Below are 457291 nucleotides of genomic sequence, written 5' to 3'. Positions count from 1 at the left end.
GTTCGCCGTCGAGCTACCTGGCCGACCTGCGTGCCGCCTACGTGCTGGCCGATGCCAACGAGCGTCGCGAGATCATCAGCAAGCGCACCGAAGAACTGGCGACCCGTCAGGAAGGCACCGCGATCGTGCCGCCGGCGCTGCTCGATGAAGTGACCGCGCTGGTCGAATGGCCGGTGCCGCTGGTGTGCTCGTTCGAGGAACGCTTCCTCGACGTGCCGCAGGAAGCGCTGATCACCACCATGCAGGACAACCAGAAGTACTTCTGCCTGCTGGATGCCGACGGCAAGTTGCTGCCACGGTTCATCACCGTCGCCAACATCGAAAGCAAGGATCCGCAGCAGATCGTCGCCGGTAACGAGAAAGTGGTTCGCCCACGCCTGACCGACGCCGAGTTCTTCTTCAAGCAAGACAAGAAGCAGAAACTCGAAGACTTCAACCTGCGCCTGCAGAACGTGGTGTTCCAGGAAAAACTCGGCAGCGTCTACGACAAGGCCGAGCGCGTGTCGAAACTGGCGGCGTACATCGCCGCACGTATCGGCGGCAATGCTTCGTGGGCGGCCCGTGCCGGCTTGCTGTCGAAGTGCGACCTGGCCACTGAAATGGTCGGCGAGTTCCCGGAGATGCAAGGTGTCGCCGGTTACTACTACGCGCTCAATGACGGCGAGCCGGAAGACGTCGCGCTGGCGCTGAACGAGCAGTACATGCCACGCGGTGCCGGTGCTGAACTGCCGGCGACCCTGACCGGTGCGGCCGTCGCAATCGCCGACAAGCTCGACACCCTGGTCGGCATCTTCGGTATCGGCATGCTGCCAACCGGCAGCAAAGACCCGTATGCCCTGCGCCGTGCGGCACTCGGCGTGCTGCGTATCCTGATCGAGAAACAGCTGGATCTGGACCTGAACGACGCCGTGGCCTTCGCCGTGAATGCGTTCGGTGCCAAGGTCAAGGCTGCCGGCCTGGCCGACTCGGTACAGGAATTCATCTTCGACCGTCTGCGCGCGCGTTACGAAGACGAAGGCGTCGATGTCGCCACCTACCTGTCGGTACGTGCGCTGAAGCCGGGTTCGGCGCTGGACTTCGACCAGCGTGTGCAAGCGGTTCAGGCCTTCCGCAAACTGCCGGAAGCGGCAGCGCTGGCGGCAGTGAACAAGCGTGTATCGAACCTGTTGAGCAAGGTTGAAGGCTCGGTGCCGACCGTGGTCGAGGCCAAGTACTTCGACAACGCCAACGAGTTCTCGCTGTACTCGGCGATCCAGCAAGCGGATCAGGCGGTGCAGCCAATGGCCGCAGCGCGTCAGTACAACGAATCGCTGGCACGTCTGGCTGCATTGCGTGAGCCGGTAGACGCGTTCTTCGACGCCGTCATGGTCAATGCCGAAGACGCCAAGGTCCGGGCCAACCGCTACGCGCTGCTGGCGCGCCTGCGTGGTCTGTTCCTCGGGGTTGCCGACATTTCGCTGCTGGGTTGAGGGACTGCTGTTGAAACTGCTGATTCTCGATCGGGACGGAGTGATCAATTACGACTCCGACGCTTATATCAAGTCGGTGGAGGAGTGGATTCCTTTGCCCGGCTCGATCGCAGCGATTGCGCAGTTGAGCAAGGCCGGCTGGACGGTGGCGGTGGCCACCAACCAGTCGGGCATTGCTCGGGGCTATTACGACCTCGCCACCCTCGATGCCATGCACGCGCGCCTGCGCGAGCTGGTGGCGGAGCAGGGCGGTGAAGTCGGGCTGATCGTGTACTGCCCGCATGGCCCGGATGAGGGTTGCGATTGCCGCAAACCGAAACCGGGGATGTTGAAAACCATCGCCGAGCATTACAACGTGGCGCTGACGAATGTCTGGTTCGTCGGCGACAGCCTTGGTGACCTGGAGGCCGCCAAAGCCGTCGATTCACAGCCCGTTTTGGTAAAGACCGGGAAAGGCGAAAAAACTCTGGGCAAGACCCTTCCGGTCGGCACCCTGATTTTTGACGATCTGGCGGCGATTGCCGCAGAACTTATCCACAACTAGAGTGCTTCTGAAGTTCCTGACCAGGGATTGATCGGGAGTGCGCTTGAACAGTCGGGCATCGCCCGTAACGGTAAACGTCGCCATGTCGATACTGCAGGCCATCAGAATCTTCCTCTTTTACCTGCTGCTGGGCACCACTGCCTTGCTGTGGTGCAGCCTGAGCTTTTTTATCGCGCCCTTTTTGCCGTTCAAGGCGCGCTATCGTTTCATCAACGTGTACTGGTGCCGTTGCGCCTTGTGGTTGACCAAGGTGTTTCTCGGCATTCGTTACGAGATCAAAGGCGCGGAAAATGTGCCGGATCGGCCCTGCGTGATTCAGTCGAACCACCAGAGCACTTGGGAGACGTTCTTTCTCTCCGCTTATTTCTCGCCCTTGAGCCAGGTGCTCAAGCGTGAATTGCTGTACGTGCCGTTCTTCGGCTGGGCCATGGCCATGCTGCGGCCGATCGCGATTGACCGCGACAACCCGAAAGCGGCGCTCAAGCAAGTGGCCGCCAAAGGCGATGAACTGCTCAAGGATAACGTCTGGGTATTGATCTTCCCTGAAGGCACCCGCGTTCCTTACGGCACCGTCGGCAAATTCTCCCGCAGTGGCAGCGCGTTGGCGGTGAATGCGGCGCTTCCGGTACTGCCGATTGCACACAATGCCGGCAAATTCTGGCCGAAAATCGGCTGGGGCAAGCAGCCGGGCGTGATCACCGTGGTCATCGGCGAGCCGATGTATGCCGAAGGCACTGGCCCGCGCGCTATCGCCGATCTGAACGACCGGGTACAAGCCTGGAACGAACGGACTCAGCGCGAAATGGGTTCGCTTCCGCCGGCACCGCAAGCGCCTGCAGCCAGTGATCAGATGGCTGTCTGAGATTTTGTGGATAACCTGTGTACGGTTTTGTTGAAAAGGCCTGAATCTTTAATTTAAGTAACTGATTTACTTATATATTTCTCAAGCTCATAAAGCACCGTAAAAGGTGCATAAGTTTTTTTCGGAAGTAAAAAAACCGGCTGATATAGCCGGTTTTTTTGTACCTGTTCACTCAGCGATCAGCGGTAACTGCAGCCGGAACGTGGTGCCTTGATCGACGATGCTGTGGCACTCGATGCTGCCGCCATGATGATCGACCACTGCCTTGACCATCGACAGCCCCAAACCCACACCATCGATACCTTGCGCCGATGAAAAGCGTCGGTACTGCATGAACAGATCCGGCAATTCCTCGGCGGCGATGCCTTTGCCCTGATCGCTCAGTTCACAGCGCAACCAGTCGCCCTGGCAACTGACACTCAACTCGATCGTTGTGTCGGCCGGGCTGTACTTGATGGCGTTTTCCAACAGGTTGAACAAGGCGCGGGTCAGCAGGCCTTGATCAGCGTTGACCAGACGCTCCTGGGATTGTTCGTCCATCGTGTGCAGCAGTTCGATGCTTTTCTGCTGGGCGATGGGCAACGCCTGATCCAGCACGTCCAGCACCAGCATCGCGAACAGGCTGGGCTGAAACTGGTAAGCCTCGGATTCCGCCCGCGCCAGCAACACGAAGCCATCGGTCAATTCCAGCGCGCGGCGGACCTGGCGCTCGATCTGCTCGAACAGCGGTGAATCCGCTCCGGCCTGATGGCGATGCACATCGAGCAGAGCAAGGATCGCCGAATGCGGGGCGCGCAGGTCGTGGGACAGAAAACGCAGCAGTACGCCGCGCTGTTCTTCAGCGGCGCGTTCGGCACTCAGGTCGGTGAGGCTGAGCAGCCAGCCAATGGGAGTATCGCCGTCCACCGGCAGCAATGCCGCCCGCTCCAGACGCAGGCTGCGCTCCTTGTGATCGCGAAACTCCAGCAGCGCCAGAGTGGACAATGCCGGGCGGGGTTCTGTGGACAACTCCGGGTAACCGAGACGGGCCAGTTGCTCGAGAACGTCGCCACCCACCAGCGGGTGATCGAACAATACCCGAGCCTTGCGATTACCCAAGAGGATCTGCCCCTTGGGATCGCTGATCAGCGTCGCCACCGGCAGGTACTCCAGACCGTCGGCAATGAAGCGCCGGGTATCGCGGGTGCGGCTCATCGCTTGCTCCAGCGCCATGATCTGGCCCTGCAGCTGGTCGGCGCTGGTTAATTGCGCGCGGCGCCGTTCCGGAAATACTTTCGGCTCGCGGTCCAGCCGCGCCAGCTCCCAGCCAAAATACGTCAGCACCACGCTCAGGCGCCGCCAGTTCCAGATCAGGTAACCGAACAACATGCCGAGCGCCGATGGGGTCGGTGACCACCAGTGCCGGACTTCCGCCAGGCCGACGCTGGCCAGCAACACGCACGCCACCCCGCCCAATGTTACCCAGATCGCCCAGCGCGGGCGCCACAGCAGCAAGCCGAGGACACACGCCACCAGCCCCACCGAGAGCAATGCGCTCAAGCCCGGCGACGTGTCGTGCAAATTGATCTGGGCGCGATACGACAACAAGGCAGTCAGCGGTAACAACACTAGACTTATCCACAACCACTCACGGACCAGCCGCCGAAACAGGCGTTGGACCTGACTCGGCTCGCGGCTTTCACGCCGACGCGGGCTATTCATGACAAACAGGGCAGGTGACAGTGAATGGTTTCATGGGTCACAGGTCTGAGGAGGTAGATCCGAAGAATCATAGCGGACGACGACCGATGGTGGATTGCTTACTTTCACCGCACAGGCCAAGCCGTTATGGTGGCCGGCCACTGCCCAAGCAACAAGGAACCCACGCGTATGCGCGTTGCGATACTGGACGATGAACCCGCCGAACTGCGTCGGGTCGAGCAAACCCTGCAGCAGATGGCTGCGGTGGGAGACCAGCCCTGGTCGCTGCACAGCTTTGAGCGGGGCGAGGACCTGCTGCGCCAGTTGCGCCGGGACACTTTCGACCTGCTGATCCTCGACTGGCAACTGCCCGACCTGACGGGCCTGGCGCTGCTGCGCTGGACCCGTGAGCACATGGAGTCGCCACCCGCCGCGATCATGCTGACCAGCCGCGACGGCGAAAGCGATATCGTCCAGGCGCTGAACGCCGGTGCCGACGATTACGTGAGCAAACCGTTCCGCCCCAACGAGTTGAAAGCCCGAGTCGCCGCCGTACTGCGCCGGCATAGTCAGCAACGCAGTACCGCTGCCGAAGTCCTGACCTTCAATGACCTGACATTCGACGATGCCGAACTGAGCGTCACCCGCGAGGGCAAGGCAGTCATCATGACCGAGCGTGAATACCGCCTGGCGCGCTGCCTGTTCAGTAACCTGGGTCGGCCGTTGTCGCGCGAGTACCTATACGAACGCTTCTGGCCCCATGAAGAAGTGGCGTCGTCACGGCCACTGGATACGCACATCTATCGCCTGCGCAACAAACTGGGGCTGACGGCGGATCGGGGTTGGCAGTTGCTGACGATTTATGGGTATGGGTATCGGTTGGAAAGTGTCGCGACAACGAGCGAGTGAAAAGGGCAGGCCAACAGCATTGCGTTGGCCCCCTTGATCAATGAAAGGTCAGCGCCAGCAAGCCGATCGCCAGTTTGCGAGTGTCTTCGCTCCAGCCCAGGTCATGCGGGCTGATTGCCAGCGGGAAGTGCAGCTGGATACGCAGCACGCCTTGCTGTGCGACGAGAGCCTGCACCTCGGCGGGCAGGTTGATGTTGATTGTGTTGCTGGTGGCGTTGGTCAGGCTGGTAGAGGTAATAGGCACGTTATTGATCATGATATCTACCGCTTGACGCGGGGTTTTCTCAGACAGAAACGCATTGGTTTCAAGCGTCAGTGAACTCACGCCAGCTTTGGGCTGAAGAATGATCTCGGCATCAGAGCCGACTGACCCTGTACCCCACGTCTCGGCAAACCACCAGCCTTTGCCGAGTGCGTCTGCGCCTCGGCTCCCCTCGACAAACTTCAGTTTCTCGCCGGCACCGAATGAAGGGATCAAATCCCGGGGTGCACCAACCATGCTTGGCAGACACTCAGCGCAGCGCCTCCAGCCCGGTGCCAGCACATAGAAGCCGTCAATCCTGACCAACGCGTCGCTGGCACCGTCCACATTGAGCGCCGCTTGCAGCGCTGCCCGCTGCTCAAGCACATAGAGAGTATCGGATTGATATTTGCCGGAGTCGATGGTTCTGGCGGCGGTATGCTGCAGATCCTCCTGGGCTTGTGCGCTTACGCGGCCCAAGTACACCGCATCGGTGGCGAGGCGGTTGTTGCCCGCGTAATCGGAAAGCGTCATCCAATGAGCCGTCAGGTTCTGCGGAATCATGTAGCGGACCTTCTCATAATGCGCCGCTGCACTTTGCCAGAACGGATCGACCATTGGACTTTGCCAGGCTACAGCGGGCGTGGCCATCTGTTGCCGGCGTATGCCGGCCCAACCAGCCCGGGTGTCGACGACCTGTACCAGCAGCGCTGTCAGCAACAGTACCAGCGCGGTCCGTGGCGCCGCGTTACGCACGATCAGGAACACCACCGCAAAGATCGCCGCGTACATGACCGGCCAGATCATTCGCCCCGAAGCGCGGAAAATACCGGCCATGGCAATGACAGGCTCAGGTAATCCATAAACGAACTCGAACGGTCCGACACCGATCCTGTTGGAGAACGCAAAAAGCATCAGGCCCAACAGTGCCATCAGCAATAACCACTGTTTGCGCAGTGCTGCCACGACATGGCTATTGCCTGAGCGGATGAACCACAGCACGCAAGCCAACAGGAATATCACCCCAGTCCCCGGAAAAGCCATACCGGCCGAATCCCCAGGCACGCCAGGTATATCGCCCAGAATATAAGACCATCCGGCGGGGTCGAAAAAGGTTAGCGCGTTGGCGCGAAACAAACCAAAGCCGAATGAAGCAAGGCCCTCTCCTTTAACGGTGAAATAGCCCGCTTGCCAGCAACACCCCGCTGTCAGCAACAGAAAGCCAACCAGTTCGACCAACGCGTTTTTCAATGGCAATTGCCGCTTCAATGATCGAGTCAGCAGGTCGGCCAGCCAGATCAAGCCCACCATTGCCAATAGATAAGCGTGTATCAAGGCCGCGAATGCCAACAATCCGCCCCAAGCCAAACGACGCCATTTGACGCGAGGGCGCAATGCCAGAAACAACGCGGCCAGGATCAGAAAATGCCCCGCGAGGGACAGATGCTCGCCCATTCGCGAAATCAGTGCAGGGTTGAACAGAAAAAGCGTCACGCTCAATAAGCGCAGCGCATTGTTGGCGGTGGCCAAGCCCACCAGCTTCCAGGCGAACCAGCCCTGTAGCACGAAGCACAGCAGTAGCCAGAGGCCAAAGTACTGAAAGGGTTCGGGCAGCCATTCGGCGAAGGGTTTGAAGATCAAGGCCAACAGAGGATTGGAATCAGAAAAGATGATTGCGCTGCTCAGCTCCAATCCATACGAAGGGTTAAGTCCTAGGGGCCAAGACCAGGGCGAGTGTCTGAAGAACACCCAACCCAGGTAGTGCGTGGCCGGATCACCACTGCCCAGCCACGCAATGTTTTGCGGGTTCAGCGCCCTGGGGCCGATGACGATAAAAAACGCCACAACCCCCAGCAGCAAGGGCAACGCATTGACCCATGGACGTCTAACGGAATCCTTCGTTACGCATTGATGAGTCAATTGATTGCTCTTTTTTTAGTCGTTTTTCTACAATCCGGCCGCCGCCTGTCTGCGACGGGAGAGCCGCATCGTATCGCGCCTCAAGACGAAATTGAACGCAAAAAAAAGCCCGCTTGCGCGGGCTTTTCGTGAGCAGAGTCGGCAACCTTAGAAATCCAGGTTCGAAACCGCCAGCGCATTGCTCTCGATGAAGTCACGGCGAGGTTCGACCGCATCACCCATCAGGGTGTTGAAGATCTGGTCTGCGCCAATGGCGTCTTCGATGGTGACTTTCAGCATGCGGCGCACGCTTGGGTCCATGGTGGTTTCCCACAGCTGATCCGGGTTCATTTCGCCCAGACCTTTGTAGCGCTGAATGGTGTGGCGCTTGGTGCTTTCAGCCATCAGCCAGTCAAGGGCTTCCTTGAACTCGGTGACCGCTTTCTTGCGCTCGCCACGCTGGATGTACGCGCCTTCGTCGAGCAGGGTGCTCAGTTGAGCGCCGAGGGTGACGACGGTCTTGTAGTCGTTGCTGCCGAAGAAGTCGCGGTTGAAGGTGACGTAGTTCGACAGGCCGTGGGAGATCAACTCCACCTCTGGCAGCCACACGCCACGTTCACGGTCTTCACGCAGGCTGGCCTTGTAGACCAGACCCGACTTCTCGACGGTACGCAGACGTACTTCGTACTGAGCCAGCCAGTCTTGCATCTTCGCGTGGTCGCCGAGCATTTCCAGGCTCACGGCCGGCAGGTAGATGAAGTGCTCGGTCAGTTCCTGCGGGTACAGGCGCGACAGACGCTTGAGGGTCTTCATCACCATGCGGAAGTCGTTCACCAGACGCTCGAGCGCTTCACCGGAAATGCCCGGGGCCTCTTCGTTCAGGTGCAGGCTCGCATCTTCCAAGGCCGACTGCGTCATGTACTCTTCCATGGCATCGTCGTCTTTGATGTATTGTTCTTGCTTGCCTTTCTTGACCTTGTACAGCGGCGGCTGGGCGATGTAGATGTAGCCGCGCTCGATCAGCTCCGGCAACTGACGGAAGAAGAAGGTCAGCAGCAGGGTACGGATGTGCGAACCGTCGACGTCAGCATCGGTCATGATGATGATGTTGTGATAGCGCAGCTTGTCGATGTTGTACTCTTCGCGACCGATACCGCAGCCGAGCGCAGTGATCAGCGTGCCCACTTCCTGGGACGAGATCATCTTGTCGAAGCGTGCTTTCTCGACGTTGAGGATCTTGCCCTTCAGCGGCAGGATCGCCTGGGTCTTGCGGTTACGTCCCTGTTTGGCAGAGCCGCCCGCGGAGTCACCTTCCACGAGGTACAGTTCGGACAGCGCCGGGTCTTTTTCCTGGCAGTCAGCGAGCTTGCCTGGCAGGCCGGCGATGTCCAGAGCGCCTTTGCGGCGGGTCATCTCACGGGCCTTGCGCGCCGCTTCACGAGCACGGGCCGCGTCGATCATCTTGCCGACGACCAGCTTGGCTTCGTTCGGGTTTTCCAGCAGGAAGTCGGAGAAGTACTTGCCCATCTCCTGCTCGACCGCAGTCTTCACTTCGGACGACACCAGCTTGTCTTTGGTCTGCGAGCTGAACTTCGGATCCGGCACTTTTACCGAGATGATCGCGGTCAGGCCTTCACGGGCATCGTCACCGGTGGTGGCGACTTTGTGCTTCTTCGCCAGACCTTCCTGCTCGATGTAGTTGTTCAGGTTACGCGTCAGTGCGGAACGGAAACCCACCAGGTGAGTACCGCCGTCGCGCTGTGGAATGTTGTTGGTGAAGCACAACAGGTTCTCGTTGAAGCTGTCGTTCCACTGCAGGGCGATTTCCACACCGATGCCGTCTTCACGCTGGATGTTGAAGTGGAACACCTGGTTGACCGCAGTCTTGTTGGTGTTCAGGTATTCAACGAATGCACGCAGGCCGCCTTCGTATTTGAACAGTTCTTCCTTGCCGCTGCGCTCATCCTTGAGGACGATGCCGACACCGGAGTTGAGGAAGGACAGTTCACGAATGCGCTTGGCCAGGATGTCCCAGCTGAAGTGAATGTTCTTGAAGGTTTCGCTGGAAGCCTTGAAGTGGATCTGGGTACCGGTGGTTTCGCTGTCGCCAACGATCGCCATCGGTGCCTGAGGTACACCGTGGACGTAGGTCTGTTCCCAGATCTTGCCGCTGCGGCGTACGGTCAGTACCAGCTCTTCGGACAGGGCGTTCACGACCGACACACCTACACCGTGCAGACCGCCGGATACCTTGTAGGAGTTATCGTCGAACTTACCGCCAGCGTGGAGGACGGTCATGATGACCTCGGCGGCGGAAACGCCTTCCTCTTTGTGCACGTCTACCGGGATGCCACGGCCGTTGTCTTTAACGGTGATGGACTCATCCGGGTGGATGATGATGCTGATGTCGTCGCAGTGGCCAGCGAGGGCTTCGTCGATCGAGTTGTCGACCACCTCGAACACCATGTGGTGCAGACCGCTGCCATCGTCGGTGTCACCAATGTACATACCGGGACGTTTGCGTACGGCATCCAGGCCTTTCAGCACTTTAATGCTCGTTGAGTCGTACGTATTTTCTTCGCTCAATGCCTTCACTCCCGATGGTCGTGGGTCTGGGTGATACGGCCCTGTTCCACGTGGAACAGAGCGACTGGCGTTTCCGTCTGCCAGCCTTCCCTCAATAATTCGTGATCTACACAGGTGATGAACACCTGGCAGCGTAAGTCTTCCAGCAAGCGGCACAGCGCGCGACGGTGGCTCTCGTCCAGCTCGGACGGCAAGTCATCCACCAGATAAATACACTGGCCGCGTCGGGCCTGGCTCACCAGATGCCCCTGGGCAATTCGCAAGGCACAAACCACCAGCTTCTGCTGACCCCGGGACAAGATGTCCGCGGCATTGTGTGCGCCCAATCTAAGGCGCAAGTCAGCGCGTTGCGGTCCGGCCTGGGTATGACCCATTTGCTGGTCCCGTTGCACGGAGCCAGCCAGTACGGCACTCAATTCCCGGTCCTTGTCCCAGCCTCGGTAATAGCTGAGCGTCAAACCTTCAAGCTCAACCAGTTCGCTCAAGGTTTGTTCAAAGACTGGTTTCAAGGCTTTGATGTAAGCGCGGCGGTATTCATCGATTTCAGCGCTGGCCTGGCACAGTTCCCTGTCCCAAACCGCTTGCGAAACGGCGTCAAGTGTACCATGCCGCAGCCAGGAGTTTCTCTGGCGCAAGGCCTTCTGCAAACGCTGCCAGGTCGCCATGAAACGCGGTTCGACGTGGAACACACCCCAATCGAGAAACTGCCGGCGAATCTTCGGCGCACCTTCGAGCAGGCGAAAGCTGTCGGGGTTGATCAGCTGCAACGGCAGGATTTCTGCCAGTTGCGCGGCGCTGCGGGCGTTCTGCCCGTCGATGCGGATCTGGAACTCACCCTGACGGTCGCGAGATATCCCCAACGCACTGTGGCCACCCTCGGCCAATTCGACCTGACCGAACACGGTGCAGGCGAGTTGTTCGTACTGGATGACCGGCAACAGCCGCGTGCTACGAAACGAACGGGCAAGCCCCAGCAGATGAATGGCTTCCAGCACACTGGTTTTGCCGCTGCCGTTGGCGCCGTAAAGAATGTTGATGCGGGGGGAGGGGGAGAAGGTCACCGGGTGCAGATTGCGCACCGCGGTGACCGAAACACGACTTAAGGACATCCAGGATCAGCTGATTACAGACGCATCGGCATGACAACATAAGCCGAGTCGTCATTGTCGGACTCTTGCACCAGCGCACTGCTGTTGGAGTCGGACAGGATCAGGCGAACCTGCTCGGTGGTCATCACGCCCAGCACGTCGAGCAAATAGCTCACGTTGAAGCCGATTTCCAGCGAGCCGCCGTTGTATTCAACGCCCACTTCTTCTTCCGCTTCTTCCTGCTCCGGGTTGTTGGCCTGGATCTTCAACTGACCGTTGGCCAGTTGCAGACGAATGCCGCGGTACTTCTCGTTGGACAGAATCGCGGTACGGCTGAACGCTTCACGCAGGGCCTGACGATCGCCCAGTACCAGCTTGTCGCCGCCCTTCGGCAGAACGCGCTCGTAATCCGGGAACTTGCCGTCGACCAGCTTCGAGGTGAAGGTGAATTCGCCGGTGGTGGCGCGGATGTGGTGCTGACCCAGAACGATGCTGACGTTGCCATCCGGCTCGGTGAGCAGACGCGCCAGTTCCAGAATACCCTTGCGCGGCACGATCACCTGGTGGCGATCCGGCTGACCGATATCGGCCTGCATCGAGCACATCGCCAGACGGTGACCGTCGGTGGCCACGGCGCGGATCACACCTGCCGAGACTTCCAGCAGCATACCGTTGAGGTAGTAGCGCACGTCCTGCTGGGCCATGGCGAAGCTGGTGCGTTCAATCAGACGACGCAGTTTGCTCTGCTCCAGGCTGCAGGTCAGCGAGCCCGGGCCTTCTTCAACCGTCGGGAAATCGTTGGCCGGCAGGGTCGACAGGGTGAAACGGCTACGGCCGGCCTTCACGACCAGCTTCTGCTCGTCGACCTTGATGTCGATCAGCGCGTCGTTGGGCAGGCTCTTGCAGATGTCCATCAGCTTGCGCGCAGGCACGGTGATGGAACCGGTTTCGGCCGGCTCTTCGAGTTGCACGCGACCGACCAGCTCGACTTCCAGATCGGTACCGGTCAGCGACAGTTGCTGGCCATCGACGACCAACAGCACGTTGGACAGTACCGGCAAGGTCTGTCGGCGCTCGACGACGCCTGCGACCAGTTGCAGGGGTTTCAACAGGGCTTCGCGTTGAATGGTGAAATGCATGGTCTAGTCCCTTGCCTTAATAAGCTGCGCTGGTGTTCATCAAGTGGTCAGTGTACGCAGCAGGTTCTTGTAGTCCTCGCGGATGTCCGCGTCGGATTCCTTAAGTTCGTTGATCTTGCGGCAGGCGTGCAACACCGTCGTGTGGTCGCGACCACCAAACACATCGCCGATTTCCGGCAGGCTGTGGTTGGTCAGTTCCTTGGACAATGCCATGGCCACCTGACGCGGACGAGCCACCGAGCGCGAACGGCGCTTGGACAGCAGGTCGGAAATCTTGATCTTGTAGTACTCGGCGACGGTGCGCTGAATGTTATCCACAGAGACCAGTTTGTCCTGCAGTGCCAACAAGTCCTTCAGGGATTCGCGAATCAACTCGATGGTGATGTCGCGGCCCATGAAGTGCGAGTGAGCGATCACGCGTTTCAGCGCACCTTCCAGCTCGCGGACGTTGGAACGAATTCGCTGGGCAATGAAGAACGCCGCGTCGTGCGGCAACTCGACTTTGGCCTGGTCGGCCTTCTTCATCAAGATCGCCACGCGGGTTTCCAGTTCCGGCGGCTCGACGGCAACCGTCAGGCCCCAGCCGAAACGAGATTTGAGGCGCTCTTCAAGGCCTTCGATTTCTTTCGGGTAGCGGTCACTGGTGAGAATGACCTGCTGGCCACCTTCAAGCAGGGCGTTGAAGGTGTGGAAAAACTCTTCCTGGGAACGCTCTTTACGGGCGAAGAACTGAATATCGTCGATCAGCAACGCGTCCACCGAACGGTAGAAACGCTTGAACTCGTTGATCGCGTTCAGTTGCAGCGCCTTGACCATGTCGGCCACGAAGCGCTCGGAATGCAGGTACACGACCTTGGCATTCGGGTTCTTCTTTAATAGATGGTTACCCACAGCGTGCATCAAGTGGGTTTTACCCAAGCCGACGCCGCCATAAAGGAACAACGGGTTGTAGCCGTGCTTCGGGTTATCCGCTACTTGCCAGGCCGCCGCACGGGCGAGCTGGTTGGACTTGCCTTCGACGAAGTTCTCGAAGGTAAAGGTGCGGTTCAGGTAGCTGGTGTGTTTGAGCGCGCCTTCGACCTGCACAGTGCGCTGTTCGGCGCGAACCGGGGCCTGTTGCGATGCCGCACCGGCCATCGGATCAAAGCTGTCGCGGGACGGCTCTTCACTGACTTCCTCGGTTTTCTGCGTCGAGCGCTTGGCCGGGGCTGCGCTCGGCGCTGGCGTTGGCGGGCTGGCCGGCGCGGCATTGGCCTGAGCTTGCGCCGCAGCCAACGGTGCATTCGGCGCGGCGCGCGGTGCCGAGCTGCGTTTGCTGCCTATTAATAAGGAAAGCGCTGGCGCCATGCCGTTGCCGTGCTCATCCAGCAGTTCAAGGACGCGACCGAGGTACTTTTCGTTGACCCAGTCCAGCACAAAACGGTTCGGTGCGTAGACGCGCAACTCGTCGCCTTCGGCTTCGACCTGTAGTGGACGGATCCAGGTGTTGAATTGTTGGGCAGGCAGCTCCTCGCGCAAAAGCTCCACGCACTGCTGCCAAAGTTCCACTGACACGGATATCCCCTAAGTTGAAAGCCGGTGAGGCAAAAACAAGCGGCCATTGTAACGGCGAGCCGTCCACTTATCCACATGCAGGTTGTGTGGTGACCATGATTAATCAATGCGTTAACCGGTAAAAAGGCGACCAACGGTGTGTGAATAAGCTCTGTGGATAACCGCCTCTGAGGGCACTGGACAACTGGGGGTGGAAGTCGGTGGATAACCAGCCTGTGGATAACAGGCCATTCCACGCACAGGTTATCCGACAGCGCAGCACAGGCTGAACACGGTTTTCCACTGTAGTTGTCATTCTCTGTACATCAAGCTTTATAAGGGCTGAAGGTAGTTATCCACAGAAGAACGTCGCCCTAGCTTTTATAAGCTTTACAGAAAAGCTTTAAATAATTCCCTTCTTTATTTTTATGTCTGGCAAACAGGATTTCGGTTCCGTGAGCTCCAGAGATCTATTTATAAGGAAACGTTGGTTGGAAATTGACCTGAAGGCTTGCTTTCTCTAGAATCCCCGGTCTCTTAAAACGGGGGCCATTCCGGCCCGTTGTGGACGAACCAGGTAACACGACATGAAACGTACTTTCCAACCAAGCACTATCAAACGCGCTCGTACCCACGGTTTCCGTGCTCGCATGGCTACCAAGAACGGTCGCGCTGTCCTGTCGCGTCGTCGCGCCAAAGGTCGTGCGCGTCTGGCAGTTTGATAATCCGGTACTGGAGGTGAGTCAGGACTTCAGTCGGGAAAAGCGTCTGCTTACCCCCCGGCATTTCAAGGCAGTCTTTGACTCCCCTACCGGCAAGGTTCCGGGGAAAAATCTCCTGCTCCTTGCGCGCAACAACGATCTTGATCACCCCCGTCTCGGGCTGGTTATCGGGAAAAAGAGCGTAAAGCTCTCCGTTGAGCGCAATCGCCTCAAACGTCTGATGCGCGAATCGTTCCGTCTGCACCAGGACTCACTGGTCGGCTGGGACATCGTTATCGTCGCGCGTAAAGGTTTGGGCGATGTAGAAAACCCCGAATTGATTCAGCATTTCGGCAAACTCTGGAAGCGCCTGGCCCGTAACAAGCCAGTTCCAGCAGTCAACACCGAAACTGTAGGGGTAGACAGTCCAGATGCGTAAACTGGCCCTCGTTCCGATCCAGTTTTATCGCTATGCCATTAGTCCCCTGATGGCTGATCACTGTCGTTTCTACCCCAGTTGTTCCTGCTACGCGTTAGAAGCCATCGAAAATCATGGCCTTCTGCGCGGTGGCTGGCTGACCTTTCGTCGTTTAGGTCGCTGTCATCCGTGGAATCCCGGTGGTTATGACCCGGTTCCACCTATCCCTACCTCCCGTTCTTCTTCGATGGCCGAGTAATCATGGATATCAAACGCACGATCCTGATCGTCGCCCTGGCAATCGTGTCCTACGTTATGGTTCTTAAATGGAACCAGGACTATGGCCAGGCTGCCCTGCCGACTCAGAATGTTGCTTCCAGTACGACTGCATCCGGTTTGCCGGACACCGTTCCTGGCAATAACGCTTCCGCCAGTGACGATATTCCGCGTGCCGCAAGCGATACCAGCGCGCCTGTGGAAACTCCGGTCGCTGCCAGCAAGGATCTGATCCAGGTCAAAACCGACGTGCTCGATCTGGCGATCGATCCACAGGGCGGTGACGTTGCTCAACTGACTTTGCCACTGTATCCACGTCGTCAGGACCGTCCTGATGTGCCGTTTCAGCTGTTCGACAACGGCGGCGAGCGTACTTATCTGGCACAAAGCGGCCTGATCGGCACCAACGGTCCGGACGCAAGCCCGGCCGGTCGTCCGGTTTACTCCTCGGAGAAGAAAAGTTATCAACTGGCTGACGGTCAGGACCAACTGGTCGTCGACCTGAAGTTCAGCAAGGACGGCGTGAACTACATCAAGCGTTTCACTCTGAAACGCGGCCTGTATGACGTGACCGTCAGCTACATTGTGGATAACCAGAGCGCTCAGCCTTGGTCCGGTTCGATGTTCGCCCAGCTGAAGCGCGACGCCAGTGCCGACCCTTCGTCCACCACTGCCACCGGTACTGCGACTTATCTGGGCGCCGCCCTGTGGACAAGTTCCGAGCCGTACAAGAAAGTGTCCATGAAAGACATGGACAAAGGTCAGCTCAAGGAAACCGTCACCGGTGGCTGGGTAGCCTGGCTGCAACACTACTTCGTGACTGCATGGGTTGCGCCGAAGGGCGAAAACAACATCGTTCAGACGCGTAAAGACAGCAAGGGCAACTACATCATCGGTTACACCGGTCCTTCGCTGACCGCTGCACCGGGTGCCAAAGTTGAAACCAGCGCCATTCTGTACGCAGGTCCGAAAAGCCAGGCCGTGCTGAAAGAGTTGTCCCCAGGTCTGGAACTGACTGTCGACTACGGCATTCTGTGGTTCATCGCTCAGCCGATCTTCTGGTTGCTGCAACACATCCACGCGATCGTGGGTAACTGGGGCTGGTCGATCATCTTCCTGACCATGCTGATCAAGGGCATCTTCTTCCCGCTGTCGGCTGCCAGCTACAAATCCATGGCGCGCATGCGTGCAGTGGCGCCGAAACTGGCTGCACTGAAAGAGCAACATGGCGATGACCGGCAGAAAATGTCGCAAGCCATGATGGAGCTGTACAAGAAAGAGAAGATCAATCCGCTGGGTGGCTGCTTGCCGATCCTCGTGCAGATGCCGGTTTTCCTTTCGCTGTACTGGGTTCTGTTGGAAAGCGTGGAAATGCGCCAGGCGCCGTTCATGCTGTGGATCACCGACCTGTCGATCAAGGATCCGTTCTTCATCCTGCCGATCATCATGGGCGCGACCATGTTCATCCAGCAGCGTCTGAACCCGACTCCGCCGGATCCGATGCAGGCGAAGGTCATGAAAATGATGCCAATCATCTTCACTTTCTTCTTCCTGTGGTTCCCTGCTGGTCTGGTGCTGTACTGGGTTGTGAACAACTGCCTGTCGATTGCCCAACAGTGGTACATCACGCGTAAGATCGAAGCGGCGACGAAAAAAGCCGAGGCGTAACTTACTCTGTGGATAACACCACTCAAAACGCCCCCTAGTGGGGCGTTTTGCTATCTGCCACTTTTGTCTGGATTCCGGTTTATGAGCGCACCTCGTGAAACCATCGCCGCCGTCGCCACCGCTCAAGGTCGTGGCGGTGTCGGCATCGTCCGTATTTCCGGGCCGTTGGCCAGTGTTGCGGCCAAAGCCATCAGCGGCCGCGAACTGAAACCGCGTTACGCGCATTACGGGCCATTTTTCAGTGATGACCGGCAGGTGCTGGACGAAGGTCTGGCGCTGTATTTCCCGGGGCCAAACTCGTTCACCGGCGAAGACGTGCTGGAGTTGCAGGGGCACGGTGGCCCGATCGTTCTCGACATGTTGCTCAAGCGTTGCCTGGAACTGGGTTGCCGTTTGGCTCGTCCGGGTGAATTCAGCGAGCGCGCGTTCCTCAACGACAAACTCGACCTGGCTCAGGCCGAGGCGATCGCCGACCTGATCGAAGCCAGTTCTGCACAGGCTGCACGCAATGCCTTGCGCTCCCTGCAGGGGGCGTTTTCCCAGCGTGTGCATAACCTCACCGAACAACTGATCAGCCTGCGCATCTACGTCGAAGCCGCCATCGATTTCCCGGAAGAGGAAATCGACTTCCTCGCCGATGGCCACGTGCTGAGCATGCTCGACAAGGTGCGTGAAGAGTTATCCACTGTGCTGCGTGAAGCCGGGCAGGGCGCGTTGTTGCGTGATGGCATGACCGTGGTGATCGCCGGTCGTCCGAATGCCGGCAAGTCCAGTCTGTTGAATGCCCTGGCCGGCCGCGAAGCCGCGATCGTGACGGAGATTGCCGGTACCACCCGCGATATCCTGCGCGAACATATCCACATCGACGGCATGCCGTTGCACGTGGTGGACACCGCCGGTCTGCGCGATACCGATGATCAGGTGGAAAAGATCGGCGTCGAGCGTGCGTTGAAGGCGATCACTGAAGCGGATCGGGTGCTGCTGGTAGTCGATGCCACCGCGCCGGAAGCTGCAGATCCGTTTGCCCTGTGGCCGGAATTCCTCGAAACCCGGCCGGATCCGGCCAAGGTCACCTTGATCCGCAACAAGGCTGACCTGACGGGTGAAGCAATCGCTCTGGAAGTCAGCGACGATGGCCATGTGACCCTCAGCCTGAGCGCCAAATCCGCCGGCGAAGGTCTGGAATTGCTGCGCGAACACCTCAAGGCCTGCATGGGCTACGAGCAAACCTCGGAAAGCAGCTTCAGTGCCCGTCGACGGCATCTGGAAGCTCTGCGCCACGCCAGTGCAGCGCTGGAACATGGTCGTGCACAGCTGACCTTGGCGGGTGCCGGTGAACTACTGGCCGAAGATTTGCGCCAGGCGCAGCACTCTCTGGGCGAAATCACCGGGGCATTCAGCTCCGATGACCTGCTTGGGCGGATCTTCTCCAGCTTCTGCATCGGCAAATAACCCTTCTGCTGTTCACAGACAGGCCCGTTCGCGGCCTGTCTGCACTCCTCATTTCTCAATTCCTTTCTCCAGTGCCGGGCAGATTCCCTCGCCCTGAGCGGATTTCCGTTGCCCGCCAATCACTCATTCAGCTGATTTCTGTGGATTAAGCCCTGTGAATAACTGCCTATGAGGTCAGTTGATAACAGGGCCTCAAAACTGGATATAACTGCCTCTGTGGATAACCATCCCATTCATCCACAGGCTTAAACCGGTTATCCAAGGGCCTCATTGGCACCTGATAACAGGGTTTTAAAACTCTGTACACATTGAATAATAAGGCCTGTAGCAATCTATCCACAGAAAGGTCGGTCAGTAAGAATAAACATAAAAACAAAGGTTTTATAAATTTCTCTCTTTTTTATTCTTTTAACTTCGAGTTCTCCACAGCTGGTTAAATTTTGTGCAAAGGGTTCTTTAGGAAGGGCGAAGTCCCTATACTTGTCGACCAGGTCCAGAAACCTGATCTCAAACTATTCCTGAATTACCTACTTAAGCAGGCACGAGGTGCGTGGTGGATTTCCCTTCCCGTTTTGAAGTGATCGTCATCGGCGGCGGTCATGCCGGTACCGAGGCAGCACTGGCCTCAGCACGTATGGGGGCAAAAACCCTGTTGCTGACGCATAACGTGGAAACCCTCGGTGCCATGAGCTGCAACCCGGCCATCGGCGGCATTGGCAAAAGCCATCTGGTCAAGGAAATCGACGCCCTCGGCGGCGCGATGGCCATGGCTACCGATCTGGGTGGCATTCAGTTTCGCGTGTTGAACAGCCGCAAAGGTCCGGCCGTAAGGGCGACCCGTGCGCAAGCCGACCGGATTCTGTACAAGGCCGCTGTCCGCGAAATCCTCGAAAACCAGCCGAACCTGTGGATATTTCAACAGGCCGCTGACGACCTGATCGTCGAGCAAGAGCAGGTACGCGGTGTTGTTACCCAAATGGGTCTGCGTTTCTTCGCCGATTCCGTGGTGTTGACCACCGGTACCTTCCTCGGTGGACTTATCCACATCGGTTTGCAGAATTTCTCCGGCGGTCGCGCCGGTGACCCGCCGTCGATTGCCCTGGCGCATCGTCTGCGTGAACTGCCGCTGCGTGTCGGTCGCCTGAAAACCGGTACGCCGCCGCGCATCGATGGCAAGTCTGTGGATTTCTCGGTCATGACCGAGCAACCGGGCGATACGCCGATTCCAGTGATGTCGTTCATGGGCAACAAGGAACAGCATCCACGCCAAGTCAGTTGCTGGATCACCCATACCAACGCCCGCACCCACGAAATCATCGCGGCGAACCTCGACCGTTCGCCGATGTATTCCGCTGCCGGCGAAATCGAGGGCATCGGTCCACGGTATTGCCCGTCGATCGAAGACAAGATCCATCGCTTCGCCGACAAGGAAAGCCATCAGGTGTTCATCGAGCCGGAAGGCCTGACCACCCATGAGCTGTACCCGAACGGGATATCCACAAGCTTGCCGTTCGACGTGCAATTGCAGATCGTGCAATCGATCCGCGGTATGGAAAACGCGCACATCGTGCGTCCGGGTTATGCGATCGAGTACGACTACTTCGATCCGCGCGACCTGAAGTACAGCCTGGAAACCAAGGTCATTGGCGGTCTGTTCTTTGCTGGCCAGATCAACGGCACCACCGGTTACGAAGAAGCCGGTGCGCAAGGTTTGCTCGCCGGGGCCAACGCCGCGTTGCGTGCCAAGGGCAAAGAAGCCTGGTGTCCGCGTCGCGATGAAGCGTACATCGGTGTGCTGGTCGACGACCTGATCACCCTCGGTACCCAAGAGCCGTACCGCATGTTCACTTCCCGTGCCGAGTACCGCCTGATCCTGCGCGAGGACAACGCCGACCTGCGTCTGACCGAAAAAGGCCGCGAGCTGGGTCTGGTCGATGACGCGCGTTGGGCGGCGTTCTGCAAGAAACGCGAAAGCATCGAACTCGAAGAGCAGCGCCTGAAAAGCACCTGGGTTCGCCCTGGCACGCAGCAGGGCGATGCCATTGCGGAAAAATTCGGTACGCCGCTGACTCACGAATACAACTTGCTCAATCTCTTGAGCCGGCCGGAAATCGACTACGCTGGTCTGGTCGAAGTGACCGGGCAGGGCGCCGAAGATCCACAGGTTGCCGAACAGGTCGAGATCAAGACCAAGTACGCCGGTTACATCGACCGTCAACAGGACGAAATCGCCCGTCTGCGCGCCAGTGAAGACACGAAACTGCCTGTGGATATCGATTACACCAACATTTCCGGTCTCTCCAAGGAGATCCAGAGCAAGCTTGGTGCGACGCGTCCGGAGACGCTCGGTCAGGCTTCGCGGATCCCGGGTGTGACCCCGGCAGCGATTTCGCTGTTGATGATTCATTTGAAAAAACGCGGCGCGGGCCGTCAGTTGGAGCAAAGCGCTTGAGTTCTAAGGTCACTTCGCAACACGCCGAAGAGTTATCCACAGGAGCCCGCGAGCTCGGTGTCAATCTCAGCGCAGCCCAGCACGAATTGCTGCTGGGTTACCTGGCCCTGTTGATCAAATGGAACCAGGCCTACAACCTGACCGCCGTACGCGATCCCGACGAAATGGTTTCGCGGCACCTGCTCGACAGTCTGAGCGTGATGTCGTTTATCGAAAACGGTCGCTGGCTCGACGTCGGCAGCGGCGGCGGGATGCCGGGGATCCCGTTGGCGATCCTGTATCCGGACTCGCAAGTGACCTGTCTGGACAGCAACGGCAAGAAAACCCGCTTCCTGACTCAGGTCAAACTCGAACTCAAACTGGATAACCTGCAAGTTATCCACAGTCGCGTCGAAGCCTTCCAGCCTGCCCAGCCATTCAACGGGATCATTTCCCGGGCGTTCAGCAGCATGGAGAACTTCACCAACTGGACTCGCCACCTCGGCGATGCCGACACGCGCTGGCTGGCAATGAAGGGCGTCCATCCGGCCGATGAGCTGGTAGCATTGCCGGCAGACTTCAAACTCGATAGCGAACACGCCTTGGCCGTACCCGGTTGCCAAGGCCAACGCCATCTGCTGATACTGCGCCGCACGGCATGATTGGGAACACAAGCAAGAATGGCTAAGGTATTCGCGATAGCGAACCAGAAGGGTGGTGTGGGCAAGACCACCACCTGCATCAACCTCGCAGCATCCCTGGTCGCGACCAAGCGCCGGGTGCTGTTGATCGATCTCGATCCACAGGGCAACGCCACCATGGGTAGCGGTGTGGATAAACATGGCCTGGAAAACTCGGTCTACGACCTGCTGATCGGCGAATGCGATCTGGCCCAGGCCATGCACTACTCCGAGCACGGCGGTTATCAACTGCTGCCGGCCAACCGCGACCTGACCGCGGCCGAAGTGGTTCTGCTGGAAATGCAGATGAAGGAAAGCCGTCTGCGCAGTGCGCTGGCGCCGATCCGTGAAAACTACGATTACATTTTGATCGACTGCCCGCCGTCGCTGTCGATGCTCACCCTGAACGCACTGGTTGCCGCCGATGGGGTGATTATCCCCATGCAGTGCGAATACTTTGCGCTTGAGGGGTTGAGCGACCTTGTGGATAACATCAAGCGCATCGCCGAACTGCTGAACCCGAACCTGAAAGTCGAGGGTTTGCTGCGCACCATGTACGACCCGCGCCTGAGCCTGATGAACGACGTCTCGGCGCAGCTCAAGGAACACTTTGGCGAACAGCTGTACGACACGGTGATCCCGCGCAACATCCGGCTGGCCGAAGCACCGAGCTACGGTATGCCCGCACTGGCCTACGACAAGCAATCGCGCGGCGCTCTGGCCTACCTGGCCCTGGCGGGCGAGATGGTTCGCCGTCAGCGCAAAAATTCACGCATCGCCGCTGCCCAGCCAACTTAAGGAATCCCCATGGCCGTCAAGAAACGAGGTCTCGGACGTGGACTGGATGCACTGCTGAGTGGTCCGACCGTCAGCGCGCTGGAAGAACAGGCGGCGCAGGCCGATACCCGTGAACTGCAACACCTGCCGCTGGATCTGCTGCAGCGTGGCAAATACCAGCCGCGCCGCGACATGGATCCACAGGCGCTGGAAGAGCTGGCGCAGTCGATCAAGTCGCAAGGCGTGATGCAGCCGATCGTGGTTCGCCCGATTGGCGGTGGCCGTTTTGAGATCATCGCCGGTGAACGCCGCTGGCGCGCCAGCCAGCAGGCCGGGCAGGAAACCATCCCGGCAATGGTCCGTGATGTGCCGGATGAAACTGCGATCGCCATTGCGCTGATCGAGAACATCCAGCGTGAAGACCTGAACCCGATCGAGGAAGCAGTCGCCTTGCAGCGCCTGCAGCAGGAATTCCAGCTCACTCAACAACAGGTTGCCGAGGCTGTGGGTAAGTCTCGTGTGACTGTGGCTAACCTGTTGCGGCTTATTGCACTGCCGGAAGTCATCAAGACCATGCTGTCCCACGGTGACCTGGAAATGGGTCATGCCCGGGCTTTGCTCGGTCTGCCGGACAATCAGCAGGTGGAAGGGGCGCGACATGTTGTCGCACGCGGCCTGACTGTGCGCCAGACTGAAGCACTGGTTCGCCAGTGGTTGAGTGGTAAACCGGAACCTGTGGAAGCTGCAAAACCTGACCCGGATATCGCCCGGCTTGAACAGCGTCTGGCCGAGCGCCTAGGCTCTGCGGTGCAGATTCGCCACGGGAAGAAGGGGAAAGGTCAGTTGGTGATCGGTTACAACTCCCTCGATGAGCTTCAAGGTGTGCTCGCACACATCCGCTGAAACATTTCCTCATGTAGCGCGCAGTCGGAAATCACTACCTGACAGTTGAATAGGGGCAGAACCGCCCCTATACTCTGCGCGCATTTTGTCGGCACAAATTATGCCAAGTTATTGAATTTCGGCAGCCGACCATTGGAGAGCAATCGTGATGGAAACCCGCAAGCCAAACCGCCTGCCGTTCCATCGCCTGGCGGTTTTTCCGGTGTTGATGGCTCAATTTGTCATTTTGCTCATTGCCGCTTTGGCGCTCTGGCAATGGCACGGAGTCGTTGCCGGATACTCGGGACTTTGCGGAGGCCTGATAGCCTTGCTGCCCAATGTTTATTTCGCTCACAAGGCATTTCGGTTTTCCGGCGCCCGAGCAGCCCAGTCCATCGTCCGGTCATTTTATGCCGGCGAGGCAGGCAAACTGATTTTGACGGCAGTGCTGTTTGCACTGGTGTTTGCAGGTGTGAAGCCATTGGCGCCGATCGCAGTATTCGGCGCTTTCGTGCTGACTCAGTCGGTCAGCTGGTTCGCTCCCCTGCTGATGAGAACAAGACTTTCGAGACCTTAGGGCGTTTGAGGCAACCATGGCAGAAACAACCGCTTCGGGCTATATCCAGCACCACTTGCAGAACCTGACCTTCGGTCAGCTACCTAACGGCGGCTGGGGCTTTGCCCACACCGCAGCAGAAGCCAAGGAAATGGGCTTCTGGGCTTTCCACGTCGATACCCTCGGCTGGTCGGTCGCGCTGGGTCTGATCTTCGTTCTTCTTTTCCGCATGGCGGCAAAGAAAGCGACTTCGGGTCAGCCAGGTGCTTTGCAGAACTTCGTTGAAGTATTGGTCGAATTCGTCGATGGCAGCGTGAAAGACAGCTTCCATGGCCGTAGCCCGGTGATCGCACCGCTGGCACTGACCATCTTCGTCTGGGTGTTCCTGATGAACGCCGTCGACCTGGTACCGGTCGACTGGATTCCTCAGTTGGCCATCCTGATCACCGGCGACCACCACATCCCGTTCCGCGCCGTGTCGACTACCGACCCGAACGCGACCCTGGGCATGGCGTTCTCGGTTTTCGCACTGATCATTTTCTATAGCATCAAGGTCAAGGGCATCGGCGGCTTCATCGGCGAACTGACCCTGCACCCGTTCGGCAGCAAGAACATCTTCGTTCAGGCCCTGCTGATCCCGGTGAACTTCCTGCTGGAATTCGTGACCCTGATCGCCAAACCGATCTCTCTGGCTCTGCGTCTGTTCGGCAACATGTATGCCGGCGAGCTGGTGTTCATTCTGATCGCTGTGATGTTCGGCAGCGGCCTGCTCTGGCTGAGCGGCCTGGGCGTTGTTCTGCAGTGGGCGTGGGCGGTGTTCCACATCCTGATCATCACCCTGCAGGCGTTCATCTTCATGATGCTGACCATCGTCTACCTGTCGATGGCGCACGAAGAAAACCATTAAGAGCAGCCTCGGCTGATCTGATGTCCCTCCCGGTCAAACGGGAGGGGGCTCTTAAACGGGCCTCTGAAACGATTTGTTTTACCGCTTTAATCTAAAAAACCTAAACCATACGACGTAAAAGTCGGGAGGAAAGATGGAAACTGTAGTTGGTCTAACCGCTATCGCTGTTGCACTGTTGATCGGCCTGGGCGCACTGGGTACCGCAATTGGTTTCGGCCTGCTGGGCGGCAAGTTCCTGGAAGGCGCAGCGCGTCAGCCAGAAATGGTTCCAATGCTGCAAGTTAAAATGTTCATCGTTGCCGGTCTGCTCGACGCCGTAACCATGATCGGTGTTGGTATCGCTCTGTTCTTCACCTTTGCGAACCCGTTCGTTGGTCAGATCGCTGGCTAATTACCCGGATTCTTCCGAGTAATTTGGTGTGATGGACAACGTAACTGCGAGGTGTTGGCGTGAACATTAATGCGACCCTGATTGGCCAGTCCGTTGCGTTCCTGATTTTTGTACTGTTCTGCATGAAGTATGTATGGCCTCCGGTCATCGCTGCTCTGCACGAACGTCAAAAGAAGATCGCTGATGGTCTGGACGCTGCCAGCCGAGCAGCTCGCGACCTGGAGTTGGCCCAAGAGAAAGCGGGTCAGCAACTGCGCGAAGCGAAAGCTCAGGCAGCTGAAATCATCGAGCAAGCCAAGAAACGCGGTAACCAGATTGTCGAAGAGGCTGTTGAAAAAGCCCGTGTCGACGCTGACCGTGTGAAGGTTCAGGCTCAAGCCGAGATCGAACAGGAACTGAACAGTGTCAAAGACAAGCTGCGCGCCCAAGTGGGCTTGCTGGCTGTCGGCGGCGCCGAGAAGATCCTGGGTGCCACAATCGATCAAAACGCGCACGCAGAGCTGGTTAACCAACTGGCTGCTGAAATCTAAGCGAGGGCGATCATGGCAGAACTGACCACGTTGGCCCGACCTTACGCTAAGGCGGCCTTCGAGCACGCTCAGGCCCACCAGCAACTGGCCAATTGGTCAGCCATGCTCGGCCTGGCAGCAGCGGTGTCGCAAGACGACACCATGCAGCGCGTGCTCAAGGCCCCGCGACTGACGAGCGCAGAAAAGGCCGCCACGTTCATTGACGTGTGCGGCGACAAGTTCGATGCCAAGGCACAGAATTTCATCAATGTCGTTGCCGAAAACGACCGTCTCCCGCTTCTGCCGGAGATCGCCGCTCTGTTCGACCTGTACAAGGCCGAACAAGAGAAATCGGTAGACGTTGAAGTGACCAGTGCTTTTGCATTGAACCAAGAACAGCAAGACAAACTCGCCAAGGTTCTCAGTGCACGACTCAACCGGGAAGTGCGCCTGCAAGTCGAGGAAGACAAATCCCTTATTGGGGGTGTTGTCATCCGCGCCGGCGACCTGGTTATCGATGGCTCGATTCGCGGCAAAATCGCGAAACTTGCCGAAGCATTGAAATCTTGAGTTTGAAGGGGCAGCAGAGCAATGCAGCAACTCAATCCTTCCGAAATAAGTGAAATTATCAAGGGCCGCATCGACAAGCTCGATGTGACCTCCCAAGCCCGTAACGAAGGCACTGTCGTCAGCGTATCTGACGGCATCGTGCGGATTCACGGTCTGGCCGACGTCATGTACGGCGAGATGATCGAGTTTCCGGGCGGCGTCTACGGTATGGCCCTCAACCTGGAGCAAGACTCCGTAGGTGCCGTTGTACTGGGCTCCTACCAGTCTCTGGCTGAAGGCATGAGCGCCAAGTGCACTGGCCGCATCCTCGAAGTTCCGGTTGGTAAGGAACTGCTGGGGCGCGTAGTCGACGCACTGGGTAACCCTGTTGACGGCAAAGGTCCACTGGGCAACACCTTGACCGACGCGGTCGAGAAAGTTGCACCGGGCGTGATCTGGCGTAAGTCGGTAGACCAGCCTGTACAGACTGGCTACAAGGCTGTCGATGCCATGATCCCTGTCGGCCGTGGCCAGCGTGAGCTGATCATCGGTGACCGTCAGATCGGTAAAACCGCTCTGGCGATCGACGCGATCATCAACCAGAAAGACAGCGGCATTTTCTGCGTCTACGTGGCTATCGGTCAGAAACAATCGACCATCGCCAACGTGGTTCGCAAGCTGGAAGAAAACGGCGCTCTGGCCAACACGATCATCGTGGCTGCCAGTGCTTCGGAATCTCCTGCGCTGCAATTCCTGGCACCGTACTCCGGTTGCACCATGGGTGAATTCTTCCGCGACCGCGGCGAAGACGCGCTGATCGTTTATGACGATCTGTCCAAGCAAGCAGTGGCTTACCGCCAGATTTCCCTGCTGCTGCGCCGTCCACCAGGCCGTGAAGCTTACCCAGGCGACGTGTTCTATCTCCACTCCCGTCTGCTGGAGCGCGCATCCCGCGTTTCGGAAGAATACGTTGAGAAGTTCACCAACGGCGCAGTGACCGGCAAAACCGGTTCCCTGACCGCACTGCCGATCATCGAAACCCAGGCTGGCGACGTTTCCGCGTTCGTTCCGACCAACGTGATTTCCATCACCGACGGTCAGATCTTCCTGGAATCGGCCATGTTCAACTCGGGCATCCGTCCTGCAGTGAACGCCGGTGTTTCGGTATCCCGTGTGGGTGGTGCCGCTCAGACCAAGATCATCAAGAAGCTGTCCGGTGGTATCCGTACCGCTCTGGCTCAGTACCGTGAACTGGCGGCATTCGCCCAGTTCGCTTCTGACCTGGACGAAGCGACCCGTAAGCAACTTGAGCATGGTCAGCGCGTTACCGAGCTGATGAAGCAGAAGCAATACGCACCAATGTCGATCGCTGACATGGCGCTGTCGCTGTATGCCGCTGAGCGTGGGTTCCTGACTGACATTGAAATCGCCAAGATCGGCAGCTTCGAACAAGCGCTGATTGCTTTCTTCAACCGCGATCACGCCGATTTGATGGCCAAGATCAACGTTAAAGGTGACTTCAATGACGAAATCGACGCTGGCATGAAAGCCGGTATCGAGAAGTTCAAGGCCACCCAAACCTGGTAAGCCGCAGCGGGAGCCGCGAGGCTCCCGCTTGCTAACCTGATAGGTGTTACATGGCAGGCGCAAAAGAGATTCGCAGTAAGATTGCGAGCATCAAAAGCACGCAAAAGATTACCAGCGCCATGGAAAAAGTGGCGGTCAGCAAAATGCGCAAGGCACAAATGCGCATGGCTGCTAGCCGTCCTTATGCGGAGCGTATCCGCCAGGTAATTGGGCATCTGGCCAACGCCAACCCGGAATACCGCCACCCGTTCATGATCGACCGCGCCATCAAGCGCGTTGGTTATGTCGTAGTGAGCAGTGACCGTGGTCTGTGCGGCGGCTTGAACACCAACCTGTTCAAGGCCCTGGTCAAGGACATGGCGGTAAACCGCGAAAACGGCGTCGAGATTGATCTGTGTGTAGTCGGTAGCAAGGGTGCGGCCTTTTTCCGCAACTTCGGCGGTAACGTCGTTGCAGCTATCAGCCACCTGGGTGAAGAGCCGTCGATCAATGATCTGATCGGCAGCGTCAAGGTGATGCTGGATGCCTATCTGGAGGGCCGTATCGATCGCCTGTCCGTGGTGTCCAACAAGTTCATCAACACCATGACACAACAGCCTACCGTGGAGCAGTTGATTCCACTGGTGGCAACCCCGGATCAAGAACTCAAGCACCACTGGGACTACCTCTACGAACCAGACGCCAAAGAGCTGCTTGACGGCTTGATGGTGCGCTACGTGGAGTCGCAGGTGTACCAGGCGGTGGTCGAGAACAACGCGGCTGAACAAGCTGCGCGGATGATCGCGATGAAGAACGCTACCGACAACGCCGGTGATTTGATCAGCGATTTGCAGCTGATCTACAACAAGGCGCGTCAGGCTGCGATCACCCAAGAGATCTCGGAAATCGTCGGCGGCGCTGCCGCGGTTTAACGGTTCAAATATTCAGAGGATCCAGCTATGAGTAGCGGACGTATCGTTCAAATCATCGGCGCCGTTATCGACGTGGAATTTCCACGCGACAGCGTACCGAGCATCTACAACGCGCTGAAAGTAGTCAGCGCGGCCGAAACCACTCTGGAAGTTCAGCAGCAGCTGGGCGACGGCGTGGTTCGCACCATTGCGATGGGTTCCACCGAGGGCTTGAAGCGCGGTCTGGAAGTTACCGATTCTGGCGCAGCCATTTCCGTACCGGTCGGTAAAGCGACCCTGGGCCGGATCATGGACGTCCTGGGTAACCCAATCGACGAAGCCGGTCCGATCGACACCGAAGAGCGTTGGGGCATTCACCGTCCAGCGCCTTCGTTCGCTGAACAGGCAGGCGGCAACGACCTGCTGGAAACCGGCATCAAGGTTATCGACCTGGTTTGCCCGTTCGCCAAAGGCGGTAAAGTCGGTCTGTTCGGTGGTGCCGGTGTAGGCAAAACCGTAAACATGATGGAACTGATCCGTAACATCGCCATCGAGCACAGCGGTTATTCCGTGTTCGCCGGTGTGGGTGAGCGTACTCGTGAGGGTAACGACTTCTACCACGAGATGAAGGACTCCAACGTTCTGGACAAAGTGGCACTGGTTTACGGTCAGATGAACGAGCCGCCGGGTAACCGTCTGCGCGTAGCACTGACCGGCCTGACCATGGCCGAGAAGTTCCGTGACGAAGGTAACGACGTTCTGCTGTTCGTCGACAACATCTATCGTTACACCCTGGCCGGTACTGAAGTATCCGCACTGCTGGGCCGTATGCCTTCGGCAGTAGGTTACCAGCCGACCCTGGCTGAAGAGATGGGCGTTCTGCAAGAACGTATCACTTCGACCAAGGAAGGTTCGATCACCTCGATCCAAGCGGTATACGTACCTGCGGACGACTTGACCGACCCGTCGCCAGCGACCACCTTCGCCCACTTGGACGCTACCGTCGTTCTGTCCCGTGACATCGCTTCCCTGGGTATCTACCCAGCGGTAGATCCACTGGATTCGACCTCGCGCCAGCTGGACCCGAACGTAATCGGCCAGGATCACTACGACACCGCTCGCGGCGTTCAGTACGTTCTGCAACGTTACAAAGAGCTGAAGGACATCATCGCGATCCTGGGTATGGACGAGCTGTCGGAAGCCGACAAGCAGTTGGTAAACCGTGCTCGTAAGATCCAGCGCTTCTTGTCGCAGCCGTTCTTCGTGGCTGAAGTCTTCACCGGTGCTTCGGGTAAATACGTTTCCCTGAAAGACACCATTGCTGGCTTCAAAGGCATCCTCAACGGTGACTACGACCACCTGCCAGAACAAGCGTTCTACATGGTTGGCGGCATCGAAGAAGCGATCGAGAAAGCCAAGAAACTGTAATCCCGGCGCCCGGCAACGGGCGCTAATTTAGGTTGAGGCAATCAGATGGCTATGACAGTCCATTGCGATATCGTCAGCGCGGAAGGGGAAATCTTTTCCGGCCTGGTCGAGATGGTGATTGCGCACGGTGCACTGGGTGATCTTGGTATCGCTCTGGGTCACGCGCCGCTGATCACTAATCTGAAGCCAGGTCCGATCCGCCTGATCAAGCAAGGCGGGGAAACCGAGGTGTTCTACATCTCCGGTGGTTTCCTCGAGGTTCAGCCGAACATGGTCAAGGTTCTTGCCGACACTGTGCAACGTGCCGCCGACCTGGATGAAGCTCAGGCTCAAGCAGCCCTCAAGGCTGCCGAAGCTGCTCTGCACGAGAAGAGCGCAGATTTCGATTACGGAGCTGCGTCCGCACGTCTGGCCGAGGCTGCAGCTCAGCTGCGCACCGTCCAGCAGATCCGCAAGAAGTTTGGCGGTTAATCCGTCAGCCACTTGTTGTGCGATTGATAAAAAAGGGTAGCCTCGGCTACCCTTTTTTCTTTTCCGATTTTTACAACCCGGTCGCAGTTGCTGACCACCCAGGATTGGTAGCCAGTCATGTCTCTCGAAATCGTTATCCTCGCGGCCGGTCAAGGCACCCGTATGCGTTCGGCGTTGCCGAAAGTGCTGCACCCGGTTGCCGGCAATTCCATGCTTGGCCATGTTATCCACAGCGCGCGACAACTTGATCCGCAGCGCATCCACGTGGTCATCGGTCACGGTGCTGATGTGGTGCGCGAGCGTCTGGCGGCTGACGATCTGAATTTCGTGCTGCAGGACAAGCAATTGGGCACCGGTCATGCAACGGCTCAGGCTGTGCCGTTCATCACCGCCGATACCGTGCTGATTCTCTACGGTGACGTGCCGCTGATCGAAGTCGAAACCCTGCAGCGTCTGCTCAAGCACGTCGTACCGGGCCAGATGGGCCTGTTGACGGTAGAGCTCGAAGATCCGACCGGTTACGGCCGTATCGTACGCGACGCGAACGGCAAGGTTGCCGCCATCGTGGAGCATAAAGATGCCAGCGAAGCTCAGCGCGCAATCACCGAAGGCAACACCGGCATCCTCGCCGTTCCGGCCAATCGTCTGGCTGACTGGATGAGCCGCCTGTCGAACAACAACGCACAGGGCGAGTACTACCTGACCGACGTGATCGAAATGGCGGTCAACGATGGCCTCGTGGTCGCCACTGAACAACCGCACGACCCGATGGAAGTGCAGGGCGCCAACGATCGCAAGCAACTCTCCGAGCTGGAGCGTCATTACCAGTTGCGCGCCGGCCGCCGGCTGATGGCGCAAGGCGTGACCCTGCGTGACCCGGCGCGTTTCGATGTGCGCGGTGAAGTGACCGTTGGTCGCGATGTGCTGATTGACGTCAACGTGATTCTCGAAGGCAACGTTGTTATTGAAGACGACGTGGTGATCGGCCCGAACTGTGTAATCAAGGACAGCACCTTGCGCAAAGGCGTGGTGATCAAGGCCAACAGCCACATCGAAGGTGCGGTTCTCGGTGAAGGCAGCGATGCCGGTCCGTTCGCCCGTCTGCGTCCGGGCACTGTGCTGGAGGCGCGTGCGCATGTGGGTAACTTCGTTGAGCTGAAGAATGCTCATATGGGCGAGGGCGCCAAGGCGGGCCACCTGACGTACCTGGGCGACGCCGAAATCGGCGCACGCACCAACATTGGCGCGGGCACCATCACCTGCAACTACGATGGCGCCAACAAGTGGAAGACCGTGCTGGGCGAAGACGTGTTCATCGGTTCCAACAATTCGTTGGTGGCGCCTGTGGATATCTCGGCCGGTGCAACTACCGCGGCTGGCTCGACCATCACGCAGAATGTGGATAACGCGCAGCTAGCCGTGGGTCGGGCGCGGCAGAAAAATATCGACGGCTGGAAGCGGCCAGAGAAGATCAAGAAGAGCTGAGTTATCCACAGTCGCACGTAATGGCATGAATCTTATGTGGGAGCGGGCTTGCTCGCGAATACGGAGTGTCAGTCACTGAATGTGAATCTGAAACACCGCATTCGCGAGCAAGCCCGCTCCCACATTCGTCTGGGTCGATTCTAAAATTTTCGATCTGTCGCTTGACGATTTATGACCGATAGGTTTTGATTGCTTCCGTTATCTTTCGAATCGAAACTTAAGCCGCCATGTCGAAACGCAATACGCCCCAACGCCGGCACAACATCCTCGCCTTGCTCAATGAGCAGGGCGAAGTCAGTGTGGATGAACTGGCCAAGCGCTTCGAAACATCGGAGGTTACGATCCGCAAGGATCTGGCCGCGCTGGAAAGCCATGGACTGTTGCTGCGCCGTTACGGCGGGGCGATCACCATGCCGCAGGAACTGGTGGCAGAACCCGGCCAGAGCGTTTCGAAATACAAACAGGCAATTGCCCGCGCTGCCGTCAAACGCATTCGCGAGCACGCCCGCATCATCATCGACAGCGGCAGCACCACCGCCGCGATGATTCCCGAGCTTGGCCTGCAGCCGGGCCTGGTGGTCATGACCAACTCCCTGCACGTTGCCAACGCCTTGAGCGAACTCGAACACGAACCGGTGCTGCTGATGACCGGTGGTACCTGGGATCCGCATTCGGAATCCTTTCAGGGCCAGGTGGCCGAGCAAGTACTACGCTCTTACGACTTCGACCAATTGTTTATCGGCGCTGATGGCATCGATCTGGTGCGCGGAACCACCACGTTCAATGAACTGCTCGGTTTGAGCCGAGTGATGGCCGACGTGGCGCGGGAAGTGATCGTGATGGTCGAGGCCGACAAGATCGGCCGCAAGATTCCCAACCTGGAGCTGCCGTGGAGCAGCGTCCATACCCTCATTACCGATGATCGCCTGCCTGAAGATGCGCGCGATCAGATTCAGGCCCGCGGTATCACCGTGATTTGCGCGGCTGTCAGTCAGGAGAAATAAGCATGTGTGGAATTGTTGGCGCAGTTGCTGAACGTAATATCACCGCCATCCTGCTCGAAGGCCTCAAGCGCCTTGAATACCGCGGCTATGACAGCGCCGGCGTGGCGGTTTTCACCAACGATGAAAAGCTTGAGCGCATGCGTCGTCCGGGCAAGGTCAGCGAACTCGAAGCAGCGCTGGCCGCACAGCCGCTGGTTGGCCGTCTCGGTATCGCCCACACCCGTTGGGCCACCCACGGTGCACCGTGCGAGCGTAACGCGCACCCGCATTTTTCCGGCGATATCGCCGTGGTGCACAACGGCATCATCGAAAACCACGAAGCCCTGCGTGAGCAACTGAAAGCGCTGAGTTACGTGTTCACTTCGGACACCGACACCGAAGTCATCGCGCACCTGCTGAACCATAAACTCAAGGATCAGCCTGACCTGACCGTCGCGCTCAAAGCCACTGTCAAGGAACTGCACGGTGCTTACGGTCTGGCTGTGATCAACGCACAACAACCGGATCGCCTGGTTGCCGCGCGCAGTGGCAGCCCGTTGGTGATCGGTCTGGGTCTGGGCGAAAACTTCCTCGCCTCCGACCAATTGGCCCTGCGCCAGGTGACTGACCGCTTCATGTACCTGGAAGAAGGCGATATCGCCGAAATTCGCCGCGATAACGTGCAGATCTGGGACGTTGATGGCAAAACCGTCGAGCGCCAGACCGTGCAATACAGCGATGGCGCCGAAGCCGCCGACAAGGGCGAATTCCGTCACTACATGCTCAAGGAAATCCACGAACAGCCCGTCGTGGTGCAGCGTACCCTTGAAGGTCGCCTGAGCAACAATCAAGTGCTGGTGCAGGCGTTCGGTCCACAGGCTGCCGAACTGTTCGCCAAAGTGCGCAACGTGCAGATCGTCGCCTGCGGTACGAGCTATCACGCCGGCATGGTTGCGCGTTACTGGCTCGAAGAACTGGCCGGCATTCCGTGCCAGGTCGAAGTCGCCAGCGAATTCCGCTACCGCAAAGTGGTGGTGCAGCCGGACACCCTGTTCGTGACCATCTCCCAGTCCGGCGAAACCGCCGACACCCTGGCCGCGCTGCGCAATGCCAAGGAGTTGGGCTTCCTCGCCAGCCTGGCAATCTGCAACGTCGGCATCAGCTCGCTGGTGCGTGAGTCCGACCTGACTCTGCTGACCCAGGCCGGTCGAGAAATCGGCGTGGCCTCGACCAAAGCGTTCACCACGCAACTGGTCGGCCTGCTATTGCTGACCCTGTCTCTGGGTCAGGTGCGCGGAACCTTGGGCAAAGACGTCGAAGCCACGTTGGTGGAAGAGCTGCGTCGCTTGCCGACTCGTCTGGGCGAAGCGTTGGCAATGGACAGCACGGTGGAGAAAATCTCGGAGCTGTTCGCCGAGAAGAACCACACCCTGTTCCTCGGCCGTGGCGCACAATTCCCGGTGGCGATGGAGGGCGCCTTGAAGCTCAAGGAAATCTCCTACATCCACGCCGAAGCCTATCCGGCCGGTGAGCTGAAGCACGGCCCTCTGGCGCTTGTGGATAACGACATGCCGGTGGTCACGGTGGCGCCGAACAATGAACTGCTGGAGAAGCTCAAGTCCAACCTGCAGGAAGTCCGTGCCCGTGGCGGTGAACTGATCGTGTTCGCCGACGAGAAAGCCGGGATGACCAACGGCGAAGGCACCCACGTGGTGCAGATGCCGCACATCCACGACATCCTCTCGCCGATCCTCTACACCATCCCGCTGCAGTTGTTGTCGTACTACGTCGCCGTGCTCAAGGGCACCGACGTCGACCAGCCGCGCAACCTGGCCAAGTCGGTGACGGTGGAATAAGTTATCCACAGCTGACATTGACCCGCAAAAATCGCAGCTTCGGCTGCGATTTTTGTATCTGATTCGAGGACATCCATGGACCGCTTCCAGGAAATGCAGATCTTCGCCACGGTGGCCCAGGAGCAGGGCTTCTCGGCAGCGGCGCGACGTCTGGGTTTGTCCGCCGCCAGTGTCACCCGGGCGGTGGCGGCGCTGGAGCAGCGCATCGGTACGCAGTTGCTGATTCGTACCACGCGCAATGTGCACCTCAGCGAGGCCGGTCAGCGTTATCTGGAAGACTGTCGGAGAATTCTCGTCGAGGTGCAGGAAGCCGAGGATTCGGCGGCCGGCAGTCACGCCCAGCCCCGTGGGCAATTGACGGTGACCGCGCCGGTGTTGTTCGGCGAGTTGTTCGTCACACCACTGATGGCCGGTTATCTGACGCAGTACCCGGACGTTTCGATCAATGCGCTGTTGGTCGATCGGGTGGTGAGCATGGTCGAGGAGGGCATTGATGTCGCGGTGCGCATCGGTGAGTTGCCGGACAGCAATCAGCACGCGATCCGTGTCGGCGAGGTGCGGCGGGTGATCTGTGCTTCGCCGGCCTATCTGGCACAGCACGGTCGTCCCGAGCATCCGCAGGCGCTGGCCGGCGCGCCGGTGGTGGCGACTTCGTCCATCGGCCAGTTACGCAGCTGGCCGTTTGTGGACCAGGGCGAAGCGATCAGCGTGCGGCCCGAGCCGAGGCTGGTGGTCACCGCCAATCAGGCGGCGATTGCCGCGGCCTGCCTGGGGTTGGGGCTGACCCGGGTGTTGTCCTATCAAGTCGCCGGCAAGGTGGCGTCAGGTGAGCTGGAAATCGTCCTCGCCGACTTCGAACTGCCGCCGCTGCCGATCCACGTGGTGTATCAGGGCGGCCGCAAGGCGCCGGCGCGGGTGCGCAGTTTTGTCGACTATGCGGTGAAGGCTCTGCGTGAGCATCCGGCGCTGCAGAACGCGGCGTTATTTCATCCGGTGAAATAATCGATTGCGATTGCTGGTGATTCTATTGCTTTGAGGATGGGTGGAAGATGGCCTCCATCGGCGCTGCCATCCCGAACGGCGCCACCTCCAGCGGAGTCGACCATGCAAGCGATCAAACTCTACAACTTCCCGCGTTCCGGCCACGCCCATCGGGTGGAGCTGATGCTGTCCCTGCTGCAACTGCCGACTGAACTGATCCTGGTCGATCTGGCCAAGGGTGAGCACAAGCAGGCGCCATATCTGGCGATCAACAGTTTCGGCCAGGTGCCGGCGATCGACGATGGCGGCGTGGTGTTGGCCGATTCCAACGCGATTCTGGTGTATCTGGCGCTCAAGTACGGCAATGGCCGTTGGCTGCCCACCGATCCGCTGGGCGCTGCGCGGGTCCAGCGCTGGTTGTCGGTGGCGGCGGGGCCGATTGCCTTTGGCCCGGCGGCAGCACGCCTGGTCACGGTGTTCGGCGCGCAACTGAATGCCGAGGAACTGATTACACGCGCGCACAACCTGCTCAAGGTGATGGAACTGGAACTGGGCAAGACCCCGTACCTGGCCGGCAGCGAGCCGACCATCGCGGACGTATCCGCCTACAGCTACATCGCCCATGCGCCGGAAGGCAACGTGTCGCTGGACGACTACGCCAACGTGCGTGCCTGGCTGGCGCGTGTCGAAGCCTTGCCCGGTTTTGTCGGCATGCCGCGTACCGTCGCCGGTCTGCAGAAGACTGCCTGAGGGTTCGGCCCGATCTGATCAAGTTATCCACAGTGCGCCAGCGGCGCGGGGAGATGCGTGATGGAACGTTCACCGTGGCACGCTGGCGAGCAACAACTGCAGGCCCATGTCGGCGTTGCCGAACGCATGGAAACCTTCGGCCGCAAGGTGATTCGCGACTGGATGCCGGATCAACACCGCGCGTTCTATGCGCAATTACCGTTCATGCTGTACGGCGCGGTCGATGCCGAGGGGCGTCCATGGGCCAGCGTGCTCGAAGGCGCGCCGGGGTTTGCCGGTTCGCCCGATCCGCAGCACCTGCAATTGTCCAGCCTGCCGGCGGCCGATGATCCGGCGCAACTGCACGACGGCGCCGCCATCGGTTTGCTCGGCATCGAGCTGCACACCCGGCGGCGCAATCGTCTCAACGGTCGCGTCGGCAACCTCGACGCCAGCGGTTTCGCGGTGACGGTGGATCAGTCGTTCGGCAACTGTCCGCAATACATTCAACTGCGCCAGTTCCAGCGCGTGCCGCTGAGTGATCCGCAGACGCGGCCAGCGCAGCATGGCAATGGTCTTGATGACGCGGCCAGGGCCATGATCGAAGGCGCCGACACCTTCTTCGTCGCCAGTTACGTCGAGGTCGACGGGCAGCGTGCGGTGGATGTTTCCCATCGTGGCGGTCAGCCGGGTTTCGTCCGGGTCGAGGGGAACCGCCTGACCATCCCGGATTTTGCCGGCAATCTGCACTTCAATACCCTCGGTAATCTGTTGCTCAACCCCCGTGCGGGACTGCTGTTCATCGACTTTTCCACAGGTGATCTGCTGCACCTGAGCGGGCGTACCGAGATCATTCTGGAAGGGCCGCAGATCGAAGCCTTTCAAGGCGCTGAACGCCTGTGGACATTCGAGGTGGAGCAACGGGTGTGGCGTCCGGCGGCGCTGGCCTTGCGCTGGCGCTTCGATGGCATGTCGCCCACCAGCCTGTTGACCGGCACCTGGGCCCAGGCCGATGCACGCTTGCAGGCCAAGGCACTGGGTGACCGCTGGCGGCCGCTGCGGGTGACCCGCATCGAGCGCGAAAGCCAGCACATCCGCTCGATTTATCTGCAACCGGACGATGGCACGGGGATGCCGGTGTTTCAGGCCGGCCAGCATCTGCCGCTGCGCTTCAAGCTGGGTGATGAAACGCCTATCCGCACTTACAGCCTGTCGAGTGCGCCATCGGATGATTTCCTGCGTATCAGTGTGAAACGTGAGGGTTTGGTCTCAGGCCATTTGCATCAGCAGATCCGGGTCGGCGATATCCTCGAGGCGCGGGCGCCACAGGGGCACTTCACGGTGGCGCCGCTGGAGCAACGACCGCTGGTGTTGCTGGCAGCGGGGGTTGGTATCACGCCATTGCTGTCGATGCTGCGCGAGGTGATTTATCAAGGCCTGCGCACCCGCAGGATCCGGCCGACGTGGCTGCTGCAGAGTTCGCGCAGCCTGGCTGATCAACCGTTTCGTCAGGAACTCGATCGCTTGCTGGAATATGCTGGCGATGCAGTGCGGGTGGTGCGCTTGCTCAGTCAGCCGGAGGCCGATCTGCAGGAGGGCGAAGATTTCGATCTGCGCGGGCGCATCGATGCTGCGGTGCTGCGCGATCTGCTGGACGTCGAGGATTACGACCAGATCGATTTTGCGGTCTGTGGCCCCGGCGCTTTTACCCAAAGCGTCTACGACAGCCTGCGCGACCTCGATATTCGCGATGCGCGGATCCATGCCGAAACCTTCGGCCCTTCGACGCTCAAGCGCCAGCCGGACCCGGATGCCGTAGTCATCGAGCAGCCGCCGGCCGCCATCACTTCGGTACCGGTAGTGTTCGAGCGTTCGGCGAAGGAAGCGCGCTGGCAGCCGGACGGCGGCAGTCTGCTGGAGCTGGCGGAAAGCCGTGGCCTGCGCCCCGAGTTCAGTTGCCGTGGAGGTTCGTGCGGCACCTGCAAGACGCGGTTGGTCAGTGGCGCGGTGAATTATCCACAGCCCCCGGCAGACATGCCGGAAGCGGGGCAGGTGCTGATTTGCTGCGCGGTGCCGGCGCTGAGTGAACAGCCGCTGGTGCTGGATCTCTGACGGCTCATTTGAAATCACGACAACCCCCCTGTGGGAGCGGGCTTGCTCGCGAAGGCGTCAGGTCAGTCGACATGATTGTTTACTGAAAGACCGCCTTCGCGAGCAAGCCCGCTCCCACAGGGGATGTGTTTCAGCAACGGGTCAGGCGTAGGACAGGTCTTTCTCTTCCAGCAGCTCCTGATACAGTTCGGTCCACTTGCGGCCCATCTCGTCAGCGGTGAACAGCTGCCGGTAACGCGCCTCGGCCTTGATGCCCATGGCTGCCGCGCGCTCCGGGTTTTCCCACAAGGTGCGCATCGCCTCGCGAAACGCCAGTGGATTGCTCGGGGGAACCACCAGGCCGGTTTCATTGTGGATATTGATGTAGCTGGTGCCGGTACCGATTTCGCTGGAGATCATCGGTTTGCCGTACATCGCGCCTTCGAGCAGCGAAATGCCGAACGCTTCGGAGCGCAGGTGCGACGGGAACACGATGGCGTAGCTCAGTTGCAGCAGGGCGACCTTGTCTTCATCGCCCAGGCGTCCGAGGAAGTGGATATTGCGCAAACCCAGCGCAGCGGCCTGGGCGTGCAGCTCCAGTTCCAGCGGCCCGGCGCCGACGATTACCACCGGATAGTCCACGTCCCTCAAGGCATCGAGCAGGATGTGCAGCCCCTTGTAATAACGCATGACCCCGACGAACAGGAAAAACTTATCCCCAAGCTGCTGGCGCCAGCGATTCATACGTTCGCTGTCCGCCTGTGGATAACCGGCCTTGTTCAAGCCGTACGGAATCACCCGGGTCTTGTCCTGGAACTGCTGCAACACGTCGCTGGTGTGCAGGTAGTTCGGCGAGGCCGCGACAATCCGGTCGGCGCTGGCGAGGAAGCGGTTCATCAGCGGTCGGTAAAGTTTGAGCAGATGCTTCTGGCGGATGATGTCCGAGTGGTAGGTCACCACGCTCGGCTTGTTCATGCCGCTGGCGAAGTGCACCAGGTCCATGAACGGCCAAGGGAAGTGGTAGTTGACCACATCGGCTTCGGCGGCCAGCTCGCGAAACTGTTTGAACACGCTCCAGGAAAAACCGGTGGAGGCGAACTGGATGTCGAGTCTGGCGCGATGCACTTCATGTTGACCGAGTTGCACCACGGGCGGGGTCGGATCGGCGCTGAGGGTTAGCACCTGACCGTCGATGCCATGATGCGCGCCGCTTTCGCACAGCTGGAAGATCACCTGTTCGATGCCGCCGACCGAATCTGGCAGGTACGTCTTGAAGAAATGAAGAACTCGCATTCAGCCTCCCATGGCCTGGCGGTAGGCACCGGCGGTGGCCTGTGCACAACGTTCCCAGGAAAAAAGCCGCGTCCGGTGCAATCCGGCTTCTCGGCAGGCCTGCCAATGCGCTTGATCGTCGATCATGCGGTGCAGCGCATCGCGCAAGCCGTGTGCATCGTCAGGTTCAATGTAGTTGCCTGCCGGGCCGGCGACTTCCGGCATGGCTGAAGAACGGGTGAGGATCACCGGGGTACCACTGGCCATGGCTTCCAGTACCGGCAGACCGAAGCCTTCATACAGCGACGGAAACACCAGCGCCCGGGCGCCCGCCAGCAGTTGCGCGACCTGTTCATCTGGCAGATAGCCGAGCAGGCAAACGTGCCCTGAGGCCAGGGCCTGGCGCAGTTCGTCGCTGAACTGGGCCTGTTGCCAACCGGCCATGCCGACGATCAGCAGCGGAAAACGCTGGCGCACGGCCTCCGGTAGCAGGGCGTGGGCACGCAGGGCCAGGCTCAGGTTCTTGCGCGGTTCCAGGGTGCCGACACACAAAAAATATTCTCGCGCGGCAACGGCATGCGCTTTGAGCACTGCTTCGATGGCGTGTGGTTCCCGTGGGTGGAAGCGCTCGGCCACACCCAGTGGCGCCACCACGAAACGCTCGGCCGGCAGGCCGAAGTAGGCTTGGGCCTCGTCGGCGATCGCCTGTGAGTCGGTCACGATCCGTTGCGCCTGTTGCACGCCAGCAGCCAGGCGCCGTTCGATTTCCTTGAGGCGCGCCGCCGGTTGGGAATCAGGAAAGTGCAGATGGGTCAGGTCGTGCAGGGTGATCACGGTCGGGCCGTCGAAGGCCAGCGGCCACAGGCTCGGTTCGTGATACAGATCGATGCCTTGCTCCCGGCCTTGATCGAAACGCTTCTGCTCCAGCCAGCGCCGCGCCTGATAGGCCCCGGGGATCTGCCGCAGCAGCGGCGTCAGGCGCGAATAGCCGGGCATGGCCGCTTCCGGCAGCGCCGAACTCCAGCCCCAGCCGTGGAACAACGCCACTTCGACATCGGTGGTGCTGCGCAAGGCGCGAACCAGTTCGGCGACGTAATGGCCGATGCCGGTGCGTGGCGCCTGAAGAATCCGCGCGTTAAGAGCAATGCGCATGCTGGCCCTCGGGCGTGGGCAGTGGATGGTTCAGGTTGCGCTCGATGCGCTGCACCAGTTGCGCGCTTGCTTCGCGCCAGTTCAGCCAGCGCCAGTGGTCGAGGCTCATGGGCGCGGGAAACTCCCCCGAGCGCTCCATCCCGAGCACCAGGTCGGTAAGGCTCTGCGGGTCGTGCAGATCGAAATACGCCATGAAATCGCCGCCGATTTCGCGGAACACCGGGATGTCGCTGGCCATCGCCGGCAGCCCGCGTTGCATGGCTTCCACCAAGGGCAGGCCAAACCCTTCGACATGCGACGGGAACACCAGCGCCGTGGCATGGGAGTAGGCGTGCTCAAGGCTTTTGTCCGACAGCGAGTTGAACATGAACAGCCGGCGGTTCAGTTGTGGATGCTGGCGGATCCGTTCGATCAGCGCTTCGCACTTCCAGCCGATTTTCCCGGCAATGCACAAGCGCGCCGCGGAGCCGGCAGCCCAAGCCTGTTCGAAGGCATCGAGCAGGTAGGCGTGGTTCTTGCGCGGCTCGATGGTGCTGACCATCAGGAACACCGGCTCCGGGGTCTTGAACAGGTTCAACAGGTTGCGATCGACCTCTGCTGCGGCGTCGGTCAGGTCCAGTTCGGAACCGAGGTGGAAATAATCGAACCAGCGCTGCTGCACCTGTTGCGTGCCAATCCGGCGCAACATCTCCTGGCGCACCTGATCGCGGATGGTGGTCGAGATCGCGACATAGCCGTCAGCCGTGCGCGCGATCCAGTCGAACCAGTCGTTGAACACCTTGACCAGACCCGCGTCGCAAAACTGTGGGTGGGTCAGCGGGATCAGGTCATAGATCACCGAAACGATACCGACGCCATCGCGTTTGAGTTGTTCGGCCAAGGGGAAGAAGTTGGCGTGCCAGGACGAGTCGAGCAACACCAGTTGGTCGCCGGCCCGATGTTGCAACGGCACGCAGCGTTCGGGAACGGGCTTGCCCTTGAGCAGGCGCCCGAGCACGCGCATCGGCAGGCTGAAACAGGCGAACGCCGTGAGTCGGCAGAGTACGTACAACACTCGCCGGGTGAAATGTGACCGGCTGAAAGGCCAGCGTCGTTCCAGAGCGCGATGGCGCAGCCAGAAACCGTTGGCCCACTGTTCCAGCTTTACCCGCAGGCTGGTCAGATTGATTTTCGGGGTTTTGATCGGCGCCAGGCTTTTCACCTGATACAGGGCACCGTCGAGCATTACCACCGGGATGCATTCACGCTCGCCGTTGGCCTCGGGCAACTGTTGAATGACGTTGCGCACCACCCGTTGAATGCCCGAGTTGGCGGACGGGTGTTCGAAAACGTAGGTGCACTCCACCAACAGTCGTGTCATTGCGAGATTTCCCTATCAGGCAGTTGCTCGGTGTTTTCACTGGAGCGGCTGATCTCGGTTCGGGCCTGTAGCCACGAGCAGCCGACGAAGTCTTCCTGACGATTGTTGATGACGTGGAACACCAGGCCGTAATCGCGCCATTCGAAGTTGCGATCCAGATGCGAGTCCAGGCGCGACAGGCTCAGCGCCACCGAATAGCTGCCCTTGCCCAGGCGCATGTCAAAGGCGAAGCGGAAGGTCACCTGTTCACCGGCGCTCAGGTCGCTGATCGCCTGATCCTGACGGTGGGTATTGATGCCGTAGATTGCCTGGCCGAAGCGGTCCTTGATCAGAAAGCCCAGCACCAGCCGTTCGATGTCCTCGCGCACTGCGGTCTGCACTTCCAGCACCACCGGTTGGCCGACTTCCGCCACTTCCAGACTGCGCCCTTGAGCGTCGAGCAGGCGTACGCTGACAATCCCCGCCTCACCGGTACCGGAAATGGTTTGTACCTGGCCGTTGGCGAGCATTTCCTGGCGCACGATCTGGCCTTCGCGCTGGGCAAGCATGGCGTTGTAGTAGTCCATGACCTCTTCGGGTTTGCCGCGCATGGCCAGGCGGCCGTTTTCCAGCAGGATCGCGGTATCGCAGATCGACTGAATCGCCGAGCGGTCGTGGGACACTATCAGCAGCGTGGTACCGGCCTTGCGGAAGTTGCGAATGCGCTCGAAGCTTTTGTGCTGGAAGTAGGCGTCACCCACCGACAGCGCTTCATCGACGATCAGGATGTCCGGACGCCGGGCGGTGGCGACGCTGAAGGCCAGGCGCATCTGCATGCCGCTGGAGTAGGTACGCACCGGGTGATCGATGGCTTCGCCGATTTCGGCAAAGCTCTCGATTTGCGGCATCAGCGCTTCGATCTCTTCGACCTGCATGCCCAGCAACTGGCCGGCCATGAACGCGTTCTGGCGGCCAGTGAAATCCGGGTGGAAGCCCATGCCCAGCTCCAGCAGGGCGGCGACGCGGCCTTGCAGTTGAATCTGCCCGCAACTGGGTTGCGTGGTGCCGGTGATCATCTTCAGCAGCGTGCTTTTGCCCGCGCCGTTGACCCCGACGATGCCGACCGCTTCGCCGGGCTGAATCACGAAATCGATGTCCTGCAGGACCCAGTGCAAGTGGTGCCGGGTGCCGGAAAACGGCACCAGCCACTCGAACAGCCGGCTCCAGCGATTGGGGTATTGTTTGTAGGCCTTGCCCAGGCCACTGACGTGTATATGCCCCATCAGAGTTCATCCACCATTTCGCCGACACGTTGCCGGAACAGGCGCAGGGCCATGGCGCAGAACAGCAGGCCGATGATCAGCAACGGCAGCAGCGACGGCCAGTCAGGCCACTGGTTGTAGAGGAACACGTTCTGGTAACTGGTCATCAGTGCCGTCATCGGGTTGAGGCTGATCAGGTGCTGGATGCCCGGCGGCAGGATCGACAGCGGGTAAACGATCGGTGTCAACCAGAACCAGAACTGCAGGCAGATGCCGAACATTTGCCCGACATCGCGGAAGAATACGTTGAGAATGCCGAGGATCATCCCCAGCCCTGCGGCGAAGATCACCTGCACCAGCAACAGCGGAATCAGCGCCAGCAAGGCCATGCCGGGCAGACGCCCGCTGATCAGTAGAAAGCCGAAGAACAGCGCCAGGATGATCGCGAAGTTGATCCCGGCGTTGAGCAGTGCAATCACCGGCAGGCAGATGCGCGGGAAGCTGATTTTCTTCAGCAGATTGGCATTTTCCAGAAACATGCTCTGGCTGCGCGAGGTGATTTCCGCGAACAGTCCCCAGGTCAGCAGGCCGGCGCACAGGTACACGCTGTAAGCCAGGCCGTCATCCACCCCCGGCAGGCGCGCGCGCATGATCTGGGAAAAGATCACCGTGTACACGACGATCATCGACAACGGGTTGAGCACGGTCCACAGCGCGCCGAACAGCGAATTGCGATAACGCGCCTGAAACTCCCGCTTGACGCTGCCGAGAATGAATCCGCGGTAGCTGCGCAGCGAGCGGTACAGGGAAAGCAGCATCAAACCGTCCTGCCGTATTGGTCTTCGAAACGCACGATATCGTCTTCACCGAGGTATTCGCCGCTTTGCACTTCGATGATCACCAGGTCGATCACGCCGGGGTTTTCCAGGCGATGGCGGTGTCCGGCGGCGATGAACGTCGATTCGTTCTTGGCCACCAGATGGGTGCCCGTGCCGTTGTTGGTGACCTTGGCCATGCCTTCGACCACGACCCAGTGTTCGTTGCGGTGATGGTGCATTTGCAGCGACAGCTTGCCGCCGGGCTTGACCACGATGCGCTTGATCTTGAAGCGCGGGCCTTCCTCGAGCACGGTGTAGGTGCCCCACGGACGGCTGACCGTGCGATGCAGGCGGTAGGCTTCGTGGGATTTGTCCTTGAGCTGTTTGGCAACGCGTCGCACATCCTGGGCACGGTCGGCGTGGGCCACCAGCACCGCGTCGGCGGTGTCGACGATGATCAGGTTATCCACACCCACGGCGGCCACCAGTCGGCCTTCGCTCTGCACGAAGTTGTTGTGGCTGTCGATGAACACCGCTTCGCCGCTGGCGCGATTGTTGTCGGCATCGGCCGGCACCAGCGCCGCCACGGCGCCCCAGGAGCCGATGTCGCTCCAGTCGAAACCGGCGGGCACCACCACGACTTTTTCCGAGTGCTCCATTAAGGCGTAGTCGATGGAGATGTCGGTGATTTCGGCGAACAACGCCGGTGACAGTTCCTGTTGCAGGCAGCCGACGGTTTCCACCGCGGCACTGGCCTCCATGCAGGCGCGGGTCTGTTCCAGCAGCACTGGCGCGTGCAATTGCAGTTCGTGGATCAGGGTCGCGGTGGTGAAACAGAACATGCCCGAGTTCCACAGGAAGTTGCCGCTTTCCAGATAATGCGTGGCGGTCTGCAGGTCGGGTTTTTCCACGAAACGCTGCACTTTCGCCGCACCTCTGGCGTCCAGCGGCGCGCCGGTCTCGATGTAGCCGAAGCCGGTTTCCGGGGCAGTCGGCAGCACGCCGAAGGTCACCAGATAACCGTCCTTCGCCAGGTTGACCGCGTGTTCGACGGCGCTCTTGAGGGCTTGCTGATTAACGATCAAATGGTCGGCGGGCATCACCACCATGATCGCGTCGTCACCGTGCAGCGCCTGCAGCGACAGAGCTGCGGCGGCAATCGCCGGGGCGGTGTTGCGCCCGGTCGGCTCCAGCAGGAAGTGCCCGCGATGGCGCGACACGTGGGCGGCGCAATAGTGATCCTTGCTCTGGAAGTAGTACTCGCGGTTGGTCACCGTGACGATGTCGCCCCAGCCGTCGAGCAATGCTGCCGCCCGCTGGTAGGTCTTGCCCAGCAGCGACTGGCCGTCGGGCAGGGTCATGAACGGCTTGGGATGGCCCTCGCGGGACACCGGCCACAAACGAGTACCGGCACCGCCGGACAGAATCACGGGGATCAGCATGACCTACTCCTTGGCGACGCGTTTCATGTCCGCATCCATCATCATGCGGATCAGGGTGTCCAGATCGGTTTTCGGCTTCCAGCCCAATACCCGCTGAGCCTTGGCCGGGTTGCCGAGCAGCACTTCGACTTCGGCCGGGCGAAAGAACGCCGGGTCGATCTTCACGTAGTCGCGGTAGTTCAGGCCAACGTGATCGAAAGCGATGCGGCACATCTCGCGCACGGTGGTGGTGACGCCAGTGGCGACCACGAAGTCGTCAGGCTTGTCTTGCTGCAGCATCAGCCACATGGCTTCGACGTAGTCGCCGGCAAAGCCCCAGTCGCGCTTGGCGTCGATGTTGCCCAGGGCCAGTTCCTGCTGCTTGCCCTGCTTGATGCGGGCCGCAGCGTCGGTGACCTTGCGGGTGACGAACTCGATGCCGCGCAGGGGGGATTCATGGTTGAACAGGATGCCGCTGCTGGCGTGCAGGTCGAAACTTTCGCGGTAGTTGACGGTGATCCAGTGACCATAGAGCTTGGCCACGCCGTAGGGGCTGCGCGGGTAGAACGGGGTGTTCTCGTCCTGTTGCTCGGCCTGGATCAGGCCGAACATTTCGCTGGTGGAGGCCTGATAGAAACGCGTGTGCGGGCTGAACTGGCGGATCGCTTCGAGCAGGTGAGTCACGCCCAGGCCATCGACGATGCCGGTGGTCACCGGCTGATTCCAGGAAGCGGCGACGAAGCTTTGCGCGGCAAGGTTGTAGACCTCGTCCGGGGCTGACTTGATGACTGCGCGCTGCACCGAGCAGGCGTCAGCCATGTCGCCATCGAGGTACTCGATGTCGGCTTCGACGCCCATCTCGCGCAGGCGCCAGCGCGAATCGCTGCTGCGCCGGGCAACCAGGCCGTGAACCTTGTAACCCTTGTCGAGCAACAGTCTGGCCAGATATGCACCGTCCTGTCCGGTGATCCCTGTGATCAATGCACTTTTCATTCTTGTTCTACTCGCTGCTCCCAGTCGGACAGGATCGCCCGCAGGGATTGTTGTGTTGTGATTTCAGGCGTCCATCCTGTGGTTTGGGTCAGTCGTGCGTGACTGCCGCAAACGCGACGCTGATCGGCACGACGCATGCGTGCCGGATCCTGAACCAGTTGCACCTGGACCTGCGCCAGATCGCTCAGCTGTTCGATCAGACTGCGGATGCTCTGCTCGCGGCCCGAGCAGATGTTGTACACCTGCCCCGGCGTGCCTTTTTCCAGCAGTGCGAAATACGCCGAGATCACATCGCCGACATCGAGGAAGTCCCGCGTGACGTCAATGTCGCCGACCTCCAGTTGCGGGGCTTGCAGGCCCTGTTTGATGCGGTTGATCTGGCGCGCAGCGCTGGCGATGACAAAGCTGTCTTTCTGCCCGCTGCCGATGTGGTTGAACGGCCGCGCCACCAGCACTGACCAGCCTTCGCTCAGGCCCCATTGCAGGCAGAGAAACTCCGCCGACAGCTTGCTCACCGCGTACGGATTGCGCGGGCAGGGCGGTTGCAGTTCGGTGATGGGCAGGGCGCTTTCGGCAACCTGACCATAGACGTCGCCGGAGCTGACATACAGGAAAGTCCCCTGAAATCCGCGGGCCTTGAGCGCCTGCAACAGATTGAGGGTGCCGAGCAGATTGATTTCGAGGGTGCGGGCGGGATCGCGGAAGGCTTCGGGAACGAAGGTCTGGCCGGCCAGATGAATAACCGCGTCGGGCAATTGTGGCCACAGGTCGACGAGGCTGGCAGCTGCCGTGAGATCGTAAGGTGCAGCGGCAGGCAGCAGTTCCCATGTCGAGTCAGGCTGAGCCAGACGCGACTGGAGATGGTGTCCCACGAATCCACTGAGGCCCGTGATGAACAGACGCTTTTTCAAACAGCGACCCCTTGGTCTTTAACTTTCGCCACTTTCCCACAGGCTTTAAGGAGAAGTCTGTCAGGCCGGATGAAAAGACCGACATGACACCAGGCGAAGTCGTTGTTGTAGTTGTTTGTTACCAATCTGTGCCAATTGCTCGGCAATTTCAACAGCGCAAACCGTGACCGGTCAGTTCTCGTCAGCGTAGCCTGATTTATTCTCGTCAGGCGGTTCCCGGACTCGCGACGGATGTGTTTAGAATGGCCCTCGTCGCTATCTCTCCAGGTTCGCCGGGGTTGTTGCGCAACAGGGTGAAACCAGCCACTAAAAACAAGAACGAAGACGAGCTCCAGGACGAAGGACGAGCAGCGGTAATCCCGACTCGCTCCAGCGCTTGGCCGTCATAGCGTGAAACTGCCGGGATGGTGGTTTCACCGTGGGATGCCATGAATTTCATTCTTTACTCGGACGTCAACGACCGCTCCATCAGCCAGAGTCTGGGACGTCCGGAATACAGCTATTACTTCGTGCTCAAGGCTTACCGTCCTGTGCTGGAAAGCCTTGGGCAAGTGCACGTGGTGGCGTCGGCGGCGGAAGTCGACCCGCTGTACCGGCAGTTGCAACTGGCCGGTCAGGATTGTCTCTTCCTTTCGTTCGCTCCGCCGCATAAAACCCCGACCGAGCTGCAATGCCCGGTGGTCTGCGTGATTGCGTGGGAGTACGACTCGATCCCGGTCGCCTCTCGCGAAGAAGACGCTCACCATGACTGGAGCCGGATCCTCGCGCGCCACGGTCGGGCGATCACCTTGTCCAGTCACACGGCACAGGCGATTCGCCGGACCATGGGCGAAGATTTCCCAGTGCTGGTGTTGCCGACACCTTTGTGGGAAGGCTTCGCCGGGGTGCGCCGCAAGTTCCCGCCTGCTGCGGTGAACCCGGGCGCGGTGTTGCAGATCAAGGGCTGCATTATCGATAGTCGCACGCTCGGCTTGTCTGCCGACGGGTTGATTGCACCCACGCCCAACGAGCAGGCTGTGGAGGCCTGCGAGCCGGTCGACGTCGCTGCGCTGTCCGAACCTGTCCCACCACCACCGGAACTGACCCTGCGCCGGCGCGCGTTCATCACCAAGCATTACTTGCGCGAAGGTTGGCGAGCGACAGCGGCCTCCAACGAACAACCACTGCTGTTTCTGCTCAAGCACAATCTGCTGCTGTGGTACCGCGAAGCCGTGCGCGATTTGCTGCCGATCGCTCTGCGCCGCCAGCTCTTCCGGTTGCGTACGGCAGCCCCCGAACCATTGCCGCCGACGGTCAGTGTCGAAGCACCGAGGGTGGCCGAGCATCCGCAGGCCTGCCTGCCGGACACCAGCGCCACACTGCAGACCGAGGTCAGCGGCGTGGTGTATGTGAGCGTGTTCAACCCCGAAGACGGGCGCAAGAACTGGCATCACCTGATCACCGCTTTCTGCTGGGCCATGCGCGACGTCGAAGATGCCACGCTGGTGCTGAAGATGACGCAGAACGATCTGGCGACCTATTACGTGCACCTGATCACCTTGTTGTCGCAGCTGTCACCGTTCTCATGCCGGGTGGTGGTCATGCACGGCTATCTGGAGGACGAAGAGTTCGCCAGGCTTTACGGTGCGGCCAGTTTCTACGTCAACGCGTCCCGTTGCGAAGGTCTGTGCCTGCCACTGATGGAGTTCATGTCCTGCGCGCGTCCGGTGATTGCGCCGGACCATACGGCGATGCACGACTACATCGACGAGCGTGTCGGTTTCATCGTCAAGTCGAGCCATGAGCCGACCATCTGGCCGGATGACGTGCGGATCCTCTATCGCACCCTGCGCCATCGCCCGGATTGGGGCTCGTTGAAAAAGGCCTACGAGGACAGCTACGCCATGGCCAAGAACGATCCACAGGCCTATCAGGCCATGGCTCATGCTGCCAATGAGCGCATGCGCGAGTACTGCAGTTTTGCTCCGGTACAGCAGCGTCTGGCGCAGTTTTTTCAACTGACGCCGAGTGCAAGCCCACAGTTGATCGCCGAGGCGGGGGCTGCATCATGCTGATCATCATTCATTCCGAAACCAACAAGAGCAACATCCAGCAGAACCTCGGCCGGCCCGAATACAGTTACTACTTTGTCCTCAAGGAATTCCGCCCGGTGCTGGAGCGCCTGGGGCAAGTGATTGAAGTGAGCAACCCTGACGAGCTGGTCGATCGCCTGTACTTCGATTGCCTGAGCCGTGGCGAGGCGTGCGTGTTTCTGTCGTTCTCGCCGCCGCATCGCACGCCGATTCATTACGCCTGCCCGACCATCCCGGTATTTGCCTGGGAGTTCAGCACCATCCCCACCGAGAGCTGGCTCGGCGAGCCGCGTCACGACTGGCGCGTGGTGTTGAACGCCTGCGGTATGGCGATCACCCATTCGAGCTTCACGGTGAATGCGGTCTGTGAGGTGATGGGCGCGGATTACCCGATCTGCGCGATTCCCGCTCCAGTGTGGGATCGCTTCGCCGCACGCGGTGCGCAGTTGCGCAAGCAGCCAGTGGTTGAAGCGGTACAGTTGAAGCTGCGCGGGCTGCTGCTCGACAGTCGCACCGTCGACCTGCGGGCGTACGGTCCGCCTGGGTTGTGCGAAGGCACGCCGCTGTCGTTTGCCGGCCCGCCGCAGGACTGCCAGTTGCAGCTGGACGGCGTGGTCTATACCTCGGTGTTCAACCCGTACGATGGACGCAAGAACTGGCAGGACATGATCAGTGCCTTCTGCACCACGTTCCGTGAGGTCGCCGATGCCACGCTGGTGCTCAAGCTCACGCACCATGACATCGCCAATGCCCTGAGCGACATGCTGCATCACCTGTACAAGAACCAGTCCTACCAGTGCCGGATCGTGCTGATCCACGGGTATCTGGCGGACGCCGATTATGAGGCGCTGGTGCAGGCCACCAGCTACGTGGTCAACAGCTCCTATGGCGAAGGGCAGTGCCTGCCGCTGATGGAGTTCATGTCCTGCGGCAAACCGGCGATTGCGCCGCTGAACACGGCGATGGCCGACTATGTCGACAGCGACAATGCATTTATCGTTGCTTCCACCGAGGAACTGACGGCCTGGCCCCACGACCCACGGGCGGCCTACCGTACCCTGCGCTACATGACCGATTGGGACTCGCTGTGCGCGGCGTATCGCGACAGTTACGCGGTGGCGCAAAACGATGTCGAACGCTATGCGCGGATGTCTGAACATGCCGTGCACAACCTGCAGAAATTCTGCAGTCAGGCGAGCGCTGAAGAGCGTCTACGGACGTTTTTTGCCCAGCGTGCGCAAGCCATCAAAGCGTTGCCCGTGGAAGCCGCGAGCGCATGATCCGGCGCCTGCTTGCACGCTTGCGCCCGGTATCCGTGCCTGTTGCACCTGAGCCGCCCGGTCAGGTTTCGCCACGGGACGTGGGGTTGCATGATGCGATTCTCGATGGCTGGTTTTTGCCCGACAGTGGTGAATTGCTCAAGGGCTTCGCGATCACCGCTGACGACACCTTGCTCGACGTCGGTTGCGGCGAAGGCGTGGCGACGTTGTTTGCCGTGCGCCAGGGTGCGTCGGTGATTTTCACCGACAGCGAACATGCCAAGGTCCGCGATCTGGCCCGGCAGGTTGAGGCGCAGAGCAACCAACCGAACCTGGGGCTGGTCAGCAACAGCCTGCCACTGCCGCTGGCCGCCGGTTGCGCGAGCAAAGTGGTGTGCATGGAAGTGCTGGAGCACATCGACCAGCCCGAACCGTTCATGACCGAGCTGGTGCGCATGGGCCGCCCGGGCGCGCAGTACCTGCTGAGTGTTCCGGCGCCGGTGGGCGAGCATCTGCAACAGGGCATCGCCCCGGCCAGTTATTACCAGACGCCCAATCATGTGCAGATTTTCACTGAGCAGCGCTTTGCCGAACTGGTGGAGAACGCCGGGCTGGTGATCGAGCATCGACAGGCCAGCGGGTTCTTCTGGGTGATGGGCATGATTTTCTTCTGGGCCAGCGAACGCGCCGCCGGCCGTGACCTCGGTGGCGCGGTACGCGACCGGATTCAGGCGCCGTATCCGCCGCTGATGGAGAGCTGGGCGCGCACCTGGCAAGACCTGCTGGCGCAGCCCGACGGTTTGGCCATCAAGCAGATGCTCGACCGCTTCATGCCCAAGAGCCAGGTGATCATTGCCCGCAAACCGCTGGCTGGCGACAACCGTACCGGGAGTCAGCCATGAGCGCCAGGCGGATCATGGACATCGAGGTGCTGCGCGCCGTCGCCGTGCTCGGGGTGTTGTTCCATCACTTGCAGGGCAGTCTGTTCACCGACACGGTACCGCTGCTGGAAAAAATCCACGCCTGGGCGCAACCGTGGTGGGGCGTCGATCTGTTTTTCGCGATCTCCGGCTTTGTCATCGCGCGCAGCCTGATCCCCGCGCTGCAAGGCTGCACGACGCGTCAGGAGTACTGGCAGCAGACGCGCAATTTCTGGCTGCGGCGGGTGTTTCGCCTGTTGCCGTCGGCCTGGTTGTGGCTGGCGCTGATTCTCCTCGCGTGTGTGTTTCTCAACCGCTCCGGTGCCTTTGGCAGCTTGCACGCCAACCTGCAGGCGACGCTGGCGGGGGTGTTGCAGTACGCCAATTTCCGTTTTGCCGACAGCTTCTTTCATTACGAATACGGCAGCAGTTTCGTCTACTGGAGCCTGGCGCTGGAGGAGCAGTTTTACCTGCTGTTCCCGCTGCTGATTATGGTGTGCCGCAAGCATCTGGTCTGGGCCTTGCTGGCGCTGGTCGCGGTGCAGCTGTTCACCCTGCGCACACCGTTGCTGATGGTGGTACGCACTGATGCCTTGGCGCTCGGCGTGCTGCTGGCGCTGTGGAGTGCGCAACCTTCTTACCAGCGCTGGCAGCCGACGTTTCTGCGGCGGCCTTGGACCGGGGTATCAGTGCTGATCGGCGTGGCACTGCTGATGAGTTTCATGGCCACCGACCGTTTCACCTTCGCGCCTTACCGCATCGGCTCGATTGCCGTGCTCGGTGCGCTGCTGGTGTGGATCGCCTCGTACAACCGCGATTACCTGCTGCCGGCAGGCCACCTGCAACGGCTGATGGCGTGGATCGGCAGTCGTTCCTACGGCATTTACCTGATTCACATCCCGGCCTACCTGCTGGTGCGTGAACTGACCTTCCGCTTGCAGGCTGCCGGTTTGCCGAGTCCGGCCGGGCACCCGATTCCCACTTTGCTGATCGCCTGCGGCTTGATCGTGCTGCTCAGCGAGCTGAACTACCGCTTCATCGAAATGCCGATGCGCAATCGCGGTGCCGCTCTGGTGCGGCGCCTCGATACGTCCCGACCCGCCGTTTCAACCCCCGGAGCCACCTCATGCTGAGCCTCTTGAAAAAACTCACGGCGGCGACGCCTGCACCGGCCCCCGCGCAACCTGCCGCCCCGGTGGCGGACAAGGTCGATCCGTACATGCTCGGCCTCTACGACGCCAAGCTCAGCGGCTGGTTCAATCAGGAGACCGGTGAGCTGTTCAAGGGTTTTCCGGTGACCGCCGATGACACCTTGCTCGATGTCGGCTGTGGTGACGGCGGCAACGTGCACTTTTGCGGCATGCGCGGGGCGAAGATCATCATTGCCGACATCGATGGCGCCAAGGTCGAGGCCACCCGCCAGCGCTTGAGCGATACCCCGGCGCGCAGCGTCGAGTGCCACATCACCGACTGCAATCCGTTGCCGATTGCCGACGGCACCGCCACCCGGGTGGTGTCCACCGAAGTCATCGAGCACGTCGACGACCCGGCGCAGTTTCTCGCCGAACTGGTGCGGGTCGGCCAGTCCGGTGCGCTGTACCTGTTGAGCGTGCCGCACCCAAGCTCTGAAGATCTGCAGAAGGACATTGCGGCGCCGGAGTATTTCCAGAAGCCCAACCACATTCGCATCATCAGTGAAGCGCAGTTCAAGACGATGGTCAGCGACGCCGGGCTGGAGATCATCAGCCACAGCCAGTACGGGTTTTACTGGTCGATGTGGATGCTGCTGTTCTGGGAGGCCAAGGTCGATTTCAGTAACCCGGATCACCCGTTGCTCGAGCATTGGGCCAACACCTGGCAAACCGTGCTCGACTCGCCACGCGGCGCGCAGATCAAGCAGGCGCTGGATGCGGTGGTGGCGAAAAGTCAGGTGATCATTGCCCGCAAGCCTTGAGCGGTTTGTGTAACCTTGCAGCCTGATGTCTCAGGGATCTGCAAGGTATGCGCGTTATCGTCGGCTTGTCGGCCATGCTGGCTGTGTTGTTGCTCTGCGCCTGTGAACGACAGGATGCAGCGCCGCTCGATCAGCAGCTCTACGTCTGGCAGCGGCATTGGACGCCGGCTCATGAGCTTGCACTGAAAGACAGTCGCGGCGACTTTTCGACGCTGCGGGTGCTGGCGTTGCAGGCCTTTCCGAATGCCGGATGGAGCCGCGCGCGCATCGATCCGGCGTTGCTCAAACAGGATGCTCGGCCGTTGATTGCGGTGATCCGTCTTGACGGCCAGCTCAAGGCGCTCGACGAGCAACAAGTCACGGCACAGATCCTCCAGGTGCTGGCAGACTGGCAAGGGCAGGGGCTGATCCTGAGCGGCATCGAGATCGATCACGACGCCGGGAATGCGCGTCTGCCGGCCTATACCGAATTCCTTCTCCATCTGCGCGGCGCATTGCCGGCCAGCCTGCCGCTGAGCATCACTGCGTTGCCGGCCTGGCTCGACAGTCCGCAACTGCCGGCGCTGCTGGCAAGTGTCGACAGCAGTGTGCTGCAGGTGCATGCGGTCAGCGATCCGCGTCGCGGTCTGTTCGACCCCGAGCAGGCGCGGCGCTGGGCCGAGGCTTGGGGGCGGGTAACCGACAAACCGTTTTATCTGGCACTGCCGGCCTACGGTGTGGCGCTGTTGCCGGATGCTGACGGCGCCCCGGTGGTGGAAAGTGAAGTGCCACTTGAGCGCGGCGGACAACGGCGCGAATTGCTCGCCGATCCGCAGCAATTGAGCCGACTGGCCAAGGAGTTGCGGGAGGATCGCCCGGCGCATCTGGCCGGTCTGATCTGGTTTCGCCTGCCGCTGGTCAACGATCGTCGCGCCTGGAGCCTGAGCACGCTGCGTGCCGTCGCCCGTGGCGAAGCATTGAGCAGTCAACTGAGCCTGACGCTCAGCGAGAGTAATGGCCTCTATGACATCGCCCTCAACAACCGCGGTAACCTCGACAACGCCTGGCCCGCACGCATCACCGTGAAGGCGCGCGATTGCGAAGGCGCCGACGCGCTCGCCGGTTATGCGTTGCAACAAGGCCCGGATCTGCTTACCTTCACCCGCCAGCGCGACGGTCGTCTGCCGGCGGGCGGGCAACGCGCCATTGGTTGGGCGCGCTGTGCATTTATTGATCAAGGAGGTTCGCATGTTGACCCGTAACTGGCCCCGCCATCTGCTCTGTCTGAGCCTCAGCCTGCCGCTGGGTTCGGCGCTGGCCTGCGGCCCGGACTTCCCGATGCGCCTGCTCGACAATCGCGGGCAGACCCTGGCCGAGCTGCCGGAGGGCAACTTCAACTTTGAGCTCAGCCGCCTGGGCAAAGCCATTCCCGGGCTGAAGAACGTCACCGCGGCGACCTACAACCCCAACGATTTTTACGCTGAACCGACCGAGCCTGCCAATCAGCGTGACAAGGCCGAGCAGGCCGGTCTCACAGCCGAAGAGCAAGCGCTGGTCAAACAGCTACGCAGCCTGACGGATGCGCATCAGGTCGATGTGCAGGGCGCCAGCCTGCCGGCGGAGATTCGCCTGTACCTGGCTGGTGCCGTGGCGTTCGGCGCGGGCGACTATCAACTGGCGGTCGAGTATTTCCGCCAGTTGCTGGCGTTGCCGGCCGAGCAACGACCGTTGCGCAGCACTTGGGCGGCTTACTCGCTGGGCCGTGCGTGGGTGGCCAGAAGTACCGAGGCCAACAACGCCATCGATGCACTGGAGCAGGCACGAGATGCCTTCCGCCAGGCTCGTCAGTTGAGCATCGACGGTTTCAGTGACCCGTTGGAACTGGGCGTCGCCAGCCTCGGCGAAGAGGCGCGGGTACTGCGCACTTCGGGCGATTGGGCCGGCGCCATCGAATTGTACGAAGCGCAGAACCTGCACGGTTCGGCGGTGGGCAATACCTCGCTCAAGCTGCTGATGAATGATCTGGCGCAGTTGCCCGAGGAGCAACTGGTGAAGTTGCTCGAACACCCTTCGGTGCAACAACTGGTCACCGCCTCGTTGATCAGTCGTCAGGGCTGGTCATTCGGCGATGAGCCGCCAAACCAGAAGAAACTGGTCAAGCTCCTGCAGAACAGCACCCGCGGCAGCTTCGACAACGCCGACCGGCTGGCGGCGGTTAATTATCAACAGGGCGATTACACCAACGCCAAGGCCTTTCTCGAACACGCCGGTGACGGCGGCCTTGCGTGGTGGTTGCGGGCCAAACTGGCGGTGCGTGACGGCGATAAAAATGCCGCGGCTGCCGCCTATTCCAAAGCCGCGCAGGCCTTTCCGCAGGCCGAGGACTGGGGATATCGGCGCACGCAGGACTGGGACTTTGAAACCGTTCAGCCCAAATGCCGGGTCGAAGGCGAGAGCGCGATCCTGGCGCTGCAACGCGGTGAATACCTGCAAGCCTTTGTTCAGTTGTACCGCAGCAACAACATCTATTGGTTCGACGCCGCGACAGTGGCCGAGCGGGTGCTGACGGTCGATGAACTGAAACGCTACGTCGATGACAACGTGCCGGCGCCACCGCCGCTGACCCAGCAGGAGCGCGACAACTATGTGCAGTTGCCGGTTGCCGCCAGCCTGCGCAATCTGCTGGGCCGACGTCTGTTGCGTGAGGGGCGGTATGAAGAAGCGGTCGGCTACTTCGACAATCCCGACCTGCAAAACAAAGCGAAACTCTACGGCCAGCAGCGTCTGAAAGCCGACAGCGCCTGGTGGCCGACCAAACGCGCCAGTGCGTTGTACAACGCTGCCTGGACGGCTCGCGAGTGGGGTATGGATATTCTCGGTTACGAGATGGCACCGGATTACGCCACGTTCGGCGGCAACTACAGCCTGGAAAACGCCGCGCTGAAAGTCGGGCCGCTGGTGTCTGAAGACGAAGTCAAACGTCAGCAAGCCAGCGAAGCCAAGCCGGACGAGCGTTATCACTACCGCTTCGTTGCCACCGCGCTGGCCAGTCGTGCCGCCGACAACCTGCCGCACACCAGTCAGGCGTTTGCTGCCGTGTTGTGCAACGCCGCCGGTTGGAACAGCAGCCTGCAGGAACAGAGCGATCTCTATGAACGCTATGTGAAGGAAGGTGCTTACGTGCCGTGGGCGGTGGATTTCGGTCATCAGTGCCCGTACCCGGACTTTGAAAACGCCGACAAGCGCTACGTCACCCAAGTCACCGATGCCGCGCGTTCGGCACTGCGCCCTTACAAATGGCCGGTGCAGATCGGTGGGGCGGTGCTGGTGGTCGGCGTTGCGTTGTTCCTGATCACTCGTCGGCAACGCCGGGCGGCGCGCAAAGACTAGGCCTGTTGCACGAACGTCAGGCGCAGGGCGAAGCCGATCAACAGGCTGCCGAACAGCCACTGCTGCAAGCGTTGGGCCGAGGGACTGCGTTGCAGCCAGCGGCCCAATGCGGCGCCGATCAGCGCGTAAGTCGAGTCAAACAGCAGCCCGGCAGCCACCAGCAACATGCCGAGGATGGCGAACTGCGTCAGCACCGGGGCACCGTCGGCGACGATAAATTGCGGAAGCAGCACCGAGCAGAACAGCAGCGCCTTGGGGTTGAGCAGATTGGTCAGCAAGCCACGGCGGATCGCTTCACGCCACTGTCCGTGGACGTCGGTCACACCGGCGGCATTCAGGTCCGGCAGCAAAGTGCTGCGCAGGCATTGAATGCCGATCCACAGCAGATAGGCCGCCCCGGCCAGACGTACCACGTCGAACGTCCACGGCGCGGCTTTGAACAGCGCCGCCAGTCCCAACGCCGCCAATGCGACATGACATCCCCGAGCAATCGCCAGGCCCACCGCGGTGGCCAGCGCGGCGCCGCGGCCCTGCCGGGCGCCGGTTTGCAACAGCAAGATCATGTCCGGCCCAGGCAACAGATACACCACCGCCAGCGCCAGAAAAAACATCCACATACCTGCCATGCTGCCGCCCTTTCGTTGTCGATTCGGTCGGCTCAGTCTATGGCCGAAGGGTGGAGCAGGTGCTTGCGTAGTCGGCTTCAAAATGGGTCTGTATTGGCATAACCTGCTTTCTTTTTTCGATCTGACCATCAGGATCTGCCAAACATGAAACTCGACGCCTTCGATCGCAAGATTCTCGCCGCCCTGCAACGGGACGGACGCCTGAGCAACGTCGAACTGGCGGACGAGATCGGCCTGTCGGCGTCACCGTGCCTGCGCCGGGTGCGGATGCTGGAGGAGGCCGGGGTGATTCGCGGCTACCAGGCCAACCTCGATCGCGATGAAGTGGGACTGGGGCTGACGGTATTTGTCGGGGTCAAGGTCGAGCGCCACAACGATGAACAGGCCGAAGCCTTTTATGCGGCGGTGACGGCGTTGCCGGAGGTGATTTCGGCGTTTCTGGTGTCGGGGGAGTCGGATTTTCTGTTGCAGGTGGTGGTGCCGGACTTGCGCGCGTATGACCGGTTTCTCAGCGGCTGCCTGCTGAAGCTGCCGGGGGTGAGTGACATTCGCAGCAACTTTGCGATTCACACGGTGAAGACCCCGGGGGCGTTGCCATTGGGGCATCTGCCGGATTGAAACCGGGTGGCCTTCATCGCGAGCAGGCTCACTCCTGCAATTGATCGCGCTCCTCTGTAGGAGTGAGCCTGCTCGCGAAAGCGGTCGTCCGGTCACCCAAACTTTTGCTGACTACATCTGTGTCGCCATTCCTTCGACGTTCATCGCCGCCTGACGCAGCGCCTCGGAGCGGGTCGGGTGCGGATGGCAGGTCAGCGCGATGTCTTCGGCCGAGGCACTGAATTCCATGGCCACGCAGTACTCACCGATCATTTCGCTGACGCTCGGGCCGACCAGGTGCACGCCGAGGATTTCGTCCGTGCGTTCGTCGGCAAGGACCTTGGCGAAGCCTTCGGTCTCGTGGTTGATCTTCGCCCGGCTGTTGGCGGTGAACGGGAACTTGCCGACCTTATAGGCGCGTCCTTCGGCCTTGAGCTGTTCTTCGGTCTTGCCGACGCTGGCCAGCTCCGGGCGGGTGTAGATGACGTTGGGAATCAGGTCGTAATTGACCTCGCCGGCCTTGCCAACGATTTGTTCCACGCAGGCCATCGCTTCGTCTTCGGCCTTGTGCGCGAGCATCGGGCCGGATGTCACGTCGCCGATCACCCACACGCCGGAGGCTTCGGTGCGGTGCTGGCGGTTGGCGAGCATGCCGCGCTTGTCGGTGCTCAGGCCGACGTTCTCCAGGCCCAGACCTTTGGTGTACGGGCGTCGGCCGATGGCGACCAGCACGTAGTCGGCTTCCAGTAACTCGGCGCTGCCACCCGCTGCAGGTTCGACGCTGAGCTGTACGCCGCTGGCCGAAGTCGTGGCGCTGGTGACCTTCGAACTCAACTTGAAGCTGATGCCTTGCTTGCTCAGCGAGCGCTGCAGGGTTTTGCCGGCCTCGCCATCGACGCCGGGGCAGATGCGGTCGAGGTATTCGACCACGGTCACCTGGGCGCCGAGACGGCGCCAGACCGAGCCCAGCTCCAGGCCGATCACCCCGGCGCCAATCACCACCAGATGCTTGGGTACTTCGCTCAGCGACAGCGCGCCGGTGGAGTCGAGGATGCGCTGATTGTCGATCTCGACGCCGGGCAGGGGCGTGGGTTCGGAGCCGGTGGCGATGATGATGTCCTTGGCGCTCAGCTCGGTCTTGTTGCCTTGATCGTCGCTCACCGTGACTTTGCCCGGGCCATCGATGTGGCCCCAGCCCTTGATCCAGTCGACCTTGTTTTTGCGAAACAGAAACTCGATGCCTTTGGTCAGGCCGCTCACGCTCTCGTCTTTCTGTTTCATCATTTGCGCGAGGTTGAGCGTGGGTTTGACCTCGATCCCGAGGTTGGCGAATTCCGCACCCATGGCCGCGTCGTACAGTTCCGAAGCATGCAGCAAGGCCTTGGATGGCATGCAACCGACGTTCAGGCAGGTGCCGCCGAGGGTGGCGCGGCCTTCCACGCAAGCCGCCTTCAGGCCCAACTGGCCGGCGCGGATCGCCGCGTTATAACCACCCGGGCCGCCGCCCAGAATCACCACGTCATAGTTGCTCATGCTGTTACTCCTGGTTGGGAATGCGGATCGCTAAAAGTAGTAGTCGAATAAAATTACGAGCGTAATATGTGCATTTCCGGACATTTCGGTCAAGGCTTCAGGCAAGCGACAGGTTGGACATCTTTAGATAAGTGCATTTGTGTACGAATATTTCACGCTTTTCGTTATATCGTAACGAATGGGCGAATGAACCAATGGCTTTGGGGTGATATGCAAGTCGATCTGGATGTCGATGGCACGCAAGTGACCGGGTTGCCGCGCTTTCAACAAGCGGCCACGCAGGGGCGGCGATTGCGTCGTCTGGCCATCGGTCTCGGCGCGTTGGCCGGGGCAGGGTGGGTGCTGGCGCTGTTTGTCGAGCTGTTTGCCGCGCAATCGATATGGCCGGCGTTGCTGATGAATCTGGGCGCGGCGTTGCTGGTGCTGGTCGCTGGCCTGCAGTCGGCGTGGTGGGTGACGCAATGGCGTGCGCGGGTCATGCACCCGGTGGCGCAGGAACCGCTGAACGAGGTCGAGCAAACGGCCCCTGATGGCTGGTACGAACGGCTGCTGGAGCGTTTGGGTCAGCGCGGCCTGCACCTGCTCGGTCAGATCGGCGCGGCCGCGTTGTGGCTGGGTGGCTGGTCAGTGCTGATAGTGCTCAGCATCGAACAGGTGTGGAATCTCGCGTTGCCGGCCGCGACCGTCGGTTTATCGGCCACGGTGGGCGCAGCGCTGATGTTGCTGTTGGGTTTCGGCTTGCTGGTGCTGGAGCGGCAACTGGCTCAGGAAAACCCGGCGCAATGGCCGGAAGCCGGAAACCTCGCACAATTGGCGAGGGTGGCGATCATCAGTCTGGTGCTGGGCGCGTTGTGCCTGCTGTTCGCCAGCGATGCTTCGGTGTGGCCCGTGCGCCTTGCGGTATTGATTGGAATCTTGCCGGGACTGGTCGCGATCGAGTTGCTATTGCGCGCAGTCCTGTCGGTGTTCAGCCCCCGTCGCGAGCAGCTCGAACCGACCCTGCTGGCGCGCAGTTTTGTCGCTGACATGCTGCGCTGGCCGCCGCAGCCGCTGCTGGCCTTGCAGCACGAATTGCACAATCGTTTCGGCATCGATCTGCGCCAGATCTGGGCGTTCAGTTACATGCGCCGCGCCTTTCTGCCGGTGCTGGCGCTGGTCGCTGCCGTTGGCTGGATGCTGACCGGGATCCACGAAATACCGCTGCAAGGGCGCGGTATCTACGAGCGCTTCGGCAAACCGGTGCAAGTGTTCGGCCCCGGATTGCATGCTGGGTTGCCGTGGCCGCTGGGCCGTGTATTGAGCGTCGAGAACGGCGTGGTGCACGAATTGGCAACCAGCGTCGGCGATGCGACCGCGCCGACCCAGGCCGAGCCTGCCGAAGGCCCGGCGCCGATGACCGCCAACCGCTTGTGGGATGCCAGCCACGTCAACGACAAATCCCAGGTGATCGCCAGCAGCCGTGGCGATCAGCAGAGCTTTCAGATCGTCAACATGGACGTGCGCTTCGTCTATCGCATCGGCCTGCGGGATCAGGATGCCTTGGCGGCTACCTACAACAATGCCGATGTACCGACGCTGATCCGCAGCACCGCGAGCCGGATTCTGGTTCATGATTTCGCCTCGCGCACCCTCGACGGTTTGCTCGGTGCCGACCGGGTAGGGCTGGGCGAGGAAATCGGCCACGCGGTGCAAAACGATCTGCGGCAACTCAACAGCGGCGTGGAAATTCTCGCCACGGTGGTCGAAGCGATTCATCCGCCCGCCGGTGCTGCCAATGCTTACCACAGCGTGCAAGCGGCGCAGATTGGTGCGCAGGCGTTGATCTCCCGTGAGCGTGGCGCGGCGGCCGAAGCCAGTAATCAGGCGCAATTGCAGGCCAGTCTCGCCCGCGATCAGGCCAGTGCCAGCGCCCGTGAAATCACCGCCACAGCGCAGGCGGCGGATCTGAAGTTCAGCGCTGAACAGAAAGCCTACGCCAGCGCCGGCCAGGCATTCGTGCTGGAACAATATCTGAGTCAGCTCAGCCTCGGCCTGAGCAAGGCCAAACTGCTGGTACTCGACCACCGTTTAGGCGGCAGCAGCAATGCGCCGACCATCGACCTGCGTACGTTCACGCTGCCGGCTGATCCGACGCCCGCGCGCACCCCCGCTCAACCAGGAGTTGCCCCTTGAGCCAGTCGCACACTCACGATTCCCATGACCACAGCGGCCACGATCACGGTCATGCCGGCCACCATCATCCTGGGCATCATCACCATCACCACGGTGCGCCGGAAGAGGCCGGGCCGTTCCCGTGGCGGCGGATGGGCTGGGCGCTGTTGCTGGTGGCGTTTGCCATCGCTGCGGCAAGCCTGGTGCAGGTGCGCTCGGGCGAGGCGACCGTTATCACCCGTTTCGGCAATCCGTCGCGAGTGTTGCTTGATCCCGGTTTGAGCTGGCGCTGGCCCGCACCGTTCGAAGCGGCGATCCCGGTGGACCTGCGCCTGCGTACCACCTCCAGTGGTTTGCAGGATGTCGGCACCCGCGATGGTTTGCGCATCATCATTCAGGCCTACGTGGCGTGGCAGGTGCAGGGCGACCCGGACAATGTGCAGCGTTTCATGCGCGCGGTGCAGAACCAGCCGGACGAAGCGGCACGGCAGATTCGCACCTTTGTCGGCTCGGCGCTGGAGACCACCGCCAGCAGTTTCGACCTGGCGGATCTGGTGAACACCGATGCCAGCAAAGTGCGTATTGCCGATTTCGAAGCGCAACTGCGTCAGCAAATCGACCAACAGTTGCTCGCCACTTACGGTGTGCGCGTGGTGCAGGTGGGCATCGAACGCCTGACCTTGCCTTCGGTAACCCTCACGGCCACGGTTGATCGGATGCGCGCCGAGCGTGAAACAATCGCCACTGAGCGTACCGCCATCGGCAAGCGTGAAGCCGCGCAGATTCGTTCCGCCGCCGAGCGCGATGCGCGAATTGTGCAGGCCGATGCCACGGTGAACGCGGCAGAAATCGAAGCGCAATCCCGGGTCGAAGCCGCGCAAATCTATGGCCGTGCCTACGCTGGCTCGCCGCAGCTGTACAACCTGCTGCGCTCGCTCGATACGTTGGGCACCATCGTGACGCCGGATACCAAGCTGATCCTGCGCACCGATGCCGCGCCATTCCGTGTGCTGGTGGACGGTCCGCCGAATGTTGAAAACAAATCCGGATCGCAGCCATGAGTGATGAAGTTCCACGTGGAACACATTCGCTGAGCAGTCCGTGGATTCAGGCCGGACGCCTGGCGTTTTTCGCCTTGTACGCAGTGACCGTATTGGCCGCGTTGGCGTGGGCGTTTTCCAATGTGCGGCAGATTGATCCGCAGAATCGCGCGGTGGTTCTGCACTTTGGCGCACTGCAGCGCATCCAGAATGCCGGCCTGTTGTTGGCCTGGCCGCAGCCGTTCGAGCAAGTGGTTTTGCTGCCAGCGGCGGATCGGGTGATTGAGCGCCGAGTGGAGAATCTGCTGCGCAGCAGTGAGGCGATCAAGGCTGATCGTGTTGCGACTTTCGCCACACCCTTGAGTGATGCGCTGGCCGGCTCCGGCTATTTGCTGACCGGCGACGCCGGCGTGGTGCAACTGGATGTGCGGGTGTTTTACAAAGTCACCGATCCCTATGACTTCGTCCTGCAGGGTGATCATGTGCTGCCGGCACTGGATCGGCTGGTCACCCGCAGCGCTGTGGCCCTGACCGCCGCACGGGATCTGGATACGATTCTGGTCGCTCGACCGGAGTTGATCGGTGCCGACAATCAAGCCGCTGAACGCCGCGAACGCTTGCGCGGTGATCTGGTGCAAGGCATCAACAAGCGTCTGGCTGAATTGAAGGCGAGCGGGCAGGGCATCGGCATCGAAGTGGCGCGGGTCGACGTTCAGTCGAGTCTGCCGGATCCGGCGGTCAGTGCCTTTAATGCGGTGTTGACCGCCAGTCAGCAGGCCGACAAAGCCGTCGCCAATGCACGCACCGAGGCGGAAAAACTCACCCAAACCGCCAACGAAAAAGCCGACCGTACCCTGCAAGTGGCCCATGCGCAGGCCGGGGAGCGGCTGGCAAAAGCCTCTGCCGACACCGCCACGGTGATGAGCCTGGCCAAGGCGCAACAACAGGGCACCGACCCGCAGATGCTGCTGCGGCTATACCGCGAACGAATGCCGAAAATTCTTGGTCAGGCCGGTTCGGTGACCACGGTCGATCCGAAAGACGATTCCCGCCTGATCATTCAGGGAGCCAGTAAATGACCGCGACCACTGCCGCACCGAGCCTGTTGTCCTCGGCCGAACAGCGCCGCGCTGCACGGCAATTGACCCTGGCGATGCTCGCCCTTGGCTTGCTCGGCCTCGGTCTGATCTGGCGTTGGCTGGTGCCGGAGCAAACCGGTGTCAGTCAGTTGCTGCTGGGTTTCGCCTCCTTATTAGTGGCGGTGCCGGTGATGCGCTCGGCGTGGTACAGCCTGCGTTATCCAAGCCTGCACGGCATCACCGATCAACTGATTGCCCTGGCGATGCTCGGTGCCTGGGCGACCGGCGATCTGCTGACCGCCGCGTTGCTGCCAATCATCATGATCTTCGGCCACGTGCTGGAGGAGCGCAGCGTGATCGGCTCGCAGGAAGCGATTCACGCTCTCGGCCAATTGACCCGCAGCCACGCGCGCAAGATTCAGGCGGACGGCTCGATCATCGAAGTCGATAACGGCACGCTCAAACCCGGCGACACGGTCGAGGTGCGTGCAGGAGATCGGGTGCCGGCGGATGGCCGAGTGCTGTTCGGTCAGGCCAGCCTCGATACGGCATCGATCACCGGCGAGTCGGTGCCGGTGGAAGCGGCGGTGGGCATGACGGTGTTCGGCGGGGCGATCAACCTCGACGGCTTGCTGCGCATTGAGGTGACCCGTACCGGCGATCAATCGACGCTGGGCAAAGTCATCGCGCTGATGCAGAACGCCGAACGCTCGAAGCCACCGATCACCCGCCTGCTTGAACGTTATGCCGGCAGCTACATGGTGCTGGTGTTGCTGTTGGCGGCGGTGACCTGGTTTGTCACTAATGACGCGCAAGCGATGCTCGCGGTGCTGGTGGCGGCCTGTCCCTGTGCCTTGGTGCTGTCGGCACCGGCCACGGCGATTGCCGGAGTGGCGGTGGCGGCGCGCCACGGCATTCTGATCCGCAGTTCGGCGTTTCTCGAAGAACTGGCGGACCTCACCTCGTTGGTGGTCGACAAGACCGGCACCCTGACTTACGGCACCTTGCGTCTGCAATCGATCAACAGCCCGCGTCTGCAACAGTCCGCGGTCATGGCGTTGGCGGCCAGTCTTGGCGCGGCCAGCAGTCACCCGGTCAGCCGGGCACTGGCGGGGCTGGTCAGTCAGGAGCAGAGCCTGCCGCTGACGGACATTCACGAGCGTCAGGGCCTCGGGGTCGTGGCCATGACCGCGCAAGGCGAGGCGGCGCTGGGGCGTCCCGAACTGTTCGCGCAACTGGGCATCGTCACGACGACCGTTCCCGAGCACGATGGGCCGATCGCCGGGTTGGCGCTGAATGGCGAGTTTGTTGCCTGGTTGTTGTTGGCCGATAGCGTCAAACCGGAAGCGCGCTTTGCCCTCAATGAATTGCGTGAACTGGGTCTGGGTCGCCAGTTGCTGCTGACCGGCGATCGCCAGAGTGTCGCCCAGACACTGGCCCGCGAAGTCGGCCTGCATGAGGTGGAAGCCCAGGCGCTGCCCGAGGACAAACTCAACCGCGTGCTCAAGGAAATCGACAACGGTTTCCGGCCGATGGTGGTGGGTGACGGCATCAATGATTCGCTGGCGCTCAAGGCCGGTGTGGTCGGTGTAGCGATGGGCGCCGGCGGTGCCGACATCGCGTTGGCCTCGGCGGATATCGTATTGATCGGCAGCGACCTGCGCCGCCTCGGCACCTGTGTGCGGCTCAGTCGTCAGTGCCGGCGGACCTTGCAGGTCAATGTGATCATCGGTCTGGGCTGGACCCTGGCGATCGTGGTGTTCGCGGCATTCGGCTGGCTCGGCGCGGCGGGGGCAATGATTGCCGCGCTATTGCACAACCTCAGTACGCTGCTGGTGTTGGGCAATGCCGGGCGTCTGCTGCGGTTTCAGGAGCCATTGCTCAAGCTCAAGGATGATCACTGAAGCGAAGTTCATCGAACTGTGCGCCGAATAGACAGTCATCTATGGAAGAGGGCGCACACTTCTTTGCCGTTACCTGGGCTGAAACGTGGGTGCATGGCGGCATGTTGGAGCGTCTGGGACGATAGTGTCGGCTAATTAAATCGATAGCCTGCTATTTTTCAAGGATGGTCTACCCTCAGATCTGACGTCTGAAACAAGGGGGATTTTCCATGCTCGCGCAACTTCCACCAGCCTTACAGAATCTGCAGCTTCCGCTTCGCCTGCGGCTCTGGGACGGCCATGAATTCAATTTGGGCCCGGCGCCCAGCGTAACCATCGTGGTCAAGGACCCGACGATGGTCACCCAGTTTACGCATCCAAGTCTTGACGCGCTGGGGGCGGCGTTTGTCGAAGGCAAGCTTGAGCTGGAAGGCTCGATCAGCGAGGTCATCCGGGTCTGCGACGAATTGAGCAGCGCCTTGCTCGATGAGGATGACGATGCACAGCCTGTGCGTTCGGTGCACGACAAGGAAACCGACGCCAAGGCCATTTCCTATCACTACGACCTGTCCAACGCGTTCTACCAGTTGTGGCTGGACAGCGACATGGCGTATTCCTGCGCGTATTTCGAAACCGGCAGTGAAACCCTCGAACAGGCACAACAAGCCAAGTTCCGGCATCTGTGTCGCAAGCTGCGTTTGCAGCCGGGCGATTACCTGCTGGACGTGGGTTGTGGCTGGGGCGGTCTGGCCCGTTACGCGGCGCGTGAATTCGGCGCCAAGGTGTTCGGCATCACCCTGAGCAAGGAACAGCTGGAACTGGCTCGCGAGCGCGTCAAGGCCGAGGGCCTGGAAGATCAGGTCGAACTGCAATTGCTCGACTATCGCGATCTGCCGCAGGACGGGCGTTTCGACAAGGTGGTCAGCGTCGGCATGTTCGAACACGTCGGCCACGCCAACCTCGCTGAATACTGCAAGGTCCTGTTCGGCGCGGTGAAGGAGGGCGGTCTGGTGATGAACCACGGCATCACCGCCAAACACACCGATGGCCGTCCGGTGGGACGCGGTGCTGGCGACTTCATCGAGAAATACGTGTTCCCCAACGGCGAGCTGCCGCACCTGGCGATGATCTCGGCCGAGATCAGCGAAGCCGGGCTGGAGATCGTCGACGTCGAAAGCCTGCGATTGCACTACGCGCGCACACTCGACCATTGGAGCGAGCGCCTGGAGGACAACCTCGAAGCCGCCGGGAAACTGGTGCCGGATCAGGCGCTGCGTATCTGGCGGCTGTATCTGGCCGGATGTGCCTACGCGTTCGCGCGTGGCTGGATCAACCTGCACCAGATTCTTGCGGTGAAGGCACATCCGGATGGCAGCCATGAACTGCCCTGGACTCGCGACGACATCTACCACCCTTGATGCCTGAACCATGCCCTCTCGCTCGGAGAGGGTGATGGGGCTTGCTAGAGAATCGGTGAAATGAGCCGGGCGATTCGCATGCCGAGCTGTTGCAGGCGGTGGACTTCCCGGCTCTCTTCTTTGGCGACTTCGTAAGCCTGCTCGAAGTCATCGTTGAGCATCTGCTCTACGCTGGCAGCGAACTCGCAGTCGACGGTCAGCAGCATCACTTCGAAATTCAGCCGGAATGAGCGGTTGTCCAGATTGGCGCTGCCGATGGCGCTGATCTCGCTGTCGATCAATACCACTTTCTGATGCAGGAACCCCGGCTCGTAGCGGAACACCCGCACGCCGGCGCGCACCGCTTCGAACGCATAGAGGCTGGAAGCGGCGTAGACGATGCGGTGATCGGGGCGCGATGGCAGCAGCAGGCGCACATCGACGCCGCGCAGCACCGCCAGGCGCAACGCGGCGAAGACGGCCTCATCGGGAATGAAGTAAGGACTGGTGATCCACACCCGCTCGGTCGCGGCGTGGATTGCTTCGACGAAGAACAGCGAACAGGTTTCGTAGGCATCGGCCGGGCCGCTTGCCAGCAACTGGCAGAGCACGCCGTCCTCCGGGTATACGTCCGGCAGGATCAGCGGCGGCAACGTGCGCGCGGCCCAGAACCAATCCTCGGCAAACGACTCCTGCATGCAAGCTACCACCGGCCCACGCACTTGCACGTGGGTGTCGCGCCATGGCGCCAGTGGCGGCTTCTCGCCCATGTATTCATCGCCGACGTTATGCCCGCCGACAAAGCCGAGTACGCCATCGACCACGACGATTTTGCGGTGGTTACGGAAATTTACCTGGAAGCGATTGAGCCAGCCGCTGCGCGTGGCGAAGGCTTTGACCTCGATACCGGCATCGCGCAACGCCTGCACATAACTGTAGGGCAGGGCGTGGCTGCCGATCCGGTCGTAGAGCAGATGAATCGCCACGCCCTCAGCCGCTTTCTTCAGCAACAGATCGCGCAGACGCTGCCCGAGGCGGTCGTCATGGATGATGAAAAACTGGATCAGCACGGCTTCGCGCGCTTGATCGATTGCCTGGAAAATCGCCTCGAAGGTGGCGTGTCCATTCACCAGCAGCTGCACTTCGTTGTTTGCCAGGCACGGCATGCGCCCCAGCTTGGGCATGGCGCGTAGCGAGGCATAGGCTTTCGACGCGCGGGCGGTGAGCGCTTCTTCCACCCACGGGCGCCAGTTCAGCTCGGATATCGCCTGGCGCATCTGTTCGTTGGCCTGACGGCGCGCCTTGATGTAACCGTCGAAAGTGCTGCGGCCGAACACCAGGTAGGGGATGAGGGTCAGATAAGGAATGAAAATAAGCGACAATGCCCAGGCGATCGAGCCTTGGGCGGTGCGTACCGTCAGCACCGCGTGGATCGCGGCGATCAAGCCGAGGCTATGTATAAGAGCGATCAGATAACCGAAAATGTGCGGTCCAAAATAATCCATGGGGCAACCTTGCTCCTGAAGATTCAATGCGTAACAGACCATGTTCCGAGGCGATTGTCGCTATTTAATTGGCGCATGAACCGAAGCAATCGGCCGGCGTCTAACGGCCACTACTGATCAGGAGTTTTTCGATGAACGTTCGTCTGCTGGGTTTGGCACTGGGCCTGGGTTTGGCAATGCCAGTGATTGCGCAGGCACAAATGCTGCAGCCGGGGCTATGGGAAATGACCTCGAGCAACGTCAAGGTCGATGACCAGCCAATGGATGTGCAGTCGATCCTCGGTCAGTTGCAAGGCCAGATGACGCCGCAACAGCGCGCGGCGCTGGAAAAGAACGGAATCAACATCGGTGGCAAGGGCATCCGTGCCTGCCTGACACCGCAGCAAGTGGCGACCAACGATATTCCGCTGGCCGATCCCCAGTCGGGTTGCAAACAGCAGATCACCGAACGCACCGGTAACCAGTGGAAATTCCGCTTCAGTTGCCCGAAAGCGCAAGGCACCGGGGTTGCTACGTTCCTCAGTGATCGTGAGTTCACCACGGTGGCCAACGGCACGTTCAATGCGATCGGGATCAACCAGAAGGGCAGTCTGGAAACCCGTGCGGTGTGGTTGGGTCAGGATTGCGGCACTGTGAAGCCAAGAGCTTAAAAGCTTCGCGAGCAAGCTCGCTCCCACAGGGTCAGTGCGATTCCTTGTGGGAGCGAGCCTGCTCGCGAAGACGTCCTGTCAGACACCTGATCATTCAGCGCATAAACCGCAGCGGCAGGCCCTGACATCCTTCGTTAATACGCTGCTCGCGCCAGGCAATCTGCCCCGACACCAACGTCGTATTCACCCGATAGCGGAAAGTCTTGTCAGCAAACGGCGTCCACCCGCACTGCGACATAATCGGTTGCCGCGACACCTCCAGAGCCGCTGGCTCAACCAGCACCAGATCCGCCCAATACCCCTCCCGCAAATAACCTCGATCCGGAATCGCAAACAGATCCGCCACCCGATGGCTGGTCTTCGCCACCAGCGTGGTGATCGGCAGCACGCCATCGGCCACCAGCTCCAGTAGCGCCGGCAAAGCGTGTTGCACCAGTGGCAAACCGGACGGCGCTTCGGCATATGGGCGCTGTTTTTCCGCCCAGGTATGTGGCGCGTGATCGCTGCCGATCACATCCAGTCGATTGCTCAGCAGCGCCGCGCGCAAAGCATCGCGGTCGGCTCGGGTCTTGATCGCCGGGTTGCATTTGATCAGGTTGCCGAGGGCTGGATAGTCGCTTTCATCGAACAGCAGGTGATGCAGGCAGACTTCAGCAGTGATGTGTTTTTGCGCGAGTGGTTTGTCTTCGAACAACGCCAGCTCGCGGGCGGTGGTCAGGTGTAAAACGTGCAGGCGGGTGCCGTGACGTCTGGCCAGTTCCACCGCCAGTGAAGAAGAGCGGTAGCAAGCCTCGGCATCGCGAATCAAGGCATGGATATTGGCCGGCAGGTGTTCGCAGCGACGTTCACGCATTCTGGCTGCATTGGCCTCAATGCTCGGTGTGTGTTCGCAGTGGGCCAGCAGGATCGTTGGCACTTCGGTGAAAAGACGTTCGAGAATCTGCGGGTCATCTACCAACATGTTGCCGGTGGAGGCACCCATGAACACTTTGACCCCGGCCACTTCGCAGGGGTTGAGCGCGGCAACGGTGTCGAGGTTGTCCCGGCTCACACCGAAGTGAAAGCCGTAGTTGGCCACAGAGTTGATCGCCGCACGACGCTTTTTATCCATCAGCGCTTCGAGGGTGAGGGTGGCCGGTTGGGTATTGGGCATGTCCATGAAACTGGTGATGCCGCCCGCCACCGCTGCTCGAGATTCGGTGTGAATGCAGCCCTTGTCCGGCGCCCCCGGTTCGCGAAAATGCACTTGGTCATCGATCATCCCCGGCAACAGCCATTGGCCGTTGGCGTCAATTTCCACCCGCGCAGTTTCACCATCGATGCTGCGCGCGATCTTGACGATCCGGCCATGGCTGACCAACAGATCGCCGTCGAACTCGCGTCCTTCGTTGACCAGTCTGGCGTTGCGAATCAGCACGCTGCTCATGGTTCAGAACTCGTTCTGCAAGGCTTTGTAACCGCGCACCAGATCGACGTTGGTGCGTGCCACGTCTTCGGAAAACTCCGAGGCGCTGACACTCACCGGCGGGAACTGCGAGAGGTCGGTGTTGGGGCCGATGCGGGTAGTGGACGGCACGTAGAACGCGGCCGGCAAATCGCGGCCATCGACCACCGAGTTGTGCCGCACCACGCAGCCATTACCGACCACGCAATTGAACAACACACTGTTGAAGCCGATGAACACGCGGTCGCCAACCACGCACGGACCGTGCACGATCGAGCGGTGAGCGATCGAGCTGAACTCGCCGATGGTCACTGCCGCCCCGGATTTGGAGTGGATCACCACGCCGTCCTGAATATTCGAATTGGCACCGATGGTGATCGGCTCCATCGCTCCCGAAGCATCGACTTCGTCGGCGCGGATCACCGCGTAGGGGCCGACGAAAACGTTCTCGCCGATGATCACCTTGCCACAGATGATCGCGGTTTTGTCGACGTAGGCCGACTCGGCAATTTGCGGCAGATCGCCTGAAGGATTCTTGCGGATCATGGCTGGCTCAGTGCGTCGTAAAGGGTGTTGAGGTTGTATTCGAACAGCCCGGTAAAGGTGCTGGCCGGGCCGCTGGCCGCGAGGGCATCGGAGTACAACGTACCGCCGATATGCGCGCCGCTCTCATCAGCGATCTGCTTGAGCAGGCGCGCGTCCTTGATGTTTTCCATGAACACCGCTTTGACCTTGGCCTGACGAATCTGGGTAATCAACGCGGCGACTTCGGCGGCCGATGGCTCGCGTTCGGTGGACAGACCTTGCGGCGCCATGAAGTCGATGCCGTAGGCCTGACCGAGATAACCGAAGGCATCGTGACTGGTGACGATCTTGCGATTGCCCGGCGGCAGTGAACCGAGCTTGACCTTGGCTTCGGCGAGCAGGGCGTAGATCTGTTTCAGATAGGCCTGGCTGTTGCGCTGGTAGTCGGCCTTGTTCGCCGGATCGGCGGCAATCAGCGCCTTGGTGATGTTGGCGATGTACAACTCGGTGTTCGCCAGATTGTGCCAGGCGTGCGGGTCGGGAACGCTCTCGCCGTCTTCATCCAGCGAGCGTGGAATCACGCCGTGACTGGCACTGATGACAGGGGCTTTGGTCTCGGTGCTGGTGACCAGGCGATCGAGCCATGGTTCGAAACCGAGGCCGTTCTTGATGATCAGCCTGGCCTTGAGCAGCGCTTTGGCGTCATCGGGCGTCGGTTCATACGTGTGGGCATCGGCGTCCGGGCCGACCATGTTGGTGATCTGAATATGCTCGCCCCCCACCTGATGAACCATGTCGGCGAGGATGCTGAAGCTGGTGACCACCGGCAATTTTTCCGCCGCCGACAACGACATCGACAGCATCAGGCTGAACAACACGAGTAGAGCACGCATCGGGAAACACCTCATTGGGATGTGAGCAAAGGCGGGCGGCGCAGCAAACCGTGCACCGGTCCGAACACCACGGACAGCAGATAACCGATGCCGGCGACCAGCACGATCGCCGGACCGCTCGGCAGCGAGTAGTAGAACGAGATCAACAATCCGCACCCCACCGAGAGGCAGCCAATGAGCGCCGAGATGGCAATCAGGCTCGGCAGGCGCCGACTCCAGAATCGTGAAGCGGCGGCGGGCAGCATCATCAGACCCACCACCATCAAGGCGCCGATGGCCTGGAAACCGATCACCAGATTGAGCACCACCAAGGTCAGGAACACGCCGTGGGCGAGTGGACCGAGACGGCTGACGGTTTGCAGGAATAGCGGGTCGAGGGTGTCCAGCAGCAGCGGTTTGTAGATCAGAGTCATGGCGATCAGGCTCAGCCCCGACACCCACAACATGCCGTTGAGGGTCGGACCGTCGACGGCGAGTGCCGAGCCGAACAGCAAATGCAACAGGTCGAGACGCTTGCCGGCGATGCCGAGAATCAACACGCCGCTGGCGAGCGAGATCGGATAGATCGCGGCGAGGCTGGCGTCTTCGCGCAGACCGGTGCGACGGGTGATCCAGGCGGCGAGACCGGCCATGCCCAGGCCGGCGCCGAGGCCGCCGAGTGTCAGTGCCGGCAGACTGAGACCGGCGAACCAGAAGCCCAGCGCCGCACCGGGGAGAATGCCGTGGGCGACGGCGTCACCAATCAGGCTCATGCGCCGCAGGATCAGAAACACGCCAAGCGGAGCCGTGCTGCAGGCCAGTACCAGACCGCCGAGCAGTGCGCGGCGCATGAACACGAACTCGATGAACGGTTGCCAGAGATGGCTGACGGTGAGCATCAGGCCACCTGCGTGTTGGGTGTTTGCTGGATCAGTTCGGCACTGGGGCCGAACACGCACTGACGATTTTTGATCAGCAACGTCTGCGGGATGTGTTGGCGTACCGCGGCGAGGTCGTGGCAGACCACCAGCAGTGTTCGCCCTTCGGCATGCCAGGCGTGGAGGTGTTGCCAGAGTAACTGCTGGCCCAGCTCATCGAGGGCAGCGTGGGGTTCGTCGAGGAGTAGTAACGGGGCGTCGGCCAGACTCAAACGGGCGAGCAGCGCGCGTTGTAATTCGCCGCCGGAAAGGGCCATCAGCGGACGCTTTTCCAATCCGCTCAAGTGCCAGTTTTCCAGTGCGCTGGCGAGTCGTTGCGCGCGCAGTTGCGTCGACAATCGGCGGCCCCAGAAACCCGCGGCCACCAGTTCTTCGAGGCTGATGGGGAACTGTCGGTCGAGGTGTTGCTGCTGCGGCAGGAACGCCAAGCCGCCCTGACGTGGAACACCCAGTGCGACTTTTCCGGATAAAGGCTTCTGTAATCCGGCGATGACTTTCAGCAGGCTGCTTTTACCGCAGCCGTTGGCGCCGATGATGGCGCTGAGGCTGCCGTGTTCCAGCGAAAGCGTCAGTGGCGAAGTCAGTGGTTGGCCGGGTGCGCCCCAAGTCACGGTTTGGCAACGGATCATGCGAGTTCTCGGTGCCAGTGGCTTTCGGCGACAGCGTCGTGGGCGTGCAGGCTTTCGGCGTGGATTACCCGCAGGTGGAAACCACTGACGCCGGGGGAGCGGCGCAGGGCCAGATTGAGTCGTCGCGCGGCGTCTTCGCAGAACATCAGGTTTTGCCCATTGGCCAGAGCGAAGGCTTGTTCGTCGGCGCGTTTCACGGCGGTTTGTACGGCGGTGCCGAGTGCCGCTTCGGCATCATTGATGATGACGCTCAGGGGTAGCTCGTCGATGAACTCGTCCAGATGCATATGCAGTTGCGCGGTGCTGCGTTGGCTGTGCGGGGTGGCGACAATGCCTTGGCTCGATCCAAGCCAGGCCAACACTTCGGCATGTTGCAGTGGCTTGTTGGCGAAATCATCGATGAATTGCTGCTGAATCAACTGCCGCGCCAACGCTGCTGAGCAGGGGCAAGTTGAGGAGTAAGGCACTTCGATTTTCAGTTCCACGTGGAACACTTTGCTTTTCAGGCTCGCACAAATACTCACTGGATAGCTCTTCCAACCGGCCAGAGGGCTGACTAGCGCAGGTCTTTTCAGTAGTACTTCGCAATGGATGTTCAGGTAGGCGCTATCGGATAAACCTTCGTGACTGACCAGAAAATCATCGAGTACCTCGCGCAATAAGGCGGGAGAGAGGTTGTGCCGTTCAAGCGCCGCCAGCGCCAGATACAGCCGCGACATGTGAATACCGCGCGCCTCGCCATCATCGAGACTGACGCCTGCATCTGCTTTTGCGCTCAGACGTTGGCCTTCCAACAGAACAGGCAGAGCGATACCGCACATACCCACCCAGTCAAGCGGTAACGCCTGGCGAGCGACTTGAGTCGCTATATCCGGAAGTGTCAGCGAATTCATGTTCGGAACCATCGTGTTGATTGAATTGGATGTTACATTATAACAATACAAATCACGATAGCTTTTTCATGAACGGGCTTTCATATGCACAGACGTCATCTGCTCAATCTGCTGCTGGCCAGTACGGCCTTGGCTTTCCCCTTCAGTGTCTCGGCTACACAGATTCGCAATGCGCGGCTGTGGCGTTCGGATGAAAAGCTGCGATTGGTGTTCGACCTGAGCGGTCCGGTGCGCTACAAAACTTTCTCCCTGAGCGCTCCGGAACGCCTGATCATTGACCTTTCAGGGGCGAGTTTGAGCGGTGATTTCAGCCAGTTGGTGCTTGCCGATACCGCTATTCGCTCCATTCGATCAGGTCACTTTGGTCAGGGTGATACACGGATTGTTCTCGACCTGAACCATCCAGTGCTGTTGAACAGCTTCCTTTTGGCGCCCGAAGATGGCCAAGGACACCGCTTGGTGCTTGATCTGGTGAACGCCAAACAGGCATCAAGTGCGGCAATGGTTCCACGTGAAACACCCTTGAATAAAGCTCACCCCAAGCGCGACATCATCGTCGTCGTCGACCCCGGGCACGGCGGAAAAGACCCGGGCGCGGTTGGTGCCAAAGGTGAACGGGAAAAAGATGTGGTGCTGTCCATCGCCCGGTTACTCGCCAAACGTCTGAAGAGGGAGAGAGGTTTCGACGTGAAACTGGTTCGCAATGACGACTTCTTTGTGCCGCTTCGCAAGCGTGTGGATATAGCGCGCCAGCACAAGGCCGACATGTTTATCTCAGTGCATGCCGATGCGGCGCCACGTCTGACGGCGTCGGGAGCGTCTGTGTATTGCTTGTCCGAGGGTGGCGCGACGTCTGCGACTGCGCGCTTCATGGCGCAGCGGGAGAATGGCGCGGATCTGCTCGGTGCGACCAGTCTGCTCAACCTCAAGGACAAGGATCCGATGCTCGCAGGAGTGATCCTCGATATGTCGATGAACGCCACCATCGCCGCCAGTCTGCAACTCGGCAGCACCGTTCTCGGCAGTCTGGCAGGCATTACCACGCTGCATCAGAAGCGCGTGGAACAGGCAGAATTTGCCGTGTTGAAGTCGCCGGACGTGCCGTCGATTCTGGTGGAAACCGGCTTCATTTCGAACGCCCGAGACAGCCAGCGACTGGTCACGCCTCGGCATCAGCAAGCCGTGGCGAATGGCTTGTTCGAAGGGCTACAGCGTTACTTTCAGAAGAATCCACCCGTCGACAGCTATATCGCCTGGCAGCAGGAGCAGCAAAACGCGCGGGTTTAGCAGCCAGTGATCCGGCTGCAGGTGAACTTCGCGCTACTGCCGCCAGAGCTGGAAAAACGATTGATCGTCGTCCAGCCGACGCGACGGGTGTAGCCCACCCAGGCTTCCCCGTCAGAGGCGATCCCGGTAAAGAACGTCAGTTGGCCGAAACGGCTGTTGGTTTGCGCCCAGTAGCGGTTGCCGTCCTTTTCAAAGCCCCGCAGATAAATTGTGCTGCCCACCGTGTTCACGCTGTAGGCATTGCCTTGCGCGTCGATGCAGGCCAGTAGATTGGCGCTGCGTGTGCAGTTGGCGAGTGCCGGAATTTGCCCCCAAGCGTCGGCCCACGACAGCAACGCGAGACTCAGCAGCGAGCATTTCAAAGCAGTTTTCATCTCGGTTCCCAATGGGCAGATTGCGTGCAGCTTCCTGCTCTTTATCGGTTTGGGCAAGAGCGGGGCTGGCTTATTCATATTGTTATACTATAACATTAATTTGTATTGAGTCTGAGTTCGCCAATTTCAAGCGTCTGCTTCTACCAGATCGCTGTTTTGAAGCCATAGAACGCGGTGCGCTACGCCAAACCAGGCCAAAGTGCACATCGGCCGCCATCTGATGAGGATTATCCAATGTCATCTCCGCTTCCCGTGACCGTTCTTTCGGGCTTTCTCGGTGCCGGAAAAAGTACACTTTTAAATTACGTACTACGTAATCGAGAAGGCTTGCGCGTTGCTGTTATCGTTAACGATATGAGCGAGATCAATATTGATGGTAGCGAAGTTCAGCGTGATGTCAGCTTGAACCGTGCTGAAGAAAAACTGGTGGAGATGAGTAACGGTTGTATCTGCTGTACGTTACGCGAGGACCTGCTCGAAGAAGTCAGCAAGCTCGCCCGCGAAGGACGATTCGATTACCTGCTCATCGAATCCACCGGTATTTCCGAGCCGCTACCGGTCGCCGAAACGTTCACCTTCCGTGACGAGCAGGGCCTGAGCCTCGCCGACGTCGCGCGCCTCGACACCATGGTGACGGTAGTCGACGGCGTGAATTTCCTCCTCGACTATCAGGCCGCCGAGAGTCTGGCTTCCCGAGGCGAGACCCTGGGCGATGAAGACGAGCGCTCGATCACCGATCTGCTGATCGAACAAATCGAGTTCGCCGACGTACTGCTGATCAGCAAAATAGACCTCATCAGCCGCCAGGAGCGCGAAGAGCTGATGGCAATCCTCAAGCGCCTCAATGCCCAGGCGGAGATCATTGCAATGGTGATGGGTGAGGTGCCGCTGGAGAAAATCCTCAACACGGGCCGATTCGACTTCGAGAAAGCCGCTCAGGCCCCGGGCTGGTTGCAGGAATTGCGCGGTGAGCACGTGCCGGAAACCACGGAATACGGCATCGCTTCGACGGCCTACCGCGCACGCAGCCCGTTCCATCCGCAGCGTTTCTTCGACTTCATCGATCGCCCATGGCCGAACGGCAAACTGCTGCGCTCCAAAGGCTTCTTCTGGCTCGCCAGCAAACCCTCCGACGCAGGCAGTTGGTCGCAGGCCGGCGGTTTGATGCGCCATGGTTTCGCCGGTCGCTGGTGGCGTTTCGTGCCGAAAAACCAATGGCCGCAGGATCAGGAAAGTACCGCAGCGATCATGGAAAACTGGACGCCGAGCGTCGGAGATTGTCGTCAGGAGCTGGTATTCATCGGCCAGAACATCGACTTCGTACAGCTCAAGTCGGAGCTCGATGCCTGCCTGCTGACTGACGAAGAAATGGCCATTGGCGTAGACGGTTGGCGCCGGCTGCCGGATCCGTTCGGCCCTTGGCACGAAGAGGCCGCCTGATGCTCGCGCTCAAGTTGCAGCAAAACCGGGCGCGCCATCAGCATCAGGGAGCGACGCCGAAAACGCTGACGCGAATCCTCGAAGACGACGTCAATCTTGCGGTCTGGCAGCGTCAACTGCCGCTGCACATCGCCGATTTTGCAGAATTGCTGCTGTCGCTCAACGAGCCTTTGGCGGAATCGCTGTGCATCGAACTGCCGGATGAAGACGCCGACCCTGATCTGCAAGGACTGGCCGCCGGGTTCCGTGATTTGCAAGGCTACGAAGCCTTCATCGCTGACCTGCAATGGCTGGTGAGTGCCTTCGCCTGTCTGCTGGGGGCACGGCGTATCGGTTTGCGCCTGCGGGTGTTGGATAAAGCCATGTGCCCACGTTTCCATGTCGATCATGTGCCGGTGCGCTTGATCACAACCTTTGCGGGGATTGGCAGCCAATGGCTCAAGGAGGGCGTGATGGATCGCGAGCAACTGGGTCAGGCCAACGCCGAGCCACAAGGCATGAGCCAAATCCAGCAACTCAAACGGGGTGATGTGGCGCTATTGAAGGGCGAGAAGTGGCTCGGCAATGAAGGCTTTGGCCTGATTCATCGCTCCCCGCAACCGGCGCCAGGTGAGCGACGGCTGCTGCTGACCCTCGACTGGCTCGGCTGACAGCTCACGGCTTGAGCCACTGGCCCTGGCTCTGGCCTTCGCAGTACGGCTGCAAATATGCCGCGTCGGAGGCGACACCGTAATAGTGGATATCCTGGCGATAGGGCATATTGGCAACTTGCGCGTTGCTGCACACGCCGAACGCGCCGCTCGGGCATTGATCGACGTACTGCACCTCGACTTTCTGCCCGGCCAGCGTCGGTTGGCAGAAGCCGTCGCTGAACAGTTTCTCGGGAATACTGCGGTTTTGCTGGCAGACTTTAACGTCAAGTCGCTCACCCTGGCTGTGCACCACGCAGGCCTGGGCCCAGGCTTCGCTCGACAGCAGCATCAACAGCAACGACCATCCCATCCAACGCATGCCCAATCCCCTCAGAAAACTCCCAGTCATGTTGCAGAACATTCCTACCCATGTCATCGCCGGCCCTTTGGGCGCCGGCAAGACCAGTCTGATCCGCCAGCTCATGGCCCAGCGGCCGGAAGGCGAGCGCTGGGCGGTGCTGATCAATGAGTTCGGCCAGATCGGCCTCGATGCCGCGTTGCTGACCCGCGACGCCGATGGTATCGCACTGGGCGAAGTCGCCGGAGGGTGTCTGTGTTGCGTGAATGGTGCGCCGTTTCAAATCGGCCTCGGCCGTTTGCTGCGTAAGGCCCGGCCGGATCGGCTGTTCATTGAGCCATCCGGGCTGGGCCATCCGGTGCAGTTGCTCAAGCAGTTAAGCGAAGCGCCGTGGCGTGGTGTACTGGCGGTACAGCTCTGTGTGTCAGTGCTGGATGCCCAGGCGCTGGCAGCCGGGAAAGCGCTGCCGCCCGCTCAGCAGGAGGCTTTGGGCAGCGCCGGTCTGCTGTTACTGAACAAGGCAGAAAGTCTGGATGAGGCTGTTCGGCAGACCATCGCCGAGCGTTTGCCGGCAGTCAAACTGATCTGGACGCAGCAGGCGCAACTACCGTTGCGCGAGTTGCCGGGTGTGGCGGCGCAAGCAATTGCAGGTGTGGATAACCTCATCGTGCCGCAGGGATTGGCGTCGATTCCGGCGATCTGGAGCGATCCGCAATCGCCGATTTGCCTGAGTCAGGCACAGGAGGGCGGTTGGAGCATCGGCTGGCGCTGGCACCCGGGGCAGAGGTTCGATACGCAACGCCTGAGCCAATGGCTGCAAAGCCTGGACTGGCGACGGGCGAAACTGGTTATCCACAGCGCACAGGGTTGGGTTTCAGCCAATGCCCTGGATAACGCGGAACTGAATTGGCAACCCAGTGAGTGGCGCCGGGATTCACGTATCGAGCTGATCTTTGCCGATGCGCAAAATGTCGATAATTTGCAGGCAGGCCTGGCGCAATGCCGGGTTCAGGCGGATTAGCTCAAGGCTTCCACTTGTTGTGATCCTGACGCCACTGGCTCAGCTCGATCACTTCGGCCCGTGGGCGGGTGACCTCGACCACGGGTGGCGTGTCGTCGAACGGTGCGGGGTAGGGCGCCAATTCGATCGAAGCGCTGTGTGCGCCAAACTGGGTGATGGTGCCGTTGTGCCGGGTTTCGCCGGTCACGGTGAACTCGAAGTTGTAGACCCGGGCCAAGCGCCGCCGGCCGCTGGCATCCTTGATCAAACCGATTTTTTTCAACGCGACGTTACCGTCCAGCAGTTCGACGCCAACGTTGATGCAATGCTGCTTGACCCGCTCCAGCGCCCGCTCGCGCAAGCCGTGGTTGTGCCAAAGCCATGCGCCGGCAGCGGCGAACAGCATCAGCACAAAGATGTTTTCGAGGGTCAGCATCAGCAGGAAACTCCAAAAGATAAGCTCAGCTTAACTGCGTCGCCGGTCTGTCGTACAGGCTGTGTTTCGTCGCATACTGCGCGGCTTGAATTTCAATCGTTTTACGGAATAACCCGAATGAAACGTACGCCTCATCTGCTCGCCATTCAGTCCCATGTGGTCTTCGGCCATGCCGGCAATAGCGCCGCGGTTTTTCCGATGCAGCGGGTCGGGGTGAACGTCTGGCCGCTCAACACCGTGCAGTTTTCCAACCACACCCAGTACGGGCAGTGGGCCGGTGAAGTGCTGTCGCCGCACCAGATCCCCGAACTGGTCGAAGGCATTGCCGCCATTGGCGAGCTGGGCAACTGCGACGCCGTGCTCTCCGGTTATCTGGGCAGCGCGGCGCAGGGCCGGGCGATTCTCAGCGGTGTCGAGCGCATCAAATCGGTCAATCCGAAGGCGTTGTACCTGTGCGACCCGGTAATGGGTCATCCGGAGAAAGGCTGCAGTGTGCCGACCGAAGTCAGCGACTTCCTGCTGGAAGAAGCGGCAGCCGTGGCGGACATCATGTGCCCGAACCAGCTGGAGCTGGACAGCTTCTCCGGGCGCAAGCCGCAGTCCTTGTTCGATTGCCTGGGGATGGCCCGGGCACTGCTGGCACGCGGCCCGAAAGCGGTGCTGGTCAAACACCTGGATTATCCGGGCAAACCGGCGGACGGTTTCGAGATGTTGTTGGTGACCGCCGACGAAAGCTGGCACCTGCGCCGTCCGCTGCTGGCGTTTCCGCGTCAACCGGTGGGTGTGGGCGATCTGACGTCCGGTTTGTTCCTGGCACGGGTGCTGCTCGGTGACAGTCTGGTGGCGGCGTTTGAATTCACCGCAGCGGCGGTGCATGAAGTGCTGCTGGAAACCCAGGCGTGTGCCAGTTACGAGCTGCAACTGGTGCGGGCGCAGGACCGGATCGCGCATCCGCGGGTGAAATTCGAGGCGACGGCGATCAGTCTGTAAAACCGCGTTACACCCATTCGCGAGCAAGCCCGCTCCCACCTTCGACCGCGTTCTCATGGGAGGACTGCGATTGAAGGTGGGAGCGGGCTTGCTCGCGAAGGCTATCTATAAAGCAACATCATTCCAAAGGATCGATCAGGCGTCGCCCTTGATCTCCTGATAGCGCTTCTCCAGCTCCTGACGAATCTGCCGGCGCTGCTGGGCCTGCATGTAGCGACGCTTGTCTTCGCTGTTCTGCGGTTGCAGTGGCGGTACGGCGGCAGGTTTGCGCTGGTCATCCACCGCGACCATGGTGAAGAAGCAGCTATTGGTGTGGCGTACCGAACGCTCGCGGATGTTCTCGGTCACCACTTTGATGCCGACCTCCATCGAGGTGTTGCCGGTGTAGTTGACCGACGCAAGGAAGGTCACCAGTTCGCCGACATGGATCGGCTCGCGGAAAATCACCTGATCCACCGACAGCGTTACCACGTAGCGGCCGGCATAGCGGCTCGCGCAGGCGTAGGCCACTTCGTCGAGGTATTTGAGCAGGGTACCGCCGTGGACATTGCCAGAGAAGTTGGCCATGTCGGGGGTCATCAATACCGTCATCGACAGTTGGGCGTTTCCGGGTTCCATAACGTTCTCACGGATCAAGGCTGGATGGCTGGACGCACCTCTGCGGGTGCCTGGTGGCTTTTTCAAAAGCACCGTTATCGGGACGCCAGACGACTGGCTGCCGTCACGCCGCGACCGATCTGTTTCCTTATATTGCACCGCCTTCCAGCCGGAAGTCGCGGTGTTAACCTGCAAAAGGCCCTGTCCAAGGGCAATTCCCACACGAAAAGCGGATTTTTACCCAGCTCGCTCAGACCTTTCTGATGTCTGACGGCGGGTCACGTCATACAAGGAGCCCACACCATGCATGCCATCAGCTTTATTCAGGACCTGGCAGTGATCATGTTGGTCGCAGGTGTGGTCACCGTGCTGTTTCACCGCTTCAAGCAGCCGGTGGTGCTCGGCTACATCGTCGCCGGTTTCATCATCGGGCCGCACACGCCGCCGTTTGGCCTGATCCACGACGAAGAAACCATCAAGACCCTCGCCGAGCTGGGGGTGATTTTCCTGATGTTCTGCCTCGGGCTGGAATTCAGCCTGCGCAAGTTGTTCAAGGTTGGCGCCACGGCGTTTATCGCGGCGTTCCTCGAAATCGTCCTGATGATCTGGATCGGTTACGAGATCGGCCGCTGGTTCGACTGGAACACCATGGACTCGCTGTTCCTCGGCGCGATCCTTGCCATCTCCTCAACCACCATCATCGTCAAGGCGCTTAACGACCTGAAGATGAAGAACGAGCGCTTTGCGCAGCTGATCTTCGGCGTACTGATCGTCGAGGACATCCTCGGTATCGGCATCATCGCCTTGCTGTCGAGTATCGCGGTCAGCGGCACGGTCAGCTCCGGCGAAGTGTTCTCCACGGTCGGCAAGCTGTCGCTGTTCATGATCGTTGCGCTGGTGGTGGGCATTCTGCTGGTGCCGCGTCTGTTGGCTTATGTCGCCAAATTCGAAAGCAACGAGATGCTGCTGATCACCGTGCTCGGCTTGTGTTTCGGCTTCTGCCTGCTGGTGGTCAAGCTCGAATACAGCATGGTGCTCGGCGCCTTCCTGATCGGCGCGATCATGGCCGAGTCGCGGCAACTGCTGAAGATCGAACGGCTGATCGAGCCTGTTCGCGACCTGTTCAGTGCAATCTTCTTCGTCGCCATCGGCCTGATGCTCGATCCTATGATCCTGCTGCAATACGCGTGGCCGATTGCAGTAATTACCGTGGCGGTGGTGCTCGGCAAGATGTTGTCCTGCGGCCTCGGGGCGTTTATCGCCGGCAATGACGGACGAACCTCACTGCGCGTGGGGATGGGGCTGTCACAGATTGGCGAATTTTCCTTCATCATCGCCGCGCTCGGGATGACGCTGCAGGTCACCAGCAACTTTCTGTATCCCGTCGCGGTGGCGGTGTCGGTGATCACCACGCTACTGACGCCGTACCTGATTCGCGCGGCCGACCCGTTGTCGATCAAGCTCTCGGCGGCGGTGCCCAAGCGGTTGGGCCGGGTGTTCGGCATGTATGGCGAATGGCTGCGCAGCATTCAGCCGCAAGGCGAGGGCGCGATGCTGGCGGCGATGATCCGGCGGATCCTGTTGCAGGTCGGGGTCAATCTGGCGCTGGTGATCGCGATCTTCTTCAGCGGCGCGTTCTTTGCCGGACGGCTGTCGGTGTGGATGCAGGACTGGATCGGTGATCCGAGCTGGCAGAAGGCGTTGATCTGGGGCGGTGCGCTGCTGCTGTCACTGCCATTCCTGATCGCGGCGTATCGCAAGCTCAAGGCGTTGTCGATGCTGCTGGCAGAAATGGGCGTGAAGCCGGAGATGGCCGGGCGTCACACGCAGCGAGTGCGTCGGGTGATCTCCGAAGTGATCCCGATCCTCTCGCTGCTGGTGATCTTCCTGCTGTTGGCAGCCTTGTCGGCCAGTATCTTGCCGACCAACAAGTTGCTGGTGCTGGTCGCCGTGGTCGCGGCCGCCGTGGCGGCGCTGCTCTGGCGCTGGTTCATCCGCGTACACACGCGGATGCAGGTGGCCCTGCTGGAAACCCTCGACAACCACAAGGAGTCGTCGGGGCACTGACCGGCCCGGGCATCCGGCTAATCAGCTCTCCAGCCAGACGTCCCGCGCCCAGTGCCACACCGATTCCCAGGATTCTTCGGTGATCAGCTCTTCTTCGCCGGACCACAGCACTACGGTGCCGTCTTCTTCGACGCAGTAGTAGTTGTCGCCGTCCTGGCAGATCGGGATCAGGTCGCGCGGTACGCCGATGTCCCAGGCGTTGGCCGCCACGTCCGGCAGATAGGTGTGCGATTGCGGGTCGGTGACGGTCACCGGCTCCAGGCTGCCGTACACCACGTCGCTGACAGTCAGCAGAAACTCTTTGAAGACGAACGGGATGTTGATGAAGAGTTCTTCTTCGATCTCCACCAATTGGTCTTCGTCGGGTAACTCCAGTGGAACCGGTACGGGTTCGTTGGCTTCGCGCAGTTGTTCGATGATTTCTTCCACGTCCGGGATCCTCTTGCTTGAATGGCGCGGTTTATATGGGCCGGTTTATACAGTAGCTCGCTATAGATGCAACCGTGAAATAGAAAACCCCGGCCGAGGCCGGGGTTTTTATTACCACATGCGTAACGCGATGGGGATCAGCCGTTCTGGCGGATACCGGCCACCAGCCAAGGCTGGTTTTCGCCCTGTGGACGTTCCATGTTCCAGCTTTCGCTGAACACTTCGCCCTGGTCGAAACGCGAGGTCTTCGACACACCGCTGAAGGTCAGGGTGGCGATGGTCTTGTCGGCGCGATCGTCCACGCCGTCCAGCTGAACCTGCAGGTTTTCGATGTAAGTCGACTGGAAGCCGTCGCCCAGATCCGCACGCTCACGCTTGAGGAAGTCGAGCATCTGCGGGGTCACGAACTCGGCGATCTTGTCCATTTCGTTGGCGTCCCAGTGCTGCTGCAGCGCCTGGAAGTGGCTGCGCGCGGCGGCAAGGAAGTTCTGCTCGTTGAACCAGGCCGGTGCGTTGATCACCGGACGAGCGGCAACCGGCGCGGCCGAACCACCGAAGATCGAACCCATGGCAGCAGGCTTCTGCTCGAATACTTCACGCTGCATCGGCGCGCCGGCCGGAGCTAGGTGCTCCTGCTGCTTGCGTCGACGAGCGGCGATGAAGCGGAAGATCACGAACGCGATCACGGCCATGATCAGGATGTCGAAGATCTGCATGCCCTGGAAGCCGCCGCCCATGAACATGGAAGCGAGCAGGCCACCGGCGGCGATACCGGCCAGAGGGCCGAGCCATTTCGAAGCGCCGCCAGCCTTGGCCGCGGCACCGGCAGCGCCGGCAGCACCAGCGGTCGCTGCTGCGCCGCCCATGCCTGGGGAAGAAGGAGCCATCTGGCTGGTCTGGTGCGTCGGCGCAGCGCCGGCGCTTTTGCCACCACCAAAGCGCTTGGCGTTGGCGTCGAGGCTCATCGTCAGGCCGATGCACAACGCCATGGCGATGCTAAGAAAACGTTTCATAAAGGGAATTCCCGTTTGTGGAGACACGCGCGCCATGTTGCACAGCTGAAGTGTTACTGGCTAGCGAGAGAGTGTTTCGGGCTTTTGCCTGACAGGTTATGTTCAGCTCCGTCGAAGCAATAAGGCCATGTACTTTTGTCTGTAGGAAAATGGGATAGGTTCAGCGGGAAACTTGCTTATCGACGCAACGCCAGCAGCACCACACCGGCGGTGATCAGGCCGATGCCGCCCCATTGGCGCAGGTCAAGTTTCTCGCCCAGCAGGATCACGCCGAGCACCGCCACCAGTACCACGCTGAGTTTGTCCACTGGCGCAACCAGCGAGGCCGGGCCGACTTTCAGCGCGCGGAAGTAGCACAGCCACGACGCGCCGGTACCCAGGCCGGACAACAGCAGGAACAGATAGCTCTTGGCGGAAATCGATCCCAATGACTGATATTGGCCCGTCGCGTACAAAATCAAGGCCAGACTGACCAGGACCACGATGGTGCGCAGCAGGGTGGCGAAGTCGGAATTGACGTTTTCGATGCCGATCTTGGCGAAGATCGCCGTCAGCGCGGCGAAAGTCGCCGAGAGCAGGGCCCAGAATGTCCAGGAAGAAAAGAAGCCTGAGCCCATGCAAATGTCCTTTGATCAACCAGCCGATACAAAGCCTTGTAGGAGTGAGCCTGCTCGCGATGAGGGCGTGTCAGACAACAAAGATATTGAATGATAAATCGCTATCGCGAGCAGGCTCACTCCTACAGAAGCAATCGAGCGAGGCGTTAAATGGCTTCCAGCTTGGCGTACCCCAGCATCAGCCACTTGCTGCCTTCGCTGAAGTTCACCTGCACCCGCGCCTGCGCGCCGGCGCCTTCGAAGTTGAGGATCACGCCGTCGCCGAAGATCGAGTGACGCACCGCCTGACCCAGGCTGAAGCCGGTTTCCGGAATCTCGCTGCCGCTGAACAGGTTGCTGCCGCTCATCGACTGGTTGCCGCCGAACGGTCGGCTGACGCTGTTCGACAGGCGTACTTCCTGAATCAGACCCTTCGGCACTTCACGGACGAAACGCGAGACCTTGTTGTAGGTTTCGCTGCCGTACAGGCGTCGGGTTTCAGCATAGGTCATCACCAGGTTCTGCATGGCGCGGGTGATGCCGACGTAGGCCAGACGACGTTCTTCTTCAAGGCGACCCGGTTCTTCCAGGCTCATCTTGTGCGGGAACAGACCTTCTTCCATGCCCACCAGGAACACGTAAGGGAATTCCAGGCCCTTGGCGCTGTGCAGGGTCATCAATTGAATGCTGTCTTCGTGTTCGTCGGCCTGAGTGTCGCCGGCTTCCAGCGAAGCGTGGCCGAGGAACGCCGCCAGCGGCGTCAGCTCTTCGTCTTCTTCGGTGTTCTCGAAGTTGCGCGCGGCGCTGACCAGCTCCTCAAGGTTTTCTACCCGGGCCTGGCCTTTCTCGCCTTTTTCCGCTTCGTGATAGGCGATCAGCCCCGATTGCTCGATGACGGTCTGGGTCATCAGATGCAGCGGCATCTCCATGCACTTGGCGGCAAGGTTCTCGATCAGCTCGATAAACGCACCCAGGGCGCCGGCAGCACGACCGGTCAGGCCTTTGTTGGCGACCAGTTGGCGCATCGCTTCCCACATCGACACATCGCTGTGGCGTGCATGGTCGCGGATCGCTTCGACGGTTTTCTCGCCAATTCCACGGGCCGGGACGTTGATCACCCGCTCCAGTGCGGCGTCGTTGCCACGGCCTTCGAGCAGGCGCAGGTAGGCCATGGCGTTCTTGATTTCCGCGCGTTCGAAGAAGCGCTGGCCGCCATAGATGCGGTACGGAATGCGCTCGCGCAGCAAGGCTTCTTCCAAAACGCGCGATTGGGCGTTTGAGCGGTAGAGAATCGCGATGTCGCTGCGGGCCAGGCCGGTTTTCAGCGCGCTTTCGATGGTTTCGACAACGTAGCGCGCTTCGTCGTGTTCGTTGAACGCGGCGTACAGGTTGATCGCTTCGCCGTCGCCGCCGTCGGTCCACAGCTCTTTGCCGAGACGCCCGGTGTTGTTCGCGATCAAGGCGTTGGCGGCCTTGAGGATGCCGGCGGTGGAGCGGTAGTTCTGCTCCAGACGAATGGTCACCGAATCCGGAAAGTCTGAGGAGTACTGATGGATGTTCTCGATTTTCGCTCCGCGCCAGCCGTAGATCGACTGGTCGTCGTCGCCGACCACCATCAGGCTGTCGCCGCCCTTGCCGAGCAGACGCAACCAGGCGTACTGCACGGCGTTGGTGTCCTGGAATTCGTCGACGAGGATATGGCGGAAGCGCTTCTGATAGTGCGCCAGCAGACCCGGATGGTCGCGCCACAGGTCGAGGGCGCGCAGCAGCAGCTCGGAGAAGTCGATCACGCCGGCGCGCTGGCAGGCAGCCTCGTAGGCCTCATAGATGCCGCGCATGGTCGCCAGGTACAAGTCGCCGCTGGCCTGAATGTGTTGCGGACGCAGACCTTCGTCTTTCTGCCCGTTGATGAACCACTGAGCCTGACGGGCCGGCCAGCGCTGTTCGTCCAGCCCCAGCTCGCGGATCACCCGCTTGACCAGTCGCTGCTGGTCGTCGCTGTCGAGAATCTGGAAAGTCTGGCTCAAGCCCGCTTCCTGCCAGTGCGCCCGCAGCAAGCGGTGCGCCAGGCCGTGGAAGGTGCCGACCCACATGCCGGCCGGGTTGATACCCAGCAACTGCTCGATGCGATGACGCATCTCGGCAGCGGCCTTGTTGGTGAAGGTCACCGACAGAATGGAGTGGGGCGAGGCGTTTTCGACCTGGATCAACCAGGCGATACGGTGCACCAGCACTCGGGTTTTACCGGAGCCGGCACCGGCCAGGACCAACTGACGGCCAACGGGGGCTGCTACGGCCTGGCGTTGGGCATCGTTGAGGGAGTTCAGCAGAAGGGAGAGATCATCGCGCATCGGGGCATTCTAGGGTGCGCCGCAGGCCCGGGCAAACCGAGCTTTGCATTAGCCGATGAAAGTGCCGCCAATGACGACCGGTCGGTCACTGGCTACAGGCTTCGGCCCGCCTCGCTCTGCGGGTTTTGTCGGCGCTGCGGGGGCGAAAAGTTTCGCTGAAATTATGATCTGGAGCAGTTTGGCAACTGGATCGGCTTGTGTATGCTCCGTGCACATTTCGGGCGCATGCCCGTCCTAATAAGAACAAGAACGTTGCCCATGACCCTCAGCTCCGAACTGTCGGGCCCCTCTGTGGAACCCCGGGTTATCCGCAAACACTACGCCACCGAGATGGCGGTCGAACGCACGCGTCTGCTTTATCAGGGCTCATTGCTGCCCACACTCTTCATGTTGATCAATGGTCTGGTCTGCGCCGGTTTGCTCTGGAGCCCGCAGCGCTATTTCGTGGTCAGCATCTGGCTGGTCTGGCTGCTGTCGCTGGTGGCGCTGCGGGTGATTCAGGTCGCGGCCTTCGATTCGGCAATCCCCGATCGTCAGGCTCAGCCGATCTGGTTCCGCATGTTCCTGCTCGGTTCGACCATGACCGGCCTGACGCTCGCCGGGGCCGGTATTGCGTTGGTGCCTGCCGACAACTTCATGCAGCAGGCCTGGGTCTTCGGCCTGATCGGTGCTGCGACATTGTCGGCCAGTGTTGCCTACGCGGTCAGTCTGCCGGCGTTTCTTTCCTTCACCTTGCCGTGCCTGCTGCCGGCGATCGGTTACCTGTTCTGGGGCGGCGATGAACTGGCGCGCGGTTGGGGCTGGCTCGGGCTGATCCTGCTGGGCTCGCTCAGCGTGGTGGCGTGGCAGGTCAATCGGCTGATTGATCGCGGCCTGCTGCGGCGCTTTCAGAACCAACACCTCATCGAACACTTGCAGCGGGCACAGAGCCGCAGCGAACAGCTCAATCAGGAACTGGGCAAAGAGATCGAACAGCGGCGCTGCGCCGAGGGCCAGTTGCGCGAGGCTCAGGTCGAACTGGAAGATCGCGTGGCCCTGCGCAGCCGTGAACTGGATGTGGCCAGCCAGGCACTCATCAAAAGCGAAGCCCGTCTGGCCTTGGCGTTAAAGGCCAGTGAGCTGGGGTTGTGGGACTGGAACCTGCAAACCGACGAAGTCCATCACACGCAGATCCAGGAACTGTTCGGCCTCGCGCCGGAGTACGTCACGGCGCTCCTGCGCGACCTCAAGCCCCGTCTGCACCCCGAGGACGTGCCGTCGCTCAAGCAGGCGCTGATCGAACACCTGAAAGGGCGCACCGAGGACTATCAGATCGAATACCGCGTACGCCACGGCGACGGCCATTGGGTGTGGATCGAGGACCGCGGTCGCGCCGTGGAGCGCAGTGACAGTGGGCGGGTGATCCGCATGGTCGGTACCCGGCGCGACATCAGCGCGAGCAAAAGTCTTGAAGAACAACAGCGACTGGCGGCCACGGTGTTCGAAGCGGCCAGCGAAGGCATCGTCATTCTCGATCCGAACTACGCGCTGATCGCGATCAATCAGGCGTTCAGTCGTGTCACCGGTTATGACATCGACGACATGCTCGGGCGCAATGTCGTCGAGCTGCCGTGCAGTCGTGACGCGCGACGGCACTACGTCTCGATCCGCCACGCACTGGAGCAGCACGGCAGCTGGCAGGGCGAACTGGTGGAAACCCGCAAGAACGGCGAGCTGTATCCGCAGTGGCTGCAACTCAACGCGGTGCGCGACAGTCGGGGAAATGTGAGCCATATCGTCGGCTTCTTCGCCGATCTTTCGGCGCGGCGCGAATCCGAGGAGCGCATGCGCTTCCTGACGCATTACGATGAACTGACCGGGCTGGCCAATCGCTCGCTGTTCCGCGAACGCCTGCACGAAGCCCATCAGCGCGTGCGTCAGGGCGGGCGCCGCAGTCTGGCGCTGCTGCACATCAATCTGGATCGCTTCAAGCTGCTCAACGACAGCCTCGGTCACGAGGTGGCGGATCAGCTATTGCAGAAAATGGCTCGACGGCTGGTCAATGCGTTGCCGGAGGCCGACACCATCGCGCGGCTGTCCGGTGATGAATTTGCCGTGCTGTTCGATGCCTACGGCAACCTGTCGAGCCTGGCGCGGGTCGCCACGCGTCTGTCGAGCAAGCTGCGTCTGCCGTTGACGATCGAAGGGCATGAGCTGGTGGTCAGTGCCTCGATGGGCATCAGCATGCTGCCGGACAACGCCCGGGAGATTTCCGCGCTGGTCAGTCAATCGAACATGGCGATGCAACACGCCAAGCATCTGGGCGGCAACAATTTCCAGTTCTACACCGACAGCCTGCAGGCCAGCACCCTTGAGCGTCTGCAACTGGAGAACCAGTTGCGCAAAGCCATCGAAGACAAGCAGCTCAAGGTGTTCTACCAGCCGAAGCTGTGTCTGCAAACCGGGCGTATGAATGCGGCGGAAGCGCTGGTGCGCTGGGATCACCCGAGCATGGGCCGGGTGCCGCCGGGGGACTTCATCGGTCTGGCCGAGGAAACCGGGCTGATCGGCCCGATCGGCGAATTCGTGCTGCGCCAGGCTTGCTGGCAGGCGTGCGAATGGCAGCGTCAGGGGCTGGAGCCGATTCGGGTATCGGTGAACCTGTCGGTGCATCAACTGCGTCAGGGCAAGCTGGTCAGTCTGGTGCGCCAGGTGCTGGAAGAAACCGGGCTGGCGCCGCACTACCTCGAACTGGAACTCACCGAGAGCCAGTTGCTCGACAGCGTCGAACACATCATCGCGACCTTCCAGCAGTTGCGCGATCTGGGGGTGAAACTGGCAATCGACGATTTCGGCACCGGCTATTCGTCGCTGAGTTATCTCAAGCGGATTCCGGTGGATTACGTGAAGATCGATCAGGCATTCATTCGCGGACTGGGGCAGGGCAGCGAGGATGCGGCGATCACTCGGGCGATCATCGCCATGGCCCATGGGCTGTCGTTGAAAGTGGTCGCCGAAGGTGTCGAGCGGCAGGAGCAGCTGGAGTTTTTACGTGCTGAACGCTGCGACGAGGTGCAGGGGTATCTGATCAGTCGTCCAGTGGAGGCCGACCGTCTGGCCGGCCTTTTGCGCGAACAGGGAAATTCGTTTTAAGGGCTACATGCAGTCCATCGCGCCTGATACGGGGACATGGAGTTACGCATTGAGCAGGCAAAAAGCCAATTCATGTAGTATAACTACAAGCGTGCTACATCCTTGCCCATAAGAAGAGTCCAGCCCCTTGAATCTGCTGCAACACATCGCCCAGTCACGTCACCTGTTACGCAAGTCGGAGCTCAAGGTCGCCGACCACGTGCTGCTTGACCCTGCGGCCGTGATGCACAGTTCCATGGCCGACCTGGCTCACAGCGTCGGCATCAGCGAGCCGACCATCGTGCGTTTCTGCCGGGCCATCGGCTGCTCCGGGTTTCAGGATCTCAAGCTCAAACTGGCGCAAAGCCTGGCCGCCGGTGCCAGTTTCGGTCAGTTCGCGATCCATGAAGACGACTCGGTCGCCGACTACAGTCTGAAAATTTTCGACACCACGTTGCACACCCTGATGGAGGTTCGCGAGAAGCTCGATCCGGTGGAATTGCAGCGCGCGGTGACGCTGATGTCTCAGGCGCAGCGTGTCGAGTTCTACGGCTTTGGTGCGTCGGGCGCGGTGGCGGCGGATGCACAGCACAAGTTCTTCCGTTTGCTGCTGACGGCGGCGGCGTATTCCGACCCGCACATGCAGGCGATGTCGGCGGTGACCTTGAAGCCGACCGATGTGGCGATCTGCATTTCCCAGTCCGGGCGCTCCAAGGATCTGCTGATCACCGCCAACCTGGTTCGCGAGAGCGGCGCATCGTTGATCACCCTGTGCCCGAGCCAGACACCGCTGGCCGAGCTGTCGACCGTCAACCTGGCGATCGATGTGCACGAAGACACCGAAATTTATACGCCGCTGACCTCGCGCATCGCCCATCTGGTGGTGATCGACGTGCTGGCGATGGGCGTCGCCATGGCGCGCGGGCCGAGCCTGGTCAATCACCTGAAGAGCGTGAAGCGCAGTCTGCGCAGCTTGCGGCTGTCCCCGAAAGCTGCAAAAGCGCTGGATGACTGAAGCCTGCTTTTGTGGCGAGGGAGCTTGCTCCCGATGGGGCGCGCAGCGGCCCTGAAAGGCCGGGCCTGCTTCGCAGTCCAGCGGGAGCAAGCTCCCTCGCCACAATGAAACGCAATCGGCAAACTTTCATCGCACTGTCATCCCCGCGCAGCCAAACCGTCATCCCCCACGCCTATCGTGAAACTCCCGTACTCGCCTTGGGAGACTCGAAATGGCTCAGCCCTACGAAGAACGCAACAGCGCCGCGAAAACCCGTCGTCAACAGGAAGACCAGCGCCGCATGGAATTCCGTCGCGCCATCGAAGATCGCTTCGAACTCCGTCAGCTTCAGAGCGAAATCAACGATTTTCCCGAGGACATCGAACTCAACTACTGGCAGGCAGCACCGGCAGCTTCCCGTCGAAGCGCTCAACCAGCGCGCTGATCTGCACGCGTTCGCTGCGGATAAACGCCAGGAAGGCGTGCGCCACCGGTGACAGCCGTTTGGCCTTGGCTTGCACCAGGCACCAGCTGCGAAACAGCGGCAACTCTTCGACCGGCAGCTCGACCAGGCCGCCGGTTGCCAGCTCCAGGTTCAGGGCGTGGCGCGTCAACAGCGCCAGGCCCAGACCCGCCACCACGCATTCGCGCTGGGCTTCGGCCGAGGCCACTTCCTGAGTCTGGGTGAAGTGCACGCGTTTCTCTTTGAAGTATTCCTCGCAGGCCAGTCGCGTCCCGGATCCGGGTTCACGGATCAGCAACGTGTAAGGCTCGAGATCCTGCAAACGCAGCGGCCCCATGTGCGCCAGCGGATGATCCGGGCGCGCCACAGCGACAATCGGATTGTTCAGGAACGGCAGAAATTCCAGGCCCATATCCTGCGGCACCATCGACATGATCACCAGGTCGTCACGGTTGTCCGAAAGACGACGAATCACCTGGCCGCGGTTGACCACGGTCAGTTGCAGGTTCACTTCCGGGTGCTGGCGCTTGAAGGCGGCGAACAAGTGCGGCACGAAGTATTTGGCGCTGGATTCCACTGCCAGTTTCAGCTGGCCCTGCAGCGAGCCCTGCATGTCCGAGAGCTGCATATCGAGGTTTTCCAGGCGCCCGAAGATGTCCCGGCTGGCACGCTGCAGGGCCTCGGCAGCCTCGGTCATGTAGAGTTTTTTGCCGACATAATCGAATAATGGCTGGCCGATCAGCTCTTCAAGCTGACGAATCTGTAGGCTGACGGCCGGTTGTGTGAGAGACATTTCATCGGCGGCGCGGCTGTAGGAACGTAAATCACACACTTCGTTGAAGATCTGCAATTGGCGTAATGTCATACGCATCAAGGACTTACGCATTTTTTATGGGCTCTGACGGCAGGCTGATGGTTTAACTATAAGTCTTTGCTTATGCCTGACCCAATTTTAATTCATTTTTGTTAATCCCTTGCGAGGGCTAGTGTGGGGTCGCGACCAGATTGAAACATTTGGTCACGCGTCGACCTGGGTCTAGCAGGTCGTGGTGCCACCGGCTCAAGGGAATTTCCAAGTGATAAAAAAGATCCTGATCGCCAACCGTGGTGAGATTGCCGTACGAATCGTGCGGGCCTGCGCCGAGATGGGCATTCGCTCGGTAGCGATTTTTTCCGACGCTGACCGCCATGCCTTGCATGTGAAGCGTGCGGACGAAGCCCACAGCATCGGTGCCGAGCCACTGGCCGGTTACCTCAACCCGCGCAAGCTGGTGAATCTGGCGGTGGAAACCGGTTGCGATGCATTGCACCCCGGTTACGGCTTTCTCTCGGAAAATGCCGAGCTGGCAGACATCTGCGCCGAACGCGGAATCAAATTCATCGGCCCGTCGGCAGAAGTCATTCGCCGCATGGGCGACAAGACCGAAGCCCGCCGCAGCATGATCAAGGCCGGCGTGCCGGTCACCCCGGGCACCGAAGGCAACGTGTCGGGTATCGAAGAAGCGCTGACCGAGGGCGACCGCATCGGTTATCCGGTGATGCTCAAGGCCACCTCCGGTGGTGGCGGGCGCGGCATTCGTCGCTGCAACAGCCGCGAAGAACTCGAACAGAACTTCCCTCGGGTGATTTCCGAAGCGACCAAGGCGTTCGGTTCGGCGGAAGTGTTCCTGGAAAAATGCATCGTCAATCCCAAGCACATCGAAGCGCAGATCCTCGGCGACAGCTTCGGCAACGTGGTGCACCTGTTCGAGCGTGACTGCTCGATCCAGCGCCGCAACCAGAAGCTGATCGAGATCGCCCCGAGCCCGCAACTGACCCCGGAACAGCGCGCCTACATCGGCGACCTGTCGGTGCGCGCAGCCAAGGCCGTGGGTTACGAGAACGCCGGCACCGTGGAGTTTCTGCTCGCCGAAGGCGAGGTGTACTTCATGGAGATGAACACCCGGGTGCAGGTGGAACACACCATCACCGAAGAAATCACCGGGATCGACATTGTTCGTGAGCAGATCCGCATCGCCTCTGGCCTGCCGCTGTCGGTTAAGCAGGAAGACATCCAGCACCGTGGTTTCGCGTTGCAGTTCCGCATCAACGCTGAGGATCCGAAAAACAACTTCCTGCCGAGCTTCGGCAAGATCACCCGCTACTACGCCCCCGGCGGCCCCGGCGTGCGTACCGACACAGCGATTTACACCGGGTACACCATTCCGCCGTTCTACGACTCGATGTGCCTGAAACTGGTGGTCTGGGCGTTGACCTGGGAAGAGGCGATGGACCGGGGCCTGCGCGCCCTCGACGACATGCGTCTGCAAGGCGTGAAAACCACCGCCGCGTACTACCAGGAAATCCTGCGCAATCCGGAATTCCGTAGCGGCCAGTTCAATACCAGCTTCGTTGAAAGCCACCCGGAACTGACCAACTACTCGATCAAGCGCAAACCCGAAGAGCTGGCCCTGGCCATCGCCGCCGCCATCGCCGCCCACGCAGGCCTGTGAGGAATACAACAATGACCAAGAAAATTTTCGTAACCGACACCATCCTGCGCGACGCCCACCAATCGCTGCTCGCCACCCGCATGCGCACTGAAGACATGCTGCCGATCTGCGACAAGCTCGACAAAGTCGGCTACTGGTCGCTGGAATGCTGGGGCGGCGCGACGTTCGATGCCTGCGTACGTTTCCTCAAAGAAGACCCGTGGGAACGCCTGCGCCAACTGCGCGCCGCGCTGCCTAACACCCGTCTGCAAATGCTCCTGCGCGGGCAGAACCTGCTGGGCTACCGCCACTACAGCGATGACGTGGTCAAAGCCTTTGTTGCCAAGGCCGCGGTCAACGGCATCGATGTGTTCCGCATCTTCGACGCGATGAACGACGTGCGTAACCTGCGCGTAGCCATCGAAGCGGTGAAGGCTGCGGGCAAACACGCCCAGGGCACCATCGCCTACACCACCAGCCCGGTGCACACCATCGACGCGTTTGTGGCGCAAGCCAAGCAGATGGAAGCCATGGGCTGCGACTCGGTCGCGATCAAGGACATGGCCGGTCTGCTGACCCCATACGCCACCGGTGAACTGGTCCGCGCGTTGAAAGCCGAGCAGTCGCTGCCGGTGTTCATCCATTCGCATGACACGGCGGGTCTGGCGGCGATGTGCCAATTGAAAGCCATTGAAAACGGCGCTGACCACATCGACACCGCGATCTCCAGCTTCGCCTCGGGCACCAGCCATCCGGGCACCGAGTCGATGGTCGCAGCGCTTAAAGGCACCGAATACGACACCGGTCTGAACCTGGAACTGCTGCAGGAGATCGGTCTGTACTTCTACGCCGTGCGCAAGAAGTACCACCAGTTCGAAAGCGAGTTCACCGCCGTCGATACCCGCGTGCAAGTCAACCAGGTGCCGGGCGGGATGATCTCCAACCTCGCCAACCAGTTGAAAGAGCAGGGCGCGCTGAACCGCATGGGCGAAGTCCTGGCGGAAATCCCGCGGGTGCGTGAAGACCTTGGTTTCCCGCCACTGGTGACGCCGACTTCGCAGATCGTCGGCACCCAGGCGTTCTTCAACGTGCTGGCCGGCGAGCGCTACAAGACCATCACCAACGAAGTGAAGCTGTACCTGCAAGGCGGCTACGGTAAGGCGCCGGGCGTGGTCAACGAGAAGTTGCGTCGTCAGGCCATCGGCAGCGAAGAGGTGATCGACGTACGTCCGGCCGATCTGCTCAAGCCGGAAATGACCAAGCTGCGTGCCGACATCGGCGCACTGGCCAAGTCCGAAGAAGACGTGCTGACTTTCGCCATGTTCCCGGACATCGGGCGCAAGTTCCTCGAAGAGCGTGCCGCCGGCACCCTGACCCCGGAAGTGCTGTTGCCGATTCCTGAAGCCGGCAAGGTCGCCTCAGCGGGTGGCGAAGGCGTACCGACCGAGTTCGTCATCGACGTCCACGGCGAAACCTACCGCGTCGACATCACCGGGGTTGGCGTGAAGGCCGAAGGCAAGCGTCACTTCTACCTGTCCATCGACGGCATGCCGGAAGAAGTGGTGTTCGAACCGCTCAACGAGTTCGTCAGCGGTGGCAGCAGCAAGCGTAAACAGGCGTCTGCGCCGGGCCACGTCAGCACCACCATGCCGGGCAACATCGTCGATGTGCTGGTCAAGGAGGGCGACACCGTCAAGGCTGGCCAGGCTGTGTTGATCACCGAAGCGATGAAGATGGAAACCGAAGTTCAGGCAGCGATTGCCGGCAAGGTCACCGCCATCCATGTGGCCAAGGGCGACCGGGTGAATCCTGGCGAAATCCTGATCGAGATCGAAGGCTGAGATAACTGCCGCGATTCAACGTTTTAAACCTCGGGGGGGCATGTGCTCCCCTTTTTTTGGTTCTTCACGGAATCCCGGGAAACACAGAAACAAGAACGCCGATTTGATTGATGATGTTCGTGCGAGCAAACACATCTAACAAACCGGCGTTCTTATGCGCGATATTAATACTTTCCTTCCTTTTTGGGAGGGCTTTTCTGTTGTCACGATCAAGCCTGATGGCGACGCGCTTCAGATCGACCTGATTCCCCACGCCACCCGATTCCCTTCCTGTAGCGGCTGCCAAAAAACCTGTTCAACCACGCATGAGTATTGCGAGCGAACCGTCCGCGATTTACCGATTCTCGGCCGTGCGGTGCGCCTCAGCGTGTTGCTCAGGCGTGTTGTCTGTCGTGACTGTGGTAAACGTATGGAGGCCGTCAGTTGGCTGGACCGTTATGCCCGCATGACGCGGCGCTTGGCCGAGGCGGTCATTCAGGCCTGCGAACGCCTCCCCACACTGCACGTGGCTCAACTGTTTGGGCTGCATTGGGACACCGTTCGGTTGCTGGAGCGTCGAGCCTTGCAAGCGGCGTTGAGCATTTTGCCAACGGCACAACCGCGACGTCTGGTGATGGACGAATTCGCCCTGTTCAAAGGTCATCGTTACGCCAGCGTGGTGCTGGATGCGGATACACGCCGCGTGCTGTGGATCGGTGAAGGCCGCAGCCGAGCAGCGGTCAGGCCTTTCTTCGAGGAATTGGGGCCAGAGGGTTGCGCTCGCATCGAAGCGGTGGCGATGGACATGAACACCGCTTTTGACCTGGAGGTTCGTCAGCACTGTCCCAACGCGCGAGTGATCTACGACCTCTTCCATGTGGTGGCCAAATATGGCCGAGAGGTGATTGATCGGGTTCGCGTCGACGAGGCTAACCGGTTGCGTCACGACAAGCCTGCCCGCAAGGTCATCAAGCAGGCGCGATGGCTGTTGCTGCGCAATCCGCAGAACTTGAAAACGCCGGAACAACAGGTCCGCCTGGAGGATCTGCTGGCGGCCAATCAAGCGTTGATGACGGTCTACTTGATGAAGGCTGAACTCAAAACACTCTGGACCCCGAGTACTGCCTGGGGTTGGCGATCGGCCTGGAAGCAATGGCTGCGCCATGCGCATGAAAGCGAAATTCCAGCTCTGATCCAGTTCGCCACACGGCTAAAGGGTTACTGGCGGGGCATCGTGAGCCGGGTTCGCTGGCCGATGCACACCGGTCAGTTGGAAGGAATAAACAATCGAATAAAGGTCATCAAGCGGATGGCGTACGGTTACCGGGATAGCGAATTCTTTTTCATGAAGATCAAGAGCGTCTTTCCTGGTAATCCGTGATGAACCTTTTTTTGCCTGCAATTTACCGTCCTCTGTAGGAGCTGCCGCAGGCTGCGATCTTTTGATCTTCAAGAGCAAAGTCAAAAGATCGCAGCCTGCGGCAGCTCCTACACAAGCGCGTTGTGTCAGAACGCCATTCGCCACTGGCCTGTCACGCCGTAACTGCGGCTGTCGTTGCCGGCCTCGCCAGTGAGGCCAATGCCCAAGGTGTTGCGGGCGGACAGAGTCAGATCCAGACCGGCGTCCAGCGTAAAGCTGTTGCGATCCATCTCGGCTCCGGTGACTTCAAAGCTTTTGCCACCCCTGACCAGTTGCTGGCGCGTTTCGTTGTCGAGCTCACCGTAGGTGTGTTTTACGCTCGCGCTCAGGCGCGGCGTCAGCTGCATGCCATTGGACAGGTGGCTGGTGTTCGCCATGCGCAGGCCGAGGGTGCTGCTTGGATTCGCCCGTGTTTGCCCGTGAACCTTGAGTGCCGCATCGCCACCTTTCTCGATGTAGCCGTCGCGCTGGTAGCGTTGATAACCCACGCTGGCGAACGGTTCGATGCTGACGTTGCCGCGACCGAGGTAGTAGCCGACTTCGGCAAAGACCTGCTGGGTACTGGCGTCATAGCTGCTCTTGAGCCGATCACTGAAACCATTGAAGTCGACGCGACGTTTGCCGTTGCCGTCATGATGGCCGTACGTGGCCCCCATGCGCAGGGCGAACGGGCCGTCCTGCCGCAGCGCGTAGGCGCCGAGGTGCCAACTGTCGAGATCGCCGTCGAAGTGTCGGGCGTCGAAGCGGGTTTGCGCTTTTGCGCCCATCAGGCCGACATGCCATTGCTCGTCGAGTCGCCAGTCGGCACCCATTATCAGACCTTGGGTGGAATGCTTCAGGACACTGTCGGCGTCACGATCGACCTTGCCGCCGTGCCCCAGCGCTTGCAGCCAGACCCGCCCGTTGCCTTCGCCTCCAGCCGCCAGACGCGGCGCATTCCCCGGTCCCTGCGCAGCATTACGGTTGTCCAGTTGATGCATCGCCGAGAGCATGCTGGCGCTGACCGGATTGACGCTGCTCAGTGTGGCTTTAACGAGATTGGCGTTGCTGCCGGCGGCGAGTTGGTCGAGGGCGATGACGGTGGCGGTCTGATCGGCGGTCTGCAGGGCCTCGACCGCCGCATTGTCCGGGGCAGCTATTTGCCGGGCGGGCTCAGGTGCCGGGGCTGGCAGAGTCTCTGGCTTTTTCGCCTGAACCGGATCGGGCGAGGAGGCTGGTTTTTGAATGCTTTTTTTGATCGCACTGCCGTTTTCTGTCGGGACGATTTTCTTCGGCGGAGCCTCACCCGGCGGATGGCCTGGCGCCACAGGCGTCTGCGCTCGGTCGGCATTTTTTTCTGGAAGCGGATCGCTCTTTGCTGCCGTTTCCCCAGCGTCCATCGGCTTCGGCGTAACGGGCTTTTCCGTCTTCTTGCGCGGCTTCTTGGGCTTCACCTCGGCGTTGACCTGAGGTTCCGTTTGCTCGGCCAGTGAAAACTCTACGCACCCGACAGCCAATGCAACGGCCAGGACCAGATGTTGAAGCTTGTAGGTGTGAATGGGCATGCAGTTGGTCTCTCGAAGAATGAGACCAAACTCTAAAAGTCGATGCCGGTGCGCCGATGCCGGGCGATTCCGAGCAGAGTGCAGGTTTTGCGGGCTGGTTGTGTAGCCGGGTCACTGGCAAGTTTCGAATCTGCCTCGTTTACCCGACTGTCCAGACGCCTTTGCCTACAACACCTGCTGAAGTATCGATTGGCGAAATCTCAGAAACTCATCTGCCACTGCCCGATCAACCCATGGTTGCGGCTGTTGTTGCCGATCTCGCCGCTGTAGCCGATGCCCAGTGTATGCCGGGCGGAAATCCCCAGATCCAGTCCGGCTTCGAGCACCAGACTGTCGCGATCCAGCGAACTGCCATCGACGTTGAATGCGCTGCCGCCGACCACAAATGCCTGACGCGTCGAGCTGCTGACATCGCCGTAGGTGTGCTTCCAGCCAGCGGCCATGCGCGGGGTCAGGCTCATGCCGTTGTCGAGGCTGTTCAGGTGCGCCAGGCGCAGGCCGAAGGTGCTGCTGAAGTTGTCCTGGGTCTGGCTGTCGACGTCCAGTGCGGCGGCGCCACCCTTTTCCTGGTAACGGTCGCGGTGGTAGCGCTGGTAGCCGAGGCTGGCGAACGGTTCGGCGCTGAGGCGGCCGCTGCCCATGGCGTAGCCGAGTTCGGCGAAGGCTTGCTGGCTGTCGGCATCGTAATCGCCTTTGGGCCGATCACTGAAACCATTGAACGCCACCGTGCGTTTGCTTTCGCCCTGATGGCCACTGTAGGCGGCGCCGAGGCGCAGCGAGTACGGGCCGCTCTGGCGCAGCGCGTAGACGCCGGCGTGCCAGCTCTCGACGTTGCCATCGACGCCGGTCGCGTCCAGATCAGTCTTCGAATAACCGCCGAGTACGCCGAGGCGCCACTGTGAATTCAGTGCCCAGTCGGCACCCAGTACGCTGCCCTTGGTGCGTTGCTCCAGGCCGCTGTAGCCGTGCTCGCCGTCGAGCTTGCCGTAGCCGCCGATGGCTTGCAGCCACAGGCGTCCGCGCGCGTTCGGGTCATTCAGATTGCGCGCTTCCGAGGGTACGCCGTTGGCCGCCAGCACCGGGGTGTCGCGTTGATCAAGGCCAACCATCAACCCCGGGCTGCCGCCCATTTGCTGCATCGCCGAGAGCATGCTGTTGCCCACCTGACTGCTGGCGCCGAGCGTGGCGCTGGTCAGGTTGGCGTTGCTGGCGCCGGCCAGTTGTTCGATCGCCGCGCCGGCCGTGCTTTGGGTGGTATTGAGCAAGGCGTTGTACAAAGCATTGTTCTTGCCCATCGTGGCCAGGCTGTTGGCCGCGTTGCTGCCGTTGCCGGTCGCCGCGAACTGATTGAAGGCCACGTCATTGCGGGTGTAGGTCAGGTCGACTTGTGTCGGCGTATAGGCCAGCGTCGGCGTGAGGAACGCGTAGTGGCTGGTGACGTTGCCGAAGGTGCCGTTGACGTTGGCGGCTTGCAGCACGGTGTAATGGCTCTGCCACGGATAAGTGCCGCTGCCGGGGTTCACCGCCAGGGTCGCGCCATTGAGGCTGGCGGTGCCGCCGACCTGAACCGGGGCGCTGCTGCCATCGGCGTTGACGCCGTAGACGAGAGTCGATCCGCTGCCCATATTCAAGTCATGGACGATGGTTGCGCGACCGAGGCCGGTGTCGGTACGCAGCGTGCCGTTGACGTTGAGATTGCCCACCGAGCCGCCACCGGCATACACACCGCCGGCGTCTACGGTCAGGCTGCCGGCAATGCCGCCCTGGTTGATCAGGGTCGCGCCATTGCGCACCGCGCCGCCATCGCTGAAATCGCCGCTGCCGGTGAGTGTCCACGCACCTTGCCTGACCTCCAGCCATTCGAAATTGCGGCTGGCGCCGAAGCTGCCGCCCGCCGCATCGTCCATCACCACCCGGTCGTAACCGCTGCCGCCATCGACCACGCCGACGAAGCGACTGCCGTTGCGCAGGGTCAGGCTGTCGTTGCCGCCACCGAGGTCGAGTGCCAGGCCGTTGCTGCCGCTGATGGTGCCGCCGTTGATCACGTTGTCGGCGAATTCGCCGACGAACTTCACGCCGAAGCCGTCGAGACCTTGAATAGTGCCGTAGTTCTCCAGGGTGGTGGCTGCCAGCCCCGAACCACCGCTGCCGTCGTCCACCAGAATCGCGCTGTTGGCGCCGCTGATCAGTGCGTTGCTCGCGTTGAGAATGTAGCCGCCGCCGAGGGCGATGCCTTCACTGCCGTTGGCGAATCCGCCCTTGTCCACGCCACCCGCACCGACGCCCTGAATAGTGCCGTAGTTTTCGATGTGGGCGATCTTGTCGATGTCCACGCCATCACCGTCACCGTTCGCCTGCAAGCCTGAGTAAGCACCGGTGATGGTGCCGTGGTTGATCACCGTACCATCGCCGTCGGAACCGAATCCGGAACCATTGCGGCCGGTGATCTTCCCATAGTTGACCAGCGTCGCACCGAGGTCGGTGGTGATGCCATGGCGGCCGCCGGAAATCACCCCGTAGTTGGTCACGCTGACACCACTGGCCGAGTCGATGTCGATGCCGTCGAATTTCTCATCGGCGTTGTGCGAGTCGCCGGTGGAGATCTCGCCGTAGTTGGTAATCGTCGCGTTGGCGCCGGTCTTCATGCCGTCGCTGGCATCGCCACGAATCAGTCCGCCAGCGCGGTTGATGAGGGTGGTTTTGACGCCGTCGCTGCGCAGCGCATCGAGGTCCAGGCCTTGGCCGGTGGTCGAGCGAATCACGCCGCTGTTGTCGATCAACAGACTGCCGCTGACGAAGTTGCTGTCGATACGCAAAGCGTCATTGGCACCGAGAATCTGCCCGCCGCTGCGGTTGAAGATCTGGTAATTGCGCGCCTGGGTCAGGTCACCACTGCTGTCGATGGCCCGGCCACCGCTGGAAACGATTTTCCCCGCGTTATCGATCACCACACCGGCGCCGCTGGTGCCGTCCTTCAGGCTCACCGCCTTGCCGCTGTTGGTGATGCTGCCCGGTGCCGAGATCGTCAGCGTGTCACTGCCGCCAAGAGTTTGCGCGGCAGTAGTGGCAGTGTCGATCTGCACGGTCTTGCCGTGGGCGGTGCCGGCGGTGATCAGCAGAACGGCAGCAAGGGACAAGCGCTGAGGCGGGAAGGTCATGGACGGACGGCCTTTTGTTATAAGCGGGCCGTCCTGTATAGCGAAGGGTTTTTACAGAATGATGTCTTCAGCCATCTCTGCATTATTTTGCGTATTGGCTACATGCGAGACCGTTAATCTGCATTTTGTTGCAGATTTAATTCATCTGCCGACTGATGGAATGCACTATATTGCATCTACTATCAAAGCTAGCCATGTAAAAAATGCATTTAAATGCAGGTGAAAGGCATGTATCAGCTGACATTGCAAATATATACGGCCAGTGAATGGCACGACGCCATGGTTCTGAGCTTCGATGATCCCGAAAAGGGTTTTGAAAGTCGCTGCAGTTTTGGTTACGAAGCGGCATACCTTGTCGAAAATATTGACGCTATAGGGTCGCCGTTTTCGAAGGCAGTCAGTGCGCTGTACCCTCTGGACTGGGAAGGTCGGCGCTCCGGCACGCCAGCCTTTGTGCACGACATCGCTCCTGCAGGAGCGGCCAAGAGGTTTTTGCTTGCGCGACTGGGGCAAGAAAAACCGGCCGATATCAATGCCGATCTATATCTGCTTGGCCGTAGCACTCCCGCTCCTATCGGCAACATGCGGATCAAAGAGTCGGCCGCGGCTGTCGATGAGCGTAAGCCTATCGGATTCAAGCGTGAGGATGTCATTCATCGCGACAACCGTTTTCTTGAATACGCCTACGAACTGGGCGCAGCGATTGGCGGCGCTACGGGCGCTGGTGGCGAAGCACCGAAGTTGTTGTTGGCCGAGAACAAGGCCGGTCTTCTGTACCCCGATGCCGTATTGGGCGACGAAGAAGTCAGACAGCACTGGTTTGTGAAGTTTTCCAGAAACCGGGGAGGTCTGACTGATCAGGACATCCTGCGAAGCGAATTTCATTACTACAGGGCGCTTCAGAAACTGGGTATCGAAACGATCGCGGTCGAGGGCCTGGCGCTGGAAGAGGCGAACAAGCCAAGTTTGTGGATGCAGCGCTTCGATCGCAGAGTGGATGACGGATGCGTGTCGCGTCTTGCCGTCGAGTCGATCTATTCCCTGGCCCAAGTGACGATACCGGGAAGCGCGATGAATCATATGGAGGTTATCCGCATGCTGGCCGGGCTCTGGCGTAAAGCGGGGCAGGCAAGTCAGGTATCTGATCTTGTGGCGGATTATTTGCGTAGGGACTTGATCAACAAGATCCTCGGCAACTCGGATAACCATGGTCGAAACACCGCAATAATCCGTCAGGCAAATACATTTCGCCTGGCACCGATTTACGATCTGGCCCCCATGGTCATGGACGACGAAGGCGTGACCCGTACGACCAAGTGGCCAAAAGATCTGGAAAGGGCGGGAGACGTCGACTGGCTGGGAGTTTGCCGTGCATTGGCGGATATCGTCGAACCGGACGACCCAATGGCGGCGCTATCTGATGCGCCCGTCCTTTTCGAACGTCTGCGCGAAGACGCTCAACGGCTGGCCGCGCTGCCGGACATTCTGACTGCCAGCGGTTTGCCTGACAGAACCATGAACCATCCGGGCGTTCATCTGAAAAATCTGGAGCAGCGTTTGAAAGAGTGGGATCTGAAATGAGCATGACGGTTGCCGAGCGCACAATGCTCATCGAAAGCATTCAGGAAGCGCTGACTCAAGGGACACTGGAGATCGGCGAAGCCGTTCGCCGTTTGCGGGTGGAAGTCACCGGGCTGCATCAAGCCCAGTTCGCGAGGATGTGCAAAATCTCGGTCCGCACGCTGGTGCATATTGAGCACGGTGAAGGTAACCAGACGCTGAAGTCGCTGAACGCGGTATTTGGTCCGTTCGGGATGAAGATGGGTGTCGTAAAAATTCGCCGTGACATTGGTTGAAGATCAAAAGATCGCAGCCTGCGGCAGCTCCTGCAGGGGAACTGCCGCAGGCTGCGATCTTTTGCGTTTACAGACTCAGGAACGGCACTCGACCAAACCTTTCACCTGCCCGGTCGGCGTCTGGTTGGCATCGCTCAACCACTGCTCGAACCCTGCCGCAATCGCCGGCCACTCCGAATCCACAATCGAATACCACGCGGTATCGCGGTTCTGTCCCTTGACCACCATGTGCTGACGGAACACGCCTTCGAAGCTGAAGCCCAGGCGTTCGGCGGCGTATTTGGAGCGGGCGTTGCCGTTGTTGCACTTCCATTCCAGGCGCCGGTAGCCCTGTTCGAAGGCATATTTGGCCAGCAGGTAAACCGCTTCGGTGCTCTTCGGCGAGCGTTGCATCGGCGCGCCGAAGGTCACGTGGCCGATCTCGATGCGACCCTGCGCCGGGACGATCGACATCAGGCTGAGGATGCCCTGCACCTGACCTGTGACGCGGTCGATGACGCTGAAGAAATACGGATCGCTGCTGGCCGCATGATTGTTCAGCCAGTCATTGAAAACGCTGCGCTGCGGGAACGGCCCATAGGGCAAATAATCCCAGAGCTTCGGGTCGGCGCCGGGGCCTTCGAGGGCATTGAATAACTCGTCGCCGTGGCGCGCCGGGTCGAGGCGTTCCAGGCGGATGAACCGGCCTTCGAGCAAGGTGGCGGTGGGGGCGGGGACGCCTTTCCAGTCGGCAAGTGCAGTGGTCATGTACGCGGCTCCTTAAATGGCTTTGCGAAACTGGATGAATCCCGGGCGTTCGGCGATGCGCTCGTAGAGCTGGATCGCGGTGGCATTGGTTTCGTGAGTCAGCCAATGCACCTTGCAGCAACCGTCGGCCTTGGCGGTGGCGTAAACGTGTTCGATCAGCAAGCGACCGACGCCGGTGCCACGGGTCTCTGGCGCCACCAGCAGGTCCTGCAGGTAGCAGGAGTTTTCGATGCTCCAGTTCGAGCGGTGGTAGATGAAATGCACCATGCCCACTGCCTTGCCATCGGCCCAGGCGAGGGCGGCGTGGGTCGGTTCGCTCGGGTCGAGGAAACGCTGCCAGGTGCTGTGGCTGACGGCGTCCGGCAATTCGCTGTTGTAGAAGCGCAGGTAGGCTTGCCACAGCGGCAACCAGGCGGCGTGATCACCGGCAGTCACCGGGCGGATGTCGATCTGACTCATGCTGATTTCCTTAACGCATCAAGTGGGCGAGGGTCTGGTCATTGATGTCGGGGCTGGCAGCCAGGCCTTCGCGCACGCCGGCAATGTCTTCGGCGCTGCGGTTCTGGCTGAGCTTGCGTTTGCCTTCGAGGCGGTCGATGGGAATGGCGAAACCGACGATGGCCTTGAGCATGCCGTCGATATAGTCGGCCGGCGCATCGTCGACCTTCCACGGTTGCGCGCGGCCGGCTTCATGGCGATCAGTCAGCGTGCTGACGATGTCGAGCAGGCGCCCGCCGTCGCTGAAGGTTTCGGCGTGACCGTAGGCGTGCACCGCGACGTAGTTCCAGGTCGGCACGACTTTGCCGTGCTCGGCCTTGCTCGGGTAAAACCCCGGGCTGACGTAGGCGTCGGGGCCAGCGAATATCAGCATCGCTTCAGCGCCGTCGCGAAGGTCTTTCCACTGCGGATTGGCTTTGGCCAGGTGCCCGTACAGCGTGCCGTTCGGGCCTTGTTCGCGGTGCAGCAGTACCGGCACGTGGCTGGCTTGCAGACCGTTTTCACCGTGGCTCACCAGAATCGCGAGACGGCTGGCGAGGATCAGTTCGTGCAGTTGCGACAGTTCGTCGATGGCAAAGGCGCGGGGCGTGTACATGGAGAGATTTTCCTTGGCGAATGCCTGCATCCTAGGCAGGCTATTGGTCTGTTGTAAGAGCCATTGATGACCAATTTCATAGGTCCATTGTCATGCCCGAATCGCCCACGCTGTCCATGCCGTTCAATCCGGCCGGTATCGAGCTCGACCGCCGTCAGGGTTTGAGCCGCCAGCTCTATCAGGCGCTGCGTCTGCGCGTGCTGGACGGGCGTCTGGCCAGTGGCACGCGGCTGCCGGCCAGCCGTGATCTGGCGACAGCGTTGGCGATTTCCCGCAACAGCGTGGTGCGCGCCTACGATCAGTTGTACGCCGAAGGCTTCATCGAAGGCCGGGTCGGGGACGGCACGTATGTCGCCCAATTGCCGCAAAGCGCATTGCCCACGAAAAAACTATCCACAAAAGTATCCACAGGGTTTTCAACAGGCTTACCCACAGCCTTATCCACAAATTGGCTGGATTTACCTGTGATTCCATCCAGTAAAGTTATCCACAGCGGTGCTGCGCAGCGCCTGGAAAACAACCATTTATCGTTACCGCCAAGTGGCCCGCCGAAGGCTTTTCGGGTCGGTGTGCCGGCCTTCGATCTGTTCCCGTTCGAGGTCTGGGCCAAGCTCAACGCGGCTTTCTGGCGTAAACCCGATCTGCAGCAACTGTGTTACGGCGATCCGGCCGGGGATCAGCGTCTGCGCGGATTGATCGCCGCGTATTTGCGCAGTTCGCGCGGCATGCAATGCACCGCTGAGCAAATAGTGATCACCAGTGGCGCGCAGCAGGGCATCAGCCTTTGTGCACAGCTGCTGGTGGAGCCGGGCGATGCGGTGGGCATCGAAAATCCCGGCTACCGCGCAGCCGGCCATGCCTTTGCGGTAGCCGGGGGCCGGTTGCACGGGGTGCCTGTGGATCAGGACGGCATTGATTGCACAGCGCTGGGGCAAATTGCCGACTGCCGGCTGGCCTATGTCACACCTTCGCACCAGTACCCGACCGGTGTGGTCATGAGCCTCGCCCGGCGGCTTGAACTGCTGGCCTGGGCCGAGCGCAGCCAGGGCTGGATCATCGAGGACGATTACGACGGCGAGTACCGTTACAGCGGCGCACCGCTGGCTCCGTTGGCGGCACTGGATCGTCAGGGCCGGGTGCTCTACGTCGGCACCTTCGGCAAAGTCGCCTTTCCGGCGCTACGTCTGGGCTATCTGGTGTTGCCGCAGGGGCTGGTGCAGGCCTTCGCCCGACGCCGCGCGGTGGACGTGCGGCATTCGGAAGTCAGCACCCAGGCGGTGATGGCCGAATTCATGGCCGCCGGACATTTTCAGCGACATATCCGCCGGATGCGTCGCGCCGCCTTGAGTCGGCGCAACTGTCTGTTGGCGCATTGGCCGGACAACATCGAGGGCGTCGCAGGCCTGCCCGCCGTGGCTGCCGGGTTGCACCTGACGGTCGCGGTGGACAGTGTTGCCCGCGAACGCGAGCTGATCGCCAAGGCGGAAAGTGTCGGGGTCGAGGTCAATGGCCTGAGCAGCTATTGGCTACCCGACTCCCTCACCCCGGTGGATCAGCGCGCCGGCCTGGTGCTGGGGTTTGCCGCCGTGCCGGAGGTCGATATCCAGGCCGCTCTGGCACGGCTACGCAGCGTCTGGTGCGACTGACCGTCAGCTTTCGTCGGTTCCCGCATGGCGTGGGTGAAGGAACAGATCCCGCACCGCCGGCCGGGTGATCCGGCGCAGCACGTTATCCACGGCATCGAAGCTGTCCAGTTCCTGGCGCGCTTTCGCTGGCAGCTCCTGCAAAAAGCCGTCGGCAAACTTTAGGTGAGCAGCGGTGAAGCGGTCGCTCGGATCGGTCAGTGCGTCGTAATGAAAGTGCGCGACCCACAACGGTTGGTCGTTGCGCGTCTTGTCGAGGACCCGGTACTCCTGGAAGAAATCCTTGCGCTGCCGGGTGCGGATGCGTCCGCGCGGGTCTTTGACGATTTGCACCAGGTGGTGTTCGTGCAGCCATTTCAGATAGCTCTCCCGGGGTTTGCGTGCGGTGAGCATGCTGCCGTAGACATTGATGCCTTCGCGACGCAGGCGGGCAGCGGCTTCACGCAAGTCGGTAGTCAGTCTGCCGACTGGAAATTCGGCGCTTTTGCACGCAAGTATTGCCTGAACGTTTACCGCTGCCTGATCCAGGCGGGCTGCCTGTTGATCGAACAGATCCTGCATGTCGGCCGGGATGCGCGAAGGCCGCTGCGCATCGGCGCGCAGGCGTTTGATGAAGGCTTCCAGTTCCGCGACCAGGGTCATCGCATTGTCGATCATCTGCGCATCGTCCAGCACCGGGACGACGGCGGGGCGCTTGATGACGGAGCGGATCACCGGCATGTCTTCCGGCACCTCTGGTTTGTCAGAGGACGCTGCCCGTGGTGTTTCGATGATTCGCGGCCGTGACTTGCTCACCTTGCCGACCCCGCGCGAGGTCGAGGGTGCCGGATCAAGTCTGGCCATGGCTGCGGTGGGAACCTCTTCCGGCTCCGGCAGGGCGATCAGCAGACGCTTGCGGGCCAACTGGTGAAAGTCTTCGACCAATTGCTGAACCCGCTGGAAACGGTTCACTTCGAGGTGTGCGGAGGCGCTGGCCAACACCTCCTGCAGGCGGCGCTGGGCATCGGCCAGACGATCGACCACGGCGTTCAGTTGCTCGACATCGAGTGTCCGGCTGTTGCGTCGCTCAACCAGCAGATGGCCGGCCTCGGCGGCCCCCTCGATCACCGGAACGATCAGTTGCCGCAGTGGATCGAGGACGCTGTCCGATGCGTCGCGCAGCGACAGCTCGGTGGACATGCCGATTTCATTGGCGTGCAAATCGCGACGGGTGAACGAGGGCATCAGTCTGCGCAGCTCAGCCGCCACTTTGCGGGTGGCGCCGGTATGTTGGTCGAGTCTGTCCAGCGAGGTGTGCAACTGCGCGAGGCGCTCGACCATCTCGTCACTGACGGCGATGGCCTGGCGTGCGGCCTGCATCTGCGTCGCCCGCGAGCGGGTTTCCGGTGATTCCGAGGTGCTCAACTGTGGCGCGACGATGCGCGCATACTCGCGCAACTTCATGCGCATCCAGCCGCTGAGATAGCGATGCTGCTCGACCGAGAAGCGCATCAGTTGCGACTGGTAAAACACCCCGGCGCCACCGGCCTCTCGCCACTTTTCCAGGTCCTGCAGGGCCTGACCGTAGGCACTGGCCAGTTCGTCGGCCTTGGCGATGTACGCGAGCACGGCATCTTCGGACATGGGCGCCGCCGGGTCGCTGTTCTCCAATGGCTGCAAGGCCTCGTCGAGGCTGGCCTTGCGCCGGGCTTCCTGTTCGATGAACCGATGCAATGCCGCCCACGCCTCATCCTTGCGGGTGGCGCGCTCGCGGCGCAGGGCCTCGATCCTTCCGGTCGGGCCGCCACCGCGCAAGCGCAGTCTGAGATCCCAGTTCCACAGAGCGGTCCCGGAATCGAAACGAATGCTCAGACCGGAATGACCCGCGGTGTGCGGATCGACGATCAGCACCGGTTCGTCGCCCTCGGCGCTGACTTGAAACCAGCGTGTTCCAACCTGGGCATAGCGTTTTCCCGAGGCTTCATACAGGTGGGCGGCATTGGCGCGTGCATTTTCGGGCAGCGCCGGCCGGGAAACTTTCAAACGGTCAAGGCGTTGCACAAAACTTGCGTGTGCATCGAACCGTACTGGCGCCGAGTGTGCGAGCAAGGATCGATGCGCCTCGGGCAGGCTGGCGCCCCACGCCGTGGTGTCTTGCGTGATAGTCGGCGTGTTGCCGGGGAGCATGGGTGCTTTGGCGGTTTCTGCAAAGTGCGTGCGACTTGGCCTCGGAGTTTCGTTGAGCGGCCCCGAGAGTCGAATGCGCCGTACTGATGCTTTCTGCGCGAGCAGGATTCCCAGTGCCAGCAGCACGTCGCCGATCGAAGACCACTCGACCGCAGTGTTGCCACGTTCATGGGCATCCAGTGCCTGCTGGATCTGACTGATGGTCTGCCAGACCCAGACCGCCGTGCCCGCCGGGCCGCCGAGAAAGTTGCTGGCAACACCGAAGATGGCCCAGCCGCTGTCAGCCAACAGCGTCCAGCGCCGCTCGGCATTGGACGTCGATTGGCGATCGGCGAGATCGGCCATGGCCTGACTGTTGCTGGCGAACAGCTGCGAGAACACATCGCCGCTCAGGGGCGTGTTCGCCAAGTCAACGGCGGCGGTCAGGTCGAGGTGCAGAAAGGGTTCGAACGCCAGTTCGGTAATCGTCCATGGCGAGGGCAGTCCGGCGGAAAACACATACTGCGCATACTCGAAACTCAATGCCGGAGTGGGCAGCCAGGCCAGCACCGAGTCGCGCAATTCACCTGCCTGGTAAAACGCGTACAGCATGTTCTGTTCCGAGGGGAACTGACGCAGCGATTGCTCAAGCAGCGGCCGGTAGAGCAGGCATGGGCCGCTGGCGCCGGCGCGCGGCCCGATGATGTACATGTTCGCCACCGTGTCCGGCGTACTGCCCAGGCGAAAACGCGGAACGAAGGCCAGGGGCCGGATCTGCACCGGCCATTCGGAGGCGGGGGATTTGCCGGCGATGCAGTCGATCAATTGGCGAACCAGACGATAACCCTGTTCATCGACATCACCCTGACGCTTGAGCTTGCACTCCAGCGCCAGCATCGGCAGCAGCTGCGGCAACTGTCGGCTGTAACGGAGCCTGTGGCGCCCGGCCTGCACCGGGTCGTCGATCAGGGTGCGCTTGATCAGTTTCGGATAACGCTCGCCAATGTTGACCGCGCTGGCGATGCGCGACAGCAGCTTTACCGTCAGCCAGCCCGGCGTGGCGCTGCCGTCGGCGTAGGCGACCGTGGCGAGGTATGGGCGGGTGTTATGTAAGGCGAATTCGCCAAGGGTCTGGACACTGACGCTGGTCGGATCGGGCAGGGTCAGACCGCCGGCTTCGAAGCTCTGGGTCAGGCTGATCCGTACATCATCGAGGGGCAGTTGCAGGGTGTCGGCAGCGGGGCGCTCGGCAACAATGGCGGCGCGCATCTGTTGCTGGGCGTAGTCCAGAATCAGCGGGAGCTCGCGGTATTCGAAGCACTGGCTGTCGGACTCGCCACGCAGGCTGCCCAGGGCGCTCAGATAGCCGCTGTAGGTCTGGATATCATCCAGCGAGCCGGCCAGCAGCCATTGCGGAATCGCCTTGTCCAGTTGCTCGATGCGCGCGTCGTCATCTGTCCTGGAGTCGGCATCGCCTTCGCGCGGGCGTGAAACGAATTTGGCCAGGGGCGAGCGACTGGTCGGATCGAGGGCATCAATCGAGTCGATCTGACAGCTCACCAGCGCCTGGACCATGGCATCGAAAATATTTCCTTCAGGCTCATAGAGCCGCCACTTCAGACCCTGACCGCGCAAGTCGATGTCGATGCGCTCGGGCAGGGTGGCGCCTAATTGCGCCATGGAACCGAACGATTCGTAGCCTTCTTCGATGGTGAACAGCGCAAGCAACTCGCGACTGCCCAGCGTAGCACTGAGCACCAGCGCGCCGGCCAGCATCAAGTGCTGCGTCTGGCTGCTCTCGGCCTGATCAAACACCAGATCGAGATCGATCAGGCGGGCGCGCACGTTCGTCAGCTCGGCGCTGGTCGAGGCGCGCGATGTGTTGTCCGGATATTGTGCGACGAGGCGGGCGAGGCGGCACTCGTGCGTATCCCAGCCATTCACCGATTGCACGTTCAGCGCCTGTTGCAGGGTGTCGGCCAGCTGTTGCCAGCGCGGTTTCTGCTCGATGATCTGATTCCAGTAATCGAGTTGGCTCTGCGCGAAGCCGGTGAACAGTACCGGGGCATTTTCGTTGAGCAACGTCGTCAGCGCATCCATGCCAGCCGGCAAATGCACCGGCTCGTCGGTCTGCGATGACAAGGTCAGGAAGTGCTCACCTTCAATGCAGTTGGCCTTGGTTTGGGTGAACGCCAGGCGCGCCAGCACGTGAGTCAGCGACTCGAAACGACAGCTATGGCTGACCAGACTTTCGCCCTGTACCTGCCAGACCGGGGTCGCCAGCAAGGCTTTGTCGGGATCGATCTGCAGGTCGGGAAACTGTGTATTCAAGGCCTTGCGCAACAGTTGTGCCGCGGCGTCGTGCAAGACCGGTCCGCCGCTGGTCTGTTCGACCAGGCGGCTTTTGTTCAAGAGTTGGGGAGCAATGTTCGTGCGGATTGTTTCACTCATGGGATCGCAACCGTTGGGCAGGTGGAGAGTGCGGCAATTGCCGTGTGCAACCGACAGTAGCGAGCCGCCCAGCCCCTTGGGTGGTAGATATGTATAGGTTGAAACAAGCCCGCGCGTGGCGGGCTTGCGTTGAAGAACCGGGGATCAGGAGAAGAACAGCGCTTCAGCCTGTGAGCGGCTGATGCTGCTGCGATGGATCGCGATCAACTCCTGGTTACTGCGATTCTCGCGCTCGACGAAGGCGCCGCCCAGGCGCCGTTGTTCAACGGTTTTCAGATGCGCGGCAGTGAAGGATGGCAACGGATCCGCCGGGCTGGTGTAGTGAAAATGTGCGTACCACAGGGCTTTTCCGCTCTTGCGATCGAGTATCGGGTACTCCAGCAGGTAATCCTTGCGCGGGCCTTTGAGTCGGCGGCGCTCGGTAGTTTTACTGATCGTCACTTCGCCTTTGGCGAACAGCCATTGAACCCGTGCAGCGGTGGGCGGCTGCTGTTTGGTGATGTCGATTCTGGCGGCGCGACCTTCGGCATAAAGGGCAGTGGCTTCGTTATCGAGTTGCTGACGCAGGCTGGTAGCCGTGGACGTTTTGCCGTCGGTCTGATTACCGGCGGTCAAGGCCTGATCGATCTTTTCCATGGCCTCGCGCAGGCGCGCGGCATGTATGTAGTAGATTTCCTCGATCTCCGTCGGATTTCGTTGCGCCCGGGCAATGTGCGCCTGAGTGCGTTTTCTGAAGTCTGCCAGACCATCGAGCAACACCTGCGCGGCCTGAGTGCTTTTCGGCAGGTCGGGGCCCGGGCGTGGTGACACCGAAGGTTTGGCCGGTACCCGTTCCACCCAGTTGCCCGGGGATTTCTCGTGAAAGGTGGCAATCACTTTTCCGGTCAACGGGGCGACCACATCGACCAGGTCACCGTCCTGTCCGCCGGTACTGCGACGGGGTTGCCCGACCAGTGTGCCCTTGTAACGGGTCTTGATGATTTTGCGCGCCGGTGTGGCCGGTGACCTGGACGGCCCGGCGACCGGTTCCACCAGGCGCTGCTCGCGCAGCAGGGTCGACAAATGTTGCACCGCTTCCTGATGGAATTCGGCAACGTGGCGTTTCACGCTTTCAAGACGCTCGGCATTCAGGTGCTGCGGATACTCGGCGATGAGGTCGACGAATCGCTGGTCGATGACGTCGAATTGTTCCACCAGATTATTCATCGCCTCGACGCGCTCGCCGAGTTGCTCCAGACCCTGTTCGGCGCGCAGATCCAGAGCGCTCTGAATGTTCAGCGATGCATCTTCGATCAGGGTTTCCAGCGCGACGCGGGCGCCTTCGCGAAACTCCCCCGTTTGTTCATTGAGGCACAGCTCCTGGCCAAGGGTGATTTGCAGCAGCTTCAGGTCCTCCAGCGAGAACGATGGCAGCCGGGCCCTGTACTGGCGAGTCACCTCGACGGCTTCTTTGCCCAGCAGGCTCAGTTCGGCAAAGCGGGTGTGGGCGAATTCGATCTTGTCGATGATCCCCCGGGTCAGGTCGGACATTTTCTCGAAGGGTTCCGCACGCGCGGTATCCGTTTCATTGCCCGGCGTATCGAGCAGAACCAGGGTCACTTCCAGGCTTTGGCGAAACGCCGGGTTGGTTTCATCGATCCAGGCCTGCATGAGGAACAGTTGCAGGGAGATCCGTTCGAGCATCGCGGAGCGGTAGTTGGGCACCGCTTCGAGGATGTTCAGGGCCTTCAGGCTATCGATGTGGACGGTGTATTCCTTGACCTGTGAGTCGAGCGTATCAAGAAACTGCTGCCGGGCGCTTGCAGCAGTTTCCGGTGTGGCTTCCAGCATGGCGCGGCGTACCGTGACCAACTGGCTGCGTTTGTCTGCCAGTCCGGCGTCGAATGCCGCAATTTCCTGCTTTTTCTGGCGTAACGATTCGGCGTTCTGTTGCTGCAACTGTTTGCGCCGGCTTTTCAGCCCTCCACCGCGCAGGCGCAAGCGCAGATCGACAACCCACTGTCCCCGCGCATTGGCGATCAGTAGCGGCCCGCGGCGTGGCGGTTGCTGACGGGTATCGATGATCTGCACGTCGTCATTGTCGTTGAGCACGACCTCGAACCAGCGCGCGCCGACCTCGGCATACCATTTTTCCCCCGCCGCGCGCAGGTGACGGTACGCGCCGTCGGCAGCGGCCGGACTCAATCCTTCGGGTTGGCTGACCTTCAGGCTATCGAGCAACAGGCCCAGACTTGCAGGGGAGCCAGCCGACAATGCGCCTTGGGTGTGCAGCGCCGGCGTGTGATGGTCCGGCAGTTCATGCCCGACGATGTCGGGTAACCGCGCGACACGAATAGCGCCTGGCTTGAGCGGCTTGCCAACTTCTCGGGTCGGCTGGGCGACCGTGGAGGCACTGCGTTGCGGTTTTTTGCGCGTGGCCGCGCGGTGGGCGAGCACCATGCCCAGCGACAGCAGGATGTCGGTCAATGCGGTCCAGTCCAGTGCCTGCTGCTGTTCTTGAACGTCGCTGATCTCTTGCAGGTCATCCATGATCTGCCAGATCCACGCCGCAGTGCCGACACCGCGTCCGAGAAACGGCAGTGCGGCATTGAACAATGCCCAGCCACCACGTTTGAGCGTGGCCCAGCGCGCTGCAGCATTGGACACAGAGCTGCGATCAGCCTGCGCAATCAGCGCGTCGGCATTGGCTTTGTACAGGGTCGCCAGTACGTCCTGCTCGATGACCCGGCTGCCCAGCGTCAGGGTAGCGGTCGTGTCCGGTGCCGACGTCGGGTCGACCAGCAGCTGCGGTATCGTCCATACCGAAGGCAGCGCACCTGGAAAGACATATTGCGAGTAATTGAAACGCACCCGGTCCGGAAACCAGGCAAGTACCGACTGGCGCAGCGAGCGCGAATGGCGGATCGCATACAGCAAGTTCGCGGTTGAGGGGAATTGCAGCAGTGGTGCGTCAAGCAGTGGCCGGTAGAGCAGACAGGGACCCTTGCTCATGTCGCGCGGGCCGATCACGAACATGTTGAGCACTTCGTCGGTCTGCCCGCCGGTCACGAACCCCAGCGGGCGAATCACGATGTCCTGACCGTCGACGCGCCTGTCCACCGCCGTGCTGGCCAAGGCTGCAAGGACATACCGATAGCCCAGCTCATCGAACCCGGCCTGACCGCGGATTTTGTACTGTAACGCCAGCAGCGGCAGCTCGACGGGCAACTGGCGGCTGTAGAGTTGTCGCAGGCGGGAAGACCGGGCCGGGTCATCGAGCAGCCTGTTTTTGAGCTCATCCGGGTAGGTCTTGCCGATGTTGACCGTGGTCACCAGATTTTCCAGATAGGTCGAGGTCATCCATGCCGGTACTGCGCTCGCACCCTCGCGGTAGCGCACCGCAATGTTGCCCAGCGGCAAACCGGCCAGATTCTGCAAGGCCAGCTCGACCAGTGACAGGGTCAGGGTCTGCTCCTGTTCGGGCGGAACGAATGTGCCCCAGACCACCACGCTGGTGACGGTGATTTCCACGTCCTGCAACCTGAAGTCCTGCGCCGGAGTCTGGCGGATGGCGCTGTTCAGTTTGCCCAGCGTGAAGGCCTGGATGCCGGGAACCTCTTTTTGAAAGGTGTTCCCCTCGTGCTGCTGTTGCATGGCGACCAGATCCAGCAAGTGACGGCTGTAACGGGTCTGGTCGGCAGGCGCCGCGTTATCGAGCCATGGCGGCAACGAATGCTGGGTAACGGTGAGCCGCGCAGGGACTTGCTGCGCGCCAGTGGCGGAATCGCCGGGCGCGCCACGGCGCGGGAGAAATACGGCGTCGACAGGTCGCTGGAAAAAATCGATATCGCCAATCGCCTGAGCTTCCAGCGCAATCATCGCGCAGGCTTGCTGATCGAAAAAATTGCCCGGTGGTTCGAACAATCGCCATTTGATGTCGATTCCATCGGCGCCCGTTTCGACCGGCCATTGCAGTGACTTTTGCAGCTCCTCGAAGCTGTTGAAACGCTGGAAACCCTGAGTGATCGAGTGGCTGAGAATCAGCGTGCGTTGACCGACGGTGCCAACCAGCACGGCGGTGTCGAGGATGCTCAGGTGGCTGCGCTGGTTACCCTCATCCAGGTCCAGATCAATCAGACAGGCGCGGGTCTGGTAGGTGTCGGCAGGCAAGCGCAGGGTTTTGTCCGGTTGGTTGAACACGGCGCGGGCCATTGCCCGTTGATCCGCATCCCAGCCGTTGTCAGCGCTGACATTCCACACCTGCTGCAAGGTGTGCGAGAGCTGATGCCAGCGGGGTACGGCGGGGCTGACGGTTTCGTTCCAGTAATCGATCTGTTGTTCTTGCAGAGACTTGAACAGCAAGGGGGCGAGTTCGTTGAGCAGCGCACCCACGGTTTCCATTTTCACCGGCAGCTGGATTGCAGTCTCGACGCCGGGTTGTTCGGTGAGGAAGTGTTCGCCATCGATGAGCGTGACCGTCGTGCCGGACAGGGCCAGCCTGACCAGGACATCGGTCAGCGATTCGAACTGGCAGGGGCCGACCTCGATCCGTTGTTTTTTGATCACCCAGGTCGGCGTACCGACCACGACCCGTTCCGGGTCGATCGCTTGCTGCGGGTACAGCCGCGTAAGGGCGGGCTTCAAGGCATTGGAAGCGACTTCGGTGAGGGAGGGGCCACTCACCAGTTGGGTGAGTATGTCGACAGCGCTGGGCGCGGTACTTTCGGGCATGACCATATCCTTGTCTGACGTTGGCGGCCTGCGGGCGCAGGGCCGGATGCAGCCAAGGTAGGACTGGGTCGCTGGCCTCGGGTGGTAGATAGATATCGCAGGCAAAAAAAGACCCGCACGGCGGCGGGTCTTGTCGTCAGCGTCGGCTCAGGTGCCGGACTTGATCTTGGTCCAGGCCCGGGTGCGTGCCCGCTCGGCATCCCGCGGCAGCGGTTGCAGGGTGTAGAGCGTGCCCATTGCCGCATCGGTCGGGTACAGATTGGGGTTGTTGCGGATCGCCGGATCGACCAGTTGTGTGGCGTCCTTGTTCGGGTTCGGGTAACCGACAAAGTCGCTGACTGGCGCAATCACCGCCGGTTGCAGCAGGTAGTTGATGAAGGTGTAGGCGTCCTCCGGGTTCTTCGCGCCCTTGGGAATGGCGAGCATGTCGAACCAGATCGGTGCGCCTTCCCTGGGCAGGCGCATGTCGACCACCACACCGTTCTTCGCTTCCTTGGCGCGGTTGGCCGCTTGCGAGAAGCTGCCGGAATAACCGACCGCAACGCAGATGTCACCGTTGGCGATGTCGGCCATGTATTTGGACGAATGGAAGTAGGTCACGTACGGCCGGATCTTCATCAGCAGCGCTTCGGCCTTGGCGTAATCGGCCGGGTTCTTGCTGTTGGGATCCAGACCCAGGTGTTGCAGCGCCAGCGGCAGAATCTCCGACGGCGAGTCGAGCAGGGCGACGCCGCACTGCTTGAGCTTGCTGATGTTCTCCTCCTTGAAGATCAGGTCCCAGCTGTCCACCGGCGCGTTATCGCCCAGCGCGGCCTTGACCTTGGCCGGGTTGAAGCCGATCAGGATCGTGCCGTACATGTACGGCACGGCAAATTTGTTGCCCGGGTCGTTGGCCTCGATCAGCTTCATCAGTTTCGGATCGAGGTGATTCCAGTTCGGCAGCTTGCTGCGATCCAGCGGCTGAAATACGCCGGCCTCGATCTGCTTGGCGAGGAACACGTTGGACGGCACCACTACGTCATAGCCGGAGTTGCCGGTCAGCAGCTTGGCTTCCAGCGCTTCGTTGGTGTCGAAGATGTCGTAGACCAGTTTGGTCTGGGTGTTCTGTGCCTTGAAGTCTTCCAGCGCCTTGGGCGTGATGTAGTCGAACCAGTTGTAGACGCGCAGGGTGCGTTCTTCGGCGTGGGCGCCGACGCTGAGCAGCGCCGCGCACAGGGCTGGCGCAATGCAGTGCTTGAGTCGGTTCATTGTTCGAACCCTTCGAGCACGTTCACTGCGTTGATGCCGATTTCTTCCACCGCGTAGCCACCTTCCATGACGAACAGCGTCGGTTTGCCGAGGGCGGCGATGCGCTTGCCCATGGCCAGGTAATCCGGGCTGTCGAGTTTGAATTGCGAGATCGGATCGTCCTTGAAGGTGTCGACGCCCAGCGACACGACAATGATGTCGGCGCCGTAGCTGTCGATCTCGTTGCAGGCCTGTTCCAGCGCTGCACTCCAGGTGTCCCAGCCGGAACCGGCCGGCAGCGGGTAGTTGAAGTTGAAACCTTCACCGGCGCCTTCACCGCGTTCATCTTCGTAGCCGAGGAAGAACGGAAACTCGGCTTCCGGGTGGCCGTGGATCGAGGTAAACAGTACGTCGCTGCGCTCATAGAAAATCGATTGAGTACCGTTGCCGTGGTGATAGTCGACGTCGAGGATCGCGACCTTCTTGTGGCCGGCATCGAGGAATGCCTGAGCGGCGATGGCGGCGTTGTTGAGGTAGCAATAACCGCCCATCAAGTCGCTGGCAGCGTGATGTCCCGGTGGTCGGCACAGGGCGAACGCACTGTGTGCGCCACGCTGGATTTCCGCTTGGGCAGTCAGCGCCACTTGCGCTGCACTGTAGGCTGCCTGCCAGGTGCCGGCGGTGATCGGCGCGCCGCCGTCGAAGCTGTAGTAGCCGAGCTGGCCGTGCAGGCTGGTCGGTTTGATTTGCCGCAGGGTGCGCGCTGGCCAGGTGTAGGGCAGCAGGTCACCGTCGGTGTTGAATTCGGTCCAGCGCGCCCATGCGCCTTTGAAGAAGTCGAGGTAGTCGCGGCTGTGGATGCGTGCGATCGGCTCCAGGCCAAAATCCTTTGGCGCTTCTACCGGGCCGAGGTTCTGGTTTTGTACCCGTTGCAGCACATGGTCGGCACGCGACGGCATCTCGAAGCAAGGCTTGAGCTGGCCGTCGATGAGTTCGCAGCGGCCGTGGTGCAGGTGGTGATCGTCCGAGTAGATCGTCAGCATTTGTTGTTCTCCGCAGGGGGCTGATTCGGTTACCCCCAGTGTTGCGGCGCGCGGCGAATCGGAAAACGGCAGGAAAGGCCAAAAGGGGATCGATATGGCCAAAAACACTGACCGCAATTCGCCCCTTGCTGGCGCAGGTTTGCACCTGCCATGGGCAGGCAATACACAATCCTTGTAGGAGTGAGCCTGCTCGCGATGGCGGTCTGTCAGCCAATATAAATGTTGAATGCTGGATGGCAATCGCGAGCAGGCTCACTCCTACAGGAGGTTCTCAGTGCGGGCGAAACTGGCTCGGCGCCACGCCGCTCCAGCGCACGAACGCATGGCGGAAACTCGCGGTCTCGCTGAAGCCCAGGGTCTCGGCGATGCGGTAGATCGGCAACTGATCTTCACACAGCATCTGCTTGGCCCGCTCGAAGCGTAGTTCGTCGAGCAGCTCCTGATAACTACTGCCCATGTCCTTCAGGTGCCGGCGCAAGGTGCGCGGCGAACATTTCATCTGCTGGGCCAGCCCCTCCAGGCCCGGCGCGGCGTTGAGCTGCGCACTGAGCAGCTGACGAATCCGCCCCAGCCATGCCTGGCGCCCGGTGAACTCGATGTTCTGTTTGCGGCAGCGTTCGGCCATGGCCTGGTGGGTGATGCTGTCGGCCAATGGCAACGGTTGATCGAGCCAGCGCCGGTCGAAGGCGAAGGCGTTGTCCTTGGCGGCGAAGTGCAGCGGGCTGTCGAAGTGTTCGGCGTAGCTGTCGCGATAATCCGGCGCGGCATGTTCAAAGCGTGTCGCCAGCAACGGCAGCGGATGCCCGAGCAGGTCGTCACAGATGACTTTCAACGACACCAGGCAGAATTCCGCGTTGAACACCGCCATTGACGGACTCTCGCGGTAATCGGCGGCGACGAACCAGACCTGCTCGCCATCGTCTTCCAGGCGCAGTTCGAAAAGTGTTCCCAGCAGCGCCGGATAGCGAATCGCCAGGCGCAAAGCGTCACCTAAGGTGGCACTGGTGAGCAGGGCGTAACCGAGGATGCCGTAGCAGGAAACGTGCATCCGCCGGCCCAGTTCCAGGCCAATGTCATGCTTGAGCGCGACCGCGTTGGCGCAGACCTGCATTTCCTGATTGGTGGTGATACGCGTATCGGCACGGGCTAGATCCGCCGCACTGATGCCGCTGCCGGCCAGCAGCGCGTCGCTCGACAAGCCTTCGGCCTTGAAGGTGTTGAGCACCAGAGAGACGGCGTTGAGCGTCGTCAGATGGGAGTGGAGCATGGGCGGCATCCGCTGGCTTTTGGCAAAAGTGCCAGCAAGTAGCGTGCCGCGCATGACGTCCCATACGCTGGCGAGACGTCATGCACGGTCATCGTCGGGTGCCTCAGCCTGCGCTGAAAAACAGCTGCCGGGCCTGCTCCACGCCGATCATGCTGCGGTAATAGGCCAGTCGTTGGGCGCGGCTCAGCCCGCGAGTGCTGTCGGCCTCGGATCCCAGTTGCTGCTCTTGCGGGGTTTTCAGGCGGGCAGAAAGAAAGGCTTTGTCCGGCACCCACGAGGTCGAATACAGAAAGTGCGCGTACCACAGCACTTTGCGGGTGGTCTGATCAGTGATGGTGTATTCGTCCAGGTAGAGCGCCTTGCCGCCCTTGAGGCGGCGCCGCCTGACGGTTTGCGCAATACGGATGCTGTCATTGGCTTGAAGCCAGGCGACAGCCGATGGCGTGGGTGATTGTGCCCGGGTCATCAGCGACATCGCGGTTTTGGCTTGCTGATACAGGCTGTCGACGGCATCGCTCAGCGCCTTGTTCAGCACCGCAGCCGAGCGCTGGCTGCTGTCGGTGGCGTTACTGTCGGTCAGGGCCTGTTCAACGGCCGCGCTGACGTGTTCCAGTTGCAGTGCGTGCTGGTGAAACAGGTACTCGATCCCGACCGCTGAGCGCCCGTCCCGGGTCATGAGTTCGTTCATGCGCAGGGTGAACGCCGGCAGGCCGTCGAGCAGGTTCTGCCCCTTGTTCAGACTGATTTCGAGCGCTGGCGTCGGCGTCGGCAAGGCAGTGCTGACACGTTCGACCCACACCCCGGGGGTTTTTTGATGAAAGGTCGAGATGACCTTGTCCGTGAGCGGTGACTTGATATCGACCAGGTCGGTTTCCAGGCCCTGTGCCGTCAGGCGCGGCTCGCCGATCAGCACGCCGTTGTAGCGGGTGCGGATGAACTTCTTTTTCGGCCTTGGCGGTTGCACGGGAGGCGCCGGGCGGCTACGCAACGTGTCGCGCTCTTCGAGCAACAGCACCAGGTTGTGGCGGGCGCTGCGGTTGAATTGCTCAAGCTGTTGGCGAAGATTTGCCAGCGGCGCCTCTTGCACACTTTCAGCGTACGCGGACTTGAAGTCCGCCAGGCGCTCGTCGAGTACGTTGAATTGTTCGATCAGATCGTTGAGGCAGTCGATGCGTTCATCGAGCCGGGAAACGCTGCGCTCCTCCAGAGTGTCACGCAGTGCCTGAACGGCGATGTCGGCGGTATCGACAATCTGGTCGAGACTGAGCCAGGCATCCGCGGCGGTCGCTACCGAGTGTTCGGGCAGGCAGACATTGCGCGCGAGTGTCACTTGCAGTGCCTTGAGATCGTCGATCGAGTACGCCGGGAGTGCCTTGCGGGTCAGTTGAATCAGGCGCAAGCCGTCTCTCTCGAACTCTTTGAGTTGCTCCAGTTGTGCCTGGATCTGCTCCAGACGCGTGATCATGTCCAGGTTGAGTTCAAGCATCTGCTGCGTCTCGGCAATATGCCGGTTCTGGGGCTGTTCAGCCTGGCCTTCGAGATGATTGAGCACGCTGCGCAATGTCGGCGTGAACAGGGTCAGCGCTTCGCGAATCCCCGCATGGACCAGTTCAAGCTGCGCCTTCAGGTAGCCCAGGGATCTCTGTTGGTAGTCAGCCGTTGGCGAGAATACATGCAACGCCTTGAGATCGCTCAACGCCTGGGCATAAGCGACGCGTTGCCTGTCCAGAGACTGGAGAAAGAGCTGGCGATGGGCCGCAGCGGTCTGAGCGGTGGCGGCGTTCATTGCCTGGCGGACCTGTTCCAACTCGCCTTGCGCTGCCGCTTTACGGCTTTCAAAGGCGGTCAGGCGGGTGCGCAGGTTTTCCGCTTCGATCCGGCGTTGTGCGTCAGCCAGCTGGGTCAGGCCGGTCGAGCCGCCACCGCGCAGACGCAGGCGGGTATCGACGAACCATTCGCCACGCAGATTGCCGATCAGGGCTGGGCCGGTATGGGTTGGATCCTGCGGATCGATGATCATGACGGTGCCGTTTTCGTCCACCGCGACCTCGAACCAGTCACGGCCCACCGGGGCGTACCATTTGCTGTTGTAGCTGTAGAGATTGCGATAGGGCCCTGGCGTGGTGTTGGCGCTGCCCAGATGTTGCGGGCGAAGGGTTTTGAAGCGCGTCAGCACGGTGCCCAGACTTGCCGGCGTGCGATTCGCGGCGCCGCTGATATTCAGGGTCTGCTGCAGGTCCGCGGTTTCATGGGGAGCGCTTTTTTCCAGTTGCTGCACGGTGATTTCCGTGGTCGTGGGTTCAGGGCTTTTCGGTGTTTCGCTTGCCGCTGCCTCATGGGCCAGTCGTGGTCGGGAGCGACCTGCGATGTGCAACGTGATTGCCATCCCCAGATTGAGCAGCACCTCGGTGAACGCTGACCATTGCGCGGAAGAGTCATCCTGCTCGCGGGCTTCCTTCAGGGCTTGCAGTTGCTCCATTACCTGCCAGATCCACGTCGCGACCCCCACCGTGCGTCCGAGGAACGGCAGGACGGCATTAAACAGGGTCCATCCGGCCCGTTTGAAACTGGCCCAGCGACTTTCCGTATTTGACACCGACTGGCGGTCGGCCAGCTCGACCAGCGCCGACGCATTGGCTTTGAACAGCGCGCCTGGCAGGTCGCCCTCCACGGTCTTTCTACCGAGACTGATCGGCCCGCTCATGACCCTCATTTTTTCCGCATCCACCAGAAATTCGGTGACGGCCCAGGGGGAAGGCAACGTGCCTGGAAACACATAGTTGGCGTAGTCGCTGCGCACGCGGTCCGGGAGCCAGGCGAGCACCGAGTCACGCAGGCTGGCGGATTGCTGGATGGCATACAGCAAGTTGCTGGGGGAAGGGTATTGGGTCAACGGCTGGTCGAGCATCGGTCGATACAGCAGACACGGCCCGGCGCTCGGGTCTTCAGGACCGATCACGAACATGTTGGCGACTTCGTCATGGCTGCCGTCTGTTCTGCGTTGAGGAACGAAAGCCAGAGGCCGCATGACGATGGTCTGGTCCTCAACCATGCGATGGTTGCGGTCGGGGTCCAGCACCGCGACGACATAGCGGTAACCGCGCGCGTCGATACCGGCCTTGCCGCGAATTTTCGATTGCAGGGCCAGCAGCGGCAACTGGATGCGCAAGTGCTGAGTGAACAGTGCCTGTCGCCCGGCGGATGCTGGCGTGGCGTCGACCAACTGGCTCTTGATCAGCGCCGGGTAGGTCGTACCGATATCCGCGCGGGTTACCAGGTCTTCCAGATAGCTTACGGTCAGCCATGTCGGCAATGGCTTGCCACGGGTGGAGTGCAGGCTCTTGTTGCCTATCGGCACTGCAATCAGATTCTGCAAGGCCAGATCGGTGACGCTGAAATTGTAAGTCTCGATTTTTCCCGGAACAGTAAAGGTGCCCCAGATCACCGGACTTTTGACCCGCAACTGGATCGACTCCAGGGCTGTCTCCAGGTCGGCTCTCTGCGCATCGGCGTGCTCGCGAAGGGTCTCGGCATGCAGGATGTTCATTTCGTTCAGCGCGTATTCGCTGATTGGCAGGATGCCATCCAGATAGGACTTGCCAGTGTTCTGGCTATGCAGCGCAGCCAGATCCTTCAAGTGCCGGGAATAGTTGTTCAGATCCGGCAGTGATGCAGCGCTGAGCCAGTCAGGCAGGGCATCCTGGAACCAGCTCAATGGCGGGCCGGGCTTTTTCGCCGCTGCGTCGACTTGCGGGGTGGCCGTGGACAATGGCTTGTCGAGTGGCGCAGGTGTGGCAGGAGAAAAATCCAGCGCGCCGATCACATCGATCTGAATCGAGACCAGTGCACACGCCTGATAATCGAAGATGCTGCCGGAGGGTTCCAGTAATCGCCATTTCAGTTGCTGGTATGGCTGGAGGTTGCTGACATGCTCAGGCAAGGATTTGCCCAGTTCATCAAGAGCGTCGAACTTCTGGTAGCCCTTGAGCAGCGAGTGGGCGAGGATCACTGTTTTTCCCTGCTGTGTGCCGATCAGCACCGCCATCGATACTTCGTTCAAGTGCTTCACGGTTCCGTCATCGACCAGGTCAATGGCGATCAGGCAGGCGCTGCTCTGGTAGGGATCACCGATTTTCCTGCTGGCCAGATCCGCATCGCGATACAGCGCGCGGGCCATTGCGCAATCACTCTCGCTCCAGCCCTGCACCTGTTCGACGTTCCAGACCTCGCGCAGGGTGTCCGACAGCGCATGCCAACGCGGGCCGCTGCTGTCGTCGGCGCTGTTCCAGTACGCCAGCTGTTGCTCCTGAAACGCCGTGAGCATGACCGGTGCCAGCAGATTGAGCAGGCTGGCGATTTCGTCGATCCGTACCGGCAGGTGGACGGCCGGCTCGCTGATCGGCTGTTGCGTCAGAAAGTGTTCACCTTCGATATACAGCGTCGGCGTGCCTTGCACGACCTGGTTGGCGAGGATTTCGGTCAAGGCCTGGTAGGTCGGATTTCCGGCAACGATCTGTTCGTCGACGATGGACCATTGCGGCGTGCCGATCATGGTAATGCTCGGCTCCAGATCAAGCGTGGGGTACAGCTTGCGCAAATGTTCGCGCAACAGCACGCCGGCCACGTCGCGCAAGTCGGGGCCGACACTCAATTGAGTGATCAGGGCTTCGGTGGGATTGGTGCCGGCGGCCGTCTGCCGGGTGGAACTTGTGGTTGCTGAACTCATCGTGCGTCCCTGCGTTCTGGTGATGGAGGCGATCCCGAGGTCAAGCTTTCGGGGTCGCTCCATGCTAGGGAGGCACGATGCAGCATGGGTGGTAGATATGTAGGGCGCCGGATTATCGCCGGCGCCGGAAAAGGCTCAGCGCAATTCGCCACACAGGTCGAATTCGATCAGACGTCGCACTTCGGTGTTGTCCAGACCGGCACCGAGCAAGCCGTGCAGCTTGCCGAACGCCGCCTCGCGGGTCATGCCGCCACCGGACAACACACCGACGCCACGCAGACGGCTGCCAGCTTCATACACATCCAGCTCGACACCGCCCTCATGGCACTGCGTGACCGCGACCACCACCACACCGTTGTCCCGCGCGCGGCCGAGGCTGGCGAGGAATTCTGGATTGTCGCTCGGCCCGGTACCGCTGCCGTAGCACTCCAGCACCAGACCTTTGATACCGCTGGCCAGCAGGCTATCAACCACCTCGGCGCCGATGCCGGGGAACAGTGGCAGCACAGCAACCTTGGCCAGTTGTTTCGGCTGGTTGTAGTTCAGCGCGGCCGGAATCGACGGCGCTTTCACTCCGCCGCCCTGACGTTCGAGGCGCTTGAACGGATGCCGGCCGAAGCTGCGCACTTTCGCGCAACGGGTCGGCGCCAGCAGCTCGCCGTGGAAGTACAGGTGCACGCCCGGCGCCAGACCCTGGCCCAAAGCAACCAGCGCGCCACCGAGGTTTTCCCAGGCATCGCTGTCGGTCACGCCGGCCGGCAGCATCGAGCCGGTGAAACACACGCGGGCATGCAGGCCGAGCAACTGGAAGCTCATTGCAGCTGCGCTGTAGGCAAGAGTGTCGGTGCCGTGCAGGATCAGCACGCTGTCGCAGCCTTGCACGTCCACCGCATCGACCACCGCTTCGCGTAGTTGCTGCCAATAGGCCGGGGTCATGTTGGCGCTGTCGATCAGCGGCGTCATTTCCCGGAAGCGCCACTGCGGCACCACCAGCTCAGGCTGGCTGTGCAGGTAGTCGCGCATGCGGGTTTCGAAACCGGACGCCGGGGCCAGACCGTTGGCGCTGGCCTGCATGCCGATGGTGCCACCGGTGTAGAGCACCATGACGTGTTGGGCGGCGGGGAAGGTATTGGCAATCATCTGAGGGTCTCCACAAGAGATGACATTGTAGGAGTGAGCCTGCTCGCGATAGCGGTTCATCATTCAACATTAATGTTGGCTGAAAGACAGCTATCGCGAGCAGGCTCACTCCTACAGGTATTGCATCACAATAACTGACGGGCGCAGGGGATGCGCCCGTCATTCACCCGTCAGCGTTGCGCTGCAGGGACGCCTTGCGGCTCGGCTGCGGTCTTGCCGGCGGCTGGTGCCTCGGCCGGCCAGGCCTTCAGGTCCAGGTCCAGATCGGCAAATTTGCTCGAGTCGAACACGGGCTGCTTGATGCCGGCGCGGCGCTGCTCGTCGTAGTCGCGCATCACGCGCATGCCGACCTTGAACAGCATGGCCAGGGCCATCAGGTTGACGAAGGCCAGGCAGGTCATGGTGATGTCAGCGAAGGCGAATACGGTCGAGAGGTCTTGCATCGAACCCCATACCACCAGCGCCAGGACCAGACCGCGGAACACCATCAGCAAGGCGCGGTTGCGGCTGAGGAACTGCAGGCTGTTCTCGCCCAGGTAGTAGTTGTAGAGGATGCAGGTGAAGACGAACAGCGACAGCGCGACGCTGACGAAGATGCGGCCCCAGTCACCGACCACGGCGGCCAGCGAGTTCTGGGTGAGGACGATGCCGTCACCTTCGAAGCCTGGGGTGTAGAAGCCCGACAACAGGATCAGCAGCGCGGTGCAGGTGCAGATCACGAAGGTGTCGAGGAACACGCTGAAGGCCTGAACCACGCCCTGAGCGCCCGGGTGTTTCACCGAGGCCACGGCGGCGACGTTCGGCGCACTGCCCAGGCCCGCTTCGTTGGCGAACACGCCACGCTTCACGCCCATGACGATGGCGCTGCCGAGCAGGCCGCCGAAGGCCGGGTCGAGACCGAAGGCGCTCTTGAAGATGGTTTCCAGCATGGCTGGCACGTGTTCGATCTGGGTGCCGATCACGTACAGGGTCACGCCGATGTAGGCCAGGGTCTTGACCGGTACCAGCAGGTCGGACACCGCGGCGATGCGCTTGATGCCGCCGATGAAGGTGATGGCCAGCAGCACTGCCAGGACGATCCCGGTGTGGCGTGGGTCGAAGGCAAAGGCGTTCTGCAGCGAGTGGGTCACGGTGTAGGACTGCAGGCCGATGAAGGCGAAGCCGTAGGTGACCAGCAGCAGGATCGAGAACACCACCGCCATGCCTTTGAGTTTCAGGCCGTGCTGGATGTAGTAGGCCGGGCCGCCACGGTACAGACCGTCACCTTCGGCGCGCTTGTAGACCTGCGCCAGGGTGCATTCGAAGAAGCTGCTGGACATGCCGACCAGTGCGGTCACCCACATCCAGAACACCGCACCCGGACCACCGAGAGTCACGGCGATGCCGACACCGGCGATGTTGCCTGCACCGACACGGCCGGCAAGGCTGAGCATCAGGGCCTGGAACGAGCTGAGTTGGCCGCCGCTGCTTTTGAGGCTGTCGCGGAACACCGCGAACATGTGGAAGAAGTGCCGCAATTGAACGAAACGCGAGCGAATCGTGAAGTAGCTACCGAGCCCGACAATGAGCACGATCAGTACTTTCCCTGAGAGGAAGTCGTTGATGACTTCGAGCATGGATTTTTCCTCGCTGTTTTTTGTGTAAGCAAATACTGGACGGTGGAAACATCGTGTTACACCGGTGTGCACGCGGCACGACAGGTGAGGCGAAGGTTTCGTCCCGGATCCATTTCGCGGGTTTGTTATTAGTTCGGGTTTCGCATGGGTTATGGCCTCGTTACCGACGACCGCTCACGCGAAGAGGGGCGGCACTATACCGATCAGTGCGGCGCCCGTCTGCACGCTCGTGGTGCAAGCGACGAAACGAAGCTTTGAAACACCCGGCGTTACCGGCGCCGGGCTTGTGCGGGAACTGCTCTTCTGTTGATGCAAACCCTGTGGTGAGGGGATTTATCCCCGATCGGCTGCGAAGCAGTCGCAAATCATTGCATGCGGTGTACTTGTTACATCGCGATTGCAGGTTTTGGGGCCGCTTCGCGACCCATCGGGGATGAATCCCCTCACCACAAGGGCTCACCTCTACATTGTTCAGTCCCCAGACATACGGGTCTCAGGATCAGAAAGTTAAAAAAAAGGGCTTGGGGACTGATCCCCAAGCCCTCAAAAGGTGAGAGGTGTCTAGTCCCTCGACCTGGTGAGCGGTGCTACAAGTAACGCGTCGGCTCAGGCTTTGAGCGGAACCAGACGCGGGGCAATCATGTTTTCCGGGCGCAGGATGTCGGCGAGCATCGCTTCGTCGAGCAGGCCTTCTTCGCGCACCAGCTCCAGCACGCCGCGGCCGCTTTCAAGGGCGATACGGGCGATGCGGGTGGCGTTTTTGTAGCCGATGTACGGGTTCAGCGCGGTGACCAGGCCGATCGAGTGCTCGACCAGTTCGCGGCAGCGGGCTTCGTTGGCGGTGATGCCGACGATGCAGTGCTCGCGCAGCATGTCCATGGCGCGTTGCAGCAGGCGGATCGAGTCGAGGATCTTGAACGCGATCAGCGGCTCCATCACGTTCAGCTGCAGTTGGCCGCCTTCGGCTGCCATGGTCAGCGCCAGATCGTTACCGATGACCTGGAAGGCCACCTGGTTAACGGCTTCCGGGATTACCGGGTTGACCTTGCCGGGCATGATCGAGCTGCCTGGCTGACGCGCCGGCAGGTTGATCTCGTTGATGCCGGTGCGTGGGCCGCTGGACAGCAGGCGCAGGTCGTTGCAGATCTTCGACAGCTTCACGGCGGTACGCTTGAGCATGCCGGAGAACAGCACGAAGGCGCCCATGTCGGAAGTGGCTTCGATCAGGTCGGCCGCTGGCACCAGCGGTTGACCGCTGATCAGCGCCAGACGCTGGACGGCCAGCGCCTGATAACGCGGGTCGGCGTTGATGCCGGTACCGATCGCGGTACCGCCCAGGTTCACTTCGGTCAGCAGTTCCGGGGCCAGCGTCTTCAGACGGGCCAGGTCTTCGCCCATGGTGGTGGCGAATGCGCGGAACTCTTGACCCAGGGTCATCGGCACGGCGTCCTGCAGCTGGGTACGACCCATCTTCAGCACGTGGTTGAATTCTTCACCCTTGGCGGCGAAGGCCTGAATCAGGCTGTCGAGGCTGGCCAGCAGCGCGTCGTGACCCAGCAGCAGACCCAGACGGATCGCGGTCGGGTAGGCGTCGTTGGTCGACTGCGCCATGTTGACGTCGTCGTTCGGGTGCAGGTACTGGTACTCGCCTTTCTGGTGACCCATTGCTTCGAGCGCAATGTTGGCGATCACTTCGTTGGCATTCATGTTGGTGGAAGTACCGGCGCCACCTTGAATCATGTCGACCACGAACTCTTCGTGGAAATCACCGCGGATCAATCGGGCACAGGCTTCGCTGATGGCAGCGTGCTTGGCTTCGCTCAGATGACCCAACTCACGGTTGGCGTCAGCGGCGGCCTGTTTGACCATCGCCAGACCCACAACCAGTTTCGGGTAATGCGAAATCGGAACGCCGGAGAGACGGAAGTTGTTCACCGCTCGCAGGGTCTGGATGCCGTAATACGCTTGAGCCGGTACTTCGAGGGCGCCAAGCAGGTCGTTTTCTGTGCGGAATGATGCAGCGGAGGACATGATAGAAATCATCTCGATATGGACCCGGTCTGTGCCGGAACGCTGCGAATGCTAGGCTTCTGGGATTTTTTGGGCCAATGCTGTTAAACACTGCCCTATGCACATTCGGCATAATGCCCGTGTGACGCCGCGTGCGCGGCAGACGTGTGACCTGTTTTGGTGCGTGTCCGGGAGGACGTGATGAATCTGGAAAGCAAATGGCTCGAGGACTTCAGTGCCCTGGCCGCCACCCGCAGCTTCTCGCAGGCGGCCGAACGGCGCTTCGTGACCCAGCCGGCCTTCAGTCGGCGAATCCGCAGCCTCGAGGCCGCACTGGGGCTGACGCTGGTCAACCGCTCGCGCACGCCGATCGAGCTGACGGCGGCCGGGCAACTGTTTCTGGTGACCGCGCGCACCGTGGTCGAACAGCTCGGTGAAGTGCTGCGTCATCTGCATCATCTGGAAGGCGGGCAGGGCGAGGTCATCCAGATCGCGGCGGCGCACTCGCTGGCGCTGGGCTTCTTCCCGCGCTGGATCGCGCAACTGCGCAACGAAGGCTTGAACATCGCCACGCGGCTGGTGGCGACCAACGTTGGCGACGCGGTGCACGCGCTGCGCGAGGGTGGTTGCGACCTGATGCTGGCGTTCTACGACCCGGACGCGGCGATGCAGATGGACCCGGAAATTTTCCCGTCGTTGCACTTGGGCCAGACTGAAATGCTCCCGGTGTGCGCAGCCGATGCCGATGGCAAACCGCTGTTCGATCTGGAAGGCGAGGCCAGTGTGCCGCTGTTGGCGTACAGCGCCGGGGCGTTTCTCGGGCGTTCGGTGAATGGATTATTGCGCCAGCGCCAGCTGCGTTTCACCACCATCTATGAAACCGCCATGGCCGACAGCCTTAAAAGCATGGCGCTGGAAGGGCTCGGCATCGCCTGGGTGCCGCAACTGAGTGTGCGCGCCGAACTGGCCCGCGGCGAACTGGTGGTCTGCGGCGGCCCGCAATGGCATGTGCCGCTGGAAATTCGCCTGTACCGCTGCGCACTGGTGCGCAAGGCCAACGTGCGGCTGCTCTGGCGCAAGCTTGAAGGCGGCGCCGCACAGGCTTCCTGAGCTTGCGCGGAGCCCTTGTAGGAGTGAGCCTGCTCGCGATAGCGTCTCTACATTCACTGATGATGGGACTGATACACCGCCATCGCGAGCAGGCTCACTCCTAAAGGGGATTTGTGGTGTTTGTTGGCTGACCTTCAAGTCAATAAAACCGGGCCTTTCGCTGATTTGACAGATGGTCGTTTCGGGGGCTGTTTATTGCTTTCTTTGCGGTATACTGCGCGGCCTTCGGCCGGTACGTCCGGCCATTTTTCGTACAATCAAGCCACGCAATCCTGCGTGGCTTGTTGTTTTTGACGCGCCTGCGGGCGCCCAGAGAGAAGAGGCGCGACGATGAGTGCACTGGTTGGCGTGATCATGGGCTCCAAGTCCGATTGGTCCACCCTTAGCCACACCGCCGATATGCTGGAAAAGCTCGGCATCCCGTACGAGGTCAAGGTGGTTTCTGCCCACCGCACCCCGGATCTGCTGTTCCAGTACGCCGAAGAGGCTGAGGGCCGCGGCATCGAGGTGATCATCGCCGGTGCCGGTGGCGCAGCCCACCTGCCAGGCATGTGTGCGGCCAAGACCCACCTGCCGGTGCTGGGCGTTCCGGTGCAGTCGTCGATGCTCTCGGGCGTCGATTCGCTGCTGTCGATCGTGCAGATGCCGGCGGGCATTCCGGTTGCCACCCTGGCCATCGGCAAGGCCGGCGCGATCAACGCTGCGCTGCTCTCGGCGAGCATTCTCGGCGCCAAGCATCCACAGTTCCACGCGGTACTGAAAACCTTCCGTGCCGAGCAGACAGACAGCGTCCTGGACAATCCAGACCCACGTATTGCCTGAGGTTGTTGAGATGAAGATCGGTGTAATCGGTGGCGGCCAGTTGGGCCGCATGTTGGCGCTGGCGGGCACTCCGCTGGGCATGAACTTCGCTTTCCTCGACCCTGCGCCGGACGCTTGCGCCGCGGCACTGGGCGAACACCTGCGGGCCGATTACGGCGATCAGGATCACCTGCGCCAGTTGGCCGATGAAGTCGATCTGGTGACCTTCGAGTTCGAAAGCGTCCCGGCCGAAACCGTGGCGTTCCTCTCGCAATTCGTGCCGGTGTACCCGAGCGCCGAAGCCCTGCGCATCGCTCGCGACCGCTGGTTCGAGAAGAGCATGTTCAAGGACCTGGGCATCCCGACCCCGGCCTTCGCCGACATTCAGTCGCAAGCCGACCTGGATGCCGCCGTGGCTGCCATCGGTCTGCCGGCGGTGCTGAAAACCCGCACCCTGGGTTACGACGGCAAGGGCCAGAAAGTCCTGCGCAAGCCGGAAGATGTGGTTGGTACGTTCGCCGAGCTGGGTAGCGTTGCCTGCCTGCTGGAAGGCTTCGTGCCGTTCACTGGCGAAGTCTCGCTGATCGCCGTGCGTGCCCGCGATGGCGAAACCAGGTTCTATCCGCTGGTACACAACACCCACGACAGCGGCATCCTCAAGCTGTCGGTGGCCAGCACCGATCACCCGCTGCAGGCGCTGGCTGAAGACTATTCCAGCCGCGTGCTCAAGCACCTGGATTACGTCGGCGTGATGGCGTTCGAGTTCTTTGAAGTCGACGGTGGCCTGAAGGCCAACGAAATCGCCCCGCGCGTGCACAACTCCGGGCACTGGACCACCGAAGGCGCCGAGTGCAGCCAGTTCGAAAACCACCTGCGCGCCGTTGCCGGCCTGCCGCTGGGTTCGACGGCCAAGGTCGGCGAGAGCGCGATGCTCAACTTCATCGGCGTGGTTCCGCCGGTGGAGAAGGTCATCGCCATCGAAGATTGCCATCTGCACCACTACGGCAAAGCCTTCAAAGCCGGGCGCAAGGTCGGTCACGCCAACCTGCGCTGCGCCGACATGGCCAAGCTGCAGGCGCAGATCGTCAAGGTCGAAGCGCTGATCGCCGAGTAAAAGCAGTTTCATCTGGCCGCGGCGGAACCATTGCGGGGCCGCCGTTCTCTGATGGCAGGATGCGAAAGTCTGACTAGGCTTTCGCATATCTACTATTCAGAGGGAAATGCCATGGGAATTATCGGAACCATCTTTATCGGCTTGATCGTCGGCCTGCTGGCACGCTTTCTCAAACCGGGCGATGACAGCATGGGCTGGATCATGACCATCCTGCTCGGTATCGGCGGTTCGCTGGCAGCCACCTACGGCGGCCAGGCCCTGGGCATCTATCAGGCAGGTCAGGGCGCAGGCTTCATTGGCGCACTGGTCGGCGCGATCATCCTGCTGGTGATCTACGGCCTGATCAAAAAGAACTGATCCAAAGCGACAAAGCCCTCTCTGCCAAACCGGTGGGGAGGGCTAGAATGCGCGGCGACTGTTCGTCCCTTCTTTTTTACCGAGCTCCTCCATGCGCCGCATTTTGTTGACTCTCCTTTTTCTGGGCAGCGGTTTGGCCCACGCCGGCGAACTGCCGGAAACCGACTGGCTGGAACTGATGCCCAAGTCGGACCAGAAAGCCCTCGAGGCCATGCCTGAAATCGATCACAACTCCCCGGAGGCCACCGGCACTTTCACCCAGAAGGGTGGCATGAAGCAGGCCAAGGGGTTGCCGGCGGTGATGTATTCGACCAAAACCGTGGCGTCGATGAACGACAAGCACATTCGTATCGGTGGTTATCCGGTGCCGCTGGAGTCCGATGCCAAGGGCCGCAGCACGGTGTTCTTCCTCGTGCCGTACCCGGGCGCTTGCATCCACGTGCCGCCACCGCCGCCGAATCAACTGGTGCTGGTGCGTTATCCCAAAGGCTTGAAGCTGGATGACATCTACACGCCGCTGTGGGTGACCGGTACGCTGAAGATCGAGAAGGTCAACAACGATCTGGCGGACGCGGCGTACGCGCTGGATGCGGACAAGGTGCGGGTGGTGCAGGAGTCCGATCTCTAAACACCAGGCGCAGAACCCAATGTGGGAGCGGGCTTGCTCGCGAATGCGGTGTATCAGAGAGATTAATGTATCTGACACACCGCATTCGCGAGCAAGCCCGCTCCCACAGTTTGTTTCGCACCAGGGTTTAGAGCGGTTTGCTGCCGACGCTGACACCCATCGTATGGCTCACACCCGAGCCCAGCGTGACCACGTCATCCATCACATTCGCCGTCTCGATGCACAGCATGCGCTGCCAGCCATCGTTGTCCATGTCGCTGAACGCCGCTGCGCGGTCGATCCATGGGTTCCAGATCACCGCCGTGCGTGAGCCAGTGGCGGTCAGCACGATGCGCCGTTTCCAGGTCGGATCGACGATGCTCAGTTGCGGCGGAGCGTCGAGGTAGATGCGGTCGGTTTCCCCGGCGAAGCGCAGATCGCCCTGCTGTTTGTGGGTATTCCAGTTGTCCAGAGTCTCGATGTAATCCAGGCCGTCCACGCCGTCGACGTGCACGTTGCGCACATCGCTGACGGCGTAATAGGTGTGCAGCGCCTGACTGAGGCTTACGGTTTCGGCACCCCGGTTATGGATGGTCAGGCTGATGTTCAGCTGATCATTCAGGTGCAGGGTCAAGGTCAGGTCGACCTGATGCGGCCAGCCCGGGAATCCGCCTTCGGGATACGGCAGCTTGAATTCCACCTTGACGCCATGATCCTCGGCCTCGATGCCGCCCAGCTCCCAATCCATCGCCCGGACGAAGCCGTGGGCCTGTGCCGGTTCGTCGCTGACGCGCATCGCTTTCACGCTTTGCGGATTGCGCTCGAAGATGCCGAACCATGGCCAGCACACTGGCACACCGGCGCGGATACTTTTGCCGGTCTTGAACACAGCCTTGTCGTTGAGCCAGATGATCGGCGGCTGGCCGTCGATCTGATAACTGAGGATGTGCGCGCCTTGCTGGGCCACCAGCACTTCGGCCTGACCGTGGCGGATGCGCCAGCAGTTCAGTTCATCCAGTTTCACCGCTTCAACGTTGGGCGTGTTCATGGGACAGCTCTCGATCAGACACTTGGGACGACTATCGACCGCAAAACCGCGGCAATGTTTAACGCGCGCGTGGCGGTACCGAACGGGTGCGACCGCTGCCGTCGATGGCGACGAAGACGAACACCGCCTCGGTCACTTTACGCCACTCGCTGGACAGCGGGTCGTCGCTCCACACCTCGACCATCATCTGGATCGAGCTGCGGCCGATTTCCAGGGTCTGGGTATAGAAGGACAATTGCGCGCCGACCGCGACCGGTACCAGAAAGGCCATGCGGTCGATGGCCACGGTCGCCACACGACCACCGGCCACGCGGCTAGCCATCGCGGTGCCTGCCAGATCCATCTGCGCCACCAGCCAGCCGCCGAAAATATCGCCAAAGCCGTTGGTTTCGCGCGGGAGTGCGGTGATTTGCAGGGCCAGGTCGCCTTGCGGGATCGGATCTTCTTGTTCGAGCTCTATCATGCCGGGGGTGCCTCTGACCCGTGACTCTTCGTTGGTATTGCTGGTGGTAGCCGTCTTCAGGAAAAACGATTCAGCACCGAACATACTGCGTTCGTCACGTTTTCCATAGGCGTCTAAAGGGGAAACTCTGCGAAACCGGCTGATCCCGTTCAAAGGCCGGGCCAACGACGTTTTCGCACAGCAACCCCCTACAAACCGGAGCAAGGTTGCGAGTATATCGGTCGGTAGACTCCGCGACGACCATCGGGTTCTGATTTTGACCGTCAAATACGCGCCTCTATGTGCTTTTTCGAACAATTTGCTATGGTGCCGAACCTGCCGAAGCCACAGCCAGCGTTGTTGTGGCGGCGGATCCGACTATAAGAGAAGCCCTTGCCATGACCACAGCGCCTTCGAGCCTCGCGCAGCCCGAGCAACCTGCACGACCCCTGACCCGCAATGACTACAAGACTCTGTCGCTATCGGCCCTGGGCGGTGCGCTGGAGTTTTACGACTTCATCATCTTCGTGTTCTTCGCCACCGTGGTCGGCAAGTTGTTCTTCCCGGCCGACATGCCCGAGTGGCTGCGCCTGATGCAGACCTTCGGCATTTTCGCCGCCGGTTACCTGGCGCGGCCGCTGGGCGGCATTGTCATGGCGCACTTCGGCGACCTGCTGGGGCGCAAGAAGATGTTCACCCTGAGCATTTTCATGATGGCCGTGCCGACCCTGATCATGGGCCTGCTGCCAACCTATGCGCAGATCGGTATGTGGGCGCCGATCCTGCTGCTGTTGATGCGGGTGATCCAGGGCGCGGCGATTGGTGGTGAGGTGCCGGGGGCGTGGGTCTTCGTTTCCGAACACGTGCCGCAAAAGCACATCGGCTACGCCTGTGGCACTCTGACCAGCGGCCTGACGGCGGGTATCCTGCTCGGCTCGCTGGTCGCTACGGCAATCAACAGCATCTATACGCCGGTGGAAGTCGCGGATTACGCCTGGCGCATCCCGTTCCTGCTCGGTGGTGTGTTCGGTCTGTTCTCGGTGTATCTGCGTCGCTGGCTGCACGAGACTCCGGTGTTCGCCGAGCTGCAACTGCGCAAGGCGCTGGCCGAAGAAGTGCCGCTGCGCGCGGTGCTGCGTGACCATCGCGGGGCGATTGCGATCTCGATGCTGCTGACCTGGCTGCTGTCCGCCGGGATCGTCGTGGTGATTCTGATGACCCCGACCGTGCTGCAGACGGTCTATCACTTTTCGCCGACGGTGGCGCTGCAATCGAACAGCCTGGCGATCGTGTTCCTCAGCGTCGGCTGCATCATCTCCGGTGCCCTGGCGGATCGTCTCGGCGCCGGCCGGGTGTTTGTCTTCGGTTCCCTGGGCTTGCTGATCAGCTCCTGGACCTTCTATCACAGCCTCGGCGATCACCCGAACTGGCTGTTCCCGCTGTATGCGCTGACCGGTCTGCTGGTCGGCACCATCGGTGCGGTGCCGTACGTAATGGTCAAGGCGTTCCCGCCGGTGGTGCGCTTCAGCGGGCTGTCGTTCTCGTACAACGTGGCGTACGCGATCTTCGGTGGCCTGACGCCAATGGTGGTCAGCCTGTTGCTTAAAGAAAGTGCGATGGGCCCGGCTTACTATGTGGCCGTCCTTTGCACGATGGGGATTCTGGTGGGGGCGTGGCTCTGGAAGAGGGGGCGCTGAAAATCTTCACCTGTGGGAGCGGGCTTGCTCGCGAATGCGTTTTGTCAGTCTGCATATGAATAGACTGACACGGCCTCTTCGCGAGCAAGCCCGCTCCCACATTAGTTCTGTGTTGTTCTCTGAGATCTTCGAATCATCTTGCAAAACCCTGATACTGGCCTTTCATCCAATTGTCATATTTCAGCCATAGAGTGTTCACACGGCCTGCTGATACTTGGCCCCGACTTAACACACCCTATCTGCTAGGAGTAAGGCATGAAACTGAAGCGTTTGATGGCGGCAATGACTTTTGTCGCTGCTGGCGTTGCGACTGCCCACGCGGTAGCCGCTGGCGTTGACCCGGCAATTCCGGCTTACACCAAGGTCACCGGTGTATCGGGCAACTTGTCCAGCGTTGGTTCCGACACTCTGGCCAACCTCATGACCCTGTGGGCTGAGAACTACAAGAAAGAATACCCGAACGTAAACATCCAGATTCAGGCCGCTGGCTCCGCCACCGCGCCACCTGCGCTGACTGAAGGCACCTCCAACCTGGGCCCGATGAGCCGCAAGATGAAGGACACCGAACTGGCGGCCTTCGAGCAGAAATACGGCTACAAGCCAACCGCAATCCCGGTTGCCGTGGACGCCCTGGCGGTGTTCGTGCACAAGGACAACCCGATCCAGCACCTGACCATGGAACAGGTTGACGCGATCTTCTCGTCCACCCGTCTGTGCGGCGCCAAAGCCGACGTGAAAACCTGGGGCGACCTGGGCGTGACCGGCGACCTGGCCAACAAGCCAGTGCAACTGTTCGGCCGTAACTCGGTATCCGGTACCTACGGCTACTTCAAGGAAGAAGCCCTGTGCAAAGGCGACTACAAGCCTAACGTCAACGAACAGCCAGGTTCGGCGTCGGTCGTGCAGTCGATCAGCTCCTCGCTGAACGGCATCGGTTACTCGGGCATCGGCTACAAGACCGCCAGCGTGAAAACCGTTGCTCTGTCGAAGAAAGGCAGCACTGACTTCATCGAAGACACCGAAGAAAACGCCCTGAACGGCAAGTACCCGCTGTCGCGCTTCCTCTACGTTTACGTGAACAAGGCCCCGAACAAGCCTCTGGCCCCGCTGGAAGCCGAGTTCGTGAAACTGGTTCTGTCGAAACAGGGTCAGGAAGTCGTAGTGAAAGACGGCTACATCCCGTTGCCAGCCAAAGTTGCTGCAAAAGCACTGGCTGACCTTGGTCTGCAGGAAGGCGGCGCTGAAGTCGCAAAGAAGTAACAAATTGAGTCAGGGGTGAACCCCGCCTGACTCAAGTGTGGGGCCCGGCCCGCAAGCGGCCGGCTCCCACACCCTCCGAATTTTTCTATCCACTGCCAGTACCCCGCTGGCGGCGGATTTGGTGCGTCACTGCATTGTCATCTTTCTGTCATACAGGATCGCTAGGGTGTGCGCATGAATGATCTGGCCAATTCCCCAATGACTACGACTTCCCCTCCCAAGCGCATTGATTTCAATACGCCTGAGCTGCAACGCAAGCGCCGCATTCGCGCGCTCAAGGATCGCTTCACCCGCTGGTACGTCCTCGTCGGCGGCCTCGCCGTGCTGGCAGCCATCACCCTGATCTTCTTCTTCCTCGCCTACGTCGTTGCACCGTTGTTCCACGGCGCCAGCCTGACCGCGAAGGATGCCATTACCCCGGCCTGGATGCAGGACGCCGGCAAGCCGCTGATGATTTCGCTCGAAGAGCAGAATCAGGTGGCGATGCGCGTTTCCGACAAGGGCCAGGCGCTGTTCTTCGATATCGACAGTGGCGCTGAATTGAAGCGCGTCGATCTGCCTGTGCCAGCCGGCACCACCGTGACCTCCATTGGCGAAGACCAGCCAGGTCATCCGCTGGTAGCCGTGGGCCTGTCCAACGGACAGGCGCTGGTGTTCCGTCACACCTATAAAGTCAGCTACCCCGATGGCAAGAAAACCATCACTCCGGCCATCGAATACCCGTATGGCGAAGCGCCGATCGCGGTGAACGAGGGCGGTGGGGCGCTGGAGCACGTCAGCCTCAACGCGACCGATTCGACCCTGATGCTGGTGGGTTCGACCGGTTCGCAGCTCAATGTGCTGGCGCTGACCAGCGAAGAAAACATGATGACCGGCGAAGTCACCAACGAGCAGAAGCGTATCGAGCTGCCGCAGATGACCGAGCCGGTGAAGAACATCTTCGTCGACCCGCGCCAGCAATGGCTGTACGTGGTCAACGGACGCGCCCAGGCCGACGTGTTCAGCCTGCGCGACAAGAGCCTCAACGGTCGCTACAAACTGCTGGAAAACGCCGACGCCCAAGTCACGGCCTCGACCCAGCTGGTGGGCGGTATCTCGCTGATCATCGGTGATTCCACGGGTGGTCTGGCCCAATGGTTCATGGCTCGCGATACCGATGGCGAGTTGCGTCTGAAGCAGATCCGCACCTTCCAGATGGGCACTGCGCCGATCGTTGAAATCACTGCCGAAGAGCGTCGCAAGGGTTTCGTTGCCCTCGATGCCAGCGGCAAGCTCGGCGTGTTCCACAGCACCGCGCACCGCACCCTGCTGGTCGATCCGGTGGTCGAGGGTCAGGGCCTGTTCGGTCTGTCGCCGCGTGCTAACCGGGTGATCGTCGAGGCCGGCGGCAAGCTGCAACCGCTGCTGCTCGACAACCCGCACCCGGAAGTATCGTGGAGCGCGTTGTGGAGCAAGGTCTGGTACGAAAACTACGATGAGCCTAAATACGTCTGGCAATCGACCGCCGCCAATACCGATTTCGAACCGAAACTGAGCCTCTCGCCACTGACCTTCGGCACCCTGAAAGCCGCGTTCTACGCGATGTTGCTGGCCGCGCCGCTGGCGGTTGCCGCAGCGATCTACACCGCGTACTTCATGGCCCCGGGCATGCGCCGCAAGGTCAAACCGGTGATCGAGCTGATGGAAGCGATGCCGACGGTGATTCTCGGTTTCTTCGCCGGTCTGTTCCTCGCGCCGTATGTGGAAGGGCATCTGCCGGGCATCTTCAGCCTGCTGATGCTGCTGCCGATCGGCATTCTGGTCGCCGGTTTTACCTTCAGTCGCCTGCCTGAGTCGATCCGCCTGAAAGTCCCGGATGGCTGGGAAAGTGCGCTGCTGATTCCGGTGATCCTGTTTGTCGGTTGGTTGTCGCTGTACATGAGCCCGTACATGGAGAACTGGTTCTTTGGCGGCGACATGCGCATGTGGATCTCCCACGACCTGGGCATCACCTACGACCAGCGCAACGCTCTGGTGGTTGGTCTGGCGATGGGTTTTGCGGTGATCCCGAACATCTACTCGATCGCCGAAGACGCCGTGTTCAGCGTGCCGCGTGGCTTGACCCTCGGCTCCCTGGCACTTGGTGCCACGCCGTGGCAGACCATGACCCGCGTGGTGATCCTCACCGCCAGCCCGGGCATTTTCTCGGCACTGATGATCGGCATGGGCCGTGCGGTCGGCGAAACCATGATCGTGCTGATGGCTACGGGTAACACCCCGGTCATGGAAATGAACCTGTTCGAAGGCCTGCGCACCCTGGCCGCCAACGTCGCGGTGGAAATGCCCGAGTCGGAAGTCGGCGGCAGCCACTACCGCGTGCTGTTCCTCTCGGCGCTGGTGCTGCTGTTGTTCACCTTCGTCATGAACACCCTGGCAGAACTGATTCGTCAGCGTCTGCGCAAGAAATACTCGTCGCTTTAAGAAAGGTAGAAGTCTGTGAAACAGAACTCCCTGAATGGATGGTTCAAGAGCGGCGCCCCGGGCGTCTGGATCAGCGGTGGCGCGGTGTCCATCGCGGTCATCATGACCATTGGCCTGCTGGCGGTGATTGCCGTGCGCGGTCTGGGTCACTTCTGGCCGGCGGACCTGATCCATGCCAGCTACGACGTACCGGGCCAGGCCAATCACCTGGTCATCGGCGAAGTGGTACAGAAAGAAGAAGTGCCGCGTGCACGCCTGAAAAGCGCCGGCCTGCCGGTGCCTGATCAGGGCCCGGAATTCATGACCCGCGAGCTGATCAAGGTCGGCAACCGTGACCTGAACGGCAACGACTTCACCTGGGTGGTCGGCGAGTGGCTGACCAACCAGACCACGCCGCCGGAACTGATGGCGATCGAGCGTCGCGAGTGGGGCAACTTCTACGGCTACCTGGTCAACGTCAAACAGGACGGCAAGGTGATCGCCGAAGGCGAAGCGGCCTGGCCTGAGCTGCAAGCGCGGATCGACCGCGTGAACAAGCTCGCCGCGCAGCTCAAGTCGCTGGAAAAGACTGATATCGGGGCGATCAACGCAGGCCTGGAACGCATCCGTCTGCACGGTCGCAAACTGGAGCTGGACGGCAAGCTTGATGCCACTGCGCAAGCGGACATGGACGCCGAACGTGCCGAGCTGAACGCGCGTTATCAGGACATCGAAGCGCGTCTGGCCGATCTGCATGCGCAGTTCAACCGCGACGCTTTGACCGCTCGCGATGCCAACGGCAAAGAGATCGAAATCGGCCTGGGCAAAGTCGTTCACGCCTATCAGCCGAACGCGATGAGCACCTTCACCAAGGTCGGTTTCTACTTCAGCAAGATCTGGGAATTCCTCTCGGATGACCCGCGTGAAGCGAACACCGAAGGCGGCATCTTCCCGGCGATTTTCGGCACCGTGATGATGACCCTGATCATGGCGATGATCGTGACTCCGTTCGGCGTACTGGCGGCGGTGTACCTGCGCGAATACGCCAAGCAGAACACCCTGACGCGGATCATCCGGATCGCGGTGAACAACCTCGCCGGTGTTCCGGCGATTGTCTACGGCGTGTTCGGTCTGGGCTTCTTTGTTTATGTGTTGGGTGGTTCGGTCGACCGTCTGTTCTTCCCGGAAGCACTGCCGGCACCGACCTTCGGTACGCCGGGCCTGCTCTGGGCGTCGCTGACTTTGGCGCTGCTGGCGGTGCCGGTGGTGATCGTGGCGACCGAGGAAGGTCTGGCGCGTATTCCGCGTACCGTCCGTGAGGGCTCGCTGGCCCTTGGTGCGACCAAGGCGGAAACCCTGTGGAAGATCGTTATTCCGATGGCCAGCCCGGCGATGATGACCGGCATGATCCTCGCCGTGGCCCGCGCCGCCGGTGAAGTGGCGCCGCTGATGCTGGTGGGTGTGGTGAAACTGGCGCCGTCGCTGCCAGTGGACGGCAACTACCCGTACCTGCACCTGGACCAGAAGATCATGCACCTGGGCTTCCACATCTATGACGTCGGCTTCCAGAGCCCGAACGTCGAAGCGGCACGGCCACTGGTGTACGCCACGGCGCTGCTGCTGGTGCTGGTGATCGCGATCCTCAACCTGTCGGCGGTGTGGATTCGTAACCACCTGCGCGAAAAATACAAAGCTTTGGACAGTTGATATCCCTGTGGAAGCGGGCTTGCTCGCGAAAGCGGTGGGTCAGGCGACATTGATGTTGAGTGTGCCGGCCTCTTCGCGAGCAAGCCCGCTCCCACCCTAGATTGAGTACAGCCGCACCAAGCGGCTAACCGAACCGAATTTGTTAGCACAGGGAGCCTCCCATGCAGCACGAAACACCTACCCACGGCATCAACATGTCGGCCCTGGGGCGCGACAAGCAGAGCCTGAATCTCGAGCAGGAAACCGTGGCTATCGAAGTACCGGGCCTGAGCCTGTACTACGGCGACAAGCAAGCCCTGTTCGACGTCAGCATGAACATCCCGAAACAGCGCGTGACCGCGTTCATCGGCCCGTCCGGCTGCGGCAAGTCCACGCTGCTGCGTACCTTCAACCGCATGAACGATCTGGTTGACGGCTGCCGTGTCGAAGGCGCAATCAACCTGTACGGCAACAACATCTACCGCAAGGGCGAAGACGTCGCCGAACTGCGTCGTCGCGTCGGCATGGTGTTCCAGAAGCCCAACCCGTTCCCCAAGACCATCTACGAAAACGTGGTCTACGGCCTGCGCATCCAGGGCATCAACAAGAAGCGCATCCTCGACGAAGCGGTCGAGTGGGCGTTGAAAGGCGCGGCGCTGTGGGACGAAGTCAAAGACCGTCTGCACGACTCGGCACTTGGCCTGTCCGGCGGTCAGCAGCAGCGTCTGGTGATTGCCCGCACCATCGCCGTTGAGCCGGAAGTGTTGCTGCTCGACGAACCGTGCTCGGCCCTCGACCCGATCTCGACCCTGAAAGTCGAAGAGCTGATCTACGAGCTGAAGTCCAAGTTCACCATCGTCATCGTCACCCACAACATGCAACAAGCTGCGCGGGTGTCCGACTACACGGCGTTCATGTACATGGGCAAACTGGTGGAATTCGGCGACACCGACACCCTGTTTACCAATCCGGCGAAGAAGCAGACCGAAGACTACATCACCGGTCGTTACGGCTAGCAGACGCTGGTTGTCGCTCACTGAATTGACTGCGGCCCGCCGCACCTTACCGGACGCTCCAAGGACGCCAACATGATTAGTAAAGAAGGCCTTACCCACCACATTTCCGCGCAGTTCAACGCTGAACTGGAAGAAGTGCGCAGCCACCTGCTGGCCATGGGCGGGCTGGTCGAGAAGCAGGTCAACGACGCGGTCACCGCGCTGATCGAGGCCGACTCCGGCCTGGCCCAGCAGGTGCGCGAGATCGACGACCAGATCAATCAGATGGAACGCAACATCGACGAAGAATGCCTGCGCATTCTCGCCCGTCGTCAGCCGGCGGCGTCCGACCTGCGTCTGATCATCAGCATCTCCAAGTCGGTGATCGACCTGGAGCGCATCGGCGACGAAGCGACCAAGATCGCCCGTCGCGCCATTCAGCTGTGCGAAGAAGGCGAAGCGCCGCGTGGTTACGTCGAAGTGCGTCACATCGGCGACCAGGTGCGCAACATGGTCCGTGATGCGCTGGACGCGTTTGCCCGTTTCGACGCCGATCTGGCGCTGTCGGTGGCGCAGTACGACAAAGTCATCGACCGCGAATACAAGACCGCGCTGCGTGAACTGGCCACCTACATGATGGAAGACCCGCGCTCTATCTCGCGGGTTCTGAGCATCATCTGGGTGCTGCGTTCGCTGGAGCGGATCGGCGACCACGCGCGCAACATCTCGGAACTGGTGATCTACCTGGTGCGCGGCACCGACGTGCGTCATCTGGGCCTCAAGCGCATGAAGGAAGAAGTTGAGGGCACAAGCGGCGAAACCGCTAATGTTCCGGGCAATGCTGACGATAAGTAAGATTGCCTGAGAAAAGCGCCCGGCCCTTTGGCCGGGCGTTTTTGTTTGGGCGCTTGAATCAGGAAACCGAATTAAAAAGCAGCACCCGCGAACGAAAAGTCCCGGCGTGACTGAAGATTGTTGGCGATGTGCCATCAGCAAAGCGGTATGCTTGCCGGGATTTTTATAGGGGTGTTGGATGAGCAAGATCAGTGTGTTGGTCGTGGACGACGCTTCGTTCATTCGCGACCTGGTGAAAAAGTGCCTGCGTAACTACTTCCCGGGGATTCGTACCGAGGACGCCATCAACGGCAAAAAGGCCCAGGCGATGCTGGCCAGGGAAGCGTTCGACCTGGTGCTGTGCGACTGGGAAATGCCGGAAATGTCCGGCCTGGAACTGCTGACCTGGTGCCGCGAGCAGGACAACCTCAAGACCATGCCGTTCATCATGGTCACCAGCCGTGGCGACAAGGAAAACGTGGTGCAGGCGATTCAGGCTGGCGTTACCGGCTACGTCAGCAAGCCATTCACCAACGAACAGCTGCTGACCAAGGTCAAGCAGGCGCTGAACAAGGTTGGCAAGCTCGATACCCTGATGAACAGCGCGCCGACCAAGATGAACTCGGCATTCGGTAACGACTCCCTGAGCGCGTTGACCGGCGGCAAGCCTGCCGTGGTCGGTACTGCGCCGGCGGCCGCTGCTGCGGTGAATCCGTTCGCCAAGCCTGCTGCAGCTGCTCCGGCGCCTGCTGCTGCGCCGTCGCGTGGCTTGCTCAACAGCCCGCCGGTGCAGGCACCGGCTGCCTCGAAAGCGCCGGCCGGTGGTCGTGGCCAGGGCCAGTTGCGCTTGCCGAGCGGCACCCAGCAATGCGTGATCAAGGCCCTGAGCATCAAGGAAGCGCTGTTGGTGGTGAAACGCACCGACACCCTGCCGCAGATCCTCGACAGCGCCGTGCTCGACCTGGAGCAGGGCGACAACGCCGAAATCGCCCGTCTCAATGGTTATCTGCACGCTGTGGTCGCACACGAGCCGAAGCCGGACAGCGAATGGCTGCAACTGACCTTCCGCTTCGTCGATCAGGACGCGCAGAAGCTCGATTACATCTCCCGCCTGATCGCCCGCGGCACGGCGCAGAAGCACTTCGTTCCGGGCGCTTGATCCTCGTCGCCTGACACACCGCCTTCGCGAGCAAGCCCGCTCCCACCTTGAAATGCATTCCAAGGTGGGAGCGGGCTTGCTCGCGAAAGGGTCATCACTGACGACGTCCATTTTCCAGACTGCCCAATTTGAAACATCTGTCGACTAGCCTGGTCTGTCTCAGCTGCTAGGCTCTTTTCCAGGCCTTACTCGACAGAACCTTTGCCCATGCTCGCGCGCCTGCTGTTTTTCTGTGGTCTTTTCCTGGCCTCCACCTCGACTGTGGCCATGACCATCTACAAATCCACCGATGCCAACGGCGTGGTCTCGTACAGCGACCGGCCGAGCAAAGGCTCGCAGGTGTTCGTGTTTCAGGACCGCATGGTCGAGCACCTCGAGCGGCAGGTGTACCTCGATATCAAGAAGCAGAAGGGTACCGACGTGGTGTTCGTGCGCAACGACCTGTATGCGCCGGTCGAGGTGGCGCTGGCGTTCACCGGCATGAGCAATGTGCGTGGTGCCCCGGCACAAACGATCCGCCGGGTGCTGCCGGCGCGCAGCAATACCCGGTTGGCACTGCTGACGGCGATTAGCGGCAGCCAGCCGCTGGTGTATACGCCGCAGTTCCAGTACTCGCTGGGCGACCCCGCTGGCGCCGCGCAGAGCTATCGCTATCCGTTGCCGTGGCGGGGCGGGCCGTTCCGTCTGAGTCAGGGCGCCAACGGCCAGTACAGCCACTACGGGCCGAAGAACAAGTACGCGATGGACATCGCCATGCCGGTGGGTACGCCGATCATTGCCGCACGGGCCGGGGTGGTGGTGAAAACCGAAAACTCGCAGAGCGGGCGCGGCAATGATGCGTCCGGCAATTTCGTCCGGGTGCTGCATGACGACGGCACCATGGGCGTGTACCTGCATCTCAAGCAAGGTTCGGTGAGCGTACGTGAGGGGCAGCGAGTGACGGTCGGCAGCCCGCTGGCGCTGTCCGGCAACACCGGCAACAGCAGCGGCCCGCACCTGCACTTTGTGGTGCAGCGCAATACGGGGCAGGGGCTGGTGTCGATTCCGTATCAGTTCAACCAGCCGCTGGGGGCGCTGCCCAACTTTGCGTTGGGCAAGCAGTAAAGGCAGTGGAGCTCAACTGTGGCGAGGGAGCTTGCTCCCGCTGGGCTGCGAAGCGGCCCCAAACCCTGAAACCGCGTTCGATCAGATACACCTAGCACACAGTTCTGCGACTGCTGCGCAGCCGAGCGGGAGCAAGCTCCCTCGCCACAAAAGCTGTCCTGCAATCGCGATCAATCCAGCATCAACACCTTAGCCAGCACAATCTTCGGCCCTTTCATCTTCTTGATGATGATCCGCAGGCCTTCGACTTCCAGCACTTCTTCCTCTTCCGGTACCCGTTTCAAGGTCTCGTAGACCAGGCCGGCAAGAGTTTCGGCTTCGATGTGATCCAGGTCGATACCGAGCAGACGCTCAACCTTGAACAGCGGCGTATCGCCACGCACCAGCAGCTTGCCCGGCTGATACGCGAGGATCCCGCGTTCGGCCTTGCGGTGTTCGTCCTGGATGTCGCCGACCAGCACTTCCAGCACGTCTTCCATGGTCAGGTAGCCGATGATGTTGCCGTCGGCCTCTTCAACCACGGCGAAGTGCGAGCCGCCCTTGCGGAACTGCTCCAGCAGCTGCGACAGCGGCATGTGCCGCGACACGCGCTCCAGCGGACGGGTCAGTTCAGCCAGGTTGAACGACTCCGGAATGTGGTCCAGCGCCGCCAGTTCCAGCAGCAGGTCTTTGATGTGCAGCAGGCCGACGAACTCCTGGCGCTCGCTGTCGTACACCGGGTACCGGCTGAACTTGTGGCGACGGAACATCGCGAGGATTTCTTTCAGCGGCGCGTTGAATTCCAGGGTGATCAGGTCTTCGCGGGAGTTGGCCCAGTCGACCACTTCCAGTTCGCCCATCTCCACCGCCGAGGCCAGCACGCGCATGCCTTGGTCGCTCGGATCCTGACCACGGCTGGAGTGCAGAATCAGTTTCAGTTCTTCGCGGCTGTAATGGTGTTCGTGGTGCGGGCCGGGTTCGCCTTGGCCGGCGATCCGCAGAATCGCGTTGGCGCTGGCATTGAGCAGGTAGATCGCCGGGTACATCGCCCAGTAGAACAGGTACAGCGGCACCGCCGTCCACAGCGACAGCAGCTCGGGTTTGCGGATCGCCCACGACTTGGGCGCCAGTTCACCGACGACGATGTGCAGGTAGGAAATGATGAAAAACGCGGTGAAGAACGAAATGCCCTTGACCACTTCCGGCGACTGCACGCCGACCGCGCTCAGCAGCGGTTCGAGAATGTGCGCGAACGCCGGCTCACCGACCCAGCCGAGGCCGAGGGAGGCGAGGGTGATACCGAGCTGACACGCCGAGAGGTACGCATCGAGCTGACTGTGCACGGTGCGCAGGATGTGCCCGCGCCAGCCGTTCTTGTCAGCGATGGCCTCGACCCGGGTCGAGCGCAGTTTGACCATGGCGAATTCCGCCGCAACGAAGAAGCCGTTGAGCAAAACCAGGATCAGAGCGAAAAGAATCATGCCGAAATCGGCGAATATCGTAGCGAGGGACAAGCCAGGGGAAGGGTCCATGATGGAGTTTTGCAGGTTCCGTGATTCGTAAGAGAGAAAAAATCGCGCCTGAAAGGCAGACGCAAGTCAGCCAATGTAGCGGCTGACATGGCGATTGCCTAGTGGCGCGTGCTGGCCGGTATCACTCGGCGGCGCTGATGGCCCGTGCCTGGGCCACCTGGGCCGGGGCGAAATGGCAGGTGAACGTGCTGCCATGACCGGGCACGCTGCTGATCTCCATCCGCGCGCGGTGGCGCAGCAACACGTGTTTGACGATCGCCAGACCGAGCCCGGTGCCGCCAGTGTTGGAGTTGCGGCTGGAGTCGACGCGGTAGAAACGTTCGGTCAGGCGCGGCAGGTGCTTGCTGTCGATGCCGATCCCGGAATCCTGCACGCTCAGGTGCGCGCCTTGCTCGTCGCCCCACCAGCGAATGCGGATGTTGCCCTCGGCCGGGGTGTACTTCACCGCGTTGAACACCAGGTTGGAGAAGGCGCTGCGCAGTTCCGCCTCGCTGCCCTTGAGCAGGATGCGCGCATCGGCTTCGAGGGTGATTTTCTGGTTCTTCTGCCCGGACAACTGCTGGGCGTCGCTCTTGATTGACTGCAGCAGGGCGTCGATCTGCACTGGCTGGTTGTCCGACGGGTAATCGGTGGCTTCCAGTTTCGCCAACAGCAGCAGGTCGTTGAGCAGCGTCTGCATGCGTCCGCCCTGTTGCTGCATCTGCTGCAGGGCGCGGCTCCAGCGCGGGTTCACTTCCTCGACGTTGTCGAGCAGGGTTTCCAGGTAGCCGCAGATCACTGTCAGCGGTGTGCGCAGTTCGTGGGAGACGTTGGCGATGAAGTCTTTGCGCATCTGTTCCAGCTGATGGATGCGCGTAACGTCGCGTACCAGCATCAAGTGTTCGTTGTTGCCGTAGCGCGTCAGGTACAGCTGAATGCGCACGCGATCATTGGTCGGCGACGGGATTTCCAGCGGTTCGGCGTAGCTTTCCTGCTCGAAGTATTCCTTGAAACGCGGATGCCGTACCAGGTTGGTCACCGGTTGGCCGCTGTCCTGCGGGGTCTTGAGGCCGAGCAGGGTTTCCGCGGCGCGGTTCCACCATTCCAGGTTGCCGTCGCTGTCGAGCATGATCACCGCGTCTTTGAGCGCGGCGGTGGACTCCTGCACCCGGTCGATCACCGCTTGCAGGCGCCCGCGTACCCGTTGATCGCGGCGTTGCAGGTGGTAGATGCTGTCGAACACCTCGCCCCACAGACCATAGCCGTCGGGCGGTGCTTCATCGGGTTGGTGCAGGCGCAGCCATTCGTGCAGACGCAGCAGTTGCTTGAGCGTCCAGGCCAGGTAAATCCCCAGGCCTGCTGCGAGGCTCCAGCCGTAGTAGCCGGTGATCAGGCCGATCACCAGACACGCTGTGACCAGCAACAGCATGTGGCGAATCAGGGTGCCATGCCAGTTTTGATTCACGGAAAATACGGTCCTTGTCAGCGAGTCTGGCGGTCGGATCAGGCCTTGGTGGAAAACCGGTAGCCGGTGCCGCGCACGGTTTGTACCAGATTTTCGTAAGCATCGCCGAGGGCCTTGCGCAGGCGGCGGATGTGCACGTCGACGGTGCGCTCTTCAACATAAACGTTGCCGCCCCAGACCTGATCCAGCAACTGCCCGCGCGTGTAGGCGCGTTCCTGGTGGGTCATGAAGAATTGCAGCAGACGGTATTCGGTCGGGCCCATTTCGGCCGGACGGCCGTCGATGGTCACGCGGTGGCTGATCGGGTCGAGCAGCAGGCCACCGACTTCGATCGGCGCTTCGCCATCGGTCGGACCGGCGCGGCGCAGCACAGCCTTGAGGCGGGCGACCAGTTCGCGTGGGGAAAACGGTTTGGTGATGTAGTCGTCAGCGCCGACTTCAAGACCCTGGATCTTGTTGTCCTCTTCGCCCTTGGCGGTGAGCATGATGATCGGGATGTCCCCGGTCAGCTCGTCACGCTTGAGGCGGCGGGCCAGTTCGATGCCGGAGGTGCCGGGCAGCATCCAGTCGAGCAGGATCAGGTCCGGTTTGCGGTCAACGATGATGGCGTGTGCCTGCTGCGAGTTCTCCGCCTCGAGGCAGTCATAGCCGGCCATTTCCAACGCAACGGCGATCATTTCGCGAATGGGCGCTTCGTCGTCGACGATCAGAATGCTCCTGCCAACCATGCCTTAATCCTCTTGTCATTTAACTGTCTTGCGCCGCATTAGATAACGGAATTATTGCAGTCGTGTGACAGTATTTTAGTCGCCCGGCGGTTGGCGTGATCCTGGACTAAGCTCTAAGTCCGAATCCTGACAACCACAAAAGAAGGTTTCCATGACTCAAATGACTGCTTCTTTCAAAGCTCTGCTGATGGCTGCTGCCGTTGCTTTACCGACCATGGCGTTTGCTGCTGAGCCAGCGATGGAGAAGGACGGCATGTTTACCGATCACAAGGGCATGACCCTGTACACGTTCGCCAAAGACTCGGCGGGCAAGTCCATGTGCAACGACAAATGCGCGGCGAACTGGCCACCACTAATGGCTACGGCCGGCGACAAGTCCATGGGCGACTGGACCGTGATCAAGCGTGACGATGGCAAGATGCAATGGGCCTACGAGGGCAAACCGCTGTACACCTTCGTCATGGACAAGAAGGCTGGTGACATGACCGGTGAGGGCAAAATGGACGGCGCCTGGCACGTCGCCAAAGCCAAGTAAACGCAAACCCCTTGTAGGAGTGAGCCTGCTCGCGATGACGGTGTATCAGTTAACAGCAATGTGGCTGATACACCGTCATCGCGAGCAGGCTCACTCCTACAGGTTTGTGTTTAGCGCAACGCGTAATCCAGCACGATCCCGACAAAAATCGCCAGCCCCGCCCAGTGGTTGTGCAAAAACGCCTTGAAGCAACGCATGCGGTCGCGATCACGGGTGTACCAGAACTCCCACGCATAGCATCCAGCGGCCACCAACAGACCGAGATGGAACCAGATGCCCAGCTCGAACTTCGACCCGGCCAGCAACAGGCAGCCCAGCGACAGCGCCTGCAACGTCAGGATGATCACCCGATCCGCATCGCCGAACAGAATCGCCGTGGATTTCACGCCGATCTTCAGGTCGTCGTCACGGTCAGTCATCGCGTAATACGTGTCATAACCCACCGTCCACAGCAGGTTCGCTATCCACAGCAGCCACGCGGCGGCGGGCACCGCGCCGGTCTCGGCGGTGAACGCCATCGGCATGCCCCAGGAAAACGCCGCGCCCAGCACCACTTGCGGGTAATAGGTGTAGCGCTTCATGAATGGGTAGGTGAACGCCAGTGCCAGACCGCCCAGCGACAGCCAGATCGTCGGCGCGTTGGTGCACAGCACCAGCAGGAAACTCACGCCCATCAGCAGCGCGAAGAACACCAGCGCCTCTTTCGAACTGATCTTGCCGCTGGCCAGAGGGCGTTGCGCGGTGCGTTTGACGTGGCCGTCGACCTTGCGATCGGCCCAGTCGTTGATCACACAGCCACCGGCGCGGGTCAGCACCACACCGAGGACGAAAATCACAATGTTGGCCAGCGATGGCGAACCCTTGCCGGCAATCCACAGTGCCCACAGCGTCGGCCACAGCAGCAGGTAAATGCCGATCGGCTTGTCCATGCGCGTCAGTTGAATGAAATCCCAGGCGCGCGGGTTCAAGCGGTTCAAGGACTTGAGCAGGCTCTGGTACATCAGCAGTTCTCCGGATGGGCGCGGGCGGCGTTCCACAGGGTCGGCAGGAAAATCTCCGCCACCAGTACGCTCAAGGCGCCACGGTCGAAACGCGAGCGCCGGCCCCACAGCTCGGGGGCGCGGCAGGCTGGCGGCAACCAGTCCTGCGGGTAGTAACAGACCTCGATGGCGCGGCGCTGGAAGGCGTGGTCGCAAAACAGCAGTTCGCCCAGCGAGCGGCTGCCGAGTTCGTCCATGTGCAAGCCGTCGCCTTGCAGGGCGGCGCGTGAAGCCACGCTGCGGGCGAACACCCAGGCTTCGCCGTGACCGCGCAGATACACCTCGCGCACCCAGCCTTCGCTGCCTTCGGCCAGATCCAGCGCCGCGCATTCGTCGCTGCGCAGGGTGTCCCAGCCTTCGAACAATGGCATGACGCTGAAGCCGTCGTTCGACAGCCGCGTCAGGCGGCGGGTCAGCGAACCTTCGTCGAACAACCAGTCCAGGGTCAACGAATCGGGAAGGGGCGTCAGTCGGCTTTGAGTCAGCCAGAGCGGGGCCGGGCAGGCATTTGAATGTTGCACAATGAGTCATTATTGGCCGCAAATGAGGCGGTGAGCTTAACATGGCGTGCTGCGAATTTGATGGATCCGGGGCGCCGTTGCGCCGAACAGGCTTGCATCTGCCCGGCACCCTCAGTACAAAACGCCCTGAGCCGGATGGCAGCGCAACCACCATCGACCATCCGCGCCGACAAAAGCCTGAATCCTGAGGAAGTACCTGAATGAAAAAGTGGCAATGCATCGTCTGCGGCCTGATCTACAACGAAGCTGACGGTTGGCCGGATGACGGCATCGCGCCGGGCACCCTGTGGCAGGACGTGCCGGAAGACTGGCTGTGCCCGGACTGCGGCGTGGGCAAGTCGGACTTCGAAATGATCGAAATCAACTGAGAAAAACCAAGGAGTAAGGCATGAACGCACCTGTCGTAATCGTCGGCACCGGGCTTGCGGGTTACAACCTGGCCCGGGAGTTTCGCAAACTCGATGGCGAAACCCCGCTGCTGCTGATTACCGCCGATGACGGGCGCTCTTACTCCAAGCCGATGCTCTCCACCGGTTTCGGCAAGAACAAGGACGCCGATGGCCTGAGCATGGCCGAACCCGGCGCCATGGCCGAGCAGTTGAAGGCCGAAGTGCGCACCCACACGCGCATCAGCGGCATCGACGCCGGCCACAAGCGCCTGTGGATCGGCGAAGAAGCGGTGTACTACCGCGACCTGATCCTCGCCTGGGGCGCAGAAACCGTGCGTGTGCCGATCGAGGGTGATGGCTCCGAGCTGGTATTCCCGATAAACGATCTCGAAGACTATGCGCGCTTTCGTGCCGCCGCTGCGGGCAAACGCCGCGTATTGCTGCTGGGGGCGGGCCTGATCGGCTGCGAATTCGCCAATGACCTGATCCTCGGTGGTTACGAGGTGCAACTGGTGGCGCCGTGCGAGCAAGTGATGCCGATGCTGCTGCACCCGGCCGCTGCGGCCGCCGTGCAGGCCGGGCTGGAAAGCCTCGGCGCGCGTTTTCACCTCGGCCCGGTGCTGACCCGCCTGCAAAAAGTCGCAGACGGGTTGGAAGCGCATCTGTCCGACGGGCAGGTGATTGCCTGCGATGTGGTGGTGTCGGCCATTGGCCTGCGCCCGCGCATCGATCTGGCCGCGGCGGCCGGGGTGCAGGTCAATCGCGGTGTCGTAGTCGACCGCTACCTGAAGACTTCCCACGCCAATATCTACGCCTTGGGCGACTGCGCCGAGGTCGATGGGCTGAATCTGTTGTACGTGATGCCCCTCATGAGCTGTGCGCGTGCGCTGGCACAAACCCTGGCGGGCAATCCGACGGCCGTGAGTTACGGCCCGATGCCGATCACGGTGAAAACTCCGGTGTGCCCGTTGGTCGTTTCGCCACCGCCACGGGGCAGCGAAGGCGTCTGGACCGTCGAAGGGCAGGGCACCGACATCAAGGCCCTGTGCCACAGTGCCGATGGTCAGTTGCTCGGCTATGCACTGACCGGCGCGGCGGTAATGGAAAAACTTGCTCTGAACAAACAGCTTCCGGCCCTGCTGGCGTAAATACCGGTCGTTCTGTCGGAATCACCCCGCTTTTGCCCCTACAAAGGTCGCGGGGAGACTGGCGCCGCCGGTATCCGCGTGCCATTCTCACTCCCGTCTGCCGCAGAGTAGAGCCTGCGGCGCCTTGGGCGCTGTTCCAACGAGAACAGCACGGACATAACAACAAAAAACCGTCAAAGGGGCTTCACTAATGCGTAAACCAGAACTCGCCGCTGCAATCGCTGAAAAAGCGGATCTGACCAAAGAACAGGCCAACCGCGTTCTCAACGCCGTCCTCGAAGAAATCACCGGCGCTCTGCACCGCAAGGACAGCGTCACGCTGGTGGGCTTCGGCACCTTCCTGCAACGCCACCGCGGCGCCCGCACCGGCAAGAACCCGCAAACCGGTGAGCCGGTGAAGATCAAGGCCAGCAACACCGTGGCATTCAAGCCAGGCAAGTCGTTGAAAGACAGCGTCAATCCTTAAATTGCGGCGAACTCCCTGAATGACAGGGAGTACCGTAATAAAAAATGGGCACACCGATTGCGGTCGGGTGCCCATTTTTTGTGGCTGACGATTAGCCGGATCAAGCCGAGAAGAAGTACCGGGTCAGGTGAAAGAAGGTCGGTGCGGCGAAGCAAATCGAGTTCATTCGATCAAGCATGCCGCCGTGGCCCTTGATCATCGTGCCCCAGTCCTTAGCACTCAGGCTGCGTTTGATCGCGGACATGACCAGCTCTCCGAGAAAGCCCATCACTACAATCACCCGTGATATCAGCAATGATTGCCAAAAGCTGAACGGCGTCATCCAGAACATGCATCCACCGAGCAGCGTCGCTCTCGAGCCGCCAATCAGCCCCTCGACGGTTTTCGACGGGCTCACCAGCGGCGCCACTTTGTGTTTACCGAAGAGCTTGCCGAACACTTACTGCAGCACATCGCTCATCTGCACCACGAAAACCAGATAGAACAACAGCAGTGCGCTCTGCCCTTGGAAACCCTGCAAATCCAGCAACGAGAGCGCCGGCGCGTGACTGATGCAGTAAATGCAGATCATCACGTCCCACTGAATTTTCGCCATACGCTCCAGAAAACCCTCGATGTCCTGGCTCAGCAAGGTAGTGGCCGGCAGCAAGAGGAGGGCATGCACCGGCATCAGCAGCGTGAACATCGAATAATTAGTAGTTACCTACCGTGCAGCAGTCTTTGGATCGCAGTGTCGGGCAAGATGCCGTCTATTCGGTCATGCGAACTCTTAAACGCAATGTCTTATCTTGGATTTGCGCCAACCCTAGCGTGCCCAAAACTTTATCGTTCGACGTCTGCCCTTTGCATTCAAGTTCCTGTTTGAAGACTTTACTTAATCGGGAGTCTGAGTACTTGCAGTCGACTGACAGCAAATTCTCATCTGGCCCAAACCTTCTCAGTTCTTCATCGGCCAAGTCATCAACGTGTATCCAGACAGCGCTTAAGCCAAGCCTCTCTGGATCCTCGGTCATGTCCATAATCCAGAGTTTTATTCCGCTCAGTAGCGAGAGGCAGCCGCCAAGACTGGGGAGTAGTTTCACGTCGAATTTAGAGGTATGTGCAGTGGGCTTTGCGGGTTGGCTAAATTTCTTGACCCCAACGTTGGGGGCGCTCGGGTAGTTCTCGGGTACAAAACAGTAATGAGATGAAATTGGCTGATAGTACGCTTCGGCGTCAACCCTGATATTCGCAGGGACATCCATATTCAGTGTCGCAGAGCTTGAAAGTGAACCGCATGCAGTTCCGAATATTATGACGCTGGCCAATATCAAGGTTCGAAACCAATGCGCTGCAGTGGCGAGGTACAGGCTAGGCGTTAACAAGAACATCAGTACTTCCTTATTGACTAAATTGATTTAGACGAACGAATCAATCTCCAGCTGAGATGGCGCTCCAACGGCATGTCCCCCGTCATTGCCGCGATCGCTGCATCGTGGCCCTGGGCGCCGGGAGGAATCATCGCCAGTTGCTCCTGAACGAGGTTTTCCGGGTGTGCATCCCGGCGCAGCAGGTTCTCCTGCACCCACTCGGGCTGTTCGGCATGGCTGCCGTAAACATAAGCCTCGGTGACTCGCTGGTTGCGCAAAGCGCAAAGCAAAACCGGCGACCGGATTAGGAGTTAGTACCACTCCGTTTGCGGTATGCATCGGCTTGGGTCTGGCGCAGGAGTTCATCCAGGTGGCCGGTAAGCTCGGCACGGGGTCGTCCTGGTTGACGATGCGGTGGTGGACCAGTGGCTGGACGCTGTTGATGAAAGTCGAATCGCTGGCGCGCGGTGCGCCGTAGGTGTAGAGCAAGATATCCGGTGAGTACTGAGGGTCGCGGCGCAGCATCTCGGACAAGATCAGTACTATTGCCCCGCCCAGGCTGTGTCCGGTAATCAGCAGTTTTTGCCCGCTATAGAGTCTCTCGACCGTCAGATTCTGGAAAACCCGCTGATCATGACTGAACTGCAAATAATGCAACGCAGGCATCAGCGTCAGCTCATAGTGGGTCAGGCGTTTTCCGCTTTCACCCACCCGCACATATTCAATGCGCCCGTGAATACCTTCGTTGTCGAACCCGAATTGCAGAAATGCCGGCTGACTGAGCAGGCTTTCCAGATCGATATCTGCACGTTCGCTGGCTAGCTCGACCCGGATCGCGTATAGGCAGCTGATGGCTTCTGCACCATCAAATGCGAGCACCTTGGAGTCGTGGCGAAAGCCGGGATTCTGCAGGGTAAAAGGCGCGCAACTGCCCGTACTGAACATACGCTTGTCCTTAAGCAGGTGAGTCGATGCGCGGTGTTCGAGCGTCCCTGATCGCCACGCGAAAAGAATTTGCCCAAGCAAGCTAGCAATGCGAGAAATAAATTGATGTAAGAAATATCCCTGACATTTGTCAGAGTATTCCGAAGTGAAAGTGTTGTGCGGATTGAAGGAGATGACTGTAGGAAGTCACTTCGATAATTATTGAGTTGGCACTGAAGTACAGCATTCACGAGATGAATAAAGTTTCAGAAAAATGAATTGCCATCAAATTGATGGCACTTTTTTTGTTGAGCGTTGTCGCCGCTGAATTGTTTGTAATTCCAGCGGGTTTTCGGAAAAATCCTACTTCTATTTTTTTCGAGAGTTGTCATGCTGGCCCCCGTGTAATAGGACGGATGTTCGACGCGATTCGCGCAGGCTGGATCGGGCCGCTCTGGATCAAGGGTTCTGAGGGCGCAGGGCAAATGTTCACAATATAATTCGCCATCAGGGATTCCCCTGCCACATATAGGGCGATCTCCTACACGGCCCAATGAACACTTCGTCTTGTTGTTTAACCAGATGCTTGCTAGTGGCCATCATAGTGATTACGATGCGCCCACTTGAAAGAGCACATCTCAATTGGATGAGTCGCTTCACCGCTCTTCGATACTGTCCCGCGCCGTGGCAACTCCAATAGGCGCATGACTGTAATCCTAATTAAAGGCCATGGATGTCCTACTCAAGCAAACTTTCCGCCCATTACCTCGAACTCGCAAAAGTCTCTGTTTCCAAAGAGAATTTCGCGGGCGAAGATGTTCGTTTTTCGAGCGAATTCGAGGCGCTGGAAAGCGAGCTGGCCAAAGCCTCGTCGATGCACGAAAGCGGGCAGATCGACTGGCTGAAAATCCGTGAAAACAGCGAAAATCTGCTGCGTACCCAATCCAAGGATTTGCGCGTCGGCGCCTGGCTGACCTGGTCGTTGTACCAGCGTGAATCCTTCCCCGGGCTGCTGGCCGGCCTCGGTCTGCTGCACCATCTGTCGGAAAATCACTGGGCCGACGTTCACCCGCTCAAACCACGCACCCGTGCCGCCGCCATCGGCTGGCTGGTGCCGCGTCTGGAGCAGGTGCTCACCGAAAACATCGCGATCAAGGAACAGCTGCCGATGTTCCGGCAGTTGTCCGAGCATCTGGCCGGCCTCGATGCCGCGTGCACCGAGCACTTGGGCGATGACGCGCCGCTGTTGCTGCCGCTCTCGCGTCGCTTGAAAACCATGATCCAGCGCGCCGCCGACAACCAGCCGGCCCCCGGTGTGGTGGGCGCAGCGGTGGCGCAGGTCAAGCAGGCCGCGAGCCAGTTGCTGACTCCCGGCGCACCGATCGACAACGAAAAAGACGCTTACAAGGCCCTGCGCGCCCAGCAGGAAAGCGCGCGTCCGTTGTGTGCCTGGTGGCTCAAGCAGAAGGCCACCGACCTGCGCGCCCTGCGTCTGAACCGCACTTTGCTCTGGCTGCCGATCGACGCGGTGCCTGAGCGCAATGCCGAGCAGATCACCGTGCTGCGCGGTCTGCCTGTCGACAAGCTCAAGCAGTATCAGGATCGCTTCGATCAGGGCAAATACGCCGACCTGCTGGTGGAACTGGAGGCGAGCCTGGCGAAGGCGCCGTTCTGGTTCGATGGTCAGAGGATGGTCTGGGAATGTCTCCAGAACCTCAACGCCGAGATGGCAATGCGCGAAGTGGAAATCCACTTCGCGCTTTTGGTTCAGCGCCTGCCCGGCATCATCGAATGTCGTTTCCATGACGGCGCGCCGTTTGCCGATCCGTCCACCCGGGCGTGGATCGCCGGCAATGTCATGCCGCACCTGCAAAGCGCCAGCGCGCCGCGCAAGGTTGAAACCGACGACGTTGAAACCCAGCCGGCCTGGGAAAAGGCCCTGCAGGAAGTGCTGCCGCTGCTGCGCAAGGAAGGCTTGAAGCCTGCCGTGCAAATCCTCAAGCAGGGGCTGCAATCGGCCCACGGTGGCCGCGAGCGGTTTTTCTGGCAGTTCGCCCTCGCGCGACTGTGCTTCATGGCCAAGAAGTACGAACTGGCCAAGAACCAGCTCGAAACCCTCGATCAGACATTACAGGACTCAGGCCTGCACGCCTGGGAGCCCGATCTTGCATTGGAAGTGCTGCACCTGCTGCACAGTTGCTGCGAGTTGTTACCGCAGAACCATGCAGTGCGTGAACGCAAGGAAGAGATTTATCGCAGGCTGTGCCACCTCGATCTCGAAGTGGTACTCGAATAGGCCCCAGGGCCACAACCGCAAGGAGAAAAGCCATGGCCAAAGAAGGCTCGGTAGCCCCCAAGGAACGCATCAACGTCACCTTCAAACCCGCCACCGGCGGTGCTCAGGAAGAGATTGAACTGCCGCTGAAGCTGCTGGCAATCGGTGACTACACCCACCGCAAGGACGATCGCAAAATCGAAGATCGCAAGCCGATCAGCATCGACAAGATGACCTTCGACGAAGTGTTGGCCAAGCAAGAACTGGGTCTGACGCTGAGCGTGCCGAACCGTCTGCAGGAAGATGGCGAGGCCGACGAGCTGGCTGTGCAACTGCGCGTCAATTCGATGAAGGACTTCAACCCGGCCAGCCTGGTCGAGCAAGTGCCTGAGCTGAAAAAACTGATGGAACTGCGCGATGCGCTGGTGGCCCTCAAAGGCCCGCTGGGTAACGCACCTGCGTTCCGTAAAGCGATCGAAGGCGTGCTCGCCGACGACGAATCCCGCGGTCGCGTACTCGGTGAGCTGGGCCTGAACGCCGCAGCCCCGGACGCCTGAGACTCCAGCCAAGGAAGCCAACACAATGAGCACTAGCGCAGCACAAGAGAAGAGCGCCGAAAGCGGCGAGTACAGCATTCTCGACAGCATCATCGCCGAAACCCGTCTGACTCCGGACGACGAAGCCTACGACATCGCCAAGCGTGGCGTGTCGGCGTTCATCGAAGAACTGCTCAAGCCGCAGAACAACGGTGAGCCGGTCAAGAAGGCCATGGTTGACCGCATGATCGCCGAGATCGATGCCAAGCTCAGCCGTCAGATGGACGAGATCCTGCACCACCCGGACTTCCAGGCTCTGGAATCGTCGTGGCGTGGCCTGCAGTTGCTGGTCGACCGCACCAACTTCCGCGAAAACATCAAGATCGAAATCCTCAACGTCTCCAAAGAAGACCTGCTGGACGATTTCGAAGACTCGCCGGAAGTCATGCAGTCGGGCCTGTACAAGCACATCTACACCGCTGAATACGGCCAGTTCGGTGGTCAGCCGGTGGGCGCGATCATCGCCAACTACTTCATGTCCCCAAGCTCGCCGGACGTGAAACTGATGCAGTACGTGGCCAGCGTTTCGTGCATGTCCCACGCGCCGTTCATCGCCGCGGCCGGCCCGAAATTCTTCGGTCTGGAAAGCTTCACCGGCCTGCCGGATCTGAAAGATCTGAAAGACCACTTCGAAGGCCCGCAATTCGCCAAATGGCAGAGCTTCCGTACTTCGGAAGATTCCCGTTACGTCGGTCTGACCGTGCCGCGTTTCCTGCTGCGTAACCCGTACGACCCGGAAGAAAACCCGGTGAAGTCGTTCGTGTACAAGGAAACCGTCGCCAACAGCCACGAGCACTACCTGTGGGGCAACACCGCGTTCGCGTTCGGCACCAAGCTGACCGACAGCTTCGCCAAATTCCGCTGGTGCCCGAACATCATCGGCCCACAGAGCGGTGGCGCTGTTGAAGACCTGCCGCTGCACCACTTCGAAAGCATGGGCGAAATCGAAACCAAGATCCCTACCGAGGTTCTGGTCTCCGACCGTCGTGAATACGAACTGGCCGAGGAAGGCTTCATCTCCCTGACCATGCGCAAAGGCTCCGACAACGCGGCGTTCTTCTCCGCCAGTTCGGTGCAGAAGCCAAAGTTCTTCGGCATCAGCGCAGAAGGCAAGGCGGCAGAGCTGAACTACAAGCTCGGCACCCAACTGCCGTACATGATGATCGTCAACCGCCTGGCTCACTACTTGAAAGTGCTGCAGCGCGAGCAACTCGGTTCGTGGAAGGAACGTACCGACCTCGAGCTGGAACTGAACAAGTGGATCCGCCAGTACGTGGCCGACCAGGAAAACCCGAGCGCCGAAGTCCGTGGCCGTCGTCCGCTGCGCGCTGCGCAAGTGATCGTCAGCGACGTTGAAGGCGAGCCGGGCTGGTACCGCGTCAGCTTGAACGTGCGTCCGCACTTCAAGTACATGGGTGCCGATTTCACCCTGTCGCTGGTTGGCAAGCTGGACAAAGAGTAAGAGCAGCTCATGGACGGATACGGCAGCCTTTTCGAACGCCTCAACGGCGATGCGGAACTACGCAAGGGCAGGAGCCTCGAGGCTTCTGCCATGGCGTCGGTGGCTGCCCATCTGGCCAAAATGCTCAGCACCCGGGCGGGCAGCGTGCAAACGCTGTCCGACTACGGGTTGCCCGATCTCAATGACATGCGCCTGAGCCTGCACGACTCCCTGAGTCAGGCCCGCCTGGCCATCGAAAGCTTCATCGAAGCCTACGAACCGCGCCTGAGCAACGTGCGTGTCATTTCCCTGCCGCGTGACCACGACCAGCTGCGGCTGGCCTTCAGCATCGAAGGCCTGCTGGAAGTCGAGGGTTTCAAGCGTCAGGTCAGTTTTTCCGCGCGCCTGGATGGCAGCGGTCAAGTGAAGGTCACCTAAGGAGATTCCCGATGTCTGGCAAACCCGCAGCACGCGTATCCGACCCCACCGCTTGCCCACTTCCAGGCCACGGTACCAACCCCATCGCCGCCGGTTCCGGCGACGTGTTCTTCGACGGCCTCGCGGCCGCCCGCCAAGGCGATGCCTCGGCGTGTGGTGGTGCGTTGGTTGGCGATCTGGCGACCACCGTTTTGATCAATGGCAAACCAGCTGCGACCGTAGGTTCGGTTGGTTCTCACGGCAATAAAGTCACGGCAGGTTCCGGGACGGTGATTATCGGGAATTCGCATTCGCCGGCGCCATTTTCGGGGCTTGCCGCTATAGCGGTTGTCGCGGCGCTGGATTACCGACTGGGTTTGCAGTCCGGTGGCAACTCGGTAATGACGCCGCTGGAAATTCCAGACTTCGACGAGCTGAAATCAGGAACATCGAAAAACCGTGAGTTGGTCGATTTCATAGTCGAGAACCGCATGGACGCAGCTGACAGTGTGAAGCTGGAAGTGCTGGACGGCGAAAAGCCGGTCTACGCCGAAGCCAACACTGCGCCGTTCCTGCCGCCAGGCAAGCATCCCTGGCAATGGGACGGCTACGACACGGCCGGCATCCTCGACACCAAAATCCTCAAAAGCCCAAACCTCAAGGTACGTCTGACCGCGACCGGAGCAGGGAAGCAGCAAGTCACCGAAGTGAAGCTCGCTTGTTCGGCCGAAGAGGTGAAGTGGGTCGATGTGCGTATCGATCGTAATGCCAAGACCGTGGAAGTGACCCTGCGCCCGAGCTTCTCGGATGGTGGCAGCAGTGGTTCCACGCCTGGCCTGGTGCCTACGCCATTCAGCACTCTGCTGGGTTGGGCCAAGGAAGGCATCGAATTGTATTGGTCTCGCAATGGTTCGCGCGGCGGTGGTATTGCCGAAGGCATCACGACCAGCAAAGGGGTCTACAAAGTCACGGTCAAAGCCGACGTCAATGTCGAGCCCAAGGCCGTGAACTTCCCGTTGATTGACTCGTTGTCAGCGGACTTCGGTCGGTCGACCAGCCTGGCAATTGCCCGCAAGGTTTACCACAACGCTGGCTATGCCTTTGACCAGCTCGTCAAGCGTCAGGGCCTCACGGCTGCGGATGCTGCCAACTACGCCCAGGAAGAGTTCAAAGAGACTTCGGCGCATGAATTCGGGCATCTGATTCTCAACGAATACGGTGGCGGGCTGATCCCGAATTACTCGTGGACGCACAAGGAAACGTCAACGTTGATGCAGAACCCCAAGGCCAACCACCCGACACCGAGCACGGGTGAGGTGGATGTCATGCATTACTTCAGCAGCTACACCCAGTCGGCCGCCAACCTGCAGAAGCGCATGGCCGCTTCCGAACAAGACGTGAAGAGCTTGCTTTGGCTGGCCAGGGTTGAATTCGATGACTAGGTTCGCCGGTTTCATCCTGCTGTTTGTCTCCCTGTACGGCTGCGCCGCGCAGCAGGTCTACAACAACCATGTGTACATGGAAAACCGTTGTGGCCAGCCACTGGAAATCAAGGTCTCCAACAGCTCGAACATGCATTCACTGGAGCGCAACCTTAACGTTGCAGCAGGCGCACGCGCGCTTGTGGCGAGTTTTGCTTCTTACGGTGAAGACGTGATCGAACAGATCCCGAGCAATTATCAGCTGACCCTCCACGATGCCGCGGGTAGCAAGACCCTGGACGCCGCTCAGTTGAAACAACACCTGGCTGCCGTCGAGAAAGTCACTGAAGGCACGCAGCGCGAGTGGACAATCAGCGAGGCATCGGTTTGTCCATGAAACTGCCAAAGACGATTTTGATGATGAGATGGGTAAGTTTCTTCGCGTACTTCTTTTCGCTGACTGCATGCGCTGCGCAGCAGGTCTATCGCAATGATGTTTATCTGCTGAACACTTGTGGAGTACCACTGGAGCTGACGCTGGCGAACGACTCCAACTATGCCGATCAGCCACGCAGTTTCACGTTAAACCCGAACCAGCGCAGTTCCATCGGCAACTACCAGTCATTCGGTGAAGACGTATCCGGTCAGATCAGCGACCAGTACAGCCTGTCGATCAAAAGCCAGAACGCGACTAAGTCCATCGACGCGCAGACCTTGCGAAATGCAGTAGCGAGCATCGAAAAAACTGAAGAAAAAGCGGTCCGTTCCTGGACGGTCGATACCGGGGCTTTCTGCCCATGAAGCATTTGTTCGGGTGGGCTCGATGAAACTCAAAGCCTGGCAATGTCTCATCGCTTTTCTCGGCTCGGTCGGTTTGCTGACGATTGTGGTCGGCTTGACGCTGCTGGTGCGAATGCAAAGCTCGACCGAACCAAAGCTGTTCGCGCATCCCAACGCGCTGTGGGTTGGAGCCGAGGATGGCGGGGTGTTCGTCGAGATTACCAAGCACGAAGCGCCGGATCACGCTGTGGAGGTTCGCCGATGACCGACTCATCAAGCGAGATGCTCGTCCTCAGTCGCGCGCAACTCAGCTTCTTCATGGCTGCATTGTGGCTGCCACTGCTGGCGGTGTTGGCGTTTACTTCCTATGACCAGTGGAATGGCGAGTATTTAACGCCCGAGTCGTCCGGGATTTATTGGCAGTACCTGTTGTGGTGGGGAATCCCCGGGCTTCTTGGTTTCTCGCTGTGGATGTCCCGATCGGCGCAGCGCCGGAACGAGCAGCAGGCATTGCGAATGGTTTGGTTGGCGCCGGTGAAGTTCATCCCGTTCTATGCCGTGCCGTGGATGCTGTATGGCTTGCTCAGTCTGGTCGTCGGTCAGCTCAGTGATGCCTACATGGCGTACGGCTGGATCACGATTGTGCCGTTCCTGCTGATTGGCGGTTATGTCTGTGCCGGCGTGACGGTCGCGCTCTACAGGATATTTTTTTGATGAGTTCCACTACCAGGCAGGTAACCCGTGTCCTTTAACCACTACTACCAAAGCGAACTCACCGCACTGCGCCAACTCGGTCGCCGTTTCGCCGAGCGTAGTCCGGCGTTGGCGCCGTTCCTGGGCCAGGCCGGGCGGGATCCGGATGTGGAGCGGTTGCTGGAAGGCTTTGCGTTCCTCACCGGGCGGCTGCGGCAGAAGCTCGATGACGAGCTGCCGGAACTCAGCCATTCGCTGATGCAGTTGTTGTGGCCGAACTACATGCGCCCGCTGCCGGCGTTCAGCATTTTGCAGTTCGATCCGTTGAAGCGTTCCGGGCCGGCGCTGTTGGTCGAGCGCGATACCCCGATTGAAAGCAAACCGATCGAAGACGTGCGTTGCCGTTTCCGCACCTGCTACCCGACCGAAGTGCTGCCTCTGGATCTGGCCGCGCTGAACTACTCGGTGAAGGGCGACGGTTCGCTGCTCAGCCTGCGTCTGGAAATGAGCGCCGACGGCCACCTCGGTGAGCTGGAGCTGAGCAAACTGCGCCTGCACTTTGCCGGCGAACGCTACATCAGCCAGATGCTCTACCTGAGCCTGCTGCGCAACCTGGAAGGCATTGAGCTGATCCCGCTCGACGGCGCTGGCAAGCCAATCGATGGCGTGGCCGGCAAGCCGATGGCGTTCAAGATTCCGGGTGACCGGGTCAAGCCAGTGGGCTTTGCCGAAGAAGAAGCGTTGATCCCGTATCCGCTGAACACTTTCCGTGGCTATCGCTACCTGCAGGAATACTTCGCCTTCCAGGACAAGTTCCTGTTCGTCGACGTCAACGGTCTGGACATCCTCAAGGCGCTGCCGGAAGACACTCTCAAGCAGATGCGCGGCCTGGAGTTGCGCTTCGATATCCGCAAGAGCGGGATCATGCGCATGCGTCCGACGCTGGATAACGTGAAGCTGTTCTGCACGCCGATTGCCAACCTGTTCGCGCACGACGCCTTGCCGATCCGCCTCGATGGCAAACAGGATGAATACCTGCTGCTGCCGGCGGAATACGATCTGGAAAACTGCGGCGTGTTCTCGGTGGAAACCGTGACCGGCTGGAAACCCGGCGGCCTCGGTTATCAGGAGTACGTGCCGTTCGAATCCTTCGAGCATGACCCGAGTTTCGACGTGCCCAACAGCCGTCCGCATTACAGCATCCGCCAGCGTTCATCGTTGCTGCACGACGGCCTCGACACCTACCTGAGCTTCGGTATCCGCCACACCGAAGCCCACGAAACCCTGTCGATCGAGCTGATGTGCACCAACCAGAACCTGCCGCGCAAGCTCAAGCTCGGCGACATCTGCATGGCCTGCGAAGAGACCCCGGAGTTCTTGAGTTTCCGCAACATCACCCCGGCCACTTCGAGTTTCGCGCCGCCGCTGAACCGTGACTTCCTGTGGAAGCTGATCAGCAACATGTCGCTCAACTATCTGTCGCTGGCCGACGTCAATGCGTTGAAGGTGATTCTCGAAACCTACGACCTGCCGCGCTACTACGACCAGCACGCGGAGAAGGTCAGCAAACGCCTGCTCGGCGGCCTCAAGCACATCAAGCACCATCACGTCGACCGGCTGCACCGTGGCTTGCCGGTGCGCGGTCTGCGCACCGAGCTGACCATCGACCCGGAAGGATATATCGGCGAAGGCGACCTGTTCGTTTTCGCTTCGGTTCTTAACGAGTTTTTCGCGCTTTACGCCAGTCTCAATTCGTACCACGAGCTGCGGGTAAAAAGCACACAGGGAGAGGTGTACCAATGGACACCACGTATGGGCCTGCAGCCCCTGCTTTAAGCGGGCTGACCAAGGTAATACGCGAGTACTCGCTGTTTCAGGCCGTGCTGCTGGTGATCGACCGGCTGCGCGAGGCGCACCCGTACCTCAGCGAAGACGATTTGTACGATCAGGTGGAGTTTCAGGCCAACCCGAGCCTGGGCTTTCCGCGCAGCGACGTCGATCGCGTGGAGTTTTTCGAAGAGCACGGGCAGATGCGCGCACGCATGCGTTTCAACCTGATCGGGCTGGTCGGCTCCGGTTCGCCGCTGCCGGCGTTCTACGGCGAACAGGCCTTGGGCGACAGCGAGGACGGCAACCCGACGCGCAACTTCCTCGACCTGTTCCACCATCGCCTGCAACGACTGATGCTGCCGATCTGGCGCAAGTACCGCTATCGCGCCAGCTTCCAGAGTGGCGCGATCGACCCGTTCTCCTCGCAGCTGTTCGCGCTGATCGGTCTGGGTGGAGACGAGATCCGCAAGGCCAAGGAACTGAACTGGAAACGCCTGCTGCCGTACCTCGGTTTGCTCAGCTTGCGCGCGCACTCCGCGGCGCTGATCGAAGCCGTGCTGCGTTACTACTTCAAGCACGAAGACCTGGTCATCGAGCAGTGCATCGAGCGCCGCGTGGAGATCCTCGACGAGCAGCGCAACCGCCTCGGCCGTGCCAACAGCCTGCTCGGTGAAGACCTGGTGCTGGGCGAACAGGTGCGCGACCGCAGCGGCAAATTCCGCATTCACATCACCGAACTCGACTGGGAGCGATTCCACGAATTCCTGCCGATCGGTTTCGGTTACCAGCCGCTGTGCGCGCTGGTGCGGTTCACCTTGCGTGACCCGCTCGATTACGACATTCGCCTGGTGCTGCGCCCGGAAGAAATCCGCGAACTGCGCATTGGTGAGAAGAACGACTGTCGCCTGGGGTGGACCAGTTGGCTGGGCTGCGAAAAGGCAGACGGCGTGGTCACCCTGGGCAGCAAAATTCATTAAGGACGTGAGCCATGATCAACGTAGACCTGCAACAACTCATCCAGGCGCTGGACGCCGAAACCCGTCGCGATCTGGAGCGTTCGGCTGAACGTTGCGTGGCCCGTGGCGGCAGCAAGATCCTCGTCGAAGACCTGCTGCTGGGTCTGCTGGAACGTCAGAATGGCTTGCTGTCCCGCGCTTTGCAGGATGCCGATGTCGACGCCGGTGAACTGAGCGCCGCGCTGCAATCTCGCGTTGAACACAGCGCCTCGCGCAACCCGGTGTTTGCCCCGGAACTGGTGCAGTGGCTGCAAGACGCGCTGCTGGTGGCCAACCTCGAACTGGGCCAGACCCAGGTCGAAGACGCCGCGTTGATCCTCGCGCTGCTGCGCAACCCGATGCGCTACGCCGGCAGCCGTTACCAGCCGCTGCTCGCCAAATTGAACATCGATCGCCTGAAGGAATTTGCCCTGTCGCAACAGGAGCAACCGGCCGCCAACGGCAAGCCGGCGGCGCAGGGCGAATCGCTGCTGCAGCGCTTCACGCACAACCTGACCCAACAGGCCCGCGACGGCAAACTCGACCCGGTGCTGTGCCGCGATGGCGCGATCCGGCAGATGGTCGACATCCTTGCCCGTCGCCGCAAGAACAACCCGATCGTGGTCGGCGAGGCTGGCGTGGGTAAGACCGCCATCGTCGAAGGCCTGGCCTCGCGCATCGCTGCCGGTGAAGTGCCGCAGGTGCTCAAGGGCGTTGAACTGCTGTCGCTGGACATGGGCCTGCTGCAGGCCGGCGCCAGCGTCAAAGGTGAATTCGAGCGTCGTCTCAAAGGCGTGATCGACGAGGTCAAAGCCTCGCCGAAACCGATCATCCTGTTCATCGACGAAGCCCACACCCTGATCGGCGCTGGCGGCAATGCCGGCGGTTCCGACGCGGCCAACCTGCTGAAGCCGGCACTGGCCCGTGGCGAACTGCGCACCATCGCCGCCACCACCTGGGCCGAGTACAAGAAATACTTCGAGAAGGACCCGGCGCTGGCCCGTCGTTTCCAGCCGGTGCAGTTGCATGAGCCGACTGTCAGCGAAGCGGTGACCATTCTCCGTGGTCTGGCGCAGGTCTACGAGAAGAGCCACGGCATCTACCTGCGGGATGACGCGGTGGTCTCCGCTGCCGAGTTGTCCGCCCGCTATCTGGCCGGTCGCCAACTGCCGGACAAAGCTGTCGACGTGCTCGACACCGCCTGTGCCCGCGTGCGCATCAGCCTCGCCGCCGCCCCGGAAAGCCTCGAACGCCTGCGTGGCGAATTGGCCGAAGGTGGCCGTCAACGTCAGGCTCTGCGCCGCGATGCCGAGGCTGGTCTGCTGATTGACCACGAAGCGCTGGATGCGTTGGAAGCGCGACTGGACGAAGCCGAAAGCGAAATGGTCGCGCTGGAAAGCCTGTGGACCGAACAGAAACAGCTGGCCGAGCGCCTGCTGGAACTGCGTCAGCAACTGGCCAAGGCCCGTGAAGCTGCCGCTGTCGAGCCGACCGTCAGCGTTGAAGAAGACGCCGAAGGCACGGTGATCGAAACCCTCGTTGCCGAGGTCGAGGAAGGCCAGAGCGTCGAAGCGCTGGAGGCCGAGCTGAATAAGACCCACAGCGCCCTGACCGCTGCGCAGGTCAAGGAGCGTCTGGTCAGCTTCGAAGTCTGCCCGCGTCTGGTCGCCGAAGTGATCAGCGCCTGGACCGGCGTGCCCCTGGCGCAACTGGCCCGCGAACACAACGCCAAGGTCGCGAGTTTCGCCACCGACCTGCGCACGCGCATCCGTGGTCAGGAACAAGCCGTGCACGCTCTGGATCGCTCGATGCGCGCCACCGCCGCTGGCCTGAACAAACCGGACGCGCCGGTCGGCGTATTCCTGCTGGTCGGCCCGAGCGGCGTCGGCAAGACCGAAACCGCGCTGGCCCTCGCTGACCTGCTGTACGGCGGCGACCGTTTCATCACCACCATCAACATGTCCGAGTTCCAGGAGAAGCACACCGTCTCGCGTCTGATCGGTGCGCCACCGGGCTACGTCGGTTATGGCGAGGGCGGCATGCTCACCGAAGCGGTGCGGCAGAAGCCTTACTCGGTAGTGCTGCTCGATGAAGTCGAAAAAGCCGATCCGGACGTACTCAACCTGTTCTACCAAATCTTCGACAAGGGCGTGGCTAACGACGGCGAAGGTCGCGAAATCGATTTCCGCAACACTTTGATCCTGATGACCTCGAACCTGGGCAGCGACAAGATCAGCGACCTCTGCGAAAACGGCGCCCGCCCGACCGCCGAGTTGCTGGAAGAGACCATTCGCCCGGTGCTGAGCAAACACTTCAAACCGGCGCTGCTGGCGCGGATGAAAGTGGTGCCGTACTACCCGGTCGGCGGCCCGGTGCTGCGCGAGCTGATCGAGATCAAGCTCGGTCGTCTCGGCGAGCGCCTCAACCGTCGTCAGCTGGATTTCAGCTGGTGCCAGAACCTCGTCGATCACCTGTCCGAGCGCTGCACGCAAAGCGAAAGCGGCGCGCGCCTGATCGACCATCTGCTCGACCAGCACGTGCTGCCGCTGGTGGCCGACCGCTTGCTCGATGCGATGGCCACCGGTGAAAGCCTCAAGCGTGTGCATGCCACGCTCGACGGCAACGCCAGCGTGACGTGCGAGTTCGCCTGAGGTGGGTGTGATGTTCACTCAAGTGCCGCAGCCACTGGTCTATGCCGAAGCCTTGCTGGCGCAGTTCGCCAGCCTGTCGCGCGCGGCGGACGGTGCTGCGCTGCTGGGTGACTTCGTGCGTGGTCTGGCCGAGCTGAGCGGTTGCGAACTGACCCAGCTGTACCTGCTCGACGCCACCCACACCTGCCTGGGGATGAACGCTGAATGCCTCGACGGCGCGCTGCAACCGCGCGCCGCCACCAGCCTGCCGGCGGACTACAACGGTGAGCAACTGCTGCAATTCGCTCTGTGCCAGAACCGCGTGGTGTGCCTGGATGATCTGGGTGCCAGCCTGCACGAAACCAGTTTCCTGCCGGCCACCGCCGGTGCCTGGCAATCGCTGCTGTGCGTGCCGCTGGTCAATCAGCAGAAGGCGGTAGAAGGCCTGCTGCTGTGCGCCAGTCGCCGTCACGTCGATCTGCAGGGTTTTGCCGATTCCCTCGGCCAGCTCGGCTCGTTTGTCCTCGGTCAGTTGCACTTGCTGCAACGCCTGCGTCAGCCGGTCGGGGTCGAGACGCCAGTGAGTCGTAGCGTGCCGAGTCTCAACGGCTATGGCCTGATCGGCAAAAGCGCGGCGATGCGCCAGACCCACTCGCTGATCAGCAAAGTCCTGCACAGCCCGTACACCGTGCTGTTGCGCGGCGAGACCGGCACCGGCAAGGAAGTGGTGGCGCGGGCGATTCACGATTGCGGTCCCCGTCGCTCCCAGGCGTTCATCGTGCAGAACTGCGCGGCGTTCCCGGAAAACCTGCTGGAAAGCGAGCTGTTCGGCTACCGCAAGGGCGCCTTCACTGGCGCTGATCGCGACCGTGCCGGACTGTTCGATGCGGCCAACGGCGGCACCTTGTTGCTCGATGAAATCGGTGACATGCCGCTGTCGCTGCAGGCGAAGATTCTGCGGGTGTTGCAGGAAGGCGAGATCCGCCCGCTGGGTTCCAACGACACGCACAAGATCGACGTGCGCATCATCGCCGCGACGCACCGCGACCTGGCGGTGCTGGTCAGCGAAGGCAAGTTCCGCGAGGACCTGTACTACCGCCTGGCACAGTTCCCGATCGAACTGCCGGCCCTGCGTCAGCGCGAAGGCGACATCCTCGATCTGGCCCGGCACTTCGCCGACAAGGCCTGCGCTTACCTGCAGCGCGACCCGGTGCGTTGGTCCGACGCGGCGCTTGAGCACCTGTCCGGTTACACCTTCCCCGGCAACGTGCGGGAACTCAAGGCATTGGTCGAGCGCGCGGTGCTGTTGTGCGAGGGCGGCGAATTGCTGGCCGAGCATTTCTCCCTGCGCATGGAGCCGATGCCCGAAGACCACAGCGGCCTGAACCTGCGCGAACGCCTGGAAAAAGTCGAACGCACTTTGTTGCTCGACTGCCTGCGCAAGAACGACGGCAACCAGACCCTCGCTGCCCGCGAACTGGGCCTGCCGCGCCGCACGCTGCTCTACCGCCTCGGGCGCCTGAATATCAATCTGGGTGACTTCGATGGTTGATCTGAACCTGGCTCTTGCCGTTTGCACAACTCCTGTCTTGAAGGGCTTCTCTGTGGCGAGGGGATTTATCCCCGATCGGCTGCGCAGCAGTCGTAATCCAGCAAACGCGGTTTTCCTGAAAGAACCGGTAATCAGGTTTTGGGGCTGCTTCGCAGCCCATCGGGGACAAGTCCCCTCGCCACAGGTTGCTTACTCGCCACGGAAGGTGCATACGCCTCGGTGGTCTGGCTCAAGGCCCCGATGTAGAGCCTTCGAGACCGCCCAAAGAATTAATTTCAGCGCCGCCCGCAAGGGTCGGCGCTTTGTGCTTTGTCTACCCCTGGAGACCCTCTGATGTCTGTTCGTCACTGGCACGCTGTCCTGCTGACCCTCGTCGTTCTATGCGGCCTTGGCGGCTGTAGCGGCAATTACAAATTCAACGACAACGACTATCGCCCGTTGGGTGATCCGCAAGCGGTCAATCGCGGCAAGTGACCGCAAGGAGCATCAAACATGGAATTGGTTTTCGAAATGCTGAACACCAAGCAGTTCGTGCCCACCGAGTTGTGCCAGAAGACCTTCAAACAGGCCGGCGGCGTGATCGGGCGGGGCGAGGACTGCGACTGGATCATTCCTGACCGCAAGCGTCATCTGTCCAATCACCACGCGATTGTCAGCTACCGCGAGGGCACGTTTTTCCTGACCGACACCAGCAGCAACGGTGTCCAGGACGGCGACAGCGGCGCACGCCTGCACAAGGGCGAACCGGTGCGCATCGAGCACGGCAGCACCTACGTGCTGGGCGACTTCGAGATTCGTGCGCGGCTGGTGCGTGACCCGGCGACGTTCGATGGTGAAGTCGGCCGTCCGCGTGCCGCTGGCAGCATCATTCCGGACGACGCCTTCCTCGATCTTGATCCGCTGAACGCGATTGAACAGCAAGAGCGCGTCTATTCGGAAATCGACGAACTGTTGGCCCCGACCGCCAAGCCCGAGGACTCCCGTCAGCGTGCCGACTATGCACGCATCGACATGGAAAGCCTGATGGTGCCGGAGCTGATCGCCCCGGTTGAGCCCGAGCCAGCTCCGGCCCCGAAGGTCGTCGAGCGGCAGAGCGAGGGTTTCTGGGAGCATTTCGGTGCAGCGCTGGGCGTTGACGTCAAAGGCCTGGATCACGACGCCCGCGAAGCGCTGGCACTCAACGCCGCACGCCTGCTGCGGCAGAGCATCGGCGGTTTGCAGCAGAGCCTGCGCACCCGTTCGGAGCTGAAAAACGAACTGCGTCTGGCCCAGACCACCGTGCAAGGCACCAACAAGAACCCGCTGAAATTCGCCGTCGATCCGAGCGAAGCGCTGGAGATTCTGTTGCAGCCGCACAAGCCTGGTCATCTCCCTGCCGAGCAGGCGATTTCCCGTGCGTTCCGCGATCTGCAAGCGCATCAGGTCGCGCTGCTTACCGCCAGCCGCGCCGCCGTGCGCGGCACCCTGGAGCACTTCTCGCCGGAGCAACTGACCCTGCGTTTCGAGCGCGACAACAAGCCGTTGATCGCCACGTCGGGCGGGCGCTGGAGAGCGTTCGGCCGTTACCACCAGGCACTGCGTCAGGACGATGACTGGAGCGAGCGCCTGCTGGCCCGCGATTTCGCCCAGGCCTACGAAGAACAGATCCGCCTGATCTCCACCCTCCACACCGACCACCAAGGATGATGCGCATGTCTCGCCGCTCGACCGCTTTTTTCAAGACGCTGACTGCGCTCACCGTACTGGTGCTGCTCGCCGGTTGCTCGTCGCTGTCGCCGTACTCGAAAGTGACCAAAGTCAATCTGAAGCTGACCGGCAGCGATCAGCTCAACCCGGACCTCAACGGTCGTCCGTCGCCGATCGTTGTGCGCCTGTTCGAACTCAAGCACCCGGTGACCTTCGAGAACGCTGATTTCTTCAGCCTCTACGAGCGCGCCAAGGAGTCCCTCAACCCGGATCTGGTGGCCAGCGAAGAACTCGAACTGCGCCCGGGTGAAACCGTGGAAATGAAGCTCAGCGTGGAGGAGGGCAGCCGCTACGTTGGCGTCCTCGCTGCGTACCGCGATCTGCCGGAAACCAAGTGGCGCTACACCGTTCAGGTCACGCCGCTGGAGCTGACCGAAGCTGATCTGACCCTCGATCAGGCCGGTATCCGCAATACCCATGAAGCGCTCGCCAAGGCGGATGACTGAACATGAATACCCATAAAGTCATTTGGCAGGAAGGCATGTTGCTGCGGCCGCAGCACTTCCAGCACAACGATCGCTACTACGATCACCAGATGAAAACCCGCACCCAGTTGCTGGGTGGCTACACCTGGGGCTTTCTCAATCTGGAGATCGACCTGCAGTTCCTCAACATGGGCAAACTGGTGATCAGTGCCGCGTCGGGGATCCTGCCGGACGGCAGCCTGTTCGAACTCGGCGGCAACACCGAGCCGCTGGCGCTGGACGTACCGCCGAACACCGGCAACACGCCGATTTACCTGGCGCTGCCGTTGGTCACCGGTAACCACATCGAGGCGCGCCGTCCGGAGCAGTCCGATGTGCTCGCGCGGTACACCGCGTATGACGCCGAAGTGGCTGACTCCAACGCCGGTGACGATTCCGCGAGCCAGGTCAGCTGTGGCCGCCCGGACTTCAAACTGTTGCTCGGCGAGCAGCAGAGCGATCAGGCCTACGTGAAGCTGAAGATCTGCGACGTGCTCGACACCACGCCGGACGGCGTGATCAGCCTCGACCCGGATTTCGTACCGACTTACATCCAGGCCCACGCTTCCAGTTATCTGCTGTCGTGCCTCAAAGAAGTCATCAGCATGCTCAACCACCGGGGCGACACGATTGCCGAACGGATTCGCTCCAACGGCAAGGTCGGCGGCGCGGAAGTCGGCGACTTCATGATGCTGCAACTGATCAACCGCACCGAACTGCTGCTGCGCCACTACCTCGGTCTGGAGCAGGTGCACCCGGAAGAGTTGTACCGCACGCTGCTGACCATGCTCGGTGATCTGGCGACCTTCTCCAGCGACAGCAAGCGCCCGCGTCTGGACAGCCGTTATTCCCACGCCGATCAGGGCGCGAGCTTCCGCAAACTGATGGAAGCGATTCGTCAGGTGCTGTCGATGGTGCTGGAACAGCACGCTATCGAACTGATCCTGCAGGCGCGTCAGTACGGGATCATCGTATCGCCGTTGCACGACCACAAACTGCTCGGCTCGGCGTCGTTCGTGCTGGCGGCAAGTGCCAACTGCGACTCCGAAGAACTGCGCCACCGCTTGCCGGCGCACCTCAAGGTCGGCCCGGTGGAGCGTATCCGCCAACTGGTCAACCTGCACCTGCCGGGGATCAAGGTCAAACCGTTGCCGGTGGCCCCGCGGCAGATCGCGTTCCACTCGAACAAAACCTACTTCATCCTCGAACTCAGTTCCGAAGACCTGGCGCAACTCGAGCGCTCCGGCGGCTTCGCGTTCCACGTGTCCGGCGAATTCGCCGAGCTTGAACTGAAATTCTGGGCCATCAGGAACTGACCGACATGATCAAGGAAACGGATTACAACCAGGACGACAAAACCGTCCTGCTCGATCGTCAGGGCCACGGACCGGCAGCCAGTCCGCTGACCGACTTCGCCGCGCCGCCGCGCTTCGAGCAACTGGAAGAACGCATGATCTACGCCGCGCGCCTGCGCCCGGCTGAGGCCTTCAACATCAGCCTCAATTCGCTGGTGGCGGCGTCGTCCGAACTGCTCTCGGAAGTGGTGCGCCTCAAGCACAGCGAAACCCGCGAAGACCTCTACGCGCTCAACGAGCGCCTGACCGCCGGGCTCAAGCTGTTTGAAGTGCGCGCGTTGCACAACGGCGCTGAAAGCAGCCAGGTGATGGCCGCGCGTTACGTGCTCTGCACCGTGGTCGACGAAGCTGTCGTGACCACACCGTGGGGCAACGAAAGCGAGTGGTCGCAGATGAGCCTGCTCAGCAGCTTCCACAACGAGACGTTCGGTGGCGAGAAGTTCTTTCAGCTGCTTGATCGGCTGTCGAAGAACCCGGTCAAACACCTGCCGATGCTTGAGCTGATGTACCTGTGCCTGTCCCTCGGTTTCGAGGGCAAGTACCGCGTGCAGGCGCGTGGCATGCTCGAACTCGAAGGCATCCGCGACGCCCTGTACCGGCAGATCCGTCAGTTGCGTGGCGACGTGCCGCGCGAGTTGTCGCCGCACTGGGAAGGCCTCAACGATCAGCGCCGCAACCTGGTGCGCATCGTGCCGGCGTGGATGGTGGTGCTGTTCACTGTCGTCTGCCTGGTGGTGATGTATTCGGGCTTCGCCTGGGTTCTGGGCGAGCAGCGCGACACCGTTCTGCAACCCTATCAGCCGATCGATCCGGCCGCGGTTCAACCGCAGTCGCAGCCGTAACAGGGACGTGTGATGAAAAAGTTTTTCAAGAAAGTCGGCGCCTTCCTGCGCAAGACCTGGGTCTGGACCTTGCTGCTGGTGCTGTTCGTGGCATTGCTGGTGTGGTTCGTCGGCCCGTTGTTGGCGGTGGATGACTACAAGTTCTGGGAGAGCGCGACCTCGCGCCTGCTGACCATCAGCGTGCTGTTCCTGATCTGGGGCCTGACCATGGTCTTCGTCAGCTGGCGCGCGGGCATCCGCAAGAAAGCCGTCGAAGAAACCGAAGACGGTCAGGATCGCATTCGTCGTGACGAGCTGATCGAAGAAGAGCAGAAAGAGTTGAAGGCGCGCTTCAAGGACGCGCTGAAAACCCTGAAGACCTCGAGCCTGTATCGTGGCCGCAGCGAACGCTGGCGCAACGACTTGCCGTGGTACCTGCTGATCGGTCCGCAGGCCTCCGGCAAGACCAGCCTGCTGGACTTCTCCGGGCTGGAATTCCCGATCAACAAGATCGACCGCAAGCTGACCCGCGACACCCTCGGCACCCGTCATTGCGACTGGTACTTCGCCGATCACGGTGTGCTGATCGACACCGCCGGGCGCTATACCACGCAGCCAGACGCGGAAGTCGACGGCAGTGCCTGGACCACCTTGCTCGAACTGTTGCGCAAGCGTCGTCGCGGGCGTCCGTTGAACGGTGTGCTGGTGACCATTCCGGTGGAATCCCTGATCGGTGGCAGCGAGCAGGACATCGACACCCTGGCGCGCCAGGTGCGCGGTCGTCTGCAAGACGTCTATCAGAAACTGCACGTCGACGTGCCGGTGTATCTGGTGCTGAGCAAGGCGGACAAGCTGCTCGGTTTCGACGAGTTCTTCGATCAACTGACCCGCGAAGAAAGCGATCAGGTGCTGGGGACCAGTTTCCGCAAGGATCAGGTCGGCACCGACGTCGCGGTACTGCGCAGCGAGTTCGAAGAGCTGCTGCGTCGCCTGAACAATCAGGTGATCATGCGCATGCACTCCGAGCGCGATACCCAGCGCCGTGGCCGCATCCTCGACTTCCCGCATCAACTGGGGCAGATCGGCGAGCGCCTGTGCCTGTTCGTGGATATGGCGTTCACCGGCAACCGTTACCAGCGCGCGACGCTGTTGCGTGGTTTCTACCTGACCAGCGCTCCGCATCTGACGCAGGAAATGGACGCGACCACCGCCGGCATCGGCGCCAACCTGGGCATGAATGCCGGTGTGCTGCCGACCCTGCGTAGCGGCCGTTCGCGCTTCATCCATCATCTGCTCAGCCGGGTGATCTTCCCGGAATCGGATCTGGCCGGTCTGGACAAGCGCGAGCGCAGCCGCATTCATTGGGGCCAGCGTGCGTTGTACGTCGGTGCACTGGCGGCACTGGCGCTGTTCGGCATGCTCTGGGCCGGTGGTTTCTCGGCCAACTATGAGCGTCTGGAAAACCTGCGCACCCTGGCGCAGAACTGGACTCAGCAGCGTTCAGCGCTGACCCCGCGTGATGATGCGATGGGCGTGCTGAAAACCCTCGACACCAGCTACGCCGCGACTCAGGTGTTCCCGAAGAAAGGCGACGTCTCGTACCACGAGCGTGGCGGTCTGTATCAGGGCGAAGACGTCAATCCGGTGGTCAGGCAAGCCTACGAGCATGAGCTCGAAGCGCAATTGCTGCCACGGGTCGCGACCCTGCTTGAAGGGCAGATCCGCGCCAACATGAAGGACCGCGACAAGCTGCTCAACAGCCTGCGTGCGTACCTGATGCTGAACATGAAAGACCGTCGTGACGCCGCATGGCTCAAGGACTGGGTCGCCACTGACTGGTCGCAGCGCTACACCGGCAACACCGCGGTGCAGAACGGCTTGAACACCCACCTCGAGCGTTTGCTGAAGCAGCCGTTCATCTACCCGCTGAACGATCAACTGGTGACTCAGGCACGTCAGGTGCTGCGCGCCGAATCGCTGGCCACCGTGGTCTACCGCATGCTCCGCGAGCAGGCGCGCAACCTGCCGGAATACCGTTTCAGCCAACACCTTGGCCCGCAGGGCTCGCTGTTCATCGGCACCGAATACGTGATCCCGGGGTTCTACACCCAGCAGGGTTATCAGCAGTACTTCTCGGTGCAGGGCTCGGCGCTGGTCACCGACATCCTGCGTGACAACTGGGTGCTGGGCGAAGGCGCGGGCATCAGCGACATGGACTTGCGTCGCCTGATGGTCGAGCTGGAGCAACTGTATTTCCGCGACTACGCCAACTACTGGAGCGAAGCCGTTGGCCAGGTGGCCTTGCCGCCGATCAGCGACGCCGGTGAAGGCGCCGAGCAACTGGCGGGCCTGACGTCGGCCAACTCGCCGGTGCTGGCATTGCTCACTGAAGTGCGCGAGAACACGCGCTTCCCGGCTGCTGCCGATCCGGTGGATGAAGCCGGTGATGCCGCCGATGCACTGGCTGGGCAGAAGGGAAAACTGGGCAAGGTCGGCAAACTGGCCTCGGCTGTCGCCGACAAGGCTTCGGCGCTGAACGTGGCGAAGAGCCTGCCGGACACCGCGAAGAAATCCCTGCAACGTCGCTTCGAGCCGCTGCATCGTTTGCTCGATGACAACAACGGCCCGGCCGCTGACCTGACCCCGGCCATCAGCGCGCTCAACGACCTGCAACTGCAACTGTCCGGCCTGGCCCGTTCCAGTACGCCGGAACAAGCCGCGTTCGAAATGGCGAAAACCCGCATGAGCGGCCAGCGTGATGCGCTGACCAACCTGCGTGCGGCCTCGGGTCGCCTGCCGCGTCCGCTGAGCGTGTGGTTCAACGTGCTGGCCGAGGACTCGTGGCGCCTCGTGCTCAACGACGCTTATCAATACCTGAACGGCCGTTATCAGAACGAGCTGTACAGCGTGTATGGCAAAACCATCAGCAAGCGTTATCCGTTCAGCGCCAGCAGCACCAGCGACGTGGCGATCAGCGACTTCCGCGAGTTCTTCCGGGCTCAAGGCACCGTCGACCGCTTCTTCGACAGCTACATGCGTCCGTTCGTCAGCGGAGATCCGGGCAACTACCGGATGCGCAGCGTCGACGGTCACAGCCTGCCGGTATCGAAGATGTACCTCGACCAGATGGCGGCGGCGCTGACGATTCGCCAGAGCTTCTTCTCGATCAACCCGGCCGAGCCGACCGTGCAGTTCAAACTGGAACCGTACACCCTCGATCCGGCGGTGAGCCGTTCCGAGTTCAAGTTCGGCGACAAGACCATCGAATACCGTCACGGTCCGATTGTGCCGGTGTCGTTCAAGTGGCCGACCGATGCTGAAGACGGTCGCACCAGTCTGGTGATGGACAAGATGGCGGGGCGTCCGATCGGTATCGAGAAGAACTCCGGCCCATGGTCGCTGTTCCGTCTGTTCGACCTGATGCAGACCGAGTACCTGACCGGTCGCGACGTGCTGGTACTGAAAGCCGACGTGGGTGGCCTGCGCGCCAACTACCTGCTGACCAGCCAGCGCACGCCGAACCCGTTCGACATGGGCGTGCTGCGCACCTTCCGTATGCCGGTGCAGCTCTGATGCTGGTGGCCAGTCCCTGGCGCAGCGCGGCGCGTACCGACCCGGGCAAGGTGCGGGCGCGCAACGAAGATGCCTTCCTCGATAATCCACAGCAGGGGCTGTGGGTGGTCGCGGACGGCATGGGCGGTCATCAGGGTGGCGACATCGCCAGCCAGTTGATCGTCGCCAGCCTGGCTGAATTGCCGCAGCACGAGGACTTCGACGAACGCCTCAAGGCCATCCGCCAGTGCCTGCACTGGCTGAACCGGCGTTTGGGGCAGGAGTTGACGGTCACCGCCGGACGCCACGACAGCATCATGGGCAGCACCGTCGTGGCGCTGCTGGTGGAAGGCAATCGCGCGGCCTGCATCTGGGCCGGCGACAGCCGCTGCTACATGTGGCGCGGGCAGCGGCTGTATCAGCTGTCCAAGGACCATTCGCTGCAACAGCAACTGATCGACGAGCAACAGATGAGCGTCGAACAGGCGGCGGCGCACCCGGCAGCTCAGGCCTTGACCCGAGCCGTCGGCGCCGCCGAACAGCTGACCCTGGATGTCCTCGAACTCGAGGTCTATCCGGGCGATGCGTTTTTGCTGTGCAGCGATGGTTTGTATCAGGGCCTGAGCAGCGATGCCCTCGGCAACGCCCTTAGCCTCAGCGCGCCACATGTGGCGCTGGAACGTCTGTTCGACGGCGCCCTGCGGGGCGCCGCCCGGGACAACCTGACTGCCGTGGTGATCCGCCAATGACTGAAATCGAATCCTCAGTCGATGACTTGCTGATGAGCGAAGAGCAGGCCAGCAACCTGACCTACTTCGCCTTCGCCAAGGCAAACAACGCCGAGCCGTTGCTGGCGCCGACCAAGGCCAGCATCGGTGCATTGCCGGACGTACTCGCCGGCCGCTACCACCTCGAGCGTCTGCTCGGGGCGGGCGGCATGGGCGCGGTTTACAGGGCGCGAGATCTGCTGCACGAGCAGTTCGGCGATCCCGACCCTTACATTGCGCTGAAAATCCTCAGCGAAGAATTTGCCGAATCGCCGGACGCCAGTGCCTTGCTCTACAGCGAGTTCGCCCTGACCCGACGCCTGCGCCACGACAACGTCGTGCGTGCGCACACCTTTGAAGTCGACACCGACTGCCAGCGGGCCTTCATCACCATGGAATACATGCGTGGTCTGACCCTGGACAAATTGCTCTGCGAGCGGCCTCTGGGCCTGCCGTGGAAAGAAACGCGCGACATCGCGCTGCCGCTGCTCGACACGCTGGCCTACGCCCACCGTCGCGGCGTGCTGCACGGTGACATGAAACCGAGCAATGTCATGCTCAGCGAAGACGGCCTGCGCCTGTTCGACTTCGGTCTCGGCCAGGCAGACGAGGGCGTGTTGCCCGGCCTGCCGCACCTGAGCCGCGAGCGTTTCAACGCCTGGACCCCGGGCTACGCCGCCCCCGAACTGCTTCAGGGCCAACCGTTGTCGGCCAGCGCGGACGTGTACGGCGTGGCCTGCGTGATCTATGAACTGGCGAGCGGCAAACACCCGTTCCGCCGCTTGCCCTCGACCCAGGCCCGCGACGAGCACCTGGAGCGCGAACTGCAAGCCCCGGCGAACTTACCGAAACACGGCTGGCCAGCGCTGCGAACCGCGCTGAGCTTCAACGCGGCAGAACGCACCATCACTGCCCAACAATTGCGTGACGCCTTGGGCGCCACTTCGTCCTGGCTGCAACGGTTGCGACTTCGGGCGTAACGGACGACATTCGAACAGGGAGCGCTTTATGTTCAACCCAGCTAACGAAACCCACTTCAGCCTCAAGGTCGAAGACTACGTGGGCGACCTGCAAGTGCTGTCGTTCACCGGCACCGAAGGCATCAGCCAGCCGTTTCGTTTCGACCTCGAACTGGTCAGCGAAAACCCCGATCTGGATCTGGAAAAGCTCCTGCACAAGCAGGCGTTTCTCGCATTCGATCCGCAAGGCTCCGGCATCCACGGCCAGATCTACCGCGTCGCCCAGGGCGATGCCGGCAAGCGCCTGACCCGCTACAAGGTCTCGCTGGTACCGCAACTGCAATACCTGCATCACCGCACCAACCAGCGCATCTACCAGCAGATGTCGGCGCCGAAAATCATCGCGCTGATCCTCGACGAACACGGGATCAAGGGCAACGCCTACAGCTTCCAGCTGAGCCAGCCGTGCCCGGATCGCGACTACTGCGTGCAGTACGACGAAACCGACCTGCACTTCGTCCAGCGCCTGTGCGAAGAGGAGGGTATTCACTACCACTTCCAGCACAGCGAAAAGGGCCACCTGCTGGTGTTCGGCGACGACCAGACGGTGTTCCCCGACCTCGGCCAGCCGACTGCCTACATACAGGGCAGCGGCATGGTCGCCGAAGAGCCGGTGATCAAAGGCTTCAAGCTGCGCCTGGAAACCCGTACCAGCCGCACCACGCGTCGCGACTACGACTTCGAAAAACCGCGCCTGCAGATGGAAGCGGCTTATAAACCCGATGGCGAGAGCACCGAACCGGATCTCGAAGACTACGACTACCCCGGCCGCTTCATCGACCGCGCACGCGGCAAGTTCCTCAGCCAGCGCGCCCTCGAACGCCACCGCGCCGACTACCGCCAGGCCGAAGGTCGCGGCGACCAGACCAAACTGGTCAGCGGCCACTTCATGGCCCTGTCCGACCACCCGCGCAGCGAGTGGAACGACCTGTGGCTGCTCACCGAAATCTTCCACGAAGGCAAACAGCCGCAAGTCCTCGAAGAAGGCGTGACCAGCGACACCACCGACAACAAGGACGACTTCCACCAGGGCTACCGCAACACCTTCCTCGCCACCCCGTGGGACGTGTTCTACCGCCCGGCCCTCGAACACCCGAAACCGCGCGTGCTCGGCAGCCAGACTGCCATGGTCACCGGCCCCAAAGGCGAAGAAATTCACTGCGACCAATACGGCCGCATCAAAGTCCAGTTCCACTGGGACCGCGAAGGCCTGGCCGACGACAAAACCAGCTGCTGGCTGCGCGTCTCCAGCTCCTGGGCCGGCGACCGCTACGGCGCCATCTCCATCCCGCGCGTCGGCATGGAAGTCCTCGTCACCTTCCTCGAAGGCGACCCCGACCAACCCCTCGTCACCGGCTGCCTGTACCACAAGGAAAACCCGGTGCCGTACGCCCTGCCGGCAAACAAAACCCGCAGCGTCTTCAAAACCCTCAGCTCCCCGGGTGGTGGTGGGTATAACGAACTGCGCATTGAAGACAAAAAAGGCGCGGAGCAGATCTACATCCACGCCCAGCGTGACTGGGACGAAAACATCGAGCACGACCAGAAGATTCGTGTCGGCAATGAACGCCACGACACCGTGGTGAAGAACACTTACACCGAGCTCAAGGCCGAAGAGCACCGCACCACGATCTCCGACCGCAAGGTTGAAGCGAAGCTGGATGATCACCTGACGGTTGGGCAGAACCAGCATGTGAAGCTGGGCACGGCGCAGCTCACCAGCGTGGGCAAAGAGATTCACCTCAAGGCTGGGGACAAGATTGTTATCGAGGCGGGGACGGAGCTGACCATCTTGGGGGGTGGGAGCTTTATCAAGCTCGATGGCGGTGGTGTGACGGTGGTTGGGCCGGTGGTGAAGATTAATGCGGGTGGCTCGCCGGGGAGTGGCACCGGGATCGGGATTAAGCCGCCGGTGCTGCCGGGGGCGGCAGATAAGGATAAGGCGGGGAGTTTGATGGATCAGGCGTTGGGGAATGCGGTGCCACCTCCTCCGCCAGCATCCGAGAAAAAGAGCTTCCGTATTCAGATGAAGCGTCCCTATGACAAAAAGGGTATTGCTGGACAGCCCTATACGCTGGAAGTGGATGGAGTGACCTATAAAGGCACAACTTCCAGTGAAGGGTTTGTTGATCAGCCAGTTCCGCCTGATGCGAAAAAGGGAAAGCTTACTTTCTATCCTTTTGGCACGGAGTCGCAACCGTGGATATGGGAGTTGGATTTGAAGGCCCAATCGGAGACTTCTGATGTCAAAGGTCTACAGTCTCGTCTCAAGAATCTCGGTTTTTACGATGGAAAAGTCGACGGCGATAATGGGCCGAAAACAAAGTATGCCACTCGTTGCTTTCACCGATCATGTGAGTTGGCAGATAAAGATTATCTTTCTTCCAGCGATGTTAAGCGGCTAGAAGAACAACATATTGCGTAAGGGAGTAAGCAATGATTTATGGGGATTTTGATCTTTGTCGTAAAGATCACGATGGTAAGCCAGCGCAGAACACACCTCCGCGATGGGGAGGGGTCAATAATCCTCCAGTAACGATCACCAGTGCCGAAACAGCAGTAGCTGCCTCAGGTACTAGTGCGGCTTTGGCAGTGCCGGAGCATGTTAGAAAGCTTCAAGAGGACCTGATTAGTTTGGGGTTTTCTGTTGTCGGAAAGCCTACTGGAGATTTTGGCTCTAGAACCGAATGGGCCGTTCGGGAATTCCAGATTTATGCTTCAATGACACAAGTTGCATGTGTGAGGGACGAGAAGAAAGGTCAGCTACTGCTGGATCAGGCAGGCTCCCCGGTACGAATAAATAATTTGGACGTTTACTACGACAGCTCGGCAGGTATTGTTGCAAAGGCGGGAAAGTCACCCGCTGTAAGTGGGTCTACGGTTGGTCCTGCCACATATTATGTTGATAGCCTTAGGTCAGTAGCCAATGCAGCAAAATATACTGGTCCGATAAGTGGCGTGGTAAATCAAAAAACTAGAGCTGCGATTGAGCATTGGCTTAGCAATGACTATAGATGTCCGGTTGTCTTTGAAGCCTGGAAAATAACTGCCGGGGCTAGAGTTGATTTGGCCCCTAAAGGTTGCAACATATGGGCTCACGATAGTTTTACCGAAGGAAATCCCAGAGTCGTAATGCGTGACTTCAGTGATTATTTTACTTTCCCTGAAGGTCGCGCTCAGACCGAATACCATGCCGTGGGTTACTATCAGAGTGGTACATATGGCGGTCCGAATGCTGGGAAAGCACATAGTTGGTCATCCCAGACTGCAATGACTGTAGAAAAAATTACTGGATCACCGGTAAATCCGATGCAAATTAATAGCTCAACCCTATCAACTTATCGAACGATAAGGGTGGTTGCGGAAGCTGAGTGTTTTGGACGTTTTGATGTACTCAATGCTTGGGATAATGCTCTTATTTCTGGTGGTCCATGTCATTGGACTATGGGGAATTTTGGAGCAGGCGCATATGGAAAAGGTGAGTTTGTTGGGTTCATGGCGTATCTAAAAAATCGCAATCCTGAAATTTTCAAAAAGGTGTTTGAAAACTTCGGTTTGTATCCTGCGAAGGAATGGGGTAATCCAACTCTGTATGATACGAATACTATGACCTACGCTGGCTGGGTAAAACTTACTAACGATACATATGCGGTTTCCCAAGCGACTCATGCGGATAGCGAATTTACTGCGCTAGGCACTTCGCAGGACGAGGCGCATTATTTAAAAACATGGCACTGGTTTAATCGTCTTAGCATGGCGGCAAGAACTATTCCAGGATATAGGTCTACAATGTGGTCCATGGCTAAGCTTCGGCTGAAAGAGATGTTGACTGATCCAATTGGATTTCAAGTTGGAGGTGCAACGATTAATAGCACGATAGGCAAAATTTACACTTCGGAAAAGGCCGTGGCAATACTTCTTCGTTGGCACGTTTGGCGTCCTGCTCATATTGTTGGCGCACCACCAAACAACAGGCTTAATGCAGTTCTTCAAGGAACAATAAATGGTTCCACAGGAATAAATTGGCAGCTACCGATTGCGAGTTGGGGAGATGCACACGAATCGGCATTAACTGCAAGGCTGTATACAGCTTTAGAGGCCTTGAACGATACGATTACCGGTGCTATAGGTTTTGGCGCCAGTGAAGCTCAAGGCTCGGTTAGAATCGGACGAAATACATTTGTTCTGGAGAATTAATGTGAAGTATTTTTTCGCTCTTGCTTTTTTCGCTACCGCTGTTCAAGCGGCCCCTGTGGATGTCTGCTACCCAACAGAAGGACCTAAGCATTTTTTATCACAATGGACTGAGGACTCGCGCACAACCGATATGATTTCGCGAGTTGCCGGTGATGAATTTTCAGTCGAAGAAGGAAAAGTTGTATACAACGAAGACCTAAATGGTGATGGGATAAAGGATTATATTTTCCTTTCATATTCTAGTGCGGGATCTAGTGGTGATTTTACCTACAATTTTTTTATCCAGTGTCGAGGATTTCTCAGAAATGTTGGTGGTGACTACTTTGCAGATGTAGAGGTTTTGAGTACGCACCCAGAGAGCAGTCTATATAAAGATATTAAAATATTTTCATATAATAGAGATAAGCAAGACCAAATAATGCACAGAGATGGTAAGCCATTAACCACCCCTCATATTTGGCGCTTTAATCCGAAAACGAAGTTGTATGAAGGTGAATCGAGATAGTAGCTAGAGTAATAAGTGGGCGAATCTATTTGTTCTATTTTGATATGTTCGCCCATCTTTTTGTTAGATAAATAAATCTGTCCCCTCCTTTATAGCAATACTGCATTTGCTACTTGAGAAGTCGTTCGTTGTTAACGAGTTTCGATAAATATGAAAAAATCATGTGTTGGTTTTTTGGCGTTATTTCCTTTCGCCGCCCACAGCGCAATCACCAGCGAATCACTCTGCTTCGAATTATCCGAAACCAGTCCGGTGAAGTTCGAATTCCGTACCTTTTACGACACCTCCAGTAAATGGTCTGGCGGCTTCGTCAAGTACGCCAAGTCCAGCGAGCCAATTTCCATTGTGTTGACGGATTCCCAAAACGAAATGCTCGGCGCTGATGCCCCTTGGCAGAGCACCACAAGCTGGTCTGAAGTCATCAGCGGCAAGGTCTCGGGGACCTACGAACTCGTGACTCAAGGAACGCAGATCGTCTCGATGACGTACACGAAGAAGTCCAACGGCAAGGTTTACTATTTTGGAAATAACACCAGCGTCGATTCCTCTTTGGAGTCCGGATGCAAGTGGGAGTAGGGCGAACACATGAGATCAAAAGCTCTAGCAGTATCACTCCTCGGCCTGCTGTGGACGATGCCGGTGTTAGCCGAAACCACTACCTTCAGCCCAACCAAAGGCATCGAGGCGACGCTGGTGATCGAAGGCTCCACGCTGAACGTCGCGGTTAAAGGCGAAACGCATAACGAGACGCGGACAATCGATTTTCAAGCTGAAAACGAACTCCATGCGCAGATCGATGATTTCAATTTCGACGGTGCAAAGGATTTCGCGGTCTGGCAGCTTGATGACGGCATGGGCACTTACGACTACTACCGGGTGTTCATCTACCAAGCCAGAACCGGCACCTTCGAAGAATTGCAGCCGGACTGCGGCGATGGCTTCGTTAATTTGCTCGTCGAAAAAAAACGTAAAGCGTTGCTCAGCACCTATTGGGAAATGAACATACCCAAGCAATGCGTCACCCGCTTCGCCAAAAGCAAAGCCTGAATGACTCAAGGATGAACACAGTGAACCGTTTCGTTTTTACCCTTCTGGCCGTGCTGCTGCCGGTTTCAGCGGCCTATGCGCAGGACGACTGCAGCCATGTCACATCAAGCCTGGAAATGGTGCCCTGCTCGGAGGCGGCGAAGAAGGCTGCCGATACGCAGTTGAACCTCAGCTACAAGCAATTGATGGCGCGGCTTGAGTCTGACTATCGAGCAGATCCGGCGTTGGGCGCAGAGTACGCGGCGAAGGTCAAAGAGTCGCAACGTGCGTGGCTGAAATTACGCGATGCGAACTGCCCTTTGGAAGCATTCGAGATCGAGACGGGGATGCCTGCGCATGTGTTCGCTGTTAACTCGTGCATCGCCAGAATGAGCCGCGAGCGCTCGGCGTATCTGGACAAGATTGTGCCGGCACAGTCGGCGCAGTTATCCGAAAAAGTCGGCGCCAGTAATGCTTGCCCATCCGAGGATTTCTTACCCTTCCTGGCAGTGTTTTCTGCCGATATCGAAGCACAGCGCCGGCTCACCGCGTTTACCGTCAAGTCGATGGTGTTAAAGCCAAAAGCCGAGCCGGGACGTTTCGAGCCTGTGACCACGGGCGAGAAGGGCGCCGGATTGGCCTATCCGTTGATGGCATCTATTGAATCTCGCAAAACGCCGGGTGTTGTGATTTGGGAATACGACGACAGCCACTCAACTGTTGTGGATCGACGCGCCGGCTGGAGCAACGTCAAAGTCTTCAATTTTTCCCGTCAGGCGTGCTGGGTGCTTGAAGGCGTTGAAGACTGGTCTATTCGCGAAAAAGACCTGCTCGCGGCGAGTACGCCGACTATGAGCAAGGAAGAAAGTCTCTGTTTCCAGCGTGCCGAGGCGTTCGAAGCATTGGGTGCACCGGAAGACCAGCCTCGCACCGTTGAGTTGTATGAGGCCACGCTGGAAAACTTGTTATGTGCAGCACACTCCGGAGACCCACTTGCCAGTTATAAAGCCGCTATTTTGAGCCTCTCGGGCATGGCGCCGCAGGTGCCAACGGATACTTTGGAGTCACTATTCAAAGCAGCGGCCACGACTTTGCCGAACGGTGCGATGGGACTTTCCGAGTTTTACTGCGATGGCAACGAACTAACATCCGACGGTCCCTGCAAAAATCCTGCGCTTGCAGAGCAAGCACTGATGGGCGCCGTAAAAATGGGCAATGCCAACGCGATCAGCAAGTTGGGATCTACCTTCGCTAGCGGCGAATGGGGTACCAAAGATCCATCTCGAGCCATGGCCTGTTACCAAATGGCCCTCGCGAAGGGTAGTGATGGCGCCCGTTTCGGTTTGGAACACTTGAAGAAAAACTCCTCCACACCAATCCAACCCAGCTACTGCTACTGACAACCCCCGAAACCCCACGCATTCCTTTAAACTCCCCACCCCCAAGGAATGCGCTCAGGACACGGAATGCCAGCCCCCTCGATCTCCCTTCGCCCCGCGTTAGTACTCTGGCTATACGCCGCCGCAATCGTGCACATTCTCGCCGGCCTCACCCTGACTTGGGCCGGTCACTCCGGTTTACTCGACGGCTATTTGCACACCCTCGAACTCGCATTCTGGGGCGCCGATGCGGTGCCTGCGGCCGGCCACGAACAACAAGTCTGGTGGCTCGCGCTTTTCGGCGCGACGCTGCAAAGCTATTCGCTGTACATGCTCGCTCTGGTGCACTTGGGCAATCGCTTGAAAGCCCCGGCAGTCTGGGGTTGGTTGATCGCGGGCATCCTGTTATGGGCGCCGCAGGACATGTGGCTTTCAGCGCAACGGCAGGTCTGGTCGCACCTGTGGCTCGACGGCTTTGCGTTGCTGGTGTTGTTGCCACCGCTGGTTTGGCTATATCGCCATGACCGCCGAAAATCCCCTTCAGTAAAGACTCCGAGCACATCCAACCCGTTTGTTGGCAGCGCTTTCAAACGCGTACTGATCACCGGCGGCACAGGGTTTATAGGTGAAGCTTTAGTCCACCAGTTACTCGACGCCGGTCATTCAATTAGCGTTCTAACGCGTGATCCGTTGAGCGCCGCCACCTTGTTCAACGGCCGCGTCCGCTGTATGCATTCGCTCGGCGAACTCAGCCGCGACGAAGCCTTCGACGTAGTGATCAATCTCGCCGGAGCACCCGTCGCCGGCCCACGCTGGAGTCCCAAGCGTCAGGCGAAACTGCTCGCCAGCCGAGTCGGCACCACCGAAGCGTTGATGACTTGGTTGAAGAACACCGAGCACAAACCAGCACTGTGGATTCAGGCCTCGGCCATCGGTTTCTACGGTGTGCGTGATGCCAGCGAAAGCCTCGATGAACAGGCCAGCAAGGGCGACGGTTTCATGGCCGAACTCTGCGCGCGTTGGGAAGCCGCCGCACAACCGGCCACTGAGTTTGGCGTGCGTCAGGTGGTGCTGCGTCTCGGCGTGGTCTTCGGCCCGGGCGGTGCGCTGCTGCCGTTGCTGATTCCGTTTCGCCTGGGCTTCGGCGGGCGCATGGGCGATGGTCGGCAGATCATGAGCTGGGTGCATCGCGATGATGTGATTCAGGTGATCGCTCGATCCTTCCACGATGAAAATTTGCGCGGCACCTACAACATGGTCGCGCCCGAAACGGTCAGTCAGGCCGCGTTCGCCGAGCAGGCCGGCAAGGTCCTCAAGCGTCCGGTGTGGTTCCACATTCCCGCCGCGCCAGTTCGTGCGCTGGCGGGGGAGATGGCGCAATTGTTCTTCGACGGTCAGCGTGTGGTGCCGCAGCGTTTGAGCGAGGCGGGCTACACGTTCCGCTATCCGACTCTTGACGCCGCGCTGCGCGATCTGGCCTGAGGATCGCCCATGAGCAAGCCCCTGATGTACCTGTTGGCCGGCAACGGCAGCGCCGCCGATTGGTGGGATGACGCGCTGCCGCATTTTCAGCGTTACGAAGTGGTGCCGCTGGAGTTGCCGGGTTTCGGCGCCAATCCGCAGCCGCCCTGTGAGGATCTGGCGGACTACGCGCAGACCTTGCTGGCGATGACACAGCAGGGCAGCGCGATCACGGCGGTCGGGGTCAATGCGTTGCTGGTGTTGCATGCGTTGCAACGTCAGCCGGGGCACTTTTCCCGCAGCGTTTTGTTGGCGCCGGTCGGTGCGTTTCTGTGGCAGCGGCGGTTGCCGGCGCTGATGTCGCCGCTGCCGATTCGCAAGACCATTCACTGGTTGCTCTCGAACAAACCCACGCTGTTCGCGCGCAAGTTTTCCAACCAGACCTGGACGCCCGCGCAGTACCAGCGCATGGGCGCCGGCTATGCGCGTTGCCGTGCGTTCGTGCCGCATTGGGACGTGATTCGCGCAGATACTGCGTTGCCGCTGCTGGAGTGGATCACCGATCCGGTCGAGCTGGTTTGGGGCGATCAGGACGCGGTGCTCGGCATCGAGCAAGCGGCGGCGTGGTCGGCGATTCTCGCTCGCGCTGATCTGACTATCAGCCTCAAACCCGGTTGGGGCCATTACCCGTGGATCGACTCGCCCGCGCAGTTCGCACAGTGGCTGGAGTCGGGCGAGCGCGGGTTTGTTGCGCACACCAAGGGCGGGCGTTTGCGCCTGGCTGAACTGGCCCGGCAAGCGGTGCCGGCCGCGCTGACCCTCAACGATTGCAGCGATCCGCGTCTGCTGGCATTTCTCGCTGCCCAACCCGACGTGACCTGGGCGGTGCGCTCCTCCAGTTATGGCGAGGATCAGGCCGATTCGGCGAATGCCGGTTTGAGCACAACCTATCTGCGCGAGCCGCCCGCCAATGTGCCGAAACGCATCGCCGAACTCACGGCCGAAGGCGTCGAGGAAGTGGTGGTGCAACGCTTCATCACGCCGGTAGTTTCCGGGATCGCGTTCGTGCGCCATCTCTCGGTAGAACTGGAATGGGTTGAAGGCCATCTCGAATCGTTGGCCGACGGTCACGTCAGCCCCTCACAAGCAACGCTTTCGCGACTCGGCGATGCGTGGCGTAGCGGCACGTTCACGCCGTCCCACGGCTTGACCGAAGACCTGCTGTGGCGCTTTCTGCAAGACGTGTTGCGCGTGTTCCACTACGTGCCCGGCGACGTCGAATGGGCCTGGGACGGCTCGCAACTCTGGCTGCTGCAATACCGGCCGATCAGCGACTACGGCTGGCGCCGGCACCTGACCGCCGCGAACATCGCCGAGATCCTCCCACCGCAACCGAGCGTGCTGGTGGAGTACGCCCAGCGCCGCGCGGCGGCGAGTATCCCGGCGATCATGGCGCGCTGGGATGCGCGGGTGTTGCAGGACAACGAGCCGTTCACTGCTGTGTTCGGCGGCGCGTCCTACATCAACAATGATCTGTTTCTTGCCCGGTTGGCCGACTGGGGCATCAGCGCCGATAACTACGCCGATGAAGTTGGTGGTGCGACGCCGCATCTGCCGTGGCAACCGCTGAAGATGCTGCGTTCGTTGCCGCTGTTTTTGCGTATGCAACGCAAGGCTCGGGGCCATTTGCTGAACCTTGAAAACGGTTTGCAGCGCTTCGATCGGGAGCTGGCCGAACTGGTCGCCCAAAGTGCCAATGGCCAACAACTCGCGGACTGGTTCACCCGGTTCTACGTGTTCACGGTGCAAGGCAATCTGTGCATCGCCACGGCGCTGGCCAGCAGTGGCGGCGACTGGCTGGGCCGTCCGCCGACCGCTTACGACAATCTGGAAAACAGTCCTCATCGACTGCCGTGGGAAACCGACCCGGCCACCCCACGACCCGCGTCGAGCGAACTGCCGCTACAGTCATTCCCACAATGGTCCGGGCTGATCCGCCTCGCGCATTCGACCGGCCTGCCGGGCCTGCGCGGCTACTACCTGCAAGTACGCGAGTGGTATCGCGACAACCTGATGCGCATCTTCTTCCGTCTTCACCACGCCATGCCCATGGCGGATCGCGAGCATTGGTTCGCGCCGCATCCCGACGTGCGCACCCGCGACGGCAGCTTCTGGCAGGACGGTCGCGAAGGTGCGGAGCAAGCGACCGGTTTCATGATTTATCCGGGGCAGGTGCAAGGCATTCTCGGCGAGGACATCTTGCTCGAAGACACTCTCGATCCGGGGCGGCATGCGCACTATCAAGCGGCGCGGGCGGTGATTGCGCGTATGGGCGGGCGGTTGTCGCATGGTTCGACGTTGTTGCGCGAGTTGCGCAAGCCGTCGGCGGTGATGCCGCAGGTTGATCCGGCGTGGATGGGGTGTGAGGTGTGGTATCGGGATGGTGAACTGGAATTGATGAATTCGAAGGATACGAAGTGAAACGACGGTTGTTGATGTGTTTGGCCTGGTTGCCGATGACGAGCATGGCGACGGATCTGTGCAGTTCGGAGACCGATACGAAGAACTTTCTCTCGCAATGGGTGGAAAGACCCGATTACGTTCTGGACATACATTCAAGTTTTCAAACTGATGGATTCAGTCTGGAGGAGGGCAAGGTTGTATATCGCGGCGATCTTAATGACGACGGCCAGGAAGATTTCATTTTCACCTCCTACTCAAGTCGTGGTTCCGCGGGTGACTCGACCTTCGCCTTCCTCATCCAGTGCCACGGTTACTTGAAGCATGTCGGGGGCGATTATTTCGCCGAGGTCAAAGTTCTGGACGGTACGCCCAAGAACGGCGGCGATGTAAAAGACATCGAGATCTACTCCTACGTTCGCGATAAGCGCGGCCAGATCCGCTACAAGGGCAAAGAGGCCATGACCCGGCCACATCTGTGGCAATTCAATCCGCACACACAGCTTTATGAAGGGCAGTCTGAGTGAGCCGACGGTCCCCACTGCATTTACGGAGTTACTACGTGAAAGGATTTTCGATTGTTCTCGGCAGCTTGATATTGGCTGCCGCGTCCATGGCATTCGCTGCCGACCCAACCTTCAAGGATTACACCGTCACGCCAGTGTTCACCGGCCCCAACCATAAGTTGGTGCTGCAAGAAAACAGCAGCTCAATGATGGATCAGGCACGGGTGCAAGCCTTGCAAGGCAAGGTCAACTTCGCCGGCCATTACATCCTGCACAGACTAGGTTGTGGCGGCAGCGCCATTTGCGGCGAAGTGCTGGACGCCCAGACCGGTGAGGTTGTTGGCGGTCTGCCGAATGCTTACGACGGCAGCACCTTCGGCATGGTTTACCAGCCAGATAGTCGTTTGATCATCGTCTCCGGCATCACGCTCGACGGCGAAGAAGATGCCCAGGGGAATGCGTTGGAAAGTGGTAATCGGGATCGTTACTACGAGTTTGTGAACAATGAGTTTCGGCTGCTGAGCATGACCGACGTGGAATCGTCGCCGATGGATGAGGAGTGAGTGGATGAATCGGTTTTTCATTCGGTCGGTGCTGATTGCGCTTTCGCTATTACCTCATTCACTGCCCGCGACTGCCAGCGAAGGGAGTTGCTACGGCTACCTTACTGAGCTTGTCAGGAGCAGCGATTTTCCGTTTCGTTATGTCGGCAAGGATAAGGTCAATTTGCTGATCGATGAGGACGACGGTGAAGTGGTGCGCGCTCAGCTGTTTTTCGACACCGACGGCACCGGCACGATTGGCTGGATCAAATACACCCCGGCTACCCGTGTATTGCTCAATAGCTCGGCGGAGTTGGAGGAGCCAGTGGCATTGTCATTCGATGCCAAGTTTGCGGACGGCTATGCGAAGTGCTTGGCGGAACAACAGGCTGGTTAACGGCGAAAAGGATTTCTTAATGAATCAGTTTTTGTTTTTCGGGGGGCTGGCATGGTTGTTCTCTTCCCCAGCCTTCGCCGCGCCGACGGATGCTTACACCCAACGCGATGTCATGCAGTGCGGCGGTGTTGAAGTGGTGTTGGTGTCGTCTTGCCGATCGGTGACGGTGGATGATGCGGAAACCCACGTTATCCCAGTTTGCTCCGACCAGACCATCAACATCGGTAGCAAGGTGCTTCGACGCGATATCAGCAAAGTTTCACAACTCACTTCCGACGGTGCGAAGACGAAGATGTTGAGCAATGTCGTTGTGGCGATGGATTGCGTGGAAGGCACCAAGGGCAGTCTTGTTTCGATAGGCGGATATGGCGGTTGCGGTGCCTGCGCGGAGTGGCATGGGTATTACTCGACAACAGGGCGATTGGAGCAATACAGCTTCGATAATAACCAACGCTCTTTTGGCTCGAAGGGATCTCGGGAAGAGCTGATCAAGGCCTATGGCGTTACGAAGAGACAGCTAATGTCAGAAAGCCCGGCGGTGAAGAGGATCGTCTATGGCCAGCCTTAAGTGGGTGTTGATGATCGGCAGCTTTCTTGCCGCCACAAGTGCCTTTGCCGAGGACCCACCGATAGCCGGCATCGACGGACACACCGTGACGTTTAGAGCGACAAAATGGACGATGCCCGGTGTGGATTCGGCGACTGCATGGTTCACCGCCAACGGCAAAATCTTCCCGCTCTTCAGTACCGATGTTGGCGCCGATGGACACCCGGACTGGCTCAGTCCTGACAAGAAAACCTTGCTGCTCGACCCCGTCGTGTTCGGCATGTTGTCGCTTGAAAATGGTGAAGAAAAACTGTAGTCGCAACAGCATTGCGATGTGATCTCCATGGAAACTGGTTGCGTGCTGGCCGAGCGTTCCCCTCGTTTTTGTCTCGGCAAATGGGTGGGCAATCAGTGGTTTTCGGAAGATGGCGAAGTCCTCACGCCTACCCTGGAAACGGAGTCCCCAAGAGACTGGCTGAAATATATTTCGACCATCAACGCTGCGCAGTCCCGCGCTGACTCCATCGAATCGGGTCTGACTTTTTTGAGTCCCGAATCCTACATGGCGTGCTATCCCCCGGTGCAAAATGTTCAGGCGTACAACGACCTGGGTTTTTATCTAGCCGAGGGCGGTAGAGATGAGTTGGCGCTGAAGTTTTATCGCGGCGTTGAGGCCGTTGGTAAACGCACAGTACTGATGTTGAACATCGCCGATTCACTCTGGCGCCTTGATCGCAAAGATGAAGCGCAGCGCTATTACAGCCAGTACCGCGACGCGATGAGCGCCGACGGCAAGGCGCAGAAAATACCTCGACGCGTAGTTGAGCGATCCGCAATTCAGGGAATGAAAAATTGAACATGTTTGTGCGTTTTATCGCGTTGTCCTTTGTATGCCTGTTTGCCTCTCTTGCGATGGCCGAGGACGACTGCAAGGAAATCACCGTGAGCGCCCAGGTCGATCGGTGTGTGGAGGCAGTCCGCAAGGAAGCCGACACGCAACTCAATGCCAGCTACAAGAAAATGCTGGGACGGTTTGAGGCTCAACAACGGCTTGACCCTGAGCAGGGCAAGGCGCTGGTCGCCATGGCCAGAGAATCCCAGCGCGCCTGGATCAAGCTACGCGACACCACATGCCCGCTTGAAGCCACGGAAATCGAGCCAGGGGTGGCAGCGCATGTCACGACGATCAACAACTGCATGGCCAGACTGAGTCTGGAGCGTGCGGCTTACCTGGACACAATCGTCGCTGATGAGCCGGGTAATGTGCTCGATCTCAACAAGGTGTACCTGTCCGGCTCCCAGCGCTTCGGCAATGTCGTGGCACGTTATGTCAGCACCTTTGGCAGCCCATGCCTGACGGTCCAGATTCTGGCGCCCAACGGCGGTTGGAGAGTTCTGTCCTCCAAGCGGTTTTGCAGTTTTGACGGCAAATCGTTTTGGAATGGTTATGCCAGTGCATTGTTTGAGGATCATGCATTTGCTGCTGATGGTTTACACCTGACGCTCAGCTTGTTCGAGCTTCGTGGGGAAGGAGAGAAGCGGCTCGCTTGTGTGATACCGATCCAGAATGAGCGAATTGAAGAACTAAAGTGCGGCGCGCCTGAACCCGGTGCGTAATCGGACAAGCTCTATTGGGGTGTATTTGGACATCATTTGATTGAATCAAGGATTGAAGAAAGTGAAACGCGTATTGCAGAGCGTTCTCTGCGCTCTAACTTGTTGTGTCGCTGTACCGGGTTCTCCCGCGCTTGCTGCGCCCCAAGTCCTCAAGGAAATTCCGGCTAGCTTGCTGGGTGATGCATCACGGCAAAACGTATTTGTTCTGGCAGGAGATGCGGACGAGGCCTCCAACCGATTGTTGATTGCGCCGGTACAGACACGTGATGAGGACATCTTGCTCGATACGTCGAAGGCGCTGCCTCTGATCAAAAGTCAGTACTCGTCTGCGCTTCAGGGTGTCTTCAGCGTCCATGTACTCAAAGGTCGCCCTGGCGTCATGACCGTCATTGATCCACAGGCTGAGGAAGCTGTGGTCAAGCAGCCGTTCGTTGAGGCTGGGGATTACATCGCGCTAGTAACCAGCGAAGAAGATAACGCGGTTTATAACTTCAACCTGTTGTTCGCCTTCAACAGAGGTTCAAAGCAGTTTGAGCTGAAAGCTCTCCTGGAAGTTGCGAACAACGACTCCTGTGACCGGTCGCTTGTCAGCGTAGTGGAGTTGCCGGTGCAGACATTGGGCCCCATCACTCTCGCTTCTTTCGATGGGCGTGAAGCGCTGCAGAAGCTGCAGGTTGCTCGTACTGGCAGTATTAAGGGCGTGAGAAAGAAATTGATGACCGTCGATTCGGCTGATTTGCTGGATATGGCGCTGGCAGCCTACCGAAAGGGTGATGACTCTTCCTTCAAGGATACGATGAGCTACGCGTTGATGGGCGGCGGCTCGCATGACACTTGTCCCCCGGAAAGCTATATCGTCGCAAAGTACTACTACCCGCAGCGTCCCGGCTGGTCCAACGACCTTGGGTTTTTACTGGGCGAGGCGGGTTACTACGCTGAGTCGATTGAGTTGCTCAATGCAGTGATTGCCAACCACCCAAACAGGACGGTTGCTTACCTGAATCTCGCTGACAGTTATTGGGCCGTGAACGATAAAGAGCGGGCGGTGGCGGCATACAAGCAATACTCATCGCGAATGTCTGAAGCGGGGAAGGCTTCGAAGATCCCGGCGAGGGTGGGTGAGCGCCGCGCTTTGGCGCCCGAGGCGTGATCAACGCTCGTTGAGTTGCTGTAGATGTGTTTTCTGATACCTCATGAAACCGCTAAAGGAATGTTCGGTTTGAAATTTTTGCCTGCGTTTATTTCTGTGCTTCTTCTAATGCCACTGGCTGCGCACAGTGAAGTTTCTACACAGGTAAGGTGCTTCCGCTCGCTGGAAGGCAAAAATATCGATTTTGAATTCAGAACCTATTACGACGCGGCCGCCAAATGGAGCGGCGCAAGTGTCAGGTATAGCAAGTCGAAGAACGCCATTGCTCTGGTTCATCACCGAACCGAAGAATACGTCATGACGGAGGACGGCCCCTACGAATTCACGACGACTTGGGTGGAAGTTTCAGACGGTGCAGTGACGGGGCAGTATGTCATTGCAACGCAAGGTGCTCGGGTGAACTCGATGCGTTACACGAATTACAAATCCGGCAAACAGTATTCGTTCGATGAAGACTTCAGCATCGAGGCCTCTCCAGAGACGGGTTGTCAGTGGGGATAAAGTCTTGAAGAAAGGGGACCTAACGTCCCCTTTTTCATCCACAAATCTCGTTACGGCGTAACCAATCTCACCCCGTCCTGCCGATGAACGATGGCGTAAGTGGGCTGAGGCTAAAGGACCGTGAATTGCTCGGACCAGATAATCAATGTCAGGGTATTTCCGTTGATGTTCAAAAGCCTTCAAACGCCGCTACGCTCTCGACCTTGAAAATTGCCAGTGGTTGTCCATGTCCAAGAGTCGAGGGAACGGGTATCGCTACCAGATCTGGAGATCTGAGGCGCGTAAGGCAGCGGAAGCCCTGGCGCGCGAGAACCAGAACCTCATAACCAGAGGTATTGATACAACTCAAATTCGATATGAGCCCATTACTCTTACTGCCATCGAAGCCGCCGATCTGTGGGGGGATGAGGCTACGCTATACCCATGGCATGACGTGCATCAATGGAAGCAGGCTGACATCCGAGGTTTTGATGTCTCGCTTTGGTTCGACCGAGAATTATGTGGGTTGTGTTATGCCTCACCTCGCAAGAGCAAGCTGTGCATCAAGATTGTGATTCTGGAGGGCAAGCCGGACAGATCTCATCCGTTGCGAGGCACCGTGGCTGCTTTGGCGCTAACCGCGATTGAAAACTACGCGATCTTAATAGGTTGTACGGAAATTGAAGTTCAAGAACCAGCCGCCGCTGCTATACCGTTGTATGAGAGTTTAGGGTTTGGCTTTGATCCGACGGGCCGGCTTGTTATTGGGGTTGAGCGGTAATACTATCCAGTCAAATTTCGAGACCCGAGAGGTTTCCATGAAAAAGTCCAAACATGAACCCAAGCCTATGATGGCTGCCCGGTTCCAGGCCGAAGCTCGTGAGGTTTTGGCCAAACGTTCCGGTAAGCGCAGCCGCTTTCTGGATGTCGCACTGTCCAAAGGCAGTGATTTCGAGTCTGTCGGTCGACTGGCCGGCTGAAGGTTTCGGATTCTCGAAAAAGCTGCCTGATTGGCAGTTTTTTTGTGTCTGGATTTTTTACCGATAGGTGCAGAAAGGGGACTTAACGTCCCCTTTTTTCATCCGCAAATCCCGCTACGACTTGGCCGCCACGTTCCGCACTTCAATGTGGTCGAGCGTCCCTTCCACCATCAATCGCACCCCATCCGCCATTCTGCTCAGGGCCAGTGCAACCGAGCGGCGGGAGCCGTGGAGGTCGTCGGCGAGGTCGCAGGCGATGGCGCTGATGGACAGGAGGTCTTCGGAGGCGTTGGCCATGAGGGCTTCGGCGTCGGTGCCGGGGGTGAGGCTGAAGAGGCCGGTTTCGCGTTTGGGTTGGGATTCGGTGCGCGGTTTGAAATGGTGGTCGAGGGCGCGTTCGGCGGCTTCGTGGAATTTCTTGGATTCCAGCGATTCGTAGGGCGATATGTCTGGGGTTTCGGGGGGATTGGGTGTTGGTTTGATCATGGTGCAGCTTCCTGGAGTTGTGAGGCCGACACCTATTCGCTTTGCACTTCGAAAGAGGTGGCAGCTGTGCGTTGGTGTGCAAGACCGGTCCAGGTGGCCGGCAGACCCGAAGGCCTCCGACGCACAGCCGCCATAACGATCCGCGAGCATAGGAAAACGCTCGGCGAAATGCCATCAACGAATGTGCACCTGAACCGGACTTGCACGTCCGAGTCGCCGATTTTGCGGCGACACACAGAGGCTATCGACGAACTGCCAACCTGCCTAGTTCATAGGTATCGCGGCACTTTGCAGGAAATTTCCCATAGGTTTGCAGGCCGGAAGATCAAAAGATCGCAGCCTTCGGCAGCTCCTACAGGGATGTGTTTCAACAGGTGTAGGAAGTGGATTGCTGAGGCGTGACTTGGTGGTCATCGTGCGGGAAATGGGCTGCATCATCTTCCATTAGAGGCAGATAGTGGCGTTATCGTCTGAATCCCTTACACTGCCCCGGCCGTTCATTTTCCTTTTGAGGCTGTGCGCATGAAATTTCGTTTTCTTCTGTGGATGATGGGTTTGTTGATGGGTAAGGCCAGCCGGACAAATCCTGCGTTCCAGCAGCAGTTGGGTGACAAGGATCTGGTGTTTCAGCTGCAGACGCTGGACGGGAAAGTGGCGCGGCATTTCGTGGTGAAGAATCAGCGCGTTACCAGCAAGTCTGGGGTGGTGGCGGAGCCGGCGTTTGCGATTGCGTTCAAGGATGCGGGGTATGCCTTTGCCACGATGCAGGCGAAGAACAAGCAGCTGGCGTTTATGCAGGGGATTCAGGACAAGTCGATCCAGCTGAAGGGGAATCCGGCGCTGGTGATGTGGTTTCAGGGGTTGATGAAGTATTTGAAGCCGAGGAAGGCCAAGCCTAAGGCTTGAGTAGAAGGGCTTGAGAAGATGGGCTGTCGTGGCGAGGGGATTTATCCCCGATGGGCTGCGCAGCGGCCCCAAAACCTGAGACCTCGATATAACTGACACACCCTGTTGCCTGGGTTTGCGACTGCTGCGCAGTCGGTCGGGGATAAATCCCCTCACCACAGGGTTTCGCTGAGTCAGTTGGATTGAGTTGGATTCTTCGCGAGCAGGCTCGCTCCCACAGGGGTTGTGTAAACCTTGGGGGAGCGGGCCTGTTTTGGTTTAGGCCTGGCTGAACTGCGAGGCCAGTTCGCGCAGCAGGACTTCGGCTTCGAGGACTTTGCTGACGACGTCGTTGGCTTTGTCGCGGGTCAGGCCGACGCGTTCGAGCAGGGCGTCGGGGATGTCTTCGTCGGGGCCGGAGCCGATGCCGCGGCTGCGCAGCAGGCGCACGGCCAGGCAGACGAGGTTCGGGTATTCGGCGTAGGCGCCGTCGTAGCTTGGGTCGTGCTGGAAGCGCAGGGCGGTGGCCAGTTCATCGGGCATGTCCCAGTAGCGCATCAGCCACGAGCCGATCTGTTCGCGGCTGATGCCCAACAGGTGCTGCTCGATGTAGCTGTGGCACAGGTGCGGGTTGACCTCCAGGTGACGGCAGATCAGCGAGAAGTGCGGCGGGAACACGTGGGCCAGCAGCAGGTAGCCGAAGTTGTGCAGCAGACCGGCGAGATAGGTCAGGCCGGCTTCCGGGCGCTGGGCGCGCGGCATGGCGCGGGTCAGGCCTTCGATGACGGCGGCGGTGTAGATCGACTGCTGCCAGTACGGCGTGGTGTGTTGCGGGTGGTCTTTCGGCAGACTCAGGGTCTTGCCGAGGGCCAGGCCCAGCGCCAGGTTGATCACCAGATCGAAACCGAGCACGCGAACGATCGCGTCTTCCACCGAACGGATTTTGCCCGGCGACGCGTAGTATGGCGATGCGGCCCAGCTCACCACTTGTGCAGCCAGCGCCGGGTCGGTTTCGACCACGCCGGTGATGTCGTCGATGGTGGCGTTGGGGTCGACGCGCAACTTGATGATTTTTTGCGCCGTCTCGGCCAGCGGCGGAATCTCGATGGTCGCTTCCAGACGCTGCTGAATCCGGCGTGCAGTGAACGCCTGCACAGCCAGGGTGATTTCCTCGCGGTCATCGTCCGGGCGGTCGAGGTTCGGGCGGATGCTGCTCAGGGCTTCGCCGAAATTGGCGGCGCTGGCCTTGGTCAGCATGCTCTTGAAGTCTTCGCTGGCGATTTCCAGCAGCAGGCCCGGCTCGCCGGAGTTGATCAGCAGCTTCGGTTCGCGCAGCAGGCTTTCTTCGTAGAGACACGGCGAGCTGGTCAGCGCCGGCAGGCCCGGCAGCAGGCTCAGGCTGTGTTTGCCGAGCATCTTTTCCAGGCGCTCGGTGGACACGGCGGTCAGGCGTCGGCCAGTGAGTTCGGCGAGGCGATTGAGGTCGAGCAACTGGCTCTGCGGAAACAGCACCATCAGCGCGCCCACAGCATCGTCCAGCAATACGGCTTGTACCTTGCGCGAAGCATTGAGGCCGTGGTGGTCGAGCACTTCTTCGTAAGCGATGCCCAGCTTGCCCAGCAGCAGCCGAATGACGGACGGAGCGTGCGGGAGTTCGGGGGCGAGAGCGGCTTCGGTCATGGTGTGTATCCGTTTTTGAAACAATGGCAGGAGTATAACCAGCTCTGTAGGAACGATCCTGCACAAACTGCGACGGTGCTCACACTTGGCCGTATTGCTGCCCGTGGCGCAACCAGCGGTCCAGCAATGGGCTGACGTGAGTCGGCCAGCGCTCCAGCAGTGCTTGCGCGGCATCGCGTACGGCGGGCAGCAGGTCGGCGTCGCGCATCAGGTCGGCGACTTTGAATTGCAGCAGACCGGTCTGGCGCGTGCCGAGCATTTCGCCGGGGCCGCGCAGTTCGAGGTCTTTTTCGGCGATGACGAAACCGTCGTTGGTCTCGCGCATGATGCCCAGGCGCTGGCGGCCGATCTGCGACAGCGGCGGATGGTAGAGCAGCACGCAATGGCTGACCGCGCTGCCCCGGCCGACGCGGCCGCGTAATTGGTGCAGCTGCGCGAGGCCCAGACGCTCAGGGTTTTCGATGATCATCAGGCTGGCGTTGGGCACGTCGACGCCGACTTCGATCACGGTGGTGGCGACCAGCAGTTGCAGGTTGCCGCCCTTGAATTCGGCCATGACCGCCGCTTTTTCGGCGGGCTTCATGCGCCCGTGAATCAGCCCGACTTTCAGCTCACCGAGGGCGGCGGTGAGGTCTTCGAACGTGGTTTCGGCGGCCTGACAGGTCAGCTCTTCCGACTCTTCGATCAGGGTGCACACCCAATAGGCCTGACGCCCTTCGGCGCAGGCGCTGCGCACCCGTTCGATGACTTCGACGCGGCGGGTGTCGGTGACCAGCACGGTGTTGACCGGGGTGCGACCGGGCGGCAGTTCGTCGAGGATCGAGGTGTCGAGGTCGGCGTAGGCGCTCATCGCCAGCGTGCGTGGGATCGGCGTGGCGGTCATGATCAGTTGGTGTGGACACATGCGCCCGCCGACGCCTTTCTGCCGCAGCGCCAGACGCTGCTGCACGCCGAAGCGGTGTTGTTCGTCGATGATCACCAGTGCCAGATTTTTGAACTGCACTTCGTCCTGGAACAGCGCGTGGGTGCCGACCACCATCGGCGTGCCGCTGGCGATCTGTTCCAGCGCGGTGACGCGATTCTTGCCCTTGAGCTTGCCGGCCAGCCACGCGACATCAATGCCCAGCGGTTCGAGCCAGCGCTTGAACGTGATGAAGTGTTGCTCGGCAAGGATCTCGGTCGGCGCCATCAGTGCGACCTGATAACCGGCCTCCAGTGCTTGCAGCGCCGCGAGGGCGGCGACCACGGTTTTGCCCGCACCAACGTCGCCCTGAATCAGCCGCAGCATCGGTTCGTGCTGGCTGAGGTCGTAGGCGATTTCGTTGCCGACGCGTTGCTGGGCGCCGGTCGGGTTGAAGCCGAGGTTGGCCAGGTATTTCGGTGGCAGTTTTTTCGCCTTCGGCATCGCTGGCGCGCGCAGGGAACGCATGCTTTCGCGCAGGCGTTGTTGCGACAGTTGATGGGTCAGCAGTTCTTCGAAGGCCAGCCGATGCTGGGCCCAGTGATGACCGAGGGCCAGCTCATCGACATCGGCGTCGGCGGGCGGGTTGTGCAGGTAGCGGATCGCGTCGGCCAACGGCGCCAGTTGGTAGTCGCGGGCCAGTTCGGTCGGCAGCCAGTCGGGCAGGGTGTTCGGCTTGAGCAGCGTCAGGGTCTGCATGCACAACTGGCGCAGGCGCTGTTGGGTCAGGCCTTCGGTGAGCGGGTAGACCGGGGTCAGGGTTTCATCCACGGGCGGCGGTTCGTCACCGGTGATGGCGCGGTATTCGGGGTGGTAGATTTCCAGCCCCGAAGCGCCGGGCCGCACTTCGCCGTAGCAGCGAATCCGCGTGCCGCGCTTGAGGCCTTCTTTCTGCGCGTTGCTGAAATGGTAGAAGCGCAGACTCAGTCCGCCGGTGCCGTCCTGCATGCGCACCACCAGGCTGCGGCGCCGGCCCATGACCACGTCGGCGCCGCTGACGGTGCCTTCGACCACGGCGTCCTGGCCCGGTCGCAAGTGGCCGATCGGCACCACGCGGGTGCGATCCTGATAACGCAGCGGCAGGTGAAACAGCACGTCCTGGAGATTCTCCAGGCCGACCTTGGCCAGCTTCTCGGCCATGGCTTCGCCGACACCCTTGAGTGCCGTCACCGACACTTGCGACAGCTCAGTCATGTCCCTGGCTTAACCGGCCGTAACCGGTGCGGCGGGCTTGGCCACCGAGCACAGGCGAACGGAGTCGGCGAGGATTTCGATGGCTTTCGGCCGCGGGAAGCTCGCGCGCCAGGCAATCGCCACGGTGCGGAATGGCACTGGCGCCGACAGCGGACGCACTTCGATCACGCCCGGGGCGTAGTGGTGGCTGTCCACCGCCGACAGCGGCAGGATCGAGATGCCCAGACCGGAGGCGACCATGTGCCGGATGGTTTCCAGCGAGCTGGATTCCACGGTGGTGTGCTTGGCGCCGTCGTTGCCCTTGGTCAGCGTCGGGCAGGCTTCGAGCACCTGGTCGCGGAAGCAGTGGCCTTCGCCGAGCAGCAGCAGGCTCTTGTCGTTGAGCAGGCCCGGATCGATGGATTCTTTTTGCGTCCACGGGTGCTGGGCCGGCATCAGGACGTAGAACGGCTCGTCGTACAGCGGCAGGGTCAGCACGTCGGCTTCGTTGAACGGCAGGGCGATGATGATCGCGTCGAGCTCGCCGTTGCGCAGTTTGTCGCGCAGCACGTGGGTGAAGTTTTCTTCGATGTACAACGGCATTTGCGGGGCGACCCGGTGCAGTTGTGGAATCAGGTGCGGGAACAGGTACGGGCCGACGGTGTAGATCGCGCCGACTTTCAGCGGCGCGGTCAACTGGTTCTTGCCGGCCTGGGCCAGCTCACGGATGCCTTGCGCCTGCTCCAGGACTTTCTGCGCCTGGGCGACGATGCCTTCGCCGACCGGGGTCAGGCGCACGGCGCTTTTACTGCGCTCGAAAATCAGCACACCGAGTTCGTCTTCAAGTTTTTTCACGCCCACCGACAGGGTCGGCTGACTGACGTGGCAACGCTCGGCGGCGTGGCCGAAGTGCTGCTCTTGGGCGAGGGTAACGATGTAGCGTAATTCTGTGAGTGTCATAGCAAGCGTCCATGAAGTTGCGGGCCAAGCATAACGGCTGCAATCGATAGACGCACGTTATCAGACTGAGTGAGGAATGCGACACCGGGCAATGTGAGTTTGCCGTTGCCAGATATGCAAAAGACACCTTTCGGTGCCTTTATTTCAATCTGATAGTCGACATAAAACCCTGTGGGAGCGGGCTTGCTCGCGAATGCGGTGTGTCAGAACCATTGATGTCGACTGACACGACGCTTTCGCGAGCAAGCCCGCTCCCACATTGGATCAGCGGCGTCTCTCGAGGGAGTACACAAACGGCGCGACAATTTCGATCGAGCCGTTGGTCAACATGTCCGCCGGTGGCTTGGGCAGCGGTTGGGCGCGGCGGATCATTTCCAGGGTGGCCCGGTCCAGATCAGCATTGCCGGAGCGGCCCACCAGTTCGAACGACAGCACATTACCTTCGGCATCCACCACGAAACGCAGACGGTTCAGGCCTTCCTTGCCCCGTGCCTGTGCGCTTTGCGGATACTTTTTGTACTTGGCCAAGTGCGCGAGCAGGGTGCCTTGCCAACTGGCCTTGGCGGCCAATTGTGCGGGCGACGGGCCCGGTGCCGGCTGGGCGGATTTCTCCGTCGGTGCCTGGGTCGGTTGCGTGTCGGCCGGTTTTTCCTCGGAAGGTTTTTCCTTCACGGGTTCCGGTTTTTTCTCGACCGGTTTGGGTGGCTGCGGTTTCGGCTTTGGCTTGGGTTTCGGCTTCGGTACGGCAATTTCGGCCTTGGGTGCTTCAGCCAGTTTCGGAATCGGCAGCTCTTCAACCGGAGCCGGTGGCTGCGGCGGTGTGACGACTTTCGGCGGAGCAGGCGGTGGCGGGGCCGGAACCGGTGCCAGCTCGACCACCATTGCCTGCGGCGGCAGTTCGATGGGCGGGCGGGCGGTCCAGTTCAGCGCCAGCGCGATGGCCAGCGCGTGAACGCCCAGCACCACGGCCAGGCTACCGCTGTAACGCGTCAGCTTATGGCGCGTCGTGATCATTTCTTGGCTGCGCTCTCAAGGCCCACCAGACCGACCTTCAGGTAACCGGCCGAGCGCAACTTATCCATCACGCTCATCAGGTCGCCGTAGTCCACGCCTTTGTCGGCCTGGAAGAAGATGGTGGTGTCTTTCTTGCCCTGGGTCTTGGCGTCGAGGACGGCACCAAGGGTTTCGGCGTTGACTTCGTCGTCGCCGATGTACAGACGCTGATCAGCTTTTACGCTGAGGAACACCGGTTTCTCCGGGCGCGGCGCCGGTTTGGCGGTCGAGGCCGGCAGATCGACTTTGATGTCTACTGTGGCCAACGGGGCGGCCACCATGAAGATGATCAGCAGCACCAGCATCACGTCGATGAACGGCGTGACGTTGATTTCGTGGTTCTCGGCCAGATCGTCGTCTGCGCCTTCTTTCAAATGCAGGCCCATGGCCGATTACCCCACTTTCACCATGTGTGGTTGCGAGCTGCTGCGCTCAGGCTGGTGATCGAGGTCACGGCTGACCAGCAGCAGAACCTGCGCCGAAGCGTCGGACACCTGCGCCTTGTAGCCGGCGATGGAGCGGGCGAACACGTTGTAGATGACTACCGCAGGAATCGCGGCAACCAGGCCCAGAGCGGTCGCGAGCAGCGCTTCGGCAATGCCCGGCGCCACGACGGCGAGGTTGGTGGTCTGGGTCTTGGCGATGCCGATGAAGCTGTTCATGATGCCCCACACGGTACCGAACAGGCCGACGAACGGCGCGGTGGAACCGATGGTGGCGAGGACGCCGGTGCCGCTGCTCATGTTGCGGCCACAGGCTGCGACGAGGCGCTCAAGACGGAAGCTGACGCGCTCCTTGATGCCTTCTTTCTCGCGGCTGTTGACCGACAGGCGCATCTCTTCGAGCGCGTCGTGCACCAGCAGATTGGCCAGGGTGCCCTCCTTCGCTGCAGTGGCGCTGGCTTCCTTGAGGGTCGCGGCTTTCTTCAGCGCAGCGATTTCACCCCGCAGACGACGCTTGGCGCCCATCAGCTCGAAGCCTTTGGCGATCCAGATGGTCCAGGTGATGATGGAAGCGATGGCCAGACCGATCATCACGATTTTCACGATGATGTCGGCGTTCTGGTACATGCCCCATGGCGACAGGTCGTGGGCCATGCCCAGGGTGTTGTCGGGTTCGAGCACCTCAGGCGCGTCTGCTGCGCTGGCGTCTACAGCCTGTACCGGGTCGGTGGCGGCTGGCGCGGCGGCAGCAGGCGCGTGCTGTTCGGTGGCAGCCGGAGCGGCTGGCGCTTGTGCGTCAGCGAAAGCGGCGGTCGGCGCCAGCATCAGGCTGAGCAGCAGGGCCGCCACCGCGCTGAAGGCGCGAGGTCGTTTGGTTGGCGAAGCGGGGATTTGATTACGTGTCATGCTGGCCGGACCTGAGGTAGAAAAACGGTGATGCTCTTCCAGGCCTCGTGAGGCCGAGAACAAAAGTGGGGTGCATTATTGCAAGTAATTCTTGTTAACAAAAGTAATAGAGTTTCTTTTTTTCCTTCATTGCTAGCCGTTCGTCCTTTGCGAGGGCTAGTCTGTTCCTTTCGTTTGGGAGTTTTTTGATGTCTGCGCCTTCTGTTTTGATTGCCGGTTGTGGTGACGTCGGCAGTCGTCTGGCTACGCAATTGTTGGCCGCCGGCTGGGAGGTGCATGGTCTGCGCCGTGATGTTTCGCGATTGCCGGACGGCGTCATCGGCGTGGCCGGTGACTTGTTCAAGGAAGATTGCCCAGAGACCTGGCCGGTCGGGGCGGTGGATTACCTGGTGTATTGCGCAGCGGCAACCGATCACGATGAGGCCGGTTATCGTGCGGCTTACGTGCAGGGTTTGCAGAACGTGCTGAGCTGGCTGGACGACTATGGGCAGACCCCTGAGCGGCTGCTGTTCGTTTCCAGCAGCAGTGTGTACGGGCAGCAGGAAGGGGAGTGGGTCGACGAGCATTCAGAGACTGTCGCCAGCGGATACTCCGGGCGACTGATGCTTGAGGCCGAGCAAGTGGCGCTGAAAAGCGGCATTCCGGCGAGCATCGTGCGCCTGACCGGCATTTACGGCCCGGGTCGTGAGTGGCTGCTGACCCAGGTGCGTCGCGGATATCGGGTGGCGGTCGAGCCGCCTCTGTACGGCAATCGCATTCACACTGATGACGCGGCGGGGCTGATGGCGTTTCTGCTGCAGGCGGCTCATCAGGGCAAGCCATTGCAGGATATCTATATCGGTGTGGACGATGCGCCCGCACCCTTGGCCGAAGTGGTTGCCTGGCTGCGCGAATATCTGGGGGTTACCGATTGGGCGGAAGACGCCAGCGTCCGTCGCACCGGCAGCAAGCGCTGCAGCAATGCCCGGGCGAAGGCGCTGGGCTGGACGCCGAAGTATCCGAGTTATCGCGAAGGCTATGCGGCGATTCTTGAAGGTAAGTGCTGACTTCCTAACGCCACAAACCACTGTGGGAGCGGGCTTGCTCGCGAAGAGGGTGTGTCAGGCAACATTGATGTCGACTGACACACCCTCTTCGCGAGCAAGCCCGCTCCCACAGGGTTACGTGTTGCTCTCAGGCGCGGTTACTGCTTCTCAAGCAACCACTTGCGTTCACCCGGGGTGAACTGCGGCATTTCATCCGCCAGTGCGCTGTTCACTGCCTGGAAAATCTCCAGCGCCTTGCCTTTGCGGGCAAAGATCCAGTTGTTGCCCTGGCCGTTGAGTTGCAGCCACATGCTGTCGTGGTCGCTGTTCATCGAGGCGCAGTCGCCTGCCAGGCACAGGGCATAGCGGTCGGCGCCGGGCAGACCGGACACCTGGCCGTCGGCCTGGAACTGCACGGTGCCGCCTTCGCCGTCGCCGCTGGCAATCTTCCAGCTGCCGCCCAAGTAGGCCGAATACAATGCGCGTTCGAAGCTGGCGCCGATTGGCGCGCCTTCCGGCACGGGGATTTGTGCGCGGTCGAACAGCTGGTCGGGTTCGTTCTCGGTGGCGGCTTGTTTCATCCGGCCGCCGTCACGTTTCAGCTCACTGCCGGAGCTGCCATAGAAGTCGACTTTCCAGGCGCCGGACTGTTCGCCCTGCAACCGTCCTTCGACGTTCTCGAAACCGTTGGTGTAGCGGGCCTGACCGGCCTTGGTGTTGACATCCCACTCCAGGTTCGGGCCATAGGCCTGAAGCGCTTCGCGCAGGGGGCCGCCCTTGGCAGCAGCATCGATCGCCACCTGGTTGATCCAGGTGCCGCTGATGTCACGGTCGGCGGGGTCGCTGGCACAGCCGCCGAGGAAAATGGCGAGCAGCGAGAGAGCAAGCGCTTTGCGCATGGTGGAATCCTTTCAAAACCTTTTCTTTACCGCAGAGCAGTCGGCGCAGCGTGTGAGGGCTGCGCCGTGTGCATTACTCGATGACCAGGATGGCATCCATTTCGACTTGCGAACCCTTCGGCAAGGCAGCAACGCCGATGGCGGCGCGGGCCGGGTACGGCTGGTCGAAGTACTTGCCCATGATCTCGTTGACCTTGGCGAAGTGGCTCAGGTCGGTGAGGAAGATGTTCAGCTTGACGATGTCCTTGAACGAACCGCCGGCAGCTTCAGCCACGGCTTTGAGGTTCTCGAACACCTGGACGGTCTGGGCTTCGAAGCCTTCAACCAGTTCCATGGTTTTTGGGTCCAGAGGAATCTGGCCCGACATGTAGACAGTGTTGCCGGCCTTGATCGCTTGGGAGTAGGTACCGATGGCGGCTGGGGCCTTGTCGCTGGTGATAACAGTCTTGGTCATGTATGACTCCTTGTTAGGTGTGAGTTAGGCACGCATGCGGGTGATGCGGATGACCCCGGTCAGGGCGCGCAGTTTCTTGATCACGCGGGCCAGGTGCACACGGTCGTGGACGCTGACCACCAGCTGGACGACGCTGATGCGGCCATCGCGCTCGTCCATGCTGATTTTCTCGATATTGCCGTCGGCCGCGTTGACGCTGCTGGCCAGCAGGGCGATCAGGCCGCGCTGGTGCTCCAGCTCGACGCGTAGTTCGACGTTGAATTCGCCGGTGACATCCTTGGCCCACGAGAGCTGGATGCATTTTTCCGGGTTGTGCCGGATTTCGCTGATGTTGCGGCAGTTGTCCAGGTGCACGACCATGCCTTTGCCCGCCGACAGATGACCGACAATCGGGTCGCCCGGTATCGGCGTGCAGCACTTGGCGTAACTGAGCACCAGACCTTCGGTGCCGCGAATCGCCAGCGGACCTTCCGGACTGGGCAACTGTTCACCTTCGCCGAGCAGACGGCGCGCCACGACATAGGCCATGCGATTACCGAGGCCGATGTCTTCGAGCAAATCTTCGATCAGTTCGAGGCGGTACTCGGTAAGCATGGCCGTGACGCGCTCGGCCGGGATCTTCTCCAGCGAGCTGTCGAAACCGTTGAGCACCTTGTTCAGCAGGCGTTCGCCGAGGCTGATGGACTCGGAGCGGCGTTGCAGTTTCAGCGCATGGCGGATGTGCGTGCGTGCCTTGCCGGTGACCACGAAGTTGAGCCACGCCGGGTTCGGCCGCGCGCCGGGTGCGCTGACGATCTCGACCGTGGAGCCGCTTTGCAGCGGTTCTGACAGCGGTGCGAGACGGCGGTTGATCCGGCAGGCGATGCAGCTGTTGCCGACGTCGGTGTGCACCGCGTAGGCAAAGTCGACCGCCGTGGAGCCTTTGGGCAGCTCCATGATCCGGCCTTTGGGCGTGAACACGTAGACCTCGTCCGGGAACAGGTCGATCTTCACGCTCTCGATGAATTCCAGCGAGTTGCCGGCACGTTGCTGCATTTCCAGCACGCCTTTGACCCACTGACGGGCGCGGGCGTGAGTGCCTTTCGGCTGCTCGTCACCGCTGGATTTGTAGAGCCAATGGGCGGCAATGCCGTTGTTGGCCATCTCTTCCATTTCGCGGGTACGGATCTGGATCTCGATCGGTACGCCGTGCATGCCGAACAGTGTGGTGTGCAGCGACTGATAGCCGTTGGCCTTGGGGATCGCGATGTAATCCTTGAAGCGCCCCGGCAACGGTTTGTACAAATTATGCACAGCACCCAGCACGCGGTAGCAGGTATCGACCTTGTCGACGATGATCCGGAACGCATAGACGTCCATGATCTCGTTGAAGGCTCGACGCTTGCCGCGCATTTTCTTGTAGATGCCGTAGAGGTGTTTCTGGCGCCCGCTGACTTCGCCCTGAATGCCGTCGATCGCGAGGCAGTGGCCGAGGGACTCTTCGATCTTGTTGACGATTTCCTTGCGGTTGCCCCGGGCGCGCTTGACCGCCTGGTAGATCCGCGCGGAACGCATCGGGTGCATCGCCTTGAAGCCGAGGTCTTCGAATTCGATACGAATCGCGTGCATGCCCAGCCGGTTGGCGATGGGCGCGTAGATTTCGAGGGTTTCCTTGGCGATCCGGCGGCGTTTTTCCCCGGACAGCACTTCCAGCGTGCGCATGTTGTGCAGGCGGTCGGCGAGTTTGACCAGGATCACGCGAATGTCGCGGGCCATGGCCATGGCCATTTTCTGGAAGTTTTCGGCCTGGGCCTCGGCCTTGGTCTCGAAGTTCATCTGGGTCAGTTTGCTGACCCCGTCGACCAGTTCGGCCACGGTTTCACCGAACTGCGCTTGCAGCGCCTCTTTGGCGATACCGGTGTCTTCGATCACGTCATGCAGCATCGCGGCCATCAGGCTCTGATGGTCCATGTGCATGTCGGCAAGAATATTCGCCACCGCCAGAGGATGGGTGACGTACGCCTCGCCGCTGCGACGGCGCTGACCGTCATGGGCTTGTTCGGCGTAGAAATACGCTCGGCGGACCAGGTTGACCTGGTCGTTGCCGAGGTAGGTCGATAAGCGATCGGCGAGGGCGTCTATGCTCGGCATGATGACTCCTGCCGTAGGCTGTGTTCCCGCGCCGTGCTACGTCGACCAGGCATAGGCTTAGACGGCCTCGTTGGACTCGTCCTCGAACGCAGCGAAGACCGGGTCTTCGTGGACGATTTCCTGCTCGGCGATGAACTCGTAGCTCATCAGGCCTTCTGCGATTTCACGCAGGGCGACAACGGTCGGTTTGTCGTTTTCCCACTGGACCAGTGGCTCTTTGCCGCCGGTGGCCAGTTGACGGGCACGCTTGGTAGAGAGCATGACCAGCTCAAAGCGGTTTTCCACGTGTTCTAGGCAGTCTTCAACGGTTACGCGGGCCATGGTATTCCTCGGAGCGAATGCAATATGCGCGCTGCCCGGTTGGGCGAGCGGACTGAGCAGTTTAAAAAATCACCAGCGATTAGGGAAGCGCTGATTTTTTGACCAGACCCTTCAACGCGCTGCAAGCGCCAATGTAAAGCGCTTGCAGCGGTTTTGGGAAGTGCTGATTAACCGAGCAGTTCGGCCAGTAATTTGCCGAAACGTACCTGCTGGCGTTTCTGTTGCAGCTGGTTGGCGCGGAAAATCGCCTTGAGATCGTCCAGTGCATGGGCGAAATCGTCGTTGATGATCAGGTAGTCGTACTCGACATAGTGGCTCATCTCGCTGACCGCTTCGCGCATCCGGCCGTCGATGATCTCGTCGCTGTCCTGACCGCGGTTGGTCAGGCGCTGGTGCAGGGCCTGAAGCGACGGCGGCAGGATGAAAATCGAGCGTGCCTGCGGCATCAGCTTGCGCACTTGCTCGGCGCCTTGCCAGTCGATTTCCAGAATCAGGTCGTGACCTTCGTCCAGCGTCTGCTGCAAGCGGCTTTGCGAGGTGCCGTAGAAGTTGCCGAAGACTTCGGCGCGTTCGAGGAAGTCGCCGTGCTCGCCCATCTTCACGAACTCTTCGCGGGTCACGAAGTGATAGTTCACGCCGTCCACTTCACCCGGACGCATGGCGCGGGTGGTGTGGGAGATCGAGACGCGGATTTCCGGATTGGCATCGGTCAAAGCCTTGACCAGGCTGCTCTTGCCCGCACCCGATGGGGCGGAAATGATGTACAGGGTGCCGGTGCTGTGGGTCATGTCTGTTGCCTTACTCAATATTCTGCACTTGTTCACGCATCTGCTCGATCAACACCTTGAGGTTGACGGCGGCCTGGGTGCTGCGCGGGTCGAAGGCCTTGGAGCCCAGTGTGTTGGCTTCGCGGTTGAGCTCCTGCATCAGGAAGTCGAGGCGCCGGCCGGCGGCACCGCCGGACTTGAGCACCCGGCGCACTTCGATGATGTGGGTGCTCAGGCGATCCAGCTCTTCGGCCACATCGCTCTTTTGCGCGAGGATGACCATTTCCTGTTCCAGACGCTGCGGGTCCAGTTCGGCCTTCATGTCGGTGAAGCGGTCGAGGACTTTCTGGCGCTGGGTGGCGAGCATGTGCGGCACCAGTTCGCGCAAGGTCACGACATCCTCTTCAATTGAAGTCAGGCGCTCGTTGATCAGGCGTGCCAGCTCCGCGCCTTCGCGCTCGCGGCCGGCCTTGAGTTCTTTCAGGCCTTGATTGAACAGGGCCAGCGCCTCGGCGTTCAGGGCTTGCGGATCGGTCGCGTCGGCCACCAGCACGCCTGGCCAGGCCAGCACTTCCAGAGGGTTCAGTGCCGCCGGGTTCTTGATCAGGCCGGCAACGGTTTCGGCGGCGGCGACCAGTTGCGCGGCGCGCTCGCGGTCGACCTGCAACGGTTTTCCGGTGCTTTCTTCGGTGAAGCGCAGGGTGCATTCCAGTTTGCCCCGCGACAGGCCCTGACGCAGGGCTTCACGCACCGCGCCCTCAAGGTCGCGGAACGACTCCGGCAGGCGCAGGTGCGGTTCGAGATAGCGGCTGTTGACCGAACGCAGCTCCCAGCTCAGGGTGCCCTGGGCGCCGGCTTTTTCGACGCGGGCGAAGGCGGTCATGCTGTGCACCATGGCGGTGACCTCGCAATGCAGATCGGCGCAGAAGGGATGTTCCGCAGGCTCGATATCAATGAATTTAAGCCGACTGGCAGCAAAGGCGCAGGATTGTAGCGCAGTGCGGCGGATGCGCCCAAACACACGGTGTGACAAAGGGCTGCAGGCCGTCGGTTATGCGCGTTTCAGGCCTCTGGGTCGACGGTCGGAATTTTTAACCCGTGCCCAGGCGCGGTGCAGCGCTCTATAATGCTCGGCAGTTTTCCGTCCCCAGTACAGGTATTCCCTATGAAACGTCCAAGTGGTCGCGCTGCCGATCAGCTTCGCTCGATCCGCATTACCCGCAACTACACCAAACACGCCGAGGGATCCGTACTGGTCGAATTCGGTGATACCAAGGTCATCTGCACCGTCAGCGTCGAAAACGGCGTGCCGCGCTTCCTCAAAGGGCAAGGCCAGGGCTGGTTGACCGCCGAGTACGGCATGCTGCCGCGCGCCACTGGCGAGCGTAATCAGCGTGAAGCGAGCCGTGGCAAGCAGGGCGGCCGCACTCTGGAAATCCAGCGTCTGATCGGTCGTTCCCTGCGCGCTGCGCTGGACATGTCCAAGTTGGGCGACGTCACCCTGTACGTCGACTGCGACGTGATCCAGGCTGACGGCGGCACCCGCACCGCGTCCATCACCGGCGCGATGGTGGCACTGGTCGATGCGTTGAAAGTGATCAAGAAGCGCGGCGGCCTGAAAGGCGGCGACCCGCTCAAGCAAATGATCGGCGCCGTGTCGGTCGGTATGTATCAGGGCGAGCCGGTGCTGGATCTGGACTATCTTGAAGATTCCGCCGCCGAGACCGACCTCAACGTGGTGATGACCAGCACTGGTGGCTTCATCGAAGTCCAGGGCACCGCCGAAGGCGCGCCGTTCCAGCCTGAAGAGCTGAACGCCATGCTGGAACTGGCCAAGAAAGGCATGAACGAAATCTTCGAACTGCAAAAGGCCGCACTGGCCGACTGAGCAGGTTCGTAACCCGCAAGGAGGACGCGATGAGTGATGAGCAAGAGTTGCTGCCCAAGCCGAGCCAGGAGGTTCGCCAATGGGCGATGTTTTGTCACTTGTCCGCCTTGCTGGGGATCTGGATTCCGTTCGGCAACCTGATCGGGCCGCTGATCCTGTGGCAGATGAAGCGCGAAACCGATCCGTTCATCGATGCCCAGGGCAAGGAAGCGCTGAATTTTCAGATCACCGTGGCGATTGCTGCCGCGATCTGTCTGCTGCTGATGGTGCTGATCATTGGCTTCTTCTTGCTGGGGCTGCTGGCTATTGGCGCGTTGGTGCTGACGATCATTGCCGGGGTGAAGGCGAACGAAGGCTTTCCCTACCGTTATCCATTCACCTGGCGACTGATCAAATAATAACCAGCGACGATTTCCCTTGTGGGAGCGGGCTTGCTCGCGAAGACGGTGTATCCGTCAACGAGTAGGTGGCTGACACGACGCCTTCGCGAGCAAGCCCGCTCCCACATTTGAAAAGCAGTTACCCACAAAAAAGCCGACAGCAATGTCGGCTTTTTTGCATTCACGGATCGACGCTTAGATGGTCAGCGTCCAGTCGTAGTCGACGATCAGCGGCGCGTGCTGCGAGAACCGTGGCTGGCGCGGCAGGCGTGCGCTGCGTACGAAGCGGCGCAGGCCCGGGGTCAGCAGCTGGTAGTCGAAGCGCCAGCCCAGATTCAGCATCTCGGCCTGTTCGTTGTCCGGCCACCAGCTGTACTGGTCGCCTTCGCGGCTGACTTCGCGCAGGGCATCGACATAGCCCATGTTGCCGACAATCTCGTCCATCCAGGCGCGTTCTGGCGCCAGGAAGCCCGGGGATTGCTGGCTGTCGCGCCAGTTCTTGATGTCGAGCTTCTGCTGCGCAACGTACAGCGAGCCACAATAAATGTACTCGCGACGTTTACGCCGCTGCTTGTCCAGGTACTTGCCGAAGTCGTCCATGAGCTTGAACTTCTGGTTCAAATCCTCATCGCCGTTCATCCCCGAAGGAAGCAGCAAGGTGGCAATACTGACTTTGTCGAAATCTGCTTGCAGGTAGCGCCCGTAGCGGTCGGCCGTCTCGAAACCGAGACCGCTGATGACAGCCTTCGGTTGCAACCGCGAATACAAAGCCACGCCGCCTTGGGCAGGGACTTCAGCATCGCAGGCATAAAGGAAGTAGCCATCCAGTTGGAAGGCTGGGTCATCCAGTTCAAAGGCGGAGGCACGGGTGTCCTGCAGGCAGATGACGTCGGCATTCTGTGCCTGCAGCCAACTGAGCAAACCACGCTCGACTGCAGCCTGAATACCATTGACGTTCACACTGATGATCCGCATAAATGGCCCCAAAAATCGCGTGCGTGTATGATACACGGCGTCAAGCTAATTAGCTAAATCCGTGGTATTTGGGGTTTTTTTCATGCAAGCGTATCAGCGCGATTTCATTCGTTTTGCCATCGATCGCGGCGTTTTGCGCTTCGGTGAGTTCACCCTGAAGTCCGGGCGCACCAGTCCCTACTTCTTCAATGCCGGCCTGTTCAACTCGGGTTCGGCCCTGGCGCAGCTGGGGCGTTTCTACGCGGCAGCCATCGCCGAAAGCGGCATTCCTTTCGACGTATTGTTTGGCCCGGCCTACAAAGGCATCCCGTTGGCAGCCACCACCGCCGTCGCGTTGGCCGAACACCACAACCGTGACCTGCCTTGGTGCTTCAACCGCAAGGAAGCCAAGGCTCACGGCGAAGGCGGCAGCCTGGTCGGCGCGCCGCTGACCGGTGAAGTGCTGATCATCGACGACGTGATCACTGCTGGCACCGCGATCCGCGAAGTGATGCAGATCATCGCGTCCCAGGACGGCGCCAAGGCCGCTGGCGTGCTGATCGCCCTGAACCGTCAGGAGCGTGGCAACGGTGAATTGTCGGCAATCCAGGAAGTCGAGCGTGACTTCGGTATTCCGGTGATCAGCATCGTTTCGCTGAACCAGGTGCTGGAATTCCTCGCCGACGACCCGCAGCTCAAGCAGCATCTGCCAGCCGTGGAAGCGTATCGGGCCCAGTTCGGCGTCTGAACTGTGGAATGAGCTTTTGTGGCGAGGGAGCTTGCTCCCGCTGGGCTGCGTAGCAGACCCGAAAAGCTTGTGAGCGCTGCGCACTCAAGCGGGAGCAAGCTCCCTCGCCACAATAGATGGAAGGCCGCAGGCAAAAAAAGGCCCCGCTCAGCCAGGCTGAGCGGGGTCTTTTTGTTTGCGCGACGTCTTACGGACGCTTGCGATTACTGATCAACGTGCCCACACCGGTGTCGGTGAAGATTTCCAGCAGGATCGCGTTTGGTACGCGACCGTCGATGATCAGCGAGCTGCCAACGCCGCCCTGAACCGCTTCCAGTGCGCAGCGAATCTTTGGCAGCATGCCGCCGTAGATGGTGCCATCGGCGATCAGGTCGTCGACCTGCTGGGTGCTCAGGCCGGTCAACACGGTGCCGGACTTGTCCATCAGGCCGGCGATGTTGGTCAGCAGCATCAGCTTCTCGGCTTTCAGCGCCTCGGCGACTTTACCGGCCACCAGGTCGGCGTTGATGTTGTACGACTCACCGTTCTCACCGACGCCGATCGGCGCGATCACCGGGATGAAGTTGCCTTTGACCAGCAGGTTCAGCAGTTCGGTGTTGATCCCGACCACTTCACCGACCTGACCGATGTCGATGATTTCCGGCTGGGTCATCTCCGGGGTCTGGCGGGTGACGGTCAGTTTCTTCGCACGAATCAGCCCGGCGTCTTTACCGGTCAGGCCGATGGCACTGCCGCCGTGACGGTTGATCAGGTTGACGATGCTTTTGTTGACCTGACCGCCGAGGACCATTTCCACCACGTCCATGGTCGCGGCGTCGGTGACGCGCATGCCATCGACGAAGTGGCTTTCGATCGACAGACGCTTGAGCAGATCACCGATCTGCGGGCCGCCGCCGTGAACCACGACCGGGTTGATGCCCACGGCTTTCATCAAGACGATGTCGCGGGCGAAGCCGGTTTTCAGCTCCTCGCTTTCCATCGCGTTGCCGCCGTATTTGATCACCAGGGTCTTGCCGACATAACGTCGGATGTAAGGCAACGCTTCGGACAGAACCTGGGCGGTGTGGGCGGCGGCTTCGCGTTCGAGGGTCATTCAGGGCTCCGGGTGAATCAGAACGGTAGTTGGAGATCAGGTGCAACGCGTTTCAATTGGGCGTGGAACACATCCTTGATGCGCTGCAATTCAGCCTCGTCATCGGCCTCGAAGCGCAGCACCAGCACCGGTGTGGTGTTGGAGGCGCGCACCAGGCCCCAGCCTTTGGCGTAATCGACCCGCACGCCGTCGATGGTGGTCAGGTCAGCGCCTGGGCCCCATTGTGCGTCGTGCAGTGCATCAATGATGCTGAATTTGCTCTCCTCGGTCACATGGATATTGATTTCCGGCGTAGAAATATCGTTCGGGAAGGTCGCAAACAGTTCTTCCGCGGTGGATTTTTCCTTGCTGAGGATCTCCAGCAGCCGTGCGGCGCTGTAGATGCCGTCGTCGAAACCGAACCAGCGCTCCTTGAAGAAGATGTGGCCGCTCATCTCACCGGCCAATAGAGCACCGGATTGTTTCATTTTCTTTTTGATCAACGAGTGACCGGTCTTCCACATTAGCGGGCGACCGCCGTATTCCTTGATCAGCGGCACCAGGCGGCGGGTGCATTTGACGTCGAAGATGATTTCCGCATCCGGGTTGCGTGCCACCACGTCGCGGGCGAACAGCATCAGCAGGCGGTCCGGGTAGACGATGCTGCCGGTATTGGTCACCACGCCGACGCGGTCGCCGTCACCGTCGAAGGCCAGGCCGAGGTCGGCGTTGGTTTCCTTGACCTTGGCGATCAGGTCGACGAGGTTCTCGGGCTTGCCCGGATCCGGGTGGTGGTTGGGGAAGTTGCCGTCGACTTCGCAGAACAGCGGGATGACTTCGCAGTTCAGCGCTTCGATCAGTTGCGGGGCAATCACCCCGGCCGCGCCGTTGCCGCAGTCGACCACAACCTTCATGCGTCGGGCCAGTTTGACGTCCCGGACGATTTCGGTGGTGTAGCGGTCAAGGATTTCGACCTGGGTCACGCTGCCCTGGCCGCTGCTCAGATCGTTGGTCTTGATGCGCTCGTGCAGCACCTGGATCTGCTCGTTGGCGAGGGTGTCGCCGGCGATCACGATCTTGAAGCCGTTGTAGTTCGACGGGTTGTGGCTGCCGGTGAGCATCACCCCGGATTTACCCGCGAGCACGTTGGCCGCGTAGTACAGCGCCGGGGTCGGGACCAGGCCGACATCGCTGACATGGCAGCCGCTTTCGGCGATACCACGGATCAGCTCGGCAACCAGCTCCGGGCCGGACAGGCGACCGTCACGGCCGACGGAAACATTCGGTTCACCTTGGGCCAGGCTCTGCGAGCCGATGGCGCGGCCGATCCAGTAAGCGGTTTCGGCATTGAGGAATTCCGGCACGGTGCCGCGAATGTCATAGGCGCGGAAGATGCTGTCGGGAAGCTTCGGGGCGATCTTGGCGGGGGTGCTCATCTGCACAAATGCTCCATCTCGAAAGTGGCGGGACACACCGACGATTCACTCGGCGGTAGGCTCAAACTGAAGGGTATGACGGCGTTTTCCACAGAGAGTTCGTGGTGTGAAAGGGCCATGACGCCTTGGCTGGCGTGGCTTGCGGCCGGCAAAACCTTGATTTTCGGCGCTAAACCTTCCGTGTGAATCTGCACAAATTCCCCCTGTAGGAGCTGCCGCAGGCTGCGATCTTTTGATCTTGCTCTTGAAAAACAAAGTCAAAAGATCGCAGCCTTCGGCAGCTCCTACAGGGAGACATCCGGTTATTTCGTGCCGGTATGGCCGAAACCGCCCGCGCCGCGTTCGGTCTCGACGAACTCTTCAACCATTTCAAAGTGCGCCTGCACCACCGGTACCAGCACCAGTTGCGCCAGACGTTCGCCGACAGTCATGGTGAAGTCGGACTGGCCACGGTTCCAGCAGGACACCATCAATGGGCCTTGATAATCCGAGTCGATCAGGCCGACGAGGTTGCCCAGCACGATGCCGTGCTTATGGCCCATGCCCGAGCGCGGCAGGATCAGCGCGGCGAGGTTCGGGTCGCCGATGTAGACCGACAGACCGGTAGGGATCAGCACGGTTTCACCCGGCTTGATCACGATGTCCTGTTCCAGCATGGCGCGCAGGTCGAGACCGGCGGAGCCCGGGGTGGCGTATTGCGGCAGCGGGAATTCGGTACCGATGCGTGGGTCGAGGATCTTGGCTTGCAAAGCGTGCATGTAAATTAAACCTGGTTCAGACGTTCGGCGATAAAAGTGACCAGTTGGCGAGCGATCCTGCTCTTGCTGGTCTGGGCGAAAACAGTGGCATGAAGCTCACGGTCGATCACGCTGCAGGCGTTTTCTTCGCTGTTGAAACCGATGCTCGGGTTGGCCACGTCGTTGGCGACGATCAAATCGAGATTCTTGTCTTTCAGCTTGCGTGCAGCGTAGTCGAGCAGGTGTTCGGTCTCGGCGGCAAAGCCGACACTGAACGGACGGTCGGGACGGGTCGCGATGGTGGCCAGGATGTCCGGGTTACGCACCATTTGCAGGACGAAGCCGTCGCCGCTTGTAGGGTCTTTCTTGAGTTTTTGCGGGGCAACGACTTCCGGACGGTAGTCCGCCACCGCTGCCGAGGCGATGAACACATCACACGGGATGGCCGATTCGCACGCTGCAAGCATGTCGCGAGCACTGACCACGTCGATGCGCGTGACGCGATCCGGCGTCGGCAGGTGCACCGGGCCGCTGATAAGGGTCACGCGGGCGCCGGCTTCCACCGCGGCTTCGGCCAGAGCGAAGCCCATTTTCCCGGAGCTGTGGTTGGTGATGTAGCGCACCGGGTCGATGTTTTCCTGAGTCGGGCCGGCGGTGATCACCACGTGCTTGCCGGTCAGTGCCTGACGCTGGAAACAATCCGCCGCGCACTGCGCCAGATCGGTGGCTTCCATCATCCGGCCCATGCCGACATCGCCGCAGGCCTGGCTGCCGGAGGCCGGGCCGAAGGTCTTCAGGCCACGGCTTTCAAGGATTTGCAGGTTGGCCTGGGTCGCCGGGTCGCGCCACATGGCCTGGTTCATGGCTGGCGCGACGGCCACTACGGCATCGGTGGCCAGCACCAGGGTGGTCAGCAAATCGTTGGCGATGCCTTGGGCCAGACGCGCAATCAGATCGGCGGTGGCCGGGGCGATCAACACCAGATCGGCCCACTTGGCCAGCTCGATGTGGCCCATTGCCGCTTCGGCGGCCGGGTCGAGCAAGTCGAGGTGAACCGGGTGCCCGGACAGGGCCTGCATGGTCAGCGGGGTGATGAACTCGGCGCCGCCATGGGTCATGACCACGCGCACTTCGGCGCCCTGGTCGATCAGGCGACGAACCAGATCGGCGCTCTTGTAGGCCGCGATGCCGCCGCCGACGCCCAGAACGATGCGTTTCCGATACAGCCGCTGCATAGGTCTGCCTTTCATTTCGTGGGTGACATACGTGGCGAAACCCCCTCCCCAGGGTGAATTCGCCCGCAAAAAAGATGGGCTACGATATCACAGCGACCGCTACGGAACAGCGGCGCCCACAGACAAGGAAGGTGTATGAGTATTCGCGATTGGCCAGCGGCGGAGCGGCCGCGGGAGAAGCTACTTGAACAGGGCGCGGGAAGCCTTTCCGATGCCGAATTACTGGCGATTTTTCTTCGTACCGGGGTCACGGGAAAAAGCGCGGTGGATCTAGCGCGACACCTGTTGACGCAATTCGGCAGCCTGCGCGCATTGCTGGAGGCCGATCTTGCGGCGTTCAGCATGCAGTTGGGATTGGGGCCTGCGAAATTCGCGCAGTTGCAGGCGGTGCTGGAAATGGGGCGGCGACATCTGGCCGAGCGCATGCGTAAAAAACCGGCGCTGGAGAATCCGCAGGCGGTGCGGGATTACTTGAAATCCATGCTGCGCCATGAGCCGCACGAGGTGTTCGGCTGCCTGTTTCTCGACTCCAAGCATCAAGTGCTGACGTTCGAGGCGCTGTTTCGCGGTTCGATCGACAACACCAGTGTGCATCCCCGGGAAGTGGTGAAACGCTCATTGGCCAACAACGCGGCGGCGGTGATTCTCTGCCACAACCACCCGTCGGGGAACAGCGATCCGAGCCAGGCGGATCGGCAACTGACCAAGCGCTTGCAGAAGGCTTTGGATCTGATTGATGTGCGGGTGCTCGATCACTTCATCGTTGGCGACGGCGAGCCGCTGTCGATGGCGGAGTGTGGCTGGATGTAGCTTTCAACAACAAACGCCAACCCCTGTGGGAGCGGGCTTGCTCGCGAAGGCGATGTGTCAGTCAATAAAAGTTTGGCTGATCCGACGCCTTCGCGAGCAAGCCCGCTCCCACAGGGGAATTGTGTTGTGGCGGGTTATTTCAAGGAGACCCTGGAATAGTCCTGCCGGCCAAACGGGCTGACGGAATAACCCTGCACATCCTTGCGCGTCAGCGCATAGGCAGTCGGGTGCGCCAGCGGCAACCACAGCGCCTGCTGTTGAATCTGCGCCTGGGCCTGTTCATACAGCTTGGTGCGCACGCCTTGTTCGCTGGTGGTTTTGCCGGCGCTGATCAGTTTGTCCAGATCGGCATTGCAGTAGCGGGCGAAGTTGGTGCCGGACTTGACCGCCGCGCAGGAAAACTGCGGCGTGAGGAAGTTGTCCGGGTCGCCGTTGTCGCCGGCCCAGCCCATGAACAGCAGGTCATGTTCGCCAGCCTTGGCGCGGCGAATCAATTCGCCCCACTCGATCACGCGGATTTCCGCCTGGATGCCGATTTCCGCCAGGTCCGATTGCAGCAACTGCGCACCGAGGCTCGGATTGGGGTTGAGCAGGCTGCCGGACGGACGGGTCCAGATGGTGGTCTGGAAGCCATCCTTGAGTCCGGCCTTGGCCAGCAACGCCTTGGCTTTGGCCACGTCGTGCGGATAGCCCGGCAGGTTCTTCGCGTAGCTCCAGGTGTTCGGCGGGTAAGGGCCGTTGGCCGGCTCTGCGGTGTCTTCGAACACGGCTTTGACGTAGTTGGCCTTGTCGAAGGCGAGGTTGATCGCCTGCCGCACTTCTGGCTTGTCCAGCGGCGGATGCTGGCTGTTGATGCCGACGAAAGCGGTCATGAACGCGTCAGTTTTTTCCACTTTCAAAGTCGGCTCTTCCTGCGCAGCCTTTACGTCCAGCGGTTTCGGCGACAGGGCGATCTGACACTCGTTGCGCCGCAGCTTTTGCAGGCGCACGTTGGCATCCGGGGTGATCGCGAAAATCAGCGGGTCGACCGCCGGCTTGCCGCCGAAGTAGTCCGGGTTGGCCTTGTAGCGCACCGAGGCGTCTTTCTGGAAGCGCGTGAACACAAACGGGCCGGTGCCGATCGGCTGGCTGTTGAGCTTGTCGGTGGCGTCGGCCTTGAGCAGCTTGTCGGCGTATTCGGCGGAATAGATCGAGGCGAAACCCATGCTCAGGGTCGCGAGGAACGTCGAATCCGGGTGGTCGAGGGTAAAGCGCACGGTCAGCGGATCGAGTGCGTCGATTTTCTTGATCAGCGCCGGCAACTGCATGGACTGCGCGTGCGGGAAGCCGCTTTGCGCCACTTTGTGCCATGGGTTGGCCGGGTCGAGCATGCGGTCGAAGCTGAATTTGACGTCTTCGGCGCTCAGCGTACGGCTCGGCTTGAAATAGTCGGTGCTGTGAAACTTCACCTGCGGGTGCAGCTTGAACACATAAGTCAGGCCGTCGGTGCTGACTTCCCAGCTGTCGGCCAGGCTCGGCACGACTTTGCCGCTGGCAGTGTCGAAGTCCACCAGGCGGTTCATCAGCACGTCGGCCGAGGCATTGGTGGTGGTCAGCGAGTTGTATTGCACCACGTCGAACCCTTCAGGGCTGGCCTCGGTGCAGACGCTCAGGGCGGCGGCCTGGGCCAGAGGGCTCAGCAGAAGCGGGGCGAGCAACAGGGGTAGGGCAGCGAGGCGCATGGTCGGCTTCCTTTACAGATCGAAGGCCATCTGCAGGTGCAGTCTGGAAAAGGGTTACCCTAGAGGGCTGGATTGCAAATGACTATCCCCTTTTTTATTTTCGGGGCAGGTCAGTGGCGTTTTTCTGACCGCGGTGCGCCCAGAAAAGTCGGAAACCTGTGTCAGAGCGGTTTTCTGCGACGAGTGGTCAAAACTCGCGCCAGCCTTTATCCAAAGCGTCCGCAGCCGGAAAAAGTGCCTTTTTACCGGTTGATTGCACATCGATTGTTGTTGCACCCCGGTCTTTCTGGTATAAAGCAGCGCTCTTTTCTAGGGGCCCGGTTCCTTCACTGTAGGTGTAGCCGGTAAGACCTCTAAAGAAACGCGGCGCCTGGCGCCAAATGACTGAGAGATTAAGCGGCCAACCCATGCCGGGTTGGGCATGTGGTTTTAGAGGGCTGAGGCATGTCGAGAGTATGTCAAGTTACCGGTAAGGGTCCGGTAACCGGGAATAACATTTCCCACGCAAACAACAAAACCCGTCGTCGTTTCCTGCCGAACCTGCAGCATCACCGCTTCTGGGTTGAAGAAGAGAAACGTTTTGTGCGTCTGCGCGTATCTGCCAAAGGCATGCGCATCATCGACAAGCGTGGCATCAGTGTCGTGCTCGCCGAACTTCGCCGCGATGGCAAGATTTAAGGGAGCTAATCATGCGTGAATTGATTCGTTTGATCTCGAGCGCCGGTACTGGTCACTTCTACACTACCGACAAGAACAAGCGTACTACTCCGGACAAAATCGAGATCAAGAAATATGATCCGGTTGTTCGTAAGCACGTGATCTACAAGGAAGGCAAAATCAAGTAATTGATTTTTCCCGACTACGAAAAAAGGCCCGTATCTCACGATACGGGCCTTTTTTTGTTGCCTCGGATTTCTGCGGTGTCTGGCCGGATCTCTTCGCGAGCAAGCCCGCTCCCACATTTGATCTCTGTGAACACAATATCTGCGTCATCGCGCAATTACTGTGGGAGCGGGCTTGCTCGCGAAGAGGCCGGATCAGTCAGCGAAAATCCTCAAGCCTTCTGCTCAAAGATCACATAGATCTTGCGGCAAGCCTCCAGCACTTCCCAAGTGCCACGAAAGCCGGCCGGAATCACGAAGCGGTCGCCAACACGCAAGGTCTTGGCATTGCCGTCGCTGTCGCGCAGCACCGAAACCCCCTGCAGAATTTCGCAGTATTCATGCTCGGTGTAGTTCACCGTCCACTGCCCGACCGCGCCTTCCCACACGCCGACGCCCATCTGCCCACAAGGGCTGTCGTACTGATTGAACACCGCTTGCTCGGGATCGCCCTTGAGCACTTTGGCCGGGTCCGGGCGATAGCGTTCGGCTGTGCTGGTGGTCAGGCTGATATCGACGACGTACTGGATGTTCATTGTTGTTTTCTCCCGTGATGACGGCGCGGTGGCTTGAAAGGGCCAAAGTCTATGTTTATTAAAATGAACACCGCAAGGCCGTATGGCGCGCTTATGTCAAATATATTGAAACAACCCCGGCCGCTGGTTTAGGGTGGCGGGTGCCTTGGGCCGAAAAAGCAGGCCGGCCGGGCAGCATTCCTGAAGACGTCCGCGAAGAACGCGGCGCTCTATTCAACAAGAGGAGGACACTCGAATGACCACCCTGACTCGTGCCGATTGGGAACAACGTGCTCGCGACCTGAAGATCGAAGGCCGCGCCTACCTCAACGGCGAATACACCGACGCCGTCTCCGGCGAGACTTTCGAGTGCATCAGTCCGGTCGATGGCCGTCTGCTGGGCAAGATCGCCAGCTGTGACGCCGCCGACGCCCAGCGCGCCGTGGAAAACGCCCGTGCCACGTTCAATTCCGGCGTCTGGTCGCGCCTGGCGCCGAGCAAACGCAAAGCCACCATGATTCGTTTCGCCAGCCTGCTCAAGCAGCACGCTGAAGAGCTGGCGTTGCTCGAAACGCTCGACATGGGCAAGCCGATCAGCGACTCGCTGTACATCGACATCCCAGGCGCGGCGCAAGCGCTGAGCTGGAGCGGTGAGGCGATCGACAAGATCTACGACGAAGTCGCCGCCACGCCGCATGATCAACTGGGTCTGGTGACCCGCGAGCCGGTGGGCGTGGTCGGCGCCATCGTGCCGTGGAACTTCCCGCTGATGATGGCCTGCTGGAAACTCGGCCCGGCGCTGTCGACCGGTAACTCGGTGATCCTCAAGCCGTCGGAAAAATCCCCACTGACTGCCATCCGCATCGCTGCGCTGGCAGTGGAAGCCGGTATTCCGAAAGGCGTACTCAACGTGCTGCCGGGCTACGGCCACACTGTTGGCAAGGCGCTGGCGCTACACAATGACGTCGACACCCTGGTGTTCACCGGCTCGACCAAGATCGCCAAGCAACTGATGATCTACGCCGGCGAATCGAACATGAAGCGCGTGTGGCTGGAGGCCGGCGGCAAAAGCCCGAACATTGTCTTCGCCGATGCGCCGGATCTGCAAGCCGCTGCCGAATCCGCCGCCAGTGCCATCGCCTTCAACCAGGGCGAAGTCTGCACCGCCGGTTCACGGCTGCTGGTCGAGCGTTCGATCAAGGACAAATTCCTGCCGATGGTGATCGAGGCGCTGAAAGCCTGGAAGCCGGGCAATCCGCTGGACCCGGCGACCAACGTCGGTGCGCTGGTCGATACCCAGCAGATGAACACCGTGCTGTCGTACATCGAGTCCGGTCACAGCGACGGCGCCAAACTGGTGGCCGGCGGCAAGCGCATCCTTCAGGAAACCGGTGGTACTTACGTCGAACCGACGATTTTCGACGGCGTGAGCAACGCGATGAAGATCGCTCAGGAAGAGATCTTCGGCCCGGTGCTGTCGGTCATCGCCTTCGACACTGCGGAAGAAGCGATCCAGATCGCCAACGACACGCCGTATGGCCTGGCCGCAGCGGTATGGACTCAGGACATTTCCAAGGCGCACCTGACCGCCAAGGCGCTGCGTGCCGGTAGCGTGTGGGTCAACCAGTACGACGGCGGCGACATGACCGCACCGTTCGGCGGCTTCAAGCAGTCGGGCAACGGTCGCGACAAGTCGCTGCACGCGTTCGACAAGTACACCGAGCTGAAGGCGACGTGGATCAAGCTGTAAGCCGTTAGCGGGAGCCTGATTCGTTCAGGCTCCCGAACTTACGGAGATCCCCTGTGGGAGCAAGTCTCTGTGGTGAGGGGATTTATCCCCGATCGGCTGCGAAGCAGTCGCAAAACCAGTGCATTTGATATGCAGGTTTTGAGGTCGCTGCGCGACCTGTCGGGGATGAATCCCCTCTCCACAGGGTTTGCTCCCACAGTGATTTTGTGGCGCACATAAGAATATCCACAGGAGCGTGGACCATGCGTTGGGCGACGTATTTCGCCGTGTTGGCGTCTGTCTTGAGTGTCGGTCTGGCCCTGGGGGTCAGCATGCCGTTGGTGTCGTTGCGTCTGGAAAGCTGGGGTTATGGCTCCTTTGCCATTGGCGTGATGGCGGCGATGCCGGCGATTGGCGTGCTGCTGGGGGCGAAGATTTCCAGTCACTTGGCGGCGCGTTTCGGCACGGCGAACCTGATGCGTCTGTGCCTGTGGGCGGGTGCGTTGTCGATCGGCTTGCTGGCGTTGTTACCCAGCTATCCGATCTGGCTGGTGCTGCGGCTGATGATCGGGGTGATCCTGACCATCGTGTTCATCCTTGGCGAGAGCTGGATCAATCAACTGGTCGTCGAACACTGGCGCGGTCGGCTGGTGGCGCTGTATGGCAGCAGCTATGCGCTGAGCCAACTGTCTGGTCCGCTGCTGCTGGGTGCGCTCGGCACTGAGCACGATTACGGGTTCTGGGTTGGCGTCGGGCTGCTGACAGTCTCGCCATTGCTGTTGATGGGCCGCAGCGGTGCGCCGAGTAGTGAAGCCAGCAGTGTGACGTTCAGCGATCTGTGGGGTTTTGCCCGCGAGCTGCCGGCGATTGCCTGGGCGGTGTCACTGTTCGCTGCGTTCGAGGCGATGATCCTCACGTTGTTGCCGGTGTATTGCCTGCAGCAGGGCTTTACTGCCGAGATCGCGTTGGCGATGGTCAGCACGGTGGTGGTCGGCGATGCGCTGCTGCAACTGCCGATTGGTGCGTTGGCGGACTACCTGTCGCGACGTACCTTGTTCACCGGATGCGCGGTGGTGTTGATGCTGTCGAGCCTGGCGATTCCGCTGTTGATCGACACGCTGCTGATCTGGCCGTTGTGGGTGTTGTTCGGGGCCAGTGCCGGTGGGCTGTTCACCTTGTCACTGATCCTGATCGGCGAGCGTTATCGCGACGATGCGCTGGTGCGCGCCAATGCGCACATTGCGCAGCTATGGGGTGTCGGTTGTCTGATCGGGCCATTGATGGCGGGGGCGGGCAGCCAGTGGATCAGCGGGCATGCGTTGCCGCTGTTGATGGCGGTGGGGGCGTTCGGGTTGGTGATTCTGCTGATGCGCCAAGGTGCGTTCGGCACGGTGCAAACGGCTTAAGGTCAAAAGATCGCAGCCTGCGGCAGCTCCTACAGGGAAACCGCATTCCAGTGTAGGAGCTGCCGCAGGCTGCGATCTTTTGCTTTTTAAAGCATCCGCTCCAGACCGACAGTGGTGCTGAACCACGCATTGAACCGCCGCCACCAGCTCCCGGGTTCCTTGGTCAGCGTGTGCATCTGGCCGTTGTCCTCGGTCACCCAGACGATCTTGCCATCCTGCAGTTTCGCCTCATAACTCAGTGCCGGTGCCATGCCTTGCAAGGCCAGTTCGCGTGCGCGTTCGGCCAGTTCCGGGCTGTCCACCAGGACCCCGACCTCGGTGTTCCACAGCACCGAGCGCGGGTCGAAGTTGAACGAGCCGATGAACGCTTTCTGCCGGTCGAAAATCATCGCCTTGCTGTGCAGGCTGGAATCCGAACCCCGGAATGACTTGCTGTAGAACAGGTGTGGGCCGCTGCCATAGTTATCCCCAGGCTGGCGGCGCAGTTCATACAGTTTTACCCCGTGCTCCAGCAGTGCCTTGCGATACGGCGCATAACCGCCGTGCACCGCCGGCACATCAGTAGCCTCCAGCGAGTTGGTCAGCAGACTCACCGAGACCCCGGCGTCGGCACGCCCGGTCAGGTACACCAGCCCCGGCTGGCCGGGAACGAAGTACGCCGAGATCATGATCAGTTCTTTGCTGACGCCGCGCAGTTCCGGCGCCAGTTGCGTGGTCAGCAGCAGTTGCGGGTCCGGTTCGTCCTTGGCCAGCACCTTGCTCGGCGCATCCCACAGCGCCTGGTTCCAGGCCCAGATCAGTTCCTTGCGCCAGATGTCCATGCGCGGCGCGGTCTTGAACGTCATCAGCTGTTGATACAGCGCGTGGTTCTGTTTGCGGGTTTCATCCAGCGATTCTTTGAGGCGCGTGCGGGTGTTCTGCAGGTCTTTGGTGCTCGGTTTGCTGGAGAGGAATTCGTCGATCGGCTTGCTCAGCGCGCTGTTCCAGTACTGATCGAAACTGTGCCCAAGCTGCTCGGCCACCGGGCCGACGCTGAGCATGTCGATGTCGGTGAAATTCAGGTTTGGCTCGGCATCGAAATACTCGTCGCCCAGATTGCGCCCGCCGACGATGGCCACGCTGTTGTCCGCCAGCCACAACTTGTTGTGCATGCGACGGTGTTGCAGCGACAGGTTGAACAGGCGGCCGGCGGCGCGGGTCACGCCCGTGCTGCGGCCCAGGTGCAGTGGATTGAACAGGCGGATCTGGATCTGTGGATGCGCCGCCAGCGTGGCGATGATCGTGTCGAGGCCGTCGCTGGTGGTGTCGTCGAGCAGGATGCGTACGCGCACGCCACGGTCGGCGGCCTTGAGCAGTTCTTCCACGAGCATCCGCGTGCTGACGCCGTCGTGGACGATGTAGTACTGCAAGTCGAGGCTGGTTTGCGCATTGCGGATCAGTTCGGCGCGAGCGGTGAAGGCCTCAGTGCTGTTGGACAGCAGGCGGAATCCGGAGCGGCCCTGATAGGGCGCCGCCTGTGCCTGAATCGAGCGACCGAATGCGGAGCCGGCAGCCGGCAACGCCTGGCTGGGTTCACGCGCTACATCGAGATTGGCGCAACCACTGGCCAACGAACACAGGACAAAGACAGCGAGCAATTTTTTTCCGGGTCGCACGTTGCTTTCTCGGCTGGGGGCTGGGGGGGACGGAGTATGGCATGCAGAGGATTTCAACGACCGCTTCCAGGCGGATCCTCGCCACACTGTGTAAACAATTAGTCGTTCGAAAGTAGGAATGAGTTCGCATGTGTTTTTGGACTATTTGCCATGTCGTTTTTTCCGCTCTTGGTTGGTGCCTATTCCTACATACGGATCCTGCAAAAAAGGAAATCATCGCCCCCGGTATTCACGGCCCCGGTGAAAGCGATGTCCTGAATACCTGCCATTTATAAATAGCCGAACAAGTAGGGACTGATGAAAAAAACAACATGGATGGCGGCCATCGCGGCCGCGGTATTGCCGACGCTGGCCGCTGCCGAGAGCGTGGATCTGAACGTGATCGGAACCATTATTCCGACCTCGTGCATCCCGGCATTTGCCGGTGGTGGCACCGTCGATCTGCGCAAGATTTCGGCGGCCACACTGAACAAGACCACACAGACGCTGCTGCCGACTCACGATATTTCGCTGCACATCAATTGCGATGCGCCGGCGCCGGTGGAGGTGTCGGTCAGAGACAATCGTGCGGCAACCAAACTGCCGGGCATCAACGATGGCGCCGGTAACAGCGATCCGGCCTTGTTTTACGGGCTAGGCGAAATCGGCGGCATCCGTATCGGCGGCTTCGCTCTGCGCCACGGGCGTCCGGAAGCCGACGGTATCCAGCAGACCCTGATGACCCGCACCCTGGCGGCGCCGGCGTGGCAATTGCCTTCCTCGCCGCTGGTGAGCAATGCCCCGGCGCTGTACTCCTGGGGTACCGTGGCAGCCGGCCCGGTCGCGGCGCGCCATCACGGGTTTCCGATGAGCCTGTTGCCGATCATTGGCCCGAGTAACGCGCTGCCGATCGCCAGCGAGATCCCGCTCGATGGCTCGGTCACCTTCGACATGTACTACCTCTGATCGACAGAGCCCGGCCATTGCCGGGTTCTTTCAGGTTCATTCGGCGCGTCCTTTGACGGGGGCGCTGAAACTTTCCAGCGGAACAATCCCGATGCCGATTTCAATGTGCCGTCCTGGCTTCAGGGCGCTGCCACTGTGCCTGCTCGCCGTGATTTTGATGCCCAGCGCCCACGCTGCCGGAATGGTGCCGCAAACACCTGTGCTGGTGGTGGATGAAGGTCTCGGTGAGGCGACGATGAATGTCCGAAATACCGAGTCCCGTCCGGCCCTGCTGCACACCACGGTGGTAAACATCGAGCCGCATGATCAAACGCAGTTGCTGTTCAGCCCGTCGGTAACCCGTGTCGAGGCCGGGGCAGTGCAGCAAGTGCGGTTCATTTTGCAGAGCGCCGAACCGTTGCAGACCGAGCGTCTGAAGCGGGTGATTTTTGAAGGGATCAATCCTGTGGCAAGTGCTGACGGCGCCCGGGTCAATCTGGGCGTGCGGCAAAACCTGCCGGTGATCCTGCGCCCCGCCGGCCTGCCGGTGGAGCGCGAGCCATGGCATCGCCTGAGCTGGTCGGCCACTGCTGAGGGCTTGCTGGTCAGTAATCCCAGTCCTTACGTCGTTCGCCTGGCGAAGGCGATTGTTCCGCTGCCGGGCACACAGGCGGTGGATCTGCCGCGCACCTGGATCCTGCCTGGCGAGCGCCTGTCTGTCGCGTTGCCCTTGAGTTCGACGGTGCGGACCATGGGCGTGCGGATTTTTCCGGCCACCACCTATGGCTTTGCAGTCGATCACTTCGATGCTCCGGTAACGCACTGATGCGCAGGCCTGCCCGTCGGGGACTGGCACTGGTGATGGTTCAGGGCGCAGGCGCAGCGCTGGCCGGCGAGGTGGTGGAGTTCGATGCGCAGCTGCTTCGCGAGCGCGGACTCGACCCCGCATTGGCTGCGTACTTCCGCCAGGCACCGCGTTTCTCCCAGGGCACGCGCCTGGTAGCACTGGAGGCCAATGGACAGCCTCGCGGCCGCGTGTTCGTGACGTTCGATGCTGAGGGCGAGCCGTGCCTGCAGCCGGCCTTGCTCAAGGCTGCCGGCGTGCGCTCGCAAACCTCTGCGGCGTCGGCAGACCGACAGCCGTGCCTGACACTGCGCGAAGGTCTGCCCTCGGCCATCATTGAGTTGCATCCCGGCCAGGAACAGATCGACCTGCTGTTGCCGACCGACCTGCTGGCGTTGCCGGAGTTTCAATCGCGCAGCTTCGCCAATGGTGGTGTGGGTGGTGTGTTTAACTACGATGCGTTGCTGATGGGCAGCCGGCATGAGGGACAGCGCAGCGACTTTCGCAGCCTGGGCTCGGAGATTGGCTTGAATGCCGGCGACTGGATCCTGCGTAGCCGGCAGTCCTACACGCAACTTCCGGACAGTACGCGTTTCGAGCATCTGTATGCCTATGGCATGCACACCCTGGAAGATGACGAAGCCAGCGTGCAGATCGGCCAGTTGAATCTGCAGTCGCCCCTGTTTGCCGGCGAATCGTTCAGCGGCGTGCAGATCCTGCCGGAAGACGCGTTCGCGCAAATGCGTGTGGCACAACAGGGTCTGCGTGGTGAGGTCGAAGGCATCGCCTGGTCGCCATCGCGGATCGAAGTCCGGCAGAACGGCGTGCCGATCTACACCACGCGAGTTCCTGCCGGGCCGTTCATCCTGCGCGCGCTGCCGTTGTTGAGCAACCAGCTCGACCTTGAGGTGAGCGTGCACGAGCAAGAAGGGCAGGTGCGGCGCTTTCGCGTCCCGGCCGCCAGCCTGCAGGATGCCCGGTTCGAGCGGGCCGACACGTTCAATCTGGCGCTGGGCACTGTGCGACGCCAAGGCTCGGATGATCGTCGGGCGCCGTCGTTCGCCACCCTTGCCAAGGAATGGAGCCTGTCGCGAGCGCTGCGCATGAGTGGCGGTGTACTCGGTGGTTCGGACTACCTGTCGGCGGGGTGGGGGCTGCAGCGGCAATGGCCGGGTAATCTGACTACCGGTGTGCGCCAGCTGCTGTCCACCGATCGCGCTACAGGCGTTGCGGGTCATCAGGTGCAAATGACCGTCAATGCCGTGCTGGCGCCGAACCTGTCCACCAGCGTGGTCGCTGTGCGTCGTGGCCAGGGCTTTCGTACGCTGTCGGACACTGGCTGGAACTCGCAGCAGGGCCGGGCCGAATTGCCCGGGCGCGAGCACTGGACGTTTGCCCTCAACGGTTCCGTCGAACGCTGGGGCGCGTTCGGCATGACCTGGTCGCGTTACACCAGCGTGGATCAGCCGCCGCATATGCGCCTGGGGCTGTCGTGGTCGCAGACGCTGCCCGCGCGGATCAGTCTGTCGTTGAGCCTGGAACGGGGAATCGGCGATGCCGACGCGGGGCGCCGGGGCACCTCGGCTTACCTGACGGCGGCGATGCCATTGGGCGAGCAGCGCCGGGTTCGCAGCTACCTGCGCAGCGACCCACGATCCGGGGCGCGCAGTGGCGTGTCGATGAGCGAAGTGCTCAGTGAAACCCTGGCCTACAGCGCCAGTGCCGAACACCGTGAAGACGCGGCGCCGTCCCTCGGATTGCGGGTCAATGCTCTGGCGCGTTACACCCGTCTGGACCTCGGTATGAGCCAGCGGGACGAAGCGCGCGAATTCGATGTGGGCCTGCGTGGCGGCATGGCACTGCATCGCGATGGCGTCACGCTGTCGCCCTATCCGCTGCGCGAGACCTTTGGCGTGCTCAAGGCCGGCGACCGTGCGGGTCTGAAGTTGTTCACGCCGCAAGGTCCGGTGTGGACGGACGGAGCGGGCCGGGCGGTGGTGGCGAGTCTGCCGGCGTATTCGACCGCCCGGCTGGAAGTCGACCCGTTGAGCCTGCCGCGCAACGTCGAGGTGCTCGACGGTTATCAAGAAGTGGAAGCCGGGCGCGGGTCGGTGCAGCGCCTGGAGTTCTCCATCACCCGCGTGCGGCGCGTGCTGTTGAAGGCCAGGACGGTTGATCGGCAATGGCTGCCCAGTGGCCTGGCCGTACAGGACGGGCAAGGTGAATACCTGACCACGGTGCTTGAGGCCGGGACGATCTTTGTGCCGGACATCAAGCCTGGGCAACCGTTGCGGGTGCAGCTATCGGACACCACGCACTGCGAGCTGCAATTCACCCTGGCCGAATCGCCTGACGAGCACGCACTGATCGAGCCTGTCGAAGCGCTCTGTCAGCCTTTGAGCAATACATGACTGAGGTTTTTCCCATGCAACGATGGATTATCCAGATCATGCTGGCATGGCTGTTGTCCGCATCCGCCATGGCCAGTGCGAGCTGCCAGATGACGCTGTCGCCGGGCGCTGTGGACTATGGCGTCTCGACGAGGGCGCAACTGCTGGCACGGCCATCGAGTGGCGACGACGGCAGCTTCGGGGTGCGCAGGGTTCATCTGCGGATTCAATGTCCGGATGTGCGCTCGATCAGTTGGTCCTTTGCTGCCCCGAGCAGCGATGCGCTGCATTTTCGCTGGCCACCGGGACGGTTGCAGGTACGCATAGTGACGGTGCGTCTGGACGGCGCGCCGGTGCAGTGGCAGCGCGAGGGAGAGCGGGCGGGCGCGGCGGATTTGCTGCAGCCTGGCGATCGCATCGTGAGCTGGCGCGCGGGCAGCATCGCCACCGGCCGTCATCTCGACGTGGAGCTGGACATCGAGGCCCGCGTCAGCGATGCCTCAAGCCGTGTCGCCGACCTTCGTCGCTTCGACGGGCACGGTACGTTTCGGCTCGAATGACTCGGTTTCGGCCAGCAATCTGCTCGCCGCTGCGCCGACCTTGCGCACCGCTTCTTCGATCTGCGGTGTCGGTTTGGCCGCGTAGTTCATTCGCAGGCAATTGCGGTATTTGCCCGAGGCGGAAAAGATGCTGCCGACGGCGATCTGTACACCTTGATCGAGCAGCGCACGATTGAGTTTCAGCGTATCGAAACCCTCGGGCAGTTCGACCCAGAGCATGAAGCTGCCCTGCGGGCGACTGGCGCGGGTGCCGGCGGGAAAGTAGCGAGTGACCCAGTCGATCATCGCGTCGCGATTGCGCTGGTATTGCGTGCGCATCCGCCGCAAGTGCGGTTCGAAATGGCCGCCCTTGAGAAATTCGGCGATGGCGATCTGTGGCTGGGGTGCGGTGGAACCGGTGCTGATGTATTTCATGTGCAGCACCCGTTCCAGATAACGACCCGGTGCCACCCAACCGATGCGCAGGCCCGGGGCCAGGGTCTTGGAAAACGAGCTGCACAGCAGCACTCGACCATCTTCGTCGAAGGATTTGATCGTGCGCGGGCGCGGGTAGGTGTAGGCCAGCTCGCCATACACATCGTCCTCGATGATCGCCACGTCGAAACGCTGTGCCAGGTTGAGCAGGGCGCGCTTGCGCGACTCCGGCATGATGTAGCCGAGCGGGTTGTTGCAGTTGGGCGTGATCTGGATGACCTTGATCGGCCACTGCTCCAGCGCCAGTTCCAGCGCTTCGAGGCTGATACCGGTGAGCGGATCGGTGGGGATTTCCAGGGCTTTCATGCCCAGGCCTTTGAGCGTTTGCATGGCGCCGTGGAAGCTCGGCGAATCCACCGCGACGATGTCGCCCGGTTCGCAGATGGCGTGGATGCTGGTGGACAGCGCTTCGTGGCAACCGGTGGTGATCACCAGGTCGCTGGCGCTCAACTGGCAGCCGGAGTCGAGCATCAATCGAGCGATCTGTTCGCGCAGCTCGAGGGTGCCGTGAATGTTGTCGTAATACAGACCGGGCATGTCCTGCCGGCGGCTGATCCGCGCCAGTCCGCGCAGCAGCGGTTTCATGGTGGGCGTGGTTACGTCGGGCATGCCGCGACCCAGTTGCACCACGTCCTTGCGCGGCACTGCGCGAATCAGCTCCAGCACCTGATCCCACTGCGAAATCTCCACCGGCCGCTGTGCCGGCCGCCCGACCGCAGGCAGTTCCGGCAGCTCGCGACCCACCGGCACGAAGTAGCCGGACTTGGGTTTCGGTGTGGCCAGACCGCTGTCTTCGAGCATGCGATAGGCCTGCTGCACCGTGCTGAGGCTGACCCCATGTTCTACGCTCAAGGCGCGCACCGAAGGCAGGCGATCGCCAGGACGGTAGAAGCCTTGTTCGATGCGGGTGCCGAGCAGCTCGGCGAGGTTCACATACAGGGTCATGGCACTGCCTCGATGCAGGTGATTCGTTAAACCAGTACAGATGCGGCAAAAATCGGTGATTCAGTCTCAGGAATGGCAAATCTGTATGGAGTTAATACAGAAGTGTTGAATCTGTAATGCTTTTGCCGACCCGCGCATCATGGAATCTCTGGCTACCCAAGTAAACAGGAGCGACAAAAATGAACGGCTTGAGCGATGTGCGGCTGACGTTACACAGTCAGGAACTGGAGGCAGGGCAGGAGGACAGTGCATGGAATACCGCCATGCGCAACGCGCCGTCCGGCCTGAGTCGCTGGAGCCTGTTCTGGCATCGTCTGCACACGCGCAAGGCGCTATTGAACCTGACGCCGGAGCAGCTCAAGGATGTCGGGTTGACCCGGGAGCAGGCGCAGGAGGAGGGGTTGAAGCCGTTCTGGCGGATCTGAAGGATGTGGTGCTGTTTCTGACCCCATCGCGAGCAGGCTCACTCCTACAGGGGAATACGTTCCTACTGTAGGAGTGAGCCTGCTCGCGATGAGGGCATTAAGGCTGGTGCAAAAATATCAGACCAGCTCTTTGAGCCGATGCCACAACATCCCCAGCGCCAGCAACGGCGAACGCAAGTGCCTGCCGCCGGGGAAGGTGATGTGCGGCACCTTGGCAAACAGGTCGAAGCCACCGCTGTGCTGCCCGCTGATCGCCTCGGCGAGCAACTTGCCCGCCAGGTGCGTGGCATTCACCCCGTGCCCGGAATAGGCCTGGGCGTAATACACGTTCGGCTGATCATTGAGCCGGCCGATCTGTGGCAGTCGATTGGCACCGATGCCGATCATGCCGCCCCATTGATAGTCGATCTTCACGCCTGCCAGTTGCGGGAACACTTCGAGCATCTTCGGCTGCATGTATGCGCCGATGTCTTTCGGATCGCGCCCGGAATAATGGCAGGCGCCGCCGAACAACAAGCGTCGATCCGCCGAGAGCCGGTAGTAATCCAGCGCCACGCGCTGGTCGCAGACCGCCATGTTTTGCGGCAGCAGGCTGTGCGCCAGTTCTGCGGAAAGCGGTTCGGTCGCGATGATGTAACTGCCGGCGGGCAGTACTTTGCCGCTGAGTTGTGGATTGAGGTCGTTGAGGTAAGCGTTGCAGCCCAGCACCAGGGTTTTCGCCCTTACCGAGCCTTGCGCGGTGTGCACTTTCACTTCAGGGCCGTAGTCGATGCGGGTGACCGCCGATTGCTCGAACAGTTTGACGCCCAGTTGCTGCGCGGCAGCGGCTTCGCCCAGTGCCAGATTCAGCGGGTGCAAATGCCCGGAACCCATGTCGATCAAGCCGCCGACATAACGCTTGGAGCCAACCACGGTGTGCATCTCGTTGGCCTGCAGCAGACGGGTTTCATAGCGATAGCCGAGGCTGCGCAGCTCTTCGGCGTCTTCGGCAAAGCCTTCGAGGTCGGCAGGCTTGTTGGCAAGGTCGCAGTAGCCCCAGGTCAGGTCGCACGGGATCTGGAAACGTTCGACGCGCTGGCGGACGATTTCCACCGCTTCCAGGCCCATCAGTTTCATCTGGCGTACACCGTCGGCGCCGATGACATTAGTGAACTGGTCGAGACCGTGGCCGACCCCGCGAATCAACTGCCCACCGTTGCGACCACTGGCGCCCCAACCGATGCGGTGTGCTTCCAACAACACTACGCTGAGGCCGCGTTCGGCCAGTTCCAGCGCGGTGTTCAGCCCCGAGAAGCCACCGCCGACCACGCACACATCGGCCATCACTTCGCCTTGCAGCACCGGATGGTCAGGCTGCGGCAGGCTGCTGGCGGCGTAGTAAGAGGCAACGTGGGGCTGGCTCGCGAAGGTTCGGGCGCGGGCATTCATGGGCATCATCCAACGGCTGGGTGTCGAGAAAATTTGACGGAGCATAAGCCGCACGGCCAAAGACGGGCAACACTGGTCGGCCGTTGCTGTCTGGATCACGGCTTTTGCGGCACAATTGCCGCCTATTTCATGTGGGTTACTGTTTCGATGAGCTGCAACAGCCAGAAAATCCGCAACCTGCGTCAGCAGATCCCCTCGTTCGAGTGCGTGCCCGGTTGCCACGATTGCTGCGGGCCAGTGACCACTTCACCGGAAGAAATGGCCCGCCTGCCGCGCAAGACCCGCGCCGAGCAGGACGCGGCGATGGACGAGCTGAATTGTGTGCACCTGGGGCCGAATGGTTGCACGGTGTATGAGGAACGGCCGCTGATTTGCCGGTTGTTCGGGACGACGAAGACGTTGCCGTGCCCGAACGGGCGGGGGCCGGTGGAGTTGATTCATCCGCGCGTAGAAAAGCAGATCTTCGAGTACATGGCTTCGAATCGGCAGGTGCTGGTCTGAAAAGATCGCAGCCTTCGGCAGCTCCTACAGGAGAACGCATTTCCATGTAGGAGCTGCCGAAGGCTGCGATCTTTTGATCTTCCAAATCTCAGTCCGGTATCGGCAGGCTCAGGCTCTCTTTCACCTCTTCCATCACGATATAGCTTTTGGACTCACGCACATGCGGCAACTTCAACAGAATGTCGCCCAGCAGTTTGCGGTACGAGGCCATCTCGGAAATCCGCGCCTTCACCAGATAGTCGAAATCCCCTGACACCAAATGGCACTCCAGCACGTGCGGCAATTTCAGCACCGCGCGGCGGAACTCTTCGAACGTGTCGCCGGATTTGTAGTCGAGGCTGATCTCGACGAACACCAGCAAGCTACCCTTCAAGTGCTGCGGATTCAGGCGGGCGTTGTAGCCCATGATGATCCCCTCGCGCTCCAGCCGCCGCACCCGCTCGGTGCACGGCGTGGTGGACAGCCCGACCTTCTCCCCGAGTTCGGTAAACGATATGCGCCCGTCCGCCTGCAGGATCCGCAAGATGTTGCGGTCGATCTTGTCCAGCTCACGTTTGGTCTGAGTGTTGGTACGCATAGGGGATGCGCCTCCGTGAAAAGGGTTTTTGCCGAGAATTGTCGCCAAATATAGGCGCTTATATAGTGAAATGCACTGGCCATTCTTTTTTACACTGCGCGCATCATTGCTCTAACAACAGACGTACGCGGCCCTGCCGCGATGAGGGATACAAAAATGCGCGTAATGGTCTTGGGTAGCGGCGTCATCGGTACCGCCAGTGCTTACTATCTGGCCCGTGCCGGGTTTGAAGTGGTGGTGGTCGACCGGCAGCCAGCCGTGGCCATGGAGACCAGTTTCGCCAACGCCGGTCAGGTGTCGCCGGGCTACGCCTCGCCGTGGGCCGCGCCGGGCGTGCCGCTCAAGGCCATCAAGTGGCTGCTGCAGCGCCACGCGCCGCTGGCGATCAAGGCCACTGCCGACATCGACCAGTACCTGTGGATGGCGCAGATGCTGCGCAACTGCACCGCCAACCGTTACGCGGTGAACAAGGAACGCATGGTGCGTCTGTCCGAGTACAGCCGCGACTGCCTCGACGAGCTGCGCGCCGAAACCGGCATCGCCTACGAAGGCCGCAGCCTTGGCACCACCCAGCTGTTCCGCACTCAGGCACAGCTCGATGGTGCCGCCAAGGACATCGCCGTCCTGAAAGAATCCGGCGTGCCGTTTGAAGTCCTCGACCGCGCCGGTATTGCCCGCGTCGAGCCGGCACTGGCCAACGTCACCGACATCCTCGCCGGCGCCCTGCGTCTGCCGAACGACCAGACCGGCGACTGCCAGATGTTCACCACGCGCCTGGCGGAAATGGCGGTGAAACTCGGTGTGGAATTCCGCTTCGGCCAGGACATCCAGCGCCTCGACTACGCCGGTGACCGCATCAACGGCGTGTGGATCGACGGCAAGCTGGAAACCGCCGACCGCTACGTGCTGGCCCTCGGCAGCTACTCGCCGCAATTGCTCAAGCCGCTGGGCATCAAGGCGCCGGTGTATCCGCTCAAGGGTTATTCGCTGACCGTGCCGATCACCAACCCGGACATGGCTCCGACTTCGACCATTCTCGACGAAACCTACAAGGTCGCGATCACCCGTTTCGACAACCGCATCCGCGTGGGCGGCATGGCGGAGATCGCCGGTTTTGACCTGTCGCTGAACCCGCGTCGGCGCGAAACCCTGGAGATGATCGTCAACGACCTTTATCCTCAGGGCGGCAATCTGGCCGAGGCGAGCTTCTGGACCGGTCTGCGTCCGACCACGCCGGACGGTACGCCGATCGTTGGCGCCACGCCGTTCAAGAACCTGTTCCTCAACACCGGTCACGGCACCCTGGGTTGGACCATGGCGTGCGGTTCCGGTCGTTTGCTGGCCGATCTGATGGCGAAGAAAAAACCGCAGATCAGCGCCGAAGGCCTCGATATTTCCCGTTACGGCAACAAGCCTCAGGAGTCCGCAAAACATGGCAATCCAGCGCCAGCTCACCAATGAGCGCATGAGTCAGATCGTCAGCCACAACGGTACGGTGTATCTGGCCGGACAGGTCGGCGACGACTTCAACGCCGGGATTGAACAACAAACCCGCGAAGTTCTGGCCAATATCGAGCGCCTTCTCGATCTGGCCGGGACTGACAAGCAGCATCTGCTATCGGCGACGATCTACCTGAACGACATCGAGGCGCACTTTGCCGGGATGAATTCGGTGTGGGATCAGTGGTTGCCTAAAGGCGCCGCCCCGGCCCGTGCCACCGTCGAAGCGAAGATGGCCAAGCCGAGCATCCTGGTCGAGATTTCCATCGTCGCCGCGTTGCCGTAACCGTTTCAAAGATCCCTCTCCCGGCGCTGTTGGCGGTTCACGCCGTCAGCCAGCGCCGGTTTTTCTTCCCATGACCGCCAAGAAGTCTGCTGCCATGCGTCCTGCCCGTGCCCTGATCGACCTTCAAGCCCTGCGTCACAACTACCGAATTGCCCGCGAAGTCACCGGCGCCAAGGCGCTGGCGGTGATCAAGGCGGATGCCTACGGTCACGGCGCGGTGCGTTGCGCCCAGGCGCTGGAAGCCGAGGCCGACGGGTTTGCCGTGGCCTGCATCGAAGAAGCGCTGGAGTTGCGCGCGGCCGGCATCAAGGCCCCGGTGTTGTTGCTCGAAGGCATCTTCGAAGCCGATGAACTGGCGCTGATCGTCGAGCATGATTTCTGGACCGTGGTGCATTCGCTGTGGCAGCTCGAAGCCATCGAGCAGGCTGCCCTGAGCAAACCGATCACCGTGTGGCTCAAGCTCGATTCCGGCATGCACCGCGTCGGCCTGCATCCGAAGGATTACGCGGCCGCCTACCAGCGCCTGCTGGCCAGCGGCAAAGTGGCGAAGATCGTGCTGATGAGCCACTTCGCCCGCGCCGATGAACTGCATGAGCAGAGCAGCGCCGATCAGGTTGCGGTGTTCGAGGCGGCGCGTCAGGGCCTCGCCGCCGAAGTCAGCCTGCGCAACTCGCCGGCCGTGCTCGGTTGGCCGCAGATCCACAGCGACTGGGTGCGCCCGGGCATCATGCTCTACGGTGCCACACCGTTCGAAGAAGCCAACGCCGTGGCCGAGCGCCTGCAACCGGTGATGACCCTCGAATCGAAAGTCATCTGTGTGCGCGAATTGCCCGCCGGCGAGCCGATCGGCTACGGCGCCAAATTCGTCACCGACAAACCGATGCGCATCGGCGTGGTTGCCATGGGTTATGCCGATGGCTACCCGCGTCAGGCACCGACGGGCACTCCGGTGTTGGTGGCCGGTAAACGCAGCCGGATTCTTGGCCGGGTGTCGATGGATATGCTGTGCATCGACCTCACCGATGTGCCGGAAGCCGACCTCGGTTCGACCGTCGAGCTGTGGGGCAAAAACATCCTCGCCAGCGAAGTGGCGCAGTGGGCGGACACCATTCCGTATCAGATCTTCTGCAACCTGCGTCGCGTGCCAAGGCTCTATTCCGAGCGTTGACGCCGCTGCGGGGGCCAAGTGTTGTAAATACTGAACGCTGTCGCCATGATAACGCTCAATATTCTTACAACATCAGGAGGCTCCCGCCTTGGACGTCGGTGAACGACTGCAATCGATCCGCAAGCTCAAAGGGCTTTCCCAGCGTGAACTCGCCAAACGCGCGGGCGTCACCAACAGCACCATTTCGATGATCGAAAAGAACAGCGTCAGCCCTTCGATCAGTTCGCTGAGGAAGGTTCTGGGCGGGATTCCCATGTCCATGGTCGAGTTCTTTTCCGAAGAAATCCTGCAGGAAAAACCGACCCAGATCGTCTACAAGGCCAACGAGCTGATCGACATTTCCGACGGCGCCGTGACCATGAAACTGGTCGGCCGCGCACACCCGAGCCGGGCCATCGCGTTCCTCAACGAAATCTACCCGCCGGGCGCCGATACCGGCGAAGAAATGCTCACCCATGAAGGCGAGGAAACCGGGATTCTGGTGGAAGGTCGTCTGGAATTGGTGGTGGGCCTGGAAACTTTTATTCTCGAAGCCGGCGACAGCTACTATTTTGAAAGTACCAAGCCGCATCGCTTCCGTAATCCGTTCGACGCGCCTGCGCGACTAATCAGCGCAGCCACGCCGGCAAATTTTTAACGATAGAGGCGCCAAGCCATGACGGCGAAGGCATCCGCAGAGTTTTTCCATCGCGCGGTATAACCCCTTCGACTATGGGGTTGTTTCAGTGTGGCGGGCTACCCGCTATACTTGCGCCCGCCTGCGAACCGTGGCCGCAGGCGTGAATAGCCACCATTGAGGGTGAACGCGTGAATCTAATTATGAAAATGCTGGCCGCACCAGCAACCGTACTGGCCCTCTGGGCTGTCAGCGCTCAAGCTGCGACGAATGACGACATTGCCAAGCGCCTCGAGCCGGTCGGCCAGGTGTGCGTTCAGGGGCAGGAATGCAAAGGAATGGAAGTCGCTGCCTCCACTGGCGGCGGCGGTGGGGCGAAGACGCCGGATGAAGTGATTGCAAAACATTGCAACGCTTGCCACGGCACGGGCCTGCTGGGCGCCCCGAAAATCGGTGACGCAGCGGCCTGGAAAGACCGTGCCGATCACCAGGGCGGCCTCGACGGCCTGCTGGCCAAAGCCATCACCGGCATCAATTCCATGCCGCCAAAAGGCACCTGCGCCGATTGCTCGGACGACGAGCTCAAGGGCGCGATCAAGAAGATGTCCGGCCTGTAACAAGGCGCGCTTCTGACGAAAAAAACCGTCTTCGGACGGTTTTTTTGTGCCTGCGATTCGCGGCTTTCGCTGTCCTTTGCAGCAAAGTCGAGGCAAGCTCGGTCTACCCCTATTCACGGAACGGGCAGGAGGCTTCAGATGGTGCAGTTGTGTTCGATCGAACAGGCAGTGGACGACGTGCTTGCACGCTTGCCGGCGCACATCCACATGGGCATGCCGCTGGGGCTGGGCAAGCCCAATCACTTCGTCAACGCGCTGTACCGGCGGATCAAGGACTTGCCCGAGCGGCAACTGACGATCTATACCGCGCTGTGCCTCGGTCGGCCGACGCTGGGTGACGGTCTGCAGAAGCGCTTCCTCGAACCCTTCGTCGAGCGCGTATTCGGCGACTACCTCGAATTCGATTTCCTTGCCGACCTGCACCGCGACAGCCTCCCCGCCAATATCCGCATCGAACAGTTTTTCATGCAGCCCGGCAGCCTGCTCAACAGCCCGCCGGCCCAGCAGGATTACGTCAGCAGCAACTACAGCCACGCCGCCCGCGATATCAATGCCGCCGGCCTCAATCTGGTGGCGCAATTGCTCGCCAGCAGCAGCGAACATCCCGATCGCCTGAGCCTGAGCTGCAACCCGGACATCACCCTCGACCTGTTGCCGATGATCGCCAAGCGCCGCGCCGCCGGGGAGACCATTCTGCTGGTCGGCCAGGTGCACACCGATCTGCCGTACATGCCCGGTGATGCCGAAGTCGATATCGACACCTTCGACCTGCTGATCGACGCGAAGGACAGCAGCACGCTGTTTTCCACGCCGAACATGCCGGTGGGCTTTCAGGATCATTTCATCGGCCTGCACGCCAGCACCCTGGTGCGCGATGGCGGCACGTTGCAGATCGGCATCGGTTCGATGGGCGACGCGCTCACGGCCGCATTGCTCGCGCGGCAGGCAGACAACGCCGGTTACCAAGCGTTGCTCAACGACATCAATCTCAGCCAGTGGGCACAGTTGATCGAGCGCGAGGGTGGTACCGCGCCATTCGCCAAAGGCCTGTATGGCTGCAGCGAAATGTTCGTCAACGGCCTGCTGGTGCTGGCCGATGCCGGGATCATCCGGCGCAAGGTCTACTCCGACGTGCACACTCAGGAGCAGGCCAACGCCGGCACCCTCGATGAGTCGGCGCAGACCGATGGCATCTCGGTGCACGGCGGCTTCTTCCTCGGCCCGCGCAGTTTCTACGAGCGCCTGCGTGAGTTGCCGCAGAGCAAGCGCCTCGAATTCAACATGACCCGCATCAGCTACATCAACGAGCTGTACGGGCAGGAAGAATTGAAGCGCTTGCAACGGCTTGATGCACGGTTCATCAACACAGTGTTCACCATGACGCTGATGGGCGCGGGCGTGGCCGATCAACTGGAAGACGGGCGGGTGCTCAGCGGTGTTGGCGGGCAATACAACTTCGTCGCCCAGGGCCATGCGCTGCACGATGCGCGTTCGATTCTGATCCTGCGCAGCTGGCGTGAGTCCGGCGGCGAGGTCAGTTCGAACATCGTCTGGGAATACGGGCATTGCACGATTCCACGGCACCTGCGCGACATCGTGGTCACCGAGTACGGCATCGCCGATCTGCGCGGCAAGACCGATGCGGTGGTGATCGAGTCGTTGCTGAACATCAGCGATTCACGCTTCCAGCCAGAACTGATCGAGCAGGCGCAGAAGGTCGGCAAACTGCCGCAGGATTTCCGTCTCGATCCGCGTTTCGCCGATAACACGCCGCAACGCTTGCAGGCGATTGCCGCAAAGCATCCGAATCTGTTTCCGGAGTATCCGCTGGGCTGTGATTTCACCGTGATCGAGCGGGATCTGCTGCGGGCGCTGAACTGGCTGAAGAGCAAGTTCAAGCTGAGCGAGATATTGGAGCTGGGCAAGGCCGCGCTGGATGCGCCGGAGGCTTCGACGTTCCCTGAACACCTTGAACGTATGCAACTGACCCACCCGGAAGGCCTGAAAGAAGACCTGTTCCAGCGCCTGCTACTCACCGGGCTGAAGGCCACCGCGAACTAACGGCCTGGCGCAAAACCAACTGTGGGAGCGGGCTTGCTCGCGAAGGCGGTGTGTCAGTCAAAGAATAGCTCGACTGACACACCGCCTTCGCGAGCAAGCCCGCTCCCACAGGGGGTAATGCGGTGTGGCTTATTCGATGAAGGTAACGACGCCATCCTTCAGCGATTTCACGCGAGCCAGCGATTCAACGCGGTAGCCCTGCGAGTCCAGTTCGGCCCGGCCGCCCTGGAACGACTTCTCGATCACGATGCCCAGACCGGCAACGGTGGCGCCAGCCTGTTTGATGATCGAGATCAACGCCTGCGAGGCCTTACCGTTGGCCAGGAAGTCGTCGATGATCAGCACGCGGTCGCTGCTGGTCAGGTGCCGTGGCGAGATGGCCACCGTGCTTTCGGTCTTTTTGGTGAACGAATAAACGGTCGCCGACAGCAGGTTTTCTGTCAGGGTCAGGGACTGTTGCTTGCGGGCGAAGATCACCGGCACGCCCAGGTTCAGACCGGTCATGATCGCCGGGGCAATGCCCGAGGCTTCGATGGTGACGATCTTGGTGATGCCCGAATCCTTGAACAGCGTGGCGAATTCGTCGCCGATCAGCTTCATCAGGGCCGGGTCGATCTGATGGTTCAGAAAGGCGTCGACTTTCAGGACCTGGTCGGAAAGCACGATGCCTTGTTCGCGGATTTTCTGGTGCAATGCTTCCATGAAGCTGTCCTCGTTCAGCGCCTGTGCGCCCTAAGCTTTAAAAAAGTGGTCAATTCTAGCGCTTTAACATCGCGCGTATATCAGCCAATGCGCTATTGCCACGCACGGCTTTGACTTCGGTCGGTGTGTCGTCGTTGCCTTCCCACGCCAGGTCGTCCGGCGGCAGCTCATCGAGGAAGCGGCTTGGCGCGCAGTCGATGATCTCGCCGTACTGCTTGCGCTTGGCGGCGAAGGTGAACGCCAGGGTCTGACGCGCGCGGGTGATGCCCACGTAGGCCAGGCGGCGTTCCTCTTCGATGGTGTCGGCTTCGATGCTGGAGCGGTGCGGGAGGATTTCCTCTTCCATGCCCATGATGAACACGTAAGGGAATTCCAGGCCCTTGGACGCATGCAGGGTCATCATCTGCACGCCTTCGGCGCCGTCCTCTTCTTCCTGCTGCCGCTCGAGCATGTCGCGCAGGACCAGTTTGCCGATGGCGTCCTCGACGGTCATCTCGCCGTCTTCGTCTTTTTCCAGGGTGTTCTTCAAGGCTTCGATCAGGAACCAGACGTTGCTCATCCGGTAGTCCGCAGCCTTGTCGCTGGAACTGTTGGTGCGCAGCCAGTTCTCGTAGTCGATGTCCATGACCATGCTGCGCAGCGCCGAGATCGGATCTTCGCCGGCACACTGCTCGCGCACTTTGTCCATGAAGCGCTTGAAGCGCGACAGGCGATCAGTGAAGCGGCTGTCCAGATGCTCGCCCAGACCGATTTCATCGGTGGCGGCGTACATCGAGATCTTGCGTTCGGTGGCGTAGTTGCCGAGTTTTTCCAGGGTGGTCGAGCCGATTTCCCGGCGCGGCACGTTGATCACGCGCAGGAAGGCGTTGTCGTCGTCCGGGTTCACGATCAGGCGGAAGTAGGCCATCAGGTCCTTCACTTCCTGACGCCCAAAGAAGCTGTTGCCGCCGCTCAGGCGGTACGGCACCTGGTGGTGCTGCAACTTCAGTTCGATCAGCTTGGCCTGGTAGTTGCCGCGATAGAGGATCGCGAAATCGCTGTACGGGCGGTCGGTGCGCAAGTGCAGGCTGAGGATTTCCATGGCCACGCGCTCGGCTTCGGCGTCCTCGTTGCGGCAGCGGATCACGCGGATCTCGTCGCCGTGGCCCATCTCGCTCCACAGCTGTTTTTCGAATTCGTGCGGGTTGTTCGAGATCAGCACGTTGGCGCAGCGCAGGATGCGGCTGGTGGACCGATAGTTCTGCTCGAGCATCACCACTTTCAGCGACGGGTAGTCATCCTTGAGCAGCATCAGGTTTTCCGGCCGTGCGCCACGCCAGGCATAGATCGACTGGTCGTCGTCGCCCACCACGGTGAACTGGTTGCGCTTGCCGATCAGCATCTTCACCAGCAGGTACTGGCTGGCGTTGGTGTCCTGGTATTCGTCGACCAGCAGGTAACGCACCTTGTTCTGCCACTTTTCGAGAATGTCGGCGTGCTCTTCGAAGAGTTTCACCGGCAGCAGGATCAGGTCGTCGAAGTCCACCGCGTTGAACGCCTTGAGCGTGCGCTGATAGTGGGTGTAGACGATGGCGGCAGTCTGTTCTTTCGGATTGCGCGCGTTTTCCAGCGCCTGGGCCGGCAGGATCAGGTCGTTTTTCCAGGCGCCGATCATGTTCTTGATCTCGTCGACGCCGTCGTCGCCTGCGTATTCCTTCTGCATGATGTCGGTCATCAGGGCTTTGACGTCGGTCTCGTCGAAGATCGAGAAACCGGGTTTGTAGCCCAGCCGCGCATGCTCCTTGCGGATGATGTTCAGGCCCAGGTTGTGGAAGGTGCAGACCGTCAGGCCGCGACCTTCGCCGGCACGCAGCAGGGTGCCGACCCGCTCCTTCATCTCGCGCGCGGCCTTGTTGGTAAAGGTCATGGCGACGATGTACTGGGCGCGGATGCCACAGTTCTGGATCAGGTGCGCGATCTTGCGGGTGATCACGCTGGTCTTGCCGGAGCCAGCGCCGGCGAGCACCAATAGAGGGCCGCCGACGTAGTTCACGGCTTCTTGCTGCCGGGGATTGAGTCGGGACATACGAAAATTCGGGAGTCGTTGACGAAATGGGCCGGCATTTTAACAGGCTCAGCGATTTGTGCTGCTCTGTCCGACTTGTGACGCACCACGCGATTCAAATTTGCCGGTTTTGTTACTTTCACGCAGGATGCGCGGTGATTTTGCGGCTAATGTACTCATTCATGACACAAAATAACGGTTTGATAACCGTTGTCATTTGGTCATTGATCATCGCAACGGCATAATGCCCCGCCCACATCATTGCAGAGTCTAGGGAGCTAGCTTGTCTACGCCTGTCGAACCCTTGCGTTTGCTGCTACTGGCCGAAGAGCCAGCGTGGACAGCGTTATTGCGCGAGTGTCTGGCTCCGATGGGGAGCGCGGCGGTGCTGATCAGCGCGCCGAGCTGGGAGTCGGTCAGCAGTCTGTTCGAAGACAACCGTCATGCGGTGTTGTTGACCGTTCCCGCGTTGCAGCCGGCCCCGGGCCGTTGCAGCCTGCCGACCGTGTTGCTGCTGGAACACGAACCGGCCACTGCGCCCGTTGGCGTCAGCGACTGGCTGGTGTTCGACGCCCTCGATGCCGGCATGCTGCGCCGTTGCCTGCGTCATGTGCGAGAGCGCGGCGTTCTCGAAAACACTCTGCAACGCCTCGCTGAACAGGATCCGCTGACCGGCATCGCCAATCGCCAGGGCTTTCAGACCCTGCTCACCGCGCGGCTGGCAGAAAACGACGGGCGCGGTCTGGCCCTCGGACATCTCGATCTCGACAACTTTCGTCATGCCAACGACGCCCTCGGGCATCAGGCCGGCGACCGGCTGATCCTGCAAGTCGTCGCCCGGCTGAAAAGTCAGCTGGAGGCCGGTGATCAACTGGCGCGCCTGGGCAGCGACGAATTTGCCCTGCTGATCGACACCCGCCGCGCGCCGCAACGCGCGGAGTGGATGGCCGAACGCATCACAGAAGCCTTGTCCGAACCCTATTGGGTCGACGGCGAAAGCCTGTTGATCGGTTCCAGTCTCGGTATCGCCCATGCCCGCGCACAAGGTGGTGCCGACCCGCTGATGTGGCACGCGCACATCGCCATGCAGCAGGCCAAGAGCACGCAGGGCTGCACCTTCCATATCTTCAACGAACGCATCAATCGCAACGCCCGGAGCATGGCCGACCTCGAAAGCGAGCTGCGCCGGGCGTTGCGTCGCGATGAGCTGGAGCTGCATTACCAGCCGCGACTGAATCTTGCAGACGGGCAGATCGTCGGCCTCGAAGCCTTGGTGCGCTGGCGCCATGGCGAGCGCGGGCTGCTGCCACCGAGCGAATTCGTGCCGCTGGCCGAGCAGAGTGGTTTGATCGTGCCGCTGGGCTACTGGGTGATTTCCCGCGCGTTGCGCGACATGCAGGCACTGCGCGAGCGCGGGCTGCCGGCGCTGCATATGGCGATCAACCTGTCGTTCCGCCAGTTTCAGGACAGCCAGTTGCTGCCGACGCTCAGCCGGCTGATTGCCGAGCGCGGGGTCGAGGCGCAGTGGCTGGAATTTGAACTCACCGAAACCGCCGTGATGCGCCGCAGCGACCTGGTCAAGCAGACCATGGACGCCCTCGGCCGCCTCGGCGTGCGTTTCTCGCTGGATGACTTCGGCACCGGGTTCTCCTCGTTCGTGCACCTCAACAGCCTGCCGATCACGCTGCTGAAGATCGACAAGAGCTTTGTCGGCGGTATGGAGCAACGCGAAGAGAACCGCAAACTGGTGCATGCGATGATCAACCTCGCGCACAACCTGCACCTGGAAGTGGTGGCCGAGGGAGTGGAGACGCCGGAGCAGCTGGATCTGCTGCGCGGGTTTGGCTGTGATCAGGTGCAGGGTTATCTGATCAGCCGGCCGTTGCCATTGGCGGAGTTGGTTGAGTACCTGACGTTTGGGGCCAGCCAGCAGTCATCACTGGAATTTGTGAGCTGAACACCATTTCCGGGTGAATGCATGACCCCTGTGGGAGCGGGCTTGCTCGCGAAGGCGCGGTGTCAGTCCAGGCATGTGCTGTCTGACCCAGCGCTTTCGCGAGCAAGCCCGCTCCCACAAGGGAATCTCAGTCTGCCTGAGCGATTGTGTACTGATCTGCTGATGCAGGCTCCAACCGAATCATCCGCTTCATCTTCCATTCAAACGCCAGGGTCAGGCTCACTGCCGCACAGGCCAGGCCCAGCGCCAGACCCCACCACACGCCCGTCGGCCCCCAGTTCAGGTGGAACGCCATCCACCACGCCGCCGGTGCGCCAATCAGCCAATAGCAACCGAGCCCGACCAGGAACGTGGTTTTCGCGTCCTTGAGCCCACGGATACAGCCCATGGCAATCGTCTGCGTGCCGTCGAACAGCTCGAACCACGCCGCCACCGCCAACAGGCTCACCGCCAGGCGAATCACCTCGGCAAACGCCGGATTGTTGTGATCGAGGAACAACCCGACCAGTTGATTCGGCAGCAGCCAGAACACCATGGCAAAACCCAGCATCACCACCGCACCGAAAACGATGCCGACCCGCCCGGACATTCGCGCATCGCTCAGTTGCCCGGCGCCATAATGCTGGCCGACGCGCATGGTGATCGCGTAGGACATCCCCGCCGGCACCATGAACGCCACCGAAACGATCTGCAGGGCGATTTGATGGGCGCCCAGTTGCGTGCTGCCCATGGTGCCCATGCACAGCGCGGCGAAGGCGAACAAGCCGACTTCCACGGCATAGGTGCCGCCAATCGGCAGGCCGAGACGCCACAGCTCTTGCAGATATTGACGATTGGGTCGCGACAGACCGGCGCGCAACGGGTAGGCGTTGTAGGCCGGATGCCGGCGAATGTGCCAGGCCAACGCCAGCGCCATGCAGTTGGCAACGATTGCCGTGACCAGACCGATGCCGGTCAGCCCCAGTTTCGGCAGGCCGAACATCCCGGTGATCAGTGCGTAATTGAGCAGGAAGTTGGCGACGGTGCCGCCGAGACTGATGACCATCACCGGGGTCGCCCGGCCAATCGCACTGGTGAAGCCGCGCAGGGCCATGAAGCTCAGGTAGCCGGGCAGGGCGAAGGGCAGGGCAATGAGGAATTGCCCGGCGGCATGGACGTTGGTTTCGGTCTGGCCGAACAGCAGCAACACCGGTTTCAGGTTCCACAGCAGCAGTGCGGCGCCGAGCGCCATCAGCCATGCCAGCCACAACCCGGCCTGGGTCAGGCGGGCCGCGCCGATGATGTCGCCCGCGCCCTTACGGATCGCCACCAGGGTACCGACCGCTGCAATCACACCGATGCAGAAGATCGACACGAACGAATAACTCGCCGCCCCCAGTCCGCCCCCGGCCAGGGCTTCGGGACTGAGGCGCGCCATCATCAAGGTGTCGGTCAGCACCATCAGCATGTGCGCCAACTGCGAGGCAATCAGCGGCCCGGCCAGCCGCAGGATGGCCCAGAGTTCGGTACGCACGGGATGCTGCATGGTCATCACCACTCATTCAAAGAGGGAACAGAGAGCCGACGATTCTCGGCGCTTGGCAGGGTTTGCACAAAGGGATAAAAAGGATGGGTGGCATGATTAAAACTCATCATGAGAAGATCCTGCCGGGTTGGTCTTAACCCGCTATAGGAGCTTTGCGAATGTCCCGTCGTCTTCCTCCGTTGTATGCCCTGCGCGCATTCGAAGCGGCGGCGCGGCACAGCTCGTTCACCCGCGCGGCCGAGGAGTTGTCGATCACCCAGAGTGCAGTCAGCCGGCACATTAAGACGCTGGAAGAGCATTTCGCCTGCAAGCTGTTTCATCGCAGCGGGCGCAACCTGCAACTGACGGAATCGGCGCGGATGCTGTTGCCTGGAATCCGCGACGGCTTCGCGGCCCTTGAGCGCGCCTGCAACACCTTGCGCGCCGAAGACGACATCCTGCGCATGAAAGCGCCGTCTACCCTGACCATGCGCTGGCTGCTGGCGCGCCTCAGCCGCTTCCGCCATCTGCAACCGGGTAACGAGGTGCAACTGACCAGCGCCTGGATGGACGTGGATTCAGTGGACTTCAACAACGAGCCGTTCGACTGCGCTGTGCTGCTCAGTGATGGGCATTTCCCGCCCGACTGGGAAGCCAGCCTGCTATTCCCGGAAGAGCTGATACCGGTGGGCGCGCCCAATCTGCTGAACGACCAGCCGTGGGATGTTGCGCGTCTGGCGTCCACCGAACTGTTGCATCCGACTCCGGATCGGCGCGACTGGCGCAGTTGGCTGGAGCACATGGGCCTGTCCGATCAGATCTCGCTCAAGGGCGGACAGGTGTTCGATACCCTCGAGCTGGGGATGATCGCCGCAGCCCGAGGCTACGGGGTGTCGATGGGCGATTTGCTGATGGTTGCCGAAGATGTGGCGCAAGGAAGACTGAGCCTGCCATGGCCGACCGCGGTCGCCAGCGGACTGAATTATTACCTGGTGTGGCCGAAAACCCGTCCGGGAGGTGAACGTTTGCGCCGCCTCAGCGACTTCCTGCAAGGCGAAGTGCGCGCCATGGCGTTGCCGCTGGTCAAGCGCTTGAGCTGAAACGTTCGAGCCCGCACAATGCCGGCCTTGCGCCATAACCCCGCTATTTACTCAAGTATTCGGTTTCACCGCCGAAAATGAGCATGTGGAACCGTCGTGCCGGTCTCCACGATTTCACCCCATTATTAGAATTTTCCGAGCAAGTGCTGCGATCAAGGAGGATCCGGTGGCTCGGCCAGGAGCTGTCCATGTCTCAACCTCGCGCCCGGATCGCCTCGCAGCTGGGCCTTGCGCTCGCTGTGATACTGGCGATTGTCATCAGCGGCAGTACGGTGTTTGCCCTGCGTTCGCTGGATACCGCCAACCTCGCCACCCGTGAAGAGCACCTCGCCAGTGAGGCGCGGCTGCTGGCCGACCAACTGAGCACCTTCCACGGCACGCTGCGCGAAAGCACCCAGCGCCTGAGCGGGCTGTTCGAGAAGCGCTTCAGCGCGGGCCTGAGCATTCACCCGGAAGAGCCGGTGACGGTTGCAGGCACTCAAACCCCGGGCCTGCACCTGGGCAGCGAAGTGTTGAACAACAACTTCAAGGAAGTTGACGAGTTCAAGCAGATGACCGCTGGCGTCGCCACGCTGTTCGTGCGCAGCGGCGAAGACTTCGTGCGGGTCAGCACCTCCCTGACCAAACAGGACGGCACGCGCGCTATCGGCACCTTGCTCGACCACGCGCATCCGGCCTACGCGAAGTTGATGGCCGGTCAGGGTTACGTCGGACGCGCCTTGCTGTTCGATCGCTCCTACATGACTCAGTACACCCCGGTGCGCGATGGCAGCGGCAAGGTGATTGCGGTGTTGTTCGTCGGTTTCGACTACACCGATGCGCAGAACGCCCAGTTCGCCAATCTCAAGCGTTTCCGTATCGGTCAGAACGGTTCGCTGGCGTTGCTGGATGAGCAAAACAAATGGCTGGTGGCGCCGGCGGGGGTGCAGGCGCTGGATCAAGCGGTGCCGGTGATCAACGGCCTGGCCAAGACCCCGGGCAAGGGTCAGTTCTGGAGCGACAGCGGCGAAGATTTCTACAGCATTGCCGTGCCGTTCGAGGGCGGCCCCTGGTCGGTGGTGGCGAGCATGCCGAAGTCCGAGATTCGCGCGGTCACCTGGAGTGTCGGCACCCAACTGGCCATCGGCAGCCTACTGGCGATGTTGATCGCGGTGGGCGCGGCGATGTGGCTGCTGCGCAGCAAGCTGCAGCCGCTGGGCGATCTGGTGCGTCAGGCCGAAGCGCTGGGCGCCGGTGATCTGAGCGTGCGCCTGAATGTGTCGAGCAACGACGAGATCGGCCAGTTGTCCCGTGCGTTCAACCAGATGAGCCAGGCGCTGTCGACCATGGTCGAGCACATCCGCCGCTCCTCGGAAGAGGTCAACAGCCGTGCGCAGGCGTTGTCCGGTTTGTCCGGTGGTGCGTACGAAGGCATGGAGCAGCAGTCCGGCGAAATCACCAGCATGGCCGGTGCGGTGGAAGAGTTCAGCGCCACCTCGTTGAACATCGCCGACAACATGGGCAACACCCAGCGTCTGGCCCAGGAAAATGCCCAGCAAACCCAGATCGGTCGCACCTCGATGCAAGAGGCGTCGTCCTCGCTGGAGCAAATTGCCGGCGCGCTGAACACTACGGCCACAGTGATCAACACCCTCGGTCAGCGCTCCCAGGAAATCGGCGGCATCGTCAGCGTCATCACCTCGATTGCCGAACAGACCAACCTGCTGGCGCTCAACGCGGCCATCGAAGCTGCGCGTGCCGGTGAACAGGGTCGTGGCTTCGCCGTGGTGGCCGATGAGGTGCGCAACCTCGCTTCGCGCACCCGTCAGGCTACCGATGAAATCTCCGGGATGATTCACAGCATCCAGCAGGAAACCGGCAACGCCATCAGCACCATGGAACAGGGCAACCTGTTGATGCAGGAAGGCCTGTCGCGCAACGCCAACGTGGCGTCGGCGCTGGCGCGGATCGATGAGCAGAGCCGTTCTGCCGGCCAGCAGTTCGCGGCGATTACCACCGCGACCCAGGAGCAGAGCAGTACCGCTACGTTGCTGAGCAGTAACCTGCAAAGCATTGCGCTGGCCAACAGTGAGCAGCGTGAGGTGGTGTCGAACCTGGCGGTGACGGCCAAGGAGCTGGAGAAACTGGCAGCGGACTTGCGTTCCGAGGTTGATCGCTTCCGTTGATGTACAGCTGAAATAGCTATCGCGAGCAGGCTCACTCCTACAGGTATATCGGTTGGTCGCAATGTTTGTGATCACTGAAGATCCCTGTAGGAGTGAGCCTGCTCGCGATAGCTTCACTGCCAATCCTGGGTAAAACACTCGATCTCTTGCTCTTTCACACTTGCTGAAACGTTTCCGCAGCGCTATAAAAATGGCACAACTCCAATAAAGGCTGCTGCCATGACCCCGTTCAAACTCGCCGTTGCACTCGGCGCACTCTCTGCTGCTTCCCACGCCATGGCTTGGGATTACGTACTCCTCGACACCAACAAACCCGCGCAAAACTGGAGCATCACCAGTGAGCAGCTCGGGGTGAAAACCGACAAACCCTTTTCCGTGAGTCTGCGCACCTTGCACGGTGGGCGACAGGAGGGGGTCAGCATCGTCGACATCGATAACGGCACGATGAAACTCTCGGTGGTGCCGACCCGCGGCATGAATGTCCTGCAAGCCTCTGTTGGTAGTGTGCGTATGGGTTGGGATTCGCCGGTCAAGGAAGTGGTCAACCCGGCTTTCATCGAACTCAACGGACGCGGTGGCCTGGGTTGGCTGGAAGGCTTCAACGAGCTGGTGGCCCGCTGCGGTTATGAATGGGTCGGCCATCCCGGCATGGACAATGGTGAGTTGCTGACTCTGCACGGGCGCGCCGCCAACATCCCGGCCAGCAGCGTCACCCTGCACATTGACGAAAAACCACCCTACGCCATCAGTCTGCGCGGCGAACTGAAAGAGCAGGCGTTCAAGAAAGTCGACTTCTCGGTCGTCACCGAACTGGTCACCGAGCCCGGTAGCGTGCGTTTCGCCCTCAACGATACGCTGACCAACAACGGCGATTATCCAAAGGAATACCAGGCGCTGTACCACAGCAATTTCAGTACGCCATTCCTTGAGCAGGGCGCACGTTTTGCGGCTCCGGTAAAACAGGTTTCGCCTTTTAACGACAAGGCCAAGGGCGATCTGCCCGACTGGCAGACCTACCGCGCGCCGACCAAGGACTACGACGAAACCGTCTACAACGTCGTGCCTTATGCGGACGCTAAAGGCGAAACCCTGGCCGTGCTGCACAACAAGGCCGGCAGTCTTGGCGTTTCTGTTGGCTTCAATACGCAGCAACTGCCGGTATTTTCCCTGTGGAAAAACACCGACACTCAAGGGCAGGGCTATGTAACGGGACTTGAGCCGGGTACCAGTTTTTCCTACAACCGCCGCTATCAGCGTCCGTTGAATCTGGTGCCGACCATTGCGCCAAAGGCCAGCCAACAGTTTCAGATCAGCTACAGCCTGCTGGCGGACAAAGGCGCTGTGGATAAAGCCTTGAAGCGCGTGACCGAGATTCAGGCCGGGCGTGAAACCGAAGTGCGGCAGGCACCGCTGGTTGATCTGACCGAGCATTAAGGCGTCGCCGGCCGATACTGCAGCGCCTCGGCCAGATGCTCACGGCGGATTGCATCGACTTGCTCAAGGTCTGCCAGGGTTCTGGCGACTTTGAGCAAACGATGGGCTGAGCGTAGTGACAGGGTCAGCCGTTCGCAGGCCGACTCCAGCCAGGTTTCATCGGCTGTGGATAACTTGCAGTGGCGTTTCAGTCCCGGCAGATCGAGAAAGGCATTGGCGCAGGACTGGCGTTTCAGCTGCCGTTCCCGCGCCTCGGCGACACGTTCCGCGGCAGTGGCACTGTCTTCGCCCGGCTTCACCGTTGGATTCAACGCTGTCGCCTCCCGCGCCACCGTCAGGTGCAAGTCGATCCGGTCCAGTAGCGGCCCCGATAGCTTGTTGCGATAACGCTGGACCATGTCCGGCGTACAGGAGCACTTGCCGCTAGGCTCGCCAAGATATCCACAGGGGCACGGATTCATTGCCGCCACCAGCTGAAAGCGCGCAGGAAATCGCACACGTTCCTTGGCTCGGGCGATCACGATATGTCCGGACTCCATCGGCTCGCGCAGAACCTCCAGCACCTTGCGATCAAACTCCGGCAGTTCATCGAGAAACAGCACGCCGTGATGCGCAAGGGTGATCTCGCCGGGTTGCGGTTTTGAGCTGCCTCCGACCAGCGCCGGACCGGATGCCGAGTGGTGCGGCTGGCGAAACGGTCGCTGCGGCCAGTGGGTCAGCGGCACGCCGCTGGCGACCGATTGAATTGCCGCCACTTCCAGTGCCTCGCATTCAGACAGCGGCGGCAGCAGCCCCGGCAAGCGACTAGCCAGCAATGTTTTGCCCGTCCCCGGTGGCCCGCTGAACAACAGGTTGTGCGCGCCCGCCGCCGCAATCAGCAACGCCCGTTTCGCGGCCATCTGACCTTGCACTTCATTGAGGTCGGGATAGGGTTTCGCTGCATGAATCAGCCCGTCCGACACATAAGGCTCGACCGGTGTATGCCCGTTGAAATGCGCCACCGCCTCCAGCAGATGGTCCACCGCAAACACCTTCAACCCCGAGGCCAGGCACGCCTCCTCGGCATTCGCCCGCGGTACCACCAGTGCCCGCCCGGCCTTGCGCGCCGCCAGTGCCGCCGGCAACACCCCGCGTACCGGCCGCACCGCACCGGACAACGCCAGCTCACCGAGGCATTCCACCTCATCCAGCGTCAGACACGGCACCTGCACACTCGCCGACAGAATCCCCAAGGCAATCGCCAGATCAAAGCGCCCGCCATCCTTGGGCAAGTCCGCCGGCGCCAGATTCAAGGTGATCCGCCGCGCCGGAAACTGCAGCCCGGAATTGATGATCGCGCTGCGCACCCGGTCCTTGCTCTCCTTCACCGCCGCTTCCGGCAGGCCGACCATGGTCAGCGAGGGCAGACCGTTAGCGAGATGGACTTCGACGGTGACGGCGGGGGCATCGACGCCAATCTGGGCGCGACTGTGGACGATGGAGAGGGACATGGTCGTTCCTTGAGCTGAATCGGGGACCGCTTCCTGCGGGTTTTTGAAGGGTAGTTGGGGAAGGGCGATCAGGCGGGGGCGAACTTTCACTGGATGTTGCGGGAAAGTGGTCAACCAATCTCGAGGCGAAAAAAAACCGCCTTGAGGAGACGGTTTTCAGTTTGCAGGCTTCGGTGAGGCCAAGGCCTGCGTATCCTTTGCGGACACACTCACGTGAAATCAGGTTATGCATGTTTGCTCATTGGCGCAAGTATCAAAAGGGCTTGAACGGGCGCAACGGTAATGTTGTCAGCACTTGCCTAACGACTTGATACAAGTTGTTTAAATCGCTTTTCTAAGGGCGCTCATAAAATCCGCAATGACGATGCCCACTCATGGAGTATTCGCGAAGTGTGGCCGGGAGCGCAAAGACTTCATGTTCCTCGACGCGGTGTGAGACCCGTGCCGGTGCTTTTTTTGGGGGACTCACACCCGGCCGCCTTGGCGGACACACTCACGTGTAGTCCCGAAGGTGTTCGTACGCCGGAAAGTGCATCGGAGGTTTGGCCCCACGCAAGGAGGGCCAAAATATGTCTAAGTTTCTTAAACATATGTGGCGCCTCGTCAGAATCGCGTTATGGGCTTTTCGCCTGTACGAGTTTCTGCGAGACCGTTGAAATAATTCGTTGTAAGGATTGATCTGACGGAAACCGCTCCTGCTTTGGCAGGAGCGGTTTAACTTCTCTTCGCAAACTTGAAGGCATTTCTACTCGGGATTGTTATTCCGCAGGCGGCGTCAGCTTCGCTTCCATCTCGGCAACTTTCGCTTCGAGGCTCTCGAGGCGAGCGCGGGTACGGGCCAGTACGACCATCTGACTGTCAAACTCTTCCCGGCTCACCAGATCCAGTTTGCTGAATGCACTTTGCAACAGCATCTTGAACTGGCTTTCGATTTCGGCTTTCGGCAGCGGGGTGTCACCGCTGAACAGGCGGGAGGCAGTGCCGCTCAGGGCGTCGAGGAAGTCTTTGGGCGCGAGCATGGTGGATGTCCTGTAAACAATGGCGGGCAGTGTATCACGCAGTGTCTATAGTCATTTGCGCAGGCATGGATGCACGCTTTTCGCGCAAGCGGACGGACGGCAGCGCACCGTTGTTGTGCGTATCCATCGCGGGTTTTGTGCGCGAGCGCCTGCGGCAGCGGCCAAGGGATTGAAATCAGGGGAATTTGGCGAGATGGCAAGCTTTCTGCTTAGTCGGTAGTGACCCATGCACTGATGCAGTCGCTGTGACGAATGCAGTGCGGCAGGCGGGACGGGGAGTTTCGTCGGCAGCGGTTAGCTGGCGTCAGTCGGGCAGGTAAGGCCGACGATGCGTTACAAAGCCAGGCACTGCGCTTAGACTTGAGTCGGGTTTGTTTTCCTGGGGCAAGTCCACCAATTCGGGAGAGAGTTTCATGAAGCTAGTCACTGCCATCATCAAGCCGTTCAAGTTGGACGACGTGCGCGAGTCGCTGTCCGAAATCGGCGTGCAGGGCATTACCGTCACTGAAGTCAAAGGCTTCGGCCGGCAGAAGGGTCACACCGAGCTGTATCGCGGCGCGGAGTATGTGGTCGATTTTCTGCCCAAGGTGAAAATCGACGTGGCCATCGACGACAAGGATCTGGATCGGGTTATCGAGGCGATAACCAAGGCTGCCAACACCGGCAAGATCGGTGACGGCAAGATCTTCGTGGTCAATCTGGAACAGGCGATCCGCATCCGTACCGGCGAAACCGATACCGACGCGATCTAAACGCCGCCACAAACCCAACGCCCCAGGAGAAAACAATATGACTCTGCGTAAATTCGCAGGGCTAGGCGCCCTGTTGTCCATCGTAATGCCCGGCCTGGCTATGGCGGCAGATCCGGTGGCGCCTCCAGTCCTCAATTCCGGCGACACCGCCTGGATGCTGACCTCCACAGCCCTCGTGCTGTTCATGACCATTCCCGGCCTCGCGCTGTTCTACGGCGGCATGGTGCGGTCGAAAAACATTCTTTCGGTGATGATGCAGTGCTTCGCCATTACCGGCCTGGTCACCATCCTGTGGTTCCTTTATGGCTACAGCATGGCGTTCGACACCACCGGGATGGAAGCCAACGTCGTCAACCTGAACTCCTTCGTCGGCAGCTTTGCCAAGGCCTTCCTCGCGGGCATCACGCCTGCCAGCATTACCGGCCCGGCAGCACTTTTCCCTGAAGCGGTGTTCGTCACTTATCAAATGACCTTCGCCATCATCACTCCGGCGCTGATCGTCGGTGCCTTCGCCGAGCGCATGAAGTTCTCCGCGATGCTGGTGTTCATGGGCGTCTGGTTCACTCTGGTGTATGCGCCGATCGCGCACATGGTCTGGAGCGGTCCGGGTTCGCTGCTGGGCGATTGGGGCGTGCTCGATTTCGCCGGCGGCACCGTGGTTCACATCAACGCCGGTATCGCCGGTCTGGTGGCGTGCCTGGTGCTGGGCAAGCGTAAAGGCTTCCCGACCACCCCGATGGCACCGCACAACCTTGGTTACACCCTGATGGGCGCGGCGATGCTGTGGGTCGGCTGGTTCGGCTTCAACGCCGGTTCCGCCGCGGCCGCCAACGGCACTGCCGGCATGGCGATGCTGGTGACTCAGATCGCTACCGCTGCTGCAGCATTGGGCTGGATGTTCGCCGAGTGGATCACCCACGGCAAACCTAGCGCACTGGGCATTGCCTCGGGTGTGGTTGCAGGTCTGGTGGCAATCACGCCGGCAGCCGGTACCGTGGGCCCGATGGGCTCGCTGATCATCGGTCTGGCGGCCGGTGTGGTGTGCTTCTTCTGCGCGACCACGCTGAAACGCAAACTCGGTTACGACGACTCCCTGGATGCCTTCGGCGTGCACGGTATCGGCGGTATCCTCGGCGCGATCCTCACCGGCGTGTTCGCCGCGCCGGCGCTGGGTGGCTTCGGCACCGTGACCGACATCGCTTCGCAAGTGTGGATTCAGTGCAAAGGTGTCGGCTTCACGGTGATCTACACCGCGGTCGTCACCTTTATCATCCTCAAGGTACTGGACGTGGTCATGGGCCTGCGTGCCACCGAGGAAGAAGAGGCAGTGGGTCTGGACCTGGCACAACACAACGAACGCGGCTACAACCTGTAAGTACGCGCATCGAAAAAACTTGCCCGGCTTGCCGGGCATTTTTTTGTCTGGAATTTGTCATTCAGGTAGTGGCTGAAAGGATTTTTCGTACGGCTTTGGTCGTGTTTACGACAAGCGTTTTTCTGCGGCCAATGGCTTACATCATTGCAGGAATATTAGGGCCTTTGTTTTTTCCCAGAGCGCGCTAGAATGCGCCCCGAACGTGCGGAGAACTGTATGTGGCAACAGACTCTGATAACCCTGCGGGCACGGCCCCGGGGCTTTCATCTGGTAACGGACGAGTTACTCGCCGGCCTGCCTGAACTCAAGGCGTGCCGGGTCGGTCTGTTGCATTTGTGGCTGCAGCATACCTCGGCGTCGTTGACCATCAACGAGAACGCCGATCCGGCGGTCCGTCGCGACTTCGAACGATTTTTCAATCGTCTGATCCCACAAGGAACAGACGGCTATGAGCATAACGACGAAGGCCTGGACGACCTCCCGGCGCACTTCAAGGCCAGCGTACTTGGCTGCCAGATCAGTCTGCCGGTTTCGGCAGGGCGACTGGCTCTGGGCACCTGGCAAGGCGTTTATCTGGGCGAGCACCGTGATCATGGCGGTGCCCGTAAAGTCCTCGCCACCCTGCACGGTGAAGGGGCGTAAACCGTTGGTCACCAGCGGTTACCGATTTTTTTACGGCGACTTTCGACAGTCGCCAAAGCTGGTCTATAACTAATCTGCTTTTCGCAAGTCATGAGGTAGAACATGAGCGACGATGATCTGGAAAACGACGACCTCGAAGTAGGCGACGAAGACGAGGCCGAGGAAGGCCTGGAAGCAGCAGCGGAAGACGTTGCTGACGACGATGGCGGTGACGATACGCCGGCCCCGGCTGCCAAAGGCAAAGCCAAGGCTGCGGTGTCGATCGACGAATTGCCGAGCATCGAAGCCAAGAACAAGGAGCGCGACGCCCTGGCCAAGGCCATGGAAGAATTCCTTGCGCGCGGCGGCAAGGTGCAGGAAGTGGAGGCCAACGTGGTCGCCGATCCGCCCAAGAAGCCTGACAACAAGTACGGCAGCCGCCCTATCTGAGGCGTGCCGCTTGCTTGCTGAAAAAGCCCGCCGTCGCTGCGGGCTTTTTCATGCCTGAAATAAAGTCATGGATGCAGGCAATCCCCTGTGGGAGCGGGCTTGCTCGCGAAGGCGGTGTGTCATTCAAATTATATGTCGACTGACACGGCCTCTTCGCGAGCAAGCCCGCTCCCACAGGGGATAGTGGATCAGTTCGAGAGGGCATTCCAGCGCGCCAGTACCGCCGGCAAATCAGTCAGGCTGCGGATCTCGGCATCCGGCAGGCGCTCGGCTTCCCAGACCTTGCCCGTCGGGTTGAACCAGATCGCGCGCATGCCTGCCTGTTGCGCCCCGGCAATGTCATCGCCGGGATGATCACCAATGTGTACCGCCAGATCAGCGCTCACACCACCACGCTGCAACGCCTCGTGAAACAGCCGCACATCCGGCTTGGCGATGCCGATGTCTTCCGCGCACAACGCAAACTTGAAGTAATCCGCCAGGCCCAATCGACGCACGTCGGCATTGCCGTTGGTGACCACGCCGAGGGCGTAGTGGTTGGCGAGGATTTCCAGAGTCGGTTCGACCTCGGGAAATACCGTGATCTGGTGCCGCGCGTGCAGGAACACTTCAAAACTCTTGTCGGCCAGATCGGAAGCTTCGCCGTGGGCGTACCCGGCTTCTTCCAGCGCGTGGAACAGCACGCGCCGACGCAACGCGCTGATGCGATGTTTGAGGCCCGGTTCGCTGGCCAGCACCCGCTCGCGAATCGCCCACAGATGCTCCACCGGCACCGCGCCCAGATTGGGTGCGTGTTCGCTCAACCACTGGCGCAATACCGCTTCGGCGCTGACGATCACCGGGGCGGTGTCCCACAGGGTGTCGTCGAGGTCGAAGGTGATCAACTGGATGTTCATGAATCGTCGCCTTTGCTGCGTTTGGCCCGTGGATGGGCGCTGTCGTAGACCGCCGCCAGGTGCTGGAAATCCAGGTGGGTGTAGATCTGCGTGGTCTTGATGTCCGAGTGGCCGAGCAGTTCCTGCACCGCGCGCAGATCCTGCGAGGATTCCAGCAAGTGGCTGGCGAAGGAGTGCCGCAGCATGTGCGGGTGCAGGTTCTGCCCCAGTTCGCGCTCGCCGGCCAGTTTCACTCGCACCTGAATCGCCCGCGGGCCGAGGCGCCGGCCTTGCTGACTGACGAACACGGCGTCGTCGGCCGGGTTGGTCATGGCCCGCAGCGGCAGCCATTGCTCGAGTGCTTCGCGAGCCTTTTTGCCGACCGGCAGCAGACGGGTCTTGCTGCCCTTGCCGAGCACCTGAACCATGCTGTCGGCCAGATCCAGCTGATCGAGATTGAGCCCGGTCAGCTCGGACAGGCGCAGGCCCGAGGAATAGAACAGTTCGAGAATCGCCTGATCACGACGGGCGAGAAAATCGTCCTCGACCGCACCTTCAAGCAGTTGCAACGCACGGTCGGTGTCGAGGGTTTTTGGCAGGCGCCGTTCGCCTTTCGGCGGCGCCAGACCGGTCGCCGGGTCGTGGTCGCACAGGCCTTCGCGATTCAGATAGTGATAGAGCCCGCGCACCGCTGAAAGTAATCGGGCGAGGCTGCGCGACGACTGCCCCTGGGCATGCAGGCGGGCGATCAGGCTGCGCAGACGCTGAATATCCAGCGCCGCCCAACTGCCGATGTTCTGTTTGAGGCACCAGCCGAGGACTTTATCGAGGTCGCGGCGGTAGGCCGACAGGGTGTGCGGCGACACCTGTCGCTCACTGCGCAGGTGTTCGCAGTAAGCGTCCAGTTGTCGTTCCATATTCAGCGTACCGAGCGCAGGGAGCTGTTGACCCGTGGCAGCACGCGACCCATGACTTCAGCGATGTAGCTGAGGAACAGCGTGCCCACCGAACTCTTGTAGTGCTGCGGATCACGGCTGGCGATTGCCAGAATGCCGTGGATGCCTTGATGGCTGACCGCAACCACTGCAGTGGAGCCGATCTGCTTGCGCTGCTCTTCGCCGAACAGGAAGTCCAGCTCATGTTCCCGCAGGGTGCCGCTGACGCTCTTGCCTTCGGTGAGCAGGCCGCCAATAGCGGTTTGTGCGTCGGCGTGGGTTACCCAGCGGCCAACCGGCGCCGGGTTGTCGCCGAGCAGGATCAGGCTGACAAAGGGCACCTGAAAATCCTGGCGCAGGCTGTCTTCGACGCTGATCACCACGTCTTCCAGGCTGGCGGCGTCCATCAGCGACAGGATCAGACGGCGGGTCTTGTCGAACAGCCGGTCGTTGTCGCGGGCCACGTCCATCAACTGCGAGAGACGATGCCGCATTTCGATGTTGCGGTCGCGCAGGATGCTCATCTGCCGTTCGACCAGCGATACGGTGTCACCGCGCTGATGCGGAATGCGCAGGGCGGGCAGCAGTTCTTCGTGCTCGACGAAGAAGTCCGGATGAGCCTCGAGGTATGCGGCAACCGCTGCCGCCTCCAGGCTCTCGGACGCTGATTCGTCGGACTGTCGGGCGGGTACCTGAGGCTTATCGGTCATGGCTTCTGCTCACTCAAAGACGCACTTGTCCTTCGTATACACGCACTGCCGGGCCGGTCATCAGCACCGGTTGGCCAGGGCCTGCCCATTCAATGGACAGACGCCCGCCGGGCAGGTCGATCATCAGCGGCGAATCCATCCACCCCTGACTGATTGCAGCTACAGCGGCGGCGCAGGCGCCGGTGCCACAGGCCTGAGTTTCCCCGGCGCCGCGTTCCCAGACGCGCAACTGCGCACGGTTGCGGTCGATGACCTGGATGAAACCGACATTGACCCGCGCCGGGAAGCGCGGGTGGTGTTCGATTTTCGGCCCCAGTTCATGCACCGGTGCGTTGTTGATGTCCTGTACGCGCAGCACCGCATGGGGATTGCCCATCGACACGGCGGCCAGCTCGACCGTGGTGCCGTCGACCTCCAGTTGATAGCTGGTAGCCTGCGCCGGCGCGTCGAACGGAATGTCCGCCGGCACCAGGCGCGGCGCGCCCATGTTCACCCCGATCTGGCCGTCGTTACGCACGTCCAGCTCGATGATGCCGCCCTTGGTCTCGACGCGAATCTGCCGTTTGGCCGTCAGGCGCTTGTCCAGAACGAAGCGCGCGAAGCAGCGTGCACCGTTGCCGCACTGTTCCACTTCCGAGCCATCGGAGTTGAAGATCCGGTAACGGAAATCCACGTCCGGATTGCTCGGCGCTTCGACGATCAGCAACTGGTCGAAACCGATACCGGTGTGCCGGTCGCCCCATTGCTTGGCGTGCTTGGGCTGAATATGCGCGTGCTGGCTGACCAGGTCGAGAACCATGAAGTCATTGCCCAGGCCGTGCATTTTGGTAAAACGCAGCAGCATGGGTTACTCCGGCAGCAGGCTTTCGCCGGCAAACAGCTCGGCCACGGTTTCGCGGCGGCGCACTTCAAAAACCTGATCACCGTCTACCAACACTTCAGCGGCACGGCCACGGGTGTTGTAGTTGGAACTCATCACGAAGCCGTAGGCACCGGCCGAATGCACGGCCAGCAGGTCGCCTTCTTCCAGCGCCAGCTCACGATCCTTGGCGAGGAAATCGCCGGTTTCGCAGATCGGGCCGACCACGTCGTACTGGCGTGCGGCGGTGTCGCGCGGCTTGACCGCGGTGATGTCCATCCAGGCCTGATACAGCGCCGGGCGGATCAGGTCGTTCATCGCCGCGTCGACGATGGCGAAATCCTTGTGTTCGGTGTGCTTGAGGTACTCGACCTGAGTCAGCAGCACGCCGGCGTTGGCGACGATGAAGCGGCCCGGTTCGAACACCAGCGCCAGGTCACGGCCGTTCAGACGCTCGCGTACGGCCTTGATGTAGTCGCCGGCCAGTGGCGGCTCCTCATCGCGATAACGCACGCCCAGGCCACCACCGAGATCGATGTGGCGCAGGTGAATGCCGCAATCGCCGAGGCGGTCGACCAGATCCAGCAGACGGTCGAGGGCATCGAGGAACGGCGGCAAAGTGGTCAGTTGCGAGCCGATGTGGCAGTCGACACCGATCACTTCCAGGTTCGGCAGGTGCGCGGCACGCACGTACACGTCTTCGGCGTCGGCAATGGCGATGCCGAACTTGTTCTCTTTGAGACCGGTGGAAATGTACGGGTGGGTGCCGGCGTCGACGTCCGGGTTCACGCGCAGCGAGACCGGTGCGCGAACACCCAGCTCGGCAGCCACGACTTGCAGGCGCTCGAGCTCGTCGGTGGATTCGACGTTGAAGCAGTGCACGCCGACTTCCAGCGCGCGACGCATGTCGTCACGGGTCTTGCCGACGCCGGAGAACACGATCTTGTCGGCGCTGCCGCCAGCGGCCAGCACACGTTCCAGCTCGCCACGGGAAACGATGTCGAAACCGGCGCCGAGACGGGCCAGGACATTCAGCACGCCGAGGTTGGAGTTGGCCTTGACTGCGTAGCAGACCAGGTGCGGCATGCCGGCCAGCGCATCGGCGTAGGCCAGATATTGGGCTTCAATGTGCGCACGCGAGTAGACATAAGTGGGCGTGCCGAAGCGGTCGGCGATGGCGGACAGGGCCACACCTTCCGCGAACAGCTCCCCGCCACGGTAGTTAAAAGCGTCCATGGCGATCCCTTATTGGTAAACGTCGTGCTTGTGCGCCTTGGAGGCAGGTTGTTGTTGCGACGACTTGGCTTGCTCGGCCGGGTCCTGATCGTCATCCGGCAGGTACAGCGGGCCTTTTTGACCACAGGCGGAAACGAGGCAGGCAACCGCGACGAGCGCAGCAAGGGAAGAGATCAGGCGCTTCATGGCGAAATCCTTGAAAATGCGTTAATTGCGCCGGAGTATACCGGCCACCCGGCAGCTTGCCTATGCGAGGGGGTTCCCGTCCGGCGGGGCTGCTGGATACACCTGGAGCCTTGTGGGAGCGAGCCTGCTCGCGAAGAGGCCGGCACATCCGATATGTCTGCTGCCAGACACACCGCTTTCGCGAGCAAGCTCGCTCCCACAGGGTTTGGTGTTGATGGGCCGGCAGGCCCTTGGTCGTTATCCTTTGCAATCGGCCGGCAGCGTCCGTATCTTGCGGCGCTTGAGCCTGATCAGACATTTTTTGAGGTTGCCACAATGAGTTTGTCCGAAGCGCGTTTCCACGATCTGGTCGATGAAACCCAGGAAAAACTGGAGGACATCTTTGACGAAAGCGACCTGGATATCGACCTGGAAAGCTCGGCCGGTGTACTGACTGTGAAGTTTGAAAACGGCACGCAGCTGATCTTCAGTCGTCAGGAGCCGTTGCGTCAGCTGTGGCTGGCGGCGGTCTCCGGCGGTTTCCACTTCGACTACGACGAAGAGAGCGAGCGCTGGATGTGCGACAAGAGCGAAGAGCAACTGGGCGAGATGCTCGAGCGCATCGTCAAGCAGCAAGCCGGTGTCGAATTCGATTTCGAAGGTCTGTGATTTCGTGACTGACACCGCACCTGTTCGTCCGCCAAAGCCGCTTTACAGCAACATCAGCCCGGCCGTGCCTTCGCCGTGCAGCGGCGTGTGCCGGCTTGATGAACAGAAGGTTTGTCTCGGCTGCTTCCGCCATGTCGAGGATATTCGCGAATGGCGCTCGGCCGATGATGAGCGCCGTCGGATCATCTGCCAGCAGGCTGCCGCACGAAAATCCCTGACTTGACTCGACCTTGTGGTGAGGGGATTTATCCCCGATAGACTGCGCAGCAGTCAGAAGCTTGGGGCCGCTGCGCGACCCCTCGGGGATAAATCCCCTCGCCACAGGGGTTCTTGCCAGATCAAAAGTGGGTGGCTTGTATATTTTTTGAGCTGTGATAGTGTCCGAACACGCCTCAACCCATCGAGGCCTGGTGAAAACCCCGTCTTTTTTGGCGGGGTTTTGCTTTTTTTGTGTGCAGAAGAAAGGAGTCTGCCCGGATCATGACCGCACCTTCCATCACCCTTACCCGTCTGGACGTACAACGTCTGGAGCGCCTGATCGACAGCCTGGATGACACGCTGCCGGGCGTGATCGCGCTGCAAACCGAACTGGACCGCGCCGATACACTGGTCGGCCACGATGAAGTGCCCGCTGATGTCGTGACGATGAACTCCCGCGTGCACTGCCGCGAAGAAGGCAGCGGCAAGGACTATCACCTGACGCTGGTCTATCCCAATGACGCCAACGCCGACGAAGGCAAGATCTCGATCCTGGCGCCGGTCGGCAGCGCGCTGCTCGGCCTGAAAGTCGGTCAGCACATCGATTGGCCGGCGCCCGGCGGCAAGACGCTGAAACTGACCTTGCTGGAAGTTGAGTCGCAGCCGGCCAACGGCGGCGATTTCCGCGAGTAATCCCGCCTCAGACCTGTTCGAGCGCCTCGTTCAGGGCGCGCTCCAGGTCGGCCTTGTAGCGCAGATACAAATTGCTTGAACTCTGACCATCACCGAGCAGGCCCGAGAGGTCCAGGTCGGTGATGTAGCAGCGATAGCGCTCGGTCTCGCGGCGTTGCTCGACGATCTCCCGGGCGACCGCGCGGAACAACTGGTCGCCATGTTCCAGCTCGCTGAACTCCCGCTGATTGCAATACAGCGTGACCTGCACCTCTCCGGGTGCGGCTTTGCCGACAATCGCCTGTACGTCGTAGAAAGGTTTATTGACCGGTGTCTGCGGCGTTGGCCGAGCCTCGACCCGTCGAGCCCTGCCCGGGCCCGAGGGCAATAGCTGGTAATACAAAATATCGAGAACCGCCGGGCTGGCATCCATTGGCAGCAGCGCTTCACGGCGGTACTGGATCGATTGCAGAAAACGCTGCAGCGGCACCAGCAGGCTCTGTTCGTCGTGATACGGCAGATGCTGTTGCCACAGCGCGTTGAACTCATCCAGCACGTACAGCTCGGCCTGTTGTTCAGTGATCCGGTAGAACACCTGAATCGATTCCGGCTGGCCCATCGGCAGAATCAGCGCGAGATCGTGATCCTCCAGCGCCATCGGGTCCAGGTGCAGCGGGCTGTAGCGCGGCTGTTCTTCGCCGAGGTAATCCAACAGCGCCGGCAAGGTAGCGAGAGCGACATGGTTGACCTGGCCCGGCACCAGCTCCAGCACGTGATAGTGCTGTTGCACCTGAATCAGGTAGCGGTGATTGAGCTCGCTGAGCAGCAGGGTCTGTGCGGTGTCGATGACTTCTTCGACGCGCCGGGCAATGAACTGCGCGCGGTTGTGGCAGAAGCAGCGCACTTTCAATGACGGCTGCTGCGGGCCGCGCGGCAGATTATTGAGGTAGTCGCGCAGGCAATCGAGCAACGCGTGGGGGCCGTCGAAACGGTTGACGAGCACTTCGTTCCAGCTGTTGAGCGTGACCTGATCGAGGGTCAGCACAAGGTTTTCGCGCACCCCGGCGTAACTCAGCGAATCGGTGCGTTCGGTGGTCATCAGGATGTTCAGGTCGCGGTGATGCTTGAGCGGATCGACACCGACGTTGACCAGGATCAGCACTTCGCTCGGCACCGCGGCGCGCAGCAGCGGTTCTTCGGCGACGGTCGGCAAGGGCAGGGCGATGCACTGCTGCAGGCTGCCGAGCAGGTTGAACAGTTCGAACTCGCTCAAGTCGCTGGTGCCGGGGTGCAGGGCCAGACGGGTGCTGCTGTCGATCACGCCGTTGCGGTGGCACCAGGTCAGCAGTTCGAGCAACTCACGGCTGCGCTTGATCGGCGCGAAGTGCTCCCACTCCAGCGCGGTCAGGCTGCCGTTGTACAGGCCCCACTGGGTTTGCCCGGGCTCTTTTTTGTTCGGCGACTGCACCAGGGTCAAGGTGTCTTCGGCCAGATCCGGGGCGATGCCGGGATTGATGAACTCGACCTTGTCGGCCTTGCGTTCGAACGCGGCGTACAAGCGGCGACCGAGCACATTGAGGTCGCGCTTGTTGATCAGGCTGACGGTCTGTTCGCTGCGGGCGAACTGGGTCAGGAAGCGATAACTGTAGTTCAGTTCATTGACCAGGGCGCGGCGTTCGGCACTGACCTGGCGGACTTTCCACTGGCTGCGGCTGTCGAGCAAGGCCAGTTGCCGCTGATCCCAATGCCACTCGTGGGCCAGGCGCTCCAGCAGCGAGCGCTGCCAGCTCTGGGTGCGGCTGTTGCCGGTAAGCTTGCGGTTGACCTTGAGATAAAGCGCGCGCCGCACCAGCTCCAACCGCTCCGGCTCGTTGCGGGCGCTGAGGTACTCCTCGATGCGCCGGTACACGACCATGTACGGATCCAGCTCATCCAGATCGAGCTGATTGGCGAACACGGCCTGCTTGTAGCGCAGGCTCAGGCACCGCACGTTCGGGTGTTCGCTGGCGTAGACCTCGGTCAGCAACAGCTTGAGCACCGACTTGTAGGGCGACTCGATGCCCTTGAACAATTGCCACAGGCCGGCGCCGATGAACTCGCCCGGCGGAATCGTCGCCAGATGCCCGAGATCAAGTGTCTCGTCGGCGCGAATGAAGCGCTTGGACAGCAAGGTGTGAGTGTACTGGTCGTAAGCGGTTTCTTCGTAGACCGGCACCAGCCACCAGATCGGTGTGCGCCCGGCCAGCCAGATCGCGGTGCGATAAAACTCGTCCAGCAACAGATAGTGCTGAGTGCTGCCGCAGTTTTCGGAGCTGAGCTGAGTGTCGCGTTCGCCTTTGACGAAGCGCACCGGATCGATCAGGAAGAAGTGCGCCTCGGCGCCTTGGGTCGCGGCCCAGGCTTCGAGGAGCTGGCATTTTTTGCGCAGTTCGGCGAGTTCGTTTTCGCTCAGGTCCGGTGCGTGGCAAACCCACACGTCCATGTCGCTCTGATCGGCCTGAGCCAGGGTGCCGAGGCTGCCCATCAGAAACAGTCCGTGAATCGGCCGAGGCGGGTTGCTGCCATGGCGCGGCTTGTAGGAGAACGAGCGGGTCAGGCGCTGCGCTTCGGCGAGGGCGCTGGCGTCCGGCTCATAGTTGGACAGCCCGGCGGGGGTGCTGCCGGAAACATAGCCCGGCAACAGCGGGTGATTGACGTGGAAGAACAGTGGCAGCAGGGTCAGTACGCCTTGCTGGCGGGTCGACAGGCCTTCAAGTGCCCGGCCGAGCCGGCCTTCATTGAGTTTGAGAAAACGCGCGCGCAGCTGGCTGAGCACCTTGCGGTCGATGCCTTCGTCCAGGTCGGGGCGGATTTCATGGGTGCGCGTCATGTCAGCTCAAACCGGCTCGCAGGCTCGGACGAAGAGGGTCTCGGAATGGGGGGCAGTTTAGCCTTTGCGCAGCGGGACTTTTAAGCTGAATTTGTTTTTTGACGTCAGATTTTTAGCGCGGGGTGCCGGGTGGGCCCGCGGAAATCCCGTGGCAGGAGTTCCCGTGGGCAAAGACGGGGGGAATCAGGCGGTTTCCTGCTCTCTCAGAATGGTCAGCACGGTTTGCACATTTTGCGCGGCATCACGACCCAGGCTGGTCAGATACCCGCCATCAGGCTGGTCGGTGAGTTCTTTTTCGAAGAGGCGTTTGGCGGCGGCGATATGTTTCGGGGCAGCGGTCTGATGAATTTTCAAACCTTCCTGGGAACTGTCCAGGTTGAAGAGTGCGAGGACTTCCAGTTCGGCAACCAGCTCAGGGGTAAGCGACATAAGGACTCCAGACTTTCTAGGAATTGGACGACAGCGCCCCTAAGGTGAACCCGCTTTTGCGGCATGTCCAGTGCTCAGATCAGGGATTTTGTCTTGAGGCGGATTCCAGTGTAGTCGGGGCCGGAGAGATGGCTGGATGGATGGGTGACAAATTGTGTGGGAGCGAGCCTGCTCGCGAAAGCGGTGTGTCATATAGCGTTGTTTTTGCTGATACACGGCATTCGCGAGCAGGCTCGCTCCCACAGGGGGATGTGTTTTGCTTACTGCTTTTCCGGTGGCAGCTCTGGCAGCGCACGCAGCGCAGTTTCATACCACTCGGTATCGAACGCGCGGTCTTCGTCGAGCATCGCGTCAATCTCGTAGGCCAGCACATGGGCCATCAGATTAAGGATCTCTTCGCGCTCGACGCCCACCAGGGTCAGCTTGTTGTAGGTCGCCTTGGCCGCTGGCGGGTTGTCGCTTTCGATCTGGTTCTCGATGGCTTCGATCAACGTCGCTTCGGTGAACTCTTCTTCGTCGTTGTCGATGTCTGTCGGCTCGCTCATGGCAGGCTCCTCAAGGAAAGGCGCCAGTTTACCCGCATTCAGCGGCGTAATGCTGCTGGCAGGATCGTGGCGGGCGATCTATAAACAGTGACTGCCCACCCCGCACGGCCTGGAGGCTATGTGATGTTCAAGCTCTACGGATTCGCTGTCAGCAACTACTACAACATGGTCAAGCTGGCGCTGCTGGAAAAGGGCCTGGCGTTCGAAGAAGTCACCTTCTACCCGACGCCGACACCTGAATCATTGGCGATCAGTCCACGCGGCAAAGTGCCGGTGCTGGGCGTCGAGGCGGGTTTCATCAACGAAACCGCGATCATCCTTGAATACCTCGAACAGACCCAGAAGGGCACGCCGCTGCTGCCGAGCGATCCATTCGAGCGGGCGCAGGTGCTGGCGATTGCCAAGGAAATCGAGTTGTACATCGAGCTGCCGGGCCGTGCCTGTTATGGCGAAGCGTTCTTTGGCGCGGCGGTACCGGAAGCGATCAAGGAGAAAACCAAAGCCGAGTTGCTGCTGGGTTTTGCGGCGTTGGGTCGACACGGCAAATTCGCCCCGTACGTGGCGGGCGACAGTTTGAGCATCGCGGATGTGTACTTCCTGTACAGCGTGCCGCTGGCGTGTGCGGTCGGGCAGAAACTGTTCGGGATCGATTTGCTGGCAGAGATGCCGAAGGCCAAGGCTCTGTTGGAGCGGCTTGAGCAGAATCCGCATGTGCAGAAGATTGCGGCGGACAAAGAATTGGCGATGCCGGCGTTTTTGGCGATGATCGCAGCGAAGAAGTAGATCTTGCAGTGTTCTGAAGTCAGCATTCGCGAGCAAGCCCGCTCCCACATTTGGACTGTATTAACAAATCCAGACTGTGGGAGCGAGCCTGCTCGCGAAGCTTTTGGCCTTTAGCGGCTGGCGATCAGGGCCTGACCGCGAACCACCGCTGCCTTGACCTGCGCCGGCGCAGTCCCGCCGATATGGTCACGGGCATTCACCGAGCCTTCAAGGGTCAGCACGGCGAACACGTCCTGCTCGATCTGATCGCTGAACTGACGCAGTTCTTCCAGGCTCATCTCGGCCAGATCCTTGCCGGTGTCGACGCCGTACTTCACCGCGTGACCGACGATTTCGTGGCAGTCACGGAATGGCAGGCCACGGCGCACCAGGTAGTCCGCCAGGTCGGTAGCAGTAGAGAAGCCGCGCAGCGCCGCTTCACGCATGATCGCGTGTTTCGGCTTGATCGCCGGGATCATGTCGGCAAAGGCCCGCAGCGAATCGCGCAGGGTGTCGGCGGCGTCGAACAGCGGCTCTTTGTCTTCCTGGTTGTCCTTGTTGTAGGCCAGCGGCTGGCCTTTCATCAGGGTCAGCAGGCCCATCAGTGCACCGAACACACGGCCGGTCTTGCCGCGTACCAGTTCCGGCACGTCCGGGTTTTTCTTTTGCGGCATGATCGAGCTGCCGGTGCAGAAACGATCCGGCAGATCGATGAACTGGAATTGCGCGCTGGTCCACAGCACCAGCTCTTCGGAGAAACGCGACAGGTGCATCATCGCGATGCTCGCGGCCGAGCAGAACTCGATGGCGAAGTCGCGATCGGAAACGTTGTCCAGCGAGTTGCCGCCGACGGCGTCGAAGCCCAACAGTTGCGCGGTGTATTCGCGGTCGATCGGGTAGGTGGTGCCGGCCAGCGCGGCGCTGCCCAGTGGCATGCGGTTGGTGCGCTTGCGGCAGTCGACCAGACGCTCGTAGTCGCGGCTGAGCATTTCGAACCAGGCCAGCATGTGGTGGCCGAAGGTCACCGGTTGTGCGGTCTGCAGGTGAGTGAAGCCCGGCATGATGCTCGCGGCTTCGCGCTCGGCCTGCTCCAGCAGGCCTTTTTGCAGGCGGGTGATCTCGGCCAGGATCAGGTCGATTTCATCACGCAGCCACAGCCGGATGTCGGTGGCGACCTGGTCATTACGGCTGCGCCCGGTGTGCAGTTTCTTGCCGGTGATGCCGATGCGATCGGTCAGGCGCGCTTCGATGTTCATGTGCACGTCTTCGAGGTCGACGCGCCAGTCGAACTGGCCGGCCTCGATTTCGCCCTGAATGGTCTTCAGGCCGTCGATGATGCTGTCGCGCTCGGCATCGGTCAGCACGCCGACCTTGGCCAGCATGGTGGCGTGGGCGATCGAGCCCATGATGTCGTGGCGATACAGGCGCTGGTCGAAGGTGACGGAGGCGGTGAAGCGGGCGACGAAGGCGTCGACGGGTTCACTGAAGCGGCCGCCCCAGGACTGATTGGTCTTGTCAGTGCTCATGAATTCGCTCGTATCGGCTTGAAGAAAGAAGGCGTGAAACGCTGGCGCGGATAATAACAGGGTTGCCAATCCTGTCGCTGACACCGGTCGATACGTTTTTTTCTCATCTGCTCATTCATAGTCGGCGCCGTCTACGGGGGATTTGCGCAAGGATATTTTTCGATTGAGCAATATCGGCCCGGCAAGCGTCTACAGTTGGACATAAGGGTCGGCGCGACTGCGGATCGCGCAAGTGCCGACTATAAGAAGAGGGGGTGGGTGGTTTTGTCCTTTGGCATACCCCGTGAAAAACGCAGGAAACAGCGGGCTTTGAGCAGTACGACCCGGACACTGGCAAATATTGCTGGCCGACGTACGGCACTTTTTGGCGCTCGGGCTAGTCTTAGCGTGGATCGCGGTGACGGACGTCACTTCACCTGTCTACGCTATCCTTGTGCGAGACTCACGCAGGAATCCAGCGCAATATGAATGTCCTGATCGTTGATGACGAACCACTGGCTCGCGAGCGCCTAAGCCGAATGGTAAGCGAGCTCGAGGGTTATACAGTCCTGGAGCCCAGCGCCACGAATGGCGAAGAGGCGTTGGCGCTGATCGACAGCCACAAGCCGGATATCGTGCTGCTCGATATCCGCATGCCGGGCCTCGATGGCCTGCAGGTCGCTGCCCGTCTGTGCGAGCGCGAAACGCCGCCGGCCGTGGTGTTTTGCACCGGCCCCGATGAATTTGCCGTGGAAGCCCTGCAGGCCAGCGCCGTGGGCTATGTGGTGAAACCCGTGCGAACCGAACATCTGCATGACGCCCTGAAACGGGCTGAACGTCCCAACCGGGCGCAACTCTCGGCCCTGACCCGTCCCGCCGCCGAAAGCGGTAACGGTCCGCGCAGTCATATCAGCGCCCGGACCCGCAAAGGCATCGAGCTGATCCCGCTGGATCAGGTGGTCTATTTCATTGCCGATCACAAATACGTGACCCTGCGCCATGAAAGCGGCGAGGTTCTGCTGGACGAGCCGCTGAAAGCCCTCGAAGACGAATTCGGCGAGCGTTTTGTGCGTATCCACCGCAACGCGCTGGTCGCCCGTGACCGCATCGAGCGTCTGCAACGCACGCCGCTGGGGCATTTCCAGCTGTTCCTCAAAGGCCTCAATGGTGATGCGCTGATCGTCAGTCGTCGACATGTGGCCGGTGTGCGCAAGATGATGCAGGGCCTCTGACCCGGCCTTCGCGCTTGGTTTCACTTTCTTCTACCGGGCATTGCAGGCCAGGGAGGCCACGCCGTTTCTGATTCAAGTCAAAGTGGATTTGGCTGAGCTGTTATTATCCGCCGTATCTATTCAGTACGGATTGATCCATGTCCTCTCGCGAAATCCGCATCGCCACCCGTAAAAGTGCGCTGGCCCTCTGGCAGGCCGAATACGTCAAAGCCCGTCTGCAAGCGGCCCATCCGGGTTTGCTGGTGACGCTGGTGCCCATGGTCAGTCGCGGTGACAAGCTGCTCGACTCGCCGCTGTCGAAAATCGGCGGCAAGGGCCTGTTCGTCAAGGAACTGGAAACCGCGCTGCTGGAAAACGAAGCCGACATCGCCGTGCACTCGATGAAAGACGTGCCGATGGACTTCCCCGAAGGCCTTGGCCTGTTCTGCATCTGCGAACGCGAAGACCCGCGCGATGCTTTCGTTTCCAATACCTACGCCAGCCTGGATGCGCTGCCTGCCGGCGCCATCGTTGGCACCTCCAGCCTGCGGCGTCAGGCGCAGTTGCTGACCCGTCGTCCTGATCTGGAAATCCGCTTCCTGCGCGGTAACGTCAATACTCGCCTGGCCAAACTCGATGCCGGCGAGTACGACGCGATCATCCTCGCGGCAGCCGGCCTGATCCGTCTCGGTTTTGAAGACCGCATCACTTCGGCCATCAGTGTCGATGACAGCCTGCCGGCCGGTGGCCAGGGCGCCGTTGGCATCGAGTGCCGCAGCGCCGACACGCCAATACATGCCTTGCTCGCACCGCTGCATCATGCCGATACCGCTTCGCGCGTGACCGCTGAACGCGCGCTCAATAAACATCTGAATGGCGGCTGCCAGGTGCCGATCGCCTGCTACGCCGTGCTCGAAGGTGAGCAGTTGTGGTTGCGTGGGCTGGTGGGCGAACCGAGTGGTGGCAAGCTGCTCAGCGCCGAGGCGCGCGCGCCGCGTACCGATGCCGAAACGCTGGGGGTGAAGGTTGCCGAAGACTTGCTCAGTCAGGGTGCCGACGACATTCTCAAAGCGGTGTATGGCGAGGCAGGTCACGAGTGACTGGCTGGCGCCTGCTGCTGACGCGCCCTGCGGATGACTGTGCGGCGCTGGCCGCGGAGTTGGCCGGACAAGGGATTTTCAGCAGTTGCCTGCCGCTTCTGGACATAGCGCCGCTGCCGGTCTCTGCCAAGATACGTCAGGCGCTGGCGCGGCTTTCGGGTTGCAGCGCGGTCATCGTGGTCAGCAAGCCGGCGGCGCGGATTGCGCTTGATCTGCTGGACGCTTATGGACCTCAGTCATTGTCGATGCCGTGGTTCAGCGTCGGCGCGGCGACCGCGCAGATTCTTCGCGATCACGGTCTCGACGTACACTTTCCCGCCGACGGCGATGACAGTGAAGCCCTGCTGCAATTGTCGCGTCTGCGCGAGGCGGTCACCGAGCCCGGCGCGCAGGTGCTGATCCTGCGTGGCGAGGGTGGCCGCGAGCTGCTCGCCGAGCGCCTGCGCGCGCTTGGTGCTAGTGTCGAGTATCTGGAGTTGTATCGGCGTGACCTGCCGGCCTACCCGCCGCAAGAGCTGCCGCGGCGGATTGCAGCGGAACGCTTGAACGGGCTGGTGGTCAGCAGTGGACAGGGTTTCGAGCACTTGCGCCAGATGGCCGGCGATGCCTGGCCTTCAATTGCGCAGTTGCCGTTGTTTGTGCCGAGCCCAAGGGTCGCCGAGCTGGCGCGTGCCGCCGGGGCCCGAACAGTTGTGGATTGCCGCGGCGCGAGTGCCGCGGCTTTGCTGACGGCGTTACGGGAGCATCCCGTGCCCGTTCTCTAATGCAAAGGATGGATACGTGAGCGAAACAGCCTTGCCTAAAGATGATGTCCAGCCTGTGATCGATGCCCAGGTTGAAACTCCACCGCCGGCCAAAGAGCCGCGCCGAGGCAACGGACTGGCCATTGTCGCCCTGTTGCTCGGCGCTGCCGGCGTGGCGTTCGGTGGCTGGGGGGTCTGGCAGGTGCGTCACCTGCAGACCAACACCGCACAGCAGTCCGATCAGGTGCAGGCGTTGAACGATCAGGCGCAGAGCCTCAAGCTCAACGAACAGCGCCTGACCGAGCGCCTCGCGCAGCTGCCCGGTGCCGATGAACTCGCCGAGCGCCAGCGTCTGGTGACGCAACTGCAGGGTGATCAACAGCGCCTCAACCAGCGCCTGGAAACCGTTCTCGGCGCCAGCCGCAAGGACTGGCGTCTGGCCGAGGCCGAGCATCTGCTGCGTCTGGCCAGCCTGCGCCTCTCGGCCCTGCAGGACATCAGCAGCGCTCAGGCGCTGGTACAGGGTGCCGATGAAATCCTCCGCGAACAGAACGATCCCGGCTCGTTCGCCGCCCGCGAGCAAGTGGCCAAGACCCTCGTCGCCCTGCGCAACACCGAGCAGCCGGATCGCACCGGCCTGTTCCTGCGCATCGGGGCCTTGCGTGATCAGGTCATCCAACTGACCGAGCTGGCGCCGGAGTACAAGGATCGCGGCGAATCGCTGCTGGGCCTGACCGCTGACGGCGATGGTGCCAGTCGCTGGGCGCAGTGGTGGGATCAGGTGTCGCGCTACATCCGCATTGATTTCAATGCCGACAAGAATGTGAAGCCACTGCTGGCCGGGCAAAGTCTGAGCCAGGTGCGTCTGGCCCTGAGTCTGGCGCTGGAGCAGGCGCAGTGGGCTGCGCTCAATGGCCAGGCGCCGGTCTACAGCCAGGCACTGACCGAAGCGCGGGACGTGCTCAAGGGCAATTTCAATCCGGATAATCCGCAGAGCAAAATCATGCTCGAACAGGTTGCCGAGTTGAGCCAGCAACCTGTGACGGTCAAGACCCCTGACCTGACCGGCACGTTGAGCGCGGTGCAGGCTTACCTGGAACGCCGTAACGTCAACGCTGAAGAATCGGTCAAACCGTTCGCCAAACCTGCCGCCAACACCGCGCAGGAGACCACGCCATGAAACGCCTGTATGTGATCGTGTTTCTGGTGATCGCCGCGACGGCGGCGCTGGGCCTGGCGATTGCCGAGCATTCCGGTTACGTGCTGGTTGCCTACAAGAGCTTTCGCTATGAATCGAGCCTGTGGGCGACGCTGGCGCTGATTGCGGTGTTGTGGCTGTTGATCTGGGGCATCAAGGCCCTGATCGAGCTGATCATGACGTCCGGTGGCGTGGTCAATCCGTGGTCACGGCGCAACCGCAGCCGGCGGGTGCAGGTGGCCATCGAACACGGTCAGCTGGATCTGGCCGAAGGTCGCTGGGCCAGCGCGCAACGTCACCTCGCTCGCGCCGCCGAGGCCGAGCGCCAGCCGCTGTTGTATTACCTCGGCGCGGCACGCGCGGCCAACGAACAAGGCAAGTACGAGGAGTGTGATCAGTTGCTCGAGCGTGCCCTGGAGCGCCAGCCTCAGGCCGAACTGGCGATTGCCTTGAGTCACGCGCAGTTGCAGACCGATCGTGGTGACACTGACGGCGCCTTGGTGACCCTGCAAGCGATGCACGAGCGGCATCCGCATAACGTACAGACCTTGCGACAGTTGCAGCGTCTGCATCAGCAGCGTGGCGACTGGGCGGCGGTCATTCGCCTGTTGCCGGAACTGCGCAAGGACAAGGTGTTGCCGCCGGCCGAGCTGGCGGAACTCGAACGGCGTGCCTGGGGCAACAACCTGTCCCTGGCGGCGCATCGTGACGAGGACGGCAAAGTCGGTCTGCAATCACTCACGCGTGCCTGGGAGCAATTGACTTCCGCGCAGCGTCAGGAGCCGGCGCTGGTGCTGGCATACGCCGAACAACTGCGTCAGCTGGGGGCTCAGGTCGAGGCGGAAGAAGTCCTGCGCAGCGCCCTCAAGCGCAAGTACGACAGCCACCTTGCACGTCTTTATGGCCTGGTGCGCGGCAGCGATCCGGCGCGTCAGTTGCAGACCGCCGAAGGCTGGCTCAAGGAGCATCCGGCTGATCCAAGCCTGTTGCTGACCCTCGGTCGTCTCTGTCTGCAAACCAGCTTGTGGGGCAAGGCACGGGATTATCTGGAAAGCAGTCTGCGGGTGCAGCGTAACCCGGAAGCCTGCGCCGAGTTGGCGCGCCTGCTCGCGCAACTGGGTGATACCGAGCGCAGCAACCAGTTGTTCCAGGAAGGTCTCGGCCTGCTGGATGAACGCCTGCTGGCCGCGCCGTTACCGGTGCCGGTTCGCGCCTGAAATCACGAGGGAGGCTGCTCCCTCGTCAACGTTCAGTGAGCGAATAATTACCTCTGGCGGGCGTGTTGGGCAAAGTCCTACAGCGGACTACACCTATTCCTCTCGCGCCTGTCGGGTTTTCCCTACAGTTCTGGTGAACTGTCGCCAGGCACCTGCCTTGAAAGGCTGACAAGCTTTCCTCTACCGTAACTGCCTGTCTCCACTGCTACGGAAAAGCCATGTCGTTGGCCTGTTCACGCTCCTTGTTTTTTACGGCTTTCACTGCAGGCGCACTGGCCCTGGGAGCTTCCTATTACCTCGAATATGCGGTCGGGCTGACGCCCTGCAGTCTGTGCCTGGCGCAACGCTTCTTCATGGCGTTGCTGATGGTCTGTTGCGGGCTGGCGGCGATTCACGGCCCACGGCGTGTCGGCCTGTCGCTCTATTGGGCGGCCGCGCTTGGCCTGAGCCTGGGCGGAACCACGGCGGCCTGGCGGCAGGTGTTGTTGCAGAGTGATCCGCTGGTGCAAATGACCAGTTGCGCGCCCGATTCCGAAGCGCTGTTCAGCAACCTGCCGTGGTTGTGCGCAACGCTGCGGATGTTCAAGGGCGGTGTCGATTGCGCGGAAATTTCCTGGACGCTGTTCGATTTGAGCATCCCGGAATGGAGTCTGCTGTTCTTTGTGGCGATGTCGATCCTTGCGGTTTACCAGTTACTGCGTCTGGTCTGGAGCGCGCTGCAACGACCGCTCAGCGGCGAAGCGTCGCACCGGGCGCTGGTCGGGGATTAAACACTTGTATGAACTTTATCTCCTGCGTACCTTGAAGCCATAGGCGTGCGGGCATAATCTGGCCCGCACGTGTCATTGGATTTATGTTGCTCGATGACGCTCTGCCCGGTCGGCCTCCAAGCGAAAAAAGCCAGAAGAGGGGCGCGGGTGTAGAGCAGCATGACCCACAAGGGAAGAGAGATCGCCATGCTCGAAAGTTGTCAGAATGCTCAGGAACGCTGGGGTGGAGTTCATCTGCTGATCGACCGCTGGTTGCAGGAGCGTGAAGATCTGATCGGTGCCTACGACAAGTTGGGTGACAAACCCCAGGCTCTGTCCGAGAACCGTAAACCCTTGCTTGAATTCTGCGGCGTGCTGGTCGATTACGTTTCGGCCGGGCACTTCGAAATCTACGAACAGCTGACCGGCGAAGCCAAGGCGTTCGGTGACACGCGCGGCCTCGAACTCGCCGAAACCCTCTACCCGCGCATTGACGTCATCACCGAAAAACTCCTCGCGTTCAACGATCTTTGCGATGAAGGCAAATGCGTCGCCGAGAAGTTCAAGGAGCTGGGTGGCCTGCTGCACGAACGCTTCGAACTGGAAGACTGCCTGATTGAAGTGCTGCACACGGCACACAAGCAGGAAGATCCGGTTCAGGCCTGATTCGTTTCTCGCCGACATGAAAAACGCGGTGCGCCGAAAGCGCACCGCGTTTTTTTATGCAGGCGAGTCGGCGTCGGTCAGCTCGTTGCACCGCGCAATTCGACCTCAAACACCAGCGGTGTGAACGGCGCGATCAGATCGCCCGCACCGTCGGCGCCGTAGGCTTGATCCGATGGAATCACCAGTCGCCACTTCGCGCCAACCGGCATGTTCTGCAACGCCGTACGCCACCCGGCAATCACGCTGTCGAGGCTGAACCATTGTGGCTGAGTGTTCTGATCGAACACGGTGCCATCCGGCAGGCGACCGACATACAGCACCTGCACTTTTCCATCCGGCCCGGCCTTGGGGCCAGTGCCCGGGCTCAGCTCGGTCAGCAGGATGCCGTCGGCCAATTCCTTCACACCCGGTTTGGCTTTTTCGGCGGTGAGAAAACGCTGCTCGTTTTCCATCGCGGCATCACTGGAAGGCAGCGACGCGTGTTCGGCGTTTTGCGATTCGTGATCCGCCAGGATCTGCTCGATCCGCGCTTCGCTCAGGGCCAGCGGCTTGCCTTGATAGGCCTGCTGCAAACCTTCGACCAATGCCTGAATCTGCAATTGCGGCACCTCTTGGCGCAAGCGTTCACCGAGGCTGGCACCGAGGCTGTAGGCCAGATCGTGAGCATCGTTCGCGGTGGTTTTTTCGTCGGCCTGGGCCACGGAAAAAATCATCCAGAGGGATAAAAAAAGGTAGCGCGACATGGGCACTCTCCGTCCTGAGATGCGGGCGATTATGCCAGCGCGAAGGTCTGCAACGGTGAACTGCTTTTGTCTTTGTGCAGAACATTTTCACTTCGTTGCAACGCAACGGTTTCGATACTGTCAAGATGACCTAGCGGCGGTAACTGCAGAGGTCTAGTATGAGCCGCACTCACGTCAGCCAGGAGGTAAACCATGTCGGCCACCAAGAAGCCTGTAAACACTCCGTTGCACCTACTCCAACAACTCTCGGGCAGCCTGCTCGAGCATTTGGAAAACGCTTGCTCCCAAGCCTTGGCTGATGCTGAAAAACTGCTCGCCAAACTGGAAAAACAACGCGGCAAGGCGCAAGAAAAACTGCACAAGTCCCGTACCAAATTGCAAGACGCGGCCACTGCCGGTAAAGCCAAGGCGCAGAACAAGGCCAAGGCTGCCGTCAAAGAACTCGAAGACTTGCTCGACGCGCTGAAGGGGCGTCAATCCGACACTCGCGGCTACATTCTGCAACTCAAGCGTGATGCCCAGGAAAGCCTGAAACTGGCCCAGGGTGTCGGCCGTGTGCAAGAGGCTGCCGGCAAAGCGCTGTCCTCCCGCGCCGCCAAACCAGCAGCAGCGCCTGCGAAAAAAGCGGCAGCCAAACCTTCTGCGGCGAAAGCCCCGGCGAAAACCGCTGCGGCAAAACCGGCAGCCAAACCAGCAGCCAAGGCACCGGCTAAAACCGCCGCCAAACCTGCTGCAAAAACCGCAGTGAAAAAACCGGCTGCGGCGAGCGCTGCGAAACCGGCCGCACGTACTGCCGCTGCCAAACCTGCAGCGGCAAAACCGGCTGCCAACCCAGCAGCAAAACCTGCTGCGCGCAAAGTCGCTCCGGCAAAAACTGCTGCTAAACCAGCTGCCAAAGTAGCGGTAAAACCGGCTGCCAAACCTGCCGCGAAAACCGCCGCTGCAAAACCGGCAGCCAAGACTGCGGCCAAACCGGTCGCGGCAAAACCTGCTGCCAAGGTTGCTGCCAAACCAGCGGCCAAGCCTGCCGCTAAAACCGCTGCCAAACCTGCAGCAGCAAAACCTGCGACCGCTGCAGCCAAGCCTGCCGCCAAACCAGTAGCCGCAAAGCCAGCCGCTAAACCAGCCGCCAAACCTGCCGCGAAAAAACCGGCCGTTGCCAAACCAGCTGCCGCCAAGCCGGCGACTGCACCTGCCGCCAAGCCAGCCGCTCCGGCGCCGGCCGCCGCGCCTGCTCCAGCCGCTTCCACCTCGACCACCACGACTGCGCCAACGCCAGCCGCTGCGTCGAGCGCCAGCAGCAACCCGACCAGCGCTTCCTAAGTGCCGGTTGCCGCGACGCGCAGCACTTGCAGCGCGTCGCGGTTCGGGCTGGCGGCCGATCCCGTCAGACTCTCCAGCCACTCCCCCGACGCTGATGCGTCATCGCGCGGCCAATCCTGCGCAACCTGTTCCAGTTGCCACAGCAGATGCCGTTCGGCTTCCAGCTCCAGCGCCTTCATTTGTGCTCGCAGACCCTTGAGCACCGGATCTCCCTCGGCCAGGGTTTTCCACTGAGTACGCAACGCACGCAGTGGCTGCACCACCTCCCGATCCCACGGCCCCACCAGCTCTTTCAGCTGCTCTACGCGCTGTTCGTCACAGGCAGTGCCCCGTTGCTCAAGCCACAGACCACATAGCAGCAGGCAGACATTGGCCCCCGCCGTTTGCAGTTGCAGGCAAGCAGGCTCCACGCCCGGTCGGGCGTAGATGGCAAGGGAAAAGCTCCACAGGTCAGAGGACATCGTGCTACTCGCGCCAGTTGTGAGCGAAGCTGGTAGACTCCGCCGCCATTATGATCCGACTTCAGAACCTGACTTTACAGCGTGGCCCGCAACGTCTGCTAGAAGACGCCGAGCTGACCCTGCACGCCGGCCACAAAGCCGGCCTCATCGGTGCCAACGGCGCCGGCAAATCCAGCCTGTTTGCCTTGCTGCGCGGCGAGTTGCACCCGGACTCGGGCGATTGCCTGCTGCCGGCCGACTGGCGGATCGCGCACATGCGCCAGGAGGTCGACACGCTCGAACGCCTGGCGGTCGACTATGTGCTCGATGGCGACCTGCGTCTACGCGAAGTGCAACGTGACCTCGCCGCCGCCGAAGCGGCCCACGATGGCACGGCTCTGGCCCGTCTGCACGCCGAACTCGACAGCGCCGACGGCTATACCGCCGATGCGCGGGCGCGCAAGTTGCTGGCCGGTCTCGGTTTCACCAATGAGCAGATGGATCGTCAGGTAGGAGATTTCTCCGGTGGCTGGCGGATGCGTCTGAACCTGGCGCAGGCCTTGATGTGTCCGTCGGACTTGTTGTTGCTCGACGAACCGACCAACCACCTGGATCTCGACGCGATCATCTGGCTCGAGGAGTGGCTGAAAAGCTACCCGGGCACGTTGCTGCTGATTTCCCACGACCGCGACTTCCTCGATGAAGTGGTCGATCACGTGGCCCATGTCGATCAGCGCAAACTGACCCTCTACCGTGGTGGCTACACCGCGTTCGAACGCGCCCGTGCCGAACGTCTGGCCCAGCAGCAACAGGCCTACGAGAAGCAGCAGGCGCAACGTGCGCACATGGAAAGCTACATCGCCCGCTTCAAGGCCCAGGCCACCAAGGCCCGTCAGGCGCAGAGCCGGATCAAGGCCCTGGAGCGCATGGAAGAGCTGTCGGCGGCCCACGTCGATTCGCCGTTCGATTTCGTGTTCCGCGAATCGACCAAGATCTCCAGTCCGCTGATCGACCTGTCCGATGCGCGTCTGGGTTACGGTGATAAAACCATCCTGGAGAAGGTCAAGCTGCAACTGACCCCGGGTGCGCGGATCGGTCTGCTCGGGCCGAACGGCGCCGGTAAATCGACCCTGATCAAGAACCTCGCCGGCGAGCTCGAACCGCTGGCCGGGCGTCTGACCCGTGGCGAGAACACCGTCGTCGGCTACTTCGCCCAGCATCAGCTCGACTCGCTGGATGCCAAGGCCAGCCCGCTGCTGCATTTGCAGCGTCTGGCGCCGACCGAACGTGAACAGACCCTGCGCGACTTCCTCGGTGGTTTCGACTTCCGTGGCGCACGCATCGACGAGCCGGTGCTGAATTTCTCCGGTGGCGAGAAAGCGCGTCTGGCGCTGGCATTGATCGCCTGGGAACGGCCGAACCTGTTGCTGCTCGACGAACCGACCAACCACCTCGACCTGGAAATGCGCCTGGCGCTGACCATGGCGCTGCAGGAATTCAGCGGCGCGGTATTGGTGGTGTCTCACGATCGGCACTTGCTCAAGAGCACCACCGACAACTTCTACCTGGTCGCCGATGGCAAGGTCGAAGAGTTCGATGGCGACCTCGAAGACTACGCGCGCTGGCTGGTGGAATACCGTCAGCGCAATGCGCCGGTCAGCAACACTCCGGTCAATCCGGACAAGACCGACAAGAAGGCGCAGCGCCAGGCCGCTGCTGCATTGCGTCAGCAACTGGCACCGCACAAGCGCGAGGCCGACAAGCTCGAAGCCGAACTGGGCAAGCTCCACGAAAAGCTGGCGAAGGTCGACGCCAGCCTCGGCGACAGCGACATCTACGAGCCGGCGCGCAAGAACGAGTTGCGTGATCTGCTGGCCGAACAGGCCAAGCTGAAAGTGCGCGAAGCCGAGCTCGAAGAAGCGTGGATGGAAGCTCTCGAGACGCTGGAAAGCATGCAGGCGGAGCTGGAGGCGTTGTCCTGATGGACGCGTTCAAGTGGCCATTGCCGGCGGTGTGGGTCGAGCCGATCTGGCTCGGTGTGCAGATTCTGCTGATCCTGCTGGCGGGTTATCTCGCTCAGCGCTTCGTTGCCAAAGGCCTGACCCGTCTGGGTGAGCGCTACCCGTTTCCGCCGCAGCTGCTGATGCCGCTGCGTGGCGGTCTGCGCTGGCTGATCATGGGCAGCGCGCTGATCTTTGTGCTGGAACGCCTCGGGGTGTCGGCCACGGTGTTGTGGACGGCGCTGTCGGGTTTCGTCGCGGTGGCGGCGGTGGCGTTCTTCGCAATGTGGAGTGTGCTGTCGAACCTGCTGTGCGCAATTCTGATCTTCACCGTCGGCCCGTTCCGCCTTGGCGATGTGGTCGAGCTGGTGGACACCACCGACAAGCCCGGCGTCAAAGGCCGGGTGGTGGCGATCAATCTGCTGTACACCACATTGATCGAAGCCGAGGAACTGGGAACAGGCAGTGCCATGGTGCAAGTGCCGAACAGCCTGTTCTTCCAGCGTTCGGTGCGGCGCTGGCGCGGGAGTGATGTGTTTCCTTCGAGCGGTTTCGAGAAGTAGTCTTCGGGCGTCTGATCTGACGCCTTCGCGAGCAAGCCCGCTCCCACATTGGATCTGTGATCGACACAAATCCAATGTGGGAGCGGGCTTGCTCGCGAAGAGGTCATCAGCCGCGCCCGGACCATCCAGCAAAAATCGGTAGTCATCCGCGCCAAACCGCATTAGCTTTGACGTCTGTCACGATTCACAGTCGAGGTGTGCGATGGAGCTTCAAACATGGCTGGCATTCTTTGCCGCCTGCTGGGTGATCAGTCTGTCCCCGGGCGCAGGCGCCATTGCGTCGATGTCCAGCGGTCTGCAATACGGCTTCTGGCGCGGCTACTGGAACGCGTTGGGCCTGCAAGTCGGCCTGGCGGTACAGATTGCAATTGTCGGCGCCGGGGTCGGCGCGATCCTCACCGCATCGGCCACCGCGTTCTATGCGATCAAATGGTTTGGCGTGGCCTATCTGGTCTACCTGGCGATCAAGCAATGGCGCGCGCTGCCCATGGACATGAGCGATGACGCCGCCGTGCGCCCGATTGGCAAGCCGCTGGCGCTGGTGTTCCGCGGCTTTCTGGTGAACATCAGCAACCCCAAGGCACTGGTGTTCATGCTCGCAGTGCTGCCGCAGTTCATCAATCCGCACGCACCGCTGCTGATGCAGTACCTGGTGATTGGCGTGACCATGATCTGCGTGGATCTGATTGTCATGGCCGGCTACACCGGTCTGGCGTCCAAGGTGCTGCGCCTGTTGCGCACACCGAAGCAGCAGAAGCGCATGAACCGCACGTTTGCCGGGCTGTTCATTGGTGCGGCGGCGTTCATGGCGACGTTGCGTAAAGCGGTGGTTTAAACCCCGCAGGCAGCAAAAAGGCGACCTGATGAGGTCGCCTTTTTTTATCCGCCAAGACTTTGGAGTGACGCTCAATTGTGGCGAGGGAGCTTGCTCCCGCTTGAGTGCGCAGCGCTCACAAGCTTTTGGGTCTGCTTCGCAGCCCAGCGGGAGCAAGCTCCCTCGCCACAGAACGCGTTCAGCCAAGAGTCAGTGCAAAATCACCGGCGCAGTATCACGCGGCAGATTGTTGCGCTGCTGCGCTTCACGCGGCTGCTCGTAACCGCCGCCACCGAGCTGCATGCTCAGTTGCCCGGCGACGTCTTCGCCCAGCGCTTTCGACACTTCACGCACCACCCGAGGGCGATTCAGCGAGATCTTGATGTCGCGGCCGTTCACCAGTTTGGTGTCCTGCGCTTCGCCCATCGCCGTGAAGGCCGAAGTGATCTCGTAGGTCTTGGTGTTGATCAGGCTGAAATCAGCCACCAGCGTCAGGCCCAAAACCGCCGAATAGCTGTCGGTGTGCGCCAGCTCGTTCATGTCCTGGGTGAAGTCGATGTCCGACACGGTGCCGAACAGCACATAGTCGGCGCCCTTGAAGTTGCCGGCCTTGATCCGCTTGATCACGTCGTAGACGTCACCCTTGGACGACGCGGTGTACGGCGTGCCCTGCACCAGCTGGAACATGCCGGTGCGCAGGATTTCACCCTTGATGTCGCCGGTGAATTTACGCAGCTCACCCTGTTCGATGTAGCTGGTCGTCGCTTCCAGCTCGTTGTAGTTCGAGGAACCACTGGAGCTGTAGTAACCCTCGCGGTAATTGTTCTGCGCCGAAACGATGTGGATGTACTGCTCCACACGCTCCTGATACGCCAGATCCGTTACCGCGACTTTCGGGGCCGCTTGCACGCTGAACGCGCAAGCCAGGGCCATCATGCCAATCCATGTGCGCATCAATTAACGCTCCGTGGTTTTGCGGATCTCTTTTTCGTCCATCCACTCGGCCAGACCGCTTTCAACGTCGATCAGTTGCAGGCTGAATTTGTAGAAGACGTCCTTGTAGTCGCTGCTGCGCTTGACGATCGAGCTGATCGAGCCTTCCAGACGGTATTTGGCGGCGATCATGTTACCGGTCTTGGCCACGGTGCTCTTCTTGTAGAGGCCGCTCTGGTTTTGCAGCTTGAGCTGATCGACCTGGCTCTGCATCGCGGTGTTGTCGCTGGCGAAGCGGGCGGTGCCGGACTTCATCAGCTGAGTCTTGATGCTGGTGGTGATTTCGCGGGTATCGATGTACTCGCTGGTCTTGTTCTTCACGTCGTAGACCTGCACCACCGGGCGGCCCTGCAGGATGCCGGACTGGGCCAGCGAGCGGGTCATCGATTCGGCGATCATTTGCAGGTCGGTCGAGCCGAATTCGTTGGTCACGGTTTCAACTGCTTTGGTGTCGCCGTAGCTGATGTTCTTGCTGCCCAGGGTCGGCGAGGTGTTGGCGCAACCGGAAGCCAGCAGGGCGAGGACGGCGATCAAGGAAAAGCGTGCAAACATGGGAATGCTCTCTAAAACAGGAATAGGGTGGCGGACTTAAGGCGTCTTGAGTTCGAGGCGGAAATCCACGGCTTTCGGGGTCGGGGCGATGCCCTGGATGAAGCTGGTCTGGGCGCCGTACATCATCTGGCTTTTCCAGACTTCTTCCTCGGCGACCGGGAAACCTTCCGCACCGAGCCAGGCGAAGCGGTAGTAGAACGTCTTGTTGCTGTTGAGGGTGTTGGTCAACTGCACATTGACGGTCATGAAGCCGTTCTCACGGGCGACGCGCATGGCGCCGACCGCGATGTGCTTCTGTGGACCCATGGCCACGACCTTGCTCGCGGCGCTGCCCGGCTCCGGTGGTGGCGGGGTGGCGCAGCCGCTGGCCAGGACGGCGAGAGCGGCAACGGCGAAGAGTTTCAAGCGCATGCAAAGACTCCGTTCTTAAGGTTGTTTGAGGCTGGCGACGTTGGTCGCGCCGGCGCTCGGGATGACGTGGGCGGCGAGGCCCGCAGCGAACACCTGATTGCCCACGGCGCGCAGGCTGATCACCTGGTAGCGCTGATCGACGGTGACCTTGACCACCGAGCCACCGACGGCGCTCGGCAGACTGACTTGGTGTTCGCCTTTCTTCAAGCGCAGACGCACCACTTGGGTGTTGTCCGGCAGGGTGCGCCACGTACGGGTATCGGCACCTTCCAGCACAGCTGAAGAAATACCCACGGCGAGGCCGGCCAGCGGGTTGGTTTCGTTGATTTTCTTCTGCGCCACACCTTTGGTGATCGCGCGCACGGTGGTGCGGACGATGATCCCCGGCATGTCATCGCGCAGGGCGCGACGGGACATGGCGGTGGTGCTGTTGAGGGCGGTCAGGTTGACTTGCTGGCCATCGACGCCAATCTGCGCGAACGGTGCGGTGGAGGTGTCAGGCTTGATGATCGGGAACGACAGCGGGGTGATCACCACGTTGTTGGAGATCGGCAATGGCAGCGGCACGCGGATCGAATCACGCGAGGGTGCCAGACCACTTTGCACCACGATCAGGATGTCGCTGTCGTCGCTCTTGGTCGGCTTGTCGAGATTGACCAGCGCCTGCTCAAGCAGCGGGGTGTTCGGGCGCAGTTCGGCGGCTTTGCGGTAGCCTGGCGCGGCCAGGTCATTCTCGCCTAGGGCTTCGTAGACGAAACCGGCCAGGTAATGGCTGAACGCACTCTGGTAGCTGTTTTTCAGGCTGACCACTTCTGGCGCATCGAGGCTGGCGACCGGGTAACCCTGCAGATCCTTGTACTGAGTCTTGATGCCTTCTTTTTCGGCCTCTTCCTCGCTCTTGAGGTATTCCTTGTCACGCAGGTCGGCGATCACCGCTTCACGTTCGTGAGTCTTCTTGATCGCGGTGCGGGCGCCGTCGAAGTCGTTGACCGCCAGCAGGTTGAGGGCCATCTGCGTGGTCAGCATGACTTTTTCGTAGTCGTAGCCTTCGTAGCGGCGGACCTTGTCGTTAACGATGAAGCTGCCGAACTGTGCCAGGTATTTGCCGGAGTCGAGCTTGACCGCGTCTTCCCACTGCCCAACCACCTGATCGGCGCTGGTCCAGGCGTTCTGGCTGCCGGACAGGTCGCCCTTGGCGCGCAGCAACTCACCTTTCTCGAAGTAATAGAGCAGGTCTTTGTCGGGGCCGGTGTTGTTTTTTTCCAGCAGGGTCAGCGCGGCATCGACGTTGCCGGTGGCCAGTTGCTGGTTGGTCTGAGCCAGTTCCGAATCGTAGTTGCGAAACGCCGAACAGCCGGACAGCAGGGTGACAGCGCTGAGCGCGATCAAGGTGGGAGTGCGCAATGCCATGGGGGTACTTCTTCCCTGAGCTAGAAACTGCATCAGCCGCCGGTGCTGGTCGGGCTGGTGTGACCCATCGACAGTGGCGCTGGCCTCCTGCCAATTCCTCATAACCAGAGGAGCTTTTATGCCGCGTCGCTATAGCGCGGGCGCGGCATTATAAGCGGGCGATGCTGGCCATGTAATAGCTTTTTAATCGCACTTGTTAGTTTAGTGCCATCACTCCAAACATTATCAATCGCCCTGCGTTCATGGCGTTTCAGGCAGGACCAGTGCGGAACCCACGAAATAGTTTTTGCCCATGAATACCCGCAGATTGAACACTTGATGGTTCTGGTCGACGCGTACCGTGAACCCGTCTTCTGCACGAAAATACGGAAAGCGCACGCGGTGCAGGCCTTTTTTCAGGCGCAGACGGGCGACCAGGGTTTTATCCGGCAGTGTGCGCCAGGTTCGTGTGTCAGCTTCCTCGAAAGGATCGTGATCGGTCACCACCAGCGAAGCCTTGGCCGGATCGCGTTCGTTCTTTTGCGCCTGGCTGATGGCGGCCATGTTGGCGCGGAACATGGCGCGGGAAATGATCGCCGGCATGTCATCGCGCAAGGTGCGCATGGCCATGTCCGTGACGCTGTTGATCATCGTCAGCGGGTATTGTTTACCATCGACGAGCACGCTTGGAACCGGAGGTGTGAGAGTGTCGGGCACCATCACCGGGAACGAAATCGGGGCGATGATCGTCAGGTTTTCGTTCAGCCGTACCGGGATCGGCACTTGCACCGAACTGCGTGCCGGAGCGAAGCCGGCCTGGACCACGATCAGAATCTCGCTTTCATCGCTTGCCGGCCCGGGTTTGTCCAGATTGCGCAGAGCGTTTTCGAGAAACCGCAGGCCCGGGCGCAATTCGATCGCCTGTCGATAGCCGGGTGCCGCGAGCGTACGCTCGCCCAAGGCTTCATAGGTGAAGCCTGCCAGATAATGACTGAACGCACTCTGGTAGCCATTCTTCAGCGCGATGACTTGCGGAGCGTCGAGGATGGTCACCGGATAGCCTTGCAAATCCTTGTAATGCAGCGTGATCCCTTGGCTTTTGGCTTGCTCTTCAGCTTCTTCGTATTGCCTTTCGCGCTGGCGGGCGATCAGGGTTTCGCGCTCGTGGGTTTTCTTGATGTCGGCCCGGGCACCGTCGAAATCGTTTTCCGCCAGTTGGTTGAGCGCCATCTCGGTGGTCAGCATGACTTTTTCGTAGTCGTAGCCCTCGTAGCGCAGCAGCTTGTCGTTGACCAGCATCGTGCCCATTTCGTTGCCGAAGCGGGTCAGCAACTTCATGCCTGCGGAGGGCACGGCTTCTTCGCGCTGAAAAATCATCCGGTCGGCACTGCGCCAGGCTTCCTGGCTTTTTGGCAGGTTGGTGCCGGCGCTGAGAATCGCGCCGCGTTCCAGGTAATACAGCAGATCCTTGTCTTCCCAAGGATTGTGCAGCTCCATCAGGTAGAGCGCTTCGTTCAGATTGCCCTGCGCCATCTGGTCGATGGTCTGCTGCATTTCCTGATCGTAGTTGCGATAAGCGGCGCAACCGCTCAGTTGCACGATGAGGCTGAGCAGCAGGCAGAACGGCAGACAATGGCGCATGAAGACGGGTTCTTCCTTGAACGGCAAAGCACGGAGGGACGCATTATAGGGGCGCTTTGCTGCTGCCGGGTGGGTAAGGATTACGCTAGGCTTGCGCGCTCAGCGATCAACAAGTCGGGGACTCTCGATGAATCAACTGCAAGCCATGCGCGCCTTTCGTTGCATCGTCGAGTGTCGCGGGTTCAGTGCCGCTGCCGAGCGCCTCGACACCACTCACTCGACCATCTCCCGACAGTTGCAGCAGCTGGAAAGCGAACTCGGCACGCGGCTGATCAATCGCAACACCCGGGGATTCAACCTGACCACAGCGGGGCAGCAATATTACGCGGCGTGCGTGGACATTCTCGAGCGCCTCGATCAAGCGGCGCTGGCGGTCGGTCAGGCCCATGAAAGCCCCAGCGGTGTGCTGCGCATCAGTGCACCGATGGTGATCGGTACGCTGGAACTGGCGAGCTGGCTGCCGGCATTCCAGCAGCGCTATCCCGAGATTGAGGTGGACCTGTCCTGCGATGACCGTTTCGTCGATCTGATCGCCGACGGCTTCGATGTAGCCCTGCGCATCTGCGGACCCTTGGCCGATTCATCCATGGTGGCGCGGTTGCTGACCGTCTCGGACATGTTGCTGGTGGCTTCGCCGGCTTACGTGGCGCGCAATGGTCTGGTGCGTCTGGTGCGCGAACTCGCCGAGCATCAGTTGCTGGCGTTTGCCGGTGGCAGCGACTGGACGCTGACCGATGCGCGCGGGCTCACCAGCAGCGTGCGCGCGCAGGGCCGCTTCAAGGCCGATTCGATCAGTGCGTTGCATGCTGCCGCGCTGGCCGGGGTCGGTATCGCCGCGTTCACCCGGGCCACGGTGCAGGAGGATCTGCTCAGTGGTCGGCTGGTGCAGATCCTGCCCAACTACAACCTGGGGCAGCGCCACTATTACGCGCTCTATCCGCATGCCCGGCATGTCGCGCTGAAGGTGCAGGTGTTCGTCGAATTCATGCTGGAGCATTACCGCAACACACCCGTAGCGCTGCGTTAAAACGCCACGAGGCATCGACAGAGCTTGAGTGAAAAGCGTTCGAAGTGAACAATATGTAACTTCGCATTTCCATTTGAGACTCATTCATGACTGCCGCGTCCCGATTCCTGGCCTGGCTGGTGTTCCCTCTGTTGGCCCTGAGCAGTTCCAGCCTGCTGGCCGACACCGTGGAAGGCGCCCCGCAGGCGCTGCACCTGCTCGATTACATCAGCGCCGACTACCCGCCGACGGTCGAGGCGGGCAAGGTCGTCGACGACGGCGAGTACCGTGAGCAACTGGAATTCACCCAGGTGTTGCAGGGGTTGATCGGCGGCCTGCCGGCCAAACCGGAGAAGGCGGCGCTGGAGCAGGGCGTCGAGGCTTTGCATGCGGCTATCACCGCGAAGCAGGACGGCGCTGAAGTCGCGCGTCAGGCCCGGCAACTGGGGGCGCAACTGGCGGTGGCGTATGAAGTCAGCCAGGCGCCGATCATCACTCCCGATCCGACCCGGGGCGCGCCGCTGTACGCTCAGAACTGCTCGGTGTGTCACGGCGCCAGCGGTGCCGGCGACGGCCCGGCGGGCCTCGGCATGACGCCGCCGCCGGCCAATCTGCGCGATGCCGCACGCATCGATCACCTGAGCCTGTACGCGATCTACAGCACCCTCGGCCAAGGCGTCGAAGGCACGGACATGCCGGCGTTCGCCGATCAACTGGACGACCGTCAGCGTTGGGATCTGGCGACCTACATTGCCGGTTTCAGTGCCGACCCGGCCGCAGCCAAGTCCGACAAGACCTTCAACATCGCTGATCTGGCGCGCCAGACCCCGGCCGAGGTGCAGGCCGCCGAAGGCCCGCAAGCGGCGGCGACCTTCCGTGCTCAGCGCGCCCAGCCACCGCAGGTCAAGCGCGGCCCGGCGCAGTTGCTCGATTACACCGCCGCCACGCTGGACAAGAGCCTGGCCGCGTATCGTGCCGGTGATCACGATCAGGCCTATGACCTGTCGGTGGCGGCGTATCTGGAAGGTTTTGAACTGGTCGAAAGCTCGCTGGATAACGTCGACGCCAACGTGCGCAAGGACACCGAAAAATCGCTGATGGCCTACCGTCAGTCGTTGCAGGACGGCTTGCCGGTGGCGCAAGCCGAGCAGCGTCTGGACGCGGCCAAGGGCAAATTGAAAGAGTCCGCCGAACTGCTCGGCAGCGATGGCCTGAGCTGGTCGCTGAGCTTCATTTCCGGCCTGTTGATTCTGCTGCGCGAAGGCCTCGAAGCGATTCTGGTGCTGGCGGCGATCCTCGCGTTCCTGCGCAACACCGGCCAGCAGTCGGCAGTGCGCAGCGTCAACATCGGTTGGGGCCTGGCGCTGCTCGCCGGGCTTGGTACCTGGGCGCTGGCGGCGTATGTGATCGACGTCAGCGGCTCGCAGCGGGAACTGCTTGAGGGCGCTACGGCGCTGTTCGCCAGCGTCATGGTGCTGTGGCTCGGCGTGTGGATGCACGACCGGCGGCACGCGGCGGCCTGGCAGGATTACATCAAGCAGAGTCTGGTGGGCGGCGGCGGGCGTTTCGGCTTCGCGATCCTCGCGTTCTTCTCGGTGTACCGCGAGTTGTTCGAAGTGATCCTGTTCTACGAAACCCTGTGGCTGCAGGCCGGCCCCGCCGGGCACGACGCGGTGTTGGCCGGTGGTGCGACGGCGCTGGTGCTGCTGATCGGTCTGGCCTGGGTGATCCTGCGCGGCTCGGCGAAACTGCCGCTGACGTTGTTCTTCAGCATCAACGCCGGTCTGCTCTGTGCGCTGTCGGTGGTGTTTGCCGGGCATGGTGTGAAAGCGCTGCAGGAAGCCGGGATCTTTGGCACGCGGCCAGTGGCGTTCTTTGAATTCGACTGGCTGGGGATTCACGCCGATGCTTATTCGCTGACGGCGCAGGCGCTGGCGATTCTGGCGATTGTTGTGTTGTATGGGCGCAGCCGGATAGCCGAGAAGCGGCGGGTCGTCGCTTAAAAAGCATTCGCTGGCGCTCACATTCGCGGGCAAGCCCGCTCCCACAGGTTTAGCGTTAACCTTGTGGGAGCGTGGCTTGCCCGCGATGCTTTTAAGAGAGGAAAAGAAGATGCGTGTATGGATCGATGCCGACGCCTGCCCACGGGCCGCCAAGGATCTGGTGGTGAAGTTCGCCCTCAAGCGCCAGTTCGAAGTGGTGCTGGTGGCCGGGCAGCCACAGACCAAACCGGGGCTGGCCATTGTCAAACTGATCGTGGTGCCCAGCGGCCCGGATGCGGCGGACGATTATCTGGTCGAGCACGCCGTGCCCGGAGAGCTGGTGATCTGCAGCGATATTCCGCTGGCCGATCGTCTGGTGAAGAAGGGCGTGGCGGCGCTGGATCCGCGCGGCAAGGAGTTCGACGCGCAGAACATGGGCGAGCGACTGGCGGTGCGCAACCTGTTCACCGACCTGCGCGAACAGGGCCAGATCAGCGGCGGCCCGGCACCGTTCGGCGAGCGCGAGAAGCAGGCGTTTGCCAATGCGCTGGACCGGATCCTCACGCGGCTGATCCGCAAACCCTGAGCCAAACACAAATCCCATGTAGGAGCGGGCTTGCTCGCGAAGGCGTCGTATCAGACAACATTGATTGGAATGACACACCGCTTTCGCGAGCAAGCCCGCTCCCACATTTCGCTCTGCATGCAGTCAGAGATCAAACATCGTTCTCGTGGGTGAGTTCGAGCACTCGGTCGACCAGTTTGTTGATCCCCGAAGCCGCTTCACTGATGTTCTGCGCCAGCATGTAAGCCGGGGTCGTCACCAGTTTGCGTGCCTTGTCTTCGATAATGTCGGTCACCGCGCAGTCTTCGTGGGTGGCGCCCATCTTGTTCATCGCGGTGGCGGTGTCGGTATCGTTGCCGATGGTGCAGGTCACGCCCGGGCCGTAGATCTTCGCTGCCAGCGCCGGTGAGATGCACATCAGACCTACCGGTTTACCCGCTTCGGCAAACGCTTCGGCCAGTTCCAGCACTTGCGGCTGCACGCTGCAGCCGGCGCCTTCGACGGCGAAGTTCGAGAGGTTTTTCGCAGCGCCAAAGCCACCGGGCACGATCAGCGCGTCGAAGTCTTCGACGTCGGCCTCGCGGATGTCCTTGATGTTGCCGCGGGCAATGCGCGCCGACTCCACCAGCACGTTGCGCGTCTCGGGCATTTCTTCACCGGTCAGGTGATTGATTACATGCAATTGCGCGATGTTCGGGGCAAAGCATTGCACCTGCGCGCCACGTTGATCCAGGCGTAGCAGGGTGATGACGCTCTCGTGGATCTCGGCGCCGTCGTACACGCCGCTGCCGGACAGGATCACTGCAACTTTTTTGCTCATGGGTTTCTCTCCAGGTTCATGGCGCTAAATGTCCACTAAATTGTCGCGCGTTGCCATAGGGTGAAAGGACGGCTACACCTAGGATCTGTCCATAGAATCCGAGCGGGGCGCGCCATGGACTTCATTCTGTATGCAGTGCCGTTTTTCTTCGTGCTGATGGCCGCCGAACTGTTTGCCGATCGTTGGCGCGGGACCAGCCACTATCGCCTCGCCGACTCGGTAAACAGTCTCAGCGCCGGGGTGTTGTCGACCACTACCGGCCTGCTGACCAAGGGGGTTGGACTGCTGACGTATGCGTTTGCCCTGGATCATCTGGCGCTGATCAGGTTGTCGGCGGACAGCCTCTGGGTCTGGGTGTTGGCCTTCGTCTTCTATGACTTCTGCTATTACTGGCTGCACCGGTTGGGCCACGAGCGCAACATTCTCTGGGCCGCGCACTCGGTGCATCACCAGAGCGAGGAGTACAACCTCTCCACGGCGTTGCGCCAGACCAGTACCGGGTTTCTGCTGGGCTGGATCTTCTATTTGCCGATGGCCGTGCTCGGCGTGCCGCTGCTGGTGTTTGTCAGCGTCGCGGCGATGAATCTGCTGTATCAGTTCTGGGTTCACACCCGGCACATTCCCAAGCTCGGCTGGTTCGAGTGGTTCTTCGTTACGCCATCCAATCATCGGGCCCACCATGCACAGAACGCTCTCTACATGGATCGCAACTACGGCGGGGTGTTCATTCTTTGGGATCGGCTGTTCGGTACCTTTCAGGAAGAGGACGACAACGAACCGGTAATTTTCGGTGTGACCACGCCGCTGGCGAGCTGGAATCCGCTGTGGGCCAATGTGCAGTTTTATGCGCAGCTGTGGGACGACGCACGTCGCGCCGAACGCCCGTGGGACAAGCTGCGAATCTGGTTCATGCGCACTGGCTGGCGTCCGGCGGATGTCGCGGCGAAGTACCCGCTGAACAAACCGGACCTGAGCCGTTTCCGCAAATTCGAAGTGCCGCTCGACAGTCGTCGAAAGAGCTACGTGGCGTTGCAGTTCTGCGTCTATATCGCGCTGGGCAGTTACCTGATGGGTCAGGCGCAGCAACTGCCGACCGCCGCGCTGCTGCTCGGTTGGGGCGCGGTGGCGTGGGGTTTGTTTGCGCTGGGCGTGGCCCTGGAGAATCGCCCGTGGGCGTTGAAGGTCGAGCTGCTGCGGCTGGGGTCGAACGTGCCGCTGGTGTGGCTGGCGCCGCTGCTCGGGCTATGGCCGGCCAGCCCGTTGGCCTGGGCTGGTTTGCTCGGTTACAGCCTGCTCAGCGGCATCGGGCTGTATGGCTGTCGCCAGCGCGTTACTCGGCTGGCGTCTTAGGTTCGGCGGGTTTGGTTTGCTCCGCTTGGAGCAGGTGCGCCGCTTTTGCGGCTTGCTCGTCGGCGTAAACCTGCTTGGCCAGGCGCGCATTCTTGAAGCGGCGACGCAGCCACAGGCCGACACCCAGTACCAACAGCGCGCCGAGCACCCACAGTTCGTACTTCTTGATGCTGCCGAGCATGCCTTCGAGCACCGCGCCGAAGTGGTAGGCGGCTGCCGCGAGGGCGGTGGCCCAGATTGCCGCGCCGATGCCGTTGAGCAGCAGATAACGTCCCGGCGGATATCCCGACAGACCGATCGCCACCGGCATCACCGTGCGCAGGCCATAGACGAAGCGGAAGCTCAGGACCCAGATGTCCGGATGCTTGCGGATGTGTTCCAGCGCGCGGTCGCCCATCATCTGCCAGCGCGGTTTGCGCGCCAGTAATTTGCGCCCGTGCTTGCGCCCCAGGAAGTACCACAGCTGATCGCCGGCATAGCTGCCGAAGAACGCCACGACCACCACCAGGTTGATGTCCATGTATCCACGGAACGCGAGGAAGCCTGCGAGCACCAGAATGGTTTCGCCTTCGAAGAACGTGCCGAGGAACAAGGCAAAGTAGCCGAAGTCATGCAGAAATTGTTGGAGCATTGTCTGGGTGCTGGCGAAATGAACGCGCAGCCTAACCCTTCGGACACATTCAGGAAAGTGTCGAAATGTGTCTCGACGTGAACAATTCCTACGCTGACAATGGAATGCGGCTACATGTCACGGGGTGCGCACAACTGTAATCTGTTGGTCATAATGGCCGCTTATAACTGTCACGCTCGCCCGTTTGCGCGGGCTCAGGAGTCTGCCGTGAGCTTTACCCCTGCCAACCGTTTGTTCCCAGCCACGCGTTTGCGCCGCAACCGTCGTGATGATTTTTCGCGCCGGCTGGTACGGGAAAACGTGCTGACGGTCGATGACCTGATCCTGCCGGTGTTCGTGCTTGAGGGTGAAAACCGTCGCGAAGCTGTGGCCTCGATGCCCGGTGTCGAACGTCTGACCATCGATCTGCTGCTTGAAGAGGCGGCGCAATGGGTCGAACTGGGGATCCCGGCGCTGGCGCTGTTCCCGGTCACGCCAACCGAATTGAAATCCCTCGACGCTGCCGAAGCCTGGAACCCGCAGGGCATCGCCCAGCGCGCCACCCGCGCCTTGCGTGAGCGTTTCCCGGAATTGGGAGTGATCACCGACGTCGCGCTTGATCCGTTCACCACCCACGGTCAGGACGGCATTCTCGACGAAGACGGCTACGTGCAGAACGACATCACCGTCGACGCACTGGTCAAACAGGCTTTGTCCCACGCCGCCGCTGGCGCTCAGGTCGTGGCCCCATCGGACATGATGGACGGCCGCATCCAGGCGATCCGCGAGGCGCTGGAGCTGGCCGGTCACGTCAACGTGCGGATCATGGCCTACTCGGCCAAGTACGCCAGCGCCTATTACGGGCCGTTCCGCGATGCGGTGGGTTCGGCAGCGAATCTGGGCAAGGCCAACAAGGCCTCCTATCAGATGGACCCGGCCAACAGCGACGAAGCGCTGCACGAAGTCGGTGCGGACTTGTCTGAAGGCGCGGACATGGTCATGGTCAAGCCCGGCATGCCGTACCTGGACATTCTTTTCCGGGTAAAAGATGCCTTCAAGGTGCCGACCTTCGTCTATCAGGTTAGCGGCGAATACGCCATGCACATGGCGGCGATCCAGAATGGCTGGTTGAGCGAGGCGGTGATTCTTGAATCACTGACCGCCTTTAAACGTGCCGGCGCTGATGGCATCCTGACTTACTTTGCTGTCCGTGCCGCTCAATTGTTACGAGAGCAGAAATAGCCCTCCCAGGAACATTCGATGAATACCGAAGGACTCACTGAAACTGCAGTAAAAGAAGCTCAACCGGTGGTGGAGCAAATCACCGAAACCCCGCCGGAACTGGAGCCTGCGCCACCCGCGCCGGTCACCGAGCCCGTCGCGGCGGCGCCAGTGATTGCAATCCCAGGGCTGGATGACAGCAGCCTGTACATCCACCGCGAGCTCTCGCAACTGCAGTTCAACATCCGCGTGCTGGAACAGGCGCTGGACGAGTCCTATCCGTTGCTGGAGCGGCTGAAGTTCCTGCTGATCTTCTCCAGCAACCTCGATGAATTCTTCGAGATCCGCGTCGCCGGCCTGAAGAAGCAGATCACCTTCGCCCGCGAACAGGCCGGTGCCGACGGTCTGCAACCGCATCAGGCGCTGGCGCGGATCAGCGAGCTGGTGCACGGTCACGTTGACCGCCAGTACGCGATCCTCAACGACATCCTGCTGCCGGAGCTGGAAAAGCATCAGGTGCGCTTTATCCGTCGCCGTCACTGGACGACCAAGATCAAGACCTGGGTGCGCCGCTACTTCCGCGATGAGATCGCACCGATCATCACCCCGATCGGCCTCGACCCGACGCACCCGTTCCCGTTGCTGGTGAACAAGAGCCTGAACTTCATCGTCGAACTGGAAGGCATCGACGCCTTCGGTCGCGACTCCGGTCTGGCGATCATCCCGGCACCGCGTCTGCTGCCACGGATCATCAAGGTTCCGGAGGAGGTCGGCGGCCCGGGCGACAACTATGTGTTCCTCTCGTCGATGATCCACGCCCACGCCGATGACCTGTTCCAGGGCATGAAGGTCAAGGGCTGCTACCAGTTCCGTCTGACCCGAAACGCCGACCTGGCGCTCGACTCCGAAGACGTCGAAGACCTGGCGCGCGCCCTGCGTGGCGAACTGTTCTCGCGGCGCTACGGTGATGCGGTGCGTCTGGAAGTCGCCGACACGTGCCCGAAACACCTGTCGGACTACCTGCTCAAGCAGTTCAACCTGAGCGAGACCGAGCTGTATCAGGTCAACGGCCCGGTCAACCTGACCCGTCTGTTCAGCATCACCGGTCTGGACAGCCACCCGGAATTGCAATACACGCCGTTCACCCCGCAGATCCCGAAACTGCTGCAGAACAGCGAGAACATTTTCAGCGTGGTGAGCAAACAGGACATCCTCTTGCTGCACCCGTTCGAGTCGTTCACCCCGGTGGTCGACCTGCTGCGCCAAGCGGCGAAAGACCCGCATGTTCTGGCCGTGCGTCAGACCCTGTACCGCTCCGGCGCCAACTCGGAAATCGTCGATGCGCTGGTGGACGCCGCGCGTAACGGCAAGGAAGTGACCGCGGTCATCGAACTGCGCGCACGCTTCGACGAAGAATCCAACCTGCAACTGGCCAGCCGTCTGCAAGCGGCCGGTGCGGTAGTGATCTACGGCGTGGTCGGCTTCAAGACCCACGCCAAGATGATGCTGATCCTGCGTCGCGAGGCCGGCGAGATCGTGCGTTACGCGCACCTCGGCACCGGTAACTACCACGCCGGCAACGCCCGTCTGTACACCGACTACAGCCTGTTGACCTCCGATGACGCGCTTTGCGAAGACGTCGGCAAACTGTTCAGCCAGTTGATCGGCATGGGTAAAACCCTGCGCATGAAGAAGCTGCTGCATGCGCCGTTCACCCTGAAGAAGGGCATGCTCGACATGATTGCCCGGGAGACCCAGTTCGCTCTCGATGGCAAACCGGCGCACATCATCGCCAAGTTCAACTCGCTGACCGATCCGAAGATCATCCGCGCGCTGTACAAGGCCAGCCAGTCCGGCGTGCGCATCGACCTAGTGGTGCGTGGCATGTGCTGCCTGCGTCCGGGCATCGCCGGGGTTTCGCACAACATCCATGTGCGCTCGATCATCGGTCGCTTCCTCGAGCACACCCGGGTGTTCTACTTCCTCAACGGTGGCGAGGAGCAGATGTTCCTCTCCAGCGCCGACTGGATGGAGCGCAACCTCGACAAGCGCGTCGAGACTTGCTTCCCGGTGGAAGGCAAGAAGCTGCTGACCCGCGTGAAGAAAGAGCTGGAGCTGTACCTGACCGACAACACCCACAGCTGGAGCCTGCAGTCGGATGGCCGCTACATCCGCAACACGCCAACCGGCAACCAGAACCCGCGCAGTGCGCAGGCGACGTTGCTGGAGCGGCTGGGCAGCCCGATTCTGCCGGTGAGCAGCTGAGGCCTTGAAGGTCAAAAACCCCTCACCCTAACCCTCTCCCCGAGGGAGAGGGGACTGACCGAGATGAATGGTCGAGTTACGCCGACCTGAAATATCGGGTCGAAGTCAGGCTTTGAAAACAACACGGATCGGCTCCCTCTCCCTCGGGAGAGGGCTGGGGTGAGGGGCAGGTCCACACCCGCACTCAAGTCGAACCCAATAAAAAAGGTTCTTCACGGAATCCCGGGAAACACAGAAACAAGAACGCCGATTTGATTGATGATGTTCGTGCGAGCAAACACATCTAACAAACCGGCGTTCTTATGCGCGATATTAATACTTTCCTTCCGTTTTGGGAGGGCTTTTCTGTCGTCAACATCAAGCCTGATGGTGACGCCCTACAGATCGAACTGATTCCCCACGCCACCCGATTTCCTTCCTGTGGCGGCTGCCAGAAACCCTGTTCAACCACACATGAGTATTGCGAACGAACCGTCCGCGATTTACCGATTCTCGGCCGTGCGGTGCGCCTCAGCGTGTTGCTCAGGCGTGTTGTCTGTCGTGACTGTGGTAAACGTATGGAGGCCGTCAGTTGGCTGGACCGCTATGCCCGCATGACGCGGCGTTTGGCCGAGGCGGTCATTCAGGCCTGCGAACGCCTCCCCACACTGCACGTGGCTCAACTGTTCGGGCTGCATTGGGACACCGTACGGTTGCTGGAGCGTCGAGCCTTGCAAGCGGCGTTGAGCATTTTGCCAACGGCACAACCGCGACGTCTGGTGATGGACGAATTCGCCCTGTTCAAAGGTCATCGTTACGCCAGCGTGGTGCTGGATGCGGATACACGCCGCGTGCTGTGGATCGGTGAAGGCCGCAGCCGAGCAGCGGTCAGGCCCTTCTTCGAAGAGCTGGGGCCCGAGGGATGCGCACGCATCGAAGCGGTGGCGATGGACATGAATACCGCTTTTGACCTGGAGGTTCGCCAGCACTGTCCCAACGCGCGAGTGATCTACGACCTCTTCCATGTAGTGGCCAAATATGGCCGAGAGGTGATTGATCGGGTCCGCGTTGACGAGGCTAACCGGTTGCGTCACGACAAGCCGGCCCGCAAGGTCATCAAGCAGGCGCGATGGCTGTTGCTGCGCAATCCGCAGAACTTGAAAACGCCGGAACAACAGGTCCGCCTGGAGGATCTGCTGGCGGCCAATCAAGCGTTGATGACGGTCTACTTGATGAAGGCTGAACTCAAAACACTCTGGACCCCGAGTACTGCCTGGGGTTGGCGATCGGCCTGGAAGCAATGGCTGCGCCATGCGCATGAAAGCGAAATTCCAGCTCTGATCCAGTTCGCCACACGGCTAAAGGGTTACTGGCGGGGCATCGTGAGCCGGGTTCGCTGGCCGATGCACACCGGTCAGTTGGAAGGAATAAACAATCGAATAAAGGTCATCAAGCGGATGGCGTACGGTTACCGGGATAGCGAATTCTTTTTCATGAAGATCAAGAGCGTCTTTCCCGGTAATCCGTGATGAACCATAAAAAAGGCGATCCAGAAGGATCGCCTTTTTTGCAGCTGAAATTTAACTCAGTGAACAGTGAGGACAATCCCCACCCGCGTCAGCCAGTCGGCTTCGAGACCAAAGTCGGCCTGAGTCAGCTGATTCTCATCCAGCCAGTTCTCCGGGAATTCCACGTCGAGGTTGTCGCCCTTGGCATGCAGCGTCACTTGCGGCATCGCCTGGGTGCCACGGATGTGGTGGAACAGGATCGCGAAGCGCAGCAGCACACAGAGGCGGATCAGCTTGTCGCCGTCGTCACCGAATTCGGCGAACTTGTCCTTGGGGATGTTGCGGCGATGGCCGCGCACCAGCAGCGCGAGCATTTGCTGGTCTTCTCGGGAGAACCCGGCCAGATCCGAGTGCTCGATCAGGTAGGCGCCGTGCTTGTGGTAGTGGTAGTGCGCGATGTCGAGGCCGACTTCGTGGACTTTCGCCGCCCAGCCCAGCAGTTCACGCCAGATGCCGTCGTCCAGTTCCCAGTCTTTGGCGACCTGATCGAAAGCGTGCAGGGCTTTGCGTTCTACCCGCGCGGCCTGTTCCAGGTCGACATGGTAACGCTCCATCAGCGAAGTCAGGGTGCGCTCGCGCACGTCTTCGTGGTGATGGCGGCCGAGCAAGTCGTAGAGCACGCCTTCACGCAGCGCGCCTTCGCAGTGATCCATGCGTTGCAGTTCGAGGGCATCGAAGATCGCTTCGAGAATTGCCAGACCGGCGGGGAAGATCGCCCGGCGGTCAGGTTTGATGCCTTCGAAGTCGATCTTGTCGACATCACCCAGTTTGAACAGACGACGCTTGAGCCATGCCAAACCTTCGGCATTCACTTCGCCGGTGCCATGCCCGCCGGCCTTCAGCGCCAGGCCGATGGCGCGGATGGTGCCCGAGGAGCCGATGGCTTCATCCCAGGTCAGGCGGTGCAGGGCGTGTTCGATGCTCATGATCTCCAGCCGCGCCGCGGTGTACGCCTGGGCGTAACGGGCCGGGGTGATCTTGCCGTCCTTGAAGTAACGCTGGGTGAAGCTGACGCAGCCCATTTGCAGGCTTTCGCGCAGCAGCGGTTCAAAACGCTGCCCGATGATGAATTCGGTACTGCCGCCGCCGATGTCGGCCACCAGGCGCTTGCCCGGGGTGTCGGCGAGGGTATGCGAAACGCCCAGATAAATCAGCCGTGCTTCTTCACGGCCGGAGATGACTTCCACCGGGTGACCGAGGATTTCTTCGGCGCGGTGGATGAATTCCAGGCGATTGCGCGCTTCGCGCAGGGCGTTGGTGCCGACGATCCGCACGGCGCCCAGCGGCATGCCGTTGATCAGTTGGGCGAAACGCTTGAGGCAGTCGAGGCCACGCTGCATCGATTCTTCGTTGAGGTGGCGCTCATCGTCGATACCGGCGGCGAGCTGCACTTTCTCTCCGAGGCGCTCCAGGATACGGATTTCACCGTTCTGGGCCTTGGCCACGACCATGTGGAAGCTGTTGGAGCCCAGGTCGATTGCGGCGATCAGGGACAGATTCTTGGCTTTGGATTGCGGCATGGTCTGGGGGTCTCGGTCGATAACCCCGCCATCGTGCCACGATCAAACGCTGGCGCCAACGCGCATGGCTCAAACCGTTGATCCTGCGCATAAAAGCTTGAGACCGCGGCGCGGCCATTCGCGAGCAAGCCCGCTCCCACAGGTGACCGCGTTCCAATGTGGGAGCGGGCTTGCTCGCGAAGAAGCTATTACAGCCACTGCAAATCCTTCAGGCTGTCGTTTCGATCATCCCAATGAAATTCGCCAGCTCCGCCGTCTGCGGATGGGCGAACAGCACCTGCGGATCCCCCACCTCATGCACCTTGCCATGGTGCATGAACACCAGTTTGTCGCCGACCTCCCGGGCAAAGCGCATTTCGTGGGTGACCATGATCAGCGTCATGCCTTCCTTGGCCAGTTGGCGCACCACAGCGAGCACTTCGTTGACCAGTTCCGGGTCCAGCGCCGAGGTGATTTCGTCGCACAGCAACACTTTCGGCGACATCGCCAATGCCCGGGCAATCGCCACGCGCTGTTGCTGACCACCAGACAAGCGATCCGGGAAGGCGTCGAATTTCTCTCCAAGGCCTACGCGTTCGAGCATTTTGCGCGCCAGCTCCGCAGCCTTGGCCTTTGGCACTTTCTGCACCACCTGCGGCGCGAGCATCACGTTTTCGCCGACGGTCAGGTGCGGGAACAGGTTGAACTGCTGAAACACCATGCCGACTTTCTGCCGCAGGCTGCGCAGGTCGGCGCGGGCGGCGTCGAGGTATTCGCCGTCGACTTCGATCACCCCGTCGTTGATCGACTCCAGGCCGTTGAGGGTGCGCAGCAGGGTGGATTTGCCCGAGCCGCTGCGGCCGATGATCGCCACCACCTGGCCCTCCTCAACGCTCAGGTCGATGCCTTTGAGCACGTGGTGATCGCCGTAGTATTTATGCAGGGCGGAAATTCTAAGCAGAGGCATGCAGTCTCCTTTCCAGGTAGCGCGCACTGAGCGACAAGGGGTAGCAGAGCAGGAAGTAGCCGAGGGCGACGAGGCCGTAGACCATGAACGGTTCGAAGGTGGCGTTGGCGAGCATGCCGCCGGTCTTGGTCAGCTCGGTGAAACCGATGATCGAGGTCACCGCAGTGCCCTTGACCACTTGCACCGAGAAACCCACGGTTGGCGCCACGGCGATGCGCAGCGCCTGCGGCAGGATCACGTAGCGCAACAGCTCCAGTGGATTCAGCGCCAGGCTCGACGAAGCTTCCCACTGACCATTGGGGATTGCTTCGACGCAGCCGCGCCAGATCTCCGCCAGGTACGCACTGGTAAACAGCGTCAAGGCAATCGCCGCGGCCATCCACGGCGAGATCTCGATCCCGGCCAGCGCTACGCCGAAGAACACCAGAAACAGCTGCATCAGCAACGGCGTGCCCTGGAATAGCTCGATCCAGGTGCGGGCAATGTTGCTCGGCAAGCGGTTTTTCGAAATGCGCATCACCAGAATCAGCAGCCCGACGATCCCGCCACCGATGAATGCCACCAGCGACAACGCCAGCGTCCATTGCAGGCCGGTGAGCAGGTTGCGCAGGATGTCCCAGAAGGTGAAGTCGCTCATCGGCTGCTCCTCGCGATATAGCGGCGACCGACCCAGTTCAGCAATTGGCGGATCAGCAGCGCCATGCACAGGTAGATCAGCGTGGTCAGCGCGTAGGTTTCAAAGGCGCGGAAATTGCGCGACTGAATGAAGTTGGCAGCGAAGCTCAACTCCTCGGTGGCGATCTGCGAACACACCGCCGAGCCGAGCATGACGATGATGATCTGGCTGCTCAGGGCTGGCCAGACCTTGCCCAGCGCCGGCAGCAGGATCACATGGCGGAACGCTTCGAAACGGCTCATCGCCAGTGCGGCAGCGGCCTCCAGTTGTCCGCGCGGAATCGCCTGGATGCCAGCGCGGATGATCTCGGTCGAATACGCACCGAGGTTGATCACCATCGCCAGCACCGCCGCCTGCCACTCGGAAATCTGCACCCCGAGAGAGGGCAGGCCGAAGAAGATGAAGAACAGTTGCACCAGGAATGGCGTGTTGCGGATCAACTCGACGTAAACGCTGAAGATTGCCGAGAACGGGCGGATGTTCCACGCTCGCACCAGCGCGCCGACAATGCCCACGCCGATCCCGAACAGCGCGCCAATGGCCGTCAGTTCCAGAGTGAACAGTGCGCCGCGCAGCAACAGATCGGTGTTTTGCAGCACCGGCATGAAATCGAACTGATAAGCCATCAATTGTCTCCCGCGCGATCGATCAGAGATCGGCCGGCAGCGGCTCTTTGAGCCAGGTCTGCGAGTTTTTCTCCAGCGCGCCGTCAGCCTTGGCGGTGGCGAGGATCTCGTTGACCTTGCCCAGCAGCGCCGGCTCGTTCTTGTTCACGCCAACGTAGACCGGCGAATCCTTGAGCTTCACTTTCAGCGCCGGTACGCGTTTCGGGTTCTTCTCGCTGATCGCCACCATCACCACGTTGCCGCTGGCGATCAGGTCGACTTGTCCGGCGAGGTAGGCGGCGATGGTCGAGTTGTTATCTTCGAAACGCTTGATGGTCACGCCTTCGGGGGCGACCTTGGTCAGCTCAATGTCTTCGATGGCGCCACGAGTGACGCTGATGGTCTTGCCTTTGAGGTCGTCGAGGCTGCTGATTGCCGCGTCCGGCGGGCCGAACACGGCGAGGTAGAACGGCGCGTAGGCGTTGGAGAAGTCGATGACTTTCTCGCGCTCCGGGTTCTTGCCCAGGCTGGAGATCACCAGATCGACCTTGCCGGTGGTCAGGAACGGGATGCGGTTGGTGCTGTTGACCGGGGTCAGTTCAAGTTTGACCTTGAGTTGGTCGGCCAGCAGCTTTGCCGTATCGATATCCAGGCCACGGGGTTTCATGTCCGGGCCGACCGAGCCGAACGGCGGGAAGTCCTGGGGCACCGCGACTTTCAGCGTGCCGCGTTTGACCACGTCGTCCAGACCGTCGGCGTGAACGGGGGCCTGGCTCAGCATCAGGCTGGCAAACAGGGCGGTGAGGAGGGCGCTGTAACGCAGGCTCATGGCAAATCTCCGGATCGGCGGGAAGTGTTTTCTGCGATCGGACAGAGCACGCGCCGTGCCAATACCCGGATTTATCCCCGGCAGGCCGCGGGTTTGCCGGGTTTGTTCGGTCTTACTGGTCTGAACAGTCAGGTGGTTTTTCGCACCTCGATAGCGCATCGACCGCGGAGGCCGAACCCCGCTGGGGCACGACTTGCCGGATCCGGCGAATAGCTTTACAACTAGCCGCACCTTGGCCTGGCTCGTCTGAAAAACCATGAACTCGATCTCCCGTGCGGTACCCGAAGTGGCGCTGCAAGCGATCCGCAAACTGATCACCGAACAGGGTTTCGGCGCGGGCGATGCGTTGCCGTCGCAACGGGACCTGGCGCTGCAACTGGGGGTCAGCCGCGCGTCGTTGCGTGAGGCGCTGTCGTCGCTCAGTGCGCTGGGGGTGATCAGCATCCAGCCGGGCAAAGGCGTGTTCGTGCAGGCGCCGATGGAGCTTGGGCCTGGTGAAAATGCCCCGGGTTGGCCGTTCGCGGCGCAGGCTTCGCCGCTGGATATCTTTCAGTTGCGCTATGCACTGGAGGGTTTTGCCGCCGGGTTGGCGGCGGTGACCTTGAGCACGTTCGATCTGGATGCACTGGAGGACAACGTTGCGGCGATGCGCGAGCAATTGCAGGCCGGCGACTTCGAGGCCGCGGCGAAACTCGACTTCGAATTCCACCGACGCATTCTGCTGGCCAGCGGCAATCAGGCGATGCTGAGCATCCTCACCGCCAGCGCCGAAATCTTTCTCGAGAGTCAGAAACTACCGTTCATCCGCGCCGAACGGGCGATGGAAACCTGGCAGGAGCACCGCAAGATCCTTCGTGCCCTGGCGCGCCGGGCGTCCGCCGCCGCCCAGAAAGCCATGCAGGAGCATGTGCGCAACGCGGCACTGCGCACCGGGATCGCCTTCATCGCCCCTGCCACCGCGTGACTTGAGCTATACCCAGACTCATGGGCCGCCATAGCAAGACTCAATCATCTGCGGCTTCCTGAACAAGGGAAGGGCGGATATGATGGGCCACGTTTTTTTGCTTACAACCTGGAGAATTCCATGAGCAGCGATCTTATCAAACACGTTAGCGACGCCAGCTTCGAAGCCGACGTACTCAAGGCCGAAGGCGCTGTACTGGTCGACTACTGGGCTGAATGGTGCGGCCCCTGCAAAATGATCGCTCCGGTTCTGGACGAGATTGCCGAGACTTACAAAGGCAAGCTGACCGTCGCCAAACTGAACATCGACGAAAACCAGGAAACCCCGGCCAAGCACGGCGTGCGTGGTATCCCGACCCTGATGCTGTTCAAGAACGGCAACATTGAAGCGACCAAAGTCGGCGCCCTGTCGAAGTCGCAACTGGCTGCTTTCCTCGACGCCCACATCTAAGCGTCGCAGTAAATCGCCGAAAAAAAGCCTCGCAAATTGCGGGGCTTTTTGCGTATTCAGGGCTAGACGCTCCGAAATTCAGGTGGTACATTCGGCCCCGCACTGGTTTCTCCACTGCCCCCTGCTAGCCGTCGCCGACGCACTCCTTTTCGAACAAGTTCGCGATCCTGTCGCCTTCTCCGCGGCGCGGCCTCATTAAGCCAAAAGCTTAATTTCCCCCCTCCATAAATGATTACGTCATTCCTATATGAATCTGACTGAACTCAAGCAAAAGCCGATTACCGAACTGCTCGAATTGGCCGAACAGATGGGCATAGAAAATATGGCCCGTTCGCGCAAGCAGGACGTGATTTTCTCCCTGCTGAAAAAGCACGCGAAAAGCGGCGAGGAAATCTCCGGTGATGGCGTGCTGGAGATTCTCCAGGACGGCTTCGGCTTCCTGCGCTCCGCTGACGCTTCCTACCTCGCCGGCCCGGACGATATCTACGTCTCGCCGAGCCAGATCCGTCGTTTCAACTTGCGCACCGGTGACACCATCGTTGGCAAGATCCGCCCTCCAAAGGAAGGCGAGCGGTACTTCGCTCTGCTCAAGGTCGACACGATCAACTTCGATCGTCCGGAGAACGCGAAGAACAAGATTCTCTTCGAGAACCTGACCCCGCTGTTCCCGACCGTGCGCATGAAGATGGAAGCCGGTAACGGTTCCACCGAAGACCTGACCGGTCGTGTGATCGACCTGTGCGCCCCGATCGGCAAAGGCCAGCGTGGTCTGATCGTTGCACCGCCGAAAGCCGGTAAAACGATCATGCTGCAGAACATCGCCGCGAACATCGCGCGTAACAATCCTGAAGTTCACCTGATCGTGCTGTTGATCGACGAACGTCCGGAAGAAGTAACCGAAATGCAGCGCACCGTGCGCGGCGAAGTGGTTGCCTCGACCTTCGACGAGCCGCCGACCCGTCACGTGCAGGTTGCCGAAATGGTGATCGAGAAGGCCAAGCGCCTGGTCGAACACAAGAAGGACGTGGTGATCCTGCTCGACTCCATCACCCGTCTGGCCCGTGCCTACAACACCGTGATCCCGAGCTCCGGCAAGGTGCTGACCGGCGGTGTTGACGCCCACGCCCTGGAGAAACCGAAGCGTTTCTTCGGTGCTGCGCGCAACATCGAAGAGGGCGGCTCGCTGACCATTATCGCCACCGCGCTGGTTGAAACCGGCTCGAAGATGGACGAAGTGATCTACGAAGAGTTCAAGGGTACCGGCAACATGGAGCTGCCGCTGGACCGCAAGATTGCGGAAAAGCGCGTCTTCCCGGCCATCAACATCAACCGTTCCGGCACCCGCCGCGAAGAGTTGCTGACCGCCGACGACGAACTGCAGCGCATGTGGATCCTGCGCAAGCTGCTGCACCCGATGGACGAAGTGGCTGCCATCGAGTTCCTGGTCGACAAGCTGAAAACGACCAAGACCAACGACGAGTTCTTCCTGTCGATGAAGCGTAAGTAACATCGCCGTTTGAACCGATAAAAAGGCGTCCCCTCGGGGGCGCCTTTTTTTGCATGAAATTTGGCCCCGCAATGGGAGGTTCTTGATCTGGTAAGGTCTGTGATCGGGCAACTGAACAAACAGCGCTCGCGAGCCTTCGTGATTCAAGCTCGAGCTGTACAAAAAACAACCACCTGATTGGCATTAAAGATTTTATGAGCACACTCGCTTATCGAAGGGATATCGACGGCCTGCGCGCAGTCGCAGTGATCGCCGTGGTGCTGTTCCACTTTGGCGTCCCGGGGTTTACCGGCGGTTTTGTCGGCGTGGACGTGTTCTTCGTGATTTCCGGCTACCTCATCACCTCGATCATCTGGAATCAGCGTCAGGCGGGTCGTTTCAGCTTCGTCGAGTTCTGGGCGCGGCGTGCGCGGCGGATTCTGCCGGCGCTGTTTGCGATGATCATTGCGGTGCTGGCGGTGGGCTGGTTCCTGCTGGCGCCCAAGGATTACGAAGAACTGGGGCGTTCGGTGCGCTATCAGGTGACATTCGTCTCGAACATCCTGTTCATGCGCCAGGACGGTTACTTCGATGTCGCTTCTGACCTGAAGCCGCTGCTGCACACGTGGTCGCTGGCGGTGGAGGAACAGTTCTACATCTTCTTCCCGCTGCTGCTGACGTTGCTCTCGAGCCGTTTGAAACACTGGCGACTGGCGCTGTTCGGCGTGCTGCTGGTGTCTTTCGGCCTGAGTGTGTGGGCGATCAATCACCATCCGGAAAAGGCTTTCTTCCTGCTGCCGATGCGCGCCTGGGAATTGCTGGCCGGGGCGATGCTGGCGGTCGCGCCGAAACACGCGTGGCGCTTGAAGCCACTGGCCGCGCAGGCCTTGAGCCTGCTCGGCATGGGTTTGATCCTGCTGGCGGTGTTTGCCTATGACAAATCGACGCCGTTCCCGGGTGTCACGGCGTTGCTGCCGGTACTGGGCGTGGTGCTGCTGATCCTGGCCAACGGTCATCGCGAAACGCTGATGGGGCAATTGTTGAGCAGCCGGGTGATGGTCGGCCTCGGGCTGATTTCCTATTCCTGGTACCTGTGGCACTGGCCGGTATTCGTGTTTTCCAGCTACGCCAGTGTCGATGAGCCGGGCGCGTTCGACACGGCCGCGTTGATTCTGCTGACCCTGGTGCTGGGGTATCTGTCATGGAAGTTCGTCGAAACACCGTTCCGTGAACGGCGCTTGCTCGCCGGGCGTCGGCAGATTCTGCTGGCCGGTTTCTGCGGGATTCTGCTGCTCGGTCTGGCCGGGCAATCGCTGCGCTGGACCGATGGCCTGCCATGGCGCTTGTCCGAGCAGGCACTGCAATACGCCAAGGGCCGCGAGTGGCGACCGGAGCTGATGGCGTGTCTGGCGGATGACAAGACGCCTGACGACAAGCTGTTCTGCCATTACGGCGTGAAGGATCTGCCGACCCGCGCGATGGTCTGGGGCGACAGCCATGCCACGGCGCTGATCCCGGTGTTCGATGACGGTGCCCAAGCCCATGGCGTCAGCGTGATCCTCGCCAGTTCTCCTGGTTGCATTCCGGTTGATGGATTGGAGTACGACGGAGTTTGTGCGCGCTTCAACAAGCGGGTCGAGCAGGGGTTGAAGGCGCAAGCGGTCAGCGATGTGGTGCTGGTCGCCCGCTGGAGCCTGTACCTGTACGGCGACGCCAAGGGCGATCTCGGTCATGTGCTGAGAACACCGGACGGCCGTTACGATCGCGCCGAGGCCGAGCAGCGTTTTGCCGCAGGACTGCGCACTCGCGTGGCGCAATTGCGTGCGGCCGGGCATCGCGTATGGCTGGTGAAAGAGGCGCCGTTGCAGGCGTTCAGCCCGCCGTATCGACTGACGCGGCTGGCAATGCTCGATCGTCCGGTGGATGACGTCGGTCTGGCCGTCGAGGCGCACCACAAGCGTCAGGTGTTCATCAGCCAGTTGTTCGCGCAGTTGGCGCAGAATGATCCGGCGGTGCGCGTGGTCGATCCGGCACCGCGGCTGTGTGATGACAAGGGCCTGTGCCACGCCGAACTCGGTGGGTACTCGCTGTACACCGATGACAATCACCTGTCCGAAGTCGGCGCGCGGTTTGTGGCGCCGATCCTTGAGCCGCTGTTTATCGGCCTGCAAGCCCGGGAAAACCTTGGCAAAGCGCAGACGAATGCAGCCAAGTAAGCAGCGACAGGCTGCCACAGGGCTGCATAGCAGGTAGGATGTACGCCTATTTTGAGGGTGCCATCGTCAATGAAATTCAAGGATCTTCGGGATTTCGTGCAGCAGCTTGAGCAGCGCGGAGAGTTGAAACGCATCCAGATTCCCGTCTCGCCGGTGCTGGAGATGACCGAGGTGTGCGACCGCACACTGCGGGCCAAGGGCCCGGCGCTGCTGTTCGAGAAACCGACCGGTTACGACATTCCGGTGCTCGGCAACCTGTTCGGCACCCCGGAGCGGGTGGCCATGGGCATGGGCGCCGAGTCGGTCAGCGAGCTGCGCGAGATCGGCAAGCTGCTGGCCTTCCTCAAGGAACCGGAGCCGCCGAAGGGTTTGAAGGACGCGTGGTCGAAACTGCCGATCTTCCGCAAGATCATCTCGATGGCGCCGAAAGTCGTCAAAGATGCGGTGTGCCAGGAAGTGGTCATCGAAGGCGACGACGTCGACCTGGCGATGCTGCCGGTGCAGACCTGCTGGCCTGGCGACGTCGGCCCGCTGATCACCTGGGGCCTGACCGTCACCAAAGGCCCGAACAAGGACCGCCAGAACCTCGGTATCTACCGTCAGCAAGTGATCGGCCGCAACAAGGTGATCATGCGCTGGCTCAGCCACCGTGGCGGTGCGCTGGACTTCCGTGAGTGGTGCGAGAAGCACCCGGGTCAGCCGTTCCCGGTGTCTGTGGCGCTGGGTGCAGACCCGGCGACCATTCTCGGTGCCGTGACGCCGGTGCCGGACAGCCTTTCCGAATACGCTTTCGCCGGCCTGTTGCGCGGCAATCGCACTGAACTGGTGAAGTGCCGTGGCAACGACCTGCAAGTGCCGGCCACTGCCGAGATCATCCTCGAAGGCGTGATCCATCCGGGCGAAATGGCCGACGAGGGCCCGTACGGCGACCACACCGGGTACTACAACGAAGTCGACAGCTTCCCGGTGTTCACCGTCGAACGCATCACCCACCGGATCAAGCCGATCTACCACAGCACCTACACCGGTCGTCCGCCGGATGAGCCGGCGATTCTCGGCGTGGCGCTGAACGAAGTGTTCGTGCCGATCCTGCAGAAGCAGTTTCCGGAAATCACCGACTTCTACCTGCCGCCCGAAGGCTGCTCGTACCGCATGGCCGTGGTGACGATGAAGAAGTCGTATCCGGGGCATGCCAAGCGCGTGATGCTCGGTGTCTGGTCGTTTTTGCGACAGTTCATGTACACCAAGTTCGTTATCGTCACTGACGACGATATCAACGCCCGGGACTGGAACGACGTGATCTGGGCCATCACCACGCGCATGGACCCCAAGCGCGACACGGTGATGATCGACAACACGCCGATCGACTACCTCGACTTCGCCTCGCCGGTGTCCGGCCTGGGCTCGAAAATGGGCCTGGATGCCACCCACAAATGGCCGGGTGAAACCACTCGCGAGTGGGGCCGTGTGATCGTCAAGGACGACGCCGTCACCCAGCGGATCGATGCCATCTGGAATCAGTTAGGAATAGATTGATGCGTGTAACCCTGCAGCCCTCCGGAGCGGTGCTTGAGATACGGCCCGGCGAGCGGATTCTCGATGGAGCGCGGCGCCTGGGCTACGACTGCCCGCAAAGCTGCCGCAACGGCAATTGCCATGTGTGTGCGGCGTTGCTGGTGGAAGGCCGGGTCGAACAGGCCGGCAAGGTGCACGACCACGGCGAGTTCTACACTTGCATAGCCGAGCCGCTGGAAGATTGCATCCTGCTGTGGGATGGCGTGCTCGCGTTGGGAGAACTGCCGGTGCGCAGCCTGTCGTGTCAGGTCATCGAATGCCGGGACGTCGGCGGCGACACCTGGCGCGTGCGTCTGCGGGCGCCGGCCGGCAAGCCGCCGCGTTATCACGCCGGGCAGTACCTGATGATCGAGCGTGAGAGCGGCGAGAAGTCGGCGTTCTCCATGGCCTCGGCGCCGCACGGCGGGCGCGACCTGGAAATCCACGTACTGGCCCGCGAAGCCAGTGCCCTGAGTCTGATCGAGCAACTACAGCGCAACCCGCTGGTGCGCGTCGAATTGCCGTTCGGTGACACTCACCTCGCCGAATTGCCTGACGGGCCGCTGGTGCTGATCGCCGCCGGTACCGGCATGGGCCAGATCCACAGCCTGATCGAACACTGCCGTGCCAACGGCTTCAAGCACCCGGTGCATCTGTATTGGGGTGTGCGTCGTCCGGAAGATTTCTACCAGATCGAGCATTGGGACGAATGGTTGAAGCTGCCCAATCTGTTCCTGCACAAAGTCGTCAGCGACCAGTGCGGTTGGGAAGGGCGCTGCGGGATGTTGCACCAGGCCGTGTGTGAAGACTTCGCCGATCTGAAGTCCCTGCACGTCTACGCCAGCGGCTCGCCGGCGATGGTCTACGGCACGCTGGATGCTCTGGTGGAAGCCGGCATGGATGCACACCAGATGCGCGCCGACGTATTTGCCTACGCGCCTCGATCCTGATCCGTGCGAATTGAGCCGCGCCCTCAGAAACGCACGCCGGTCGTCACCATCGCCGCATTGGCGCCGAGAAACACCAGCTCGGCGGCCAATGGGCCGTAGTGAGTGCCGACGGACGGAATGATCACCGGCGCAACGCCGTAGCGGTTCAGTGGAATCTTGTCCTTGTAATCACCGCGATAGCCCTGCAGCAGCCCACCCGTGACTTTCAGATACACCGGATACTCGCTGCTGTCATAGCGTTTGCCGGCATAGGCGTAATTTGATCGCTGGCGGAACGAGTTACGGAAAGTTGCCCCGCCAAATACCCAGCCGGAAGCCTGATTGCGTTCGATGCCGATCAAGTCCTGATGATTATTGTGTTCGGGGTCGGGCGAATAATGTCGGGTATAGACACTGGTCTGTGCATACCAGAAGCCCTGGTCTTTTTGAGTGTCATCCTCGGCCAGCGCCTGGTCGGTTTGAATCAATAGCAATGCGGCCAAAAGCCTTGGTTTCTTCATTGTGCAGCCTCGGTTAAACGGTATGGCTTGCGCCAGAGGAAGGCCGTTATACGTAGGCGTTCAGCGACGGGAAAGACAGAAAGTCCGACAGTTTAGTAGGAAGATTCCTGCGATTTCTTGAACCAATCCTGAACAAGCGAAGGCTTATGCATATTTCATTCGGGTATTTAAGATATTTCGGCAATGGTATTAGGCTATATAAAACCGCATAGCGTTGACTGATACACCCGGTTTAGCGCTATCGAGCAGGTCATACATCCTTTAGCACTTTTCGTTTTAGATTTACTGCTATATGTTCTATCGAACGAATTGCGCTTACATCTTGTAATACTTGCGGGGCCGAACACTTCCGTCATGACAGCCATAGAATCTGCTTTTCTGAATCTGGCTTATCCTCCGCGGCTCGATCTGGGGCCGCAGCTCACTCACGAACAACTTCTCGCTTCCATGCAATCGACCATGGCGCGCCACAAGGGCGGGCCGGTGTGGCTGTTCGCCTACGGGTCGCTGATCTGGCGCCCGGAATGTTCGGCGGTGGAGCGGGTGCGCGGGCGGGTGCATGGCTATCATCGCGGTTTGTATCTGTGGTCGCACGAGCACCGTGGGACGCCGGAAATGCCCGGGCTGGTGTTCGGTCTGGATCGTGGCGGTTCGTGCAGCGGCTTTGCCTATCGGCTGCCGGAAGAAAATCTCGACGCTGCGCTGTATGCACTGTGGAAACGCGAGATGCCGTTCCCGTCCTATCGTCCACACTGGCTCAACTGCCGTCTTGAGGACGGTAGCCAGGTTCAGGCGTTAGGGTTTGTTTTGGAGCGACACCTGCCCAGCTATGCTGGCAACTTGTCAGATCATGTGCTGAGTCAGGTGTTCGAAAGCGCTTGCGGGCGCTACGGCACCACTCGCGATTATGTCGAGCAGACCGCCCACGCCCTGCGCAGCCACGCCATGCCGGATCGAAATCTGGAGGCGCGGCTCAAGCGCTGCAAGTCAAAGGTCGATCAGGCGAGCGCCTCACGGCCCTGACTGGCGACTTTCTTGTGCCACAAGGTGGGTGCCAGGCAAACCATCGCCATGATGCAGCCGCCCACCAGCAGCACAAAGCCGCCGTCCCAGCCGAAATGGTCCACGGTGTAGCCCATCGCTGCACTGGCCGCGACCGATCCACCCAGATAACCAAACAGACCGGTGAAGCCTGCTGCAGTACCGGCGGCTTTCTTCGGTGCCAGTTCCAGCGCCTGCAAACCGGTCAACATCACCGGGCCATAGATCAGGAAGCCAATGGAGAACAGCGCGATCATGTCGATAGTCGGGTTGCCCGGCGGGTTGAGCCAGTAGACCAGCGTCGCCACGGTGACCAGCGCCATGAATACCATGCCGGTCAGGCCGCGATTGCCACGGAAGATCTTGTCTGACATCCAGCCACACAGCAGCGTGCCTGGAATACCGGCCCACTCGTAGAAGAAGTACGCCCACGACGTGGTGTCCACGGTGAAGTGCTTGGCTTCCTTCAGATACGTCGGGGCCCAGTCCAGTACGCCATAGCGCAGCAGGTAGACGAAGACGTTGGCCATGGCCACGTACCAGAGCATTTTGTTGCGCAGCACGTACTTGACGAAGATTTCCTTGGTGCTGAATTCGTCTTCGTGGCTGGCATCGTAGCCTTCGGGGTAATCGTTCTTGTACTGCTCGATTGGCGGCAGGCCAACCGATTGCGGGGTATCGCGCATGGTCATGAACGCGAACGCCGCCACACCCAGGGCCACGGCAGCCGGCACATAGAATGCCGCATGCCAGTCATTGAACAGGCCCATGCCGAGCAGGAACAACGGACCGATCAGGCCCCCACCCACGTTGTGCGCCACGTTCCACACCGACACCACGCCACCGCGCTCTTTCTGCGACCACCAGTGCACCATGGTCCGACCGCTCGGCGGCCAACCCATGCCCTGAGCCCAGCCGTTGATGAACAACAGAATGAACATCATGGTCACGCTGGACGTGGCCCACGGTGCGAAACCGAAGACGAACATCACGCCTGCCGAGATCAGCAAGCCGAACGGCAGGAAGTAACGTGGGTTGGAACGATCGGACACCAGGCCCATCAAGAACTTCGACAAGCCGTAAGCAATCGCGATGGCTGACATTGCCACACCTAACTGACCCCGGGTGTAGCCCTCGTCGATCAGGTACGGCATGGCCAGCGAGAAGTTTTTGCGCAGCAGGTAGTAACCGGCGTAACCAAAGAAGATACCGGCGAAGATCTGCCAGCGCAGGCGTCGGTAAGTACTGTCTATTTTTTCTTCAGGCAATGGAGCCTGATGTGCGGCAGGTCGAAAGAAAGCAAACATTCAAGAGCTCCAGATTTCTTGTTTTGACTGCGGATGCGAATGTTACAGTTTCGTTACCGAAAATAGCACCGGTTCGCATCGGCAAAACAGCGGAAAATGTTGGAAGTCGCATGTTCTTTTACGAACCTGTCGCTCAGCTGTAAGAACAGGGCGTTTTCACCCCTTATCAACATTGGGTGACTTAGACTCGCGGCCCGTTCAGCCGATTGATCAGCCGAGATAAGAAATGTCACTGAAGGTTCGCATGTTGGTGCCGAGATTTTTGGTGGCGGCTGGAATCGCCGTTGTCATGCTGATCTTGATCGTCACCGATCATCCGGCCCATTCCGGTCTGCGCAACGCCACGGTGCTGATCATTCGGCACGCGGAAAAGCCGGATGCGGGATCGCTACTCAATGCCCGCGGCGAACAGCGTGCGGCCGCCTACGTCGACTATTTCAATCCGCTGAAACTCGACGGCCAGACGCTCACCCCCCAGCGCTTGATCGCTGCCGGCGACACCCCGGAGAGTTCGCGCTCGCGCCTGACGCTGACGCCGCTGTCCGAGCGTTTGAAGCTGCCGATCGAGCAGCCCTACATCAATGGTGATCTCCATCAACTGGTCGGGTTGTTGCGCAAGAGCAATCAGGCGCCAACGGTGCTGATCGCCTGGCATCACGGCCATATCAATAAGCTGATCAAGGCGTTCGGCGGCGACGCGACAGCGCTGATGGGACAGGAAAAATGGCCGGATGATGTATTCGATTGGCTGATCGTCCTGCGCTTCGATGAGAACGGGCGACTGATCCCGTCTCGCAGCCATAAAGTGCAGGAACACCTGTTGCCGGGCGACCTCGCTGGTGCAAGCGGCGGCTAAACGTCCGTCAGAAAATGTACCTGAAGCCCTTTGCGCAGGGGGCTGGCCAGAATTCCCATCGAGATCAGGAAATGTCCTGCATCGCAAAGCGAAGCTGCGCCATTCAGTTAAAGGACCTTGCTCCGTAACCTTTCTGTAGTTGCCGAACAGGCATTTCACTAGGGAAGGGGCGGGATCATGCGATGGTTTTTTGCTGGGCTTTTATTGATGATCTTCAGCCTCGCGCTGGCAGCGGAAGGGTTGCTCATACCCGAAAACAATCCCATGCCGATTTACCCCAAGGTGTTGTCCAGAGCCGGGGTCGAAGGCGAGGTCAGGGTCAGCTTCATCGTCAAGGCGGATGGTTCTGTCAGCGGGATCAACATTGTGCAAAGTGCTCATCCCGACCTGGCTGAGGTGGTTAAAGATGCGGTAACACAGTGGCGATTCAAACCCTGGACAGTAGCGGGAGAGCGGCCGGCGGAGCAGTCGGTCGTTGCGCCGATAGTCTTTCGACTGGATCTGGATCAGCCGATCGACATCAATCAGTGGCTGAAGTCAGTTAAGTGTCACGTCATCAATGGCGGTTTCAGAAACATGCCAGAGCACGCGTTGGTTGACGCGAAGGTGTTCGACTACACCCGTGCGTACATTTCGAACGTGATCCACAAGAGTCAGTTGGCCGATGAACAGCGACGGGCGATCATCGCCGAGATGAACCGGCGCGTACCGATGATCGTCAGGGGCTGCCGGGAAAACCCTATGCGTAGATACATGAGTTTTCTGCCGGGAGAGGTTCGTGATTTGCTTTGACAGGTGGCGACGCAGCGCCGCTGAGGGCGACGCTGCGTCGCTGCTGTGCGCGGCTCAAGCCGGTTGCGGGAAGTCACCGGCCTGAAAAACTCAGCGCACCTGCACCACCACCTTGCCCACAGCCTTGCGTTGCCCCAGATCATTGATCGCCTGCGCCGCGTTGCTCAGCGGATACACCTGCGACACCAGCGGTTTCAACTTGCCCTCGGCGAACCAGCTGAACAACTGCTGGAAGTTCGCCGCGTTGTCCTGCGGCTGGCGCTGGGCGAAGGAGCCCCAGAACACGCCGACCACTGCCGCGCCCTTGAGCAGGGCAAGGTTGACCGGAAATTCGGGGATGCGCCCGCTGGCGAAGCCGACCACCAGCAAGCGGCCGTTCCAGGCGATCGCCCGAATGGCCTGGTCAAATAGGTCGCCGCCGACCGGGTCGTAGATCACGTCGGCGCCCTGACCGTCGGTGAGGCGTTTGATTTCGTCCTTGAGGCTGGTTTCGCTGTAGTTGATCAGTTCATCGGCGCCGGCGGCCTTGGCCACGGCGAGTTTTTCCGCGCTGCTGGCGGCGGCAATCACCCGGGCGCCCATGGCTTTGCCGATTTCCACCGCCGCCAGACCGACGCCGCCGGAAGCGCCGAGCACCAGCAGGGTCTCGCCCGGTTGCAGGTTCGCGCGCTGCTTGAGGGCGTGCATCGAAGTGCCGTAGGTCATGCTGAACGCCGCAGCGGTATTGAAATCCATCGACGTCGGGATCGGCAGCACGTTGTAGCCCGGCACCGCGACCTGTTCGGCGAAGCTGCCCCAGCCGGTCAGGGCCATGACCCGGTCGCCGACTTTCAGATGGCTGACTTTCTCACCGACGGCGCTGACCACGCCGGCCGCTTCGCCCCCCGGAGAAAACGGGAAGGGCGGCTTGAACTGATACTTGCCCTCGATGATCAGCGTGTCCGGGAAGTTGACCCCGGCGGCGTGCACCTCCAGCAGGATTTCGTTCTTCTTCGCGACAGGACTGGCGACGTCTTCCAGCACCAGCGATTCGGCAGGGCCGAAGGCTTTGCACAGCACGGCTTTCATCAGGGCTATTCCTTTGGGAGTGATGGCCGATAAGTGTAGGTGTGTCAGTCAACGGGTCAACGAGCATGCCCGACCCTGATAGTCAGCCATAAGCTTGTGCTTGCGCGGCGGGTCGTTATGCTAGGCCGCAAACCGGATAAGGAGCGAATTGTGAAAGCGTGGATCATGTTGTTGCTGGCCCTGTCTCTGCCTGTGGCAGCGCTGGCCGAAGAAGCCAAAGAAGGCGAGGCGCCGAAGGTCAACTACATCACCCTGAGCCCGCCGTTCGTGGGCAATTACGGGCTGGACGGCACGCCGAAGCTCAAGGTCTACAAGGCCGATGTGGCGCTGCGTGTGACTGGCGACGAGGCGACCAAACTGGTCAAGGCCAACGAGCCGCTGATCCGCAATCAACTGGTGGCGCTGTTCACTCAGCAGACGACCGAGGCGATGGGCAGCATCGAAGGCAAGGAGAAGCTGCGTCAGGAAGCGCTGAAGCAGACCCAGCAAGTGATGAACGACGAGACCGGCAAGCCGGTGGTTGAAGACCTGTTGTTCAACAACTTGATCATTCAGTAAGAAATTCGTTGTCCGGACGGGCCTCTTCGCGAGCAAGCCCGCTCACACAGTGGTTTGTCGTGTCACATGAATGTGTGATCACCGCGCAACCCTGTGGGAGCGGGCTTGCTCGCGAAAGCGATCCAACAGTCGCGAAATGATCAGGGTTTGAGCGCGATCACCGCAGCCCATTGCTCCGCCGTCACTGGCATCACCGACAGCCGAGAACCCTTCTGCACCAACGGCATCTCCGCCAGCGCAGTCTGCGGCTTCAGATAATCCAGCTTCAATACCCGGGCAAACGTCTCGACATGCGCAACATCAATCGCAGTCCAGGCGTTTTTATCGGGTGTGGCCTTCGGGTCGAAGTAATGGCTCTCGGGTTCCAGTGCGGTGGGATCCGGGTACGCCGCCTCGATTATTTTGCCGATCCCGGCGATACCCGGCTCCGGGCAACTGGAGTGGTAGAAAAAGAACTCATCGCCGACCGCCATCGCCCGCAGGAAATTGCGCGCCTGATAGTTGCGAACCCCGTCCCAGCGCGCTTTGCCGAGTTTCTCCAGATCTTTGATCGAGAGTTCGTCGGGCTCGGATTTCATCAGCCAATAGGCCATGTCTTTTGCTCCTCAAGCGGTCATTGGGCAGGTTGTCGGGCAATTTTATGACAAACCGACGGTCGGTTGACGTCAGCGTTTGCGCCGAGGTTCACGTTGTCGCAAAATGCCGGCCTTTAAAGCTTGACGCTGCTGCACGGCCTACGAATGGAAACCGCTGCTGTCATCGTGATGATGTGCCTTGAGGGGGGCAATCGATGAAACGCAAACCGGATTTGCTATGGACTTTGGTTATTTTGTTCGGCCTTGGCGTCGTGACCACCGGTTACGCGCAAAGTCTGTGGACGAGCAAGACCGATGCTCCGGTTGAAGTCGCGCAACAGGTCCAACAGTCGACCGCCTTCAAGCGCTGAAACTGCCTTCCCGACGCCGCTGATCTGCGCGGCGTCTATCCCGCGAAATACCACGCCTTATCGGTGACCGTGCCCTGCAACGGTACATCCCAGCTGGCCTGCGCCAGGCGTTCGACTTTCTGACATTCATGGGCCAGGCCCAGCAACGTCGGCTTGCGCCAGTTTTTGCGCCGGACCAGGTACGCCAGACTGCGATCGTAGAATCCGCCGCCCATCCCCAGGCGTCCGCCAGCATCGTCAAACCCCACCAGTGGCAACAACACCAGATCCAGGGTCCAGACCTTGCGCTGATGGGCCAGATTGGCCCGCGGTTCGAGAATGCGGAAGCGGTTGGGCTTGAGCTTGTCGCCGGGGCGAATCCGCTGGAACACCATTTTGGTTCGCGGCCAGGCGCTGAGCACCGGCAGGTAGGTGGCCTTGCCGCGACGCTGGGCTTCGCGCAGCAGCAGGCGCGGGTCGATTTCACCGTCGGTGGGCAGGTACAGAGAGATATGTCGGGCCCGGCGAAAGTGCGGGTCTTGCGCCAGTTGCCGGAACAGGCCTTTGGCGGCCTGCCGTTGTTCACCGGGAGTCAGTGCACGGCGCGCCTTGCGCAGCAGGCGGCGGAGTTGCGGGCGGGGCAGCAGCGCAGGTTCGGTCATGGTTCGGCTTCGGCAGGTGAGGGCGAAAACGCACGCATAAAAAATCCGATGCCGGCAAAAACCGGCATCGGATTCGAATCAGGCTCCCCGGATGAACCGCTGTCAACTTAGCCCTTGAACCCGAAAGTTCAAGGTGGAAGATGCAGTAGACTTTAAGGCTTTCCGTCTGGCGGACATGCACACCAGCCCAACGTGCAACTTCCAGGGTAGTGCGAATCGGCTCAGGGACATCGTCAACTGGCAAGCACCCCAGGGAGTGCGGCGAGTATACCTCAAGCGGCCTGGCGAATCAGCCCTTGCTGATGTCCGGATCGTCGGCCAGCACCAGATCGACACGATCGAGCAAGTCGCGCACCTGTTCACGGGTCGAGCCGCTGGCCTGGATGTCCGGGCGCTCTTCTTTGTGCAAGAGGTCGTGGGTGATGTTCAGCGCGGCCATCACCGCAATACGGTCGGCGCCGATGACTTTGCCGCTGCTGCGGATCTCGCGCATCTTGCCGTCCAGGTAGCGGGCGGCGCTGACCAGATTGCTGCGTTCTTCCTGGGGGCAGATGATCGAATATTCTTTGTCGAGGATCTGCACGGTAACGCTATTGCTTGAACTCATGAGTCTTGCTCCAGGGCCTTGAGGCGCGAAATCATCGATTCGACCTTACGCCGGGCGATTTCGTTTTTTTCAATGAGGTGAGCGCGTTCCTCGCGCCAGGTCTTTTCCTGAGCTAGTAAGAGTGCGTTTTGACTCTTTAGTTGCTCGACTCGGGTAATCAGCTTCTCGAGTCTGGCCATCAGCGCTTGCAGGTCGGTGTCTTCCATTGTGTCCACTGAATTCATCTGATGGGCGGCAGGCGCCTGGCTGGCGGACAGCCTTTAATAGTCTTGGCGAGTCTGTCGATGTAGGATACAAGGCCTTCATTCTAGACATAGCGCCGTCTGGCGCCTAGCTGCCCATGACCATTGCGAATTCCCCGTACCAAGCCTTTGCCACCCTGCTGACTTCCAGCGGCCACAACGTCTCGCCTGCCGAACTGCATGGCCTGCTGCTCGGCCGCAGCTGCGCCGGTGCCGGATTCAACGCCGACGAGTGGCTGATCGATGCCGCCGAACTTCTGGAAAACGAGCCACAGGACAACGTCCGCAACGCCCTGATCGGCCTGCAAGAGATGGTCAAGGGTGAGTTGACCGGCAGTGACGTCACCGTCGTTCTGCTGTTGCCGACCGATGACGCACCGCTGGCCGACCGCGCCGCCGCACTGGGCCAATGGTGCCAGGGCTTCCTCAGCGGTTTCGGCCTGAACTGCCGCGACAGCAGCATGCTCAGCACCGAAGCCACCGAAGTGCTGCAGGATCTGGCGGCGATCTCCCAGGTGCAAGACGCTCTGGAAGAATCCGAAGACGGCGAAAGCGACTACATGGAAGTCATGGAATACCTGCGCGTCGCACCGCTGCTGCTGTTCTCGGAAACCAAAAAAGCCGACGTGCCGCCAGCCGCCAAGCCGTCGCTGCATTAATCGCGTGCCAGGGAAAGCCATCTGCCCATGATCCATATCCCCAAAGCGGAATACAGCCGTCGCCGCAAGGCCCTGATGGCGCAGATGGAACCCAACAGCATCGCGATCCTGCCCGCCGCCGCGGTCGCGATCCGCAACCGCGACGTCGAGCACGTCTACCGCCAGGACAGCGACTTCCAGTACCTCAGCGGATTCCCCGAGCCACAGGCGGTCATCGTCCTGATGCCCGGCCGCGAGCACGGCGAGTACGTGCTGTTCTGCCGTGAACGCAATGCCGAACGCGAGTTATGGGACGGCCTGCGCGCAGGGCAGGAAGGTGCGATCCGTGATTACGGCGCCGACGACGCGTTCCCCATTACCGACATTGACGACATTCTCCCGGGCCTGATCGAAGGCCGCGACCGGGTGTATTCGGCGATGGGCAGCAACCCGGAATTTGATCGCCACCTGATGGACTGGATCAATGTGATCCGCTCCAAGGCACATCTGGGCGCCCAGCCACCGAACGAATTCGTTGCCCTGGATCACCTGCTGCACGACATGCGCCTGTATAAATCGGCGGCAGAGGTGAAGGTGATGCGCGAAGCCGCACGGATTTCCGCGCAGGCGCATATCCGGGCGATGCAGGCCAGCCGGCCGGGGTTTTACGAATACAGCCTCGAAGCCGAGCTCGATTACGAGTTCCGCAAGGGCGGCGCGAAGATGCCGGCCTACGGTTCGATCGTCGCTGCCGGGCGCAACAGCTGCATCCTGCATTACCAGCAGAATGACGCGCTGCTCAAGGACGGCGATCTGGTGTTGATCGACGCTGGTTGCGAGATCGACTGCTACGCCAGCGACATCACCCGCACGTGGCCGGTCAACGGCAAGTTCTCTGCCGAGCAGAAGGCGATCTACGAACTGGTGCTGGCCTCGCAGGAAGCCGCATTCGCTGAAATCGCCCCGAACAAAAACTGGAATCAGGCGCACGAAGCCACGGTCAGGGTGATTACCGCAGGCCTGGTCAAGCTCGGAATCCTGCAAGGCGAGGTCGATGAGTTGATCGCGACCGAAGCCTATAAAGCGTTTTACATGCACCGTGCCGGCCATTGGCTGGGCATGGATGTGCACGACGTCGGCGAATACAAGGTCGGCGGCGAATGGCGAGTGCTGGAGGTCGGCATGGCGCTGACCGTCGAGCCGGGCATCTACATTGCCCCGGACAACCAGAACGTAGCGAAGAAATGGCGCGGCATTGGCGTGCGCATCGAGGATGACGTGGTAGTGACCAAGACCGGTTGTGAAATATTGACCAGCGGCGTACCGAAAACCGTCGCCGAAATCGAAGCGCTGATGGCGCAAGCACGGACACACGCGGCATGAGTCGAGTCAATCTGGCAATCATCGGTGGCGGCCTGGTCGGCGCCAGTCTGGCGCTGGCCTTGCAGGCCGGGGCCAAGGCGCGTGGCTGGAAAATCGTCCTGATCGAACCGTTCGCCCCCGGCGACAGCTGGCAGCCGAGCTACGACGCACGTTCGTCGGCGCTGTCCTTCGGTTCCCGGCAGATCTATCAACGGCTGGGCGTGTGGCAGGAGATTTCCCGCCGCGCCGAGCCGATCAAACAGATTCACGTGTCCGACCGTGGTCGCTTCTCCACCGCCCGTCTGTCGGCGATGGAAGAGGGCGTGCCGGCGCTCGGTTATGTGGTGGAGAACGCCTGGCTCGGCCAGTGCCTGTGGCAGCATCTGGATAAAGACGTGATCAGCTGGCGCTGCCCGGCGGAAGTCACGCGCATGGAGCCGCTGCCCGACGGCTATCGCCTGACCCTCAACGATGAAACAACCGTCGAGTGCGATCTGGCGGTGCTCGCCGATGGTGGTCGCTCTGGTCTGCGCGAGCAACTGGGCATCAACGTGCGCAAGCGTCCGTACAACCAGAGCGCACTGATCGCCAACATCACCCCGAGCGAAGCGCACAACGGTATGGCCTTCGAGCGTTTCACCGACGAAGGGCCGATGGCCTTGCTGCCGCTGCCAGACAACCGTTGCGCGCTGGTCTGGACCCGTCTGGGCATGGACGCGCAACGCCTGGCCGATTTGAGCGAACGCGATTTCCTCAGTGAACTGCAGGGTGTTTTCGGCTACCGCCTCGGCACCCTGAAACAGGTCGGTGCGCGGCATCTGTATCCGTTGTCACTGGTCGAGGCCGAGGAGCAAGTGCGCTCGCATCTGGCCGTGCTGGGCAATGCCGCGCACAGCCTGCACCCGATTGCCGGACAGGGCTTCAACCTGTCGTTGCGTGATGCCGATGCCTTGGCCGCTGCGCTGCTTGCCAGCGACAAACCGCTGGGCGACTTCCCTACATTGCAGGCCTATCGCGAGCGGCAGCGTCTGGATCAGGAGCTCACCGTGGGCTTCTCCGATCAGGTCACCCGACTGTTCGGCAGCACCCAGCCGCTGGTCTCGCTGGGCCGCAACATCGGCCTGCTCGGTCTCGATCTGTTGCCACCGGCCAAGCGCTGGTTTGCTCGTCAGGCCATGGGGCTGGGGACGCGGCCGGATGCTTGAGCGGCGGGTCGGCACTTTCACTTTCAGCAGCGCGCCGCCAACTGGCGCGCTCGCTAAACCCCTTTACGTGCGGCTCAAGCCGCAAGCGAGACAGGCTTAAGCATGGAAATGCGCGCAGATCTGCTGATTGTCGGAGCCGGAATGGTCGGCAGCGCCCTCGCGTTGGCGTTGCAGGACAGCGGCCTGGAAGTGTTGCTGCTCGACGGCAGCCCGCTGAGCGTCAAACCGTTCGATGCCGCCGCGCCGTTCGAGCCGCGAGTGAGCGCCTTGTCGGCGGCCAGTCAGCGGATTCTCGAACGCCTCGGCGTCTGGGACGGTATCGCCCAGCGTCGCAGCAGCCCGTACACCGACATGCACGTGTGGGACGGCAGCGGCACCGGACAGATTCATTTTTCGGCGAGCAGTGTGCATGCCGAAGTGCTCGGTCATATCGTCGAAAACCGCGTGGTGCAGGATGCCTTGCTCGATCGTTTGCACGATTGCGATCTGGGCATGCTGGCCAACGCACGGCTGGAGCAGATGCGCCGCTCCGGCGACGACTGGCTGCTGACCCTGGCCGATGGCCGGCAGTTGCGTGCGCCGCTGGTGATTGCCGCGGACGGCGCCAACTCGGCGGTGCGCCGCCTGACCGGCGTCGCCACCCGCGAGTGGGATTACCTGCACCACGCCATCGTCACCAGTGTGCGCAGCAGCAAGCCACACCGGATGACCGCGTGGCAGCGCTTCACCGATCACGGGCCGCTGGCGTTTCTGCCGCTGGAACGTGACGGGCAGCAGGACTGGTGCTCGATCGTCTGGTCGACCACCCCGAGTGAAGCCGAACGCCTGATGGCGCTGGATGAAACCGCATTCTGCCGTGAGCTGGACCGGGCGTTCGAAGGCTGCCTGGGCGAGGTGATCAGCGCTGATCCGCGCCTGTGCGTGCCGTTGCGTCAACGGCATGCCAAGCGCTACGTCGCCGAAGGGCTGGCGCTGATAGGTGATGCGGCGCATACCATTCACCCGTTGGCCGGGCAGGGTGTGAACCTGGGCTTCCTCGATGCAGCGGTGCTGGCTGAAGTGCTGTTGCAGGCTGCCGAACGTGGTGAGCGTCTGGCCGATGTGAAAGTGCTGAGCCGCTACGAACGCCGGCGCATGCCGCATAACCTGGCGCTGATGGCGGCGATGGAGGGCTTCGAGCGTCTGTTCCAGGCCGATCCGCTGCCGCTGCGCTGGTTGCGTAATGCCGGGTTGAAGCTGGTGGAGCAGATGCCGGAGGCGAAGGCGTTGTTTGTGCGTGAGGCGCTGGGGTTGACCGGCGACCTGCCAGCGCTGGCCAAACCCTGAAGGCAATTATTTCTTTGTGGCGAGGGAGCTTGCTCCCGCTGGGCTGCGAAGCGGCCCCAAAAGCCATTGTGGCAGCATTGGGAGTCCTTCGGCCTCCAGCGGGAGCAAGCTCCCTCGCCACAGAGGCCAGCAATTTGGAATTCATGCAACATCTGGTAACTCCTTGCTCAAGTGTTCGATTGAGCTGGTAAATGTGAGTCCTTATCATTTGGCCCACATTTTCCGACCGAGAGACCACTCCCATGTTGGCACCCAAGCGTCTTCTGACCGCACTGGCCCTGACCCTGATCGGCAGCGCCACCGCCCAGGCCGCCGACGAGGTGGTGGTCTACTCCTCGCGTATCGATGAGCTGATCAAACCGGTATTCGACGCCTATACCGCGAAAACCGGGGTGAAGATCAAGTTCATCACCGACAAGGAAGCGCCGCTGATGCAGCGCATCAAGGCCGAAGGCGAGAACGCCACCGCCGACCTGCTGCTCACCGTCGACGCCGGCAACCTCTGGCAGGCCGAGCAGATGGGCATCCTGCAGCCGTTCACCTCGAAAACCATCGACAGCAACATTCCTGCGCAATACCGCTCCTCCACGCATGCCTGGACCGGCCTGAGCCTGCGCGCGCGGACCATCGCCTATTCCACCGAACGGGTGAAACCGGGCGAGTTGACCACCTACGAAGCGCTGGCCGACAAGAATTGGGAAGGGCGCCTGTGCCTGCGCACGGCGAAGAAGGTCTACAACCAGTCGCTGACCGCGACCATGATCGAAGTGCACGGCGCCGAGAAGACCGAGAAGATCCTCAAGGGCTGGGTCAACAACCTGTCCACCGATGTGTTCTCCGATGACGTCGCAGTGCTGGAGGCGATCAATGCCGGCCAGTGCGACGTCGGCATCGTCAACACCTACTACTACGGTCGTTTGCACAAGCAGAAGCCGGACTTGCCGGTGAAACTGTTCTGGCCGAATCAGGCCGATCGCGGCGTGCACGTGAACCTGTCGGGCATCGGCCTGACCAAGCATGCGCCGCACCCGGAAGCAGCCAAGGCGCTGGTGGAGTGGATGACCACGCCTGAGGCGCAGAAGATCTTCGCTGACGTGAATCAGGAATTCCCGGCCAACCCGGCGGTGAAACCTTCGGAGGAAGTGGCGGCTTGGGGCCAGTTCGTCGCTGATACCTTGCCGGTGGAAGTGGCGGGCAAGCGTCAGGCGGAAGCGATCCGGATGATGGATCGGGCGGGTTGGAACTGAGTATTTGCCGGTCGCTGTGTTCGCTCAAGATCGCTGCCCTCACCCCAGCCCTCTCCCGGGGGAGAGGGAGCCGATCTCCATGGCTTTCAAGACCGGAGCTCGGCTCGATGTATCAGGTCGGCGTAAATCGAAAGATCACCACGTTCAGTCCCCTCTCCCTCCGGGAGAGGGTTAGGGTGAGGGCAGCAATCTCGAGCTGAAACACCTGAATCAGAACCACCAACCACCCCTCAGAGTCCCAAAAGTGGCCCACCCCGCCCAACGCCGCTGGTATCCCATCGTCCTCGCCATCGCCGCGCTGGTGCTGTTGCCCCTGAGTGTCCTGCTGCTGTCGTGGCAGACCATCGATCAGCAAATCTGGTCGCACCTGTGGGAAACCCAGATGCCGCGCCTGCTGGGCAACACGTTGACGCTGGTGCTTGGCGTCGGCGTCGGCGTGACGCTGCTCGGTGTCAGTCTGGCGTGGCTCACCAGCCTCTGCGAATTTCCCGGACGGCGCTGGCTCGACTGGGCGCTGATGCTGCCCTTCGCCATCCCCGCCTACGTGCTGGCGTTCGTCTTCGTTGGCTTGCTGGATTTCGCCGGCCCGGTGCAAACGCTGCTGCGTGAGTGGTTCGGCAGCGGCTTGCGCCTGCCACGGGTACGCTCCACCGGCGGGGTGATCGTGGTGCTGGTGCTGGTGTTTTATCCCTACGTTTACCTGCTGGCGCGCACCGCGTTTCTTGCGCAGGGCAAAGGCCTGATGGAAGCGGCGCGGGTACTCGGTCAGTCGCCCTGGCAGGCGTTCTGGCGGGTGGCGTTGCCGATGGCGCGTCCGGCAATTGGCGCCGGTGTCGCACTGGCGCTGATGGAGACGTTGGCGGATTTCGGCGCGGTGTCGGTGTTCAACTTCGACACCTTCACCACCGCCATCTACAAGACCTGGTACGGCTTCTTCAGCCTGCCGAGCGCGGCGCAACTGGCCAGCCTGTTGCTGCTGGTGGTGATGCTGGTGCTGTACGGCGAGCGACGCGCGCGCGGCGCCAACCGGGCAAGCAACGAGCGACCACGGGTCAAGGCGCTGTATCAACTGCGCGGACTCAAAGCGTTCGCGGCGACCGGTTGGTGCCTGGTGGTGTTTGCCTGCGCGTTCGTGATTCCGCTGCTGCAACTGCTGGTGTGGTTCTGGCAGCGCGGGCGCTTCGATCTGGATGAGCGTTATGCCGGGCTGATCCTGCACACCCTGTATCTGGGCGCTATGGCGGCGTTGATCACCGTCAGCGTCGCGCTGTTGCTGGCGTTTGCCCGACGTCTGGCGCCGACCCGGGCGATCCGTTCCGGAGTCAGTCTGGCCAATCTCGGTTATGCGCTGCCGGGTTCGGTGCTGGCAGTGTCGATCATGCTGGCGTTCAGTTATCTCGACCGCGCACTGGTGATTCCGCTGTCGGGCTGGCTCGGCGGCGCCGGCAAGCCGCTGCTGCTGGGCAGTCTGGCGGCGTTGCTGATGGCCTATCTGGTGCGCTTTATCGCGGTGGCCTACGGGCCGCTGGAAAACAGTCTGGCGCGTATACGGCCTTCATTGCCCGAAGCGGCACGTAGTCTGGGTGTCAGTGGGCCGCGACTGTTTTTCAAAGTGTATCTGCCGCTGTTGCTGCCCGGCACGCTGAGCGCGGCGTTGCTGGTGTTTGTCGATGTACTCAAGGAAATGCCCGCCACCCTGCTGATGCGCCCGTTTGGCTGGGACACGCTGGCCGTGCGGATCTTTGAAATGACCAGCGAGGGCGAGTGGGCGCGTGCATCGCTGCCGGCGCTGACCCTGGTGTTGGTTGGTTTATTGCCGGTCATCGGCCTGATCCGCCGCTCGGCGCACCGAAACACTTAGTAGTGAGTCCTGAATCATGCGGCTACAATGCGCGGCATTCGGTGCGGTTCGTCTGATAGACCCGTTCGCTGAAATCGGCTGGAAGCCTTCTATTTCGTGGCTTTCACCCCGTACAGCGGCTGTCCGCACCTTCGCCACGCCCGGAAGGAGAAACCCATGGGACAGCGTACGCCTCTGTATGACCTGCATCTTGCCCTCGGCGCGAAGATGGTCGATTTTGGCGGTTGGGACATGCCACTGCATTACGGCTCGCAGGTCGAGGAACACCACGAGGTGCGCCGCGATTGCGGGGTGTTCGATGTTTCCCACATGACCGTGATCGACGTTGATGGCCCCCAGGCCAAGGCCTGGCTGCAGCATTTGCTGGCCAATGACGTCGAACGCCTGCACCGCCCCGGCCGTGCGCTCTACAGCACCATGCTCAACGAGCGTGGCGGCATCGTCGACGACATGATTGTCTATCGCCTCGAAGACCGTTATCGCCTGGTGTTCAACGCCTCCACCCGCGACCAGGATCTGGCGTGGATGCAGGCGCATGTCGCCGGTTACGAGGTGCAACTGCACGAACGCCAGGAACTGGCGATGCTCGCCATTCAAGGCCCGCAGGCCCGGCACAAGATTGCCGAACTGGTGACCCAGTCCCGCGCCGCACTGATCCAGCACCTCAAACCGTTCGAAGCCGAAGTCGATGGCGACTGGTTCATTGCGCGCACCGGTTACACCGGTGAAGACGGGCTGGAAATCGCCTTGCCGGCCGGGCAGGCACCGGGCTTCTTCAACGATCTGGTCGGCGCCGGCATTTCTCCCATCGGTCTCGGTGCCCGCGATACGCTGCGGGTCGAGGCCGGGATGAACCTCTACGGCCAGGACATTCATCAAGATGTCTCGCCGCTGGCGTCCAATATGGCCTGGAGCATTGCCTGGGAACCGGCCTCGCGGCAGTTCATAGGCCGTGCTGCGCTGGAAGCGGAAAAAGCTGCCGGTGTTGCGCACAAACTGGTGGGGCTGGTGCTTGAGGAGCGGGGTGTTTTGCGCGCCCATCAAGTGGTTCGTATCGCCGATGTTGGCGAAGGAGAGATCACCAGTGGTAGTTTCTCTCCTACGCTAAGCAAATCGATTGCCCTGGCGCGTGTTCCGATGGCCACAGCCGACCGCGCCGAAGTGGAAATCCGTGGCAAGTGGTATCCGGTACGAGTGGTCAAACCGACCTTCGTGCGCCATGGCAAAACCTTGATCTAACCTTTTCCGGCGGGCCTGACCGCTGACAATTTCTTGAGGACACCGAGCATGAGCAATATCCCCGCTGAACTGCGTTTTGCCGAAAGTCATGAGTGGGCGCGTCTGGAAGCCGACGGCACCGTTACCGTGGGCATCAGCGATCACGCGCAGGAAGCGCTGGGCGATGTGGTGTTCGTTGAACTGGCCGAAGTCGGCAAGGTGTTTGCTGCCGGTGAGGCTGCCGGTGTTGTCGAGTCGGTGAAGGCCGCGTCCGACATCTACTCCCCGGTCGGCGGTGAAGTGATCGCGGTCAACGAAACGCTGGCTGACTCGCCGGAAGAACTGAACAACGATCCGTACGCCGCATGGATCTTCAAGCTCAAGCCAAGCGACAAGGCCGAGCTGGACAACCTGCTGGACGCTGCTGCCTACAAGGCTGCCATCGGCGAATAAGCAGACTGTAATACTGCAAAAGCCCCGATCTCTCGGGGCTTTTTTGTAGGCGTCGATCAGGCGTCGCGCAATACCGCTTTCACTGCCGCCACCGAACGCTCGACGTCGTCCTTGGTCATGGTGGTGAACATCGGCAATGACACGATCAAGCGTCCAACGCGCTCGGCAACTGGCAACATGCCTTCCTTGAACCCGCGCTCGCGGTACAGGCTCAGCAAGTGGATCGGCGGGTAGTGATAGCCGATGCCGATGCCTTTGGCCTGCATCTGCTCCATGAACGTGGCGCGGGCCGGCAAGCCGTCCTTGCGTTCCGGCAGGACCAGCTGGAACAGGTGCCAGTTGCTCTGGGTGAAATCCGCTGGCGGCAGTTGCGCGCCATAGGTCGCTTCAAAGTCATCGCCAAAACATTTGAAGTAGTGCCGGGCCAGTGCCTGACGATGGGCGGTCAGCGCCTCGATATGCGCGAATTGACCCAGGCCGATGGTGGCGGCGACGTCGGTCATGTTGAACTTGCCGCCGAGCACGTCGACGTCCAGACCATCGAAGCCGTTGCGGGTCACGCCTTGCAAGCGGTACTTCTCCGCCAGCCGTGCTTCTTCCGGGGTGTTCAGCACCAGACAGCCGCCCTCGGAGCAGGTGACGTTCTTGTTCGCCTGGAAACTGAACGAGACGAAATCGCCGGTGGCGCCGATGCGCTGACCGTTCCAGCTCGAACCCAGGGCCTGAGCGGCGTCTTCGACAATGCGCAAGTTGTGTTTGCGGGCGATGGCGTACAAGCGTTCCATGTCCACCGGCAGGCCGGCGAGGTACACCGGAATCACCGCTTTGGTGCGCGGGGTGATGGCCGCTTCCAACTGGTCCAGATCGATATTGCGGGTCACCGGATCGATGTCGGCAAACACTGGTGTGGCGCCGACTTCGAGGATCACGTTGGCGGTGGCGACCCAGGAAATCGGCGTGGTGATCACTTCGTCACCCGGGCCGATGCCGGCGATGCGCAAGGCGATTTCCATGGTGCAGGTGCCGGAGTTGAAGGTGCGCACCGGGCGCCCGCCGAAGTATTCCGACAGTTGTGCTTCAAAGGCCTGGACCTTCGGCCCGCTGGTGATCCAGCCGGAGCGCAGCACATCGCCGACGGCGGCAATCGTGGCTTCATCAATGACAGGTTTGGAAAACGGCAGGAACGGCAGTTGGCTCATGAGGATTCGATCATCCGAAAGTTGGACGCCTGATGCAGGCGCTACAGCATGCCCCGGAACCCCCTGTGCCGCCAAGCCGTGCGCGTCGGTATCGGCTGCTATGCTGGTTTGACCGTGTTGCATTGACGCCGAGCGCCAGCCAAGAGAGAGCCCGTCATGTCCCAGTTGCCATCCTTGAGCCAGTTACGCGACCCCGAAGCCTTCCTGCGCCGCCATTTGGGCCCCGACGCCACCGAACAACAGGCAATGCTCGACAGCCTCGGCCTCGGCAGCCGGGTCGAACTGATCGAGCAGACGGTGCCGCCGGGCATTCGTCTGAATCGGGCGCTGGATTTGCCGCCGGCCCTCGACGAACAGGCGGCGCTGGCCAAACTGCGCGGGTATGCCGAGCAGAACCAGGTGTGGACCAGCCTGATCGGCATGGGTTACCACGGCACGCTGACGCCAACCGTCATCTTGCGTAACGTGCTGGAAAATCCCGGCTGGTACACCGCGTACACCCCGTATCAACCGGAGATCGCCCAGGGCCGTCTCGAAGCGTTGTTGAATTTCCAGCAACTGACCATCGACCTCACCGGACTTGAACTGGCCAACGCCTCGTTGCTCGACGAAGCCACGGCCGCCGCGGAAGCCATGGCGCTGGCCAAGCGTGTGGCGAAGTCGAAGAGCAATCTGTTTTTCGTTGATGAAAACTGTCATCCGCAGACCATTTCCGTGGTGCAGACCCGCGCCGAAGGCTTCGGTTTCGAGCTGATCATCGACGCTGTGGATAACCTCGGCCAGCATCAGGTGTTCGGCGCGTTGCTGCAGTATCCCGACACACACGGCGAGATCCGTGATCTGCGCCCGGTGATTGATCAGCTGCACGCGCAGCAGGCGCTGGCCTGTGTCGCCACCGATCTGCTGAGTTTGTTGCTGTTGACGCCGCCAGGTGAGCTGGGCGCGGATGTGGTGTTCGGTTCGTCCCAGCGCTTTGGTGTACCCATGGGCTACGGTGGCCCGCACGCGGCGTTTTTCGCCAGCCGCGAGGAATACAAACGGGCGATTCCCGGGCGGATCATCGGCGTGTCAAAAGACGCTCGTGGCAATGTCGCGTTGCGCATGGCCCTGCAAACCCGTGAGCAACATATTCGCCGGGAGAAGGCCAACTCGAACATCTGCACCGCGCAGGTGCTGCTGGCCAACATCGCCAGTTGCTACGCGGTGTATCACGGGCCGCAAGGCTTGAAACGCATTGCCCAGCGGGTTCATCGGCTGACCTGCATCCTGGCGGCGGGCCTGGAGCGCCATGGCCTGCAGCGGGTCAACGGGCAGTTTTTCGACACCCTCACGCTGGAGGTGGGCGGCGCGCAGAGCGCGATCATCGACAGCGCCAGGGCCGCGCAGATCAACCTGCGGATTCTCGGCCGTGGCCGAGTGGGGTTGAGCCTCGACGAGACTTGCGATGCAAACACGGTGGCCAAACTATTTGATGTGCTGTTGGGCGCCGATCATGGGCTGAACGTCGACGAAATTGATGCAGAAGAGCTGGTTTCCGGGATTCCCGAGCACCTGCAACGCAACACGCCGTACCTGCGCCATCCAGTGTTCAATGCGCATCACAGCGAAACCGAGATGCTGCGCTACCTCAAGCAACTGGAGAACAAGGATCTGGCGCTCAACCAGTCGATGATCCCGCTGGGCTCCTGCACCATGAAACTCAATGCCACCAGCGAGATGATCCCGATCACCTGGCCGCAGTTCGCCAACCTGCACCCGTTTGCGCCTCGGGAGCAGGCGGTCGGTTACACCTTGATGATCGAAGAACTGCAGCGCTGGTTGTGCGCGATCACCGGGTTCGATGCGATCTGCATGCAGCCTAACTCCGGAGCTCAGGGCGAATACGCCGGGCTGCTGGCGATTCGCAAATATCACGAGAGCCGACAGCAGGGCGCGCGGGATATCTGCCTGATTCCGTCTTCGGCCCACGGCACCAACCCGGCCTCGGCGCAGATGGCCGGGATGCGCGTGGTGATCGTCGAGTGCGACGAGGCCGGCAACGTCGATCTGGACGACCTGAAAACCAAGGCTGCCGAGGCGGGGGACAAGTTGTCGTGTCTGATGGCGACCTATCCGTCGACCCATGGTGTGTACGAGGAGGGCATCAGCGAGATCTGCGAAGTTATCCACCAGCACGGCGGGCAGGTGTACATGGACGGCGCCAATCTCAATGCGCAGGTCGGGCTGGCGCGGCCGGCGGACATTGGCGCCGATGTGGCGCACATGAACCTGCACAAGACTTTCTGCATTCCCCATGGCGGCGGCGGGCCGGGCATGGGGCCGATCGGCATTCGCGCGCATCTGGCGCCGTTCGTTGCCAATCACCCGGTGGTGCCGATTGACGGCCCGCTGCCACAGAACGGCGCGGTCAACGCGGCGCCGTGGGGCAGTGCGAGCATTTTGCCGATCAGCTGGATGTACATCGCGATGATGGGGCCGCAACTGGCGGATGCCAGCGAAGTGGCGATCCTTGCGGCGAATTATCTGGCGCAGCATTTATCCGGCGCATTCCCGGTGCTCTACACCGGACGCAACGGGCGGGTGGCCCATGAGTGCATTCTTGATCTGCGGCCGTTGAAGGCGCAGACCGGGATCAGTGAAGAGGACGTCGCCAAGCGCCTGATGGACTATGGCTTCCATGCACCGACCATGTCATTCCCGGTGCCAGGGACGTTGATGGTCGAGCCGACCGAGAGCGAGTCCAAGGCCGAACTCGATCGGTTCATCGGCGCAATGCTGAGCATCCGCGCGGAGATCACCGAAGTGCAGAACGGTAACTGGCCGGCGGAAGACAACCCGCTCAAGCGCGCGCCGCATACCCTGGCGGATGTCACCGGAGTGTGGGAGCGGCCTTACAGCATCGAGCAGGGGATCACCCCGGATGCGCACACCAAGGCGCACAAGTATTGGCCGGCGGTGAATCGGGTGGATAACGTTTATGGGGATCGCAATCTGTTTTGTGCCTGCGTCCCGGTGGACGATTACCGCTGATCCTCAGGAAACACACAGACCCATTGTGGGAGCGGGCTTGCTCGCGAAGGCGGTGGGTCAGGCATATGTATTTTTTCTGACCGGACGCCTTCGCGAGCAAGCCCGCTCCTACAGGGTGGCGTGGTGAATTCGGAATGACGGGCAAAAAAATGCCGCTCGATCGAGCGGCATTTTTGTCGGCGCAAGGCTTACTCGGATTCCACCGCGTTCTTCGCCAGAATCGCATTCGCCAGTTCCATGTCTGTGGCCTGCAGGCCCGGGTTGTCGGCGCGGACTTTCTGCATCGCCGCTTCCAGGTACGGCCCGCGGATACCGCCGTCGCTGGCGACGAAGCTGCCGGCGTCGTCCTGCGCGGCGACGATCAGCTTGTGATCCTTGAAGGTCAGGTAGGTCGAACCGGTGGTGGCACCGGAGGAAATGACGTTACGCCAAAAGCCGTCGGCCATCGCTGAACCAACGGGAAGGGACAGCAAGGCAAGGGTCGCGACAGCAAGTTTGAGACGCATGATTGAGTGACTCCTGGGGGTTATCTAAGGCGTTGGATCATCATTTACCCGATCCGGTTCCATGACTGCTCAGTCATGGAGCTGTTGAGCTGGAGGTGCGCAAGGTAGTTTGGCACCATGCACCCCGGTTTTTCATGCATGGACGCTGCCTTGGCTTTTATTGTTCTGATGTACGTGATGGTGTGGACAGTATGCACGGCGGCCTTTATCGGGCTTACAGTGCTGGTGATCATGCTGTGTGTGCCGACGTGGCGTCGTGCACTGTTGCGTCATCCACGCAAAGTGAGTGTGCTGGCGCTGCTTTGTCTATCGGTTGTCGGTTTGACCATCAACCAGATCACCAGCAGCATCGCAGACACTCTTGCCCGCAATTTAAGACTGAAGCACGAGGTTCAGGTCGAGGGTCTGAAATTGCCTGCGGGCACCCGGTTGCATCTGATGACCATCGATCCACTGGACGCGAACGGTCAGCCGCAGATCCATGGCCTGGCGAGTCTGGACACTGCCCGGTTTCCTGCGCCGCAAACCCTCATGGGCGCGCGGGTTTCTTCACTGCAGATGTATCATCTGACGAGCGGAGAGATGCGCCTCGTCGGTGACCAGATAATTGATGGCTGGCCCTGTGCCCGCGACACGTTGCTGACCGTGAACTTCAGCGAAGAAACCCGGTTGCGCCCCGACCTCTGGCAGTTTGACGGCTGCACCTTGGTCGCCGGTGCAAAAGTCGCCGGTTTGGCCTGGCCAGCCAAGAGTCGAGTGCAGAAGCAGGGCAACGAATACAGTGTCAGCTATTGGCAGGCATCGGAGTCCGTTTCGATTCAGGGCATTGAGTTGATGACCGCGACCGTGAAGCTCGATCAGCAGCGTAATCCTCTGCATTGGAGTGGTCAGTTGCGCAATCCAATGGCGCTGGGTGATTGGCGGTACCCCCGAGGCACTCGCGCAGCCCAGGGCAAGCCGCATACATTGCGCATGACGTCGAGCCAGACGTATACCGCGAAAAATGTGCGCACCGGTGAGACCATGAAGCCCAATCACTCGATCCTGCAACGTGTGCCAAATGGGCAGGTGCTATGGATCAAACCCAATGCCGAGATTGATGTTCTCGACTGGTAGCCGGTTATTTCTGTTCGCTCTGCGGTGTTACCCGCAGCACCTCCTCAATGGTGGTCAGCCCCGCCGCAACCTTTTGTGCGCCCGACAGGCGCAGGCTGCGCATGCCTTCCTTGAAGGCTTGCCGCCGGATCGCGGTGAGGTCGGCGTCGGGGGTGATGAAGGCCTTGAGGCTGTCGCTCAATTGCATGATTTCGTAGACCCCGGCGCGTCCGCGATAACCGGTGTCGCGACATTCCAGACAACCGATAGCGCGTTGCGCATTGCCCGGCAGCGGCGCCTGCCAAGGCCGGGTCAGGGTTTGCCAGTCTTCCTCTTCCAGCGTCAGCGGCGCCTTGCAGTGCGGGCACAGCGTGCGCACCAGACGCTGGGCCATGACCCCGAGCACCGTAGCCTTGATCAGATAGTGCGGCACGCCGAGTTCCAATAGCCGGCTGATCGCGCTGGGGGCATCGTTGGTGTGCAGGGTCGACAGCACCAGGTGGCCGGTGAGTGCTGCCTGAATCGCCATTTCCGCGGTTTCCAGGTCGCGAATCTCGCCGATCATGATGATGTCCGGGTCTTGCCGCATCAGCGCGCGTACCCCGGCGGCGAAACTCAGGTCGATGTTGTGCTGGACCTGCATCTGGTTGAACGCCGGCTCGACCATTTCGATCGGGTCTTCGATGGTGCAGAGGTTGATCTCCGGCGTCGCCAGTTTCTTCAGCGTGGTGTAGAGCGTGGTGGTCTTGCCCGAACCGGTTGGCCCGGTGACCAGAATGATGCCGTTGGGCTGGCGGGTCATGTCCTGCCAGCGGCGCAGGTCGTCGGCGGAAAAGCCAAGCTGATCGAAGTCCTTGAGCAGCACTTCCGGGTCAAAAATCCGCATGACCATTTTTTCGCCAAACGCGGTGGGCAACGTTGAGAGCCGCAGCTCCACCTCGCCACCGTCCGGGGTCTTGGTCTTGACCCGGCCGTCCTGGGGTTTGCGCTTCTCGGCGACGTTCATCCGCCCGAGGCTTTTCAGGCGGCTGACAATGGCCATGGTCACCTGCGGCGGAAATTGATAGACGTTGTGCAGCACGCCATCGATGCGGAAACGCACGGTGCCCTGTTCGCGGCGCGGTTCGATATGGATATCACTGGCGCGCTGCTGGAAGGCGTACTGGAACAGCCAGTCGACGATATTGACGATGTGCGCGTCGTTGGCGTCCGGCTCCTGATCGCTGGCGCCGAGGTTGAGCAGTTGTTCGAAGTTGCCGAGGTTGCCGCTCTGCGCGTCGGCAGTGCTGGCGCCGCTGACCGATTTGGCGAGGCGAAAGAACTCGACGCTGAAGCGCTGGATATCCGCCGGGTTGGCGACGACCCGTTTGATCGGCAGCTTCAGCACGTGGGTCAGGTCAGCCTCCCAACCGGTGACGTAGGGCTGGGCGCTGGCCACGACCACCGCGTCGCGGTCGACCGCTACCGCGAGAATCTTGTGGCGCTGGGCAAAGGCGTAGGACATCAGTGGGGTGATGGCGGCGACGTTGATCTTCAACGGGTCGATGCGCATGTACGGCTGGCCGGCCTGTTGCGCCAGCCACAGGGTCAGGCTTTCCAGATCCAGATGTTTACCTGGACGACTGAGATCATCCAGTTGCTGGCTGGCGATGAATTCCAGCGGATGGTGCTGGCCGTGGGTCGCGTGGCGGCGCCGGGCGTTTAGTGCCTGCTCCGCCGAATCCTGGCTGATAAAGCCCTGGGCGACCAGTTCACGCAACACATCGTTGAGATCCAGCCAGCGGTCCTGAGTGGCGAGTTGAACGGACATGCGGGCTCCTTTTGAACGACTGTGCGCAAAGGATAGTCGTGGCCCCGCAGACTGTTGGGCCACTACCCGACAAAGCCGTTGCCGGATTTGTCAGCCGGCCGCGTGGGCCGGCGCAGCCCACGCCGTGTCGGCGTTTTGCAGGTTCACCGAGCAGACGCTGATCAGGTTACGAAGTTTTTCCGCAATCACCTGCGCGCGATGCCAGCTCAGCCCGTCGATGACGATGTCGATCGACAGCAGATCGTCGAGCCGTTCGACGTGGACCTGCTGCGGCGTGAGGAACTGCAGCGCGAACAGGTTCAGCACCCGCACCAGCAGATCCGGCTCGGCTTCGGCGAGCAGTTGATAACTCGCACAACAGTGGGCGTTGTTGACGTTCCACACATCGGCGCGGGGCGCAGGGGTATTCACGGCTTCGAGGTGAGGCATGTCCGGTCTCCAGAGTCAGTGGAGGAATTTTTACATTCGGTGTCGGGCATTTCTTGTCTAAGATGAGCGGATTCGCGAATTGCTCGACTGAAACGATTCGCAAAATGATTATTTTGAGGATTAGTTATGCATAGCGAGCTGGACAGCTACGACCGGCGGATTCTCGCCCTGTTGCAAGAGGACGCGTCACTGTCCAGCGCGCAGATCGCCGAGCAGGTGGGCCTGTCGCAATCGCCGTGCTGGCGGCGGATTCAGCGGATGAAGGAGGAGGGGATCATTCGCGGCCAGGTGACCTTGCTTGATCGCAAGAAGATCGGCCTGAACACGCAGATCTTCGCCGAGATCAAACTCAACGCCCACGGGCGTTCGAACTTCACCGAATTCACCGAGGCGATTCGCGGTTTTCCGGAAGTGCTGGAGTGTTATGTGCTGATGGGCGCGGTGGATTTTCTATTGCGGATTGTCGCGGCGGACATCGAGGCGTATGAGCGGTTTTTCTTCGAGAAGCTGTCGCTGGTGCCGGGGATTCAGGAAGTGAACTCGATTGTGGCGTTGTCGGAGATCAAGTCGACGACCAGCCTCCCGGTCTAGCACGGATGGCCTCTGTGGCGAGGGGATTTATCCCCGATGGGTCGCGAAGCGGCCCCGCTTTAGTCGAAAGCAGGGACTGCTGCGCAGTCCATCGGGGATGAATCCCCTCACCACACAGTCATCACATGCGCAGCAGCATTTTCCACGCACGATTCTGGTAAACCGCAATCGCCTGCTGCTTGCGCGCATCGAGCAGTTCGTCAGTGATGGTCGGTTCGTTGGCCAGTTGCGCCAGTTTGTTCAGCTCGCCGTACAGGCGATCCATTTCCGCGATCTCCAGCACGTTACGCGCATGGTGCAGCCAGACCTGGATGCGTTCGATGCGCGGCAGTTGCTCGGCCAAATCTTCCGGTTGCTGCTGATAGCGCTGCAATTGCAGGGACGTGGCTTCTTCGCCGAGCAGGCGCGGCAGCCAGCTGTGCAGTTGCGCGGCGCCCTGGCGGTTGCCGCGGGTGTTGCGCTCGGCGGTCCAGGTGCGGGCCAGCAACCAGCGCGACGCAGTCAGCGAGAACAGGCCCCAACGCGGGTCTTCCAGCTCCTCAAGGAACTGTTCCGGCGCCGCTTTGCGCACGTCTTCGTCTTCGATGCCGACCTGAACCAGCGGGCGCCAGTCTTCGAGCAATGCGTCCAGCGCCACGCGCAGGTCGTGAGTGGCCGGACGCGGTGCGGCCTGGCCGAGGCTGCTGAGCAGGGCGCGCATTTCCGCAAGGTTCTCGACCCAGTCCTGCAGCAGGCGCCAGTGGCCGTTGAAACGATACTGTTCAGCCAGACGCTGGCTGCTGCCGAGCAAGTGCCAGCCCAGCGCGGCGAAGGCGTCGTCGAGTTGGGTTTCCGGAGTCAGTTGCGGCGCCGCCAGGCTCAGCGAGTAGCTGTTGGCGTCGTACAGACGGTAGCCGCGCTCGGCCTTGCTGATGTCGCACGGCATCAGGGCCAGGGTCTCGGCCAGTTCGGCGGCCAGTTCCAGCAGCGCGGCAGGCTCGCCTTCGCGCAGTTCCAGTTCCAGCTCACAGATTTCTTCTTTCTGTTTGCCGACCACCACGTGACCGAGGTCCAGCGCGGCTTCAATAACCACTTTGGCCTTGCCGCGGCCCCAGGCGATTTCCGCGCGCTCGCGGACGAAATCGGTGGTGAAGATCGGCTTCAGGGTTTTCTTGTCCAGCTCGGCCAGCGACTCGGGCCAGCATTCGCCGTCGAGTTTCTTCACGTCGAGCTTGGCTTTGGGCAACTTCCAGTCGTACTCGTTACGCTCGGACAGACCGGCAACACTCTGACCACGGGTCTTGAGGGTCTGAATCACTTCGTCACCGTCCTTGCGCAGGCGCAGGGCGACTTTGGCTTGAGCCAGATCGCGCTCGGGGGTGTCGAAGTACTGGTTCATTAACTCACGGCGTTCCCAGCCATTTTTGTTGCGTTTCTTCAGTAGCGGGTGCTCGCGCAGGGCAGCGAGGGTTTCGCGGCTGACGCGGAGTTTGATTTCGGTTTCTTTCTGCATGGCCGGAAAATCCAGGATCGGGAGCGCAGCCGGGGGAATGTGTGGCTGCCAAGGCCGTGCAGTGTACAGGACTCAAACTTCCTACGCCCTGCGGCGGTTTATTCCGAGCGCCGGATGGCTCTATGATGGACTTCAAATCGGGAGTTGGAGTCAGCGATGCCTTTGCCATCCATGCAAGACCAGTTCGCTGCACTGATCGCCGCACCGTCGGTCAGTTGCACCCAACCGAGCCTGGATCAGTCCAACCGGGCGGTGATCGATTTGCTTGCCGGCTGGCTGGGTGATCTGGGCTTCAACTGCGATATCCAGCAGGTCAGCCCCGGTAAATTCAACCTGCTCGCCAGTTTCGGCAGCGGCCCCGGTGGCTTGGTACTGGCCGGGCATAGCGATACCGTTCCTTATGACGATGCGCTGTGGCAGACCGATCCGCTGAAACTCACCGAGGTCGACGGCCGCTGGGTCGGGCTGGGCAGTTGCGACATGAAGGGTTTTTTCGCGCTGATCATCGAGGCCGTGCAGCCGCTGCTCGACCAACCGTTCAAGCAACCTTTGCTGATCCTCGCCACCTGCGATGAAGAAAGCTCGATGTCCGGTGCCCGGGCACTGGCCGAGGCCGGCAAGCCGCTGGGCCGTGCAGCGGTGATCGGCGAGCCGACCGGGCTCAAACCGATCCGCCTGCATAAAGGTGTGATGATGGAGCGCATCGATATCCTCGGGCAGAGCGGCCATTCGTCGGATCCTCGCTTGGGCCACAGCGCCCTCGAAGCGATGCACGATGCCATCGGCGAACTGCGCGGTTTGCGTCTGTTGTGGCAGCGTGAATTCAACAACCCGCAGTTCAGCGTGCCGCAACCGACCATGAACTTCGGCTGTATTCATGGCGGCGACAACCCGAATCGCATTTGCGGCCAGTGTTCACTGGAGTTCGACCTGCGTCCGCTGCCGGGCATGGACCCCAATGTCCTGCGTGCGGAAATCCTGCGCAAGCTCAATCCGGTGGCCGAGCGGCATCAGGTGAAGATCGATTACAAGCCGTTGTTCCCGGAAGTGCCGCCATTCGAGCAGGCCGCAGACACCGAATTGGTGCGCATCGCCGAAAAGCTCACCGGTCACAGTGCCGAAGCAGTAGCGTTCGGCACCGAAGCGCCTTATCTTCAGCGCCTGGGTTGCGAAACCATCGTGCTCGGCCCCGGCGACATAGCCTGTGCGCACCAGCCCGGCGAATACCTTGAAATGTCACGTTTGCAGCCTACCGTGCATCTATTGCGGCAGTTGATTGAACATTACTGCCTGAGCCCGGACAAAGTTCTATGAATTGAACAATGTCGATGTGGGAGCGAGCTTGCTCGCGAAGGCGTCGGGTCAGTCGACATTGATGTATCTGATACACCGCTTTCGCGAGCAAGCTCGCTCCCACAGGGATTGTGTTTTGTCTGACCAAACGCTGTAAATTGCCAGCACCCCAACCCGTATTCATGAGGAGAGCGCGCGTGTCGCCAAGCCTGTTCCGACGATAACCATCAGCCCGCTGTGCGTTTTCCGTTTCGCCCTTTTTCCGGCTGCTATTTATTACAGGCCCAGGTTCATGCCCGAATACGTTAATTGGCTTCGTCACGCGTCCCCTTACATCAATGCCCACCGCGACTGCACCTTCGTCGTCATGCTGCCCGGCGACGGCGTGGAGCATCCGAACTTCGGCAATATCGTCCACGACCTGGTGCTGTTGCACAGCCTCGGCGTGCGCCTGGTGCTGGTCCACGGTTCGCGCCCGCAGATTGAAACCCGCCTCGCCGCCCGCGGCCTGACCCCGCACTACCATCACGGCATGCGCATCACCGACGCGGCGACGCTGGAATGTGTGATCGACGCGGTCGGCCAGTTGCGCATCGCCATCGAAGCGCGGCTGTCGATGGACATGGCTTCATCACCGATGCAGGGTTCGCGCTTGCGGGTGGCCAGCGGCAACCTGGTGACCGCGCGGCCGATCGGCGTGCTCGAAGGCGTCGACTATCACCACACCGGCGAAGTGCGCCGGGTCGATCGCAAAGGTATCAACCGTCTGTTGGACGAGCGTTCGATCGTGCTGCTATCGCCGTTGGGTTATTCGCCGACCGGTGAGATTTTCAATCTGGCCTGCGAAGACGTCGCCACCCGTGCCGCCATCGACCTCGGTGCCGACAAGCTGCTGCTGTTCGGCGCCGACCTCGGTCTGATCGACGAGAACGGCAGGCTGGTGCGCGAACTGCGTCCGCAGCAGGTGCCGGCGCATTTGCAACGTCTGGGCAATAACTATCAGGCGGAATTGCTGGATGCCGCCGCCGAAGCCTGCCGTGGCGGCGTGGCGCGCAGCCATATCGTCAGTTATGCCGAGGACGGTGCGCTGCTGACCGAACTGTTCACCCGTGACGGTGGCGGTACGCTGGTGGCCCAGGAGCAATTCGAGCTGGTGCGCGAGGCGGCGATTGAAGACGTCGGCGGTCTGCTCGACCTGATCAGTCCGCTGGAAGAGCAGGGGATTCTGGTGCGTCGTTCACGCGAAGTGCTGGAGCGCGAGATCGAGCAGTTCAGCGTGGTCGAGCGTGAAGGGATGATCATCGCCTGTGCGGCGCTGTATCAGATCGCCGATTCGGATGCCGGTGAGCTGGCGTGCCTGGCGGTGAATCCGGAGTATCGCCATGGTGGTCGCGGCGATGAGCTGTTGGAGCGCATCGAGACCCGTGCCCGGGCGCAAGGGTTGAAGACCCTGTTCGTCCTCACCACCCGCACGGCGCACTGGTTCCGCGAGCGTGGCTTCGAGCCTAGCAGCGTCGAGCGCCTGCCGGCGGCGCGGGCGTCGCTGTACAACTATCAGCGCAACTCGAAGATCTTCGAAAAGACCCTCTGACGATTACCGAAGGACTGTTGTGGAGAGGGGATTCATCCCCGATGGGCCGCGCAGCGGCCCCCGCTTCACCAAAAGCAGGGACTGCTGCGCAGTCCATCGGGGATGAATCCCCTCACCACCTATTCAATTGTTTTCGGTTACAAACTTCGCGCTGACATACGGCGAATAGTCCGGCAGCACCGTTTCAACCTTGCCCTGTTCCTTCAAAAACTTCGCGGTCTCACCAATCGCCTTCGCCGTGCCGCCGTCCAGCAACGCGGTGGATTGCTGCGCCTTGGCGTCCGGGAACGCCGAACCGGCGAGCAGTTCCGGCACATCGGCGGCGTTGGCACCGGTCAATTTGGCGATTTTCTGTACCGGCTCGGATTCGGCGGTCCAGCTGTCTTTATGGCTGGCGTAATCGGCAAACGCGTCTAGAGTGACCTTGGCAAATTTGGCCACCACCTCAGGATGCTTCTCGGCGTAGTCCTTGCGTGCGACCCAGACTTCGAACGTCGGCGCGCCCCATTGGCCGACTTGTGCAGCATCGGTCAGGGTCTTGCCGGTCTTGCGGATTTCGCCCAGTGCCGGTGACCAGACAAATGCGCCGTCGATGTCGCCACGCTTCCATGCCGCAGCGATTTCCGCCGGTTGCAGGTTCACCACTTTGACTTTCGAGGTGTCCAGGCCCCAGTGCTTGAGTGCGCCGAGCAGGCTGTAATGGGACGTGGAAACGAAGGGCGTGGCGATGGTCTTGCCGACCAGGTCCTGCGGGCTATTGATGCCGCTGCCATTACGCACCACCAAGGCCTCGGCGGCATTGATTTGGGCTGAAACAATGAATGCGACGATCGGCAGATTGCGTGAGGCGGCCGCTGCCAAAGGGCTGGAGCCGAGATTGCCGATCTGCACATCGCCCGATGCAATGGCTGTCACAACTTCCGGGCCACTATTGAAGCGTCGCCAGTCGATCTTCTGGCCGATGGTTGTTTCGTAAGTACCGTCGGCCTGAGGGACTTTGCTCGGGTCGATACCGGTTTGATAACCCACCGTGAGGTCGGCGGCTTGAGCGGAGAAAGAAATTATCGCTGACACACAAACTGTAACAAATTGACTAGATAGTGCCCGTTTGGCCATGATGGCGTCGCCTTTTGGATAGGGTTTGACGTGGTTTGAATGCGTCAACGCTAAGCGATCTAAAAAAGGGCGAACAAATACCATTTAGTAATTAGCTTAGTAGCCGATATCCTGTGTTGCGCTGCAGGTGGCCATTACTGGGCCATATAGCTAGATAGTATAAAAAAGAATGAAATAATTCTTTTTGGGGTTATCAGGAAAGTCAGTACTGTGCAGGGACCCAAATACTGCGATTAGACCTTGGTCGTAGACACACAAGGTTACGATTGACTTGTCAGTCACGCTCTGGCGCTAATCGCGAACCTACGGATCCGGGCATTCGACCAGGACCAGGAACACAAGAATTAGAAACGAGAGGAGCTTTACATGAACAAGTCCACCTTGGCCCTGGCTGTGGCCGTAGGGGTTTTGGCGCAGCAGGCAGGCGCCGCCGGTTTCATCGAAGACAGCAAGGCCACTCTGGGCCTGCGCAACTTCTACATCGACACCGACAACCGTGATGGCACGCCATCGAAGACGTCGAACACCCGCAGTCAGAACTCCGAATGGGGCCAGGGTTTCGATCTGCGCTTCATCTCCGGTTACACCCAAGGCACCGTTCAGTTCGGTGTTGATGCTATCGGCCTGTATGGCGTGCGTCTGGACTCCGGTCGCGGTACCCATGGCAACTACACCGGTACTGCTTCGGGCGGTACTGTATTCCCAAGCGATGGCGACCGTGCTGTAGATGATTTCGCCAGCCTGGGCCTGACCGGCAAGGTCAAAGTCTCTCAAACCGAGCTGAAGGTCGGTACTTTGCTGCCGAACAACCCGGTCATCAAGTACAACGATGGTCGTCTGCTGCCACAAACCTTCCAGGGTGCGGCGATCACTTCGAACGAAATCAAGGACCTGACACTGACTGCCGGTCAGGTTGAGGCCGTGAAGGGTCGTAACTCCAGCAACAACGAAAACATGTCGATTGCCGGTGCAAACGCAAACTCGAACTATGATGCTGGCAAATTCAGCAACAAGTTCTACTACGGCGGCGCTGACTACAAAATCACCAAAGACCTGACCGCCTCGTACTACTACGGCGAGCTGAAGGACTTCTACTCGCAGAACTTCCTGGGTCTGGTACATAACTGGGCAATCGGCCCGGGCGTACTGAAAAGTGACCTGCGTTACTACCGCAGCCGTGACAACGGTGCCAACGGTGACACTGCCGCTTACTACACCAGCGGTTACTACGGTGGCACTACCACCAAGGGCAAAGTCGACAACAACCTGTACAGCTACCTGGCTTTGTACTCGGTTGAAGGTCACACCTTCGGTGCGGGTTACCAGTACACCAACGGCGACAGCGACTTCCCTTGGCTGAACCAGGGTGACGGCTCGTCCAACAGCACCATCACCGACATGCAGATCCAGAAGTTCGGTCGCGCCGGGGAGCGTACCTGGCAGGCTCGCTACGGCTACGATTTCGCCAAGATCGGCGTTCCTGGCCTGACCGCGAACGTGATCTACCTGCGTGGCGATAACATCGACACCCCGCTGGGCGACAAGATGGAATGGGAACGCGACCTGACCATCGGTTACGTAATCCCGGAAGGCCCGCTGAAGAACCTCGGCGTAGCCTGGAAAAACGCGATGTGGCGTACCGACCTGGCGAACACCCGTTCTCAGGACGAAAACCGCCTGATCGTCAGCTACTCGATCCCGCTGCTGTAATAGCGCGTTCAAACTGCTGATGTAAAAAAAGCCCCGTCCGGCACCGTGCCGGACGGGGCTTTTGCGTTTTCGAGTCAGGCTCACCCCCGTAAGCCTGTCCCGAAATTCCCTCTTTGCAGCAACTCAAGGCCTTCTCGAACCTTGAGAGCGATGTTCGTCGCGATGCCGTCGAGCGTCCAGTGAACGATGTTTAATATTCCTTTAGATTCTAGATATCTATTTATTTATTCTTTTTCATGATGTCGAATCCCGAGCTACAGTTGAGTTCTCCAACAACTCATCAGGAGCAGCACCATGAGCCTCAGACTCGGCGACATCGCCCCCGACTTCGAACAGGATTCCAGCGCCGGCAAGATTCGTTTTCACGAGTGGCTGGGCGATAGCTGGGGCGTGCTGTTCTCCCACCCGGCCGACTTCACCCCGGTGTGCACCACCGAGCTGGGCTTCACCGCCAAGCTCAAGGATGAGTTCAGCAAACGCGGCGTTAAAGCCATCGCCTTGTCGGTTGACCCGGTGGACTCGCACCACAAGTGGATCGAGGACATCAACGAAACCCAGGACACCCTCGTCAACTTCCCGATCCTGGCCGACGCCGATCGCAAGGTTTCCGATCTCTATGACCTGATCCATCCGAACGCCAACGACACCCTGACCGTGCGTTCGCTGTTCGTGATCGATCCGAACAAGAAGATTCGCCTGACCATCACCTACCCGGCGAGTACCGGGCGCAACTTCCACGAGATCCTGCGGGTGATCGATTCGCTGCAACTCACCGATAACTACAAAGTGGCGACCCCGGCCAACTGGCAGGACGGTGATGAGGTGGTGATCGTGCCGTCGCTCAAGGATGAGGAAGAGATCAAGCGGCGTTTTCCCAAAGGCTACCGCGCAGTGAAGCCATATCTGCGTCTGACGCCGCAGCCGAACAAGTGAATCAGTGAAATTTGGGCTGTAGCTACCGCCGCCTTCGCGAGCAAGCCCGCTCCCACAGGGGAACGCATTCCAAATGTGGGAGCGGGCTTGCTCGCGAAGGCGTCGGCACAGCCGACACAAAATTCAGAACCACAAAGCAGGGGATTTCAGGTCGTTTCAACGGCCTGTTTTTTTGCCCGGGACAAAGCAAATTACATATCTCTTAAATGCATAACCAAATGAATAAATATGATTTATGGATATATAAATCAGCTGGTAAGGTCACTCCCATCGAAGCGAGATCGCAACCCGCGAATCGCCTGTAACGCGTAAGGAATCGTCTGAATGCTGGTCGTCTCACTCGGTGGCAGTCCCAGCCTGCGCTCCCGTTCCGGGGTGCTGCTGGAACGCTCGCAACACTGGTTGCGGCAGCAAGGGGTCGAAGTGGTGAGTTATCAGGTGCGGGACTTCCCGGCCGAAGATCTGCTCCATGCCCGCTTCGATAGCCCGAAAGTACTCGACCTGCTGGCGCAGATTGAAAACGCCGATGGCCTGCTGATCGCCACGCCGGTGTACAAGGCGTCGTTTTCCGGTGCGCTGAAAACCGTACTGGATCTGCTGCCGGAACGTGCCCTGAACCACAAGATCGTTTTGCCGATGGCCACGGGCGGCAGTATCGCCCACATGCTGGTGGTCGATTACGCGCTCAAACCGGTTCTGTCGGCATTGAAGGCGCAGGAAATGCTGCAAGGAATTTTTGCCGAGGACAGCCAGATCGCTTACGGCGAAGGCAGTGCCGCGGCGCAACTGGCACCCGCGCTGGAGCAGCGTCTGCATGAAGCGCTGGATCAGTTTGTCAGTGCCATGGCTCGCCGGCCGAAGCCGCTGGAGCCGGGCCTGTTGAATGAACGTTTGTTGAGTGCTCGCTGGAGCATTTAAGCCTCACCGAAATTGAAGTACTGGCCTTACTCGCCCGCCAACGGGCAAGCAGGTGCAGCCACAACCCAACAGCAAAAAGGAGAGCGCTATGCGCACTGTATTTTTGCGTCGCGGTCTGGTCGCTCTGTTTGCTGCGGCTGTGTCCTTCGGCGCCATTACTCAAGCTCAAGCCGAGACCTTGCGGATCGGTTATCAGAAGTACGGCACGCTGGTGCTGCTCAAGGCCAAAGGCACACTGGAAAAGCGTCTGGCCGCCCAAGGCGTGGACGTGCAATGGACTGAATTCCCCGGCGGCCCACAACTGCTCGAGGGCCTGAACGTCGGCTCGATCGACTTCGGCGTCACCGGTGAGACGCCACCGGTATTCGCCCAGGCTGCCGGCGCCGATCTGCTCTACGTTGCCTACGAACCGCCAGCACCGACCAGTGAAGCGATCCTTGTGCCGAAAGACTCGCCGATCAAATCGGTGGCCGATCTGAAGGGCAAGAAAGTCGCCCTGAACAAAGGCTCCAACGTGCACTACCTGCTGGTGCGCGCACTGGAAGACGCCGGTCTCAAATACTCCGATATCCAGACCGTATTCCTGCCGCCGGCCGATGCCCGCGCCGCGTTCGAGCGTGGCAGCGTCGATGCCTGGGTGATCTGGGATCCGTACCAGGCCGCTGCCGAGAACCAGCTGCAGGCGCACACCCTGCGTGACGGCAAAGGCATCGTCGACAACCACCAGTTCTATCTCGCGACCAAACCTTACGCGCAGAAAAATCCCGAGGTGATCAAGACCCTCGTCGAGGAAGTGCGCGCGGTGGGCGAGTGGTCCAAGGCCAACCCGCAGGACGTGACCCAACAGGTCGCGCCGCTGCTCGGCCTGTCGCCGGAGATCACCCTGACCTCGGTGAAACGCCAGGGCTACGGTGCGCTGTTCCTGACCCCGGATGTGGTCGCCGCGCAACAGAAAATCGCCGACACCTTCTACCAGCTCAAGCTGATTCCCAAGCCGTTGAGCATCAAGGATGTGATCTGGACACCACCGGCCGCTGTGGCCCAAAGCTCGGTTACCCAAGCCCAGTAAATCGAATCCCCAAGGAGACCACTCCATGAGCCTCAACATCTTCTGGTTCCTGCCTACCCACGGCGACGGCCATTACCTTGGCACCGCCGAAGGCGCACGCGCCGTTGACCACGGTTATCTGCAACAGGTCGCGCAAGCGGCGGATCGTCTGGGCTTTGGCGGCGTACTGATCCCCACCGGCCGTTCCTGCGAGGACTCGTGGCTGGTGGCCGCGTCGCTGATCCCGGTGACCCAGCGTCTGAAATTCCTTGTCGCCCTGCGCCCCGGGATCATTTCCCCGACGGTGGCGGCGCGGCAGGCTGCGACCCTGGATCGTCTGTCTGGCGGTCGTGCGCTGTTCAACCTGGTGACCGGTGGTGACCCGGAAGAGTTGGCCGGTGATGGTCTGTTCCTCAACCACGAAGAGCGCTATCAAGCCTCGGTGGAATTCACCCGGATCTGGCGTCGGGTGCTGGAAGGCGAAACCGTCGATTACGACGGCGAACACATCAGCGTGAAGGGCGCCAAACTGCTCTATCCGCCGATCCAGCAACCGCGTCCGCCGCTGTACTTCGGCGGCTCGTCGGAAGCGGCGCAGGATCTGGCCGCCGAACAGGTCGAGATGGTGCTGACCTGGGGCGAGCCGCCAGCGGCCGTCGCCGAGAAGATCGAGCAGGTGCGCGCCAAAGCCGCCAAGCTCGGGCGTACCGTGCGCTTCGGCATTCGTTTGCATGTGATCGTGCGCGAAACCAACGCCGAAGCCTGGCAAGCGGCAGACCGGCTGATCTCGCATCTGGACGACGACACCATCAAGCGTGCGCAGGCATCGCTGGCGCGTTTCGATTCGGTCGGCCAGCAACGCATGGCGGCGCTGCACGGCGGTAGTCGCGACAACCTCGAAGTCAGCCCGAATCTGTGGGCGGGTGTCGGTCTGGTGCGGGGCGGTGCGGGTACAGCGCTGGTCGGCGATGGCCCGACCGTGGCCACCCGCGTGAAGGAGTACGCGGATCTGGGTATCGATACGTTCATCTTCTCCGGTTATCCACACCTCGAAGAGTCGTACCGCGTCGCTGAACTGCTGTTCCCGCACCTCGACATCGAGCGCCCGGAACTGCCGAAAAGCGCCGGCTACGTCAGCCCGTTCGGCGAGATGGTGGCCAACGACATTCTTCCCAAAGCCGCGTCGCAGAGCTGAGGCGCGCCATGAAAAAATTTATCCACAGCCTCGCGCCCTGGGCGTTGCCGGTGCTCTTGCTGGCGGTGTGGCAGTTGTCGGTGTCGGCCGGTTGGTTGTCGACGCGGATCCTGCCGGCACCGGTGGCGGTGATTGAGGCCGGTGTCAGCCTGGTGCGCAGCGGCGAGATCTGGACGCATCTGGCAATCAGCGGCTGGCGCGCGGCGCTGGGCTTCACCATCGGTGGCAGCATCGGCCTGGCGCTGGGTTTCATCACCGGCCTGTCGAAGTGGGGCGAACGCCTGCTCGACAGCTCGGTACAGATGATCCGCAACGTGCCGCACCTGGCGCTGATTCCACTGGTGATCCTGTGGTTTGGCATCGACGAGTCGGCAAAGATTTTCCTGGTGGCACTGGGCACGCTGTTCCCGATTTACCTCAACACCTATCACGGCATCCGTAACGTCGATCCGGCGCTGGTGGAGATGGCGCGCAGTTATGGCTTGAGCGGTTTCAGCCTGTTCTGGCAGGTGATTCTGCCGGGCGCGCTGCCTTCGATTCTGGTCGGGGTGCGCTTTGCGCTGGGCTTCATGTGGCTGACGCTGATCGTCGCTGAAACCATCTCGGCCAGCTCCGGCATTGGTTATCTGGCGATGAACGCCCGCGAGTTTTTGCAGACCGATGTGGTGGTGCTGGCGATCCTGCTTTACGCGGTACTCGGCAAGCTCGCTGACCTCGCCGCCCGTGGACTTGAGCGTGTGTGGCTGCGCTGGCATCCGGCCTATCAGGTGGCCAAGGGAGGTGCGGCATGACCGCTCAACAACCTCCACGCCTGCTGCGCGGGATTCCGCTAGTGGTGCGCAACCTGCAGAAAACCTTTGGTACGCGGCAGGTGCTGCGCGACATCGACCTGCACATTCCGGCGGGGCAATTCGTCGCCGTGGTCGGGCGCAGCGGGTGCGGCAAGAGCACCTTCCTGCGCTTGCTCGCCGGCCTCGATCAACCGACTGGCGGTGACCTGCTGGCCGGTGCCGCAGCGCTCAGCGATGCGCGGGAAGACACCCGGCTGATGTTCCAGGAAGCACGGCTGCTGCCGTGGAAAAAGATCATCGACAACGTCGGTCTCGGCCTTAAAGGCAACTGGCGCCCGCAAGCACTGGAAGCGCTGGAATCCGTCGGTCTGGCGGATCGCGCCCATGAATGGCCGGCAGCCTTGTCCGGTGGGCAGAAGCAGCGCGTGGCGCTGGCCCGGGCGCTGATCCACCAACCGCGCCTGTTGCTGCTCGACGAGCCGCTGGGTGCGCTGGATGCCCTGACCCGGATCGAGATGCAGCAACTGATCGAACGCCTCTGGCAAAAGCATGGGTTCACCGTGCTGCTGGTGACCCACGACGTCAGCGAAGCGGTGGCGATTGCCGACCGGGTGATTCTGATCGAGGACGGCGAAGTCGGTCTCGACCTGCAAGTGGAGTTGCCTCGTCCGCGAGTGCGCGGATCGCATCGACTGGCAGCGCTGGAAACCGAAGTGCTCAACCGTGTTCTGTCCCTGCCCGGTGAGCCGCCGGAGCCGGAGCCTGTTTCACCACTGCCTACGCAATTGCGTTGGGCTCAATAACTCAAGTTACAACCAACGACAGGAATCAAAGCCATGACTATCAAAGCCATCAACGTGCGCAACCAGTTCAAAGGCTCGATCAAGGAGATCGTTCTCGGCGACGTGCTGTCGGAAATCGACGTGCAGACCGCTTCCGGCATCGTCACTTCGGTGATCACCACCCGCTCGGTCAAGGAGCTGGAACTGGTGGTGGGCAGTGAGGTGATTGCCTTCGTGAAATCCACCGAGGTGTCGATCGCCAAGTTGTAAGCCAGTGGAAAAAAACAAACCCCGGAGGGCGTGAGCCCTTCGGGGTTTTTCTTTTTGTGCACGGATTTGAATCGGCGGCGCTGCCATCGCGAGCAGGCTCACTCCTACATTTGGAATGCGTTCCCCTGTGGGAGCGGGCTTGCTCGCGAAGGGGCCGGTGAATGCGCTAGAGAACTCTCTTGGGTAGATACGGCGGCAGATACAGGCCGATATAGGCATCAAACACCCGCATCCCTTCCTCGGCCATGCGCGGGGTGATCTGCCCGTGTTGCTGCACCGAGCGCGCATACACGCGGTCGCCCAGTTCCATCGCCAGGGCAAACACGTCGACATCGCTTGGCAGGCGCGGCAATTCGAAGTGATGGTCGAACAGTTTGTGCATCAGGTCGCCGAGTTCGATGTCGTGCTGGCGGTCAGCCTGGGTCACTTCGGTCAGGCCGTGCTGGGCGAGGATCAGCTGGCGGGCCGCCGCGTCTTCGTCGTAGATCTCCAGCATGCGCTGCTCGACCAGCCGCGACAGGTCACGCCAGTCGCGCAGCGCCTCGTGATCGATCGGCGCTTGCAGGCAGGCGCGGAAGGCTGCGTGCACATCGGCAGTCAAGGCTTCGAGCAGCGCCGGGACGCTGGCGAAGAAGTGATACACGGAGGACGGCGGAATCTGCGCGCGTTCGGCGACGCTGTAGATCGACAGACTGGCCACACCCTCGGCGGCCAGCAGCGTACGCGCGGCGTCGAGTATCGAGTCGATCCGCGCCTGGCTGCGGGCACGGGGTTTGCGAACGGGGGCGGGACGCGTCATGGAAGTCTCCTGCGGGGCAGCGGGCATTGTACGAGCCGAGCCGTGTGTTGTCTGCCAGGACGCCTTCGGGAGCAAGCCCCCTCCCACAGTTGATCTTCTGCGTACAAAAGATCTCCATGCGCTGTAGATCCCCTGTGGGAGGGGGCTTGCTCCCGAACCGCCGCAGGCGGCCATTCAGATCAGAATTCGGCCATAAAAAAAACGCCGTGGGCCAAGACAGCCGACGGCGTTTTATCTGGTCGCAATCCGCTTAAACGGTATGCAGATACCAGTTGTACTCAAGGTCGGAGATGGAGTGTTCGAACTCCTCCAGCTCGCTTTCCTTGCAGGCGACGAAGATATCGATGTACTTCGGATCGATGTACTTGGCCATCACCTCGCTGTCGTCCAGCTCGCGCAGGGCATCGCGCAAGTTGTTCGGCAGGCTTTGTTCGTTCTGCTCGTAGCTGTTGCCTTCGACCGGAGCGCCTGGCTCGATCTTGTTCACCAGACCGTGATGCACACCGGCCAGGACCGAAGCCATCAGCAGGTACGGGTTGGCGTCGGCGCCGGCCACGCGGTGTTCGATACGCACGGCATCGGCAGAGCCGGTCGGTACGCGGATCGCCACGGTGCGGTTGTCCAGGCCCCAGCACGGCGAGTTCGGCACATAGAACTGCGCGCCGAAGCGACGGTACGAGTTGACGTTCGGGCAGAGGAAAGCCATCTGCGCCGGCAGGGTCTCGAGCACACCGCCGATCGCGTGACGCAGCGCGGCGTTCTGCTCGGGATCCTCGCTTGCAAAGATGTTCTTGCCATCTTTGTCGAGCACCGAGATATGGACGTGCAGACCATTACCCGCCTGGCCCGGATACGGCTTGGCCATGAAGGTAGTGTCCATTTCATGGTCGTAGGCGATGTTCTTGATCAGACGCTTGAGCAGGACCGCGTAGTCGCACGCCTTGATCGGGTCGGCGACGTGGTGCAGGTTCACTTCGAACTGCGCCGGGGCACTTTCCTTGACGATCGCGTCGGCCGGGATGCCTTGCTCTTTGGCGCCTTCCAGAATGTCCTGGAGGCAGTCGACGTATTCGTCGAGGTCGTCGATCAGGTAGACCTGAGTCGAGTGCGGGCGTTTGCCGGAGATCGGCGAGCGTGGCGGCTGTGGACGCCCGTTCACGTTTTCCTGGTCGATCAGGTAGAACTCCAGTTCGAACGCGGCGCAGATGGTCAAGCCCAGCTCGTCAAACTTTGCAACAACTTGACGGAGCACTTCACGCGGATCGGCGAAGAACGGGTCACCCTCGAGTTCGTGCATGGTCATCAACAGTTGCGCGGTAGGGCGCTTCTGCCATGGCTCGTTGCACAGGGTATCGGGGATTGGATAGCAGATCCGGTCGGCGTCGCCGATGTCCAGACCCAGGCCGGTGCTTTCCACCGTAGAACCATTGATATCCAGAGCAAATAGAGAGGCCGGCAGGTTGATGCCTTTCTCGTAAACCTTGTGGAGGCTGGTGCGTTCGATGCGCTTGCCGCGCACCACACCATTCATATCCGCAATCAGAAGGTCAACGTACAGAACCTCAGGATGTTCCTTAAGGAACGCGTTCGCTTCGTTAAGCTGAACGGCACGCGGGGGTACCGACATGATGCAACACCTTTGTTGTTAAAAATATCAATCATTGATCTTTTCTGGTTTCAGTCAACCCGAACGGCCTGCCGAAGTCAAGCGAGGCCTTTTTTGCCCTAAAAAAGCGCTGCAAGGGCATTTATGGGGCACTTTGGGGCGGTTTTTTGTCCTTGAAACACGTGGCACCCGCAGGCTTGAGCAGGCCGTGTTGTATTTTTTACGGGGGAGTTGTGTAAAAAAATGAACAAGGCTAAGCTCCGACCAAACCCATAACAGCAATAATACCGGGGTGCTTCATGTCTCGCCTGCCGTTAATCGGCATCACCGACTGCTCGCAACAGTCCGGTCTGTATGCTCATCACATCAGTGGCGACAAATCCGTCCGTATCGCAGCCAGCATGGCTCGCGGCGGGTCGACGAGGTTCTCGTCGGCATCAGGCCAAACGGCAACGTCCGATATTCTGGACGCACGGGACAGCATCCTGTTTATGGCGTTTCCTTTCAATATAGATCTCTTTGAGTCCCAAAGCCTGTGCCGCTCCCCGAGCCGTGCTCACGATTCTGCACGCCTTGAATGTGCACAGGAAATGCAACGCCAGCGTAAAGGGCAGGTAAGCTCCTCTTTCATTGTCTATGCGCGGTGCCAGGCGTAAGCCGGCACTGCGCGCAAGCAAGCCCCCTTTAACGCGACGCCACGGCGTCAAACTTTGCCTGACACGATGTCAGGAGACTCAGCCCAGAGGCATTTATGAGTAACAACCTCGACCAGCTCACCGATTGGTTGAAAGACCACAAGATCACAGAAGTCGAATGCATGATCGGCGACTTGACCGGTATCACCCGGGGCAAGATCTCGCCGACCAACAAGTTCATCGCCGAGAAGGGCATGCGCCTGCCGGAAAGCGTTCTGTTGCAGACCGTAACCGGCGACTATGTCGAAGACGACATCTATTACGAACTGCTCGACCCGGCCGACATCGACATGATCTGCCGCCCCGACCAGAACGCCGTGTACCTGGTGCCTTGGGCCATCGAACCCACCGCCCAAGTGATCCACGACACCTACGACAAGCAAGGCAACCCGATCGAGCTGTCGCCGCGCAACGTCCTCAAGAAAGTCCTGAAGCTCTATTCCGACAAGGGCTGGCAGCCGATCGTGGCGCCGGAGATGGAGTTCTACCTGACCAAACGCAGTGATGACCCCGACTATCCGTTGCAGCCGCCAATCGGCCGCTCCGGGCGTCCGGAAATCGGCCGTCAGTCGTTCTCCATCGAAGCGGCGAACGAATTCGACCCGCTGTTCGAAGACGTCTACGACTGGTGCGAACTGCAGGAGCTGGACCTCGACACGCTGATCCACGAAGACGGCACGGCGCAGATGGAAATCAACTTCCGTCACGGCGACGCGCTGTCCCTGGCCGACCAGATCCTGGTGTTCAAGCGCACCATGCGCGAAGCCGCGCTCAAGCACGACGTGGCCGCGACCTTCATGGCCAAGCCGATGACCGGTGAGCCGGGCAGTGCGATGCACTTGCACCAGAGCATCATCGACATCGAGACCGGCAAGAACGTGTTCTCCAATGAAGACGGGACCATGAGCCAGCTGTTCCTGCACCACATCGGTGGCTTGCAGAAACTGATCCCTGAATTACTGCCGCTGTTCGCGCCGAACGTCAACTCGTTCCGCCGCTTCCTGCCGGACACCTCGGCGCCGGTGAACGTCGAATGGGGCGAAGAGAACCGCACCGTGGGCCTGCGCGTACCGGATGCCGGCCCACAGAACCGTCGCGTGGAAAACCGCCTGCCGGGCGCCGACGCCAACCCGTACCTGGCGATTGCCGCGAGCCTGCTCTGCGGTTACATCGGCATGGTCGAGGGGCTGAACCCGAGCGCGCCAGTCGTCGGCCGTGGCTATGAACGCCGCAACCTGCGCCTGCCGCTGACCATCGAGGACGCGCTGGAGCGTATGGAAAACAGCGCGACCATCGAGAAATACCTGGGCAAGACCTTCATCACCGGCTACGTCGCGGTCAAGCGGGCCGAGCATGAAAACTTCAAGCGCGTGATCAGTTCCTGGGAGCGTGAATACCTGCTCTTCGCCGTCTGATACGCCGGGCGCGGTGGCCAGCCGCCGCGCCTTCACCGATAACAAGGAGAATTGGCATGACCAGCAACAACCCGCAAACCCGTGAGTGGCAAGCCCTGAGCAGCGATCACCACCTGGCCCCGTTCAGCGACTTCAAACAGCTGAAAGAGAAGGGTCCACGGATCATCACCAACGCCAAGGGCGTGTACCTGTGGGACAGCGAGGGCAACAAGATCCTCGATGGCATGGCGGGTCTGTGGTGCGTGGCGATCGGTTATGGCCGCGATGAACTGGCCGACGCGGCCGCTAAACAAATGCGCGAACTGCCTTACTACAACCTGTTCTTCCAGACCGCGCACCCGCCGGCACTGGAACTGGCCAAGGCCATCGCCGACGTGGCGCCGGAAGGCATGAATCACGTGTTCTTCACTGGTTCCGGCTCCGAAGGCAACGACACCATGCTGCGCATGGTTCGCCACTACTGGGCGATCAAGGGCCAGCCGAACAAGAAAGTCATCATCAGCCGCAAGAACGGTTACCACGGTTCGACCGTGGCGGGTGCGAGCCTCGGTGGCATGACGTATATGCACGAGCAGGGCGATTTGCCGATCCCGGGCATCGTCCACATTGCGCAGCCGTACTGGTTCGCCGAGGGCGGCGACATGTCGCCGGAAGAATTCGGCATCTGGGCGGCCAATCAACTGGAAGAGAAAATTCTCGAAGTCGGCGTGGACAACGTCGGTGCCTTTATTGCCGAGCCGATCCAGGGCGCCGGTGGCGTGATCATTCCGCCAGACACCTACTGGCCGCGCATCAAGGAAATCCTCGCCAAGTACGACATCCTCTTCGTCGCCGACGAGGTGATCTGCGGTTTCGGCCGTACCGGTCAGTGGTTCGGTTCGGATTTCTATGACCTGAAACCCGACATGATGACCATCGCCAAAGGCCTGACGTCCGGCTACATCCCGATGGGTGGCCTGATCGTGCGTGACGAAGTGGTGAAGGTGCTCAACGAAGGCGGCGATTTCAACCACGGTTTCACCTACTCCGGGCACCCGGTGGCGGCGGCGGTGGGGCTGGAAAACATCCGGATTCTGCGCGACGAGAAAATTATCGAGAACGCGCACAACGAAACGGCACCGTATTTGCAGAAACGTCTGCGCGAACTCAACGATCACCCTTTGGTGGGTGAAGTACGCGGGGTGGGGCTGCTGGGGGCGATCGAGCTGGTGCAGGACAAGGCCACTCGCAAACGTTACGAAGGCAAGGGCGTGGGCATGATCTGCCGGCAGTTCTGCTTCGATAACGGCCTGATCATGCGCGCCGTGGGCGACACCATGATCATTGCGCCGCCGCTGGTGATCAGCAAGGCGGAGATCGATGAGCTGGTGACCAAGGCGCGCAAGTGCCTGGACCTGACCCTCAGTGCGTTGCAGGCCTAAGTGCTAGGCTTCGAGCGGGGGAGCTGCGGCGCTCTCGCTCGAAGGTGTCAGAAAGGTTGGCCTTTTCTTGAAAGACCGCCTCCGATCTTGCCAGACTAGCCGCAGTTCCAGTTGTCGGGGTTCGGCCGCTGAACAAAGTGGTTCAAAAAAGAAAAATTTGGAGCATGACGCATGAAGGCATTAGGTAAAAAGCTTGCTGGCAAGACTCTTCTCGCTTTGTCCGTTGCGGGCATGATGGCGGGTGCGGTCCACGCGGACGACAAGGTGTTGCACGTCTACAACTGGTCCGACTACATCGCTCCTGACACCATCGCCAACTTCGAGAAAGAGTCCGGGATCAAGGTCGTCTACGACGTATTCGACAGCAACGAAACCCTGGAAGCCAAACTGCTGGCGGGCAAGTCCGGTTACGACGTGGTTGTGCCGTCGAACAACTTCCTCGCCAAGCAGATCAAGGCCGGCGTCTATCAGGAGCTGGACAAGTCCAAGCTGTCCAACTACGGCAACCTGAACAAGTCGCTGCTCAAGGCCGTTTCGGTCAGCGACCCGGATAACAAGCACGCCTTCCCGTACATGTGGGGCTCGATCGGCATCGGTTACAACCCGGAGAAGGTCAAGGCTGCGCTGGGCGTCGACACCATCGACTCCTGGGACACGCTGCTCAAGCCAGAGAACATCGCCAAGCTCAAGGGCTGCGGTGTGAGCTTCCTCGATTCGCCGACCGAAATGCTTCCGGTCGCGCTGCACTACCTGGGCCTGCCAACCGACAGCCAGAAGAAAGAGGACATCAAGAAAGCCGAGGACCTGTTCCTCAAGATTCGTCCTTCGATCACCTACTTCCACTCCTCCAAGTACATCTCGGACCTGGCCAACGGCAACATCTGCGTAGCGGTCGGCTACTCGGGTGACGTGCAGCAGGCCAAGTCCCGTGCCGCCGAGGCCGGTGACAAGGTCAAAGTCAGCTACGCCATTCCGAAGGAAGGCGCCGGCAGCTTCTATGACATGGTCGCGATTCCGAAAGATGCGGAAAACATCGACGGTGCGTACAAGTTCATGAACTACCTGCTGCAACCGAAAGTGATGGCCGAGATCACTAACGCTGTGCGCTTCCCTAACGGTAACGCCGAAGCGACTCAGTACGTGAACAAGGACATCACCTCCGATCCAGGCATCTACCCACCGGCCGATGTGCAGGCCAAGCTGTATGCGATCGCCGACTTGCCGGCCGCTACCCAGCGTGAACTGACCCGCAGCTGGACCAAGATCAAATCCGGTAAATAAACCGGTTTGAGGCAACAACCGCTGGCCGTCGTCGCCGTGACGGCGACCAGCGGATCAATTAAATGACAGAAAGTTTTGCTGGAACGGTTTTTCGAGGGTAAGTTGCGCGCCGGTTTTGTTGCCGGGCAGCCATGGCTGTCATGTAACGCGGGGCAACTTGGGCCCAACTAATTTAGAGGACCTCCACTTGCCTATTTTTTCTTCTTTGCGCAAAGCCCTGCTGGCCACTGCCGGCCTGACGATCGCAGTCGGAGCCCAGGCCGCCGGTACGGTGCATATTTATAACTGGTCGGATTACATCGGCGAGACCACCCTGGCCGACTTCGAGAAGGCCACCGGGATCAAACCGGTGTACGACGTGTTCGATTCCAACGAGACCCTGGAAGGCAAGCTGCTGGCCGGGCGTACCGGTTACGACGTGGTCGTGCCGTCGAACCACTTCCTCGGCAAGCAGATCAAGGCGGGTGCGTTCCAGAAGCTCGACAAGACACAGCTGCCGAACTACTCGAACCTCGATCCGGTGCTGCTCAAGCGCCTGGAACAGAACGACCCGGGCAACCAGTACGCGGTGCCGTACCTGTGGGGCACCAACGGCATCGGCTACAACGTCGAGAAAGTCAAAGCGGTGCTCGGCATCGACAAGATCGACTCCTGGAGCGTGCTGTTCGAACCGGAGAACATCAAGAAGCTGCACAGCTGTGGTGTAGCGTTCCTCGACTCGGCGGATGAAATGATGCCGACCGTGCTCAACTACATGGGCCTGAACGCCAACAGCACCAATCCGAAGGACTACGCCAAGGCCACCGACAAACTGCTGGCGGTGCGTCCCTACGTGACCTACTTCCACTCGTCGAAATACATCGGTGATCTGGCCAACGGCGACATCTGTGTGGCCATCGGCTTCTCCGGCGATATCTTCCAGGCCAAACACCGTGCCGAAGAAGCCAAGAAGGGCGTGAACATCGCCTACTCGATTCCGAAAGAAGGCGGCGCGCTGTGGTTCGACATGCTGGCGATTCCAAAGGACTCGTCCAACGTCAAAGAGGCCCACGCCTTCATCAACTATTTGCTGAAACCTGAGGTGATCGCTCAGGTCAGTGATTACGTCGGTTACGCCAACCCCAACCCAGGGTCGGACAAGCTGATGGAACAGTCCATTCGCACCGATGAAGCGGTTTATCCACCGCAAGCAGTCCTCGACAAGACTTACGTGTCGGTCGAGTTGCCACCCAATATTCAGCGTTTGATGACCCGTAGCTGGACCAAGGTCAAGTCGGGCAAGTAAGGCACAAACTATCCTGGGTTCGTCCGCGTTGGGCGAACTGCACTGTTTTTTTCTGGGAGTTTCGTAAATGGCAGTTGCCTCCGGCGCCTATAAGAAAGCCCTCGAGGGCGACCAGACACCTAAGCAGGTGTTGGTCAAAATCGACCGGGTCACGAAGAAGTTCGACGAGACGATTGCCGTGGACGATGTGTCCCTGGAAATCAAGAAGGGTGAGATCTTCGCCCTGCTCGGCGGTTCGGGATCGGGCAAATCCACTCTGCTGCGGATGCTGGCAGGGTTCGAACGGCCCACGGAGGGGCGCATTTTCCTCGACGGCGTCGACATCACCGACATGCCGCCGTACGAGCGACCGATCAACATGATGTTCCAGTCGTACGCCTTGTTCCCGCACATGACCGTGGCGCAGAACATCGCCTTCGGCCTCAAGCAGGACAAGATCCCCAACGCCGAGATCGACGCCCGTGTGGCCGAAATGCTCAAACTGGTGCAGATGAGCCAGTACGCCAAGCGCAAGCCGCATCAACTGTCCGGCGGTCAGCGTCAGCGTGTGGCCCTGGCACGCTCCCTGGCCAAGCGGCCGAAGCTGCTGCTGCTCGACGAGCCGATGGGCGCACTGGACAAGAAACTGCGTTCGCAGATGCAGCTGGAGCTGGTGGAAATCATCGAGCGTGTGGGCGTGACCTGCGTGATGGTGACCCACGACCAGGAAGAGGCCATGACCATGGCCGAGCGCATCGCGATCATGCACCTGGGCTGGATCGCCCAGATCGGCAGCCCGATCGACATCTACGAAACCCCGACCAGCCGTCTGGTCTGCGAATTCATCGGCAACGTGAACATCTTCGAAGGCGAAGTGATCGACGACGCCGAAGGCCACGCGACCATCACCTGCAAGGACCTCGACCGGCAGATCTATGTCGGCCACGGCATCAGCACCTCGGTGCAAGACAAGTCCGTGACCTACGCGATTCGTCCGGAGAAGCTGCTGGTCACCGCTGAAATGCCGACCTGCGAATACAACTGGTCGAGCGGCAAGGTGCATGACATCGCCTACCTCGGCGGTCACTCGGTGTTCTACGTCGAATTGCCGAGCGGCAAACTGGTGCAGTCGTTCGTTGCCAACGCCGAACGTCGCGGCGCGCGTCCGACCTGGGGCGATCAGGTTTACGTGTGGTGGGAAGACGACAGCGGCGTGGTACTCCGCTCATGAACATGCGCAAGTTCAAACGACGGCTCAACCGAATAATTCCCAATGGTCGGCAACTGGTCATCGGGGTTCCGTTCATCTGGCTGTTCCTGTTCTTCATGCTGCCGTTCTTCATCGTCCTGAAGATCAGCTTCGCTGAAGCCGACGTGGCCATCCCGCCGTACACCGAGATCTACACCTTCGCCGAGCAGAAGCTGCAACTGCTGCTGAACCTTGGCAACTACGCGATGCTCGGCGACGACGAGTTGTACATCGCCGCCTACCTCGGCTCGCTGAAGATGGCGTTCTTCAGCACGCTGCTGTGCCTGCTGATCGGTTACCCGATGGCCTACGCCATCGCCAGCGCCCGTAAAGAGCTGCAGACGGTGCTGGTGCTGCTGATCATGATGCCAACCTGGACCGCGATCCTGATCCGCGTTTACGCGTGGATGGGCATCCTCAGCAACAACGGCCTGCTCAACGGTTTCCTGATGAGCATGGGCTGGATCGATGAGCCGCTGCAGATCCTCAACACCAACCTGGCGGTTTACATCGGCGTGGTTTATTCGTACCTGCCGTTCATGATCCTGCCGCTGTACGCCAACCTGGTGAAGCACGATCACAGCCTGCTGGAAGCCGCTTCCGATCTCGGTTCGAGCACCTTCAACAGCTTCTGGAAAATCACCATCCCGCTGTCCAAGAACGGGATCATTGCCGGCTGCATGCTGGTGTTCATCCCGGTGGTCGGTGAGTTCGTGATTCCGGAACTGCTCGGCGGCCCGGAAACCCTGATGATCGGTAAAGTGCTCTGGCAAGAGTTCTTCAACAACCGTGACTGGCCGGTGGCGTCCGCCCTGGCGGTGGTGATGCTGGCGATCCTGATTGTGCCGATCATCCTGTTCAACCGCAGTCAGGCCAAGGAAATGGAGGGCAAAGAATGAAGAACTTCCGTTTCTCCAGCCTGATGCTGGTACTGGGTCTGTTGTTCATCTACGCGCCGATGCTGATCCTGGTGATCTACTCGTTCAACGCCTCGAAACTGGTGACGGTGTGGGGTGGCTGGTCGGTGAAGTGGTACGTCGGCCTGCTCGACAACACGCAACTGATGGGCTCGGTGGTGCGCTCGCTGGAAATCGCCTGCTACACCGCCGTGGCGGCAGTGGCGCTGGGTACGCTGGCAGCTTTCGTGCTGACTCGCATCACCCACTTCAAGGGCCGCACGCTGTTCGGTGGCCTGGTCACCGCGCCGCTGGTGATGCCGGAAGTGATCACCGGTCTGTCGCTGTTGCTGCTGTTCGTGGCCATGGCGCAGATGATCGGCTGGCCGCAGGAACGCGGCATCGTCACCATCTGGATCGCCCACACGACCTTCTGTGCGGCGTATGTGGCGGTGGTGGTGTCGGCGCGTCTGCGTGAGCTGGACCTGTCGATCGAAGAAGCGGCGATGGATCTGGGGGCGCGGCCGTGGAAGGTGTTCTTCCTGATCACCATCCCGATGATCGCGCCGTCGCTGGCAGCGGGCGGCATGATGTCGTTCGCCCTGTCGCTGGACGACCTGGTGCTGGCGAGCTTTGTTTCTGGCCCGGGTTCGACCACCCTGCCGATGGAAGTGTTCTCGGCGGTGCGTCTGGGCGTGAAGCCTGAGATCAACGCCGTGGCCAGTCTGATTCTGCTGGCGGTGTCGCTGGTGACGTTCCTGGTGTGGTTCTTCAGCCGCCGTGCCGAAGAAGCGCGCAAGAAAGCCATCCAGCAAGCCATCGAAGAAGGCGCCGCCGATTCGTGGAAGCAACCGGACGTACGCCGCGCGCCTGCGCCGGAAGCGGCTTAAGCCATATCGGGTTGGCCACATTCTCAGGGCCAACCCAAATCCAAATGTGGGAGCGGGCTTTTGTGGCGAGGGGATTTATCCCCGATGGGTTGCGAAGCGGCCCCTCTTTTGATCCTGAAAGTAGGGACTGCTACGCAGTCCATCGGGGATAAATCCCCTCATCACAGGGCTCACTCCTACAGTTGGTTTTATACAGTCCAGGGAGATTGGCGGATGACTTCAACAAAGTTCATCGGCTTGAACCCCGGCTCCTGATCCTTCAGCACATCGGTCTTCACGTTACCAAACGTGGTCTGCGGACGATGGCGCAAGCCGTCGGCAAACGCACAGATGATGCACTCCTTGAAACCTTCCCCGCGTGGATGCGCATGTACCACCGCCTCGCGCTGGGTGCTGCTGAACGCCGCGTAATCCATGCCCAGCACATCCATCTCGACACCCGCCGTCACCAGCGCCACGGTCGGTCGCAGATGCTTGGGCACGCCCGGTGTGGTGTGCAGGGCAATCGACAGCCAGACCTGCTCGATGTCGTCATCGCTCAGCCCGTACGGCTTGAGAAATGCCGCGGCCGCGTTGGCGCCATCCACTTCGAAGCGCTCGTCGTCACTGCGATAGCCTTCGACCAGACCGAGGTCGTGGAACATCGCGCCGACGTACAGCAGCTCCGGGTTATAGGCCAATTGCTGGCGCTCCCCGCTCAACGCACCGAACAAAAATACCCGGCGCGAGTGGTGGTAAAGCAGGTCGGATTCAATGTCGCGAATGTACTCGGTGGTGGCCCGGGCGAGGGCGCTGTCGGGGATCTTGATGCCGGCAATGGTCGTGCTCATGAAGGTATCCTCATCGAAAACGCCGTCGTGGCGCTGATGGGCAAAGTCTGTTCCCCGAGAAACTAAACGGACAATCAACGCATGGCTGCGATCCTTGCCAATCGACCTGCAAATCGTGCCAATCTCGCTTGTTGAACGAGGATTGGCTAGGGTTGGCTCAATCAACAAGGCAGGCACGGCCCAGGTGGGAGCGGGCTTGCTCGCGAAAGCGGTGTGTCATTCAACAGATAAGTTGAATGTAAGGGCCCTTTCGCGAGCAAGCCCGCTCCCACAGGGATTTGTGTTTGCCAGGGCATTGAGGACATTGGAGGCTTATGAACAAAACCATCGCCATCGTGGTATTCCCCGGCGTGCAGGCGCTGGATGTCAGCGGGCCGATGGATGTGTTCGCCGAGGCCAACCGGTTTCTGCCGCCCGAGGATCACTACCAGCTGGAGGTGATTGGCCTCGAACGTGGGCCGATGGCTTGCTCCAATGGCCTGAACCTCAGCGCTCACCGACACTTCAGCGAAGCGCACGATGCTTATGACCTGCTGCTGGTGGCCGGCGGGCCGCAGTTACCGTTCATGGATTTCGGCAAGCCTTTCGACACCTGGCTGCGTGAGGCCTGCACGCGTGCACGGCGTTTCGGCTCGATCTGCAACGGCGCGTTCATGCTGGCGCGGGCGGGGCTGCTGGAAGGGCGCACGGTCACGACCCACTGGAACGACGCCGAGGCCCTGGCGCAGTTGTGCCCATCGACCCGAGTCGAGGCCGATCGTCTGTACGTCGAGGACGGTGCGCTCTACACCTCGGCCGGGGTCACCGCCGGGATTGATCTTTCGCTGTACCTGCTGGCCCGCGATTGCGGCGCTGAAGTGGCGCTGAGCGTGGCCAAGCGGCTGGTGGTGTTCACTCAGCGCTCGGGCGGGCAATCGCAGTTCAGCCCGTTCCTCACGCCGCATGCGGAGCCGACGTCAGCGGTGGCGATGGTGCAGTTGTATGTGTTGGCCAACCTCACCGGCGATTTGACGATTGCCGATCTGGCGAACGCGGCGAACATGAGTGCGCGCAACTTCTCCCGGGTGTTCGCCCGTGAGGCTCGGGTCACCCCGGCAGAGTTCGTCGAAAGTGCGCGAGTGGACGCGGCGCGGTTGCTGCTGGAAAGCACCACGGCACCGCTGAAGACCGTGGCCTATCAGTGCGGGTTTCGCGATGCGCAGCACATGCGCAGTGTGTTCAACCGTCGACTGGGTGTGACGCCGCAGCAGTTTCGGCTGAATTTTGCAGTGCTGCTCTGAGTTCCAGTGTTGTTCTTGAGGGCCCCTTCGCGAGCAAGCTCGCTCCCACAGTTGAAATGCACTCCCCTGTGGGAGCGAGCTTGCTCGCGAAGGGTTCAGCGCAGAAAGTACAAAACTATCGCGCAGCCCGCGCCGGCAACAGCTTCAAGGTACTCCGGGTATTGGCCGTCACCTCTTCCTCGCTGAAGTGCGCCTGCACATACATCCCGTCGACATACGCCTCGGCCTGATCGTCATAGTGGCTGTCGAACGGCACGCCGCTCTGGCCGACCGGGTTGATGGTCAGGCTGTGCGCCGGGTCGGCGAAGTCGACCAGCCGCCGCGTCGAAGGCCCGTAGGTCACCGGCCATGGCGCCGGGCCGAGCTTGGCCGAGAGGTTGTTCGGCACTTCGTGGCTACCCGGCGCGGCGAACGGCCCGACGTTGAAGATGTGATCCAGCGGCTTCTGCTGACCCAACGGATGACCGTGGGTCAGGGTGTGCGCCGTGCCCCATTGCCAGTCGGACGGGTTGTCGCCGAGGGTCTGTTTCAGGTGCGCCATGCTCGCCTGCCACGCCGCTTTGACGATGTCGGCACGGGTCTCCTTGTTCGGTGTGTTGCGGTTGTCCCACCACGGAGAGTCCGCATTCGCCGCCAGGCGCGGCAGGGCGGCGTCGATCACCCGGGTCGACAGCAGCGTCTCGAAAAAGTCGTTGCCCAGCTCATCGCGCATCGCCGCATCGGCGAGGTCGTAGAGGAACTGGTTGAACACTGTGGCGCTCACCGAATCCAGTGGATAGTCGCCTTGCCACTGCGCCAGTTGCTCGACCAGTTTCAGCTGGGCCGGATCACTCACCACTTCCCGCAGCACCGGCAGCAACGGCGCCAGGGTGCGCGGGCCGTAACCGGTGGTGGTGCCCAGTTGCAGTTTCTGGTTGGCCTCGTTGCTCCACTTCACGCTCTTGTCGCTGAGCTGACGGTTGAGCTGCTGCCCGCGATCGGCGAGGTTGTAGTAACCGGGGATCGCCATGCCGGTGGGCGACAGCGGCTGGAAGTTGGCCGAGACGATGTAACCGCGTGCCGGGTTTTCTTCCTGCGGGTTGGCGCTGAACGGGTAGTAGCCGTCCTTGTCCGCCTGATTGCCGCTGCCGTCGAGAATGAACTCCGGGCGCACGCCCGCCGGACGTTTGGGCAGCAGCGCCGAGGCCCACCAGGCAATGTCACCCTTGGCGTTGGCGTAGACGATGTTCAGCCCCGGCGCCTGCACCTTGGCTGCCGCCGCACGGGCCTTGGCCAGGGTGTCGGCGCGGTTGAGCTGGTAGAAACCTTCGAGGATCGGGTTAGGCGTTTCGAGGAACGCCCACCACATGGCGATCGGCGTTTTACCGGCGGCAGTGCCGAGGGCGTCGTTGACGATCGGGCCATGGGGCGACTGGCGCAAGGTCAGCGTCACCGGCGCCTGGCCCTTCACCGCGATCTGCTGCTGGGTGCTGACCAGATCGGTCCACTGGCCGTGGTACCAGACCTGATTCGGGTTGTCCGGGTTGACCTTCTCGGCAATCAGATCCAGATCGTCGTTCTGGAACATGGTCAGGCTCCAGCCGAAATCCAGGTTGTGCCCCAGGAACGCAAACGGCACCAGCGCCTGATGATGGCCGTACAACTCAAACCCCGGCGCCGACAGTTGCGCCTCGTACCACACCGACGGCACCGAGAAGCGAATATGCGGATCACCGGCCAGTAGCGGTTTGCCGCTCTGGCTGCGGCTGCCGGCAATCACCCAGGCGTTGCTGCCTTCGAATTGCGGCAGGCCGTTTTCAATCAGCGCCTGCTCGCTGAGACGGGCGAGGGCGTTGAGATCTTTCCAGTCGCCGGCGGCGAGGGCCGGGGTCTTGTTGGCGCGACCTTTGGCGAGCACGCCTTTGGGCTGCCAGTCGAGGTCGAAGACGTTGAGGTAATCGGCGCCGAGTTGATCGCGCACGTAGGTCAGCAACGGCTCGGTGCGAAACGCCGCCGCAAAACTGTAGGCCATGTAACCGGCGACGCTGATGCTGTCTTCGGCGGTGAACGGCCGCTTGGGGATGCCCAGCACGTCGAACTCGACCGGTGCGGCGTGGCTGTCCTGATATTGATTGATGCCGTCCAGATAGGCTTGCAGGGCCTTCCACGCCGCTGACTGCTTATCGAGACTGGCGACATAACTGGCGGCGCGTTCGCGGATGCGCAGGCTGCGGAACAGTTTGTCGGTGTCGAGCAGCTTCGGCCCCAGCACTTCGGCCAGCTCGCCGCGGGCCAGGCGGCGCATGGCTTCCATCTGGAACAGTCGGTCCTGGGCATGCACGTAGCCGAGGGCGCGATACAGATCGGTTTCGTTCTCGGCACGAATGTGCGGCACCCCGCGATCGTCATAGCGCACGGTCACCGAGCCCTGCAGATTGCGCAGCTCCACCTGACCCTGACGCGTCGGTTGCTTGCTGTAGACGTAACCGCCGATGGCGATGAGCAGGATAACGATGAGCAAGGCAAGAACGGTGAAGACGCGTTTCATGGTGACTCCTTGTGCATGCGGGATTGCCGCCCGTCGGGCTGCAAACAATTAGCACAGACCTTCCGTGCCGTGCATCGCTGTCCTTGAAAAGTCCGGAATGCCTTACTGCACCACCACCGGCCACGGGCAATAACAACCGACCGCCAGAGTATGCGTAGCGCTGACCGGGCGATCATCCATCAGCGCGTTGAGGATCGGTTCGATGAAGCTGTTGCTGGAGTTGCAGGTCAGCCCTTCGCTGTACGGGCCGAAGTACGCCAGTTTGCCGCTGCGATCCCAGATCGCCACGGCGGGGCTGGCCGGGATCTGCTCGGAGCCGGGCAGCACCGTGATGGTTTTCAGGTTGCTCAGGGTGGTGGGCAACTGACCGTGGGAGCCGGCGCGCTGCACGGCGAAGAATTCCACGCCGCGCGGGCCGAACTGTTCGACCATTTCTGTCAGGTGCTGTTGATTGCCGACGTTACATGGGCAAGCCGGGTCCCAGAAATGCACCAGACGAATTTTGCCGGGGCCGGCCAGTTCATCCGGCAGGCGCAACGGATCACCGGAAAACACCGCCGTGTGCTGACTGAACGCGCGCAGATAACGCCCCTGAAACCAGTCATACGCCGCCCACAGCACCCCGGCACACACAAGCGCGAGCAGGCTGGCAAACAGTGCGGTGCGGTAGGGCGAGCGCATGGTTTTCGTTCCCGAAGAGGTGGGCTAGCTTGCCATGCTTGCCGCAACAGATGAATATCGCAGGCCGATAAAGTCTGTTTACCGCTTTGGAATACCCGCATGCCTGACACTTTCGATGCCGATCATTTACGCGCCAGCCTCAAGCCTTTGGCCCAGTGGCAGCCGTTGTCGGACGAGGCCAAGGCGTATCAGCAGTTCTATAAAACCGACTTTTCCGAGCGCGATGTCTGGCGCGGCATGGGCCGGTTCGAGGTGGACGGTTATGAGCTGGTCAGCCATTGCTGGTGGCCGGAGAAGGTCAAGGGCACGCTGTTTCTGCTGCACGGTTTTTACGATCACACCGGGCTGTATCGGCATGTGATCGAGTGGGCGCTGGATCAGGATTTTGCCGTCATCGCCTGCGACTTGCCGGGCCATGGTTTGTCGAGTGGGCCGCGGGCGAGCATCCGCGACTTCTCCGAATATCAGGACACGTTGCAGGCGTTGTTCGCCGAAGCCAGTTCGATTGCCCTGCCGCAGCCCTGGCACCTGTGCGGACAAAGCACTGGCGGCGCGATCGTCGTCGATCATGTGCTCAACCATGGCGAGAACAGTCCGGCGCAGGGCCAGTTGATTCTGCTGGCGCCGCTGGTACGTCCGCGCGCCTGGGGCTGGTCGCAGCTCAGTTATTACTTGCTGAGGCCTTTCGTGCGGGGCGTCACCCGGCGCTTCAGCGAGAACTCCAACGACCCGGATTTCCTGCCGTTCCTGCAGACCGATCCGTTACAGCCAAAACGTTTGCCGACGGCGTGGGTCGGTGCGCTGTCGCGCTGGATCATCCGTGTGGAACACGCGAAAAAAAGTCCGCGACGGCCGCTGATCATTCAGGGGCAGGCGGACATGACCGTGGACTGGCAGCACAACTTGCAGGTGCTGAAGTGGAAGTTCGACCGGCCGCAGATTCTGTTGCTGCCGGAGGCGCGGCATCATCTGGCGAATGAGACGCTGGAAATGCGCGAGGAGTATTTCGAGTTTCTGAACAAGCGGATCAGGGGCAGAAATTTGTAGTGTTTGTAAGGGCCTCTTCGCGAGCAAGCCCGCTCCCACAGGAGACCGCGATCACCTGTGGGAGCGGGCTTGCTCGCGAAGGCGGCCGGTCAGGCGATGAAGATCACTGGCTGAGGTTCGAGGAGCTTTGCCCCACCGCCAAACCCGCCCGGATCGCCGCCAGCGCCGCCTGGTAATACGCCTTGCCCTCGCTGGATTCGGCAAAGGTCGCGAACTGCTCCAGTTCGTCATCCGACAGATCGCGATAAACGTAGAGCAGCGTGTTGTTCAAGTCGGCGCCGATCTGCTCCATCAGGCGCTGGCGCTGACCGTTCAGCATGCCCTGTGCCTGACCGCCGCCAAGCAGGCCGGGAATCATCGAACTCAAACTGTCCGCCGCCACCCCGGCGATCGCCAGGCTGACTTCGGCGCCGGCCTCGCGTGCCGGCAGCGCTTGGGCCAAATGGCCGATGATCAGCAGGCGGCTATCGCTGGCCTGCATCTTCGGCAGGCCCTTGGCGTTTTTCGCCAGCTGATCGCGACGGGTGGCGAGCAATTCAGCAGCGACGATTTTCTTGCCCAGCGGCGATTGAAAGAACGTCAGCGCCGGTTGTGGATCGGCAAGGTGCTGGCGCAGTTGCGCTTCGGCACGCTGATCCATGGCCTGGGGGGCGAAGCGCTGGTTGCTGTTGTTGACCAGGGCTTGAAACACCGCTGGCGGCAGGTTGTTCTGGTAGCGCTGCTGCGCGGCACTCAGGGCATCATTGAAATGCGCACGTTGATCTGGCCAGCCGGCGATCTTGTACAACTGATCGTGGCCGTCCGCCCAGGCGGGCAAAACGCAGAACATCAACAGTGAAAAAAGCAAACGGCGCATAGGGACTCCTGTCAGCAGCGGACTATTCTCCGTGCGGTGCCGGGACTTGTCGAGAATTCGTAGCAAGCCGCTGCGTGGCTCTGTCGGATTTCTTGCCGCCGGCATACTATGCGCGCCATGCAAATATCCTCTGAACACCCGCTGCTGTTACGTATCGTCGACGACCTGGCCGAACATGGCTGGTCGCAGCAGAACATTTTCCTGCCCGCGGGTTTGACCCGTGAGCTGGCGGCCGAGTGCCGCAAACGTGAGGCCGAGGGTGAACTGGCGCCGGCGGGGGTAGGCCGTGGGCCGTTTTCGGAGATTCGCGAGGGCATTCGCGGCGACCACATCCAGTGGATCGACCCGGGCCAGGCCGAGGCCAGCGACCGTTATCTGAGCCTGATGGACAGTCTGCGCGAGGCGCTCAATCGTGGGCTGTTCCTCGGGCTTGAGGATTTCGAATGCCATTTCGCCCTGTATCCGCCGGGCGCGTTTTACCGCAAGCACGTCGACCGTTTTCGCGACGATGACCGGCGCATGGTTTCGGCGGTGGTCTACCTCAATGACGCGTGGTTGCCGGAAGACGGTGGTCAGCTGCGCATGTACCTGGACGATGAGCGCGTCCACGACGTGCAACCCACCGGCGGCTGTCTGGTGGTGTTCCTCTCCGGCGAGGTGCCGCATGAAGTGCTGCCGGCGCACCGCGAACGCCTGTCGCTGACCGGCTGGTTCCGTCGCCGTGGCAACGAGCCGTTCTGATATGCAGAAGATTCTGGTCAGCCGCTGCCTGTTGGGCCACCGCGTGCGTTACGACGGCGGGGCCAGCGGGCCGTTCGATTTGCTCGAACAGTGGATCGCCGAGGGCCGCGTGGTACCGCTGTGTCCGGAAGTAGCTGGCGGTTTGCCAACCCCGCGGGCAGCGGCGGAGATCCCGGGTGGGCAGGGCGCGGAAGTGCTCGATGGCCAAGCGGCGGTGATCACCAGCGAGGGCGAGGACGTCAGCGCGCAGTTTCTCGATGGTGCGCGGCAAGCGCTGGAGCTGGTGCAAAAGCACGGCATCCGTGTGGCGGTGCTCAAGGCCAACAGTCCTTCCTGCGGGAATTTGCTGACCTATGACGGGACGTTCAGTGGGGTGAAGGTCTCGGGAGAAGGCGTTACGGCGGCGCTGCTCAAACGCCACGGGGTGCAGGTGTTCAGTGAGCTCGAATTGTCTGAGGCCGCAATCGCCCTGACCCAACTCGACTGAAAGCCACCCAAAACCCATGTGGGAGCGGGCTTGCTCGCGAAAGCGGCGGGTCATCCAACCTGTGTATTGCCTGACACGACGCCTTCGGGAGCAAGCCCCCTCCCACAGGGTTTGTGTGTTTATTTGGGTTCGGTGAACCACTTCTCGGACAACGCCGCCAACCGCCCATCCGCCTTGATCCGCTGCAACGCACCCGCAAGGCTCGCCTGAAACGCCGGGTTGCCCTTCTGAAACGGAATCGCCAGCTCCACCGGGGTCGCCTTCGGCTTTTCCTCGGTCAACGTCTGTACCAGTACCATCGGCCGTGGCTGCTCATCCTTCTTCGCCCATAGCTGCGAGTCGACCTTGCCGTAAGACTCGCTGAAGTCGAAACGATCCTTGAGTTCAGGTGTCAGTGCTATGTGATTGAGCGCAACGTCGTACTTGCCGCTCTCAACGCCCTGAAGCAGGTCGGCGTCGTCGGTGACGATGAAGTCGGCGCGTACATCCAGCTCGTTGGCCAGCAGTTGCCCAAGCTCGACCTCGAACCCCGTGAGTGTGTCGCCGTCCTTGAAATTGAAGGGCGGTGTATTAGCCTCAAGGGCTATGCGCAACTCGCCACGGTCGTTGACGTCATCAATCAGTTCGGCGTGAGCCAGCGGGCTCAGAAGGGGTAGCAGGCAGATCAGGCCAGGCAGAAAACGCATGGTCACTCCTTTGAAATCATTATCGCGATGCTCTGAGTCAGGCTCGCTTTGCTATGGTTGTCGAGTGCCTTCGGCAACGAATGGTCATGAAGTTGTCATGACCGCGCGGATTTTACGAAAAAACTGGAGAAGAGAATGAAAACATTCATGTCACGTGCAGCGCTGGCTGGCCTTCTGTTGGGTGCTTCGATGATGGCCAGCGCCGCCACAGAGGCGCCGGCGGGCGCTTCAGTGAGTATCGTCGAGCCAAGCAGTGGCGCCGTTGTCGACAAGACATTCAAGGTCAAGTTTGAAGTCAAAGGCATCGCACTGGCGCCGGCAGGCGATCCGACCGCGAACACCGGCCACCATCACCTGCTGGTCGATGCCAAGGACATCATCCCGGCGGGCGCGGTGATTCCGGCAGACGCCAACCACATCCACTTCGGCAAGGCGCAGACCGAAACCGAACTGACGCTGACCCCAGGCAAGCACACCTTGCAACTGGAACTGGGCGACAAGGGCCACATGGCCTTCGATCCGCCAATCGTTTCGGAAAAGATCACCGTGACGGTGAAGTAACGTTTTCAGCGGCATGAAAAAGGGAGCCTCGAAGGCTCCCTTTTTCATTGCTCGGCGTTCGATCAGAACAACACGCGGCTACGGATAGTACCGTTGACGTGTTGCAGCTTCTCTTGCGCCAGCTCCGAGTACTCGGCGTCGACGTCGATCACCACGTAACCGACTTTCTCGTTGGTCTGCAGGAACTGACCGGAGATGTTGATACCGTTTTCGGCGAAGACCTTGTTGATCTCGCTCATCACACCCGGGATGTTCTCGTGGATGTGCAGCAGACGGTGCTTGCCAGGGTGAGCCGGCAGGGCCACTTCCGGGAAGTTCACCGACGAAACGGATGTACCGTTGTCGCTGTACTTGACCAGTTTTTCCGCCACTTCCAGACCGATGTTGGCCTGCGCTTCGGCAGTCGAACCACCGATGTGCGGGGTCAGGATCACGTTGTCCAGGCCACGCAGCGGGCTTTCGAACTCTTCGTCGTTGGAGCGAGGCTCCACCGGGAATACGTCGATGGCCGCGCCGATCAGGTGCTTGTCCTTGATCGCGTCCGCCAGGGCGTCCAGCTCGACCACGGTGCCGCGCGCGGCGTTGATCAGGATGCCGCCCTTCTTGATGGCGCGGATTTCCTTCTCGCCGATCATCCACTGGGTCGCAGCGGTTTCCGGAACGTGCAGGGTGACGATGTCGGACATGCCCAGCAGTTCGTGCAGGTTGCCGACCTGAGTAGCGTTGCCCAGCGGCAGCTTGGTCACGGTGTCGTAGAAGAACACCTGCATGCCCAGACCTTCAGCCAGAACCGACAGCTGCGTACCGATCGAGCCGTAGCCGACGATGCCGAGTTTCTTGCCACGGATCTCGAAGGAGTTGGCTGCGGATTTGATCCAGCCGCCACGATGGCAGGAAGCGTTTTTCTCCGGGATGCCGCGCAGCAGCAGGATCGCTTCGGCCAGCACCAGTTCCGCGACGGAGCGGGTGTTGGAGTACGGCGCGTTGAACACGGCGATGCCGCGCTCGCGGGCAGCACTCAGGTCAACCTGGTTGGTGCCGATGCAGAAACAGCCGACTGCCACCAGCTTCTTCGCGTGATCGAAGATCTCTTCGGTCAGTTGGGTGCGCGAACGAATGCCGATGAAGTGAGCGTCAGCGATCTTTTCCTTGAGCTCGGCTTCCGGCAAGGAGCCTGTCAGGTATTCGATGCTGGTGTAGCCCGCCGCCTTGAGGACGTCGACAGCCGATTGGTGGACGCCTTCGAGAAGAAGGAACTTGATCTTGCTCTTATCGAGAGAAGTCTTGCTCATCTGCGTAAACCTGTATCCCGGAGAAAAATGGCAGGAAATGGTCAACAGACATTGACCTGGACGACAAGAAAGCCGTCACCGCAGAACTGGCCTTGGGCACTGGCCTGCGGGGTCGGTATGCTAGCATAGCCATCCCGCTAAACACTCATTCCTGCGACGTGAAGCGTCTTCAGGATGACCATGAATTGTTCGAGAGTTCTGTCGATGACCAATCCTGCCCTGATTGATGAACTGAAGACCCTGGTCGAGCCTGGCAAGGTCCTGACCGACGCCGACTCCCTGAACGCGTACGGCAAGGATTGGACCAAGCACTTCGCCCCCGCGCCGAGCGCCATCGTATTCCCCAAGACCATCGAGCAGGTGCAGGCCATCGTCCGCTGGGCCAACACCCATAAAGTGGCGCTGGTGCCGTCGGGCGGGCGCACCGGGCTGTCCGCCGCCGCCGTGGCCGCGAATGGCGAAGTGGTGGTGTCGTTCGATTACATGAACCAGATCCTCGACGTGAACCTCACCGACCGCACCGCCGTGTGTCAGCCGGGTGTGGTCACCGAACATTTGCAGAACGTCGCCGAAGAAAACGGCCTGTACTACCCGGTGGACTTCGCTTCGGCCGGTTCCAGCCAGATTGGCGGCAATATCGGCACCAATGCCGGCGGGATCAAGGTGATTCGCTACGGCATGACCCGTAACTGGGTCGCCGGCCTGAAAGTGGTCACCGGCAAGGGCGATGTGCTGGAGCTGAACAAGGACCTGATCAAGAACGCCACCGGCTACGACCTGCGCCAGTTGTTCATCGGCGCCGAAGGCACCCTCGGCTTTGTGGTCGAAGCGACCATGCGTCTGGATCGCGCACCGAAAAACCTGACCGCCATGGTGCTCGGCACCGCCGACTTCGACTCGATCATGCCGGTGCTCCACGCCTTCCAGGGCAAGCTTGATCTGACCGCGTTCGAATTCTTCTCCGACAAGGCATTGGCCAAAGTGCTGGGGCGTGGCGACGTACCGGCGCCGTTCGAAACCGACTGCCCGTTCTACGCGCTGCTGGAATTCGAAGCGACCAGCGAAGCAGTGGCCAACACGGCGCTGGAAACCTTCGAACACTGCGTCGAGCAAGGCTGGGTGCTGGACGGCGTGATGAGCCAGAGCGAAACCCAGCTGCAGAATCTGTGGAAGCTGCGCGAGTACATCTCCGAGACGATCTCGCACTGGACACCGTACAAGAACGACATCTCGGTCACCGTGTCGAAAGTGCCGGCATTCCTGCAGGAAATCGACGCGATCGTCGGCGAATACTACCCGGACTTCGAAATTGTCTGGTTCGGCCATATCGGCGACGGCAACCTGCACCTGAACATTCTCAAGCCGGATAACCTGAGCAAGGACGAGTTTTTCGCCAAGTGCGCCACCGTCAACAAGTGGGTATTCGAAACCGTCGAGAAGTACAACGGCTCGATTTCCGCCGAACACGGCGTGGGCATGACCAAGCGCGACTACTTGACGTACAGCCGCTCTCCGGTCGAAATCGAGTACATGAAAGCGGTCAAAGCGGTGTTCGATCCGAACGGCATCATGAACCCGGGCAAGATTTTCGCGGTTTGATTGGCAATCCCCTGAATCAATGAAGGCAGGAGTCGGTAAATGAGCTATCAGCACCAGTATGTCGACGGCACGCGCATTCACTTCCCGATCGGGAAAGTCGTGTGCATTGGCCGTAATTACGCCGAACACGCCAAGGAACTGGACAATCCGGTTCCTACCGAACCGTTGCTGTTCATCAAGCCGGGCAGTTGCGTGGTGCCGCTGGAAGGCGGCTTCAGCATTCCGACCGAGCGCGGTTCGGTGCACTACGAAGCGGAAATCGCCGTGTTGATCGGCAAGCCGCTGTCGACCAAGCCGAGCCGTGAAGAAGTGCTCGACGCGATCTCCGGGTTCGCCCCGGCGCTGGACCTGACCCTGCGCGACAAGCAGGCCGAGCTCAAGTCCAAGGGCCTGCCATGGGAAATCGCCAAGTCGTTCGACGGCGCGGCAGTGATCGCCCCGTTCGTGGTCGGCAGCACCTTCGCTGATCTGACCGACATCGGCATCCGCCTGACCATCAACGGCGAAGTACGCCAGGACGGCAACAGCAGCGCGATGCTCAACCCGATCGTGCCGATGATCCAGCACATGGCCGGCTGCTTCTCGCTGCAGGCCGGCGACGTAATCCTCACCGGCACGCCAGTGGGCGTCGGCCCGCTGAATGTCGGCGACGACATCGTCCTGGAACTGGTTGGAGCGAGCCGTTTCAGCAGCAGCGTGCGCTGACCGAACGCATTCGATACACAGCAACTGTGGCGAGGGAGCTTGCTCCCGCTGGACTGCGCAGCAGGCCCCTGCTTTTTGAAGTGAAAAGCAAGGTCGCTTCGCGCCCCAGCGGGAGCAAGTGCCCGCTCCTGCATTGGCTCTGTGTCGCGGCTCGCAAAGCCGCACGACAATCCCGCCTTTTGCCGTTTTTTTCACATCCTGTCCGGATAATTCCTCTCATTCTGGCGTCTGAGCCGGCCTCTTTGTGCTATTACCCATAGCCTGAATTTTCGGAACGCGTCCCTGATGTCAGCTCAAACTCAGCTCAAAACTTCCCGTCGCTCACGTTTTGCCCTGCGCTGGTATGTCTGGCTATTGCTGGTGCTCGCCGTCGCTTATGGCCTGGCGCACATCATGCATTGGGACGACCGTGGCCTGCTGTGGCTGCGCGAACGTTTCGAGAGCCAGGCCGAGCAGAAGGCAAGCATCTGGTTGCCGGATTATCGGGCGGTGATCGACGGCAAGCTGCTGCCGGGCATGGAAAAGGACGAGGCCTCGGACCTGTCCTACAACCCGCAGACCAAAACCCTGTTTTCGGTGATGGGCAAGAATCCGTTTCTGGTCGAACTGAGCTTGCAGGGTGATGTGCTGCGCAAGATGCCACTGGTTGGCTGGATCAATCCTGAAGGCGTGACCGTGATGGAAAACGGCCTGATGGCGATTGTCGACGAGCGCGAGCACCTGCTGACCATCGTCAAGGTCGATGCCAACACCCGCGAGCTGAATATCGCCGACTTCCCGAAATACGATCTCGGTCCGTCGAAAAACCAGAACAAGGCGTTCGAGGCAATCACCTGGGATCCGCGCAACCAGCAGTTGCTGCTGGGCGAAGAACGGCCACCGGCGCTGTTCACCTGGAAAAGCGACGGCAGCCAGATCCTCAAGGGCGACAAGCAGAAGCTGGCCAATGATGAACTGGATATCCGCAACCTCTCGGCACTGGCCATCGACCCGCGTACCGGCCACACCCTGGTGCTGTCCGCCGATTCGCACCTGTTGCTGGAGCTGGACGAGAAGGGCGAGCAAGTCAGCTTCATGACCCTGCTCGGCGGCTTCAACGGATTGAAGAACACCATTCCCCGTGCCGAAGGCGTGACCATGGACGACGCGGGTACGCTGTACATGGTCAGTGAGCCGAACTTGTTCTACCGCTTCGAAAAGCAGAAGTAGCAGCCTGAACCTCTCCCTGTAGGAGCTGCCGCAGGCTGCGATCTTTTGATTTTGTTTTTCAAGATCAAAAGATCGCAGCCTTCGGCAGCTCCTACACGGTTCTGTTGTGGGCAAGGGCAAGTGGCCATTAAGCTTCAGTTCAGACAGGCGTGATATTTCATCCGCCTGTTTTGATCCCGAGCCTGCCCGAATGCGTCGACTTGCCCGCCCCAAGCCCCTGTTTATCATCCTGTCGGTTGTTGCCCTGATCGCGTTGATTGCGATCGGCCAATACCTGCGCCTGTTCGAGCGCGCCTGGTTCAATCTGCATACCTTGTGGCAGCCGTTGAGCAGCGAGGCCATTGGTCTGGGTCAATACCGGGTCGAGGTCGAAGCTCGGGTCATCGAAGGGCTGAACGACGATGTTTCGGCGCTGACCTACGATCCGGTGCGCAAGAGCCTGTTCACCGTGACCAACAAGAATGCCGAACTGGTCGAGTTGTCGCTTAAAGGCAAAATTCTGCGGCGCATCGCGTTGATTGGTTTCGGCGATGCGGAAGCGGTCGAGTTCATCAGCGCCGACACCTACGTGATCACTGACGAGCGCGAGCAACGTCTGATCAAGGTCCATCTGGAGCAAGGCACGACCTTCCTCGATGCGGCGGACGCCGAACAAATGACCCTCGGCGTGCACATGAGTGGCAACAAGGGCTTCGAAGGCCTGGCGTATGACTCGGTGGGCAAGCGCCTGTTCGTCGCCAAGGAGCGCGATCCGATGCTGATTTATGAAGTGCACGGATTTCCGCACTTCAATCCGGAAAAGTCCTACGCGGTGCACGTGATCAACAACCCCAAGCGCGATGCCGGGATGTTCGTGCGCGATCTGTCGAGCCTGCAATACGACGAGCGCAGCGGCCATTTGCTGGCGCTGTCCGACGAGTCGGGGCTGATTCTGGAGCTGGATGTGGACGGGCGGCCGTTGAGCACACTGTCACTGAACAAGGGACGGCAGGGTTTACAGAAGAGCGTGCCGCAGGCCGAGGGCATCGCGATGGATGACGATGGGGCGTTGTATCTGGTAAGCGAACCGAACTTGTTTTACGTCTTCAAGAAACCTGCGCAAAACTGACTGACACCCCAAAAAACCAAATGTGGGAGCGGGCTTGCTCGCGAATGCGGTGTATCAGACAAATTAATGTATCTGACACACCGCATTCGCGAGCAAGCCCGCTCCCACAGGGGGTGATGCAATTACCCTAAGAATGGGGCGGCCGGGCTTACTCAGCCTTCAGCGTCTTCACACCTTCGCTGGTGCCCAGCAACAGCAGATCCGCCGGCCGCGCCGCGAACAGACCGTTGGTGACCACGCCGACGATCGCGTTGATCTGCGCTTCCAGCTCCACCGGATTGGTGATCTGCAGGTTGAACACGTCGAGGATGATGTTGCCGTTATCGGTCAGCACGCCTTCGCGGTACACCGGGTCGCCGCCCAGTTTCACCAGTTGACGGGCCACGTGGCTGCGGGCCATCGGGATCACTTCGACCGGCAGCGGGAATTCGCCCAGCACCGGCACCAGTTTGCTGGCGTCGGCGATGCAGATGAAGGTCTTGGCCACGGCCGCGACGATCTTCTCGCGGGTCAGGGCGGCGCCGCCGCCCTTGATCAGGTTCAGGTGTTCGTCGCTTTCATCGGCGCCATCGACGTAGAACTCCAGATCGCTGACGGTGTTCAGCTCATACACCGGAATCCCGTGGCCCTTGAGGCGCGCCGCAGTGGCTTCGGAGCTGGCGACCGCGCCATCGAACGCGCCCTTGTGCTGGGCCAGTGCATCGATGAAGCAGTTGGCGGTGGAGCCGGTGCCGACCCCGACGATGCTCTTGTCGTCGAGTTTCGGAAGGATGAAGTCGACGGCGGCCTGAGCCACTGCCTGTTTGAGTTGATCCTGGGTCATGCGGGCTCCGGAAGCGGGCAAGGTGGGTACGGAAAGGCCGGCATTATAGGCCCCGCGGTGGTGAAGGGGGAAACACCCCTGTGGCGAGGGAGCTTGCTCCCGCTGGAGCGCGAAGCGGTCCTTTGCATTCTTTCAGGCAAATCGAATGTTCTGATTTACGACTGCTGCGCAGCCGAGCGGGAGCAAGCTCCCTCGCCACAATAGTTCTCCACACCCTAAAACCCCCTGTTCAGTGTGGTCGCCCGGGCAAAAGCCGGGTTAGACTCCTTGGCCCTGCCCAACCGCTCAGTGATGCTTTCCGATGCTCGAACAGTACGTCAAAAAGATCCTCACCTCGCGCGTTTATGACGTTGCCGTAGAAACCCCGCTGCAGAACGCTCGCCAGCTCTCCGAGCGGCTGGGCAATGACATCTGGCTCAAGCGCGAAGACTTGCAGCCGGTGTTCTCGTTCAAGATTCGCGGCGCGTACAACAAGTTGACCCAGTTGACTGACGAAGAGCGCGCCCGTGGCGTGGTCACCGCATCGGCGGGCAACCATGCGCAGGGTCTGGCGCTGGCGGCGAAAGTGCTGGGCGTGAAAGCGACCATCGTGATGCCCAAGACCACCCCCGAGATCAAGGTCGAAGGCGTGCGTTCGCGCGGCGGCAAAGTCGTGCTGCACGGCGATTCCTTCCCGGAAGCCTTGGCCTATTCGCTGAAACTGGTCGATGAAAAGGGCTACGTTTACATCCACCCGTACGACGATCCGCACACCATTGCCGGGCAGGGCACCGTGGCGATGGAAATTCTGCGCCAGCACCCGCAACCGCTGGACGCGATTTTCGTGCCGGTCGGCGGCGGCGGGCTGATCGCTGGCATCGCGGCGTACGTGAAATACCTGCGTCCGGACATCAAGGTCATCGGCGTCGAGCCGGACGACTCCAACTGCCTGCAAGCGGCCATGGCCGCCGGCGAGCGTGTGGTCCTGCCGACCGTGGGCATCTTTGCCGACGGCGTGGCCGTGGCGCAGATCGGCCAGCACACCTTCGACATCTGCAAGGATTACGTCGACGAAGTGATCACCGTCAGCACCGACGAAATCTGTGCGGCAATCAAGGATATCTACGACGATACCCGCTCGATCACCGAACCTGCCGGTGCCTTGGGTGTGGCCGGGATCAAGAAGTACGTCGAGTTGCGTGGCGTCAGCGGCCAGACCTTCGTCGCCATCGACTCCGGGGCCAACGTCAACTTCGATCGCCTGCGCCACGTCGCCGAACGCGCCGAGCTGGGCGAGGGCCGCGAAGCGATCATCGCCGTGACCATCCCGGAGCAGGCCGGCAGCTTCAAGGCGTTTTGCGAAGCGATCGGCAAGCGCCAGATCACCGAATTCAACTACCGCTACAACACCGGCAGCGAAGCGCACATCTTCGTTGGCGTGCAGACTCACCCGGAAAACGACCCGCGCAGCGCACTGCTGGCGAGCCTGACCGGGCAGGGATTCCCGGTGCTCGACCTGACCGACAACGAACTGGCCAAGTTGCACATTCGCCACATGGTCGGCGGCCACGCGGCGCACGTCATCGACGAAGTGGTGTTTCGCTTCGAATTCCCGGAGCGTCCGGGCGCGCTGTTCAACTTCCTCAACAAACTGGGCGGACGCTGGAACATCTCGATGTTCCACTACCGTAACCACGGCGCGGCGGACGGCCGGGTGGTCGCGGGCCTGCAAGTCCCGCATGACGAGCGTCATCTGGTGCCGGCGGCGCTTGAGGAAATCGGCTACCCGTATTGGGATGAAAGTGAAAACCCGGCCTATCAGCTGTTTCTTGGCTGAGCGGCTACGCTGATGGGCAGGCCATAAGGAAATCGAACAATGGAAACGTTAACTGCCCTGAAAACCGCGCACATGGTCGCCACCGTGGTGTTGCTGGCCAGTGCGCTGGGTCTGGGAATCTGGGTTTTTCTCGCGCGGCGCAAAGGTGATGCCACGGCGGGCAGCCGCACCCTGCAACGGCCACGGGTGTTCATCTGGTTGTTGATGGGCCTGGCGCTGTTGAGCATGCCGTTCACTGGCTGGGGCATGGTGCATCTGGTTGGCTGGCCGCTGGGACAGACCTGGTTGCTGGCCTCCAGCGTGCTGTACACCGTGGCGGCACTGGCGTGGTTCTGGTTGCTGGTGCGGTTGAATCGGTTGCGCAAGGCGCCGAGCGGGTTGGGGCGGTTCAGCTTTGCCCTGGCGTTGTTCAGCATTGTCTGCTTTATCGCCATTGCCGGGTTGATGGGGGCCAAGCCTGTTTAAGGCTTCACACCGCGTTGGCCCCATTCGGGAGCAAGCCCCCTCCCACATTGGATTTGTGCTGTGAACACGGTCCCCTGTGGGAGCGGGCTTGCTCGCGAAGGCGTAATCAGTCGCGCAATGAGATAACTGGCCAGCCACGCTTCTCGGCCTCGGCGCGCAGATTCGGATCCGGATCAACGGCCACCGGGTTCGCCACCTGCTCCAGCAGCGGCAAATCATTCATCGAATCGCTATAGAAATAGCTGTCATCCAACGAATACCCAGTCTCATCCAGCCAACGATTCAGGCGCGTCACCTTGCCCTCACGGAAGCACGGAATGTCGGTGCTGCGCCCGGTGTAGCGGCCATCGACCATCTCGCACTCGGTGGCGATCAGGGTTTCAACGCCCAGGCGCACGGCAATCGGGGCGGTGACGAAGCGGTTGGTGGCGGTGATGATCACCAGTTTGTCACCGGCGTCGCGGTGCTGTTTCAGCAGTTCCAGTGCCTTGGGCAGCACGATCGGCTCGATGCAGTCGCGCATGTAGTCGTTGTGCCACTGTTCGAGCACGGCCATTTCGGTGCGGCCGAGGATTTCCAGGCAGAAGTTCAGGTACGCGGCGTTATCCAGCTTGCCGGCCAGGTAATCCTGATAGAACTCGTCGTTGCGCGTCTTGTACGCCACCGGGTCGAGGAAGCCGCGTTCGCACAGATAGTCGCCCCAGGCGTGATCGCTGTCGCCGCCCAGAAGGGTGTTGTCCAAATCGAATAGAGCCAGGCGCATTGCAGTTACCCGCTGAAAAGTCAGTAAAAAGGCGACAAGAATACGGTCTTTTCACAAGAGTGCACATAAGGTAGGAACCTTCGTTGCCGCCTTATCAAGCTTTGTGGAACAATGCGGCGACATGCGTTTGCGAGGTTGTTGCCGTGATCGACCCCGATGGTTTCCGCCCCAATGTCGGGATCATTCTGACGAATGACGCCGGCCAGGTGCTATGGGCTCGCCGTATCAATCAAGATGCCTGGCAGTTTCCACAAGGGGGAATCAACCCCGAGGAGACGCCGGAGGACGCCTTGTACCGCGAGCTGAACGAAGAAGTTGGCCTGGAACGTGAAGATGTTGAAATACTGGCCTGTACTCGTGGCTGGTTGCGCTATCGTTTGCCGCAACGTCTGGTGCGTACCCACAGCCAACCGCTGTGCATCGGCCAGAAACAGAAATGGTTTCTCCTGCGCCTGATCTCCAACGAGCAGCGGGTGCGGATGGATTTGACCGGTAAACCGGAGTTCGATGGCTGGCGCTGGGTCAGTTATTGGTATCCGTTGGGCCAGGTGGTGACATTCAAGCGCGAGGTGTATCGACGCGCCCTCAAAGAGCTTGCCCCGCGCCTTTTAGCGCGCGACTGACGACGGAGTTCGACCCCGAGCCATGCTCAATACGCTGCGCAAGATCGTCCAGGAAGTTAACTCCGCCAAGGATCTCAAGGCGGCGTTGGGGATTATTGTGTTGCGCGTCAAAGAGGCCATGGGCAGCCAGGTCTGCTCGGTCTACCTGCTTGATCCCGAGACCAACCGCTTCGTCCTGATGGCCACCGAGGGCTTGAACAAGCGCTCGATCGGCAAAGTCAGCATGGCACCCAACGAAGGTCTGGTGGGTCTGGTCGGCACGCGTGAAGAACCCCTGAACCTCGAAAATGCTGCGGATCACCCGCGCTACCGCTACTTCGCCGAGACCGGCGAGGAGCGCTACGCCTCGTTCCTCGGGGCGCCGATCATTCACCACCGCCGCGTCGTCGGCGTGTTGGTCATCCAGCAGAAAGAACGTCGCCAGTTCGACGAAGGTGAAGAAGCCTTCCTCGTGACGATGAGCGCGCAGCTCGCCGGCGTTATCGCCCACGCCGAGGCCACCGGCTCGATCCGTGGTCTGGGCCGTCAGGGCAAGGGCATTCAGGAAGCCAAGTTCGTCGGCGTACCGGGTTCGCCGGGTGCTGCCGTCGGTACCGCGGTGGTCATGCTGCCGCCAGCGGATCTGGACGTGGTGCCGGACAAGCACATCACCGACATCGACGCTGAGCTGGCGCTGTTCAAGACCGCCATCGAAGGCGTGCGCGCCGACATGCGCGCGTTGTCCGCCAAGCTCGCGACCCAGCTGCGCCCGGAAGAGCGCGCGCTGTTCGACGTTTACCTGATGATGCTCGACGATGCCTCGCTGGGCAGCGAAGTCACCACCGTGATCAAGACCGGCCAATGGGCCCAGGGCGCACTGCGTCAGGTGGTCACGGATCACGTCAACCGTTTCGAACTGATGGACGACGCCTACCTGCGCGAGCGCGCGTCGGACGTCAAAGACCTCGGTCGGCGCCTACTGGCGTATCTGCAGGAAGAGCGTCAGCAGAACCTGGTCTACCCGGAAAAAACCATTCTGGTCAGCGAAGAGCTGACGCCGGCCATGCTCGGCGAGGTGCCGGAAGGCACGCTGGTCGGTCTGGTGTCGGTCCTCGGTTCGGGTAACTCCCACGTCGCGATTCTGGCCCGGGCCATGGGCATTCCGACGGTGATGGGCCTGGTCGACCTGCCGTACGCCAAGGTCGACGGCATCGAGGTGATCGTCGATGGCACCCGCGGCGAGGTCTACACCAACCCCAGCGACGTCCTGCGCAAGCAGTTCGCCGAGGTGGTCGAAGAAGAGAAACAACTGGCGCTGGGCCTCGACACCCTGCGTGATCTGCCGTGCGTGACCCTCGATGGCCACCGCATGCCGCTGTGGGTCAACACTGGCCTGCTGGCCGATGTGGCGCGGGCACAGAAGCGTGGCGCCGAAGGTGTCGGCCTGTACCGCACCGAAGTGCCGTTCATGATCAATCAGCGCTTCCCGAGCGAAAAGGAACAACTGGCGATCTACCGCGAACAGCTCGCCGCGTTCCACCCGCAACCGGTGACCATGCGCAGCCTGGACATCGGCGGTGACAAGTCGCTGTCGTACTTCCCGATCAAGGAAGACAACCCGTTCCTCGGCTGGCGCGGGATTCGCGTGACCCTCGACCACCCGGAAATCTTCCTGGTGCAGACCCGCGCGATGCTCAAGGCCAGCGAAGGCCTGAACAATCTGCGGATCCTGCTGCCGATGATTTCCGGCACCCACGAACTCGAAGAAGCTCTGCACCTGATCCACCGGGCCTGGGGTGAAGTGCGCGACGAAGGCACCGACGTGCCGATGCCGCCGATCGGGGTGATGATCGAAATTCCGGCCGCGGTGTACCAGACCAAGGAACTGGCGCGGCAGGTGGACTTCCTGTCGGTAGGCTCCAACGACCTGACCCAGTACCTGCTGGCCGTCGACCGCAACAACCCGCGGGTGGCCGATCTCTACGACTACCTGCACCCGGCAGTGCTGCAAGCCCTGCAAACCGTGGTGCGCGACGCGCATGCCGAAGGCAAACCGGTGAGTATCTGCGGCGAAATGGCCGGTGATCCGGCGGCGGCGGTGCTGTTGATGGCGATGGGCTTCGACAGTCTGTCGATGAACGCCACCAACCTGCCGAAAGTGAAGTGGATGCTGCGTCAGATCAACCTGAGCAAGGCCAAGGATCTGCTGGCCGAGCTGATGACCATCGACAACCCGCAAGTGATCCACAGCTCGCTGCAACTGGCGCTGAAAAATCTCGGGTTGTCGAAGATGAATCCGCCGGCGGTCAACAAGGCTCTCTAAAACCTTGTGGGCCTCTTCGCGAGCAAGCCCGCTCCCACATTTGACCGAGTTCTACCTTTGGAATGTGGTCGAATGTGGGAGCGGGCTTGCTCGCGAAGGCGTCAGTTCAAACGCTGCTAAACAGCAATCTCCACCTCGCCCAAATGCCCGCCATATGGCCCAAAGCTGCGCTCCACCATCCACCGCGTCCCGTCCGCCTGCACAATCAGCGCCGTACTCGCCCGCGTGCCATAACTCTGGCTGGCAATGAACACACTCGACAGCAGCGATTCGGTGGCCAGCCCGACCCCGGTATCCGGCAGTTCGGCAAACGGCGCGGTCTGCGCATCGCCCAGCAGCTCCAGTAACCGCGCAGGCTGTGGATCATCCAGCACCGCACTCAGTGCAGCCTTGGCCTTGAGCAGTTTCGGCCACGGCGTATCCAGCCCGGCATTCGATAGCCCGTAGATCCCCGGCTCGAGCATCACCGGCTCGGACGTCCGCGCATTGAAGTGCCACAGCTCATGGGCATTGCCCAGCAGCAGGTTGAACCCGGCGTATTCCGGCGCGCGAGCGACCACATCGCGCAAATAATCATCAATCGACGCATCGCCCGTGAGAAACCGCGCCACCAGCTCTCCCCGCGACTTGCGCGCCGGTGGCTGGTGCGGGTCGCGGATATTGGTCAGCGCGGCAAAGCGCCCATTGGCGCCGATTCCCAGCCACGTGCCGCCAGCCTCAAGATCGCGCCCCGCGTGCACGTGCGGCGCGTCGGCCCATGGCGCCAGCGGCAGGCTCGGGCGGGCGTAGAACTCGTCACGGTTGGCCGCGACGATCAGCGGCTGGGCATGGCCCGGGCGCCAGGCGAAAACAATCAGGCACATAAGGTGGTCCTTGTGTGTTTTTTGCTCACTCTACGCAGTCAGCGTCCGTGCATCCATCGCCAGTTCCGCCAGAGGGTGTGCATCCGTTACCATGCCGCTCCGGTTTTGGGGATGCGTCTGGGAGACGGCCGTGGAATTTCTGCTCTATCTGGCGCTGGGCGCCTGTGCGGGCGTGCTGGCCGGGCTGTTCGGGGTGGGCGGCGGGATCATTATTGTCCCGGTGCTGGTGTTCAGTTTTACCTTGCAGGGTTTCGATCAGTCGATCCTTACACATCTGGCGGTTGGCACGTCGCTGGCGACGATCATCTTCACCTCGGTCAATGCCGTGCGCGAACACCATCGGCGTGGCGCCGTGCGCTGGCCGATTTTCAAGTGGATGGCGGTTGGCATACTGCTCGGCGCCGGTTTCGGTGCGCTGACGGCCGAGGCGATTTCCGGGCCGAACCTGCAAAAGATCATCGGCGTGCTTGCCTTGGTGATCTCGCTGCAGTTGGCGCTGGACATCAAACCCAAGGCCAGTCGAACCGTCCCCGGCAAACTCGGTCTGACCGTGGCCGGGAGCGTAATCGGTTGGGCGTCGGCGATTTTTGGCGTCGGCGGCGGTTCGCTGACCGTGCCGTTTCTGACCTGGCGCAGCGTGCCGATGCAGCAAGCCGTGGCGACCTCGTCAGCCTGTGGCCTGCCGATCGCCCTGGTCAGTGCATTAAGTTTCATGATTCTGGGCTGGCACGATTCGTTGTTGCCGCCGCATAGTCTCGGTTTTGTTTATTTGCCGGCGCTGCTGGGCATTGCCCTGACCAGCATGGTCTTCGCCCGTCTCGGCGCGCGCCTGGCCCACAGATTGTCGCCGCGCTTGCTGAAACGGCTGTTCGCCGCTTTGCTGTTCTGCGTGGGCCTGAATTTCCTGCTCTGACCTGCTGGTTCAGAGCAGGCCGCAATCCTGGCTTAATCCTGAGGTGGCAGCGTCGCCCGGGAATTTTGGTTTCAACTCTAACGAGGAGTCGCAATGCTGCCTTACCCGCAGATCGACCCGGTGGCCCTGGCCATCGGTCCGCTGAAAATCCACTGGTACGGCCTGATGTACCTCGTCGGCATCGGCGGCGCATGGCTGCTGGCGTCGAGCCGGCTCAACCGTTTCGACCCGACCTGGACCAAGGAGAAGCTCTCCGACCTGGTGTTCTGGCTGTCGATGGGGGTGATTGTCGGTGGACGTCTGGGTTACGTGCTGTTCTATGACCTGAGCGCGTACATCGCCAACCCGACGCTGATTTTCGAAGTGTGGAAGGGCGGCATGTCGTTCCATGGCGGATTCATCGGCGTGATGCTCGCCGCGCTGTGGTTCGGCAAGCGTAACGGCAAGACCTTCTTCCAGCTGATGGACTTCGTTGCGCCGATGGTGCCGATCGGTCTGGGCGCCGGGCGCATCGGCAACTTCATCAATGCCGAGCTGTGGGGCAAGCCGACCGACGTGCCGTGGGCGATGATCTTCCCGCCGTTCAGCGATCCGGCGCAGCTGCCGCGTCACCCGTCGCAGCTGTATCAGTTCGCGCTCGAAGGCGTCGCGCTGTTCCTGATCCTGTGGCTGTTCTCGCGTAAGCCGCGCCCGACCATGGCTGTGTCCGGCATGTTCGCGCTGTTCTACGGCATCTTCCGTTTCATCGTCGAGTTCGTCCGCGTACCGGACGCGCAACTGGGCTACCTGGCCTGGAACTGGCTGACCATGGGGCAAGTGCTGTGCGTACCGATGATTGTCGCCGGACTGTTCCTGATCTGGCTGGCCTATCGTCGCGCGCCGGCAGCACCGCTCGCGCCGACCGCTTAAACTACGAACCCCGGCGCGCGACGCCGGGGCTCAAAGGACACAGGTAACTCATGAAGCAATATCTCGAACTGGTCTCGCACGTCATTCAGAACGGCACCAAACAGGCCAACCGCACCGGCATCAACACCATCAGCTTCCCGGGTGCGATGCTGCGTTTCGATCTGCAGGAAGGCTTTCCGGCGATCACCACCCGCAAGATGGCCTTCAAATCGGCCATCGGCGAGATGTGCGGTTTTCTGCGTGGCGTGAACAACGCCGCTGAATTCCGTGCGCTGGGCTGCAAGGTCTGGGACCAGAACGCCAACGAAAATGCGCAGTGGCTGGCCAACCCGTTCCGTCAGGGCGAAGACGACCTCGGCGAAATCTACGGCGTGCAATGGCGCAAATGGCCGGCGTACAAGCAGATCCCGCTGAGCAACACCGCTGCCATCGAACAAACCCTGAGCAACGGCTACAAGCAGATCGCCCAGGGCGAAGAGGACGGCCAGGCTTACGTGGTGCTGTACAAAGCCATCGATCAGGTGCGCCAGTGCGTCGACACGATCATCAAGGATCCGGGCAGTCGCCGCATCCTGTTCCACGGCTGGAACGTCGCCCAGCTCGATGAGATGGCCCTGCCGCCGTGCCATCTGCTGTACCAGTTCCACCCGAACGTCGAGACCAAAGAGATCTCCCTGACCCTGTACATCCGCTCCAACGACCTGGGTCTGGGCACGCCGTTCAACCTCACCGAAGGCGCCGCGCTGCTCAGCCTGATCGGGCGTCTGACCGGCTACACGCCGCGCTGGTTCACCTATTTCATCGGTGATGCGCACGTCTACGAGAACCACCTGGACATGCTTAACGAACAGCTCAAGCGCGAGCCGTTCGCCATGCCGAAGCTGAAAATCTCCGATCGTGTGCCGGAGTTTGCCAAGACCGGTGTGTATCAGCCGGAGTGGCTGGAGCTGGTCGAGCCGAGCGACTTCTCGCTGGAAGGCTATGAGCACCACGCGCCAATGACCGCGCCGATGGCGGTCTGACAAGCAATACAAAAACCTGTGGGAGCGAGCTTGCTCGCGAAGGCGGAGTGTCAGTTGATAGAAATATTGACTGAACTACCGCTTTCGCGAGCAAGCTCGCTCCCACAGTGTTTTAGGGTGTTCTTAATGGCCGTGGCTACGGCCTACATGGGAGTGTTCGACTTCCGTCGCCACAACCCCGCCACTCACCTCCAGCCGCTGCAAGATCCCGCACTGATCCGCCCCCGGCCCTTCGCCACAGCGTTGGCGCAGGTCGAGCAGTTGTGTCTGCAACGCCAACAAGCCATCAATCCGCGCCTTCACATGCTGGATGTGCTCGTCGATCAGCGCATTGACGTTTTCGCACTGGTCCTGCGGGCTGTCGCGCAAGGTCAGCAGGCTGCGGATCTCTTCGAGGGTCATGTCGAGGGTGCGGCAGTTGCGGATGAAAGTCAGGCGTTCGGCGTGGGCCTGGGTGTAAACGCGGTAGTTACCGTCGCTGCGCGCCGGTTCCGGCAGCAGGTTTTCGCGCTCGTAATAGCGGATGGTTTCCACGGCGCAGTCGGTGAGTTTCGCCAGTTCTCCGATCTTCATGACGGCAATCTCCAAAAGGGTGCTTGACCCTATAGTGGCTACAGGGTCTTTACTTGGCAACAGGCACCTTTATGGACGCGACCAATGAGCGATTCCCAGCACAACCACAAATCCCACGCGGGACACGACCACAGCCACAAATTGCAGCCTGTGCATAAGCATGACCACGGTGGCGATTCCTGCTGCGCGTCGAAAGCCGCTGCGCCTGCGCGGGTGCAACTGAGCGAAAAGACCAGCGCTGACGCCCGCCTGAGCAGTTTCCGCATCGAGGCGATGGACTGTCCGACCGAGCAGACGCTGATCCAGAACAAGCTCGGCAAACTGGCCGGTGTGCAGCAGCTGGAATTCAACCTGATCAACCGCGTGCTCGGCGTGACCCACAATCTGCCGGACACCGCGCCGATTACCGAGGCGATTACCTCGCTGGGCATGCACGCCGAACCGCTGGAGGCGGGCGTCGAAGCCCCGGCCCCGGCGTCGGTGAAAAAACACTGGTGGCCCCTGGCGCTGTCCGGCGTTGGTGCGCTGGCGGCTGAAGTAATCCACTTCACCAACGCCGCGCCGACCTGGGTGGTGGCGATCATTGCGCTGGTGTCGATCCTCAGCGGCGGCCTGACCACTTACAAAAAGGGCTGGATCGCCCTGAAGAACCGCAATCTCAACATCAACGCACTGATGAGCATCGCGGTGACCGGTGCGGTGTTGATCGGGCAGTGGCCGGAAGCGGCGATGGTGATGTTCCTGTTCACCGTGGCCGAGCTGATCGAAGCGCGCTCGCTGGATCGTGCGCGCAACGCCATCAGCGGCCTGATGCAGATGACCCCGGAACAGGCCACGGTGCAGCAAGCCGACGGCAACTGGGTCGAACAAGAGGTTAAAAGCGTCGAACTCGGCGCCCGCGTGCGGGTAAAACCCGGCGAGCGCATTGCGCTGGACGGCGAAGTCGTCAGCGGCAGCTCGACCATCGATCAAGCGCCGATCACCGGCGAAAGCCTGCCTGTGGAGAAAACCATCGGCGACAAAGTCTTCGCCGGCACCATCAACCAGGCCGGCGCGCTGGAATACACGGTGACTGCGGCGGCGAACAACTCGACCCTGGCGCGGATCATCCACGCCGTCGAGCAGGCGCAAGGCGCACGGGCGCCGACGCAGCGCTTCGTCGATCAGTTCTCGAAAATCTACACCCCGGTGGTGTTCGTGCTGGCGCTGGCCGTGGCGATCATTCCGCCGCTGTTCATGGGCGCGGTGTGGTTCGACTGGATCTATCGCGCACTGGTGCTGTTGGTGGTGGCATGTCCGTGTGCCCTGGTGATTTCCACCCCGGTGACCATCGTCAGCGGCCTCGCGGCAGCGGCGCGCAAAGGCATTCTGGTCAAGGGTGGCGTGTACCTGGAGGGCGGTTTCAAGCTCGATTATCTGGCGCTGGACAAGACCGGCACGATCACCCACGGCAAACCGGTGCAGACCGATTACCTGTCGCTGGACCCGACCGCTGACGCCACAGCCCCGGCGATTGCCGCCGCGCTGGCCGGGCGTTCCGATCACCCGGTGTCGCTGGCCATCGCCAATGCGGCTGTGGATAAAAAACTCACCGTGCTGAGTGTGGATAACTTCGAAGCGCTGGCCGGGCGTGGTGTGAAGGGCCAGGTCAACGGCCAGACCTATCACTTGGGCAACCACCGTCTGGTTGAAGAGCTGGGCCTGTGCTCGCCGCAACTGGAAGAGAAGCTGTTTGCGCTGGAGAAGCAGGGCAAGTCCGTGGTGTTGCTGCTCGACAGTTCCGGCCCGCTGGCGCTGTTCGCCGTGGCCGACACGGTCAAGGAATCCAGCCGCGAAGCGATCCGCCAGTTGCACGCGCTGGGCGTGAAAACCCTGATGCTCACCGGTGACAACGTGCACACCGCACAGGCGATTGCCGCGCAGGTCGGCATCGATCAAGCCAAAGGCGACTTGCTCCCGACCGACAAGCTGCAGGCTATCGAAGAGCTTTATGCACAGGGGCATCGGGTCGGCATGGTCGGCGACGGTATCAACGACGCCCCGGCGCTGGCGCGGGCCGAAATCGGTTTCGCCATGGCGGCCGCCGGCACCGACACCGCGATTGAAACCGCCGATGTCGCCCTGATGGACGATGATCTGCGCAAGATCCCGGCGTTCATCAGCCTGTCGCGCGACACCGCGAGCATCCTGAAACAGAACATCGCCTTGGCCCTGGTGATCAAGGCTATCTTTCTTGGGGTAACCTTCGCCGGGCTCGCCACCATGTGGATGGCGGTGTTCGCCGACATGGGCGTGAGCCTGCTGGTGGTGTTCAACGGTTTGCGCCTGCTGCGCAAATAAACGATGAGGGATGGTTGTGCTGAGTGCCGAGCTGAAAGCGTTTTATATGGTCGCCCGCCTGGGCAGCATTACGCTGGCGGCGAAAAAGCTCGGCCTCAGCCAACCCACCGTGACCACGCAGATCCGTAATCTGGAAAGTCAGTACTCGGTGGAGCTGTTCTACCGTGGCGGTCGGCGCCTGAGTGTCAGCGACGAAGGCGCGCGGCTGCTGCCGATGGTCAAGGCGCTGTTGCAGCAGGAGGCCGACATCGAGTTCTTCCTGCGCAACAGCGGTCAGGTGCAGGGCACGCTGCGCATCGCTGCCACTGCGCCGTATTACATCCTCGATCTGGTGAAGACCTTCCGCGAGCGTCTGCCACAGGTGGAAGTGTCGGTGGAGATCGGCAACTCGCAGCAGGTGCTCGAAGCGCTGGAGGATTACCGGGTGGATGTCGCGGCATCGTCGCAGTTGCTTGAGGATGCGCGCTTGATTCGCCGTGTATTGGGTAGCGATCCGCTGGTGCTGGCGGTGCATCGCAACCATCCGCTGGCGGCGCAGGAACATGTGGCGTTGAGCGCGCTGGCCGGGCATACCTTGCTGATGCGCGAGTCCGGTTCGACCACCCGGCGCCTGACCGAGGAGTTGCTGCAAAGCGCCGGAGTCAGTTTCGGCCCGTTGCTGGAGATCGGCAGCCGCGAGTCGATCCGTGAGGCGGTGCTGCGCAATATCGGCATCAGCATCATTGCCCGCCAGGAAGTGCCGCACGATCCGCAATTGCGGGTGCTGACCATCGAGAATGCGCCGCAGATTCCCGAGTACCTGTATTGCCTCAAGGAGCGCAAGGGCGCGCGGTTGCCGGCGGCGTTTCTCGGGTTGGCCCAGGAAATGTCCCCGGCCTGATTTCTTCAGTGCCCATGCCGGCCTCTTCGCGAGCAAGCCCGCTCCCACAGGGGATAGTGTTCACAACACAAATCCAATGTGGGAGCGGGCTTGCTCGCGAAGGCGTCAGGCCAGGCAACACATGACTTGAAACCTGAACCAAAATCCCCGAATACCACTATCAGCCGTTTTTGCCCTACTGCCACATGACGGACGCATTACAACTCTAGGATTGGCCCCATCAGCTTGATGAGGTCTGTCCATGAATCCTGCAATCGCAACTGCCCTGACCAACCCCGGTGCGCCGATGAAAGTGCGCGGCGTGCAGAAGCGCTTCGGCGCGTTCACCGCACTGGATAACGTCTCCCTCGATGTCGCGGCCGGTGAGCTGGTGTGTCTGCTCGGCCCGTCGGGCTGTGGCAAGACCACGCTGCTGCGCTGCATCGCCGGGCTGGAGAAGCAGGACAGCGGCGAGTTGTACCTCGGCGACCGCGATGTTTCGCACCTCGCGCCGCAAGCCCGGGACTACGGCATCCTGTTCCAGTCCTACGCGCTGTTCCCCAATCTGACCGTCGAAGCGAACATTGCCTACGGCCTCGCCGGCAGTGGTCGTGACGAAGTGCGTCGTCGCGTCGGTCAGATGCTGGAACTGGTCGGCCTCACCGGCAGTGAGAAAAAGTACCCGGGCCAGTTGTCCGGCGGTCAGCAACAGCGAGTCGCACTGGCTCGTGCCCTGGCCCCGGCGCCGTCGCTGCTGTTGCTCGATGAACCGATGTCGGCGCTGGACGCTCGAGTGCGCGAGCATCTGTGCACCGAACTGCGCCAACTGCAGCGCAACCTCGGCATCACCACCCTGATGGTCACGCACAATCAGGACGAAGCCATGCTGATGGCCGACCGCATCGCCGTGATGCACAACGGCCGGGTCGAGCAGTACGCCACCCCGCAGGAAATCTACAACCGCCCGGCCACGCCGTTCGTGGCCGAGTTCGTCGGGCAGGGCAACTGGCTGCCGTTCCAGCGCAGCAGCGCCAGTCATGCCCGGGTTGGCGGGATGGATGTGCGTCTGGCCGATGGCAGCGTCAGCGGCGCCTCGGGCCGACTGTTCTGCCGTCCGGAAGCGATCAGCGTCAATCCGCTGGTGCACGAAGAAAACCTGTTCCCGGCCAAGGTTCGCGAGATCACTTTCCTCGGCAACCGCTGCCGCATGAGCTTCGAACTCGACCAATTGCCGGGCCACGCGCTGCTCGCTGAACTGGCGCCGGAAGCCATGCCGCGCCTCGGCGCCCAGCAGATCATGGTCGCCTTGCCACCGCGCAGCCTGCAGGTGTTTGCCTGATGAGCGCGAACATCGCACTGCCGCTACCGCACAAGCAGGCGCGGCGAGTGTCCGGGGCCGAGGTCGGTGACCGGATCTTCGTCCTCGGCGGCAAACTCCTGCTGCTGTTACTGCTCGGTGTCGCTGTGCTGCTGCCGTTGCTGGCGATCTTCTGGCGCGGCTTCAGCAGCGAGGCCGGGCAGGGCGGTGGCTGGCTCGCCGCCAAGGAGCTGGTGACCAGCGAGAATTTCCACTGGCTGCTCGGCAACAGCCTGAAAGTTTCCCTCAGCGTCGCGGCCATCGTCGTACCGCTGGCCTACCTGTTTGCCTACGCCCTGCAACGCACACTGATTCCGGCCAAGGGCATCTGGCGCGGGATTTCCCTGCTGCCATTGATGGCGCCGTCGATGCTGCCGGGTATCGCACTGGTCTATCTGTTCGGCAATCAGGGCATGTTGCGCGGGCTGCTCTCGGACAACATCTACGGTTTCTGGGGGATCGTGCTGGGTGAGGTGATCTACACCTTTCCGCATGCGCTGATGATTCTGCTGTCGGCGTTGTCGCTGGCCGATGCGCGGCTGTTCGATGCGGCGTCGAGCATGGGCGCCAGTCCGGCCAAGGCGTTCCGCAGCATCACCTGGCCGGCGACCCGCCAAGCGGTATTCGCTGCGTTCTGTCTGGTGTTCACCCTGACCATCACCGATTTCGGCGTGCCGGTGGTGGTTGGTGGCGACTATCAAGTGCTGGCGCTGGAAGCCTACAAAGCCGTGGTCGGCCAGCAACAATTCGGTCGCGGGGCGCTGATCGGCATGGTGCTGTTGCTGCCGGCGCTGTTCAGCTTCGGCGTCGATGCCTGGCTGCGCCGCCGTCACGGCGATTCCATGAGCGGCCGCGCCCAGGTGTTCAAACCGGCGCCGTCGAAGCGGCGCGATGCCTGCTATCTGGCGATTGTTTTGTTGATCAGTGCGGCGTTGCTGCTGGTGTTCGGCATGGCGGTGTTTTCCTCGCTGGTGAAGTTCTGGCCGTACAACCTGTCGCTGTCGCTCAATCACTATCAGTTCAACGAGACCGCCGGCGGTGGCTGGCTGGCGTACAGCAACAGCTTGAAGATGGCGTTGGGCACGGCGCTGATTGGCAGCGTGCTGATCTTCACTGGCGCTTATCTGATGGAGAAAACCCGCAGCCAACGCGGCCTCAACCTGACCCTGCGCATGCTCAGTTTCGTGCCGATGGCGGTGCCGGGGCTGGTGCTCGGCCTGGGTTACGTCTTCTTCTTCAACCTCAGCGGCAACCCGCTGCACGTGCTGTACGGCACGATGACGCTGCTGATCGTCTGCACCATTGCGCACTATCTGACCACCGCGCAAATGACCGCGACCACCGCGCTGCGCCAGCTCGACGCCGAGTTCGAAGCCGCCGCGCTGTCGCTCAAGGCGCCGCTGTACCGCCATTACCTGCGCGTCACCGTGCCGATCTGCCTGCCGGCGTTGCTGGACATCGTGCGCTACCTGTTCGTCTCGGCGATGACCACGGTGTCGGCGGCGATCTTCCTCTACAGCCCCGACACCATCCTCGCGGCGGTGGCGGTGCTGAACATGGATGACGCCGGCAACGTCGGCGGCGCGGCAGCGATGTCGACCCTGATTCTGTTCACCTCGGCAGGCGTGTCCTTGCTGCTGGCGTGGGCTTCGCGCGGCTTGCTGCGCCGTTCCCAGGCCTGGCGGCAAACCGCGCCCGGTCACTGATTGACGATTTATCCCTACAGCCTCAACTCACCGACAGGAAAACGATCATGTTCAAGCCTATGGCCCTGGCCGCTGCTGTGCTCGCTACTTTCAGCCTGAATGCCTTCGCGGCAAAAACCGAGTTGACGGTGTACACCGCCCTCGAAGCCGAGCAACTGACCGCTTACAAAGCCGCGTTCGAGAAGGCCAACCCGGACGTCGAGATCAAGTGGGTGCGTGATTCCACCGGGATCATCACCGCCAAACTCCTCGCCGAAAAGGCCCGTCCGCAGGCTGACGCGGTGTGGGGGCTGGCCGCTTCGAGCCTGGCGATCCTCGATCAGCAGGGCATGCTGCGAAGCTATGCACCGAAGGATCTGGGCAAGATCGGCGCGAACTACCGCGACGCCGCCAACCCGCCAGCCTGGGTCGGCATGGACGTATGGGCCGCGACCATTTGCTTCAACACCGTCGAAGCCGAGAAGCAGGGCCTGAGCAAACCGGTGAGCTGGCAGGATCTGACCAAGCCTGAGTACAAGGGCAAGATCGTCATGCCGAACCCGGCGTCGTCCGGCACCGGTTTCCTCGACGTCAGCGCCTGGCTGCAAACCTTCGGCGAGAAGCAGGGCTGGGCCTACATGGACGGTCTGCACCAGAACATCGGCCAGTACGTTCACTCCGGTTCCAAGCCTTGCAAACTGGCCGCTGCGGGCGAATTCCCGATCGGCATTTCCTTCGAATATCCGGCGGTACAGCTGAAACGCCAGGGCGCGCCGCTGGACATCATCCTGCCGAAAGAAGGCCTGGGCTGGGAGATCGAGGCGACTGCCGTGATCAAAGGCACCCCGCATGAAGAAGCGGCGAAAAAACTCGCGGACTTCTCCGCCAGCGCCGAGGCGATGGATCTGTACAAAGAGAACTTCGCCGTCCTCGCCCAGCCGGGTATCGCCAAGCCGCAGACCGAACTGCCGGCCGACTACGAGCAGCGCCTGATCAAGAACGACTTCGCCTGGGCCTCGAAGAACCGCGACGAGATCCTGACCGAATGGCGTAAGCGTTATGACGGCAAGTCCGAGAAAGTCGTTGCCAAGTAAGTTCTTTATCGACTGACAGGGCCTCTTCGCGAGCAAGCCCGCTCCCACATTGGATCTTCAGTGAACACCTATTTTGTGGGCACCAAGAATCCCCTGTGGGAGCGGGCTTGCTCGCGAAGGCGGTCTCCCATTCAGGGAAAATCTCCATGACACAACACAAAGACCTGCTCATCGTCGGCGCCGGCATCCTCGGCCTGTCCCACGCTTACGCCGCCGCCAAACGCGGCCTCAAGGTCAGCGTTTTCGAACGCACCGCCACGCCCCTCGGCGCCTCGGTGCGCAACTTCGGTCAGGCGCTGGTCACCGGCCAGCCACCCGGGCCGATGCTCGAACTGGCCAAGGCCAGCCGCGAGATCTGGGGCGACTGGGCGCAACTCGCCGGTCTGCAGATCAAGCGCAACGGCTCGTACCTGTTCGCCCGCAGCGAAGCCGAAGAGCAATTGCTCGAAGCCTTTTGCAACGGCCGCGCCGTGGAGCACGGTTACAACGTCGCCTTGCTGCGTGGCGCCGCCCTGCGTGATCTGTACCACGGCCAGTTCAGCCACCATCGCTCTGCGTTGCACGGCGTGGACGATCAACAGTTGTACTCGCGGGAAGCGATCCCGGCGCTGATCGACTATCTGCGCCGCGACCTCGGCGTCGAGTTTCACTTCAGCACGCTGGTGCGTGACGTCGAGCCAGGACGTCTGCACAGCACTGCCGGCAGTTTCACGGCGCAGCAAATCATCGTCTGCTCCGGCCACGATTATCAGACCCTGCTGGCCGAGCCGATTGCCACGCTCGACCCGCAGATCTGCCGTTTGCAAATGCTCCGCGCCAAACCGCAGATCGAGCTGAATCTGCAACACGCCTTGCTCACCGGTTTGAGCTGCGTGCACTACGGCGCCTTCGCCGATTTGCCAGAAGCGGCAGCGGTGCAGGCACAGATCCTGCGCGAACAACCGCACCTGCACGACAACGGCATTCACCTGCTGATCAGTCCGACGCCGTATGGCGAGCTGATCATCGGCGACTCGCACCATTACGGCAGCGATCCGTCGCCGTTCAACGCCGAGCAAGTGGACAACTGGATGCTCGAACTGGCCGAGCACACGCTGGGCTGCAAGGTGCAAGTGGTCGAGCGCTGGCAGGGCGTCTATGGTTCCCGTGGGCCGGGGCCGTTCTCATTCCTGCGCCCGGCACTGGGGCTGAGTGTGGCGCTGATGCACACCGGCGTCGGCATGAGCGTCGGCCCGGCACTGGCCGAGCGCAACGTGGCGCAATTGCTGGAGGAAATCTGATGGCGGGGCATGCGCAAGTCGTTGACCGGGTGTTTGCGCTGTATGAACGCTTTGGTACTAGTGATTACATCGGCGAGCCGGTGTCGCAGATCGAACACATGTCTCAGGCAGCGCAGTTGGCGATGGCTGAAGGCTTTGATGATGAAGTGGTGCTCGCCGCGTTCTTCCACGACATCGGCCATTTGTGTGCCGAAGGCGCCGAGAACATGGGCGGTTATGGCGTGGTCAGCCATGAGCGGCTGGGCGCGGATTATTTGCGTGAGGCGGGATTCAGCGAGCGCATGGCGCGGCTGGTGGAGTATCACGTGCAGGCCAAGCGCTATCTGACGCTACGTGAGCCTGGGTATTTCGAGCGCCTGAGTGAAGCGAGTCGCCGCACGCTGGAATATCAGGGCGGGGTGATGAGCGAGGCTGAGGCGGATGCGTTTGAGCGCGATCCGTTGTGTACCGTGAGTTTGCGCATGCGGCAGTGGGATGAGTTGGCCAAGGAGAGGGCGGTGCCGGTGATGGATCTGGGAGTATTGAAGGAGAAGGCGTTGCGCCTGCTGGCGGCGTAATCCGTGTCACCGAGTCGCGCCATTCGCGAGCAAGCCCGCTCCCACATTCGACCGAGTTCCACCATAAGGAATGCGATCAAACTGTGGGAGCGGGCTTGCTCGCGAAGAGGCCGGAACAGGTGCTAAAGCTCTGCAGCCAGTAAATCAATCTGCTCCTGCCGCTCCGCCTGATTCAACTTCGGATGCGGATTGAGCGAAGACCACTGCGGATGCGCCCGTGCCTTGTGCAACGCTTCAGGCAGCTTGCCTTCGCGCCAGGTCTTGTCCTGCGGGGTGGCGACCTGAACCGCTTCCATCGCCGCATGCCCGCGCTGATCGAGCGCCAGCAACAGTTGGCGCTGACGCAACGCCAACAGCCGCAACACGCCGTCATCCACGGTCAATTCCCGCTGTCCCTTGATCTTGCCCAGCAAGCGGCTGCCATAACTGCGCGCGGTTTGCAGGGCGCCGCCGGCAATCGCACCGGCCAATGCCGCCGCGCCGAGGGTGATCCCCCCCACCAGCAAATCCACGCCAGCCCCCGCCGCGGCACCGGCCGCAATCCCGCCGCCCACCCGCACGCCGAGTTGCTTCAGGGTTTCCGGGTTGAACAAATCATCGCCCCAACGCCCATCGAGCAACGGCAGATCACTGGCCGCCGCATCCTGCGGGCGAAACGCATAGAGCTTGAGCAACGCTTCGACGCATTTCTGTTCACGCTGGCGCACGGCTTTGCGCAGTTCGCTGATCGCTTGCTGTTCCTGCTCGGCCTCGCTGACCACACTGCGTCGGCAGGCGGCGCAGTCGATCAGCAATTCGGCGATCAAACGCGCCGCACTTTGTTGGCGGGCGAGGCGCTGGGCCTGTTGATCGGCGATCAAGCGCTCCAGTTGCGGACGGGCGTTTTCCAGCAGCAGCGCAAGGCTTTCGTACAGTCGCCGTTCGCCGTCTTCCGGCGGCGCCACGCTGTCGAAGCGCACCAGCGCATGCAGGCCAAGCCGCGCCAGCGCTTCGCGCCAGTCCGGCTCGCGATGGTTGGCGCTGCTGACGAAATTCAGCACCGGCAACAGCGGCTTGCCGCAACTGGCGAGCACTTCGAGTTCGTCACGATACTTGGCCAGCACCGGTTCGCGGGCGTCGATCACATACAGACCGGCGTCGGAGGCGAGTAGCTGTCGCAGCACTTTCGCCTCCTGTTCGAAACGCTGACGTGCTTCGCTGCCGTCGAGAAACCGCGCCAGTCGCGCCGGGCCGTCGAGACGTTCGCCGGGGCGTTCCAGACGCTCAAGGAAATCCAGCAGAGCGATGGCGTCTTCCAGCCCCGGGGTGTCGTAGAGATCGAGCAACGGCTCGCCGTCCACCGACAACCGCGCACCCTCGACATGTCGAGTGGTGCTCGGCCGGTGCGAGACTTCGCCGAAGCCGACGTCGCGGGTCAGGGTGCGCAGCAGCGAGGTCTTGCCGACGTTGGTGTGGCCGACCACCGCGAGTTTCAGCGGCGCTTTCCGGGCATCAGTCATGACCGCTCTCCAGCCAGTTCATCGGTGCGCAATCGGCGAACGGCAACTCCAGTTGTTGCAGCGCGACGTGCCAGTCGCCGAGGCGGGCACTGTCCAGCGCTTCGCCGGGCGGTGCTTGCAGCAGCCAGACCCGGGTGGCGCTGGCGTTGCGCGCCAGTTCGGCGATCAGCGCGAGGCTGCCGCGATCCGGCGAGCGTCGCGGGTCGCAGGCGATCAGCAGGCGCGCCGGGGGGAAACGGCTGAGCTGTTCGAGCAGTTTGTGCCGCGATTCGCGGCTGTCGAGGATTCCGGCGTTGCTCACGGTTTTCGCCAGGGCCGGTGGCCACGGGCGCTGATCGTCGAGTTCGATGGCCACCAGCAAAGCGCCGTCGCTGGCGTGCTCGCTGACGCTGCTTTCAACGCGATGCAACTGCGCAGGCGCGGCGTCGTTGATGCCGAGGCGTTCGCTGGTCGGCATCAGTCGCTCACGCAACTGGGCGTAACCGGGCAGGTTCAGGTCCAGGGTCAGCGCGGCTTTGCCGCGACTCCAGCGCCAGAAACACAACAGCGCCAGCAGCAGGCGCGGCAGCACGCCGTAGACCACCAGCACGCCGACCAGCCAGGTCGCCCAGGCCTGTCGCGCGCTTTCGATGTCCAGCGCTGCGCCGCCACTGGCGCGGATCATTTCCACGGTCGGCACGTTGAAACCGAGCAGCGCCGGCAGCGCGCCGAGGGCCTGGGTCATGTTGATGAAAGTGTCGGCCCCGAGAATGGTGGTTTCCCAGACGAAACCGTAGCGCCGGGTCGCCATCAGTGTCAGCAGCAACAGCAGCGCGCTGAGCATCGCCAGCAACCACAGGCCATTGACCAAAGTGCCGAGCGCCCAGCGATTGAGTTTCCTGCGCTGCAACATCAGCAGCAGGGCCGGCGCCAGTTGCGCGGCTTTGGCATCGCGGGCGAGTTTTTCGCTGAGCCACAGCCACAAGCGCCCGAGGGTGGCGCCGTGTTCACCGGCAAAGATCAGCCCCAGCGCCCAGCTCAGCAGCAGAATCAGGTTCAGCCCGAGCAGGCTGCCCAGGGCCCAGAACACATTGACCGGCGTCTGGCTCAGCGCGGCGAAGGCCAGACCGGCGCCGCTCAGCAGCGCGAAAATCACCAACAGCACCAGCGCCAGACGCGCGCCTTGCAGCCAGTGCTTGAGTGCTGCGCTCAGCCCGTCACGCTCGGCCAGCCACACGGCGCGGCGCTGAATACGGCCCGGCAGATCGCCGCCGGCCGCGCGGGCCAGTCGATTGGCTTCCAGATCCTCCAGGGGACCTGCGTGTTCTTCGCGCAGGCGGATGGTTTCCGTCAGCCAGAGGTTTTGCAGTGGAGTCAGTTCAGTCACGCGCCATTCCGTTGCTCGATTGAGCAGTGAGCATAACCGCTGTGGCGCTTATCGGGTCAAGCGAGGCTCTGGTATCCTCGCCGACATGACTAAATCACTCCCCCTCAGCCTGATCGCAGCCCTCGGTGAAAACCGTGTGATCGGCGTCGACAACAGCATGCCCTGGCACCTGCCGGGGGACTTCAAATACTTCAAGGCCACGACCCTCGGCAAGCCGATCATCATGGGCCGCAAGACCTGGGATTCCCTCGGCCGTCCTCTGCCGGGCCGCTTGAACATCGTGGTCAGCCGTCAGGCAGATCTGGTGCTGGAAGGCGCGGAGGTTTATCCGTCGCTGGAAGCCGCGGTGGTGCGCGCCGAGGAATGGGCGAAAGCGCAGGGTGTCGATGAGTTGATGCTGATTGGCGGCGCGCAGTTGTATGCGCAAGGGCTGGCGCAGGCGGATCGTCTGTATCTGACCCGAGTGGCGCTGAGTCCGGAGGGCGATGCGTGGTTTCCGGAGTTCGATCCGAACCAGTGGACACTGGTGTCGAATGTGCCGAATCCGGCTGAGGGCGACAAGCCCGCTTACAACTTCGAGGTCTGGGAAAAGGCTTAAGAGCTTCGCGAGCAAGCCCGCTCCCACATTGGATTTGTGTCGATCACAGATCCAATGTGGGAGCGGGCTTGCTCGCGAAGAGGGCAGGTCAGGCAAAGAAGAATTTAAGCCTGAGCCAGCTCCGCATGCTCATCCGCATCCAGCAGTGCTTTATCGGTCTGCTGCATCACTTGGCTGGTAATCGCACCGGCCGTGATCGAACCACTCACGTTCAACGCCGTACGACCCATGTCGATCAGCGGCTCCACCGAAATCAGCAGCGCCACCAGCGACACCGGCAAGCCCATCGCCGGCAGCACGATCAGCGCCGCGAATGTCGCGCCGCCACCGACCCCGGCCACACCGGCCGAACTCAAAGTCACAATCGCCACCAGCGTCGCGATCCACAGCGGATCCAGCGGGTTGATGCCGACGGTTGGCGCAACCATCACCGCCAACATCGCCGGGTACAGACCGGCGCAACCGTTCTGGCCGATGGTCGCACCGAACGAAGCGGCAAAACTGGCGATCGATTGCGGAATGCCCAGACGACGGGTCTGCGCTTCGATGCTCAGCGGAATGCTCGCCGCGCTGGAGCGGCTGGTGAACGCGAACGTCAGCACCGGCCAGATCTTGCGGAAGAACCGCAGCGGGTTGATCCCGGCCGCCGACACCAGCAGGCCATGCACCACGAACATCAGACCCAGACCGAGGTACGAGACCACCACGAAACTGCCGAGCTTGATGATGTCCTGCAGGTTGGAACCGGCGACCACTTTGGTCATCAGCGCCAGCACGCCGTACGGGGTCAGCTTCATCACCAGACGCACCAGACGCATCACCCAGGCTTGCAGGGTGTCGATGGCGTTGATCACGTTCTGACCTTTCTCGACATCATCCTTGAGCAGTTGCAGCGCCGCGACCCCGAGGAACGCGGCGAAGATCACCACGCTGATGATCGAGGTCGGCTTGGCCCGGGCCAGGTCGGCGAACGGGTTCTGCGGAATGAACGACAGCAGCAGCTGCGGCACATTCAGGTCGGCAACCTTGCCGGCGTAGTCGGTCTGAATGGTTTGCAGACGGGCCATTTCCTGAGTGCCGGCGACCAGACCTTCGGCGGTGAGGCCGAACAGGTTGGTCAGACCGATACCAATCAGCGCCGCAATCGCGGTGGTGAACAGCAGCGTGCCGATGGTCAGGAAGCTGATCTTGCCCAGCGACGAGGCGTTGTGCAGCCGTGCCACCGCGCTGAGGATCGAGGCGAACACCAGCGGGATCACGATCATTTGCAGTAACTGCACGTAACCGTTGCCAACCAGATCGAACCAGCCGATCGAGGCTTTCAGCACCGGGTTGCCGCCACCGTAAACGGTGTGCAGGGCAACACCAAATACCACGCCGAGCACCAGCGCGAGCAGGACTTTTTTCGCCAGGCTCCACGTCGTGTGGCGAGTTTGCGCCAGACCGAAGAGCAGGGCGAGGAACACCAGCAGATTGAGGATCAGCGGCAGATTCATGAAGACTCCGATAAGACTTGTGCCAGTCACCTTCTTGGGCAACTGCGAACCGGCAAGCCTAACAGTTTGATTTCCAATGAATTAATACCGAAATCGCAGGTCGTCCGTCGTTTTTGGAATAAGCGCCTGTCGCTCTCGGCAATGCAACTGGCGTTGAGGAGACGTAAGCGGTCGCTGACAGACGAGGACTGTCACACTTATTTGTTAGCGTCGATGTCTTTCAGTCAGGGAGAAAACGCCGATGAAGTTCGCACCGAAAATGCTCGCTGTGGTTCTTGGACTGGGCTTGGCCGCTCACGCATTCGCCACCGATCTGAAGCACTGGCCGGCGGATCAGGCCAAGGCACTGGACGCGATGATCGCGGCCAACGCCAACAAGGGTAACTACGCGGTGTTCGACATGGACAACACCAGTTACCGCTATGACCTCGAAGAGTCCTTGTTGCCGTTCATGGAAAACAAGGGGCTGATCACCCGCGAGACGCTTGATCCCTCCCTGAAACTGATGCCGTTCAAGGACACCGCTGACCATAAGGAAAGCCTGTTCAGCTATTACTATCGCCTGTGCGAAGTCGACGACATGGTCTGCTACCCATGGGTGGCGCAGGTGTTCTCTGGCTTTACCCTCAAGGAACTCAAAGGCTACGTCGATGAGCTGATGGCCTCGGGCAAACCGGTGCCGACCACTTATTACGACGGTGACGTGGTGAAGAACCTTGAGGTGCAGCCACCCAAAGTCTTTACCGGTCAGGCCGAGCTGTACAACAAACTGATGGAGAACGGCATTGAGGTCTACGTGATGACCGCCGCCTCCGAAGAGCTGGTGCGCATGGTCGCGGCTGATCCGAAGTACGGCTACAACGTCAAACCTCAGAACGTGATCGGCGTGAGCACATTGCTGAAGAACCGCGAAACCGGCGAGCTGACCACCGCGCGCAAACAGATCACCGCCGGCAAATATGACGAGAAAGCCAACCTCGGCCTCGAACTGACCCCGTACCTGTGGACCCCGGCGACCTGGATGGCCGGCAAGCACGCGGCGATCCTGACCTACATCGACGAGTGGAAAAAACCGGTACTGGTGGGCGGCGATACTCCGACCAGCGACGGTTACATGTTGTTCCACAGTGTTGACGTGGCCAAGGGCGGCATCCACTTGTGGGTCAACCGCAAAGACAAATACATGACCCAGCTCAACGGCATGATGACCAAGAACGCGGCAGCGCAGGCCAAGGAAGGGTTGCCGGTGACGGCGGACAAGAACTGGGTGATCGTGAAGCCAGAAGAAATTCAGTAAGACCCAGTTCTGTGTTGGAGCGCAGATTCCAGAATCACTGACAGTCCCCTGTGGGAGCGGGCTTGCTCGCGAAGAGGGAGTGTCAGGCGAGAGGTTTTTTGACCGGTAGACCGCTTTCGCGAGCAAGCCCGCTCCCACCGTTTTGATCTTCTGTGTCTGGGATATTTTGGTCGGGCAAAAAAATGCCCCGCACTTGGCGGGGCATTTTTATTCGGCGGCTAAAACTTACAGCCCGTCGAGCATCGCCTTGTTGCGCACCGCACCCTTGTCGGCGCTGGTCGCCAGCAGGGCGTAGGCCTTCAGGGCGGTGGTCACTTTACGTGGACGCTGCTCGACCGGTTTCCAGCCTTTCTTGTCCTGCTCGACCCGGCGCGCAGCCAGTTCTTCATCGCTGACCAGCAGGTTGATCGAGCGGTTAGGGATGTCGATCAGCACTTTGTCGCCGTCCTGCACCAGACCGATCGCGCCACCGGCCGCAGCCTCTGGCGAAGCGTGGCCGATCGACAGGCCGGAAGTACCGCCAGAGAAACGACCGTCGGTGAGCAGCGCACAGGCTTTGCCCAGACCTTTGGACTTCAGGTACGAGGTCGGGTAGAGCATTTCCTGCATGCCCGGGCCACCTTTCGGACCTTCGTAGCGAATGATGACGATGTCGCCTTCCTTCACTTCGTCGGCAAGGATGCCGCGCACCGCGCTGTCCTGGCTTTCGAAGATTTTCGCGTTGCCTTCGAAGACGTGGATCGACTCGTCAACGCCGGCGGTCTTCACCACGCAGCCGTCGAGGGCGATGTTGCCGTACAGCACGGCCAGGCCGCCTTCTTTCGAGTAGGCGTGTTCAAAGCTGCGGATGCAGCCGTTTTCACGGTCGTCATCCAGGGTTTCCCAACGGGTCGACTGGCTGAACGCAGTCTGAGTCGGGATGCCCGCCGGGCCGGCCTTGAAGAAGTGGTGCACGGCTTCGTCGGTGGTCTGGGTGATGTCCCACTTGGCGATGGCTTCTTCCATGCTGCGACTGTGTACGGTCGGCAGGTCGGTGTGCAGCAGGCCACCACGGGCCAGAGAGCCGAGAATGCTGAAGATGCCCCCGGCACGGTGCACGTCTTCCATGTGGTACTTCTGGATGTTCGGCGCCACTTTGCACAGTTGCGGCACGCTGCGCGAGAGACGGTCGATGTCGCGCAGATCGAAATCGATCTCGGCTTCCTGGGCGGCCGCCAGCAGGTGCAGTATGGTGTTGGTCGAACCGCCCATGGCGATGTCGAGCATCATCGCGTTCTCGAACGCCTTGAAGTTGGCGATGTTGCGCGGCAGCACCGACTCGTCGTTCTCGCCGTAGTAACGCTTGCACAGCTCGACGATGGTACGACCAGCCTGCAGGAACAGTTGTTCGCGGTCGCTGTGGGTCGCGAGGGTCGAACCGTTGCCCGGCAGTGCGAGACCGAGGGCTTCGGTCAGGCAGTTCATCGAGTTGGCGGTGAACATGCCGGAGCACGAACCGCAGGTCGGGCAGGCGCTGCGCTCGTACTCGGCAACCTTCTCGTCAGAAGCGCTGGAGTCGGCGGCGATCACCATGGCGTCGACGAGGTCGAGACCGTGGGCAGCGAGTTTGGTCTTGCCGGCTTCCATCGGGCCGCCGGAAACGAAGATCACCGGAATGTTCAGGCGCAGGGCGGCCATCAGCATGCCCGGGGTGATCTTGTCGCAGTTGGAGATGCAGACGATGGCGTCGGCGCAGTGGGCGTTGACCATGTACTCGACGGAGTCGGCGATGATCTCGCGGCTCGGCAGCGAATACAGCATGCCGTCGTGACCCATGGCGATGCCGTCATCCACGGCGATGGTGTTGAATTCTTTCGCGACGCCACCGGCGCGTTCGATTTCCCGGGCAACCAGTTGACCGAGGTCCTTGAGGTGCACGTGGCCCGGCACGAACTGGGTGAAGGAGTTGGCAATGGCGATGATCGGCTTCTTGAAGTCGTCATCTTTCATCCCGGTGGCGCGCCACAGTGCGCGGGCGCCGGCCATGTTGCGGCCGTGGGTGGATGTTTTCGAGCGGTAATCTGGCATGGAGCACTCCGGGCGGCTAATCAGGTATCAAAAGGGAGTGAGCTTCTATTGACGTCTGGAACACTCAGAAATGGCCGTGTGTCCTGGATGTTGCCGATGACTTTGCGGGATCGCCGCTTGCCTCAGCCTGAGCTCATAAACCCGCCGGGGGATGAATGGCGATGAATCAGCCGATTCTACACCGCTGGCGTCTGGAGGGAATGGCGCAAAGCGTTGTTCCAGTGCTGACGGTGAGTGTGGCATGACGACCGGCAGGCTCAATCGCTGCCAGAGGGCGTGATGGCGCTGGTTTCGATGACTCTGGCGCGGTGGCTGATCCGCTTGTTCAACGCCAGTGCGATGCAGCTGAGCAGGACAAAACAGTAGCCGAGCGTGGCTTGCAGGTTGCTTGGGCTCAGGCTGATCAGGGCGCTGATCAGGCCGCCACAGATGAAAATGATCGTACTGCCTGCGGAGGCCGAGGTGCCGGCATTTTCCGGGAACAGGCTCATGGCCCGCGAAGTGGCAGCAGGGCGCGCGATGGTCGTACCGGCGGTGCAGATCAGCATCGGGATCAGCACCGTGGCCGCCGAGAGCGCCAGGTGCCTGGCCATGAACAGCATCACCAGCCCCGCCAGCAGGATCAGGCTCAGCCCGACCACCATTTGCTGCCCGGGCGAAATGCGCCGGCTCAGCAGCGTGGCGACGATGCCACCAGCGACATACGCCGCGCCGTAGATCAACAGGATCAGCGAGAAGTCATAGGCTGACAGCTGCAATTGATCCATGAAAATCAACGGCGAAATGACAATGAACGAGAAGTGGCAGGCGAATGCAAAAGCCGATATCAGCCAATAGCCAACGAAGTCGAAGTCCCCCAGCACCCGTCGGTAAGCCTTGAGAAAATGGATCGGTGTATCTCTGGCAGCGGGCCGACTGTTGTCCAGAAACACCCAGGCTTTGAGCAGCACCACAGCCGCCAGTGCGATGAACAGCCAGAAGCTGCCGCGCCAGCCCAGGGTCGCCTGCAGAAAGGTCCCGGCCAGCGGCGATACCGAGATGAAGATTCCGGTGGCGGTCACCATCAGGATCCGCAGGCGATCGCGCTGTTCGCCTTCGAACAGGTCCTGCACCAGCGCCTGTGACAGGACGAAACAGCCGCAGCCGATGGCCTGCACGATGCGAAAGGTCATGAACAGTGTGTAGTCACTGGTCATGACGCAGCCGATGGCGCCAAGGATCGAGACCCCCATGCCGGCGAGCAGCAAGCCCTTGCGCCCGATGACGTCGGACAATGGCCCGATCAGCAGTTGGGCAAAGGCGATGCCCACCGCGAACAGGCTGATCGACAGGGCGATGTCGGCCGGGGTACTGGCGAAGTGTTCGGCCAGCGCCGGGAACGACGGCAGCAGGACGTCCAGCGGAAACACTCCCAGCAGCACCATGGCCAAAAGCAGACTGACCGCCCCGCGTCGTTGTCGGGTCGTTACCACCGTTCTTCCTTCAAGCATCGATCAGTCCTGCCTTGGCGAAAAGTTTGCGGTTGTTGGGGTGCGCGAAGAATCCGGCCCTTTCGAGTGCAGCAAGCGTAGCCGTGGCTCCGGATCTGGCACGCTGGCGGCTGGCCTGTTCGTTGGTCAGGCTGTCGAGGATTTCCTTGATCGCACCTTCGCCGATGCCGGCGCGGCGGAGGCTTTGGTGCAGCCATTGCTCGTCGACTTCGAAGAAGGTCGCCAGGGTCTCCAGCAAGGTTCTGGCTGCGAAGGCGCGTTGACGGCTGTTCAGGGTCAGCCAAAGGTAGTGAAAGACTTCGGAAAAAAACCGACTGTGCCGGGCTTCGTCAGCGAGGTGGTCGCGCAACATGTCACTCACGCTGGTGACCAGCGTCTCCCGGCAAACATCCAGCAGCTCCCGGGCAATGATGGTTTCGGAGACGAAACCGAGCAGAAACCACGCCAGTGGGCGTTTGCTCTCCGGTGTTCGAGCGATCAGACCGGTCAGGCGGGTAATGCGCAGGGGCACCTGCGGTCGGCCGGTGAAACCATGCAGTTCGGCGATCTGTTCGGCCAGACGATGGGAGAACAGCGCGTGATAGCCCTCGTCGGTATAGAGCTGCAGCGCGGCAGTTTTCATCCGTGAAGGAATGTAGGCAGGTAACTCGCCGTGGACGATGGTTTCCACGGCGCGGTTGACGATGCGGTGTTCAAGCAGCGTGGTGTAGTCGAGGAAGTGCACCAGGTGATTGGCCGCCAGCCGATGCATGACCCTGCTGCCTGCGGCATCGATGGCCGGGTGGGACAGGTACGGCAGGAAGGCCGGCGGAAACCAGAAGCGGGTCTGCAGTTGTAACTGCAGGTCTGCCGGCAACTGGTAGTCGTGCCGGCTCGTACGCACCGAAGCGCGGTTGTCCCAATCGCCAAGCGTGAAGCGAAGCATCCAGGACTCAGGTGTTTCGGACTGTTCCGCGGTTGGCACGTTCATGTACGCGTCTCCTGCAACAGGTCACGCATTTCCTGACACATCGCCTGACCGTCGCTGGCGCCGCAGCCGACAAAGAACAACGGTTGTTCAGCGCTGCCTTCGAGTTTGAGCAGGGCTTCGACCTGCCGATCGGCAAACGCGCCGGTCAGCCACGTTCCCAGGCCCAGTGCCGTGGCCACCAGTTGAAAGGTCTGCGACAGGTGACCCGCTTCGACGAACGCCATGCGATAGGCGCGCGAGTGTTCATACTTCCACCAGAGCTTGTCGAAGCGGGCGGTGATGAACAGACCCAGCGGCAGGTTATTGATGAAATGCTGGCCCGCCAGCAAATGGCCGAGCGCGGGTTCGGGCAAGGGATTGACCCGGCTGAGCGCATGTTCTGCCGGGTGATAGGCATAGATGCCGGGCTCCAGGCCCTCGATATTGCGAGCCAGGAGAAACCCTTCACAGGCGTTCAACCCGCCACCCGAAGGACTGCTGCGACGGGCGCCGAGGCCCTCGGCGATACTCTCGTCGCGGTCATGGTCGCGGTGGCGAAGAAAACCCAGCGAGAGATACATCAGTGTGCCTACGTCACCGAGGGTGATTGATGCACCAGTAAAGGAGCGGCAGGTTTTTCTCAGGCGCAGGACATTGCCAAGACTGGCAACGGTCAGGGCGGCGGAGGCGGGGAGGGCGATTCGGGGTTCGTCCTGTTGTATCGGACGATCTTGCGCGGGTGCCGGTGTGGTCAGCACGGCGCTGCAATGGTTCAGGTATTGCCTGGACCACTCATGAATATTCTGGGGTATCTGTTTGCAGGGAATGTTCTGGGTACCGATATGATAAATCTTCGACAACTCATCCCAACCCCATGGCGGGCTGTCTATTTTTGCAACGGTTAATATGCCCGCATTCAGAAGTTGTGAGTCTATTATGTTGCGTCTGTCGAACTGCTCCGGATTATTGATAAGTTGTGCAAGTCGACAAGAATAAGTCAGGTCCAGCTCATGCTGAGTATGGTCTTTATAATTCCAGACTATTTGTCCGGGTGTGCGCGGCAATATGAATAAATAAGGATTGATGTGCATGTTATATAGATCGCTCTGGAAAGGGTCGAAAGAACGCTGGGGTGCCGGCACTCCCCAGCGTTCTGGCTCACTTAGCGGGCTTTAGGCGCAACCAGGAAGGCCAGGTTTGCGATTTTGTTGGTTTCCAGAGTAATTGCTTTCATAAATATGAACTCCTTGTTCATTGAGAGTGAATGTCGCCGTCGTGGTGACAACTTAATAATAGGTTGTAATGAATTATTGGCAAGCGATACTTGGGTAGGAAATTTCTATTAATTTTGTCGGAGCGGGCATGCTGCAAGGGCGGGCTTGTAAGTTTTAATTCTTAAAATTTAATGCGCAGGGAAATGTCCTGCGTACATGTAGGAAGTTGGTTGTAGGAAAAAGCAAAGGAATTCGACGACATTGCATCGCCGTAAGCAAACGGGAAGCCCGCAGGCTCCCCGTTTCATGGCCAATCAGCTGTTCGGCAGCAGACGGCAGGTGATGCTCTTGATGTAGCGGGTCTCGGCGATGGCCGGGTGTACCGGGTGATCCGGGCCTTGACCACCACGTTCCAGCAACTGGATGTTGCGATCCAGGTGACGGGCGCTGGTCAGCAGGATGTTCTGCAGATCATCTTCCGGCAGGTGCATGGAGCACGAAGCGCTGACCAGAATGCCGTCCTTGGTGAGCAGGCGCATGGCTTGCTCGTTCAAGCGACGGTAGGCGCCTTCACCGTTCTTCATGTCTTTCTTGCGTTTGATGAACGCTGGCGGGTCGGCAACGATCACGTCGAAACGTTCTTCGCTGGCCTTGAGTTCTTTCAAGGCTTCGAAGACGTCGCCTTCGATGCAGGTCATCTTGTCGGCGAAGCCGTTCAGTGCAGCGTTACGCTCAACGCCGTCGAGGGCGAAGCCCGATGCGTCCACGCAAAACACTTCGCTGGCGCCGAATGCCGCAGCCTGTACGCCCCAGCCACCGATGTAGCTATAGAGGTCGAGCACGCGTTTGCCTTTGGCATAGGGAGCCAGGCGGGCGCGGTTCATGCGGTGGTCGTAGAACCAGCCGGTTTTCTGGCCGCCGATCACCGGCGCTTCAAACTTCACGCCGTTCTCTTCCAGCGCGACCCACTCCGGCACCAGACCGAACACGGTTTCGACGTAGCGGTTGAGGCCTTCGGCGTCACGCGCGGCGGAGTCGTTCTTGAACAGGATGCCACTTGGCTTGAGCACTTGGGTTAGTGCAGCGATCACGTCATCTTTGTGCGCTTCCATGGTTGCCGAGGCAATCTGCACCACGAGGATGTCGCCGAAACGGTCGACCACCAGACCCGGCAGCAGGTCGGAATCGCCGTACACCAGGCGGTAGAACGGCTTGTCGAACAGGCGCTCGCGCAGCGACAGGGCCACGTTCAGACGATGCACCAGCAGCGATTTGTCCAGAGGCAACTTGATGTCGCGCGACAACAGGCGAGCGCAGATCAGGTTGTTCGGGCTCATCGCGACGATGCCCAGCGGCTTGCCACCGGCGGCTTCGAGGATCGCCTGGTCGCCGGCCTTGAAGCCGTGCAGTGGCGTTGCGGCCACATCGATTTCGTTGCTGTAGACCCACAAGTGGCCGTTGCGCAGGCGACGGTCGGCGTTGGCTTTGAGGCGCAGGCTAGGCAGGGACATGACGTCGCTCCGGAAAAAAGAGCGGGAGTATACCGTGTTGCTCGGTCTGATTGGCTGGTGAGTGGACATGTGGCAAGGGCAATCAGTGAAGAAGGAATCCATCTGTGGCGAGGGGATTCATCCCCGATCGGCTGCGTAGCAGCCGCAAACCCCGAACGCAGTTGTCTGACTGACCGCGTGAATCGATTTGGGACAGCTGCGCTGTCCATCGGGGATAAATCCCCTCACCACATAAACTCACAAGCCCACAGATCAGGCAGAGAGCGCGTCGATCAACTCACGGTTGAACGCAGGAATATCGTCCGGCTGACGGCTGCTGATCAGATGACCGTCCTTGACCACTTCCTTGTCGACCCAGTTGGCCCCGGCATTCACCAGATCATCCTTGAGCGTCTTGTAGCTGGTCAGGGTCTTGCCGTTGACCAGCCCGGCGGAAATCAGCAGCCAGCTGCCGTGGCAGATCACCGCGATCGGTTTGCCGGCGGAGGCGCCGGTCTTGACCAGGTGCTGGGCATCCTGGTCGATGCGAATGGTGTCGGAGTTCTGCACGCCACCCGGCAGGACGATCGCGTCGTACTGTTCGCTGCTGGCGCCTTGAAAGGTCTGGTCGACCTTGAAGTCGTCCGCCGGTTTGTCGTGGTTCCAGCCTTTGACCTTGCCGGCCTCGGCCGAAAGGATGTCGACCTGGGCGCCGGCCTGCTCCAGTGCTTGCTTGGGACCGGTCAGTTCGACCTGTTCGAAACCGTCTGTTACCAAAATGGCGATACGCTTGCCGCTGAGGGAATTAGCCATGATTAAGCTCCTGAGTCTGCGGGAAATTGCCGCCGAGCCGGTGCTTGAGTGTCCGGTCGGCCTTACAAAGTCCGAAGCCTGAGCGGGAATGAAAGTTCCTGACAAATGCCCACTGGTGTGTCGTCGTGCGGTTTTTAGAGGTTAGAATCGCCGCCTGTCCCAGAGTGTGTACTTATGTCCCAAGAGCTGACCACCGAACAGATTCAACAATCCCTGCAAGGCATCAGTGTGCCGGCGCAGCCGCAGATCATGGTGGATCTGCAAATGGAGCAGTACATGCCCGACCCGGACCTGGAGGTGATCGCCAAGCTGATCTCCCAGGACCCAGGCCTGTCCGGCTCGCTGCTGAAAATCGTCAACTCGCCGTATTACGGCCTGAGCAACAAGATCACTTCGATCCAGCGTGCGGTGAACCTGTTGGGCAGCCGCTCGATCATCAACCTGATCAACGCGCAGTCGATCAAGGGCGAGATGAACGACGACACCATCGTCACCCTCAACCGTTTCTGGGACACCGCTCAGGACGTGGCGATGACCTGCCTGACCCTGGCCAAGCGCATCGGGACCCAGGCCGGTGATGAAGCCTATGCCTTGGGTCTGTTCCATGACTGTGGCGTGCCGTTGATGCTGCAGCGTTTCCCCAATTACATGTCGGTGCTGGAAAAGGCCTATGCCAATGCCAGCGCCGAGTGCCGGGTGGTGGACACCGAAAACAGCGAGTTCAATACCAACCACGCCGTGGTCGGTTACTACACCGCCAAGTCGTGGCGCCTGCCGGAGCACGTCAGCGCGGCGATTGCCAATCACCACAACGCCTTGGCGATCTTCAGCGACGAGTCGTCACGCAACAGCCAGCTGAAAAACCTGCTGGCGATCCTGAAGATGGCCGAGCACATCTGCGCGTCCTACCGGGTGCTGGGCAATCAGACCGAAGACTTCGAATGGAACGCCGTCGGTCCACTGGTACTCGACTATGTGGGGCTATCGGATTACGACTTCGAAACCCTCAAACAAACGATCCGCGACCTCGGCGCGCATTGATTCGAGGACACCATGCCTGAACTGCCGGAAGTCGAAACCACCCGCCGGGGTATTGCCCCGCACCTTGAAGGCCAGCGCGTCAGCCGGGTGATCGTGCGTGACCGCCGGCTGCGCTGGCCGATCCCTGAAGACCTCGATGTGCGTCTGTCCGGGCAGCGCATCGTGCTGGTCGAGCGGCGGGCCAAGTACCTGTTGATCAATGCCGAGGTCGGCACGCTGATCAGTCACCTGGGCATGTCGGGCAACCTGCGGCTGGTGGAGGTCGGTTTGCCGGCGCTCAAGCACGAGCACGTCGATATCGAGCTGGAATCCGGTCTGGCGCTACGCTACACCGATCCACGCCGTTTCGGCGCGATGCTGTGGAGTACCGACCCGCTCAATCACGAACTGCTGATTCGCCTCGGGCCGGAGCCGTTGACCGATCTGTTCGATGGCGAGCGCCTGTTCCAGTTGTCGCGCGGGCGTTCGATGGCGGTCAAGCCGTTCATCATGGACAACGCTGTCGTGGTGGGTGTCGGCAACATTTACGCGACCGAAGCGCTGTTCGCTGCCGGAATTGATCCGCGCCGCGAAGCCAAAAGCATCTCCCGGGCGCGGTATCTGAAGCTGGCGATCGAGATCAAACGCATCCTCGCCGCAGCCATCGAGCGCGGCGGCACCACGTTGCGGGATTTCATCGGCGGCGACGGGCAGCCCGGCTACTTCCAGCAGGAACTGTTTGTCTATGGTCGCGGCGGTGAGCACTGCAAGGTCTGCGGCACCGGCCTGCGCGAAGTGAAGCTGGGTCAACGGGCCAGTGTCTTCTGTCCGCGCTGCCAGACCTGAGGCAAAAATCTGAAAAAGTCCTACGGTCTATAGTGAGTTGTCTCACTGTTCAGCCCGAAGGATCGTGCCATGAAGTCCTCGCAAGTCCTGTTTGCCGCACTGCTGCTTTGTTCCAGCCTGGCCGGTCAAGCCGCGGAAAACCGCAGCGGTGATCCGCGCTACGCCATCCAGAACCCTCCCGCCTACGCCATGATCGGCGATTTGCTGATTGCCCGACCTTTATTGGTGGTGGCAACGGTGCTGGGTGCGGGGGTGTTTGTGGTGTCATTGCCGTTTACCGCGCTGGGTGGCGGGGTGGGCGATGCGGGACAGGCGCTGGTGGTGGATCCGGCGAAAGCGGCGTTTATGCGCTGTCTGGGGTGTACAGGGGAGGGGTTTGAGCAGCGCGAGTGAGCTGATCCGGGTTTTGCGCTGCTGCTGATGGCCCTTTCGCGAGCAAGCTCGCTCCCACATTGGAGCGCATTTCAAATGTGGGAGCGAGCTTGCTCGCGAAGAGGCCCGAAAGAGCGCTACAAAATTGCCGGATCAGGCCTTGCCGGTGATCTTGCGGTACTTCTCCATCAACTGTTCTTCAGTCTCCGGATGCGCCTCGTCCAGTGGAATGCAATCCACCGGGCAGACCTGCTGGCACTGCGGTTCGTCGTAGTGACCGACGCACTGGGTGCACAGGTTCGGGTCGATCACATAGATCTCTTCGCCTTGAGAAATGGCGGCGTTCGGGCACTCGGGTTCGCAGACGTCGCAGTTGATGCAATCGTCGGTGATGATCAGGGACATGCTAACTCCAGCCGGGGCGGCAGGCCCGGGCGCTATAAATCAATGCGCGCAATTGTGCCGCATTGGCGAGCGCAGTGCACGCGGCTGCGATCAAGGGCTGAAATCAAAAGCCAGGATCGCAGCCTGCGGCAGCTTCTACTTTTTAAAGCGTAGCGTCAGGGCATCGGCCACGGCTGGGTGCACGAACTTGCTGATATCGCCGCCCAGCGCGGCGATTTCCCGCACCAGCGTCGAGGAAATGAACGAATAACGCTCGGACGGGGTGAGAAACAGGCTCTCGACGTCCGGGGCCAGTTGGCGGTTCATGTTGGCCAGCTGGAATTCGTATTCGAAGTCCGACACCGCACGCAGGCCACGCAGGAACACGTTGGCGTTCTGCTCCTTGGCGAAATGCGCCAGCAGCGTCGAGAAGCCGACCACTTCGACGTTGGGCAGGTGTTTGGTGACCTCGCGAGCCAGCTCAACCCGTTGTTCCAGCGGGAACAGTGGATTTTTCTTCGGGCTGGCGGCGACCGCAATGATCACGTGATCGAACAGGCGCGAGGCGCGTTCGACCAGATCGCCATGGCCCTTGGTAATAGGGTCGAAGGTACCTGGGTACAACACTCGGTTCATCGCGTCGTCCTGGCGGGAGTCCGTTGGGGAGTCGGATGGTATCGCAGCCGTCCCGGTCGGCCAAGTCGCCTGTTGGGTAAGAAAGCACTATAGACGACACGATAAACCGGTTTTTTCACGGATTTCTCAGCCGATCAGCGAGGGACGTCGCCAATTGTGCGGTCAGCCCATACACCGACAATTGCGGGTTGGCGCCAATGCTGGTGGGGAACAGCGAGCCGTCGTGAATCGACAGATTGCTCAGTTGATGATGCCGGCCGAGGCTGTCGGTGACCGCGTTTTTCGGGTCTTCGCCCATCGCACAACCGCCCATCACGTGGGCACTGCCCAGGCGCGTGCGGTACAGCTCAAGGCTCAAACCGTCGATCAAAGTGCGGGCTTCGGCCAGGGTTTTCACGTAGCGCGCATCGGCGTGCATCGGCATCACGGCTTTGGCGCCGCCGGCAAACTGGATCTCGGCCATGCTGTGAAAGGCGCGGCGCAAGCCTTCCCAGGCGTAAGGCGAGACCTGATAGTCGAGCACTGGCGAACCGTCACCGCGCAATTCGACACTGCCACCGGGGCTGTCCGGGTGGAAACCGTCGCGCAGCAACGCGAGCATCGCGTGGGTGTGCGGCAGGTCGGCCATATGTTCGGCGTTCTGCTGGCCGAAGCCGCCGAGCAGCGTCGCGGCCAGCGCGGGTTGTAGCGGTGGCACTTCGAGTTTGTAGCCCATCGGCCCACTGGTGCCGTCCTTCCACTGGAAATGATCCGAGTAGATCGACTGCGGCGCGCCGTAGAACGGGTTGATCACTTCGTCGAAACGCCCGGCGGACATGTTCACCAGATGCAGGAAGGTGCGTTTGCCGAGGCGTTGATGCGGATCCGGTGCATCCGAGCGCAGCAGCAGGGCCGGGCTGTTGATGCCGCCGCCGGCCAGCACGTAATGCCGGGCCTTGACCGTGATTTTGCGTCCGGTCGGTGCGACACAGCGCTCGTCCATCGCCACGCACTGCAGGCCGGTGATTTTGTCGCCATTGATCAGCAGTTTTTCCGCACGGGCCAGGTACAGCAACTCGCCGCCCTTTTCCAGGGTCGCCGGAATGGTGGTGACCATCATCGATTGCTTGGCGTTGGTCGGGCAGCCCATGCCGCAGTAGCCGAGGTTCCAGCAGCCCCGCACGTTGCGCGGGATCACGTGCCAGCTGTAGCCGAGTTGCTCGCAGCCCTTGCGGATCACGTCGTTGTTGGCGTTGGGCGGAACCATCCATGGCGCGACGCCCAGACGCTGTTCCATTTTCTCGAACCACGGCGCCATTTCGGCAGGGCTGTGGCCTTTGACGTTGTGCTCCTTCGCCCAGTGTTCGAGGGTCGGCTCGGGTGTGCGGAAGCTCGATGTCCAGTTGATCAGCGTGGTGCCGCCCACCGCACGGCCCTGGAGGATGGTGATCGCGCCGTCCTTGCTCATGCGGCCGATGCCTTCCTGATAGAGGCTGCTGTAGGCCTGGTCTTCGAGCATCTTGAAGTCGGAACTGGTCTTGAGCGGGCCTTCTTCGATCAGCAGCACTTTGTAGCCGGCGGCGCTTAGGATTTCTGCCGTGGTGCCGCCGCCGGCGCCGCTGCCGATGATCGCCACTTCGGCTTGCAGCGTCAGGTCGCCGGTCAGTTGGGCGCCGTTGTAGGTTTTCCAGCCACGGGCGAGGCCTTCGCGGAACGGGTCGGGTACGGGCATCGATCAGGTTCTCTTGTTTTTGTTGTTCTTGCGGGCCTTCGCGAGCAAGCCCGCTCCCACAGGGGAATCGCATTGCAAATGTTGGAGCGGGCTTGCTCGCGAAGGGCGCGACTCGGTTTCAAACAGCAGGCGGGCCGGGGTAGCCGCAATGGCCCCAGGACTCGGCGCGGGTGTACCAGGCCATCATCACCATCTGCTGCAATGAGCTGTGGCCCATGCGCAGCAGGCTCAATGAACTGTTCTGCCAGCGCTCGAGGAAGTGGCGCAGCGCCTCGGGGCTGGCGTTTTCCCAACTGCCCCATATGCCCGTGAGCGGGCCACGGGTGACCGCCATGCCGAGCACATCGAACAATTGCCGGGTGAGCTTGAGCATTTCCGGCGACAGGTGATCGAGACTGTAGTCCAGCGACTTCAGGGTGCCATCCACCGCACCGGGCATTTTCTCGGCGGCCACGGCACCTTCGAGCATCACCGGAATCAGTGCGCGCAGAAATAGTAGGTCGCCGTCGCGCAAAGTGACGAAGCCATTGGCCGCGACACTCGATGAACAGCCACTGAGGCTGGCGCCGAGGCCGGCGGTGGCGAGAAACGCTGTGGCGCCGAGGCTGAACTTCAGCAGGCCACGGCGCGACAGGGCAGGTGTTTCGGTCAGGCTTGGGTGCATTGTTGTTATTACCCGGCGGTGACGACGGTTAGCGGATGAACAGCTTCTGGATCAGTTTCTGAATCGATTTGCCGTAGGGCGGATAAATCAGCTTCGCCGCATTGAAGCGCTGTTTGATCAACACGCCCTTGGCCTTGCTGAAGGTCAGGAAGCCTTCGTGGCCGTGGTAATGGCCCATTCCCGAAGGGCCAATGCCGCCGAACGGCATGTCGTCCTGCGCCACGTGCAGCAGGGTGTCGTTCAGGCACACGCCGCCGGAGTGGGTTTCGTGCAACACGCGATTCTGCTCGCGCTTGTCGTAGCCAAAGTAGTAAAGCGCCAGAGGACGCGGGCGCTGATTGATGTAGGCAAACGCCTGATCCAGATCCTGATACGGCACGATCGGCAGCAACGGGCCGAAGATTTCGTCCTGCATCACGGTCATCTCGTCAGTGACATTGAGCAGCAGGCTGTGCGGCATGCGCCGGCCCTGGCCCTGTTCGAACAGCGGGATCAGCAGCGCGCCCTTGCTCGTGGCGTCGCTGACATAACCGTTGAGCCGGGCCAGTTGGCGCTCGTTGATGATCGCGGTGTAGTCCGGGTTGTCGGCGAGGGTTGGATAGAAATTGTTCACCACCTGACGATAGGCTTCGACGAACGCGCCGACGCGGTCTTGCGGCACCAGCACGTAATCAGGGGCGACGCAGGTCTGCCCGGCATTCAGGGTTTTACCGAAGGCGATGCGTTCGGCGGCGTCCTTGAGCGGCACGTCGCGAGAGACGATGGCCGGGGACTTGCCACCCAGTTCGAGAGTCACCGGGGTCAGGTTTTCCGCCGCAGCGCGCATCACATGTTTGCCGATGCTGGTGGCGCCGGTGAACAGCAGGTGATCAAAACGCAGGCGGGAGAACGCCACGCCGATGTCGGCCTCGCCAAGCACCACACAGACCAGATCTTCGGGGAAAATCCGTCCCAGCAGGGTCTTGAGCAACTGGCCGGTGGCCGGGGTCGATTCGCTGAGCTTGAGCATCACCCGGTTACCCGCCGCGAGTGCGCCGACCAGTGGGCCAATGGCCAGATACAACGGGTAGTTCCACGGAACGATGATGCCGACCACGCCAAGCGGCTGGTACACCACTTTGGCCGACGCCGGCTGAAAGGCCATGCCGACTTTGCGCCGCGAAGACTTCATCCAGCCCTTGAGGTGGCGGCTGGCGTAATGGATCCCGTGCAGGCTGGGCATCAATTCGGCGAGCAGGGTTTCATCGGCGCTGCGATGACTGAAATCCGCGCTGATGGCCTCGACCAGCGCCTGCCGCTCGTTGCTGAGCAACTCACGCAACGCCTTGAGCCACTGCTGGCGCTGATCTGCCGGTGGCATCGGGTTGGCGGCATAGGCGGCGCGCTGTGCCGCGAACAGCCGATCCAGCTCTTCCAGGGGCTGTTGCAGCGTTTGCAGATAAGCAATGTCGGCAGTCATCGTCGGCTCCGGATTTATTGTAGTGATGACGTTCTAGAGTCTATGCTCTAGAAAGTCAAATGACTTCCCGACACAGCTTTGTTTTATCCCATTCCGGTTAGGTCGTAAGATGCTCCTCACCGCACTCTGAATTAAAGCTCAAGCCATGGCCCCACGAATAAAAACCAGCGAGCGCATCGTGCAGAACAGCCTCGAACTGTTCAATCAGCAGGGCGAGCGCAGCATCAGCACCAATCACATCGCCGCCCACATGGAGATTTCTCCGGGCAATCTGTACTACCACTTCCCGAACAAGCAGGCGATCATCGCAGTGCTGTTCAGTGAGTACGAGACGCTTGTGGACAGCTTTCTGCGCCCGCCGCAGGGGCGTGCCGCCACTGTCGAAGACAAGCGCTATTACCTCAAGGAACTGCTGTCGGCGATGTGGGGCTACCGCTTTCTGCATCGGGATCTCGAGCACCTGCTCGACAGCGACCCGGACTTGGCTGCGCGCTACCGACGCTTTTCCCAGCGCTGCGTGATTCAGGGCATGGCGATCTACGAGGGCTTCGTCGCCGCCGGCATCCTCAAGATGGATCGGGTGCAGATCGAATCCCTGACGATCAATGCCTGGATCATCCTCACCTCGTGGGTGCGCTTTCTGTGCACCACCCGGGAAAACTCCAATCACCTCAGCGAACAGGCCATCAAGCGTGGCGTGTATCAGGTGCTGGTGCTGGAAGCCGGATTCGTTACCGATCAGGCGCGCGAAGAGGTGAATGCCTTGTTCGACGAGTTCTACGTGCCGCTGGCCCAGGCCCTCGAAGAAGGGCGCTAAACCATTTCGAAGTCGCTCACAGGAGTCCGTTATGCCGATTGCGCAACTGCTCAGCCCGAATGCACTGGATGCCCGCAAGGAGCAGCCGGGGCTGGTGATTCTCGATTGCCGTTTTGCCCTCGAAGACCCGGACTACGGGCAGCGCAGCTATGCCGAAGGGCACATCGCCGGCGCCCGCTTCGCCGACCTTGAGCGTGACCTCAGCGGCAAGGTGATCAAAGGCGTGACCGGACGTCACCCGTTGCCCGAGCCGGCGGCGCTGATCGAGCGTCTGCAGGCGTGGGGCATCAATGCCGACAGCGATGTGGTTTTGTACGACGACGGCCCCGGTGCCTATGCGGCCCGCGCCTGGTGGTTGCTGGCGTGGCTGGGCAAGCGCGACGGCGTGTTCATTCTCGACGGCGGGCTCAAGGCCTGGCACGCGGCGGGTCTGCCGCTGAGCCTGGATGCGCCATCGGTCACCCGGGGCAACTTCAGCGGGCAGCCGGACATGAACCTGCTGCTGAGTGCCGAGCAATTGCAGCAACGCCTCGGTCAGCCAAGCCTGACCCTGATCGACGCCCGGGCCTTGCCGCGCTTCAAGGGTGAGGTGGAGCCGATCGACCCGATTGCCGGGCACATTCCCGGCGCGCAATGCGCAGCGTTTACCGAAAACCTCGGCAGCGACGGGCGATTCCTGCCAGCAGAACAGCTCAAGCAGCGCTTTGCCGCGAAACTCGGCGAGCGTTCACCTGCGGAACTGGTCGCCTATTGCGGCTCCGGGGTGACGGCGTGTCACAACCTGTTCGCGTTGTGTCTGGCGGGGTATCCGCTGGGTTCGTTGTATGCCGGGTCGTGGAGTGAGTGGATCAACGAGCCTTCTCGAGGCATCGCCACCGGCGAATAAAGTCACCATACCCCCAATGTGGGAGCGGGCTTGCTCGCGAAAGCGGTGTATCAGCAGGCATCATTGTCGACTGAAACACCGCTTTCGCGAGCAAGCCCGCTCCCACAGGGGTTAATCGTCGCCGATAGATTGTCGGGCACTGCGATACGCCGCCGGCCCCACGCCATACACCTGCTTGAACTGCCGGCTCAGATGACTCTGATCGGCAAAGCCCAACTGCATGGCGACTTCCACCGGCAGGCAACCGTGCTGCAATAAACCCCGGGCCGTGGCGATGCGCTGCTGCATCAGCCAGGTGTGCGGTGGCATGCCGGTGGCGCGGCGGAATACCCGGGCGAAGTGGAAGGGCGACAGATTCACTGCGGCCGCCAGCTCTTCCAGCGACGGCGGCGCAGCGAGTTGCGCATGCAGCAACTCCTTGGCCATCACCACCGCGCGGTGTTCCTTGCCCGGTTTACCGTTGATCTGCACCGCCGCATGCCGCTGCAACAGCAGCATCATCATCTCGCGCCATACCGTTTGCTGTTGCAGCGCGGTGGCGGGGCTTTCCAGCAAGCGATGCAACTGACAGAAACCGTTGACCAGATCCGGGTCGCGGTACAGCGTCGCGCCAAACGCCGGCATCGGTGCGGTGGGCAGTTCCAGTTCTTCGAGCAGTGAAACGATCTTTCCGGTGTCGGGATAAAACGCCCGGTACAGCCAGCCGTCCTCGGTGCCCTTGTGGCCGGTGTGCAATTCGTCCGGGTTGATCAGCACCAGCGTGCCGCTGCCGGCCAGGTGTTCGGCACCGCGATAGCGATAACGCTGGGCGCCGGCCATGATCATGCCGATCACATAACCCTCGTGGACGTGCGGGGCGAAGCGATGCTCGATGTAGCGCGCCGACAGCAACTCGACCCCGGCCAGTGGCGCGGTCTGCCAGAAACGGATCGACTCGCCCTGGTCGCTCATGACGTCACACGGGCCAGCCATTGCGGGATGCGCCGTTCCAGGTAGTAACCGGGCTGGAGCAACGTGCCATCGACAAACCCGACATGTCCACCCTTGGCCTGCAGCTCGAACTGCGTGGTGGCGGACAACTCCTCGGCCGTCGGCAGGCTGTGGGGGAACACGAACGGATCGTCAGCGGCTTGAATGATCAGGGTCGGGGTGCGGATCTCGCCGAGAAAGTAGCGACTCGACGCCCGGCGATAGTAATCCTCGGCATCGGTAAAACCGTGCAGCGGCGCGGTGACCCGGCCGTCGAAGTCCCAGAAAGTCAGCATGTTCTCCAGCGAGCCGAGCGCCGCCAGAGCTGCCAGGCCATCCTCGCGCCCGTCGTGCTGGAACTGCCGTTGCTTGTTCTTGATGTAGGCGACCATCTCGCGCATGAAATGCGCCTGATAGACCTTGGAGAAACCCTGGCCGATCCGGTCTGCACACTGATCAAGGCGAAACGGCACCGACACCGCCACCGCACCGAGCACGCCGCTGTCGCTGCCGGTCTCGCCCAGATGCTTGAGCAACACATTGCCGCCGAGGGAATAACCGACCGCATACAGCGGCGCCAGCGGGCGTTTGGCACGCAAGTGTTGGATGGCTTCGGCGAGGTCTTCGCTGGCACCGGAGTGGTAGCTGCGCGGTAGCAGATTGGGTTCGCCGGAGCAACCGCGCCAGTTCAGCGCGACGCTGGCCCAGCCTTGTGCGGCGAGGGCGGCCTGAATTCCGGCGACGTAGGGCGAATTGGAAGAACCGGTCAACCCGTGCAGCACCAGCACCAAAGGCGCCTCGGCGCTGTGCGGGCCATGCCAGTCGAGGTCGAGGAAGTCCCCGTCGTCCAGCCACAGGCGTTCACGCTCGCGATCCAGGTGGACGGTTTTGCGCCATAGCGGCCCCCACAAGGTTTGCAGGTGCGGATTGCCGAGGCCGAAGGCGGGGGTGAAGCGATCTGAAGAAGCGGGCACGATGATTCTCGATGCAGCTTTGTGGGCAGAGTACGCACGCTTTTGTGGCGAGGGAGCTTGCTCCCGCTGGACTGCGCAGCAGGCCTCGCTGCTGAAAAAGGGGCCGCTTCGCGACCCAGCGGGAGCAAGCTCCCTCGCCACAGATTTAGCGCAAACTTTCAGTTAACCGGCGATCTCTGCCATACGTTGCCACAACGCGTAATACACCCGCCCGGATTTCTGTTCGCGGTGCAGGCGCCAGTTGCCCGGCAGGCCCAGCGTCGAAGGCGCGGTCTCGCTTTCAGTGTAGATCCACGAATCCGGCGCCAGCCATTGGCGTTCTTCCAGCAAAGTGCAGACGGCTGGCAACAGGTTCTGGTTGAACGGCGGATCGAGAAATACCAGATCGAACGGCGTGGCGACCTGGGTTTCCAGATACCGCAGCGCGTCAGCGGTCTGCACCTGGCCGTTGGTGCAGCGCAGGGTGCCGAGGTGTTCCTTCAGGCTCGACACCGCAACGTGGCTGGCATCCAGCGCCTGACCCATAGCTGCGCCACGCGACAGTGCTTCAAGAAACAGCGCGCCGCTGCCGGCGAACGGATCCAGCACCTTGGCCCCGGCCACATACGGCGCGAGCCAGTTGAACAGGGTTTCGCGCACGCGATCCGGTGTCGGGCGCAGGCCGGGGGCATCAGGGAAGCTCAGTTTGCGGCTGCGCCATTCGCCGCCGATGATGCGCAGCTGGTTCACACCGTTGTGGACGTTCTGCGCAGGTTTTTTAGGGCGAGTAGCCATTAATGCTCCGGAACCCCGAGCGGTTGCTCGGCAGGTTTATCAGATGGGGCCGGTAACGGCTTTTGCGGCACGGTCGGGCCAGCGCTGACGATGACCAGTTTGTCCGTGCTCAGGTGTTTGTTCATCGCGTCTTTGACCTGTTCGACGGTCAGGCTCTGGGACTGACGCATGAAGTCATCCAGATAGCTCAGCGGCAGATTATAGAAACCCATGGCGCCCAGCTGGCCGACGATATCGGCGTTGCTCGCGGTGGACAGCGGGAAGCTGCCGGCCAGTTCGCGTTTGGCATCATCGAGTTCTTTCTGGGTCGGACCAGTCTTCAGGTAGTCGGCGAGCACGTCCTGCACCAGTTTCAGGGTGCCTTCGCTCATTTCCGCACGGGTCTGCAGGTTGATCATGAACGGGCCGCGAGCCTGCATCGGGCTGAAGCCCGAGTAGACGCCGTAGGTCAGGCCGCGCTTCTCGCGCACTTCGCTCATCAGACGGGTACCGAAACCGCCGCCACCGAGGATCTGGTTGCCCATCGACAGCGCCGCGTAATCCGGGTCGTCACGGTCGATGCCCAGTTGCGCGAGCAACAGGTTGGTCTGCTTCGACGGAAACTCGATGTGATTGATGCTGGCTTTCGGTTCCTGCGGCTGAGCGATCTTCGCCAGTGCCGGGCCTTTCGGCAGGGCAGAGGAGACCTGATTGGCAACCGCCTCGGCCTCGGCGCGAGACAAGTCACCGACCAGCGCGATCACCACGTTGCCGGCCGCGTAGGCCTTGGCGTGGAACTCACGCAGTTGCGCCAGAGTGATCTTCGGCACGCTCTGCGCATTACCGTCGCTGGAATGCGCATACGGGTGGTCGCCGTACAAACGCTTCATCAGCTCGAGGCTGGCGAGCTTGCCGGGGTTCTGTTTCTGGTATTCGAAACCGGCGAGCATCTGGTTCTTGATGCGCGCAAAGGAGTCGGCCGGGAACGTCGGTTTGCCCACCACTTCGGAGAACAGCTTCAGCGCTGGTTCGCGCTGGTCGGCGGCACTCAGACTGCGCAGCGAAGCCAGCGCCATGTCCTTGTAGGCGCCGTTGCCGAAATCCGCCCCGAGGCTTTCGAAGCCCTGGGCGATGGCGCCAACGTCCTTGCCCGCCACGCCCTCGTTGAGCATGGCGTTGGTCAGGATTGCCAGGCCCGGCGCATTGCCGTCCTGGCTGCTGCCCGCGGCGAAGATCAGGCGCATGTCGAACATCGGCAGCTCATGGGCTTCGACGAACAGCACCTTGGCCCCTTCGGCGGTGTTCCAGGTCTGCACGTCGAGCTTGCGGCTGGCCGGGGCCTTGCCGTCGAGTTCGGCCAGCGATTGCAGCTTCTGGCTGGTCTTGGCGTTGTCCAGTGCTTCGCTGGCGTCGGTTTTGACACCGGGCATCAGATAGAACGCGGCGGAGCCGATGACCGCCACAGCGATCAGACCAAGCAACAGGCGTGGGGATTTACGCTCACTCATGAGTCGTCTCCAGTGGCAGGACATGGGCGACGCTGAGACGTTCGCGGGTGAAATACAGCTTGGCGGCGTTCTGGATGTCTTGCGGGGTCACGCTTTCCAGATCGGCGAGTTCGGTGTCCATCAACTTCCACGACAGACCGACCGTTTCCAGCTGGCCGATGGCGGTGGCCTGGCTGGTGATCGAGTCACGTTCGAACACCAGACCGGCGATCACTTGCGCACGCACGCGCTCCAGTTCTTCGGCGGACGGTGCGGTGGTTTTCAGCTGTTCCAGCAGTTTCCACAGACCGGCTTCAGCTTGCGCCATGGTCTTGTTCTTCTGCGTGTTCGGCGTCGCCGACAGGGTGAACAGGCTGTCGCCACGGGTGTAGGCGTCGTAGCTCGACGAACCGCCGGAGACCAGCTCTTCGCCGCGCTCCAGTTGCGTCGGGATACGCCCGCTGTAGCCGCCGTCGAGCAGCGCCGAGATCAGGCGCAGGGCGTTGACCGAGCGCTTGTCTTCAGCGGTGGCGATGCTGGGCACGTTGAAACCGAGCATAAGGCTGGGCAGTTGAGTCTGCACATGCAGGGTGATCTGGCGCTCACCCGGCTCGGCCAGTTCCAGCGGTTTCTTCGCTGGCGGCACGTCGCGCTTGGCAATCGGCCCGAAATAGCGCTGGGCGAGGGTTTTCACCTCATCAGGGGTGACGTCGCCGACCACCACCAGCGTGGCGTTGTTCGGCACATACCAGGACTGATACCAGTGGCGCAGCTCCTCGACTTTCATCCGGTCCAGGTCCGCCATCCAGCCGATGGTCGGCGTGTGGTAGCCGCTGGCCGGGTAAGCCATCGCCTTGTAGCGCTCGTAGGCTTTGGACATCGGCTTGTCGTCGGTGCGCAGGCGACGCTCTTCCTTGATGACTTCGATTTCCTTGGCGAACTCGTCGGCCGGCAGGCGCAGATTGGCCATGCGGTCGGCTTCCAGTTCGAACGCTACGCCCAGGCGGTCGCGGGCGAGCACCTGGTAATAGGCGGTGAAATCGTCGCTGGTGAAGGCGTTTTCCTCGGCACCCAGATCTCGCAGGATCAACGAGGCTTCGCCGGGGCCGACTTTCTCGCTGCCCTTGAACATCATGTGCTCGAGCGCGTGGGACAGGCCGGTCTGGCCCGGGGTTTCGTAGCTGGAACCGACCTTGTACCAGACCTGCGACACCACCACCGGCGCGCGATGGTCTTCGCGCACGACGACCTTCAGGCCATTGTCGAGGGTGAATTCGTGGGTCGGTTGCGGGTCGGCCGCCAGGGCCGAAAGGGGCAGGCAGACTGTGCTGAACAGCAGGCCTGCAGCGCGGCGGGCTAGAGCATTCATTCGTTTTTTAACCTGTTGGGCTGCCCGCTTGGTCTTAGCGTCGGCGGGCGAGAGGGTGCTAGGATACTGATCCGTTTTACCGGCGACCACGCCTATCAGGTTTTCAGGCCTGAACCGGCTGTATGGGTTTGCGGCAGAAAGCTGCGGTTTATCGACTAGACTTCGCTTTTTCGCCGATTTTGCCGGTTTAGTCCTTCGTTAATACGAATCTTTGGGGTGCCGCTGGCGCCTCGACAAAATGTTGCGCGTGAACAAGCTGGATGAAACACAGTCTGTTCTGCATCGAATATTTATTTGCCGGGGCGCCCTTATGGCGCGTCGCTACCGTGAGATAGCCGTCCTCCATGTTTGGTTCCAACGACGACAAGAAGACCCCAGCTGCGGCTGGCGAGAAGAAAAGCCTGTTCGGATGGCTGCGTAAGAAACCGCAGGAACCCGTCGTCGAACAGCCGCCCGCGATTCCTGAGCCGGCTCCGACGCCAGCGCCTGTTATAGAAGAAGAGCCGGCGCCGATCGTGCTGCCGATTGCCGAGCCGGTGCTGCAACCGGTCGAGCCCGAGCCAGAACCTGAAACCCCGGTGGCGGCTGAGCTGCCACTGGCTCCGGCGGCCGAGCCGTGGCTGACCTTGCCGGTGGCCGAAGAGCCGGTGGCTTTGGTCGAAGAGGCCGCGCCGCATGTGACGCCGCCGATTCCTGCGCCGGCCGCGTTCGTCCCTGAGGTCGCTCCGGCGCCAGTGGTTGAGCCGGTTGTCGAGCCTGCGCCGGTTGTTGCCGAGCCGGTGGCCCCGGTGTTCGTTGCCCCTGTTTCGCCGGTCGTTCAGCAGCCCGAGCCTGCACCTGCACCTGCACCGGTCGTCGCTGCTCCGGTTGTGCCGGTGGAAGTGGTTGCTGAAACGCCAGTGGAAGCCCCGCGCAGCGAAGAAACCAAAGTCGGCTTCTTCGCCCGCCTCAAGCAAGGCCTGTCGAAAACCAGCGCCAGCATCGGCGAGGGCATGGCCAGCCTGTTTCTCGGCCGTAAAACCATCGATGACGACCTGCTCGATGAGCTGGAAACCCGGCTGCTGACCGCCGACGTCGGTGTTGAAGCCACCACCCAGATCATTCAGCGCCTGACCCAGAAGGTCGCCCGCAAAGAACTGGCCGACGCCGACGCGCTGTACAAGTCGTTGCAGGCCGAGCTGGCGGCGATGCTCAAGCCGGTCGAGCAGCCGCTGAAAATTGCCTCGCAGAACAAGCCGTTCGTGATTCTGGTGGTCGGCGTCAATGGCGCTGGCAAGACCACCACCATCGGCAAACTGGCGAAGAAGCTGCAACTGGAAGGCAAGAAAGTCATGCTCGCCGCCGGTGACACCTTCCGCGCCGCTGCCGTTGAGCAGTTGCAGGTCTGGGGCGAGCGCAACAAGATCCCGGTGATCGCCCAGCACACCGGCGCCGACTCTGCGTCGGTGATCTTCGACGCCGTGCAGGCCGCCAAGGCCCGTGGCATCGACGTGCTGATCGCCGACACCGCCGGTCGTCTGCACACCAAAGACAACCTGATGGAAGAGCTGAAGAAAGTTCGCCGGGTGATCGGCAAGCTCGACGCCGACGCGCCGCACGAAGTGCTGCTGGTGCTCGATGCCGGCACCGGTCAGAACGCGATCAACCAGGCCAAGCAATTCAACCAGACCGTCGAACTGACCGGCCTGGCGCTGACCAAGCTCGACGGTACCGCCAAGGGCGGGGTGATTTTCGCCCTGGCCAAGCAGTTTGGCCTGCCGATCCGCTACATCGGCGTCGGTGAAGGCATCGACGATCTGCGTACCTTTGAAGCCGAACCCTTTGTCCAGGCACTGTTTGCCGAGCGGGAGCGTTCATGATTCGTTTCGAACAGGTCGGTAAACGCTACCCGAACGGTCACGTCGGCTTGCATGAGCTGAGCTTTCGAGTCCGTCGTGGCGAGTTTCTGTTTGTCACCGGTCACTCCGGTGCCGGTAAGTCCACGCTGTTGCGCCTGTTGCTGGCGATGGAGCGTCCGACCAGCGGCAAACTGCTGCTGGCCGGGCAGGATCTGAGCACCATCAGCAACGCGCAGATTCCGTTCCTGCGTCGCCAGATCGGCGTGGTGTTCCAGAATCACCAGTTGCTGTTCGATCGCACGGTGTTCAACAACGTCGCGCTGCCGCTGCAGATTCTCGGCTTGTCCAAGGCCGAAATCGCCAAGCGCGTCGATTCGGCGCTGGAGCGCGTGGCGCTGTCGGATAAAACCGATCTGTACCCGGGCGACCTGTCCACCGGTCAGCAACAGCGCGTCGGCATCGCTCGCGCCATCGTGCACCGTCCGGCCCTGCTGCTGGCGGACGAACCTACCGGTAACCTCGACCCGCGTCTGGCGGCCGAGATCATGGGCGTGTTCGAAGACATCAATCGGCTGGGCACCAGCGTGCTGATCGCCAGTCACGATCTGGCCCTGATTGCGCGTATGCGCCACCGCATGCTGACCTTGCAGCGCGGCCGATTGATCGGAGACGGGGAGGCCGGCGTATGAGTGCGACACGCAGTCCGAAGGTTTCCGAGCGCGTGGCCCCGAAAGCCGCCGACCCGCAGCCGCCAAAGAAGAAAAAGCACGACGATGACGACGGCCCGGACTTTTCCACGCTGTTGCGTTCGTGGATCGAAAGTCACCGCGCGAGCCTGCTCGACAGCCTGCGTCGCCTCGGCAAGCAGCCGATCGGCAGCTTTTTCACCTGCATGGTGATGGCCGTGGCGTTGAGCCTGCCGATGGGCCTGTCGCTGCTGATCAACAACGTCGAGCGTCTCGGCGGTTCGTGGCAGCGTGCGGCGCAGATTTCGCTGTACCTGCAGCTGGATGCCACGCCCGCGCAGGGTGAGGCGTTGCGCGAGCAGATCAAAGGCATGCCCGGCGTTGCTGATGCCGAATATGTCGGCCGTGATCAGGCGCTGGAGGAGTTCCAGCAGCAGTCCGGTTTGGGCGAGGCCCTGCGCGAGCTGCCGGAAAACCCGCTGCCGGGCGTGGTGCTGGTGACCCCGAAGGAAGTCGACAAGCCGACGCTGGAAGCATTAAGACAAAAACTTTCCGAGCTGCCGAAGGTACAACAGGCGCAACTTGATCTAGTCTGGGTCGAGCGTCTGGCCGCTATCCTCAAGCTCGGTGATCGTTTTGTCTTCGGTCTGACGGTGCTGCTGGTTTCTGCATTACTTTTGGTGATAGGCAATACCATTCGTCTTCATATTGAAAACCGCCGCACAGAGATAGAAGTGATTAAACTCGTCGGCGGCACTGACAGCTATGTACGTCGTCCCTTTCTTTATATGGGCGCGTTGTATGGCTTCGGTGCGGGTGTTCTGTCCTGGGGAGTGCTGGCGTTCGGCCTAAACTGGCTGAACGACGCGGTGGTTGGACTGGCCGGCTTGTACGGCAGTGATTTCGCGCTGGCCGGAGTGCCAGTTGCCGACGGTCTGTCGCTCTTGCTTGGCGCGGTGCTGTTGGGTTATATCGGTGCATGGATTGCAGTCGCACGTCATCTCAGGGAGCTGGCGCCGAAGTAGAATCTTTTTTGCGCGTGATTGACCTCGCGGTTTTTTTGGGAACTTGTACTTGAATTCCCGGTCAATTTTTCGCAGTGCCGAGAGGCACGAGTATGTAAGTGGGAGGTTTTTTCGCATGACCAATTCTTTGCAACCTGCGTATGCGTTGGTTCCGGGTGCGAACCTGGAAGCCTATGTGCACACCGTCAACAGCATTCCATTGCTGACGCCGGAGCAGGAGCGTGAACTGGCCGAGAGTCTCTACTATGAGCAGGATTTGGGGGCGGCTCGGCAGATGGTGCTCGCCCACCTGCGTTTTGTCGTACACATTGCCCGTAGCTATTCCGGCTACGGTCTGGCTCAGGCCGACCTGATCCAGGAAGGCAACGTCGGCCTGATGAAGGCCGTGAAGCGCTTCAACCCGGAAATGGGTGTGCGTCTGGTGTCGTTCGCCGTGCACTGGATCAAGGCGGAAATTCACGAGTTCATCCTGCGCAACTGGCGCATTGTGAAAGTCGCGACCACCAAGGCCCAGCGCAAGCTGTTCTTCAACCTGCGCAGCCAGAAGAAACGTCTGGCGTGGCTGAACAACGAGGAAGTCCACCGTGTGGCGGAAAGCCTTGGCGTCGAACCACGTGAAGTGCGCGAGATGGAAAGCCGTCTGACCGGTCATGACATGGCCTTCGATCCGGCTGCTGAAGCCGATGACGACAGTGCTTTCCAGTCGCCGGCCAACTACCTGGAAGACCACCGGTACGACCCGGCGCGTCAACTGGAAGATGCCGACTGGAGCGACAACTCCAACCACAACCTGCACGAAGCGCTGGAAGTGCTGGACGAACGTAGCCGCGACATCCTCTACCAGCGCTGGCTGGCAGAAGAGAAAGCCACGCTGCACGACCTGGCGCAGAAGTACAACGTGTCGGCCGAGCGAATCCGTCAGCTCGAGAAGAGCGCGATGAACAAGCTCAAGTTGTCGATCGCCGCATAACCGGCGCTCAGGCAATAAAAAACGCCCCGATCAGCGATGATCGGGGCGTTTTCGTTTCTGGCTCAACACAAATTCCTGTAGGAGTGAGCCTGCTCGCGAATGCGGTTTATCAGTGACATCAATGCAAGCTGACACACCGCTTTCGCGAGCAAGCCCGCTCCCACAGGAGATCTTCTGCGTTATTCGGCCCAAGGCGCCCGGCGCGAATCGTTGAGCCCCAGCAGATAACTGGTCCCGCCCAACTGGCTCATCTGCTGCCGAATCCACCCGGCCCGGCGTGACACATAAGCCGTAGGATGGCTGGCGCTCCACACTCGCGGGTTGGGCAGCACCGCCGCCAGATAGCTCGCCTGCTGCCGCGATAACGACTTGGCGCTCACGCCAAAGTGATGGCGTGCCGCCGCTTCGGCACCAAACACCCCGTCGTCCCACTCGACGCTGTTCAGATAAACCTCAAGAATCCGCTGCTTGGGCCAGAACACCTCGATCAGCGCGGTAAACCACGCCTCCAGGCCTTTGCGCAGATAACTGCGGCCCGACCACAGAAACAGGTTCTTGGAGACTTGCTGGCTCAAAGTGCTGGCGCCGCGAATCGAACCGCCGAGCTCGTTGTGGGCCAATGCAGCCTGGATCGCGCCGAAGTCAAAACCCCAGTGCTCGGGAAATTTCTGGTCTTCGCCGGCCATGACCGCGACCTTGAGGTCGTCGGAGATCTCGTCCCACGGCTTCCAGGTACGCTGCAGGTCAATCGGCTCGCCGTCGACCCAGGATTCGATCTTGCGCTCGACCATCAGCGCCGTGCCCGGCGGTGGCACGAAGCGAAACAGCAACACCAGCAATACACTGCCGCCCGCGAACCAGAGCAGGGCCTTCGTGAGACGACGCAAAAGTGAACGCAGCATAGAGATGGCTTGGCCGAACCGATAGAGCGGGCCATTATACAGACCCTGCCGAACGAGTCTGACTGGAGTTCCACATGCTGCGTGGCTTTCTGATGCTGGCCGCTTTCTTTGGTTTTACCGGTGTGGGCCTGGGCGCCTTCGCCGCTCATGGCCTGAAGAGCCGCCTGACCCCCGAGTATCTGGCGATTTTCCACACCGGTGTGACCTATCAACTGGTGCACACCCTGGCGCTGTTCGGCGTTGCGCTGCTGGCTACGCAGATTCAGGGACGGCTGGTGACCTGGGCCGGTATCTCGTTCGCCGTCGGCATCCTGTTGTTCTCCGGCAGTCTGTATGTGCTGACCACCACCGGCATCAGCAAGCTCGGCATCATCACCCCGTTCGGCGGTCTGGCGTTTCTGCTCGGCTGGCTGTGCCTTGGACTGGCCGCCTGGCGCCTGCAGTAACCGCTTGACGCTTGGTGCTGACCTTTAGGTCATGATCGGGCTAGAATGCCACCCCCTAAAAATGATGGCGGCCTGGCGCATGCGCATTCAGTTGAACGGCGAATCCCTTGAACTGCCCGACGGTGAAACCGTTGCGGCCCTGATCACCCGCCTGGAACTGACCGGACGCCGGGTGGCAGTCGAACTCAATCTGGACATCGTTCCACGCAGCCAGCATGCCGACACCGTGCTCAACGACGGCGACAACGTCGAAGTGGTGCACGCCATCGGCGGCGGCTAGCCGCCGGGTCCGCAAGGGCACAGAATTCTGCAAGACCCTCACCCTTAAAGAGGATTCCCCATGAGCATCGTTCGTAGCGACAAGCCTTTCGTTCTGGCCGGTCGTACTTACCAGTCGCGTTTGCTGGTCGGTACCGGCAAGTACCGTGACATGGAAGAAACCCGTCAGGCCATCGAAGCCTCGGGTGCCGAGATCGTCACCTTCGCCGTGCGCCGCACTAATCTGGGCCAGATCGAAGGCGAGCCGAACCTGCTCGACGTGCTGTCGCCGGATCGCTACACCTTCCTGCCGAACACCGCCGGTTGCTACGACGCTATCGAAGCCGTGCGCACCTGCCGCCTGGCCCGTGAGCTGCTCGATGGTCACAACCTGGTGAAGCTGGAAGTGCTGGCCGACCAGAAAACCCTGTTCCCCAACGTGATCGAAACCCTCAAGGCCGCCGAAACGCTGGTCAAGGAAGGCTTCGACGTGATGGTTTACACCAGTGATGACCCGATCATCGCCCGGCAACTGGCGGAAATCGGCTGCATCGCGGTCATGCCGCTGGCCGGTCTGATCGGTTCCGGTCTGGGGATCTGCAACCCGTACAACCTGCAGATCATCCTCGAAGAAGCGAAAATTCCGGTGCTGGTGGATGCTGGTGTCGGTACCGCTTCCGACGCCACCATCGCCATGGAGCTGGGCTGTGACGCCGTGCTGATGAACTCGGCCATCGCCCACGCCCAACAACCGGTGATGATGGCCCAAGCCATGCAACACGCGATCGTCGCGGGCCGTCTGGCCTACCTCGCCGGCCGCATGCCGAAAAAACTCTATGCCAGCGCCTCTTCGCCGCTGGATGGTCTGATCAAGTAAGAGCCATTGATGACTGAATCGAACGACACGCCTCTCCAGACGGAAGAGGGCGACGAGCGCCAACACCGCCGCATCAAGAGCTTCGTGATGCGCGCCGGGCGCATGACCGAAGGCCAGCAACGTGGTCTGGATCAGGGCGCGCCGCTGTACGTGCTGCCGCTGGCCGACGCGCCGGTGGATTACGATCAGGTGTTCGGCCGTTCGGCGCCGCGCTCGCTGGAGATCGGTTTCGGCATGGGCCACTCGCTGCTGGAAATGGCCGCGGCGGCGCCGGATCAGGACTTCATCGGTGTGGAAGTGCACCGTCCCGGTGTCGGCGCGCTGCTCAATGGCGTGCTGACTCAGGGCCTGACCAACCTGCGGGTCTACGATTGCGACGCGATCGAAGTGCTCAACCGCTGCATCGCCGACAACAGCCTCGATCGCCTGATGCTGTTCTTCCCGGATCCATGGCATAAGAGCCGTCACCACAAGCGTCGTATCGTTCAGGCGTCCTTCGCCGAACTGGTGCGCAGCAAGCTGAAGGTTGGCGGCATCCTGCACATGGCCACCGACTGGGAGCCGTACGCCGAGTACATGCTGGAAGTGATGAACGTCGCCCCGGGCTACCGCAACCTCGCCGAAGACGGCAAATGCGTACCACGCCCGGCCGAACGGCCGATCACCAAGTTCGAACGCCGCGGCGAACGTCTTGGGCATGGCGTGTGGGATCTGAAGTTCGAGAAAATCTCCTAAGCATCACGCAAAACCCAGTGTGGGAGCGGCCTTGCTCGCGAAAGCGGTGGATCATTCAACGTTGATGTTGACTGATACGACGCCTTCGCGAGCAAGCCCGCTCCCACAGTTGTTTTGTGTGCTCAGAAATTACAGGGTGGAAAGAAATCGAGCCGGCACCTGTTCTGTAAGCCAGACACCGTTTTCGGCCTGATAGAACTTCAAACCCTGTTCTTCCATTTGTCGTGCGGCGACTTTCAGAATCACCACGGTGCCGTAGCGCTGCCCGACCGCCGTAGCGGTGTCGATGTCTTGGGAAAGGTGCACGTGATGGCGTGATCCCGGGATCAGGCCTTGTTCTTTGATTGACTCAAGAAAGCGCGTCGCCGTGCCGTGATACAGCATTTGCGGGGGCTGTTTCTGCTCAAACTGCAGATCCACGCTTTTCGTTGAATGGCCCTGAACCGCACGAATCAGTTGGCCGTCCTCGGAAATCGAGAAGCGCTTTTTGTCGCTACTTGTAACGACTGCTTCAATCAGTTCGCGATCCAGTTTACGACCGTCACCCATAGCGCCGCTGATCAGTGCGTCGATATTCGCCCAGCCTTCAGAATCCAGCGTCAGACCAACCGCCTGAGGTTCATGGCGCAACACGAAGCTGAGAAATTTGCTTGTCTCGTCCAACAGTTTTTTGCTCATGAACGTCCCTGTCATTGCGATCAACTGTGGGAGCGGGCTTGCTCGCGAAAGCAGTGGATCATTCAACGTTGATGTTGACTGATCCGACGCCTTCGCGAGCAAGCCCGCTCCCACAGTTGTTTTGGGGGGTATTGGATTCAGCGGCGGTCGGCGACTACGCCAATAAGGACGAGGACCACCAGCAACACCGGTGCCAGGCTGTAGTTGTTGAACTGGCTCAGGCCCTTGACCACCCACGGTGTGGCGTAGATCAGTGCGGCGCCGCTGCCGATCACGCACAGCAGGGCCATCAGCGGTACGCGCAGGGCGCCGGCGATGCTGCCAAGGCGTTGTTCGACCCAGCCTTTGAAGTCGGCGCCGAACAGCACCAGCAGGCAGCCCACCAGCGCCAGGGCGATTTCCGAGAGGTTGCTGCGGCTCCAGCGGGACACGGTGGCGAGCAGATCGAGTATCAAATCCATGCGGTTTTCCTTGGGGCGGCCGTTAGGGCTCAGCTCAGAAATTTCTGCAGCAAATCGTTGAGAAACAGTTGTCCGCGCTCGGTGGCCGCCAGACGTGACGGTTCGACCTGCATCAGGCCGCTTTGTTCGGCCTCGCGGCGGTGTTCGGCGAGACTTTCCAGCGGCAGGCCGGTGCGCTCGGGGTACAGGTGTGATTCCACCCCGGCCGTCAGGCGCAAAGCGTTCATCAGGAACTCGAACGGCATCTCGTCGTTGCTCAGGGCTTTCTCGCCGGCCTGGAAACTTTTGGCCGGGTTGAGATAGTCCTTCGGCAGGCGTGTCTTCCAGGTGCGGACGATGCGCCCGTCCGGATGGCTGAGCTTGCCGTGGGCGCCGGCACCGATGCCGATGAAGTCGCCGAAACTCCAGTAATTGAGGTTATGCCGCGCCGGGCGCCCAGGCTGCGCGTAGGCCGAGACTTCGTATTGCACGTAACCGTGCGCGGCCAGCAGCGCTTGCCCGGCTTCCTGAATGTCCCACAGCGTGTCGTCTTCCGGCAGCACCGGCGGCTGGTTCCAGAACACCGTGTTCGGCTCCAGTGTCAGCTGATACCAGGAGATGTGCGTCGGTTTCAGTTCGATGGCCTGGCGCAGATCGCTCAAGGCATCGTCCAGCGACTGATCCGGCAAGCCGTGCATCAAGTCGAGGTTGAAGTTATCGAACCCGGCCTGGCGCGCCATTCCCGCCGCGCGCACCGCTTCGTCACCGTTGTGGATACGTCCGAGCGCTTCGAGTTTCTGCTGCTGGAAGCTCTGGATGCCGATCGACAGGCGATTGATCCCCAGCTTGCGGTACGCAACGAACTTCTCTTGCTCGAAGGTGCCGGGATTGGCTTCCAGGGTGATCTCGATGTCGTGGGCGAACGGGATGCGCTGCTCGACGCCTTTGAGCAAGCGCCCGAGCGCTTCGGCGCTGAACAGACTCGGCGTACCGCCACCGAAGAAGATCGAACTGATCTGACGGCCGTACACCCCGTGCAGATCCTGATCGAGATCGGCCAGCAACGCGTCGACGTATTCCTGTTCCGGCAGCACTGGGCTGGCGGTGTGCGAGTTGAAATCGCAATACGGGCATTTGCGCACACACCACGGGATGTGGATGTACAGCGCCAGAGGCGGCAGCGTAGGCAGCGGCGCCCGAGGCGAAGAGGCGGCGCCGCCGATGATCAGCGACGACGCGGGGTGGCTGTCGGTCATTTCAGGCCCAGACGCTGGCGCAGCAGATCCATTGCACGGGCGCGGTGGCTGATCCGGTTCTTGTCGGCCGGGCTCAGTTCGGCGCTGGACACCTCTCGCTCCGGCACCCAGAACAGCGGGTCGTAGCCGAAACCGTGCTCGCCGCTGGCGGCGGTCAGGATGCGTCCGTGCCACAGACCTTCGCAGAGAATCGGCAATGGATCATCGGCGTGACGCACCAGTGCCAGCACGCAGACGAACTGCGCGCCGCGCTCGGCTTCAGGCACATCTTTGAGGGCGTCGAGCAGTTTTGCGTTGTTCGCCGCATCGCCCTTGCCATCGGCGTAGCGTGCCGAATAGATGCCCGGCGCGCCGCCGAGGAAATCCACCGCCAGACCGGAATCATCGGCCAGCGCCGGCAGGCCTGAGATGCGCGCGGCATTGCGCGCCTTGAGGATCGCGTTCTCGACGAACGACAGGCCGGTTTCTTCCGGCTCGACCTTGCTCCATTCGCCGATCGAGCGCAGTTGCACCGAGTCGCCGAGCATGGCCTGGAGTTCCTTGAGTTTGCCGGCGTTATGGCTGGCCAGTACGAGCTGCTTGATGTTCATCATTCGCCGGGAAAGAGTTCTTGGTTGAAATTGATGGTGTTGATCTTGTCGCCCGTCTGCACCTTGATTTCAAAGGTGCGGGTTTCCTGTTGTTCCACCGGGTACTGGGCGATGTAGTAGATCGCGCCCTGTTCGGTGACCTGGCGGAAGTTCAGCGGCACGCTCTGGCTGGTCAGGTCTTTGACCGTGCCGGTGACGTTGGCGCTCAGCGGTTTGCCGTCCTTGATCAGCGAGACGTTGATCACGCCCTGATTGTTGCTGCGGATCAGTTCGGCCGCTTTGGCGATGTCCGGCTGCAGGTAGGTGGAGTTGAAGGTGTTGTAGTGCACCGTCACGTCGCCGAAGGTTTCCTGGCGCTCGCTTTTGATGACGTCCGCCGCCATGGCGCTGGCGCTCAGGCAGGCGGTCAGTAACAACAGGGCTAGACGACCCATGATCGTTCTCCTCGAAATGTCGTGGTTCAGACCGCGACCCGATGATCTGCAAGCACCGGGCTGCTGACGCGGTAGATACCAATCTCACCTAACAGATTAGGCCATAGCTTACTGGCCCACCCGTGACGGTGCTGTTGATCCACGGCAAGCCGATCAATGACCTTCGCATCACGTTCGCGACAAAGTTCTTCAAAATCTTCGAAGGTGCAGAAGTGAATGTTCGGCGTGTTGTACCAGGTGTACGGCAGAAACTCGGAGACCGGCATCCGGCCCTTGCTTGCCAGATACCAGCGGCAGCGCCAGTGACCGAAGTTGGGGAAGGTGATGATGCACTGACGACCGACCCGCAGCATTTCGTCGAGGATCTTGTCCGGGTAATGCACGGCTTGCAGGGCCTGGGTCATGACGACGATGTCGAAACTGTTGCTGGCGAAGTTGCCCAGCCCCTTGTCCAGGTCCTGCTCGATGACGTTGATGCCCTTGGCCACGCACTCGGCGATGTTATCGGCGTCGTTTTCCAGGCCATAACCGGTGACGTTCTTGTTGTCGCGCAGCCAGGTCAGCAGTTCGCCGTCGCCGCAACCGAGGTCGAGCACGCGGCTGCCGGCGGGGATCCATTCCTGGATGATTTCCAGATCAGCTCTCATGGCTTGTTCACACCGTAATTCGGTTCATGTAATTGCCGAACGCCTGCAAATAGCGTGGGATCGGAATCAGGAAGGCGTCGTGGCCCTGTGGCGCGTCGATTTCCAGGTAGCTGACGTCTTTGCGTGCCGCCATCAGCGCGTCCACCAGCTCCCGCGAGCGGGCCGGGGAGAAGCGCCAGTCGGTGGTGAACGACATCACGCAGAACTTGGCGGTGGCGTTTTCGAAAGTTTTCGCCAGGTTATCGTCGAAGTTCGCCGCCGGATCGAAGTAGTCCAGTGCCTTGGTCATTAACAGATAGGTATTGGCGTCGAAACGCCCGGAAAACTCTTCACCCTGATAGCGCAGGTAGCTTTCGACCTGGAACTCGACACTGTGGAAGTCGTAGTTGAGTTTTTCGCTCTTCAGGCCACGGCCGAATTTCTCGCCCATCGAGTCGTCGGACAGGTAGGTGATGTGCCCGACCATCCGCGCCAGCATCAGCCCGCGCTTGGGGATCACGCCCGCTTCCTGGAACGAACCGCCGTGGAACTCCGGGTCGGTGAGGATCGCCTGGCGCGCCACTTCGTTGAAGGCGATGTTCTGCGCCGACAGCTTGGGGGCCGAGGCGATGGCCAGGCAGTGGCGCACGCGATCCGGGTAAGTGATGGTCCATTGCAACGCCTGCATGCCGCCGAGGCTGCCGCCGATGACGGCGGCGAACTGACGAATGCCGAGCAGATCAGCCAGACGCGCCTGACTGTGCACCCAGTCTTCCACGGTGAGCACCGGGAAGTCGGCGCCGAACGGCTTGCCGGTTTCCGGGTTGATACTGCTCGGGCCGGTGGAGCCGTTGCAGCCGCCCAGATTGTTCAGGCTGACCACGAAGAACTTATTGGTGTCGATCGGTTTGCCCGGGCCGATGCAGCTGTCCCACCAACCGGGCTTGCGGTCGTCGGGGCTGTGATAGCCGGCAGCGTGATGATGACCAGACAAGGCGTGGCAGATCAGCACGGCGTTGCTCGCCTGTGCGTTCAGCGTGCCGTAGGTTTCGTAGATCAGGTCGTAGGCAGGCAGCGAACGGCCACAGGCCAGAGCCAGAGGTTCACTGAAGTGCGCCGTTTGCGGCGTCACCAGACCAACAGAATCGGGGGGAAAGGCAGCTGGCATCGACCCTGCTCTCGTTGAAATGAGGCGTAAGTCTAAAGAGCATGGGGGTTAGCGGCAAGCAACGATCGGGCCTGATCGTTGATTGAGCGAAGTCCTTGTGGTGAGGGGATTTATCCCCGATGGCTGCGTAGCAGCCCTGTAATCTTTGGCCGTGCAGAGAGAATGAGGTTGGCAGCAACAAGGGGGCCGCTTCGCGACCCATCGGGGATAAATCCCCTCACCACAGTGGATCAGGCTGGACGCACCAATCCCGCCAACTCCGGCAGCTTCTTCGGCGCACAGATCTTCACCCGTTTCTGCCGGTTCAACTCGCCGCTGAGCAAACTGACCTGGCTCTTGGACACCCCAAACGCCTTGGCCAGAAAGCCCATCAAATACGCATTGGCCTTGCCCTCGACCGGCGGCGCGGTGAGGCGGATCTTCAGGCGGTCACCGTGCAGCCCGGCGAAATCATCGCTACGGGCTGCCGGTTGCAGGTGACATTCGAGGATCAGATCGTCGCCGTCCCAGCGAAACCAGCTCACATCAGCAGGCGCAGGATGTCCGGCATCATGGTCATTGCCGCCAGATTGTTGATCACCAGCATGTCGATCAGCTTCAGCGCCAGAAAGGCGAAGATCGGCGACAGGTCGAGACCGCCGAGGTTCGGCAGGATGCGGCGGAACGGTGCCAGCGCCGGCTCGCAGATCTGGTTCACCAGTTCAGCGCCCGGGTTGTGGCTGCCCGGGGCGACCCACGACAGGATCACGCTGATGATCAGGGCGAAGAAGAAAATCTTCAGGAACAGCGCGGTGACGCCGATGATCGACCAGATAAACAGTTGCAGCGGGTTGCCGGTGGTGCCGTAGGTCAGCAGCAGGGTCAGGGCCATCAGCGCCAGTTGCACCAGAATCGCCAGCACCAGCGACGACATGTCGAGGCCGAAGATGCTCGGGATGATCCGGCGCAGTGGTTTGAGCAGCGGCTGGGTAGCCTTGACCACGAATTGGCACAGCGGGTTGTAGAAGTTCGCGCGCACCAGTTGCAGGACGAAGCGCAACAGCACGATCAGCAGGTACAGACTGCCGAGGGTTTGCAGCACGTAAACGGCTGCAGTGTTCAATCCAATCATGTAAGGCTCCTTATTTGCCCAGTTGTTCGGCCATTTCGGCCGAGCGGTGCGCGGCGGCGCCGAGTGCTTTTTCCACCAGGGCTTCGAAGCCATTAGCCTGGAATGACTTGATCGCGGCCTCTGTGGTGCCATTTGGCGAGGTCACGCGGCGGCGCAGTTCGGCAGCGTCGACATCGCTGGATACCGCCATGTGCGCGGCGCCCAGAGCCGTTTGCAGGGTCAGTTGCTCGGCGATTTCCTTTGGCAGGCCGAGTTTGACGCCAGCGGCGGTCATCGCTTCGATCAGCAGGAAGAAGTACGCCGGGCCGGAACCGGAGACGGCGGTCACCGCATCGAGTTGCTGTTCTTCATTCAGCCACAGCGCGATACCCACGGCGGACAGCAGCTCTTCAGCCTGCTGACGCTGCTCGGCTGTCACTTCGCTGGTGGCATACAGACCGCTGACGCCCTGACGCAACAGCGCCGGGGTGTTCGGCATGCAACGCACGATCGGCTGCTCGCCGAGCCATGCGGTCATGCTCGCGCAAGTGATGCCGGCGGCGATCGACACCACCAGTTGCTGCGGTTTCAGGCTTGGGCGGATGGCTTCGCACACGGCTTTCATCGCCTGTGGCTTGACCGCCAGCACGATCACGTCGACGCCATCGATGGCCTGAGCGTTGTCGGCGAAGGTTTCGATGCCGTGTTCGGCGCTGACGCGTTGGCGGGTTTCTTCGCCCGGATCGCTGGCGCGAATCTGGCTGGCTTGCAGACCCTTGGCCCGCAGGCCGCCGATCAGGCTGGCGGCCATGTTGCCGGCACCGATAAAGGCAATGCGTGTGTTGCTCATGTCAGGTCCTTTTTCAGATGGCTGTCGGTCATTGCTGACCGTAATCTCTGGCGCCAAACAGCGCGGTACCGATCCGCACCCACGTGGCGCCTTGGGCGATGGCCGACTCGAGGTCGTGGCTCATGCCCATGGAAAGTGTGTCGAGCGGCAGATTCAGGCTGGCCTGCAAACGTTGCACGGCAGCAAAAGCGGCATCCTGTTCGGCGCGATCTTCGGTCGGCTCGGGAATCGCCATCAGCCCGCGCAGTTTCAGCCGGGGCAGGGCGCTGATGGCCTCGGCCAGCGCCGGCAGGTCGGCCGGGGTGCAGCCGGACTTGCTGGCTTCACCGCTGACGTTGACCTGAATGCAGATGTTCAGCGGCGGCAGCTCGGCCGGGCGCTGTTCGGACAGGCGTTGGGCGATTTTCAGGCGATCCACGGAGTGCACCCAGTCGAAATGCTCGGCGATGGCGCGAGTCTTGTTCGATTGAATGGGGCCGATGAAGTGCCAGATCAAGGGCAGGTCGGCCAGTTCGAGCTGTTTGCCCAGGGCTTCCTGCAGATAATTCTCGCCAAAGTCACGCAGGCCGGCGGCGTAGGCTTCACGCAGGTCCTGCGCCGGTTTGGTCTTGCTCACGGCCAGCAACTGGATGCTGTGTTCATCGCGGTTTGCAGCTTTGGCCGCTGCCTGGATACGCGAACTAACCTGAAGAATGTTGTCTGCTATCGTGGACATCAAGAGGCGCCGGCGGTCTGAAGGTTCGCGGCATTCTACTGGAATTGAGGGACGCTATGGATATCACTGAACTGCTGGCGTTCAGCGCCAAACAGGGCGCTTCCGACCTGCACCTGTCGGCCGGTCTGCCGCCGATGATCCGCGTCGATGGCGATGTGCGGCGGATCAATCTGCCAGCGCTGGATCACAAGCAAGTGCACGAATTGATCTACGACATCATGAACGACACCCAGCGCGTCGACTTCGAGAAACACCTGGAAACCGATTTCTCGTTCGAAGTCCCCGGCGTCGCGCGCTTTCGGGTCAATGCGTTCAATCAGAGCCGTGGCGCTGGCGCGGTGTTTCGCACCATTCCCTCGAAAGTGCTGAGCATGGAAGACCTCGGCATGGGCGACGTCTTTCGCAAGATCACCGATGCCCCGCGCGGGCTGGTGCTGGTGACCGGGCCGACCGGGTCCGGCAAGTCAACCACGTTGGCGGCGATGATCGACTACCTCAACACCCATCGTCACCACCACATTCTCACCATCGAAGACCCGATCGAGTTTGTCCACGAATCGCGCAAATGCCTGATCAATCAGCGCGAAGTCCACCGCGATACCCGCAGCTTCGCCACCGCGCTGCGTTCGGCGCTGCGCGAAGACCCGGATGTGATTCTGGTGGGCGAGATGCGCGACCTGGAAACCATTCGCTTGGCCCTGACCGCTGCCGAGACCGGGCATCTGGTGTTCGGCACGCTGCACACGACGTCGGCCGCCAAGACCATCGACCGTGTTGTCGATGTGTTCCCGGGCGACGAGAAGTCCATGGTGCGCTCGATGCTGTCCGAGTCATTGCTGGCGGTGGTGTCGCAGACCCTGATCAAGAAGATCGGCGGCGGACGGGTGGCAGCGCACGAGATCATGCTGGGAACGTCGGCGATCCGGAACCTGATCCGCGAGGACAAGGTGGCGCAGATGTATTCGGCGATTCAGACCGGCGGGTCGTTGGGGATGCAGACACTCGACATGTGCCTGAAGGAACTGGTGACCAAGGGTCTGATCAGCCGCGAGCATGCGCGGGAGAAGGCGCGTACGCCGGATAATTTCTGAGAGAGGCTTGTGTTGCTTTCACTGGCCTCTTCGCGAGCAAGCCCGCTCCCACATTGGATCTGTGTCGTTCACAAATCAAATGTGGGAGCGGGCTTGCTCGCGAAGGGGTCAGTACTACTTGAACAGATTCTGGATCAGTCAGCTCAGCGCTGAACCACGCGCATCTGCTTGCCGGCCGGTTCTTTCGGCAACACACGCTTGGCAACCACGTAATGCTGTTCCCAGTACGGCTTGTTCAGCGTATCGATGCTCACCGCTTTGCCACGGCGTGGGGCGTGGATGAAGCGGTCGTTGCCCAGGTAGATGGCAACGTGGTTGACCCGACGGCTCTTGATGTTGAAGAAAATCAGGTCGCCCGGTTTCAGATCCTTGCGTTCGACTTTCTCGCCATGACCGCTGGCCATCGCGTTGGACGTACGTGGCAGGTCGAAGGTCGCGTCGTTGAACGCATATTTCACCAGACCACTGCAATCGAACCCTTTACTTGGGCTGCTGCCGCCCCAACGATAAGGAGTACCAAGGACGTTCACCGCACGGCTCAGGACGTTGCTGCTTTCCTTGTTGGCCATCGGTGGCACCAGCTTGCCGTGGTTCTTGCTGGCGAGGGTGGTGTGTTTCGTTTGTTTGCTGCTCTTGCTCGAAGGAGCAGAAGCATGGGATTTAGGGGTGAAACCGTTAACGTTGGGAAGACGTTGCTCACGATTGGTGGCGTGGGCGGCCAGTGGCATTAATAGGCAAATAGTTAGCCATGTCTTGAAAAATGGTCGCATTAGGCGTGGCTCTTATGTGGTAGCGCGCAACTTTATAACAGCTTTTTCGTCCCTTCCGAGGCCGTTGGTCGATTCCATCTGAGGGCAACGGAACCAAACAAGCGGCAAATGGACGCAATTGTCGGACAGAAGTCCGGTGCTATAAGGCTTTGACGGACGACACGTTAACATTTGCCGTACGTCGGCCACATGTAAAAAAGTCACAAAGAATTAAAGAAAATTTATCTATTGGGTGAATCGAGGTCTTCATGAACCGCTATCAGCAGGTTGCTGCACCGCAGGATACGCACAGCAAAATTATCGGGTATCTGCTGTGGATTTTTGGTTTCACCGGCGCGCACCGCTTCTATTACGGCAAGCCGGTGACCGGGACGATCTGGTTCTTCACCTTCGGTCTGCTGGGCATTGGCTGGCTGATCGACGTGTTTCTGATCCCGGCGATGGATCGCGAGGCGGATCTGCGTTTCACCGCAGGGCCGATCGAATACAACGTGGCGTGGATTCTGCTGACGTTCCTGGGCGTATTCGGCGTGCACCGGATGTACCAGGGCAAGTGGATCAGCGGCTTGCTGTATCTGCTGACCGGCGGGTTGTTCTTTGTCGGCGTGTTGTATGACTTCTGGACCCTGAATGATCAGGTGTCGGTGCGTAACGCGCAGAACAGAGGCGCCTTTCAGTAATTGTGGCGAGGGAGCTTGCTCCCGCTGGGTCGCGAAGCGGCCCCTCTCTTGATCCAAAAGAAGGTCTGCTGCGCAGCCCGGCGGGAGCAAGCTCCCTCGCCACAGAGTTACGCCTGGTGACTGATCCGCCCATCCACCAAGGTGTAACGCACCACACCCGGCAAACTATGCCCAAGGAACGGGCAGTTCTCGCCCTTCGACAGCCAGCCTTCGCCGGCCACGGTGGACGCCTTCGGGTCGAACAACACGATATCCGCCGCGCCGCCCACCGCCAGTTTGCCCGCCGGCAGACGCAGCGCATCCGCAGGCCCGGCACTCAGGCGCGCCAGCAGGGTCGGCAGATCCAGCAAACCATCCTCAACCAGCGTCATCGCCAGCGGCAACAGCAATTCAACACTGCTGATGCCCGGCTCGGTCGCGCCGAACGGTGCCAGTTTGGCGTCGCGCTCATGCGGTTGGTGATGGCTGGAAATCGCCGAAATCACCCCGGATTTCACCGCTTCGCGCAGGCCATCGCGGTCGGCGCGGGTGCGCAGCGGCGGTTGCACGTGATACAGGCTGCTGAAGTCGATCAGCGCTTCATCGGTGAGGATCAACTGATACAGCGCGACATCTGCGGTGACCTTCAAACCACGGGCCTGCGCCTGAGCGATCAGGGCCACACCGCGCGCGCTGGTCAGTTGGCTGAAGTGCGCGCGCACGCCGGTCTGCTCGACCAGCAGCAGATCGCGAGCGAGGGCCACGGTTTCCGCGGTTTCCGGAATCCCCGGCAGACCGAGGAAACTGGCGACCGGGCCTTCATGGGCCAGACCGCCATCCGCCAGATCGTGATCCTGCGAATTGAAAATCACCGTCAGGTCGAAGGTGGCTGCGTACTCCAGTGCCCGGCACAGGGTGCGGGTGTTGCGGAAACTCTCCAGACCGTTGCCGAACGCCACACAACCGGCGTCGCGCAGCGCCACCAGTTCGGCCAGTTGCTCGCCGTCCAGGCCTTTGCTCAGTGCGCCAATCGGGAACACCTTGGTGTTGCCGGCCTCGCGGGCGCGGTCGAGGATCAGTTCGGCCACGGCCGAAGTGTCGAGCACCGGTTTGGTCTTCGGCGGGCAGCACAGGCTGGTCACGCCGCCGGCCGCAGCCGCGCGGGTTTCGCTGGCGATGCTGCCTTTGCGGCTGTAACCCGGTTCGCGCAGGGCCACGTTCAGGTCGACCAGCCCCGGTGCGGCAACAAGACCGCTGGCGTCGATGGTTTCTACTGCGGTGAAACCGGCCGGTGCGGCGCCGAGGGCGACGATCTTGCAGGCTTCAACGTGGATGTCGGTGATTTGATCCAGGCCGCTGCTTGGATCGATGACGCGGGCGCCGAGAATGCTGAGCTTCACTGGGCGTTCTCCTGCTCGAATTGACGTTGCGCTGTTTGCCCGCTCATGGCCATCGACAGCACGGCCATGCGGATGGCGATGCCGTAGGTGACTTGATTGAGGATCACCGAGTGCGGGCCGTCGGCCACTGCGGACTCGATCTCTACCCCACGGTTGATCGGCCCCGGGTGCATGACAATGCAATCGGGTTTGGCCCCGGCCAGACGCGCGGTAGTCAGGCCGAACAGGCGGTAGAACTCGCCTTCGCTCGGCAGCAGGCCGCCGGTCATGCGCTCACGCTGCAGGCGCAGCATGATCACCACGTCGACGTCCTTCAGGCCTTCGTTCATGTCGGTGTAGACCTTGACGCCGTACTGCTCGATGCCGATCGGCAGCAGAGTCTTCGGCGCGATCACGCGGATGTCCGGGCAGCCGAGGGTCTTCAGGGCGAGCATGTTCGAACGCGCCACTCGCGAGTGCAGGATGTCGCCGACGATCGCCACCGAGAGGTTTTCGAAACCGCCCTTGTGCCGACGGATGGTGAGCATGTCGAGCATGCCCTGGGTCGGGTGGGCGTGACGGCCGTCGCCGCCGTTGATGATCGCTACTTGCGGGCAGACGTGTTCGGCGATGAAGTGTGCGGCGCCGGAGTCACCGTGGCGTACCACGAACATGTCGGCAGCCATCGCTTCGAGGTTGCGCAGGGTGTCGAGCAGGGTTTCACCTTTACTGGCCGACGAGGTCGACACGTTCAGGGTGATCACGTCCGCCGACAGCCGCTGGGCCGCCAGTTCGAAGGTGGTGCGGGTGCGGGTGGAGTTTTCGAAGAATACGTTGCACACGGTCTTGCCGCGCAGCAACGGGACCTTCTTCACCGCCCGTGCACCGACTTCGAGGAACGAGTCGGCAGTGTCGAGGATTTCCGTCAGCAACTCGCGGCGCAGGCCGTCGAGCGAGAGGAAGTGGCGCAGCTGGCCCTGATCATTGAGCTGCAGCGGGCGCTTGGTATCTAGAGGCGTCATCGCGAGGGGGACTCTCAATAAGGGCGGGTTAAGGATTCAGGTCTTGCAGTTCGAGCGTCAGCGGCTCCGGGCCGGACAGCTTGACGCGCTCGTTGGCGGCCAGCGACAGGGTCGCGCCGACCACGTTCGGGCGGATCGGCAGTTCGCCAGCGTCCAGGTCGAGCAGGCAGACCAGGGTCACGCTGGCCGGGCGGCCGTAGTCGAACAATTCGTTCATGGCGGCGCGGATGGTCCGGCCGCTCATCAGTACGTCATCGATCAGCACCAGATGCTGGCCTTCGATCTCGAAGGGCAGGGCCGACGGGCGCACTTGCGGGTGCAGGCCGTTCTGGCTGAAGTCGTCGCGGTAGAAGGAAACATCCAGCGTGCCCAGCGGCGCGTCGCTGGCCAATTCCTTGAGCAGGGCCTGCGCGACCCAGATGCCACCGGTGCGGATGCCGATGTAACGCGGTTCGCGGATATCACGCTGTGCCAGGTGCGCCTTGAGGTGGATCGCCATCTGACTGATCAGATCGGCGGGATTGGGCAGGCTCATGGTTGCTCCTTCTTGGGGCCGAGCCGGGTCCTTGGACGCGGCTCGGGTCGTAGCTCAAAAGAAAAGCGCCGAAGCGCTTGTCAGGATTCAAACAATGCAGTGTTTTCGTCGAGCCAGCCTTGCAGCAGCAGGGCGGCGGCGATGGCGTCCACCGGGTTGTCGCGGTAACTGCCTTTCTGCCCGCCACGCACCAGTCGCTCACCCTTGGCTTCGAAGGTGGTCAGACGTTCGTCGTGGGTATAGAAGGGCACATTGAAGCGGCCATTGAGACGGCGAGCGAATTTCTCCGCGCGCAGGCACATCTCGCTCGGCGTGCCGTCCATGTTCAGCGGCAGGCCGACGACGACGGCGTCGGGTTTCCATTCCTTGAACAGCGCTTCGACCTGATTCCAGTCGGGCACGCCGTTCTGCGCTTTCAAGGTGCACAGCTCGCGGGCCTGGCCGGTAATCACCTGGCCGACCGCAACGCCGATCTGTTTGGTGCCGTAGTCGAAGCCAAGAATCAGGCGCAGGGCCATCAGGCGTGCCCCGCCTGGCTGGTCAGCAGGCTGAGGTTGATCCCCAGGTGCCGGGCCGCCGCCTCAAGACGCAGTTCGCTGCTGGTGTTGAACAGGATGTCGGCGTCGTACGGGCAGGTCAGCCAGGCGTTGTCGGCCAGCTCGGCTTCCAGTTGCCCGGCTTCCCAACCGGCATAGCCGAGGGCAATCAGGCTTTTCGCCGGGCCCACGCCGTCGGCGATGGCGAACAGCACGTCCTGGGAGGTAGACAGCGCCAGATCACCGTCCAGCTCGACGGTGGCCTGAAAGGACTTGCCCGCCGGGTGCAGGACAAACCCGCGATCGGTCTGCACCGGGCCCCCAATGAAGATCGGCACATGCTGGCACAGCGCTGGCGGGTCGATGTCCGGGCGCAATTGCTCGAGGATGTCAGCCAGATTCAGCTCTTGCGGTCGATTGACCACCAGCCCCATGGCGCCATTGGCCGTGTGCTCGACGATGTAGGTCAAGGTGTGGGCAAAGTTCGGGTCGGCCATGTGTGGCATGGCGATCAGGAAGTGATGCTTGAGGTAGCTGGGGCTGACGTTTTTCATGAGCGATAGTGTGGCGTTCAAGGGGCGAACTGACAAGCTGGGGATGCGTTGCAACTGGTCTTAACCGGACCTCTGTGGCGAGGGAGCTTGCTCCCGCTCGGCTGCGCAGCAGTCGTAAAACCTGACAACGCGGTGTATCTGGAAAAAGCAGGGGGCCGCTTCGCAGCCCAGCGGGAGCAAGCTCCCTCGCCACAAAAGCCCTTATGCCGGCGGTCAGTTGCTGGAAAGCTTGTCGCCCCGGGCAAATTTCCAGGTGCGGATGATTTCCAGTCGGTCGATATCCGACAGATCGCCGGTAAACGGCGCAAACGGTGCCGCCAGTCGGACGATGCGCTGCGCCGCCTGATCCAGCAGCGGCTGGCCGGAGGATTCCAGCACCAGCACTTCATACAGTGAGCCGTCGCGGTTGATCGAGACCATCAGCCGCAGGTTGCCGTAGATCTGCTTGCGCCGCGCTTCTTCCGGGTAATTGAGGTTGCCGATGCGCTCGACCTTCTTGCGCCAGTCGTCCTTGTACCAGGCGCCCTTGTCGCGCATGGTCGAGGCGGCGCTCAAGCGGTGAATGCGCGGGCGCTTGGCGTATAGCTGCTGTTCGTTGGCCAGTTCCGCTTCGAGGCTGGCGATGTCGCTGGACAGCTGCGAGCTGTCAAACGTCGGCGCGTTGACCGCAGGTTTGGTCTCGGTCCTGGTTTCTTCTTTCTTGGTCGGCGCCTTTTGCTGTTTCGGCGCCACCGTCGTCACTGCAGCCTTGGGCGCGGCTTCGCGCACTTCCGGTTTGGCGGCCGGGGGCGGGGTGACCTTCTTGACCTGATTGTCCTGGAACGGCGCGACCTCGGTGGTCTTGGGAATCGCCTTCTTGTCCAGGGTGCCGCTGCCTTCCTGGTTTTCCTGAGCGAGGAAATCAGCCTTTTTCGGCTTGGTTTCGCTCTTGAAGGTGGCAAGGGTGATTTCCAGGGTTTTACTGATCTGCTTGGGCTCGACCATGGTAAAGCCGACACCGAGCAGCAGCGCCAAATGAATCAGCGCCGCGAGAAACAGGGTAAATCCGAGGCGATCGGCCGGGCGCACGCCACGATGGGCGAGTTCTGCGGGCAGATCGGACGGGAGGGTCATGACAAGAAAACCAACATCGCGTTTTTCAGAGGCTGCGCATGATAACGCAATGTTGGTTTCACGCCTTGGGCTTCACGCTTCAAGCGACAAGCTGCATGTGACACACGTCAAGCTTGCGGCTTTTTGCCGGCGGCTTGCAGCTTCTTGTCGATCGCGTCCATCAGCAGGCCGCCGATGTCGGTACCGAAAGCGTTGTCGATTTCGCGGATGCAGGTCGGGCTGGTGACGTTGATTTCGGTGAGGTTTTCACCGATCACGTCCAGACCGACGAACAGCAGGCCTTTCTCGCGCAGAGTCGGGCCGACCTGAGCGGCGATCCAGCGATCCTTGTCGGTCAGCGGCCGCGCTTCGCCACGACCACCGGCCGCGAGGTTGCCACGGGTTTCGCCCTGGGCCGGAATCCGCGCCAGGCAGTAATCCACTGGCTCGCCGTCGATCATCAGGATGCGCTTGTCACCGTCCTTGATCGCCGGCAGGTAGGCCTGGCCCATGATCTGCTGGTTGCCGAGGGCGGTCAGGGTTTCGAGGATCACCGACAGGTTCGGATCGCCCGCGCGGTGTCGGAAAATCGAAGTGCCACCCATGCCGTCCAGCGGCTTGAGGATCACGTCACCGTGCTTGGCGGCGAATTCGCGCAGCACATCGGCGCGCCGGCTGACCACGGTTGGCGGGGTGCACTGCGGGAACAGCGTGGCGAACAGTTTTTCATTGCAGTCGCGCAGGCTCTGCGGCTTGTTGACCACCAGCACGCCGGCGGTTTCCGCCTGTTCCAGCAAGTAGGTGGAGTAGACGAACTCCATGTCGAACGGCGGATCCTTGCGCATCAGGATCACGTCCAGATCGCTCAGCAGGTTGTCCTGCTCGGCGTCCAGTTCGAACCATTTTTCCGGGTTGACGAAGACTTTCAGCGGCTTCATGCGCGCCCGCGCCTGACCTTCGGCCTGATACAGGTCGCGCTGCTCCATGTAGAACAGTTCCCAGCCACGTTTCTGCGCGGCCAGCAGCATGGCCAGCGAGCTATCCTTTTTATAGGAAATGCTGGCGATAGGGTCCATGACAATCCCGACGCGAACGCTCATTGGGTTTTCCTCGAAAATTGGCTACCGGATCGGTATTGAAAAAGTGCCGCCAGAGTGGCGCCGGGCGGGTTTTCGGTCAAGGAAAAACCCGTCGATAGATTGCTTCTGGAGACTGTGCTAAAAAGGCTGGCATATCGTGCTGGCCCTTGAGCATCAAGGGTTTCCAGCCATTACTCATTGCAAAACGGACAATTTGATTCGCAAAGGCGACGGTAGAGCCCCCTTATGGAACAGCAGTCCAGCGCCTTGAAGGTCATGGTGATCGATGACTCGAAAACGATTCGTCGCACCGCCGAAACACTGTTGAAAAATGTGGGCTGCGAAGTCATCACGGCGATTGATGGTTTTGACGCTTTGGCGAAGATCGCCGACCACCACCCCGGGATCATTTTTGTCGACATCATGATGCCGCGTCTGGATGGTTATCAGACCTGCGCTTTAATCAAGAACAACAGTGCGTTCAAGGCCACGCCGGTGATCATGCTGTCGTCGCGTGACGGGCTGTTCGACAAGGCCAAGGGGCGGATTGTCGGTTCTGATCAATTTTTGACCAAGCCTTTCAGCAAGGAAGAACTGCTCGACGCGATTCAGGCCCACGTTCCGGGCTTTGCCGCCGTTTTGCCGCAGTAAGACACGTA

The 457291-nt window shown here is 60.9% G+C and carries 416 protein-coding genes, 1 other RNA gene and 5 pseudogenes (1 of these 422 running past the window's edge); 248 read left to right on the top strand and 174 right to left on the bottom strand.

What is annotated here, in order from left to right; genetic code table 11:
* The 3 genes from glyS to V9L13_RS20840 form a co-directional block, all read left to right on the top strand.
* Positions 1-1469: the 3' portion of a glycine--tRNA ligase subunit beta gene (gene glyS, locus V9L13_RS20850; RefSeq protein WP_338800420.1), read on the top strand. It extends 586 nt beyond the left edge of the window; the window shows 1469 of its 2055 coding nt (coding positions 587-2055); the start codon falls outside the window, past its left edge; its stop codon occupies positions 1467-1469.
* Between the two features lie 4 nt (positions 1470-1473).
* Positions 1474-2013, top strand: coding sequence for a D-glycero-beta-D-manno-heptose 1,7-bisphosphate 7-phosphatase (gmhB, locus tag V9L13_RS20845; RefSeq protein WP_177434763.1), 540 nt, complete (start codon positions 1474-1476; stop codon positions 2011-2013).
* 82 nt (positions 2014-2095) lie between these two features.
* Positions 2096-2875 (top strand): lysophospholipid acyltransferase family protein, encoded by a 780-nt coding sequence (locus V9L13_RS20840; protein ID WP_003220219.1) that lies wholly within the window; start codon positions 2096-2098, stop codon positions 2873-2875.
* 168 nt (positions 2876-3043) lie between these two features.
* Here the strand turns inward: V9L13_RS20840 and V9L13_RS20835 are convergent, their stop codons facing one another.
* Complete coding sequence (locus V9L13_RS20835) at positions 3044-4576, bottom strand: ATP-binding protein (RefSeq protein ID WP_338800419.1); 1533 nt, start codon at positions 4574-4576, stop codon at positions 3044-3046.
* 168 nt (positions 4577-4744) lie between these two features.
* On the opposite strand from V9L13_RS20835, the gene V9L13_RS20830 reads away from it, so the two are divergent.
* Positions 4745-5464 (top strand): response regulator transcription factor, encoded by a 720-nt coding sequence (locus V9L13_RS20830; RefSeq protein ID WP_338800418.1) that lies wholly within the window; start codon positions 4745-4747, stop codon positions 5462-5464.
* A gap of 37 nt (positions 5465-5501) precedes the next feature.
* On the opposite strand, the gene V9L13_RS20825 is transcribed toward V9L13_RS20830, so the two are convergent.
* The 5 genes from V9L13_RS20825 to dnaA form a co-directional block, all read right to left on the bottom strand.
* Positions 5502-7571, bottom strand: coding sequence for a DUF6311 domain-containing protein (locus V9L13_RS20825; protein ID WP_338800417.1), 2070 nt, complete (start codon positions 7569-7571; stop codon positions 5502-5504).
* A gap of 201 nt (positions 7572-7772) precedes the next feature.
* The gene (gene gyrB, locus V9L13_RS20820) at positions 7773-10190 is read right to left on the bottom strand and encodes a DNA topoisomerase (ATP-hydrolyzing) subunit B (RefSeq protein ID WP_007960764.1); all 2418 of its coding nucleotides are present in this window, start codon (positions 10188-10190) and stop codon (positions 7773-7775) included.
* Between the two features lie 5 nt (positions 10191-10195).
* A complete protein-coding gene (gene recF / locus V9L13_RS20815) occupies positions 10196-11299 on the bottom strand; it encodes a DNA replication/repair protein RecF (protein WP_003220208.1) in 1104 nt (367 codons plus the stop codon).
* A 14-nt stretch (positions 11300-11313) separates the two neighbouring features.
* Positions 11314-12417: a DNA polymerase III subunit beta gene (gene dnaN, locus V9L13_RS20810; protein ID WP_003220202.1), complete on the bottom strand. Its 1104-nt coding sequence runs from the start codon at positions 12415-12417 to the stop codon at positions 11314-11316.
* 39 nt (positions 12418-12456) lie between these two features.
* Positions 12457-13971, bottom strand: coding sequence for a chromosomal replication initiator protein DnaA (gene dnaA, locus V9L13_RS20805; RefSeq protein WP_003220200.1), 1515 nt, complete (start codon positions 13969-13971; stop codon positions 12457-12459).
* A 566-nt stretch (positions 13972-14537) separates the two neighbouring features.
* On the opposite strand from dnaA, the gene rpmH reads away from it, so the two are divergent.
* The 24 genes from rpmH to V9L13_RS20685 all read left to right on the top strand — a co-directional run bounded on the left by rpmH (position 14538) and on the right by V9L13_RS20685 (position 38669).
* Positions 14538-14672, top strand: a complete 135-nt coding sequence (rpmH, locus tag V9L13_RS20800) for a 50S ribosomal protein L34 (RefSeq protein WP_003213577.1) — start codon at positions 14538-14540, stop codon at positions 14670-14672.
* A gap of 16 nt (positions 14673-14688) precedes the next feature.
* Positions 14689-15090: a ribonuclease P protein component gene (rnpA, locus tag V9L13_RS20795; protein WP_045122860.1), complete on the top strand. Its 402-nt coding sequence runs from the start codon at positions 14689-14691 to the stop codon at positions 15088-15090.
* A complete protein-coding gene (gene yidD, locus V9L13_RS20790) occupies positions 15083-15328 on the top strand; it encodes a membrane protein insertion efficiency factor YidD (RefSeq protein ID WP_010565858.1) in 246 nt (81 codons plus the stop codon). The genes rnpA and yidD overlap by 8 nt, the downstream gene beginning before the upstream one ends.
* A gap of 2 nt (positions 15329-15330) precedes the next feature.
* Positions 15331-17013 (top strand): membrane protein insertase YidC, encoded by a 1683-nt coding sequence (gene yidC, locus V9L13_RS20785; RefSeq protein ID WP_201136175.1) that lies wholly within the window; start codon positions 15331-15333, stop codon positions 17011-17013.
* Positions 17014-17094: 81 nt separating this feature from the next.
* Complete coding sequence (gene mnmE, locus V9L13_RS20780; protein ID WP_338800416.1) at positions 17095-18465, top strand: tRNA uridine-5-carboxymethylaminomethyl(34) synthesis GTPase MnmE; 1371 nt, start codon at positions 17095-17097, stop codon at positions 18463-18465.
* A gap of 553 nt (positions 18466-19018) precedes the next feature.
* A complete protein-coding gene (gene mnmG / locus V9L13_RS20775; RefSeq protein WP_103484003.1) occupies positions 19019-20917 on the top strand; it encodes a tRNA uridine-5-carboxymethylaminomethyl(34) synthesis enzyme MnmG in 1899 nt (632 codons plus the stop codon).
* Positions 20914-21558, top strand: coding sequence for a 16S rRNA (guanine(527)-N(7))-methyltransferase RsmG (gene rsmG, locus V9L13_RS20770; RefSeq protein WP_003229789.1), 645 nt, complete (start codon positions 20914-20916; stop codon positions 21556-21558). The genes mnmG and rsmG overlap by 4 nt, the downstream gene beginning before the upstream one ends.
* An 18-nt stretch (positions 21559-21576) precedes the next feature.
* The gene (locus V9L13_RS20765; RefSeq protein WP_003229787.1) at positions 21577-22374 is read left to right on the top strand and encodes a ParA family protein; all 798 of its coding nucleotides are present in this window, start codon (positions 21577-21579) and stop codon (positions 22372-22374) included.
* 9 nt (positions 22375-22383) lie between these two features.
* A complete protein-coding gene (locus V9L13_RS20760) occupies positions 22384-23256 on the top strand; it encodes a ParB/RepB/Spo0J family partition protein (protein WP_003229785.1) in 873 nt (290 codons plus the stop codon).
* A 148-nt stretch (positions 23257-23404) separates the two neighbouring features.
* A complete protein-coding gene (locus tag V9L13_RS20755) occupies positions 23405-23812 on the top strand; it encodes a F0F1 ATP synthase subunit I (RefSeq protein ID WP_003229783.1) in 408 nt (135 codons plus the stop codon).
* A 16-nt stretch (positions 23813-23828) separates the two neighbouring features.
* The gene (atpB, locus tag V9L13_RS20750; RefSeq protein ID WP_003229782.1) at positions 23829-24698 is read left to right on the top strand and encodes a F0F1 ATP synthase subunit A; all 870 of its coding nucleotides are present in this window, start codon (positions 23829-23831) and stop codon (positions 24696-24698) included.
* Positions 24699-24831: 133 nt separating this feature from the next.
* On the top strand, positions 24832-25089 hold the full coding sequence (gene atpE, locus V9L13_RS20745) for a F0F1 ATP synthase subunit C (RefSeq protein WP_003097235.1): 258 nt from the start codon (positions 24832-24834) through the stop codon (positions 25087-25089).
* Between the two features lie 59 nt (positions 25090-25148).
* A complete protein-coding gene (locus V9L13_RS20740) occupies positions 25149-25619 on the top strand; it encodes a F0F1 ATP synthase subunit B (protein ID WP_003229781.1) in 471 nt (156 codons plus the stop codon).
* A 12-nt stretch (positions 25620-25631) separates the two neighbouring features.
* Positions 25632-26168, top strand: a complete 537-nt coding sequence (locus V9L13_RS20735; RefSeq protein ID WP_003229779.1) for a F0F1 ATP synthase subunit delta — start codon at positions 25632-25634, stop codon at positions 26166-26168.
* Between the two features lie 21 nt (positions 26169-26189).
* Positions 26190-27734: a F0F1 ATP synthase subunit alpha gene (gene atpA / locus V9L13_RS20730; RefSeq protein WP_338800415.1), complete on the top strand. Its 1545-nt coding sequence runs from the start codon at positions 26190-26192 to the stop codon at positions 27732-27734.
* Positions 27735-27784: 50 nt separating this feature from the next.
* Positions 27785-28645, top strand: coding sequence for a F0F1 ATP synthase subunit gamma (gene atpG, locus V9L13_RS20725; RefSeq protein ID WP_338800414.1), 861 nt, complete (start codon positions 27785-27787; stop codon positions 28643-28645).
* A gap of 27 nt (positions 28646-28672) precedes the next feature.
* Positions 28673-30052, top strand: a complete 1380-nt coding sequence (gene atpD, locus V9L13_RS20720) for a F0F1 ATP synthase subunit beta (RefSeq protein ID WP_007911961.1) — start codon at positions 28673-28675, stop codon at positions 30050-30052.
* A 45-nt stretch (positions 30053-30097) separates the two neighbouring features.
* Positions 30098-30523 (top strand): F0F1 ATP synthase subunit epsilon, encoded by a 426-nt coding sequence (locus V9L13_RS20715; RefSeq protein WP_003229772.1) that lies wholly within the window; start codon positions 30098-30100, stop codon positions 30521-30523.
* A 117-nt stretch (positions 30524-30640) separates the two neighbouring features.
* Positions 30641-32008 (top strand): bifunctional UDP-N-acetylglucosamine diphosphorylase/glucosamine-1-phosphate N-acetyltransferase GlmU, encoded by a 1368-nt coding sequence (gene glmU, locus V9L13_RS20710; RefSeq protein WP_338800413.1) that lies wholly within the window; start codon positions 30641-30643, stop codon positions 32006-32008.
* Between the two features lie 227 nt (positions 32009-32235).
* Positions 32236-33012, top strand: coding sequence for a DeoR family transcriptional regulator (locus V9L13_RS20705; RefSeq protein WP_338800412.1), 777 nt, complete (start codon positions 32236-32238; stop codon positions 33010-33012).
* A gap of 2 nt (positions 33013-33014) precedes the next feature.
* Positions 33015-34847, top strand: a complete 1833-nt coding sequence (glmS, locus tag V9L13_RS20700; RefSeq protein WP_338800411.1) for a glutamine--fructose-6-phosphate transaminase (isomerizing) — start codon at positions 33015-33017, stop codon at positions 34845-34847.
* 75 nt (positions 34848-34922) lie between these two features.
* Complete coding sequence (locus V9L13_RS20695; RefSeq protein WP_103484006.1) at positions 34923-35849, top strand: LysR family transcriptional regulator; 927 nt, start codon at positions 34923-34925, stop codon at positions 35847-35849.
* Between the two features lie 102 nt (positions 35850-35951).
* Positions 35952-36578: a glutathione S-transferase gene (locus V9L13_RS20690; RefSeq protein ID WP_003229768.1), complete on the top strand. Its 627-nt coding sequence runs from the start codon at positions 35952-35954 to the stop codon at positions 36576-36578.
* Between the two features lie 60 nt (positions 36579-36638).
* On the top strand, positions 36639-38669 hold the full coding sequence (locus V9L13_RS20685; RefSeq protein ID WP_338800410.1) for a pyridoxamine 5'-phosphate oxidase family protein: 2031 nt from the start codon (positions 36639-36641) through the stop codon (positions 38667-38669).
* Between the two features lie 141 nt (positions 38670-38810).
* Here V9L13_RS20685 and V9L13_RS20680 read toward each other — a convergent pair whose 3' ends face one another.
* The 8 genes from V9L13_RS20680 to V9L13_RS20645 are packed head-to-tail and all read right to left on the bottom strand — an operon-like array spanning position 38811 to position 47816.
* Positions 38811-39941, bottom strand: coding sequence for a glycosyltransferase family 4 protein (locus tag V9L13_RS20680; protein WP_338800409.1), 1131 nt, complete (start codon positions 39939-39941; stop codon positions 38811-38813).
* A complete protein-coding gene (locus V9L13_RS20675) occupies positions 39942-41072 on the bottom strand; it encodes a glycosyltransferase family 1 protein (RefSeq protein WP_338800408.1) in 1131 nt (376 codons plus the stop codon).
* Complete coding sequence (locus V9L13_RS20670) at positions 41056-42432, bottom strand: glycosyltransferase family 1 protein (protein ID WP_338800407.1); 1377 nt, start codon at positions 42430-42432, stop codon at positions 41056-41058. Before V9L13_RS20670 ends, V9L13_RS20675 begins: the two co-directional genes overlap by 17 nt.
* Entirely contained in the window at positions 42429-43694 is a 1266-nt protein-coding gene (locus tag V9L13_RS20665; RefSeq protein ID WP_338800406.1) for an ABC transporter ATP-binding protein, read from the bottom strand. Before V9L13_RS20665 ends, V9L13_RS20670 begins: the two co-directional genes overlap by 4 nt.
* Positions 43694-44491, bottom strand: coding sequence for an ABC transporter permease (locus V9L13_RS20660; protein ID WP_338800405.1), 798 nt, complete (start codon positions 44489-44491; stop codon positions 43694-43696). The genes V9L13_RS20665 and V9L13_RS20660 overlap by 1 nt, the downstream gene beginning before the upstream one ends.
* On the bottom strand, positions 44491-45933 hold the full coding sequence (locus V9L13_RS20655) for a mannose-1-phosphate guanylyltransferase/mannose-6-phosphate isomerase (protein WP_338800404.1): 1443 nt from the start codon (positions 45931-45933) through the stop codon (positions 44491-44493). The genes V9L13_RS20660 and V9L13_RS20655 overlap by 1 nt, the downstream gene beginning before the upstream one ends.
* Before the next feature lie 3 nt (positions 45934-45936).
* Entirely contained in the window at positions 45937-46905 is a 969-nt protein-coding gene (gmd, locus tag V9L13_RS20650) for a GDP-mannose 4,6-dehydratase (protein WP_003229754.1), read from the bottom strand.
* Positions 46902-47816, bottom strand: a complete 915-nt coding sequence (locus tag V9L13_RS20645) for a GDP-mannose 4,6-dehydratase (RefSeq protein ID WP_338800403.1) — start codon at positions 47814-47816, stop codon at positions 46902-46904. Before V9L13_RS20645 ends, gmd begins: the two co-directional genes overlap by 4 nt.
* 428 nt (positions 47817-48244) lie before the next feature.
* On the opposite strand from V9L13_RS20645, the gene V9L13_RS20640 reads away from it, so the two are divergent.
* From V9L13_RS20640 to V9L13_RS20610, 7 genes are read left to right on the top strand one after another with little or no spacing between them, the layout of a single operon-like run.
* Positions 48245-49870, top strand: a complete 1626-nt coding sequence (locus V9L13_RS20640; RefSeq protein WP_338800402.1) for a glycosyltransferase — start codon at positions 48245-48247, stop codon at positions 49868-49870.
* Positions 49864-51168 (top strand): glycosyltransferase, encoded by a 1305-nt coding sequence (locus V9L13_RS20635; protein WP_338800401.1) that lies wholly within the window; start codon positions 49864-49866, stop codon positions 51166-51168. Before V9L13_RS20640 ends, V9L13_RS20635 begins: the two co-directional genes overlap by 7 nt.
* Positions 51165-52049, top strand: a complete 885-nt coding sequence (locus tag V9L13_RS20630; RefSeq protein ID WP_338800400.1) for a class I SAM-dependent methyltransferase — start codon at positions 51165-51167, stop codon at positions 52047-52049. Before V9L13_RS20635 ends, V9L13_RS20630 begins: the two co-directional genes overlap by 4 nt.
* Positions 52046-53200, top strand: a complete 1155-nt coding sequence (locus tag V9L13_RS20625) for an acyltransferase (RefSeq protein WP_338800399.1) — start codon at positions 52046-52048, stop codon at positions 53198-53200. The genes V9L13_RS20630 and V9L13_RS20625 overlap by 4 nt, the downstream gene beginning before the upstream one ends.
* Positions 53194-54021 carry a class I SAM-dependent methyltransferase gene (locus tag V9L13_RS20620; RefSeq protein WP_338800398.1) on the top strand — a complete coding sequence of 276 codons (828 nt, stop codon included), beginning with the start codon at positions 53194-53196 and terminating at the stop codon, positions 54019-54021. The genes V9L13_RS20625 and V9L13_RS20620 overlap by 7 nt, the downstream gene beginning before the upstream one ends.
* Positions 54022-54068: 47 nt before the next feature.
* A complete protein-coding gene (locus V9L13_RS20615; protein ID WP_338800397.1) occupies positions 54069-55262 on the top strand; it encodes a DUF3142 domain-containing protein in 1194 nt (397 codons plus the stop codon).
* On the top strand, positions 55249-57390 hold the full coding sequence (locus V9L13_RS20610) for a hypothetical protein (RefSeq protein WP_338800396.1): 2142 nt from the start codon (positions 55249-55251) through the stop codon (positions 57388-57390). Before V9L13_RS20615 ends, V9L13_RS20610 begins: the two co-directional genes overlap by 14 nt.
* On the opposite strand, the gene V9L13_RS20605 is transcribed toward V9L13_RS20610, so the two are convergent.
* Positions 57387-58016, bottom strand: coding sequence for a LysE family translocator (locus V9L13_RS20605; RefSeq protein WP_103484018.1), 630 nt, complete (start codon positions 58014-58016; stop codon positions 57387-57389). The genes V9L13_RS20610 and V9L13_RS20605 overlap by 4 nt on opposite strands.
* Positions 58017-58160: 144 nt before the next feature.
* Between V9L13_RS20605 and V9L13_RS20600 the strand changes: the two genes are divergently transcribed.
* Positions 58161-58634, top strand: coding sequence for an Lrp/AsnC family transcriptional regulator (locus V9L13_RS20600; protein ID WP_103522514.1), 474 nt, complete (start codon positions 58161-58163; stop codon positions 58632-58634).
* A 111-nt stretch (positions 58635-58745) separates the two neighbouring features.
* On the opposite strand, the gene lpdA is transcribed toward V9L13_RS20600, so the two are convergent.
* Positions 58746-60146, bottom strand: a complete 1401-nt coding sequence (gene lpdA / locus V9L13_RS20595; protein ID WP_338800395.1) for a dihydrolipoyl dehydrogenase — start codon at positions 60144-60146, stop codon at positions 58746-58748.
* Positions 60147-60356: 210 nt separating this feature from the next.
* Between lpdA and V9L13_RS20590 the strand changes: the two genes are divergently transcribed.
* The 5 genes from V9L13_RS20590 to cfaB all read left to right on the top strand — a co-directional run bounded on the left by V9L13_RS20590 (position 60357) and on the right by cfaB (position 67717).
* Positions 60357-62318: a protease modulator HflK gene (locus V9L13_RS20590; RefSeq protein WP_338802888.1), complete on the top strand. Its 1962-nt coding sequence runs from the start codon at positions 60357-60359 to the stop codon at positions 62316-62318.
* Positions 62315-63358, top strand: a complete 1044-nt coding sequence (locus V9L13_RS20585; protein WP_338800394.1) for a protease modulator HflC — start codon at positions 62315-62317, stop codon at positions 63356-63358. The genes V9L13_RS20590 and V9L13_RS20585 overlap by 4 nt, the downstream gene beginning before the upstream one ends.
* Positions 63355-64416 (top strand): protease modulator HflK, encoded by a 1062-nt coding sequence (locus V9L13_RS20580; protein WP_338800393.1) that lies wholly within the window; start codon positions 63355-63357, stop codon positions 64414-64416. The genes V9L13_RS20585 and V9L13_RS20580 overlap by 4 nt, the downstream gene beginning before the upstream one ends.
* Complete coding sequence (locus V9L13_RS20575) at positions 64413-66320, top strand: heavy metal translocating P-type ATPase (protein ID WP_338800392.1); 1908 nt, start codon at positions 64413-64415, stop codon at positions 66318-66320. The genes V9L13_RS20580 and V9L13_RS20575 overlap by 4 nt, the downstream gene beginning before the upstream one ends.
* A gap of 209 nt (positions 66321-66529) precedes the next feature.
* The gene (gene cfaB / locus V9L13_RS20570; protein WP_338800391.1) at positions 66530-67717 is read left to right on the top strand and encodes a C17 cyclopropane fatty acid synthase CfaB; all 1188 of its coding nucleotides are present in this window, start codon (positions 66530-66532) and stop codon (positions 67715-67717) included.
* A gap of 44 nt (positions 67718-67761) precedes the next feature.
* Here the strand turns inward: cfaB and cls are convergent, their stop codons facing one another.
* Positions 67762-69201 carry a cardiolipin synthase gene (cls, locus tag V9L13_RS20565; RefSeq protein ID WP_003229724.1) on the bottom strand — a complete coding sequence of 480 codons (1440 nt, stop codon included), beginning with the start codon at positions 69199-69201 and terminating at the stop codon, positions 67762-67764.
* A 131-nt stretch (positions 69202-69332) separates the two neighbouring features.
* Here cls and V9L13_RS20560 point away from each other — a divergent pair, with 131 nt between their 5' ends.
* The gene (locus tag V9L13_RS20560; RefSeq protein ID WP_338800390.1) at positions 69333-69851 is read left to right on the top strand and encodes a DUF3617 domain-containing protein; all 519 of its coding nucleotides are present in this window, start codon (positions 69333-69335) and stop codon (positions 69849-69851) included.
* A 94-nt stretch (positions 69852-69945) separates the two neighbouring features.
* Here the strand turns inward: V9L13_RS20560 and V9L13_RS20555 are convergent, their stop codons facing one another.
* From V9L13_RS20555 to folE2, 6 genes are read right to left on the bottom strand one after another with little or no spacing between them, the layout of a single operon-like run.
* The gene (locus V9L13_RS20555; RefSeq protein ID WP_338800389.1) at positions 69946-71277 is read right to left on the bottom strand and encodes a dihydroorotase; all 1332 of its coding nucleotides are present in this window, start codon (positions 71275-71277) and stop codon (positions 69946-69948) included.
* A gap of 3 nt (positions 71278-71280) precedes the next feature.
* Positions 71281-71841, bottom strand: coding sequence for a carbonate dehydratase (locus V9L13_RS20550; protein ID WP_338800388.1), 561 nt, complete (start codon positions 71839-71841; stop codon positions 71281-71283).
* Positions 71838-72713, bottom strand: a complete 876-nt coding sequence (locus V9L13_RS20545; RefSeq protein WP_338800387.1) for a metal ABC transporter substrate-binding protein — start codon at positions 72711-72713, stop codon at positions 71838-71840. The genes V9L13_RS20550 and V9L13_RS20545 overlap by 4 nt, the downstream gene beginning before the upstream one ends.
* A gap of 11 nt (positions 72714-72724) precedes the next feature.
* Positions 72725-73591 (bottom strand): metal ABC transporter permease, encoded by an 867-nt coding sequence (locus V9L13_RS20540; RefSeq protein ID WP_226500735.1) that lies wholly within the window; start codon positions 73589-73591, stop codon positions 72725-72727.
* Complete coding sequence (locus V9L13_RS20535) at positions 73591-74259, bottom strand: ATP-binding cassette domain-containing protein (RefSeq protein WP_338800386.1); 669 nt, start codon at positions 74257-74259, stop codon at positions 73591-73593. The genes V9L13_RS20540 and V9L13_RS20535 overlap by 1 nt, the downstream gene beginning before the upstream one ends.
* Positions 74256-75152, bottom strand: a complete 897-nt coding sequence (folE2, locus tag V9L13_RS20530; RefSeq protein WP_045122686.1) for a GTP cyclohydrolase FolE2 — start codon at positions 75150-75152, stop codon at positions 74256-74258. Before folE2 ends, V9L13_RS20535 begins: the two co-directional genes overlap by 4 nt.
* 84 nt (positions 75153-75236) lie before the next feature.
* Here folE2 and V9L13_RS20525 point away from each other — a divergent pair, with 84 nt between their 5' ends.
* Entirely contained in the window at positions 75237-76439 is a 1203-nt protein-coding gene (locus tag V9L13_RS20525; RefSeq protein WP_338800385.1) for an N-acetylmuramoyl-L-alanine amidase, read from the top strand.
* Here V9L13_RS20525 and V9L13_RS20520 read toward each other — a convergent pair.
* Positions 76436-76813, bottom strand: a complete 378-nt coding sequence (locus V9L13_RS20520) for a glutamine synthetase (RefSeq protein WP_338800384.1) — start codon at positions 76811-76813, stop codon at positions 76436-76438. The two genes, V9L13_RS20525 and V9L13_RS20520, sit on opposite strands and share 4 nt — an antisense overlap.
* A 234-nt stretch (positions 76814-77047) precedes the next feature.
* Here V9L13_RS20520 and zigA point away from each other — a divergent pair, with 234 nt between their 5' ends.
* On the top strand, positions 77048-78253 hold the full coding sequence (gene zigA / locus V9L13_RS20515; protein ID WP_338800383.1) for a zinc metallochaperone GTPase ZigA: 1206 nt from the start codon (positions 77048-77050) through the stop codon (positions 78251-78253).
* Entirely contained in the window at positions 78253-78903 is a 651-nt protein-coding gene (locus V9L13_RS20510; protein WP_338800382.1) for a DUF1826 domain-containing protein, read from the top strand. The genes zigA and V9L13_RS20510 overlap by 1 nt, the downstream gene beginning before the upstream one ends.
* Before the next feature lie 4 nt (positions 78904-78907).
* Here V9L13_RS20510 and V9L13_RS20505 read toward each other — a convergent pair whose 3' ends face one another.
* Positions 78908-79264 carry a hypothetical protein gene (locus V9L13_RS20505; RefSeq protein WP_003229700.1) on the bottom strand — a complete coding sequence of 119 codons (357 nt, stop codon included), beginning with the start codon at positions 79262-79264 and terminating at the stop codon, positions 78908-78910.
* A 28-nt stretch (positions 79265-79292) separates the two neighbouring features.
* On the opposite strand from V9L13_RS20505, the gene V9L13_RS20500 reads away from it, so the two are divergent.
* Positions 79293-80264, top strand: a complete 972-nt coding sequence (locus V9L13_RS20500; RefSeq protein WP_338800381.1) for a CobW family GTP-binding protein — start codon at positions 79293-79295, stop codon at positions 80262-80264.
* A 1-nt stretch (position 80265) separates the two neighbouring features.
* On the opposite strand, the gene V9L13_RS20495 is transcribed toward V9L13_RS20500, so the two are convergent.
* A complete protein-coding gene (locus tag V9L13_RS20495) occupies positions 80266-80679 on the bottom strand; it encodes a DUF3301 domain-containing protein (RefSeq protein ID WP_003229696.1) in 414 nt (137 codons plus the stop codon).
* Positions 80680-80796: 117 nt separating this feature from the next.
* Here V9L13_RS20495 and pdxY point away from each other — a divergent pair, with 117 nt between their 5' ends.
* On the top strand, positions 80797-81669 hold the full coding sequence (gene pdxY, locus V9L13_RS20490; RefSeq protein ID WP_003229694.1) for a pyridoxal kinase PdxY: 873 nt from the start codon (positions 80797-80799) through the stop codon (positions 81667-81669).
* A gap of 135 nt (positions 81670-81804) precedes the next feature.
* Here the strand turns inward: pdxY and V9L13_RS20485 are convergent, their stop codons facing one another.
* A complete protein-coding gene (locus V9L13_RS20485) occupies positions 81805-82287 on the bottom strand; it encodes an acyl-CoA thioesterase (RefSeq protein WP_003229693.1) in 483 nt (160 codons plus the stop codon).
* A 282-nt stretch (positions 82288-82569) separates the two neighbouring features.
* On the opposite strand from V9L13_RS20485, the gene V9L13_RS20480 reads away from it, so the two are divergent.
* Positions 82570-84333: a cation:proton antiporter gene (locus V9L13_RS20480; RefSeq protein ID WP_003229692.1), complete on the top strand. Its 1764-nt coding sequence runs from the start codon at positions 82570-82572 to the stop codon at positions 84331-84333.
* A 21-nt stretch (positions 84334-84354) separates the two neighbouring features.
* On the opposite strand, the gene V9L13_RS20475 is transcribed toward V9L13_RS20480, so the two are convergent.
* The 4 genes from V9L13_RS20475 to uvrD all read right to left on the bottom strand — a co-directional run bounded on the left by V9L13_RS20475 (position 84355) and on the right by uvrD (position 88722).
* Positions 84355-84762: an SMI1/KNR4 family protein gene (locus V9L13_RS20475; protein WP_047596914.1), complete on the bottom strand. Its 408-nt coding sequence runs from the start codon at positions 84760-84762 to the stop codon at positions 84355-84357.
* A gap of 137 nt (positions 84763-84899) precedes the next feature.
* Complete coding sequence (locus tag V9L13_RS20470; protein WP_003229688.1) at positions 84900-85775, bottom strand: Tim44 domain-containing protein; 876 nt, start codon at positions 85773-85775, stop codon at positions 84900-84902.
* Between the two features lie 176 nt (positions 85776-85951).
* Positions 85952-86392 carry an EamA family transporter gene (locus V9L13_RS20465; RefSeq protein ID WP_003229686.1) on the bottom strand — a complete coding sequence of 147 codons (441 nt, stop codon included), beginning with the start codon at positions 86390-86392 and terminating at the stop codon, positions 85952-85954.
* A gap of 146 nt (positions 86393-86538) precedes the next feature.
* Complete coding sequence (gene uvrD / locus V9L13_RS20460) at positions 86539-88722, bottom strand: DNA helicase II (RefSeq protein ID WP_003229685.1); 2184 nt, start codon at positions 88720-88722, stop codon at positions 86539-86541.
* A gap of 258 nt (positions 88723-88980) precedes the next feature.
* Here uvrD and V9L13_RS20455 point away from each other — a divergent pair, with 258 nt between their 5' ends.
* The 3 genes from V9L13_RS20455 to V9L13_RS20445 all read left to right on the top strand — a co-directional run bounded on the left by V9L13_RS20455 (position 88981) and on the right by V9L13_RS20445 (position 93272).
* Positions 88981-91854 carry an EAL domain-containing protein gene (locus V9L13_RS20455; RefSeq protein ID WP_338800380.1) on the top strand — a complete coding sequence of 958 codons (2874 nt, stop codon included), beginning with the start codon at positions 88981-88983 and terminating at the stop codon, positions 91852-91854.
* A gap of 127 nt (positions 91855-91981) precedes the next feature.
* Positions 91982-92848, top strand: a complete 867-nt coding sequence (gene hexR, locus V9L13_RS20450) for a transcriptional regulator HexR (RefSeq protein WP_007912071.1) — start codon at positions 91982-91984, stop codon at positions 92846-92848.
* Positions 92849-93059: 211 nt separating this feature from the next.
* Entirely contained in the window at positions 93060-93272 is a 213-nt protein-coding gene (locus V9L13_RS20445; protein ID WP_003229681.1) for a hypothetical protein, read from the top strand.
* Here V9L13_RS20445 and V9L13_RS20440 read toward each other — a convergent pair.
* Positions 93214-94176: a LysR family transcriptional regulator gene (locus V9L13_RS20440; protein ID WP_045122685.1), complete on the bottom strand. Its 963-nt coding sequence runs from the start codon at positions 94174-94176 to the stop codon at positions 93214-93216. The genes V9L13_RS20445 and V9L13_RS20440 overlap by 59 nt on opposite strands.
* A gap of 190 nt (positions 94177-94366) precedes the next feature.
* Between V9L13_RS20440 and V9L13_RS20435 the strand changes: the two genes are divergently transcribed.
* The 3 genes from V9L13_RS20435 (at position 94367) to V9L13_RS20425 (ending at position 98962) form a co-directional block, all read left to right on the top strand.
* Positions 94367-95782, top strand: a complete 1416-nt coding sequence (locus tag V9L13_RS20435; RefSeq protein ID WP_027610345.1) for an acetyl-CoA carboxylase biotin carboxylase subunit — start codon at positions 94367-94369, stop codon at positions 95780-95782.
* 11 nt (positions 95783-95793) lie between these two features.
* Positions 95794-97602: a sodium-extruding oxaloacetate decarboxylase subunit alpha gene (gene oadA / locus V9L13_RS20430; protein ID WP_103484036.1), complete on the top strand. Its 1809-nt coding sequence runs from the start codon at positions 95794-95796 to the stop codon at positions 97600-97602.
* A gap of 154 nt (positions 97603-97756) precedes the next feature.
* Positions 97757-98962, top strand: a complete 1206-nt coding sequence (locus V9L13_RS20425) for an ISL3 family transposase (protein WP_338800379.1) — start codon at positions 97757-97759, stop codon at positions 98960-98962.
* Between the two features lie 125 nt (positions 98963-99087).
* Here the strand turns inward: V9L13_RS20425 and V9L13_RS20420 are convergent, their stop codons facing one another.
* Together V9L13_RS20420 and V9L13_RS20415 are read right to left on the bottom strand one after the other, a co-directional pair.
* The gene (locus V9L13_RS20420; protein ID WP_338800378.1) at positions 99088-100545 is read right to left on the bottom strand and encodes an autotransporter domain-containing protein; all 1458 of its coding nucleotides are present in this window, start codon (positions 100543-100545) and stop codon (positions 99088-99090) included.
* A 200-nt stretch (positions 100546-100745) separates the two neighbouring features.
* The gene (locus tag V9L13_RS20415) at positions 100746-103703 is read right to left on the bottom strand and encodes an autotransporter domain-containing protein (RefSeq protein WP_338800377.1); all 2958 of its coding nucleotides are present in this window, start codon (positions 103701-103703) and stop codon (positions 100746-100748) included.
* Between the two features lie 228 nt (positions 103704-103931).
* On the opposite strand from V9L13_RS20415, the gene V9L13_RS20410 reads away from it, so the two are divergent.
* Together V9L13_RS20410 and V9L13_RS20405 are read left to right on the top strand one after the other, a co-directional pair.
* Complete coding sequence (locus V9L13_RS20410; RefSeq protein ID WP_338800376.1) at positions 103932-105284, top strand: HipA domain-containing protein; 1353 nt, start codon at positions 103932-103934, stop codon at positions 105282-105284.
* Complete coding sequence (locus tag V9L13_RS20405; protein ID WP_338800375.1) at positions 105281-105559, top strand: helix-turn-helix transcriptional regulator; 279 nt, start codon at positions 105281-105283, stop codon at positions 105557-105559. Before V9L13_RS20410 ends, V9L13_RS20405 begins: the two co-directional genes overlap by 4 nt.
* Before the next feature lie 75 nt (positions 105560-105634).
* Here V9L13_RS20405 and V9L13_RS20400 read toward each other — a convergent pair whose 3' ends face one another.
* From V9L13_RS20400 to V9L13_RS20390, 3 genes are read right to left on the bottom strand one after another with little or no spacing between them, the layout of a single operon-like run.
* Positions 105635-106306, bottom strand: coding sequence for a GNAT family protein (locus tag V9L13_RS20400; protein ID WP_096795425.1), 672 nt, complete (start codon positions 106304-106306; stop codon positions 105635-105637).
* A gap of 12 nt (positions 106307-106318) precedes the next feature.
* Complete coding sequence (locus V9L13_RS20395) at positions 106319-106765, bottom strand: GNAT family N-acetyltransferase (RefSeq protein ID WP_003229664.1); 447 nt, start codon at positions 106763-106765, stop codon at positions 106319-106321.
* Between the two features lie 10 nt (positions 106766-106775).
* Positions 106776-107399 (bottom strand): FMN-binding negative transcriptional regulator, encoded by a 624-nt coding sequence (locus V9L13_RS20390; protein ID WP_103521545.1) that lies wholly within the window; start codon positions 107397-107399, stop codon positions 106776-106778.
* Positions 107400-107491: 92 nt separating this feature from the next.
* On the opposite strand from V9L13_RS20390, the gene V9L13_RS20385 reads away from it, so the two are divergent.
* Positions 107492-109045, top strand: a complete 1554-nt coding sequence (locus tag V9L13_RS20385; RefSeq protein ID WP_338800374.1) for a PLP-dependent aminotransferase family protein — start codon at positions 107492-107494, stop codon at positions 109043-109045.
* 3 nt (positions 109046-109048) lie between these two features.
* On the opposite strand, the gene V9L13_RS20380 is transcribed toward V9L13_RS20385, so the two are convergent.
* The 9 genes from V9L13_RS20380 to aspA form a co-directional block, all read right to left on the bottom strand.
* Positions 109049-113638 carry a hypothetical protein gene (locus V9L13_RS20380; RefSeq protein WP_338800373.1) on the bottom strand — a complete coding sequence of 1530 codons (4590 nt, stop codon included), beginning with the start codon at positions 113636-113638 and terminating at the stop codon, positions 109049-109051.
* A 144-nt stretch (positions 113639-113782) separates the two neighbouring features.
* Positions 113783-118348, bottom strand: coding sequence for a DUF6543 domain-containing protein (locus V9L13_RS20375; protein WP_338800372.1), 4566 nt, complete (start codon positions 118346-118348; stop codon positions 113783-113785).
* A 147-nt stretch (positions 118349-118495) separates the two neighbouring features.
* The gene (locus tag V9L13_RS20370) at positions 118496-119596 is read right to left on the bottom strand and encodes a polyamine ABC transporter substrate-binding protein (protein WP_338800371.1); all 1101 of its coding nucleotides are present in this window, start codon (positions 119594-119596) and stop codon (positions 118496-118498) included.
* A complete protein-coding gene (locus tag V9L13_RS20365; RefSeq protein WP_338800370.1) occupies positions 119593-120618 on the bottom strand; it encodes a histone deacetylase family protein in 1026 nt (341 codons plus the stop codon). The genes V9L13_RS20370 and V9L13_RS20365 overlap by 4 nt, the downstream gene beginning before the upstream one ends.
* A 271-nt stretch (positions 120619-120889) precedes the next feature.
* Positions 120890-121885 carry an AraC family transcriptional regulator gene (locus V9L13_RS20360; protein ID WP_338800369.1) on the bottom strand — a complete coding sequence of 332 codons (996 nt, stop codon included), beginning with the start codon at positions 121883-121885 and terminating at the stop codon, positions 120890-120892.
* A 103-nt stretch (positions 121886-121988) separates the two neighbouring features.
* Complete coding sequence (locus tag V9L13_RS20355; protein ID WP_338800368.1) at positions 121989-126611, bottom strand: hypothetical protein; 4623 nt, start codon at positions 126609-126611, stop codon at positions 121989-121991.
* A gap of 135 nt (positions 126612-126746) precedes the next feature.
* Complete coding sequence (locus V9L13_RS20350) at positions 126747-127751, bottom strand: asparaginase (RefSeq protein ID WP_338800367.1); 1005 nt, start codon at positions 127749-127751, stop codon at positions 126747-126749.
* A 170-nt stretch (positions 127752-127921) separates the two neighbouring features.
* Complete coding sequence (locus V9L13_RS20345; protein ID WP_338800366.1) at positions 127922-129367, bottom strand: alanine/glycine:cation symporter family protein; 1446 nt, start codon at positions 129365-129367, stop codon at positions 127922-127924.
* Between the two features lie 606 nt (positions 129368-129973).
* Positions 129974-131398 (bottom strand): aspartate ammonia-lyase, encoded by a 1425-nt coding sequence (gene aspA / locus V9L13_RS20340; RefSeq protein ID WP_003229645.1) that lies wholly within the window; start codon positions 131396-131398, stop codon positions 129974-129976.
* 180 nt (positions 131399-131578) lie between these two features.
* Here aspA and V9L13_RS20335 point away from each other — a divergent pair, with 180 nt between their 5' ends.
* The 5 genes from V9L13_RS20335 (at position 131579) to V9L13_RS20315 (ending at position 135387) form a co-directional block, all read left to right on the top strand.
* Entirely contained in the window at positions 131579-132487 is a 909-nt protein-coding gene (locus tag V9L13_RS20335; RefSeq protein WP_338800365.1) for a LysR substrate-binding domain-containing protein, read from the top strand.
* Positions 132488-132817: 330 nt separating this feature from the next.
* Entirely contained in the window at positions 132818-133309 is a 492-nt protein-coding gene (gene purE, locus V9L13_RS20330) for a 5-(carboxyamino)imidazole ribonucleotide mutase (protein WP_003229641.1), read from the top strand.
* Between the two features lie 10 nt (positions 133310-133319).
* A complete protein-coding gene (locus V9L13_RS20325) occupies positions 133320-134402 on the top strand; it encodes a 5-(carboxyamino)imidazole ribonucleotide synthase (protein ID WP_338800364.1) in 1083 nt (360 codons plus the stop codon).
* Positions 134403-134513: 111 nt separating this feature from the next.
* Positions 134514-134759, top strand: a complete 246-nt coding sequence (locus V9L13_RS20320) for a GlsB/YeaQ/YmgE family stress response membrane protein (protein ID WP_085696742.1) — start codon at positions 134514-134516, stop codon at positions 134757-134759.
* A 91-nt stretch (positions 134760-134850) separates the two neighbouring features.
* The gene (locus V9L13_RS20315) at positions 134851-135387 is read left to right on the top strand and encodes a DUF3299 domain-containing protein (protein ID WP_338800363.1); all 537 of its coding nucleotides are present in this window, start codon (positions 134851-134853) and stop codon (positions 135385-135387) included.
* Positions 135388-135514: 127 nt separating this feature from the next.
* Here the strand turns inward: V9L13_RS20315 and V9L13_RS20310 are convergent, their stop codons facing one another.
* The gene (locus V9L13_RS20310; protein WP_338800362.1) at positions 135515-136414 is read right to left on the bottom strand and encodes a D-hexose-6-phosphate mutarotase; all 900 of its coding nucleotides are present in this window, start codon (positions 136412-136414) and stop codon (positions 135515-135517) included.
* A gap of 58 nt (positions 136415-136472) precedes the next feature.
* A complete protein-coding gene (locus V9L13_RS20305; protein ID WP_003229628.1) occupies positions 136473-136877 on the bottom strand; it encodes an acyl-CoA thioesterase in 405 nt (134 codons plus the stop codon).
* Between the two features lie 377 nt (positions 136878-137254).
* On the opposite strand from V9L13_RS20305, the gene V9L13_RS20300 reads away from it, so the two are divergent.
* From V9L13_RS20300 to V9L13_RS20265, 8 genes are all read left to right on the top strand, one after another.
* Positions 137255-138553 (top strand): MFS transporter, encoded by a 1299-nt coding sequence (locus V9L13_RS20300; protein WP_338800361.1) that lies wholly within the window; start codon positions 137255-137257, stop codon positions 138551-138553.
* A 255-nt stretch (positions 138554-138808) separates the two neighbouring features.
* Positions 138809-139813, top strand: a complete 1005-nt coding sequence (locus V9L13_RS20295; protein ID WP_086792482.1) for a phosphate ABC transporter substrate-binding protein PstS — start codon at positions 138809-138811, stop codon at positions 139811-139813.
* A gap of 426 nt (positions 139814-140239) precedes the next feature.
* On the top strand, positions 140240-142273 hold the full coding sequence (locus tag V9L13_RS20290) for an ABC transporter permease subunit (protein WP_262141249.1): 2034 nt from the start codon (positions 140240-140242) through the stop codon (positions 142271-142273).
* 15 nt (positions 142274-142288) lie between these two features.
* Entirely contained in the window at positions 142289-143959 is a 1671-nt protein-coding gene (pstA, locus tag V9L13_RS20285; RefSeq protein WP_003229620.1) for a phosphate ABC transporter permease PstA, read from the top strand.
* Between the two features lie 161 nt (positions 143960-144120).
* A complete protein-coding gene (gene pstB, locus V9L13_RS20280) occupies positions 144121-144954 on the top strand; it encodes a phosphate ABC transporter ATP-binding protein PstB (RefSeq protein WP_103484627.1) in 834 nt (277 codons plus the stop codon).
* 72 nt (positions 144955-145026) lie between these two features.
* Positions 145027-145788: a phosphate signaling complex protein PhoU gene (phoU, locus tag V9L13_RS20275; protein ID WP_003229617.1), complete on the top strand. Its 762-nt coding sequence runs from the start codon at positions 145027-145029 to the stop codon at positions 145786-145788.
* A gap of 178 nt (positions 145789-145966) precedes the next feature.
* Complete coding sequence (locus tag V9L13_RS20270; RefSeq protein ID WP_003229615.1) at positions 145967-146926, top strand: response regulator; 960 nt, start codon at positions 145967-145969, stop codon at positions 146924-146926.
* Between the two features lie 207 nt (positions 146927-147133).
* A complete protein-coding gene (locus tag V9L13_RS20265) occupies positions 147134-148030 on the top strand; it encodes a M23 family metallopeptidase (RefSeq protein WP_003229614.1) in 897 nt (298 codons plus the stop codon).
* A 170-nt stretch (positions 148031-148200) separates the two neighbouring features.
* Here the strand turns inward: V9L13_RS20265 and V9L13_RS20260 are convergent, their stop codons facing one another.
* From V9L13_RS20260 to phoB, 3 genes are all read right to left on the bottom strand, one after another.
* Positions 148201-149541, bottom strand: a complete 1341-nt coding sequence (locus V9L13_RS20260) for a hemolysin family protein (protein WP_003229612.1) — start codon at positions 149539-149541, stop codon at positions 148201-148203.
* Positions 149542-149662: 121 nt separating this feature from the next.
* A complete protein-coding gene (gene phoR, locus V9L13_RS20255; RefSeq protein WP_207199136.1) occupies positions 149663-150949 on the bottom strand; it encodes a phosphate regulon sensor histidine kinase PhoR in 1287 nt (428 codons plus the stop codon).
* A 74-nt stretch (positions 150950-151023) separates the two neighbouring features.
* Positions 151024-151713, bottom strand: a complete 690-nt coding sequence (gene phoB / locus V9L13_RS20250; protein WP_003229608.1) for a phosphate regulon transcriptional regulator PhoB — start codon at positions 151711-151713, stop codon at positions 151024-151026.
* Positions 151714-151864: 151 nt separating this feature from the next.
* Here phoB and V9L13_RS20245 point away from each other — a divergent pair, with 151 nt between their 5' ends.
* On the top strand, positions 151865-152248 hold the full coding sequence (locus V9L13_RS20245; protein ID WP_027610374.1) for a hypothetical protein: 384 nt from the start codon (positions 151865-151867) through the stop codon (positions 152246-152248).
* Positions 152249-152358: 110 nt separating this feature from the next.
* On the opposite strand, the gene ubiA is transcribed toward V9L13_RS20245, so the two are convergent.
* Entirely contained in the window at positions 152359-153249 is an 891-nt protein-coding gene (gene ubiA / locus V9L13_RS20240; protein WP_134785017.1) for a 4-hydroxybenzoate octaprenyltransferase, read from the bottom strand.
* Complete coding sequence (locus V9L13_RS20235; RefSeq protein WP_338800360.1) at positions 153249-153809, bottom strand: chorismate lyase; 561 nt, start codon at positions 153807-153809, stop codon at positions 153249-153251. The genes ubiA and V9L13_RS20235 overlap by 1 nt, the downstream gene beginning before the upstream one ends.
* A 200-nt stretch (positions 153810-154009) precedes the next feature.
* On the opposite strand from V9L13_RS20235, the gene V9L13_RS20230 reads away from it, so the two are divergent.
* The 3 genes from V9L13_RS20230 to V9L13_RS20220 all read left to right on the top strand — a co-directional run bounded on the left by V9L13_RS20230 (position 154010) and on the right by V9L13_RS20220 (position 155812).
* Positions 154010-154177 (top strand): rubredoxin, encoded by a 168-nt coding sequence (locus V9L13_RS20230; RefSeq protein ID WP_003229600.1) that lies wholly within the window; start codon positions 154010-154012, stop codon positions 154175-154177.
* 20 nt (positions 154178-154197) lie between these two features.
* Positions 154198-155346: an FAD-dependent oxidoreductase gene (locus V9L13_RS20225; protein ID WP_338800359.1), complete on the top strand. Its 1149-nt coding sequence runs from the start codon at positions 154198-154200 to the stop codon at positions 155344-155346.
* Positions 155347-155536: 190 nt separating this feature from the next.
* Positions 155537-155812 carry an HU family DNA-binding protein gene (locus V9L13_RS20220; RefSeq protein ID WP_003213368.1) on the top strand — a complete coding sequence of 92 codons (276 nt, stop codon included), beginning with the start codon at positions 155537-155539 and terminating at the stop codon, positions 155810-155812.
* A 100-nt stretch (positions 155813-155912) separates the two neighbouring features.
* On the opposite strand, the pseudogene V9L13_RS20215 reads toward V9L13_RS20220, so the two are convergent.
* The 3 genes and pseudogenes from V9L13_RS20215 to V9L13_RS20205 all read right to left on the bottom strand — a co-directional run.
* Positions 155913-156503 (bottom strand): annotated as a pseudogene (locus V9L13_RS20215) (phosphatidate cytidylyltransferase); the annotation flags it as partial.
* A gap of 58 nt (positions 156504-156561) precedes the next feature.
* Complete coding sequence (locus tag V9L13_RS20210) at positions 156562-157182, bottom strand: hypothetical protein (protein WP_338800358.1); 621 nt, start codon at positions 157180-157182, stop codon at positions 156562-156564.
* Between the two features lie 336 nt (positions 157183-157518).
* A pseudogene (locus tag V9L13_RS20205) lies at positions 157519-158106 on the bottom strand (contractile injection system protein, VgrG/Pvc8 family); the annotation flags it as partial.
* A gap of 712 nt (positions 158107-158818) precedes the next feature.
* Here V9L13_RS20205 and tssA point away from each other — a divergent pair.
* From tssA to V9L13_RS20000, 41 genes and pseudogenes are all read left to right on the top strand, one after another.
* Positions 158819-160381, top strand: coding sequence for a type VI secretion system protein TssA (tssA, locus tag V9L13_RS20200; protein ID WP_003229588.1), 1563 nt, complete (start codon positions 158819-158821; stop codon positions 160379-160381).
* Between the two features lie 32 nt (positions 160382-160413).
* A complete protein-coding gene (gene tssB, locus V9L13_RS20195; protein ID WP_003229587.1) occupies positions 160414-160917 on the top strand; it encodes a type VI secretion system contractile sheath small subunit in 504 nt (167 codons plus the stop codon).
* A gap of 25 nt (positions 160918-160942) precedes the next feature.
* Complete coding sequence (gene tssC / locus V9L13_RS20190; protein WP_003229584.1) at positions 160943-162418, top strand: type VI secretion system contractile sheath large subunit; 1476 nt, start codon at positions 160943-160945, stop codon at positions 162416-162418.
* A gap of 9 nt (positions 162419-162427) precedes the next feature.
* Complete coding sequence (gene tssE / locus V9L13_RS20185) at positions 162428-162835, top strand: type VI secretion system baseplate subunit TssE (protein WP_003229582.1); 408 nt, start codon at positions 162428-162430, stop codon at positions 162833-162835.
* Between the two features lie 11 nt (positions 162836-162846).
* Positions 162847-163140: pseudogene (locus tag V9L13_RS20180) on the top strand (PAAR domain-containing protein); the annotation flags it as partial.
* A gap of 1108 nt (positions 163141-164248) precedes the next feature.
* Positions 164249-164632: a hypothetical protein gene (locus V9L13_RS20175; protein ID WP_338800357.1), complete on the top strand. Its 384-nt coding sequence runs from the start codon at positions 164249-164251 to the stop codon at positions 164630-164632.
* Positions 164629-165036, top strand: coding sequence for a hypothetical protein (locus tag V9L13_RS20170; protein ID WP_003229577.1), 408 nt, complete (start codon positions 164629-164631; stop codon positions 165034-165036). The genes V9L13_RS20175 and V9L13_RS20170 overlap by 4 nt, the downstream gene beginning before the upstream one ends.
* Positions 165037-165058: 22 nt before the next feature.
* Positions 165059-165280, top strand: a complete 222-nt coding sequence (locus tag V9L13_RS20165) for a hypothetical protein (protein ID WP_003229575.1) — start codon at positions 165059-165061, stop codon at positions 165278-165280.
* Positions 165277-165729 carry a hypothetical protein gene (locus V9L13_RS20160; protein WP_103483745.1) on the top strand — a complete coding sequence of 151 codons (453 nt, stop codon included), beginning with the start codon at positions 165277-165279 and terminating at the stop codon, positions 165727-165729. The genes V9L13_RS20165 and V9L13_RS20160 overlap by 4 nt, the downstream gene beginning before the upstream one ends.
* A gap of 27 nt (positions 165730-165756) precedes the next feature.
* The gene (gene tssF / locus V9L13_RS20155; protein WP_003229572.1) at positions 165757-167544 is read left to right on the top strand and encodes a type VI secretion system baseplate subunit TssF; all 1788 of its coding nucleotides are present in this window, start codon (positions 165757-165759) and stop codon (positions 167542-167544) included.
* Complete coding sequence (tssG, locus tag V9L13_RS20150) at positions 167508-168515, top strand: type VI secretion system baseplate subunit TssG (RefSeq protein WP_003229570.1); 1008 nt, start codon at positions 167508-167510, stop codon at positions 168513-168515. Before tssF ends, tssG begins: the two co-directional genes overlap by 37 nt.
* Before the next feature lie 11 nt (positions 168516-168526).
* Positions 168527-171184: a type VI secretion system ATPase TssH gene (tssH, locus tag V9L13_RS20145; protein WP_262141233.1), complete on the top strand. Its 2658-nt coding sequence runs from the start codon at positions 168527-168529 to the stop codon at positions 171182-171184.
* A 10-nt stretch (positions 171185-171194) separates the two neighbouring features.
* A complete protein-coding gene (locus V9L13_RS20140) occupies positions 171195-172715 on the top strand; it encodes a sigma-54-dependent Fis family transcriptional regulator (protein WP_045122679.1) in 1521 nt (506 codons plus the stop codon).
* A 333-nt stretch (positions 172716-173048) separates the two neighbouring features.
* Entirely contained in the window at positions 173049-173189 is a 141-nt protein-coding gene (locus V9L13_RS20135; RefSeq protein WP_003229566.1) for a hypothetical protein, read from the top strand.
* Positions 173190-173207: 18 nt separating this feature from the next.
* Positions 173208-174401: a type VI secretion system-associated FHA domain protein TagH gene (gene tagH / locus V9L13_RS20130; protein WP_003229565.1), complete on the top strand. Its 1194-nt coding sequence runs from the start codon at positions 173208-173210 to the stop codon at positions 174399-174401.
* Positions 174402-174406: 5 nt separating this feature from the next.
* Positions 174407-174907 carry a type VI secretion system lipoprotein TssJ gene (tssJ, locus tag V9L13_RS20125; RefSeq protein ID WP_103483742.1) on the top strand — a complete coding sequence of 167 codons (501 nt, stop codon included), beginning with the start codon at positions 174407-174409 and terminating at the stop codon, positions 174905-174907.
* Between the two features lie 2 nt (positions 174908-174909).
* Positions 174910-176241 (top strand): type VI secretion system baseplate subunit TssK, encoded by a 1332-nt coding sequence (gene tssK, locus V9L13_RS20120; protein ID WP_007962327.1) that lies wholly within the window; start codon positions 174910-174912, stop codon positions 176239-176241.
* 5 nt (positions 176242-176246) lie between these two features.
* Positions 176247-177122 (top strand): type IVB secretion system protein IcmH/DotU, encoded by an 876-nt coding sequence (icmH, locus tag V9L13_RS20115; RefSeq protein ID WP_103483741.1) that lies wholly within the window; start codon positions 176247-176249, stop codon positions 177120-177122.
* A gap of 12 nt (positions 177123-177134) precedes the next feature.
* Complete coding sequence (tssM, locus tag V9L13_RS20110) at positions 177135-180674, top strand: type VI secretion system membrane subunit TssM (protein WP_338800356.1); 3540 nt, start codon at positions 177135-177137, stop codon at positions 180672-180674.
* Positions 180674-181402: a PP2C family serine/threonine-protein phosphatase gene (locus V9L13_RS20105; RefSeq protein WP_003229555.1), complete on the top strand. Its 729-nt coding sequence runs from the start codon at positions 180674-180676 to the stop codon at positions 181400-181402. The genes tssM and V9L13_RS20105 overlap by 1 nt, the downstream gene beginning before the upstream one ends.
* Entirely contained in the window at positions 181399-182400 is a 1002-nt protein-coding gene (locus tag V9L13_RS20100) for a serine/threonine-protein kinase (RefSeq protein WP_338800355.1), read from the top strand. The genes V9L13_RS20105 and V9L13_RS20100 overlap by 4 nt, the downstream gene beginning before the upstream one ends.
* A 28-nt stretch (positions 182401-182428) precedes the next feature.
* Positions 182429-184417 (top strand): annotated as a pseudogene (locus tag V9L13_RS20095) (type VI secretion system tip protein VgrG); the annotation flags it as partial.
* The gene (locus V9L13_RS20090) at positions 184394-184864 is read left to right on the top strand and encodes a peptidoglycan-binding domain-containing protein (RefSeq protein ID WP_338802887.1); all 471 of its coding nucleotides are present in this window, start codon (positions 184394-184396) and stop codon (positions 184862-184864) included. The pseudogene V9L13_RS20095 and the gene V9L13_RS20090, both read left to right, overlap by 24 nt.
* 11 nt (positions 184865-184875) lie before the next feature.
* On the top strand, positions 184876-186636 hold the full coding sequence (locus V9L13_RS20085) for a peptidoglycan-binding domain-containing protein (RefSeq protein ID WP_338800354.1): 1761 nt from the start codon (positions 184876-184878) through the stop codon (positions 186634-186636).
* 1 nt (position 186637) lies between these two features.
* The gene (locus tag V9L13_RS20080; protein WP_338800353.1) at positions 186638-187141 is read left to right on the top strand and encodes a hypothetical protein; all 504 of its coding nucleotides are present in this window, start codon (positions 186638-186640) and stop codon (positions 187139-187141) included.
* Positions 187142-187291: 150 nt separating this feature from the next.
* Entirely contained in the window at positions 187292-187717 is a 426-nt protein-coding gene (locus V9L13_RS20075) for a hypothetical protein (RefSeq protein WP_338800352.1), read from the top strand.
* Between the two features lie 9 nt (positions 187718-187726).
* Complete coding sequence (locus tag V9L13_RS20070) at positions 187727-188188, top strand: hypothetical protein (protein ID WP_338800351.1); 462 nt, start codon at positions 187727-187729, stop codon at positions 188186-188188.
* Between the two features lie 20 nt (positions 188189-188208).
* Complete coding sequence (locus V9L13_RS20065) at positions 188209-189567, top strand: lysozyme inhibitor LprI family protein (RefSeq protein ID WP_338800350.1); 1359 nt, start codon at positions 188209-188211, stop codon at positions 189565-189567.
* A gap of 66 nt (positions 189568-189633) precedes the next feature.
* Positions 189634-191028, top strand: coding sequence for a TIGR01777 family oxidoreductase (locus tag V9L13_RS20060; protein WP_338800349.1), 1395 nt, complete (start codon positions 189634-189636; stop codon positions 191026-191028).
* A gap of 9 nt (positions 191029-191037) precedes the next feature.
* Positions 191038-193488 carry an alpha/beta hydrolase gene (locus V9L13_RS20055; protein ID WP_338800348.1) on the top strand — a complete coding sequence of 817 codons (2451 nt, stop codon included), beginning with the start codon at positions 191038-191040 and terminating at the stop codon, positions 193486-193488.
* Positions 193485-193994: a hypothetical protein gene (locus tag V9L13_RS20050; protein ID WP_338800347.1), complete on the top strand. Its 510-nt coding sequence runs from the start codon at positions 193485-193487 to the stop codon at positions 193992-193994. The genes V9L13_RS20055 and V9L13_RS20050 overlap by 4 nt, the downstream gene beginning before the upstream one ends.
* 86 nt (positions 193995-194080) lie before the next feature.
* Complete coding sequence (locus V9L13_RS20045) at positions 194081-194536, top strand: hypothetical protein (protein ID WP_183783528.1); 456 nt, start codon at positions 194081-194083, stop codon at positions 194534-194536.
* Between the two features lie 4 nt (positions 194537-194540).
* Positions 194541-194912, top strand: a complete 372-nt coding sequence (locus V9L13_RS20040; protein ID WP_134784998.1) for a hypothetical protein — start codon at positions 194541-194543, stop codon at positions 194910-194912.
* A gap of 19 nt (positions 194913-194931) precedes the next feature.
* Positions 194932-195480 carry a hypothetical protein gene (locus V9L13_RS20035; protein ID WP_134784997.1) on the top strand — a complete coding sequence of 183 codons (549 nt, stop codon included), beginning with the start codon at positions 194932-194934 and terminating at the stop codon, positions 195478-195480.
* Positions 195467-195775, top strand: coding sequence for a hypothetical protein (locus V9L13_RS20030; RefSeq protein WP_338800346.1), 309 nt, complete (start codon positions 195467-195469; stop codon positions 195773-195775). Before V9L13_RS20035 ends, V9L13_RS20030 begins: the two co-directional genes overlap by 14 nt.
* 42 nt (positions 195776-195817) lie before the next feature.
* On the top strand, positions 195818-196315 hold the full coding sequence (locus V9L13_RS20025) for a tetratricopeptide repeat protein (protein ID WP_338800345.1): 498 nt from the start codon (positions 195818-195820) through the stop codon (positions 196313-196315).
* 2 nt (positions 196316-196317) lie between these two features.
* Positions 196318-197076 (top strand): lysozyme inhibitor LprI family protein, encoded by a 759-nt coding sequence (locus V9L13_RS20020; protein WP_338800344.1) that lies wholly within the window; start codon positions 196318-196320, stop codon positions 197074-197076.
* 61 nt (positions 197077-197137) lie between these two features.
* Positions 197138-198226 carry a tetratricopeptide repeat protein gene (locus V9L13_RS20015; protein ID WP_338800343.1) on the top strand — a complete coding sequence of 363 codons (1089 nt, stop codon included), beginning with the start codon at positions 197138-197140 and terminating at the stop codon, positions 198224-198226.
* A gap of 60 nt (positions 198227-198286) precedes the next feature.
* Positions 198287-198727, top strand: a complete 441-nt coding sequence (locus V9L13_RS20010; protein ID WP_102356290.1) for a hypothetical protein — start codon at positions 198287-198289, stop codon at positions 198725-198727.
* A 226-nt stretch (positions 198728-198953) separates the two neighbouring features.
* Entirely contained in the window at positions 198954-199487 is a 534-nt protein-coding gene (locus V9L13_RS20005; protein WP_338800342.1) for an N-acetyltransferase, read from the top strand.
* A 37-nt stretch (positions 199488-199524) separates the two neighbouring features.
* Positions 199525-199686, top strand: coding sequence for a hypothetical protein (locus V9L13_RS20000; RefSeq protein ID WP_338800341.1), 162 nt, complete (start codon positions 199525-199527; stop codon positions 199684-199686).
* Between the two features lie 114 nt (positions 199687-199800).
* Here the strand turns inward: V9L13_RS20000 and V9L13_RS19995 are convergent, their stop codons facing one another.
* Positions 199801-200172: a DUF6124 family protein gene (locus V9L13_RS19995; protein ID WP_338800340.1), complete on the bottom strand. Its 372-nt coding sequence runs from the start codon at positions 200170-200172 to the stop codon at positions 199801-199803.
* A gap of 522 nt (positions 200173-200694) precedes the next feature.
* On the opposite strand from V9L13_RS19995, the gene V9L13_RS19990 reads away from it, so the two are divergent.
* Positions 200695-201078: a helicase gene (locus V9L13_RS19990; protein WP_003229522.1), complete on the top strand. Its 384-nt coding sequence runs from the start codon at positions 200695-200697 to the stop codon at positions 201076-201078.
* 258 nt (positions 201079-201336) lie between these two features.
* Here V9L13_RS19990 and V9L13_RS19985 read toward each other — a convergent pair whose 3' ends face one another.
* From V9L13_RS19985 to exbB, 6 genes are all read right to left on the bottom strand, one after another.
* Complete coding sequence (locus V9L13_RS19985) at positions 201337-202737, bottom strand: HDOD domain-containing protein (protein WP_338800339.1); 1401 nt, start codon at positions 202735-202737, stop codon at positions 201337-201339.
* A 79-nt stretch (positions 202738-202816) separates the two neighbouring features.
* Positions 202817-204892, bottom strand: coding sequence for an ATP-dependent DNA helicase RecG (gene recG / locus V9L13_RS19980; protein ID WP_338800338.1), 2076 nt, complete (start codon positions 204890-204892; stop codon positions 202817-202819).
* Between the two features lie 9 nt (positions 204893-204901).
* Complete coding sequence (locus V9L13_RS19975) at positions 204902-205831, bottom strand: hydrogen peroxide-inducible genes activator (RefSeq protein ID WP_007962352.1); 930 nt, start codon at positions 205829-205831, stop codon at positions 204902-204904.
* Positions 205832-206095: 264 nt separating this feature from the next.
* Positions 206096-206845, bottom strand: coding sequence for an energy transducer TonB (locus tag V9L13_RS19970; protein ID WP_103483728.1), 750 nt, complete (start codon positions 206843-206845; stop codon positions 206096-206098).
* A complete protein-coding gene (exbD, locus tag V9L13_RS19965) occupies positions 206842-207270 on the bottom strand; it encodes a TonB system transport protein ExbD (protein ID WP_103483727.1) in 429 nt (142 codons plus the stop codon). Before exbD ends, V9L13_RS19970 begins: the two co-directional genes overlap by 4 nt.
* A gap of 6 nt (positions 207271-207276) precedes the next feature.
* Complete coding sequence (gene exbB, locus V9L13_RS19960) at positions 207277-208233, bottom strand: tonB-system energizer ExbB (protein WP_201136239.1); 957 nt, start codon at positions 208231-208233, stop codon at positions 207277-207279.
* A 188-nt stretch (positions 208234-208421) separates the two neighbouring features.
* On the opposite strand from exbB, the gene V9L13_RS19955 reads away from it, so the two are divergent.
* Entirely contained in the window at positions 208422-209279 is an 858-nt protein-coding gene (locus tag V9L13_RS19955; protein ID WP_338800337.1) for an SDR family oxidoreductase, read from the top strand.
* Between the two features lie 137 nt (positions 209280-209416).
* On the opposite strand, the gene V9L13_RS19950 is transcribed toward V9L13_RS19955, so the two are convergent.
* From V9L13_RS19950 to V9L13_RS19925, 6 genes are all read right to left on the bottom strand, one after another.
* Positions 209417-210157 (bottom strand): hypothetical protein, encoded by a 741-nt coding sequence (locus V9L13_RS19950; RefSeq protein WP_103483724.1) that lies wholly within the window; start codon positions 210155-210157, stop codon positions 209417-209419.
* Between the two features lie 73 nt (positions 210158-210230).
* A complete protein-coding gene (locus tag V9L13_RS19945; RefSeq protein WP_003229509.1) occupies positions 210231-210611 on the bottom strand; it encodes a RidA family protein in 381 nt (126 codons plus the stop codon).
* 24 nt (positions 210612-210635) lie between these two features.
* Complete coding sequence (gene spoT / locus V9L13_RS19940) at positions 210636-212741, bottom strand: bifunctional GTP diphosphokinase/guanosine-3',5'-bis pyrophosphate 3'-pyrophosphohydrolase (protein WP_003229505.1); 2106 nt, start codon at positions 212739-212741, stop codon at positions 210636-210638.
* Between the two features lie 57 nt (positions 212742-212798).
* Positions 212799-213062 carry a DNA-directed RNA polymerase subunit omega gene (rpoZ, locus tag V9L13_RS19935; protein ID WP_003229503.1) on the bottom strand — a complete coding sequence of 88 codons (264 nt, stop codon included), beginning with the start codon at positions 213060-213062 and terminating at the stop codon, positions 212799-212801.
* Positions 213063-213229: 167 nt separating this feature from the next.
* On the bottom strand, positions 213230-213850 hold the full coding sequence (gene gmk / locus V9L13_RS19930) for a guanylate kinase (RefSeq protein ID WP_003229498.1): 621 nt from the start codon (positions 213848-213850) through the stop codon (positions 213230-213232).
* Positions 213851-213860: 10 nt separating this feature from the next.
* Complete coding sequence (locus tag V9L13_RS19925; protein WP_338800336.1) at positions 213861-214724, bottom strand: YicC/YloC family endoribonuclease; 864 nt, start codon at positions 214722-214724, stop codon at positions 213861-213863.
* Positions 214725-214994: 270 nt separating this feature from the next.
* Here V9L13_RS19925 and rph point away from each other — a divergent pair, with 270 nt between their 5' ends.
* Together rph and V9L13_RS19915 are read left to right on the top strand one after the other, a co-directional pair.
* Positions 214995-215717: a ribonuclease PH gene (rph, locus tag V9L13_RS19920; RefSeq protein ID WP_003229494.1), complete on the top strand. Its 723-nt coding sequence runs from the start codon at positions 214995-214997 to the stop codon at positions 215715-215717.
* A 29-nt stretch (positions 215718-215746) separates the two neighbouring features.
* Positions 215747-216115 (top strand): DUF4870 domain-containing protein, encoded by a 369-nt coding sequence (locus V9L13_RS19915; RefSeq protein ID WP_003229492.1) that lies wholly within the window; start codon positions 215747-215749, stop codon positions 216113-216115.
* Between the two features lie 177 nt (positions 216116-216292).
* Here V9L13_RS19915 and V9L13_RS19910 read toward each other — a convergent pair whose 3' ends face one another.
* Positions 216293-217072, bottom strand: coding sequence for an exodeoxyribonuclease III (locus tag V9L13_RS19910; protein ID WP_003229491.1), 780 nt, complete (start codon positions 217070-217072; stop codon positions 216293-216295).
* An 82-nt stretch (positions 217073-217154) separates the two neighbouring features.
* Between V9L13_RS19910 and pyrE the strand changes: the two genes are divergently transcribed.
* Positions 217155-217799: an orotate phosphoribosyltransferase gene (gene pyrE / locus V9L13_RS19905; RefSeq protein WP_007954442.1), complete on the top strand. Its 645-nt coding sequence runs from the start codon at positions 217155-217157 to the stop codon at positions 217797-217799.
* Between the two features lie 187 nt (positions 217800-217986).
* Here the strand turns inward: pyrE and argB are convergent, their stop codons facing one another.
* The 4 genes and pseudogenes from argB to coaBC form a co-directional block, all read right to left on the bottom strand.
* Positions 217987-218892, bottom strand: a complete 906-nt coding sequence (gene argB, locus V9L13_RS19900; protein ID WP_003229488.1) for an acetylglutamate kinase — start codon at positions 218890-218892, stop codon at positions 217987-217989.
* Between the two features lie 17 nt (positions 218893-218909).
* Positions 218910-220307 (bottom strand): annotated as a pseudogene (locus V9L13_RS19895) (phosphomannomutase/phosphoglucomutase); the annotation flags it as partial.
* Positions 220308-220609: 302 nt separating this feature from the next.
* Positions 220610-221065: a dUTP diphosphatase gene (gene dut, locus V9L13_RS19890; RefSeq protein ID WP_003229483.1), complete on the bottom strand. Its 456-nt coding sequence runs from the start codon at positions 221063-221065 to the stop codon at positions 220610-220612.
* Positions 221066-221070: 5 nt separating this feature from the next.
* A complete protein-coding gene (gene coaBC, locus V9L13_RS19885; RefSeq protein WP_338802886.1) occupies positions 221071-222279 on the bottom strand; it encodes a bifunctional phosphopantothenoylcysteine decarboxylase/phosphopantothenate--cysteine ligase CoaBC in 1209 nt (402 codons plus the stop codon).
* A gap of 135 nt (positions 222280-222414) precedes the next feature.
* Between coaBC and radC the strand changes: the two genes are divergently transcribed.
* Positions 222415-223089: a DNA repair protein RadC gene (gene radC / locus V9L13_RS19880; RefSeq protein ID WP_338800335.1), complete on the top strand. Its 675-nt coding sequence runs from the start codon at positions 222415-222417 to the stop codon at positions 223087-223089.
* Between the two features lie 134 nt (positions 223090-223223).
* On the opposite strand, the gene V9L13_RS19875 is transcribed toward radC, so the two are convergent.
* Positions 223224-224810, bottom strand: a complete 1587-nt coding sequence (locus V9L13_RS19875; RefSeq protein WP_338800334.1) for an ABC transporter substrate-binding protein — start codon at positions 224808-224810, stop codon at positions 223224-223226.
* 444 nt (positions 224811-225254) lie between these two features.
* On the opposite strand from V9L13_RS19875, the gene rpmB reads away from it, so the two are divergent.
* Together rpmB and rpmG are read left to right on the top strand one after the other, a co-directional pair.
* The gene (rpmB, locus tag V9L13_RS19870; RefSeq protein WP_003229474.1) at positions 225255-225488 is read left to right on the top strand and encodes a 50S ribosomal protein L28; all 234 of its coding nucleotides are present in this window, start codon (positions 225255-225257) and stop codon (positions 225486-225488) included.
* A gap of 11 nt (positions 225489-225499) precedes the next feature.
* The gene (rpmG, locus tag V9L13_RS19865; protein WP_003177274.1) at positions 225500-225655 is read left to right on the top strand and encodes a 50S ribosomal protein L33; all 156 of its coding nucleotides are present in this window, start codon (positions 225500-225502) and stop codon (positions 225653-225655) included.
* A gap of 209 nt (positions 225656-225864) precedes the next feature.
* Here the strand turns inward: rpmG and V9L13_RS19860 are convergent, their stop codons facing one another.
* Positions 225865-226227, bottom strand: coding sequence for a cupin domain-containing protein (locus V9L13_RS19860; RefSeq protein ID WP_338800333.1), 363 nt, complete (start codon positions 226225-226227; stop codon positions 225865-225867).
* Between the two features lie 235 nt (positions 226228-226462).
* Between V9L13_RS19860 and V9L13_RS19855 the strand changes: the two genes are divergently transcribed.
* Positions 226463-227956, top strand: a complete 1494-nt coding sequence (locus V9L13_RS19855; RefSeq protein WP_338800332.1) for an aldehyde dehydrogenase — start codon at positions 226463-226465, stop codon at positions 227954-227956.
* Positions 227957-228198: 242 nt separating this feature from the next.
* Complete coding sequence (locus V9L13_RS19850) at positions 228199-229341, top strand: MFS transporter (protein WP_338800331.1); 1143 nt, start codon at positions 228199-228201, stop codon at positions 229339-229341.
* A gap of 86 nt (positions 229342-229427) precedes the next feature.
* Here the strand turns inward: V9L13_RS19850 and V9L13_RS19845 are convergent, their stop codons facing one another.
* The gene (locus V9L13_RS19845) at positions 229428-230996 is read right to left on the bottom strand and encodes a phospholipase D family protein (RefSeq protein ID WP_338800330.1); all 1569 of its coding nucleotides are present in this window, start codon (positions 230994-230996) and stop codon (positions 229428-229430) included.
* A 297-nt stretch (positions 230997-231293) separates the two neighbouring features.
* Here V9L13_RS19845 and V9L13_RS19840 point away from each other — a divergent pair, with 297 nt between their 5' ends.
* The 4 genes from V9L13_RS19840 (at position 231294) to V9L13_RS19825 (ending at position 235714) form a co-directional block, all read left to right on the top strand.
* Positions 231294-231941 (top strand): DUF1120 domain-containing protein, encoded by a 648-nt coding sequence (locus V9L13_RS19840; RefSeq protein ID WP_003229465.1) that lies wholly within the window; start codon positions 231294-231296, stop codon positions 231939-231941.
* Between the two features lie 91 nt (positions 231942-232032).
* Positions 232033-232746: a fimbria/pilus chaperone family protein gene (locus tag V9L13_RS19835; protein WP_338800329.1), complete on the top strand. Its 714-nt coding sequence runs from the start codon at positions 232033-232035 to the stop codon at positions 232744-232746.
* The gene (locus tag V9L13_RS19830; RefSeq protein WP_338800328.1) at positions 232746-235175 is read left to right on the top strand and encodes a fimbria/pilus outer membrane usher protein; all 2430 of its coding nucleotides are present in this window, start codon (positions 232746-232748) and stop codon (positions 235173-235175) included. The genes V9L13_RS19835 and V9L13_RS19830 overlap by 1 nt, the downstream gene beginning before the upstream one ends.
* 14 nt (positions 235176-235189) lie before the next feature.
* Positions 235190-235714 carry a hypothetical protein gene (locus tag V9L13_RS19825; protein WP_338800327.1) on the top strand — a complete coding sequence of 175 codons (525 nt, stop codon included), beginning with the start codon at positions 235190-235192 and terminating at the stop codon, positions 235712-235714.
* On the opposite strand, the gene V9L13_RS19820 is transcribed toward V9L13_RS19825, so the two are convergent.
* Positions 235655-237133 (bottom strand): PLP-dependent aminotransferase family protein, encoded by a 1479-nt coding sequence (locus V9L13_RS19820; RefSeq protein WP_003229457.1) that lies wholly within the window; start codon positions 237131-237133, stop codon positions 235655-235657. The two genes, V9L13_RS19825 and V9L13_RS19820, sit on opposite strands and share 60 nt — an antisense overlap.
* 179 nt (positions 237134-237312) lie before the next feature.
* Between V9L13_RS19820 and V9L13_RS19815 the strand changes: the two genes are divergently transcribed.
* Complete coding sequence (locus V9L13_RS19815) at positions 237313-237558, top strand: DUF1127 domain-containing protein (RefSeq protein WP_338800326.1); 246 nt, start codon at positions 237313-237315, stop codon at positions 237556-237558.
* 117 nt (positions 237559-237675) lie between these two features.
* On the opposite strand, the gene V9L13_RS19810 is transcribed toward V9L13_RS19815, so the two are convergent.
* The gene (locus V9L13_RS19810; protein WP_338800325.1) at positions 237676-238986 is read right to left on the bottom strand and encodes an FAD-binding oxidoreductase; all 1311 of its coding nucleotides are present in this window, start codon (positions 238984-238986) and stop codon (positions 237676-237678) included.
* A gap of 147 nt (positions 238987-239133) precedes the next feature.
* On the opposite strand from V9L13_RS19810, the gene V9L13_RS19805 reads away from it, so the two are divergent.
* The gene (locus tag V9L13_RS19805; RefSeq protein WP_338800324.1) at positions 239134-239487 is read left to right on the top strand and encodes a YkgJ family cysteine cluster protein; all 354 of its coding nucleotides are present in this window, start codon (positions 239134-239136) and stop codon (positions 239485-239487) included.
* Between the two features lie 88 nt (positions 239488-239575).
* Here V9L13_RS19805 and V9L13_RS19800 read toward each other — a convergent pair whose 3' ends face one another.
* Positions 239576-240064 carry an Lrp/AsnC ligand binding domain-containing protein gene (locus tag V9L13_RS19800; protein WP_003177284.1) on the bottom strand — a complete coding sequence of 163 codons (489 nt, stop codon included), beginning with the start codon at positions 240062-240064 and terminating at the stop codon, positions 239576-239578.
* Positions 240065-240220: 156 nt separating this feature from the next.
* Between V9L13_RS19800 and dadA the strand changes: the two genes are divergently transcribed.
* The 6 genes from dadA to V9L13_RS19770 all read left to right on the top strand — a co-directional run bounded on the left by dadA (position 240221) and on the right by V9L13_RS19770 (position 246312).
* On the top strand, positions 240221-241525 hold the full coding sequence (gene dadA, locus V9L13_RS19795; protein ID WP_064589807.1) for a D-amino acid dehydrogenase: 1305 nt from the start codon (positions 240221-240223) through the stop codon (positions 241523-241525).
* Positions 241497-241850, top strand: a complete 354-nt coding sequence (locus V9L13_RS19790; protein ID WP_003229450.1) for a RidA family protein — start codon at positions 241497-241499, stop codon at positions 241848-241850. Before dadA ends, V9L13_RS19790 begins: the two co-directional genes overlap by 29 nt.
* A 94-nt stretch (positions 241851-241944) precedes the next feature.
* Positions 241945-243018, top strand: a complete 1074-nt coding sequence (gene alr, locus V9L13_RS19785) for an alanine racemase (protein WP_338800323.1) — start codon at positions 241945-241947, stop codon at positions 243016-243018.
* Between the two features lie 88 nt (positions 243019-243106).
* Entirely contained in the window at positions 243107-243655 is a 549-nt protein-coding gene (locus tag V9L13_RS19780; protein ID WP_003229444.1) for a cupin domain-containing protein, read from the top strand.
* Positions 243656-243837: 182 nt separating this feature from the next.
* A complete protein-coding gene (locus tag V9L13_RS19775) occupies positions 243838-244251 on the top strand; it encodes a c-type cytochrome (protein ID WP_338800322.1) in 414 nt (137 codons plus the stop codon).
* Positions 244252-244389: 138 nt separating this feature from the next.
* Positions 244390-246312 carry an acetyl-CoA hydrolase/transferase C-terminal domain-containing protein gene (locus tag V9L13_RS19770; RefSeq protein WP_338800321.1) on the top strand — a complete coding sequence of 641 codons (1923 nt, stop codon included), beginning with the start codon at positions 244390-244392 and terminating at the stop codon, positions 246310-246312.
* A gap of 129 nt (positions 246313-246441) precedes the next feature.
* Here the strand turns inward: V9L13_RS19770 and V9L13_RS19765 are convergent, their stop codons facing one another.
* Together V9L13_RS19765 and rep are read right to left on the bottom strand one after the other, a co-directional pair.
* The gene (locus tag V9L13_RS19765; protein ID WP_003229440.1) at positions 246442-247014 is read right to left on the bottom strand and encodes a xanthine phosphoribosyltransferase; all 573 of its coding nucleotides are present in this window, start codon (positions 247012-247014) and stop codon (positions 246442-246444) included.
* 55 nt (positions 247015-247069) lie between these two features.
* Positions 247070-249079, bottom strand: coding sequence for a DNA helicase Rep (rep, locus tag V9L13_RS19760; protein ID WP_027610430.1), 2010 nt, complete (start codon positions 249077-249079; stop codon positions 247070-247072).
* Between the two features lie 262 nt (positions 249080-249341).
* Here rep and V9L13_RS19755 point away from each other — a divergent pair, with 262 nt between their 5' ends.
* Positions 249342-251015: a bifunctional diguanylate cyclase/phosphodiesterase gene (locus V9L13_RS19755; protein WP_003229436.1), complete on the top strand. Its 1674-nt coding sequence runs from the start codon at positions 249342-249344 to the stop codon at positions 251013-251015.
* Positions 251016-251142: 127 nt separating this feature from the next.
* On the opposite strand, the gene V9L13_RS19750 is transcribed toward V9L13_RS19755, so the two are convergent.
* Positions 251143-252540 (bottom strand): NorM family multidrug efflux MATE transporter, encoded by a 1398-nt coding sequence (locus V9L13_RS19750; protein WP_338802885.1) that lies wholly within the window; start codon positions 252538-252540, stop codon positions 251143-251145.
* Between the two features lie 158 nt (positions 252541-252698).
* On the opposite strand from V9L13_RS19750, the gene V9L13_RS19745 reads away from it, so the two are divergent.
* The 3 genes from V9L13_RS19745 (at position 252699) to V9L13_RS19735 (ending at position 257218) form a co-directional block, all read left to right on the top strand.
* On the top strand, positions 252699-253619 hold the full coding sequence (locus V9L13_RS19745) for a LysR substrate-binding domain-containing protein (protein WP_338800320.1): 921 nt from the start codon (positions 252699-252701) through the stop codon (positions 253617-253619).
* A gap of 188 nt (positions 253620-253807) precedes the next feature.
* Complete coding sequence (locus tag V9L13_RS19740; RefSeq protein ID WP_338800319.1) at positions 253808-255784, top strand: methyl-accepting chemotaxis protein; 1977 nt, start codon at positions 253808-253810, stop codon at positions 255782-255784.
* Positions 255785-256003: 219 nt separating this feature from the next.
* Positions 256004-257218: an aldose 1-epimerase family protein gene (locus V9L13_RS19735; protein ID WP_338800318.1), complete on the top strand. Its 1215-nt coding sequence runs from the start codon at positions 256004-256006 to the stop codon at positions 257216-257218.
* Here V9L13_RS19735 and V9L13_RS19730 read toward each other — a convergent pair.
* Both V9L13_RS19730 and V9L13_RS19725 read right to left on the bottom strand, forming a co-directional pair.
* Positions 257215-258708: a YifB family Mg chelatase-like AAA ATPase gene (locus V9L13_RS19730; RefSeq protein ID WP_338800317.1), complete on the bottom strand. Its 1494-nt coding sequence runs from the start codon at positions 258706-258708 to the stop codon at positions 257215-257217. The two genes, V9L13_RS19735 and V9L13_RS19730, sit on opposite strands and share 4 nt — an antisense overlap.
* A 758-nt stretch (positions 258709-259466) precedes the next feature.
* Positions 259467-259727 (bottom strand): accessory factor UbiK family protein, encoded by a 261-nt coding sequence (locus V9L13_RS19725; RefSeq protein WP_007920416.1) that lies wholly within the window; start codon positions 259725-259727, stop codon positions 259467-259469.
* 413 nt (positions 259728-260140) lie between these two features.
* On the opposite strand from V9L13_RS19725, the gene glnK reads away from it, so the two are divergent.
* The 4 genes from glnK to sutA all read left to right on the top strand — a co-directional run bounded on the left by glnK (position 260141) and on the right by sutA (position 262925).
* Positions 260141-260479: a P-II family nitrogen regulator gene (glnK, locus tag V9L13_RS19720; protein ID WP_002555808.1), complete on the top strand. Its 339-nt coding sequence runs from the start codon at positions 260141-260143 to the stop codon at positions 260477-260479.
* A 37-nt stretch (positions 260480-260516) separates the two neighbouring features.
* Positions 260517-261854: an ammonium transporter gene (locus V9L13_RS19715; protein ID WP_338800316.1), complete on the top strand. Its 1338-nt coding sequence runs from the start codon at positions 260517-260519 to the stop codon at positions 261852-261854.
* Positions 261855-262070: 216 nt separating this feature from the next.
* Positions 262071-262496: a secondary thiamine-phosphate synthase enzyme YjbQ gene (locus V9L13_RS19710; protein WP_003229414.1), complete on the top strand. Its 426-nt coding sequence runs from the start codon at positions 262071-262073 to the stop codon at positions 262494-262496.
* A 102-nt stretch (positions 262497-262598) separates the two neighbouring features.
* On the top strand, positions 262599-262925 hold the full coding sequence (gene sutA / locus V9L13_RS19705) for a transcriptional regulator SutA (RefSeq protein ID WP_003229413.1): 327 nt from the start codon (positions 262599-262601) through the stop codon (positions 262923-262925).
* Positions 262926-263113: 188 nt separating this feature from the next.
* On the opposite strand, the gene V9L13_RS19700 is transcribed toward sutA, so the two are convergent.
* The 6 genes from V9L13_RS19700 to V9L13_RS19675 are packed head-to-tail and all read right to left on the bottom strand — an operon-like array spanning position 263114 to position 267726.
* Entirely contained in the window at positions 263114-263821 is a 708-nt protein-coding gene (locus tag V9L13_RS19700; protein ID WP_103521298.1) for an HAD-IA family hydrolase, read from the bottom strand.
* Positions 263818-264717 carry a tyrosine recombinase XerC gene (xerC, locus tag V9L13_RS19695; protein WP_338800315.1) on the bottom strand — a complete coding sequence of 300 codons (900 nt, stop codon included), beginning with the start codon at positions 264715-264717 and terminating at the stop codon, positions 263818-263820. The genes V9L13_RS19700 and xerC overlap by 4 nt, the downstream gene beginning before the upstream one ends.
* 2 nt (positions 264718-264719) lie before the next feature.
* The gene (locus V9L13_RS19690) at positions 264720-265445 is read right to left on the bottom strand and encodes a DUF484 family protein (protein ID WP_003229406.1); all 726 of its coding nucleotides are present in this window, start codon (positions 265443-265445) and stop codon (positions 264720-264722) included.
* A gap of 13 nt (positions 265446-265458) precedes the next feature.
* Positions 265459-266289, bottom strand: coding sequence for a diaminopimelate epimerase (gene dapF, locus V9L13_RS19685; protein WP_103483680.1), 831 nt, complete (start codon positions 266287-266289; stop codon positions 265459-265461).
* A 3-nt stretch (positions 266290-266292) separates the two neighbouring features.
* A complete protein-coding gene (gene lysA, locus V9L13_RS19680; protein ID WP_262142428.1) occupies positions 266293-267540 on the bottom strand; it encodes a diaminopimelate decarboxylase in 1248 nt (415 codons plus the stop codon).
* 9 nt (positions 267541-267549) lie between these two features.
* Positions 267550-267726 (bottom strand): lipoprotein, encoded by a 177-nt coding sequence (locus V9L13_RS19675; RefSeq protein WP_003229400.1) that lies wholly within the window; start codon positions 267724-267726, stop codon positions 267550-267552.
* 315 nt (positions 267727-268041) lie between these two features.
* On the opposite strand from V9L13_RS19675, the gene cyaY reads away from it, so the two are divergent.
* The 3 genes from cyaY (at position 268042) to rnk (ending at position 269265) form a co-directional block, all read left to right on the top strand.
* Positions 268042-268374 (top strand): iron donor protein CyaY, encoded by a 333-nt coding sequence (gene cyaY, locus V9L13_RS19670; RefSeq protein WP_003229398.1) that lies wholly within the window; start codon positions 268042-268044, stop codon positions 268372-268374.
* Between the two features lie 4 nt (positions 268375-268378).
* On the top strand, positions 268379-268597 hold the full coding sequence (locus V9L13_RS19665) for a DUF1289 domain-containing protein (RefSeq protein ID WP_082920365.1): 219 nt from the start codon (positions 268379-268381) through the stop codon (positions 268595-268597).
* Positions 268598-268854: 257 nt separating this feature from the next.
* Positions 268855-269265 carry a nucleoside diphosphate kinase regulator gene (gene rnk, locus V9L13_RS19660; RefSeq protein ID WP_226500820.1) on the top strand — a complete coding sequence of 137 codons (411 nt, stop codon included), beginning with the start codon at positions 268855-268857 and terminating at the stop codon, positions 269263-269265.
* 7 nt (positions 269266-269272) lie between these two features.
* Here rnk and V9L13_RS19655 read toward each other — a convergent pair whose 3' ends face one another.
* From V9L13_RS19655 to V9L13_RS19645, 3 genes are all read right to left on the bottom strand, one after another.
* The gene (locus tag V9L13_RS19655) at positions 269273-272113 is read right to left on the bottom strand and encodes a class I adenylate cyclase (RefSeq protein WP_338800314.1); all 2841 of its coding nucleotides are present in this window, start codon (positions 272111-272113) and stop codon (positions 269273-269275) included.
* Positions 272114-272296: 183 nt separating this feature from the next.
* A complete protein-coding gene (locus V9L13_RS19650) occupies positions 272297-272542 on the bottom strand; it encodes a TIGR02647 family protein (RefSeq protein ID WP_003229392.1) in 246 nt (81 codons plus the stop codon).
* A gap of 260 nt (positions 272543-272802) precedes the next feature.
* Positions 272803-273087, bottom strand: coding sequence for a hypothetical protein (locus tag V9L13_RS19645; protein WP_201136262.1), 285 nt, complete (start codon positions 273085-273087; stop codon positions 272803-272805).
* Between the two features lie 123 nt (positions 273088-273210).
* On the opposite strand from V9L13_RS19645, the gene V9L13_RS19640 reads away from it, so the two are divergent.
* Positions 273211-273870 carry a glutathione S-transferase gene (locus V9L13_RS19640; protein ID WP_103483675.1) on the top strand — a complete coding sequence of 220 codons (660 nt, stop codon included), beginning with the start codon at positions 273211-273213 and terminating at the stop codon, positions 273868-273870.
* 110 nt (positions 273871-273980) lie between these two features.
* On the opposite strand, the gene argH is transcribed toward V9L13_RS19640, so the two are convergent.
* Complete coding sequence (gene argH, locus V9L13_RS19635; protein WP_027610449.1) at positions 273981-275375, bottom strand: argininosuccinate lyase; 1395 nt, start codon at positions 275373-275375, stop codon at positions 273981-273983.
* A gap of 464 nt (positions 275376-275839) precedes the next feature.
* On the opposite strand from argH, the gene V9L13_RS19630 reads away from it, so the two are divergent.
* The 7 genes from V9L13_RS19630 (at position 275840) to V9L13_RS19600 (ending at position 282238) form a co-directional block, all read left to right on the top strand.
* Positions 275840-276586 carry a LytTR family DNA-binding domain-containing protein gene (locus V9L13_RS19630; RefSeq protein ID WP_003229385.1) on the top strand — a complete coding sequence of 249 codons (747 nt, stop codon included), beginning with the start codon at positions 275840-275842 and terminating at the stop codon, positions 276584-276586.
* A 137-nt stretch (positions 276587-276723) separates the two neighbouring features.
* On the top strand, positions 276724-277665 hold the full coding sequence (gene hemC / locus V9L13_RS19625; protein ID WP_338800313.1) for a hydroxymethylbilane synthase: 942 nt from the start codon (positions 276724-276726) through the stop codon (positions 277663-277665).
* The gene (locus V9L13_RS19620) at positions 277662-278429 is read left to right on the top strand and encodes a uroporphyrinogen-III synthase (RefSeq protein ID WP_103521688.1); all 768 of its coding nucleotides are present in this window, start codon (positions 277662-277664) and stop codon (positions 278427-278429) included. Before hemC ends, V9L13_RS19620 begins: the two co-directional genes overlap by 4 nt.
* A gap of 16 nt (positions 278430-278445) precedes the next feature.
* A complete protein-coding gene (locus V9L13_RS19615) occupies positions 278446-279588 on the top strand; it encodes a uroporphyrinogen-III C-methyltransferase (protein ID WP_338800312.1) in 1143 nt (380 codons plus the stop codon).
* A complete protein-coding gene (locus V9L13_RS19610; protein WP_201136265.1) occupies positions 279585-280823 on the top strand; it encodes a heme biosynthesis protein HemY in 1239 nt (412 codons plus the stop codon). The genes V9L13_RS19615 and V9L13_RS19610 overlap by 4 nt, the downstream gene beginning before the upstream one ends.
* A 218-nt stretch (positions 280824-281041) precedes the next feature.
* The gene (locus V9L13_RS19605) at positions 281042-281593 is read left to right on the top strand and encodes a disulfide bond formation protein B (RefSeq protein ID WP_003229380.1); all 552 of its coding nucleotides are present in this window, start codon (positions 281042-281044) and stop codon (positions 281591-281593) included.
* Positions 281594-281779: 186 nt separating this feature from the next.
* Complete coding sequence (locus V9L13_RS19600) at positions 281780-282238, top strand: Rsd/AlgQ family anti-sigma factor (RefSeq protein WP_003229379.1); 459 nt, start codon at positions 281780-281782, stop codon at positions 282236-282238.
* A 77-nt stretch (positions 282239-282315) separates the two neighbouring features.
* Here V9L13_RS19600 and V9L13_RS19595 read toward each other — a convergent pair whose 3' ends face one another.
* Positions 282316-282981 carry an FKBP-type peptidyl-prolyl cis-trans isomerase gene (locus V9L13_RS19595; RefSeq protein ID WP_262142421.1) on the bottom strand — a complete coding sequence of 222 codons (666 nt, stop codon included), beginning with the start codon at positions 282979-282981 and terminating at the stop codon, positions 282316-282318.
* A gap of 192 nt (positions 282982-283173) precedes the next feature.
* On the opposite strand from V9L13_RS19595, the gene V9L13_RS19590 reads away from it, so the two are divergent.
* The gene (locus V9L13_RS19590; RefSeq protein ID WP_338800311.1) at positions 283174-284304 is read left to right on the top strand and encodes an AlgP family protein; all 1131 of its coding nucleotides are present in this window, start codon (positions 283174-283176) and stop codon (positions 284302-284304) included.
* Here the strand turns inward: V9L13_RS19590 and V9L13_RS19585 are convergent.
* A complete protein-coding gene (locus tag V9L13_RS19585) occupies positions 284301-284765 on the bottom strand; it encodes a TIGR02444 family protein (protein WP_338800310.1) in 465 nt (154 codons plus the stop codon). The two genes, V9L13_RS19590 and V9L13_RS19585, sit on opposite strands and share 4 nt — an antisense overlap.
* Positions 284766-284815: 50 nt before the next feature.
* On the opposite strand from V9L13_RS19585, the gene V9L13_RS19580 reads away from it, so the two are divergent.
* From V9L13_RS19580 to rhtB, 3 genes are all read left to right on the top strand, one after another.
* Positions 284816-286726: an ATP-binding cassette domain-containing protein gene (locus V9L13_RS19580; protein WP_003229372.1), complete on the top strand. Its 1911-nt coding sequence runs from the start codon at positions 284816-284818 to the stop codon at positions 286724-286726.
* A complete protein-coding gene (locus V9L13_RS19575) occupies positions 286726-287307 on the top strand; it encodes a mechanosensitive ion channel family protein (protein WP_003229371.1) in 582 nt (193 codons plus the stop codon). Before V9L13_RS19580 ends, V9L13_RS19575 begins: the two co-directional genes overlap by 1 nt.
* 202 nt (positions 287308-287509) lie before the next feature.
* Positions 287510-288142, top strand: coding sequence for a homoserine/homoserine lactone efflux protein (rhtB, locus tag V9L13_RS19570; protein ID WP_064589768.1), 633 nt, complete (start codon positions 287510-287512; stop codon positions 288140-288142).
* Between the two features lie 189 nt (positions 288143-288331).
* Here the strand turns inward: rhtB and V9L13_RS19565 are convergent, their stop codons facing one another.
* The 5 genes from V9L13_RS19565 to V9L13_RS19545 form a co-directional block, all read right to left on the bottom strand.
* On the bottom strand, positions 288332-289075 hold the full coding sequence (locus V9L13_RS19565; protein WP_201136269.1) for a penicillin-binding protein activator LpoB: 744 nt from the start codon (positions 289073-289075) through the stop codon (positions 288332-288334).
* 3 nt (positions 289076-289078) lie between these two features.
* Positions 289079-289666 carry a penicillin-binding protein activator LpoB gene (gene lpoB, locus V9L13_RS19560; RefSeq protein ID WP_003229365.1) on the bottom strand — a complete coding sequence of 196 codons (588 nt, stop codon included), beginning with the start codon at positions 289664-289666 and terminating at the stop codon, positions 289079-289081.
* A gap of 36 nt (positions 289667-289702) precedes the next feature.
* On the bottom strand, positions 289703-290077 hold the full coding sequence (locus V9L13_RS19555) for a YcfL family protein (protein ID WP_338800309.1): 375 nt from the start codon (positions 290075-290077) through the stop codon (positions 289703-289705).
* Positions 290078-290092: 15 nt separating this feature from the next.
* Positions 290093-291487, bottom strand: coding sequence for a hypothetical protein (locus V9L13_RS19550; RefSeq protein ID WP_338800308.1), 1395 nt, complete (start codon positions 291485-291487; stop codon positions 290093-290095).
* 240 nt (positions 291488-291727) lie between these two features.
* Positions 291728-293107, bottom strand: a complete 1380-nt coding sequence (locus V9L13_RS19545; protein WP_338800307.1) for a hypothetical protein — start codon at positions 293105-293107, stop codon at positions 291728-291730.
* Between the two features lie 127 nt (positions 293108-293234).
* On the opposite strand from V9L13_RS19545, the gene V9L13_RS19540 reads away from it, so the two are divergent.
* The 3 genes from V9L13_RS19540 to V9L13_RS19530 all read left to right on the top strand — a co-directional run bounded on the left by V9L13_RS19540 (position 293235) and on the right by V9L13_RS19530 (position 296681).
* Positions 293235-294134 carry a LysR family transcriptional regulator gene (locus V9L13_RS19540; protein ID WP_338800306.1) on the top strand — a complete coding sequence of 300 codons (900 nt, stop codon included), beginning with the start codon at positions 293235-293237 and terminating at the stop codon, positions 294132-294134.
* 86 nt (positions 294135-294220) lie between these two features.
* The gene (locus tag V9L13_RS19535; protein WP_338800305.1) at positions 294221-296116 is read left to right on the top strand and encodes an FTR1 family protein; all 1896 of its coding nucleotides are present in this window, start codon (positions 294221-294223) and stop codon (positions 296114-296116) included.
* A gap of 109 nt (positions 296117-296225) precedes the next feature.
* The gene (locus V9L13_RS19530) at positions 296226-296681 is read left to right on the top strand and encodes a YaiI/YqxD family protein (protein ID WP_103483661.1); all 456 of its coding nucleotides are present in this window, start codon (positions 296226-296228) and stop codon (positions 296679-296681) included.
* Between the two features lie 130 nt (positions 296682-296811).
* Here the strand turns inward: V9L13_RS19530 and elbB are convergent, their stop codons facing one another.
* Positions 296812-297480, bottom strand: a complete 669-nt coding sequence (gene elbB / locus V9L13_RS19525; protein ID WP_338800304.1) for an isoprenoid biosynthesis glyoxalase ElbB — start codon at positions 297478-297480, stop codon at positions 296812-296814.
* 114 nt (positions 297481-297594) lie between these two features.
* On the opposite strand from elbB, the gene V9L13_RS19520 reads away from it, so the two are divergent.
* On the top strand, positions 297595-298830 hold the full coding sequence (locus tag V9L13_RS19520) for a sterol desaturase family protein (RefSeq protein WP_338800303.1): 1236 nt from the start codon (positions 297595-297597) through the stop codon (positions 298828-298830).
* Here the strand turns inward: V9L13_RS19520 and V9L13_RS19515 are convergent.
* Positions 298811-299461 carry a DedA family protein gene (locus V9L13_RS19515; protein ID WP_003229351.1) on the bottom strand — a complete coding sequence of 217 codons (651 nt, stop codon included), beginning with the start codon at positions 299459-299461 and terminating at the stop codon, positions 298811-298813. The genes V9L13_RS19520 and V9L13_RS19515 overlap by 20 nt on opposite strands.
* A gap of 207 nt (positions 299462-299668) precedes the next feature.
* On the opposite strand from V9L13_RS19515, the gene hemB reads away from it, so the two are divergent.
* From hemB to V9L13_RS19500, 3 genes are all read left to right on the top strand, one after another.
* Positions 299669-300682, top strand: a complete 1014-nt coding sequence (hemB, locus tag V9L13_RS19510; RefSeq protein WP_338800302.1) for a porphobilinogen synthase — start codon at positions 299669-299671, stop codon at positions 300680-300682.
* Positions 300683-300700: 18 nt separating this feature from the next.
* Positions 300701-302926 (top strand): polyphosphate kinase 1, encoded by a 2226-nt coding sequence (gene ppk1 / locus V9L13_RS19505; protein ID WP_003229347.1) that lies wholly within the window; start codon positions 300701-300703, stop codon positions 302924-302926.
* Positions 302927-303228: 302 nt separating this feature from the next.
* Positions 303229-304434, top strand: coding sequence for an ISL3 family transposase (locus tag V9L13_RS19500; RefSeq protein WP_338800301.1), 1206 nt, complete (start codon positions 303229-303231; stop codon positions 304432-304434).
* A gap of 56 nt (positions 304435-304490) precedes the next feature.
* On the opposite strand, the gene ppx is transcribed toward V9L13_RS19500, so the two are convergent.
* The 5 genes from ppx to V9L13_RS19475 all read right to left on the bottom strand — a co-directional run bounded on the left by ppx (position 304491) and on the right by V9L13_RS19475 (position 309049).
* Positions 304491-305993, bottom strand: coding sequence for an exopolyphosphatase (gene ppx / locus V9L13_RS19495; RefSeq protein ID WP_003229345.1), 1503 nt, complete (start codon positions 305991-305993; stop codon positions 304491-304493).
* 208 nt (positions 305994-306201) lie between these two features.
* The gene (locus V9L13_RS19490; RefSeq protein WP_338800300.1) at positions 306202-306939 is read right to left on the bottom strand and encodes an amino acid ABC transporter ATP-binding protein; all 738 of its coding nucleotides are present in this window, start codon (positions 306937-306939) and stop codon (positions 306202-306204) included.
* Positions 306926-307576 carry an amino acid ABC transporter permease gene (locus V9L13_RS19485; protein WP_338800299.1) on the bottom strand — a complete coding sequence of 217 codons (651 nt, stop codon included), beginning with the start codon at positions 307574-307576 and terminating at the stop codon, positions 306926-306928. The genes V9L13_RS19490 and V9L13_RS19485 overlap by 14 nt, the downstream gene beginning before the upstream one ends.
* Positions 307573-308241 (bottom strand): amino acid ABC transporter permease, encoded by a 669-nt coding sequence (locus tag V9L13_RS19480; protein WP_338800298.1) that lies wholly within the window; start codon positions 308239-308241, stop codon positions 307573-307575. Before V9L13_RS19480 ends, V9L13_RS19485 begins: the two co-directional genes overlap by 4 nt.
* Positions 308242-308263: 22 nt before the next feature.
* On the bottom strand, positions 308264-309049 hold the full coding sequence (locus V9L13_RS19475) for a transporter substrate-binding domain-containing protein (protein WP_338800297.1): 786 nt from the start codon (positions 309047-309049) through the stop codon (positions 308264-308266).
* Between the two features lie 256 nt (positions 309050-309305).
* Between V9L13_RS19475 and V9L13_RS19470 the strand changes: the two genes are divergently transcribed.
* The 6 genes from V9L13_RS19470 to V9L13_RS19445 all read left to right on the top strand — a co-directional run bounded on the left by V9L13_RS19470 (position 309306) and on the right by V9L13_RS19445 (position 316669).
* Positions 309306-310013, top strand: coding sequence for an FCD domain-containing protein (locus V9L13_RS19470; protein WP_338800296.1), 708 nt, complete (start codon positions 309306-309308; stop codon positions 310011-310013).
* 120 nt (positions 310014-310133) lie between these two features.
* Positions 310134-310463, top strand: coding sequence for a thioredoxin TrxA (gene trxA, locus V9L13_RS19465; RefSeq protein WP_338800295.1), 330 nt, complete (start codon positions 310134-310136; stop codon positions 310461-310463).
* Between the two features lie 247 nt (positions 310464-310710).
* Entirely contained in the window at positions 310711-311970 is a 1260-nt protein-coding gene (rho, locus tag V9L13_RS19460; RefSeq protein ID WP_003229334.1) for a transcription termination factor Rho, read from the top strand.
* A gap of 194 nt (positions 311971-312164) precedes the next feature.
* Positions 312165-314165 (top strand): acyltransferase family protein, encoded by a 2001-nt coding sequence (locus V9L13_RS19455; RefSeq protein ID WP_338800294.1) that lies wholly within the window; start codon positions 312165-312167, stop codon positions 314163-314165.
* Between the two features lie 69 nt (positions 314166-314234).
* Positions 314235-315701 carry a 4-hydroxy-3-polyprenylbenzoate decarboxylase gene (ubiD, locus tag V9L13_RS19450; protein WP_003229330.1) on the top strand — a complete coding sequence of 489 codons (1467 nt, stop codon included), beginning with the start codon at positions 314235-314237 and terminating at the stop codon, positions 315699-315701.
* A complete protein-coding gene (locus tag V9L13_RS19445) occupies positions 315701-316669 on the top strand; it encodes a CDP-6-deoxy-delta-3,4-glucoseen reductase (protein WP_338800293.1) in 969 nt (322 codons plus the stop codon). Before ubiD ends, V9L13_RS19445 begins: the two co-directional genes overlap by 1 nt.
* 23 nt (positions 316670-316692) lie before the next feature.
* Here V9L13_RS19445 and V9L13_RS19440 read toward each other — a convergent pair whose 3' ends face one another.
* On the bottom strand, positions 316693-317169 hold the full coding sequence (locus V9L13_RS19440; protein WP_003229327.1) for a hypothetical protein: 477 nt from the start codon (positions 317167-317169) through the stop codon (positions 316693-316695).
* Positions 317170-317523: 354 nt separating this feature from the next.
* On the opposite strand from V9L13_RS19440, the gene V9L13_RS19435 reads away from it, so the two are divergent.
* On the top strand, positions 317524-318192 hold the full coding sequence (locus tag V9L13_RS19435; RefSeq protein ID WP_338800292.1) for a gamma-glutamylcyclotransferase: 669 nt from the start codon (positions 317524-317526) through the stop codon (positions 318190-318192).
* On the opposite strand, the gene glpT is transcribed toward V9L13_RS19435, so the two are convergent.
* Positions 318168-319517, bottom strand: a complete 1350-nt coding sequence (glpT, locus tag V9L13_RS19430; protein WP_338800291.1) for a glycerol-3-phosphate transporter — start codon at positions 319515-319517, stop codon at positions 318168-318170. The genes V9L13_RS19435 and glpT overlap by 25 nt on opposite strands.
* Before the next feature lie 226 nt (positions 319518-319743).
* On the opposite strand from glpT, the gene V9L13_RS19425 reads away from it, so the two are divergent.
* Positions 319744-320373, top strand: coding sequence for a flagellar basal body-associated protein FliL (locus V9L13_RS19425; RefSeq protein ID WP_338800290.1), 630 nt, complete (start codon positions 319744-319746; stop codon positions 320371-320373).
* A 177-nt stretch (positions 320374-320550) separates the two neighbouring features.
* Positions 320551-321165: an energy transducer TonB gene (locus V9L13_RS19420; protein WP_338800289.1), complete on the top strand. Its 615-nt coding sequence runs from the start codon at positions 320551-320553 to the stop codon at positions 321163-321165.
* Between the two features lie 90 nt (positions 321166-321255).
* On the opposite strand, the gene V9L13_RS19415 is transcribed toward V9L13_RS19420, so the two are convergent.
* A complete protein-coding gene (locus tag V9L13_RS19415; protein WP_338800288.1) occupies positions 321256-322233 on the bottom strand; it encodes an NADPH:quinone oxidoreductase family protein in 978 nt (325 codons plus the stop codon).
* Positions 322234-322383: 150 nt separating this feature from the next.
* Here V9L13_RS19415 and V9L13_RS19410 point away from each other — a divergent pair, with 150 nt between their 5' ends.
* The gene (locus V9L13_RS19410) at positions 322384-322791 is read left to right on the top strand and encodes a flagellar basal body-associated protein FliL (RefSeq protein WP_177482361.1); all 408 of its coding nucleotides are present in this window, start codon (positions 322384-322386) and stop codon (positions 322789-322791) included.
* 140 nt (positions 322792-322931) lie between these two features.
* Here V9L13_RS19410 and V9L13_RS19405 read toward each other — a convergent pair whose 3' ends face one another.
* Complete coding sequence (locus tag V9L13_RS19405; RefSeq protein ID WP_338800287.1) at positions 322932-323384, bottom strand: EVE domain-containing protein; 453 nt, start codon at positions 323382-323384, stop codon at positions 322932-322934.
* Positions 323385-323581: 197 nt separating this feature from the next.
* Between V9L13_RS19405 and V9L13_RS19400 the strand changes: the two genes are divergently transcribed.
* Positions 323582-323737, top strand: a complete 156-nt coding sequence (locus tag V9L13_RS19400; RefSeq protein ID WP_003229308.1) for a hypothetical protein — start codon at positions 323582-323584, stop codon at positions 323735-323737.
* A gap of 35 nt (positions 323738-323772) precedes the next feature.
* Here the strand turns inward: V9L13_RS19400 and V9L13_RS19395 are convergent, their stop codons facing one another.
* The 4 genes from V9L13_RS19395 to V9L13_RS19380 form a co-directional block, all read right to left on the bottom strand.
* Complete coding sequence (locus tag V9L13_RS19395) at positions 323773-324378, bottom strand: 5-formyltetrahydrofolate cyclo-ligase (protein ID WP_338800286.1); 606 nt, start codon at positions 324376-324378, stop codon at positions 323773-323775.
* 80 nt (positions 324379-324458) lie between these two features.
* A non-coding RNA gene (gene ssrS, locus V9L13_RS19390) (6S RNA) lies at positions 324459-324637 on the bottom strand.
* A 30-nt stretch (positions 324638-324667) separates the two neighbouring features.
* Positions 324668-324985 carry a cell division protein ZapA gene (locus V9L13_RS19385; protein ID WP_007967943.1) on the bottom strand — a complete coding sequence of 106 codons (318 nt, stop codon included), beginning with the start codon at positions 324983-324985 and terminating at the stop codon, positions 324668-324670.
* Positions 324982-325191, bottom strand: a complete 210-nt coding sequence (locus V9L13_RS19380) for a TIGR02449 family protein (protein WP_103483758.1) — start codon at positions 325189-325191, stop codon at positions 324982-324984. Before V9L13_RS19380 ends, V9L13_RS19385 begins: the two co-directional genes overlap by 4 nt.
* Positions 325192-325325: 134 nt before the next feature.
* On the opposite strand from V9L13_RS19380, the gene V9L13_RS19375 reads away from it, so the two are divergent.
* The 8 genes from V9L13_RS19375 (at position 325326) to gcvH (ending at position 334537) form a co-directional block, all read left to right on the top strand.
* Positions 325326-325886 carry a YecA family protein gene (locus V9L13_RS19375; protein WP_003229301.1) on the top strand — a complete coding sequence of 187 codons (561 nt, stop codon included), beginning with the start codon at positions 325326-325328 and terminating at the stop codon, positions 325884-325886.
* A 27-nt stretch (positions 325887-325913) separates the two neighbouring features.
* Positions 325914-327248, top strand: a complete 1335-nt coding sequence (pepP, locus tag V9L13_RS19370) for a Xaa-Pro aminopeptidase (RefSeq protein ID WP_338800285.1) — start codon at positions 325914-325916, stop codon at positions 327246-327248.
* Positions 327245-328432 carry a 2-octaprenyl-6-methoxyphenyl hydroxylase gene (gene ubiH, locus V9L13_RS19365; RefSeq protein ID WP_338800284.1) on the top strand — a complete coding sequence of 396 codons (1188 nt, stop codon included), beginning with the start codon at positions 327245-327247 and terminating at the stop codon, positions 328430-328432. Before pepP ends, ubiH begins: the two co-directional genes overlap by 4 nt.
* A 108-nt stretch (positions 328433-328540) precedes the next feature.
* Positions 328541-329758: a 2-octaprenyl-3-methyl-6-methoxy-1,4-benzoquinol hydroxylase gene (locus tag V9L13_RS19360; RefSeq protein WP_338802884.1), complete on the top strand. Its 1218-nt coding sequence runs from the start codon at positions 328541-328543 to the stop codon at positions 329756-329758.
* A gap of 242 nt (positions 329759-330000) precedes the next feature.
* Entirely contained in the window at positions 330001-331005 is a 1005-nt protein-coding gene (locus tag V9L13_RS19355) for an extracellular solute-binding protein (protein WP_103483638.1), read from the top strand.
* A 244-nt stretch (positions 331006-331249) separates the two neighbouring features.
* Positions 331250-332866 (top strand): iron ABC transporter permease, encoded by a 1617-nt coding sequence (locus V9L13_RS19350; RefSeq protein ID WP_338800283.1) that lies wholly within the window; start codon positions 331250-331252, stop codon positions 332864-332866.
* Positions 332867-333022: 156 nt separating this feature from the next.
* Positions 333023-334105, top strand: a complete 1083-nt coding sequence (gene gcvT / locus V9L13_RS19345; RefSeq protein WP_338800282.1) for a glycine cleavage system aminomethyltransferase GcvT — start codon at positions 333023-333025, stop codon at positions 334103-334105.
* A 48-nt stretch (positions 334106-334153) separates the two neighbouring features.
* Positions 334154-334537 (top strand): glycine cleavage system protein GcvH, encoded by a 384-nt coding sequence (gene gcvH, locus V9L13_RS19340; protein WP_338800281.1) that lies wholly within the window; start codon positions 334154-334156, stop codon positions 334535-334537.
* A 56-nt stretch (positions 334538-334593) separates the two neighbouring features.
* Here gcvH and V9L13_RS19335 read toward each other — a convergent pair whose 3' ends face one another.
* Entirely contained in the window at positions 334594-335736 is a 1143-nt protein-coding gene (locus tag V9L13_RS19335; protein ID WP_338800280.1) for a DegT/DnrJ/EryC1/StrS aminotransferase family protein, read from the bottom strand.
* A gap of 156 nt (positions 335737-335892) precedes the next feature.
* Here V9L13_RS19335 and gcvP point away from each other — a divergent pair, with 156 nt between their 5' ends.
* Positions 335893-338766 carry an aminomethyl-transferring glycine dehydrogenase gene (gene gcvP, locus V9L13_RS19330; protein WP_338800279.1) on the top strand — a complete coding sequence of 958 codons (2874 nt, stop codon included), beginning with the start codon at positions 335893-335895 and terminating at the stop codon, positions 338764-338766.
* A gap of 188 nt (positions 338767-338954) precedes the next feature.
* On the opposite strand, the gene V9L13_RS19325 is transcribed toward gcvP, so the two are convergent.
* On the bottom strand, positions 338955-339275 hold the full coding sequence (locus tag V9L13_RS19325; RefSeq protein WP_177434708.1) for a DUF2388 domain-containing protein: 321 nt from the start codon (positions 339273-339275) through the stop codon (positions 338955-338957).
* 135 nt (positions 339276-339410) lie between these two features.
* Here V9L13_RS19325 and V9L13_RS19320 point away from each other — a divergent pair, with 135 nt between their 5' ends.
* Complete coding sequence (locus V9L13_RS19320; RefSeq protein ID WP_338800278.1) at positions 339411-340388, top strand: hypothetical protein; 978 nt, start codon at positions 339411-339413, stop codon at positions 340386-340388.
* Positions 340389-340392: 4 nt separating this feature from the next.
* Here the strand turns inward: V9L13_RS19320 and V9L13_RS19315 are convergent, their stop codons facing one another.
* Together V9L13_RS19315 and V9L13_RS19310 are read right to left on the bottom strand one after the other, a co-directional pair.
* Entirely contained in the window at positions 340393-342177 is a 1785-nt protein-coding gene (locus tag V9L13_RS19315; protein WP_338800277.1) for an ATPase, T2SS/T4P/T4SS family, read from the bottom strand.
* 90 nt (positions 342178-342267) lie between these two features.
* The gene (locus V9L13_RS19310; protein ID WP_338800276.1) at positions 342268-342606 is read right to left on the bottom strand and encodes a hypothetical protein; all 339 of its coding nucleotides are present in this window, start codon (positions 342604-342606) and stop codon (positions 342268-342270) included.
* Positions 342607-342732: 126 nt separating this feature from the next.
* Between V9L13_RS19310 and V9L13_RS19305 the strand changes: the two genes are divergently transcribed.
* Positions 342733-343197, top strand: coding sequence for an Lrp/AsnC family transcriptional regulator (locus V9L13_RS19305; protein WP_027610503.1), 465 nt, complete (start codon positions 342733-342735; stop codon positions 343195-343197).
* A gap of 121 nt (positions 343198-343318) precedes the next feature.
* Here V9L13_RS19305 and V9L13_RS19300 read toward each other — a convergent pair whose 3' ends face one another.
* A complete protein-coding gene (locus V9L13_RS19300; protein ID WP_338800275.1) occupies positions 343319-344689 on the bottom strand; it encodes a CYTH domain-containing protein in 1371 nt (456 codons plus the stop codon).
* Between the two features lie 156 nt (positions 344690-344845).
* Between V9L13_RS19300 and argE the strand changes: the two genes are divergently transcribed.
* Together argE and argA are read left to right on the top strand one after the other, a co-directional pair.
* Entirely contained in the window at positions 344846-346003 is a 1158-nt protein-coding gene (argE, locus tag V9L13_RS19295; RefSeq protein WP_338800274.1) for an acetylornithine deacetylase, read from the top strand.
* Between the two features lie 271 nt (positions 346004-346274).
* A complete protein-coding gene (gene argA, locus V9L13_RS19290) occupies positions 346275-347573 on the top strand; it encodes an amino-acid N-acetyltransferase (RefSeq protein ID WP_103486205.1) in 1299 nt (432 codons plus the stop codon).
* 123 nt (positions 347574-347696) lie between these two features.
* On the opposite strand, the gene tauA is transcribed toward argA, so the two are convergent.
* Positions 347697-348689, bottom strand: coding sequence for a taurine ABC transporter substrate-binding protein (gene tauA / locus V9L13_RS19285; protein ID WP_003229271.1), 993 nt, complete (start codon positions 348687-348689; stop codon positions 347697-347699).
* Between the two features lie 366 nt (positions 348690-349055).
* On the opposite strand from tauA, the gene V9L13_RS19280 reads away from it, so the two are divergent.
* From V9L13_RS19280 to V9L13_RS19245, 8 genes are all read left to right on the top strand, one after another.
* Positions 349056-350399, top strand: a complete 1344-nt coding sequence (locus tag V9L13_RS19280) for an OprD family porin (protein ID WP_003229270.1) — start codon at positions 349056-349058, stop codon at positions 350397-350399.
* A 294-nt stretch (positions 350400-350693) separates the two neighbouring features.
* Complete coding sequence (locus V9L13_RS19275) at positions 350694-351332, top strand: peroxiredoxin (protein WP_338800273.1); 639 nt, start codon at positions 350694-350696, stop codon at positions 351330-351332.
* A 324-nt stretch (positions 351333-351656) separates the two neighbouring features.
* The gene (ssuE, locus tag V9L13_RS19270) at positions 351657-352250 is read left to right on the top strand and encodes an NADPH-dependent FMN reductase (RefSeq protein WP_003229266.1); all 594 of its coding nucleotides are present in this window, start codon (positions 351657-351659) and stop codon (positions 352248-352250) included.
* A gap of 88 nt (positions 352251-352338) precedes the next feature.
* Positions 352339-353319 (top strand): sulfonate ABC transporter substrate-binding protein, encoded by a 981-nt coding sequence (locus V9L13_RS19265; RefSeq protein ID WP_338800272.1) that lies wholly within the window; start codon positions 352339-352341, stop codon positions 353317-353319.
* Positions 353320-353344: 25 nt separating this feature from the next.
* Positions 353345-354493, top strand: a complete 1149-nt coding sequence (gene ssuD / locus V9L13_RS19260) for an FMNH2-dependent alkanesulfonate monooxygenase (RefSeq protein ID WP_338800271.1) — start codon at positions 353345-353347, stop codon at positions 354491-354493.
* A gap of 8 nt (positions 354494-354501) precedes the next feature.
* On the top strand, positions 354502-355284 hold the full coding sequence (gene ssuC / locus V9L13_RS19255) for an aliphatic sulfonate ABC transporter permease SsuC (RefSeq protein ID WP_248739888.1): 783 nt from the start codon (positions 354502-354504) through the stop codon (positions 355282-355284).
* The gene (gene ssuB / locus V9L13_RS19250; protein WP_338800270.1) at positions 355281-356087 is read left to right on the top strand and encodes an aliphatic sulfonates ABC transporter ATP-binding protein; all 807 of its coding nucleotides are present in this window, start codon (positions 355281-355283) and stop codon (positions 356085-356087) included. The genes ssuC and ssuB overlap by 4 nt, the downstream gene beginning before the upstream one ends.
* 33 nt (positions 356088-356120) lie before the next feature.
* Positions 356121-356336, top strand: a complete 216-nt coding sequence (locus V9L13_RS19245; protein ID WP_003229256.1) for a TOBE domain-containing protein — start codon at positions 356121-356123, stop codon at positions 356334-356336.
* A gap of 166 nt (positions 356337-356502) precedes the next feature.
* Here V9L13_RS19245 and V9L13_RS19240 read toward each other — a convergent pair whose 3' ends face one another.
* Entirely contained in the window at positions 356503-357135 is a 633-nt protein-coding gene (locus tag V9L13_RS19240) for a TetR/AcrR family transcriptional regulator (RefSeq protein WP_103521766.1), read from the bottom strand.
* 250 nt (positions 357136-357385) lie between these two features.
* The gene (locus V9L13_RS19235) at positions 357386-358762 is read right to left on the bottom strand and encodes a glutamine synthetase family protein (protein ID WP_003229254.1); all 1377 of its coding nucleotides are present in this window, start codon (positions 358760-358762) and stop codon (positions 357386-357388) included.
* Between the two features lie 278 nt (positions 358763-359040).
* Here V9L13_RS19235 and V9L13_RS19230 point away from each other — a divergent pair, with 278 nt between their 5' ends.
* The 8 genes from V9L13_RS19230 to V9L13_RS19195 all read left to right on the top strand — a co-directional run bounded on the left by V9L13_RS19230 (position 359041) and on the right by V9L13_RS19195 (position 367852).
* Entirely contained in the window at positions 359041-359397 is a 357-nt protein-coding gene (locus V9L13_RS19230) for a glutamine amidotransferase (protein ID WP_338800269.1), read from the top strand.
* A 95-nt stretch (positions 359398-359492) separates the two neighbouring features.
* On the top strand, positions 359493-360851 hold the full coding sequence (locus V9L13_RS19225) for a glutamine synthetase family protein (protein WP_003229252.1): 1359 nt from the start codon (positions 359493-359495) through the stop codon (positions 360849-360851).
* A 56-nt stretch (positions 360852-360907) separates the two neighbouring features.
* Positions 360908-362272 (top strand): aspartate aminotransferase family protein, encoded by a 1365-nt coding sequence (locus tag V9L13_RS19220; protein WP_103485652.1) that lies wholly within the window; start codon positions 360908-360910, stop codon positions 362270-362272.
* 171 nt (positions 362273-362443) lie between these two features.
* Positions 362444-363553 (top strand): polyamine ABC transporter substrate-binding protein, encoded by a 1110-nt coding sequence (locus V9L13_RS19215; protein ID WP_226500868.1) that lies wholly within the window; start codon positions 362444-362446, stop codon positions 363551-363553.
* A 187-nt stretch (positions 363554-363740) separates the two neighbouring features.
* On the top strand, positions 363741-364838 hold the full coding sequence (locus tag V9L13_RS19210; protein WP_103520968.1) for a polyamine ABC transporter substrate-binding protein: 1098 nt from the start codon (positions 363741-363743) through the stop codon (positions 364836-364838).
* Positions 364839-364905: 67 nt separating this feature from the next.
* Positions 364906-366048 (top strand): polyamine ABC transporter ATP-binding protein, encoded by a 1143-nt coding sequence (potA, locus tag V9L13_RS19205; RefSeq protein ID WP_108590088.1) that lies wholly within the window; start codon positions 364906-364908, stop codon positions 366046-366048.
* 35 nt (positions 366049-366083) lie between these two features.
* Positions 366084-366965, top strand: a complete 882-nt coding sequence (locus V9L13_RS19200; protein ID WP_177434709.1) for an ABC transporter permease subunit — start codon at positions 366084-366086, stop codon at positions 366963-366965.
* Positions 366962-367852: an ABC transporter permease subunit gene (locus V9L13_RS19195; protein WP_003229242.1), complete on the top strand. Its 891-nt coding sequence runs from the start codon at positions 366962-366964 to the stop codon at positions 367850-367852. Before V9L13_RS19200 ends, V9L13_RS19195 begins: the two co-directional genes overlap by 4 nt.
* Positions 367853-368040: 188 nt before the next feature.
* On the opposite strand, the gene V9L13_RS19190 is transcribed toward V9L13_RS19195, so the two are convergent.
* Positions 368041-368682, bottom strand: a complete 642-nt coding sequence (locus V9L13_RS19190; protein ID WP_338800268.1) for an HD domain-containing protein — start codon at positions 368680-368682, stop codon at positions 368041-368043.
* A 314-nt stretch (positions 368683-368996) separates the two neighbouring features.
* Between V9L13_RS19190 and V9L13_RS19185 the strand changes: the two genes are divergently transcribed.
* Positions 368997-369962: a GlxA family transcriptional regulator gene (locus V9L13_RS19185; RefSeq protein ID WP_338800267.1), complete on the top strand. Its 966-nt coding sequence runs from the start codon at positions 368997-368999 to the stop codon at positions 369960-369962.
* Between the two features lie 115 nt (positions 369963-370077).
* Here V9L13_RS19185 and V9L13_RS19180 read toward each other — a convergent pair whose 3' ends face one another.
* Both V9L13_RS19180 and V9L13_RS19175 read right to left on the bottom strand, forming a co-directional pair.
* Entirely contained in the window at positions 370078-372489 is a 2412-nt protein-coding gene (locus V9L13_RS19180) for a penicillin acylase family protein (RefSeq protein WP_338800266.1), read from the bottom strand.
* Positions 372490-372591: 102 nt separating this feature from the next.
* Positions 372592-373170, bottom strand: a complete 579-nt coding sequence (locus tag V9L13_RS19175; RefSeq protein ID WP_338800265.1) for a DUF6436 domain-containing protein — start codon at positions 373168-373170, stop codon at positions 372592-372594.
* Positions 373171-373269: 99 nt separating this feature from the next.
* On the opposite strand from V9L13_RS19175, the gene V9L13_RS19170 reads away from it, so the two are divergent.
* Positions 373270-374217, top strand: a complete 948-nt coding sequence (locus V9L13_RS19170) for an alpha/beta hydrolase (RefSeq protein WP_338800264.1) — start codon at positions 373270-373272, stop codon at positions 374215-374217.
* Positions 374218-374320: 103 nt separating this feature from the next.
* On the opposite strand, the gene V9L13_RS19165 is transcribed toward V9L13_RS19170, so the two are convergent.
* Positions 374321-375073, bottom strand: coding sequence for a DUF2059 domain-containing protein (locus V9L13_RS19165; protein WP_150370131.1), 753 nt, complete (start codon positions 375071-375073; stop codon positions 374321-374323).
* 108 nt (positions 375074-375181) lie between these two features.
* Here V9L13_RS19165 and V9L13_RS19160 point away from each other — a divergent pair, with 108 nt between their 5' ends.
* Both V9L13_RS19160 and V9L13_RS19155 read left to right on the top strand, forming a co-directional pair.
* Positions 375182-375814, top strand: coding sequence for a 2OG-Fe(II) oxygenase (locus V9L13_RS19160; RefSeq protein ID WP_226500874.1), 633 nt, complete (start codon positions 375182-375184; stop codon positions 375812-375814).
* A gap of 1 nt (position 375815) precedes the next feature.
* On the top strand, positions 375816-376301 hold the full coding sequence (locus V9L13_RS19155; RefSeq protein ID WP_338800263.1) for a DUF523 domain-containing protein: 486 nt from the start codon (positions 375816-375818) through the stop codon (positions 376299-376301).
* 119 nt (positions 376302-376420) lie between these two features.
* On the opposite strand, the gene V9L13_RS19150 is transcribed toward V9L13_RS19155, so the two are convergent.
* Positions 376421-376987 (bottom strand): transporter substrate-binding domain-containing protein, encoded by a 567-nt coding sequence (locus V9L13_RS19150; RefSeq protein ID WP_338800262.1) that lies wholly within the window; start codon positions 376985-376987, stop codon positions 376421-376423.
* Positions 376988-377122: 135 nt separating this feature from the next.
* Here V9L13_RS19150 and V9L13_RS19145 point away from each other — a divergent pair, with 135 nt between their 5' ends.
* On the top strand, positions 377123-377548 hold the full coding sequence (locus V9L13_RS19145) for a DUF4399 domain-containing protein (protein ID WP_338800261.1): 426 nt from the start codon (positions 377123-377125) through the stop codon (positions 377546-377548).
* A 62-nt stretch (positions 377549-377610) separates the two neighbouring features.
* Here the strand turns inward: V9L13_RS19145 and serA are convergent, their stop codons facing one another.
* Complete coding sequence (gene serA / locus V9L13_RS19140; protein WP_003229219.1) at positions 377611-378840, bottom strand: phosphoglycerate dehydrogenase; 1230 nt, start codon at positions 378838-378840, stop codon at positions 377611-377613.
* Between the two features lie 204 nt (positions 378841-379044).
* Between serA and V9L13_RS19135 the strand changes: the two genes are divergently transcribed.
* The 4 genes from V9L13_RS19135 (at position 379045) to V9L13_RS19120 (ending at position 383461) form a co-directional block, all read left to right on the top strand.
* Positions 379045-380439 (top strand): FAD-binding oxidoreductase, encoded by a 1395-nt coding sequence (locus tag V9L13_RS19135; protein ID WP_027610529.1) that lies wholly within the window; start codon positions 379045-379047, stop codon positions 380437-380439.
* A 39-nt stretch (positions 380440-380478) separates the two neighbouring features.
* A complete protein-coding gene (locus tag V9L13_RS19130; RefSeq protein WP_003229216.1) occupies positions 380479-381144 on the top strand; it encodes a fumarylacetoacetate hydrolase family protein in 666 nt (221 codons plus the stop codon).
* Between the two features lie 285 nt (positions 381145-381429).
* Positions 381430-382353, top strand: coding sequence for an SdiA-regulated domain-containing protein (locus tag V9L13_RS19125; RefSeq protein ID WP_226500879.1), 924 nt, complete (start codon positions 381430-381432; stop codon positions 382351-382353).
* Between the two features lie 190 nt (positions 382354-382543).
* Positions 382544-383461, top strand: a complete 918-nt coding sequence (locus V9L13_RS19120) for an SdiA-regulated domain-containing protein (RefSeq protein WP_338800260.1) — start codon at positions 382544-382546, stop codon at positions 383459-383461.
* A gap of 148 nt (positions 383462-383609) precedes the next feature.
* Here V9L13_RS19120 and rpiA read toward each other — a convergent pair whose 3' ends face one another.
* A complete protein-coding gene (gene rpiA / locus V9L13_RS19115; protein WP_166221608.1) occupies positions 383610-384284 on the bottom strand; it encodes a ribose-5-phosphate isomerase RpiA in 675 nt (224 codons plus the stop codon).
* A gap of 301 nt (positions 384285-384585) precedes the next feature.
* On the opposite strand from rpiA, the gene ilvA reads away from it, so the two are divergent.
* Both ilvA and V9L13_RS19105 read left to right on the top strand, forming a co-directional pair.
* Complete coding sequence (ilvA, locus tag V9L13_RS19110; RefSeq protein ID WP_338800259.1) at positions 384586-386100, top strand: threonine ammonia-lyase, biosynthetic; 1515 nt, start codon at positions 384586-384588, stop codon at positions 386098-386100.
* 39 nt (positions 386101-386139) lie between these two features.
* Entirely contained in the window at positions 386140-386565 is a 426-nt protein-coding gene (locus tag V9L13_RS19105) for a DUF2269 domain-containing protein (RefSeq protein WP_338800258.1), read from the top strand.
* Positions 386566-386671: 106 nt separating this feature from the next.
* Here the strand turns inward: V9L13_RS19105 and V9L13_RS19100 are convergent, their stop codons facing one another.
* Positions 386672-387328: an HAD family hydrolase gene (locus V9L13_RS19100; RefSeq protein ID WP_003229206.1), complete on the bottom strand. Its 657-nt coding sequence runs from the start codon at positions 387326-387328 to the stop codon at positions 386672-386674.
* Positions 387329-387471: 143 nt separating this feature from the next.
* Here V9L13_RS19100 and V9L13_RS19095 point away from each other — a divergent pair, with 143 nt between their 5' ends.
* Complete coding sequence (locus tag V9L13_RS19095) at positions 387472-387951, top strand: RNA pyrophosphohydrolase (RefSeq protein ID WP_003229203.1); 480 nt, start codon at positions 387472-387474, stop codon at positions 387949-387951.
* Between the two features lie 22 nt (positions 387952-387973).
* Entirely contained in the window at positions 387974-390253 is a 2280-nt protein-coding gene (ptsP, locus tag V9L13_RS19090) for a phosphoenolpyruvate--protein phosphotransferase (RefSeq protein ID WP_003229199.1), read from the top strand.
* Positions 390254-390369: 116 nt separating this feature from the next.
* On the opposite strand, the gene V9L13_RS19085 is transcribed toward ptsP, so the two are convergent.
* Positions 390370-391116: an NRDE family protein gene (locus V9L13_RS19085; protein WP_338800257.1), complete on the bottom strand. Its 747-nt coding sequence runs from the start codon at positions 391114-391116 to the stop codon at positions 390370-390372.
* A gap of 130 nt (positions 391117-391246) precedes the next feature.
* Here V9L13_RS19085 and V9L13_RS19080 point away from each other — a divergent pair, with 130 nt between their 5' ends.
* The 3 genes from V9L13_RS19080 to V9L13_RS19070 all read left to right on the top strand — a co-directional run bounded on the left by V9L13_RS19080 (position 391247) and on the right by V9L13_RS19070 (position 393960).
* On the top strand, positions 391247-392029 hold the full coding sequence (locus tag V9L13_RS19080) for a sulfite exporter TauE/SafE family protein (protein ID WP_338800256.1): 783 nt from the start codon (positions 391247-391249) through the stop codon (positions 392027-392029).
* Positions 392030-392122: 93 nt separating this feature from the next.
* Positions 392123-392938, top strand: a complete 816-nt coding sequence (lgt, locus tag V9L13_RS19075; protein WP_003229193.1) for a prolipoprotein diacylglyceryl transferase — start codon at positions 392123-392125, stop codon at positions 392936-392938.
* Between the two features lie 50 nt (positions 392939-392988).
* On the top strand, positions 392989-393960 hold the full coding sequence (locus tag V9L13_RS19070; RefSeq protein WP_047596629.1) for a thymidylate synthase: 972 nt from the start codon (positions 392989-392991) through the stop codon (positions 393958-393960).
* A gap of 123 nt (positions 393961-394083) precedes the next feature.
* Here the strand turns inward: V9L13_RS19070 and cadR are convergent, their stop codons facing one another.
* Entirely contained in the window at positions 394084-394533 is a 450-nt protein-coding gene (gene cadR / locus V9L13_RS19065; protein ID WP_003229189.1) for a Cd(II)/Pb(II)-responsive transcriptional regulator, read from the bottom strand.
* An 84-nt stretch (positions 394534-394617) separates the two neighbouring features.
* Between cadR and V9L13_RS19060 the strand changes: the two genes are divergently transcribed.
* The 7 genes from V9L13_RS19060 (at position 394618) to V9L13_RS19030 (ending at position 403705) form a co-directional block, all read left to right on the top strand.
* A complete protein-coding gene (locus V9L13_RS19060; RefSeq protein WP_338800255.1) occupies positions 394618-396873 on the top strand; it encodes a heavy metal translocating P-type ATPase in 2256 nt (751 codons plus the stop codon).
* Positions 396874-396889: 16 nt separating this feature from the next.
* A complete protein-coding gene (locus V9L13_RS19055; protein WP_027610541.1) occupies positions 396890-397753 on the top strand; it encodes a LysR family transcriptional regulator in 864 nt (287 codons plus the stop codon).
* A gap of 241 nt (positions 397754-397994) precedes the next feature.
* A complete protein-coding gene (locus V9L13_RS19050; protein WP_201136312.1) occupies positions 397995-399071 on the top strand; it encodes a putative 2-aminoethylphosphonate ABC transporter ATP-binding protein in 1077 nt (358 codons plus the stop codon).
* The gene (locus V9L13_RS19045) at positions 399071-400795 is read left to right on the top strand and encodes a putative 2-aminoethylphosphonate ABC transporter permease subunit (protein WP_103521528.1); all 1725 of its coding nucleotides are present in this window, start codon (positions 399071-399073) and stop codon (positions 400793-400795) included. Before V9L13_RS19050 ends, V9L13_RS19045 begins: the two co-directional genes overlap by 1 nt.
* Positions 400796-400842: 47 nt before the next feature.
* On the top strand, positions 400843-401868 hold the full coding sequence (locus V9L13_RS19040; RefSeq protein ID WP_338800254.1) for a putative 2-aminoethylphosphonate ABC transporter substrate-binding protein: 1026 nt from the start codon (positions 400843-400845) through the stop codon (positions 401866-401868).
* A gap of 146 nt (positions 401869-402014) precedes the next feature.
* Positions 402015-403148, top strand: coding sequence for a TIGR03364 family FAD-dependent oxidoreductase (locus tag V9L13_RS19035; protein WP_338800253.1), 1134 nt, complete (start codon positions 402015-402017; stop codon positions 403146-403148).
* Positions 403148-403705 (top strand): phosphonate degradation HD-domain oxygenase, encoded by a 558-nt coding sequence (locus tag V9L13_RS19030; protein WP_338800252.1) that lies wholly within the window; start codon positions 403148-403150, stop codon positions 403703-403705. Before V9L13_RS19035 ends, V9L13_RS19030 begins: the two co-directional genes overlap by 1 nt.
* Before the next feature lie 122 nt (positions 403706-403827).
* On the opposite strand, the gene V9L13_RS19025 is transcribed toward V9L13_RS19030, so the two are convergent.
* Together V9L13_RS19025 and V9L13_RS19020 are read right to left on the bottom strand one after the other, a co-directional pair.
* Positions 403828-405204, bottom strand: coding sequence for a GTPase/DUF3482 domain-containing protein (locus tag V9L13_RS19025; protein WP_338800251.1), 1377 nt, complete (start codon positions 405202-405204; stop codon positions 403828-403830).
* Positions 405197-406570 (bottom strand): DUF2868 domain-containing protein, encoded by a 1374-nt coding sequence (locus tag V9L13_RS19020; protein ID WP_338800250.1) that lies wholly within the window; start codon positions 406568-406570, stop codon positions 405197-405199. The genes V9L13_RS19025 and V9L13_RS19020 overlap by 8 nt, the downstream gene beginning before the upstream one ends.
* Before the next feature lie 85 nt (positions 406571-406655).
* Here V9L13_RS19020 and V9L13_RS19015 point away from each other — a divergent pair, with 85 nt between their 5' ends.
* On the top strand, positions 406656-407168 hold the full coding sequence (locus V9L13_RS19015) for a dihydrofolate reductase (RefSeq protein WP_338800249.1): 513 nt from the start codon (positions 406656-406658) through the stop codon (positions 407166-407168).
* A gap of 104 nt (positions 407169-407272) precedes the next feature.
* Here the strand turns inward: V9L13_RS19015 and V9L13_RS19010 are convergent, their stop codons facing one another.
* Positions 407273-408664, bottom strand: a complete 1392-nt coding sequence (locus V9L13_RS19010; RefSeq protein WP_338800248.1) for an L-cystine transporter — start codon at positions 408662-408664, stop codon at positions 407273-407275.
* A 241-nt stretch (positions 408665-408905) separates the two neighbouring features.
* On the opposite strand from V9L13_RS19010, the gene V9L13_RS19005 reads away from it, so the two are divergent.
* Positions 408906-409961 carry a hypothetical protein gene (locus V9L13_RS19005; RefSeq protein ID WP_003229167.1) on the top strand — a complete coding sequence of 352 codons (1056 nt, stop codon included), beginning with the start codon at positions 408906-408908 and terminating at the stop codon, positions 409959-409961.
* 225 nt (positions 409962-410186) lie between these two features.
* Here the strand turns inward: V9L13_RS19005 and ilvD are convergent, their stop codons facing one another.
* The 6 genes from ilvD to V9L13_RS18975 all read right to left on the bottom strand — a co-directional run bounded on the left by ilvD (position 410187) and on the right by V9L13_RS18975 (position 417984).
* Positions 410187-412028 carry a dihydroxy-acid dehydratase gene (ilvD, locus tag V9L13_RS19000; protein ID WP_139055182.1) on the bottom strand — a complete coding sequence of 614 codons (1842 nt, stop codon included), beginning with the start codon at positions 412026-412028 and terminating at the stop codon, positions 410187-410189.
* Positions 412029-412285: 257 nt separating this feature from the next.
* Complete coding sequence (locus V9L13_RS18995; protein WP_338800247.1) at positions 412286-413518, bottom strand: multidrug effflux MFS transporter; 1233 nt, start codon at positions 413516-413518, stop codon at positions 412286-412288.
* Positions 413511-414488, bottom strand: a complete 978-nt coding sequence (locus V9L13_RS18990) for a diiron oxygenase (RefSeq protein ID WP_338800246.1) — start codon at positions 414486-414488, stop codon at positions 413511-413513. The genes V9L13_RS18995 and V9L13_RS18990 overlap by 8 nt, the downstream gene beginning before the upstream one ends.
* Positions 414485-415558, bottom strand: a complete 1074-nt coding sequence (locus tag V9L13_RS18985; protein WP_338800245.1) for a SagB family peptide dehydrogenase — start codon at positions 415556-415558, stop codon at positions 414485-414487. Before V9L13_RS18985 ends, V9L13_RS18990 begins: the two co-directional genes overlap by 4 nt.
* A 437-nt stretch (positions 415559-415995) precedes the next feature.
* Positions 415996-417192 (bottom strand): class I SAM-dependent rRNA methyltransferase, encoded by a 1197-nt coding sequence (locus V9L13_RS18980; protein ID WP_003229162.1) that lies wholly within the window; start codon positions 417190-417192, stop codon positions 415996-415998.
* 252 nt (positions 417193-417444) lie between these two features.
* The gene (locus V9L13_RS18975) at positions 417445-417984 is read right to left on the bottom strand and encodes a type 1 glutamine amidotransferase domain-containing protein (RefSeq protein WP_338800244.1); all 540 of its coding nucleotides are present in this window, start codon (positions 417982-417984) and stop codon (positions 417445-417447) included.
* A gap of 228 nt (positions 417985-418212) precedes the next feature.
* Between V9L13_RS18975 and V9L13_RS18970 the strand changes: the two genes are divergently transcribed.
* The 3 genes from V9L13_RS18970 to V9L13_RS18960 all read left to right on the top strand — a co-directional run bounded on the left by V9L13_RS18970 (position 418213) and on the right by V9L13_RS18960 (position 420243).
* A complete protein-coding gene (locus V9L13_RS18970) occupies positions 418213-419025 on the top strand; it encodes an HDOD domain-containing protein (RefSeq protein ID WP_177434710.1) in 813 nt (270 codons plus the stop codon).
* A gap of 12 nt (positions 419026-419037) precedes the next feature.
* Positions 419038-419850, top strand: a complete 813-nt coding sequence (gene mutM, locus V9L13_RS18965) for a bifunctional DNA-formamidopyrimidine glycosylase/DNA-(apurinic or apyrimidinic site) lyase (protein ID WP_003229159.1) — start codon at positions 419038-419040, stop codon at positions 419848-419850.
* Between the two features lie 69 nt (positions 419851-419919).
* Positions 419920-420243, top strand: a complete 324-nt coding sequence (locus V9L13_RS18960) for a multidrug transporter (RefSeq protein ID WP_338800243.1) — start codon at positions 419920-419922, stop codon at positions 420241-420243.
* Positions 420244-420375: 132 nt separating this feature from the next.
* Here V9L13_RS18960 and V9L13_RS18955 read toward each other — a convergent pair whose 3' ends face one another.
* The 5 genes from V9L13_RS18955 to V9L13_RS18935 form a co-directional block, all read right to left on the bottom strand.
* Entirely contained in the window at positions 420376-420627 is a 252-nt protein-coding gene (locus V9L13_RS18955; RefSeq protein WP_003195146.1) for a YfhL family 4Fe-4S dicluster ferredoxin, read from the bottom strand.
* A gap of 135 nt (positions 420628-420762) precedes the next feature.
* Positions 420763-421242 (bottom strand): pantetheine-phosphate adenylyltransferase, encoded by a 480-nt coding sequence (gene coaD / locus V9L13_RS18950; protein ID WP_003229157.1) that lies wholly within the window; start codon positions 421240-421242, stop codon positions 420763-420765.
* A 115-nt stretch (positions 421243-421357) separates the two neighbouring features.
* Complete coding sequence (locus V9L13_RS18945) at positions 421358-422953, bottom strand: GMC family oxidoreductase (RefSeq protein WP_338800242.1); 1596 nt, start codon at positions 422951-422953, stop codon at positions 421358-421360.
* Between the two features lie 118 nt (positions 422954-423071).
* Positions 423072-423617 carry a twin-arginine translocation pathway signal protein gene (locus V9L13_RS18940; RefSeq protein ID WP_103484297.1) on the bottom strand — a complete coding sequence of 182 codons (546 nt, stop codon included), beginning with the start codon at positions 423615-423617 and terminating at the stop codon, positions 423072-423074.
* A gap of 28 nt (positions 423618-423645) precedes the next feature.
* Positions 423646-425076 carry a coniferyl aldehyde dehydrogenase gene (locus V9L13_RS18935; protein ID WP_226500893.1) on the bottom strand — a complete coding sequence of 477 codons (1431 nt, stop codon included), beginning with the start codon at positions 425074-425076 and terminating at the stop codon, positions 423646-423648.
* 145 nt (positions 425077-425221) lie between these two features.
* On the opposite strand from V9L13_RS18935, the gene V9L13_RS18930 reads away from it, so the two are divergent.
* On the top strand, positions 425222-425893 hold the full coding sequence (locus V9L13_RS18930) for a TetR/AcrR family transcriptional regulator (RefSeq protein ID WP_027610562.1): 672 nt from the start codon (positions 425222-425224) through the stop codon (positions 425891-425893).
* A gap of 31 nt (positions 425894-425924) precedes the next feature.
* Entirely contained in the window at positions 425925-426779 is an 855-nt protein-coding gene (locus V9L13_RS18925) for a sulfurtransferase (protein ID WP_338800241.1), read from the top strand.
* Between the two features lie 111 nt (positions 426780-426890).
* Here V9L13_RS18925 and V9L13_RS18920 read toward each other — a convergent pair whose 3' ends face one another.
* The 5 genes from V9L13_RS18920 to V9L13_RS18900 form a co-directional block, all read right to left on the bottom strand.
* The gene (locus tag V9L13_RS18920; RefSeq protein WP_338802883.1) at positions 426891-427730 is read right to left on the bottom strand and encodes an AraC family transcriptional regulator; all 840 of its coding nucleotides are present in this window, start codon (positions 427728-427730) and stop codon (positions 426891-426893) included.
* Positions 427727-428722: a hydrolase gene (locus tag V9L13_RS18915; RefSeq protein WP_338800240.1), complete on the bottom strand. Its 996-nt coding sequence runs from the start codon at positions 428720-428722 to the stop codon at positions 427727-427729. Before V9L13_RS18915 ends, V9L13_RS18920 begins: the two co-directional genes overlap by 4 nt.
* A 162-nt stretch (positions 428723-428884) precedes the next feature.
* Positions 428885-429496, bottom strand: coding sequence for a 16S rRNA (guanine(966)-N(2))-methyltransferase RsmD (rsmD, locus tag V9L13_RS18910; RefSeq protein ID WP_027610566.1), 612 nt, complete (start codon positions 429494-429496; stop codon positions 428885-428887).
* Positions 429496-430983 carry a pitrilysin family protein gene (locus tag V9L13_RS18905; protein ID WP_338800239.1) on the bottom strand — a complete coding sequence of 496 codons (1488 nt, stop codon included), beginning with the start codon at positions 430981-430983 and terminating at the stop codon, positions 429496-429498. Before V9L13_RS18905 ends, rsmD begins: the two co-directional genes overlap by 1 nt.
* Positions 430976-432331 (bottom strand): pitrilysin family protein, encoded by a 1356-nt coding sequence (locus V9L13_RS18900; protein WP_338800238.1) that lies wholly within the window; start codon positions 432329-432331, stop codon positions 430976-430978. Before V9L13_RS18900 ends, V9L13_RS18905 begins: the two co-directional genes overlap by 8 nt.
* Before the next feature lie 344 nt (positions 432332-432675).
* Here V9L13_RS18900 and ftsY point away from each other — a divergent pair, with 344 nt between their 5' ends.
* From ftsY to rpoH, 4 genes are all read left to right on the top strand, one after another.
* Positions 432676-434190, top strand: coding sequence for a signal recognition particle-docking protein FtsY (ftsY, locus tag V9L13_RS18895; RefSeq protein WP_338800237.1), 1515 nt, complete (start codon positions 432676-432678; stop codon positions 434188-434190).
* Positions 434187-434858 (top strand): cell division ATP-binding protein FtsE, encoded by a 672-nt coding sequence (ftsE, locus tag V9L13_RS18890; RefSeq protein WP_003229148.1) that lies wholly within the window; start codon positions 434187-434189, stop codon positions 434856-434858. Before ftsY ends, ftsE begins: the two co-directional genes overlap by 4 nt.
* Entirely contained in the window at positions 434855-435880 is a 1026-nt protein-coding gene (gene ftsX, locus V9L13_RS18885; RefSeq protein ID WP_003229147.1) for a permease-like cell division protein FtsX, read from the top strand. Before ftsE ends, ftsX begins: the two co-directional genes overlap by 4 nt.
* Positions 435881-435995: 115 nt before the next feature.
* A complete protein-coding gene (rpoH, locus tag V9L13_RS18880; protein WP_003229146.1) occupies positions 435996-436850 on the top strand; it encodes an RNA polymerase sigma factor RpoH in 855 nt (284 codons plus the stop codon).
* A 179-nt stretch (positions 436851-437029) separates the two neighbouring features.
* On the opposite strand, the gene mtgA is transcribed toward rpoH, so the two are convergent.
* Positions 437030-437752, bottom strand: coding sequence for a monofunctional biosynthetic peptidoglycan transglycosylase (gene mtgA, locus V9L13_RS18875; protein WP_003229145.1), 723 nt, complete (start codon positions 437750-437752; stop codon positions 437030-437032).
* Positions 437753-437826: 74 nt separating this feature from the next.
* On the opposite strand from mtgA, the gene V9L13_RS18870 reads away from it, so the two are divergent.
* The 4 genes from V9L13_RS18870 to trmB all read left to right on the top strand — a co-directional run bounded on the left by V9L13_RS18870 (position 437827) and on the right by trmB (position 440068).
* Positions 437827-438198, top strand: a complete 372-nt coding sequence (locus V9L13_RS18870; RefSeq protein ID WP_103484289.1) for a DUF423 domain-containing protein — start codon at positions 437827-437829, stop codon at positions 438196-438198.
* A 79-nt stretch (positions 438199-438277) separates the two neighbouring features.
* The gene (thiS, locus tag V9L13_RS18865; protein WP_338800236.1) at positions 438278-438478 is read left to right on the top strand and encodes a sulfur carrier protein ThiS; all 201 of its coding nucleotides are present in this window, start codon (positions 438278-438280) and stop codon (positions 438476-438478) included.
* A 60-nt stretch (positions 438479-438538) separates the two neighbouring features.
* Positions 438539-439333 carry a thiazole synthase gene (locus V9L13_RS18860; protein ID WP_047297148.1) on the top strand — a complete coding sequence of 265 codons (795 nt, stop codon included), beginning with the start codon at positions 438539-438541 and terminating at the stop codon, positions 439331-439333.
* 9 nt (positions 439334-439342) lie between these two features.
* Positions 439343-440068 carry a tRNA (guanosine(46)-N7)-methyltransferase TrmB gene (gene trmB, locus V9L13_RS18855; protein WP_003229138.1) on the top strand — a complete coding sequence of 242 codons (726 nt, stop codon included), beginning with the start codon at positions 439343-439345 and terminating at the stop codon, positions 440066-440068.
* Between the two features lie 129 nt (positions 440069-440197).
* Here the strand turns inward: trmB and V9L13_RS18850 are convergent, their stop codons facing one another.
* The 11 genes from V9L13_RS18850 to V9L13_RS18800 all read right to left on the bottom strand — a co-directional run bounded on the left by V9L13_RS18850 (position 440198) and on the right by V9L13_RS18800 (position 447915).
* On the bottom strand, positions 440198-440746 hold the full coding sequence (locus V9L13_RS18850) for an RNA 2'-phosphotransferase (protein WP_338802882.1): 549 nt from the start codon (positions 440744-440746) through the stop codon (positions 440198-440200).
* Between the two features lie 137 nt (positions 440747-440883).
* Positions 440884-441207, bottom strand: coding sequence for a DUF3392 domain-containing protein (locus tag V9L13_RS18845; protein WP_003229134.1), 324 nt, complete (start codon positions 441205-441207; stop codon positions 440884-440886).
* Between the two features lie 29 nt (positions 441208-441236).
* Entirely contained in the window at positions 441237-442442 is a 1206-nt protein-coding gene (hemW, locus tag V9L13_RS18840; protein WP_338800235.1) for a radical SAM family heme chaperone HemW, read from the bottom strand.
* Complete coding sequence (rdgB, locus tag V9L13_RS18835) at positions 442439-443035, bottom strand: RdgB/HAM1 family non-canonical purine NTP pyrophosphatase (RefSeq protein ID WP_338800234.1); 597 nt, start codon at positions 443033-443035, stop codon at positions 442439-442441. Before rdgB ends, hemW begins: the two co-directional genes overlap by 4 nt.
* Positions 443032-443466, bottom strand: a complete 435-nt coding sequence (locus V9L13_RS18830; RefSeq protein ID WP_338800233.1) for a DUF4426 domain-containing protein — start codon at positions 443464-443466, stop codon at positions 443032-443034. Before V9L13_RS18830 ends, rdgB begins: the two co-directional genes overlap by 4 nt.
* 26 nt (positions 443467-443492) lie before the next feature.
* On the bottom strand, positions 443493-444113 hold the full coding sequence (metW, locus tag V9L13_RS18825; protein WP_003229126.1) for a methionine biosynthesis protein MetW: 621 nt from the start codon (positions 444111-444113) through the stop codon (positions 443493-443495).
* A gap of 7 nt (positions 444114-444120) precedes the next feature.
* The gene (locus V9L13_RS18820) at positions 444121-445260 is read right to left on the bottom strand and encodes a homoserine O-acetyltransferase (protein ID WP_003229124.1); all 1140 of its coding nucleotides are present in this window, start codon (positions 445258-445260) and stop codon (positions 444121-444123) included.
* 230 nt (positions 445261-445490) lie between these two features.
* On the bottom strand, positions 445491-445784 hold the full coding sequence (locus V9L13_RS18815; protein WP_262142936.1) for a DUF167 domain-containing protein: 294 nt from the start codon (positions 445782-445784) through the stop codon (positions 445491-445493).
* Complete coding sequence (locus V9L13_RS18810; protein WP_003229120.1) at positions 445781-446371, bottom strand: YggT family protein; 591 nt, start codon at positions 446369-446371, stop codon at positions 445781-445783. Before V9L13_RS18810 ends, V9L13_RS18815 begins: the two co-directional genes overlap by 4 nt.
* 10 nt (positions 446372-446381) lie before the next feature.
* Entirely contained in the window at positions 446382-447200 is an 819-nt protein-coding gene (gene proC, locus V9L13_RS18805; RefSeq protein WP_338800232.1) for a pyrroline-5-carboxylate reductase, read from the bottom strand.
* 28 nt (positions 447201-447228) lie between these two features.
* A complete protein-coding gene (locus V9L13_RS18800; protein WP_003229116.1) occupies positions 447229-447915 on the bottom strand; it encodes a YggS family pyridoxal phosphate-dependent enzyme in 687 nt (228 codons plus the stop codon).
* Between the two features lie 56 nt (positions 447916-447971).
* Here V9L13_RS18800 and V9L13_RS18795 point away from each other — a divergent pair, with 56 nt between their 5' ends.
* Positions 447972-449006, top strand: coding sequence for a type IV pilus twitching motility protein PilT (locus V9L13_RS18795; RefSeq protein ID WP_338800231.1), 1035 nt, complete (start codon positions 447972-447974; stop codon positions 449004-449006).
* 143 nt (positions 449007-449149) lie between these two features.
* Here the strand turns inward: V9L13_RS18795 and V9L13_RS18790 are convergent, their stop codons facing one another.
* Complete coding sequence (locus V9L13_RS18790) at positions 449150-449776, bottom strand: C40 family peptidase (RefSeq protein WP_003229112.1); 627 nt, start codon at positions 449774-449776, stop codon at positions 449150-449152.
* Between the two features lie 248 nt (positions 449777-450024).
* Between V9L13_RS18790 and V9L13_RS18785 the strand changes: the two genes are divergently transcribed.
* Positions 450025-450456 carry a TM2 domain-containing protein gene (locus V9L13_RS18785; RefSeq protein ID WP_041063521.1) on the top strand — a complete coding sequence of 144 codons (432 nt, stop codon included), beginning with the start codon at positions 450025-450027 and terminating at the stop codon, positions 450454-450456.
* A 107-nt stretch (positions 450457-450563) separates the two neighbouring features.
* On the opposite strand, the gene V9L13_RS18780 is transcribed toward V9L13_RS18785, so the two are convergent.
* The 7 genes from V9L13_RS18780 to gshB form a co-directional block, all read right to left on the bottom strand.
* Positions 450564-451835, bottom strand: coding sequence for a dihydroorotase (locus V9L13_RS18780; RefSeq protein WP_003229108.1), 1272 nt, complete (start codon positions 451833-451835; stop codon positions 450564-450566).
* On the bottom strand, positions 451832-452836 hold the full coding sequence (locus V9L13_RS18775) for an aspartate carbamoyltransferase catalytic subunit (RefSeq protein WP_003229107.1): 1005 nt from the start codon (positions 452834-452836) through the stop codon (positions 451832-451834). Before V9L13_RS18775 ends, V9L13_RS18780 begins: the two co-directional genes overlap by 4 nt.
* Before the next feature lie 28 nt (positions 452837-452864).
* Entirely contained in the window at positions 452865-453371 is a 507-nt protein-coding gene (gene pyrR, locus V9L13_RS18770) for a bifunctional pyr operon transcriptional regulator/uracil phosphoribosyltransferase PyrR (protein WP_338800230.1), read from the bottom strand.
* 80 nt (positions 453372-453451) lie between these two features.
* On the bottom strand, positions 453452-453889 hold the full coding sequence (gene ruvX, locus V9L13_RS18765; RefSeq protein ID WP_003229101.1) for a Holliday junction resolvase RuvX: 438 nt from the start codon (positions 453887-453889) through the stop codon (positions 453452-453454).
* Positions 453889-454461 (bottom strand): YqgE/AlgH family protein, encoded by a 573-nt coding sequence (locus V9L13_RS18760; protein WP_201136352.1) that lies wholly within the window; start codon positions 454459-454461, stop codon positions 453889-453891. Before V9L13_RS18760 ends, ruvX begins: the two co-directional genes overlap by 1 nt.
* Positions 454462-454674: 213 nt before the next feature.
* Positions 454675-455574, bottom strand: a complete 900-nt coding sequence (locus V9L13_RS18755) for an energy transducer TonB (protein WP_003229097.1) — start codon at positions 455572-455574, stop codon at positions 454675-454677.
* Positions 455575-455681: 107 nt separating this feature from the next.
* Positions 455682-456653: a glutathione synthase gene (gene gshB, locus V9L13_RS18750; RefSeq protein ID WP_338800229.1), complete on the bottom strand. Its 972-nt coding sequence runs from the start codon at positions 456651-456653 to the stop codon at positions 455682-455684.
* 225 nt (positions 456654-456878) lie between these two features.
* Here gshB and pilG point away from each other — a divergent pair, with 225 nt between their 5' ends.
* On the top strand, positions 456879-457283 hold the full coding sequence (gene pilG / locus V9L13_RS18745; RefSeq protein ID WP_003229093.1) for a twitching motility response regulator PilG: 405 nt from the start codon (positions 456879-456881) through the stop codon (positions 457281-457283).
* The last annotated feature ends 8 nt before the right edge of the window (positions 457284-457291 follow it).

Origin of the sequence: Pseudomonas sp. RSB 5.4, from assembly GCF_037126175.1 — a bacterium.
Classification (GTDB): domain Bacteria; phylum Pseudomonadota; class Gammaproteobacteria; order Pseudomonadales; family Pseudomonadaceae; genus Aquipseudomonas; species Aquipseudomonas fluorescens_H.
The sequence above is the reverse complement of the archived record's forward strand: the minus strand, read 5'-3'. Positions and strand labels throughout refer to the sequence as shown.

Excerpts from the sequence above, each read along its gene's own strand:
- folE2 (WP_045122686.1), bottom strand. The coding sequence starts at position 75,152 with ATGAATTCGCTGACACTTCCGGATATAGCGACTCAAGTCGCTCGCCAG.
- V9L13_RS20325 (WP_338800364.1), top strand. The coding sequence starts at position 133,320 with ATGAAGATCGGTGTAATCGGTGGCGGCCAGTTGGGCCGCATGTTGGCG.
- V9L13_RS20560 (WP_338800390.1), top strand. The coding sequence starts at position 69,333 with ATGAACGTTCGTCTGCTGGGTTTGGCACTGGGCCTGGGTTTGGCAATG.
- V9L13_RS20580 (WP_338800393.1), top strand. The coding sequence starts at position 63,355 with ATGAGTGATGAAGTTCCACGTGGAACACATTCGCTGAGCAGTCCGTGG.
- coaD (WP_003229157.1), bottom strand. The coding sequence starts at position 421,242 with ATGAACCGAGTGTTGTACCCAGGTACCTTCGACCCTATTACCAAGGGC.
- V9L13_RS20470 (WP_003229688.1), bottom strand. The coding sequence starts at position 85,775 with ATGAAACGTTTTCTTAGCATCGCCATGGCGTTGTGCATCGGCCTGACG.
- V9L13_RS20210 (WP_338800358.1), bottom strand. The coding sequence starts at position 157,182 with ATGTTCTTGTTAACGCCTAGCCTGTACCTCGCCACTGCAGCGCATTGG.
- V9L13_RS20290 (WP_262141249.1), top strand. The coding sequence starts at position 140,240 with ATGCAGGACGCCGGCAAGCCGCTGATGATTTCGCTCGAAGAGCAGAAT.
- metW (WP_003229126.1), bottom strand. The coding sequence starts at position 444,113 with ATGAGAGCTGATCTGGAAATCATCCAGGAATGGATCCCCGCCGGCAGC.
- atpE (WP_003097235.1), top strand. The coding sequence starts at position 24,832 with ATGGAAACTGTAGTTGGTCTAACCGCTATCGCTGTTGCACTGTTGATC.
- ubiD (WP_003229330.1), top strand. The coding sequence starts at position 314,235 with ATGAAATTCAAGGATCTTCGGGATTTCGTGCAGCAGCTTGAGCAGCGC.
- alr (WP_338800323.1), top strand. The coding sequence starts at position 241,945 with ATGCGTCCTGCCCGTGCCCTGATCGACCTTCAAGCCCTGCGTCACAAC.
- V9L13_RS19690 (WP_003229406.1), bottom strand. The coding sequence starts at position 265,445 with ATGACCGATAAGCCTCAGGTACCCGCCCGACAGTCCGACGAATCAGCG.
- rpmG (WP_003177274.1), top strand. The coding sequence starts at position 225,500 with ATGCGTGAATTGATTCGTTTGATCTCGAGCGCCGGTACTGGTCACTTC.
- V9L13_RS20510 (WP_338800382.1), top strand. The coding sequence starts at position 78,253 with ATGCTCGCGCTCAAGTTGCAGCAAAACCGGGCGCGCCATCAGCATCAG.
- V9L13_RS20310 (WP_338800362.1), bottom strand. The coding sequence starts at position 136,414 with ATGAACACGCCCAACGTTGAAGCGGTGAAACTGGATGAACTGAACTGC.
- V9L13_RS19700 (WP_103521298.1), bottom strand. The coding sequence starts at position 263,821 with ATGAACATCCAGTTGATCACCTTCGACCTCGACGACACCCTGTGGGAC.
- V9L13_RS20640 (WP_338800402.1), top strand. The coding sequence starts at position 48,245 with ATGAATTTCATTCTTTACTCGGACGTCAACGACCGCTCCATCAGCCAG.
- V9L13_RS19860 (WP_338800333.1), bottom strand. The coding sequence starts at position 226,227 with ATGAACATCCAGTACGTCGTCGATATCAGCCTGACCACCAGCACAGCC.
- V9L13_RS19480 (WP_338800298.1), bottom strand. The coding sequence starts at position 308,241 with ATGGCTTATCAGTTCGATTTCATGCCGGTGCTGCAAAACACCGATCTG.
- V9L13_RS18900 (WP_338800238.1), bottom strand. The coding sequence starts at position 432,331 with ATGAATGCTCTAGCCCGCCGCGCTGCAGGCCTGCTGTTCAGCACAGTC.
- V9L13_RS19715 (WP_338800316.1), top strand. The coding sequence starts at position 260,517 with ATGACTCTGCGTAAATTCGCAGGGCTAGGCGCCCTGTTGTCCATCGTA.
- V9L13_RS19150 (WP_338800262.1), bottom strand. The coding sequence starts at position 376,987 with ATGCGTTTTCTGCCTGGCCTGATCTGCCTGCTACCCCTTCTGAGCCCG.
- V9L13_RS19085 (WP_338800257.1), bottom strand. The coding sequence starts at position 391,116 with ATGTGCCTGATTGTTTTCGCCTGGCGCCCGGGCCATGCCCAGCCGCTG.
- argB (WP_003229488.1), bottom strand. The coding sequence starts at position 218,892 with ATGACCCTCGAACGCGAAGCCGCCGCCCACACCGCCCAGGTTCTGTCC.
- V9L13_RS20425 (WP_338800379.1), top strand. The coding sequence starts at position 97,757 with ATGCGCGATATTAATACTTTCCTTCCTTTTTGGGAGGGCTTTTCTGTT.
- elbB (WP_338800304.1), bottom strand. The coding sequence starts at position 297,480 with ATGAGCAAAAAAGTTGCAGTGATCCTGTCCGGCAGCGGCGTGTACGAC.
- V9L13_RS19155 (WP_338800263.1), top strand. The coding sequence starts at position 375,816 with ATGCAGAAGATTCTGGTCAGCCGCTGCCTGTTGGGCCACCGCGTGCGT.
- pdxY (WP_003229694.1), top strand. The coding sequence starts at position 80,797 with ATGAAACGTACGCCTCATCTGCTCGCCATTCAGTCCCATGTGGTCTTC.
- V9L13_RS19550 (WP_338800308.1), bottom strand. The coding sequence starts at position 291,487 with ATGGCATTGCGCACTCCCACCTTGATCGCGCTCAGCGCTGTCACCCTG.
- ssuC (WP_248739888.1), top strand. The coding sequence starts at position 354,502 with ATGAAAAAATTTATCCACAGCCTCGCGCCCTGGGCGTTGCCGGTGCTC.
- V9L13_RS20665 (WP_338800406.1), bottom strand. The coding sequence starts at position 43,694 with ATGGGGCATATACACGTCAGTGGCCTGGGCAAGGCCTACAAACAATAC.
- rep (WP_027610430.1), bottom strand. The coding sequence starts at position 249,079 with ATGTCCCGACTCAATCCCCGGCAGCAAGAAGCCGTGAACTACGTCGGC.
- V9L13_RS19185 (WP_338800267.1), top strand. The coding sequence starts at position 368,997 with ATGAACAAAACCATCGCCATCGTGGTATTCCCCGGCGTGCAGGCGCTG.
- V9L13_RS19975 (WP_007962352.1), bottom strand. The coding sequence starts at position 205,831 with ATGACACTCACAGAATTACGCTACATCGTTACCCTCGCCCAAGAGCAG.
- V9L13_RS19800 (WP_003177284.1), bottom strand. The coding sequence starts at position 240,064 with ATGCGTACCAACACTCAGACCAAACGTGAGCTGGACAAGATCGACCGC.
- V9L13_RS19540 (WP_338800306.1), top strand. The coding sequence starts at position 293,235 with ATGAATCAACTGCAAGCCATGCGCGCCTTTCGTTGCATCGTCGAGTGT.
- V9L13_RS19790 (WP_003229450.1), top strand. The coding sequence starts at position 241,497 with ATGGCAATCCAGCGCCAGCTCACCAATGAGCGCATGAGTCAGATCGTC.
- V9L13_RS19070 (WP_047596629.1), top strand. The coding sequence starts at position 392,989 with ATGAAGCAATATCTCGAACTGGTCTCGCACGTCATTCAGAACGGCACC.
- V9L13_RS19580 (WP_003229372.1), top strand. The coding sequence starts at position 284,816 with ATGATCCGACTTCAGAACCTGACTTTACAGCGTGGCCCGCAACGTCTG.
- V9L13_RS20630 (WP_338800400.1), top strand. The coding sequence starts at position 51,165 with ATGATCCGGCGCCTGCTTGCACGCTTGCGCCCGGTATCCGTGCCTGTT.
- gcvT (WP_338800282.1), top strand. The coding sequence starts at position 333,023 with ATGGGACAGCGTACGCCTCTGTATGACCTGCATCTTGCCCTCGGCGCG.
- V9L13_RS20305 (WP_003229628.1), bottom strand. The coding sequence starts at position 136,877 with ATGATAGAGCTCGAACAAGAAGATCCGATCCCGCAAGGCGACCTGGCC.
- proC (WP_338800232.1), bottom strand. The coding sequence starts at position 447,200 with ATGAGCAACACACGCATTGCCTTTATCGGTGCCGGCAACATGGCCGCC.
- V9L13_RS20485 (WP_003229693.1), bottom strand. The coding sequence starts at position 82,287 with ATGGAACCCGGAAACGCCCAACTGTCGATGACGGTATTGATGACCCCC.
- V9L13_RS18905 (WP_338800239.1), bottom strand. The coding sequence starts at position 430,983 with ATGAGTGAGCGTAAATCCCCACGCCTGTTGCTTGGTCTGATCGCTGTG.
- V9L13_RS20055 (WP_338800348.1), top strand. The coding sequence starts at position 191,038 with ATGAGCAAGCCCCTGATGTACCTGTTGGCCGGCAACGGCAGCGCCGCC.
- V9L13_RS19470 (WP_338800296.1), top strand. The coding sequence starts at position 309,306 with ATGAACTCGATCTCCCGTGCGGTACCCGAAGTGGCGCTGCAAGCGATC.
- V9L13_RS19830 (WP_338800328.1), top strand. The coding sequence starts at position 232,746 with ATGCGCAGGCCTGCCCGTCGGGGACTGGCACTGGTGATGGTTCAGGGC.
- V9L13_RS20225 (WP_338800359.1), top strand. The coding sequence starts at position 154,198 with ATGAACGCACCTGTCGTAATCGTCGGCACCGGGCTTGCGGGTTACAAC.
- phoR (WP_207199136.1), bottom strand. The coding sequence starts at position 150,949 with ATGCTGTTGCTGGTCACAGCGTGTCTGGTGATCGGCCTGATCACCGGC.
- gmk (WP_003229498.1), bottom strand. The coding sequence starts at position 213,850 with ATGACCCACAGCACCGGCACCCTGTACATCATTTCCGCCCCATCGGGT.
- V9L13_RS20385 (WP_338800374.1), top strand. The coding sequence starts at position 107,492 with ATGCCCGAATCGCCCACGCTGTCCATGCCGTTCAATCCGGCCGGTATC.
- V9L13_RS18940 (WP_103484297.1), bottom strand. The coding sequence starts at position 423,617 with ATGCACCCAAGCCTGACCGAAACACCTGCCCTGTCGCGCCGTGGCCTG.
- V9L13_RS19135 (WP_027610529.1), top strand. The coding sequence starts at position 379,045 with ATGACCAATCCTGCCCTGATTGATGAACTGAAGACCCTGGTCGAGCCT.
- pyrR (WP_338800230.1), bottom strand. The coding sequence starts at position 453,371 with ATGAGCCTGCCCAATCCCGCCGATCTGATCAGTCAGATGGCGATCCAC.
- V9L13_RS18985 (WP_338800245.1), bottom strand. The coding sequence starts at position 415,558 with ATGCACATCAATCCTTATTTATTCATATTGCCGCGCACACCCGGACAA.
- pstB (WP_103484627.1), top strand. The coding sequence starts at position 144,121 with ATGCAGCACGAAACACCTACCCACGGCATCAACATGTCGGCCCTGGGG.
- V9L13_RS19145 (WP_338800261.1), top strand. The coding sequence starts at position 377,123 with ATGAAAACATTCATGTCACGTGCAGCGCTGGCTGGCCTTCTGTTGGGT.
- V9L13_RS20380 (WP_338800373.1), bottom strand. The coding sequence starts at position 113,638 with ATGAGTGAAACAATCCGCACGAACATTGCTCCCCAACTCTTGAACAAA.
- V9L13_RS19420 (WP_338800289.1), top strand. The coding sequence starts at position 320,551 with ATGCGATGGTTTTTTGCTGGGCTTTTATTGATGATCTTCAGCCTCGCG.
- V9L13_RS18830 (WP_338800233.1), bottom strand. The coding sequence starts at position 443,466 with ATGGGTCGTCTAGCCCTGTTGTTACTGACCGCCTGCCTGAGCGCCAGC.
- V9L13_RS18755 (WP_003229097.1), bottom strand. The coding sequence starts at position 455,574 with ATGACCCTCCCGTCCGATCTGCCCGCAGAACTCGCCCATCGTGGCGTG.
- argE (WP_338800274.1), top strand. The coding sequence starts at position 344,846 with ATGCCTTTGCCATCCATGCAAGACCAGTTCGCTGCACTGATCGCCGCA.
- V9L13_RS18930 (WP_027610562.1), top strand. The coding sequence starts at position 425,222 with ATGGCCCCACGAATAAAAACCAGCGAGCGCATCGTGCAGAACAGCCTC.
- xerC (WP_338800315.1), bottom strand. The coding sequence starts at position 264,717 with ATGGAACGACAACTGGACGCTTACTGCGAACACCTGCGCAGTGAGCGA.
- V9L13_RS19650 (WP_003229392.1), bottom strand. The coding sequence starts at position 272,542 with ATGTCGCTTACCCCTGAGCTGGTTGCCGAACTGGAAGTCCTCGCACTC.
- V9L13_RS18800 (WP_003229116.1), bottom strand. The coding sequence starts at position 447,915 with ATGTCCACGATAGCAGACAACATTCTTCAGGTTAGTTCGCGTATCCAG.
- tssJ (WP_103483742.1), top strand. The coding sequence starts at position 174,407 with ATGTCTCGCCGCTCGACCGCTTTTTTCAAGACGCTGACTGCGCTCACC.
- V9L13_RS20690 (WP_003229768.1), top strand. The coding sequence starts at position 35,952 with ATGCAAGCGATCAAACTCTACAACTTCCCGCGTTCCGGCCACGCCCAT.
- V9L13_RS19770 (WP_338800321.1), top strand. The coding sequence starts at position 244,390 with ATGGTGCAGTTGTGTTCGATCGAACAGGCAGTGGACGACGTGCTTGCA.
- V9L13_RS20715 (WP_003229772.1), top strand. The coding sequence starts at position 30,098 with ATGGCTATGACAGTCCATTGCGATATCGTCAGCGCGGAAGGGGAAATC.
- V9L13_RS19970 (WP_103483728.1), bottom strand. The coding sequence starts at position 206,845 with ATGATCACGACGCGCCATAAGCTGACGCGTTACAGCGGTAGCCTGGCC.
- V9L13_RS20735 (WP_003229779.1), top strand. The coding sequence starts at position 25,632 with ATGGCAGAACTGACCACGTTGGCCCGACCTTACGCTAAGGCGGCCTTC.
- V9L13_RS20590 (WP_338802888.1), top strand. The coding sequence starts at position 60,357 with ATGCAAGTCGATCTGGATGTCGATGGCACGCAAGTGACCGGGTTGCCG.
- recG (WP_338800338.1), bottom strand. The coding sequence starts at position 204,892 with ATGACTGAGCTGTCGCAAGTGTCGGTGACGGCACTCAAGGGTGTCGGC.
- V9L13_RS19050 (WP_201136312.1), top strand. The coding sequence starts at position 397,995 with ATGAATCCTGCAATCGCAACTGCCCTGACCAACCCCGGTGCGCCGATG.
- V9L13_RS18955 (WP_003195146.1), bottom strand. The coding sequence starts at position 420,627 with ATGTCCCTGATCATCACCGACGATTGCATCAACTGCGACGTCTGCGAA.
- V9L13_RS20105 (WP_003229555.1), top strand. The coding sequence starts at position 180,674 with ATGCTGGTGGCCAGTCCCTGGCGCAGCGCGGCGCGTACCGACCCGGGC.
- V9L13_RS20300 (WP_338800361.1), top strand. The coding sequence starts at position 137,255 with ATGACCACAGCGCCTTCGAGCCTCGCGCAGCCCGAGCAACCTGCACGA.
- V9L13_RS20085 (WP_338800354.1), top strand. The coding sequence starts at position 184,876 with ATGATTTATGGGGATTTTGATCTTTGTCGTAAAGATCACGATGGTAAG.
- V9L13_RS20695 (WP_103484006.1), top strand. The coding sequence starts at position 34,923 with ATGGACCGCTTCCAGGAAATGCAGATCTTCGCCACGGTGGCCCAGGAG.
- V9L13_RS20465 (WP_003229686.1), bottom strand. The coding sequence starts at position 86,392 with ATGGGCTCAGGCTTCTTTTCTTCCTGGACATTCTGGGCCCTGCTCTCG.
- V9L13_RS19535 (WP_338800305.1), top strand. The coding sequence starts at position 294,221 with ATGACTGCCGCGTCCCGATTCCTGGCCTGGCTGGTGTTCCCTCTGTTG.
- V9L13_RS20765 (WP_003229787.1), top strand. The coding sequence starts at position 21,577 with ATGGCTAAGGTATTCGCGATAGCGAACCAGAAGGGTGGTGTGGGCAAG.
- glmU (WP_338800413.1), top strand. The coding sequence starts at position 30,641 with ATGTCTCTCGAAATCGTTATCCTCGCGGCCGGTCAAGGCACCCGTATG.
- pepP (WP_338800285.1), top strand. The coding sequence starts at position 325,914 with ATGATCCATATCCCCAAAGCGGAATACAGCCGTCGCCGCAAGGCCCTG.
- V9L13_RS19655 (WP_338800314.1), bottom strand. The coding sequence starts at position 272,113 with ATGACGCGCACCCATGAAATCCGCCCCGACCTGGACGAAGGCATCGAC.
- lpdA (WP_338800395.1), bottom strand. The coding sequence starts at position 60,146 with ATGAGCAACTATGACGTGGTGATTCTGGGCGGCGGCCCGGGTGGTTAT.
- coaBC (WP_338802886.1), bottom strand. The coding sequence starts at position 222,279 with ATGCAGCGGCTGTATCGGAAACGCATCGTTCTGGGCGTCGGCGGCGGC.
- oadA (WP_103484036.1), top strand. The coding sequence starts at position 95,794 with ATGACCAAGAAAATTTTCGTAACCGACACCATCCTGCGCGACGCCCAC.
- V9L13_RS20415 (WP_338800377.1), bottom strand. The coding sequence starts at position 103,703 with ATGACCTTCCCGCCTCAGCGCTTGTCCCTTGCTGCCGTTCTGCTGATC.
- V9L13_RS19380 (WP_103483758.1), bottom strand. The coding sequence starts at position 325,191 with ATGGAAGACACCGACCTGCAAGCGCTGATGGCCAGACTCGAGAAGCTG.
- rpoH (WP_003229146.1), top strand. The coding sequence starts at position 435,996 with ATGACCAATTCTTTGCAACCTGCGTATGCGTTGGTTCCGGGTGCGAAC.
- ubiA (WP_134785017.1), bottom strand. The coding sequence starts at position 153,249 with ATGTACCAGAGCCTGCTCAAGTCCTTGAACCGCTTGAACCCGCGCGCC.
- V9L13_RS20755 (WP_003229783.1), top strand. The coding sequence starts at position 23,405 with ATGGAAACCCGCAAGCCAAACCGCCTGCCGTTCCATCGCCTGGCGGTT.
- V9L13_RS19955 (WP_338800337.1), top strand. The coding sequence starts at position 208,422 with ATGTCTGCGCCTTCTGTTTTGATTGCCGGTTGTGGTGACGTCGGCAGT.
- phoU (WP_003229617.1), top strand. The coding sequence starts at position 145,027 with ATGATTAGTAAAGAAGGCCTTACCCACCACATTTCCGCGCAGTTCAAC.
- V9L13_RS19105 (WP_338800258.1), top strand. The coding sequence starts at position 386,140 with ATGGAAACGTTAACTGCCCTGAAAACCGCGCACATGGTCGCCACCGTG.
- V9L13_RS19415 (WP_338800288.1), bottom strand. The coding sequence starts at position 322,233 with ATGAAAGCCGTGCTGTGCAAAGCCTTCGGCCCTGCCGAATCGCTGGTG.
- argH (WP_027610449.1), bottom strand. The coding sequence starts at position 275,375 with ATGAGCACTGACAAGACCAATCAGTCCTGGGGCGGCCGCTTCAGTGAA.
- rdgB (WP_338800234.1), bottom strand. The coding sequence starts at position 443,035 with ATGATGAACATCAAGCAGCTCGTACTGGCCAGCCATAACGCCGGCAAA.
- ilvD (WP_139055182.1), bottom strand. The coding sequence starts at position 412,028 with ATGCCAGATTACCGCTCGAAAACATCCACCCACGGCCGCAACATGGCC.
- cfaB (WP_338800391.1), top strand. The coding sequence starts at position 66,530 with ATGCTCGCGCAACTTCCACCAGCCTTACAGAATCTGCAGCTTCCGCTT.
- V9L13_RS19010 (WP_338800248.1), bottom strand. The coding sequence starts at position 408,664 with ATGAATCTGCCGCTGATCCTCAATCTGCTGGTGTTCCTCGCCCTGCTC.
- V9L13_RS19355 (WP_103483638.1), top strand. The coding sequence starts at position 330,001 with ATGTTGGCACCCAAGCGTCTTCTGACCGCACTGGCCCTGACCCTGATC.
- yidD (WP_010565858.1), top strand. The coding sequence starts at position 15,083 with ATGCGTAAACTGGCCCTCGTTCCGATCCAGTTTTATCGCTATGCCATT.
- V9L13_RS20355 (WP_338800368.1), bottom strand. The coding sequence starts at position 126,611 with ATGAGTTCAGCAACCACAAGTTCCACCCGGCAGACGGCCGCCGGCACC.
- V9L13_RS20075 (WP_338800352.1), top strand. The coding sequence starts at position 187,292 with ATGAAAAAATCATGTGTTGGTTTTTTGGCGTTATTTCCTTTCGCCGCC.
- tssK (WP_007962327.1), top strand. The coding sequence starts at position 174,910 with ATGAATACCCATAAAGTCATTTGGCAGGAAGGCATGTTGCTGCGGCCG.
- V9L13_RS20245 (WP_027610374.1), top strand. The coding sequence starts at position 151,865 with ATGACTCAAATGACTGCTTCTTTCAAAGCTCTGCTGATGGCTGCTGCC.
- V9L13_RS19315 (WP_338800277.1), bottom strand. The coding sequence starts at position 342,177 with ATGTCCGTTCAACTCGCCACTCAGGACCGCTGGCTGGATCTCAACGAT.
- V9L13_RS20320 (WP_085696742.1), top strand. The coding sequence starts at position 134,514 with ATGGGAATTATCGGAACCATCTTTATCGGCTTGATCGTCGGCCTGCTG.
- V9L13_RS20410 (WP_338800376.1), top strand. The coding sequence starts at position 103,932 with ATGTATCAGCTGACATTGCAAATATATACGGCCAGTGAATGGCACGAC.
- V9L13_RS20405 (WP_338800375.1), top strand. The coding sequence starts at position 105,281 with ATGAGCATGACGGTTGCCGAGCGCACAATGCTCATCGAAAGCATTCAG.
- V9L13_RS19030 (WP_338800252.1), top strand. The coding sequence starts at position 403,148 with ATGGCGGGGCATGCGCAAGTCGTTGACCGGGTGTTTGCGCTGTATGAA.
- gshB (WP_338800229.1), bottom strand. The coding sequence starts at position 456,653 with ATGAGCGTTCGCGTCGGGATTGTCATGGACCCTATCGCCAGCATTTCC.
- V9L13_RS19810 (WP_338800325.1), bottom strand. The coding sequence starts at position 238,986 with ATGAATGCCCGCGCCCGAACCTTCGCGAGCCAGCCCCACGTTGCCTCT.
- V9L13_RS18785 (WP_041063521.1), top strand. The coding sequence starts at position 450,025 with ATGAACCGCTATCAGCAGGTTGCTGCACCGCAGGATACGCACAGCAAA.
- trxA (WP_338800295.1), top strand. The coding sequence starts at position 310,134 with ATGAGCAGCGATCTTATCAAACACGTTAGCGACGCCAGCTTCGAAGCC.
- V9L13_RS20605 (WP_103484018.1), bottom strand. The coding sequence starts at position 58,016 with ATGGCAGGTATGTGGATGTTTTTTCTGGCGCTGGCGGTGGTGTATCTG.
- V9L13_RS19280 (WP_003229270.1), top strand. The coding sequence starts at position 349,056 with ATGAACAAGTCCACCTTGGCCCTGGCTGTGGCCGTAGGGGTTTTGGCG.
- V9L13_RS20660 (WP_338800405.1), bottom strand. The coding sequence starts at position 44,491 with ATGCTGCTTTCCCTGTACCGCTCGCTGCGCAGCTACCGCGGATTCATT.
- V9L13_RS19610 (WP_201136265.1), top strand. The coding sequence starts at position 279,585 with ATGAAACGCCTGTATGTGATCGTGTTTCTGGTGATCGCCGCGACGGCG.
- V9L13_RS19640 (WP_103483675.1), top strand. The coding sequence starts at position 273,211 with ATGTTCAAGCTCTACGGATTCGCTGTCAGCAACTACTACAACATGGTC.
- V9L13_RS20040 (WP_134784998.1), top strand. The coding sequence starts at position 194,541 with ATGAATCGGTTTTTCATTCGGTCGGTGCTGATTGCGCTTTCGCTATTA.
- V9L13_RS20135 (WP_003229566.1), top strand. The coding sequence starts at position 173,049 with ATGTCTGTTCGTCACTGGCACGCTGTCCTGCTGACCCTCGTCGTTCTA.
- V9L13_RS20760 (WP_003229785.1), top strand. The coding sequence starts at position 22,384 with ATGGCCGTCAAGAAACGAGGTCTCGGACGTGGACTGGATGCACTGCTG.
- V9L13_RS19910 (WP_003229491.1), bottom strand. The coding sequence starts at position 217,072 with ATGCGGATCATCAGTGTGAACGTCAATGGTATTCAGGCTGCAGTCGAG.
- V9L13_RS20395 (WP_003229664.1), bottom strand. The coding sequence starts at position 106,765 with ATGAGTCAGATCGACATCCGCCCGGTGACTGCCGGTGATCACGCCGCC.
- phoB (WP_003229608.1), bottom strand. The coding sequence starts at position 151,713 with ATGGTTGGCAGGAGCATTCTGATCGTCGACGACGAAGCGCCCATTCGC.
- V9L13_RS20505 (WP_003229700.1), bottom strand. The coding sequence starts at position 79,264 with ATGCGTTGGATGGGATGGTCGTTGCTGTTGATGCTGCTGTCGAGCGAA.
- V9L13_RS19005 (WP_003229167.1), top strand. The coding sequence starts at position 408,906 with ATGAAGTTCGCACCGAAAATGCTCGCTGTGGTTCTTGGACTGGGCTTG.
- ruvX (WP_003229101.1), bottom strand. The coding sequence starts at position 453,889 with ATGGCCCTGCGCCTGATTCTTGGCTTCGACTACGGCACCAAACAGATC.
- V9L13_RS19165 (WP_150370131.1), bottom strand. The coding sequence starts at position 375,073 with ATGCGCCGTTTGCTTTTTTCACTGTTGATGTTCTGCGTTTTGCCCGCC.
- V9L13_RS19335 (WP_338800280.1), bottom strand. The coding sequence starts at position 335,736 with ATGAGCCAACTGCCGTTCCTGCCGTTTTCCAAACCTGTCATTGATGAA.
- V9L13_RS19455 (WP_338800294.1), top strand. The coding sequence starts at position 312,165 with ATGAGCACACTCGCTTATCGAAGGGATATCGACGGCCTGCGCGCAGTC.
- V9L13_RS19215 (WP_226500868.1), top strand. The coding sequence starts at position 362,444 with ATGAAGGCATTAGGTAAAAAGCTTGCTGGCAAGACTCTTCTCGCTTTG.
- V9L13_RS19855 (WP_338800332.1), top strand. The coding sequence starts at position 226,463 with ATGACCACCCTGACTCGTGCCGATTGGGAACAACGTGCTCGCGACCTG.
- V9L13_RS19360 (WP_338802884.1), top strand. The coding sequence starts at position 328,541 with ATGCGCGCAGATCTGCTGATTGTCGGAGCCGGAATGGTCGGCAGCGCC.
- V9L13_RS19520 (WP_338800303.1), top strand. The coding sequence starts at position 297,595 with ATGGACTTCATTCTGTATGCAGTGCCGTTTTTCTTCGTGCTGATGGCC.
- dnaN (WP_003220202.1), bottom strand. The coding sequence starts at position 12,417 with ATGCATTTCACCATTCAACGCGAAGCCCTGTTGAAACCCCTGCAACTG.
- lysA (WP_262142428.1), bottom strand. The coding sequence starts at position 267,540 with ATGGACGCTTTTAACTACCGTGGCGGGGAGCTGTTCGCGGAAGGTGTG.
- V9L13_RS20655 (WP_338800404.1), bottom strand. The coding sequence starts at position 45,933 with ATGCTGATCCCCGTGATTCTGTCCGGCGGTGCCGGTACTCGTTTGTGG.
- V9L13_RS20400 (WP_096795425.1), bottom strand. The coding sequence starts at position 106,306 with ATGACCACTGCACTTGCCGACTGGAAAGGCGTCCCCGCCCCCACCGCC.
- exbD (WP_103483727.1), bottom strand. The coding sequence starts at position 207,270 with ATGGGCCTGCATTTGAAAGAAGGCGCAGACGACGATCTGGCCGAGAAC.
- V9L13_RS20005 (WP_338800342.1), top strand. The coding sequence starts at position 198,954 with ATGTCCAAGAGTCGAGGGAACGGGTATCGCTACCAGATCTGGAGATCT.
- V9L13_RS20345 (WP_338800366.1), bottom strand. The coding sequence starts at position 129,367 with ATGCTCGAAGTCATCAACGACTTCCTCTCAGGGAAAGTACTGATCGTG.
- V9L13_RS18960 (WP_338800243.1), top strand. The coding sequence starts at position 419,920 with ATGAAGTCCTCGCAAGTCCTGTTTGCCGCACTGCTGCTTTGTTCCAGC.
- V9L13_RS19190 (WP_338800268.1), bottom strand. The coding sequence starts at position 368,682 with ATGAGCACGACCATTGCCGGCATCAAGATCCCCGACAGCGCCCTCGCC.
- tssH (WP_262141233.1), top strand. The coding sequence starts at position 168,527 with ATGATCAACGTAGACCTGCAACAACTCATCCAGGCGCTGGACGCCGAA.
- V9L13_RS20675 (WP_338800408.1), bottom strand. The coding sequence starts at position 41,072 with ATGCGCATTGCTCTTAACGCGCGGATTCTTCAGGCGCCACGCACCGGC.
- V9L13_RS20375 (WP_338800372.1), bottom strand. The coding sequence starts at position 118,348 with ATGCCCGAAAGTACCGCGCCCAGCGCTGTCGACATACTCACCCAACTG.
- V9L13_RS18990 (WP_338800246.1), bottom strand. The coding sequence starts at position 414,488 with ATGAACGTGCCAACCGCGGAACAGTCCGAAACACCTGAGTCCTGGATG.
- V9L13_RS19750 (WP_338802885.1), bottom strand. The coding sequence starts at position 252,540 with ATGCAGCATCCCGTGCGTACCGAACTCTGGGCCATCCTGCGGCTGGCC.
- lpoB (WP_003229365.1), bottom strand. The coding sequence starts at position 289,666 with ATGTTTGCACGCTTTTCCTTGATCGCCGTCCTCGCCCTGCTGGCTTCC.
- V9L13_RS20615 (WP_338800397.1), top strand. The coding sequence starts at position 54,069 with ATGCGCGTTATCGTCGGCTTGTCGGCCATGCTGGCTGTGTTGTTGCTC.
- V9L13_RS20445 (WP_003229681.1), top strand. The coding sequence starts at position 93,060 with ATGGCTCAGCCCTACGAAGAACGCAACAGCGCCGCGAAAACCCGTCGT.
- V9L13_RS20090 (WP_338802887.1), top strand. The coding sequence starts at position 184,394 with ATGGATCAGGCGTTGGGGAATGCGGTGCCACCTCCTCCGCCAGCATCC.
- V9L13_RS19060 (WP_338800255.1), top strand. The coding sequence starts at position 394,618 with ATGAGCGATTCCCAGCACAACCACAAATCCCACGCGGGACACGACCAC.
- tagH (WP_003229565.1), top strand. The coding sequence starts at position 173,208 with ATGGAATTGGTTTTCGAAATGCTGAACACCAAGCAGTTCGTGCCCACC.
- atpG (WP_338800414.1), top strand. The coding sequence starts at position 27,785 with ATGGCAGGCGCAAAAGAGATTCGCAGTAAGATTGCGAGCATCAAAAGC.
- V9L13_RS18920 (WP_338802883.1), bottom strand. The coding sequence starts at position 427,730 with ATGAGCGACCAGGGCGAGTCGATCCGTTTCTGGCAGACCGCGCCACTG.
- V9L13_RS20335 (WP_338800365.1), top strand. The coding sequence starts at position 131,579 with ATGAATCTGGAAAGCAAATGGCTCGAGGACTTCAGTGCCCTGGCCGCC.
- cyaY (WP_003229398.1), top strand. The coding sequence starts at position 268,042 with ATGAGTTTGTCCGAAGCGCGTTTCCACGATCTGGTCGATGAAACCCAG.
- V9L13_RS19835 (WP_338800329.1), top strand. The coding sequence starts at position 232,033 with ATGCCGATTTCAATGTGCCGTCCTGGCTTCAGGGCGCTGCCACTGTGC.
- spoT (WP_003229505.1), bottom strand. The coding sequence starts at position 212,741 with ATGCCGAGCATAGACGCCCTCGCCGATCGCTTATCGACCTACCTCGGC.
- V9L13_RS20100 (WP_338800355.1), top strand. The coding sequence starts at position 181,399 with ATGACTGAAATCGAATCCTCAGTCGATGACTTGCTGATGAGCGAAGAG.
- V9L13_RS19445 (WP_338800293.1), top strand. The coding sequence starts at position 315,701 with ATGCGTGTAACCCTGCAGCCCTCCGGAGCGGTGCTTGAGATACGGCCC.
- V9L13_RS19305 (WP_027610503.1), top strand. The coding sequence starts at position 342,733 with ATGCATAGCGAGCTGGACAGCTACGACCGGCGGATTCTCGCCCTGTTG.
- V9L13_RS20540 (WP_226500735.1), bottom strand. The coding sequence starts at position 73,591 with ATGCTCACCGTCAGCCATCTCTGGCAACCGTTCATCGAGTTCGTGTTC.
- V9L13_RS19815 (WP_338800326.1), top strand. The coding sequence starts at position 237,313 with ATGAACGGCTTGAGCGATGTGCGGCTGACGTTACACAGTCAGGAACTG.
- V9L13_RS19585 (WP_338800310.1), bottom strand. The coding sequence starts at position 284,765 with ATGTCCTCTGACCTGTGGAGCTTTTCCCTTGCCATCTACGCCCGACCG.
- V9L13_RS20350 (WP_338800367.1), bottom strand. The coding sequence starts at position 127,751 with ATGATTGCCAATACCTTCCCCGCCGCCCAACACGTCATGGTGCTCTAC.
- cls (WP_003229724.1), bottom strand. The coding sequence starts at position 69,201 with ATGGATTATTTTGGACCGCACATTTTCGGTTATCTGATCGCTCTTATA.
- V9L13_RS19320 (WP_338800278.1), top strand. The coding sequence starts at position 339,411 with ATGGACGCTGCCTTGGCTTTTATTGTTCTGATGTACGTGATGGTGTGG.
- V9L13_RS20495 (WP_003229696.1), bottom strand. The coding sequence starts at position 80,679 with ATGCTGACCCTCGAAAACATCTTTGTGCTGATGCTGTTCGCCGCTGCC.
- dadA (WP_064589807.1), top strand. The coding sequence starts at position 240,221 with ATGCGCGTAATGGTCTTGGGTAGCGGCGTCATCGGTACCGCCAGTGCT.
- tssB (WP_003229587.1), top strand. The coding sequence starts at position 160,414 with ATGGCCAAAGAAGGCTCGGTAGCCCCCAAGGAACGCATCAACGTCACC.
- V9L13_RS19725 (WP_007920416.1), bottom strand. The coding sequence starts at position 259,727 with ATGCTCGCGCCCAAAGACTTCCTCGACGCCCTGAGCGGCACTGCCTCC.
- atpD (WP_007911961.1), top strand. The coding sequence starts at position 28,673 with ATGAGTAGCGGACGTATCGTTCAAATCATCGGCGCCGTTATCGACGTG.
- V9L13_RS19405 (WP_338800287.1), bottom strand. The coding sequence starts at position 323,384 with ATGGCCTATTGGCTGATGAAATCCGAGCCCGACGAACTCTCGATCAAA.
- V9L13_RS19125 (WP_226500879.1), top strand. The coding sequence starts at position 381,430 with ATGTCAGCTCAAACTCAGCTCAAAACTTCCCGTCGCTCACGTTTTGCC.
- V9L13_RS20835 (WP_338800419.1), bottom strand. The coding sequence starts at position 4,576 with ATGAATAGCCCGCGTCGGCGTGAAAGCCGCGAGCCGAGTCAGGTCCAA.
- V9L13_RS20555 (WP_338800389.1), bottom strand. The coding sequence starts at position 71,277 with ATGAGCAGCGTGCTGATTCGCAACGCCAGACTGGTCAACGAAGGACGC.
- V9L13_RS19035 (WP_338800253.1), top strand. The coding sequence starts at position 402,015 with ATGACACAACACAAAGACCTGCTCATCGTCGGCGCCGGCATCCTCGGC.
- V9L13_RS19385 (WP_007967943.1), bottom strand. The coding sequence starts at position 324,985 with ATGAGTTCAAGCAATAGCGTTACCGTGCAGATCCTCGACAAAGAATAT.
- V9L13_RS20620 (WP_338800398.1), top strand. The coding sequence starts at position 53,194 with ATGCTGAGCCTCTTGAAAAAACTCACGGCGGCGACGCCTGCACCGGCC.
- mnmE (WP_338800416.1), top strand. The coding sequence starts at position 17,095 with ATGAGCGCACCTCGTGAAACCATCGCCGCCGTCGCCACCGCTCAAGGT.
- thiS (WP_338800236.1), top strand. The coding sequence starts at position 438,278 with ATGCGCATTCAGTTGAACGGCGAATCCCTTGAACTGCCCGACGGTGAA.
- V9L13_RS18790 (WP_003229112.1), bottom strand. The coding sequence starts at position 449,776 with ATGCGACCATTTTTCAAGACATGGCTAACTATTTGCCTATTAATGCCA.
- rpmH (WP_003213577.1), top strand. The coding sequence starts at position 14,538 with ATGAAACGTACTTTCCAACCAAGCACTATCAAACGCGCTCGTACCCAC.
- V9L13_RS19040 (WP_338800254.1), top strand. The coding sequence starts at position 400,843 with ATGTTCAAGCCTATGGCCCTGGCCGCTGCTGTGCTCGCTACTTTCAGC.
- V9L13_RS19630 (WP_003229385.1), top strand. The coding sequence starts at position 275,840 with ATGAATGTCCTGATCGTTGATGACGAACCACTGGCTCGCGAGCGCCTA.
- purE (WP_003229641.1), top strand. The coding sequence starts at position 132,818 with ATGAGTGCACTGGTTGGCGTGATCATGGGCTCCAAGTCCGATTGGTCC.
- V9L13_RS18945 (WP_338800242.1), bottom strand. The coding sequence starts at position 422,953 with ATGCCCGTACCCGACCCGTTCCGCGAAGGCCTCGCCCGTGGCTGGAAA.
- V9L13_RS20000 (WP_338800341.1), top strand. The coding sequence starts at position 199,525 with ATGAAAAAGTCCAAACATGAACCCAAGCCTATGATGGCTGCCCGGTTC.
- V9L13_RS20160 (WP_103483745.1), top strand. The coding sequence starts at position 165,277 with ATGACCGACTCATCAAGCGAGATGCTCGTCCTCAGTCGCGCGCAACTC.
- V9L13_RS18870 (WP_103484289.1), top strand. The coding sequence starts at position 437,827 with ATGCTGCGTGGCTTTCTGATGCTGGCCGCTTTCTTTGGTTTTACCGGT.
- V9L13_RS20230 (WP_003229600.1), top strand. The coding sequence starts at position 154,010 with ATGAAAAAGTGGCAATGCATCGTCTGCGGCCTGATCTACAACGAAGCT.
- V9L13_RS20680 (WP_338800409.1), bottom strand. The coding sequence starts at position 39,941 with ATGCGAGTTCTTCATTTCTTCAAGACGTACCTGCCAGATTCGGTCGGC.
- hemW (WP_338800235.1), bottom strand. The coding sequence starts at position 442,442 with ATGACCGACAGCCACCCCGCGTCGTCGCTGATCATCGGCGGCGCCGCC.
- V9L13_RS19740 (WP_338800319.1), top strand. The coding sequence starts at position 253,808 with ATGTCTCAACCTCGCGCCCGGATCGCCTCGCAGCTGGGCCTTGCGCTC.
- V9L13_RS19645 (WP_201136262.1), bottom strand. The coding sequence starts at position 273,087 with ATGAGCGAGCCGACAGACATCGACAACGACGAAGAAGAGTTCACCGAA.
- V9L13_RS20070 (WP_338800351.1), top strand. The coding sequence starts at position 187,727 with ATGAGATCAAAAGCTCTAGCAGTATCACTCCTCGGCCTGCTGTGGACG.
- V9L13_RS19490 (WP_338800300.1), bottom strand. The coding sequence starts at position 306,939 with ATGCCTCTGCTTAGAATTTCCGCCCTGCATAAATACTACGGCGATCAC.
- V9L13_RS20600 (WP_103522514.1), top strand. The coding sequence starts at position 58,161 with ATGAAACTCGACGCCTTCGATCGCAAGATTCTCGCCGCCCTGCAACGG.
- recF (WP_003220208.1), bottom strand. The coding sequence starts at position 11,299 with ATGTCCTTAAGTCGTGTTTCGGTCACCGCGGTGCGCAATCTGCACCCG.
- gcvP (WP_338800279.1), top strand. The coding sequence starts at position 335,893 with ATGTCCCAGTTGCCATCCTTGAGCCAGTTACGCGACCCCGAAGCCTTC.
- V9L13_RS19475 (WP_338800297.1), bottom strand. The coding sequence starts at position 309,049 with ATGAGCCTGCGTTACAGCGCCCTCCTCACCGCCCTGTTTGCCAGCCTG.
- V9L13_RS18995 (WP_338800247.1), bottom strand. The coding sequence starts at position 413,518 with ATGCTTGAAGGAAGAACGGTGGTAACGACCCGACAACGACGCGGGGCG.
- V9L13_RS19875 (WP_338800334.1), bottom strand. The coding sequence starts at position 224,810 with ATGCGCCTCGCTGCCCTACCCCTGTTGCTCGCCCCGCTTCTGCTGAGC.
- V9L13_RS19710 (WP_003229414.1), top strand. The coding sequence starts at position 262,071 with ATGTGGCAACAGACTCTGATAACCCTGCGGGCACGGCCCCGGGGCTTT.
- V9L13_RS19775 (WP_338800322.1), top strand. The coding sequence starts at position 243,838 with ATGAAAATGCTGGCCGCACCAGCAACCGTACTGGCCCTCTGGGCTGTC.
- V9L13_RS20010 (WP_102356290.1), top strand. The coding sequence starts at position 198,287 with ATGTTCGGTTTGAAATTTTTGCCTGCGTTTATTTCTGTGCTTCTTCTA.
- V9L13_RS19100 (WP_003229206.1), bottom strand. The coding sequence starts at position 387,328 with ATGCGCCTGGCTCTATTCGATTTGGACAACACCCTTCTGGGCGGCGAC.
- aspA (WP_003229645.1), bottom strand. The coding sequence starts at position 131,398 with ATGTCCTCCGCTGCATCATTCCGCACAGAAAACGACCTGCTTGGCGCC.
- V9L13_RS19440 (WP_003229327.1), bottom strand. The coding sequence starts at position 317,169 with ATGAAGAAACCAAGGCTTTTGGCCGCATTGCTATTGATTCAAACCGAC.
- V9L13_RS19225 (WP_003229252.1), top strand. The coding sequence starts at position 359,493 with ATGAGTAACAACCTCGACCAGCTCACCGATTGGTTGAAAGACCACAAG.
- ftsE (WP_003229148.1), top strand. The coding sequence starts at position 434,187 with ATGATTCGTTTCGAACAGGTCGGTAAACGCTACCCGAACGGTCACGTC.
- V9L13_RS20315 (WP_338800363.1), top strand. The coding sequence starts at position 134,851 with ATGCGCCGCATTTTGTTGACTCTCCTTTTTCTGGGCAGCGGTTTGGCC.
- V9L13_RS20830 (WP_338800418.1), top strand. The coding sequence starts at position 4,745 with ATGCGCGTTGCGATACTGGACGATGAACCCGCCGAACTGCGTCGGGTC.
- uvrD (WP_003229685.1), bottom strand. The coding sequence starts at position 88,722 with ATGCGCGATGATCTCTCCCTTCTGCTGAACTCCCTCAACGATGCCCAA.
- ssuD (WP_338800271.1), top strand. The coding sequence starts at position 353,345 with ATGAGCCTCAACATCTTCTGGTTCCTGCCTACCCACGGCGACGGCCAT.
- V9L13_RS19375 (WP_003229301.1), top strand. The coding sequence starts at position 325,326 with ATGACCATTGCGAATTCCCCGTACCAAGCCTTTGCCACCCTGCTGACT.
- V9L13_RS20265 (WP_003229614.1), top strand. The coding sequence starts at position 147,134 with ATGCTCGCGCGCCTGCTGTTTTTCTGTGGTCTTTTCCTGGCCTCCACC.
- atpB (WP_003229782.1), top strand. The coding sequence starts at position 23,829 with ATGGCAGAAACAACCGCTTCGGGCTATATCCAGCACCACTTGCAGAAC.
- ppk1 (WP_003229347.1), top strand. The coding sequence starts at position 300,701 with ATGAATACCGAAGGACTCACTGAAACTGCAGTAAAAGAAGCTCAACCG.
- ubiH (WP_338800284.1), top strand. The coding sequence starts at position 327,245 with ATGAGTCGAGTCAATCTGGCAATCATCGGTGGCGGCCTGGTCGGCGCC.
- V9L13_RS19730 (WP_338800317.1), bottom strand. The coding sequence starts at position 258,708 with ATGTCCCTCTCCATCGTCCACAGTCGCGCCCAGATTGGCGTCGATGCC.
- V9L13_RS20520 (WP_338800384.1), bottom strand. The coding sequence starts at position 76,813 with ATGAAAACTGCTTTGAAATGCTCGCTGCTGAGTCTCGCGTTGCTGTCG.
- V9L13_RS20365 (WP_338800370.1), bottom strand. The coding sequence starts at position 120,618 with ATGCTGACGATCTACTCGGACGATCACCACCTGCACCACGGCCGCTGC.
- V9L13_RS19545 (WP_338800307.1), bottom strand. The coding sequence starts at position 293,107 with ATGCGCCATTGTCTGCCGTTCTGCCTGCTGCTCAGCCTCATCGTGCAA.
- gcvH (WP_338800281.1), top strand. The coding sequence starts at position 334,154 with ATGAGCAATATCCCCGCTGAACTGCGTTTTGCCGAAAGTCATGAGTGG.
- tssA (WP_003229588.1), top strand. The coding sequence starts at position 158,819 with ATGTCCTACTCAAGCAAACTTTCCGCCCATTACCTCGAACTCGCAAAA.
- V9L13_RS19120 (WP_338800260.1), top strand. The coding sequence starts at position 382,544 with ATGCGTCGACTTGCCCGCCCCAAGCCCCTGTTTATCATCCTGTCGGTT.
- V9L13_RS19235 (WP_003229254.1), bottom strand. The coding sequence starts at position 358,762 with ATGTCGGTACCCCCGCGTGCCGTTCAGCTTAACGAAGCGAACGCGTTC.
- V9L13_RS20360 (WP_338800369.1), bottom strand. The coding sequence starts at position 121,885 with ATGCTCCACTCCCATCTGACGACGCTCAACGCCGTCTCTCTGGTGCTC.
- V9L13_RS19170 (WP_338800264.1), top strand. The coding sequence starts at position 373,270 with ATGCCTGACACTTTCGATGCCGATCATTTACGCGCCAGCCTCAAGCCT.
- V9L13_RS19950 (WP_103483724.1), bottom strand. The coding sequence starts at position 210,157 with ATGCGCAAAGCGCTTGCTCTCTCGCTGCTCGCCATTTTCCTCGGCGGC.
- V9L13_RS19275 (WP_338800273.1), top strand. The coding sequence starts at position 350,694 with ATGAGCCTCAGACTCGGCGACATCGCCCCCGACTTCGAACAGGATTCC.
- V9L13_RS18980 (WP_003229162.1), bottom strand. The coding sequence starts at position 417,192 with ATGTCCCTGCCTAGCCTGCGCCTCAAAGCCAACGCCGACCGTCGCCTG.
- rpiA (WP_166221608.1), bottom strand. The coding sequence starts at position 384,284 with ATGACCCAGGATCAACTCAAACAGGCAGTGGCTCAGGCCGCCGTCGAC.
- V9L13_RS20060 (WP_338800349.1), top strand. The coding sequence starts at position 189,634 with ATGCCAGCCCCCTCGATCTCCCTTCGCCCCGCGTTAGTACTCTGGCTA.
- tssM (WP_338800356.1), top strand. The coding sequence starts at position 177,135 with ATGAAAAAGTTTTTCAAGAAAGTCGGCGCCTTCCTGCGCAAGACCTGG.
- V9L13_RS20035 (WP_134784997.1), top strand. The coding sequence starts at position 194,932 with ATGAATCAGTTTTTGTTTTTCGGGGGGCTGGCATGGTTGTTCTCTTCC.
- V9L13_RS19435 (WP_338800292.1), top strand. The coding sequence starts at position 317,524 with ATGACAGCCATAGAATCTGCTTTTCTGAATCTGGCTTATCCTCCGCGG.
- V9L13_RS20670 (WP_338800407.1), bottom strand. The coding sequence starts at position 42,432 with ATGACACGACTGTTGGTGGAGTGCACCTACGTTTTCGAACACCCGTCC.
- glpT (WP_338800291.1), bottom strand. The coding sequence starts at position 319,517 with ATGTTTGCTTTCTTTCGACCTGCCGCACATCAGGCTCCATTGCCTGAA.
- mtgA (WP_003229145.1), bottom strand. The coding sequence starts at position 437,752 with ATGCTGCGTTCACTTTTGCGTCGTCTCACGAAGGCCCTGCTCTGGTTC.
- V9L13_RS20625 (WP_338800399.1), top strand. The coding sequence starts at position 52,046 with ATGAGCGCCAGGCGGATCATGGACATCGAGGTGCTGCGCGCCGTCGCC.
- V9L13_RS19840 (WP_003229465.1), top strand. The coding sequence starts at position 231,294 with ATGAAAAAAACAACATGGATGGCGGCCATCGCGGCCGCGGTATTGCCG.
- tssC (WP_003229584.1), top strand. The coding sequence starts at position 160,943 with ATGAGCACTAGCGCAGCACAAGAGAAGAGCGCCGAAAGCGGCGAGTAC.
- V9L13_RS20525 (WP_338800385.1), top strand. The coding sequence starts at position 75,237 with ATGCACAGACGTCATCTGCTCAATCTGCTGCTGGCCAGTACGGCCTTG.
- ftsY (WP_338800237.1), top strand. The coding sequence starts at position 432,676 with ATGTTTGGTTCCAACGACGACAAGAAGACCCCAGCTGCGGCTGGCGAG.
- V9L13_RS19015 (WP_338800249.1), top strand. The coding sequence starts at position 406,656 with ATGACTAAATCACTCCCCCTCAGCCTGATCGCAGCCCTCGGTGAAAAC.
- V9L13_RS19915 (WP_003229492.1), top strand. The coding sequence starts at position 215,747 with ATGAGTGATGAGCAAGAGTTGCTGCCCAAGCCGAGCCAGGAGGTTCGC.
- V9L13_RS19220 (WP_103485652.1), top strand. The coding sequence starts at position 360,908 with ATGACCAGCAACAACCCGCAAACCCGTGAGTGGCAAGCCCTGAGCAGC.
- rnk (WP_226500820.1), top strand. The coding sequence starts at position 268,855 with ATGACCGCACCTTCCATCACCCTTACCCGTCTGGACGTACAACGTCTG.
- pilG (WP_003229093.1), top strand. The coding sequence starts at position 456,879 with ATGGAACAGCAGTCCAGCGCCTTGAAGGTCATGGTGATCGATGACTCG.
- glnK (WP_002555808.1), top strand. The coding sequence starts at position 260,141 with ATGAAGCTAGTCACTGCCATCATCAAGCCGTTCAAGTTGGACGACGTG.
- V9L13_RS20685 (WP_338800410.1), top strand. The coding sequence starts at position 36,639 with ATGGAACGTTCACCGTGGCACGCTGGCGAGCAACAACTGCAGGCCCAT.
- V9L13_RS19180 (WP_338800266.1), bottom strand. The coding sequence starts at position 372,489 with ATGAAACGCGTCTTCACCGTTCTTGCCTTGCTCATCGTTATCCTGCTC.
- V9L13_RS18935 (WP_226500893.1), bottom strand. The coding sequence starts at position 425,076 with ATGACTGCCGACATTGCTTATCTGCAAACGCTGCAACAGCCCCTGGAA.
- V9L13_RS19240 (WP_103521766.1), bottom strand. The coding sequence starts at position 357,135 with ATGACGCGTCCCGCCCCCGTTCGCAAACCCCGTGCCCGCAGCCAGGCG.
- mutM (WP_003229159.1), top strand. The coding sequence starts at position 419,038 with ATGCCTGAACTGCCGGAAGTCGAAACCACCCGCCGGGGTATTGCCCCG.
- exbB (WP_201136239.1), bottom strand. The coding sequence starts at position 208,233 with ATGACACGTAATCAAATCCCCGCTTCGCCAACCAAACGACCTCGCGCC.
- argA (WP_103486205.1), top strand. The coding sequence starts at position 346,275 with ATGCCCGAATACGTTAATTGGCTTCGTCACGCGTCCCCTTACATCAAT.
- V9L13_RS19310 (WP_338800276.1), bottom strand. The coding sequence starts at position 342,606 with ATGCCTCACCTCGAAGCCGTGAATACCCCTGCGCCCCGCGCCGATGTG.
- hemC (WP_338800313.1), top strand. The coding sequence starts at position 276,724 with ATGTCCTCTCGCGAAATCCGCATCGCCACCCGTAAAAGTGCGCTGGCC.
- serA (WP_003229219.1), bottom strand. The coding sequence starts at position 378,840 with ATGAGCAAGACTTCTCTCGATAAGAGCAAGATCAAGTTCCTTCTTCTC.
- V9L13_RS20705 (WP_338800412.1), top strand. The coding sequence starts at position 32,236 with ATGTCGAAACGCAATACGCCCCAACGCCGGCACAACATCCTCGCCTTG.
- V9L13_RS20170 (WP_003229577.1), top strand. The coding sequence starts at position 164,629 with ATGAAACTGCCAAAGACGATTTTGATGATGAGATGGGTAAGTTTCTTC.
- V9L13_RS20840 (WP_003220219.1), top strand. The coding sequence starts at position 2,096 with ATGTCGATACTGCAGGCCATCAGAATCTTCCTCTTTTACCTGCTGCTG.
- ilvA (WP_338800259.1), top strand. The coding sequence starts at position 384,586 with ATGCTCGAACAGTACGTCAAAAAGATCCTCACCTCGCGCGTTTATGAC.
- V9L13_RS19425 (WP_338800290.1), top strand. The coding sequence starts at position 319,744 with ATGTCACTGAAGGTTCGCATGTTGGTGCCGAGATTTTTGGTGGCGGCT.
- V9L13_RS19925 (WP_338800336.1), bottom strand. The coding sequence starts at position 214,724 with ATGGTGCACAGCATGACCGCCTTCGCCCGCGTCGAAAAAGCCGGCGCC.
- V9L13_RS19245 (WP_003229256.1), top strand. The coding sequence starts at position 356,121 with ATGACTATCAAAGCCATCAACGTGCGCAACCAGTTCAAAGGCTCGATC.
- V9L13_RS19265 (WP_338800272.1), top strand. The coding sequence starts at position 352,339 with ATGCGCACTGTATTTTTGCGTCGCGGTCTGGTCGCTCTGTTTGCTGCG.
- V9L13_RS20270 (WP_003229615.1), top strand. The coding sequence starts at position 145,967 with ATGAGCAAGATCAGTGTGTTGGTCGTGGACGACGCTTCGTTCATTCGC.
- V9L13_RS19230 (WP_338800269.1), top strand. The coding sequence starts at position 359,041 with ATGTCTCGCCTGCCGTTAATCGGCATCACCGACTGCTCGCAACAGTCC.
- V9L13_RS20610 (WP_338800396.1), top strand. The coding sequence starts at position 55,249 with ATGTTGACCCGTAACTGGCCCCGCCATCTGCTCTGTCTGAGCCTCAGC.
- sutA (WP_003229413.1), top strand. The coding sequence starts at position 262,599 with ATGAGCGACGATGATCTGGAAAACGACGACCTCGAAGTAGGCGACGAA.
- icmH (WP_103483741.1), top strand. The coding sequence starts at position 176,247 with ATGATCAAGGAAACGGATTACAACCAGGACGACAAAACCGTCCTGCTC.
- V9L13_RS19300 (WP_338800275.1), bottom strand. The coding sequence starts at position 344,689 with ATGCAGAAAGAAACCGAAATCAAACTCCGCGTCAGCCGCGAAACCCTC.
- V9L13_RS18760 (WP_201136352.1), bottom strand. The coding sequence starts at position 454,461 with ATGAAAAACGTCAGCCCCAGCTACCTCAAGCATCACTTCCTGATCGCC.
- V9L13_RS19395 (WP_338800286.1), bottom strand. The coding sequence starts at position 324,378 with ATGACCGAACCTGCGCTGCTGCCCCGCCCGCAACTCCGCCGCCTGCTG.
- V9L13_RS18795 (WP_338800231.1), top strand. The coding sequence starts at position 447,972 with ATGGATATCACTGAACTGCTGGCGTTCAGCGCCAAACAGGGCGCTTCC.
- V9L13_RS19175 (WP_338800265.1), bottom strand. The coding sequence starts at position 373,170 with ATGCGCTCGCCCTACCGCACCGCACTGTTTGCCAGCCTGCTCGCGCTT.
- V9L13_RS19130 (WP_003229216.1), top strand. The coding sequence starts at position 380,479 with ATGAGCTATCAGCACCAGTATGTCGACGGCACGCGCATTCACTTCCCG.
- V9L13_RS19485 (WP_338800299.1), bottom strand. The coding sequence starts at position 307,576 with ATGAGCGACTTCACCTTCTGGGACATCCTGCGCAACCTGCTCACCGGC.
- V9L13_RS20030 (WP_338800346.1), top strand. The coding sequence starts at position 195,467 with ATGGCCAGCCTTAAGTGGGTGTTGATGATCGGCAGCTTTCTTGCCGCC.
- atpA (WP_338800415.1), top strand. The coding sequence starts at position 26,190 with ATGCAGCAACTCAATCCTTCCGAAATAAGTGAAATTATCAAGGGCCGC.
- pyrE (WP_007954442.1), top strand. The coding sequence starts at position 217,155 with ATGCAAGCGTATCAGCGCGATTTCATTCGTTTTGCCATCGATCGCGGC.
- V9L13_RS19735 (WP_338800318.1), top strand. The coding sequence starts at position 256,004 with ATGACCCCGTTCAAACTCGCCGTTGCACTCGGCGCACTCTCTGCTGCT.
- dut (WP_003229483.1), bottom strand. The coding sequence starts at position 221,065 with ATGCACGCTTTGCAAGCCAAGATCCTCGACCCACGCATCGGTACCGAA.
- V9L13_RS19600 (WP_003229379.1), top strand. The coding sequence starts at position 281,780 with ATGCTCGAAAGTTGTCAGAATGCTCAGGAACGCTGGGGTGGAGTTCAT.
- V9L13_RS20575 (WP_338800392.1), top strand. The coding sequence starts at position 64,413 with ATGACCGCGACCACTGCCGCACCGAGCCTGTTGTCCTCGGCCGAACAG.
- ftsX (WP_003229147.1), top strand. The coding sequence starts at position 434,855 with ATGAGTGCGACACGCAGTCCGAAGGTTTCCGAGCGCGTGGCCCCGAAA.
- V9L13_RS19555 (WP_338800309.1), bottom strand. The coding sequence starts at position 290,077 with ATGCGCTTGAAACTCTTCGCCGTTGCCGCTCTCGCCGTCCTGGCCAGC.
- zigA (WP_338800383.1), top strand. The coding sequence starts at position 77,048 with ATGTCATCTCCGCTTCCCGTGACCGTTCTTTCGGGCTTTCTCGGTGCC.
- potA (WP_108590088.1), top strand. The coding sequence starts at position 364,906 with ATGGCAGTTGCCTCCGGCGCCTATAAGAAAGCCCTCGAGGGCGACCAG.
- V9L13_RS18850 (WP_338802882.1), bottom strand. The coding sequence starts at position 440,746 with ATGAGCAAAAAACTGTTGGACGAGACAAGCAAATTTCTCAGCTTCGTG.
- V9L13_RS18975 (WP_338800244.1), bottom strand. The coding sequence starts at position 417,984 with ATGGCTAATTCCCTCAGCGGCAAGCGTATCGCCATTTTGGTAACAGAC.
- ppx (WP_003229345.1), bottom strand. The coding sequence starts at position 305,993 with ATGCCGCAATCCAAAGCCAAGAATCTGTCCCTGATCGCCGCAATCGAC.
- V9L13_RS18845 (WP_003229134.1), bottom strand. The coding sequence starts at position 441,207 with ATGGATTTGATACTCGATCTGCTCGCCACCGTGTCCCGCTGGAGCCGC.
- V9L13_RS19990 (WP_003229522.1), top strand. The coding sequence starts at position 200,695 with ATGAAATTTCGTTTTCTTCTGTGGATGATGGGTTTGTTGATGGGTAAG.
- V9L13_RS18925 (WP_338800241.1), top strand. The coding sequence starts at position 425,925 with ATGCCGATTGCGCAACTGCTCAGCCCGAATGCACTGGATGCCCGCAAG.
- V9L13_RS20545 (WP_338800387.1), bottom strand. The coding sequence starts at position 72,713 with ATGCGTGCTCTACTCGTGTTGTTCAGCCTGATGCTGTCGATGTCGTTG.
- V9L13_RS20370 (WP_338800371.1), bottom strand. The coding sequence starts at position 119,596 with ATGAACCGACTCAAGCACTGCATTGCGCCAGCCCTGTGCGCGGCGCTG.
- V9L13_RS20140 (WP_045122679.1), top strand. The coding sequence starts at position 171,195 with ATGTTCACTCAAGTGCCGCAGCCACTGGTCTATGCCGAAGCCTTGCTG.
- V9L13_RS19590 (WP_338800311.1), top strand. The coding sequence starts at position 283,174 with ATGTCGGCCACCAAGAAGCCTGTAAACACTCCGTTGCACCTACTCCAA.
- V9L13_RS19575 (WP_003229371.1), top strand. The coding sequence starts at position 286,726 with ATGGACGCGTTCAAGTGGCCATTGCCGGCGGTGTGGGTCGAGCCGATC.
- cadR (WP_003229189.1), bottom strand. The coding sequence starts at position 394,533 with ATGAAGATCGGAGAACTGGCGAAACTCACCGACTGCGCCGTGGAAACC.
- V9L13_RS20175 (WP_338800357.1), top strand. The coding sequence starts at position 164,249 with ATGACTAGGTTCGCCGGTTTCATCCTGCTGTTTGTCTCCCTGTACGGC.
- V9L13_RS19160 (WP_226500874.1), top strand. The coding sequence starts at position 375,182 with ATGCGCGCCATGCAAATATCCTCTGAACACCCGCTGCTGTTACGTATC.
- radC (WP_338800335.1), top strand. The coding sequence starts at position 222,415 with ATGAGTATTCGCGATTGGCCAGCGGCGGAGCGGCCGCGGGAGAAGCTA.
- V9L13_RS19745 (WP_338800320.1), top strand. The coding sequence starts at position 252,699 with ATGTCCCGTCGTCTTCCTCCGTTGTATGCCCTGCGCGCATTCGAAGCG.
- V9L13_RS19675 (WP_003229400.1), bottom strand. The coding sequence starts at position 267,726 with ATGAAGCGCCTGATCTCTTCCCTTGCTGCGCTCGTCGCGGTTGCCTGC.
- rpmB (WP_003229474.1), top strand. The coding sequence starts at position 225,255 with ATGTCGAGAGTATGTCAAGTTACCGGTAAGGGTCCGGTAACCGGGAAT.
- V9L13_RS20550 (WP_338800388.1), bottom strand. The coding sequence starts at position 71,841 with ATGATCCGCAAGAATCCTTCAGGCGATCTGCCGCAAATTGCCGAGTCG.
- rph (WP_003229494.1), top strand. The coding sequence starts at position 214,995 with ATGAAACGTCCAAGTGGTCGCGCTGCCGATCAGCTTCGCTCGATCCGC.
- V9L13_RS19805 (WP_338800324.1), top strand. The coding sequence starts at position 239,134 with ATGAGCTGCAACAGCCAGAAAATCCGCAACCTGCGTCAGCAGATCCCC.
- V9L13_RS19820 (WP_003229457.1), bottom strand. The coding sequence starts at position 237,133 with ATGACCCTGTATGTGAACCTCGCCGAGCTGCTCGGCACCCGCATCGAA.
- V9L13_RS19945 (WP_003229509.1), bottom strand. The coding sequence starts at position 210,611 with ATGACCAAGACTGTTATCACCAGCGACAAGGCCCCAGCCGCCATCGGT.
- V9L13_RS18810 (WP_003229120.1), bottom strand. The coding sequence starts at position 446,371 with ATGATTGGATTGAACACTGCAGCCGTTTACGTGCTGCAAACCCTCGGC.
- V9L13_RS19045 (WP_103521528.1), top strand. The coding sequence starts at position 399,071 with ATGAGCGCGAACATCGCACTGCCGCTACCGCACAAGCAGGCGCGGCGA.
- V9L13_RS20420 (WP_338800378.1), bottom strand. The coding sequence starts at position 100,545 with ATGCCCATTCACACCTACAAGCTTCAACATCTGGTCCTGGCCGTTGCA.
- V9L13_RS19195 (WP_003229242.1), top strand. The coding sequence starts at position 366,962 with ATGAAGAACTTCCGTTTCTCCAGCCTGATGCTGGTACTGGGTCTGTTG.
- rho (WP_003229334.1), top strand. The coding sequence starts at position 310,711 with ATGAATCTGACTGAACTCAAGCAAAAGCCGATTACCGAACTGCTCGAA.
- rpoZ (WP_003229503.1), bottom strand. The coding sequence starts at position 213,062 with ATGGCCCGCGTAACCGTTGAAGACTGCCTAGAACACGTGGAAAACCGC.
- V9L13_RS19985 (WP_338800339.1), bottom strand. The coding sequence starts at position 202,737 with ATGACCGAAGCCGCTCTCGCCCCCGAACTCCCGCACGCTCCGTCCGTC.
- V9L13_RS19530 (WP_103483661.1), top strand. The coding sequence starts at position 296,226 with ATGCGTGTATGGATCGATGCCGACGCCTGCCCACGGGCCGCCAAGGAT.
- V9L13_RS19850 (WP_338800331.1), top strand. The coding sequence starts at position 228,199 with ATGCGTTGGGCGACGTATTTCGCCGTGTTGGCGTCTGTCTTGAGTGTC.
- ssuE (WP_003229266.1), top strand. The coding sequence starts at position 351,657 with ATGCTGGTCGTCTCACTCGGTGGCAGTCCCAGCCTGCGCTCCCGTTCC.
- V9L13_RS20260 (WP_003229612.1), bottom strand. The coding sequence starts at position 149,541 with ATGGACCCTTCCCCTGGCTTGTCCCTCGCTACGATATTCGCCGATTTC.
- V9L13_RS20220 (WP_003213368.1), top strand. The coding sequence starts at position 155,537 with ATGCGTAAACCAGAACTCGCCGCTGCAATCGCTGAAAAAGCGGATCTG.
- V9L13_RS20500 (WP_338800381.1), top strand. The coding sequence starts at position 79,293 with ATGTTGCAGAACATTCCTACCCATGTCATCGCCGGCCCTTTGGGCGCC.
- rhtB (WP_064589768.1), top strand. The coding sequence starts at position 287,510 with ATGGAGCTTCAAACATGGCTGGCATTCTTTGCCGCCTGCTGGGTGATC.
- lgt (WP_003229193.1), top strand. The coding sequence starts at position 392,123 with ATGCTGCCTTACCCGCAGATCGACCCGGTGGCCCTGGCCATCGGTCCG.
- V9L13_RS19765 (WP_003229440.1), bottom strand. The coding sequence starts at position 247,014 with ATGGAAGCATTGCACCAGAAAATCCGCGAACAAGGCATCGTGCTTTCC.
- yidC (WP_201136175.1), top strand. The coding sequence starts at position 15,331 with ATGGATATCAAACGCACGATCCTGATCGTCGCCCTGGCAATCGTGTCC.
- glmS (WP_338800411.1), top strand. The coding sequence starts at position 33,015 with ATGTGTGGAATTGTTGGCGCAGTTGCTGAACGTAATATCACCGCCATC.
- gmd (WP_003229754.1), bottom strand. The coding sequence starts at position 46,905 with ATGAAAAGTGCATTGATCACAGGGATCACCGGACAGGACGGTGCATAT.
- V9L13_RS20455 (WP_338800380.1), top strand. The coding sequence starts at position 88,981 with ATGACCCTCAGCTCCGAACTGTCGGGCCCCTCTGTGGAACCCCGGGTT.
- dapF (WP_103483680.1), bottom strand. The coding sequence starts at position 266,289 with ATGCTGCTGCGTTTTACCAAAATGCACGGCCTGGGCAATGACTTCATG.
- V9L13_RS19400 (WP_003229308.1), top strand. The coding sequence starts at position 323,582 with ATGAAACGCAAACCGGATTTGCTATGGACTTTGGTTATTTTGTTCGGC.
- V9L13_RS19025 (WP_338800251.1), bottom strand. The coding sequence starts at position 405,204 with ATGACTGATGCCCGGAAAGCGCCGCTGAAACTCGCGGTGGTCGGCCAC.
- V9L13_RS18860 (WP_047297148.1), top strand. The coding sequence starts at position 438,539 with ATGAGCATCGTTCGTAGCGACAAGCCTTTCGTTCTGGCCGGTCGTACT.
- tssE (WP_003229582.1), top strand. The coding sequence starts at position 162,428 with ATGGACGGATACGGCAGCCTTTTCGAACGCCTCAACGGCGATGCGGAA.
- V9L13_RS20635 (WP_338800401.1), top strand. The coding sequence starts at position 49,864 with ATGCTGATCATCATTCATTCCGAAACCAACAAGAGCAACATCCAGCAG.
- rsmD (WP_027610566.1), bottom strand. The coding sequence starts at position 429,496 with ATGGCTACTCGCCCTAAAAAACCTGCGCAGAACGTCCACAACGGTGTG.
- tauA (WP_003229271.1), bottom strand. The coding sequence starts at position 348,689 with ATGGCCAAACGGGCACTATCTAGTCAATTTGTTACAGTTTGTGTGTCA.
- ptsP (WP_003229199.1), top strand. The coding sequence starts at position 387,974 with ATGCTCAATACGCTGCGCAAGATCGTCCAGGAAGTTAACTCCGCCAAG.
- V9L13_RS20045 (WP_183783528.1), top strand. The coding sequence starts at position 194,081 with ATGGCATTCGCTGCCGACCCAACCTTCAAGGATTACACCGTCACGCCA.
- ssuB (WP_338800270.1), top strand. The coding sequence starts at position 355,281 with ATGACCGCTCAACAACCTCCACGCCTGCTGCGCGGGATTCCGCTAGTG.
- V9L13_RS18820 (WP_003229124.1), bottom strand. The coding sequence starts at position 445,260 with ATGCCAGCTGCCTTTCCCCCCGATTCTGTTGGTCTGGTGACGCCGCAA.
- V9L13_RS20440 (WP_045122685.1), bottom strand. The coding sequence starts at position 94,176 with ATGCGTAAGTCCTTGATGCGTATGACATTACGCCAATTGCAGATCTTC.
- V9L13_RS20390 (WP_103521545.1), bottom strand. The coding sequence starts at position 107,399 with ATGTACACGCCCCGCGCCTTTGCCATCGACGAACTGTCGCAACTGCAC.
- V9L13_RS19605 (WP_003229380.1), top strand. The coding sequence starts at position 281,042 with ATGTCGTTGGCCTGTTCACGCTCCTTGTTTTTTACGGCTTTCACTGCA.
- V9L13_RS19565 (WP_201136269.1), bottom strand. The coding sequence starts at position 289,075 with ATGCGCACATGGATTGGCATGATGGCCCTGGCTTGCGCGTTCAGCGTG.
- V9L13_RS19825 (WP_338800327.1), top strand. The coding sequence starts at position 235,190 with ATGCAACGATGGATTATCCAGATCATGCTGGCATGGCTGTTGTCCGCA.
- tssG (WP_003229570.1), top strand. The coding sequence starts at position 167,508 with ATGGACACCACGTATGGGCCTGCAGCCCCTGCTTTAAGCGGGCTGACC.
- V9L13_RS20480 (WP_003229692.1), top strand. The coding sequence starts at position 82,570 with ATGCATGCCATCAGCTTTATTCAGGACCTGGCAGTGATCATGTTGGTC.
- V9L13_RS19595 (WP_262142421.1), bottom strand. The coding sequence starts at position 282,981 with ATGTCGCGCTACCTTTTTTTATCCCTCTGGATGATTTTTTCCGTGGCC.
- V9L13_RS20535 (WP_338800386.1), bottom strand. The coding sequence starts at position 74,259 with ATGATCCGTTGCCAAACCGTGACTTGGGGCGCACCCGGCCAACCACTG.
- V9L13_RS18775 (WP_003229107.1), bottom strand. The coding sequence starts at position 452,836 with ATGACGCCTCTAGATACCAAGCGCCCGCTGCAGCTCAATGATCAGGGC.
- V9L13_RS19995 (WP_338800340.1), bottom strand. The coding sequence starts at position 200,172 with ATGATCAAACCAACACCCAATCCCCCCGAAACCCCAGACATATCGCCC.
- V9L13_RS19515 (WP_003229351.1), bottom strand. The coding sequence starts at position 299,461 with ATGCTCCAACAATTTCTGCATGACTTCGGCTACTTTGCCTTGTTCCTC.
- V9L13_RS20165 (WP_003229575.1), top strand. The coding sequence starts at position 165,059 with ATGAAACTCAAAGCCTGGCAATGTCTCATCGCTTTTCTCGGCTCGGTC.
- trmB (WP_003229138.1), top strand. The coding sequence starts at position 439,343 with ATGACTGAATCGAACGACACGCCTCTCCAGACGGAAGAGGGCGACGAG.
- V9L13_RS20295 (WP_086792482.1), top strand. The coding sequence starts at position 138,809 with ATGAAACTGAAGCGTTTGATGGCGGCAATGACTTTTGTCGCTGCTGGC.
- V9L13_RS19500 (WP_338800301.1), top strand. The coding sequence starts at position 303,229 with ATGCGCGATATTAATACTTTCCTTCCGTTTTGGGAGGGCTTTTCTGTC.
- V9L13_RS20020 (WP_338800344.1), top strand. The coding sequence starts at position 196,318 with ATGTTTGTGCGTTTTATCGCGTTGTCCTTTGTATGCCTGTTTGCCTCT.